The sequence below is a fragment of the Streptococcus oralis subsp. dentisani genome, from assembly GCF_007475365.1.
GTDB classification, from domain to species: Bacteria; Bacillota; Bacilli; order Lactobacillales; family Streptococcaceae; genus Streptococcus; species Streptococcus mitis_AX.
This window is the reverse complement of sequence record NZ_CP034442.1, coordinates 803731-1265103: the sequence shown is the minus strand read 5'-3', so window position 1 is coordinate 1265103 and position 461373 is coordinate 803731. Positions and strand designations below refer to the sequence as shown.

Sequence of the window (461373 nt, the reverse complement as noted above, 5' to 3'; positions counted from 1 at the left end):
AAATGAATTCGCAGCTCTTTCAGCTCGTAACCTTCCAAATGTGAAAGTTGCAACTGCTACAACTGCAAGTGTTCTTGACATCGCAAATAGCGACAAACTTCTTGTCACACAAGCAGCTATCTCTAAAATCGAGGAGGTTCTTGCATAATGAATTTGTATGATGTTATCAAAAAACCTGTCATCACTGAAAGCTCAATGGCTCAACTTGAAGCAGGAAAATATGTATTTGAAGTTGACACTCGTGCACACAAACTTTTGATCAAGCAAGCTGTTGAAGCTGCTTTCGAAGGTGTTAAAGTTGCCAACGTTAACACAATCAACGTAAAACCAAAAGCAAAACGTGTTGGACGTTACACTGGTTTTACTAACAAAACTAAAAAAGCTATCATCACACTTACAGCTGATTCAAAAGCAATCGAGTTGTTCGCTGCTGAAGCTGAATAATCTAAGGAGGAAATATCGTGGGAATTCGTGTTTATAAACCAACAACAAACGGTCGCCGTAATATGACTTCTTTGGATTTCGCTGAAATCACAACAAGCACTCCTGAAAAATCATTGCTTGTTGCTTTGAAGAACAAGGCTGGTCGTAACAACAACGGTCGTATCACTGTTCGTCACCAAGGTGGTGGACACAAACGTTTCTACCGTTTGGTTGACTTCAAACGTAACAAAGACAACGTTGAAGCAGTTGTTAAAACAATCGAGTACGATCCAAACCGTTCTGCAAACATCGCTCTTGTACACTACACTGACGGTGTGAAAGCATACATCATCGCTCCAAAAGGTCTTGAAGTTGGTCAACGTATCGTTTCAGGTCCTGAAGCAGATATCAAAGTCGGAAACGCTCTTCCACTTGCAAACATCCCAGTTGGTACTTTGATCCACAACATCGAGTTGAAACCAGGTCGTGGTGGAGAATTGGTCCGTGCAGCTGGAGCTTCTGCTCAAGTATTAGGTCAAGAAGGTAAATACGTTCTTGTTCGTCTTCAATCTGGCGAAGTTCGTATGATTCTTGGAACTTGTCGTGCTACAGTTGGTGTTGTCGGAAACGAACAACATGGACTTGTGAACCTTGGTAAAGCAGGACGTAGCCGTTGGAAAGGTATCCGCCCAACAGTTCGTGGTTCTGTAATGAACCCTAACGATCACCCACACGGTGGTGGTGAAGGTAAAGCACCAGTTGGTCGTAAAGCACCATCTACTCCATGGGGCAAACCTGCTCTTGGTCTTAAAACTCGTAACAAGAAAGCGAAATCTGACAAACTTATCGTTCGTCGTCGCAACGAGAAATAATAGTAAACTAGTCGCTTAAGCATCTAGTAAATCCGCCAGCTCGGTAGCGCTCCATGTGAGCGCAAGCCGCTGTGGTACAACATTTAAAGGAGAAAATATAAAAATGGGACGCAGTCTTAAAAAAGGACCTTTCGTCGATGAGCATTTGATGAAAAAAGTTGAAGCTCAAGCTAACGACGAAAAGAAAAAAGTTATCAAAACTTGGTCACGTCGTTCAACGATCTTCCCAAGTTTCATTGGTTACACTATTGCAGTTTATGACGGACGTAAACACGTACCTGTTTACATCCAAGAAGACATGGTAGGTCACAAACTTGGTGAATTTGCACCAACTCGTACTTACAAAGGTCACGCTGCAGACGACAAGAAAACACGTAGAAAATAAGGAGAACATAAATGGCAGAAATTACTTCAGCTAAAGCAATGGCTCGTACAGTACGTGTTTCACCTCGTAAATCACGTCTTGTTCTTGACAACATCCGTGGTAAAAGCGTAGCCGATGCTATTGCAATCTTGACATTCACACCAAACAAAGCTGCTGAAATCATCTTGAAAGTTTTGAATTCAGCTGTAGCTAACGCTGAAAACAACTTTGGTTTGGACAAAGCTAACTTGGTAGTATCTGAAGCATTCGCAAACGAAGGACCAACTATGAAACGTTTCCGTCCACGTGCGAAAGGTTCAGCTTCACCAATCAACAAACGTACAGCTCACATCACTGTAGCTGTTGCAGAAAAATAAGGAGGTAAAATCGTGGGTCAAAAAGTACATCCAATTGGTATGCGTGTCGGCATCATCCGTGATTGGGATGCCAAATGGTATGCTGAAAAAGAATACGCGGATTACCTTCATGAAGATCTTGCAATCCGTAAATTCGTTCAAAAAGAACTTGCTGACGCAGCAGTTTCAACTATCGAAATCGAACGCGCAGTAAACAAAGTTAACGTTTCACTTCACACTGCTAAACCAGGTATGGTTATCGGTAAAGGTGGTGCTAACGTTGATGCACTCCGTGCAAAACTTAACAAATTGACTGGAAAACAAGTACACATCAACATCATCGAAATCAAACAACCTGATTTAGATGCTCATCTTGTAGGTGAAGGAATTGCTCGTCAATTGGAGCAACGTGTTGCTTTCCGTCGTGCACAAAAACAAGCAATCCAACGTGCAATGCGTGCTGGAGCTAAAGGAATCAAAACTCAAGTATCAGGTCGTTTGAACGGTGCAGATATCGCCCGTGCTGAAGGATACTCTGAAGGGACTGTTCCGCTTCACACACTTCGTGCAGATATCGATTACGCTTGGGAAGAAGCAGATACTACATACGGTAAACTTGGTGTTAAAGTATGGATCTACCGTGGTGAAGTTCTTCCAGCTCGTAAAAACACTAAAGGAGGTAAATAACCAATGTTAGTACCTAAACGTGTTAAACACCGTCGTGAATTCCGTGGAAAAATGCGCGGTGAAGCAAAAGGTGGAAAAGAAGTAGCATTCGGTGAATACGGTCTTCAAGCTACAACTAGCCACTGGATCACTAACCGCCAAATCGAAGCTGCTCGTATCGCCATGACTCGTTACATGAAACGTGGTGGTAAAGTTTGGATTAAAATCTTCCCACACAAATCATACACTGCTAAAGCTATCGGTGTGCGTATGGGATCTGGTAAAGGGGCACCTGAAGGTTGGGTAGCACCAGTTAAACGTGGTAAAGTGATGTTTGAAGTTGCTGGTGTATCTGAAGAGATCGCTCGCGAAGCGCTTCGTCTTGCTAGCCACAAATTGCCAGTTAAATGTAAATTCGTAAAACGTGAAGCAGAATAAGGAGAAGGCATGAAACTTAATGAAGTAAAAGAATTTGTTAAAGAACTTCGTGGTCTTTCTCAAGAAGAACTCGCGAAGCGCGAAAACGAATTGAAAAAAGAATTGTTTGAACTTCGTTTCCAAGCTGCTACTGGTCAATTGGAACAAACAGCTCGCTTGAAAGAAGTTAAAAAACAAATCGCTCGTATCAAAACAGTTCAATCTGAAGCGAAATAATAGACTAGGGAAGGAGAAATTTCAATGGAACGCAATAATCGTAAAGTTCTTGTTGGACGTGTTGTATCTGACAAAATGGACAAGACAATCACAGTTGTAGTTGAAACAAAACGTAACCACCCAGTCTATGGTAAACGTATTAACTACTCTAAAAAATACAAAGCACATGATGAAAACAATGTTGCCAAAGAAGGTGATATCGTACGTATCATGGAAACTCGTCCGCTTTCAGCTACAAAACGTTTCCGTCTTGTAGAAGTTGTTGAAGAAGCGGTCATCATCTAATCAAACCTGAAAGGAGAAAACTGAAATGATTCAAACAGAAACTCGTTTGAAAGTCGCAGACAACAGCGGTGCACGCGAAATCTTGACTATCAAAGTTCTTGGTGGTTCTAAACGTAAATTTGCGAACATCGGTGATGTCATTGTGGCATCTGTAAAACAAGCTACTCCTGGTGGTGCGGTTAAAAAAGGTGACGTTGTAAAAGCTGTTATCGTTCGTACTAAATCAGGTGCTCGTCGTGCTGATGGTTCATACATCAAATTTGACGAAAACGCAGCAGTTATCATCCGTGAAGACAAAACTCCTCGCGGAACACGTATCTTTGGCCCAGTTGCACGTGAATTGCGTGAAGGTGGCTTCATGAAGATCGTGTCACTTGCTCCAGAAGTACTTTAATTGGTTGCTCAATGAAAATTAAAACAAGTCTAGGAAGTGAAACGAAAGCTTAACTTGAGTTAGGTGAGTTGAAACTGACAAAGAATTGCTTTGATTTTCGCAGAGCAAAAACAAACAAACTAGTCCCCTAGCTTTAAGCTAGGGTGCCCTTATGGGCGTAAGAAAAATCAAGGAGAAACCTAATGTTTGTAAAAAAAGGCGACAAAGTTCGCGTAATCGCTGGTAAAGATAAGGGAACAGAAGCTGTTGTCCTTACTGCCCTTCCAAAAGTAAACAAAGTTATCGTTGAAGGTGTGAACATCGTTAAGAAACACCAACGTCCAACTAACGAACTTCCTCAAGGTGGTATCATCGAGAAAGAAGCAGCTATCCACGTATCAAACGTTCAAGTATTGGACAAAAACGGTGTAGCTGGTCGTGTTGGTTACAAATTTGTAGACGGTAAAAAAGTTCGCTACAACAAAAAATCAGGCGAAGTGCTTGATTGATCACGAAGGAAAGGAGAAGTATAATGGCAAATCGTTTAAAAGAAAAATATCTTAATGAAGTAGTTCCTGCTTTGACAGAACAATTCAACTACTCATCAGTGATGGCTGTACCTAAAGTAGATAAGATCGTTTTGAACATGGGTGTTGGTGAAGCTGTATCAAACGCTAAAAGCCTTGAAAAAGCTGCTGAAGAATTGGCACTTATCTCAGGTCAAAAACCACTTATCACTAAAGCTAAAAAATCAATCGCCGGCTTCCGTCTTCGTGAAGGTGTAGCGATCGGTGCAAAAGTTACCCTTCGTGGTGAACGTATGTACGAATTCTTGGACAAATTGGTTTCAGTTTCACTTCCACGTGTACGTGACTTCCACGGTGTTCCAACAAAATCATTTGATGGACGCGGAAACTACACACTTGGTGTGAAAGAACAATTGATCTTCCCAGAAATCAACTTTGATGACGTTGACAAAACTCGTGGTCTTGACATCGTTATCGTAACAACTGCTAACACTGACGAAGAGTCACGTGCATTGCTTACAGGCCTTGGAATGCCTTTTGCAAAATAATATAGGAGGTAAATCTAATGGCTAAAAAATCAATGATTGCTAAGAACAAACGTCCAGCGAAGTTCTCTACTCAAGCTTATACTCGTTGTGAAAAATGTGGTCGTCCACATTCAGTTTACCGCAAATTTAAACTTTGCCGTGTTTGCTTCCGTGAATTAGCTTACAAAGGACAAATTCCTGGTGTAACAAAAGCATCTTGGTAATTTAAGATATCAAGGGCGTCAAAACTCCAAGTGAAAATAGGAAACTTGACGAAGAAACTGAAGTTTCTAGGAAAGGTTATCTTTTTCACATAGAGTTTAGCCCGGGTTCAGTTGGGTTTGCCAATTTGAACACGAGCTACAGCTTTGGCAAAAAAGACCAATTTGCTTTGGAGCATCGCTCCTGTATCAAATTGCCTATTTTTGCTCTTGCTGTTACGCTCTTTGTATCATGTATTAACTAGCAAGTGCGACTTGCAAACTACTAGTAAGAGGAGAATAAAAAATGGTTATGACTGACCCAATCGCAGACTTCCTAACTCGTATTCGTAACGCTAACCAAGCAAAACACGAAGTACTTGAAGTACCTGCATCAAACATCAAAAAAGGGATTGCTGAAATCCTTAAACGCGAAGGTTTTGTTAAGAACGTAGAAATCATCGAAGATGACAAACAAGGCATCATCCGTGTATTCCTTAAATACGGACCAAACGGTGAAAAAGTTATCACTAACTTGAAACGTGTTTCTAAACCAGGACTTCGTGTCTACAAAAAACGTGAAGATCTTCCAAAAGTTCTTAACGGACTTGGAATTGCTATCCTTTCAACTTCTGAAGGTTTGCTTACTGATAAAGAAGCACGCCAAAAGAATGTTGGTGGGGAAGTTATCGCTTACGTTTGGTAATATTTAGCTCCCAATTTCTTTGCGACTCTTCGTTATCGTCTCTTGTCTAACCCAAAGTTATGCCTGCGAGACGATGCCTAGATTCACTTTGAAATTGAAACCTAAATATTCCTTTAATCGAGAAATCGATTTAACCCCGTGAAAACTGGCCATCATGGTCTGACAATTTAACAGGAGAATAAAAACATGTCACGTATTGGTAATAAAGTTATCGTGTTGCCTGCTGGTGTTGAACTCACTAACAATGACAACGTAGTAACTGTAAAAGGACCTAAAGGAGAACTTACTCGTGAGTTCTCAAAAGATATTGAAATCCGTGTGGAAGGTGCTGAAGTAACTCTTCACCGTCCAAACGATTCAAAAGAAATGAAAACAATCCACGGAACTACTCGTGCCCTTTTGAACAACATGGTTGTTGGTGTATCAGAAGGATTCAAGAAAGAACTTGAAATGCGTGGGGTTGGTTACCGTGCACAACTTCAAGGAAAAAAACTTGTCTTGGCTGTTGGTAAATCTCATCCAGATGAAGTTGAAGCTCCAGAAGGAATTACTTTTGAACTTCCAAACCCAACGACAATCGTTATCAGCGGAATTTCAAAAGAAGTAGTTGGTCAAACAGCTGCTTACGTACGTAGCCTTCGCTCACCAGAACCATATAAAGGTAAAGGTATCCGTTACGTTGGCGAATACGTTCGTCTTAAAGAAGGTAAAACAGGTAAATAATGTTGAGTGGTTGATCTTCAACCACCAACCTATTTTCCAACTTTGTGCATAGCACACGATTTAAAACTAAAGAGGTGAAAACTGTGATTTCTAAACCAGATAAAAACAAACTCCGCCAAAAACGCCATCGTCGCGTTCGCGGAAAACTCTCTGGAACTGCTGATCGCCCACGTTTGAACGTATTCCGTTCTAATACAGGCATCTACGCTCAAGTGATTGATGACGTAGCGGGTGTAACGCTCGCAAGTGCTTCAACTCTTGACAAAGAAGTTTCAAAAGGAACTAAAACTGAACAAGCCGTTGCTGTCGGTAAACTCGTTGCAGAACGTGCAAACGCTAAAGGTATTTCAGAAGTGGTGTTCGACCGCGGTGGATATCTATATCACGGACGTGTGAAAGCTTTGGCTGATGCAGCTCGTGAAAACGGATTGAAATTCTAATAGGAGGACACTAGAAAATGGCATTTAAAGACAATGCAGTTGAATTAGAAGAACGCGTAGTTGCTGTCAACCGTGTTACAAAAGTTGTTAAAGGTGGACGTCGTCTTCGTTTCGCAGCTCTTGTTGTTGTTGGTGACCACAATGGTCGCGTAGGATTTGGTACTGGTAAAGCTCAAGAAGTTCCAGAAGCAATCCGTAAAGCAGTAGAAGATGCTAAGAAAAACTTGATTGAAGTTCCTATGGTTGGAACAACAATCCCACACGAAGTTCTTTCAGAATTTGGTGGAGCTAAAGTATTGTTGAAACCTGCTGTAGAAGGTTCTGGAGTTGCCGCTGGTGGTGCAGTTCGTGCCGTTGTGGAATTGGCAGGTGTGGCAGATATTACATCTAAATCACTTGGTTCTAACACTCCAATCAACATTGTTCGTGCAACTGTTGAAGGTTTGAAACAATTGAAACGCGCTGAAGAAGTTGCTGCCCTTCGTGGTATTTCAGTTTCTGATTTGGCATAAGAAAGGGGATAAAATGGCTCAAATTAAAATTACTTTGACTAAGTCTCCAATCGGACGCATTCCATCACAACGTAAAACTGTTGTAGCACTTGGACTTGGCAAATTGAACAGCTCTGTTATCAAAGAAGACAACGCTGCTATCCGTGGTATGATCACTGCAGTATCTCACTTGGTAACAGTTGAAGAAGTAAACTAATGAATTTTTAGGGGATGTGACAATACTCATCCCCTAAAACTAGGTATAGTCATCTAAGATGACGATGTATAGGCGAGTTGATAAGGGAGACAACCTTTTCTCTCTTATCGGCGCTAGCATTTTACAAAAGAGGAGAAAATAATAATGAAACTTCATGAATTGAAACCTGCAGAAGGTTCTCGTAAAGTACGTAACCGTGTTGGTCGTGGTACTTCATCAGGTAACGGTAAAACATCTGGTCGCGGTCAAAAAGGTCAAAAAGCTCGTAGCGGTGGCGGAGTTCGCCTTGGTTTTGAAGGTGGACAAACTCCATTGTTCCGTCGTCTTCCAAAACGTGGATTCACTAACATCAACGCTAAAGAATACGCAATTGTAAATCTTGATCAATTGAACGTTTTTGAAGATGGTACTGAAGTTACTCCAGTTGTTCTTATCGAAGCAGGAATTGTAAAGGCTGAAAAATCAGGTGTTAAAATTCTTGGTAACGGTGAGTTGACTAAGAAGTTGACTGTGAAAGCAGCTAAATTCTCAAAAACAGCTGAAGAAGCTATCACTGCTAAAGGTGGTTCAGTAGAAGTCATCTAGAGAGGTGACCTATGTTTTTTAAATTATTAAAAGAGGCCCTCAAGGTTAAGAAAGTACGATCAAAAATTCTCTTTACGATTTTTATCATACTTGTCTTCCGTATCGGGACTAGTATTACTGTACCAGGTGTGAATGCAAAAAGTCTGGAAGCTTTGAGTGGATTATCCTTCTTGAACATGCTTAGTTTAGTTTCAGGGAATGCCATGAAGAACTTTTCGGTTTTTGCACTCGGTGTGAGTCCGTATATCACAGCTTCCATCGTTGTTCAATTGCTACAAATGGATATTGTTCCAAAGTTTGTAGAGTGGGGCAAGCAGGGGGAAGTAGGACGGAGAAAGATAAACCAAGCGACTCGTTATATTGCGCTTGTACTTGCGTTTGTGCAATCAATCGGAATCACTGCTGGTTTTAACACTCTATCTGGTGCAAAATTATTAACGACAGATCTAACCCCTCAAGTCTTTGTTACGATTGGCATTATCCTGACTGCAGGTACTATGATTGTTACTTGGCTCGGGGAGCAAATCACTGATAAGGGATATGGTAACGGGGTGTCTATGATTATCTTTGCTGGGATTGTGGCTTCAATTCCAGAGATGATTCATGGCATCTACGTGGACTATTTTGTCAATATTCCAAGTGATCGGTTGACGTCATCTATTATATTTGTCGTTATTCTCATTATCGCTGTTTTGTTGATTGTTTACTTTACAACATATGTACAACAGGCAGAATATAAAATTCCGATCCAATATACAAAAGTTGCTCAAGGTGCTCCATCCAGTTCTTACCTTCCTTTGAAGGTTAATCCTGCTGGTGTTATCCCAGTTATCTTTGCAAGTTCGATTACGGCAGCTCCTGCGGCTATTCTTCAGTTTGTCAGCGCTATGGGGCTTGATTGGACTTGGGTACGTACAGCACAAGAAATGCTTGCGACAACATCTCCAACAGGTGTTGCCATGTATGCGCTGCTGATTATTCTCTTTACATTCTTCTATACATTTGTACAGATCAATCCAGAGAAAGCAGCAGAAAACTTGCAAAAGAGCGGAGCCTATATCCACGGTGTCCGTCCTGGTAAGGGAACAGAAGAGTTCATGTCGAAACTTCTTCGTCGCCTTGCAACCGTCGGTTCCCTTTTCCTTGGTGTGATTTCAATCTTGCCGATTGTAGCAAAAGATGTCTTTGGGCTCTCAGAAGCGGTTGCTTTTGGGGGAACTAGTCTTTTGATCATTATTTCGACAGGTATTGAAGGAATCAAACAGCTAGAAGGTTACCTATTGAAACGTAAGTATGTTGGTTTCATGGACAAAACAGAATAAAAGCAAGACTACTTTTGCTTAGAGAGTGGAGTATGAAAGTCTATCTATAAGGGAGACTTTCGTCTCCCCTCTTCTATTTTGTTTTTAAATAGGAGTTAGAACAGTTTTCTGCTTCTATTTAAATACAAAATAAGGAGATCAGATCATGAATCTTTTGATTATGGGCTTACCTGGAGCAGGTAAGGGAACGCAAGCAGCTAAAATTGTGGAACAATTCCACGTGGCACACATTTCAACTGGGGATATGTTCCGTGCTGCTATGGCAAATCAAACTGAAATGGGTGTGCTTGCAAAGTCATACATCGACAAAGGTGAGTTGGTTCCAGATGAAGTTACAAATGGAATTGTTAAAGAACGCCTTTCACAGGATGATATCAAAGAAACAGGTTTCTTGTTAGATGGTTACCCACGTACGATTGAACAAGCTCATGCCTTGGATAAAACATTGGCTGAACTTGGTATTGAATTGGAAGGTGTGATCAACATCGAAGTGAATCCAGACTGTCTCTTGGAACGTTTAAGTGGCCGTATCATCCACCGCGAAACAGGTGAAACCTTCCACAAAGTTTTCAACCCACCAGTTGACTACAAAGAAAAAGATTACTACCAACGTGAAGATGACAAACCTGAGACAGTGAAACGTCGCTTGGATGTGAATATCGCCCAAGGTGAACCAATCATTGCTCACTACCGTGCACAAGGTTTAGTTCACGATATCGAAGGAAATCAAGATATCAATGATGTGTTCAAAGATATCGAAAAAGTATTGACAAATTTGAAATAAAGCGTTTTTCACACTTGCAAAAAATCGTTACAAATGTTATACTGAGATAGTCTGACTTATAATTGTTGTCTCTGTGTCTAGAGGCATCAAATCGAAATTTATGGAGGTGCTTTTGCGTGGCAAAAGACGATGTGATTGAAGTTGAAGGCAAAGTAGTTGATACAATGCCTAACGCAATGTTTACGGTTGAACTTGAAAATGGACATCAGATTTTAGCAACAGTTTCTGGTAAAATTCGTAAAAACTATATTCGTATTTTAGCGGGAGATCGTGTTACTGTCGAGATGAGTCCATATGACTTGACACGTGGACGTATCACTTACCGCTTTAAATAATCGAAAAACTTGGAGGGATAAGAAATGAAAGTAAGACCATCGGTCAAACCAATTTGCGAATACTGTAAAGTAATTCGTCGTAATGGTCGTGTTATGGTAATTTGCCCAGCAAATCCAAAACACAAACAACGTCAAGGATAAAATAGAAAGGAGAAAACATGGCTCGTATTGCTGGAGTTGACATTCCAAATGACAAACGCGTAGTAATCTCATTGACTTACGTTTATGGTATCGGACTTGCAACATCTAAGAAAATTTTGGCTGCTGCTGGAATCTCAGAAGATGTTCGTGTACGTGACCTTACATCAGATCAAGAAGATGCTATCCGTCGTGAAGTGGATGCAATCAAAGTTGAAGGTGACCTTCGTCGTGAAGTAAACTTGAACATCAAACGTTTGATGGAAATCGGTTCTTACCGTGGTATTCGTCACCGTCGTGGACTTCCTGTCCGTGGACAAAACACTAAAAACAACGCTCGCACTCGTAAAGGTAAAGCTGTTGCGATTGCTGGTAAGAAAAAATAATATAGGAGGTAAAAGTCTTGGCTAAACCAACACGTAAACGTCGTGTGAAAAAGAATATCGAATCTGGTATTGCTCATATTCACGCTACATTTAATAACACTATTGTTATGATTACTGATGTGCATGGTAATGCAATTGCTTGGTCATCAGCTGGTGCTCTTGGTTTCAAAGGTTCTCGTAAATCTACACCATTCGCTGCCCAAATGGCTTCTGAAGCTGCTGCTAAATCTGCACAAGAACACGGTCTTAAATCAGTTGAAGTTACTGTAAAAGGTCCAGGTTCTGGTCGTGAGTCAGCTATTCGTGCGCTTGCTGCCGCTGGTCTTGAAGTAACAGCAATTCGTGATGTGACTCCAGTGCCACACAATGGTGCTCGTCCTCCAAAACGTCGCCGTGTATAATCATTGCATTACACTGCTTTTCGTTTAAGAGGGAGTAACTAAATGATCGAGTTTGAAAAACCAAATATAACAAAAATTGATGAAAATAAAGATTATGGCAAGTTTGTAATCGAACCGCTTGAACGTGGCTACGGTACAACTCTTGGTAACTCTCTTCGTCGTGTACTACTAGCTTCTCTACCAGGAGCAGCAGTGACATCTATCAACATTGAAGGTGTCTTGCATGAGTTCGACACAGTTCCAGGTGTTCGTGAAGACGTGATGCAAATCATTCTGAACATTAAAGGGATTGCAGTGAAATCATACGTTGAAGACGAAAAAATTATTGAGCTTGACGTTGAAGGCCCTGCTGAAATTACAGCTGGAGACATTTTGACTGACAGTGATATTGAGATTGTAAATCCAGATCATTATCTCTTTACAATCGGTGAAGGTTCTTCCCTAAAAGCGACAATGACTGTTAACAGTGGTCGTGGATATGTACCTGCTGATGAAAACAAAAAAGATAATGCACCAGTTGGAACACTTGCTGTAGATTCTATTTATACACCAGTTACAAAAGTCAACTATCAAGTTGAACCTGCTCGTGTAGGTAGCAACGATGGTTTTGACAAATTAACCCTTGAAATCTTGACTAATGGAACAATTATTCCAGAAGATGCTTTAGGGCTTTCAGCACGAATCTTGACAGAACATCTTGATTTGTTTACAAATCTTACTGAGATTGCTAAGTCAACTGAAGTGATGAAAGAAGCTGATACTGAATCTGACGATCGTATTTTGGATCGTACGATTGAGGAACTGGACTTGTCTGTGCGTTCATACAACTGTTTGAAACGTGCCGGTATCAACACTGTGCATGATTTGACAGAAAAATCTGAAGCAGAGATGATGAAAGTACGAAATCTTGGACGCAAGAGTTTGGAAGAAGTGAAACTCAAACTCATTGACTTGGGTCTTGGATTAAAAGATAAATAAAGGAGGAATACATGGCTTACCGTAAACTAGGACGCACTAGCTCACAACGTAAAGCAATGCTTCGCGATTTGACAACTGACCTTTTGATCAACGAATCAATCGTGACAACTGAAGCTCGTGCTAAAGAAATCCGTAAAACTGTTGAAAAAATGATTACTCTAGGTAAACGTGGTGATTTGCACGCACGTCGTCAAGCAGCTGCTTTCGTACGTAATGAAATCGCATCTGAAAACTATGATGAAGCAACTGATAAGTACACTTCTACTACAGCACTTCAAAAATTGTTCTCAGAAATCGCACCTCGTTATGCTGAACGTAACGGTGGATACACTCGTATCCTTAAAACTGAACCACGTCGTGGTGATGCTGCGCCAATGGCGATCATCGAATTAGTATAAAATCATCAATTTTGTTGAGTGTTATGATGATGGAGTCTTGTGCTCTTAGTCTAGCTCTGGTCTACCGCTGGGACTTCGGTCCTAGCGGGAACACTCATCATCATTTGATAGGGTAGACGCTTGTTTACGAAATTGTTTTTTGTTTAAGAACAACTTCGTAAGCAGGCGTTTTTTAGTATTTTTGACGGAAATATGCTATACTAGGAAAAAAGAAAATCAAAAACGTTCAGGTTTTCTAAAAATCGTAGAAATGGGGTATAAGAATGAAGGCTATTATTACAGTGGTTGGTAAGGACAAGGCTGGGATCGTTGCAGGCGTGTCTACTAAGATTGCAGAGTTGGGTTTGAATATTGACGATATCTCTCAGACGGTGTTGGATGAATACTTTACTATGATGGCGGTCGTTTCTAGTGACGAAAAACAGGATTTCACTTATCTGCGAAATGAGTTTGAAACTTTCGGTCAGACCTTGAATGTCAAAATCAATATTCAAAGTGCGGCGATTTTTGACGCTATGTATAATATCTAGGAGGTCATCATGGATATTAGACAAGTTACAGAAACCATTGCCATGATTGAGGAGCAGAACTTCGATATCAGAACCATCACCATGGGGATTTCCCTTTTGGACTGTATTGATCCAGATATTGAACGTGCTGCTGAAAAGATTTACCAAAAAATCACCACTAAAGCTGCAAATCTAGTGGCTGTGGGAGATGAAATTGCTGCAGAACTTGGGATTCCTATTGTTAATAAACGGGTATCGGTGACTCCGATTTCATTGATTGGTGCAGCGACTGATGCGACAGACTATGTTGTTTTGGCAAAGGCACTTGACAAGGCTGCCAAGGAGATTGGTGTTGACTTTATCGGTGGATTCTCAGCTTTGGTACAAAAAGGCTACCAAAAAGGAGATGAAATCCTCATCAATTCTATCCCGCGAGCTCTAGCTGAGACAGACAAGGTTTGTTCGTCTGTCAATATCGGCTCAACCAAGTCAGGCATCAACATGACTGCGGTCGCAGATATGGGACGTATTATCAAGGAAACAGCGAGCTTATCGGATATGGGAGCTGCCAAGTTGGTCGTATTTGCTAACGCCGTTGAGGATAATCCTTTTATGGCGGGAGCCTTCCACGGTGTCGGTGAAGCAGATGTTATCATCAATGTCGGGGTTTCTGGTCCGGGAGTTGTCAAGCGTGCCTTAGAAAAAGTTCGTGGACAGAGCTTTGATGTAGTAGCGGAAACAGTCAAGAAAACGGCATTCAAGATAACTCGTATCGGTCAATTGGTTGGGCAAATGGCGAGTGAACGCCTTGGTGTTGACTTTGGAATTGTCGACCTAAGTTTGGCACCTACTCCTGCGGTTGGTGATTCTGTGGCACGTGTCCTTGAGGAAATGGGCCTAGAAACAGTTGGCACGCATGGGACGACGGCTGCCCTCGCTCTTTTGAATGACCAAGTTAAAAAGGGCGGAGTGATGGCTTGTAACCAAGTCGGTGGCTTGTCAGGTGCTTTTATCCCCGTTTCTGAAGATGAGGGGATGATTGCTGCAGTGCAAAATGGCTCTCTGAATTTAGAAAAACTAGAAGCCATGACGGCTATCTGTTCTGTTGGGTTGGATATGATTGCCATTCCAGAAGATACGCCTGCTGAAACCATTGCAGCTATGATTGCGGATGAGGCGGCAATTGGTGTCATTAACATGAAGACAACGGCCGTCCGTATCATTCCAAAGGGCAAAGAAGGCGATATGATTGAGTTTGGTGGCTTGCTAGGAACAGCTCCAGTTATGAAAGTCAACGGGACTTCGTCTGTTGATTTCATCTCTCGCGGTGGTCAAATTCCTGCGCCAATCCATAGTTTTAAAAATTAATAAAAAAGGGAGAGAATTTAAGTTGAGTTTAAGGATGACTGTGTATACTATAATCATTAAATAAAGATCTCCTAACTTTATTTAATTAGAATCCTAAACTTTTTCATAATAATCTCCTAGGAAAGCTACCGTTAGGGTAGCTTTTCTTGTGGGAAAATTACGAGAGCGGGCTTTACTGTTGAAAGCCGAATATTTCTTTGATCCATGATATAATAGAAGAAAATGGAGGATAGAAAATGTCTAAAGTAAGATTGTACTTGGTCCGTCATGGAAAAACGATGTTTAACACGATTGGACGTGCGCAAGGATGGAGTGATACACCTCTAACAGCAGAAGGTGAGTTGGGAATTCATGAGTTAGGAATTGGCTTGAGAGAGTCTGGTTTGCAGTTTGACCGAGCTTATTCTAGCGATTCAGGGCGCACTATTCAAACCATGGGAATTATCCTGGAAGAACTCGGCTTGCAGGGGAAAATTCCTTATCGAATGGATAAGCGAATCCGTGAGTGGTGTTTTGGTAGTTTTGATGGAGCCTATGATGGGGACCTCTTTATGGGGTTGATTCCGAGAATTTTCAATGTAGACCATGTTCATCAGTTGTCCTATGCGGAACTAGCAGAAGGTTTGGTAGAGGTTGATACAGCTGGCTGGGCAGAAGGTTGGGAAAAACTCAGTAGTCGAATCAAGGAAGGCTTTGAAGCGATTGCCAAAGAAATGGAAGAACAAGGTGGGGGAAATGCCCTCGTTGTCAGCCATGGAATGACGATTGGAACCATTGTTTATCTGATCAATGGTATGCATCCGCATGGTCTAGATAATGGTAGCGTGACGATTCTTGAATATGAGAACGGTCAGTTTACGGTCCAAGTCGTTGGCGACCGCAGCTATCGGGAACTGGGACGTGAGAAGATGGAAGAAAATAAGCATTGATAGAAGATAGCTCCTCAGAGGAGCTAATTTTTTTATTCAGCTAAGCAAGAGTGCTTTTAGAGCCAATCTTTCTTGATAAGGGAGGGGAAAAGATTCTTTCTCGTCTTTCAAATTCCCCCAAAAATGGTATAATAGTAACATCATAAAATTGGAGAAATAGCATGAGTTTTTACAATCATAAAGAAATTGAGCCTAAGTGGCAGGGCTACTGGGCTCAACATCATACATTTAAGACAGGAACAGATGCCTCAAAACCGAAGTTTTATGCTCTCGACATGTTCCCATATCCTTCAGGAGCGGGTCTGCACGTAGGACATCCAGAAGGCTATACAGCAACGGATATTCTCAGCCGTTACAAACGTGCGCAAGGCTACAATGTCCTTCACCCAATGGGTTGGGATGCCTTTGGTTTGCCTGCAGAGCAATACGCTATGGATACGGGGAATGACCCAGCAGAATTTACAGCGGAAAACATTGCCAACTTCAAACGTCAAATCAATGCGCTTGGATTCTCTTACGACTGGGATCGTGAAGTCAACACAACAGATCCAAACTATTACAAGTGGACTCAGTGGATCTTCACCAAGCTCTACGAAAAAGGCTTGGCCTATGAAGCCGAAGTGCCAGTAAACTGGGTTGAGGAACTAGGAACAGCCATTGCTAACGAAGAAGTCCTTCCTGATGGAACTTCTGAGCGTGGTGGCTATCCCGTTGTCCGCAAACCAATGCGCCAATGGATGCTCAAAATTACGGCCTATGCAGAGCGCTTGCTTAACGACTTGGATGAACTGGATTGGCCAGAATCTATCAAGGATATGCAACGTAACTGGATTGGGAAATCAACTGGTGCCAATGTAACTTTCAAAGTGAAAGGGACTGACAAGGAATTTACCGTCTTTACCACTCGTCCTGATACTCTTTTCGGTGCGACATTCACAGTCTTGGCTCCTGAGCATGACTTGGTTGACGCCATCACAAGCCCAGAGCAAGCTGATGCAGTTGCAGACTACAAACACCAAGCTAGTCTCAAGTCTGACTTGGCTCGTACCGACCTTGCTAAAGAAAAAACTGGTGTTTGGACAGGTGCCTATGCCATCAACCCTGTCAATGGTAAAGAAATTCCAATCTGGATTGCGGACTATGTTCTTGCTAGCTATGGTACAGGTGCGGTTATGGCTGTTCCTGCCCATGACCAACGTGACTGGGAATTTGCTAAACAATTTGACCTTCCAATCGTAGAAGTACTTGAAGGTGGAAACGTTGAAGAGGTTGCTTACACAGAAGATGGACTTCATGTCAATTCAGACTTCCTAGATGGCTTGAATAAAGAAGACGCAATTGCTAAGATTGTGGCTTGGTTGGAAGAAAAAGGTTGTGGGCAAGAGAAGGTGACCTACCGTCTCCGCGACTGGCTCTTCAGTCGTCAACGTTACTGGGGTGAGCCAATTCCAATCATTCATTGGGAAGATGGGACTTCAACAGCTGTTCCTGAAAGTGAATTGCCACTTGTCTTGCCAGTCACCAAGGATATCCGTCCTTCAGGTACAGGGGAAAGCCCATTGGCTAACTTGACAGACTGGCTTGAAGTGACTCGTGAAGATGGTGTCAAAGGTCGTCGTGAAACAAACACTATGCCACAATGGGCAGGTTCAAGCTGGTACTATCTTCGCTATATCGATCCGCACAACACAGAGAAATTGGCTGATGAGGACCTTCTCAAACAATGGTTACCAGTAGATATCTACGTGGGTGGAGCAGAGCATGCTGTACTTCACTTGCTTTACGCTCGTTTCTGGCACAAATTTCTCTATGACCTCGGCGTTGTTCCAACTAAGGAACCATTCCAAAAACTCTTTAACCAAGGAATGATTTTGGGAACAAGCTACCGTGACCATCGTGGTGCTCTTGTGGCAACTGACAAGGTTGAAAAACGTGATGGTTCCTTCTTCCATGTGGAAACAGGGGAAGAATTGGAGCAAGCACCAGCCAAGATGTCTAAATCCCTCAAGAACGTTGTTAACCCAGACGATGTGGTGGAACAATATGGTGCCGATACCCTTCGTGTCTATGAAATGTTCATGGGACCACTTGATGCTTCGATCGCTTGGTCTGAAGAAGGTCTGGAAGGAAGCCGTAAGTTCCTTGACCGTGTTTACCGTTTGATTACAAGTAAAGAAATTGTTGCGGAAAATAATGGCGCTCTTGACAAGGTCTACAATGAAACAGTTAAATCTGTCACTGAACAAATCGAATCCATGAAATTCAACACAGCCATTGCCCAACTTATGGTCTTTGTCAACGCTGCTAATAAGGAAGACAAACTCTATGTGGACTATGCCAAAGGCTTTATCCAATTGATTGCCCCATTTGCACCTCACTTGGCAGAAGAACTCTGGCAAATTGTTGCAGCAATAGGTGAATCCATCTCTTACGTGGCTTGGCCAACATGGGACGAAAGCAAATTGGTTGAAGACGAAATCGAAATCGTCGTCCAAATCAAAGGAAAAGTTCGTGCCAAATTGATGGTTGCTAAAGACCTATCACGCGAAGAATTGCAAGAAATTGCTCTGGCTGACGAAAAAGTCAAAGCGGAGATTGACGGCAAGGAAATCGTGAAGGTGATTAGTGTACCAAATAAATTGGTTAATATCGTTGTGAAATAACCAATTTATTTGCTGATTTCCAACCTCAAACAGTTCCCCAAACTGTTTGAGCCAACTAAACTCGTTAATATCGTTGTGAAATAAGATAGGAATCCTTCAGAGATAGAATCTGGAGGATTTTTTGAATTTTTTCATGAAAGTATGATATACTATGTGCAATTATAAAGTTTGAAAAGCAAAACAAGGAGAAAACAATGCCAGTAAATGAATATGGTCAGATAATTGGTGAGTCAATGGAAGGTTATACTCCAGGAGAATTGCCTTCCATTGATTTCTTAGAAGGGCGCTACGCTCAGATAGAGGCTCTTTCAGTGGAAAAGCATGCGGAGGATTTATTAGCTGTTTATGGACCTGATACGCCTCGGGAGATGTGGACCTACCTTTTTCAGGAACCAGTGGCAGATATGGAGGAACTGGTTACTGTCTTAAATCAGATGTTGGCTCGTAAGGACCGTTTTTACTATGCGATTATAGATAAGGCAACTGGTAAGGCCTTGGGGACTTTTTCTCTCATGCGCATTGACCAGAATAACCGAGTAATAGAAGTGGGAGCTGTCACTTTTTCTCCAGAACTCAGGGGAACACGTATAGGGACAGAGGCTCAATATCTACTGGCACGGTATGTTTTTGAGGAGATTAACTATCGTCGCTATGAGTGGAAATGCGATGCTCTAAATCTGCCATCAAAACGAGCTGCGGAACGTTTGGGCTTTGTCTATGAAGGGACCTTCCGCCAGGCAGTCGTATATAAGGAGCGTACGAGGGATACGGATTGGCTCTCTATGATTGATAAGGACTGGTCTCAAGTCAAAGCTCGTTTGGAAGCATGGCTGGCTCCTGAAAATTTTGATAAAAATGGACGGCAGTACAAGAGCTTGAGAGAATTCTAAGAGGTGTTGGGATGATAACTATTAGAAGGCAAGAAATTGTCAAGCTAGAGGATGTTCTGCATCTCTATCAGGCAGTCAGTTGGACAAATTATACCCATCAACCTCAGATGTTGGAGAAGGCCTTATCTAACTCATTAGCAATTTATCTGGCACTTGATGGTGATGCCGTGGTGGGCTTGGTCCGTTTAGTCGGAGATGGTTTTTCATCGATTTTTGTCCAGGATTTGCTCGTTTTGCCTACTTATCAGCGCCAAGGGATTGGCAGTGCCTTAATGAAGAAGGCTTTAGGGAATTTCAAAGATGCCTATCAAGTCCAACTAGTGACCGAACAGACAGAAAAAACCTTGGGATTCTATCGTTCTCTGGGATTTAAAACCTTATCTACTTATGATTGTACAGGAATGATTTGGGTGGATCGAAAAAAATAAAAAATTTTGTTTTTTCTTAAGCAAAGTTTAAGTCTCCTCGTGTATTATATAGTTATTAAATAAAGACCTCCTAATACTCTTCGAAAATCTCATCAACCTTCGTTAGAGTCGACTTAGCTAACTATAGTTATGCTTGCGTCTATCTGCCTAGTCTGATTTCGATTTTCATTGAGTACCCTTTATTTAATGAAATCCTAAACTTTTCTTTTTCATCATAATCTCCTAAAGAAGTCACCCAATCAGGTGGCTTTTTTGTGACTTGAGAAAGGAAATTTCATTTGGAAAAAATTTTTCTAAAAAAATGATAAATCAGAAAAAGGTTAAGGTAATTTTAAGTCTCCTCGTGTATCATATAGTCATTAGATAAAGACCTCCTAACTTTATTTAATGAAATCCTAATCCTTTCTTTTTCATCATAATCTCCCTAAAGAGGCCACCCAATCAGGTGGCTTTTTTGTTTGAAAAAACTCCTTAGAAAAGACTAAGGAGAAAGAATCATGTTTTCTTTTTAAGTTGTTGATTTCGATACTGTCTAGGTGTTAAGTGATAGTGCTGCTTAAATTGACGGTTGAAGTTTGAAAGGTTGGTGAAACCGACTTGGCTTGCAATTTCTTGAATACTGAAGTTGGTTTGGACGAGTTTCTCACAGGATTTTTCAAGACGTAACTGGAGCAGGTAGTCCATACAACTGGCTCCAGTATGTTGCTTGAAAATACTCATAAAGTGATTTTTACTATATCCAAATGTTGCAGCCAGTTGCTCAATATGAATGGGTTCTGAGTAGTGCTGTTCAAGGTAGCAAATCACTTCTTTTAGTTTTTGGTATTTTTGGTAGGTATCATCTGTATAGTGTCGATTGACATATCGATACTTAAAGAGAAGATGAAGCAATTCGTATAGTTTAGATTTTATGAGTAGATCGTAGTATATGCTTTTTTCTTCAAGGATAGAAAAGAGGGAAAGAAGGCAGGATTGAATTTGATCATAGGCCTTATCGCCTGGTGATATTTGAGGAGTAAGGCAAAAGTGACCAGAGTGGAGGTGTTGGATATAGCGTTGGCTAAAACTGTCAATTTGACTTCTACCTAGGAAATCTAAATGGATACGAAAAACTGTTGAAATTTGTTCTTGATTTTCAATAGGGTAGATAGCGTGAGGAGACGTTGGCTGAATTAGGAAAATATCACCTTCATGACTTTCAAAGCGCTCAGAGTTGATATAGAAGGTAGCAGTTCCTTTTTTGACATAGATTATCTCGAATTCAGGATGCCAATGATAAATTGTATTAGAAGATTGCTTGGATAGGATTTGTTTTTCAAAATCATATGGGAAGTCAGATGGGTTATCTCGTAAGAAACGTGAACGGTCTGCCATGGTAAATCCTCCCAATATACTATTACTACGTTTATTATACCAAAAAAACTTCCTTATCTAGGAAGTTTTCGGGCTTTAAGCTTTCTTTTTCATATAAAAAATAGTAAGCATAAGTCCAATGAAGGCCAAAGCAATAGCAACATAAAAAGCTACACTATAATTTCCATTATTAGCCATTGCTATTTGAACAGCGACTTTGGGAGCGAAAAATGCTGCTAAAGAATATCCAGTGAAGACTATACCGTAGTTGACCCCTTGATTTGCAGGACCGTAATTTTCCATGACGATAGATGGGAAGACCCCCATAACACCACCAAAGCAGATACCAAGTCCTATAATTCCTAAGGTAAACCCGAATTGACCAGGGACGATAGTTAGGGAAAATAAAGCTAGGACAATGACAGAGTAGATAATTAATAAGGTCTTTGAACGGCCAATTTTATCAGAAAGTGATCCCCAGATAAAACGACCACTAGAGTTTGCGATTGAATAAAGAGAGACATAGAGAGCTGCAGTGCCTGCAGAGAGTCCAAACATTGATTGACCGATTGGTGATGCTTGAGAGGCAATCATCAAACCAGAAAAGGCGCCGACAAAGAACATGCTAATGATAATGTAAAACAGAGGACTTCGTAGCATTTGTTTCCAGTTTTTATTAGTAGCTCCTTGCTTGGTTGGGATAGGAGCTTTCCAGCCTACTGGTTGGTAGCCGCTTGGAGCTGCATTGATAAAGAAAACTGCACAGATGATAACAGCAATATAGACTAGCCCAATGGTACGAAAAGCAAGAAGGCATCTTGTTGTTGAATGAGATTGCTCGCGACTGGAGAAGCGATGACTGCAGCAAATCCCATACCACCTGTCAGAATTCCAGAGGCTAAGCCACGTTTATCAGGGAAGAGGCGAAGTGAATTGGAGAGGGCACCCGAATAGGCAAAACCTTGACCAAGTCCAGCCATTAATCCATGGGTCAAATAAAGCATGGCTGGTGAATTGGCATAGCCGGTTAAGTAAAATCCACTAGCAAATAGGAGAGCGCCGAGGGCGATGGTCCATTTTACATAACCTTTGTCAACTAAATAACCTCCTAGAATCATGGGGATAGGGCCGATTGCAGAGTTGATAGCAAATGCTAACATAATATCAGACATGGACCAGCCTGTTGAACTGCTAAGTGGTCCGGCAAAAACAGAAAAGGAATAGACGGCACCTGTGCAAAGAAGAATGGCTGTAGACGCGACTAAAATCCGCCAACGATTGAATGTCTCTTTCATAAAAACATCCTCCTTAAATGTATATTTTTTCACCAAGACTATATCATAGTTAAGGAAGCCGGTCAATAGTTTATGAAGATGTCTTGTTAATTTTTTCACGAACTTGTACTAAAGTACGATAATCTGATAGAATAACACGGTCTTTATTATCAAGGATTTACAAGATTTTCTAAAGTAGTATAATGAAAGTAGATTAAATAAATGAAAGGGGTACCAAGATGAAACTAGTTGCTATCGTTGGAACCAATTCGGATCGCTCAACCAATCGGAAACTCTTGAAATTTATGCAAAAGCACTTTTCGGATAAAGCCGACATTGAGGTATTGGAAATCAAACAATTGCCAGCATTTAACGAACCTGAGGACAAGCAAGCGCCAGCTGAAGTTCAAGCTTTTTCAGAAAAAATTCTTGCCGCAGATGGTGTGATTATTTCAACACCTGAGTACGACCACACGATACCAGCATCTTTGGCCTCTGCTTTGGAGTGGATTGCTTATACCAGTCGTGCCTTAATCAATAAACCAACTATGATTGTAGGTGCTTCTCTCGGTTTGCTAGGAACATCTAGAGCGCAGGCACATTTACGTCAGATTTTAGATGCGCCGGAGCTTAAAGCGAGAGTTATGCCTGGTACGGAGTTCTTTCTAGGTCATTCTGAGCAAGTCCTAGATGATGAGTGTCATTTGAACAATCCTGAAAAGGTTGCAGAACTAGAAGAACATTTTTCAGAGTTTCAAAATTTTGTTGAACTAACAAAGGCTTTGGTCAAACCAGAAGATACAAATCGTAAGAAATCTTTCATTTGGGAAGAATGGTTGAAAGCATAAGTATTTCAAGAAAGGAGAACAATCCATGAAATTAGTAGCTATTGTTGGGACTAATGCAAAAAAATCCTATAATCGCAACCTCTTGCAATTTATGAAAAGACATTTTGCTTCAAAAGCGGATATTGAGATTTTAGAAATAACAGATGTACCAATGTTCAATGAAACAGATGATCAAACAGATACACCTATTATTCAGAAGTTTAATCAAGCTATTTCAGAAGCTGATGGTGTCATTATCTCGACACCCGAGCACAATCATACGATTCCATCAAGTTTGAATAGCTTGCTCGAGTGGTTGTCTTTTAACATTCATCCACTAGACGGAAAGCCGACAATGATTGTCGGAGCTTCCTACGATATTCAAGGTTCTTCACGTGCCCAACTTCATCTTCGTCAGATTCTGGATGCTCCTGGGGTAAATGCAACAGTTATGCCAGGTAGTGAGTTTTTACTTGGTCGAGCGCATCGAGCGTTTGATGACAATGGAGATTTGATTGATGAGCGAACCGTTGATTTCCTAGATAGTTGTTTTTATCGCTTCCTTCGCTTTGTATCTATTGCAAACCAACTAAACCTTCCTGAAGAAGTTCGCTTTGAACCAGGGACTTACCATGTTACAACTGAAGGCCATAATGGTAAATTACCGATGGATGTAACGGTTTCTGAGGACCGTATTGAAAAAATTGAAATCGATTCTTCTGGAGAATCTTCAGGAATCGCAGATGTCGTCTTTACCCGTATTCCAGCAGAAATCATTGAGGGGCAAACATTAAATGTTGATGCGGTGTCAGGAGCTTCTGTGACTTCAAATGGTGTCTTGGACGGAGTTGCTCGCGCAGTCAAACAAGCTGGTGCAAATCCAGATGTTTTACGCAAGCGTTCAAAAGCGCCATCTGCCTTAGATAAAGAAGATAAGACCTATCAGGCAGACGTTGTCATCGTCGGAGGTGGAGGAGCTGGTTTAGCTGCGGCTGCTGCAGTCTTACAAGCGGGTAAGAAGCCGATTATTGTTGAGAAATTCCCAGCAATTGGAGGAAATACTGTTCGTGCAGGTGGTCCAATGAATGCACCAGATCCAGCATGGCAAGGAACTTTCGCAGCTCATCCAGGTGAGGCACATACGCTTCAAGAATTGATTGCGACAGATGAATCAACGATTGACCCAGAATATCTAGAGGACTTTAGATCCTTGAAAGTTGAGGTTGAGCAGTATTTGCAGGACCCGAGCTATTTGTTTGACTCTACCCTACTTTACCGTATCCAAACCTATATCGGTGGGAAACGAAAAGATTTACAAGGAAATGAAATTCATGGCCAGTATGATTTAGTATCTGTTTTAACCGAACGAGCCCTAGAGTCTGTTCGCTGGTTGGAAGACATCGGCGTTGAATTTGTTCGTAGCGAAGTGACAATGCCAGTTGGAGCCCTTTGGCGTCGTGGCCATAAGCCGGTTCAACCAATGGGGTATGCCTTTATATCCGTCCTACAAAAATATGTTCTAGAAAATGGGGGCACGATTTTGACAGATTCTCCAGTTAAAGAATTGCTTGTAAAAGACGGGGCTGTCAAGGGTGTCAGAGCAGAAGGTCGAAACGGTCAAACTATCATTGTCAATGCAGATGCTGTTGTTCTAGCTTCTGGAGGATTTGGTGCCAATACAAAGATGCTACAAAAATACAATACCTACTGGACTGAAATTGCAGATGATATTGCTACATCTAATACACCAGCTGTAACAGGAGATGGTATTCTTTTAGGGCAAAGTGTAGGTGCAGATTTGGTGGGTATGGGCTTTAGTCAAATGATGCCAGTATCCGATCCAGTAACAGGTGCCCTCTTCTCAGGACTTCAAGTTCCTCCAGCAAACTTCATCATGGTAAATACTCAAGGGAAGCGCTTTGTAGATGAGTACGGTAGCCGAGACAAGCTATCTCAAGCGGCGATTGATAATGGAGGCTTGTTCTATCTAATCGCAGATGAACGTATCAAGGAAACTGCCTACAACACTAGCCAAGAAAAAATCGATGCCCAAGTCAAAGCAGGCACTCTCTACCGTGCAGATACGATAGAAGAGTTGGCTGTTCAGATTGGTATGGATCCACAGGTGTTAGCAGATACAATCAAGAAGTACAATTCTTATGTTGATGCAGGATTTGACCCTGAATTTAATAAAGGTAGTTTTGATCTCAAGTGTGAGGTTGCGCCATTTTACGCAACACCGAGAAAACCAGCCGTTCACCATACAATGGGTGGACTCAAGATTGATACTTCAACACACGTTTTGAATGAAAACGGTCAGATTATCCCTGGTTTGTATGCTGCCGGAGAAGTCGCAGGTGGACTCCATGCAGGTAACCGTCTAGGAGGAAATTCGCTTACGGATATCTTTACTTTTGGACGTATTGCAGGTCAAACAGCTGTTAAAGAAAATTGTTAATGATCGATTTGAAAATTAAGGGAATTTTAAGTCTCCTTGTGTATTATATAGTTATTAAATAAGGACCTCCTAACTTTATTTAATGAAATCCTAATCCTTTCTTTTTCATAATAATCTCCCTAAAGAGGCCACCCAATCAGGTGGCTTTTTTGTTTGTAGCTTGGATTTTTGATATAATGGAAACATGAATAGAATTTTAGATAATGAGATAATGGGGGATGAGGAGTTAGTAGAACGTACCCTCCGTCCTCAGTATTTACGTGAATATATCGGTCAGGATAAGGTCAAGGATCAGCTGCAAATCTTTATCGAAGCTGCTAAAATGCGGGATGAAGCGCTGGACCATGTGCTCTTATTTGGGCCTCCAGGTTTGGGGAAAACGACCATGGCCTTTGTCATTGCTAATGAACTAGGAGTCAATCTCAAGCAAACGTCTGGCCCTGTCATTGAAAAAGCGGGTGATCTGGTAGCGATTTTGAATGATTTGGAACCTGGAGACGTCCTTTTTATTGACGAGATTCATCGCCTGCCTATGTCGGTGGAAGAGGTGCTTTATAGTGCTATGGAGGATTTTTACATTGACATCATGATTGGGGCTGGTGAGGGCAGTCGCAGTGTCCATTTGGACTTGCCACCTTTTACCTTGATTGGTGCAACGACAAGGGCGGGGATGCTTTCAAATCCTCTACGGGCACGTTTTGGGATTACAGGTCATATGGAATACTATGCCCATGCTGACTTGACAGAAATTGTCGAGCGAACGGCAGATATTTTTGAGATGGAAATCACCCATGAGGCAGCCGCTGAGCTGGCCTTACGCAGTCGAGGAACTCCTCGTATCGCCAATCGTCTCCTTAAGCGCGTGCGCGACTTTGCACAGATTATGGGTGATGGCTTGATTGATGATGTGATTACGGATAAGGCCTTGACCATGCTAGATGTTGACCATGAAGGTTTGGACTATGTGGACCAAAAAATCCTTCGTACCATGATTGAGATGTACGGTGGTGGTCCTGTCGGTCTAGGAACCCTCTCTGTTAATATTGCCGAGGAGCGTGAGACGGTCGAAGACATGTACGAACCCTACCTGATCCAAAAAGGATTTATCATGCGGACACGGTCTGGACGGGTTGCAACAGCTAAAGCATATGAGCATTTAGGTTATGAATACAGTGAAAAATGAGCACGAAATTCTAGAGGCTTTCAGAGAAAATCCAGATTTGATGAAAATCTTAACCATCATCCGTAACCTTGGCTTGAAAGACTCGTGGTTAGCAGCAGGTTCTGTCAGGAATTTTATTTGGAATCTCTTGTCAGACAAATCCCCTTTTGACCGTGAAACGGATGTGGATGTGATTTTCTTTGATCCAGATGTTTCTTATGAGGAAACAGTATCCCTAGAGAACAAGCTGAGAGAAGATTTCCCCCAGTATCAGTGGGAGTTGAAAAATCAGGTCTATATGCATCTGCACAGTCCCCACACGGCGCCCTATATCAGCTCCTGTGATGCGATGGTTAAGTATCCCGAGCGCTGTACGGCGGTAGGACTTCGCTTGCATGCTGATGCAACTTTAGAGCTCTTCGTGCCCTATGGACTCGAGGATATTTTAAAGTTTCAAGTTCACCCGACTCCTCACTTCTTAGATAATGAAGACCGAATGAAGCTCTATCAAGAACGCTTATCCAAGAAAAATTGGCAAGAAAAATGGAAAAATCTCACTTTCTCGAATCTCTGAAAAGAAGTTGGTGACTTGATCGCATAAGAATTCTATATGTGAGTTTGTAATCATCACAAGATGAGCAGAGAAATCTAAAGATGCAAAAAATTATATACTCAACAGGAACAACTCATTCAATCTATCATAGCTAACAAAGATACCGAATTTGTGAGATTGAGTGAGAAAAACGTCTATTAAGGCTATCCTTATTGTTCTTGGAAGATAAGACTCCTGGAAAATTATCCCAAGTAACTAACTTGAGCTTGAAAATTGGCATGTAAACGCTTTTGAAAAGTCGTAAATTATGATACAATGTTTAGAGAAATTACTGAGACGAGGATTTAGAAAACAATGAAAGTACATTTCACAAATTTATTTGGGCAAGCATCAACGAGTGTTGCCTTGATGGCGCAGAACAATGTCATGAAAATTGTTCGAGACTTTGGAGTTAACGAACTGGGGATATATTTTTATGATGCAAGCCATGAACCGTGGGAAGAACTGAACTCGCGGATGGATGGAATTGTCGCGGGGGTATCTTATGGAGATGTCGTTTTTTTCCAATCTCCTTCATGGAATAGTGTTGAATGGGACAATCACTTGGTAGAAAAGTTAAAGCTTTCTCATGTAAAAATGGTGATGTTTATCCATGATGTTCAGCCACTAATGTTTGAGAGCAATTATTATCTTATGAAGGCCCACATTGACATGTACAACAAGTGTGATGTGGTGGTAGTACCATCCGAACAAATGTACCAGAAACTCGTTTCAGAAGGATTAACCGTCAAGAACTACGTTGTTCAAACACTCTGGGATCTTCCCCATGGTTTGGAACTCTATACTCCAAAATTTGAGAAAAAATTAATCTTCTCAGGAGACCCATCTCGTTTTCCACATATTGTTGACTGGAAACACAGTACCCCTCTTCATGTTTATGCTACGAGAGCAGAGGGAGTAGATTATTCCAAAGTCCATCTTGAGGGGTGGCGAACTCAGCAGGAATTATTGTTGGAGTTGTCTAAAGGAGGAGGCTTTGGCCTAGTATGGGGAAATTCTGAAAATCCTGCGGAAGAGCGTGACTACTACAAAGAAAATGTTTCTTATAAGTTGACAACTTATCTGGCCGCAGGTATTCCTGTGGTTGTGCCAGACTATCTTTCTAATGTGGACTATATCCGTGAGAAAGGTTTGGGCTTTGTCGTATCTAGTTTGGAAGAAGCTAGCCGCGTGGTTCAGGAATGTACGGAAGAAGAGTATGATCAAATGGTCACAAGAGCAAAATATACAGCTTACTTAATTAAAAATGGTTATTTCACAAAGAAATTGTTTATTGATTCCATGATGCTCTTAGATTAGTCAAAAGTCGGTCATCAGTTTACCACATTCAGATTTGGAAAGGCAAAATTTCAAGTCGAAGTTAGCTGCCTGAGATAATTAGTTTTTTGTCAACTGTGTAGTGAGGTGATGAAAAACCACATCTTGGAGGGAACCAATTTGGTTCTCTCCTTTTTGCTAGACGCTTGAAGCTGATTCCCTCTACCTATAAATTTAGACGTAAGAAAATACCCCCAAAACTATCTAGCTTTTTTGGGGAGGTCATATATGGAGGGGGAGATGATTACAAAATCATCACCAGGGTCCCAATCGTAATCAGTATACAACCAATGATTGTTTTAAACGTCAGGACATCTTGTAGAAAGAAAAAGGCTAAAACGAGTGTAATGACGAGACTAAACTTATCGACAGCAGATACCTCAGTCGCATTGCCCATCTGCAAGGCCTTGTAGTAGCAGAGCCAGGAGGCGCCTGTTGCCAAACCAGACAGGATGAGAAAGAGCCAACTTTTTCTACTGATGTTGACAAGCTCAGTCTGACTATTGGTCAAGAAAACCATAGCCCAAGCCATAAGGATGACGACGACCGTACGAATGGCTGTTGCTAGATTGGACGGAACTCCCTCAATCCCAATCTTGGCTAAAATAGAAGTTAAGGCTGCAAAAACAGCAGATAAAAGTGCGAAGAAAAACCACATGGTAACTACCTCCTCTCTCTATTATAAGTAATCGAATCCTACTTGTCAGTTCTCAAGTGAGATCTTGCTCTGATGGCATTTTAAAAAACTATACCAATTTTTATACTTGACAAGCGAGAAAAACAAGTATATACTGTCTTTGCTGGTTCTGTAAAAGGAAAATCAGACTATACCAATTTAAGGGGAAAGCACAGCTGGTCTGTGTCGTATATACTATGTGTGGAATTGTCGGTGTTGTTGGAAACACAAATGCAACTGATATTTTGATTCAAGGACTTGAAAAGCTTGAATACCGTGGCTATGATTCTGCGGGGATTTTTGTTCTAGGTGGTGCTGAAAATCATCTAGTCAAAGCTGTCGGTCGTATCGCTGAATTGTCTGCTAAGACAGCTGGTGTTGAGGGAACGACTGGTATCGGACATACGCGTTGGGCGACTCACGGGAAACCAACTGAGGACAATGCTCACCCACATCGCTCTGAGACAGGACGTTTTGTCTTGGTACACAATGGGGTGATTGAAAACTACCTTGAGATCAAGGAAGAATACCTTGCAGGTCACCACTTCAAGGGGCAAACAGATACGGAAATCGCCGTTCACTTGATTGGTAAATTTGTTGAAGAAGATGGTTTCTCAGTTCTTGAAGCCTTCAAAAAAGCCCTTCACATCATTCGTGGTTCTTATGCCTTTGCCTTGATTGACTCTGAAAATCCAGATGTTATCTATGTGGCGAAAAATAAATCACCACTTTTGATTGGTCTTGGGGAAGGCTATAACATGGTCTGCTCAGATGCTATGGCTATGATTCGTGAAACCAACCAATACATGGAAATCCATGACCAAGAGTTGGTAATCGTCAAGGCTGATAGCGTCGAAGTTCAAGACTATGATGGCAATCGCCGTGAGCGTGCTAGCTATACTGCCGAGCTAGACTTGTCAGATATCGGTAAGGGAACTTATCCTTACTACATGCTCAAGGAAATTGACGAGCAACCAACAGTTATGCGTAAACTCATCCAAGCCTACACAGATGAGGCGGGTCAAGTAGTGGTTGATCCAGCTATCATCAAGGCTGTTCAAGACGCTGACCGCATCTACATCCTTGCGGCTGGAACTTCTTACCATGCAGGATTTGCTTCTAAGAAGATGTTGGAAGAATTGACGGATACGCCAGTGGAACTTGGAATCTCATCTGAGTGGGGCTATGGTATGCCACTTCTCAGCCAAAAACCACTCTTTATCTTTATCAGCCAGTCTGGTGAAACAGCTGACAGCCGTCAAGTTTTGGTCAAGGCCAATGAGTTAGGCATCCCAAGCTTGACAGTGACAAACGTGCCAGGTTCAACCCTTTCACGCGAAGCCAACCATACCATGCTCCTTCACGCGGGTCCTGAAATTGCTGTGGCATCAACCAAGGCTTATACAGCGCAAATTGCAGCTCTTGCCTTCCTTGCAAAAGCAGTCGGTGAAGCAAATGGCAATGCTAAAGCACAAGCCTTTGATCTGATTCGTGAGTTGTCTATCGTGGCTCAGTCTATCGAATCAACTCTTTCTGAGAAAGAAACCATTGATGCCAAGGTTCGTGAGCTTCTTGAAACAACTCGCAACGCCTTTTATATCGGACGTGGTCAAGACTACTACGTAGCTATGGAAGCGAGTCTTAAGCTTAAAGAGATTTCTTACATCCAGTGTGAAGGCTTTGCGGCAGGAGAACTCAAGCATGGAACGATTGCCTTGATTGAAGAAGGAACGCCTGTCTTGGCCCTCTTGTCAGATCCAGTCCTTGCTAACCACACTCGTGGAAATATCCAAGAGGTCGCAGCCCGTGGTGCCAAGGTTCTTACTATCGCAGAAGAAAATGTTGCTAAAGAGACAGACGATATCGTTCTGACGACCGTCCATCCTTACCTTTCACCAATCTCAATGGTCGTGCCAACGCAATTAGTCGCTTACTTTGCAACACTCCACCGTGGCCTTGATGTGGACAAACCACGTAACCTTGCCAAGTCAGTAACTGTGGAATAAGACTGAGTATAAATAATTCTTATCAAGCTTATAAAAATTTCATATCGTAGAGAACATCATTTGAAAACAATGAGTATAAACACCTTAGAAAACCTGATTTAAAGGGATTTCTAAGGTGTTTTTCTTTATAGATATAAAAATTCCCAATCAAGTCAATAGTCAATATATATTGGGAAAAGGGGAAAAGGAGTGGTAAGATGGTTTCAATCCAAATGGAAGGAGAAAGGTATGGCAAGCAAAAGAGATTTAGTCTTTAGAGCGATTCGAGGCGATGAAGTGGAAAGAGTTCCTGTGGGATTTTGGTTTCATTTTGTAACACTCGAAGAAAAGGGGCAGGGATTAAATAATCCACGTATCTTTCAAAAAAGTGTTGATGGGCATCGCAACTATGTGGAAAGGATTCGTCCTGATTTTGTCAAAATTATGAGCGACGGTTTTTTCCTTTATCCAAGTAATGTCTATAGTCCTAAGATTGCAAGCATTCAGGAGTTGACTTCTATTGAGTCGATTGGTGAGGAACACCCATGGATTCAGCAACAGGTGGAAGTGGTACAAGCGATTCGAGAGACCTTTACCGAAGAGATTGCTTCTTTCTACAATATCTTTTCACCGATCTCCTACCTCAAGCGCTGGTTCCGTACAGAAACTTCACGGGGAGATAAGGAAGTAGCCGACCTATTGCTTGAAAATCCTGAGCAATTCAGAGCGATTCTAGATGTTATTGCAAGAGATATTGCTATCCTAACTCAGAAAATCATCCAGCAAGGCGGTGTCGATGGGATTTACCTCAGCACCCAGGAAATTCAAGATGAGCGCATCACACCAGCACTCTACCAAACCTATATCGAACCGAGCAATATAGCAGTTTTAAAGGCGGCTAATCAGGTTGGTGGGACCAATATCCTCCATATCTGTGGTTTTGAAGGTGCGAGTAATGATGTGACGATATTTAAGGATTATCCAGCTCAAGTGGTCAACTGGGCGACCCACCATGAGTATGTTAGTTTGACACAGGGTCAGGAGTTGTTCCCAGGCAAGGCCGTTTTAGGTGGATTTGAAAATGGCAAGAAAAGCTTGCTTTATCAAGGTTCCAAGGCGGAATTGCAAAATGAAACAAGGCGGTTGCTGGCTGAAGCTGGTAGTAAAGGCGTTCTTCTGGGAGCTGACTGTACTGTTCCAGATGACTTTGACTTAGAGAGGTTGGACTGGATTCGGCAGGCAGCTGTTCTCTAAAAGGAGGAGCTATGAAAAGTAAAAGATGGGGCATCTTCATTGCAGTTGTCGGTTTGCTGGCCTTGGTTGCCATAAGCGTCGTAAAAAATGGGTACTGCAAAAATGGAGAGAGATGTCGTGGAGTTCAGGATTTTTCCAAGTCCAGTCTCCCCTTTCTACGCTCGAATGATATCGCAAGCAGTTTATTAGTTGAAAAAGTAAGAAATGGAGAATAAGAATGTCAGAAAAAAAAGAATGGGTTTTAAAAGCATTTAGAGGTGAAAAGGTTGAACGTGTGCCAGTTGGCTTTTGGCACCATTTCACATCCGAAGACGAATGGCTACACGGTTTCTCAAATCCAGTCATTATCGAGAAGAATATCGAGGGCCATAAGCGCTTTATCCGAGAAGTTCAGCCGGACTTTATCAAACTCATGAGCGATGGCTACTTTGCTTATCCAAATCCAGCGATTGCCAAAGGAAAATCACTTCAAGAATTGGCGACCATTCAACCACTCGGACCAGAGCACGCTTGGATAAAAGAGCAGGTGGACTTGGTTAAGAAAATTAAGCAAGAGTTTACAGAAGATATCGTTGCGATTTACAATATTTTTGCTCCTGTGACCTATCTCAAGTGGCTGCTTGGGGAAGTGTCTGGCGGGGATGACCTTATTGCAGACTTTCTGGTGGAAGATCCTGAAGCCCTTAAAAAGGTGTTGGATGTGATTGCAGAGGATATTGCGAGTCTCAGTCGATCTGTCATCGAAGAGGCTGGTGCTGATGGAATCTACCTCAGCGTGCAGAGTATCCAAGATCAACGAGTGTCGGCAACAGATTATCAAGCCGTCATTGCACCTAGCGAGATAACTATTCTAGAAGCGGCTAGTGCTGTTGGTGGTGTCACAGTTCTTCATATCTGTGGCTACGAGGGAGCGCGAAATGATATTCACCTTTTTGCAGACTATCCTGCCCAAGTCTTTAATTGGGCTGTAGGACCAGAGGGAATCGCTCTCAAGGAAGGTCGTGAGATTTTCAAGGGACGTACGGTTCTTGGAGGATTCGAAAATGGCAAGACGGGCTTACTGTATACTGGCAGCAAGGATGCCGTTCAGGCTGAGGCAAAGAAACTAGTTGCAGAAACTGGGAAACAGTGCTTGGTACTTGGGGCAGATTGTACCATTCCAAGTGATATCGCAGTTGAACGTATCCAGTGGGTCAGAGAAGCGCTTGAAAACTGAAGGAGAAAAAGATGAGTAAAAAAGCATGGATTATCGGTGGTGTAGCAGTTGTTGCAGTAATTGGGGCAACGATTATCGGGAGAAGTTTAGCTGGCGCTCCAGCCAAGGAGGGGGAAACAGCCTCATCTGGTGAGGTCATAACCTTGAAGGTTGCCCATACACAAAACTACGTACCTTATGACTTTGTCAATGAAAAAGGGGAGTCAGATGGTTATGAAGTAGCTGTTTTGAAGGCTGTTGATGAGAAGTTGGCAAACTATCAATTTGAATATACGGGTACCAGTGATGATGACCTCTTGATCGGTCTGGAATCAGGCAAGTATGACATCGGAACCAAGGGAGCTTGGTACACAGATGAACGAGCTAAAAAGTTTGTCATTCCATCTGAACCAGTCGGAGCAAGTATTATCGGATTTACTGTCAGAAAAGAAGACGAACAGAAATACAAAACCATTGATGACTTTGCCAAGAATAAAGGGAAATTGGTTCCTATCTCTCCACAGAATGCTCAATGGAATGTTATCACCAGCTACAATGAAAAACATCAGGACGCACCGATTGAGCTAACAGCAGCGGAATCTTTTAAGGTGGCAGATGCCTATGCCTGGGTCTTAGAAGGACGTTATGATGCCTTCTTTGATATCAAACTGTCCTTTGAAAAAGCAGTTACCGCAGAAGATGGCCCTTACCACCAATATGCGGACAAACTCAGCTGGTTCCCATACAAGGGCATTCCAACTTATCCCTTGATTCACCGTGATGAAAAGGGTGAGAAATTTGCTAAAGAATATGAAAAAGCAATCAAAGAGTTGAAAGAAGATGGCACGCTTGCTAAGCTATCTCAGCAATATTTCAAAGAAGATGTCTTTAGTTACGTAGACAAAGACTAGACCAGAAATTCCAAGACTAGAAAGGGTTTTGCATGGTTTCTTATGATTTTTCCAAGGTCTTTCAGTTTTTGCCGACCTTATTGCAGGCACTTCCTATGACCTTGTCCATTCTCTTTTTTACCACTCTTCTTGGTTCCCTTTTTGGAGGACTCTTGGCCTGGGCGCAAGTAGGAGAAGACAAGAGTTTTGCAGCAATTTCCAAAGGTTATATCTTTACCCTTCGTTGTACACCGCCGATTGTCTTGCTTTTTCTAGTCTTTTATGGCTTGCCAGAATTTCTGAAATGGTGGCTGGGTTTGGATATCAACAACTGGTCTAAAACTATTTTTGTTCTCTTGACGATGATTCTCTTGTTTGCGGCTATCGTTGCTGAGGTTTTCAAGGCGGCCTATCAAGCTATTCCAAAGGGGCAGACAGAGGCCGGGCTTAGTATTGGTTTGACTCCAAGTCAGACCTTTTGGAGAATCATTTTTCCCCAAGCTTTTCAAGTTGCTCTTCCCAATATAACAACCGCTATTCTCAATCTGATGCGGGATGCTGCCTTGGCTTATACGATTGGTTTCGTTGATGTTATGGGGGCAGGCAATCTCTTGATTAGTCGCAATTTAGGGAACTACTCTCTGGAAACCTATACGGCAGTTGCGCTTCTTTATTGGGGGATTGCCTTAGTTATTTCTAGCTTGAGTCGTTTGCTTGAGAAGTCTTTGGAAACAAAAGGGAGGTAAGAAATGGACATAGACTATATTGTAAAGACCTTTCTGGAGACCTTAAAAGGTGTGCCAATCACCTTGGCCATTATGATTGTGGCTATGGTCTTAAGCTTTTTACCTGCTCTATTTTTAGCCTTGGGGCAGATTTACAAGGTTCGAGGGGTTAGAAGTTTTTCTCTAGTCTATCTGGCTTTTATCCGAGCGACTCCTCCGATTTTATTGATTCTCTTCTTTTATAGTTTGTTTCCAAGTCTGCTGAATCAATTTTTCAAAAGTATAGGAAGTGACTTTGATATTTTCAAGCTTGATCCTCTCTACTATGCCTTTATCATTTATAGTCTGATGACGGTTGGGAGTTTGTCGGAGATTTTGCGTTCAGCTATCTTGACGGTGGACAAGGGACAATTAGAGGCGGCGCATGCGATTGGGCTGACTACGACCCAGGCCTATCTAAGGATCGTTTTTCCTCAAGCCCTGCGCTCAGCCTTGCCTAACTTGGCCAATCTGGTAATCAATATCGTCAAAGGGACTTCCCTAGTCTTTGTTATGACTATCAAGGATATCACCGCTATTGCCCGTGTGGAAGCGTCCTACGGTTACCAGTATTTTGAGTCTTATTTTGTGATCTTTTTGCAGTATATTTTGATCTGTGGTTTGATTCAGTGGGGCTTCTCCCTACTGGAGAAAGGCTATGTGAAAAAAGAAAAGAGAGCAAAAGCATCTAGCGCGCGTTTTGTATAGGAGGACAGGATGTTACAAGTAGAACATATCGCAAAAACATTTGGTGAGAGGCAGGTACTAGAGGATGTCAATCTCCAGGTCAACCAAGGGGATGTCGTCGTTATTTTAGGACCATCAGGTTCAGGGAAAACGACCTTTCTCCGTTGTCTCAACCACTTAGAAAAAGCGGACAGTGGCCGTTTGACCTTGGCAGGAAAGACCTATGACTTAGCCAAATTAAGCAAGAAAGATATTCTAGAAATTCGCCAAAAAACAGCCTTTGTTTTCCAACACTACAATCTCTTTGCAAATAAAACTGCTCTGGAAAATATTCTAGAAGGTCTAGTCGTCGCTCGTAAAGTTCCCAAGGAAGAAGCGCTCAAACGTGCAGAATCTGCCTTGGAAAAAGTTGGTTTACTGGCCTACAAAGACTACTACCCTTCACAACTATCTGGAGGACAACAACAACGAATAGGAATTGCGCGTGCTATTGCTGTCAAGCCCGAGGTCATTTTGCTAGATGAACCAACATCAGCACTAGACCCTGAGTTGGTTGGAGATGTTTTGGATGTTCTGAAACAGTTGGCGGGAGAAGGTGTGACCATGGTGGTCGTCACACATGAGATGGGATTTGCTAGAGATGTCGCTAACCACGTTATTTTCATGGATGGAGGCCGTATCGTAGAGGAGAATAATCCCCACGATTTCTTTAGTCGTCCTCAGGAAGAACGAACCAAGCAGTTCTTGGCTCGTATCTTATCAGATGCTAGCTATAGTGTAGAATATATGATTTGATAGATGAGTGCATTATGAAAGTAACTTATGAGGCAAAGTTTCAATCTATAAACTATGGAAAAAGGTGTCAGCTTGAAATGACTTTCAGAAAAAGCTAGGTTTTAGACTTAGATTGGCTATTTGAGATGATTTGAGGTACTTTTCGTACACTCAAGTGGGCAATCTTATTTTAGATTCTTCATTTCTCAAAAAACTTAAGAAAAATTTAAGCTAGGAGGTGTATACTAAGTTCATAAGTTAAGAGAAACTTAACTTAAACTCCTAAAACTTTTTCATAATAATCTCCCTATAAAATAAAGTCGCCCAATCAGGCGGCTTATTTTTGTCTATCTGTAAGCAGGGGCAGTAACTTAGCAATAGAAGAATAGAGGGAAATATGGTATAATGAAACGATAGATTTTTGAATAGGAATAAGATCATGTTTGGATTTTTTAAGAAAGATAAAGCTGTAGAAGTTGAGGTTCCAACACAGGTTCCTGCTCACATTGGCATCATCATGGATGGAAATGGTCGCTGGGCTAAAAAACGGATGCAACCACGGGTTTTTGGTCATAAGGCAGGGATGGAAGCCCTCCAAAAGGTGACCAAGGCAGCTAATAAGATGGGAGTTAAGGTCATCACAGTCTATGCCTTTTCAACGGAAAATTGGACACGCCCAGATCAAGAAGTCAAGTTTATCATGAACTTGCCAGTCGAGTTTTATGATAACTACGTCCCTGAATTACATGCAAATAATGTTAAGATTCAGATGATTGGGGAGACAGACCGCCTGCCTAAGCCGACTTTTGAATCTTTGAAAAAAGCAGAGGGATTGACCAAGAACAATACAGGCTTGATTCTCAATTTTGCGCTTAACTATGGTGGTCGTGCTGAAATTACGCAGGCTTTTAAGAGCTTGGCTCAGGAAGTTCTAGATGCCAAAATCAATCCTGGTGATATTACAGAAGATATGATAGGGGATTATCTTTTCACACAACGCCTGCCAAAGGATTTGCGAGATCCTGATTTGATTATCCGTACGAGTGGTGAGTTACGTTTGAGTAATTTCTTGCCATGGCAAGCAGCCTATAGCGAGCTTTACTTTACGGATACCTTGTGGCCCGATTTTGATGAAGCCTCTTTGAAGGAGGCCATTACAGCCTATAATCGTCGGAATCGCCGATTTGGAGGAGTTTAGGAGAAGATATGACCAAGGATTTACAAAAGAGAACATTGTTTGCGGTATTGGCCCTGGCTATTTTCCTTCCAGTCTTATTTGTGGGGGGACTCTTGTTGCAGATAGGGATTGGTTTGTTAGCGATGCTGGCTGTCCATGAACTCTTGCAGATGAAGGGGCTAAAGACCATGACCATCGAGGGCGCCTTGACCCTCTTTGCGACCTTTGCCCTCACAATCCCCTTAGAAAATTATCTAACTTTTTTGCCTGTTGATGGGAATGTGGTTGCCTATAGTGTTCTGATTACAATAATGCTAGGGACGACCGTTTTCAGTAAAAGCTATACGATTGAAGATGCAGTTTTCCCGATTGCGATGAGCTTTTATGTTGGTTTTGGCTTTAACGCCTTACTAGATGCTCGGGTGGCAGGTTTTGACAAGGTACTTCTGGCTCTCTTTATCGTCTGGGCGACTGATAGCGCAGCTTACCTAATAGGGATGAATTTTGGCAAGCATAAGTTAGCGCCAAGAGTTTCTCCCAATAAGAGCATTGAGGGCTTTATCGGCGGTATTCTAGGTGCGGTACTGGTAACAGCAATCTTCATGCTTGTAGACAGCACAGTTGCTCTCCCTTATGGGATTTATAGAATGGGCCTCTTTGCCGTCTTCTTCAGTGTGGCAGGTCAGTTTGGTGACTTGATTGAGAGTGCTATGAAACGCCATTTCGGTGTCAAGGATTCTGGGAAATTTATCCCTGGACATGGCGGTGTGTTGGATCGTTTTGACAGTATGCTAGTTGTCTTTCCTATCATGCACTTGTTTGGCCTCTTCTAAAGAAAGGAATATTGAATGATTGGATTGCTAACCTTTATCCTAGTTTTTGGGATTATCGTGGTGGTGCATGAGTTTGGACATTTTTATTTTGCCAAGAAATCAGGCATTTTAGTTCGTGAATTTGCTATTGGTATGGGCCCCAAGATTTTTGCCCATATCGGTAAGGATGGCACTGCTTATACCATTCGGATCCTTCCTTTAGGAGGGTATGTTCGTATGGCTGGTTGGAGTGATGATGCGACGGAGATCAAGACAGGAACCCCGGTCAGTTTAACACTTGCCGAGGATGGTAAGGTCAAACGGATCAATCTATCTGGGAAGAAACTGGATCAAACAGCTCTCCCTATGCAGGTAACCCAGTTTGACTTTGAAGACAAGCTCTTCATTAAAGGCTTGGTCTTGGAAGAAGAAAAGACCTTTGCAGTGGATCACGATGCAACAGTTGTTGAGGCAGATGGAACCGAAGTACGCATCGCTCCTCTGGATGTACAGTATCAAAATGCTTCTATCTGGGGCAAGCTCATCACCAACTTTGCAGGTCCTATGAATAACTTTATCTTAGGAGTCGTTGTTTTTTGGATCCTGATCTTTTTGCAGGGTGGTGTTAGAGACACTCAGACTAATCTCTTTCATGTCATGCCAGAGGGAGCTTTGGCTAAGGTGGGCATAGCTGAGACAGCTCAAATCACCAAGGTCGGCTCGCATGAAGTTAAGAATTGGCAAGACTTGATTCAGGCTGTGGAAACTGATACCAAGGATAAGACAGCCCCGACCTTGGATGTGACCATTTCTGAAAATGGTAGCGAAAAACAAGTCACGGTGACTCCAGAAGAGAATCAAGGACGTTATATTCTTGGGGTTCAACCGGGAGTCAAGTCAGACTTTCTATCCATGTTTGTTGGTGGATTTACAACTGCTGCTGACTCAGGGCTCCGTATCCTTTCGGCTCTGAAAAACTTGATTTTCCATCCTGACTTGAACAAACTCGGTGGCCCCGTTGCCATCTTTAAGGCAAGTAGCGATGCTGCCAAAAATGGAATTGAGAATGTCCTCTATTTCCTAGCTATGATTTCCATCAATATCGGGATTTTTAACTTGATTCCGATCCCGGCTTTGGATGGTGGAAAGATTGTGCTCAATATCCTAGAGGCTATCCGCCGTAAACCCCTTAAACAAGAAATTGAAACCTATGTCACCATGGCTGGTGTAGTTATCATGGTTGTCTTGATGCTAGCTGTGACCTGGAATGACATTATGCGACTCTTCTTTTAGATAATCGAGGAATATTATGAAACAAAGTAAAATGCTAATCCCTACGCTTCGCGAAATGCCAAGTGATGCTCAAGTTATCAGCCACGCCCTTATGTTGCGTGCTGGTTATGTTCGTCAAGTTTCTGCCGGTGTTTATTCTTACCTGCCACTTGCTAACCGTGTGATTGAAAAGGCTAAGAACATCATGCGCCAAGAATTTGATAAGATTGGTGCGGTGGAAATGCTAGCTCCGGCCCTTCTTAGTGCCGATCTTTGGCGTGAATCAGGTCGTTATGAAACCTATGGTGAAGACCTTTATAAACTGAAAAATCGTGAAAAGTCGGACTTTATCCTAGGTCCGACACACGAAGAAACTTTTACAGCTATTGTTCGTGACTCTGTGAAATCTTACAAGCAGTTGCCACTCAACCTTTACCAAATCCAACCTAAGTACCGTGATGAAAAACGCCCACGTAACGGTCTTCTCCGTACGCGTGAATTCATCATGAAAGACGGATATAGTTTCCATGCTAATTACGATAGTTTGGATGTGACCTATGATGAATACAAGGCAGCCTATGAACGCATCTTCACTCGCAGTGGCTTGGACTTCAAGGCCATCATCGGTGACGGTGGAGCTATGGGTGGTAAGGACAGCCAAGAATTTATGGCCATTACACCAGCCCGTACAGACCTCGACCGCTGGGTTGTTTTGGACAAGTCAGTTGCCTCATTTGATGAAATTCCTGCAGCAGTACAAGAAGAAATCAAGGCAGAATTGCTTAAATGGATGGTTTCTGGTGAAGACACTATTGCCTACTCAAGTGAGTCTAGCTATGCAGCTAACTTAGAAATGGCAACAAACGAGTATAAACTAAGCAACCGTGTCGTTGCGGAAGAAGAAGTGACTCGAGTGGAAACTCCAGGTGTTAAATCCATCGATGAAGTCGCAGCCTTCCTTAACGTGCCAGAAGAACAAACGATCAAAACCCTCTTCTACATGGCAGATGGTGAGCTTGTTGCAGCCCTTCTAGTTGGAAATGACCAACTCAACGAAGTCAAGTTGAAGAACCATTTGGGAGCAGATTTCTTTGATGTGGCTAGCGAGGAAGAAGTCGCAAGTGCCGTCCCAGCAGGCTTTGGTTCGCTTGGTCCAGTTGCTTTGCCAGAAAATGTCAAAATCATTGCAGACCGTAAGGTGCAAGATGTTCGCAATGCTGTTGCTGGTGCCAACCAAGATGGCTACCACTTGACGGGTGTGAACCCAGGGCGCGATTTCACTGCTGAGTATGTGGATATCCGCGAAGTGCGTGAGGGTGAAATCTCTCCAGACGGACAAGGTGTCCTTAACTTTGCCCGTGGTATCGAGATTGGTCACATCTTCAAACTCGGCACTCGCTACTCAGCAAGTATGGGTGCGGATGTCTTGGACGAAAATGGTCGTGCGATCCCAATCATCATGGGTTGCTACGGTATCGGTGTTAGTCGTCTCCTCTCAGCAGTTATGGAGCAACACGCTCGCCTCTTTGTCAATAAAACACCAAAAGGTGAATACCGTTACGCTTGGGGAGTTAACTTCCCTAAAGAATTGGCGCCATTTGATGTGCATTTGATTACTGTCAATGTTAAAGATGAAGAAGCGCAAGCCTTGACAGAAAAATTGGAAGTCAACTTGATGGACGCTGGTTACGAAGTCTTGACAGATGACCGTAACGAACGTGTCGGGGTTAAATTCAGCGATAGCGACTTGATTGGTCTTCCAATCCGTATCACTGTAGGAAAGAAAGCAGCTGATGGTATCGTAGAAGTTAAGATCAAGGCGACTGGTGACACAATCGAAGTTCACGCAGACAACTTGCTTGAAACGCTTGAAATCCTCAGCAAGAAATAAAAACTATAATCAGAAGAAAAACAAGGCAAAAATGTAACTAGTTTTTACCTTGTTTTTTCTATATAATGGGGAAAATGAGTAAACGAAGAGGTATAAGTATGCTAAAATTTCCAAAGGATTTTGTTTGGGGTTCCTCCACTTCTGGACCACAGACAGAAGGACGAGTGCCAGGTGATGGCAAGGGAGATAATCTCTGGGATTATTGGTATCAGGTGGAACCCAATCGCTACTACAATGGGATTGGACCTGATAAAACATCGACCTTCTATGAGAACTGGGAAAAGGATATTGAGCTTTTGGTAGAGACTGGGCATACAGCCTTCCGAACTTCTATCCAGTGGTCTCGTATTTTCCCACAGGGCCGTGGAGAGGTCAATCCGCAAGGGGTGACTTTCTACCGTCAGGTTTTTGAGGCTATTAAGGCCAAGGGTATTCGTCTCTTAGTCAATCTCTATCACTTTGACCTTCCTTTTGCCCTTCAAGAAGCTGGGGATGGTTGGGAAAATAAGGCAACCACCAAGGCTTATGAAGACTATGCTCGTTTTTGTTTTGAGACTTACGGTGATTTGGTAGACCAATGGATTACCTTTAATGAGCCCATCGTTCCTGTAGAGTTTGGCTATTTCTATGATGCCCATTATCCTCATAAGGTAGATGCCAAAGCAGCGGTTCAGGTAGCCTATCATACGCAACTGGCTAGTAGTCTTGCGGTGAAGGCTTGTCACGAGATTTTGCCTGATTCTAAGATTGGGATTGTCCTCAACCTGACGCCAGCTTATCCACGTAGCCAGCATCCAGCGGATGTCAAGGCTGCTCGTATTGCGGATCTCTTTCAAGCGCAGTCTTTCCTAGATCCATCTGTCTTGGGGACTTATCCAGAGGAATTGGTGGAAATTTTGTCTGAGCATGATTTGCTGCCAGAGTATACAGCTGAGGAGTTGGAGCTTATTCGTCAACATACTGTGGACTTTCTTGGAGTCAACTATTACCAGCCTTTGCGTGTCATGGCCCCACGTTTTGCTAAGCATCCTGACAGCCCGCTTCTGCCTGAACATTTCTATGAGCCTTACGTCATGCCAGGTCGTAAGATCAATCCCCACCGTGGTTGGGAAATCTACGAGCAAGGGATTTATGATATTGCCCAAAATATCAAAGAAAATTATGACAATATCGAATGGATGCTGACAGAGAATGGCATGGGTGTTGAAGGTGAAGATAAATTCCGTGAGAATGGCATGATTCAAGACGACTATCGTATTGACTTTGTCAAAGGTCATCTGCGTGAACTCCATCGTGCCATCGAAGATGGTGCTAACTGTAAAGGTTACTTAATCTGGACCTTTATTGACTGCTGGTCATGGCTCAACAGCTATAAAAACCGCTATGGTCTGGTTGAGCTTGACTTGGAAACACAGGAACGCCGCTTGAAAAAATCAGGCCACTGGTTCAAGGAACTCAGCGACCATAATGGATTTTAAGAATAAAAAGAGTGAGATGCCAAGTGAGATGTCATCTCACTTTTTAATATGTGACTACGGATCAGTATAGTTTTATCTACTACAAGTATGATAAAACCTTTCCATCTAAATCGCAAGGAAAATGGTACTGGCTATATATTTTCTTTAATTATGGTAAAATAGTAAGAGAATAATGTGAGGAAAATGAATGTCAAGTAAGTTTGAAATTTTAATGAATCAACTAGGAATCTCTGATCAGCTAAGACAGGATCCTGCTCTCGTTGATGCAAGCATTGAGCGTGTCGTGGTTCATAAAATTAGTAAGGTATGGGAATTTCATTTTGTATTTTCTAAAATTTTACCTATCGAAATTTTTCTAGAGTTAAAGAAGGGGTTGAGTGAGGAATTTTCTAAGACAGGCAATCAAGCTGTTTTTGAAATCAAGGCTCTTTCTCAAGAATTTTCTAATGAACTCTTGCAGGCCTACTATAAGGAGGCTTTTTCTGAAGGTCCGTGTGCTAGCCAAGGGTTCAAATCTCTTTATCAGAATCTGCAAGTTCGTGCGGAGGGTAATCAACTCTTTATTGAAGGTTCAGAGGCGATTGATAAGGAACACTTTAAGAAGAATCATCTTCCTAACTTAGCAAAGCAACTTGAGAAATTTGGTTTCCCTGTTTTTGTTTGCCAGATAGAAAAGAATGATGCCCTTACACAAGAGCAGGAGGAAGCTTTCCATACGGAGAATGAGCAGATCGTTCAAGCTGCCAACGAAGAAGCTTTGCGGGCTATGGAACAACTAGAACAAATGGCCCCTCCTCCAGTAGAAGAGAAAACAGCTTTTGATTTTCAAGCGAAAAAGGCTGCAGCTAAGCCAAAATTAGATAAGGCTGAAGTTACCCAGATGATCGATGTGACAACTGAGGAAAATCGTTTGGTCTTTGAAGGGGTAGTCTTTGATGTCGAGCATAAAGTGACCAGAACAGGTCGTGTCTTGATTAACTTTAAGATGACGGACTATAGTTCAAGTTTCTCTATGCAAAAATGGGTTAAGAATGAAGAAGAAGCTCAGAAGTTTGACATCATTAAGAAAAATTCTTGGCTCCGTGTTCGTGGAAATGTGGAGATGAATAACTTTACACGCGATTTGACCATGAACGTGCAGGATGTGCAGGAAGTTGTTCACTATGAGCGGAAGGATTTAATGCCAGAAGGTGAGCGTCGGGTTGAGTTTCATGCTCATACTAATATGTCGACTATGGATGCTCTGCCAGAGGTAGAGGAGATCGTTGCGACAGCTGCTAAGTGGGGACACAAGGCGGTTGCCATCACCGACCATGGAAATGTCCAGTCCTTCCCACATGGCTATAAGGCAGCCAAGAAAGCGGGAATCCAGCTGATTTATGGAATGGAAGCTAATATTGTTGAAGATCGAGTTCCTATCGTTTACAACGAAGTGGAGATGGACTTGTCAGAAGCGACCTATGTAGTTTTTGACGTGGAAACGACAGGACTTTCAGCTATCTATAATGACCTGATTCAGGTTGCGGCTTCTAAGATGTACAAGGGGAATGTTATTGCCGAATTTGATGAATTTATCAATCCTGGGCATCCCTTGTCAGCTTTTACTACTGAGTTGACTGGAATTACAGATGATCATGTCAAAAATGCTAAACCACTGGAACAAGTTTTGCAAGAATTCCAAGAATTCTGCAAGGATACGGTCCTAGTCGCCCACAATGCGACCTTTGACGTTGGCTTTATGAATGCCAATTATGAGCGTCATGGTTTGCCTAAGATTAGCCAGCCAGTCATTGATACGCTAGAGTTTGCCAGAAACCTCTATCCTGAGTATAAACGTCATGGTTTGGGCCCTTTGACCAAGCGCTTTGGAGTGGCTCTGGAGCACCACCACATGGCCAACTACGATGCGGAAGCTACTGGTCGTTTGCTCTTTATCTTTATCAAGGATGTAGCAGACAAACATGGTGTGAAGGATTTGGCTAGGTTAAATATTGATCTAATCAGTCCAGACTCTTATAAAAAAGCTCGGATCAAGCATGCGACGATTTATGTCAAGAATCAGGTAGGTCTAAAAAATATCTTTAAACTGGTTTCTTTGTCCAATACTAAGTACTTTGAAGGAGTGCCACGGATTCCTAGAACGGTTCTAGATGCCCATCGGGAAGGTTTGATTTTAGGCTCAGCTTGCTCGGAGGGTGAAGTTTTTGACGCGGTTGTTTCCCAAGGTGTGGATGCGGCGATTGAGGTGGCCAAGTATTATGACTTTATCGAGGTCATGCCACCTGCCATCTATGCGCCATTAATTGCTAAGGAGCAGGTCAAGGATATGGAGGAACTCCAGACCATTATCAAGAGTTTGATAGAGGTTGGAGACCGTCTTGGCAAGCCTGTTCTGGCTACGGGAAATGTTCACTATATCGAACCGGAAGAAGAGATTTACCGTGAAATTATCGTCCGTAGTTTGGGCCAGGGGGCTATGATTAACCGAACCATCGGTCATGGTGAACATGCCCAACCAGCTCCTCTTCCGAAAGCTCATTTTCGAACAACCAATGAGATGTTGGATGAATTTGCCTTTTTGGGCGAGGAACTGGCTCGTAAACTGGTTATTGAAAACACCAATGCCTTGGCAGAAATTTTTGAGCCTGTTGAGGTTGTTAAGGGTGACTTGTACACGCCTTTCATCGACAAGGCGGAAGAAACGGTCGCTGAGCTAACCTATAAGAAAGCTTTTGAAATTTATGGAAATCCGCTGCCAGATATTGTTGATTTGCGGATTGAAAAAGAATTGACTTCTATTCTGGGGAATGGATTTGCCGTGATTTATCTGGCATCGCAGATGCTGGTGCAACGTTCCAATGAACGGGGCTACTTGGTTGGTTCTCGTGGGTCTGTTGGGTCCAGTTTTGTTGCGACTATGATCGGAATTACGGAGGTTAATCCTCTCTCTCCTCACTATGTCTGTGGTCAGTGTCAGTACAGTGAGTTTATCACCGATGGTTCTTATGGTTCAGGTTTTGATATGCCCAACAAGGACTGTCCAAAGTGTGGTCATAAACTTAGCAAAAATGGACAGGATATTCCTTTCGAGACCTTCCTTGGTTTTGATGGGGACAAGGTTCCCGATATTGACTTGAACTTCTCGGGAGAAGACCAGCCTAGTGCCCACTTGGATGTACGTGATATCTTTGGTGAGGAATATGCCTTCCGTGCAGGAACGGTTGGTACGGTGGCTGCTAAGACTGCCTATGGATTTGTCAAGGGCTATGAGCGGGACTATGGGAAGTTTTATCGTGATGCAGAGGTGGAACGCCTCGCTCAGGGTGCGGCTGGTGTCAAGCGGACAACAGGACAACACCCGGGAGGAATCGTTGTTATTCCGAACTACATGGATGTCTACGACTTTACGCCTGTCCAGTATCCAGCAGATGACGTGACGGCTGAATGGCAGACGACTCACTTTAACTTCCACGATATCGATGAGAACGTCCTCAAGCTTGATGTGCTGGGGCATGATGATCCGACCATGATTCGGAAACTTCAGGACTTGTCTGGTATTGACCCCAATGAAATTCCTATGGATGACGAAGGTGTGATGGCACTCTTTTCTGGAACGGAAGTTTTAGGTGTGACACCTGAGCAAATCGGTACTCCGACAGGCATGCTGGGAATACCAGAGTTTGGAACCAATTTCGTACGTGGGATGGTCGATGAAACCCATCCGACAACCTTTGCGGAATTGCTTCAGCTATCTGGTCTGTCCCACGGTACCGATGTCTGGTTGGGAAATGCTCAGGATTTGATTAAGCAAGGGATTGCTGACCTATCAACCGTTATCGGTTGTCGGGACGACATCATGGTTTACCTTATGCACGCAGGTCTAGATCCAAAGATGGCCTTTACTATCATGGAACGGGTACGTAAGGGATTGTGGTTGAAGATTTCTGAAGAGGAACGAAATGGCTACATCGAAGCCATGAAGGCCAATAAGGTGCCTGAATGGTATATCGAGTCCTGTGGAAAAATCAAGTACATGTTCCCCAAAGCCCACGCGGCAGCCTACGTTATGATGGCCCTTCGCGTAGCCTACTTCAAGGTTCACCATCCCATTTATTATTACTGCGCTTACTTCTCTATCCGCGCCAAGGCCTTTGATATCAAGACCATGGGTGCGGGCTTGGATGCTATCAAGCGCAGAATGGCAGAAATCGCTGAAAAACGGAAGAACAATGAAGCCTCTAATGTAGAAATTGACCTTTACACAACACTTGAAATCGTCAATGAAATGTGGGAACGTGGTTTCAAATTTGGCAAGCTCGATCTATACCGTAGTGATGCGACCGAATTCCTCATCGATGGCGACACCCTCATTCCGCCATTTGTAGCAATGGATGGTCTTGGAGAGAACGTTGCCAAGCAACTGGTACGTGCGCGCCAAGAGGGCGAATTCCTCTCTAAAACGGAACTCCGCAAACGTGGTGGACTTTCCTCAACCTTGGTTGAAAAGATGGATGAAATGGGTATTCTTGGCAATATGCCAGAGGATAATCAGCTGAGTTTGTTTGATGAGTTGTTTTAAGGACTAGAACGGAGAACATCTTTATGAAACTTAGAATCTTTGCGGAAGATAAACCTGCTGAAAAGGTTTTTGACTATCAGCTAGAGCTTGCAGATGAAACAATTATTCTATCGACAGCACTCTTGTCTGGTGCCATTGCTTTAGCAGGATTGTTTACTGCTTTGAAAGAAGAATAGAAAAGGAAGAATAAAATGGTTTTACCAAATTTTAAAGAAAATCTAGAAAAATATGCGAAATTATTGGTTGCGAATGGAATCAACGTGCAACCTGGTCACACCTTGGCTCTTTCTATCGATGTGGAGCAACGTGAGTTGGCGCATTTGATCGTGAAAGAAGCCTATGCCTTGGGTGCGCATGAGGTCATCGTTCAGTGGACAGATGATGTGATCAACCGTGAGAAATTCCTCCACGCGCCGATGGAGCGTTTGGACAATGTGCCAGAATACAAGATTGCTGAGATGAACTATCTCTTGGAAAACAAGGCTAGCCGTCTCGGTGTCCGTTCATCTGATCCAGGTGCCTTGAACGGAGTGGATGCGGACAAGCTTTCAGCTTCTGCAAAAGCGATGGGACTCGCTATGAAGCCGATGCGCATCGCAACTCAATCCAACAAGGTTAGCTGGACTGTAGCAGCTGCAGCAGGGCTTGAGTGGGCTAAGAAGGTCTTTCCAAATGCTGCGAGCGATGAAGAAGCAGTCGATCTCCTTTGGGACCAAATCTTCAAAACTTGTCGTGTCTATGAAGAAGATCCAGTTAAGGCTTGGGAAGAGCATGCAGCTATCCTTAAGAGCAAGGCAGATATGCTTAATAAGGAGCAATTCTCAGCCCTTCACTACACAGCGCCAGGGACAGATTTGACACTTGGTTTGCCAAAGAACCACGTTTGGGAATCAGCTGGTGCTATCAATGCGCAAGGAGAAGGATTCTTGCCAAATATGCCGACAGAAGAAGTCTTTACGGCCCCTGACTTCCGTCGTGCAGATGGTTATGTAACTTCTACAAAACCACTTAGCTATAACGGCAATATCATCGAAGGGATTAAAGTAACCTTCAAGGATGGTCAAATCGTTGACATTACTGCTAAAAAGGGTGATCAGGTCATGAAAGACCTTGTCTTTGAAAATGTGGGCGCGCGTGCCTTGGGTGAGTGTGCCTTGGTACCAGATCCAAGTCCAATTTCACAGTCAGGCATTACCTTCTTTAACACGCTTTTCGATGAGAATGCTTCAAACCACTTGGCTATAGGTGCAGCCTATGCGACCAGCGTTGTTGGTGGGGCAGAGATGAGCGAAGAAGAGCTTGAAGCTGCAGGACTGAACCGTTCAGATGTTCACGTGGACTTTATGATTGGGTCGAATCAAATGGATATTGATGGTATTCGTGAGGATGGAACACGTGTACCGCTCTTCCGCAATGGAAACTGGGCTGTTTAAGGAGTTACAATGCTTGGAAGTATGTTTGTTGGTCTCCTAGTGGGGCTCTTAGCAGGTGCTTTGACCAATCGCGGAGAGAGCATGGGATGCTTTGGAAAAATGTTTCTCGGCTGGATTGGTGCCTTTCTGGGGCATCTGCTCTTTGGAACTTGGGGACCAATTTTAGCGGGAACAGCTGTTATTCCTGCCGTTTTGGGAGCCATGCTTGTCTTAGCTATCTTCTGGAGACGAGGAAGTTAGTTCCTTAAATCTGAAATGAAAAGGAGGTTGGTCATTGAGCCAGCCTCCTTTTGAGTATGATATAATAGTTCTATGAGATTAGATAAATTTTTAGTTGCCTGCGCTGTAGGGAGTCGAACTGAGGTCAAAAACTTGCTCAAGGCTGGGCGCGTGACAGTAAATGGTAAAAAAGAAAAGTTAGCAAAACTGCAGATTGATGAAGAAAGAGATGAGATTCGCTTTGATGGCCAAGTGCTGGAGTATGAAGAGTTTGTCTACTACATGATGAACAAGCCCCAAGGCGTTATTTCAGCGACTGAGGATTCCAAGCACAGAACAGTTTTAGACTGGTTAGATGACTATGCTCGCGCCAAGGAAGTTTTTCCAGTGGGTCGCTTGGATATCGATACGCATGGTCTCCTACTTTTGACTAATAATGGCCAGCTGGCCCATGCGCTGCTTTCGCCTAAACGTCATGTGGATAAGACCTATCTGGCGCAAGTCGAGGGCATCATGACCCAAGAAGATGTGGAGACATTTGCCAAGGGCATTCCGCTTAAGGACTTTACCTGCCAGCCAGCTAAGCTGGAGATTGTTTCTATCGATACAGAAAAGAATCAAAGTTTGGTTCGTGTAACCATTGCTGAAGGGAAGTTCCATCAGGTCAAGCGTATGGTATCCTACTGTGGCAAGGAAGTGGTGGACCTACAACGTTTGACTATGGGAACTCTGGTCTTGGATGAGAACTTGCAACGAGGAGAATGGCGTCGTCTGACCAAGGAGGAGTTAGAGGAGCTTCTTGCTAGTATTGCTTAGTTTGGATTATGTTAGAAAAGGTGAGGGAGAATATCCCTGCCTTTTTCGTTTTTCAGTTGCTTCCTTTGTGAAAAGAGTTATAATAGACAGTAGAATAAAAGGAGGAATCTATGAACGCGATTCAAGAATCATTTACAGATAAACTATTTGCCAACTATGAAGCAAATGTCAAATACCAAGCGATCGAAAATGCTGCCAGCCACAATGGAATTTTTGCAGCCCTAGAGCGTCGCCAAAGCCATGTAGACAATACACCTGTTTTCTCATTGGATTTGACCAAGGACAAGGTAACCAATCAGAAAGCCTCTGGTCGTTGCTGGATGTTTGCAGCTCTCAACACCTTCCGCCACAAACTCATCTCTCAATACAAGCTTGAAAACTTTGAATTGTCACAAGCTCACACATTCTTCTGGGACAAGTACGAGAAATCCAACTGGTTCTTGGAGCAAGTCATTGCGACTGCAGACCAAGAATTGACGAGTCGCAAGGTTAGCTTCCTACTCCAAACTCCTCAACAAGATGGTGGTCAATGGGATATGGTCGTTTCCCTCTTTGAGAAATACGGTGTCGTTCCTAAGTCTGTTTATCCTGAGTCTGTTTCATCTAGCAGCAGCCGTGAGCTCAATGCCATCCTTAATAAATTGCTTCGTCAAGATGCTCAAATCTTGCGTGACTTGCTCGCTTCTGGTGCAGACCAAGCGACTGTTCAAACAAAGAAAGAAGACCTCTTGCAAGAAATCTTTAACTTCCTTGGAATGTCTTTAGGACTTCCACCACGTAAATTTGACTTTGCTTATCGTGATAAGGATGATAATTACCAAAGTGAAAAGGGTATCACACCACAAGAATTTTACAAGAAATATGTTAATCTTCCTCTAGAAGACTACGTTTCTGTTATCAATGCTCCAACTGCTGACAAGCCTTACGGCAAATCTTATACAGTTGAGATGTTGGGAAATGTCGTCGGTAGCCGTGCAGTTCGCTACATCAACGTTCCAATGGAACGCTTGAAAGAATTGGCGATTGCCCAAATGCAAACAGGAGAAACTGTTTGGTTTGGTTCAGATGTCGGCCAGCTCAGCAACCGCAAAGCTGGAATCCTTGCGACAGATGTTTATGACTTTGAATCAAGCATGGATATTCAACTCACTCAAGACAAGGCTGGACGTTTGGACTACAGCGAAAGTTTGATGACCCACGCCATGGTCTTGACAGGTGTGGATTTGGATGAAAATGGCAAGTCAACCAAGTGGAAGGTTGAAAACTCATGGGGAGACAAGGTCGGTACAGATGGTTACTTCGTTGCCTCAGATGCTTGGATGGATGAATACACTTACCAAATCGTTGTCCGTAAGGAATTGCTGACAGCAGAAGAACGGGCTGCTTATGAAGCAGAACCAATCGTACTTGCACCATGGGATCCAATGGGTGCCTTGGCAGAATAAAGCATAAAGAAAAGAGGTTAGGGGAATCCTAGCCTCTTTTTTAAATCCTTTTGAAAGTGGCGATAGATGCTGCTTGCTAAGTGAGTTCTCCTTATTTTGAGTCTTTAAGTGACAGAGAAAAAGATATGTGTTACTATAGTAGTACAAAAGGATATCGGAGTAGAAATGAAGTATTTAAGTAGCCAAGACATCAAGGATCGTCAACGAAACATCAGCGACATTAAACCCTATAAAACAACCAAGGAAATCGTCGTTTCAAATATCTTTACCTTCTTTAATGCCATGAACTTGGCTCTGGCAGTTCTGGTAGCCACAACCTTGCGATTTGAGAATATGCTCTTTTTAGGCGTGATTGCTATCAATACAGCCATCGGGATTTTCCAAGAAGTGCGTTCAAAAAATGCTTTGGAAAAGCTAAGTTTGCTTGGTAAAAGTAAGTACAAGGTCAATCGAGATGGTCAAACGATTGAGATTGATCCAGAAGACATCGTACTGGGGGAATATCTGCATCTCAATCTGGGAGATCAGGTACCTGTCGATGCAGAAGTGCTTGAAGGGAATATTGAAGTGGATGAGTCCTTGCTGACTGGTGAGAGTGATTCGGTCTTTAAAACAGTTGGTGACAAGCTGATGAGCGGAAGCAATGTCGTCAGCGGTACTTGTCTGGTTATGGCAACGGCTGTGGGTCCAGATAGCTATATTAACAAACTTGCAAAATCCAGCAAGGAATTCAAAAAATACCCTTCTCAACTGCGCGATTATATGGATAAGATTTTAAAAATCGTCTCCATCTTGCTGGTGCCAGTTGCCATTCTGCTTTATGTCAGAGGTTTTAGTCTAGGACGGACTTATGTTGAGATTGTTTTGGGAAGTTCAGGCGCCTTGGTCGGCATGATTCCAGAGGGCTTGATTCTCCTGGTTAGCGTTTCCCTAGCAGTAGCGACTATGAAGCTGGCTAAAAAGAAGGTTCTGGTGCAGGAACTATACTGTGTAGAGACCTTGGCGCGAGTAGATGTTCTTTGTTTTGATAAGACAGGAACTATCACGACGGGGAATATGAAAGTCCAAGAAATGGATGAGAAGCTAGCAGAGAAACTGTCTTCTTATCTGGCTTATTTCGAGGATGAAAATGCGACTTCGCGAGCTCTGAAGACTTACTTAACCTGTGAGAAAAAGTGGAAAGTTCAAGAAGTCGGTGCCTTTTCAAGCAAAAACAAGTATTCCTTTGTCCAAGTAAAAGAGGGTGGGACCTATTTCTTTGGAGCCTATGAATTTCTAGGTTTTACCCAGCCGATGGATGCCTACTATGAAGATCTAAAACAGCAAGGTTTTCGAATCTTAACACTCGCTTATAGCAAGGACCAGATTACGAGTCCAGCCAATATGGAACTACTAGGCCATGTCGTTTTGTCAGATGAGATCAAGGACAATACCAAGGAAACCTTTGACTATTTCGAGTCACAAGGTGTTGAAGTGAAGATTATCAGTGGTGATAATCATGTGGCTGTATATGGGGTGGCTCGTAAAGCAGGTTTTAAGGAGGAAGCGCGGACGATTGATATGACCAAGGTGAGCGATGATGACTTTGAAAGAGTGGTCTTGGAACATGATATCTTTGGACGCGTTACACCTGAGCAGAAAGAAAAGATGGTGACCGTTTTGCAAAATGCTGGTAAAACAGTTGCCATGAGTGGTGACGGGGTCAATGATGTTCTGGCTCTCAAGAAAGCAGATATCAGTTTTGCTATGAATGGTGCTACTAGCGCAGCCAAAAGTGTATCCAATATTGTTTTTTTGACCGATGATTTTGCGGTATTTTATGATATCTTGATGGAAGGTCGCCGGGTCATCAATAACATCCAAAAGGTAGCCTCTCTCTTTCTAACAAAGACCTTCTTCTCCATCGTTTTTGCCATTTTGAGTGTGGTATTTGGTTTGGAATTTGCCTTTATCCCCATTCAGTTTACAATCATTTCAGCCATTACGATTGGGATTCCATCCTTCTTCCTAACTTTTGAGTCCAATAAAGAAAAGGTCAGCACACATTTTATGCGAGATATTTTGACCAATGCTGCGATTGGCGGTGGCATTCTAGTCGCTAGTGTTCTCTTGACGAACTTCTTTATCACTGTCCCAGGTCAGGTCAAATTTATTTGCTTCCTCCTTGCTCTGATCAATGGTCTATGCCTGGTTGCTAAGGTCAGCCTTCCCTTTAATCGATACAAGCTAGTCTTGCTCACGTTTTTGAGCCTTGGAGCTCTTGTTGGCGTACTTGCCAATACTTTTATCCTGCAAGGAGCTTTTGTGCCTTTAGAAGCCACTCAAATGCTCTATGTTGCCATTCTAGCAGTTGTAATTGGAAGCTTTCATTATCTTACTAGGAGAAAAAGTTGATACACAAAAAGAATCAGGGTTTAATCCTGATTCTTTTTATCTATATTCTCGATGGCTTGGATTACATGATACCGAAGAAACGAGCTGCGATACCTACTGCAAAGAGGGCAAGGATGATTGTGATAGGTGATACTTTTTTCTTAAGCAACCACATGCAAAGGAAAGTAAGGAGAAGTCCCATCAATCCTGGAATCAATGAGTTCAACTGACCTTGAAGGGTTTGTGGTTGAATCTTATCTAGGCTCAATCCACCAAGTGCTTGACCAAGAATACCTTTCAATTCAGCACCTGATACAGGTCCTTCTGGGAAGTTGATGTAAGCACCTTCTGCCAATTGTTTACCTGGAAGATTAACAGTAAAGTTGATAGATACCCAACGTTGTACAAGAACGGCAAGGATGAACATACCAAGGATAGAAGCTCCTTTAGTGATGTCTTTCAAGATACCACCAGACATGTCTTTAGTGATTTCAGATCCAGCTTTGTAACCGAACTCTTGTGTATACCATAGGAAGGCCATACGGATAGCATTCCATCCAAAGAAGAAGAGAAGAGGACCAACAATGTTACCAGATGCAGCAAGTGATGCACCAAGGGCTCCAAGGATAGGACGAACTGTAAACCAGAATACTGGGTCACCGATACCAGCAAGAGGTCCCATCATACCGATTTTAACCCCTTGGATAGCCGCGTCGTCGATTTCAACACCGTTAGCGCGCTCTTCTTCAAGTGCAAGAGTAACCCCCATGATTGGAGCAGCTACGTATGGGTGAGTGTTGAAGAACTCAAGGTGACGCTCAAGAGCAGCCGCTTGGTCTTCTTTTTTAGTGTACAATTTTTTGATAGCTGGGATCAATGAGTAAGCCCAACCCAAGTTTTGCATACGTTCGTAGTTCCAAGAACCTTGAAGGAATTGTGAACGCCACCAAACTTTTTGACGATCTGATTTTGATAATTGAATTTTTTCAGCCATGATTGTTCCCCTTTCTAGTAGTCTTCTAGGATATCACCGATTGGGTCGTTAGAAGTTGCAGCTCCGCCGCCACCGTTTCCACCTTGTTTTGAAAGGTTAAGGTAGATGAAGGCAAGGGCAACGCCGATGACACCAAGGGCAATCAAAGTCAATTGAGAAATCGCTGCAAGAGCGAAACCGATAGCGAAGAATGGCCATACTTCACGAGTTGCCATCATGTTGATAACCATAGCGTAACCAACGGCAACGACCATAGCACCACCGACAGCCATACCACCATTCAACCATTCTGGCATTAGACCAAGAGCGTCTTTAACAGCAGAAGCTGGGATAGCGATAAGGAAGGCTGCAGGGATCGCGATACGAAGACCCTGAAGAATAAGAGCAAAGTAGTGAGCGCGTTCAACAGCCGCAATGTTTCCATCTTTAGCAGCAGCGTCAGCAGAGTGAACCAAGGCAACTGAGATTGTACGAACAATCATTGTCAAGAATAGTCCAGCTACGGCAAGAGGGATAGCTGTTGCAGTTGCAACGGCAATACCTTCAGTAGTAAAGTTACCACCTTTAATCAAGATGATCGCTGCGGCAACAGATGCAAGAGCAGCGTCAGGAGCTACGGCAGCTCCGATGTTTGCCCAACCAAGGGCAATCATTTGAAGAGATCCACCAAGCATAACACCTGCTTCGAGGTTACCAGTTGCAAGTCCGATAAGGGTACATGCGACGATTGGTTGATGGAATTGGAATTGGTCGAGGATACCTTCAAGACCTGCAAGGAAGGCAACAACTACAACCAAGATAGCAGAAATGATTGAAATATCTGACATGGTTTTATTCCTTTTCTATTTAGTTTTAATAAAGTATTTAATCCTGTTTTCAAAAATGATAAAACAGATTAAAATTATTGAACGTTTGCTTTCTTAATCAAGTCAAACAAATCTTTTTTCGTGTCGTTTGGTACTTTACGTACATCAAATTCAACACCGAGGTCACGCATTTTTTCAAAGGTTGCAACATCGTCTTTGTCCATAGACAAAACGTTGTTAATCATTGTTTTACCTGTTGAGTGAGCCATAGAACCAACGTTAAGGGTCTTGATTGGCACGCCACCTTCGATAGCACGAAGTGCATCTTGTGGAGTTTCAAACAAGATAAGAGCATGTGTGTTACCAAAACGAGGATCTTTTGCAACTTCAATCAATTTTTTGATTGGTACAACGTTCGCTTTTACTCCGTTAGGAGCAGCTTGCTTGATCAATTCTTTACGCAACTCGTCGTTTGCAACGTTATCTGAAGCAACGATGATACGGTCTGCTTTTGAATCTGGTGTCCAAGCAGTTGCGACTTGTCCGTGAAGAAGACGTGTGTCAAGACGGGCAAGATTGATTTTCAATTTACCGTCTCCGATAACAGTTCCTTCTGGAATAGCAGCTTGGGCAGCAGGAGCAGCTGCAGCACTTGCAACTTCCTCAACTGGGTTAAGCTCTTCTGGAAGAGCCTTGATGCCATCTTTGGCTTCTTTAATGATGTTCGCAGCGACTTTTTCCACACCTGCAGTAGCGTCCATAAGGCGCTCTGTGTAGGCTTGGATCAACATCGGCAAGTTAAGTCCTGTGATGATGGCAAATTTACGTTCTGGATTTTCTCCCATCACGCGGCTAGCTTGGTTGAATGGAGATCCACTCCAAAGGTCAGCCAATACTAGAACCTCATCTTCTGCGTCAAATGCAGCAACAGCGTTATTGATCTTAGCGTATAGATCATCTGGACCTTCGTTTGGCATAAAGGTTACAACTTGAACCTTCTCTTGTTCACCAAAGATCATAGATCCGGACTGATGAATACCCGCAGCAAATTCGCCGTGGCTCGCAATAATGATTCCGATACTCATTATTGTCATTCCTCCTTTAAAATGTTTGACTGTGTGTTTAAGAAAACTTTAAGCCTAACTTTAAGTATAAACCGTTTTCAAACAAAAAGCAACCATTTCTTATAAATATGTGTTAATTTTCAATGAAAACTCGTTTACAAAATGTTAATATATAAACATTTTTTGAAAAGATAAGGGAGTAATTTAATATAAAAAAATGAAAACAGGCCGATTAATTGAAAAATTGTGAAAATCAAAAAGCTAGCATAAGCTAACTTTTTGAGTGTCATAGGAACAAATCTTGTAGGGTATGGGCAACACCATCTTCATCGTTTGTCAGAGAGAGTTGTTCATCTGCATATGGTAGTAAATCGGGATTGGCATTTTTCATGGCATATCCCTTGCCTGCAAATGCCAACATTTCGGTGTCATTGTGTTCATCTCCAAAGGCAATCAAATCTTGTCTGTCACGGTTCATAACATTGAGCAAGTATTCTAAGGCAAAAGCTTTGTTGACCCCTTTTGGTGTACATTCGAGAATGTTGAGAGGGCCTCCCCAGGTATTGATTGCTAGTTGGTGTTGGTAAAAACGATTCATCTCATCTGCTAGCGCGTATTTATCATCGACTCTTGTTTGCAAGAGGATACAGTTAGGGTCCTTGGTCACCAATTCAGATTTGAATTGATTTTCTGGTTGGAAATTTTCTACACCAAATAGTTTGGGATTGGCAATTTCTTCATTAGGAGCCGTGATATAAAATTTCTTGCGGTATTCTCCTGCAATAAAGTCGGCTTGGATATCCTCTTTGCGTTTGACCATGTCTAAGAGGTATTTTTTGTCCAAGGTCAAGCACTTTTCGTGTTCCCAAGTCTGTCCTGGTAGATGGGTAAGAGAACCGTTGAAGTTGATCATAGGTGTGTGCAACTCTAGTTCCTGATAAAATTCTTTTGCCATACGGTAAGGGCGCCCAGTAGTGATGATGACATGGTGGCCTTTTTCAGCAATTCGTTTAATTGTGTTTCGAGTAAAATCTGAAATCTTACTCTCTGAGTTGAGCAGGGTTCCGTCCAAATCGACTGCGATAATTTTTTTAGTCATATAAACCTTCCTAGTACATTCCAGATAAGATGTCTACTATTATATCAAAAAGAAAGAAGAAAAACAGACTCAAAACAAAAATAGAAATTTCATTTTGTTAAATAAATCAAACAAACATATTGAAAAGGTGAATGATAAATGATATAATACTCTCATTGTTCGTAAAAAACAAAAGGAGATTAAACATGGACAAACTATTTAAACTAAAAGAGCACGGGACAGATGTCCGTACAGAGGTGCTTGCTGGTTTAACAACATTCTTTGCAATGAGTTACATTCTCTTTGTAAACCCTCAAATGCTTTCACAAACAGGGATGCCTGTTCAAGGTGTGTTCTTGGCAACAATTATCGGTTCTGTAGTTGGTACTTTGATGATGGCTTTCTATGCTAATTTGCCATACGCACAAGCACCAGGTATGGGATTGAATGCCTTCTTCACATTTACAGTTGTGTTTGGGATGGGCTATACTTGGAAAGAAGCTCTTGGTATGGTCTTCATTTGTGGAATTATTTCACTGATTATTACCTTGACAAATGTTCGTAAAATGATCATCGAATCAATTCCTACAACACTTCGTTCAGCTATTTCGGCTGGTATTGGTGTTTTTCTTGCCTATGTTGGGATTAAGAATGCTGGTCTTTTGAAATTCTCGATTGATCCAGGTACTTATACTGTAGCAGGTGAAGGAGCAGACAAGGCTCAAGCTGCTCTTACTGCAAACTCAGCAGCTGTTCCAGGTTTGGTAGACTTCAATACTCCAGCAGTATTGGTGGCTCTTGCTGGTTTGGCTATTACCATCTTCTTTGTTGTTAAAGGCATCAAAGGTGGAATTATTCTTTCTATTTTAACAACGACTGTCCTTGCCATTGCTGTTAATGTTGTGAATTTATCAGGGATTGACTTCGCTAGCAACAATCTTTCATCAGCAGTTAATGACCTTGGTACTTTGTTTGGTGCCGCTCTGGGCTCAGAAGGTTTAGGATCTTTGATTTCAAACACTTCACGTTTACCAGAAACCTTGATGGCTATTCTTGCCTTCTCACTAACGGATATTTTTGACACAATTGGTACTCTTATCGGTACTGGTGAAAAAGTTGGTATCGTTGCGACAAGTGGGGAAAACCATGAGTCTGCTAAATTGGACAAGGCTCTTTACTCTGACTTGGTGGCGACTTCAGTAGGTGCCATTGCAGGTACTTCAAACGTTACGACTTATGTTGAGTCTGCGGCGGGTATCGGTGCTGGTGGACGTACTGGTTTGACAGCCCTAGTTGTTGCAATCTGTTTTGCTCTCTCTAGCTTCTTTAGCCCACTTCTAGCGATTGTTCCGACAGCTGCAACAGCGCCAATTTTAATCATCGTCGGAATCATGATGCTTTCTAACTTGAAAAACATTCCTTGGGATGATATGGCTGAAGCGGTTCCTGCCTTCTTCACATCTATCTTTATGGGATTCAGCTACTCTATCACACAAGGGATTGCTGTTGGTTTCTTGACTTATACCTTGACAAAAGTTGTCAAAGGTCAAGCCAAGGATGTGCACGTGATGATTTGGATTTTGGATGCCTTGTTCATCCTGAACTATATTAGCATGGCGCTATAAGCTATAAATGGTATAATAGAAAAAGGGGAGTCTCCCCTTTTTATTATAAGGAGGTACATCATGAAGAAAAAAGGTATCTGGCAAGAAATTCTGGATAGAGGAATATGGGTGTTGATTTTTTTAATAGGATTGGTGTTATCCCAACTACCTTTAATTTTATCTGCCCTTTTATCTGCTAGACAATTCCCACTCCTCCAGTCAGGACTCTTAGTGGCTTTGCTGTCGGTTGCTATTCTAACTGTTTTTATCTTTAGTGCGCGAAAAACAGAGATTGCGACCTTCAATCTTTCTTTTTTCAAGGCAAAAGATCTAGCCCGCTTGGTTTTGAGTTATTTGGTTATTTTCACAAGTAACTTATTCGGCTCTGCCTTGCTTCGTCTGATGAATGAATCTACGACCAGCAATCAATCAACTATTAATAATCTGGTTCAGAATAGCTCGCTGATTTCCAGTTTTTTCTTACTGGTTCTGATTGCTCCCATTTGTGAGGAAATATTGTGTCGTGGAATTATTCCTAAAAAGATCTTCCGCGGGAAGGAGAAGTTGGGTTATCTTGTAGGTGCAGTCGTCTTTGCCTTGCTCCACACACCGACCAATCTGCCTTCTCTCCTTATCTATGGAGGAATGTCGACAGTTTTAACTTGGACAGCCTACAGAACAGAACGTTTAGAGATGTCAATCTTGCTTCATATGATTGTCAATGGTATCGCCTTTTGTTTACTGGCTTTACTGGTTTTGATTAGTCGAAATATAGGCTTGCCTTTCTAAACCATTTCCTTACTTGGAAAAGATAAATGCTAGCGTATCCATCTTTTTCTTTTTATGGTAAAATAGAGAAATAATGTGGTGAAAAACCTTGAGGAGTGACCGTATGTCCAATAAAGCTAGTCAGGCAAAAACAGCCATTTGCGGAATTATCAATGTAACCCCAGATTCCTTTTCGGATGGTGGGCAGTTTTTTGCTGTTGACCAGGCTCTTCCGCAAGCCCGTAAATTGATAGCTGAAGGAGCTAGCATGCTAGATATCGGTGGAGAATCGACTCGTCCTGGAAGTAGCTATGTTGAGATAGAAGAGGAAATCCAGCGTGTTGTTCCAGTCATCGAAGCTATCCGTAAGGAAAGTGATGTCCTCATCTCCATCGATACTTGGAAGAGTCAGGTGGCAGAAGCTGCTTTGGCTGCTGGTGCCAATCTGGTCAATGATATCACTGGTCTCATGGGAGATGAGAAAATGGCGGATGTGGTTGCTAAGGCTGGTGCGCAAGTAGTCATCATGTTTAATCCAGTCATGACTCGACCTCAGCACCCTAGTTCGCTCATATTTCCTCGTTTTGGATTTGGGGATCCTTTTACAAATGAAGACTTGGCGTACTTTGAACAACTACCAGTAGAAGATTTGATGACCGCGTTCTTTGACCGCGCTCTAGCAAGAGCAGAAGAAGCTGGGATAGCAAAAGAAAATATCCTGCTAGATCCAGGGATTGGCTTTGGTCTGACCAAAAAAGAAAATCTGCTCCTTTTACGTGATTTGGATAAACTACACCAGCAAGGCTATCCAATCTTTCTCGGAGTTTCGCGTAAGCGATTTGTCATCAATATCCTAGAAGAAAATGGTTTTGAAGTCAATCCTGAGGCCGAACTTGGTTTCCGCAATCGGGATACAGCTTCGGCTCATGTAACCAGTATCGCTGCGAGACAGGGTGTGGAAGTGGTGCGCGTGCACGATGTAGCCAGTCACAAGATGGCGGTTGAAATTGCATCAGCTATCCGTCTGGCAGACGATGCGGAAAATCTAGATTTAAAACAATATAAGTAAGATGAACGAAATTCAAAACAATCAGTGGATTGCCCACTACCGGACGGACCAACCGCATTTTGGCTTGGAGCGAATGGTAGAACTCCTAGCCCTGCGAGGTAATCCCCATCTCAAACTCAAGGTTATCCATATCGGAGGGACCAATGGCAAGGGATCTACCATTGCTTTTTTGAAAAAGATGCTGGAAAAGCTAGGTCTGAGAGTTGGTGTTTTCAGCTCGCCCTATCTCATTCATTATACAGACCAGATTAGCATCAATGGGGAATCCATCCCAGAAGCGAGGCTAGAAGCCCTCATGGCAGTTTATCGCTCTTTGCTTGAGGGGGAGAGGAGCGCTGCTTTACAAGAAACGACTGAGTTTGAGATTATCACAGCCCTGGCTTATGATTACTTTGCCTCAGAACAAGTAGATGTAGCCATCATGGAAGTCGGTATGGGTGGACTCTTGGATAGTACCAATGTTTGCCAGTCAATTTTAACAGGAATTACGACCATTGGATTGGACCATGTAGCCCTACTTGGTGACACCTTGGAAGCCATAGCAGAGCAGAAGGCTGGTATTATCAAACAAGGCATTCCCTTGGTGACAGGTCATATTACTCCAGAAGCTTTGGCTGTGATCAATCCTATTGCAGAAGCTAAAAATGCGCCGAGACTTGCCTATGGGAAAGATTACCAGGTTCGTCATCAAGAAAGCGTGGTGACGGGTGAAAGCTTTGATTATACAAGTTCTGTCAGACAAGGTCGTTTTCAAACAGGTCTGCTGGGTTTGCATCAGATAGAGAATGCAGGGATGGCGCTTGCTCTCCTAGACACTTATTGCCAGGAGACTGGGCGAGAATTAGCTAGCAATGACTTGGTTGCTCAAGCCATGGAGGAAACCAGATGGCCAGGGCGTTTGGAGGTCCTGTCTAGTGAACCACTGATGATTTTAGATGGGGCTCACAATCCGCATGCTATCAAGGCTTTGTTGAATACTTTGCAAGAACGCTTTGCTGACTATCATAAAGAAATTCTCTTTACTTGTATCAAAACCAAGGCCTTGGAGGATATGCTGGATTTGCTAGAAACGGTGCCAAATAGTCAATTGACTGTAACCCATTTTGACGATAGTCGAGCGACGGATGAAAGAGTATTGAAAGAGGCAGCTGAGTCTAGAAATCTCAACTATCAAAGTTGGCAGGATTTTCTAGAGCAGAAATTGACAGATAGAAAAGAAGAGAAAAAAACAGTTAGGATTGTCACGGGTTCCTTGTATTTCTTGAACCAAGTGAGAGCCTACCTGATGGAGAGGAATAACTAGAGAATGGATACACAAAAGATTGAAGCGGCTGTAAAAATGATTATCGAGGCCGTCGGTGAGGATGCTAAACGCGAGGGATTACAGGAAACACCTGCTCGTGTAGCCCGTATGTACCAAGAGATTTTTTCAGGTCTTGGTCAGACTGCGGAGGAACATTTGTCAAAATCCTTTGAAATTATTGATGACAATATGGTGGTGGAAAAGGATATCTTCTTCCACACCATGTGTGAACACCACTTCTTGCCCTTTTATGGGAGAGCGCACATTGCCTACATTCCAGATGGCCGTGTGGCAGGCTTGTCCAAGTTAGCCCGTACGGTTGAAGTCTATGCTAAAAAACCACAGATTCAAGAACGATTGAATATCGAAGTGGCCGATGCCTTGATGGAGTATCTGGGGGCTAAGGGAGCCTTTGTTGTCATTGAGGCAGAGCATATGTGTATGAGCATGCGTGGTGTTCGAAAACCAGGCACTGCAACATTGACGACAGTAGCTCGAGGTCTATTTGAGACCGATAAGGATCTACGAGATCAGGCTTATCGTCTAATGGGACTATAAAAAGAATCCGCTTCATGCGAATTTTTCTAGAAAGGACTAGTTATGGATCAACTGCAGATTAAAGATTTGGAAATTTTTGCTTATCATGGTCTTTTTCCAAGTGAGAAAGAATTGGGGCAGAAGTTTGTTATTTCCGCAAGCTTATCCTATGATATGACCAAGGTAGCGACAGACTTGGATTTGGAAGCTTCTATCCATTACGGCGAACTTTGTCAGCAGTGGACAGCTTGGTTTCAGGAAACCACTGAGGACTTGATTGAGACGGTAGCCTACAAACTAGTAGAGCGTACCTTTGAGACCTATCCTCTCGTTCAGGAGATTGAGCTGGAACTGAAAAAACCTTGGGCGCCAGTTCATTTGCCACTAGATACCTGCTCGGTGACCATTCACCGTCGTAAGCAACGAGCTTTTATCGCCCTAGGAAGCAATATGGGGGATAAGCAAGCAAACTTGGAACAAGCTATTGACAAACTGCGAGCTCGTGGTATCCATATTTTAAAAGAGTCCAGTGTCTCGATGACGGAGCCTTGGGGCGGTGTGGAACAGGATAGCTTTGCCAATCAGGTAATTGAAGTAGAAACCTGGCTGCCAGCACCAGTCTTGTTAGAAACATTATTAGCCATTGAGTCAGAAATGGGACGGGTTCGAGAGGTGCATTGGGGACCGCGTTTGATTGATTTGGATTTGCTTTTTGTGGAGGACCAGGTCATTTATACAGACAACCTCATCTTGCCTCATCCTTATATAGCAGAACGCCTCTTTGTTCTTGAGCCCTTACAGGAAATAGCTCCCCATTTTATCCATCCGATCCTAAAACAACCAATTCGTTACTTGTATCAAGAATTGAACAAATAGAAAAAACTCTAGTTCCTCAGCAGTTTGCGCCGAGAAGCTAGAGTTTTTAAAATAGGTCATTTTCTTCAGGAAGGAGGATGGTTTCTTTCCCGTCCATGTCTAAAACAAGAACCCGAGGAGGGTAAAGAGGGTCAAAGGGGTGATTAAAATCAAAGTCGATACTAGTCGGCAGGTGCTGACTAGAGAAATGGAAGGTGATGGTTCCCTCGTTATTTAGCAGTTGAAATTCAAGTTCCTCTTCTAATTCAAAGACATTTTTCAAAAAATGATCGATAATAAACCATAAAGAGTCGATAACATCGTCAGGCAAGCTGGTCACAACGCCAAAACTGGCAGAACGTCTCTGAGTATTTGTAAAAGCCATAAACATTCCCTCCCCCATTTTATTTTTCCTTATCATACAGCAAAACATCCCAAAAATCAAGAAATCGTACTCACTTTTTCAAAATGGGAATAGGTTGTGAAATTTTTTCAAAGTTTCTCTAAAAAATACTTGAAAGTGTTTACAATAAGTGATAAAATGGAGTAAGCAGATGTATGAAAGCGAAATTTTCAATATAGAAAGGAAACAGAATGAACACAGATGATACAGTAACGATTTATGATGTTGCCCGTGAAGCTGGGGTTTCAATGGCAACTGTTAGCCGTGTAGTGAATGGCAATAAGAACGTCAAAGAGAATACTCGTAAAAAAGTTCTAGAGGTGATCGATCGTCTTGACTACCGTCCAAATGCGGTAGCGCGTGGCTTGGCCAGCAAGAAAACCACGACAGTTGGTGTTGTGATTCCAAATATCACCAATGGCTATTTTTCAACCCTAGCCAAAGGAATTGATGATATTGCAGAGATGTATAAGTACAATATCGTCCTAGCCAACAGTGATGAAGACGATGAAAAAGAAGTTTCAGTAGTTAATACTCTCTTTTCAAAACAGGTTGACGGGATCATTTTTATGGGTTATCACTTGACTGAAAAGATTCGTTCAGAATTTTCTCGTTCTCGGACACCAGTTGTCCTTGCAGGAACGGTGGATATCGAACACCAGTTGCCAAGTGTTAATATTGACTACAAACAAGCAACGATTGATGCAGTAACTCATTTGCTTCAGGAAAATGAAAAGATTGCCTTTATCAGTGGACCACTTGTTGATGATATCAATGGTAAAATTCGATTGATTGGTTACAAGGAAGCTTTGAAAAAGGCAGGAATTCCTTATAGCGAGGGCTTGGTATTTGAGTCTAAATACAGCTATAATGATGGCTATGCCTTGGCAGAGCGCTTGGTTTCTTCACAGGCTACAGCCGCGGTTGTGACAGGTGATGAATTGGCTGCGGGTGTGTTAAATGGCTTGGCAGATCACGGTATTTCTGTACCAGAAGAGTTTGAAATCATCACGACAGATGATTCTCAAATTGCACGATTCACTCGTCCAAACTTAACGACTATTGCTCAACCTCTATACGACCTTGGTGCTATCAGTATGCGTATGTTGACCAAGATTATGCATAAAGAAGAGTTGGAAGAACGTGAAGTTCTCCTGCCTCACGGTTTGACAGAACGTCGTTCGACACGAAAACGTAAATAGAAAAAATCAGGGAATCGAGAAGATTTCCTGATTTTGTGTTCTAGAGAAGAGGATTAGCCTTCCATATAGTCTTTTAAGGCCTGCCCTTTTAGTCCCGCGTTGATAGCAATCAATAACTTGAGGCGAGCTTTTTGAGCATTGAGTTCTTTGACAAAGAAAACGCCAGACTCTTGTAATTGAACTCCTCCGCCCGGATAGGCGTAAACGGGCTCTGCAATTCCGTTAAAGCATCGTGAGACCAAGGCGACTGGAATGTCTTTTTGGAGGAGACTTTCTAATTTTTGAGCTGTTTCTTTGGGTACATTACCTGCTCCAAAAGCTTGAACGACTAATCCATCTAGGTGATCTAGGTCAAGCATGTCAATCAGCTCATCGGTCATTCCTGCATAAGCGGAGATGATGGGAACCAGACCTTGAATATGTTCGAGATCAAAACGGACACGAGGCTCAGCTGTTTTGAAGTAGAGGATTTCTTGCTTCATGATGAGACCGAGAGGCCCGTGAGTAGGAGTTTGAAAGGTACCGACGTTGGTCGTATGGGTTTTGGTAACATACTTTGCTGCGTGAATCTCATCATTCATGACGACCAGCACACCCTTGTCGGCTGCTTTGTCATCGCTGGCGACTCGTAAAGCACTCAGATAATTATAAACTCCATCACTACCGAGTTCGTTTGAACTACGCATAGCTCCTGTTAGAACAATGGGCATGTGTGGGATTTCCATGGTATCAAGAAAGTAAGCTGTTTCTTCTAAGGTATCTGTACCATGTGTGATGACAACTCCATCGTAGTTATTAGCTTCCTCTTTGATTTTATGATAGAGTGCAAGCATATGTTTAGGTTTGATATGGGGACTCGGTAGGTTAAAAAAGTCTAGGGCATGAACCTCAATCCCTTCAAGTGGATTGGATACATGGTTCATGGGATTGTCCTGACTGGTTACAACTGCACCAGTGGCGTCGGCTTGCATGGAAATAGTCCCACCTGTATGTAAAACAAGGATTTTCTTAGGCATGATTTACTCACTCTCTCTGAAATGTGGTATAATCATTGTAACACAAAAGGGGAGAATGGGATAGGATGGAAGTCAAAGCTGTTTTTTTTGATATCGATGGAACGCTAGTCAACGATCGTAAGAGTGTTTTGAAATCCACTAAGGACGCGATTAGGATCGTGAAGGAACAAGGGGTGCTTGTTGGAGTGGCGACAGGACGGGGGCCTTTCTTTGTCAAGGAATTGATGGAAGACTTGGACTTGGATTTTGCAATAACTTATAACGGACAATATATCTTTAATAAAGAAAAAGTCTTATTTGCTAGCCCGATTGCTAAGTCAAGCCTGCGTCAATTGATTGCCTATGCTAAAAAGGAGCGAAAAGAAATCGCTCTTGGAACCGAGCATGCTGTTGTTGGTTCGAAAATTATGTCATTTGGTCTTGGATCCTTTTCGCAGCTGGTTAGTCGTTTTATTCCGACTGTTCTGACAAGAACCGTGAGCCGTTCCTTTAATCGAATGGTTAGCAAGGCAGTCCCTCAAAAGGAAGATGACCTGCTTCGTTTGATAAATGAGCCAATCTATCAAGTGTTAATGCTGATGACTCCTGAAGAATCTGAGAAAGCTGCAAGTGATTTTGAAGACTTGAAATTGACTCGAAGCAATCCCTTCGCTGCGGATGTCATCAACCAAGGAAATTCCAAACTAGAAGGCATTCGTCGAGTCGGGAAAGAATATGGTTTTGATCTCAACCAAGTCATGGCCTTTGGTGATTCAGACAATGACCTAGAAATGTTGGCGGGTGTTGGTATGTCTGTAGCCATGGGAAATGGCAGTAGCAGCGTCAAAGAAGTTGCCAAGCACATTACAGCAAGTAACCAACAAGATGGCATCCATAAGGCGCTCGAGCACTTTGGTGTTTTGGCTTCAGAAAAAGTTTTTGTCAGTCGAGATTACCATTTTAATAAGGTCAAGACCTTCCATCACATGATGGATGAACGGACGCAGGAAGAGCCACAGGCATGGGATGTTGAAGGGGCAACCCACCGCGCAGACTTTAAAATTGAAGAATTAGTAGAGTTTGTTCGAGCGGCAAGTTCTTCGGAGGAAGAATTCCAGCAGGCACTTAACAGCATGCATGCGGCACTTGATAAGGCGGCCGAAAAGGTGAGGCAAAAAACGCCTGCCCAAAAAGATCTAATCGGGCAGGTTGATGCCCTAATCGATACACTGTATTTTACTTACGGTAGTTTTGCCTTGATGGGAGTGGATCCAGAACGCATCTTTGATATTGTGCATGAGGCAAACATGGGGAAGGTTTTTCCTGATGGAAAAGCCCATTTTGATCCAGTTACACATAAAATCTTAAAACCGGATGACTGGGACGAAAAATATGCTCCAGAACCTGCTATCAGAAAGGAACTGCAGCGTCAGCTCAAGGCTTATGAGCGACATAAAGAGAGAAATAAGTAAGAAAAAAGGGAGCCTAGCAGGCTCCTTTTGTGTTCCTATAATGTTTTTTCTTGTTCTCTCACGACGAGCAAATCAACTTTTGCGTGGCGGAGGATGTATTCAGATGAAGAGCCAACCAAGAGGCGTTCAAAGGCATTAAGACCTGTTGCACCGACGAGAATCAAGTCAACATTTTCTGCGTCTGGAATAGTACGAGCAAGGAGAGTTTTTGGATTTCCCATTTCGATGACGGTATGAATATCAGTCACACCCGCATCTTTTGCACGTTTTGCGTACTCTTTCATCAGACTTTCAGCGTCGACTTGGAGTTCTTCGTAAACTTCAGCATCAAAGGTAGACACGCTTTGAAGAGCGCGTGTGTCAATAACATGGGCAATGGTGAGCTTGGAATCATTGCGTAGAGCAGTGTAAACACCTTTAACAAAAGCCAAGTCTGCCTCTTTAGAACCATCAATTGCAACCATAACATTTTGGTAACGTTGTGCCATAATGAAACCTCCTGAAATTTTCTTACTTTTATTGTAATCCTTTTCACTAAAGAAGTAAAGTAAAAATCATATTTAAATAAATATTATCGGAGATTCGATTTGGTGGAGATATGTTAAAATAAAAGAAAACGGGATAGTAGGAGACACAGCGAGGGGATGAGAAAGTATGAAAGAGTCTGTTCAAGCTTCTAAAAAAATAAGTCTTCTTTATCATGGAATTATCTTTGCATCGCTTGTAGGAGAAGTAGTGATGGTTTGGCAGCTGGAAAGAGTCGTGCCCGTTCTCTATCCAGGATTTGTTGGCTTTCTTCTCTTTCACTTAGTCTACCACATCATTTTATTTGCGATTGCAAAGAGAAGTGGTCGTTTGGACTATTTGGTCACGTGGGGGCTCTTTCTCATGTTTAATCTTTTGTATGATTCCTTTTTGGCATTGATCTTCCTAGGTTTGTCTTTTGGTATGTGAGAAAATACTTCTGTATTCTAGTTATTTAGACGGTGAGAACCTAGTCGTTGTGAGTTTTTTTCTTTGCTTGCTCATTTCAGGAAACTTGTCGCAATCCCTTTCTAGTGGTATAATGTTACTATCTCGATGAATTGAGGAAACAAGATGAAAGAATATAACAAGTCTAGTAAGCTAGAGCATGTTGCTTATGATATCCGTGGTCCTGTTTTAGAAGAAGCCATGCGGATGCGAGCAAACGGAGAAAAGATTTTACGTCTGAATACAGGAAATCCCGCAGAATTTGGCTTTACAGCGCCAGATGAAGTCATTCATGACTTGATTATGAATGCGCGTGATAGTGAGGGATATTCTGACTCTAAAGGGATTTTCTCAGCCCGTAAGGCCATCATGCAGTATTGTCAACTGAAGAACTTCCCCAATGTGGACATTGATGATATCTACCTTGGAAATGGTGTCAGTGAGCTGATTGTTATGTCCATGCAGGGGCTTTTAGACAATGGAGATGAGGTCTTGGTTCCTATGCCAGATTATCCTCTCTGGACAGCTGCGGTCAGCCTAGCTGGGGGAAATGCCGTTCACTATATCTGTGATGAAGCTGCAGAGTGGTACCCAGATATTGACGATATTAAATCAAAAATCACTTCGAACACCAAGGCTATCGTCCTTATCAATCCAAATAACCCAACTGGAGCCCTTTATCCTAAGGAACTCTTGCTGGAGATTATTGAGATTGCTCGTCAAAACGATTTGATTATCTTTGCGGATGAGATTTATGACCGCATGGTAATGGATGGGCATGTACACACGCCTGTGGCAAGCTTGGCACCTGATGTTTTCTGTGTCAGCATGAATGGTCTGTCAAAATCCCACCGTATCGCTGGTTTCCGTGTAGGTTGGATGGTCTTGTCTGGGCCTAAAACCCATGTTAAAGGCTATATCGAAGGTCTCAATATGCTGTCCAATATGCGCCTTTGCTCTAACGTTTTGGCCCAGCAAGTCGTACAAACCTCGCTAGGTGGGCACCAGTCAGTGGATGAATTACTCCTTCCTGGTGGTCGCATCTATGAGCAAAGAAACTTTATCTATAATGCCATTCAAGATATTCCAGGTTTGTCTGCAGTCAAACCTAAGGCGGGTCTTTATATCTTCCCTAAAATTGACCGAAATATGTACCGCATTGATGATGATGAACAGTTCGTTCTTGATTTCTTGAAGCAGGAGAAGGTTCTCTTGGTTCATGGTCGCGGCTTTAATTGGCAAGAACCAGATCATTTCCGTATCGTTTACCTCCCTCGTGTGGACGAATTAGCACAAATCCAAGAAAAGATGACTCGTTTCTTGAAACAGTATCGTAGATAAGGGCTTTCATAGGAAAAGCTAGAAAACATTTGCTTGGAGCTATTGACAAAAGTGGCAGAATCAGATAGAATAGTAAAGTATGTTTAGTAACTGATCACTTTATAGCCGGCTAAACGAATACAAAATCTATGAGGAGGTATTCATCGTGAAACGTACTTATCAACCAAGTAAACTTCGTCGTGCGCGCAAACACGGATTCCGTAACCGTATGTCAACTAAAAACGGTCGTCGCGTATTGGCAGCTCGTCGTCGTAAAGGACGCAAAGTTTTGGCTGCATAATCCAAACGAATTCAACAAAGAAGTCAGTAGGAACTCGAGTCTACTGGCTTTTCTTTTTTCCTATAATATCAGTCTGTAAATGCTTTATATTTTTTCTGAAATAATGTATAATGTTTCATATACTATAAAAATGGAGAACAGTTATGAAGAAATCAAAAGCCCTCCTACTAGGGGCTGGAATTTTGAGCGCAAGCTTCTTGATGGTGGCTTGTAGTTCGGCACAATCAAATACAGATAAAACCTACTCGTATGTATTTGCTAGCAATCCAGATACATTAGACTATATCACTTCGACACGTGGTTCAACCTCTAGCATTACGACAAACTTGATTGATGGTTTGTTGGAAAATGATAAGTACGGCAACCTCGTTCCTTCTATGGCGCAGTCATGGACAGTATCAAAAGACGGTTTAACCTATACCTATAAAATCCGCCAAGGGGCTAAGTGGTATACCTCTGAAGGAGAAGAGTACGCTGAAGTGACAGCCCATGACTTTGTGACAGGTCTTAAGTATGCAGCGGATAAAAAGGCTGAGAACTTGTACTTGGTACGGGATTCAATCAAAGGTTTGGCAGATTATGTCGAAGGGAAAACATCTGATTTTGAGACGGTTGGAGTCAAGGCAGTGGACGACTATACTCTCCAATACACCTTGAACAAGCCAGAGTCTTATTGGAATTCAAAGACAACAGGGGGAATTTTGAGTCCTGTCAATGAAGTCTTTTTGAAATCTAAGGGAGATGACTTTGGAAGTGTTACCCCATCTAGTATCCTGTCAAATGGGCCATACTTGTTCAAGTCTTTCACATCAAAATCTTTAATTGAGTTTGAAAAGAACCCTAATTACTGGGATAAGGACAATGTGAAGATTGAGAAAGTAAAACTTTCCTTCTATGATGGTTCAGACCAAGATAGTTTAGCTCGAGGATTCTTAGAAGGCAACTACACAGACGGACGTATTTTCCCGACAAGCTCTGTGTTTGACCAGTTGAAAAAAGGGAATGAGGATAAAATTACTTATACCCCTCAAAATGCTGTGACTTTCTACTATCTCTTCAATGTCAACCGTCAAAGTTACAATCAAACCATGAAACAGACGGATAAAGAAAAGGCAGATTCTCGTGCAGCTATGCAAAATAAGGACTTCCGTCAGGCAATTAACTTTGCCTTTGACCGTCATGCCTATGCCGCACAGACAAATGGAGAAGATGGAGCTGATCGTATCCTTCGAAACACAGTCACACCAAGCAATTTTGTTCAGATCGGTGGGAAAAACTTTGGAGATGCTGTCAATGAAAAGATAGTCAACTATGGTTCAGAGTGGGCTAATGTCAATCTAAACGACGCTCAGCCTGCCTTCTTGAATGCTGACAAAGCCAAGGCAGAATTTGCCAAAGCCAAAGAAAGTTTGCAAGCAGAAGGTGTGACTTTCCCAATCCATCTAGACATGCCAGTGGACCAGACTGCTAAGTTGGACGTACAACAAGCCAGTTCTTTCAAGCAGACGGTTGAGGAGACACTTGGATCAGATAATATTGTTATCGATGTGATTCAACTTTCTCCAGACGAGAAAGACAATGCAACCTTCTTTGCTGACACAGCTGAACAAAAGGACTATGACATTGACATCTCAGGCTGGAGCGGAGATTACTCTGATCCCAAGACCTATCTTGACCTCTTGGATCCAGACTCTGGTTCTCAGCTAAAAAATCTTGGCTTGACTCCAGGAAAAGACAATGATGTTAAGGAAAAAATCGGTCTCTCTACTTACAAGAAGTTGTTGGATAAGGCAGATAAAGAAGTTGAAAACACTCAGGTTCGCTATGAGAAATTTGCCGAAGTTCAAGCTTGGCTAACAGATAGTGCTCTCTTTCTGCCAGTTCAAAGCGGAGGAGCTAATCCAATCTTCCGTAAGACTGTACCGTTCACAGGAGCCTTCTCATTTGTCGGACACAAAGGGGATGCGGACAACTACAAATACCTTGAGTTGCAAAAAGATCCCGTGACTGCGAAACAGTACCAAGAGCTTTATGAAAAATGGCAAAAAGAAAAAGTTGAGTCCAACAAAAAAGCTCAGGAAGATTTAGCTAACCACATTCAATAATATTCCTAGTCATGTTTTTTAGTTAAGCATAGTGGCTGGATTCAGAAAAAGGCCCCACCAGACGCTTTTTGGTTCTGGTAGGGCCTTTTCTTTATTCTTTTAAGTGATAAGAGTAGCTGGCGACAACGACGTCTTCATGCCATCTGAGAGCGTATTTTAGTTTGAGGCTCATCTGATTGTGCAGGATATTTTGCCAAGGCTTGTTAGGGATAAACTGTGGGATAAGGACTGTAACGGTGTAGTTTTTTTGCTTAGCTTCTTGGGCGATTCGTTTGACATACTTAACACTAGGGGTGATGATGTCGCGGTAACTGGTATTGATATTCTTCAGAGTGATATTTGGGAAGTAGTCGGCAAATTCCTGAAGAATTTCTTGGTCTTTTTCTGCCGTTTCTTTAGTAGAAATGTGCATGGCTAACACTTCATCACCGATACTTTGAGCGTAGTTAATGGCTCCGATACTTACTCGAGTAACATTCCCTACTAGAACAAGGACAAGGTTGCCGTCATAAGTGCGCTTTTCAATTCCTTCGTAGAGTCGTAGCTGTTTTGCCACTTTTTGGTAATGGCTGTGAATGGACAAAAAGAGGAAAGTAAGAACTAGGATAATTGGGAAGAATGGCCAGATATCACCCAGTCTGAAGAGGAGTAAAATGAGGACAATAGCATAACAAATGATGGCCCCAAGGATATTAGCAAAGGCAGGTTTTAAAAAGTTTGCTCCTTTTTCCTTTTTCCAATGGCGAATCATCCCAGTCTGAGAAAGGGCAAAGGGAACGAAGACCCCGATAGTATAAAGAGGAATCAAGCGTTCAGTATTCCCGTTAAAAATGAGAAGAAGGATCATAGCTCCAAAAGCCAGAGTTAAGATACCGTTGGAGTAGCCAAGACGATCCCCTTTTTCCATAAAGAGATGGGGCATGTACTTGTTTTTAGCCATATTGTAGGCCAACATAGGGAAGGCTGAAAAGCCAGTATTTGCAGCTACAGCTAGAATCAAGGCTGTTGAGAACTGGAAGAGATAGTAGCTAGCATGACCAAAGAATGAATCACCAAGAATGCCCTTGGCCATTTGCGAGAGGATGGTTTCTCCATTTTGAGGAGTGATGCCCATCCAGTAGTTTAGGAAGGTAATGCCTGCAAAAAGAAATCCTAAAATCAGCGACATGATGGTCAAGGTCTGAGCAGCATTCTTTTCTTTCGGAGTTTTGAAAAATGGTACCGCATTTGAAATAGCCTCAACCCCTGTCAGAGAGGCAGAGCCACTGGTAAAGGCTCTCAATAGGAGAACGATGGAAAGGCTTGGAACGGTTTGCCCAATGGTTGAAGTTGCCTGGTAGTTTAGGGACCCTGTAAATAGTTGAAAGAACCCATAAAGCAAGAGAAAGACGGTACTGAAGATAAAGAGGTAGACGGGAATCATCAGAGAGCTGGCAGATTCTTTCAATCCTCTTAAATTCAAGAGCATGAGCAAGCAAACTAGAAAAATGGAGATGTGGAGGTTGTAAGGGTGGAGGGCAGGGAGGGCTGCTGTTATAGCGTCAGCTCCAGATGATACCGATACCGCCACAGTCAGCATGTAGTCAACCAGCAGACTACCTCCAGCAATCAAGCCTAGCTCGGGAGATAGATTTTCTCGAGTAACCATATAAGCTCCTCCACCTTGAGGATAGGCATGAATGATTTGACGATAGGAAATGGTCAAACTAGCGAGCAGTAAGAGGACAAAAATACCGATAGGGAGGCTCCACCAGATAGCGAGAGGAGAGAGACTGACTAAAACGAGAATGACTTGTTCAGGTCCATAGGCAATAGAAGACAGGGCATCACTAGATAACATTGCAAGTGCCTGCATTTTTCCAAGTAATCCCCCTTCACCATCTGTGAGAGACTTGAGTGGTCGACCGATAAAGGTATATTTTAATTTTCTAAACATTTTCTTTTCCTTTGCTGAAAATTTCAATAAGTGTTATTATACTGCTTTGAAAAAAGGCAGTCAAGGGAGAATGATTGGTATTAGAATATTTTTACAAGCCGAGGGATGCTATTTTTGGTATAATAGATGGAAGAAAATGAGGTTAGAAGAGATGATTTTTGATACGCACACACATTTAAATGTAGAAGAATTTGCAGGACGTGAGGCAGAAGAAATCGCCTTGGCTGCTGAGATGGGTGTGACTCGGATGAATATTGTTGGTTTTGATAAGCCGACCATTGAACGAGCCCTAGAGTTGGCAAATGAGTATGAGCAGCTCTACGCAACTATTGGCTGGCATCCGACGGAAGCAGGGACTTACACAGACGAGGTCGAAGCTTACTTGCTTGAAAAACTAAAACATCCTAAGATTGTTGCCTTGGGTGAGATTGGCCTGGACTACCATTGGATGACAGCACCTAAGGAAGTGCAGGAACAGGTTTTTCGTCGTCAGATTCAGCTGTCTAAGGACTTGAATTTGCCCTTTGTGGTCCACACTCGTGATGCGCTAGAAGATACTTATGAGATTATCAAGAGCGAGGGCGTTGGTCCACGAGGTGGGATTATGCACTCATTCTCAGGTTCTTTGGAGTGGGCTGAGAAGTTTGTCGAGCTTGGCATGACCATTTCTTTCTCGGGAGTGGTGACCTTTAAGAAAGCGACGGATATCCAAGAAGCTGCTAAAGAGCTACCTTTGGATAAAATTTTGGTAGAGACGGATGCCCCCTACCTGGCTCCTGTTCCTAAACGTGGCCGTGAAAACAAAACAGCCTACACACGCTATGTGGTGGACTTTATCGCGGATTTGCGTGGGATGACGACTGAGGAGTTAGCCGCAGTAACAACTGCAAATGCGGAGCGTATCTTTGGATTGGACAGCAAGTGATGAAAGAAAAAATTTCCCAAGTCATTGTGGTCGAAGGTCGCGATGATACGGCCAATCTCAAACGTTACTTTGATGTAGAGACCTATGAAACACGAGGTTCCGCAATAAATGACCAGGATATAGAGCGGATTCGTCGCCTGCATGAACTGCATGGAGTCATTGTCTTTACAGATCCAGATTTTAATGGGGAACGCATTCGTCGCATGATTATGACGGCCATTCCAACAGTGCAGCATGCCTTCCTCAAGCGAGATGAGGCTGTTCCCAAATCCAAGTCCAAGGGGCGCTCTCTGGGAATCGAACACGCCAGCTATGAAGATCTAAAAGCAGCGCTGGCTCAAGTGACAGAGCAATTTGAAAACGAGAACGAGTTTGATATCAGTCGTGGTGACTTGATTCGCCTAGGTTTCTTGGCGGGAGCGGACAGTCGTAGGCGTAGAGAGTATCTAGGAGAGGCTCTACGAATTGGCTATTCCAACGGCAAACAACTCCTCAAGCGCTTAGAGTTATTTGGGGTAACCTTGGCAGAAGTGGAAGAGACTATGGAAAGTTATGATAATAGCTAGATAGCTCAAAAATACAAAGGGAATGTGTTACAATAGAGGTACTTAGATTTATTTTGATAGCGTTCAAATAGAAACTTATAAGGACAGATTGAAATGAAAATACAAGTTGACAGAGAGTCTGTGTGTATGGGGGATGATGTACTGCCCCATGAGATAGAATTTGAGATTCCTGAAGATATGACGGTGAAAGAATTTTTTGACTTTCTAGAAAGGGAACGTTATTTGCCGTCTGTTCAAGGAAACAATGTCGCTTGGGAACTCCGTAATCGAAATGGGGAACAAGGTGTTTATTTCACCAAAACACGAGAGATTATCCATCCAGATGCGGTCTTAAAAGAGATGCTGGAAGGAATTACTGAGATTCCCTTATTTGTTTTGCTCTATCATTATACCCCGGAAGCATACTATATTAGAAAAGAGAATAAATGAGAATTGCAGATGATGTCCTGACCGAGGTTGAACTGGTCATGTATTGTTATCGTCCCTTGGTGCTTTTATGAAACATCTTTTTAAATGAAGTCTAGGTTTTCGATTGGGCATGAAAAATTGGAAACTTTATAGTTTTATCTACATCCTACTTGAACCACTAACCTTTTTCAAAGATTGTGAAAGGAAATGATATGGCAAATAGAAGTTATATTTACTTAAAAAACGGAGATGAAGCCCGTATTCTAACAGCGGGAATTTACACAATACCCTATTTTTGGCAATTGTTTTGGGATGAAGAAGATTTAAAAGCTCCGATTGCTCTCTGGAAAACAGCAGAAAAACTGGAAGAAGATGAAGAGCAAGCAGAAAGATTTTACCAAGAGCAGAATGTAGATATCTTGCTTTCTATTGAAAAATTCCAGCAGAATGCCCTCAAAAACCGCTCTTTTTTAGAAGAGAATGCCCCGCAATCCGTGCAGCTATATGATGACTTTGTCCGTTATATTCTTGCAAATGTCAAAGACGGTGATGTGCTCGGATTTGATCTTTTAGATGTTGTTTTTATGGACCAAGTGTCTGTTGTTTCTGATAAACTGTTAAAAAATACACGAGCTATTCGGGAAAATCAACCCAAAGATTTAGATTTTTCTGTGACAGAAAAGAACTTAATTGGTCTTGCTATGGGCTTTCCTGATTATTATGCTTCAGAATTATTGCCAGAAGACAATATTGTAGATTCGGTTGCCTATCAGGATGAACTGAAGAAAATGAACCCCCAAGAAGATAAGAAAGTGCTAGGTACGACTGGAGCTGATTCAAAAGGGAACAAGTCTCGTGTTCTTTTAGTGTTTTGGATTTTGTTGGCACTAGTAATTATGTGGGTTTTATATATTATTTTTAGCTAATAAATAGAAAAGAGAATAAATGAGAATTGCAGATTATAGCGTGACCAAGGCAGTGCTGGAGCGTCACGGTTTTACCTTTAAAAAGTCCTTTGGACAAAATTTCCTGACGGATACCAATATCCTTCAAAAAATCGTGGATACGGCTGAAATTGATGACCAGGTTAATGTTATCGAAATTGGGCCAGGAATTGGTGCCTTGACGGAGTTTTTGGCTGAGCGTGCAGCAGAAGTCATGGCCTTTGAGATCGACCACCGTTTGGTGCCAATCCTAGCTGATACCTTGCGTGATTTTGATAATGTGACCGTAGTCAACAAGGATATTCTCAAAGTTGACTTGGCGCAACATATCCAGAATTTCAAAAATCCTGATCTGCCAATCAAGGTAGTAGCCAATTTGCCCTACTATATCACAACGCCTATTCTCATGCACTTGATCGAGAGTGGTATTCCTTTTAGTGAGTTTGTCGTCATGATGCAAAAAGAAGTGGCGGATCGTATCTCTGCTCAACCAAATACTAAAGCTTACGGTAGCTTGTCGATTGCTGTGCAGTATTATATGACAGCCAAGGTTGCCTTTATCGTCCCTCGTACGGTCTTTGTACCAGCACCAAATGTGGACTCAGCCATCTTGAAAATGGTGCGCCGTCCAAATCCAGCTGTAGCAGTGAAAGATGAGAACTTCTTCTTTAAGGTTTCCAAGGCTAGTTTCACTCATCGTCGCAAGACCTTGTGGAATAACCTGACAGGCTACTTTGGCAAGACTGATGAAGTCAAGGATAAGCTGACCAAGGCTTTGGATCAGGCAGGTTTGTCACCATCTGTGCGTGGTGAAGCTCTCAGCTTAGAAGAATTTGCCAGTCTAGCAGACGCGCTTAAAGGACAAGGACTCTAAGATGCAGGGACAAATTATTAAAGCCTTGGCAGGATTCTACTATGTGGAGAGTGATGGTCAAGTTTACCAGACGCGTGCGCGTGGGAATTTCCGCAAAAAAGGTCATACGCCCTATGTTGGGGATTGGGTAGATTTTTCTGCGGAGGAAAATTCAGAAGGCTACATTCTCAAGATTCACGAACGGAAAAACAGTCTCGTCCGTCCACCTATTGTCAATATTGACCAAGCTGTGGTGATCATGTCCGTCAAGGAACCGGACTTCAACAGCAACTTGTTGGATCGTTTCTTGGTTCTTTTGGAACACAAGGGCATTCATCCCATCGTCTATATTTCCAAAATGGATTTGCTGGAAGATAGGGAAGAATTAAGTTTTTACCAACAAACCTATCGTTCCATTGGCTATGACTTTGTGACCAGTAAGGAGGAACTCCTGCCTTTGTTGACAGGGAAAGTTACGGTTTTTATGGGACAGACAGGTGTTGGGAAATCAACACTCCTCAATAAAATCGCACCGGACCTCAATCTTGAAACAGGAGAGATCTCAGACAGTCTAGGTCGCGGTCGTCATACCACTCGAGCTGTCAGTTTTTACAATCTCAATGGGGGTAAAATCGCAGACACACCAGGCTTTTCATCACTGGATTATGAAGTGTCAACGGCTGAAGACCTCAATCAGGCCTTTCCAGAGATTGCCAGTGTCAGTCGAGACTGTAAATTCCGTACTTGTACCCATACCCATGAACCGTCCTGTGCGGTTAAGCCGGCTGTCGAAGAAGGAATCATTGCAACCTTCCGTTTTGACAACTACCTCCAATTCCTCAGTGAGATTGAAAATCGCAGAGAAACCTATAAAAAAGTCAGCAAAAAAATTCCAAAATAAGGAGAAACCTATGTCTCAATACAAGATTGCTCCGTCAATTCTGGCAGCAGATTATGCCAACTTTGAACGTGAAATCAAACGCCTAGAAGCAACTGGGGCAGAATATGCTCATATCGATATCATGGATGGGCATTTTGTACCACAAATCAGTTTTGGTGCAGGTGTGGTCGAAGCTCTTCGTCCACATAGTAAGATGGTCTTTGACTGCCACTTGATGGTGGCGAATCCAGAGCATCATCTAGAAGATTTTGCGCGTGCAGGGGCGGATATCATCAGTATCCATGTGGAAGCAACGCCTCATATCCATGGCGCCCTCCAAAAAATTCGCTCTCTCGGTGTTAAACCTTCAGTTGTTATCAATCCTGGTACGCCTGTTGAGGCAATCAAGCACGTGCTTCACCTAGTTGACCAAGTCTTAGTTATGACAGTTAACCCTGGCTTCGGTGGTCAAGCCTTTCTGCCTGAAACCATGGACAAGGTTCGAGAGTTAGTTGCCCTTCGTGAGGAAAAAGGTTTGAGCTTTGAAGTTGAAGTCGATGGTGGGATTGATGACCAGACCATTGCTCAAGCCAAAGAAGCTGGAGCGACCGTTTTTGTAGCAGGATCCTATGTCTTTAAGGGAGATGTCGATGAACGAGTGCAAACTCTCAGAAAACAACTGGACTAGGGTTGCCGTTTTTGCAGGTGGAGATCGCGGTCATTATCGGACGGATTTTGATAGCTTTGTCGGTGTGGATCGAGGATCGCTCTGGGTACTGGAAGAAAACCTTCCTCTCGCTCTAGCGGTTGGGGATTTTGATTCGGTGACCGCGGAAGAGCGACAGGTGATTCAAAAACGTGCCCAACATTTTGTTCAAGCCCGACCAGAAAAAGATGATACTGATCTGGAATTGGCTCTCTTAACCATCTTTAAGCAAAATCCTCAGGCTCAGGTCACTATTTTCGGTGCTTTGGGTGGTCGTATTGACCATATGCTGGCCAATGTCTTTCTGCCTAGCAATCCCAAGTTGGCCCCCTTTATGCGCCAGATAGCAATTGAGGATGGGCAAAATGTGATTGCCTATTGTCCGGAAGGGACCAGTCAACTAGAACCCCGTTCAGACTACGATTACCTAGCCTTTATGCCAGTTCGAGATAGTCAGCTGACCATTATCGGAGCTAAGTACGAATTGACAGAGGAAAATTTTTTCTTTAAAAAAGTGTACGCTTCTAACGAATATGTAGATAGGGAAGTTTCAGTGACTTGCCCAGATGGCTATGTGGTCATACTCCATAGCAAGGACAGGAGGTAGGATGGAGACTGTATTATTACTATTATTAATTGCCAACCTAGCTGGACTCTTTCTGATTTGGCAAAGGCAAGATAAGCAAGACAAGTACCTAGCCAAGAGCTTGGAGGATCAAGCAGACAATCTTTCAGATCAACTGGATTACCGCTTTGAACAAGCCAGACAAGTCAGCCAGCTGGATCAAAAAGACTTGGAAGTGGCTGTCAGCGATCGTTTGCAGGAAGTGCGAATGGAGTTGCATCAAGGTCTGACACAAGTCCGTCAAGAAATGACAGATAATCTCTTGCAAACCAGAGACAAGACCGACCAACGTCTCCAAGCCTTGCAAGAATCAAATGAGCAACGTCTAGAACAAATGCGCCAAACAGTCGAGGAAAAACTAGAAAAGACCTTGCAGACGCGCTTGCAGGCTTCCTTTGAGACAGTTTCCAAACAACTGGAGTCTGTCAATCGTGGCCTTGGAGAGATGCAGACAGTTGCCCGTGATGTCGGAGCCCTCAACAAGGTTCTCTCAGGAACTAAGACGCGAGGCATTCTGGGTGAATTACAACTGGGCCAAATCATCGAGGACATCATGACGCCTGCTCAGTACGAACGAGAATACGCAACGGTTGAAAACTCCAGTGAACGAGTGGAGTATGCCATCAAGTTACCTGGACAAGGCGACCAGGAAACCGTCTACCTTCCGATTGACTCCAAGTTTCCACTGGCAGATTATTATCGCTTAGAAGAAGCCTATGAAGCAGGTGACAAGGAGGAGATTGAACGCTGTCGCAAGTCACTCTTAGCAAGCGTTAAGCGTTTCGCCAAGGATATCAAGAGCAAGTATCTGGCGCCACCTCGGACGACCAATTTTGGAGTCTTATTTGTTCCGACAGAGGGACTCTACTCGGAAATCGTCCGCAATCCTGTCTTCTTTGATGATTTGAGACGGGAGGAGCAGATTATTGTCGCAGGGCCAAGTACCCTGTCAGCCCTCCTCAATTCCCTATCAGTTGGCTTCAAAACTCTCAATATCCAAAAGAGTGCTGACCATATCAGCAAGACTCTTGCCAGCGTTAAGACTGAGTTTGGTAAGTTCGGTGGCATTCTGGTCAAGGCACAAAAGCATCTCCAACATGCCTCTGGCAATATTGATGAATTATTAAACCGTCGTACTACAGCTATCGAGCGGACGCTCCGTCACATTGAGTTATCAGAAGGTGAGCCTGCGCTTGATCTACTCCATTTCCAAGAAGATGAGGAAGAATATGAAGATTAGTCACATGAAAAAAGATGAGCTGTTTGAAGGTTTTTACCTGATCAAGTCAGCTGACCTGAGACAGACACGTGCTGGGAAAAACTACCTAGCCTTTACCTTCCAAGACGATAGTGGCGAGATTGAAGGGAAACTCTGGGATGCCCAACCTCATAACGTTGAGGCCTTTACCGCTGGGAAAGTGGTCCACATGCAGGGACGTCGAGAAGTTTACAATAACACTCCTCAAGTCAATCAAATCACGCTTCGTTTACCTCAGCCTGGGGAACCCAATGATCCAGCTGACTTCAAGGTCAAGTCACCAGTCGATGTCAAGGAAATTCGTGACTACATGTCGCAAATGATTTTCAAGATTGAAAATCCTGTCTGGCAGCGTATCGTTCGCAGTCTCTACACCAAGTATGATAAGGAATTCTACTCCTATCCAGCTGCCAAGACCAACCACCACGCCTTTGAAACAGGTTTAGCCTATCATACGGCGACCATGGTGCGCTTGGCAGATGCCATTAGCGAGATCTATCCTCAGCTCAATAAGAGCCTGCTCTATGCTGGGATTATGTTGCATGACTTGGCCAAGGTTTTAGAGCTCAGCGGTCCCAATCAGACGGAGTACACAGTGCGAGGCAATCTCATCGGCCATATCGCCCTCATCGATAGCGAAATTACCAAGACAGTCATGGAACTCGGCATCGATGATACTAGAGAAGAAGTGGTGCTACTGCGCCATGTCATCCTCAGTCATCATGGCTTGCTGGAGTATGGAAGTCCAGTCCGTCCACGCATTATGGAGGCAGAGATTATTCATATGATTGACAATCTAGATGCCAGCATGATGATGATGTCAACAGCTCTAGCTTTGGTGGACAAAGGAGAGATGACCAATAAAATCTTCGCTATGGACAATCGTTCCTTCTATAAACCAGATTTAGATTAATAATTTAAGAAAAACGAGCATTTTTTACGCAATAATGTTCGTTTTTTTATGTGAATATGGTATAATGGATAAAATATCAAAATTAAATGGAATGGTAAATAAAAATGAAATTAAGAAGAAGTGATCGGATGGTTGTCATTTCCAACTATTTGATTAATAATCCATACAAACTAACCAGTCTCAACACCTTTGCAGAAAAGTACGAATCTGCTAAATCATCGATTTCAGAGGACATTGTGATTATCAAGCGTGCCTTTGAGGAAATCGAAATCGGCCATATTCAGACTGTGACTGGAGCAGGTGGTGGCGTTATCTTTACACCATCAATCTCTAGTCATGAAGCCAAAGAAATGATCGCAGACTTGCGTGACAAACTTTCAGAAAGTGACCGTATCTTGCCGGGCGGCTATATCTACCTGTCTGATCTACTTAGTACGCCTGCTATTTTGAAAAATATTGGGCGCATCATTGCCAAGAGCTTTATGGACCAAAAAATCGATGCCGTTATGACAGTGGCAACAAAAGGTGTGCCACTCGCAAATGCAGTTGCCAACGTCCTCAATGTTCCATTTGTTATCGTGCGTCGTGATTTGAAAATCACTGAAGGTTCAACTGTCAGCGTCAACTACGTATCAGGTTCAAGTGGAGACCGCATTGAGAAAATGTTCCTTTCAAAACGCAGTCTCAAGGCAGGCAGTCGTGTCTTGATTGTGGATGACTTCTTGAAAGGTGGCGGAACGGTCAACGGGATGATTAGTCTCTTGCGTGAGTTCGACTCTGAATTGGCTGGTGTCGCAGTCTTTGCAGACAATGCCCAAGAAGAACGTGAAAAGCAGTTCGATTACAAGTCACTCTTGAAGGTAACCAATATTGATGTTAAGAACCAATCCATCGATGTTGAGATTGGCAATATCTTTGACGAAGACAAATAAGAGATAGAACTAAAGGTTGGAACGATTGTCCCAGCCTTTCTTTGCAAACAGAATAGAAGGATGCTTATGAAAACACCATTTATCAGCCGAGAAGATTTAGAAAAAATTGTTGCAGAGTTCCCGACTCCCTTTCACTTGTATGATGAGAAGGGGATTCGTGAAAAAACAAGAGCCGTCAACCAGGCCTTTTCTTGGAATAAGGGATTCAAAGAATATTTCGCAGTCAAGGCTACTCCAACTCCAGCCATCTTGAAAATCCTCAAAGAGGAAGGTTGTGGTGTGGACTGTTCCAGTTATGTGGAGCTCCTGATGAGCCATAAACTTGGGTTTGCAGGTTCTGAGATGATGTTCTCATCAAACAACACACCAGACCAAGAGTATGCTTATGCGCGTGAATTGGGTGCGACCATTAACTTGGATGCCTTTGAAGATATTGAACATCTGGAGCGAGCGGCAGGCATTCCAGAAATCATCTCTTGTCGTTACAATCCTGGAGGCGTTTTTGAACTAGGAACAGATATCATGGACAATCCTGGGGAGGCTAAGTTTGGCATGACCAAGGATCAACTCTTTGAAGCCTTTGCTGTTTTGAAGGAAAAAGGAGCCAAGACTTTTGGGATTCATTCCTTCCTAGCATCCAATACCGTCACCCATCTCTACTATCCAGAGTTGGCTCGTCAGCTTTTTGAATTGGCCGTTGAAATCAAGGAGAAATTAGGTATTTCACTGGACTTTATCAATCTTTCTGGCGGAATCGGAGTCAACTACCGCCCAGATCAGGAGCCAAATGATATTGCTATGATTGGTGAGGGCGTGCGAAAGGTTTATGAGGAAGTTCTTACACCTGCAGGACTTGGTCAGGTCAAGATTTTTACTGAATTAGGTCGCTTTATGTTAGCCCCTCACGGAGCTCTCGTCACAAAAGTCACCCATAAGAAGAAAACCTATCGTACCTATCTAGGTGTGGATGCCTCAGCAGTCAACCTCATGCGTCCTGCCATGTATGGAGCCTACCACCATATCACCAATCTGACCCATCCAGACGGACCAGTGGAGGTCGTAGATGTGGTTGGATCGCTTTGTGAAAACAATGATAAATTTGCAGTTAATCGCGAACTACCTCATACAGAAATCGGTGATTTACTGGTGATTCATGATACAGGTGCACATGGATTCTCCATGGGTTACCAGTACAATGCCAAACTACGCTCGGCAGAAATCCTCTATACCGAAGAAGGCAAAGCCCGCCAAATCCGCCGTGCAGAGCGCCCTGAGGACTATTTTGCAACCTTGTATGGTTTTGATTTTGAACCCGATCATTAAAAAAATGAAAATGAAAGTGAAAAACAGATTGCTTTCTAAAAAATAGACAAAAATCTTGTTTTTCCCTCAAGTCGTGATATAATAAAACTATAAAACGGTTTCAAGGAAGGTGACGATATGTCTGAAGAAACAATTGACTATGGACAAGTGACAGGAATGGTGCATTCGACAGAGAGTTTTGGGGCGGTAGATGGCCCTGGGATTCGTTTTATTGTCTTTTTGCAGGGCTGTCACATGCGTTGCCAGTACTGTCATAACCCTGATACATGGGCTATGGAGACCAATAAATCACGTGAACGGACAGTAGACGATGTCTTGACAGAAGCCCTTCGCTATCGTGGTTTCTGGGGAGACAAGGGAGGAATCACTGTTAGTGGTGGAGAAGCCCTCCTGCAGATTGATTTCTTGATTGCCTTTTTTACCAAGGCTAAGGAAAAAGGGATTCACTGTACATTGGACACCTGTGCCCTTCCTTTCCGTAACACACCACGTTATCTCGAAAAGTTTAATAAACTCATGGCGGTGACAGACTTGGTTCTCCTGGATATCAAGGAAATCAACGAAGAACAGCACAAGATTGTAACTAGCCAAACCAATAAAAACATCTTGGCCTGTGCCCAGTACCTATCAGATATCGGGAAGCCTGTTTGGATTCGCCACGTATTGGTTCCAGGGTTGACAGATAGAGATGACGACTTGATCGAACTCGGTAAATTCGTCAAAACCCTTAAAAACGTTGACAAGTTTGAAATCCTACCTTATCATACGATGGGAGAATTCAAGTGGCGTGAACTTGGGATTCCATATTCGCTTGAGGGGGTAAAGCCACCAACAGCAGATCGTGTCAAGAATGCCAAGGAGCTTATGGATACAGAAAGTTATCAAGACTATATGAAACGTGTTCATGGATAAAAAAGAAGCCTGATGGAGACATCGGGCTTTTGTGATGCAAAAAGACTTAGCCTTTCAGCTAAGCCTTTTGAGTCTTATCTAGATCGTTGTTTACCAGAGTTGCGGTTTTTCTTTTTCTTATTGGTCGTGATCGCTTGAGCCTGCTTAGGAGTCACGTCTTTTCTTGCACCTGCAGAAGGGCTGACTTTCGGAGGGTTCTTTTCGTATTCTTCACGTACTTTTTGACGAAGTTTTGGACGAACGACATAGTTGACGATAAACTGTTGGAGAATCATCATGAAACCACCGACAACCCAGTAAAGTGTTACACTGGCTGGTGAGAAGAGGGAGAAGATAACAATCATGAGTGGGCTCATGTAGATCATTTTCTTAAGTTGTTCTCTTTGCATCTCATCTTCTACTCCATGAAGCGAGAGGAGAGATTGGATGTAGTAAAGAATACCTGCAAAGGCTACGAGGAGCATGCTTGGTGAGCCTAGTTCGATACCGAGAAAGCTAGATCCTGCGACCCCTTCAGTATGTTGGGCTGCAAAGTAGATAGCAGAGAAGAAAGGCATTTGGAGCAAGATAGGGAAACATCCGACGCCTCCTAGCATGCTGATACCATGTTCTTTTTGGGCGGCAAAGAGAGCTTGTTGAGCCTCAAGTTTTTCTTCTTGAGTTGTTGCTTCTTTTAGACGTGTTTGATGTGGTTCAAGCACGTGTTTGAGGGCGTTCATCTTTTCAGAGTGAAGCGTCGCCTTCCACGATTGGTAGATACCGAGCGGCAAGATAATTAAACGCACGATAATGGTGACGATGATAATCCCCATCCCAAAACCAAGTCCCATATCATTAGCAAAGTATTTGATGGCCTCTGCCATAGGCGCTCCGATGGTGTTCCAGATAAATCCAGTCGGTTCTCCAGTCGTTTTATCAACAGAAACGCAACCTGTCAAGACGAGTAGCATAGCCACTCCCATAGCAGAGAGGGCAAAACGTTTAATAGATTTCAATGTTTTCATTCCTTCTTTAAAAATTATACCTTTCTATTCTACTGTTTTTTTGTAAAATATACAATAGTTCTGGAGACCTAATTTGCGACTTTGAAGTCCGAATAGGATGAAAAGTTGCTCATTTGCACATCTAGATAGGTAACTTTTGAAAAAGGCGTTGGACCTTTACGGATTTCTTGGATAAATTTTGCCATAGTGGCAGAGGAGTCTGCCTGAGCAAGAATTTCCACTGTGCCATCGTCATTATTCCAGACACGACCAGTGATGCCACCGATTTCAAGCGCTAGAGTATAAACGCCCCAGCGAAAACCAACACCCTGCACCCTACCTTGGGCAATCATTCTAACCTTTTGCATACCAAACCCCTTTGATTGTGTTATAATATTTCTATGACTATTATAACCTCAAAAGCCAATTCTGTGGTAAAAAATGCCAAGAAATTGCATCAAAAAAAATATCGAAAGTCTGCTTATTTGATTGAGGGTTGGCACTTATTCGAAGAAGCTGTTCAAGCTGGAGTGACGATTGAGAAGATTTTTGCCCTAGAAAGTTACCGAGATCAGCTAGCGGCTTTTCCTCAAACTGTCTGGGTTTCAGAGGAGATTTTGCGGGATTTGGCAGATTCTCAAACACCACAGGGAATCGTAGCAATCGTCCAAAAAGAAGAAGTAGGACTGCCTGATCTTCGTCAGGGTAAGTTTCTATTTTTAGAAGATGTTCAAGATCCTGGTAATGTTGGCACCATGATTCGGACTGCGGATGCGGCAGGTTTTACAGGGGTCATTGTTTCAGACAAGTCAGCAGATATATACAGCCTCAAGACCCTGCGTTCCATGCAAGGAAGTCATTTTCATTTGCCCATCTATCGTATGCCTGTTGCCACCTTTGTAGAAGGGGCTAAAAAGAGTGACTTGCCCATTCTGGCAACGACCTTATCGAGAGAGTCAAAGGATTATCGTGAGCTTTCTCCCCTAGAAGACTTTGTTTTAGTCATGGGAAATGAAGGACAGGGGATTAGTTCTGTCATGGCTGAGAGTGCTGATCAGCTGGTTCATATAAGCATGAAAGGTCGAGCAGAAAGTCTCAACGTGGCAGTTGCAGCAGGCATTTTGATGTTTTATTTCAGCTAATTTATAAAATCTTTGTTATAATCAAGACATATTTATAGAAAAAGGAGAATCAGAATGAATCAAACAATTATTCAAGAACGTTCAGGTCTCAATCAATTTTACGCTAAGGTTTATGCCTTTGTGGGACTTGGGATTGGTCTGTCAGCTCTCGTGTCAGCTTTGATGTTGACGGTCTTTCAGACTCAATTGGTCTACTTTTTAATGCATGGTCGTCTCTGGTTGATGATTGCAACTTTTGCAGAACTTGGTCTGGTCTTTGTTGCGAGTAGCATGGCTGCTAAAAACAGTCCAGCAGCTCTCCCAGTATTTTTAATTTATTCTGTTTTAAATGGCTTCACACTTAGCTTTGTCGTAGCCTTCTATACACCTGGGACCGTCTTATCAGCCTTTGTATCCAGCGCCCTTCTCTTCTTTGTCATGGCAGCAATCGGAATTTTCACTAAGAAAGATTTGAGTGGAATGGGACGTGCTCTGATGGCTGCGCTTGTTGGCCTCATCATTGCCATGATTGTGAATATTTTCTTAGCTAGTGGTTTCTTTGACTACATGATTAGTATTGCCATGGTCTTGGTCTTCTCAGGTTTGATTGCTTGGGACAACCAAAAGATTCGCTATGTTTATGAGCAGTCACGAGGGCAAGTAGCGACAGGTTGGGTCATTTCAATGGCGCTCAGCATCTACCTAGACTTTATCAACCTCTTCCTTAGCATCTTACGAATCTTTGGTCGAAACGATTAATGAATGACAGAGTCAGTGTTCTAAAGAGCGCTGACTTTTTCTTATTTACTCTTTCCTTTTCTTGAAAATAGGTGTATAATGCTTTTAATTAATTTTTTAGGAGTAGTTATGAAGAAAAGCTTTATTCATCAGCAAGAAGAAATTTCTTTTGTTAAAAACACCTTTACCCAGTATTTGAAAGATAAACTAGAAGTCGTGGAAGTTCAGGGACCTATCTTGAGCAAGGTCGGCGATGGTATGCAGGACAACCTGTCCGGTGTCGAACATCCAGTATCTGTCAAGGTTTTGCAGATTCCAGATGAAACCTATGAAGTCGTTCACTCACTTGCCAAATGGAAACGCCACACCTTGGCTCGTTTTGGTTTCGGTGAAGGTGAGGGTCTGTTTGTTCACATGAAGGCTCTTCGTCCAGACGAAGATTCGCTGGATGCAACCCACTCTGTTTATGTAGACCAGTGGGACTGGGAAAAAGTGATTCCAAATGGACAACGTAATATCGCCTATCTCAAAGAAACCGTTGAAAAGATTTATAAGGCTATTCGTCTGACAGAGCTGGCAGTAGAAGCACGCTATGATATTGAATCTATCTTGCCAAAACAGATTACCTTTATCCATACGGAAGAGTTGGTGGAACGCTATCCAGATCTAACACCGAAAGAGCGTGAAAACGCAATCTGTAAAGAGTTTGGTGCAGTCTTCTTGATTGGTATTGGTGGCGAGTTGCCTGACGGGAAACCTCATGACGGCCGCGCACCTGACTACGATGACTGGACAACAGAGTCTGAGAATGGCTACAAGGGACTGAATGGGGATATTCTGGTTTGGAATGAATCTCTTGGATGTGCCTTTGAACTTTCCTCAATGGGGATTCGGGTAGATGAAGACACGCTTCGTCGCCAAGTTGCCCTTACAGGAGACGAAGATCGTCTTGAGTTGGAATGGCATAAGGCTCTGCTTAACGGCCTTTTCCCATTGACAATCGGTGGGGGTATCGGACAGTCTCGGATGGCCATGTTCCTTCTTCGTAAGAAACACATCGGAGAGGTTCAGACCAGTGTCTGGCCTCAAGAAGTCCGCGACACTTATGAAAATATCTTGTAGGGAATCGAACCGTAAGGTTCGGTTTTCTTTCTCTTTTTGCCTATAATTTGGTATAATAAACGGTATGAAAATCGTATCAGGAATCTACGGAGGGCGTCCCCTCAAGACGCTAGAAGGCAAGACGACGAGGCCGACATCAGATAAGGTGCGTGGAGCTATCTTTAACATGATAGGCCCCTATTTTGAGGGTGGTCGTGTCTTGGATCTTTATGCTGGCAGTGGCGGTCTGTCTATTGAAGCTGTGTCAAGAGGGATGTCCCATGCTGTCTTAGTGGAACGGGATCGAAAGGCACAAGCTATCATCGCTGAAAATATCCAAATGACCAAAGAAGTTTCTAAATTTCAGCTCTTAAAGATGGAAGCTGAGCGTGCTTTGGAGCAAGTTACAGGTCCCTTTGACCTGGTCTTTTTAGATCCTCCCTATGCCAAGGAACAAATCGTTGCAGATATCGAAAAAATGGCGGAAAGAAATCTCTTCTCTGAAGAAGTCATGGTCGTCTGCGAAACCGATAAGTCTGTAGAACTTCCAGAAGAAATCGCCTGCTTAGGCATCTGGAAGGAAAAAATATATGGGATTAGTAAGGTGACAGTCTATGTCAGATAAAATTGGATTATTTACAGGATCATTTGATCCGATGACAAATGGACATCTGGATATCATTGAACGCGCCAGCAAACTCTTTGATAAGCTCTATGTCGGGGTGTTCTACAATCCCCACAAACAAGGTTTTCTCCCTGTTGAAAATCGCAAACGGGCAGTCGAAAAAGCTGTGGCGCATTTAGATAATGTAGAGGTAATAGCTTCTCACGACCAATTAGTTGTTGATGTTGCAAGAAGATTGGGAGCTAAAACTCTTGTCCGTGGTTTGCGGAATGCTACAGACTTGCAATATGAGGCTAGTTTTGACTACTACAATTATCAACTGGCTCCAGAAATCGGGACTGTCTACCTACATAGTCGCCCAGAGCATCTCTATATTAGCTCGTCAGCCGTGAGAGAGCTCCTGAAGTTTTGTCAGGAGATTCAGCAATATGTCCCAAACAGTGTTGTGGAGGAATTAGAACATGAAGAAAAAAACTAGATGGCCCTTATATGTCATCCTAGCACTAGTATTGACTTTTTTAGCCTTTGTAGTACCTTTACCTTATTACATAGAAGTTCCAGGTGGAGCGGAAGATATTCGTCAAGTTTTGAAAGTCAATGAAACAGAAGATACAGAAGCAGGAGCTTACCAGTTTGTGACAGTCGGTATTCGACATGCAACCCTGTCTCATCTGGTCTATGCTTGGCTGACTCCATTTACGGATATTAGAAGCGCTCAGGAGACAACGGGTGGCTCTACAGATGCAGAGTTTATGCGGATCAATCAGTTCTACATGCAAACATCCCAAAATATGGCCAAGTATCAAGGCTTGAAGACGGCAGGCAAGGATATCGAACTCAAGTACTTGGGAGTTTATGTCTTGACCGTGACGGACAATTCAACCTTTAAAGGCATTCTGAACATTGCGGATACCGTCACGGCTGTTAATGACAAAACATTTGACAGTTCCAAAGACTTGATTGATTATGTCAACTCTCAAAAACTAGGAGATCCAGTCAAGGTAACCTACGAAGAAGACGGAAGAGTCAAGACTGCTGAAGGTAAAATTATCACTCTCGAAAACGGGAAAAATGGGATTGGGATTGGCTTGATTGACCGTACGGAAGTGACCAGTGATGTTCCCATTCGCTTTTCAACAGCTGGTATCGGTGGCCCCAGTGCAGGTCTTATGTTTAGTCTCGCTATTTACACCCAGATAGCAGATCCAGGACTTCGTAATGGTCGCATCGTTGCGGGAACGGGAACCATTGATCGCGATGGAAATGTTGGCGACATCGGTGGAATTGACAAAAAAGTGGTTGCAGCCTCTCGTCAGGGAGCCAATGTCTTTTTTGCTCCTGACAATCCAGTCACCGAGGAAGCAAAAAAAGCAGATCCCAATGCGAAAAGCAACTATGAAACAGCCCTAGAAGCTGCTAAAACAATCAAGACAGAGATGAAAATTGTTCCCGTAAAAACCTTGCAGGATGCGATTGATTACCTCAAAAACAATCCCTAATTTGTAGAAAAATTGAAAACTAGCGCGCAAGCGGATAAGATGGTATAATAGTCAAATGGTTCAATTATTATTCACTCTAAGTAGTCATATACTCTTTATTTATTTGAGTTTTTACCTTTTGAAAGATCTTGTGAGATGGGAAAAGGTTTTAAAAGTGACCGCTACTAACACAAAAAAGGTTCGTTTGTTGGTAGGCTTCTTTAGTATTGTAATGGGCTACATCTTGAGTTCATTTTTTATCAGTTTGTACCAACTGTGGCAAGAAGCGCTTATAGGACTGTTATAAAATCAAAAGTAAAGGAAAAACTATGGAAAAAATTGTGGTTCAAGGCGGAGATAATCGTCTGGTCGGGAGTGTGGCCATCGAGGGAGCAAAGAATGCCGTCTTACCCTTGTTGGCAGCGACTATTCTAGCAAGCAAGGGTAAGACAGTCTTGCAGAACGTCCCTATCTTGTCAGATGTTTTCACCATGAATCAAGTGGTTCGTGGTCTGAACGCCAAGGTTGATTTTGATGAGGAAGCTCATGTTGTCGAAGTCGATGCGACGGGTGACATCACGGAGGAAGCTCCGTATAAGTATGTTAGCAAGATGCGTGCATCCATCGTGGTCTTGGGACCAATCCTTGCTCGTGTAGGCCATGCCAAGGTATCCATGCCAGGTGGTTGTACCATTGGGAGTCGTCCAATCGACCTCCACCTCAAGGGTTTGGAAGCTATGGGGGCCAAGATCAGCCAGACAGCTGGTTACATTGAAGCCAAGGCGGAACGCCTGCACGGCGCTCATATCTACATGGACTTTCCTAGTGTCGGCGCAACACAAAATCTGATGATGGCAGCAACTCTAGCTGATGGTGTGACAGTGATTGAAAATGCTGCGCGTGAGCCAGAAATTGTTGATCTCGCTATCTTCCTTAATGAAATGGGAGCCAAGGTCAAGGGAGCTGGTACCGAAACAATCACAGTGACTGGTGTCGAGGACCTCCATGGTACGACTCATACTGTAGTACAGGACCGTATTGAAGCTGGAACCTTTATGGTGGCAGCAGCTATGACTGGTGGAGATGTCCTCGTTCGTGATGCAGTCTGGGAACACAATCGTCCCTTGATTTCAAAACTACTTGAGATGGGTGTTGAAGTGACAGAGGAGTCAGAAGGTATCCGTGTTCGTTCTCAACTTGAAAATCTCAAGGCTGTTCATGTAAAAACCTTACCACACCCAGGATTTCCAACAGATATGCAGGCACAATTTACAGCTTTGATGACAGTCGCAAAAGGGGAATCCACCATGGTGGAAACGGTGTTTGAAAATCGCTTCCAACACTTGGAGGAAATGCGCCGTATGGGCTTGCATTCAGAGATTATCCGTGACACAGCTCGTATTGTTGGGGGACAGGCTTTGCAAGGGGCAGAAGTTCTATCAACGGACCTTCGCGCTAGTGCGGCTTTAATTTTGACAGGTTTGGTGGCGCAAGGAGAGACAGTTGTCGGTAAATTAGTCCACCTTGATAGAGGTTACTACCGCTTCCATGAGAAGTTAGCTCAGCTAGGAGCAAAGATTCAGCGGATTGAGGTTAAGGATGAAGAATAAAAACATACGTTATGTACTCCGTCGCTTACTGTTGATTTTTATCGTACTCTTGCTGGGATTCCTCGCTTTAGGAATCGGCTTGATGATCGGCTACGGGATTCTAGGAAAGGGACAGGATCCATGGGCGATTTTGTCTCCAGCGAAATGGCAAGAATTGATTAGTAAATTTACAGGAAATTAGACTGGGAAACCAGTCTTTTTCTAAATAAGGAGAAAAATGAACAAAAAAACGAGACAGACACTAGTAGGGTTACTTATATTCTTACTCTTGGCTGCTGGAAGCTATTATATCAAGCAGATGCAGTCGACATCAAACACGCCTAAAACCAAAGTTAGTCAGAAAAAACAAGCTTCAGAAGCTCCCAGTCAGGAGTTGGCAGAAAGTGTCTTAACCGAGTCAATCAAGAACCAAATAAAAGGTGGTTTAGAATGGAATGGGGCAGGTGCCTTTGTCGTCAATGGTAATAAAACCAATCTAGATGCTAAGGTTTCTAGCAAACCCTATGCGGATAATAAAATAAAACCAGTCGGGAAAGAGACCGTCCCAACTGTTGCCAATGCCCTCTTATCCAAAGCGACTCGGCAATATAAGAATCGTGAAGAGACTGGCAATGGATCCACCTCTTGGACTCCACCAGGGTGGCATCAGGTCAAGAATCTAAAGGGAATCTATACACATGCAGTTGATAGAGGACACCTGCTGGGCTATGCCTTGATAGGTGGTTTGGATGGTTTTGATGCCTCTACCAGCAATCCCAAGAACATTGCAGTCCAGACAGCTTGGGCGAATCAAGCGCAGGCTGAAGATTCGACTGGTCAGAACTATTATGAGAGTTTGGTTAGGAAAGCCTTGGATCAGAATAAGAGAGTCCGTTACCGCGTGACACTCCACTATGCGACAAATGAGGATTTGGTTCCATCTGCTTCACAAATCGAAGCCAAGTCTTCGGATGGAGAATTGGAATTCAACGTCCTGATCCCAAATGTTCAAAAGGGCATCCAGCTTGATTACCGAACAGGTCAAGTCACGGTGATAAACTAGAAACAATCTATAAAAGAACAAAAATCGCTCCCTTGTCCGTCATTGATAAGGGAGCGATTGTATAAATTAGAAAATAATGTGATTCCTACGTTAATTTGTGATATAATGGAACATAAGATACTATTTTAGGAGAAAGACCATGGAAGACCCGAGCAGTCAGAATTTGTTGCTACAGTTTGTATTATTATTTATCTTGACCTTGTTAAATGCTTTTTTCTCAGCCACTGAAATGGCGATGGTGTCACTAAACCGTGCCCGAGTAGAGCAAAAAGCAGAAGAAGGCGATAAACGCTACATCCGTTTGCTAAAAGTACTTGAAAATCCTAATCACTTTTTATCAACGATTCAAGTCGGTATCACCTTGATTACGATCTTGTCAGGGGCCAAATTGGCGGATACCCTTGGACAAGTGATCGCATCTTGGATGGGAAGCGGAGAGACGGCTTACGCCATTGCAAGTTTCCTCTCTTTGGCATTCTTGACCTATATCTCCATTGTTTTTGGTGAGCTCTATCCTAAGCGGATTGCCCTCAATCTGAAAGATGCTTTGGCGATTCGAACAGCACCAATTATTATTGGTCTTGGAAAGATTGTAAGTCCCTTTGTCTGGCTACTATCTGCTTCAACTAATTTGTTGAGTCGTGTGACCCCAATGACCTTTGATGATGCTGATGAAAAGATGACACGTGATGAAATAGAGTACATGCTCACCAATAGTGAAGAAACACTGGATGCAGATGAGATTGAAATGCTACAGGGGATCTTTTCTCTAGATGAACTAATGGCTCGTGAGCTAATGGTGCCTCGTACAGACGCCTTTATGGTAGATATTCAGGATGACAGTAAGGCGATTATCGAAAGTATTTTGAAGCAAAATTTCTCACGTATTCCTGTTTATGATGGGGATAAGGACAATGTTATCGGTTTGATTCATACCAAGCGCTTGCTAAACGCTGCCTATGCGGATGGTTTTGAAAATATTATCTGGAAACGAATCCTCCAAACGCCACTATTTGTGCCTGAAACTATCTTTGTGGATGATCTCCTTAAAGAGCTTCGAAATACCCAAAATCAAATGGCTATCTTACTAGACGAATACGGTGGTATGGCTGGTTTGGTAACTCTGGAGGATCTCCTAGAAGAGATTGTCGGCGAAATTGATGATGAAACGGACAGGGCAGAAATCGAAGTCCATCAAATCGGTGAGGATACCTATATTGCACAAGGAACTATGAATCTTAACGACTTCAACGACTACTTTGGCGTTGAACTAGAAAGCGATGATGTGGATACCATTGCCGGTTATTATTTGACAGGTGTCGGCACGATTCCAACAACTGAAAAAATCAGTTATGAACTGGTCAGCCAAAACAAACAAATCGTCTTGACTAATGATAAGGTGAAAAATGGGCGCGTTACTAAGGTAAAAGTTCAAATCACAGAACTAGAACCCGAAGAAGAAACCGAGTAAAACAGTGATTTTTGTCACTGTTTTTTTATTCGCCCCAAATTCGCCCCAAAAGATTTTCAAAGTTATCCTTATTTTTATCCGAAGAAAAAAACAAAAAAGCCCGATTTACGGGCTTTTCATTCGGTTAATTCCTGTTATTTCAGGTACTGAAAGGCGGTAGACGGATTTGAACCGACGATCAAGCTTTTGCAGAGCCGTGCCTTACCACTTGGCTATACCGCCTCAACGTTTATTATTATACCTTGAAAATGATTCTACGTCAATAGTTTCTTAATCGAAAATCCAATTTAGAAGCTTGCCATTTCTGACTGGATAGAAAAATGGGGAGAGAAAACCTGAAAATCAGGCTTTATGGACATTAGGTTTGCCTTATGACTTGATAGATAGCAAACAAAGAATAGAAAAATTTGATAAATGAAAGTTTTTTATGGTTACAAGCCTAAATATTCTGAAAATTCGTTTACTTTTTGAGAAATCTATGGTATAATTGACAATAAGCCTAAAATTTTTAAGAGGAGTTACATACATGAAAAAAAATAGGGTATTGGTTGCGGCAGGAGTTGCCCTATTAGCGGCTAGCACACTAGCTGCTTGCGGTTCTTCGAAATCGTCTGGTTCAACAGCGCCAAAAACTTATGGCTATGTTTATTCATCAGATCCTGAAACATTGGATTACCTTACTTCGGGGAAACAAAGTACTAAATTAGCCACTTCAAATGGTATTGATGGTCTCTTTACAAATGACAAATATGGGAACTTGACTCCTGCAGTTGCAGAAGACTGGTCAGTTTCAAAAGATGGTTTGACCTATACCTACAAAATCCGTAAAGGTGTCAAATGGTTTACCTCTGAGGGGGAAGAATATGCTGAAGTGACAGCTAAAGACTTTGTAAATGGTTTAAAACACGCAGCAGATAAAAAGTCAGAAGCACTTTATCTAGCAGAGAATTCTGTTAAAGGGTTGTCTGACTATTTGGCAGGAAATTCAAAAGACTTTTCTACAGTAGGTGTTAAGGCAGTTGATGATTATACTCTTGAGTATACATTGAACCAACCAGAACCATACTGGAACTCTAAAATGGCTTACTCAATCTTCTGGCCATTAAACGAAGAATTTGAAAAATCAAAAGGGGATGATTTTGCCAAACCAACGGATCCTACATCGTTACTTTACAATGGCCCGTTCTTGCTGAAAGGTTTGACTGCCAAGTCTTCTATCGAGTTTGCGAAGAATGAACAATATTGGGATAAGGAAAATGTTCATCTTGATAAAGTTACCCTCGCTTTCTATGACGGATCAGATCAAGAGTCTCTTGAACGGAACTTTACAAGTGGAGCCTATAGCTATGCTCGTCTCTTCCCGACAAGTTCAAACTACTCTAAAGTAGCGGAGACCTACAAAGACAATATCTACTACACACCAGCTGGACCAGGAATCACTGGTTTGGGTGTAAATATTGACCGTCAAAGTTACAAATACACCGCTAAAACAACTGACGAAGAAAAAACGTCAACTAAAAAAGCCCTTCTTAACAAAGACTTCCGTCAGGCCTTGAACTTTGCCGTTGACCGTACAGCTTATTCAGCGCAAATCAATGGTAAAGAAGGTGCTCCTCTTGCAGTTCGTAACCTCTTTGTAAAACCAGATTTTGTCGCTGCGGGTGACAAGACCTTCGGTGACTTGGTAACTGAGAAGATGGCAGCTTATGGTGATGAGTGGAAGAACGTAAACTTTGCGGATGGTCAAGATGGACTCTTCAACGCAGATAAGGCCAAAGCAGAACTTGCAAAAGCTAAAACTGCATTAGAAGCTGAAGGGGTGAAATTCCCAATCCATTTGGATATCCCAGTAGATCAAACAAACAAAGGGTATATTGCTCGTATCCAATCCTTCAAACAGACAGTTGAAAAAGTGCTTGGTGAAGAAAATGTAGTCATTGACATTCATCAAATTTCTAAAGATGAGGCATTAAATATCACTTACCATGCACCAAACGCAGCAGCAGAAGATTGGGATCTATCAGGTGCAGTTGGATGGAACCCAGACTATGAAGATCCATCAACTTACCTTGATATCCTCAAATCAACAAACAAGTCGCAAACCAAGACATACATGGGATTTGACGATCCAGCGAACCCAGCAGTTAGTCAAGTTGGTTTGAAAGAATACGATAAGTTAGTTGATGAAGCCGCTAAAGAAACCAGTGATTTGAATGTTCGTTATGAGAAATACGCTGCAGCTCAGGCTTGGTTGACAGATAGCTCTCTCTTCATCCCTGCTATGTCTGGTAGCGGTGCAGCACCATTCATTTCTCGTGTAGTACCATTCACAGCTTCTTATAGCCAATCTGGAGACAAGAGTTCAGATCTTTACTTCAAGTACATTCAGCTACAGGATAAGGTTGTAACGAAAGCTGAGTACGAACAAGCTCGTGAGAAATGGCTCAAAGAGAAAAAAGAATCAAACGAAAAAATTCAAAAAGAATTGACAAATCACGTTAAATAAATAACTCTCAAGAGAACTTTCTCTCCATGAGGAGAAGGTTCTTTTGGGATTTTAAAAGGAAACGATATGAAGAAATATATTTTTATGCGTGTATTGCGTTCATTGGTGTCTATCTTCTTGGTGACAACCTTGACCTACACGATTATCTATACGATGGTTCCTCGAAAACTGATTTTCAAGCAGGATACCAACTATAACAAAATTGCAACGACGCCAGATAAACGGGACAATTATGAAAACACCGTTTATGAGCGGATGGGCTATATCGAGTACTACGATACCAAGGAGTTGCAAGAAAAAGCGAGCACAATGGACTCATCTGTAACCGTTGATGCCAATGAAACTAATAAGGCAATCTACGAAAAATACATCAACCAACTAGGGAATGGTTGGACACTCGGTGTATTCTCAGAAAGTGGTCAATTCTATGCTACGCGTGAAATTCCAATTTTTGAACGTGTTTTCAAATTCTACTCGAACTTGCTCGACATTGATCATACAAACAAGATTCAAGACCCTGAAAATCCAAACTTGGAACGTTATCTTCGTTTTGAAAATGACCCTGCTATTGGTTGGTCATTGGTTGGTTCGGGTACAAAGCATAAATATCTTTTGTATTTCAATAGTCAATTTCCATTTGTACACCAAAACTTTGTGAACATTAACTTGGGAGACTCTTACCCAACTTATGCAAACACACCAGTGCTTCAAGTTATCACACAGGGTCAGGGACAAATCAAGACATCAGAAGTTCAATTCCCTACGGGTAAAAAGACTTCATCTGTAGATATTTACTCTCGTACCTACAAATCTCCAAGTCAAGCAGATGCGCGTGAAGTAGCCAACTATGGTAAAGATGATCCATATACAGCTACAGAAAGTAATTATCAATATCCATCAATGATTGCAAGCTCGGCTGTTGCTGGTTTGATTGGTTTGATTATTTCTTATGCTATCGCAATTCCTCTTGGATCTGCTATGGCTCGCCACAAGAATACTTGGATTGATAGCTTCTCGACAGGTGCTCTAACCTTCTTGCTTGCCCTTCCAACGATTGCCTTGGTTTACATCGTGCGCTTGATTGGATCATCTATTGGTCTGCCAGACTCATTCCCTATCTTGGGGGCTGGGGATTGGCGTTCCTATGTCTTGCCGGCAGTCATTCTAGGTTTGTTGGGAGCGCCAAGTACAGCTATCTGGATCCGTCGTTACATGATCGACTTGCAATCTCAGGACTTTGTACGTTTTGCTCGTGCAAAAGGACTGTCTGAAAAAGAAATTTCAAATAAACACATCTTTAAAAATGCCATGGTTCCTTTGGTTTCAGGTATTCCTGGTGCCGTAATCGGAGTTATTGGTGGTGCAACATTGACAGAAACGGTCTTCGCCTTCCCAGGTATGGGTAAAATGTTGATTGACTCTGTTAAGGCATCAAACAACTCAATGGTAGTTGGTCTCGTCTTCATCTTCACATGTATTTCTATCTTCTCACTCTTTGTAGGAGATATCTGGATGACCATGCTTGACCCACGTATTAAATTGACAGAGAAAGGAGGCAAATAATGTCAACAATCGATAAAGAAAAATTTCAGTTCGTAAAACGTGACGATTTTGCCTCTGAAACAATTGATGCTCCTGCCTATTCATACTGGGGTTCTGTATTTAGACAATTTCTAAAGAAAAAATCAACAGTCGTTATGTTGGGGATTTTGGTAGCCATTATCCTGATGAGCTTTATTTACCCAATGTTCTCGAAGTTTGACTTTAACGATGTAAGCAAGGTCAATGACTTTTCTGCTCGTTTTATCAAACCAAACGCTGAACATTGGTTTGGTACAGACAGCAATGGTAAATCCTTGTTTGACGGGGTTTGGTTTGGTGCGCGTAATTCAATTCTTATCTCTGTCATTGCCACTTTTATCAACCTTGTGATCGGGGTTATTGTTGGTGGGATTTGGGGGATTTCAAAATCCGTTGACCGCGTCATGATGGAAGTTTATAACATTATTTCAAACATTCCATCTCTCTTGATTGTCATTGTCTTGACTTACTCAATTGGTGCTGGTTTCTGGAATTTGATTTTTGCCATGAGTGTGACAACTTGGATTGGGATTGCTTATATGATTCGTATCCAAATCATGCGTTACCGTGACTTGGAATACAACCTCGCTTCACAAACACTTGGAACACCAACCTTTAAAATCATCGTTAAAAATATCATGCCACAATTGGTATCTGTTATTGTTTCTACAATGACCTTGATGTTGCCAAGCTTCATCTCTTATGAAGCCTTCCTTTCCTTCTTTGGATTGGGATTACCTGTAACAGTGCCAAGTTTGGGACGTTTGATCTCAGATTACTCACAAAACGTTACGACCAACGCTTACTTGTTCTGGATTCCGTTGACAACCTTGATCTTGGTATCCCTATCTCTTTTCGTTGTTGGTCAAAACCTAGCGGACGCTAGTGATCCACGTACACATAGATAGGAGTAGACATGACAAAAGAAAATAATGTAATTTTGACTGCTCGTGATATTGTCGTGGAATTTGACGTTCGTGACAAAGTTCTGACGGCTATCCGAGGAGTTTCTCTGGACCTGATTGAAGGAGAAGTTCTTGCCTTGGTAGGTGAGTCTGGTTCTGGTAAATCTGTTTTAACAAAAACCTTTACAGGGATGTTAGAAGACAATGGACGTATTGCCCAAGGAAGCATCGACTATCGTGGACAAGACTTGACCGCCTTGAATTCTAACAAGGAATGGGAGAAGATTCGTGGTGCTAAAATTGCGACCATCTTCCAAGATCCAATGACGAGCTTGGACCCAATCAATACAATCGGTAGCCAAATCACAGAAGTTATCGTTAAACATCAAGGGAAAACAGCTAAGGAAGCCAAAGAGATGGCAATCGACTATATGAACAAGGTCGGAATTCCAGACGCTGAAAAACGTTTTGACGAGTATCCTTTCCAATATTCTGGAGGGATGCGCCAACGTATCGTTATTGCGATTGCCCTTGCCTGTCGTCCAGATATCTTGATCTGTGACGAGCCGACTACGGCCCTTGATGTAACCATTCAAGCGCAAATCATTGATTTGCTTAAAACCTTGCAAAATGAGTACCACTTTACCATTATCTTCATCACCCATGACCTTGGTGTGGTAGCAAGTATTGCCGATAAGGTAGCGGTTATGTATGCTGGGGAAATTGTAGAGTACGGTACTGTTGAGGAAGTCTTCTACGATCCACGTCATCCATATACTTGGAGTCTCTTGTCTAGCTTGCCTCAGCTCGCTGATGACAAAGGGGAATTGTACTCTATCCCAGGAACACCACCGTCTCTTTATACTGAGTTGAAAGGTGATGCTTTTGCCCTTCGTTCAGATTATGCGATGCAAATTGATTTTGAAGAGAAGGCACCTAAGTTTTCAGTCACTGATACCCACTGGGCTAAGACTTGGTTGCTTCATGAGAATGCTCCTAAAGTTGAAAAACCTGGAGTCATTGCAGATTTGCATGACAAGATTCGTGATAAAATGGGCTTTGCTCATCTAGAAGACTAGGAGGAAGGAAATGTCTGAAAAATTAGTAGAAATTAAAGATTTAGAAATTTCCTTCGGTGAAGGAAGTAAGAAGTTTGTGGCGGTTAAAAACGCCAACTTCTTTATCAATAAGGGAGAAACTTTCTCTCTTGTAGGTGAGTCTGGTAGTGGGAAAACAACGATTGGTCGTGCCATTATTGGTTTAAATAATACCAGTAAAGGAGAGATTATCTTTGATGGCCAGAAAATCAATGGAAAAAAATCTCACAAGGAATCCTCAGACTTGATTCGTCGTATCCAAATGATTTTCCAGGACCCTGCAGCCAGCTTGAATGAGCGTGCAACAGTTGACTATATCATCTCTGAAGGTCTTTACAACTACCATTTGTTCAAAGACGAAGAAGATCGAAAAGAAAAAGTTCAAAAGATGATCCATGAAGTTGGACTTTTGAAAGAACACTTGACCCGCTATCCACACGAGTTTTCTGGTGGTCAACGTCAGCGTATCGGGATTGCCCGTGCCCTTGTAATGGAACCTGATTTTGTTATTGCAGATGAGCCAATTTCAGCCTTGGACGTATCAGTGCGTGCGCAAGTCTTGAACTTGCTCAAGAAGTTCCAAAAAGAGTTGGGCTTGACCTATCTCTTTATCGCGCATGACTTGTCAGTTGTTCGCTTTATCTCAGACCGTATCGCAGTTATTTATAAGGGAGTTATCGTTGAAGTGGCGGAGACAGAGGAGTTGTTTAACAATCCTGTCCACCCATACACTCAGGCGCTTCTATCTGCTGTACCGATTCCAGATCCAATCTTGGAACGCAAGAAGGTCTTGAAAGTTTACGATCCTGACCAACATGACTATGAGACAGACAAGCCATCTATGGTAGAAATTCGTCCAGGTCACTATGTTTGGGCTAACCAAGCGGAAGTTGCTCGTTATAAAGAAGCTCTTAAAAAATAAACAGACTAGGAGAGGACCGAAAGGTCTTCTCATTTTTAATAGAAAAATTCCCCTTTTACGAGTTTGTAAAAGGGGATTGTATTGTAATTAACGTTTAGACCAGGTGCGTTTCATAAAGAGGAGCAAAATGGGGTATATCTCTAAGCGGCCTGCAATCATTGCAAAGGAGAGCAGGATTTTAGAGATGGGACTAAAGATGGCAAAACTAGAGGTTGTACCTAGAATAGGTCCGATATTGTTAAAACAGCTGAAGACAGCACTGGTCACGACTAGAAAATCATTGCTATCAAGACTGACGATAAAGATGAGAGAGAGTATAATCATCACGTAGATGGCAAAATATTTAAGAATCTTGTGCTGGGTATCCTTGTCAATCACAGTTTTGTTGACATGTAGAGTCAAGACACGGTGAGGGGATAAGATGGACAAAATCTGATTTTTAGCAATTTTTGAGAGGATGAGTCCTCTGATCACTTTGAGACCACCTGCGGTTGAGCCAGCTGATCCACCGATTCCCATGAGGAAGAGGAGGATAAATTGGGAGAAGAGGGGCCAGTTGGTAATATCTCCGTAACCAAATCCAGTTGTCGTGATGATATTAGACACTTGGAAGAGAGCCATCTCAAAACTCTTAGACACACCTTGGTAGAGGTGGAGGGTGTTGAGGGTAATCAAGCCTGTAGACACTAGGACAATAATCACATAAGCCCGCAGTTCTTCATCTCCAAAGAAGGCCTTGACCCGACGGAGCATGAGGTAGTAGTAGAGATTAAAGTTAACCCCAAAAACCAGAACACCGATACTAACTAGATAGGTGATGAGTGAGCTACCGTAGTGGGCAATTCCGTCGTTATAGACGGTAAAGCCCCCAGTTCCTGCTGTTCCCATAGCGATGACAAAACTATCATAGAGAGGCATACCTGCTAGGTAGTAGATAACCACAAAAAGGGAGAAGAGAGCCAGATAAAGCAGATAGAGGATCTGGGCAGTATTTCTCAGTTTGGATACAACCTTACCAAAGACAGGACCAGGGACCTCTGCCTTCATCACCTCTAAGTGACTATTCTTAGCATTGTCCATAATAGCAAGTGCGAAAACAAGCACCCCCATCCCTCCGATCAAGTGGGTAAAACTTCGCCAGAAGAGGAGGGAACGACTGAGAACGGAAACATCGTTCAGAATAGTTGCTCCTGTAGTTGTAAAACCAGAGCTGATTTCAAAGAAGGCATCGATGACGCTTGGGATTTGTCCTGAAAAGACAAAGGGGAGGCCACCAAAGAAAGACCAGAGAATCCAACAGAGGGCAACGATTAAGACCCCTTCCTTGGCGTAAATCCGTTGATTTTTCGGTTTTCGTAAAACGCCTAGACCACCGAGAAGGACTAAAATTCCAATCGTAGAAAAGAGAGCGATAAATACTTGACTGGATTCTTGGTAATAGGTTGCTACACCAACAGGTACTAGAAGGAGAACAGCCTCAATCAAGAGAAGTTTTGAGAGGAGGTAACGAATCATACTTTTATTCATTTTTTACCTCTCAATCAAATCATAAATCTTGGTGATGTTTGGCAATAAGGTCGTCACGAGTAACTTGTCTCCGACCTCCAGCGTGTCCTCTCCAGTTGGGAAGATTGTTTTTCCTTTGCGAATGATGGCTGCGATGAGAATACCTTTCCTCAATTTCAGATGAGAAAGGGGCTTGGCAGTCATTTTATTAGCTTCCTTGATATGGAATTGTAGGGTTTCAATCTGGCCGTTTGCAAGATGGTGCATGGCTTGAAGGTCTGAGTATTGGGCATTAACCCGACCTCGGATAAAGTGCATAATAGTATCCACTGCGATGATTTTTGGGGTGATAATACTTGAAAAATCAGGTGCATGGATAATTTCTAGGAGGCTGGTCCGGTTGACTTTGGTGATGTTTTTCTGGACGCCAACACGGTCAAGGAACATGGAGGTGATGATGTTTTCCTCGTCCACTCCAGTTAAGGTTGCGACAGCATCGTAGTGAGGAGCACTTTCTTCTAGTAAGATATCTTTTGCAGTCCCATCTCCCTGGACAATATAGAGATTTGGGAACTTTTCACTAAAGAAACGGGCTCTTTCAGGATTGATTTCGATAACCTTGGTATCGATACGACTGTCTTTCAAGATGCCGACGAGATAGTAGGCGATTTTTCCTGCTCCAACGATAAGCAAACTTTTTACTGCACGCGATTTGAAATAGTTGTGGAAAAGCATCATATCCACACGATTTCCCGTAACAAAAATCCGATCCTTGTCCTGGATAGTAACATCACCGCTTGGAATCATGAGTTGATGGTCTCTTTCCATAGCGCAGACAATGATGTTGCCAAATTTTTTACGGAAGTCTGAGATTGGCATTTGACAAAGACCGCTAGAATCCTTGATAACAAACTCCATCAGGCTGACCCGACCTCCAGCAAAACGCTCAACTGAGAGGGCATTAGGGAAATCGATGATATTTGAGATGGCACGGGCTGCTAAGAGTTCTGGATTAACGATAAGTGAAAATCCAAGAATATTTTTCTCTTTAAAATAGGCATTAGAGTATTCAGGATTTCGCACTCGAACGATGGTTTCTTTAGCGCCCATTTTTTTAGCAAGTACCGCTGAAATCATATTCACTTCATCGTATTCAGTTAGAGCGATAAAGATATCACACTCTTGGACGCCGGCTTGCTCCAAGATGGCAAAGTCAGCACCATTTCCAAGGAGGCCCATGATATCAAAGCGACTGACAATATGGTTCAGTACAGCTTCATTTTGCTCGATGAGGACAACGTCATGGTTTTCCGCTACTAGTGAACGACAGAGGGCGAAACCGACTTTCCCTCCACCAACAAGGACAATTTTCATATAAAAAACCTACTTTTTCATGATGTAACTATCATACCCTTTTTTAGCAAAAAATGCACTTGCTAAGGCGATTTTTAGGGGAAGAAAGGCTTTTTTCAAGTCTTGAAGATACATTTGCTTAACTTCTATAACGATGTCTCTGATTTGAAGTGATTTTACTCTCTTGCTAAGGCTATTTTGAAAGTGAATGTCTCGGTATGAAAATATAATAAAAAAAGTAAAAAAATCAAGTCGTTTCTATTGACAATGATTCTGAAAATGTTATACTAAGAAAGTAGTTTCGCTGATTTACTTCAAACCTGTTGTGAGGTAAGTTAACGATGCCTTAACCACGCTGTTTGCTGAGCTTGACTCCGGGCAGTGTGGCTATTTTTTTGCAATGATAAAAGGAAGCCAGTCATGACAAATCACATTGTATTATTTGAACCTCAGATCCCACAAAATACAGGTAATATCGCACGTACTTGCGCTGCCACCAATTCCCCTCTCCACATCATCAAACCGATGGGCTTTCCCATTGATGATCGCAAAATGAAGCGAGCTGGTTTGGATTATTGGGACAAGTTAGAGATTCATTTTTATGATAACTTGGCAGACTGTATGTCTCAGATGAAAGGGCAACTTTACTTGATTTCCAAATTTGCGGAAAAGGTCTATTCTGAAGCAGATTTATCGACGGACGAAGACCATTATTTTCTCTTCGGACGTGAAGACAAGGGCTTGCCTGAGGACTTTATGCGAAACCATCCTGAGAAAGCTCTCCGTATTCCTATGAATGATGAGCATGTTCGCAGTCTCAATGTTTCGAATACCGTCTGCATGATTGTCTATGAAGCGCTTCGTCAGCAAAATTTCGCAGGTTTGGAACTCGTTCACACCTATGAAGTGGATAAATTGAAATAAACAAAATGCTTGCACTTGCAAGCGTTTTTTGTTATGATTAAAGGGTCTTCAGGGCAGGGTGAGATTCCCGACCGGCGGTAATTTTGACTAGCTATTTTAGCTTTCTCGTCGTTGTCTTGTCTCGATATACTTTAAGTATGATCTTCGACTACGACGCCTAGATAAATCTAAGATATCTTAGCCAAATAAGTCCGCGAGCGCAAGCTGATGTGGTGCGATTCCACAACCGACAGTATAGTCTGGATGGGAGAAGACGAAAGAATAGCTTTGTCTGTTCTGATGAGTTTATAGATAAATTGCAACCGCTTGCTCAAAAGAGTGAGGGGGAACTTTTGGGATATAAAAAGTGAGAATAGATAGAGGGATCCTTTCCAACTTCTTCTGATTTTATAGAAAATTGGAGGAACCTGTTATGACAAACACACGTCGACTTTCGACCATTGCGATTTTATCAGCCATTTCATTTGTACTGATGTACTTTGACTTTCCGCTCTTGCCAGCGGCGACCTTCCTCAAGATCGAGTTTAGTATCTTGCCAGTCCTTGTGGGCTTGGTGGTGATGGATTTGCCTGCTGCTCTCGGGATTCTCTTGCTGCGATCACTCTTGAAGTTGCTTCTCAATAGCCAGGGAGTGAATACTTACATTGGGTTGCCAATGAATATCGTAGCCTTGGGAGTTTTTGTTATCGCTTTTGGTTTGATTTGGAAAAAGGACCGCAGCACTCTTCGTTTTCTACTAGCATCTCTAGCGGGGACTGTCGGCTTGACTGCGGCTATGTTGGTTCTCAACTATGTCTATGCTGTTCCTTTGTACGCGAAGTTTGCCAACTTTGATATTGGAAAAATTATGGGACTTTCCAACTACCTCATGACTATGGTATTACCTTTCAACTTGATTGAGGGGGTAATCTTTGCCGTTTCATTCTGGTTGTTATACGTCCTCTTGAAACCAACCTTAAAACATTATGAGAGATAAACAAACATTTTTAATGAAGGGCAGTTTTGCCCTTTTACTTTTCGTCCTTCTTGGATATATGGTCAAGTTTTACCCCGAAACGCTGGTCGGTTTTGACCTACCGATTCAGACAGCTATTCGTGGGGATTTGCCAGATTATTTGACAGTTCTGTTCCGTGCCCTTACACGCCTGATCGATATCCCAGTGATTATCACCTGGGTTGCCATTACAACCTTTATCTTTTATCGTAAGCAGTGGAAGATAGAAAGCTACTTCATGGCGGGTAATCTAGCAATAGCTGCTCTTTTAATCGTGACTTTTAAAAATGTCTACCAGCGACCACGACCAGCTATCTTACACCTAGTCGAGGAGAAGGGATTTTCCTTCCCAAGTGGCCATTCTCTGGCTGTAACCTTGATGGTCGGCACTTTGATTGTCATTCTCAGTCAACGAATTAAAGATCTAGTCTGGCGAAAAATCGTACAAATCGTGCTAGGTCTCTACCTAGTTAGTGTCCTAGTGTCAAGAGTCTATCTGGGAGTTCACTATCCATCTGATGTCCTTGCCAGTCTCTGTGTAGGCTTGGGAGTCCTGTTTATCGAATTTCCCTTCTATGACAAACTTCGCTTCCAATGGCGATTTAAAGGCAAGCAGAAGTGAGATAGGTCTTGCAAGAATGGTAAAAATCTGATAAACTATGTAGTAATTGAATAGAAATCTGCAAGACTAGTAGCCCAAGGGAAGTATATCAGGGAGGAGAGCCGTGACTGCAAGCTCTCTATATGAAAGCTGGGTGAATTCACTTGCGCATGGATTTAGAAATGAAGGTCTGACTTGTCAGATGAAAACGGATGGTACCGCGTGTCAACGCTCCGAGTGGAGTTTTTGGCATGTGGTTTTCTTTTTATCTGATAAGCGACTGATGGAGGAATTATGTCAACTATTGAAGAACAATTAAAAGCGCTTCGCGAAGAAACGCTGGCTAGCTTGAAGCAGATTTCTGCTGAAAATGAAAAAGAGATGCAAGATTTGCGTGTCTCTGTTCTTGGTAAAAAAGGCTCCCTAACTGAAATTCTTAAAGGGATGAAAGATGTTTCAGCAGAAATGCGCCCTGTGATCGGAAAACACGTCAATGAAGCTCGTGATGTCTTGACAGCAGCTTTTGAAGAAACAGCTAAACTCTTGGAAGAAAAGAAAGTCGCTGCACAATTAGCTAGCGAGAGTATCGATGTGACGCTTCCAGGTCGTCCAGTTGCGACTGGTCACCGTCACGTCCTCACACAAACCAGTGAAGAAATCGAAGACATTTTTATCGGTATGGGGTACCAAGTTGTGGATGGTTTTGAAGTTGAGCAAGACTACTATAACTTTGAACGTATGAACCTTCCAAAAGACCACCCAGCCCGTGATATGCAGGACACTTTCTATATCACAGAAGAAATCTTGCTTCGTACTCACACGTCTCCAGTTCAGGCGCGTGCTATGGATGCCCATGATTTTTCTAAAGGTCCTTTGAAGATGATCTCACCAGGGCGTGTCTTCCGTCGTGATACAGACGATGCGACCCATAGTCACCAGTTCCACCAAATCGAAGGATTGGTAGTTGGGAAAAATATCTCTATGGCTGACCTTCAAGGAACGCTTCAATTGATTGTGCAGAAAATGTTTGGTGAAGAGCGCCAGATCCGTCTGCGTCCATCTTATTTCCCATTCACAGAGCCATCTGTTGAGGTGGATGTTTCCTGCTTCAAGTGTGGTGGAGATGGCTGTAACGTATGTAAGAAAACTGGTTGGATTGAGATTATGGGTGCCGGTATGGTTCACCCACGTGTCCTTGAGATGAGTGGTATCGATGCGACAGTATACTCTGGTTTTGCCTTTGGTCTTGGACAAGAGCGTGTAGCTATGCTTCGTTACGGAATCAACGATATTCGTGGCTTCTACCAAGGGGATGTCCGCTTCTCAGAACAGTTTAAATAAGATTGAAACCTGAAACATAGTCCTATACAGTCGCTCACATTTCATATAGTTAAAAAAGAAACGACTGACTCGAAGAAAAAGAAAGGAATTGAAAAGGTCTCACTTGGTGGGATCTTAGAATCAGAATTATGTTAGTATCTTATAAATGGTTAAAAGAATTGGTGGACATTGATGTGCCATCACAAGAGTTGGCTGAAAAAATGTCAACCACAGGAATAGAGGTCGAAGGTGTCGAATCACCAGCTGCTGGTCTCTCAAAAATTGTCGTCGGTGAGGTCTTGTCCTGCGAAGATGTGCCAGAAACTCACTTGCATGTCTGTCAGGTTAACGTTGGCGAAGAAGAAGCCCGTCAAATCGTCTGTGGTGCCCCAAATGTGCGTGCTGGTATCAAGGTCATGGTGGCACTTCCGGGAGCTCGTATCGCTGACAATTACAAGATCAAAAAAGGGAAAATTCGTGGCTTGGAGTCTCTAGGAATGATCTGCTCACTTGGTGAATTAGGTATTTCTGACTCAGTTGTACCAAAGGAATTCGCAGATGGTATCCAAATCTTGCCAGAAGATGCTGTTCCTGGGGATGAAGTCTTTTCTTACCTAGACTTGGATGATGAAATCATCGAACTTTCTATCACTCCAAACCGTGCAGACGCTCTTTCTATGCGTGGAGTAGCGCACGAAGTGGCAGCTATCTATGACAAGGCAGTCAACTTTAAAAAATTCAGTTTAACAGAAACAGACCAAGCTGCAGCAGATGCTCTTTCTGTCAGCATTGACACAGACAAGGCGCCATACTATGCAGCCCGTATCTTGGACAATGTGACCATCGCACCAAGTCCACAATGGTTGCAAAACCTCCTTATGAACGAAGGCATCCGTCCGATTAACAATGTCGTAGACGTAACCAACTACATCCTGCTCTACTTTGGTCAACCAATGCATGCCTTTGACTTGGATACCTTTGAAGGGACTGACATCCGTGTGCGTGAAGCGCGTGCTGGTGAAAAATTGGTGACCTTGGACGGTGAAGAACGTGACTTGGAAACAAATGACATAGTCATCACTGTCGCAGACAAGCCAGTAGCTCTTGCAGGTGTCATGGGCGGGCAGGCTACAGAAATCTCTGAAAAATCTAGTCGTGTTGTCCTTGAAGCGGCTGTTTTCAATGGCAAATCGATTCGCAAGACTAGCGGTCGCCTCAACCTTCGTTCTGAGTCATCTTCTCGTTTTGAAAAAGGGATTAATGTAGCAACAGTCAATGAAGCCTTGGATGCTGCAGCTAGCATGATTGCTGATCTTGCAGGTGCGACGGTGCGTAAGGGTATCGTTTCAGCAGGTGAGCTTGATACTTCTGATGTAGAAGTTTCTTCAACCCTTGCAGACGTCAACCGTGTCCTTGGAACTGATCTTACTTATGCCGATGTCGAGGATGTCTTCCGCCGTCTTGGATTTGGTCTTTCTGGAAATGCTGAAGCCTTTACAGTCAGCGTCCCACGTCGTCGTTGGGATATCACCATCGAAGCTGACCTCTTTGAAGAAATCGCTCGTATCTATGGTTACGATCGTTTGCCAACTAGTCTTCCAAAAGATGACGGTACAGCTGGTGAATTGACTGCGACACAAAAACTTCGCCGTCAAGTTCGTACCATCGCCGAAGGAGCAGGATTGACAGAAATCATCACCTACGCTCTAACAACGCCTGAAAAAGCGGTTGAGTTCACAGCTAAACCAAGCAAGCTAACAGAACTCATGTGGCCAATGACAGTGGACCGTTCCGTTCTCCGTCAAAATATGGTCTCAGGTATCCTTGATACGATGGCCTACAACGTGGCTCGTAAGAACAAAAACTTGGCTCTTTATGAGATTGGAAAAGTCTTTGAACAAACAGGTAATCCAAAAGAAGAACTTCCAAATGAAATCAACAGCTTTGCCTTTGCCTTGACAGGCTTGGTTGCTGAAAAAGATTTCCAAACAGCAGCAGTTCCAGTTGATTTCTTCTATGCTAAGGGAATCTTAGAAGCGCTCTTTACTCGCTTGGGACTCCAAGTAACTTATACAGCAACAGCTGAGATTGCTAGCCTTCACCCAGGCCGTACAGCCGTGATTTCAATCGGTGACCAAGTTCTTGGTTTCCTTGGCCAAGTGTATCCGGTCACTGCCAAGGCTTACGATATCCCAGAAACTTATGTAGCGGAGCTGAACCTTTCAGCCATCGAAGCTGCGCTTCAACCTGCTGCTCCATTTGTGGAAATCACCAAATTCCCAGCAGTCAGCCGTGACGTGGCCCTACTCCTTAAGGCAGAAGTCACTCATCAAGAAGTTGTAGATGCTATCCAAGCTGCGGGCGTGAAACGTTTGACAGATATCAAACTATTTGACGTCTTCTCAGGTGAAAAACTAGGACTTGGCATGAAGTCAATGGCCTATAGCTTGACCTTCCAAAATCCAGAAGACAGCTTGACAGATGAAGAAGTCGCACGCTATATGGAAAAAATCCAAGCATCACTCGAAGAAAAAGTGAATGCAGAAGTGCGTTAACTCATCAATCCATCCTTCGGGGTGGATTTTTGCTTTTCAAAATGACAATTCAGGATCAAAAATGGACAATTGAGGAGTAAAAGCTCTTGTATACACTTTAATGGGCTATAATTGTTCTATCACTTGGGTACTCAAAATCCTTAGAGAGTTTAGTTTTTAATGAAGGATGAACAAGATAAAAATGTACATAAATCCTTGTAAAGGCTATCAAAAAGGAGTATAATAAGTGCAACATATTTCGGAGGTGGAAAATGCTAGAAGTAAGAAATCTAGAGAAAAGTTTCGGTTCCAAGCAAGTCTTGTTTGGTGTCGATTTTCAGGCAAGTCCAGGACGGATTTTGGGACTGGTCGGGAAAAATGGTGCTGGGAAAACAACGATTTTCCACAGTATGTTGAAATTTTTGGACTATCAAGGAGAAATCAGTCTGGATGGGCAGGAGATTCGTCAGGAAACCTACGCTCGGATTGGCTATCTGCCTGAGGAACGCAGTCTTATGCCCAAGCTGACAGTCCTTGAGCAAGTTCGCTACTTGGCGACTCTAAAGGGCATGGATGCTAAGGAGGTCAAGGAAAAACTCCCTCAATGGATGGAGAAACTGGAAGTGAAAGGAAAGCTGACTGATAAAATCAAGAGCCTCTCCAAAGGGAATCAGCAGAAAATTCAGCTCATTATCACTCTGATCCATGAGCCAGACTTGATTATCTTGGATGAACCTTTTAGTGGTTTGGATCCAGTCAATACTGAGTTGCTCAAACAGGTCATCTTGAAAGAGAAAGAGCGCGGTGCAATCATTATCTTTTCTGACCATGTTATGACTAATGTCGAGGAGCTTTGCGATGATATCCTGATGATTCGAGATGGGCGTGTAGTCTTGCATGGACCGGTCCAAGAAGTTCGCAATCAATACGGGAAAACGCGTCTCTTTGTTTCAAGTGAACGAAGTAAGGAAGAATTGGAAAATCTTCCTCATGTCAAACAGGTGAGCTTGACCAAGCAAGGTAGTTGGAAATTGATCCTCGATGACGAGAGCGCTGGAAGGGAACTCTTCCCAATCCTGACTCAAGGTCAATATATCGCGACCTTTGACCAACAAGCTCCAACAATCGATGAAATCTTTAAACTAGAATCAGGGGTGGAAGTATGAGAAATATGTGGGTTGTAATGAAGGAAACCTATCTTCGACATGTCAAGTCGTGGAGTTTCTTCTTTATGGTGATTTCGCCGTTCCTCTTTTTAGCCTTATCTGTAGGAATCGGTTATCTCCAAGGGTCTTCTATGGCCAAGAATAGCAAGATAGCAGTAGTGACAACGGTGCCATCTGTGGAAGAAGGGCTCAAGGGTACCAATGGTATCAACTTTGATTACAAGGATGAAACCAGTGCCCAGGCTGCTATCAAGGATGAGAAAATCAAGGGTTATCTAACCATTGACCAAGAGGACAGTGTCCTCAAGGCCGTCTATCATGGTGAAACCTCTCTTGAAAGTGGCATCAAACTAGCAGTAACCAATAAGTTAAATGAACTGCAATACCAACTCAATCGCTCAGCAGCCAATTTGTCTCAGGAACAGGAAAAACGCCTGAGTCAAACCGTTGATTTTACTGAGAAGATTGATGAATCCAAGGAAAACAAAAAAATTGTTCAAACCATTGCGGCCGCAGGGCTTGGTTTCTTCCTTTATATGATTTTGATTACCTATGCTAGCGTCACTGCTCAAGAAGTGGCTAGCGAGAAAGGAACCAAAATCATGGAGGTGGTCTTCTCTAGTATCCGAGCTAGTCATTATTTCTACGCTCGCATGTTGGCTCTGCTTCTTGTGATTTTGACTCATATTGGCATTTACGTCGTGGGTGGACTTGCTGCCATTCTGCTCTTTAAAGACATCCCTATCTTGGCACAATCTGGGATTTTAAATCATCTAGGAGAGGCCTTCTCGCTCAATACCTTATTGTTTGTCTTGGTTAGTCTCTTTATGTACGTTGTTTTAGCAGCCTTCCTAGGATCTATGGTTTCTCGCCCTGAGGATTCAGGAAAGGCCTTGTCGCCATTGATGATCTTGATTATAGCAGGATTTGTCGGTGTGACTTCTCTAGGTGCTGCCGGGGACAATTTAGTTCTGAAAATTGGTTCCTACATTCCTTTCATTTCGACCTTCTTTATGCCGTTTAGAGCTATAAATGGTTATGCAAGTGGTCTGGAAGCTTGGATTTCTCTTGCCATAACGGTTGCTTTTGCAGTCACTGCGACAGTCTTTATCGGACGTATGTATGCCAGCCTAGTCCTTCAAACAGATGATTTGGGAATCTGGAAAACCTTTAAACGTGCCTTAGCTTACAAATAGGAGAGCCTCGCGAAAGCGAGGTTTTTCTAGATGTTAAACAGCGAAATCGGTAAAAATATTTTACATATCTATTGACTTTTAGTAGTAAAATTTGGTATGATAGTAGACGGTATTGTTTACCCCATTTGTAAGGCCCCGGAACCTTTCAAATACCCCGCGGACCGGAACATCCGCCCTGTAAACAAAAACGATATTCATATAGGAGAAATCATGAACAAAACTACATTCATGGCTAAACCAGGCCAAGTAGAACGCAAATGGTACGTTGTTGACGCAACTGATGTACCTCTTGGACGCCTTTCAGCAGTTGTTGCTAGCGTACTTCGCGGAAAAAACAAACCAACATTCACACCACACGCTGATACAGGTGACTTCGTAATCGTTATCAATGCTGAAAAAGTTAAATTGACTGGTAAAAAAGCAACTGATAAGATCTACTACACTCACTCAAACCACCCAGGTGGATTGAAACAAATCTCTGCTGGTGAACTTCGTTCTAAAAATGCAGTACGTTTGATCGAAAAATCAGTTAAAGGTATGCTCCCACACAATACTCTTGGCCGTGCTCAAGGTATGAAATTGAAAGTATTCGTTGGAGCTGAGCACACTCACGCTGCACAACAACCAGAAGTTCTTGATATTTCAGGACTTATCTAAGGAAAGGAACAATAAAGTATGTCACAAGCACAATATGCAGGTACTGGACGTCGTAAAAACGCTGTTGCACGCGTTCGCCTTGTTCCAGGAACTGGTAAAATCACTGTTAACAAAAAAGATGTTGAAGAGTACATCCCACACGCTGACCTTCGTCTTGTTATCAACCAACCATTCGCAGTTACTTCAACTGTAGGTTCATACGACGTTTTCGTTAACGTTGTAGGTGGTGGATACGCTGGTCAATCAGGAGCTATCCGTCACGGTATCGCTCGTGCCCTTCTTCAAGTAGACCCAGACTTCCGCGATTCATTGAAACGCGCAGGACTTCTTACACGTGACTCACGTAAAGTTGAACGTAAGAAGCCAGGTCTTAAGAAAGCTCGTAAAGCATCACAATTTAGTAAACGTTAATTCGAAAGAATTACTATACTTACAAAGAGCACCTTTTGGGGTGTTCTTTTTTATATTTTCATACTAAATTGGTGCAATTGACACAGTTGTTGCGACTTTAGTCGCTTACAAATGTGGCTGCAACCTGACAAAGTCAGTTGCCTCTAAACGTTAAGAACCAGCTACGATACAACATTTACAACACTTCATGGTTCACACCATGGGGTGTTTTTTTGATGATTTTTAGCAAAATTCACACCACTTTTCACACCAAATTCACACTATTATTTTTTAAGATTACGAAAGGCAATTTCTCCAACAGCCATTGGAATTACATTTGAAGTGTTGACATAAGTCTTAGTTGTAATTGTATCACTGTGAGTGAGTGCTTCAGAAATATCTTCCATAGGGGTTCCTGCCTGTTTAGCGAGTGTGGCTCCTGTATGTCGTAATTTATGAGGGGTTGCATGTGCAAGATCTGGATGACGACGCTTAACAGATTTCATCTTGTTGTTAAGGTAATCAGCATGGAGACAACTGTTTACATTTCCCTTTGTATCAATGTACGTAAACACATACTGTTCTGGAGTCTGCATGATGTTAAATGAAGCCAGTTCAGATTTTTGTTGCTTCTTCCAAGAATTTAACAAGTCGGTAAGTTCTTGTGGAATCGAAAAAATCGTCTTTTTATTCCCTTTAGTTGACTTTCGATTTTTATATCGATCTAAGGCTTGAACCAATTGAATTTGTTGATTTTTGAAATCAATATGTTTCCATTGCAAAGCGTAGCTCTCTGACTTTCTATCTCCTAAAAAGAAGGTAGTATAGAACAAAACATAGTCTTTGAATAGAATTTTTTCAGTCTCTAAATCCTTTTCAAAAGCTGTAAACCATGCTTGAAGTTCTTCTTGAGATAGATATAAATCTTCATCTTTTTTAGATTCCTGTAGCTTGATTTTCTTAGTTGCTTTGATACGGCTAATGGTTTTAGAGAGACGATTAGTTTCGATATACTCTAATTCTTCTGCCCAGTCAAAGATAGAGTTAACGTAGCTCCTGATAACTTTGAAATTTGCATATTCTTCAGCCTTTTGAGTCAATAGATTTAGCACAACTTGCTTATTTTGATTAAGAAAGTCTATTGAATAATTCCCAAGTAAGGGTAAGATGTGTTTTCTAAAAGCAATTTCTGTTCCAACTATAGTTGCTTGAGATGGTGGTTTGGCAGCAGAAGTAGTTTGACCTGCTTTGTAAGATTGCCACCAAACGTTTTGATAGAAATCCGAAAAGAGAATAGAACCGCTATTCTCTAATGAAGCAGATCCGCCACTAAGAATTTTATCAATCTTATTTTTAAGTTCTAGTTCATATTTTTTTGCTTCAATCCTTGTTTTGAATCGTTTTTCAATCACTTTCTTATCAACACCTAGTGAAGACTTCACTTCCTCAGGAATATAGACACGTAAGCGATAGGTTCCGTTTTTAGTTTCTGTAATAGACATAGTATTCTCCTTTTGAATTGAGCTAGAAAATACCATGGTTACATTATAACAAATGACCATAGAATTTCTACTGCTTTTGTAACCAGCGATTGATTTCTGTTTTGCTAAAGCGAACAGTTTTTCCAACCTTAATGCAAGGTAAGCCTTGCTTAATCCAGTTGTCTAAAGTATTGTTGGATATATTCAAATATTCACAAGTCTGCTTTTTATTTAAAAATTGGTTGGTATTTTCATTAATATCCAAAAATTTATCCAGTTCTTTCTTAACAGTATCTGATATTAGTAATTTAAATTGCCGAATTACTTCGTCTGGAATAAATAAATTCATAAATAGTACCGTTTCTTTCTTTTAGATTTAAATTTTATTAGTTTGGATTTTGTTTTTTAAGTCTTCAAGGGTTGAAGACTTAAAAAACAGGAAAACGTTGCTGTATTAATTCTTTTTCAATTTTTTAATCAGAATTTATATTAAAATGGTATAAATATTTTTCCAATTTCTATTAAAAAAAGAATCCAGGAATGAACCTATGTCTTTATCCTTGCTTTGAATAATTTCATTAAAAAATGAATCTTTTTCTTCATTTGTAAAACTAGGGATTTTAAAAGAAAGGAGTTCATTATTTTGATTATCCTTGTAGCAACCAAAATCAAGGAAAGGAACAAGATATAGAGTATTTAGCATTAAGCAAAAGAGATATAGTACTTGCCATGTAATCATAATAGAAAGAAAATAACTCTCTTTCTTTAAATCATTCTTTCTACTTCTTTTAACCAGATTTCTTTTAGTTCTTGCACAGTTTTTTGGCTTTATAAATTTAGATACATCAATAAATAAGAAAATAGATTCATCAAATGTTATTGGATATAAATAATTCATAGCATGATTTAATTGAGTGTCAAAAAAAGTTTTTATATATTCATCTTTACCTTTTTCTTCATACAATTCTTTTAACTTATTTTGGGTATCTCTAACTGAAGTTTGAACAAATATCTTAAAGTTGGACAATCCTTTCTCAATTACACTATATACAAATGAATAGAGCTGATCATTGTGTAGTTTATCTAAGTCAGTAGTCTGGAATTCACTTTTAATTTTTTTTTCATTCAGTGTCATTTCGTATCTATAGACGCGATATTTACGAGATACGTTTAATTCAATCTGTTTATTATGTTCTGCTTTTGCTGTTTTATCGTAAAGAACATGCGACAAGTTTTCATTTTTTTTACTTGAAAGAATATGGTGATCATCAGGAGTTGAACATTTTGTATAAACTATTTTATTTACTTGAGATGTATTAGATAAGCTCCTCAATAATAAATTCCTTGTTTGAAAATGAATAATCGCATCAGTAGCAAATGTAAATGCGATTTCCATTTCATGAACCCTAATAATTGTTGGGATAATCCAAATACCAGTTTGCTGTTTGATTCCTGTTATAACGTTTATTAGTTTCTTTCGTATTGCTGAAATAGAGAGAGTTTCAAAATTTAGACCTCCATGATTCAGCTGGAGTAAGCAATAATTAACAGTATCTCCGCTTTCTTTTTTATAAATTTTTCCAATTTCAAGTCTTCCGAATTCCCTTGATTGGATAATTAAATCTTCTATCTGATTTGAATTGTGAGTAAATTTTTTAACTTCATGAGGATTCTTTTTTTTGAATTCTATCAGTTTTTCAATGTCAACAATTAGTTTTTCACCTAAGTTAAAAACCATGCGATCAAACCCCCAGAAGGAATTCATAAAACTAAAACAAGATTGAATTTCTTTCTCATTTAAATGCATCTGTTTATTTTGACTTTTCATGATTTAAGGTTTCCTTTCTACTATTATTTTTGATTGAAATTATGCTAGGAAGTATTAGAGATTGAAAAAAGCAGTTAAATTATTTTAACCGCATTTGTAATTCAATTTATCCCTTTTTTTTTCATATATAATTAGTATGCCAGGAACTTCACTAAAAACTGTGTTTTTTTTATTTTTTAGTGAAAAAAATTTTTTAAAACAAAAAAACACTCAATTTTGAGTGCTTTAAAAACGCGTCGTAACAAGGTTTTGAAGAAAAAAAGTAGGTTTTTACCTACTTTAATTTTTTTAGTTTAGAACAAGAATGTTAAGAAAGAAATCAATACTTTCAGTACGATTTTTATTTAGTTGAATTTTTTAATTTTAATGAGAGATATATCATAATGTTTGGAAAAAGTTACTTAGTTTGCTTGTGAGATTAACTTATAGGCGTAGGATTTTTGAAATTCTTCTGGTCGATTGTGTCCGAGAGCACGTGATACAATTAAACAAGCCTTTCGATCAAGGGCAACACCTTTTAATTCGCCTCGTAGATAAATTTTTTCTTTTTTATCTTTGATATCTTTGGGATCTCGCGCGACAAGAAGATAAAGACGTTTTGCGTATTCAGCACGATATTTATGAGGTTTTAAAGCAGTTGGAACTTGAAACACACGTTTTTTACCAGCTAGTTTAAATTCTTCAACAAGCCTTTCTAATTCTTCTTTGTCTCGCGTAATAATCGGAACCCAACGATCTCGTGCTCCTTTTGATTTATGTTTTTTACCAATAATTTTAAGATAATATTGGCCATCCTCACGTTGGTAGAGGGAGTCTCCAGTAATAGCTTTTAATTCATTTTTTCGTAGTCCAGTGGCAGATACGATTGAGAACCAGCGATTATTTGTTTCTTCAGACATCCTGTCGTCATTAGACTTCAAACGATTATTCTTTTTGTCGGCTCGATATCGAATATCCGTTGCAATAAAAGCGGTAGAAGGTACTCCTAAAACTTTGGCTAATGCTGCTTTATAGGTTGACTGGGTTGGAGCAGAAAGTCCTAATTTCTTACAATGTTTTAAGTATTGATTTACTAAGTCAATCCATCCCTCAATATTGTTAGATTTTTCAAGAGCTTCTAAATCTTCGGCAGTAGTTATTGAGGCAACAAAGGAAGCAAATCTGCTCCAGGACCCAGCGTAGTTATGAAGAGTTCGGTCGGTATGGATTAAATGAATGTCCTCTCCCGTTTTTTTGGATTCATTTCGCTTGATACCCTTTCCTTTTTTAAAGCGCGTGACTAGATTAGTTAGTCCTTTAGATTGGACGAATTGTTTACGGCCTTCGAAAGTAGTTAGAGAATCCATCTGTTGTTTCTTAGCTTTCTCTTTAGCTTTTCGTCGATCAGCACGACTACGTCTCTTCTTTGCCATAGTTCTTTCCTTTCTATAGTAGATAATGTGCTTTTAAAGAAGATCTTAAGAAAAATCTTAAGGTCTTTTTTATTCAAGTTGAAGTAGTGCAGTGACTTAAGCTTATATTCACTGATGTAGTATCTTCCCTTTGCTTAGGGCGCTTCTTAATTGATGGCTAAGAAGATAACCAAGTCATTTTACAACATGACAAGTTGACTCAATTCAAATAAAATGTAGAGTTCCATCTTGCAGATAAAAATCTGTTGTTTTTTCTTGTTAGTCTTTTTCAGGTTTAATTGCTCTGAATTTAGCGACTGAGCTAAGCTAGTTTTTGTATTTGATTTTTAGACTTTTGTTATTTACTTTAGTTTTTATACTTTGATTTTTTACTTTGTTATGATCAAAAAATTTTTTTAAACTGCTGTTGACATTACTTTTATTATCTATACATTTATTTTTTATTGGTAAATGTAATACAAAAATTGGTTCCTGTTATTTACTTTCGTTTTTTACTTTTATTCTTTACTTTGTTACGATCAAAAAATTTTTTTAAACTGCTATTGACATCTTTTTTATTATCTATACATTTATTTTTTTTTAGTTAATGAAATACAAAACTGGTTCTTTCCTAACCCAGCTTAAACCTACTGTTTCCACGATAGCTACCTCCTTTCAAACATAAAAAACGTAGCTATATTAGTTACGTCTCTACTCAATCAATTATCTTGATATTATTAGTATGCCATAAATTTTAAAATAAAAAAATCAGGATAAGTTTTTTTACGTTATTCACTTTTACCTAGTACTGTGTGTTTAGCGTGACTTACACATACGTTCCTGTCAACGCTAAACACACAGAAAAAATCAGAATCGCAAAAAAAAAGAAAGATGAGAGAAAGAGGAAAAACTACAAAAAAATTGAGAAGAAAATAATACCTTTATCAGTTTTTTTAATTTTTTATTTTTATAATTTGAAAAAAAAGGCATACTATAATTATAAAAACAATTACGGAGGGAACAACTATGTTTCTAAAATATTATTCACTCATTAACTATATTCTCTATAAAAATCGCAGAGAATTCGAAAACTCATTTGATTGCTATCCGAAAAAGACAGTGTATGAGTTTTATATTAGGGAGTCTACAGGAGGAATGAAAATTAGGCAAAAAGAACATAATGCAATTCATGTTAGCCTATTTTCTAATAGTGGAAGTTATATTACACTTTACTTAAGGAATTTTACGTCAGAGGATTTGGTGGCTGTGATGAATTCATTAATCAAGCAGAAGAAAGAACTTGGATATGAGCGGTTGATTTGCTTGTTATCAGAGCTCAAAAATGATGAACGCTTAAGTTTATTGATGAAGTTATCCAAAATGAAATAAACATACTGGGACGAGTATCTCAGTGTGTTTTTGTGGTAAATTTATCTTTAAAATAGATAAGATAGATTATTTGATAAAGCCATTGTATTAGATGATTGGTTTGCCAACAATGTAACAGATGAATTATTCATTCAGCTAGAGCTGGATAAAAACGCACCAAAATTGGTGCGTTTTTATTTTTTGTGCTATAATAGAAATAAATAAAAGGAGGAGTTACATGATTGGAGAAAATATAAAAACGTTACGTAAAACACATAAATTAACGCAGCCTGAGTTTGCAAAGATTGTTGGTATCTCTAGAAATAGTCTGAGTCGTTATGAAAATGGGACAAGTCGAGTTTCGACAGAATTAATAGATCGTATCTGCAAGAAATTTAATGTTTCGTATATCGATATCGTAGGGGAGGAAAAAATGCTCACACCAGTAGAAGATTATCAATTAACTCTGAAAATTGAAGTGATTAAAGAACGAGGGGCGAATATCTTAGCGCAACTTTATCGTTTTCAAGATGAACAAGGAATTGCATTTGATGATACTTTAAATCCTTGGGTTCTAATGAGCGATGATTTGTCTGATTTGATTAATACGAGGATTTATCTTGTTTCAACTTTTGAGGATATAGAGCGATTTAATGGCTATTTGGATGGTATTGAACGTATGCTAGAACAAGCTACTCATCTGGTGGTGGCTTAATGAAACTAGAAGAATTTAGTCAAGATAATTTTGAACAAGCCTCCAAACGGCTTATCCGTTCTTTAACTCGTGGAAAAACAACCTCATCTCATCCTAAGGCTATTTTGCTCGGTGGACAGAGTGGTGCTGGGAAAACAACGATTCATCGTATTAAACAAAGGGAATTTCAAGGTAATATCATTATCATTGATGGGGATAGTTATCGCTCTTTTCATCCGAACTACCTTGGCCTACAGGAAAAGTATGGCAAAGATAGTGTGGATTATACAAAAGTATTCGCGGGACAAATGGTTGAATATCTTGTAGATGAGTTGAGTAAAAAAGGTTATCATTTATTAATCGAGGGTACCTTGAGAACAACAGAAGTTCCCCGAAAAACGGCCCAATTATTGGCAACTAGAGGATATCAAGTCTCACTTGCACTGATTGCGACCAAGCCAGAATTGTCTTATCTCAGTACCTTGATACGTTATGAGGAGCTCCATGCTATAGACCCTAGTCAAGCAAGAGCGACTCCCAAAGAGCACCATGACGGAATTGTAGAACATTTAGTTGATAACTTACGAGAGTTGGAAACGGCTAAACTTTTTAGACAAATTCAAATTTATCAAAGAGATCAATCGTGTGTTTATAATTCGGAAGTAGATCAAATCTCAGCAGCAGAAGTTCTACACGAATGCCTATTTGGAAAATGGAACAAGGTGGAAAAAGAGATGTTGAAGATAGAGCAGGAACGGTTGAGAGAGTTGGGGGAAATTGATAAGTGACGAAGGGATAATTTATGAGTACATTTAAAAAAGTAATTTATTTTTGTACCAGATTTAACTACTCATAATCTATGGGAATTGGTTGAACAGTATAAAACAGGGAATTTAAGAGATTATGAATAGGGGCATTTTAAGTAATGTAAAGAAAAGCAAAGAATATGCAAAGTGTTTGTTTTAAGGCAATTATCACAAGTTAATTTTTAAAAATAATTTAGTATTTTTTGTTTTTTTGACCAAATCATGACCAAATCATGACCAAATCATGACCAAAATTAAATTTTTAGAAATTAATATAAAGTAAAGTAGATCAAGAAATTGGTCTATTTTTTGTGAAACAGTATTCAGAGTTATTAAAAAATATTCTATCATTTTCACTATGAAATTGTTCTGTCCATTTAAAAATGTTGGAAGAGATTTAATAGTATTTTTGGTTTATAGAACAGATATAAAGTTTTAAATATGATTACGCTTTAAAAAATGTTGTATTTTATTGTGTTATCCCTTGACAATTTTATTTAGAAAATATATGATAAGGATAATGACAGCGGTGTCATTTTGTCTGATATAAAAAAATTTAGTGATAGATAGTAAAAAAACAATAAAAAATTTGGAGGTGTTTTATGAAGCATTTTGTTCACAATGAGGTTTTTAGTATTCGGAAACTTAAGGTTGGATTGTGCCCTGTTTTGGTAGCGGTTTCATTCCTGGGGGTACAAAGTGTTTTTGCTGATGAAGTAGTTACAAGTGCTCCTCAAATATCTATGAATGAGCTTTATACTTCGACCACCAATAGTATAGAAGGTTCTTCAACTAGTAATCATGACAATCCTACTGGGATTGACTCTTCTACCTCACAATTAACCGATAGTAAAGTTGATTCTCCTTTGATATCTAATAAGGAATATAAAGAAGATGGGGTAAATACTGGATCTTTTGAAGATGAAATGAAAGATTCTCCGCTAGTTTCTAATAGTGCCCTTTCTAATTCAACTATCAAAAGTTTAGAAGGTTCCTTAACTAGTAATCATGACAGTTTGACTGATTTTATTACTACTTATTCAAAGTCAGTTAGTTCTGAGAACGAAGTTGCAGATACTTCTAATAGGAATGAAGTGGGAGATAGTAACACTGCTTTAGAAAAAGGGACTGAAATTTCGGCTTTAAGTGTAAAAGATTATGGTGCAGTAGGCGATGGGGTTAATGATGACCGACAAGCAATTCAGGATACAATAGATGCAGCTGCTAAAGGATTAGGTGGAGGGAAAGTATATTTTCCTGAGGGGACTTATTTAGTTAAAGAGATTGTCTTTTTGAGAAGTCATACACACCTAGAAGTACATGAAAAAGCTACCATATTAAATGGTATCAATATCAAAAATCATCCTTCTATTGTATTCATGACAGGTTTATTTACGGATGATGGTGCGCAAGTAGAATGGGCCCCAACAGAAGATATTAGTTATTCTGGTGGTACTATTGATATGAACGGTGCTTTGAATGAAGAAGGAACTAAAGCAAAAAATCTACCACTTATAAATTCTTCAGGTGCATTTGCTATTGGGAATTCAAATAACGTAACTATAAAAAATGTAACATTCAAGGATAGTTATCAAGGGCATGCTATTCAAATTGCAGGTTCGAAAAATGTATTAGTCGATAATTCTCGTTTTCTTGGTCAAGCTTTACCTAAAACTATGAAAGATGGGCAAATTATAAGTAAGGAGAGTATTCAGATTGAACCATTAACTAGAAAAGGTTTTCCTTATGCTTTGAATGATGATGGGAAAAAATCTGAAAATGTTACTATTCAAAATTCATATTTTGGTAAAAGTGAAAAATCAGGTGAATTAGTAACTGCAATTGGGACACATTATCAAACTGCAACAACTGAAAATCCTTCAAATATTAAAATTCTAAATAATCATTTTGATAATATGATGTATGCGGGCGTTCGCTTTACAGGATTTACTGATATTTTAATAAAAGGAAATAGGTTTGATAAGAAAACTAAAGAGGAAAGTGAACACTATCGTGAAAATGGTGCTGCTTTAGTTAATGCTTATAGTTATAAAAATGTTAAAGACGTATTAGATCTGAATAAACATGTGACTATTACTGAAAATGTATTTAATATTGCTGATGCTAAAACAAAAGCAATACGTGTTGCAAAAGATAGTGCAGATTATCTTGGAAAAGTAACTGATATTACTGTAACAAAGAATATCATTCATAATAATTCGCAAAATACTGAACAGCCAAATATTGAATTATTAAGAGTCAGCAACAATTTGGTAGTATCTGATAATATCATCTCGGGAGGTAAAGACGGAATCGTAATTGAAGAATCCGCTGGAACTATCACTGTCCTAAATAATCAACTTTCCAATTTAACAGGAAATCATGTTTCTTTACTTAAAACTGATTTTAATGGGACCAGCTCAGACACAAATAATAGTGTCGGTGATTTTAATATTATAACTGAGAATGAAAGTTATAAAATCTTTTCGCAAAATTCAGGTAATCACTCAGACAACCACTCAGATAAGCATGTAGAGGAAATAAAACCTGTAGCTGAAAACAAAAATAATTTAGCTAATAATTACTCAGTAAATAGTGTAGATGATAAAATTGAAAAATCAAATCATGATTCAGGTAATGTAGTAACAGGAGAAATTTCACAAAAACAATATGACGTAACTAATGTTAGTGAAGTAGTTAAGACAAAAAATAATCAACATGCATTACCAAAAACTGGATTAAATAAAATGGTTGAGTTGCTTTTAACTATTATTGGAATTTGCCTTCTATTTGGACAATGGAGTTTAAAACGTCGTTATGAAGATAGATAGAATTTGCTCAATACAAGGTAGTGCTAAAGAGAACGAAGATAGCGTAGATTACAAAAATCAATATTTCTGGATTATAGATGGAGCAACAGATTTATTTAATTCAAAAGATTCTATAGGTTATTCAGTTTCGGAAGTATCTCATCTTATTTCTGAGTGTCTCAAGCAGTATTGTAACGATTCTTTATCATTGAAGAAAATTTTCGAGCTTGCTTTAGATGACGTTAGAAAAATAATAGAGATAGATAAGTGTGAGTTTGATGATTATTACCAGTTACCAACTTTTGCCTTTATTTTTGCGAAATTATCTGGTTTAAAATTAGAATACATAATGATTGGCGATTGTGTTATGATAGTCAACAATCAAGTGATTACAGATCATAGAGTAGATTGTCTTTTTGAGCAAGGAAAATTTACAATCAAATCTAATGATGAAGCTGATAAAAAGACTATATTACAAAATATTAGGAAGCTAGCTAATAAACCAGATGGATATTGGATAGGTTCACTAGACAAAAGTAGTATAAATCATGTTATCAATGGTAGTTTGGAAGTAACTAGTAATCATATTGTTTTAATGACTGATGGTTTTTACGATTTTTATACTCAAAATTCAGGCTACAATTTTGGAGAGTTAATTGAAATGAGAAAAGAATCTACAAATATTGATCCTATTTATGGTAAAAAAGATGATGCAAGTATTTTGATAATTGATGTTTAAAATAATTTCATCATATGATGAACTATAAAGACAGTTATCTATACGAGTTCTTTATAGTGCAATTGATTATTGAGGTTAGATAATGTTGAGAAAGCATTTTGACAATGAAATTATTGAGTTGTCTAATAATCTAGAAGATATATGGATTTCTATAATAAAAAAATATGAAATGATATTTGATGACTTAACCGAAGTTCAAAAACAAAGTATTATAGATAATGATTTAGTTATTAATGAAGCAGTTGTTACAATAGATATGAAAGGTATTGAACTCATCTGTTTACAACATCCTGTTTCTGTTGATTTGAGAAGAATTATAACTATAGTAAAATTATCCACAGATATTGAACGTATTGGTGATCGAATCATTGAAATAGTTAAGAATTTAAAAAATATTCATACAATGCATGAATGGGGACCATTATTTTATGAAATGCTAAAAATACATTTTATTATAGGGGATCACTTAAAGAAAACTCTAACATGGTATAAGAATAGAAACTATGAACCTGACGTATATGACTATAATAAAAAATGTAAGTTGATATCTGGTCTATGTCAAAAACTAGGAGACAAAGTAGTAGAGAACTTTCTTATTGAATTCTCAAATGTTGATGAAGCTATTGTATTTTTAGAAGTTATTAATATTCTTGATAAGATATCCCATACAACACAATCTATTTATAAATGGTTAGATTATCAGGAAATTGGAGTATTATAGTTAAAGAGGAGTATATATGCAGACAATAGTAGATAATTTTGCTAATAAAATTATTGAATATGGAATTTATAAATCGATGGACCAAATATATATAAAAAATAGAATATTGGCTTTAATCGGTGAAGAAGGAACTGATAAGATTTCAAATGAGAGTGATCTTAAAAAATTAAAAGACAATTTAGTAGAAATAGCTTTAAAGAATGGTAAAATTGCTGATTTAGCTGAGGCAAAGGAATGTTTAGGTGCAGAGCTGATGAATTTTATCGTTCCATTACCAAGTCGCCTTAATGATATTTTTTGGAGTTCATATGATGTTTCGCCACAGGATGCAGTTGAAGAGTTCTATCAGTTAAGTAAAGATAGCGACTATATTAAATTGTCAGCTATCGCTAAAAATATAGCTTTTCATACTGAAACTAATTATGGTTCACTTGAAATTACAATCAATTTATCAAAACCGGAAAAAGATCCGAAAACAATCGCGGCAGAGAAATTGGTAAAGTCATCTAATTATCCAAAATGTTTACTTTGTATGGAAAATGAAGGTTATCAGGGGAGAATAAATTATCCAGCACGTGCAAATCATAGAATTATTCGGTTGGAACTGGGAGACGAAGTATGGGGTTTCCAGTATTCCCCATACTCATATTTTAATGAGCATGCGATATTCTTGAATAGTCAACATGTACCAATGGCTATTACGTCCAAAACATTTGAACAATTATTGGAGATTGTTGATATTTTACCAGGGTATTTTGCTGGTTCAAATTCTGATCTTCCTATCTCAGGAGGTTCTATTCTTAGTCATAATCACTACCAGGGAGGAAAACATATTTTCCCAATGGAAAAAGCAAAATTTGAGAGAGAATTTCTTTTTAAAGACTTTGAGGATGTTAAAGCAGGTATTGTAAAATGGCCGATGTCAGTGATTAGGCTACAAGGTGAAAATAAAAATCGTTTGGTAGAATTAGCTACTAAAATCCTAAATATCTGGAGAGAATATTCAGATTTAGAAGTAGACATCATTGCTAAGACTGAAGATATTCCACACCATACGGTGACTCCTATTGCTCGTAAAGTGGATGGAAGATATGAATTGGATATTGTTCTGAGAGATAACCATACTACTAAACAATACCCAGATGGTGTTTACCACCCTCATCAAGATGTACAACATATTAAAAAGGAAAATATTGGGTTAATCGAAGTGATGGGACTTGCGATTTTACCACCTCGTTTGAAAACAGAGTTAGAAGAAGTTGAGAAATATCTTTTAGGAAAAGATAACGCAATTGCTGATTATCATTTAGAATGGGCCGTTCAATTGAAAGAAAAATATCCTGGACTTAAAGAGGAGGAGGTTCATAGCGTAGTTCAACATGAAGTAGGGCAAGTATTTGCGAGAGTTCTCGAAGATGCAGGTGTTTATAAGAATACTCAAACCGGACATGAAGCATTTATGAGATTTGTTAAATCGGTTGGAATTAATTAGGAGGAAGTAAAAATGGCAATATTGGTAACAGGCGGAGCTGGTTATATTGGTAGCCATACCGTAGTAGAATTACTAAATTTAGGTAAGGAAGTCGTTATTGTCGACAACCTTTCAAACTCAAGCATTTTAGTATTAGATCGTATTGAAGCAATTACAGGGCAACGTCCTGCGTTTTACGAATTAGATGTTTGTGATAAACAAGGATTGAGAAAAGTTTTTGAACAAGAATCTATTGAGGCTGCAATTCATTTTGCAGGATACAAAGCTGTCGGCGAATCCGTGCAAAAGCCTGTAATGTACTACGAAAATAATATTATGAGCACATTAGCTCTTGTTGAAGTGATGTCAGAGTTTAATGTTAAAAAGATTGTGTTTTCATCGAGTGCGACTGTATACGGCGTTCACAATCAGTCTCCCCTTATTGAGACGATGCCGACAAGTGCAACGAATCCGTATGGGTACACAAAAGTGATGCTTGAACAAATTTTAAAAGATGTTCATGTAGCAGATTCAGAGTGGAGTATTGCGTTGCTTCGTTATTTCAATCCGATTGGTGCTCATGAGTCGGGGTTGATTGGAGAAGATCCATCAGGAATTCCTAACAACTTAATGCCTTTTATTGCACAAGTAGCGGTAGGTAAGCGACCAGAGCTAAGTGTTTTTGGAGATGATTATGATACGGTAGATGGTACTGGTGTTCGCGATTATATCCATGTAGTGGATTTAGCGATAGGGCATATAAAAGCTTTAGAGAAAGTATCTGAAAAAACAGATGTTTATATTTATAACCTTGGTTCAGGAGAAGGCACAAGTGTATTACAACTTGTAAATACATTTGAAAGTGTCAATAAGGTTCCAATTCCTTATAAAATTGTTCCAAGACGATCAGGAGACGTTGCGACTTGTTATGCAAATGCGGATAAGGCGTATAAGGAATTAAATTGGAAGACTACAAAAAATGTCGAAGACATGTGTAGAGATACATGGAATTGGCAATCAAAAAATCCTAATGGATACAATAAATAAAAAAGTTCGAGTAGTCTTGTAATATGTATATATTAAAAAAATTAAAAAAAAAAACAATGAAAGCGCTTGACAAAGTAAACGATTACATTGTATAATATAAACATGAATGACACCGATGTCAAAAAATAAAAAAGAAGGTCTTTTTATGAAAAACTTAACAAAAATTAAGTTCAAAGAGAACGGGGAATTTAATCATTTCCCGGGGAATACAGTTGTAGCAAATCTTTATACTAATTCAGATTTGATGGAAGTTGTTGATATCATTCAATCACGCTATAGAGAGTTACCATTTATAGATAAATTCACATTAACTCCAAGAGATTCTATTCATATGACTGTAATTGAATTGCTTTGCCATGAAAATCGTGAGCCAGAATTTTGGAGTAGCCATCTACCATTGGATACGCCATTACAAGAAATTCATGATTACTTTGCAAAACAACTAGAAATTTTCCCATTGCTAAACGAAGATATTCATATGCGTGTGACTGAAATGGGAAATCAAAACATTTTAGTAGAACCAGCCGATGAGAAATCAGCTAAACGATTAGAAGAAATTAGAACATATGTTTCTGAAAAAGCAGGTGTTCGATTCCCTAATCATGATCGCTATCAATTCCATATCTCAATTGGATATCTTCGAGTTCCATTAACTGAAGAAGAAAATGAAGAGTTTACTAAAGTGAAAAAGGAATTAACGGAAGTTCTGCTTGAAAAGATTCCTGTCATTACAGTAAATCGTATCGATTACACAGTATTTGAAGATATGAGACGTTTTGTTCCATATTGTGAAAAATTTTAAAATAAAATTATAATTAAAAATAAAAAGGAGATTTCATATGAAAAAATCTAAATTATTATCGTTTTTAGCTGCAGGGGTTGCGGTTACAACATTGGCAGCATGTTCAGGTGGTTCAACTAATTCATCAAATTCTTCGAGCGATACACCTCAATCAGAAGAAAAAGCTGACAAGAGCCAAGAATTAGTAATTTATTCTAACTCTGTTTCAAACGGACGTGGGGATTGGTTAACTGCTAAGGCTAAAGAAGCTGGTTTCAATATTAAAATGGTTGACATTCCAGGTGCTCAGTTGGCCGATCGTGTTATTGCTGAAAAAAATAATGCAGTAGCTGATATGGTATTTGGTATTGGAGCTGTTGATTCAAATAAAATTAGAGATCAAAAATTATTGGTACAGTACAAACCTAAATGGTTAGATAAAATTGACCAATCTCTATCAGATAAAGATAACTACTACAATCCTGTAATTGTTCAGCCATTGGTCTTGATTGGTGCTCCTGATGTTACTGAAATGCCTAAAGATTGGACTGAGTTAGGCAGCAAATATAAAGGTAAATATTCAATTTCTGGACTTTCAGGGGGAACAGGGCGTGCGATCTTGGCAAGTATCCTTGTTCGCTATCTCGATGATAAAGGAGAATTAGGCGTTTCTGAAAAAGGTTGGCAAGCAGCTAAAGAATATTTGGAAAATGCGTACACTCTTCAAAAGGGTGAAAGTTCAATTGTTAAAATGTTAGATAAGGACGACCCAATCCAGTACGGTATGATGTGGGGTTCTGGTGCATTAGTTGGACAAAAAGAACAAAATGTTGTATTTAAAGTAATGTCTCCTGAAATTGGTGTTCCGTTTGTAACTGAACAAACAATGATTTTGAATACTAGTAAGAAACAAGCTTTAGCTAAAGAATTTATTGATTGGTTTGGTCAAACAGAAATTCAAGTAGAGTACAGCAAAAACTTTGGTTCTATTCCTGCAAATACTGAGGCAGTGAAAGAGTTACCAGAAGCTACTAAGAAATTTGTTGATCAAGTGAAACCGCAAAGTATTGATTGGGAAGCTGTTGGAAAACATTTGGATGAATGGGTTGAAAAAGCTGAACTAGAATATGTAAAATAGGGCATAAGTGTAATTTTTAAAATTCCAGGTCTCTCTAAAGTTTCTAAACCTACATGAGAAATTAAGAGAGACTTTTCATTTATAAGTAAAGGAAGTTAGTAATATGATTAAATTTGATAACATTCAAATTAAATACGGTGATTTTATCGCGATTGATAATCTAAATTTAGATATTAAGGAAGGAGAATTCTTTACCTTCCTTGGACCATCTGGATGCGGTAAATCAACAACTTTGAGAGCTTTGGTAGGTTTTTTAGACCCTTCATCTGGAAGCATTGAGGTTAATGGGAAAGATGTTACTCATATGGAGCCAGAAAAACGTGGAATCGGGATCGTATTCCAATCTTACGCACTATTTCCAACAATGACAGTTTTTGATAATATTGCATTCGGTCTAAAGGTTAAAAAAGTTGCTCCAGATGTTATTAAAGCCAAGGTTTCTGCAGTGGCTGCTAAAATTAAGATTTCAGATCAACAATTGCAACGTAACGTTTCAGAATTATCTGGAGGACAACAGCAGCGTGTAGCTTTAGCTCGTGCTCTTGTTCTGGAACCTAAAATCCTATGTTTGGATGAACCCTTGTCAAACCTAGATGCAAAATTACGTGTGGATTTGAGAAAAGAGTTGAAACGTCTTCAAAAAGAATTGGGAATTACGACTCTATATGTTACACATGACCAAGAGGAAGCGTTAACGCTATCTGATAGGATTGCTGTTTTTAATAATGGTTTTATTGAACAAGTGGGAACACCAGTAGAAATTTATCATAATTCTCAAACAGAATTTGTATGTGATTTCATTGGAGACATTAACGTACTTACAGATGAAACTGTTCACGGAATTCTTCTAAATAATGCTCATGTTCTTTTGGAAGATAAAAAAGGTTACATTCGTTTAGAAAAAGTTCGCTTCAAACGTGAAACGGATCAGGATTTTGTCTTAAAAGGTTCAATTATTGATGTGGAATTTTCAGGAGTTACAATTCACTATACTGTTCAGGTATCTGAAAATCAAATTCTTAATGTAACAAGTATCGATAGTCAGTCAGCTATTAGATCTGTCGGAGAAAGTGTGGAATTATTTATCACACCATCAGACGTTCTGCAATTTTAAGGAGGTGCAGTATGCGTCATAAATTAAATTGGAAAGATTGGCTCATTCGTTTAGGCTTAATCTGGTTCTTGGTAACTTTCATCATTTATCCAAACTTTGATTTAGTAGTTAATGTATTTGTGAAAGGTGGGGAGTTTTCACTTGATGTCGTACAACGAGCTTTTAAATCTCAACGTGCGATTCAGAGTATTTTTAACAGTTTCAAGTTAGCATTCTCACTAATTATAACTGTTAATGTTGTTGGTGTACTTTGTGTATTGTTTACAGAATATTTTGATATTAAAGGAGCTAAAATATTAAAACTAGGATACATGACGTCACTAATCTACGGTGGAGTAGTTTTGGCTACTGGTTATAAATTCGTTTATGGACCATATGGCATGATTACCAAATTTTTACAAAGTATTATTCCATCTTTAGATCCTAACTGGTTTATTGGTTATGGTGCAGTTCTATTTATTATGACATTTTCTGGTACTGCTAATCACACCTTATTCCTAACTAATACAATTCGAAGTGTAGACTATCATACTATTGAAGCTGCACGTAATATGGGTGCAAAACCATTTACAGTGTTTAGAAAAGTAGTATTGCCAACTCTAATTCCTACTTTATTCGCTCTGACAATTATGGTTTTTCTAAGTGGGTTATCAGCAGTAGCAGCACCTATGATTGTTGGTGGGAAAGAATTCCAAACTATTAACCCAATGATCATAACATTTGCTGGAATGGGAAATTCTCGTGACTTAGCCGCCTTTCTAGCAATTATTTTGGGTATTGCCACTACGATTTTGCTTACTATTATGAACAAGATCGAAAAAGGCGGAAATTATATTTCTATTTCTAAAACGAAAGCACCTTTGAAAAAACAAAAAATCACATCTAAACCATGGAATATCATTGCTCATATTGTTGCTTATGCTTTGTTCACTGTTTTCATGTTACCATTGATTTTCATTGTATTGTATTCATTTACTGACCCAGTTGCAATACAGTCAGGAAACTTATCATTATCAAACTTTACTCTTGATAATTACAGATTGTTCTTTAGTAATAGTGTTGCGTTTTCTCCATTCCTAGTCAGCTTTATATATTCTATCATTGCAGCAACTACTGCAACAGTTCTTGCTGTTGTGTTTGCGCGAGTAGTTCGTAAACATAAAGCTCGATTTGATTTCTTGTTCGAATACGGAGCTCTTCTTCCTTGGCTATTACCAAGTACACTTCTAGCAGTTAGTTTATTGTTCACTTTCAACCAACCTCAACTTTTAGTCTTTAACCAGATTCTAGTTGGTAGTTTAGTAATTTTGCTAATCGCTTATATTGTTGTAAAAATACCATTCTCTTATAGAATGGTACGTGCAATCTTATTTAGTGTTGATGATGAGATGGAGGATGCTGCTAGAAGTATGGGGGCTTCACCATTTTACACAATGATGAAGGTTATTATTCCTTTCATCTTGCCGGTAGTTCTTTCTGTTATCGCACTCAACTTTAACTCTTTATTGACCGATTTCGATTTATCTGTATTCCTTTATCATCCATTGGCTCAACCATTAGGTATTACGATTCGTTCTGCAGGTGATGAAACAGCAACATCTAATGCACAAGCTCTTGTATTTGTTTATACAATTGTTCTAATGATTATTTCAGGGACTGTATTGTACTTCACACAGAGACCGCGTGGTAAGAAAAGGAAATAGTAATGCAATCATCCAGCATGGGACTATCATACATTGAAATTATTATTAGAGTCGTGTTGTCTTTGGTCATTGGAAGTATTATTGGCTTAGAAAGAGGAAGTAAATCTCAACCAGCAGGTATTCGTACACATAGTATCGTTTGTATGGCTGCTTGTTTGATTATGATGACTAATGAATTTGTATCTTATAAGTTTGGAACAGGAGATCCGACACGTTTAGGTGCTCAAGTTATTTCTGGTGTTGGTTTTCTTGGAGCTGGAACAATTCTTATCACAGATAAAAAGAAGGTTACGGGTCTGACAACTGCAGCAGGAATTTGGGCTTCTGCAGGAATAGGTTTAGCTATTGGAGTAGGTTTTTATGAAGGTGCTCTGTTAGTAGCTATTTCTGTGTGGAGTGTGATTTCTATGTTTCAGCCTTTAAAAAAATATCTTCAAAGTCGTTCAAAAGTTATTGAATTATATATTGTAGTTAAATCTACTGAGGCATATAATCGAGTATTAGTTTATTGTGCAGAAAATGGAATTCGATTGAATGATTCAAGAACTGCTTTTGGAGATGTTAATTCTGAAAGAATTGAATATTTTGATGTTCCAGACAAAAGAATAGCATCATTTATGACTCTAGAACTTTCAGGTAAGTTTGAACATCTTAAACTAATGGAAGAAATAGCAAATATTGTTGGTGTTATTTATGTGGAAGAAGTTAGTTGATATAGAATAAACAAAGGGGCAGTTATTCTTGTCCCTTTGTTTTTTAGGTGATAATTGACTCGAAATTATTTGCAAAGTATAAGGATAAACATAAATGAAGGTATATAATATTAATTTTGACTGTGGAAGAATAACGTATTTTGAATATAATTCTTTAGTGCAAGTATATAGATTTCATTCTTTTTATGATATTTGTGAAATTGTATTTTCGTCTTCTTTACCAGCTGATGATATATTAGCAAAAGTTATTGTTAAGGAAAAGATTATTCCGATCTTAGACTGCTATGTCCAAATGTTATTAGATACTTTTATAGTTTCAATGGATTTTACCGAAAATGATTTTTTATATTTTCGTGGTAAGTTATTTTCATACAAGTTTATCAGTTGTGAAGTAGAAAAAATTGTAAAGAATAAAAATTTTAATTGTCAATGTTATTTTTTTGAATCGGAAGAATAGAGTATAAAATAGAAAATTTTGAAATTAAAGTTTTGTTAAGATACATTAAAATATTTTACTAAATTCTCTTGTTAAAAAAAGTAAATATTGTATAATAAAATTAGATAAATCATAAATGGAGGACTAAAGTGAAAAATTTAAACGATAAAAAGGTAACTATTTATGATATTGCGCATTTATCAGGTTTTTCTCCAAAAACTGTTTCACGTGTTATTAACGGTGGTGAAAAGGTAAAAGAAGAAACTTATCGAGCTATTCAAAAAGTCATTGATGAGTTGTCGTATGTTCCAAATGCATATGCAAAAAATTTGACTAAGAAAGAAACTACAAACATTTTGATTTCCGTTAAAAAGATTGATTCTTTTCCCTTGATTTGGTTTCAAACTTTACTAGATAGAGTTCTACAAACTTGTAAAGAGTTTGGTGTAAACGCTATTGTTGAATACTTTGGTGAAGAAGATACGATTAGGAATTCAATAATTTCAAGTACAGGAAGCTTAATAGATGGAGTAATAGTATTTTATGAAAGTAAAGACGATATTCGGATTAATTATTTACAGAAAAATAATATGCCTTTTATAGTTTTTGGAGAATCTCGAACACCTGATGTTGTTTATGTATCTAATAACAATTTTCAAGCCACTTATGATATGATGGAATTAGTAACAAAAGAGAATATTAAAAGTATGTTGTTACTTATGGGAGGGGAATCTCTTGTTAATAAGGATCGTGAAAAAGGTATTCGTACTTTTTTGACTGATAAAAATTATTTAATGGATTTGCAAGTTATTTATGGTTTAACTACAATTGATTCAGTTTATTCATATGCTATAAATAATTTATCTAATCAAAATCATCCGGATATGATATTTGTTTCTGGGGATGAGAAGGTTCAAGGGCTGATTCGTGCGTGCTATGAGAAGGGGATTACCATTCCTGATGATATTTCAATAATTGGATTCGATAATATTCCTATTTCGCAATATTATACTCCAGCTCTGTCTACTATTTCTCCTAATTATGCTATGTTAGCCCAAAAAATGATAGAAGGTGTTTTAGCAATCATTAACGGTGAAAATATAGAATCCGTTGAAATATCTTCAAAAATTATTAGAAGACAAAGCTTTTAATCGGTAAAAAATACCGATTTTTTATTTGATAAAATATTAAAATAGTAGGTAGATGTATTTCTATGAATCAATTTTTTGCAGAAATTGGACTATCTATCTGATGCATAACTGGTTAAGCTGTAGCAGTATAGAACCTTGTATCTTCATAGAGTATATTGAAAGATATTTGCGATAATTTATATTGTATTCCGTATATCAAATGTACAAAACAATAATAATTCAAATGGTGTGAACTTTTTGGTAAAATCTAGCTCAATTTGTGTATTTTTAGGGTAAAATTCACACCATTTAATTGAAACTTATTCAAATTAGATGAAATTAGTTTTCTAAAAAAAGCGGAGAAACGCTGATTTAAAGGGGATTTTGAAACTTATTCAAATATAAATGTATCCAACCAGGTCTTAAGAAAGCTCGTAAAGCATCACAATTCTCAAAACGTTAATCAATACGATTATATCAACGTTTACAGACATTCAAGAATTATCTCTTGGATGTCTTTTTTTGTTTAAAAATCAAGAATTTCCCTGATTACTTTTCAATCTTTAAAATTAATTTAAAGTTTAAATTTCTTCTTATTAGTAGTATAATATATTTAAAGGTTGTTAAAAATTTAAGTACTTATTCTAATTTATAAAATACTAAGATAAGTAATAGATTTTATGGAGGTTTTCATTTTTTATGGTGAAGTATAAGAGAAAAAAGAATGAACTGAAAGAATATTGGGATGATCAAATTAATTTTTTGATTAGAGAGGTTAATGAATTTGATAATGGTAGTGAAAATGAAGCAAGACGAATCGCTTCTTGTTTAAGAATATTACTGCATGAAACTAAGTATTCTAAGTCCTTGGTAAGACAAATAGGTATTAATTTAATATATTTTTCGTCTAGCAGTTTTTATAATCCTGCTAATTTATTGACATCATGGACATTATTAACACTACAGCTTTGTCCTGATGGTATCCAGTATTTACCAAATATTATTTATGATAAGGATAATCGTTATTTTTGTTATACATTTGATGACTGGTGGAATGAAGTGATATTTGACGATAAGAGTAATGTTTTTACTAGAAAGGATATTATTCTTTTTGTAGCAAATAATGATGGTGGTGCACATGTTGACCCTGAACTAAAGGAATCTTTTTTCTTGTTATCAAAACAAAATTCTCTTGGTATTATGGATAATTTCGATCAGACTCCAGAAAATAATCCTATTTATCAGGCTGTCAGATCAATAGCAGAGGAATTTTTGATAAGTTTGAAAATAAGTGAGATAGGTCTTAAAACTCGAAAGCAATGTAAGGATAAGACTTTTGAAATGAGATTTTTTGATGATAGTAGAAGATATAAATGGTCGAGTACGGAGACTAATGCTTCAGAAGAAATAAAGGAAATTGTAAATCAACACAGAGTAGAAGATAGAAAGCTCTATCTGCAAGAATTAGGGAATGGTATGAAAGTAGAATTTGTTGGGAAATAAATTATTTTTGCAATCAGATGATTTAAACGAAAAATAATTAGTGGTAGGAAAAATGTAAATAATTTATTGATTTATTTTATTATTTTTTAAGATTTCTAAAAGTAATCTCACCAACTGTCTTATTAACTATATCAGTTGTATTTATATATGTTTTTGTAATTTGTTTATTAATTTTCTCGGCGTTTTCGCGAGGGTTGTCATCTTGATTGTTATCATTTGTAAACTAGGACTTTTCCCGAGCAATTTCCTCTATAAAACTTATTTCAAGCTGGGATGGTATAAACTCAAAATAGATCTTGTTAGTATGAGCCTCTTGATAAGGTTTGAAAGTGCTCTCTAAAAATATATAATACAGGTCCTTTCTTAAAGGTAAAAAATCTTTTTTCCAGTTTCTTTGTTCTTCCATAATATTCTCACTTTCTGCAAACATCTATATATTACAGTAAGTATTTATAAAGTAAGTGAGTATTTGTTAAAATTTTTAGTTAGCACTTATTGATTTTTCATATTATTCAATTGAATCAGCATTTAAGAGTTGAAATGAGAGACTGATTATAATAAACTAATATTAAGTATTTAAGTTTATACAAGAGCAATGAAATTATGGATTTATTTGCCGATTTAATATTAATAACAGAAGAAAACATACATGAATTTAATGTACCTGGGGTATGGGCTTTATTTGGAATGAGAAAAGATTCAAACAACGAAACTTATTACTGTCTACAGGTTGGACAAAAGATGTATAGTATTAAAGATGATGTTGAGGCTGCTCAAAAATTCTTAACGGAAGGGATTAAAGATGAACTGAATGAACGTATGTATGTAAATTATTTTAAAGAAGAGTTGTTTTCATATAGGGTAATTACATCATATAGAGAGTTCTTATATGGAGAGGAGATTAAAAGAAAGTTCAAAAATTTTAAATTTATTTTTATTTCAGGGGAGACAAAAGATAAAGAGAGAAAAGCTATAGAGAAAGCATTTGCAGTTGAAACAAAAGCAATATACTTTCGAAATGGACGTCCTTTTGAAAAAGGTAATTCGTTTAATTTTGATAATAGAAGTAAAATCAATACTAAGAAACAAGAAAATGTCAAATTTTCTGAAGAAATTAAGAATTTTATAAATAAGTACAAAGAACAGTTTAAAAGAGTAGAGAGTTTTTAAAATTAAAACCTGCTTTATAATTTTTATAATGGAATAAAATTTTAGGAGGATGTTTGTAGTGTGTAATGTGCAAATGAAATATCTATTTATTGTCGATTCGGAACTAGAAAGTACAATGAAACTGAGTAATTTATTACAATCGCGATCAAGTATTAAAATAGATCTGAACAAAAAGATTCTCAAATTTAATGAATTTGAAGCTGCATGTAAGATAAAAACAATAAATAATGGGATGTCTAGTGCTAATTCTTATTTTACAATGGAAATTAAGTGTAAGGAATTACTGACTGCTGAAAAAATTAACAGTGAGATAAATCGTATTTTTTATAAGTTTAGAAATGATAGGGTTGTACTTTTAGATGATGGTGTTTCAAGAGTATATAGTTCAAAAGCATATTCTATATTACATGAGGTAGAGACTGCTTTACGAGCTTTTATAACTGAATTGATGACATTTAGCAACCCTAACTGGCTCGATGAAGTTAGAGAAATATTGAATATTTCAAGTGATAAAGATAAATCAGATAACAAAGTTCTCTACAGTAGAAATTTTGATCAACTTCGTGAGTTTTTATTTACAGACTACAGTGACACTAGTTATGCTGATATTATTGATGAAATTTTAAATGAGAATGATGAAGAAAAAAAAATAAGCTTAGTAAGCGAGATACCAAACAAAATTCCGAAAACTAATTGGGACCGATTTATTAAAAATAATGCTACAAATATTTCTATTGATGATGCAAAATTCCAAAAATTATTAAAACAAATTTATACACAACGAAATAAGATAGCGCATTGTAATGAATTTAGAAAAGAAGATTATGAGATGTTTGCTAAAAATTGCAACACTATTTTGGAATATCTTAATAAGCTTACAGAAGTTATAATTGGATGTATGAGTAAAGATTCAGATTTGAAGAATGAAGTTTCGGCTATTTTTACACCTGAGGAACTTTATAAATCTCAAGATACTATTATTGTACCAGCTAATGAAGAAGGCTTTAAAGAAGTGTTTTTAGGTGAAAATCGATGGTATGACGTAGCAATCTGGGAAGGTCGGAAAGAATACATTAAGTACATTGCAGCATACGTTACATATCCAAAAATGAAAATAACCCACTATGCGGTTGTTGATAATGTAGATACATCGCCCTATAATTCAAAAAAGAAAATTATTTACTTTGATGGAGAAGCAAAACAACTTAGTAGACCAATAGATCTTGGAAAAGATAAGACTGCATTTCAAAGAAGTAGATATACAACTTTTTCAAAATTGCAAGAAGCTAAGACTGCAGATGATTTGTTCTAGATAATTTTGAATATTTGAGATTTTATTTTAATTGAAGTTGAATTACTCACATTATTTTAATTCCAATATATCTCAAATAAGTATTCTTAGATTTTTAGTTAATATTTTAGCATTTTGTTAAAATATATCCACCCTATCCAAGTTTGGGTAGGGTTTTTCATCATTGAAAATTCGAATTAAAATTTCAATACTTGCTTTTAAATGGAATAGTTCAGCTGTTATATCGCTGTTAGAGTGGTTGTTTTCTATTTGTTAACAATGGCGTTTGATATGCCATAATGCTTTTTGGATGTTATTTTCTTTTATATTTTTCATGGTTATATCATATCAAAAGAAATTATATGATTACTCTAATAATTCTCAAATGATTAAAAATAACTCTGAACGGTATATACAGATTATAAACAAGTATTTTAAAATATTTTACGGATACAAAAAAGAACACTCGAATGTAGTGTTCTTATGAATTAAGCATGGCTTTCTCTAATTTTCGAGTATATTATTGATAGCCATACTTTTTTAAAGCTTCTTGATAGACCTTGCTATCTTTTTTATAGTAGTCGTGTTTCATACCTGAGATATCTACAGTAAATACATCATCTTTAAAAGTATAACTTTTTGTAAGTTTAATGATATTTTCTCCCAATAATTGAATGGTTGATTTTTCTTTATCTATAGTAAATCCTTCAGCCTCTCCATGTTTAATGATTCCCGTATCCCCAGATATAACAAAAGCTACTTCATTTCTATTTTCATTTATCCAGTAATATTCTCCATCTAAGGAGTTATCTGATTGCTTAGAGCAGGCCATTAGCAAAAATGTAGACATAGATACCAATATTAATACGAATAATTTTTTCATCTCACTTCCTCCTTTCAACATTATACCAAATAAATATCACAAGTATAATATAGATGCTGTCAGTCACTATTAAATATCTTTCGAGAAAATACTTATTTTTCGGAGATTTAGTTAAAAGTATTTATCAAAAATAAGAAGCGTAAATTTTAATTGATTTGCGTATTTTTTGTTATATTTTTCTTGAATTGGAACTTAAATTACCGTTTACGTAAAATTAATGGAAATAGCTAAAAAATGATGATATGATTTTGATGTCATTATTTTATGAGTCAGTGTAAAATAAGTTGTGTAAACACCAAAAGGAATAAATCCGTTATAGTAGAATTGTAAAATGTTATTAAGTTTTCTACTCGCTGATAGGTTTATATTAGAATATATTTTGATATAATATAAGAGGGTGTTTTTAAATACTAATCTTTATGAGTTTATTTTGAGCGATTATTATTGATATGTTTCTAATATCCTAATTCATATTTTTGGAAATTAAAAGTAAGTAGCAATCTCCTTCAATACTGATAAGAAGCTATTGTGAATTATATGAAAATAATATTTATCAATTGCTTGTTTACAATTTGAAATTAACAACAAGAAACAATTTGATTATTATTTTAATAGAATCTAAAGTTAAATAGAATGATAATTTCTATGTTTTGTTGAAGGTATGAATGTATTTAAAAAAACTATATGGAGGTAAGTTGGATGGAGAATAAAAAAAAATCATCCTTAATAGATTTTTTGGATAAAATTTCTATTGAGGATGCTGGTTGGTTTGATTATGGAAATAATTGTATGTTGTATCTTAACTATCGTGACCAGAATCTTGAGTATCGTTTCCCAATAAAATATATTGATATTTATGGAAATAATATTAGGTTGTTAAAAAAAAATCAGATGCTATTTAATGAATCTATAAAATTAATAGAATTTTCTGTAGGGAATAAAGAGTATTATGAATTTTTAACAAATGAATTAACGTACGAAGTAAAATGTGAATGGTTAAAGTTAGTAAATGATTTAGCCTTTAGTCCTAAGTTATTTCATAGGATGGAAAAAACAATACCTAGGAATCTAGTTAAGTCTTTTATGCGAGGTATTAATAGAAATGAGATTGATACTATCTTAAATGACTTAGCTCGGCAATCAGATTATGGAGATATAAATAGACATATATCAATGGAAATAAGGCACTTTAAAGAATATGTTTCATCATTTATATTGACTTCAGAAAAATTTCAACATTTACCAAGTAATACATACGCTATTATAGGGAAAAATGGTTGCGGTAAGACTAGATTCTTAGATAATTTAGTTGCTAATTTCTTAACTGGTCCAAAAGAAAATTATTATTTTTCAACAGCTGTTAATCACTTGCTGTATGTTTCGTTTAGTCCTTTCGACTTTCGAAGCAACAGTATATACGAAACAAAAGAAAAATTAGAATTTTTAGGTATTCCGGAAATAACATTAAAAACAGCTAGTATAATGATTGATTCATTATTACCTAAGATGTACTGTGAAAAAAAATATATAATTAAAGAACTCTATACTGAGGAAATTAGAGCTACATATTCTAAAAATAAAAAAGAAGAAATACTTGATTTAAAAAAGGATATAGAAAAAAAGAATGAATTAATGAACTATTACTATGGATTAAAACCAGATGAAACAGTGAATTTTCGTTCAATTAATAATGACAATATTCTATTATTAGAATTACAAAATACTATTTTTGAATTTTTTAATCCAATTAAAACTGAAGAAAGAAAATTACTATTCACAATACTTTCAGGTTTATTTCCTAATGATAATTTTGCTGATGTAATAACTGCAATTATTAAAAAAGGAGAAATTACTAGAGATGATCTATATTGTATAAAGAATTTTAGTTCAGGACAAAAAATATTATCAATCTCTTTGCTTGGGTTGATCATGTTTTCTATAGAGAAATCTGTTATTTTAATAGATGAACCAGAAACATTTTTGCATCCTCCAATGATAAAGCAATATATTCAGTCAATTAATAGAATTGCTAAAGAAAAAAACAGTATATGTGTGCTTACAACGCATTCACCTATTGTAATTCAAGAGTTACCAAATGAATGTGTATTTAATTTAAAAGATGGTAAGTTAAGTATTTTTCCAGATAAAACTTTTGGGGAAGATTTGCTTACACTGTATAATAAAGTTTATGGGCTAGAGGAATCTAGAAATGGATATTCAATTATCTCATCTTACAATACTTTGACTGATAATGAAATTGAACAATTAGGTAATAATGCATATATAGATTGGTTATATAGAAATGAAGAAGGTTAATGGATTTGTATACTTTGGTAAAATGATGCACGTTATTAATAGGATATCTTCAAAGGATCCGACTAATGTATCAAATAAATTTATAACAGATGGCAGATATAAATTGTATATGAAATATCGGCAAAAAAAATATTTGAGTCTAGCTAAAAAAAGAAAACTGTATCTGCTTGGTAAAAGTGAGAACTTTTTGGAATTATCTAAAGAAGAATTAAAAGCATTTCACACGAAATTTTCATCTGATTTTAAAGAATTTTTACCTACCTGTTTGACTAAAATGACTGATACTGAAGCGATTTGTCCTTTTTGTGAAAGGCAATTTCCTAGCTTTATCACGACAGAACATATACTTCCACAAAGTGAGGCTGCAGAATTTATAATTTTACCAGCAAATATGATATTGGCATGCCGTGACTGTAATACGTGGCTACATTCAAGAATGGGAATGAACAATACCGATACTGAAATCAACTTGTATTTTGAATCTTATGATATTACTAGAAATATAGAAATTAATTTTGTTACTGATCGAAATGCTAATCAAGAATTATTAATCTATAGACCTGAAGTAAAATTCGCTAGTAATCGCTATAGTGATTCTGTTCTTCAAAATAGATTATATAGGTTTTGGAAAAATTATCAATTGGGAAATACCTATTCTAAAGAAGCTCATAAAACATTTTTAAATATCTCAATTAGGTTGGTGGTGAAGTTGACAAATAATGGAGCTCAGGCAGTAGATAGACGGAAGTTAACTGCTTATTTAGAAGAAATAAAGAAGGAAGCTAAAGAGTGTAATAGAGTTGCGGAGCGTATTGCTAACTTTTACTGGGAATTTAGAATTTCTGATTTTTTCTTAAAAAATGCAGTAGAATTTGACAATTTATGTGTATTTTTGGATGGTAAGCTAAATGAGCTAGTTACTTAATATTTAAAGAAAATAATTATAGTTAGTTTACATGAGGCTTATTACTAATAAAATCAACTATGTACAGCTTCTTTATCAGGATCAAAATATTCCTTCAATAATATTGTGTGGGAACTTAAGCAAAGTTTCAGGATGTCAATTGAATTAGTCTTTTAATTTAGTGCAAATTGTAGGAGAATTTTTATAAACTTGTTAACTTTGATTAAAGTTATGAATTTTAGACTTGATTATCAACTGATGTTTTTATGATTCTTCCTTGAATATAAAGGATTATGCAATTATAAAAGCAGTATCTGCACCTAAAATAATTAATTTAAATCAGATTGACAATATGATTTGAATAGATAATGCTGACCTCTTAGATTTTTACAAGAAAAACAAATTTATGCCACCGTTATAAATTACTTAGTGAGAAACTCTATTCGGGAGTAGTAATAGCTAAGTTTTTTTCCTTGATATTTCCCTCATTCAATAAAAACTTATACAAATTTTTTGAAATTAAAAAGATAGTCGCAACTATAAGATATTGATAAAAAGCTATTTTAGAATTTGTTGAAACAAAACTATGTCAAACCAGGTCTTAAGAAAGCTCGTAAAGCATCACAATTTAGTAAACGTTAATTCGAGAGAATTACTATACTTACAAAGAGCACCTTTCGGGGTGTTCTTTTTTATCGACATTTTGTAGATTTATAATTGGGAATCTCGTTGAATGGTATCAGGTAAATGAAAAATTCGGCGATCATATCCTATTTCTTCGTACTTTAGTCTAATACCTATAATGTAAAAAACTCTAGCTATCAGGTAGTTGATAGTTAGAGTTTTTTCTATTCATATGATTTAATGAGATTAAATAAGTCCTCTACTTCTGATGACGGTGTAGCTGATTTGAGATAAGCGTAATAAACTGTAAATGTTATCTGGTCCTCCGGTATTAGAGGGATTTTTATTAAATCATCATCTTCATCAGAAAGTGCGATATCAGCCAGTAAACTAACGCCAATCCCTTTCTTTAAAAGTTCTTTAAGAATGACAATGTCATCAGTCTTAAAGAATATTTCTGCCTTGTTTTGATGCTTTTGATTAAGTAGTTCAAAAGCTTTTAGATGAACAAAGTGTTCGTCTAAGAGGATAAAGGATTGATCTACTAATTCTTCAAAAGTGAGGGAAGGAGCAGTAGCAAGAGGATGGTTCTTAGATAAAACGACATACAGTTCTTTATGAAAGAGTTCATGTGTCTCTATTGAAGGATGATTGAGTGGTTCAATCAATCCGAGTAAGCTCGCATCTAGTTCTCCCTTAAGGAGAAGATTTAATAATTCTACGGATCCACCACGAATAGGACGTACCTTTTTTAAAAAGTCGAATTTATCTTTTCCGTTTAAGGCAGCAAAGAGATACTGAATGATAATAGGAGGGAATCCTACAGTAGAGTATTGTGCCAAGGAACGATTGATTTCTTTGCGAGTAGAAATGATCTCAGGTAAGATCTTTTCTGTATGCTTCAGAAGGATTTGTCCTTGAGTAGTTAATTTGAAGGATCGATGTGAGGGATCATGGTGAATCAATTTGCAATTAAAAGATTCCTCTAAGCGCTTGATGGCATAAGAAATAGATGGTTGGCTGACTTTATGTTGTTTTGCTACTTCCGTATAGGATTGAAGTTGGCAGAGGTCATAAAAATATTGTAGATCTTTTAAATTCATATAGGCTCACTTTCATTAGCTGGAGAAGGAAAATAAGTGGAAATCATCAGATAAATACTTTTTATCCGTATCCTACAATTTGACTATACGAGTATTCACCGGTTAAAATGTAAGTGAGTCAGGGATATCAAAGGTTATCTAAGATACTTTCAAAAATGACCAACATCTTTTCTCGTTTATCAATAGGGAGCTGTTTAATCTTCATGTTGATTCTTTTGAGTGAAAGATTGTCGGTCTTATCAGAGGTTGATTCAAGGCTATCAAAATTGAAAAATTCCTCTGGGGTCATCTCTAGGGCGACAATCACTTTTTCAAGACTGTGAATGGTCAGATTCACATTTTGGTTTTCAAGTTGATTGATATACTTAAGCCCAAGTCCTGCTTGTTCCGAAAGTTCTTCCTGGCTCATTTTTTTCTGTGTTCGAAAATATTTCACTTTTTGGGAAATATATTGTTGTAAATAGTTTTTATTCGTCATATAAATAGAATACAAGTTTTGTATGACAAAAAAACATCTTAAAAAATACAAAGTATTGTATAACAAACTTATATGATATTTATTTTAATTCGGATTGCCAATTTGTAAGATTAGTTTCTTTTACTCGAAGCTTTTAGTAAAGAGTGATCATTGAGAGTTTTATAAGTTCAGAACTTTATAAAATATAACAACTTAAAGTGTCATTAATAATGGTATTTTAAGTATAAAAGAGCTTATTAGAAATCGTTCTCGTAGACTCATTATAACATATGCGTACACAATTGTATTTTTCAAACAACAAAGTTTTCCAAACAATTCGTTTTAAGTGGTATAATAGAAGTAAAAAGGAGGTTGCACTATGATTGCACATGATATTTTAAACAATCCTTTCCTAAATAAAGGGACTGCCTTTACATTAGAGGAGCGGAAGGAACTAGGCCTTATTGGTTTACTGCCACCGTATGTTCAAACGATTGAAGAACAAGCGGCGCAAACTTATGCACAAATGCAAACAAAAGCCAATGATTTGGAAAAGCGTCTTTTCCTAATGGAAATTTTTAATACCAACCGGACTCTTTTCTATTACCTCTTTTCTCAACATTTGGAGGAATTCAATCCAATTGTATACGATCCAACTATTGCAGATACCATTGAAGGCTATAGTGATCTCTTTGTAGATCCACAATATGCGGGATATCTTGATATCAATCATCCTGAAAATATTGAAGCCACTTTGAAAAATGCTGCTGGGAATCGCGAGATTCGTCTCATTGTTGTAACAGATGCAGAAGGAATCCTTGGAATCGGTGACTGGGGAACAAATGGTGTCGATATTTCTGTTGGGAAATTGATGGTCTACACGGGTGCTGCTGGAATCGATCCTTCTATGGTCCTTCCTTTAGTAATTGATGCAGGGACTAATCGTGAAGAACTTCGTAACAATCCTAATTACTTAGGGAATCGTCACGAACGGGTTCGCGGAGATCGTTACTACGACTTCATTGACCAATTTGTTCAAACAGCAGAACGTCTCTTTCCTAAACTCTACCTTCACTGGGAAGACTTCGGTCGCTTGAATGCTGCCAATATTCTTGAAAAATACCGGAAACAAATTCCGACCTTTAATGATGATATTCAAGGTACAGGAATCGTTACCTTGGGTGGTATCTTTGGTTCACTGGATATTAGTGGTGAAAAATTAACAGATCAAGTTTATCTCTGCTATGGTGGTGGTACTGCGGGTGCAGGAATTGCCTCTCGTGTTCTTCGTGAAATGGTGAGTGAAGGTCTTTCTGAAGAAGAAGCCTATAAACGTTTCTTTATGGTTGATAAACAAGGTCTTCTCTTTGATGACATGGATGACCTAACTCCTGAACAAAAACCGTTTGCTAAGAAACGTGCTGACTTTAGTAACGCAGACAAGTTGACTGACCTGCTTGAAGTAGTGAAGACTGTGAAGCCAACCATTCTTGTAGGAACTTCGACTCAACCTAATACCTTCACTAAAGAAATAGTAGAGGCTATGTGTGAAAATACAGAGCGTCCGATGATCTTCCCTTTGTCAAATCCAACCAAACTAGCTGAAGCTAGTGCCAAAGATTTGATTGAATGGTCAGATGGCAAAGCTTTTGTCGCAACAGGAATTCCTGCTGATACGGTTTCTTATAAAGGTGTCGACTATGTGATTGGTCAAGCCAATAATGCCTTGATTTACCCAGGTCTTGGTCTAGGTATGCTGGCTTCTGAAGCAAGTCTTTTAACTGATGAAATGATTGGAGCAGCAGCTCATTCATTGAGTGGTATTGTCAATCCAGGCCAACCAGGAGCTCCTGTTTTGCCACCGTTCAAATATGTAGCAGATGTTTCTATTAGAGTAGCAGAAGCAGTCGCTAAAAAAGCGCAAGAGCAAGGTCTTGCACGCGCTAAGGAAACAGATATGGCCAAAGCAGTTCGTGATTTGAAGTGGTATCCAGAGTATAAATAATTCATTTCTGCAGCTATCCTTCTATACCGACAGATTTATATAGGCTGTGGACTTAAGTAATTTAGAAAGGATACCTATGTCGCTCTTTTTAACCTCGATTACGAGTATCATTCCGATTATCGCTATTATTGTTTTGGGGTACATTCTTCAGGTGAGGGGATGGTTTGGAGATAACTTTGGACCTAACCTGTCTCGTTTAATCATGAATGTAGCCTTGCCAGCATCAATCTTTGTGTCGGTGATGAAATACCTAACGCTAGATAAGCTAATCAGTCTTTCTGGAGGCCTCCTTTATACTTTTGTAGCATTTAAATTGGGATATATCGTAGCTTATATTGCGGTTAGGCTTTTCAAGGTCTGTCCAGGACGGCGAGGGACCATGATTAATACCTTTGTGAATGCCAATACTATTTTTATTGGTTTACCATTAAACGTTGCTCTTTTTGGGGATCAGGCTCTTCCTTATTTCTTAATTTACTATATCACCAATACGATTTCCACCTGGACATTGGGCGTGTATTTGATGACGAGCGATAGTAAATCGGGTCAAAGTAAGGAGACAAGTAAATTTGACTGGAAGAAATTGCTACCAGCTCCGCTTGTAGGTTTTCTTGTGGCTCTACTATTTTTGATTCTTCGAATCTCTATTCCAGATTTCGCAACGAATACCTTAACCTATGTTGGAAATATCGTCACTCCCCTATCTCTGATTTATATTGGTATTGTTCTTGCTAAGGCAGGCTTGAATACCATTGCTCTTGATAAAGATACAATTGTCACTTTGGTTGGACGCTTTATCCTAGCTCCTCTAATCATGCTTCTTGTATTGAAGTTCTTTGCACCAAATATGGCGACAGTAGAATTTAAGACCTTTATGATTCAGTCTGCTACACCAGCTTTAGCTGTTCTTCCGATCCTTGCGAATCAGGGAAAAGGAGATGTGGAATTCTCTACGAATGTGGTGACTCTAAGTACGGTTCTATTTATCGTTGTTATTCCGATATTACAAACTTTATTAGGATAAGAAGGAAGAGGATAGGATTGAAAGTTTTGCGTTAAGAAATTTCACTATTTTAGATACATCTATTCTTATTTCTTGAAATCAAAATCGGAAGAAACTCCTCTAAAGGTTGCTATTAAGCGATTTTGAGATGTCCTAAAACCAAGACTGTTCAAACCAGGCTTGAAAAAGGCTCGTAAAGCTAGCCAGAGTTCTCTAAACGTTAAGAACCATCTACAATACAGCATTTACAACACTTCATGCTTCACACCATGGGGTGTTTTTGGCTTTTCTCATCTTTTCACGGTATCGCTCATGTGATATAATGGGACAAGAGTTGCTCCTCATTTCAGACGAGTTTATGGAATTCAGGATAAGTTATCAGGTGAGATGAGTATTTCTGTCAGTCTCCTATACATCCGTTAGCAGCTATCTAAAATAAAAGGAGATTGTAGATTGGTTTTATTAGTATTAGGGATTTTGGTTTTGCTCATTCTAATCTTAAAACAGAAACAGAAAACTGCTAAAAAATCTGAGGGAAACGCCAAGAAAAGAAATTGGCTATTAATAGGTTGCTTATCCATAGTGATCCCAATCGTAATCTTCACAGTGTTCAGTCCAATTTTTGCTCTAATTGATATGTGGGGGCTATTTGCCCATGCAAGTCGAACTGAACTTGAGCAAGCTGTGCATCGTTCTTATCAAAATTATGGTCTTACAGGACAGTTTGAGTTAGAGGAATACGAGAAAAACTATACAAGTGTAGGAGGATTTATAATCCATGGTACCTATAGTGAAAATATAGCCGGAAAAACCTATGAGGTTAAAACTCGATTTAAATACTATACTCGTTTTTCGGAAATTAAAACATATAGAAAGACAGATGCAGAGGTTAATTACAAAAATTATAAAAAAATTTATGATGTTTTCCCAGAATTAGCCTATTTAGGGATTGAGGTTAGTCCAGGCACCAGCGAATTTTTAAAAACACTGGACAGTTCAATCAAAGATCCTAAACTGCCTTATTTGAAGTATCAAGGTATTGGTTTTGAATTCAATAGTCAATCTGATAATATCTATCTTTATAATGAAATATTAGAGGAAAATCAAAGTAAGGGCCAAGCTCTGCAAGGAATGTATCCAATGGATGCTCAATATCTTTTCCAAAAAGAGATTTTTATACCGACATTTGAATTTCAGTATTTCGTTCCAAAAGAAAAAAGAGATCTCTTGTATGATGACTATCTTAAAGAGCTTGAAGCACTCATGAAGGAATTTTTTGCCAACCAACCCTTACCAAGAGGTCTTTATGCTGTAAAAATTGCTAAGTATAAAGAGGATAAACTTGTCAATGATAGTGGTGTATACTATGTGAGGATTGAAAATCGTCAAGTTGTAAAGCTGTTGCAAAAATTAGAGTAGGAGTTGCTAGGGATAGGTCAGTCTAACGATATTTTTACTAAGAAGAGAAGGGGAGATTTGTCAGTTTATCGAAGATTTTAGCTGGAGTCAACATACAAAAATTTGAGTGTGGATAATGATGGAAGAGGATTTGTAATGATCAGTTTAGAGTTGCTGTCTGAAGAAAATAGTCTAGATGTATATGCTTTTGAAAAAGAAAATCGGGAGTATTTTGAGCGAAATTTACCTCCTAGACCAGCTAACTATTTTGATTTAGAAGGTTTTAAAGAAATTACAAGGGAATTGTTAACGGAACAAACGAATCGTGATGTCTATATGCATCTTATTAGAGATTCGCAAGGCGTTATGGTCGGGAGAATCAATTTAAGTGTCTTAGAGGGTGATCGGAAAACAGCAGAGCTTGGGTATAGGATTGGGGAAAATGTTAGTAACTTAGGTTATGCTAGCGAAGCAGTTAAGCTCGTTTTAGACAAGGCCTTTACGACTTATGGTTTCAATAGAATCATTGCAGGAACGGCAACGGGTAATCTAGCCTCTCAGAGGGTGCTTTTAAAAAATGGCTTCACCTTTAGTAGAATGATAGAAAATGACTTACAAATTCATAATGAGTGGGTTCATACAGCAGTATTTGAGATAAGGAGACCATAATATCATCAATTCCAGTCTACTGACAACTAAACCACCCGCTATTGTACCGCACCCCAAAAGTTAGACAAATAATTTAAGTAAAGGATTTAGTTCTGTATTGCACAAGACTAAGTCCTTTTAGTTTGACTTTAATTCGTTTGTTGTTGTAGTAATTGATGTAATTGACAATCGCCTTTTCAAAATCATAAAACATCTCGGATTCTAAAATGCTAAAGAAAGACTCCATTATGCCATTGTCTGGATTGTTGCCCTTGCGTAATATTGATGATTGAATTCCCTTCTTATCTAAGTAATGTCTTAATAGGGAAACTCCTTATGAAGTATTTTGTGGTAAATGGTGTACTTAATTTGATCATTCAAACCTATAAAACGAAAAATTAGCGAATCTTGGTCTATTTTTTAACGCGTTCCGATAAAAAGGCATAGGTCATGGTTCCAAAGATGGCACCAATACCCAATCCCAACACTAGTAAAGGGAGCATTTTATCGAAATGGAAGAGGTCATCCCCAAAGGTATCTAAGGGAAGATGCTGAACAAAGAGTTTGTAAAAGGCTGATAAGACAAACAAGCCAATTGGAATACTGATGAATACACCCCAACTACGAACTTTGATCTGGCTTTTGCTGTAGCTTTTGTGATGGATTTCGGACGGGTCATCCTTGTCTAAACGTAAGTCGCGAACTGCTAGTCTTGCCCTAGATGAGAGGACGAAGATAAGTCCAAAATAGAGGTAGGGCATGGCATCTCGAACCAACTCTATGAAGCGTCCAAATAGGAGATAGAACAAGAAGAGTAGGAGGGAGGAGTAAACGATTTGGATTAAGGCACGGGAACAAGCCCTGTAGATCATCTCTTGGCGGCATTCATCAAAGGGACCTTGTATGTGAAAGAATAGTTTGAGTAAGCGAGTGGTGAAATCTTCTTTTTTCATGGGAGTAACCTCCTAAATGAGCGATTTTTGATTGACTTCTTTAAAGAGTTGATAGAGAGTATAGAAGTAAACCAAACTAAAAATGATACAGATTATTAGAAATACCAGGTATCTCCAATCCATAGGATTTGTTAAAAGTTGTGGAAAGGATACGAGGATAAAACAGAGAGATGCGTTTAGAAGACGTATTTTTTTTGATTGGATTTTCTGGAATCTCTGTCCCTTGTTCAATACAGGAAGGAATAAAAGAAAGATAATCAAGAAAGGATGCTCAATATATTCAGAAAGTAGGAAAAAGGTAATAAAGATACTGATAAAAACATGACTGATCAGTAGTCTAGCTAGTGATTTCATAAGGCACCTCCTAGTCGTCTTCCTGATCTTTCTTGGATTTTGCAATGCGACGGGAGATGAGGAACTGTATGCTCACTCCGAAGAAAACAGAACCGAGAATACTCGTTAAAGCATTTCTTATAGTAAGAAGAGAATGAAAATAGTCCTGCCCTTCACCTATAAGTATATGGAGAAGAGGGGTTATAAAAAACATCCATAGGCCAAAGAACACACCCGCTTTAAGACCTGGGTAGTGTAGTTGCTTACTTTCTTTCTCACTCAGCATATCTGGTTCAATAGTTGTAATCCCTGTTTTTTGCATTTGGTAGGTGACATAGCCAGCAGTGATGAGGGCAATCACTAAAATCAGAGGAGGATAGACTAGAGCCACTAGTTGAGGATATTTATAGGCCAGAACGAGCGGAATAAGATTGCCGAAAATCATCAGATAAAATAGGAAGATAAAGACTTGGTTACCGATACGATCAGCTTCGCGTCGTTTGTATTCGTCAAGTGGATCAGAAATGCCGTATGTGCGTTTGATGAGTCTTTCAGTGAGAGTTTCTTTTTTCATTTGTTTGCTCCTTTTTTAAAAATCGTCTTCCCAAAAGAGGCTATTGAGGTCAGTTTGGAGGCTGCGGGCGAGGTTGAGACAGAGTTCCAGGGTTGGATTGTACTTGTCATTTTCAATCATGTTGATAGTCTGTCTCGAGACACCGATATCTTTGGCGAGCTCGAGCTGGGAAATGCCCAGTTCCTTGCGGAATTCTTTCACACGATTCATAGGGTCTCCTTTCTGATATGTCGCATATATTTGACTATATTATATTCTTTCGGGGAAGAGATGTCAAGTATACACGACATTTTTTTGAGAATTTTTTTCGAAGAAACTTAGCCTTGTCTGACAAGTGCAAGCTGGTCAGATTTGTGGTAAAATAGATAAGATATGACAAAAGAATTTCATCATGTAACGGTCTTGCTTCATGAAACGATTGATATGCTTAACGTAAAACCTGACGGTATCTACGTTGATGCGACTTTGGGCGGAGCAGGCCATAGCGAATATTTATTAAGTAAATTGAGCGAAAAAGGGCATCTCTATGCCTTTGACCAGGACCAGAATGCTATTGACAATGCGCAAAAACGTTTGGCACCCTATATCGAAAAAGGGATGGTGACTTTTATCAAGGATAACTTCCGTCATTTGCAGGCACGTTTGCAGGAGGCTGATGTCCAGGAAATTGATGGAATTTGTTATGACTTGGGAGTGTCCAGTCCTCAGCTGGATCAGCGTGAGCGTGGCTTTTCTTATAAAAAGGATGCGCCACTGGATATGCGGATGAATCAGGAAGCTAGTCTGACGGCCTATGAGGTGGTCAATCATTATGACTATCATGACTTGGTTCGGATCTTTTTCAAGTATGGTGAGGATAAGTTTTCTAAACAGATTGCCCGTAAGATTGAGCAAGCGCGTGAGGTGAAACCAATTGAGACAACGACGGAGTTGGCAGAGATTATCAAGTCAGCCAAGCCAGCCAAGGAGCTCAAGAAAAAGGGGCATCCTGCCAAGCAGATTTTCCAGGCTATCCGAATAGAAGTCAATGATGAGCTGGGCGCAGCAGATGAATCCATCCAGCAGGCCATGGACATGCTGGCTCTGGATGGTAGAATCTCGGTCATTACCTTCCATTCGCTGGAAGACCGCTTGACTAAGCAACTATTTAAAGAAGCTTCAACAGTGGAAGTTCCCAAAGGCTTGCCATTCATTCCAGATGACCTTAAGCCTAAGATGGAATTGGTATCCCGTAAGCCAATTTTGCCAAGTGCTGAAGAGCTAGCAGCCAACAATCGTTCGCATTCAGCCAAGTTGCGCGTGGCTAGAAAAATTCACAAGTAAGAGGAAAAACATGGCAGAAAGAATCGAAAAAACAAGCCAGTTATTGCAAACGAAGTTTAAAGGTTTTTCACGCGTGGAAAAGGCCTTCTATGTTTCGATTGCTGCAACAATGATTATCCTGGCAATTAGTGTTGTGTTTATGCAGACCAAGCTATTACAAGTTCAGAATGAATTGACCAAGGTCAATGCTCAAATCGAAGAAAAGAAAACCGAGCTAGACGATGCCAAGCAAGAGGTCAATGAATTGATTCGTTCAGAACGTTTGAAAGAGATTGCAAACTCCAAGGATTTGCAGCTGAATAACGAAAATATCCGAGCAGCGGAGTAAGAAATGAAAAAGTGGAAAGAAAAAATCATCCGTTATGCCGTTCGTAACCGTAAATCTCCAGAAGAAAACCGCCGAAGAGTAGGGAAAAGCCTGAGTTTATTGGCTGTCATACTCTTCGCTGTCTTTTTGGTCAACTTTGCGGTCATTATCGGAACGGGTAAAAAATTTGGGAAGGACTTGGTGCAAGAAGCTAAAAAGGTTCACCAAACAACCAAGACGATTCCTGCAAAACGAGGGACTATATACGATCGAAATGGGACACCTATTGCAGAGGATGCGACTTCGTATAATATCTATGCCGTTATTGACAAGACCTACAAGTCAGCAACAGGCAAAATTCTCTATGTAGAGGATTCTCAATTTAATAAGGTAGCTGAAATTTTCCATAAGTATCTGGATATGGAGGAGTCTTATGTCAAAGAACAGCTTTCTCAGCCAGATTTAAAACAGGTATCTTTTGGTACCAAGGGAAATGGGATTACCTATGCCAATATGATGGCTATTAAAAATGACCTAAAAACTGCTGGCGTTGAGGGAGTGGACTTTACAACTAGCCCTAACCGTAGTTATCCCAATGGACAGTTTGCTTCTTCCTTTATCGGTTTAGCGCAACTCCATGAAAATGAGGATGGCACCAAACGTTTGATTGGGACATCTGGATTGGAGAGTTCCCTAAATAGCATTCTGGCGGGTACAGATGGGATCATCACCTATGAGAAGGATCGTTTGGGAAATATTGTTCCAGGTACAGATCAAGCTTCCCAACAAACAGTAGATGGAAAAGATGTGTACACAACCCTTTCTAGTCCCTTGCAATCCTTTATGGAAACACAGATGGATGCCTTTCAGGAAAAGGTAAAAGGCAAGTATATGACAGCTACCTTGGTTAGCGCTAAGACAGGGGAAATCCTGGCTACAACTCAACGGCCGACCTTCAATGCCGATACCAAGGATGGCATCACAAAAGACTTTGTCTGGCGTGATATCCTCTATCAAAGTAACTATGAACCAGGATCGACCATGAAGGTGATGATGTTGGCCTCAGCCATTGATAACAATACCTTCCCTGGTGGGGAATACTTTAACAGTAGTGAATTGAAAATAGCAGATGCGACTATTCGAGACTGGGACGTCAATGAAGGATTGACCAGTGGTGGTACCATGACCTTCTCTCAAGGTTTTGCCCACTCAAGTAATATCGGGATGACCTTGCTTGAGCAAAAGATGGGAGATGCAACCTGGCTGGACTATCTTAACCGCTTTAAGTTTGGGGTGCCGACCCGTTTTGGTCTGGCAGATGAGTACACAGGTCAATTGCCTGCGGATAACATTGTCAATATCGCCATGAGCTCATTTGGACAAGGGATCTCTGTCACCCAGACCCAGATGCTTCGTGCCTTTACAGCCATTGCCAACGATGGGGTTATGTTGGAGCCGAAATTTATCAGTGCCCTATATGATCCAAATGACCAGTCTGTTCGTAAGTCTCAAAAGGAAATTGTCGGAAATCCTGTGTCAAAAGCGGCTGCATCCTCTACTCGAGACCACATGGTCATGGTCGGAACAGATCCTGTCTATGGTACCATGTACAACCATAGCACAGGAAAAGCAACTGTCAATGTTCCAGGTCAGAATGTCGCCCTGAAATCAGGGACTGCTCAGATTGCCGATGAGAAAAATGGAGGTTACCTGACAGGTGAAACCAACTATATCTTCTCTGTTGTGTCGATGCATCCTGCAGAAAATCCTGACTTTATCCTCTATGTGACGGTGCAACAGCCAGAGCATTATTCAGGTATTCAGCTTGGGGAGTTTGCCAATCCAATCCTTGAGCGAGCTTCTGCTATGAAAGAATCCCTCAATCTTCAGTCAACTGCCAAGAACTTGGATCAGGTCAGCAAGACGACAAGCTATTCTATGCCATCTACCAAGGACTTTACTCCGGGTGACCTAGCAGAGGAATTACGTCGTAACCTTGTCCAACCAATCGTTATCGGAACAGGAACTAAAATCAAGGAACTCTCGGTTTCTGAAGGAGATAATTTGGAAGCCAATCAGCAGATCTTGATCCTGTCAGATAAGGTCGAAGAAATGCCTGATATGTACGGCTGGACAGATGAAAATGTGCAAACATTTGCCAAATGGCTGAATATAGAAATCGAGTGGGAAGATAGTGGTAAAACGGTCAAGAAACAAAGTGTCCGTGCCAATACTGCCCTCAAAGATATCAAAAAATTGAAAGTAACTTTAGGAGATTAAGATGATTAGTTCCATTAGTGCTGGAATTCTTGCCTTTCTATTGACCCTGATCGGCATTCCAGCCTTTATCCGATTTTATCGAAAAGCACAGATTACAGGTCAGCAGATGCACGAGGATGTCAAGCAACACCAAGCTAAAGCTGGGACTCCAACTATGGGAGGTCTTGTCTTCCTGATCGTTGCAGTAGTTGTGAGTTTCCTTGTCGCTCTCTTTACCCAACAATTGACCAACAATGTTAGCATGATTTTGTTTATCTTGGTTTTGTATGGTTTGGTAGGTTTTTTGGATGATTTCCTCAAGGTCTTTCGCAAGATCAACGAGGGCTTGAATCCCAAGCAAAAACTTGCTCTCCAGCTGCTTGGAGGAGTGATTTTCTACCTCTTTTATGAGCGTGGTGGTGACATGCTTTCAGTCTTTGGCTATCCTCTTCATCTGGGTATTTTCTATATCTTCTTTGCCCTTTTCTGGCTGGTAGGTTTTTCTAATGCGGTGAATCTGACTGACGGGATTGACGGCTTAGCGAGTATTTCCGTGGTGATTAGCTTGTCAGCCTACGGTGTGATTGCTTATATGCAAAATCAACTCGATATCCTACTTGTGATTCTTTCCATGATTGGTGGTTTGTTAGGCTTCTTCGTCTTTAATCACAAGCCTGCCAAGGTCTTCATGGGTGATGTGGGAAGTTTGGCTTTAGGTGGGATGCTGGCAGCAATCTCTATGGCCCTCCACCAAGAATGGACTCTTTTACTGATTGGGATTATCTATGTCTTTGAGACAAGCTCTGTTATGATGCAAGTTACCTACTTCAAACTTAGTGGCGGGAAGCGTATTTTCCGTATGACACCTGTGCATCATCATTTTGAGCTTGGAGGATTCTCAGGCAAGGGCAATCCTTGGAGCGAGTGGAAAGTTGACTTCTTCTTTTGGGGAGTTGGGCTTCTAGCAAGTCTCTTGACCCTAGCCTTTTTATACCTACTGTAAAAATAATTTCTGATTACAAAATAAAACAGGATGAAGGTGATCTTCATCCTGTTTTTGCGTGCTTAAAGGTCAGTTAGAGTCATCCTTTCTCCCTTTTAACATAAAAGTGGCTGTGAGGGCTAGGCTGAGGCCTGCTAAGAAGAGGAGTGGGTTGGACGCTTCTCCTGTTGCTGGAAGTTCTTCTTTAGGAGAATGATTTCCAGTTTTAGCAAGGTTAGAACTAGCTGAAAGTTGTTTAGTCTCGTGTGCCAAGGTTTCTGTATCTGAAGTACTTGGTTTTTCCTCTGTGTTAGAGGTTGTTCCAGTAGCTTGATAGACGACAGCATAGGTACTGAAATGATTAGTGATGAATTCTACCTTTCCGTCTCGAACGGTGAAATCAAGGGCTTGCAACTCCTTGGTCGGAGTGATGTAGTAGATATTTTCTACTCTAGCTGAAATAGGCAAGCGAACCAGAACAGAGCCTTTTGGCTGCAAGCTATGATCGGTTGGATTTTTAAGCTGTAGGTCGTAAGCATCATAGGTCTTGCCAAAGAGTTCTTGAGCTAGGACACGTCGGCTAGAAACGTGAGAAATTCCTTCTAAGTCGGCAACTCCACCGATAATTTCGACACCCGTCTTTTTATCTTTCAAGGTGCGTAACTGATACTCAGGTCGGATGAGGGTTGGAGCGGCCTGAACTCCACTAGTTCCGATAGGGTCAGTGTACTCAGGTTTTTCTACTATTGGAGCTTCCTCTTGACCTGCGGTTCCGATAGGTTCGGTGTATTCAGGAATTGTCACTGTAGGCGGTTCCTCTTGACCTGCGGTTCCGATAGGTTCGGTGTATTCAGACTTTTCAATAGTAGGAGCTTCCTCTTGCCCAGCAGTTCCGATAGGGTCGGTATACTCCGGAATTTCTACTGTAGGTGGCTCTTCTTGACCTGCGGTTCCGATAGGTTCGGTATATTCAGGTTTTTCAACAGTAGGAGCTGGTTCGTTCCCCTTGCTTGTAGTTGGCTGACTCTCGTCAACTTTCTTCTCATCATTTTTAGTAAAGACGGCTACGACAGGACTGCTTGTGGTATTTCCTTGAATGGTATAAGCTTCAATCGCTTTTCCAGTTTGTCGATCAGTAGCCTCAGGGATTGGGATTTGAACTTGATTGTCTTTGATAGCCAATAGGGTTTGCTCTCCACTTGTAACCAGATGTGTTTCATCTTCCTTGCGCAAAACCAGAGGATCTTTGACCCCAGGGAAGGTCACAGCGATGGCTTCCCAATCTCCAGCTGGTAGGCTTAAGGAAATGGTTTTGTCATTTTCCTTAAGAGGCGCGATGCCAGGGCTATCTAAACCAACAGCTGGAGCTTTGATGATATCAAAGGAGTCTAGAGAAATTTTCTTGCGACCTTCTGGCGAATCTGTGTCAACTTGTAATGTCAGTGTGTGCGGACCGTCAGTAAGATTTGTAAATTCGCCAATAAAGGCCCTCTTTTCAGTTGCACCTGAAGTGTAGAAGTCTAGACTTGGCATTTCTTTGCCATCTAGTGTCACACGCGCTCGTCCAAGCGCAAGGCTCTTCAAACCATAGATACGAATGCCCGTTCCTGTAAAGGAAATGGTTGCTTGAGCTTCTGAAGCTGTACCAGAGTCGCTGTTGTTGATGTCAGCGTATTTTTCGGTACCTCCGTAGAGTTCAGGGTCAGACCAGTCTTTAAACTGGGAACCATACTGGATACGAGGGTCGCGATCATCCATTTTTTCAATTGAATTACCTGTTCCTGCTAGGATCTTGAAGTAATCTAATGAAATTTTCGAGCGTTCACTTCCACGTCCTTTGTGCTCACGTTTAACACTAAGAGTCAATGTATGAGGTCCGTCAGACAATCCTGTAAAGCGACCGATGAGACTACCTTTTTCAGTTGCCCCAGCAGTATGGAAGTCAAGCTCGTCGACCTCTTTACCATCAATTTTAGCAGTGGCAAGACCTAGTTCGGACGATTTCAGTCCATAGATTTCAATACCAACGCCAGTGAAAGGAATGGTTGCAGTGATGTCTTGGTCTGTGTAGTCCCCTTTTGAAAGGTCAGCAAATTTCTCTGTTCCTCCAAATAATTCTGAGTCTGCCCAGTTTCCAAATGCAGCTCCGTACTGGATGCGGCTATCTCGGTCATCCATCAACTCGCTGTAGGTTTCGACATTAGCCTTTTCGGATACCTGTGTAGAAACTTCGCCCAGCATCGCCTTGACAGTATAGGTATAGGCGAGTTGAGGATCCAGCGATCGGTCAATAAAGTGGGTTTGATTGGTTACAAATTCTCTGCTTGCAGAGGTTTGGCCAGACGCGTCTTTCATGTGTCTTTGGATGACATAGTGGGTAGCGCCTTCTACTTGGTTGAAGGTGAGTTCGGCAGTGACTCCATTTTGTCGAACTGCTGTCAGACTGGTTACACGACCAGGGAAATGTTCAAAGGTAATGACATCACCTTTTTGTGTTGCCAGTTGGATGCGGCCATCTTTGAGGATAGTTGCCTTGACTGGTTTGCCATTGATCTTAACCTGACTGGCTTCGATATTTGGATAGTCTACAACTAGATCTCCACCGACATTTGAAAGGAAGGACAAGCTTTGAAGGTTTTTATCTTTCCACTTCATGCTGACTTCAAAGTTACCACGGGCAATCAAGCCAGAAACCTGACCGTCTTTCCAAGCATCTGGAAGGGCTGGCAATGGTGCAATATAGCCAGTATGAGATTGCAGGAGCATTTCTGCCATCCCACTGGTTGCTCCAAAGTTTCCATCGATTTGGAATGGTGCGTGGGTATCCCAAAGGTTTTCTAGGGTTGAATACTTGAGCTGTTCGGCGAGTAAACGATGGGCGCGGTTACCGTCTAAGAGACGAGCCCAGAGGTTGATTTTATTAGCCTTAGACCAACCAGTACCCCCATCTCCACGGTGGTTGAGGGTAGCACGCGCAGCCTCTAGGTATTCAGCTTGATCTTTGCTAAAGAGTGTACCTGGGAAGAGCCCAACTAGATGGGAAACGTGGCGGTGGTTGTTTTCAATGCCTTCGTTGGTGAATTGTGGGCTGTCTTCTTCGTACCATTCCTTGATGCGTCCTTCTTTATTGATGTGAAGTGGTTTTAGTTTGTCAAATTTAGCCTTGACCTCTGTGACTAAGTCTTGGTCGACATTCAGATGGTTGGCGACTTCCATGTAGTCGTGGAATAATTGCCAGACTAGCGACTGGTCAAAGGTGTTTCCGATGGTGATGGTACCGTGTTCTGGTGAGTAGGATGGAGAAGACACCCAACGGTCACTGGCCTGGTCATAGTGTAAGAAGGAGTTCCAGAACTTAGTGGTCTCCTTGAGCATTGGGTAAATCTTTTCTTTGAGATAGGTCTCATCCTTGGTGAACTTATAATAGTCATAGACATTCTGCATCATCCAAGCGTTAGCAGCTGGCGACCAACCCCAATAGTAATTCCAACCAGGAGTAGTCCAGCCAAATGGAGTTGCTTGAGTGTGGACCAGCCAACCATTTTCTTGTCCGTCTTTGGATTCGATGCCAGCGTATTCTTTGGCAGCGATACGACCATAATAGCGCATGTCGTCAATGTAATTGATCATTGGCTTGGCTGTTTCAGCAAGGTTGCTCATGTAGGCTGGCCAATAGTTCATTTGCAAGTTGACATTGAGGTGGTAGTCAGCGTTCCAAGGTGGATTGTCTACGGCATTCCAGACTCCTTGTAGGTTGGCAGGAAGGGCATCTGTCCGATCACGAGACGAACTGATGAGTAAATAACGTCCGTATTGGAAGAAGAGTTCTTCCAATTTTTGCCCTTTTTCTGGGTTATAGCCTTGAAGGGCCTCTTTTGTCGTTTGAGCAGTCTTGTTTCCGCCTAGATTTAGTTTAACGCGGTTAAAGAGACTTTGATAATCCTTGATATGGTCCTTTTTAAGTGTTTCGTAGTCTTTGGCCTTAGCTGCTTCTACAATACCCTTAACCGTTTTTTCGAGGTCAATGTCTTTTCGATAGTTGGTTTTTGGATTCTGAGCAAAGTTAGTCTTGGCACTGAGATAGAGGGTTGCATAGCTTGCGCCTGTAACGGTCAGAGTCTCATCCTGAACAGTCACTTTTCCGTCCGTTTTAATTCCTAGATAGGATGCAAATTTTAGGCCGTTATCTTTGACAGTTCCCTTTAGAAGGATTCCGTTTGCATCTGTAGTGACATGACCATTCTTATAGTTGGAATATTCCCAAGAGTAGTTGCCATTAGCAAGCAAGTCTTCTGTCAGGCTATTCCAAAGGGTAAAGTCAAGTGTCTTGTTTCCTTTTTTGGTCAAGTGGGTCACAGTGACATCATCAGGATAACTGGAGAAAGTTTCGCGTTTGAAGGTCGTCCCATCTTGGGTGTAAGAAGTTGTCGTAGTGGCTTCAGTGATATCCAAACCACGATGATAATCTGTTACAGTATCTAGTCCTTTTTTCTGGTTATTAAAGACCATAAAGATATCTCCAAAGGCTAGGTAACGTCCATACTGGGCGTTGTTTGGTCCAACTAGATTTTGTTCAGCTAGTTGTTTTGCTTTTTGGCGGTCACCAGCTTCGAGGGCTTTACGAATCTCAGCCAAGACCTTGTAGCGCTCCTTGTAGTTTCCTCCGTTATAGTCGGTGCTATCGGGTTGTGGTCCTCCTGACCAGAGGGTCTTTTCGTTGTACTGGATTCTCTCTTCCCCAATGAGTCCGAAAACCTTGGCTCCCATTTCTCCGTTTCCGACAGGAAGGGCTTGTTTTTCCCATCCATCATAGGAGGGAGCTGTTGGTTGATCGTAGTTGAGTTGATAGTTTTCTTGCTTTGTCACCGGCTGATCTGCTTTTTCAGGTTCCTTATTTTCTTTAGCTTCTACAATGGCTTCTTCACTAGCTTGACTATTTGTCGTCTGAGTCTCGTTAGCTGGCTTGCTTTCGGGAACTACGGGATTCTCGGCTAGAGACGGATTTGTAGTTTCAGTAGCTTCATCTGCTTTGGGTTCACTATCAGGCTTAGTGATAGTTTCGACAGAGCTTGGTTCAGTTTGCTTGACCTCAAACACTGTCTGCAGCTACAGTGTGGTTGATTAGAAAAATAGCTCCCAGTAAAACAGAAGCAGTCCCAACCGTCAGCTTGCGGATGCTATAGCGACAGGATTTCTCCCAAAAGTGTTTTTTCATAAAACCCTCCTTTGTTTATCTGAAATCGCTTACATTACATGAAGCAGTTTCGTTTATTTTGTTTCTATTTATCTCCTCACCTCCCATTCTAATGGTCGTTTAGCATTTGTCAAGAGCTTTTTAATAAGATACATATTTGCTGTTGTTTTTTCTTAAAATAGTAGAATAAGTAGCAAGCAGTCTCTCTTTTCCAACTATCAACTCCTTTATTTACTACTAAAAAACAGTTGAGAGTATCCCCAACTGTAAGTGTTTATTTCGGATTTCTTTTGGCGAAGTCAACAAAGTGAAATTTTTCTAATTTATGGCGACTTTTGGTGAACTGAAATTGGCGACCGTCTTGGAGATAGACTTTTGACTTGATTGAAACGACATAAGGGTCTTTGCCAATATCCATGAGAATCTTGTCTCGGTCACTGGTGTGGTCAATGGTAATTTCCTTCTGAGCATAATCAATAAGGAGTTTGAGATCGTCTTCTATATAAGAATAGATAGACTGCTCAGCAATTTGGCGAGTGAGATTTGGGATCAGTTCCATATCCAGATAGTCCGTATCTAGAACGGATACTAGGTCATCCACCACACGCTGGCGGACCACCTTCCAAACCATACGAAACTCAGGAAAACCAGTTATCAGTGAGGATTTTTTATCGATAATGATCTTGTCCAGACTGACGACATTGGTTTTCGAGCGAAGTCCAAGTTCCTGGACCAGTTCTTGGTAGCTGGTTAGGTTAGAGACAGGGAAATTGACCGTTTCTTCTTTGACGACTTGAGAACCTTGTCCCCTTATCTTTTTGATTAATCCTTTCTCTTGGAGTAGGGACAGAGCTTTTCGGACGGTGTCACGGCTCACATGATACTGCTTCATGAGTTCGTGCTCGCTAGGAAGAAAATCTCCGATAGCGTAAGTCTCGTTTTGAATGGTTTCTTGGATTTGCTTAAATAGTTGTTGGTATTTCTTCATTTTACTTCCTTAAATGGGTTTTTAGTCTAGTTTGACGGACAGCTGTATCTATTTTACCATACAAGTGCCAAAAAAATTACAAAAAGATCCTCTTTTTTCAACAAACAAGTTGCCTACAAGTTTGGTATCGTTTACAATAGAGCTATCAAGTCAAACTTGCTTTGACAAGTATAAGGAGAATCAAATGGGAAAATTTGAACAAGAAGCCAAGGATCTGCTTCAGGCGATCGGAGGTAAGGAGAATGTCACTGCCGTAACTCACTGTGCGACACGGATGCGCTTTGTTCTCGGAGACGAAAAGAAGGCCAATGTCAAGGTCATCGAGTCGATTCCAGCCGTCAAAGGGACCTTTACAAATGCGGGTCAATTTCAGGTAATCATTGGAAATGACGTGCCGATTTTTTATAATGATTTTACAGTTGTTTCAGGCATTGAGGGTGTTTCCAAAGAAGCAGCCAAGTCGGCAGCCAAGAGCAATCAAAACCTGGTCCAACGTGTCATGACCACTCTGGCGGAGATTTTTACACCGATTATTCCAGCCTTGATTGTCGGAGGATTGATCCTCGGTTTCCGTAATGTCTTGGAAGGTGTTCATTGGTCGATGTTGGATGGCAAGACCATCACAGAATCCTCTCAGTTTTGGTCAGGTGTCAATCACTTCCTCTGGTTGCCTGGTGAAGCTATCTTCCAGTTCTTACCAGTAGGGATTACCTGGTCTGTTTCTCGTAAGATGGGAACCAGTCAAATTTTGGGAATTGTTCTCGGGATCTGTTTGGTTTCACCTCAGTTGCTCAATGCCTATGCAGTTGCCTCAACACCTGCATCAGATATTGCTACAAACTGGGTTTGGAATTTTGGCTACTTTACTGTTAATCGTATCGGTTACCAGGCTCAAGTTATCCCAGCCTTGCTTGCAGGCTTGAGTCTGTCTTATCTTGAAATTTTCTGGCACAAGCATATCCCAGAAGTCATTTCGATGATTTTTGTACCTTTCTTGTCATTGATTCCAGCTTTGATTTTGGCTCATACTGTCTTGGGACCAATCGGTTGGACAATTGGGCAAGGCCTCTCCGCAGTTGTCTTGGCAGGTTTGACTGGTCCAGTTAAATGGCTCTTCGGTGCGATTTTTGGTGCCCTCTATGCTCCATTTGTCATCACAGGTCTGCACCACATGACCAATGCCATCGATACACAATTGATTGCGGATGCTGGTGGAACTGCCCTCTGGCCAATGATTGCTCTTTCAAACATTGCCCAAGGTTCAGCCGTATTTGCCTATTATTTCATGCATCGTCATGATGAGCGTGAGGCTCAAATTTCACTTCCTGCAACCATTTCAGCCTATCTCGGTGTTACAGAACCAGCCCTCTTTGGGGTCAATGTCAAATACATCTATCCATTTGTAGCTGGGATGATCGGTTCAGCCCTTGCGGGCATGTTGTCCGTTACTTTCAATGTAACGGCGGCTTCTATCGGTATCGGTGGTTTGCCGGGTATCCTCTCTATTCAACCTCAATACATGCTGCCGTTTGCAGGAACTATGTTAGTTGCTATTGTTGTTCCAATGCTCTTGACTTTCTTCTTCCGTAAGGCAGGCTTCTTTACAAAAACAGAAGATGATACAGCCTTGCAAGCAGAATTCGTTGCCCAAGAAGAAGCGGAATTTGTGACTCATGAACCAGTAACCCTTGCTCCAGTAGAGATTGTCAGCCCACTTGCTGGTCAAGTGAAAGAATTGAGTCAAGCGACGGATCCTGTTTTTGCATCAGGTGTCATGGGACAAGGTCTAGTCATTGAACCAAGCCAAGGCGAGTTGACTTCTCCAGTCAATGGGACAGTGACGGTTCTTTTCCCTACTAAGCATGCCATCGGTATTGTCTCTGATGAGGGGGTAGAATTGCTCATCCACATCGGTATGGATACAGTAGGTCTTGATGGCAAAGGTTTTGAAAGTCTTGTAGCCCAAGGAGACCACGTCACAGTTGGTCAGAAACTGATTCATTTTGATATGGATGTCATTAAGGCTGCAGGTTTCGTGACAGAAACTCCTGTTATCATCACCAATCAAGATGCTTATACAGCGACCATCACTGGAACTTATCCAACAACTATCCAAGCTGGGGAAGCTCTCATGGTCGCTACACGAATCTAATTAAAATAACACAAACAGGGAAGGAACATAAGTTCCTCCCTTTTATCAGAAAAGGAGAAACAGATGGCACTTGATAAAGGAAAAGTAGTCTATCAAATCTATCCAAAATCATACAAAGACACCACTGGAAATGGTATTGGGGATTTCCGTGGGATTATCGAAAAAATTCCCTATCTAGCCAAACTGGGCGTTGATATGGTCTGGCTCAATCCGTTCTATCCAAGCCCCCAACGGGATAATGGCTACGATATTTCAGATTATATGGCAGTAGATCCTCTTTTTGGTGATATGGCTGATTTTGAGGAGATGGTGCGTGTCGGTAAAGAACACAAGATTGACTTTATGCTGGATATGGTGCTCAATCATTGTTCGACAGAACACGAATGGTTTCAGAAAGCCCTAGCTGGCGACCAGTACTACCAAGACTTTTTCTTCATCCAAGACCAACCGACAGACTGGCAGTCTAAGTTTGGCGGCTCTGCCTGGGCACCTTTCGGGGATACAGGGAAATATTACCTCCATCTCTTTGATGAGACCCAGGCTGACCTTAATTGGCGCAATCCCAATGTCCGCAAGGAGCTTTTCAAGGTTGTTAATTTCTGGCGAGACAAGGGGGTCAAAGGTTTCCGATTTGATGTGATTAACTTAATCGGCAAGGATGAGGTTTTAGTGGATTGTCCTGAAAATGAAGGAAAGCCAGCTTACACAGACAAGCCCATTGTTCATGACTATTTGCGCATGATGAATCAAGCCACTTTTGGATCAGACGATAGCTTTATGACAGTTGGGGAAATGTCCTCGACAACCATGGAAAACTGTGTCCTCTATTCGTCACCTGAACGTCAGGAATTATCCATGACCTTTAATTTCCATCATCTCAAGGTGGACTACAAGGATGGGCAGAAGTGGACTTTAGCTCCCTTTGATTTCGAAGAGTTGAAAGGTCTTTACCATAGCTGGGGCAAGGAAATGAGTGACAAAAACGGCTGGAGCGCCCTCTTTTGGAACAATCACGACCAACCACGTGCCTTGAACCGTTTTATTGATATTCAAAACTTCCGTAATGAAGGGGCGACCATGCTGGCTGCCAGCATTCACCTGTCACGTGGGACACCTTATATCTACATGGGCGAGGAAATCGGGATGGTTGACCCTGATTATGATTCGATGGATGATTATGTGGATGTAGAGTCGCTTAATGCTTACCAGATGCTCTTAAAAGAAGGGAAAAGTCAGGAAGAAGCCTTCCAGATTATTCAGGCTAAGTCTCGTGATAACTCACGAACTCCTATGCAGTGGGATGCTTCGGAAAATGCAGGTTTTACAAAAGGAACTCCTTGGCTGAAGGCAGGAAAATCCTACCCTCACATCAACGTAGAAAATGAAATCCAAGGCCCAATTTTCGCCTTCTACCAAAACTTGATTCGACTTCGTAAGGAAATGCCGATTATCTCAGAAGGAAGCTACAAACCAGCTTTTGAAGACAGTAAGCAAGTCTATGCCTTTGAACGTCAGTATGAGGATGAAAAATTACTGGTCCTCAATAACTTTTATGCCACAGAAGTGGAAATCGACTTGCCAGTGGTCTACCAAAATGGACAAATTTTGCTTTCTAACTATGAAGATGTAGAAGTATCAGAAACAATTCTTCTAAAACCTTATCAAACACTGGCTATTTATGTAAATTAAACGCAGCAAGGAGCTCTCTTTCATCGAAATGAGGAGCTCCTTTTTTGTCGCCTATTGCCCTTCTTGAAAGCGTAAAACAAACTAGTCAGGAAAGTCACTTTATGGTATAATATAGAAGACTCAAAAAGAAACAGGAGAAAAAGAATGGATTTACTTTTAGCAATTGTCTTGATTGTGCTAGCTTTTCTAGGAGGAGCTCTTGGAGGGATGTACTTGGTTCGTAAGCAAATCGAAAAAGAATTTGCGGACAACCCACGTTTGAACGCTGAGGCAGTTCGTGCTCTCTTGAGTGCAAATGGTCAAAAACCAAGCGAAGCCAAGGTACAACAAGTTTACCACCAAATTATCCGCCAACAAAAAGCAGCCCTTGCTAACAATAAAAAGAAATAAATAGGAAAAGTCTGGGATGAAAGTTCCAGACTTCTCACTATGTTCAATAGTTCTCAAGGATAAGACTTTTTCCTTGCATTCTATTGATATTTGATTATGATTAAAAGAGAGGCAGTTGACATTTTATCAAGCTGTCTATCCGTTCATTTAGGACGAGTAATCATGATGAACTATCAATCAGAAAAAAGACTAGAAAGAAGACTGTATGGATAATCGACCAATTGGTTTTTTGGATTCGGGTGTTGGTGGCTTAACCGTTGTTCGTGAGCTCATGCGCCAGCTTCCCCATGAAGAAATCGTCTATATTGGAGATTCGGCACGGGCGCCCTATGGTCCCCGTCCTGCTGAGCAAATCCGTGAATATACTTGGCAGTTGGTCAACTTTCTCTTGACCAAGGATGTCAAGATGATTGTCATTGCTTGCAACACTGCGACTGCGGTCGTCTGGGAAGAAATCAAGGCCCAACTAGATATTCCTGTCTTAGGCGTGATTTTGCCAGGAGCTTCGGCAGCTATCAAGTCCAGTCAAGGTGGGAAAATCGGGGTCATTGGAACACCCATGACGGTCCAATCAGACATCTATCGTCAAAAAATCCATGATCTGGATCCGGACTTACAGGTGGAGAGTTTGGCCTGTCCCAAGTTTGCTCCCTTGGTGGAGTCTGGTGCCCTGTCAACCAGTGTAACCAAGAAAGTGGTTTATGAAACCCTGCGTCCCTTGGTCGGCAAGGTGGATAGCTTGATTCTGGGTTGTACCCATTATCCGCTCCTTCGCCCTATTATCCAGAATGTCATGGGACCAAAGGTTCAGCTGATCGATAGTGGTGCAGAGTGTGTACGAGATATCTCGGTTTTGCTTAACTATTTTGAAATCAATCGTAGCCGAGATGCGGGACCTCTTCAACATCGTTTTTACACAACAGCCAATAGCCAAAGTTTTGCCCAAATTGGAGCAGAATGGCTGGAAAAAGAGATTCATGTGGAGCATGTAACTTTATGACAAACAAAATTTACGAATACAAGGATGACCAGGACTGGTATGTCGGTGTCTGGGATGTCTACGGAGGCATCTATAGCCTTATCAAAGATCCTCTTGAGCTTGATTTTATAGATTTAGCGCGGATTTTTCGTGACGAGGAAAATGGCTTTCCGATTACGATAACAGTGATGCGCTGGTCTTCTAACTTTCGTCTGCTCTCCTTTATCGTTGAGATTTTAAATGCCGAAGCAGGCCACAATCTAGAAGTCATCCAACGTCAGGGAGCTCTGCTCTTGGTTGAAAATGGAAAGCTTTTGCATGTTGAATTGCCTAAAGAAGGAGTCGATGTAGAAGCCTTCTTTGAAACTAGCAAGGTTAGAGAAACTCTGCTCATTGCGACTCGTAACGAAGGCAAGACCAAGGAATTCCGAGCTATCTTTGACAAGTTAGGCTACGACGTGGAAAATCTCAATGACTATCCAGATCTGCCTGAAGTAGCCGAAACTGGTATGACCTTTGAAGAAAATGCTCGACTTAAAGCAGAAACTATTTCCCAATTAACAGGCAAGATGGTTTTGGCAGATGATTCTGGTCTCAAAGTAGATGTCCTCGGTGGCTTGCCAGGTGTCTGGTCAGCCCGTTTTGCTGGTGTGGGAGCAACTGACCGTGAAAACAATGCCAAACTCTTGCACGAATTGGCCATGGTCTTTGACCTCAAGGACCGTTCGGCTCAATTCCACACAACCCTAGTCGTAGCTAGTCCAAACAAGGAAAGCTTGGTGGTTGAAGCTGACTGGCCAGGTTATATTAACTTTGAACCCAAGGGGGAGAATGGTTTTGGTTATGATCCGCTCTTCCTTGTGGGAGAGACAGGTAAGTCAGCAGCTGAATTAACCCTTGAAGAAAAAAATAGCCAATCTCACCGCGCCTTAGCCGTTAAGAAACTTTTGGAGGTATTTCCATCATGGCAAAGCAAACCATCATTGTAATGAGTGATTCCCATGGCGATAGCTTGATTGTGGAAGAAATTCGTGATCGCTATCTGGGGAAAGTCGATGCCATTTTTCACGATGGTGACTCTGAACTCCGTCCAGACTCTCCGCTCTGGGAAGGCATCCATGTCGTCAAAGGCAACATGGACTTTTATGCTGGTTATCCAGAACGTTTGGTGACTCGACTTGGTCCGACCAAAATCATCCAGACCCATGGACACTTGTTTGATATCAATTTCAACTTTCAAAAGTTGGACTACTGGGCTCAGGAAGAAGATGCCGATATCTGTCTCTACGGTCACTTGCATGTACCAAATGCTTGGATGGAAGGCAAAACGCTCTTTCTCAATCCAGGCTCCATCAGCCAACCACGAGGAACCATCAGAGAATGTCTCTATGCCCGTGTGGAGATTGATGACAGCTATTTTAAAGTAGACTTTTTGACACGTGATCATGAGGTTTATCCAGGCTTGTCCAAGGAGTTTGCTCGATGATTGCCAAGGAATTTGAAGCATTTTTACTGGAGCAGGAAGAGACTTTTCTTACCCCCGCTGAGAATCTAGCAGCCTTGATTGATACCCATAATGCTGATCATGCGATTTTAGTGTTGAGCCAAATCACCTATACCCGTATCCCTGTTGTGACCTTTGACAAACGCTTTGTTGGAACCATTGGGCTGAGAGACATTTTGGCTTATCAGATGGAGCAAGGTTTGACGGATGAGCAGATGGCAACGACAGACATCGTCAATATGACCAAGACAGATGTGGCAGTCGTCGCTCCAGACTATAACATCACTGAAGTCCTCCATAAACTGGTGGATGAACCCTTCTTGCCAGTGGTAGATGATGAAGGAATTTTCCAAGGAATCATCACGCGCAAGTCCATCCTCAAGGCCGTTAATGCTCTCTTACATGACTTTAGTAAGGAATATGAGATTCGATGCAAATGAGAGATAGGATTTCAGCCTTTTTAGAGAAAAAGCAGGGCTTGTCTACCAATTCAAAGCAGTCTTACAGGTATGATCTGGAGCAATTTTTAGATATGGTAGGGGAGCGGATCTCTGAGACCAGTCTCAAGATTTACCAAGCCCAGCTAGCCAATCTAAAAATCAGCGCCCAGAAGCGAAAACTTTCGGCCTGTAATCAATTTCTCTACTTTCTCTATCAAAAAGGAGAAGTGGACAGCTTTTACCGTCTGGAATTAGCCAAACAAGCTGAAAAGCAGACTGAAAAGCCAGAACTGTTAGACCTAGAGTCTTTTTGGCAGGAAAGTAATTATCCAGAGGGACGCTTGCTGGCGCTTCTTATCTTGGAAATAGGACTCTTGCCAAGCGAGATTTTAGCTCTTAAAGTTGCAGATATCAATCTGGATTTTCAGGTGTTGCGAATTAACAAGGCTTCCCAACAGAGGATTGTCACCATACCCACGACCTTGATTCCAGAGCTAGAACCCTTGATGGGGCAGACCTATCTCTTTGAAAGGGGAGGGAAAGCCTATTCTCGTCAGTGGGCCTTTCGTCAGCTGGAGTCCTTTGTCAAGGAGAAAGGTTTTCCAGCCTTATCCGCTCAAGCCTTGCGGGAACAGTTCATTCTAAGACAAATAGAAAACAAGGTCGATTTGTACGAAATTGCAAAAAAACTAGGATTAAAAACAGTCCTGACCTTAGAAAAATATAGATAATGGATATTAAATTAAAAGATTTTGAAGGGCCCCTGGACCTGCTCTTGCACCTGGTTTCTAAGTACCAGATGGATATCTACGATGTGCCCATTACGGAAGTTATCGAACAGTATCTAGCCTATGTCTCAACCTTGCAGGTCATGCGTCTGGAAGTGACGGGCGAGTATATGGTCATGGCTAGTCAGCTGATGCTGATCAAGAGTCGCAAGCTTCTTCCAAAGGTAGCAGAAGTGACAGATTTGGAGGATGATCTGGAGCAGGACCTTCTCTCCCAAATCGAAGAATACCGCAAGTTCAAGCTCTTGGGTGAGCACTTGGAGGCTAAGCACCGAGATCGGGCCCAGTACTATTCCAAAGCGCCGACAGAGTTGATTTACGAGGATGCGGAGCTTGTGCATGACAAGACGACCATTGACCTCTTTTTGGCTTTTTCAAATATTCTAGCCAAGAAAAAAGAGGAATTCGCTCAGAATCACACGACCATCTTGCGGGATGAGTATAAGATTGAGGATATGATGGTCATCGTAAAAGAGTCCTTGACTGGACGAGAACAGTTGCGCTTGCAAGATTTGTTCAAGGAAGCCCAGAATGTCCAAGAGGTCATTACCCTCTTTTTGGCGACCTTAGAGTTAATCAAAACCCAGGAACTGATCCTCGTTCAAGAGGAGAGTTTCGGAGATATCTATCTCATGGAAAAGAAGGAAGAAAGTCAAGAGGCACAAAGCTAGACTTGATAGAGAGGAAAGATGAGTACTTTAGCAGAAATAGAAGCGCTCTTGTTTGTAGCAGGTGAAGATGGGATTCGAGTCCGTCAGTTGGCTGAACTCCTATCGCTTCCCCCGACAGGTATCCAACAGAGTTTAGAAAAATTAGCCCAAAAGTATGAAAAAGACCAAGAGTCGAGTTTGTCCCTGATTGAGACAGGGGGAGCTTACAGATTGGTGACCAAGCCTCAATTTGCAGCGATTTTAAAGGAATACTCCAAGGCGCCCATTAACCAGAGTTTATCTCGGGCGGCCCTTGAGACCTTGTCTATCATTGCCTACAAGCAACCCATCACGCGGATAGAAATCGATGCTATCCGTGGAGTCAACTCGAGTGGGGCCTTGGCAAAGTTGCAGGCTTTTGACCTAATCAAGGAAGACGGAAAAAAAGAAGTGTTGGGCCGCCCCAACCTCTATGTGACTACGGATTATTTCCTAGATTACATGGGAATTAACCATTTGGAAGAATTACCAGTGATTGATGAGCTTGAGATTCAAGCCCAAGAAAGACAATTATTTGGTGAAAGGATAGAAGAAGATGAGAATCAATAAATATATTGCCCACGCAGGTGTGGCCAGTAGGAGAAAAGCAGAAGAGCTGATCAAGCAAGGCTTGGTGACGGTTAACGGTCAAGTGGTACATGAACTAGCGACGACTATCAAGGCAGGTGACAAGGTCGAAGTAGAAGGCCAACCTATCTACAACGAAGAAAAGGTCTACTATCTGCTTAACAAACCACGTGGAGTGATTTCCAGTGTGACAGATGACAAGGGCCGCAAGACTGTTGTGGATCTCTTGCCAAATGTAAAAGAACGCATTTACCCAGTTGGACGTTTGGACTGGGATACATCAGGTGTCTTGATTTTAACCAATGATGGGGACTTTACAGACGAGATGATTCACCCCCGTAATGAGATTGACAAGGTCTATGTCGCGCGTGTTAAAGGTGTGGCTAATAAGGACAATCTCCGCCCCTTGACCCGTGGCCTTGAGATTGATGGCAAGAAAACCAAGCCTGCTGTCTATGAGATTCTCAAAGTGGATCCAGTAAAAAATCGCTCAGTAGTGCAGTTGACTATCCATGAAGGACGCAACCATCAGGTTAAAAAGATGTTTGAAGCCGTCGGTCTTCAAGTGGATAAGTTGTCTCGGACACGTTTTGGACACTTAGACTTGACAGGTCTTCGTCCAGGAGAATCCCGTCGCCTTAATAAAAAAGAAATCAGCCAACTACACACTATGGCTGTAACCAAGAAATAATGAAACGAATCTTAATAGCGCCAATACGCTTTTACCAACGTTTTATCTCACCAGCCTTTCCACCCTCTTGTCGCTTTGAGCCGACTTGTTCCAACTACATGATCCAAGCCATTGAAAAGCATGGTTTCAAGGGTGTTCTGATGGGCTTGGCTCGAATTTTCCGATGCCATCCTTGGTCGAAAATAGGCAAGGATCCTGTGCCAGATCACTTTTCACTCAAACGAAATCAAGAAAAAAAATAACCCAACATCACCTGATGTTGGGTTTTCTTGCTTATTTCAAAGCTTTTTGAGCGTCTTCAATCATGAGTTTAGTTGATTCAAGACCGCCACCGCTTAGATACCAGAGGTCTGGTGTTAGTTGGATAATTTTACCATTTTTAGCAGCAGGAGTTTCAGCGATGAGGGCATTTTCTAGGACGCCATCGTTGCTAGAGTTGTCCCCACCAATGGCAAGGGTACGGTTGATGACAAAGAGGATGTCAGGATTGATTTCTTTCACACTTTCAAAGCTGACTTCCTGACCATGGCGTGAGTCTTCAAATTTGGTGTCAGTTGGCTTGAATTTTAAGGTTTGGTACAAGAAAGAGAAACGAGATTGGGCACCAAAGGCAGCCATTTTTCCTTCGTTAAGGAGGATAGCAAGGGCTTTTTTGTCAGAACTTTCGTTTTTAGTAGCGACTTCTTGGATGCTCTTGTCTAGGTTAGCTGATTCTTCCTTGGCTTTCTGTGTACCAGTTTCGCCAAAGGCAGCAGCTAATGATTGGATGTTGGTTTTAGTTGAAGTCCAGTAGTCTTCTTTTCCTGTTTCAAAGAGGACGGTTGGAGCGATTTCTTTGAATTTGTCTACGAATTTTTGGGTACGTGGTGAAGCGATAATTAGGTCTGGTTCAAGAGCAGCAATGGCTTCTAGGTCTGGCTCAACCATGGAACCCACATTGTTGACATTTCCCGCAAGATCTTTTAGGTAAGTCGGAACAGTTTTTGTAGGCATTCCGACGATATTCTTTTCAAAACCTAAAGCGCGAATAGTATCCGCAGCACCGAGGTCAAAGGTCACAATCTTTTCAGGAACCTTTGAAAGTTTGACCTCATCTAGTGAACTTTTAATGGTTACCTCTGTTGGAGCAGAGCTACTTGTCTCTGTCTGGCTAGTGCTTGAGTTTGCATTTGTACTACATGCACCAAGTAAGAGCAAGAAGCTAGCCACTAGGGCAGTAAGATAAAGTTTAAGGGATGTTTTCATGATTTCTCCTTTTTAAAATGTGATAACGATCTAGGGAGTCTCTTAGATAGGCTTGTTAGCTAAGAGACAGTGGGTTCTCTAACATGAGTTCAGAATAGCTAGCTATAGATACAGATCTTTTTGCCATTGATATCAGCCAGCGTGATGGGAATCTCATAAAGTTGACTGAGCAGGTCAGCCTGCATGATTTGAGCAGTCGTTCCCTTGCAAAAGACTTGGCCGTCTTTAAAGGCAACAATTTCATCCGCATACTGGCTGGCCATGTTGATATCGTGGAGGACGATGATAATGGTCTTACCGAGTTCTTCCACCAGTCGTCGAAGAATCTGCATCATGCTGACACTTTGCTTGATATCGAGATTGTTGAGCGGTTCGTCTAGCAAGATAAAGTCTGTATCCTGAGCTAGTACCATAGCGATAAAGACACGTTGCAACTGTCCACCAGACAGGCTATCGATATAGCGGTCTTTTAAGTTGGTCAGTTCCAGATAGTCCAGAGTTTCTCGGATTTTTTCCCAGTCTTCTGCCTTCAGTCGACCATGGCTGTAGGGAAAACGTCCAAAGCTGACCAGTTCTTCAACGGTCAATTTGGCTTGGTAATTGATCTTCTGCTTTAGGATAGTCAGTTCTTTAGCTAGTTCTTGCGAATTCCAACTCTCGATTTCACGGCCTTTGATACTGAGAATTCCCTGATCCTTCTTGGTCAGTCTGCTCATAATGGAGAGGAGAGTTGATTTTCCGGCACCATTTGGCCCAATGAAAGCTGTCAGTTTCTGAGGACTGACTTCAAGGGAAATGTCTTGCAAAATATCCTGTTTTTGAATGGATTTGTCAATGTTTTCCAGTTTCACCGACGCGCCCTCCTGTAAAGTAAGATAAAGAATAAGAAGCCACCCACACTCTCGATGATCATACTGATGCGAATTTCTAGTGCAAAGACTCGTTCGATGAGGGCTTGCCCTAAGGTCAAACTAATAAATCCAATCAGAATGGCTACGATAAAGAGCAACTTGTGCCGATAATCTTTGACGATTAGGTAGGTGAGGTTGGCCAGCATAAAGCCGAAGAATGCCATAGGCCCTACCAAGGCAGTGGCTGTTGAGGTCAAAAGCACGATACCCCAGAGGAGTTCTCTCTGTTCTTTTTCAATATCGAGTCCCAATATCTGAGCTGTTTCTCTTTGCAGGTGCAAGACATCCAGAATGACTACTTTTCGGAAGAAAAAGATTGTCAAGGCGAGGATGATCAAAGAACCGACGGCTAGGATGGAAGTGTTGAGATGCTGAAAGGAAGCAAAGAGACTGTTTTGTAGTTTATCGTATTCATTTGGATCCATCAGGACCTGAAGGAAGGTACTGATATTTCGAAAGAGACTTCCGAGGGCTAGGCAGATTAGCAAGATGAAGACCAGATCTTGCTTCATCAGCGTCTTCAAGTAGCCTTGTAAGGCGAGAAAGAAGAGAGATTGAAGCAGAAGCAAGACTAGAAAATCTAAGACAGGCGACTTCCCAAGCTGTAGAAATTTGCTTTCAAATATCAGTAGCAGGGTTTGTAGCAAGACATAGAAGGATTCGATTCCCAAAATACTTGGCGTCAGGAAGCGATTTTCCATCAGGGTTTGAAAACTAATGGTCGAAATCCCTGTCGCGATGGCTACCAAGAGATAAACGATGATTTTTTGGGAACGCAGCTTCCAGGCAAAGGCAGACAGCTGGGTGATGGGCCAAAAGTAGAGGAGACAAGCTCCGATGGCCAGAATAATGAGAAGGCAAAAGAGCTTGGTATGTTTGCTTTTAAACTGCATCTTTTTGTCCCCCTCTCCATAGAAGTAGGATAAAGACGAGGCTACCGATGATTCCTAGCAAGAGACTGACAGACAGCTCATAGGGCCGAATCAAGACACGAGAGAGGATGTCGCAGGCTAGGACCAGATTGGCACCGACCAGTGCGACGACGAGTTTGGTTTGACTCAGATTATCTCCATAGCGCTTGCGGACAAGATTGGGAACGATGACCCCGAGAAATGGCAAGGCACCCACGGTAATCATGGTGACACTTGTCGTTAGCGCCACTAGAAAGAGGGCCAGCTTTTCAAGTAGGGAGTAAGAAATGCCCAAACTCTCACTGGCTTCCTTGCCTAGATTCATGATGGTGAAGGTTTGGGATGATTTCCAAACGGCTATCAGGATGATGAGGCCTAAGAAAAGCCACTCATACTGATGGGTCTGAATCATGGAGAAGGAGCCCTGGGTCCAGGCCGTCATACTCTGAACCAGATTGAAACGATAGGCGATAACTTCTGTGATAGACCCAATAATCCCACTATAGATGATCCCGATCAGAGGCAACATCCACCTTTCCTTTATAGAAAAAATAGTCATAAAGGCCAGGAAGAAGAGGGTAAATAAAATGGATGATCCAAAAGCAAAGAGCATCTTTTGGGTCAGACTCGCAGACGGAAAGACAAAGAGGCTTAACACCATTCCCAGTTTAGCGGCTTCGGTTGTTCCGACTGTACTCGGAGCAGCAAACTGATTTTGGGTGATGGTCTGCATGAGTAGTCCCGCCATACTCATACTAGACGCTGCAAGGAGAATACTGATGGTTCTTGGAAGACGCGACTCTTGAAAGAGAAGCCAAGTCTGTTGGTCAAAAGCAAAGAATTTTTCCCAAGAAAAATCACTGGTTCCAATGGTAATGGAGAGAAAGACTAGGAGTAGAAGTAAGCCTGTTAAAATATGAGAGAGTTTCATGCCCCGTCCTTTCCTGTAGATTTGGTATAAAAATACCCTTGGAGATAATGTAGCATGATTTCTTTAATCTGTCAATAAATATTCTGACAATTTAATGTAAAAATAAGGAAAACTTCCTGAAATAAGTGCTAGTTCCCTCTTTTATAGGGTAAACTTGTAAAACCCAATCCACCTTCCCACTATCCTTCTCCTATAAAAAGTGGTAAAATGGAGGACAGAAAGAAGGAACTGATATGACAACATTATTTTCAAAAATCAAAGAAGTAACAGAACTTGCTGCGATCTCAGGTCATGAAGCACCTGTCCGTGTCTATCTTCGTGATAAGTTGACACCGCACGTGGATGAAGTGGTGACAGATGGCTTGGGTGGTATTTTCGGTATCAAGCATTCAGAAGCTGCCGATGCGCCGCGTGTTTTGGTCGCTTCTCACATGGATGAAGTTGGTTTTATGGTCAGCGAGATTAAGCCAGATGGTACTTTCCGTGTGGTTGAAATCGGTGGCTGGAACCCTATGGTGGTCAGCAGCCAACGCTTTAAACTCTTTACTCGTGACGGTCGTGAAATTCCTGTGATCTCAGGTTCTGTCCCTCCACATTTGACACGTGGAACAGGTGGACCAACCATGCCAGCTATCTCTGATATCATTTTTGATGGTGGGTTTGCGGACAAGGCTGAAGCAGAAAGTTTTGGCATCCGTCCGGGTGACACGATTGTCCCTGATAGTACAGCTATCTTGACAGCCAATGAAAAAAATATCATCTCTAAAGCTTGGGACAACCGCTACGGTGTTCTTATGGTTAGCGAACTAGCTAAAGCCTTGTCAGGTCAAAAACTGGGAAATGAGCTCTATCTTGGTTCTAACGTCCAAGAAGAGGTCGGTCTTCGTGGTGCTCATACTTCTACAACTAAGTTTGACCCAGAAGTCTTTCTCGCAGTTGACTGCTCACCTGCTGGTGATGTTTACGGTGGCCAAGGTAAGATTGGGGATGGAACCTTGATTCGTTTCTATGATCCAGGTCACTTGCTTCTCCCAGGGATGAAGGATTTCCTTTTGACAACGGCTGAAGAAGCGGGCATCAAGTACCAATACTACTGTGGTAAAGGCGGAACAGACGCTGGAGCAGCTCATCTGAAAAATGGTGGTGTCCCATCTACAACCATCGGTGTCTGCGCTCGTTATATCCATTCTCACCAAACTCTCTACGCGATGGATGACTTCCTAGAAGCTCAAGCCTTCTTGCAAGCCTTGGTGAAAAAATTGGATCGTTCAACGGTTGATTTGATTAAAAATTATTAAGCATAAGGGAAGGTGGTCGGGATGGCAGAACCAAACCTAGAAAGCCTTATAAAAGATCTCTATAACCATGCTCGTCAGGGCTTGAGTGAAGATTTAGTTGCTGCTCTCCTAGAGACTGCTAAAAAACTACCTACTACAAATGAGCAATTACTAGCAGTCCGACTCTCAGGACTTGTCAATCGTGAATTGCTCACTAATCCCAAACACCCAGCACCTGAATTGATCAACTTGGCGCGCTTTATCAAAAGAGAAGAGGCCAAGTACAGGGGCACTGCAGTCTCTGCTATCATGTTTGGTGAACTCTTTAAAATGCTTTGATTCCATTGTGGATCAAAGCATTTTTCTATATGGTTGAAAAGACATGCTTGATTAGGAGACGAAAAAAGCCATCCCATTCAGGATAGCTTTTTGGTCATTAGATTTGTTCAGCGATGACCTTTTCAGCCAAGTTCATAGCGTGGTCAGATACACGAGTGTAGTGGGAAATGATGTCGATAAAGTTGACCCCAGCTTGTGTTGAACACTCACCCTTGTTAAGGCGTTTGATGTGGGTCTTTCTGAGAACACGTTCCATATTGTTGATTTCTTTATGGCGTTCAATCAGACTTTGAGCTTTTTCAATATCGTTATTTTCCACACTATCAAGGGCATCTTTGATAAATGCAGTAGTTTTTTGATAGATATCAGCTAATTCCTCTAGAGCAGCTTCAGAAAAATGAACATCTTTGCGTTGGAGGTAGTCTGTTAGGTTGAGCAAGCCTTCTGCGTGGTCCCCAATCCGTTCCAAATCACGAGATGAATCCAGAATGTTAGTCAACACTTCGCTTTCCTTTTGGCTCAAGGATTCGCTTGAGAGTCTGATGAGGTAACGAGTGAGTTTTTCATCGATGGTGTTGATGGCTTCCTCTGTCTTGTGCCCTTTTTCAGCTACCTTTTCATCCAAACCGATGATATAGGTATAAGAGAGGTCGAAAGCTTTGGCTGCATAGTTCCCCAAGTGCAAGAGTTCTTTTTTAGCATTTCCGAGAGCGATAGAAGGAGATTGCTGGATAAGTTGTTCGTCGAGATAAAGGGGCTCGTACTTGACAACCTCGTCTTCACCAGGGATGAGCTTGGTTACAAAGTAGGCCAAGGCTCCGATGAACGGAAATTGTACAATGGTGTTACTTACGTTAAAGGCACCATGAGAGAAGGCAATCGTCATCTCAGGTGAGAGGTGAAGGAGTGCCTGGAAGTACTCGATCATAGCAGTAAAGGGGCCTAATAAGATTAAGCAAAGAATAGTTCCTAAAACGTTAAAGGTAACGTGGGTTGCTGCAACGCGTTTCGCAGAGACATTGGCTCCAGCTGCTGCAATGATAACGGTTAGGGTTGTCCCAATATTATCCCCGAAGAGAACTGGTAGTGAACCTTTAAGGTCAAGGAAATTACCTGCATAGAGACCTTGCAAAATCCCAATTGTAGCCGAGGAAGCCTGGATGAGGACGGTAATCACTGCACCAGCTACCACTCCTAAAATAGGATTTTGCCCCAAGGTTACCATATATTCCTTGAATTGTGGTAAATCTTTAAGTGGGCTCATACCGGCACTGATGAGGTTGAGGGCGTAGAAGATTCCCCCGACACCAAACAGGATGCGCCCGATATTGTTTGCTGTTCTGTTTTTTGTAAAGAAGAGGAACATGGTTCCAAGGAAAATCAAGGGCAAAGCATACTCACCCAATTTGAAACCGATGATAAAGGAAGTAACAGTGGTTCCAATATTGGCTCCCATGATAATTCCGATAGCTTGTCTAAGAGTTAGAAGACTAGCGCTGACCAGCCCAACAGTGATAACTGTAACCCCTGTGCTTGACTGAATGAGAGCAGTTACGACAATCCCGACTAGAACACCTAAAAAGGGATTGCTGGTGTACTTGTCAATGTAAAAACGAAGGCGATCTCCAGCAGCTTGTTGCAAACCATCTCCCATGGTCTTAATGCTGTATAAAAACAGTCCTAGACCTCCTAAAAAGTGAAATAAAATTTCCTGCCAATTAATGGACATTTCTTTTTCCTCCGAAAAATAATCGCGGAATTTCTCCTATTCTATTTTAAAGGATAATAGGAAATCCCACAAGTGTTTTCTTGATATTTTAGTAAGAAATCGCTAACTTTTTTAAATTTCTTCCTTAAATAGAGTTCTTACCTCAAGTATAAATGTCTGCAAGGATTATATCCAAATTAAACTGTTTCTTATCCTAGTTATAGTTTTTTTATCAAACGGATTGACAACGCTTTCATATTGGATAGAATGAAGATAATCCTGTTCTGATGTTTGATTGTGGGAACAGTTACTTTTTTTGTTCTATTAGGAGGATAAGATGAAAGATCTATTTTTTGAAAAACGTTGCCGTTACAGTATTCGCAAGCTATCAATCGGGGCTTGTTCCTTAATGATTGGATCAGCTCTATTCGCAAGCCCAGCTCTTGCCGAACAGGTCGCTGTCCCTGAAACAGCTAAACCAGACACCGCAGCTATCGAAAAACAATTATCGGAAACAGAGAATAAAGTAGCTGAGCAACCAATTTTAGAAAACACTCCAGCAATAACGGGTCTGGTTAATGAAAAAGAAGAAGCAAAGCCAACTCCGACAGATAAAACTGAAAAACCTGCTCAACCAACTGAAAAAGAAGAAGTCAAACCAGAGGAAGCTCCTCAAGTGGCTGAGAAGAAAGCCGACAAACCGACTCTAGCAGACATTCCTAAAAATGAAGAAAAGAGTCTCCGACCAAAGGAAATCAAATTTGATACTTGGGAGGATTTGTTGAAATGGGAACCGGGTGCGCGTGAGGATGATCCCATCAACCGTTCCTCAGTTGAACTTGCCAAGCGCCATAGAGGTCAGTTGGTTAACGAAAAAGCAAGCAGAAGAGCTAAAGTTCAAGCGCTAGCAAATACCAACTCAAAGGCCAAAGACCACGCTTCTGTCGGTGGAGAAGAATTCAAGGCCTACGCTTTTGATTACTGGCAATACTTGGATTCAATGGTCTTCTGGGAAGGCCTAGTTCCAACTCCAGATGTCATTGATGCTGGTCACCGCAACGGAGTTCCCGTTTATGGAACACTCTTTTTCAACTGGTCAAACAGCATTGCTGACCAAGAGAAATTTGCCGCTGCCTTGAAACAAGATGCAGATGGTACCTTCCCTATCGCACGAAAACTTGTCGATCTTGCTAAGTATTACGGATTTGATGGCTATTTCATCAACCAGGAAACAACGGGCGATTTGGTAGAACCTCTTGGTGAAAAAATGCGCCAATTCATGCTCTATACAAAAGAATACGCAGCTAAAGTCAATCACCCAATCAAGTATGCTTGGTACGATGCCATGACCTACAAATACGGTCGTTACCACGAAGATGGTCTAGGTGATTACAACTACCAGTTCATGCAAAAAGAAGGTGACAAGGTCCCTGCGGATCAATTCTTTGCCAACTTCAACTGGAACAAGGAAAAGAATGACCACTCTGTGGAGATGGCAAAATGGCTAGAGCGTAGTCAATATGATGTTTTTGCAGGCTTGGAATTGCAACAGGGTGGTTCTTATAAGACCAAAGTCAAATGGGATGCCCTCTTAGATGAAAAAGGTAAGTTGCGTTTGTCGTTAGGACTTTTTGCACCAGATACGATTACCAGTCTAGGGAAAACAGGAGAAGATTACCACAAGAACGAAGACATCTTCTTCACAGGTTACCAAGGAGATCCAACGGCTCAAAAACCAGCGGACAAAGAGTGGTATGGGATTGCTAATTTAGTTGCGGACCGGACACCAGCAGTAGGACGCACCTTCACTACCTCTTTTAATACAGGCCACGGTAGAAAGTGGTTTGTAGACGGTAAAGTTTCTAAGGATTCTGAGTGGAACTACCGTTCGGTTTCAGGTGTCTTGCCAACATGGCGCTGGTGGCAGACTTCGACAGGGGAAAAACTTCGTGCAGAATATGATTTTACAGATGCCTACAATGGCGGTAATTCTCTTAAATTCTCAGGTCATGTAGCTGGCAAGACGGACCAGGATGTGAATTTGTATTCTACTAAACTAGAAGTAACTGAGAAAACCAAACTTCGTGTTGCTCACAAGGGAGGAAAAGGCTCGAAAGTTTATATGGCCTTCTCTACGACTCCAGACTACAAATTTGAGGATGCAGCCGCATGGAAAGAACTGACTCTTTCTGATAACTGGACAAATGAAGAATTTGACCTCAGCTCACTAGCTGGGAAAACCATCTATGCAGTCAAACTCTTCTTCGAACATGAAGGAGCTGTAAAAGATTATCAGTTCAACTTAGGTCAATTAACAATTTCAGACAATCACCAATCACCACAAGCGCCGACGGGACTTTCTGTGGTGAAACAATCTCTCAAGAATGCCCAAGAAGCTGAAGCGGTGGTTCAATTTTCGGGTAACCAAGATGCAGATTTCTATGAAGTCTACGAAAAAGACGGGGACAACTGGCGTTTGTTGACAGGTTCATCTGCTTCAACCATCTACTTACCAAAAGTTAGCCGCTCTGCTAATGCGACTGGTAGGACTCAGGAATTGAAAGTTGTTGCAGTTGGTAAAAATGGACTCCGTTCTGAGGCTGCAACTGCGTCATTCAACTGGGGCATGACTGTTCAGGATACAACTCTCCCAAGACCTTTGGCTGAAAATATTGTTCCAGGGGCAACGGTAATTGGTAGCACTTTCCCAAACACTGAAGGTGGAGAAGGCATTGAAGGTATGTTGAACGGTACCATTACTAGCTTGTCAGATAAGTGGTCTTCAGCTCAGTTGAGCGGTAGTGTGGATATTCGCTTGACCAAGCCACGTCGTGTTGTTAGATGGGTCATGGATCATGCGGGAGCTGGTGGAGAATCCGTAAACGACGGTTTGATGAACACCAAAGACTTTGACCTTTATTATAAAGATGCGGATGGTGAATGGAAGTTAGCTAAGGAAGTCCGTGGCAATAAAGCGCACGTGACAGATATCACTCTTGACAAACCAATTACTGCTCAAGACTGGCGTCTAAAAGTTATCACATCTGATAACGGAACACCTTGGAAGGCCATTCGTATCTATAACTGGAAGATGTACGAAACCTTGGACACAGAAAGTCAAAATATTCCAATGGCTAAGGTAGCTGCTCGTTCACTTGGAAACCACCAAGTTCAACTAGGCTTCTCTGATGTTCCGGCAGGCGCAACCATCACCGTTTACGAAAAGGCTGATTCACAAACACCAATTGCAACTTTGAAATCTGAAAATGGTGGCGACTTGGCAACAGCGCCATTGGGCTTTGACAAGCAACCAACTCTCCTCTACTATCGTACCCAACTACCTGGCAAAGAAATCAGTAACACCTTGGCAGTAGCGATTCCGCAGGATGAGAGAAAAATTGCTGCGGTTAGCCTTGAAAAAGGGCCGAAGAAGACAGTTTACAAAGAGGGAGAAAAACTTGACCTTAGAGGCGGCACTCTCCGTGTTCAATACGAAGGGGGACAAGACGATGAACTGATCAACCTTACTCACTCAGGTGTGACTGTATCTGGATACGACGCTCATCAAAAAGGGGAACAAAAGCTCACAGTCAACTACCTTGGACTTCCAGTTACTGGTGACTTAAAGGTACAAGTGACAGGTCAAGATGAAGGAAAACCAAAAGAAGTAGCAGGTTTGTACATTACTCAGAAACCGAAAACGGATTATCTAGTAGGAGAGCAACTGGATCTTGCAGAAGGTCGCTTTGGAGTTCTCTATGATGATGAGACGGAAGAGACGCATACGTTCACAGATCAAGGTGTTGAAATTACGGGCTACGATGCTCAAAAGACTGGTCGTCAAACCTTGACCTTGCATTATAAAGGACACACTGTTGAGTTTGATGTCTTGGTTTCTCCAAAAGCAGCTGTCAACGATGAGTACCTCAAACAAGAAATCACTGCTGCCCAAGGCCGTCAGTCAACCCTTGCCTACACCTTCTCAAGTGAGGACAAACAAGCAACACTAGTAGAGAAGCTCACTGCAGCGAAAGCAGTAGCAGAAAGCCACAATGCTAGCCAAGAAGAAGTCAACCAGGCTTTGAATGAGTTGAAACAAGCAGGGACAGACTTGGATGGAAATCAACGTTATCAGACTGCTAGAGAGGAATTGGAAGGATTGCTCGAATCTGTCCGTGAAAAAGATCCTAAAGCTGAGTTGATTGAACAAGCAGAAACTTTGTTAGCTTCAGAGATGCCAACTCCACAAGCTTTTGCGGAAATGAAAGAAAAGCTGAATAAGAAACTAGCTCCTGCAGAAGAAAGCCATCATGTTGGTAGCATGGATCCAAATGAAGTAGCTCCAACGGTTGAGGCCCTCCCTGAACTAGTTATTGAAACTGAAACAACAGCCTTTGAACGTCAGGAGCGACCAAACGCCGAGCTTCTCAAAGGCCAACGCCGTGTTGTGCAAGCAGGAGTTGAAGGTCAAGTTCGCCACTTTGTAGAAGTAGATACCCAAGGCAAACGCACTCTTCGTTCGACTGAGGTAGTCAAGGAATCAATCCCAGAAATCACCGAAGTTGGTACAAAAGTTCTATCGAGCAACCAACCAGCTGAAGGTGTGAAAGATCTAGTTTTAGAAATTCCGAAACTAGAAATTGAAGAGGGGACAGTTTCCTTCGAACATCAGGAGCGACCAAACGCCGAGCTTCTCAAAGGCCAACGCCAGCTAGTTCAAGCAGGAGTTGAAGGTCAAGTTCGTCACTTTGTAGAAGTAGATACCCAAGGCAAACGCACTCTTCGTTCGACTGAGATAGTCAAGGAAGCAATCCCAGAAATCACCGAAGTTGGAACAAAAGTTCTATCAAGCAACCAACCAGCTGAAGGTGTGAAAGATTTAGTTCTAGAAACTCCGAAACTGGAAATTGAAGAGGGGACAGTTTCCTTCGAACGTCAGGAACGACCAAATGCAGCCCTTCTCAAAGGACAACGCCAGCTAGTTCAAGCAGGAGTTGAAGGCCAAGTTCGTCGCTTTGTAGAAGTTGATGCTCAGGGCAAACGCACCCTTCATTCTACTGAGGATCTCAAGGAAGCTCTTCCAGAAATTGTTGAAGTAGGAACGAAAGAGGATCAAGTCTCACAAACAAGGGATCAAGCTCTTTCAGCAACACCAGCAAAAGTTGAAGAAGTAAGTAAAGAGCTGCCAAATACGGGAGCGACAAGAGATGCTAGTCTAGTAGCGCTGGGACTCCTCGGAGTAATGAGTGGCTACGGCTTGCTTGCTAGAAAGAGGAGAGAAGACTAATCGGATTTACGAATCTTGAATTTTCTCATAAAAACTAAAAAACAAGGTTTGACTGAAGATTAGTCAGACCTTGTTTTAACTAGTTTTTCTTGCATTAATTAGTTATTTGGCAAGTTTTTTCTAGTTTTAATTTTAAAAAAAGTAGTTTCAGTTGCAAGAATGAACTAGAAAAGTTTAGGGTTTTGCTATCTCTTTTGTTGATTTTGTGATATAATTAACACGTATAAAAAAAGAAGGAGTCATATCTAATGGCAAAATTGACTGTTAAAGACGTTGACTTGAAAGGGAAAAAAGTTCTCGTTCGTGTTGACTTCAACGTACCTGTTAAAGATGGCGTGATTACCAATGACAACCGTATCACTGCAGCTCTTCCAACTATCAAGTACATCCTTGAACAAGGTGGACGTGCAATCCTCTTCTCTCACCTTGGCCGTGTAAAAGAAGAAGCAGATAAAGAAGGTAAATCACTTGCTCCTGTAGCTGCTGACTTGGCTACTAAATTGGGACAAGAAGTTAAATTTATCCCAGGTGTTACACGTGGTGCTGAATTGGAAGCCGCTGTTAACGCTCTTGAAGATGGACAAGTTCTCTTGGTTGAAAACACTCGTTTCGAAGATGTTGACGGCAAGAAAGAATCTAAAAATGATCCTGAACTTGGTAAATACTGGGCATCACTTGGAGATGATATCTTCGTAAACGATGCATTCGGTACAGCTCACCGTGCACACGCATCAAACGTTGGTATCTCAGCAAACGTTGAAAAAGCAGTTGCTGGATTCCTTCTTGAAAACGAAATTGCCTACATCCAAGAAGCTGTTGAATCCCCAGAACGTCCATTCGTGGCTATCCTTGGTGGTTCAAAAGTATCTGACAAGATCGGTGTTATCGAAAACTTGCTTGAAAAAGCTGATAAAGTTCTTATCGGTGGTGGGATGACTTACACATTCTACAAAGCTCAAGGGATCGAAATCGGTAACTCACTTGTAGAAGAAGACAAATTGGATGTCGCTAAAGCTCTTCTTGAAAAAGCAAACGGCAAATTGATCTTGCCAGTTGACTCAAAAGAAGCAAACGCATTTGCTGACTACACTGAAGTACGTGATACTGAAGGTGAAGCAGTAGACCCAGGCTTCCTTGGTTTGGATATCGGTCCAAAATCTATCGCTAAATTTGACGAAGCCTTGACTGGTGCCAAAACAGTTGTATGGAACGGACCTATGGGTGTATTTGAAAACCCTGACTTCCAAGCTGGTACAATCGGTGTGATGGACGCTATCGTGAAACAACCAGGCGTGAAATCAATCATCGGTGGTGGTGACTCAGCTGCTGCAGCTATCAACCTTGGTCGCGCAGACAAGTTCTCATGGATCTCTACTGGTGGTGGAGCATCAATGGAACTCCTTGAAGGTAAAGTATTGCCAGGATTGGCTGCACTTACAGAAAAATAAGCTTTCTTAAATGAAACGATGAAAAGAGGAACTTTGTTTCCTCTTTTTCTTGTAGCTTGAATTAAAAACGTTTCCGATTGATTTTGGCTCATAAAATCAACTAAATTATGATAAAATGGAAATAGAAAGTTGAGATTATGGGATATTTTAAAAAATATAAATTTGATAAGTCACAGTTTAAGCTTGGTCTACGAACCTTTAAAACCGGAATTGCTGTTTTTTTAGTTCTCTTGATTTTTGGATTTTTTGGTTGGAAGGGGCTTCAAATTGGGGCTTTGACAGCAGTTTTCAGTTTGCGAGAAAGCTTTGATAAGAGTGTTCATTTTGGAACATCACGCATTCTAGGAAACAGTATCGGTGGTTTCTACGCCCTTGTCTTTTTCCTCTTAAATAGCTTATTTCAAGAAGCCTTTTGGGTGACCTTGCTGATTGTGCCAATTTGCACTATGTTAACCATTATGACAAATGTCGCCATGAACAATAAGGCGGGAGTTATTGGTGGTGTAGCAGCTATGTTGATCATTACCCTATCAATACCGAGCGGGGAGACAATATTGTACGTGTTTGCTCGTGTATTTGAAACTTTTATGGGTGTTTTTGTGGCAATACTCGTAAATTATGATATTGATCGTTTCAGAAATCTTTTTGAGAAAAAAAGAAAATAATGTTATATTTTGTGACATTATCAATTGACGTATGTATTTTTTTAGACTATAATAGACAGAAAGAAGGAAATTGTGAATGAAGGAAAGAGAATTTCGCCGAAATATGGCTGTTTTTCCTATCGGCAGTGTGATGAAGTTGACCGATCTATCGGCGCGTCAGATTCGTTATTATGAAGATCAAGAGTTGATAAAGCCTGATCGAAACGAAGGGAACCGTCGCATGTATTCTTTGAATGACATGGATCGTTTGCTTGAAATCAAAGATTATATTTCTGAAGGTTTCAATATCGCTGCCATTAAGAAGAAATATGCTGAACGTGAGGCGAAATCCAAGAAAGCAGTGAGCCCAACGGAAGTGCGTCGTGCGCTTCATAATGAGCTCCTCCAACAGGGACGCTTTGCTTCAGCACAGTCGCCTTTTGGTCGCGGTTAGGCAACCGCAAGTAGTCAGATATTAAGGAGAAAAACCATGCCAATCACAGCTGCAGATATTCGTCGTGAAGTCAAGGAAAAAAATGTTACCTTTATTCGTCTCATGTTTTCAGATATCTTGGGGACGATGAAAAACGTCGAAATTCCTGCTACAGATGAACAGTTAGATAAAGTCTTGTCAAACAAGGCTATGTTTGATGGATCTTCTATTGAAGGTTTTGTACGTATCAATGAGTCAGATATGTACTTGTACCCAGACTTGGATACATGGACAGTCTTCCCTTGGGGAGATGAGAACGGAAGTGTTGCAGGTTTGATCTGTGATGTCTATACAACAGAAGGAGAACCATTTGCAGGTGACCCTCGTGGGAATCTGAAGCGTGCACTTCGTCATATGGAAGAAGTAGGATTCAAATCCTTCAACCTTGGTCCAGAACCAGAATTCTTCCTATTTAAGTTGGATGAAAATGGTGACCCGACACTTGAGGTAAATGACAAGGGTGGCTACTTTGACTTGGCCCCTACTGACCTTGCAGACAATACGCGTCGTGAAATCGTTAATGTCTTGACCAAAATGGGATTTGAAGTAGAAGCAAGTCACCACGAGGTTGCGGTTGGACAACATGAAATTGACTTCAAGTATGATGAAGTTCTCCGCGCTTGTGATAAGATTCAAATCTTTAAGCTTGTTGTAAAAACCATTGCTCGTAAACACGGTCTTTACGCAACCTTTATGGCAAAACCAAAATTTGGTATAGCTGGGTCAGGTATGCACTGTAATATGTCCTTGTTTGATGAGAATGGAAATAACGCCTTCTTTGATCCAAATGATTCAAAAGGTATGCAGTTGTCGGAAACGGCCTATCATTTCCTTGGTGGTTTGATCAAGCATGCCTACAACTATACTGCCATCATGAACCCAACAGTTAACTCATACAAACGTTTGGTTCCAGGATACGAAGCGCCTGTTTACATTGCTTGGGCTGGTCGCAACCGTTCGCCACTTGTGCGCGTACCAGCTTCACGTGGTATGGGAACTCGTCTTGAGTTGCGTTCGGTGGATCCAATGGCAAACCCATACATCGCTATGGCGGTTCTTTTGGAAGTTGGTTTGCATGGTATTGAAAACAAAATCGAAGCACCAGCTCCTATCGAAGAAAATATCTATATCATGACAGCTGAAGAGCGTAAGGAAGCTGGAATTACCGACCTTCCATCAACTCTTCACAACGCTTTGAAGGCTTTGACTGAAGACGAAGTGGTTAAGGCTGCCCTAGGTGACCACATCTACACTAGCTTCCTTGAAGCCAAACGTATCGAGTGGGCTAGCTATGCGACCTTCGTTTCACAATGGGAAGTCGATAATTATTTAGATCTTTACTAATATAGGAGAAAGATTGCCTGAGGGTGATCTTTTTTTCTTGCTTTTTATATCGAGGTGTGATATAGTTTATATAACGAGATGCGGTATATCGAACTGAATAGAAGGTGTGGTTAAATGGAATTAACAGATAAGATCAGGCGTGTTTACCTTCCCATGACTGAAACTGGTTTTTATATCTTGTTTTGTCTACAGAAGGAGAACCATGGATATGGTATTACACAAAAGGTCAAGGAGATGACAGATTCGCAAGTTTCGATTAGTCCAGGGACCATGTATGGGACCTTGTCAAAGATGGAAAAGGATGGCTTGATTTCCTTCGTCCGAGAAGAGGAGAAACGGAAAATCTATCAGATTACAGACTTGGGACGAAAAGTTTTGGAGATTGAACTGAAACGTATTGAACGGCTCTACAGAAACAGTCAAGAGGAATTATGATAGAAAAGAAAAATGTTTATCGAATTGTTACAATAGCGGATTATGAGAGGGAGGCAGTTTTTCTAGGGGAAATGCATGCTAAGGGCTGGAAGCTTAGGAAAGTAAGCTATTCTATCTTATTGGTTGCAGTTAAGTATACCTTTGAAAAGTGCCAACCGGAGCAGGTGGTTTATCAGTTGGACTTTTATCCTATGAAAGAGTCAGAGAGAGCCTCTTATTTGCAACTATTTAAAGATTGTGGCTGGGAGCATATTGCAGATTATAATGGTTTTTCCTACTTTAGAAAACTTTATTCTGGAGTTGAGTCGGATGCCGAGTTTGAAATTTATAATGACGCGGCTGGGAAGTTAGCCATGGTAAAGCGTATTTTAAGACTGCGGATGCTTCCTATTTTGCTTCTCTTTTCAGCTCTACTACCGGTTTTTTCAAAGTTTGTCAGTGAAGGTAGTTCTTTCAGTTGGGAAGTATTTTTGATTTTCATAATAGATTGGGTTTTATTGATAGTTTTTGCGATTCAGATTTCTTATATTTTTTGGAGATTGTTCCAAAAATGGCATGAATTGTCTGATAAATGAAATAATACGTGTGTTCTAGTTTGGAGGTAAGATAATGAATAGTGAAGTACAATTTCGGATTTTTACAATAGTTGATTTGGACAAGGAAGAAGAATATTTGCATGAGATGCACTTGAAAGGTTGGAGATATAGAACTAACCGTTTTGGTTTTTTCTATTTTGAACAATGTCAACCAGCTGATGTCATCTATCATATCTATGATTCTAGATTTCTTAAAAAGTATAAGCATGAACTGCAAGTTTTTAGGAATAGAGATTGGGAATTGATAGAAAGTGGTTCTTGTTTGATTCTTCGTAAATCATCTTCAGATATACTTCCAGAGGATCAAGTCTATATGAGTAAGGACCTCAAGTGGGAAGTGATGCGGTCTAGACTTCGTTCCTGTACAGCTGCTTTCTCGGGCGGTCTTGTTGTTTGCATGAGTTTGTATCGAGAAAACTTGTCTCAGTCTTTCTTTATTATTTTCGTTTTATACGCTTGCTTGATTTCTTATCTAATCTATGGTTTTTTTAGACTTAAAAGGAAATACCAAGTAGATGAGAAGTAAGATTCTAGGTCTGTAGACTGATTTTTAGCACTCTTGGCAAAAGAGTGCTAATTTTTTGAGTTTTTGTCTTGACATTCTCTCTCAAGGGTGTATAATAGAATCATGAGTTAGCACTTGGGTACATAGAGTGCTAATCGATTGGACAGAGAGGAGTGATGAGATGGTTACAGAGCGTCAGCAGGATATTTTAAATCTGATTATTGACATCTTTACCAAAACGCACGAACCTGTCGGATCCAAGGCGCTACAAGAGTCTATCAATTCTAGTAGTGCTACCATTCGTAATGATATGGCGGCTCTAGAAAAGCAAGGTTTGCTTGAGAAGGCTCATACTTCCAGCGGTCGGATGCCAAGTGTTGCTGGTTTTCAGTACTATGTGAAACACTCACTGGATTTTGACCGACTGGCTGAAAATGAGGTCTATGAGATTGTCAAAGCCTTTGATCAGGAGTTCTTCAAACTGGAGGATATTCTGCAAGAAGCTGCTAATCTTCTGACAGACCTGAGTGACTGTACGGTAGTAGCACTGGATGTTGAGCCCAGTAGGCAACGTTTGACAGCCTTTGATATCGTTGTTTTGGGGCAACATACAGCCTTGGCAGTATTTACCCTAGACGAGTCGCGAACGGTTACCAGTCAGTTTCTGATTCCAAGGAACTTCTTGCAGGAGGATTTGCTGAAGCTTAAGGCAATCATTCAGGAACGTTTCCTAGGTCACACCGTTCTAGATATTCACTACAAGATTCGGACGGAGATTCCGCAGATTATCCAGCGTTACTTTACAACAACGGACAATGTTATGGATCTTTTTGAACACATTTTTAAAGAAATGTTCAACGAAAACATTGTAGTGTCGGGCAAGGTCAATCTTTTGAATTTTGCCAATCTGGCAGCTTATCAGTTTTTTGACCAACCACAGAAAGTGGCTCTGGAAATTCGTGAGGGTCTGCATGAAGATCAAATGCAAAATGTCCGTGTTGCGGACAGTCAAGAGTCTTGTCTAGCAGATCTAGCAGTGATTAGCAGTAAATTCCTCATTCCTTATCGAGGTTTTGGAATTCTTGCCATTATCGGTCCGGTTAATCTGGATTACCAGCAATTGGTTAATCAACTCAATGTTGTCAATCGAGTACTAACTATGAAACTCACAGATTTCTATCGCTATTTGAGTAGTAATCATTATGAGGTGAGTTGAACATGAAATTACATAAATTCCTAAAAAGGAGGCGAAAAATGTCTGAGGAAATAAAAAACGAAGAAGTAAAAGAAGAGGAAGTTGTTGAAACAACTGAAGAAACAACTCCTGAAAAGTCGGAATTAGACTTGGCAAATGAACGTGCGGACGAGTTTGAAAATAAATATCTTCGTGCTCATGCAGAAATGCAAAATATCCAGCGCCGAGCTAATGAAGAACGCCAACTCTTGCAACGCTATCGTAGTCAAGATTTGGCAAAAGCAATCTTACCATCGCTCGACAACCTAGAACGTGCACTTGCAGTTGAAGGATTGACAGACGATGTCAAAAAAGGATTGGAGATGGTGCAAGAGAGCTTGATTCACGCTTTGAAAGAAGAAGGAATCGAAGAAATCGCAGCTGATGGTGAATTTGACCATAACTATCACATGGCCATCCAAACTCTCCCAGCAGACGATGAACACCCAGCAGACACCATCGCTCAAGTCTTCCAAAAAGGCTACAAACTCCACGACCGCATCCTACGCCCAGCAATGGTGGTAGTCTATAACTAGGCAATTCTGACGGTTGCTGAAGCAACTCGTCAGAAAACGGCAATCGCTATGGCGTTTGCCTAGCCTCCTTACTACCTCGTCGTCGAAATAAAATCGATTTCGACTTCTCGTGTCGCAACATAAATACATTGAAATCTTGTCCGAAACGACAATAAACTATGAAGAAAGATAAGAAAGTAGTTCAGCTTTGCAATAGTGAGCGAAGCGAACAAAAGACGATACTCTTCGCCGTGGCGCTATTTGCGCAAACTTTGAGACCTTAGGCTTAAAGTTTAGTCAAAGAGATTGACGAACTCAAGCTCTGACGGCGCCGGCACCTAAGAAGAGTATCAAAAAGAAAAACAGAATATAAAATTTAAGGAGAAAAACACATGTCTAAAATTATCGGTATTGACTTAGGTACAACAAACTCAGCAGTTGCAGTTCTTGAAGGAACTGAAAGCAAGATCATCGCAAACCCAGAAGGTAACCGTACAACTCCATCTGTAGTATCATTCAAAAACGGTGAAATCATCGTTGGTGACGCTGCGAAACGTCAAGCAGTTACAAACCCAGATACAGTTATCTCTATCAAGTCTAAGATGGGAACTTCTGAAAAAGTTTCTGCTAACGGAAAAGAATACACTCCACAAGAAATCTCAGCTATGATTCTTCAATACTTGAAAGGTTACGCTGAAGATTACCTTGGTGAAAAAGTAACTAAAGCAGTTATCACAGTTCCAGCTTACTTTAACGATGCTCAACGTCAAGCAACAAAAGACGCTGGTAAAATCGCTGGTCTTGAAGTAGAACGTATCGTCAACGAACCAACTGCTGCAGCACTTGCTTACGGTTTGGACAAGACTGACAAAGAAGAAAAAATCTTGGTATTCGACCTTGGTGGTGGTACATTCGACGTATCTATCCTTGAATTGGGTGACGGTGTCTTTGATGTATTGTCAACTGCAGGGGACAACAAACTTGGTGGTGATGACTTTGACCAAAAAATCATCGACCACTTGGTAGCAGAATTTAAGAAAGAAAACGGTATTGACTTGTCTAATGACAAAATGGCAATGCAACGTTTGAAAGATGCAGCTGAAAAAGCGAAGAAAGATCTTTCTGGTGTAACTTCAACTCAAATCAGCTTGCCATTTATCACTGCGGGTGAAGCTGGACCTCTTCACTTGGAAATGACTTTGACTCGTGCGAAATTTGACGATTTGACTCGTGACCTTGTTGAACGTACAAAAGTTCCAGTTCGTCAAGCTCTTTCAGATGCAGGTTTGAGCTTGTCAGAAATCGACGAAGTCATCCTTGTTGGTGGTTCAACTCGTATCCCTGCTGTTGTAGAAGCTGTTAAGGCTGAAACTGGTAAAGAACCAAACAAATCAGTGAACCCTGACGAAGTGGTTGCTATGGGTGCTGCTATCCAAGGTGGTGTCATCACTGGTGACGTTAAGGACGTTGTCCTTCTTGACGTAACACCATTGTCACTTGGTATTGAAACAATGGGTGGAGTATTTACAAAACTCATCGACCGTAACACAACTATTCCAACATCTAAATCACAAGTCTTCTCAACAGCAGCAGACAACCAACCAGCCGTTGATATTCATGTTCTTCAAGGTGAACGCCCAATGGCAGCAGACAACAAGACTCTTGGACGTTTCCAATTGACTGACATTCCAGCTGCACCTCGTGGAATTCCTCAAATCGAAGTAACATTTGACATTGACAAGAACGGTATCGTGTCTGTTAAGGCAAAAGACCTTGGAACTCAAAAAGAACAAACGATTGTCATCCAATCTAACTCAGGTTTGACTGATGAAGAAATCGACCGCATGATGAAAGATGCCGAAGCAAACGCTGAAGCAGATAAGAAACGTAAAGAAGAAGTTGACCTTCGTAACGAAGTAGACCAAGCTATCTTTGCGACTGAAAAGACAATCAAAGAAACTGAAGGCAAAGGCTTCGATGCAGAACGTGATGCTGCACAAGCTGCCCTTGATGAGCTTAAGAAAGCCCAAGAAGACAACAACTTGGACGAAATGAAAGCAAAACTTGAAGCATTGAACGAAAAAGCTCAAGGACTTGCTGTTAAACTCTACGAACAAGCCGCAGCAGCTCAACAAGCTCAAGCAGGAGCAGAAGGGGCGCAAGCAACAGGAAACGCAGGCGATGACGTCGTAGACGGAGAGTTTACGGAAAAATAAGATGCAAAGCCCGTTAAAACCTTACAGTGAAAATAGGAAATCTGACGCAGAAACTTTAGTTTCTAGAAAGATTTGCACCTAAAGGTAGCCATATCTGTAATTCGCTAAAGCGAAAACAGCTACGTCTCTTTTTCACCAAGAGGTTAGGGCGTGCTCAATTCAGCATTACTAGTTTGATTTTTAAAACTTGAACGTCGTAATGATAAGAAGAAATCCAGAGGTTGCAACCCAGCCTCTGTTTTTCGGTAAAATAGAGGGTGTTGCTTATGAAAAAAGTACTTTGTATCCTTTATCCCAATTTTTCTCTTTATGAGATAGCCTCTTTAACAAGTACTTTAGCTCTGTCTTTTGACATCACGATTGATTATGTAGCTTCAGATCATTCGATGGTGGTCTCTGAAGATGGCTTGCCTTGTTTACCTACAAAAACATTGGATCAAGTACGTATAGAAGAGTATTCTTGTGTGATTTTGCCAGGAATGGTAAATATAGGGCCTGCTCTACAGGATGAAAAATTAGCCTCATTTTTGAGAGAACTCGGTGAGCAGGATATCTTAATTACAGCAATTTCTTCTGCGCCCATTTTGTTAGCGAAAGCTGGCTTGTTGAATGACACGAAATTTACTGGTGGGATTTGGCAAAACTTCTTTGATTATTTTGAATTTCTTCCTCGGGAGAATTTCAAAGCAAAAGCTGTCCTGCAAGATAAAAATATCATTACTGCTATTGGCTTTGCACATCAAGAGTTTGCAAGAAAAGTGATTCTTGGTCTAGGTTTGGCAGAAAATACTGACAACTATTTTAAAGAACAGAACGAATATTCAGAAGAGGACTTGATTTTTACTCTATCGGACAAAGAGTTTGATGAAGTGAAGCAGAGTATAGAAAATACCCTCTAATGATTTACTTATAAATTATAGAAAGGAATAAGGGTGTTCGTAATTGAACTCGAGCGGAAAGCTTGGAAATTAGATAAACCTCCTAAGAAATCAGGATTTCTTGTCGGTTTCCTAAATTTCAGTCGCTTTCTGTTCGCTCTTAGTATCTTGTATGAACAATACTGAATTTTATGATCGTCTGGGGGTGTCAAAAAACGCTTCGGCAGACGAGATCAAAAAGGCTTATCGTAAGCTTTCCAAAAAATATCACCCAGATATCAACAAGGAGCCTGGTGCTGAGGAAAAATACAAGGAAGTTCAAGAAGCCTATGAGACTTTGAGTGACGACCAAAAACGTGCAGCCTACGACCAATATGGTGCTGCAGGTGCCAACAGTGGCTTTGGTGGTGCTGGCGGTTTTGGTGGCTTTGACGGAGCAAGTGGCTTCGGTGGTTTTGAAGATATCTTCTCAAGTTTCTTTGGCGGAGGCGGAGCTTCGCGCAATCCAAACGCTCCTCGTCAAGGAGACGACCTCCAGTATCGTGTGAATTTGACTTTTGAAGAAGCTATCTTTGGAACGGAAAAAGAAGTTAAATACAATCGTGAAGCCAGCTGTCGTACATGTAATGGTTCTGGTGCTAAGCCAGGGACAAGTCCAGTCACTTGTGGACGCTGTCATGGCGCTGGTGTCATTAACGTTGATACGCAGACTCCGCTTGGTATGATGCGCCGCCAAGTAACCTGTGATGTCTGTCATGGTCGCGGAAAAGAAATCAAAGATCCATGTACAACTTGTCACGGGACAGGTCATGAAAAACAAGCTCATAGCGTACATGTGAAGATTCCTGCTGGTGTGGAAACAGGCCAACAAATCCGCCTCGCTGGTCAAGGTGAAGCAGGCTTTAACGGTGGACCTTACGGAGACTTGTATGTAGTGGTTTCAGTAGAAGCCAGCGATAAGTTTGAACGTGAAGGAACAACTATTTTCTACAAGTTGAATCTCAATATTGTCCAAGCAGCTCTTGGGGATACTGTGGAAATTCCAACTGTACATGGTGATGTTGAATTGGTCATCCCAGAAGGAACTCAGACTGGCAAGAAATTCCGTCTACGTGGCAAGGGAGCGCCAAGCCTTCGTGGTGGTGCCGTTGGTGACCAATATGTAACTGTCAATGTCGTGACTCCGACAGGTTTGAACGATCGTCAGAAAGCAGCGCTTAAAGAGTTCGCAGCTGCAGGTGACTTGAAAGTCAATCCAAAGAAAAAAGGCTTCTTTGACCATATAAAAGATGCCTTTGAAGGAGAATAAAGTAAAAAGAGCCGATGGGCTCTTTTTGTGTAATCTTTGGAAATTTAACATCAGAGAAAATCATTCTCCAGCTGGTTTACTATTTATACTTTTGAGTGAGCAAGCCAGCCGCATCCATCTCCTGAATGAGTTGCTTGATTTCCGCTTCTTTGCCAGGCTTAACTGTGATAGTATCAATGTGTTTGATTGCCGAATTATCCTGAATCTCCACCAAAGTCAAAGCTTTTTCATAGAATGAAATTCCCTTTTTAAAACTTTCCTGATCATCCCAAAAGAGAAGTGAGTAATTAGGGTTAAATGTCTTTCCTTTTTCTTGGAAATACTTTTCACTTTCCTTCTCTAAAAATTGGAATAAGCCATGGTTGAACAAGTTATCCCCTACTTTATAGTAGGAAATCTCTCCTGCCTGTAGGACATAGACTTCGAGTCGGTTTTTGGTGAGTTTTGGACTTTCTTTTAGGACGGGGTGGCTATTGATGACCTCATCTGAGAAAGTAACATAAAAATGTAAGCCTCCACCCTCGAATTGATACCTTCCATTTGATTCTACTTTCTCAGGAGGCATGTCAAGAGAGATAAAGATTTGTTTTAAGTCGTCATTCCCTTTTTGGATGTCACTCGGTGAGGCCTTGAAAAGATTCATCAGTAGTAGAAATGCCAAGACTGCAAGCAGGCAGAGGCAACCACAAGGGATCGCGACGACCTTCGCTAGAACTTTTAAAAACTGTTTCACTTTCATTCCCTCACTTTTCTGTTCAAACCTAGTATCCAAAAAAGAGTTTAAGGAAAGTTGGAGACTCTCTTATCCTTGTTTTTCTTCTTGGAGGACTGCCATTCTGGTTTGGAAATCCTTTTCCAAGACTTTGAACTTGTAGGTCAAGTCTTTTTGGTATTCCTTGATAAGGGCTTTTTGTTGGTCGATGATTTGCAGGCTGTTTTGAATGATATCCAAATCCTCCTTCATAGCCTCGACACGGTCGCTAGTGTCTATAAACTCCTCCGTGATGGCTTGGCGATTTTTTACGACAAAATAACTTCCAGCTGCAGCTCCTACGAATAGCAGTAGATTTGATAGTTTCATGGCAACTCCTTAGGCATTTCTAATAGTTTCAGCGACTTGGGCAAGTTTGTCAAAGTCAGGTTCGTGGGCGATAAAGTCAATCTTGAGGTCATCTTCTGCACCGTAGCGAGGAACAAGGTGCACATGGGTATGAAAGACCGTTTGACCAGCGACTTCCTCGCAGTTGGCAATGATATTCATGCCAGCAGCCTTGGTAGCCTTCATGACTTTTTGAGCCACTGTTGGCACTTGGGCAAAGAGTTGGCTGGCGCTCGCAGCATCCATCTCCAAAAGATTGCGATAGTGCTCTTTGGGTACGACCAAGGTGTGTCCAGGTGTTACTTGAGAGATATCAAGGAAGGCAAGAACCTGCTCATCCTCGTATACTTTTGAAGCAGGAATCTCGCCTGCGATGATCTTACAAAAAATGCAATTTGACATAAAATCCACCTCTACTGTATTGAATTTTGATATAATATAGCTACATTATACCAGATTCGGAGAAAATATGTTAGAAATTAAAAACCTGACAGGAGGTTATGTTCACGTCCCTGTCTTGAAAGATGTGTCCTTTACAGTTGAAAGTGGGCAGTTGGTCGGTTTGATTGGTCTCAATGGTGCTGGGAAATCAACGACAATCAATGAGATTATCGGTCTGTTGACACCTTACAGTGGAGAAATTAAGATTAACGGTCTCAACCTGCGAGAAGATGCGACCAACTACCGCAAGCAGATTGGTTATATCCCAGAAACGCCTAGTCTGTATGAGGAATTGACCCTCAGAGAGCATATCGAGACGGTTGCCATGGCCTATGGTATTGAGCAAAAAGTGGCTTTTGATCGTGTGGGACCTTTGTTAAAAATGTTTCGTTTGGATCAAAAATTAGACTGGTTCCCAGTGCGTTTTTCCAAAGGGATGAAGCAGAAGGTCATGATTATCTGTGCCTTTGTCGTAGATCCGAGTCTTTTCATTGTTGATGAGCCTTTTCTTGGGCTCGATCCGCTGGCTATTTCTGACTTGATTCAACTTTTGGAAGCAGAAAAACAAAAAGGCAAGTCCATTCTCATGAGTACCCACGTGCTGGATTCGGCGGAGAAGATGTGTGACGCCTTTGTTATTCTCCACAAGGGGGAGGTGCGGGCTCAGGGGAATCTGGAGCAACTCCGCGAAGCCTTTGACATGCCTGAAGCGAGTTTGAATGATATTTACTTGGCTCTGACCAAAGAGGAGGGGCTATGAAAGACTTGTTTTTAAAGCGAAAGCAGGCTTTTCGTAAGGAGTGTGTCGGTTATCTGCGCTATGTTCTCAATGACCACTTTGTCTTGTTCCTGCTGGTTCTCATCGGTTTTCTAGCCTACCAGTATAGTCAACTTTTGCAAAATTTTCCTGAAAATCACTGGCCTATTCTTTTGTTTTTGGGGATTGTCTCTGCTTTGCTTTTAGCTTGGGGAGGAATCGCAACCTACATGGAAGTACCTGACAAACTCTTTCTCTTAGTCAGTGAAGAGGAGGTTACGTCCCACCTCAAAGGGCAGACAGTGCGCTCAGTAGTCTTTTGGCTCTTTGTCCAGACCCTTTTCTTACTTTTATTTGCGCCCTTATTTTTAGCCATGGGCTATGGCTTGCCAGTCTTTCTCATCTATGTGCTTTTATTGGGAGCAGCGAAGTACCTAGTATTTCGCCAAAAATCCAGTAAATTTTTTACAGAGAATAGGCTTGACTGGGACTATGTGATCTCCCAAGAAAGCAAGCGCAAGCAAGTTTTGCTTCGTTTCTTTGCTCTCTTTACTCAGGTCAAGGGCGTTTCAAATAGTGTCAAACGTCGCTCTTATCTGGATTTTATCCTAAAAGCAGTTCAGAAAGTGCCGAGCAAGATTTGGCAAAACCTCTATCTTCGTTCTTACCTGCGAAATGGAGACCTCTTTGCCCTTAGTCTACGTCTGCTCTTGCTTTCTTTGTTAGCGCAGGTCTTTATCGAGCAAGCTTGGATTGCGACGGCAGTAGTGGTTCTATTTAACTACCTCTTGCTCTTTCAGTTACTGGCCCTCTATCATGCCTTTGACTACCAGTACTTGACCCAGCTCTTTCCACTAGAAAAAGGGGAGAAAGAGAAGGGATTGAAACAGATTGTAGTCGGTGCGGGAAGTGCAGTTCTTTTGTTAGAATTGCTGGTCGGAGCAGTGGTTTTTCAAGAAAAAATAGCCTTGTTGGCTCTTGTAGGGGCTAGTCTCTTCCTACAATTGTTTTATTTACCTTACCAACTGAAAAGATTGGTTGACGAATAGACCAAAAACTAGTAGAATAGTAAGGAAACTTTATACGGAGGAAAGAAATGGACTTGGGTGATAATGAGCTAACGCTGACCCCTATACCTGGGAAGAGTGGCAAGGCTTATATGGGAAGCTACCCTGATGGGAAGCGCGTCTTTATAAAAATGAACACCTCTCCAATCCTACCTGGCCTAGCCAGAGAACAAATCGCTCCTCAATTACTATGGACTCGTCGTTTGCCAGATGGTCGTGATATGTGTGCCCAAGAATGGTTGACGGGCAAAATCTTGACACCGCACGATATGAACCGCAAGCAGATTATCAATATCTTGACACGTCTTCACCGCTCACGTCCCTTGATGAAGCAGTTGAGCCGTTTGGGATATACCATGGAGACGCCAGTAGACTTGTTGCAGTCTTGGAGGCAGGAAGCACCCGAAGTCTTGAAACGACATCAGTACTTAAACTCGGTGATTGATGATCTGCGCAGAACGGTTCCAGGTTTTAGGGAAGACCATGCTACGATTGTGCACGGTGATCTTCGCCATAGTAATTGGATTGAGACAGAGAGTGGACTCGTTTATCTAGTGGATTGGGATTCGGTTCGTCTGACGGATCGTATGTTTGATGTGGCGCATATGTTGTGTCATTATATTCCAGAGCAACATTGGCATGATTGGCTGACTTATTACGGTTATAAGTACAATCAGACAGTTTTAGATAAATTGTATTGGTATGGTCAGTATTCTTACTTGAGCCAGATTGCCAAATACTTTGTAAATCAAGATTTAGATAATGTAAACCGGGAGATTTATGCCTTGCGTGTCTTCCGTGACAAGTATGGAAAGAAGAGATGAGAGTTAGAAATCGTAAAGGGGCGACAGAGTTACTAGAGGCTAATCCCCAGTATGTTGTCCTCAATCCCTTGGAAGCTAAAGGGAAATGGCGAGACTTGTTTGGAAATGATCATCCTATTCATGTTGAAGTTGGAAGTGGGAAAGGGGCCTTCGTATCTGGAATGGCCAAGCAAAACCCTAACATCAACTACATCGGGATTGACATCCAAAAGTCGGTCTTGAGTTATGCCTTGGACAAGGTGCTTGAAGTTGGAGTGCCCAACATCAAGTTGCTGTGGGTAGATGGTTCGGATTTGACCGACTACTTTGAAGACGGTGAAATTGATCGTCTCTACCTAAACTTTTCAGATCCCTGGCCTAAAAAACGCCATGAAAAACGTCGTTTGACTTACAAGAGTTTCTTGGATACCTTTAAGCGCATCTTGCCTGAGAATGGGGAAATCCATTTCAAGACAGATAACCGTGGCTTATTTGAGTATAGTCTAGTGAGCTTTTCTCAGTATGGGATGAAACTCAATGGTGTTTGGCTAGACTTGCATGCCAGTGATTTTGAAGGCAATGTCATGACAGAATATGAGCAAAAATTCTCCAGCAAAGGTCAAGTGATTTACCGAGTTGAAGCAGAATTTTAAGATTAAGCTTGAAAACAAGCCCTTTGAATGCTTTTGCTTTACAAAAAGAATCAAGAGTGTTATACTAATAGCAAGAATATGAGAAAGTGAGGCGGGGAAATATCTTCGCCTCTTGCTTATGAGGAGGTGGACACAATCGCAACAATCGTAGAATTAGTCAGAGAAGTTGTAGAACCTGTCATCCAAGCGCCTTTCGAGCTCGTGGATATCGAGTATGGAAAGATTGGCAGTGACATGATTCTCAGTATTTTTTTAGATAAACCTGAAGGAATCACCTTGAACGACACGGCAGACTTGACAGAAATTATCAGTCCTGTCTTAGACACCATCAAGCCAGATCCCTTCCCAGAACAATATTTCCTAGAAATCACCAGTCCAGGCTTGGAACGTCCTTTGAAAACCAAGGATGCTGTCGCTGGAGCTGTTGGGAAATACATCCATGTCGGGCTCTACCAAGCTATCGATAAGCAAAAAGTCTTTGAAGGAACCTTGGTATCCTTTGAAGGGGATGAGTTGACTATGGAATATATGGACAAGACACGTAAGAAAACAGTCCAAATTCCATACAGTTTAGTATCAAAAGCACGTTTAGCAGTTAAACTATAGAAAAGAAAGGATAGCTTTTGAGGATTCAAAAGTAAAAAGAACATGAGTAAAGAAATGCTAGAGGCCTTCCGCATTTTGGAAGAAGACAAGGGAATCAAAAAAGAAGACATCATCGACGCAGTAGTAGAGTCGCTTCGTTCCGCTTATCGCAGACGCTATGGTCAATCTGATAGCGTAGCCATTGACTTCAATGAAAAGACAGGTGACTTTACCGTCTATACTGTTCGTGAAGTTGTTGATGAAGTATTTGATAGCCGTTTGGAAATTAGCTTGAAAGATGCCCTTGCCATTAATTCAGCCTATGAGCTTGGTGACAAAATCAAGTTTGAAGAAGCACCAGCTGAGTTTGGTCGTGTAGCAGCCCAATCTGCTAAACAAACCATCATGGAAAAAATGCGCAAGCAAACACGTGCCATCACTTACAATACTTACAAAGAACATGAGCAAGAAATCATGTCTGGTACAGTAGAACGATTTGACAACCGCTTTATTTACGTCAACCTTGGCAGCATCGAAGCCCAATTGTCAAAACAGGACCAAATCCCTGGAGAAGTCTTTGCTTCCCACGATCGTATCGAAGTTTATGTCTACAAGGTTGAAGACAACCCTCGTGGTGTCAACGTCTTTGTTAGTCGTAGCCATCCAGAAATGATCAAACGCTTGATGGAGCAAGAAATTCCAGAAGTTTACGATGGAACTGTCGAAATCATGAGCGTAGCCCGCGAAGCTGGTGACCGTACTAAGGTTGCTGTTCGTAGCCACAATCCAAACGTGGACGCTATCGGGACAATCGTTGGACGTGGTGGTGCTAATATCAAGAAAATCACTAGCAAGTTCCATCCAGCTCGCTACGATGCTAAGAGCGACCGCATGATTCCTGTTGAAGAAAACATCGACGTTATCGAGTGGGTAGCAGATCCAGCTGAATTTATCTACAATGCTATCGCACCTGCAGAGGTTGACCAAGTTATCTTTGATGAAAACGACAGCAAACGTGCCTTGGTCGTTGTGCCTGATAACAAGCTTTCTCTTGCCATTGGTCGTCGTGGACAAAACGTTCGCTTGGCAGCTCACTTGACGGGTTACCGTATCGATATCAAGTCTGCAAGTGAATTTGAAGCTATGGAAGAAGCAGGTCAAGTGGATTACGCTGACACAGACGAATCAACTGAAGAATAAAAGCTGCTAGAGGAGGGAAAGATGAAAACAAGAAAAATCCCTTTGCGCAAGTCTGTTGTATCCAACGAAGTGATTGATAAGCGTGATTTGCTCCGCATTGTCAAGAACAAAGAAGGGCAAGTCTTTATCGATCCGACAGGCAAGGCCAATGGCCGAGGCGCTTATATCAAGCTAGACAATGCAGAGGCCCTAGAGGCCAAAAAGAAGAAAGTCTTTAACCGCAGCTTTAACATGGAAGTGGAAGAAAGCTTTTATGACGAGTTGATCGCTTATGTTGATCACAAAGTGAAAAGAAGAGAGTTAGGACTTGAATAAGCAAAAGATAAGCAATCTCTTGGGACTTGCTCAACGAGCAGGCCGGATCATATCGGGTGAGGAATTGGTGGTCAAGGCTATCCAAGACCAGAAAGCCAAGCTAGTCTTTCTAGCCCATGATGCTGGTCCCAATCTGACCAAGAAGATTCAAGATAAAAGTGACTATTATCAAATAGAAGTTATAACCGTGTTTTCAACACTGGAATTAAGCATAGCAGTCGGAAAATCGAGAAAGGTTTTGGCTGTGACAGATGCTGGATTTACAAAGAAAATGAGGTCTCTTATGGAATAGAAGAGGAGGACATGATTTGTCTAAGAAAAGATTGTACGAAATCGCAAAAGAACTTGGAAAAGAAAGTAAAGAAGTTGTAGCGCGTGCAAAAGAGTTGGGCTTGGATGTGAAAAGCCACTCATCGAGCGTGGAAGCTGCTGCTGCTGAACAAATCGCAGCTAGCTTTAAGCCTGCACCTGCTCCTAAGGCAGAAGCAAAACCTGTAGCAGCAAAAGCAAGTGTAGAAAAGAAAGCAGAAAAGCCTGCGTCAGCTAAACCAGCTGCCGCAAAGGAAGAAAGCAAACCAGCTGCACCTGCAGCTCCTAAGGAAGAAAAAGTAGTGGCTGCAAGACCACAGAGTCGAAACTTCAAGGCGGAGCGTGAGGCACGTGCCAAAGAGCAGGCAGAGCGACGCAAACAAAACAAGGGCAACAACCGTGACCAACAACAAAACGGCAACCGTCAGAAAAATGACGGTCGTAATGGTGTCAAACCTGGTCAAGGGAACCGCGACAATCGCCGATTTAACGACCAAGGGAAAAAACCACAAGGTCAAGGGAATCGTGGCAATGATCGCCGTCAGCAACAAGACTTCCAGCCCAAGCAAGCTGGACCACGTGTTGACTTTAAAGCCCGTGCAGCAGCCCTAAAAGCAGAGCAAAATGCAGAGTACGCACGCTCAAGCGAGGAGCGCTTCAAACAATCGCAAGCTGCCAAAGAAGCCTTGGCTCAAGCTAATAAACGCAAGGAACCTGAGGAAATCTTTGAAGAAGCTGCTAAGCTAGCTGAACAAACGCAGCCAGCGGTAACAGTAGCTCCTGTAGCGAAAGAAGCGCCAGTGGATACACGTCGTAAAAAACAAGCTCGACCAGACAAAGAACGTGACGATTATGATCACGAAGAAGATGGTCCTAGAAAACAACAAAAGAATCGAAGTAGTCAGAATCAAGTGAGAAATCAAAGAAATAGTAACTGGAATAACAATAAGAAAAATAAAAAAGGCAACAAGCAAAACAACCGTAACCAGACTCCAAAACCTGTTACAGAGCGTAAGTTCCACGAATTGCCAACAGAATTTGAATATACAGATGGTATGACTGTTGCGGAAATCGCAAAACGTATCAAACGTGAACCAGCAGAAATCGTTAAGAAACTCTTTATGATGGGTGTGATGGCCACACAAAACCAATCCTTGGATGGAGAAACCATCGAACTCCTCATGGTGGATTACGGTATCGAAGCCAAACAAAAGGTTGAAGTGGATAATGCCGACATCGAACGTTTCTTTGTCGAAGATGGTTATCTTAATGAAGATGAATTGGTTGAGCGTCCACCAGTTGTAACCATCATGGGACACGTTGACCATGGTAAAACAACCCTCTTGGATACCCTTCGTAACTCTCGTGTTGCGACAGGTGAAGCAGGTGGTATCACTCAGCATATCGGTGCCTACCAAATCGTGGAAAATGGCAAGAAGATTACCTTCCTTGATACACCAGGACACGCGGCCTTTACATCTATGCGTGCGCGTGGTGCATCTGTTACCGATATTACTATCTTGGTTGTAGCGGCCGACGACGGGGTTATGCCTCAGACTATCGAAGCCATCAACCACTCAAAAGCGGCCAACGTTCCAATTATCGTAGCTATCAACAAGATTGATAAACCAGGTGCCAACCCAGAACGTGTTATCGGTGAATTGGCAGAGCATGGGGTTATGTCAACAGCTTGGGGTGGAGATTCTGAATTTGTTGAAATCTCAGCTAAATTCAACCAAAATATCGATGAACTCTTGGAAACAGTCCTTCTTGTGGCTGAAATCCAAGAACTCAAGGCAGACCCAACAGTTCGTGCTATCGGTACGGTTATCGAAGCTCGCTTGGATAAAGGGAAAGGTGCGGTCGCAACTCTTCTTGTGCAACAAGGTACTCTGAATGTGCAAGACCCTATCGTTGTCGGAAATACCTTCGGTCGTGTCCGTGCCATGACCAATGACCTTGGTCGTCGTGTCAAGGTCGCAGGCCCATCAACGCCGGTTTCTATCACAGGATTGAACGAAGCACCGATGGCGGGTGACCACTTTGCCGTTTACGAAGATGAAAAATCTGCGCGTGCAGCAGGTGAAGAGCGTGCCAAACGTGCCCTTATGAAACAACGTCAAGCTACCCAACGTGTTAGCCTTGAAAACCTCTTTGATACACTTAAAGCTGGTGAGCTCAAGTCAGTCAACGTTATCATCAAGGCCGACGTACAAGGTTCGGTTGAAGCCCTTTCTGCCTCACTTCAAAAGATCGATGTAGAAGGAGTAAAAGTTACTATCGTTCACTCAGCGGTCGGTGCCATCAATGAATCTGACGTGACTCTTGCGGAAGCTTCAAATGCCTTTATCGTTGGTTTCAACGTACGTCCTACACCACAAGCTCGTCAGCAAGCAGAAGCTGACGATGTAGAAATCCGTCTCCACAGCATTATTTACAAGGTTATCGAAGAGATGGAAGAAGCCATGAAAGGGATGCTCGATCCTGAATTTGAAGAAAAAATCATCGGTGAAGCAATCATCCGTGAAACCTTCAAGGTGTCTAAAGTGGGAACTATCGGTGGATTCATGGTTACGAGTGGTAAAGTTACCCGTGACTCTAAAGTCCGTGTCATCCGTGACGGTGTTGTTATCTATGACGGTGAACTCGCAAGCTTGAAACACTATAAAGACGACGTTAAAGAAGTTACGAACGGTCGTGAAGGTGGATTGATGATTGAGGGCTACAATGATATCAAGATGGATGATGTGATTGAGGCTTATGTCATGGAAGAAATCAAACGATAATAGAGAAACGATAGCCAATTTGACTCGTCGTCAACAGCGCCTTGATGAACCCTTAGTTCTATCTAAGGCTTGTTTTCTAGATTCAAATGGCTCTAGTTCCTCTATCTAACAGAAATAGCTAGGTCTGCTGGCCTAGCTTTTGGTTCAAAGTAGAGAAAGGAATATCATGGCAAATCATTTTCGTACGGATCGTGTGGGCATGGAAATCAAGCGTGAAGTCAATGAGATTTTGCAAAAGAAAGTCCGTGATCCGCGTGTCCAAGGTGTGACCATTACAGATGTTCAGATGCTAGGTGACTTGTCTGTTGCCAAGGTTTACTACACCATTTTGAGTAACCTTGCTTCGGATAACCAAAAAGCTCAAATCGGGCTTGAAAAAGCAACTGGTACCATCAAACGTGAACTTGGTCGCAATTTGAAATTGTACAAAATCCCAGATTTGACCTTCGTCAAAGACGAATCCATCGAATATGGAAACAAGATTGACGAGATGCTACGCAATCTGGATAAAAACTAAGAAAGAGGGGGCAACCCTCTTTTTTTGTGTATGCTAATCGTCCTTATGGTATAATATAAGCAGTAAAATCATTTTAGAACATACATGGAGGTCGTCATGGACAATATCATCGATGTATCAATTCCCGTTGCAGAAGTGGTGGACAAGCATCCAGAAGTCTTGGAAATCCTAGTGGAGCTGGGTTTTAAACCACTTGCTAATCCCTTGATGCGCAATACAGTCGGTCGCAAAGTATCGCTCAAACAGGGTTCTAAGCTCGAAGGAACTCCTATGGACAAGATTGTCCGCACGCTAGAAGCGAACGGCTATGAAGTGATTGGATTAGACTAATGGCAGATGAACGGATTCATATCCTACGGGATATTTTGTTAGAATTGCATAATGGTGCCTCTCCTGAGTCGGTTCAGGAGCGTTTTGATGCGACCTTTACGGGTGTTTCAGCCATTGAGATTTCCCTCATGGAGCACGAGCTGATGAACTCAGACTCAGGAGTCACTTTTGAAGATGTCATGGAACTCTGTGATGTCCATGCCAATCTTTTTAAAAACGCTGTTAAGGGCGTCGAAGTGGAGGATACCGAACACCCTGGCCACCCAGTTCGCGTCTTCAAGGATGAAAATTTGGCTCTCCGTGCAGCCTTGATTCGCATTCGGAGGTTGTTAGATACCTATGAGTCTATGGAAGACGAGGAAATGCTGGCAGAGATGCGCAAGGGTTTGGTTCGTCAAATGGGACTTTTGGGACAATTTGATGTCCACTACCAGCGCAAGGAAGAGCTCTTTTTCCCCATCATGGAGCGTTATGGTCACGATTCACCTCCTAAAGTCATGTGGGGAGTGGATGATCAGATCAGGGAACTCTTTCAGACAGCTCTAGCGACAGCCAAGTCACTACCAGAAGTGTCGATTAACAGTGTAAAGGAAACTTTCGAAGCTTTTGCGACAGAGTTTGAAAGTATGATTTTCAAGGAAGAGTCCATCCTCCTCATGATTCTCCTTGAGTCTTTCACCCAGGATGACTGGATTCAGATTGCGGAGGAGAGCGATGCCTATGGCTATGCCATCATTCGTCCGTCCGAGAAATGGGTGCCAGAACGTCAGAGTTTCGTTGAGGAAAAGAGTGCAGAAGAGCCCGTGCAACTAGACACAGCAGAAGGTCATGTTCAGCAAGTTATCGATACACCCGAAGGTCAGTTTACTATTACCTTTACCCCTAAGGAAAAGGAAGCAGTGCTGGACCGCCATAGTCAACAGGTATTTGGCAATGGCTATCTCTCCGTCGAGCAGGCCAACCTCATCCTCAATCACCTCCCCATGGAGATTACCTTTGTCAATAAAGACGATATTTTCCAGTATTACAATGACAATGCGCCAGCTGATGAGATGATTTTCAAACGGACGCCGTCCCAAGTTGGGCGCAATGTTGAACTCTGTCATCCGCCTAAGTATCTAGACAAGGTGAAGGCTGTTATGAAAGGTCTTCGTGAAGGGGTCAAGGACAAGTATGAAATGTGGTTCAAGTCAGAGTCACGAGGCAAGTTTGTCCACATCACCTATGCTGCGGTACACGATGAAAACGGGGAATTCCAAGGCGTGCTAGAGTATGTTCAGGATATCCAGCCCTACCGTGAGATTGATACGGATTATTTCCGTGGATTAGAATAAGGAGAACCAATGAGTTACGAACAGGAATTTATGAAGGAATTTGAAGCCTGGGTCAATACCCAGATCATGATCAACGACATGGCGCACAAGGAAAGTCAAAAAGTCTACGAAGAAGACCAAGACGAGCGTGCCAAAGATGCCATGATTCGCTACGAAAGCCGCTTGGATGCCTACCAGTTCTTGCTTGGTAAGTTTGAAAACTTCAAGGCAGGCAAGGGATTCCATGATTTGCCAGAAGGCTTGTTTGGCGAGCGAAATTATTAAAATAGTGATACTTTCTTGATTTTTTCCCAAAATCTTGATAGAATATCTTTATTAAATCCTTGTCAGAGCAGGGATTTTTTATTGAAAGGATTTTATCATGTCAAAGAAACTCCAACGTAAAAAACAATTGCGAAATAGTCTTCGTCGCTCAGGTGCCTTTTCAAATACTGTGACTAAGGTTGTTGAAGAGACCAAGAAAGTCGTGAAACATGCAGAAAAATCTGCCAGCGAAGCAGGAAAAGTTGTCTCTAAAAAAGTGGAACAAGCAGTAGAAGCAACCAAGGAACAAGCTCAAAAAGTAGCCAATTCTGTAGAAGATTTCGCAGCGACTTTGGGTGGCCTCTCAGTAGATCGTGCTAAGACTTTCTATGATGAAGGGATCAAGTCGGCTGCTGACTTTAAAAACTGGACGGAGAAAGAACTCCTTGCTTTGAAAGGAATTGGCCCTGCTACTATCAAGAAATTAAAAGAACACGGAATCAGCTTCAAGTAATCTTTCTTGAGCCTTGCATTTCCGAGAAAAACTTGCTACAATAGAGCCATTAGAGGTGTTTTGAATCCCACATTTTACAGAAAGTGGCGGCGCTGAGAAGTCCACAAATGTGTCAAAACTAGTTGCTGATGGATGAAAAATTGAAATAAAAAGTCTTTTTGTTTTAAAGACAAGAGTTGCGGGCAACTGCCCGAAGTTGGGTGGTACCGCGGATAAGCACATTCGTCCCTGTCAGGTTGATGGCAGGGGCGATTTTTTGTAGAAAGCGAGGGAGAAGGATGACAAGAGCAACATTACCTGAAAGAATCGAAACAGAACGTCTTCTTTTACGAGTCCGAACAGTGGCTGATGCCGAGGATATCCATGCCTACGCTAGATTGCCAGAGGTCGCTTATCCAGCAGCATTTCACCCCGTCAAGACCTTGGAAGATGAGATTTATTATCTAGAGCATATCCTTCCTGAGCGCAATGAAAAGGAAAATCTCCCAGCGGGATACGGTATTGTCGTTAAAGGAACCGATAAGGTCATTGGTTCTGTTGATTTCAACCATCGCCACGAAGACGATGTCTTAGAAATTGGCTATACCTTACATCCAGACTATTGGGGTCTAGGTTATGTTCCAGAAGCTGCGAGTACCTTGATTGATTTAGCTTTTAAAGAACTTGGTCTTCACAAGATTGAGCTGACTTGTTTTGGCTACAATGTCCAAAGTCAACGAGTCGCAGAGAAACTTGGCTTTACCTTAGAAGCTCGCATAAGAGACCGCAAAGATGCCCAAGGGAATCGCTGTGACAGTTTGATATATGGCTTGCTGAAGAGTGAGTGGGAGGTGAAGAAATGAAATGAAAAAAATACTTTCATATTTCATAGCTTTAGTTCCAATCTTATTATTAATTTCTTTATTGCTTTTAGTACCTATTGTTTTTTTTATATCTTTAGTTCCAGATAATTATTTACCTGTATCTCCGATTTGGATAATAGAAGGCTTGATAGGGATCCTAATATTAGGGTATGGCATTAGGTTAAATAAATTGCCAATTAATTTGAAACCTAAAATAATTTATTGGGCTGTGTTCATATTATTAATCATTATAGCTACTATATTAGCCATATATTTCAAAAATTTACTAATTGTTTCTATTTTTGGCCAGTTATTCTTGCTTATAACCTATGTTTTAATATTTGAACAAAGATTTACAGGCTTTAAAACTTATCTTCAAAGAAGTAGGAGTGCACTTGTAGTCTTCAATCTATTTGATACTTTTTTTCTTCTTCTATGTTATTTTTTGAAATATATTATACGAGATAATAAGAATACGATTGATAATTTTTTAAATGAGTTACCAATAACCTATGTTACCATAGAATGGATTTTTATTATTTTATCTATGTCTGTATTATTCATATTGTTGCCTGCCTTTCGAGGATATTTATCAGTTTGGTTTTATAAAAAACAAAATGGAATTCACAAACAATCAGGAAGAGTATTTTGGAATTCGAATGTTAAAGCATATGGTGTATCAATTATGTCGATATGCTTATACATATCTATGTTTTTTCGAATCAGCTCTCTTAATGATAGTAGAGCCTTGGTTTACTTAATGCTTATGTCTTTTACTGTTTATTTTTGGACAATTGTTTGCGAAGGGATTGATAGAGGCGGAGAAGATAAAGAAAAAGTCTTATCGAATTGGGCTTTGATTGGTTTGTTGTCGATTTTTTTGATTCTTTTAGATCAGATTGAAAGTGATTTAATTGGCATCTTAACATGGTTTTTACCCATGCTTTTGCCAACTTTTATAGGAGAAGTGAATAGTATAATACCAAAAGGTTATTCAAAATCTCCTACCCCTTTTATGAAGAAACATCTTTACTGGCTGCAAATGATGAGTTTTAATACATTGTTTATATTTAACATAATATCCTCTATATCAACGAAACAATTAATAAAAAATGAAAAAATAGAACAAATAAATGAATTGAAAATTTTTCTTATCTCTTTATTTGATAGCCAATCGTCTTCAAATTTTGCATCAGGAGTTTTGGTTTCATCTGCTATGTTGCTGATTTCTATAGCTGTTGCTTATGGGCTAAGTAAATTAATTGTATATTTAATACGGAGATATTATATAGAGGCTTCAAATAGATATTTTAATTAGATTATATTTATAGAAAGGACACACACATGTCTAAAGAACTTTCACCTAAATACAATCCAGCCGAGGTTGAGGCTGGTCGTTACCAAAAATGGCTTGATGCCGATGTTTTCAAGCCTTCGGGCGATCAAAAGGCTAAGCCATATTCTATCGTTATTCCACCACCAAACGTAACTGGGAAACTCCACCTTGGTCACGCTTGGGACACAACCTTGCAGGATATTATCATCCGTCAAAAACGGATGCAAGGCTTTGATACGCTTTGGCTGCCAGGGATGGACCACGCGGGGATTGCGACTCAGGCTAAGGTTGAGGAGCGCTTGCGCGGTGAGGGTATTAGCCGTTACGACCTGGGTCGTGAAAAATTCCTAGAGAAAGTCTGGGAATGGAAAGACGAATATGCCACTACTATCAAGGAACAATGGGGCAAGATGGGACTCTCTGTAGACTACTCTCGTGAGCGTTTCACTCTTGATGAAGGTTTGTCAAAAGCCGTTCGCAAGGTCTTTGTGGACCTCTACAAGAAAGGCTGGATCTACCGTGGTGAGTTTATCATCAACTGGGACCCAGCAGCTCGCACAGCACTGTCTGATATCGAGGTGATCCATAAGGATGTCGAAGGTGCTTTCTACCACATGAACTACATGCTGGAAGATGGCTCACGCGCCCTTGAAGTTGCGACAACTCGTCCTGAGACCATGTTTGGGGACGTTGCTGTTGCGGTCAATCCAGAAGACCCACGCTACAAGGACTTGATTGGTAAAAATGTTATCCTTCCAATTGCTAATAAATTAATCCCAATCGTTGCTGACGAACACGCAGATCCTGAGTTTGGTACTGGTGTCGTGAAAATCACACCTGCCCACGATCCAAACGACTTCTTGGTTGGTCAACGTCACAACTTGCCACAAGTCAACGTCATGAACGACGACGGAACTATGAACGATCTAACCTTCGAATTTGCAGGCATGGACCGCTTTGAAGCTCGTAAGGCAGTCGTTGCTAAGTTGGAAGAAATTGGTGCCCTCGTTAAAATCGAAAAACGTGTCCATAGCGTTGGTCACTCAGAGCGTACAGGCGTTGTGGTTGAGCCACGCTTGTCTACGCAATGGTTCGTGAAGATGGACCAATTGGCGAAAAATGCCATTGCCAACCAAGACACAGAGGACAAGGTAGAATTCTACCCACCTCGTTTCAACGATACCTTCCTCCAATGGATGGAAAATGTCCACGACTGGGTTATCTCTCGTCAGCTCTGGTGGGGCCACCAAATCCCTGCTTGGTACAATGCCGAGGGTGAAATGTACGTCGGTGAAGAAGCTCCAGAAGGTGAGGGATGGACTCAGGACGAAGACGTTTTGGATACTTGGTTTAGCTCTGCCCTTTGGCCATTCTCAACAATGGGCTGGCCTGATGTCGACTCAGCAGACTTCAAACGCTACTTCCCAACTTCAACCTTGGTAACAGGTTACGACATCATCTTCTTCTGGGTGTCTCGTATGATCTTCCAATCCTTGGAATTCACTGGCCGTCAGCCATTCCAAAACGTCCTTATCCACGGTCTCATTCGTGATGAGCAAGGACGTAAGATGTCTAAATCTCTCGGTAACGGGATTGACCCAATGGATGTTATCGAGAAATACGGTGCCGATGCCCTTCGTTGGTTCCTTTCAAACGGTTCTGCACCAGGCCAAGACGTGCGCTTCTCTTACGAGAAAATGGATGCTTCATGGAACTTCATTAACAAAATCTGGAACATCTCTCGCTACATCCTCATGAACAATGAAGGCTTGACCCTTGAGCAAGCAACTGCCAATGTGGAAAAAGTTGCCAACGAGGAAGCTGGAAATGTCACAGACCGCTGGATTCTTCACAATCTCAATGAAACGATCGGCAAAGTTACTGAAAACTTTGACAAGTTTGAGTTTGGTGTGGCTGGACACATCCTCTACAACTTCATCTGGGATGAGTTTGCGGACTGGTACGTTGAGTTGACCAAGGAAGTCCTTTATAGCGATAACGAAGAAGAGAAAGTCATCACACGTTCTGTTCTCCTATACACTTTGGACAAGATCCTTCGTCTCCTCCACCCAATCATGCCATTCGTGACAGAAGAAATCTTTGGACAAATCTCAGAAGGCTCTATCGTGACAGCAGAATACCCAACTGTCAACCCAGCCTTTGAAGATCTTGCTGCTCACACTGGTGTGGAAAGTCTCAAAGACTTAATCCGTGCCGTTCGTAATGCGCGTGCTGAAGTAAACGTAGCACCAAGCAAGCCTATCACCATCCTTGTTAAGACTAGCGACAGCAACTTGGAAGCCTTCTTTAACAGCAATGTCAACTACATCAAACGCTTCACAAATCCAGAACACCTTGAAATCGCATCAAATATCCCTGCACCTGAACTCGCTATGTCAAGCGTCATCACTGGAGCAGAAATCTACTTGCCGCTGGCAGACCTCCTCAATGTCGAAGAAGAACTAGCTCGTCTCGACAAGGAACTGGCTAAATGGCAAAAAGAACTGGATATGGTCGGCAAGAAACTCTCTAACGAACGCTTCGTAGCCAATGCCAAACCAGAAGTCGTCCAAAAAGAACGCGACAAACAAGCCGACTACCAAGCGAAGTACGATGCGACTGTAGCGCGTATTGATGAGATGAAGAAGTTGGTGAAATAAACATAGAAACACGGTGATGAACCGTGTTTTTTTGGTATAATTTGAAGAGAGAAAACTTATCTCGGAGGGTATATGTTTATTTTAATCGGGATTTTCTTATTTCTATTCTCTATTAATTCGTTTATTAATGGGTGGAGAAAACTGGACATAGTGATAGTAATTGGTTATTTGTATTTGTTGTGTAAACAATCAAGTAATTTAAGTTTTACATCAATGCAAAATTTAGATATTGCTCTTATCATTATATTACTGTTTTATTCTATATCGGATATTTTGTGGGGATTAAGAATTGTTGGATTAACCATACCTCTAGTTCGAAATATTATATTGAGGTACATTAATTTTAAGGATTATCTCGAATATAAAATTAGAATTCATATTCGAGATATAAGTGAAGTTGTCTTGCTTTTATTGCTGATAACATTAGTCTATGTTCAAGAGTTTTTCAAAGTGCCCACAGTTTCGTTTCAAAATACCAATATCGTTGAGTTAATTAGTTTTGAAATTGGAGTATTTAGCCTGTATGGTATATACGTTGGTTTTCTTCAATTTTTAACGGAAAATGATAAGGCTTATTATCTAGGAGTAAGCAAGACTAAATTCATGCTAGATAAATCAATTTGGTCAAGATTCACTCGGGCAAAATTTTTCCATATCCTTTTATTCCTTACAGTTGCAATGCCTGTTTTAAGTAATTTTATTCATCAGACAAATTATCTTGAATATATTTGGCAAGCAAGTTCAGGAATAGTAGTCATTATTTATATCTATTTACTAAAACTGAATATAAGTGTTGCTTATAATGTTTTTAGGCTAAATGCTGAAGTGATTCATAAAAAAATTCAAAACCAAGATTCGTCATCGACTGAGATGATAAAGAAATTGAGGGAATTACGGAAAACAAGTGTTGATGAGGAAATCTCTATTTATCTTCAAAGAGAAATGAAGGAGTTATTTTGGAAAGTATATAAAAAACCAGATGAATATGTCGATAATTTTGTATCTGTCTTTCTAGAAAATCGGTTTTTATTAATTGATGTAGAGGAGCGTAATGATTTTGTATATTCTATCTTTCATGAAGAATACTGGGAAAACTATAACTTAGCTTACTCAATCGATGAATATTTATAAAAGCTTTCATCTAAGCAAATTTCTGATTTCTATAACTTCTATAAAAAGTATTGCAAATATAAATGGGAATTTTTGAAGAAATTTCAAGATAATATTTTTTCGAATACATGGAAAGAACTAATTGAGCAAGATCTTAGAGTTTTTCAAAGTCTAGAGAAAAAGGATGATACATTTGAAGTTTTACAAATTGAGAAACTTACGAGAGTATATTTGAGACAATCAAGTGATTATAAAATCAAAGAATATATATTTGAGACTCTTATTAACAATAAAACTATCAAACTAAATGTAATTGTTGATGAATTGAAGAACGAATTACACTCTATTAAGCATTCCAAAGATGAGAACGAATTACAAGTTCAAAATGAAGATTTTTTACGTTTTAAATTAAATCAGCTATTCAAGCTATACGAGAAAGGAGAGAGAGAGTTTTCTCTTCCTAAATTTAAAAAGTTGTCTTATGAGTTTGATGATAGTAAACGGAATGATTTCTATAACAGTATGTTTTATTCAGAAATTTGTTTTAATTACTTGGATAGGGAAAGAATTGAAACTTTCATCCAAAACAAAATTACAGAAGCTGAGAGTGAAGAAGAAATAAAACAAAAAAGAAGAGCTGAAAAACTTCAAAACTTAATATTAAGTATGAATGAAGAATATCGATTAGCTTTTATGTTATATCAATTGTTATATACAGATTATATAGAATGGGATGATAACATTGAATTTTATGATGCTGAGATTAAAAAATTAATGAGCTGCGGTGAAGAGCAACAAAATTACCTTTTCTATCAAGCTAAAGAAATAATCTTAAGAACAAATATTAGCCATCGTATTACAGATGAAATTTTAGATAAATTATGGACAAAACGAAATGAAAGAATAACAGGTTTTTATTGGTTTAATTAGTTTGGTAGAAGGCATCAAATGTCAGAACTTAAAATTGTATATGTTCAATGGTTATTGTCAGGTAAAAAATTTCCATTCTCAAGCAGATTTAACTTTATATATGATTCATTCAGCTTTGGTAAAGTGGTAACAAGAGCGCAGAACAGTGAAAAATGTATAAAAGTCTCTGTTAATAAATTACATTGGAAACGTGTTAGCAATAAAAAGAAAATGGATAACTTTTGTAGAGAATATTTGCTACTTACTGATAAATTAGATTCAATTTTCACAAATGATTTTTATTCGGACAAGCAAAATGATATACAATTATCAGTTGAATATCTTTTGAATACGAATAAAGTTGACCTATCAAATGTAATAGCAAACCTATCAGTATCAAGTTTATTACGCCTTGAGCAGATATTATTATTTAGGGTCCAATATAATAATGGATCTTTTAACTATACTAGTAGAACAATTTTTGATTCCATGACTTCTAACAGTCCTTTTTATTGGTCTGGTGGGAAAGGAGTATTAGAATTTTATATCCTCAAAACTATTGATAGTTTTTATCAAGATTTATATTTGGATACTCAATTTATAGAGGGGTTTAAATGGAAAATGATCTCTACTTTAAATTCTCAAAATATGATGATTGATGAGTATGTTGAAGTAATCTCACAAAAAGTTTCAATCGTAGACAGTGTTTCTAAGTTTCAAAAAGAAGAGATTATTCGTAAATTAAATGACTTGTTATACAATACTGAAACAAAGAGTAATCAGAGTAAGTTAGCTCATAAGAAAATATATAGATATAGGTAGCGATGCTAAATAGCTCTTTTTAATTTGTATAACAAACAGATAAATTTTCTTCTCTAGAAAAAGAAAGTATCAATCAGCTACATTTAGGTTAAAAAGTATAATATTTGATTATAGTTTACCTTTTTGAATGAAAATTTATAAGTAAATGATTTATTCATCTTATACTGGAAAAATCAATATTTTAGAAATCATCTTATCACATAAAAAAAAAACTCAGTCAATTCATGCCCGTACACCCCTACATCAACACCATCGGCTGGGTAGCAAAGAAATAAAAAGTCCTGTCACTTTCCCCCATTTAACCTTTGACTATTTCGCAAAATTATCGTACAATAAAGAGTACATGATAAAATGAGGTCAGAGTCTATCTGCTCTGGCGATAGTAGTAAAAATGAGGAGAAACGCTTTGGAATTAGAAGTATTTGCTGGGCAAGAAAAAAGTGAACTATCTATGATTGAGGTAGCGCGTGCTATCTTGGAACTTCGTGGTCGCGATCATGAGATGCATTTTAGCGATCTTGTAAACGAAATTCAAAACTACCTTGGAACATCAAACAGCGATATCCGCGAAGCCTTGCCTTTGTTCTACACAGAGTTGAACTTTGACGGTAGCTTCATCTCACTTGGGGACAACAAATGGGGTCTTCGTTCATGGTATGGTGTGGACGAAATCGACGAAGAAATCATCGCTCTTGAAGAAAGTGACGACGACGAAGTGGCACCAAAAGCTAAGAAAAAACGCGTCAATGCCTTCATGGATGGCGATTCAGATGCTATTGACTACAATGCAGATGATCCAGAAGACGAAGATGCATATGAAGCAGACCCAGCTCTTTCATACGATGATGAAAATCCAGATGATGAGAAGAATGAAGTGGAAGCTTACGATGCAGAAATCAACGAAATCGCCCCTGATGACTTAGGTGAAGACGTGGATCTCAACGAAGAAGACGACGAGTTTTCTGACGATGACGCTGAAACAAGCGACGAAGTATAAGAAGCCTCACAGAGGAGATCAGTTTGATCTTCTCTTTTTATTTGTCGGGAGAGAGTTGATGATTTCCTTGAAATCAGGGGCTAGAAGGTGTAAAATAAAGGTGGGATGGTGTACATTTTTCAAAGGAGGTGCCTGCCTATGGAGTTTTGTTTAGGTAAAAGTTTGTATGACTTGGGGATCAAGAATGTCGTGATTGGTATTGCTAAAAACGTCGATCCTCATGCTGATTTGCCTCTTGCTTTTCTGAAAAAGAAAGAGGAGAGGGAGAAATGGGCGCTAGAGTGTGATGTAAAAGAAGTTCAAGAGTCTCCTGTTGTCCAAGGTTATAGGCAGTTGCTCCAGCGAGTCGGGCGTAGCGTCAAGAAAAATCCACCGACAGTGGTCGCCCTCATTCGCAATATCCAGCATCGTGGCTCTCTCCCTCACATCAATAGTATCATCGATATCTACAATGTAGAGGCGCTTTCTTCTTTGCTGGCGATTGGTGGGCATGATTTGGATAAGATTGGAGGGCAGATAGAGTTTTCTGTTAGCCAAAGGGAGGACATTTTCCTACCTATCTTGTCAACGGAGAAGCACGTTGCGCAGACGGACTATGTCTATCGGGATGAAAATGGAGTTTTAGCTTGGCTGGATGTCCGCGATAGTGAACATTACAAATTTGATGAAGATACAAAAAATGCTATTTTCATCATTCAAGGAAATGAAAACACTTCTGTCGAGATGCGTTTAGAAGCGTTAGAAGAAATTGAAAAGGATTTGGCTGCTTGTATGCCTGATTTGCAGTTTGAAAAGAAAGTCATTTCTCTTGAAGAAAACCGCACGGTGGTTCAGGATATTTACTGAGTTTTATAGTACCCGCTTTATGGTATGTAAACAAAGGAGGAAAGTGCCATGAAGAACAAATTGAAACAATGGAACTTGTTAGGTTTAGCACTTGCAGGTCTAGCTCTACTAGCTCTCCCCCAAACTGGTCAAGCCTTTGAACTAAAAGAGCTCTGGCCGATTAAAGGTGGTATTGTCTATGAAAATGGCAAGGTGGCTCGCTTTAATAATGGGCATGAAGTAGATATTCAGGTTTTGGATTTGCCGAAAACTGAAAAAATCGAATGGACGGTCAGTCTAAACGGTCAGGATCAAACGATAAATTTCCTAGGGCAGGAAAAGGAAAAATCCATGATCGGTGAAGAGGGACGTTTCTTACATTTCTACGTGCCTTATGGCTACCGTGGAGATATCAAGGTGGAAGCCAAGAGTGGAGAGGAAGTCAAGACTTGGGCGACGAAAGTCATGGATGATATTTATCACGGTGGAAAGAGTAGTTATTACCGCCTTGAAGAAGGAAAAGACCAATATACTTATTTAGATACAAAATGGGATTATGAAACGAAGACTTATACAGCAACCTTGCCTGATACTTCTAAGGGTAAGAAGGTCGTAGCATGGAGAGGAAGTCAGTATGATAGTGTGGAGCTTGAGAAACCCGGAGAAATAACCCGACCATACAGCGGAACTAGTTTGCTTCGTTTTTATCCAATTTTTGAAACTGAGGGCTGGTTCAAATTAGACTCGATCTGGTATTATCAAAAACAAGGAGAACTAGTTAAAAATGACTGGTTAAAATACCAAGGAAATTGGTATTTCATGGATGGGGCTGGTGGCATGATTCATGGTGGTTGGATCTGTAGTGACGATATTTGGTATTATTTCAAGGAATCTGGAGTTATGGCTAGTAAAGAATGGATTTACGATCAAGGTAAGTGGTATTTTGTCAACTCTTCAGGTGCTATGTTAAGTCAAGAGTGGCTCCGTTACGGTGATACTTGGTATTACTTCAAAGGCTCAGGCGCTATGGCTAGCCAAGAATGGGTGTATGTCCAAGGTAAATGGTATTATTTGACAGAGTCAGGGAAGATGAAAAAGAGTACTTGGGTTTATGACAGGGATACTTGGTATTATCTAACCGAGTCAGGTGCACTGTTGAGAGATGACTGGTTCTACTATGATGATGCTTGGTACTATGTTAAAGGCTCAGGAGCTATGGTGAGTAACGAATGGATTCAAGTCCAAGGCAAGTGGTACTACTTAGACTCATCTGGTAAAATGCTTCGCAACACCTACACACCTGATGGTTATTATGTCGGCAACTCAGGCGCTTGGCAATAAGAATTAGATGTCCTCTTTCCTCATTGAGGGAAGGGGATTTTCCTTGCCTATATACTGCTTCCCTATTTGTCCTAAAGCCCTTTTTGTGTTACAATGAAAGGTATGAAAGCTAAGAAATTATGGATGACTGGCTTGACTGTGGCTGGTCTAAGTGCCCTCGCTTTGGGTGCCAAAAAAGCAGCAGATAATCACAAACTCATGAAGACGCAAGAGGAGTTAACCGCTATTGTGCGCGAACTTTTCTCAGATATGGGAGAGATCGCGACTCTCTATGTTCAAGTCTACGAAAGTAGTCTAGAGCGACTCGTCGGAGGAGTCATTTTTGAGGATGGTCGTCACTATACCTTTGTCTATGAAAATGAAGACCTAGTCTATGAGGAGGAAGTCTTATGATTACTCCCGCTAGTATAGAAGAACTCGCAGGTTTTGTCGAGCAAGATGGCAAGAAGGTCTTTCTTTTTGTGGCAGACTGGTGTGGAGATTGTCGTTATATCTATCCTGCCTTGCCAGAGATTGAGGAGACCAATCCAGAGTTCACCTTTATCCGAGTGGACCGAGACCAGTATCTGGATCTGGCCAAACTCTGGGATGTTTACGGGATTCCTAGCCTTGTTGTGCTAGAAAAGGACAAGGAAATTGGCCGATTTGTCAATCGCGACCGTAAAAGCAAGGAACAAATTAATGACTTTTTAGCAGGACTGAAATAGGAGAAAAAGAAAACAATGATTTTTACATATAACAAAGAGCATGTCGGTGATGTTCTTATGATCATCGTGAAAAATAGCGGCGATGCCAAGTTGGACGTGGAGCGCAAAGGCAATATTGCCCGTGTTTTCCTCAAAGAAAATGGAGAAACAGTAGCTTGGAATATTTTCGAAGTTTCAAGTTTGTTTGAAATTGCAGAGCGCGGCCAAGTCTTTTTATCAGATGAGCAAGTAGCACGTTTAAACCAAGAGTTGCAGGTGGAAGGCTTTACAGAAGAGATTGTCAACGACAAAGAACCTAAGTTTGTTGTTGGTGAAATTGTCGAAATGGTAGCTCACCCAGATAGTGACCACCTCAACATCTGCCAAGTGGCAGTCGCAAGTGACAAGACAGTGCAAATCGTTGCAGGGGCTCCTAATGCGCGTCTTGGCTTGAAAACCATTGTGGCTCTTCCTGGAGCAATGATGCCAAAAGGCAATCTCATTTTCCCAGGCGAGCTTCGTGGTGAAAAGAGTTTTGGCATGATGTGCAGTCCTCGCGAATTGCATTTGCCAAATGCTCCGCAAAAACGTGGTATTATTGAATTATCAGAAGACCAAGTTGTCGGAACTCCATTTGATCCAGTGATACACTGGACTGCCTAGGAAGTTATCAGTATCTGATAGACTAGATAGAGGGAAATAAGATGGCAAAAAATGTAGTGATTACAGGAGCGACATCAGGAATCGGTGAAGCGATTGCGCGAGCTTATCTGGAGCAGGGTGGGAATGTCGTTCTAACAGGGCGACGGACAGACAGACTAGAGGCCCTCAAGTCAGAGTTTGCAGAAACTTTTCCAAATCAAACAGTTTGGACTTTTCCACTGGATGTGACGAATATGACCATGGTAAAGACGGTCTGCTCCGATATTCTAGCAAAAGTCGGTCAGATTGATATTTTGGTCAATAATGCCGGACTGGCTCTTGGCTTGGCTCCCTATCAGGACTATGAAGAGCTAGATATGCTGACCATGTTGGATACCAATGTCAAGGGGTTAATGGCAGTTACTCGCTGTTTCTTGCCAGCAATGGTAAAAGCCAATCAGGGGCATATCATTAACATGGGGTCGACCGCAGGAATTTATGCCTATGCAGGTGCAGCTGTCTATTCAGCGACCAAGGCGGCAGTCAAGACTTTTTCAGATGGTCTGCGAATTGATACCATCGCAACGGATATCAAGGTGACCACCATTCAGCCTGGGATTGTCGAAACAGATTTCTCTACAGTTCGTTTTCACGGTGACAAAGAGCATGCTGCGTCCGTTTACCAAGGAATAGAGGCCTTGCAAGCACAAGACATCGCAGACACTGTGGTCTATGTGACCAGTCAGCCCCGTCGTGTGCAGATTACAGATATGACCATTATGGCCAATCAACAGGCGACAGGTTTTATGGTTCATAAAAAGTAAAAAATTTCCTCAAAAAGTTACAAATTTCTGTAACTTTTTTTGATTTCCTGCGAATAGATAAGTAGGAGGATGAAAAATGTATAATAAAGTTATCATGATTGGGCGTTTGACGTCTACACCAGAATTGCACAAAACCAACAATGACAAGTCAGTGGCTCGCGCAACGATTGCTGTGAACCGTCGTTACAAAGACCAAAATGGAGAACGCGAAGCCGACTTTATCAATCTCGTTCTTTGGGGAAAATTGGCTGAAACCTTGGCAAGTTATGCAACTAAAGGTAGCCTCATTTCTGTTGATGGGGAATTGCGTACCCGTCGCTTTGAGAAAAATGGGCAGATCAACTATGTGACCGAAGTTCTCGTGACAGGTTTCCAACTCTTGGAAAGCCGCGCCCAACGTGCCTTGCGTGAAAATAACGCAGGTCAAGACTTGGCAGATTTGGTTTTGGAAGAGGAGGAATTGCCATTTTAAGCATTGAAAAGTCTGAGTTGGTCTCAGGCTTTTTTATATTGAGAAAGTCAGACTTTTTTCTTGACTATTTCTGACCAAGTGATACAATAGAACTATGAATTAGCACTCAGATATAAAGAGTGCTAATAATATGTATTTCATCATGGAGGAAAACAGATGTTGAAACCATTAGGAGACCGTGTGGTCTTGAAAATCGAAGAAAAAGAACAAACTGTTGGAGGCTTTGTCCTTGCAGGCTCAGCCCAAGAAAAAACAAAAACAGCCCAAGTTGTAGCTACTGGACAAGGTGTTCGTACTTTGAACGGTGACTTGGTAGCTCCAAGCGTTAAGTCTGGAGACCGTGTCTTAGTTGAAGCCCACGCAGGTCTTGATGTCAAAGATGGCGATGAAAAGTACATCATCGTTGGCGAAGCTAACATCTTGGCTATCATTGAAGAATAGAAGGAGAATGTAAGTATGTCAAAAGAAATTAAATTTTCATCTGATGCTCGTTCAGCTATGGTTCGTGGTGTCGATATCCTTGCAGACACTGTTAAAGTAACCTTGGGACCAAAAGGTCGTAATGTCGTGTTGGAAAAATCATTCGGTTCACCACTCATCACCAATGACGGTGTAACCATTGCCAAAGAAATCGAGTTGGAAGACCATTTTGAAAATATGGGTGCCAAGTTGGTATCAGAAGTCGCTTCAAAAACCAATGATATCGCAGGTGATGGGACAACTACTGCAACAGTCTTGACCCAAGCTATCGTACGTGAAGGAATCAAGAACGTCACAGCAGGTGCCAATCCAATCGGTATCCGTCGGGGGATTGAAGCAGCGGTTGCCGCAGCTGTAGAAGCCTTGAAAAACAATGCCATCCCTGTTGCCAATAAAGAAGCCATCGCTCAGGTTGCCGCTGTATCTTCTCGTTCTGAGAAAGTCGGCGAATACATCTCTGAAGCCATGGAAAAAGTTGGCAAGGACGGTGTCATCACCATTGAAGAGTCACGTGGTATGGAAACAGAGCTCGAAGTCGTAGAAGGAATGCAGTTTGACCGCGGTTACCTTTCACAGTACATGGTGACAGATAGCGAAAAAATGGTGGCTGACCTTGAAAATCCATACATCTTGATTACAGATAAGAAGATTTCAAATATCCAAGAAATCTTACCACTTCTAGAAAGTATTCTTCAAAGCAACCGTCCGCTCTTGATTATTGCGGATGATGTAGATGGCGAAGCTCTTCCAACCCTTGTATTGAACAAGATTCGTGGTACTTTCAATGTAGTTGCTGTCAAAGCTCCTGGCTTTGGAGACCGTCGTAAAGCCATGCTTGAAGACATCGCTATTTTGACAGGTGGAACTGTCATCACAGAAGATCTTGGTCTTGAGTTGAAAGATGCGACGATTGAGGCGCTTGGTCAAGCTGCTAGAGTGACTGTGGACAAAGATAGCACTGTTATCGTAGAAGGTGCTGGAATTCCTGAAGCTATTTCTCACCGTGTTGCGGTTATCAAGTCTCAAATCGAAACCACAACCTCTGAATTTGACCGTGAAAAATTGCAAGAACGCTTGGCAAAATTGTCAGGTGGTGTCGCTGTTATCAAGGTCGGTGCTGCAACTGAAACTGAGTTGAAAGAAATGAAACTCCGCATTGAAGACGCCCTCAACGCTACTCGTGCAGCTGTTGAAGAAGGTATCGTTGCAGGTGGTGGAACTGCTCTTGCTAATGTTATCCCAGCCGTGGCTGATTTAGAATTGACAGGAGACGAAGCAACGGGCCGCAATATTGTTCTCCGCGCCTTAGAAGAACCTGTTCGTCAAATCGCCCACAATGCAGGATTTGAAGGATCTATCGTTATTGACCGTTTGAAGAATGCTGAAGTTGGTACAGGCTTCAACGCAGCAACAGGCGAGTGGGTTAATATGATTGAAGAAGGAATCATCGACCCAGTTAAAGTGAGTCGTTCAGCCCTTCAAAATGCAGCATCTGTAGCCAGCTTGATTTTGACTACAGAAGCAGTCGTAGCCAATAAACCAGAACCAGTATCCCCAGCTCCAGCCATGGATCCAAGCATGATGGGCGGGATGATGTAAAAACTATTAAAGGAGGGATGGGTATTCCCTCCTTTTATGGTTTTCTATTCTAAATAGATTTGAGCTCTCCTAACTTATATGATAAAATAAGACTAGAAGAAGGAGAAGAACATGATCGATGTAGAAGAAATTCTGAGTAAGATGAATCCTAATCAGAAGATTAATTATGACCGTGTTATGCAGAAGATGGTACAAGTATGGGAGAAAAATGAGCAGCGCCCAACCATTCTCATGCATGTTTGCTGTGCTCCTTGTAGTACCTACACCCTAGAGTATCTAACCAAGTATGCGGATGTGACTATCTATTTTGCCAATTCCAATATCCATCCCAAGGCAGAATACCACAAGCGGGCTTACGTCACCAAAAAATTTGTCAGTGATTTCAATGAGCGAACAGGAAATACAGTCCAGTATCTAGAAGCTCCCTACGAACCCAATGAATACCGGAAGTTAGTCAGAGGACTAGAAGAAGAACCCGAAGGTGGTGATCGTTGCAAGGTTTGTTTTGACTACCGTTTGGATAAAACGGCGCAAGTGGCTATGGATTTGGGATTTGACTACTTTGGTTCAGCTTTGACCATCAGTCCCCATAAGAATTCTCAAACCATCAATAGCATCGGGATAGATGTTCAAAAGATATACACGACCCACTATCTTCCAAGTGATTTCAAGAAAAATCAAGGCTACAAACGTTCGGTGGAGATGTGCGAGGAGTATGATATTTATCGTCAATGTTATTGTGGATGCGTCTATGCAGCTCAAGCCCAGAATATTGATCTTGTTCAGGTTAAGAAAGATGCTACAGCTTTCTTGCTGGATAAGGATGTTGAAAAAGACTATTCCCACATCAAATTTACTGTCACTAAATTAGATATATAGAAATCAACCCAGCTGAAAAGCTGGGTTTTTCAAATAAAAAAACCAGGGCTCTCACCCCGGTTTGACAACTTTACCGATTCTTTAGTTCTATGTAGCGTTTGTACCAAATGTTGACATAGGCCTCTGAGAAAGGACCGCGTCCATTGTTGATCCAATCAACAAGGATTTTAACATGCTCTTTCAAAATATAGTCTAAATCATCAGAATACTTCATTTTGCGTTTATGGCGCTCATACTCTTCAACGTCCAAGAGACGCTTTTCACCATCAGTGAAGACCTTAACATCCAAATCGTAATCAATGTATTTCAGGGCTTCCTCATCTAGATAGTAGGGGCTAGCCATATTGCAATAGTAGGAAATTCCATTATCGCGAATCATAGCAATGATATTAAACCAATATTTTTTGTGAAAGTAAACAATAGCCGGTTCTCGAGTCACCCAACGACGACCGTCACTTTCGGTAACAAGTGTGTGGTCGTTGACGCCGATAATAGCGTTCTCTGTTGTTTTTAGTACCATGGTGTCCCGCCAAGTACGGTGGAGACTCCCATCATGCTTATAACTTTGAATTGTAATAAAGTCGCCTTCTTTTGGAAGTTTCATAACTAACCAACTTTCTACAATTTATAAGTTTATCGTTTACTATTATATCATAAATCGGTCTAATTTTTTTGAATTTTACACGAAAATATTAAAGATATTCTCTAAGAGCGCTGGCTATATCCGAAAAATCGTAGCCTTTTCTAGCTAAAACTTGAGTTAAACGCTGTTTAAGTTCGTATCCTTCATACTTTCGAGCATATTTAGCATATTGTTTGTCTAGCTCTTTAAAAATGAGTTCTTGAGTCGTTTCTTGGTCAACTTGACTGTCCAAGTCATCAAAGGCACTTTTAGCATCAGCATAGGAGAAGCCCTTGTTAGTCAAGTTTTGGATAATCTTATCTTGCAAAGCGCGAGCAGGAAGCTTTCCCGTGTATTTTTTAAGTAGTTTCTCCGCCACACGATGAGCAACCTCTGAAAAATCAAAATCCTTTAAAACCTCTTCAATAGTTGATTTGGCAATCCCTTTTTGAGATAGTTTTTGAGCTAGCACATAAGGTCCCTTATCTCCAGAAAGTTGATTTGCATTGATGATAGAGTAGACATACTGACGATCATTAATCCAGTTGTCCTCTTTAAGATTAGCGATAACTTGACTAGTTATTTTTTCATCAATATCATACTTTTTCAGATACTCTCGCACTTCCTTTTCAGTACGAGCCTTGAAGGATAGATGGTAGAGAGCAAGATTTTTACCATAAGAAAACTGGGCAAAATCCTGAATCTCGGTCAGTTCCTCTTTGCTAATGACCTTATCTCGAGACAGCATAAAACGGACAATGGTATCTTCAGTGATATAAGAGGTTTGCTGTTCATCTAACTCCATCAGGTAGAGGCGTTTTTTCTTTTCAAGTTTTGTGATTTTCATAGTACTATTATACCTTAAAATGTGATAAGATAGGGGTATGAATCTGAAAGTCAAACAAAAAATACCTTTAAAAATCAAGCGGATGGGTATCAATGGTGAGGGAATCGGTTTCTACCAGAAAACCCTCGTTTTTGTGCCAGGTGCCCTCAAGGGAGAAGATATCTATTGTCAGATTACTTCTATTAAACGTAACTTTGTAGAAGCAAAATTACTAAAGGTTAATAAGAAGTCTAAATTTCGAGTCGTACCTGCATGTACGATTTATAATGAATGTGGTGGTTGCCAAATCATGCACCTTCACTATGATAAACAGTTAGAGTTTAAAACGGATTTGCTCCACCAAGCCTTGAAAAAATTTGCCCCTGCAGGATATGAAAACTATGAAATTCGTCCAACTATCGGTATGCAGGAACCAAAGTACTACCGTGCTAAGTTGCAATTTCAAACTCGGAAATTTAAAAATCAGGTCAAGGCAGGTTTGTATGCGCAAAACTCTCATTATCTTGTAGAATTGAAAGATTGCTTGGTACAAGATAAGGAGACTCAAGTGATTGCGAATCGCTTAGCTGAACTTCTTACTTACCACCAAATTCCAATTACAGATGAGAGAAAAACGCTCGGTATTCGCACTATCATGGTACGTCGAGCGAGAAAAACTGGACAAGTCCAGATTATCGTCGTAACTAACCGCCAGTTGAATTTGAATCACCTAGTCAAAGACCTAGTCAAGGATTTTCCAGAAGTCGTCACAGTTGCGGTTAACACAAATACAGCAAAAACAAGTGAAATCTATGGTGAGAAGACGGAAATTATCTGGGGCCAAGAGAGTATTCAAGAAGGAGTACTCGACTATGAGTTTTCTCTCTCCCCTCGAGCTTTTTATCAGCTTAATCCTGAGCAGACAGAGATTCTCTATAGTGAAGCAGTTAAGGCTCTGGATGTCAGCAAAGAAGATCATCTGATTGATGCCTATTGCGGTGTTGGGACGATTGGATTTGCCTTCGCAAATAAGATCAAGAGTCTCAGAGGGATGGATATTATTCCAGAAGCCATAGAAGATGCCAAGCGAAACGCTCAAAAAATGGGGTTTGACAATACCCATTACGAAGCGGGAACAGCTGAAGAGATTATTCCACGCTGGTATCAAGAAGGTTACCGAGCGGATGCCCTGATAGTCGATCCTCCTCGTACAGGCTTAGATGATAAGCTGTTGGATACCATTCTGACCTATGTTCCAGAAAAAATGGTCTATGTATCCTGCAATGTTTCGACCTTGGCACGAGATTTAGTTAAACTGGTCAAAGTCTATGATCTCCAGTATATCCAGTCAGTCGATATGTTTCCCCACACCGCACGGACAGAAGCAGTGGTTAAGTTAGTGAAGAAAAGAAAAAATCACATTCGCTGAAAAAAGATCTTGACAAAGAGGAAAAAGTAGGTATAATAGAAAGAGTTGAAAAGCTCAGGTCCGTTGGTCAAGGGGTTAAGACACCGCCTTTTCACGGCGGTAACACGGGTTCGAATCCCGTACGGACTATGTGTGTATCGCAGGGACGAAAAAAGTAAAAAAAGTTTCAAAAAACTGTTGACATAGGTCAACAGCTGTGATATACTAATATAGTTGTCGCTTGAGAGAGATTGAGTGACAAAGACCTTTGAAAACTGAACAAGACGAACCAATGTGCAGGGCACTATAACTAAGGTTATAGTACTGAACAATGAAAAAACAATAAATCTGTCAGTGACAGAAATGAGTGAGAACTCAAACTTTTAATGAGAGTTTGATCCTGGCTCAGGACGAACGCTGGCGGCGTGCCTAATACATGCAAGTAGAACGCTGAAGGAGGAGCTTGCTTCTCTGGATGAGTTGCGAACGGGTGAGTAACGCGTAGGTAACCTGCCTGGTAGCGGGGGATAACTATTGGAAACGATAGCTAATACCGCATAATAGCAGTTATTGCATGATAACTGTTTGAAAGGTGCAATTGCACCACTACCAGATGGACCTGCGTTGTATTAGCTAGTTGGTGGGGTAACGGCTCACCAAGGCGACGATACATAGCCGACCTGAGAGGGTGATCGGCCACACTGGGACTGAGACACGGCCCAGACTCCTACGGGAGGCAGCAGTAGGGAATCTTCGGCAATGGACGGAAGTCTGACCGAGCAACGCCGCGTGAGTGAAGAAGGTTTTCGGATCGTAAAGCTCTGTTGTAAGAGAAGAACGAGTGTGAGAGTGGAAAGTTCACACTGTGACGGTATCTTACCAGAAAGGGACGGCTAACTACGTGCCAGCAGCCGCGGTAATACGTAGGTCCCGAGCGTTGTCCGGATTTATTGGGCGTAAAGCGAGCGCAGGCGGTTAGATAAGTCTGAAGTTAAAGGCTGTGGCTTAACCATAGTACGCTTTGGAAACTGTTTAACTTGAGTGCAAGAGGGGAGAGTGGAATTCCATGTGTAGCGGTGAAATGCGTAGATATATGGAGGAACACCGGTGGCGAAAGCGGCTCTCTGGCTTGTAACTGACGCTGAGGCTCGAAAGCGTGGGGAGCAAACAGGATTAGATACCCTGGTAGTCCACGCCGTAAACGATGAGTGCTAGGTGTTAGACCCTTTCCGGGGTTTAGTGCCGCAGCTAACGCATTAAGCACTCCGCCTGGGGAGTACGACCGCAAGGTTGAAACTCAAAGGAATTGACGGGGGCCCGCACAAGCGGTGGAGCATGTGGTTTAATTCGAAGCAACGCGAAGAACCTTACCAGGTCTTGACATCCCTCTGACCGCTCTAGAGATAGAGCTTTCCTTCGGGACAGAGGTGACAGGTGGTGCATGGTTGTCGTCAGCTCGTGTCGTGAGATGTTGGGTTAAGTCCCGCAACGAGCGCAACCCCTATTGTTAGTTGCCATCATTCAGTTGGGCACTCTAGCGAGACTGCCGGTAATAAACCGGAGGAAGGTGGGGATGACGTCAAATCATCATGCCCCTTATGACCTGGGCTACACACGTGCTACAATGGCTGGTACAACGAGTCGCAAGCCGGTGACGGCAAGCTAATCTCTTAAAGCCAGTCTCAGTTCGGATTGTAGGCTGCAACTCGCCTACATGAAGTCGGAATCGCTAGTAATCGCGGATCAGCACGCCGCGGTGAATACGTTCCCGGGCCTTGTACACACCGCCCGTCACACCACGAGAGTTTGTAACACCCGAAGTCGGTGAGGTAACCTTTTAGGAGCCAGCCGCCTAAGGTGGGATAGATGATTGGGGTGAAGTCGTAACAAGGTAGCCGTATCGGAAGGTGCGGCTGGATCACCTCCTTTCTAAGGATAAGGAACTGCACATTGGTCTTGTTTAGTCTTGAGAGGTCTTGTGGGGCCTTAGCTCAGCTGGGAGAGCGCCTGCTTTGCACGCAGGAGGTCAGCGGTTCGATCCCGCTAGGCTCCATTGGTGAGAGATCACCAAGTAATGCACATTGAAAATTGAATATCTATATCAAATAGTAACAAGAAAATAAACCGAAACGCTGTAAGTATTTAATGAGTTTTCTAATTTTTGAAAAAATTAGGTTAATAAGGTTAAGTTAATAAGGGCGCACGGTGGATGCCTTGGCACTAGGAGCCGAAGAAGGACGTGACAAACGACGATATGCCTTGGGTAGCTGTAAGTAAGCGATGATCCAGGGATTTCCGAATGGGGGAACCCAACAGGTACTACCTGTTACCCACATCTGTTAAGGATGTGAGGAGGAAGACGCAGTGAACTGAAACATCTAAGTAGCTGCAGGAAGAGAAAGCAAAAGCGATTGCCTTAGTAGCGGCGAGCGAAACGGCAGGAGGGCAAACCGAAGAGTTTACTCTTCGGGGTTGTAGGACTGCAATGTGGACTCAAAGATTATAGAAGAATGATTTGGGAAGATCAGCCAAAGAGAGTAATAGCCTCGTATTTAAAATAGTCTTTGTACCTAGCAGTATCCTGAGTACGGCGGGACACGCGAAATCCCGTCGGAATCTGGGAGGACCATCTCCCAACCCTAAATACTCCCTAGTGACCGATAGTGAACCAGTACCGTGAGGGAAAGGTGAAAAGCACCCCGGGAGGGGAGTGAAATAGAACCTGAAACCGTGTGCCTACAACAAGTTCGAGCCCGTTAATGGGTGAGAGCGTGCCTTTTGTAGAATGAACCGGCGAGTTACGATATGATGCGAGGTTAAGTTGAAGAGACGGAGCCGCAGGGAAACCGAGTCTGAATAGGGCGCATTAGTATCATGTCGTAGACCCGAAACCATGTGACCTACCCATGAGCAGGTTGAAGGTGCGGTAAGACGCACTGGAGGACCGAACCAGGGCACGTTGAAAAGTGCTTGGATGACTTGTGGGTAGCGGAGAAATTCCAAACGAACTTGGAGATAGCTGGTTCTCTCCGAAATAGCTTTAGGGCTAGCGTCGACATTAGAGATTCTTGGAGGTAGAGCACTGTTTGGGTGAGGGGTCCATCCCGGATTACCAATCTCAGATAAACTCCGAATGCCAAAGAATTATGGTCGGCAGTCAGACTGCGAGTGCTAAGATCCGTAGTCGAAAGGGAAACAGCCCAGACCACCAGCTAAGGTCCCAAAATAATTGTTAAGTGGAAAAGGATGTGGGGTTGCACAGACAACTAGGATGTTAGCTTAGAAGCAGCTATTCATTCAAAGAGTGCGTAATAGCTCACTAGTCGAGTGACCCTGCGCCGAAAATGTACCGGGGCTAAAACAATTTACCGAAGCTGTGGATACCTTTATAGGTATGGTAGGAGAGCGTTCTATGTGTGATGAAGGTATACCGTGAGGAGTGCTGGAACGCATAGAAGTGAGAATGCCGGTATGAGTAGCGAAAGACAGGTGAGAATCCTGTCCACCGTAAGACTAAGGTTTCCAGGGGAAGGCTCGTCCGCCCTGGGTTAGTCGGGACCTAAGGAGAGACCGAAAGGTGTATCCGATGGACAACAGGTTGATATTCCTGTACTAGAGTATGTAGTGATGGAGGGACGCAGTAGGCTAACTAAAGCAGACGATTGGAAGTGTCTGTCTAAGCAGTGAGGTGTGATATGAGTCAAATGCTTATATCTATAACATTGAGCTGTGATGGGGAGCGAAGTTTAGTAGCGAAGTTAGTGACGTCACACTGCCAAGAAAAGCTTCTAGCGTTTAAACATACTCTACCCGTACCGCAAACCGACACAGGTAGTCGAGGCGAGTAGCCTCAGGTGAGCGAGAGAACTCTCGTTAAGGAACTCGGCAAAATGACCCCGTAACTTCGGGAGAAGGGGTGCTGATTTAGGTCAGCCGCAGTGAATAGGCCCAAGCAACTGTTTATCAAAAACACAGCTCTCTGCTAAATCGTAAGATGATGTATAGGGGGTGACGCCTGCCCGGTGCTGGAAGGTTAAGAGGAGTGCTTAGAGGTAACTCGAAGGTATGAATTGAAGCCCCAGTAAACGGCGGCCGTAACTATAACGGTCCTAAGGTAGCGAAATTCCTTGTCGGGTAAGTTCCGACCCGCACGAAAGGCGTAATGATTTGGGCACTGTCTCAACGAGAGACTCGGTGAAATTTTAGTACCTGTGAAGATGCAGGTTACCCGCGACAGGACGGAAAGACCCCATGGAGCTTTACTGCAGTTTGATATTGAGTGTCTGTACCACATGTACAGGATAGGTAGGAGTCTATGAGATCGGGACGCCAGTTTCGAAGGAGACGTTGTTGGGATACTACCCTTGTGTTATGGCCACTCTAACCCGGATAGGTTATCCCTATCGGAGACAGTGTCTGACGGGCAGTTTGACTGGGGCGGTCGCCTCCTAAAAGGTAACGGAGGCGCCCAAAGGTTCCCTCAGAATGGTTGGAAATCATTCGCAGAGTGTAAAGGTATAAGGGAGCTTGACTGCGAGAGCTACAACTCGAGCAGGGACGAAAGTCGGGCTTAGTGATCCGGTGGTTCCGCATGGAAGGGCCATCGCTCAACGGATAAAAGCTACCCTGGGGATAACAGGCTTATCTCCCCCAAGAGTTCACATCGACGGGGAGGTTTGGCACCTCGATGTCGGCTCGTCGCATCCTGGGGCTGTAGTCGGTCCCAAGGGTTGGGCTGTTCGCCCATTAAAGCGGCACGCGAGCTGGGTTCAGAACGTCGTGAGACAGTTCGGTCCCTATCCGTCGCGGGCGTAGGAAATTTGAGAGGATCTGCTCCTAGTACGAGAGGACCAGAGTGGACTTACCGCTGGTGTACCAGTTGTCTTGCCAAAGGCATCGCTGGGTAGCTATGTAGGGAAGGGATAAACGCTGAAAGCATCTAAGTGTGAAACCCACCTCAAGATGAGATTTCCCATGATTATATATCAGTAAGAGCCCTGAGAGATGATCAGGTAGATAGGTTAGAAGTGGAAGTGTGGTGACACATGTAGCGGACTAATACTAATAGCTCGAGGACTTATCCAAAGTAACTGAGGATACGAAGTGTAAGGTTTACTTGGTATTTGATAGATATTCAATTTTGAGTAGGTATTACTCAGAGTTAAGTGACGATAGCCTAGGAGATACACCTGTACCCATGCCGAACACAGTAGTTAAGCCCTAGAACGCCGGAAGTAGTTGGGGGTTGCCCCCTGTGAGATATGGAAGTCGCTTAGCTCTAGGGAGTTTAGCTCAGCTGGGAGAGCATCTGCCTTACAAGCAGAGGGTCAGCGGTTCGATCCCGTTAACTCCCATATAGGTCCCGTAGTGTAGCGGTTATCACGTCGCCCTGTCACGGCGAAGATCGCGGGTTCGATTCCCGTCGGGACCGTAAGATAACAGAAGTTATTTTAGACTCGTTAGCTCAGTTGGTAGAGCAATTGACTTTTAATCAATGGGTCACTGGTTCGAGCCCAGTACGGGTCATATTTGCGGGTTTGGCGGAATTGGCAGACGCACCAGATTTAGGATCTGGCGCTTAACGGCGTGGGGGTTCAAGTCCCTTAACCCGCATAGTAGAAATTAGCCGGCTTAGCTCAGTTGGTAGAGCATCTGATTTGTAATCAGAGGGTCGCGTGTTCAAGTCATGTAGCCGGCATTAAAACTAGAAGAGGTCGATGCGAACGTAGTTCAGTGGTAGAACACCACCTTGCCAAGGTGGGGGTCGCGGGTTCGAATCCCGTCGTTCGCTTAGAGAGGCCGGGGTGGCGGAACTGGCAGACGCACAGGACTTAAAATCCTGCGATTGGAAACGATCGTACCGGTTCGATCCCGGTCCTCGGCATATAATAATGAGCACCCTTAGCTCAACTGGATAGAGTACCTGACTACGAATCAGGCGGTTAGAGGTTCGAATCCTCTAGGGTGCATTTTTTCTATTTAACTCGGGAAGTAGCTCAGCTTGGTAGAGTACTTGGTTTGGGACCAAGGTGTCGCAGGTTCGAATCCTGTCTTCCCGATTGATGGCGGTGTAGCTCAGCTGGCTAGAGCGTCCGGTTCATACCCGGGAGGTCGGGGGTTCGATCCCCTTCGCCGCTATAAAGATCTTGTTGGACCTTTAGCTCAGCTGGTTAGAGCTCTCGGCTCATAACCGAGTGGTCGTAGGTTCAAGTCCTACAAGGTCCATTGTATATTTTGGAGGATTACCCAAGTCTGGCTGAAGGGAACGGTCTTGAAAACCGTCAGGCGTGTAAAAGCGTGCGTGGGTTCGAATCCCACATCCTCCTTTTTATTATTAACGCGGGATGGAGCAGCTCGGTAGCTCGTCGGGCTCATAACCCGAAGGTCGTAGGTTCAAATCCTGCTCCCGCAATTTGGCTCGGTAGCTCAGTTGGTAGAGCAATGGATTGAAGCTCCATGTGTCGGCGGTTCGATTCCGTCTCGCGCCATTTTATAATGGTTATGCGGGTGTAGTTTAGTGGTAAAACTACAGCCTTCCAAGCTGTTGTCGCGAGTTCGATTCTCGTCACCCGCTTTGAACTTTGTTCAAATTACCAAGTTTTTAACTTGGGCGCGTAGCTCAGGTGGTTAGAGCGCACGCCTGATAAGCGTGAGGTCGGTGGTTCGAGTCCACTCGTGCCCATTAATAGGAGAATTACTCAAGAGGCTGAAGAGGACGGTTTGCTAAATCGTTAGGTCGGGTAACTGGCGCGGGGGTTCGAATCCCCCATTCTCCGTATACAGAGAGCTATAAAGCGAGTGTAGGAGTTTAAATCAACTTATACCTATTAATTAAATATTTTGGAGAATTACTCAAGAGGCTGAAGAGGACGGTTTGCTAAATCGTTAGGTCGGGTAACTGGCGCGGGGGTTCGAATCCCCCATTCTCCGTGATACAATTTGAGAATCTTTATCAACTCTAGTGGGTTGAAGAAAAGCTAAGATCGAGAAAGGACGAATTTCGTCCTTTCTTTTTTGATGTTGAGAGCGATAAAAATTCTTTTATTGAAGTTTTCAAAGTTTCGAAAACCAAAGGCATTTCGTTTGATAAGTTTAATGAGATTATTAGTCGCTTCCAATTTTGCGTTGGAATAAGGTAACTGAAGGGCGTTGACAATCTTCTCTTTATCCTTGAGGAAGGTTTTAAAGACAGTCTGAAAAAGAGGATGAACCAGCTTGAGATTATTTTCAATGAGTTCGAAAAAATTCTCTGCCTCCTTGTTCTGAAAGTTAAAAAGCAAGAGCTGATAGAGATTGTAGTGTTTCTTCAGCTCTGTGGAGATAGTCAAGCTTTCAGCGATGGCTGTTATAGGGACTTTCTCGACTAATTTTTGAGCGATTTGGTGGTTTTTCTTGACTAAGGGAGTCTCTGCGACAGCCATTTTTCCACGGACTTTACAGCGAAAACACCGTTTTCTCAATCGAATCAGCCTTTTGTATCTCGCACCTTCTAGATAAGGGATTTTAGATTTTTTTGAAAATCATATTTCTTCAGTGATTTCCTGTTGGGGGATCCATATTGATAATATCTACACTCTTGATATTAGGGCCTTTAATATTGAGTAGTTTTGTGATAAAATGTACACTTAATTTGACAATTCAAGCCAACAAATAGGCTCCATAATCTCCATAGTGGTTTTACTCACTACAGAATTATAGAGCTTTATTATCTAATGCTGTTTCTGTAACTTTCATACTAGAAAAAATCATAAATAGACTAGATTTAGTGGTATACTAAGGTTCGAGACTTTAAGTGGCTGGGGATAATCGAGATGAAAAATGGAGTAAAATTTCATAGTATTTTTTATAGATTTATACTATTTATCTTTGTAGTATTTCTAACTGTGATTTCAATGATCTTAGATGCAAAAAAAGCGCAAATTCGCTTTTTTAACCTATCTTTGACTATCGGACAAGAGGAGTTGAAGGTTGTTACAGTTGTAGTTTTGCTCCTTACTTTTCTTCTATCTTTCTTGTTCAAATGGAAGTGTTTAATCCATAAAACTGGGATTTATCTAAGAAAAATTGATTTATTTGTAGATTGGAATGAGATTAGAGGTCTTAGCCATGTCTGGATAAATGAATGTCATCGTGGACCTCATGGTTTCCCGTTCTATAATCGTAAGACGCTGGTTATTTATAGAGAAAATTATCAACCGATTTGCCTTTATAATATTTCATTATTGGCCTTATATGTGGCTAAATGTTATCATCCAAAATTGAAAACCAATATAGTTTCAGCAACGTTGGCAAGTCTCTTCAATATGGCTTTAAATGCATGGTTCTTGTACGAGATGTTTAGTAAAAATTTGGTGAATATAAAAGCTGAAGTCTTTATGTTTTGGCTGCTTTTGTATGCTGTTAAAGTTTTTGCACTTCCATTGGTCATGCTTGGACACGAAAATCACTGCTATGGGATTTCTTTGGCACATAGCACGGCATATAAAAAGAATGCCTCAAAAGCTATCCACCTGTAAATTGTTGATAGGAAGCCAGCTATTTATATATCAGTTACTTTCTACATTCAAAAAGCACTATATGCTTGCTAGATGAAGTTCTAGACATCATATAGTGCTGTTATTAAGTCCAGCTAGTGAGTGAGATTTCACCACTATTGAGCCAGATTTCTGTCTGGTCATCAAGCTGGATAAGGAGTTGTCCTTTGTCGGAGATGTCCTTGGCGACTCCTTTTTTTTCAGTCCGATCTTGGATAAAACTGACCTCTCTTCCTAGGACGAGAGAGTGTTCTTTATAAAGATAGAGTAGTTCTTCGGGTGCTGTTTGGTAGAAACAACGCCAAATTTCTGAGATTAGTTCGTTTCGTGTGATAGGAGCTGGTGATGTAAAGAGACTTCCAGCTTTTTCTTTTATCTCTTTGGGAAAATCCCTGATGGCAAAGTTGATTCCAACGCCGATAATGACATCTGTTACTAGGCCTGTTTCCACGGACGTCATGGCTTCGGTGAGGATACCTGCTATTTTTTTATTTTTAAAGTAGATATCATTTACCCATTTGATACCTACGTCAATCAAGGTGAGGTTTTTAATAGCTTTGTAAATGGCACCTGCTGTAAGTAATGTGTAGGCAGGAAGCTGGTCATAGGCGAGATTTGGCTGAATATGTAATGACATATAAATACCTCCCTGAGCAGGAGAGTAGTAAGGGCGTTGAAAGCGACCACGACCTGCTGTTTGACATGTGGAAAGATAGAGACTATTTCCCTGACTTCCACCTTCAATACCTTCTTTTGCATCTGTTTGAGTAGATTTTGTTTCAGATTTGTAGAGAATGATTAAGTTGGTTTTCTCTTGAATCAAATCAGGTAGGATCAAATCGCCTTGAATAAGTTTGTAACCTTTATTTTTAATACTGTCAATCACGAGCCCTTCTTGTTGGAGACGTTGGATTGCTTTCCAGATGGATGTACGACTTAACGACAGTTCTTCTGCAATTTTTTCTCCGCTAACATAGTCGTTTTCTCTAGCTAATATTTGGTAGACTAGTTGGTGTGATTTCATTGATTTTCCTTTCTAGCTAAGAGGGAGTGAGAGAGTTCTTTTCGAGTTTGACTCGGTGATTTATGAAAAAACTGCTTGTAGGCTTTTGAGAAATGTAGTGGATCTGAAAAACCCACGGAGTATGCAATGACTTTAATAGATTCTTCAGTATGTTCCAGAAGTTGTTGCGCACGATTCATTCGAACGAAAAGCAAATATTCTTTTGGAGAGAGTTGGTGAAATTCTTTAAACACACTAGTTAAGTAACTTCTATGGACAGATAGCTCTTTAGCTAAATCTTGAATGGTGAGCGATTGTGGATAGTGACTATCTATCAATCGTTTGCAGTCAAGATAGAGTTGGTGGGTTGATGAAATATTCTTTTTTTTCTGATTGGGAGCAATAGTTCCTAAATGAAACATCAATTCATGAAGTTGCCCCATGATATGGAGTTGTGCTAGTTCGTTTGATTTTGTTATCTGAGCGAAACGGACAATACTATCGATGAGGTTTGCAGTTGTCTGTGTATGACAGTTTTTTGATTGGATGAGGTAGGATTGGTCAGAAATTTGAGAGAGAGCAAAATAGTCAGGTGCCCTCCCTCCAGTAATCCCCAACCAGTAGTAAGCCCAAGGATCCTGGCTATTTGCTTGATAGAAGGTTAATTCATCTGGTTTTAGTAAAAAGAAATCTCCTGCCTTTAAATCAACAATTTTACCCTTATAATGGAATTGACCTTTTCCTTTAGTAATGTAATGTAGTACATAGGTATCTCGAATAGCTGGGCCAAAAGAGTAGTTAGGAGTACATTCTTCATAACCGTAAAAGCTAAGAGAAAGATCAATTGTTCCAGTCTGGTATTCTGAAAAAACGAGCATGTGCCACCTCCTACCTAACATTTTACCATACTTTGTAGACATTTCTCTATTTTAGAAAGCGCTTTTATGTGATAAAATTTTATCAAGAAATCGAAGAGGTGATATATATGGGAGTTCGAATAGAGAATAATCTATTTTACGTTGAGAGTAACGGTCTAAGTTTGATTATTGAAAATAGGAATGAGTTCTTATTATTAAAACATTTAGGAAAGACTATTAAGAACTATAATGGTGCCAATAGTGTTTATGAACGCGATCATGCTTTTTCTGGTAATCCAACAGCTACTAATCGAGCCTTTAGTTTGGATACGCAACGTCAAATTTTTGGACAACATGGTTTGGGTGACTTTAGAAAACCAACCTTACAGGTTCAGCATGATGCAACTGAAGTAACAGACTTTCGATTTGTAGAAGCAAAGATTTTAAAAGGTCAGAATGGGCCAAAGGTTTTACCTTCTCCACATAGCATGGACGATACAGAGACTCTTGCCTTGATTTTAAAAGATTCTAAGGCTCAACTTAGTCTGACTTTGTATTATACTGCTTTTGATAATGATGCGACAATTGCTAGCTACAGTAAATTGGAAAATAATAGTAATCAGGAAGTTGTCATCCACAAGGACTTTTCTTTTATGGCTGATTTTCCCGCTGTGGCTTACGAAATTGTAACTCTGCAGGGTGCTTATGCTCGTGAAAAGACTGTCCGACGTCAACAGGTAGAACAAGGAATCTTTTCAATTAGTTCGAACCGTGGTGCTTCTGGTCATGCTCAAACACCAGCTCTTCTATTATGTGATCAAGGAGTCACAGAGGATGCTGGAAATGTGTTTGCCCTGCAACTACTGTATAGTGGAAACTTTGAAGCTTTTGTCCAAAAAAATCAACTGGATGAAGTTCGGGTGGCTATTGGCATTAACCCGGAAAACTTTTCTTGGAAGTTAAATCCTGAGGAAAATTTTGAAACACCGGTAGCTTTAGTGACCTTTTCAGATCAGGGATTAACTGGTATTAGCCATGAAAGTCAAAATTTTGTACTTAAGCACATTATGCCAAGTCAGTTTTCTAAAAAAGAACGTCCAATTCTAATCAATAACTGGGAAGCAACTTACTTTGACTTTCAGAGAGAAAAACTGTTAGAACTAGCTGATGAAGCTAAGAAAGTTGGAATAGAACTTTTTGTATTAGATGATGGGTGGTTTGGTAATCGCTTTGATGATAATCGTGCTTTAGGTGATTGGGTTGTGAATGAGAAAAAACTGGGCGGAAGTCTAGAAAGTCTGATTTCAGCGATCCATGAAAGAGGTTTGCAGTTTGGGCTTTGGTTAGAACCTGAGATGATTTCTGTTGATAGCGACTTGTATCGCAAACATCCTGACTGGGCTATTCAGGTTCCAGGATATGAGCATACCTATTCTAGAAATCAATTAGTACTTAATCTTGCCAATTCTCAGGTAGTAGAATACTTGAAAAATGTTTTAGATGAACTCCTCTCTCATCATAAAATTGACTACATCAAATGGGATATGAACCGCAATATCACTAACTTAGGGAATGGTTCAGCTTATCTGGAAACTCAGATGCAATCTCATCAGTATATGTTGGGGCTTTATGAACTCGTTTCTTATCTGACAGAGAAACACAGCCATATTCTCTTTGAGTCCTGTTCTGGTGGTGGTGGACGAAATGATCTTGGCATGATGCGCTATTTCCCACAAGTCTGGGCTAGTGATAATACTGATGCCATTGCACGTTTACCAATTCAATACGGCTCATCCTATCTCTATCCAACCATTTCCATGGGAGCTCATGTGTCAGCAGTACCGAATCATCAGATGGGACGAATGACACCATTGGAAACTCGTGGTCATGTGGCAATGATGGGAAATCTGGGTTATGAGCTTGATTTGACAAGTTTATCAGATGAAGAGAAGGCTGAGATTGCTAATCAGGTGAACTTGTATAAAGAATTGCGACCAGTAGTCCAGTTGGGAAACCAGTATAGGTTAATCAATCCAGATGCTGAATCCAATGAAGCAGCTGTACAATTTAACTATGGAAATCAAACGATTGTAACCTACGTTCGAGTCTTATCAGTTGTAGAGACCATGGAAACAACTTTAAAGTTAAAAGATTTGGATGAAGAGGGATGGTATGAATTACAGGAAAATGGTGTAGTTTACCCAGGTGCAGAACTCATGTATGCGGGTATTACTATGGAGCTTCCGCAGGGAGATTATCTCAGCAGGCAGTTACATTTCATTAGAAGATAAGGAGATAAAATCATGAGATGGTATAAAAAGATGAGCTTAATTGCTGCTACAGGACTCTGCCTTTTGGGACTGTCAGCTTGTAGTAGTCAAGAGGAGTCAACTGATGGCAAGGTAACGATTGAGTTTTTTAACCAGAAGACCGAGATGGCAGATACCTTGCAAAGGATAGTGGATGATTTTGAAAAGGATCATCCTACTATTGATGTAAAACTGACGACTGTTCCCGCAGCTGGAATTGTTCTGAAGACTCGGATTTTATCAGGAGATGTTCCAGATATTATTAATATCTATCCTCAAAATATGGATTTTCAGGAGTGGGCAAAAGCAGGTTATTTTGCAGATATGACAGGGAAATCTTATCTTGAGAACATCAAGAACGACTATGCCGAAAAGTATGCAATCAATAACAAGGTTTATAGTGTGCCTTTAACGGCTAACCTTTATGGAATCTATTACAATAAAACAAAGTTTAAAGAATTAGGACTTGAGGAACCGAAGACTTTTAAAGAGTTTCAAGAGATTGTTAAAAAGATAAAAGATAGTGGGAATTCTCCATTTGCAGTTGCAGGCAATGAAGGCTGGACATTAAATGGTTACCACCAACTTTCTCTCATTACTATTACAGGTAGTGGAGATGCGGCTAATAACTACCTTCGCTTTTCAAAACCAAACGCTATCTCTGCAGATGATGCTATTTTAAAAGCCGATGCAGAACGACTAGATTTATTGGCAGATAATGCTCAAGATGGTTGGCGTGGTGCTTCTTATAATGATGCGGTGGTAGCATTTTCGAGTGAAACAGCTTTGATGATGCCACAAGGATCATGGGCATTAGCGGCAATTAATCAACAGGATCCAAAATTTGAGGTGGGGATGTTTGCCTTCCCAGGAGAACAAGTAGGAAAAGAAGTCACTGTTGGTGCAGGGGACATGGCATTATCAACTTCGGCTACTACTAAACATCCTAAAGAAATCGAAGAATTTATCAGCTATATGACTAGTCCAAAAGCTATGCAGTCATATTATGATGTAGATGGATCACCAGTTGCTGTAAAAGGCATACAGGAAAAAGAAGACTCAGCGCTTACAGAGATTTCTAAACTGGCATTTACTGACAAACATTATGTTTGGTTGGGCCAACACTGGAATTCTGAAGAAGATTTTTTTAATTTAAGTGCGGGTTACTTGATGGATAAAAATCTGAAAAATATGGCAAACAATCTCAATGCTTTCTTTAATCCAATGAAGGCAGATTTGGACTAGAATAGGAGTTAAGATGATATGGCTATTCGAAAATTTTTAAATAAATACTGGGGTTGGACTTTTTTGCTCATCCCGCTTGCTTTACAAGCTGTCTTCTTTTACTTTCCGATGGTGCAAGGTGCTTTCTATAGTTTGACTAACTGGACTGGATTGACCTATAATTATAAATTTGTTGGTTTGAATAACTACAAATTGCTGATGATTGATGGGAAATTCTTCACAGCCATAGCCTTTACTTTGATTTTAACTCTGGCATTGATTGTTGGAGAGATTACAATTGGGATGGTTGTAGCACGAGCCTTAAATTCTAAGATGAAGGGTCAGACCTTCTTTAGAGCTTGGTTCTTTTTCCCGGCTGTTTTGTCTGGTTTGACAGTTTCCTTGATTTTTAAACAATTCTTCAACTATGGTCTTCCAACGATTGGAAAAATTTTAGGAATTAGCTTTTTACAAGAGAGTCTATTGGGGACACCTGTAGGAGCGGTAGTAGCAACTATTTTTGTTCTTCTATGGCAAGGAGTAGCAATGCCAATTATTCTCTTTCTTGCTGGTCTTCAGAGTATTCCAAATGATATTTTAGAGGCGGCATCAATTGATGGTGCAACAAGTAAACAAACTTTTTGGAAGATTGAATTGCCCTATTTGCTGCCGACGATTTCTATGGTTTTTATTCTGGCTCTTAAGTCCGGGTTGACAGCCTTTGACCAGATTTTTGCGTTGACGAGTGGTGGTCCAAATAATGCTACAACGTCTCTTGGACTTTTAGTCTACAACTATGCTTTCAAGAGTAATCAATATGGATATGCGAATGCAATTGCCTTGATTTTATTCTTAATTATTGGAATTGTTTCTCTTATCCAAATCAAGCTATCAAAGAAATTTGAAATCTAATAGAGGAGTCCTACACATGAAAAAAGAAGAAAAATTGAATCAGTTTTGGAAATATGTCCTCTTGATAGTCGGTGGTATTCTTATACTTGTTCCTTTGTTGGTAACGGTATTTAGTTCTTTCAAGACAACCAAGGATATCATGAATCATTTCTTTAGTTTGCCTAATCCTTTTACCTTAAGTAATTATGAACGCTTGATTTCGGATGGGATTGGAGGCTATTTCTGGAATTCAGCAGTTATTACGGTGTTATCATTGATTGTAGTAGCTTTCTTTATACCAGCTGCAGCTTATTCCATTGCTCGAAATATGTCCAAGAAAAAAGCCTTTGCAATTATGTATTCGCTCTTGATCTTAGGGATATTTGTTCCATTTCAGGTGATTATGATTCCCATCACAGTTATGATGAGTAAACTCGGTCTAGCAAATATGTGGGGGCTAGTAATACTCTACCTAACTTATGCTATTCCACAGACTCTCTTCTTGTATGTTGGTTATATAAAAATCAGTGTACCAGATAGTTTGGATGAAGCTGCGGAAATTGATGGGGCTGATCGTTTTACAATTTATCGTCGAATCATTTTTCCAATGTTGAAGCCCATGCATGCGACAACTTTGATTATCAATGCTCTCTGGTTCTGGAATGACTTTATGTTGCCACTCTTGATTCTGAACAAGGATTCTAAGATGTGGACTTTACCTCTCTTCCAATACAACTACCAAGGTCAGTACTTCAATGACTATGGTCCAAGTTTTGCATCTTATATTGTGGGAATTGTAACGATAACCATTGTCTACATCATCTTCCAAAAACATATCATTTCAGGAATGAGTAACGGGGCAGTGAAGTAACAAGATACAAAGCCCGTTAAAAGCTCACAGTGAAAATAGGGAATCTGAATAAGAAGCCTTGGCTTCTTGGAAGATTCATCTTTTTCACACAGAGCTTAGGGCGTGTTCAATTAAGATACAAAGGAACAGTTCAGCTTGTTGGCAATTCTATGTAGAAAAAAGAAAATAGTACTTAGTTGCTTGCAGTTTATATTAGTACGCGTTCGAAGTGAACAAAAATCTAAAAATATTTTTCATTTAAGAAGCCAGGTCATATAAGACTTGGCTTTCATCAGAAAAAGGAGAACATCTATGATCATTCAAAATAAAACTATGTTGATTACTTACTCAGATAGTCTTGGAAATAACCTTAAAGACTTATATGCGAATCTGGAAGAACATTTTGGAGATGCTATTGGGGGAGTTCACCTTCTACCATTTTTCCCATCAACAGGTGATCGTGGATTTGCACCAGTTGACTATGATGAAGTGGATCCAGCGTTTGGTGATTGGGAGGATGTTAAGCGTTTAGGTGAGAAATATTATCTTATGTTTGACTTTATGATTAACCATATTTCTCGTCAATCTAAGTATTATAAGGATTATCAAGAAAAACATGAAGCCAGTGAATTTAAAGATCTCTTTTTAAACTGGGACAAGTTTTGGCCAGAAAATCGTCCGACACAAACTGATGTAGATTTAATTTACAAGCGTAAGGATCGTGCACCAAAGCAAGAGATTGTTTTTGCAGACGGTTCAGTAGAACATTTGTGGAATACTTTTGGTGAGGAGCAGATTGATCTTGATGTGACCAAAGAAGTAACGATGGCATTTATCCGTAAGACGATTCAACATCTAGCAAGTAACGGGTGTGATTTGATTCGTCTAGATGCCTTTGCTTATGCAGTGAAGAAATTGGATACCAATGATTTCTTTGTGGAGCCAGATATTTGGGCTTTGTTGGATAAAGTCCGAGATATAGCAGCTGAGTACGGTGCAGAGCTCTTACCTGAGATTCATGAGCACTATTCGATTCAGTTTAAAATAGCGGATCATGATTACTATGTTTATGATTTTGCTCTTCCAATGGTGACCCTTTATACTCTTTACAGTTCTAGAACAGAGCGTTTGGCTAAGTGGTTAAAGATGAGCCCGATGAAGCAATTTACGACACTAGATACCCATGATGGGATTGGAGTGGTGGATGTCAAGGATATCCTGACCGATGAGGAAATTGACTATGCTTCAAATGAGCTCTATAAGGTTGGAGCGAATGTCAAACGTAAGTACTCTAGTGCAGAGTATAACAATCTAGATATCTACCAAATCAATTCAAACTATTATTCTGCTCTTGGAGATGATGATGTCAAGTACTTCCTCGCTCGTCTGATTCAAGCTTTTGCTCCAGGCATTCCTCAGGTTTACTATGTGGGTCTATTAGCAGGAAAAAATGACTTGAAATTATTAGAAGAAACCAAAGAAGGTCGAAATATTAATCGTCATTACTATAGCAATGAGGAAATAGCAGAAGAAGTTCAACGTCCTGTGGTGAAGTCTCTTCTCAATCTATTTTCTTTCCGTAATCGATCAGAGGCCTTTGACCTAGAAGGGACTATTGAGATAGAAACACCAACAGCTCATAGCATTGTAATCAAACGCCAAAATAAAGACAAGTCCGTAACAGCAGTAGCAGAAATTGATCTGCAAAGTCAGACCTATCAAGTAGTGGAAAACGGCAGAGAAATTCGGTTTTAGTACCATATCAATAACAGAGTTTTTTTGTGGCGAAAACGTGTTCATTGTTCCCAAATGACGGAAAAAATGGTAAAATTAAAAGATAGTTTAGCATTTATCTTCTGGAGAAATCCAGAACAGAAAGGATCCGTTTTGAAATCAATTGGATTACTGGATAAGATAAGAGGGCTTTCGAAAAAAGATTTCTTTTTGTATCTGATGATCATGAGTATCTTTTTACCTTTTTATTTGTTCTTAGCACTCTTTGCTTTATATTTGATAGGTTTACTTGTTACTGGGGAGATGAAGGGAATTATCAAAGGATTAGCAAAACATCCTGTACTTCTCTTTTTTATTGCCTACAGTAGTATCATCTCTATCGTCGCCAAGAACTGGCTTGGCTTGGTTGCATCTTTACTGATGTTTCTCTTCCTCATTTTCTTTAGTTTTTACCAGAAACGTCTGACACATGCTTTCTTTCGACTGATACTGCAGACAATCTTGTTTGGTAGTGTGCTCTCTGCTGTTTTTGCTACTTTGGAGCATTTCCAGATTGTAAAGAAATTTAACTATGCCTTTCTTTCGCCCAATATGCAAGTATGGCACCAGAACCGTGCAGAGGTAACTTTCTTTAATCCGAACTACTATGGAATTATCTGTTGCTTCTGTATCATGATAGCCTTTTACCTCTTTACAACGACGAAGTTAAGATGGTTAAAAATCTTTTGTGTGCTAGCAGGTTTTGTGAATCTATTTGGTTTGAATTTCACGCAGAATAGAACAGCCTTTCCTGCCATCATCGCGGGTGCAATCATTTATCTCTTTACAACTATTAAAAACTGGCGTGCCTTCTGGCTCAGTATTGGAGTTTTCGGGATTGGCCTTTGTTTCCTCTTCTCAAGCGATTTGGGTGTCCGTATGGGAACACTAGATTCTTCAATGGAGGAGCGTGTTTCAATCTGGAATGCGGGTATGACTTTGTTCAAGCAAAATCCGATCTGGGGTGAGGGTCCACTGACCTATATGAATTCCTATCCGAGAATCCATGCACCCTACCACGAACACGCGCATAGTCTTTACATCGATACTATTTTAAGTTATGGTTTGATTGGAACCATTCTCCTATCCATTTCTTCGGTTATCCCGGTTCACATGATGATGGATATGAGTCAGGAGTCTGGCAAACGACCAATTATCGGTCTTTATCTCTCCTTCCTTACAGTAGTCGCTGTACATGGAATTTTTGACTTGGCTCTCTTCTGGATACAGTCAGGATTCATCTTCTTGCTGGTTATGTGCAGTCTACCACTGGAACATCGAACGCTGGTGTCCGAAATGACAGATTAAGTTAATAAATAGTGAGGATCTTCTACTCTAGGTAGGAGGTCTTTTTTGTTGGTGAAAATTATTTCTAAGTCGAAATAGTTGACAGATGGAATGAGAGGTGTTACAATAAAAACAATTCGATATAGAAATAAAATGGAGAGATCATGAAAGATAGTCATTTAGTAGCCCATCATATTCGTTTGTTGAATGGGCGGATTTTTCAAAAGTTATTAAGTCAGGATTCTGAGGCCCTTTATCGGAGTGAACAGGGAAAGATTTTAGCGGTTTTATGGAATAGTGAGACAGGCTGCGCTACAGCAACAGATATTGCGCTAGCGACTGGTCTTGCTAACAATACGCTAACAACCATGATTAAGAAACTTGAGGAGCAAAACCTAGTTATCATTAGCCCATGTGGAATAGATAAGAGAAAGAAGTATGTCAAGTTGACAGAGCAGGGTTGGTTCCAGAAAGAAGTTGGTCATCGTGTTAGTCAAAAGTTGGATGCTATTTTTTATAAAGGTTTCTCAGAGGAAGAAATTCACCAGTTTGAAAGTTATCAGGAACGCATTTTAGACAATCTGAAAGAGAAAGCAAATGAGGAATAAAATATGTCAAAACAAGTTGAAAATGCGCAAAATTTATATATTCATGCCATTCAAGACGGGTGTGTTGCTGAGGCTCAAGCCCAGTCTGTAGGGGATACCTACATTCAACACTCGACAGGTGTACCAGATGGGAAAGAAGGGTTTGCGGCATTCTTTGCAAATTTCTTTGAGCGCCATCCCGAGCGTGAGATGAAAATTGTTCGCACTATTGAAGACGGAAATCTAGTCTTCGTCCATGTTCATCAATATCTCAATGGTGGGGAAGCTCAATGGGTGACGACAGATACTTTCCGTGCGGATGAGAATGGTCGTATCGTGGAGCATTGGGATGTTATTGACTACTATCGAACACCTGAAAACGACCAATTAGACCAGATTTTTGGAGATTTTAAGATCAAGGATTTGGATAAGACAGCAGAAAATAAAAAGTTGGTTCGCCGTTTCTTGACAGAAATTTTCCAAAATGGGGAACTGGAGCAGTGGAGTGACTTTGTGGCAGAAGATTTGATTCAGCATAATCATGAGATTGGACAAGGAAGTGATGCTTATAAAAACTATGTGGCTGAGCACGGGGTTACTTTCGACTTTGTTTTCCAGCTTTTGGGACAAGGAAATTATGTGGTCAGCTATGGACAGACTCAGATTGATGGAGTTGCCTATGCCCAGTATGACATCTTCCGTTTGGAGAATGGCTTGATTGTGGAGCATTGGGATAATAAGGAAGTTATGCCTAAGGTAGAAGATTTGACCAACCGAGGAAAATTTTAAATTGAGGACTAAGAATGATTGAATACAAAAATGTAGCGCTACGCTACACAGAAAAAGATGTTTTGAGAGATGTTAATTTACGAATCGAGAATGGAGAGTTTATGGTTTTAGTTGGGCCATCTGGATCTGGTAAGACAACCATGCTCAAGATGATCAATCGCCTCTTGGAACCTACGGATGGCGATATTTATATGGATGGCAAGCGCATCAAAGACTATGATGAGCGTGAGCTGCGCCTTTCCACAGGCTATGTTTTACAGGCCATTGCTCTGTTTCCCAATCTAACGGTTGCGGAAAATATTGCTCTCATTCCTGAGATGAAGGGCTGGACTAAGGAAGAAATTGCGAAGAAAACAGAAGAGCTTTTGGATAAGGTTGGTTTACCAGTAGCTGAGTATGGACATCGACTTCCAAGTGAATTATCTGGTGGGGAACAGCAACGGGTTGGTATTGTTCGTGCTATGATTGGTCAGCCTAAGATTCTCCTCATGGATGAGCCCTTTTCGGCCTTGGATGCTATTTCGAGAAAACAGCTACAGGTTCTGACGAAAGAATTGCATAAAGAGTTTGGGATGACAACGATTTTTGTGACCCATGATACGGATGAAGCTTTGAAATTGGCGGACCGTATTGCTGTTTTGCAGGATGGAGAGATTCGTCAGGTGGCGAATCCTGATACCATTTTAAAAGCTCCTGCAACAAACTTTGTAGCAGACTTGTTTGGAGGTAGTGTTCATGACTAATTTGATATCAACTTTTCAGGATCGTTTTGGTGACTGGGTAACAGCTCTATCTCAACATTTGCAGTTGTCACTGTTGACCTTGTTACTAGCTATTTTTATCGCTATTCCTTTGGCTGTTTATCTTCGCTATCATGAGAAGTTGGCGGACTGGGTCTTGCAGATTGCAGGGATTTTCCAGACCATTCCGTCTCTGGCCTTATTGGGACTTTTTATCCCCTTGATGGGAATTGGAACCTTGCCTGCTTTGACAGCACTAGTGATTTATGCGATTTTCCCAATTTTGCAAAATACCATCACTGGGCTAAAGGGAATTGATCCAAGTCTGCAAGAGGCTGGAATTGCCTTTGGGATGACTAGATGGGAGCGACTCAAGAAGTTTGAAATTCCACTTGCCATGCCTGTCATTATGTCTGGGATTCGGACGGCAGCGGTCTTGATCATCGGTACGGCGACCTTGGCTGCCTTGATTGGTGCAGGGGGACTGGGTTCCTTTATCCTTTTGGGAATTGACCGCAATAATACCAGTCTGATTTTGATTGGGGCACTTTCTTCTGCAGTGCTGGCCATTGCCTTTAACTTCCTACTAAAAGTGATGGAAAAAGCAAAATTGCGGACGATTTTCTCTGGTTTTGCCTTGGTGACCTTATTGCTGGGTCTGTCTTATAGTCCAGCCCTCTTAGCTCAAAAAGAGAAAGAAAACTTGGTGATTGCTGGAAAATTGGGACCAGAACCCGAAATTTTGGCCAATATGTATAAGTTACTGATTGAAGAAAATACCAGTATGACTGCGACTGTTAAACCGAATTTTGGGAAAACAAGCTTCCTCTATGAAGCTCTGAAAAAAGGGGATATTGATATCTATCCTGAATTTACCGGTACGGTGACTGAAAGTCTGCTTCAACCATCTCCTAAAGTAGGTCATGAGCCAGATCAGGTTTATCAAGTGGCGCGTGATGGCATTGCCAAACAAGATCATCTTGCCTATCTCAAGCCTATGTCTTATCAAAATACCTACGCTGTAGCTGTTCCGAAAAAGATTGCTCAAGAATATGGCTTGAAGACCATTTCGGACTTGAAAAAAGTGGAAGGGCAGCTGAAGGCCGGCTTTACTCTCGAGTTTAATGATCGTGAGGATGGAAATAAGGGCTTGCAATCAATGTATGGTCTTAACCTCAATGTAGCGACCATGGAGCCAGCCCTTCGCTATCAGGCAATTCAGTCAGGCGATATTCAAATCACGGATGCCTATTCAACTGATGCGGAATTGGCGCGTTATGATTTGCAGGTCTTGGAAGATGACAAGCAACTCTTCCCACCTTATCAAGGAGCGCCACTCATGAAAGAAGCTTTGCTTAAGAAGCATCCTGAGTTGGAGAAAGTTCTCAATAAATTGGCTGGTAAAATTACTGAAAGCCAGATGAGCCAGCTCAACTACCAAGTCGGTGTTGAAGGCAAGTCAGCAGAACAAGTAGCCAAGGAGTTTTTACAAGAACAAGGTTTGTTGAAGAAATAAATGGAGAGGAAAGTCAGGTGGCAGCCACTAGCAATTTTCTTCAGCAGACAAAATCCCATCTCGAATTATAGACGAGATGGGATTTTTAATGTTAGAGTAAGATAAACAAGAGAGCAATCAAAGCCGCTAGTGTGCCCCTTATAATGTGGTGCGGTATATGTTGGTTTTCTTGCTGTCGCCCATTCCAGTAAGCACCGTAGCAGATTATGCTAGAGCCCACTATCCATAAGATGATCGTTGCTGGTGGAACGAAGAAAAAGATAGCAAGAGCTAGTGAAGTGAGACAACTGCCGACCAAAATGCACTTATTTCCTAGACTGTAGTTCTTTTGTTTCATAGCTGAAAAAGCAGCAGCAAGGTGAAGCAGTGAGAAGGCGAGAGCTAGTACAATTGTTAGTATTCCTAGAATCATCGAAGTTAACATAGTTGGTTCCTTTCTGAGTTACAGGATTAGTTATCAAGTGGAGTTGTAGAGGTCATCTCTATTACATCAAGGTAAAATTTCACCACTTGGTTTTCGGTATAAGATTTTCCTTTTTTTAGCCACCAAGTTAGGGTCTCGATAAAGTTCGTTACAACAAAATGCTGGAGGTAGGAGGCTGGTATGTTCGGATAGGCCTCTTGCAAATCCTCCGCTACCATGGGGTAAACATGGTGTTCGAGTTCCTTGTGTAGTTGGCGGAGGAAGTAGTCGTTTTTGGAAAAAAGGAGACTGGTGACATGGTCCTGGTTTTTCTGAAAATGTAAAAAGATATGTGCGAGGTAGTCCTCGGTAGTAAAGTGTCCTTCTCTTTCAAAGAGATGATGAAAGAGGTAGCGACAGAGGTCATCTAAAAGGAGTTCCTTACTCTCGTAGTGACAGTAAAAAGTAGAACGTCCAACATCTGCTAGGTCAATGATATCCTGAACAGTAGTGGTATCATAGCCTTTGTCGTTCAAAAGTTGTAAAAAAGCTTGATAGATGGCTTTTTTAGTCTTACTAACCCGACGGTCTCTTTTTGGCATATAGACACTTGAGACAAACTGTTCAGAACTGAACATGGCTGACAGTTTGCTTCTATCCTTTCTTTGGATTTTATTAGATAATACAAATGAAAGAAGTATGTATATACCCATTATACCAAAGGAGGGAGAGAAATGAGTTCTAAAACATCTATCTGGTTATCTTTTTTCTTAAATTTAAGCTATGCGATTGTTGAGTTTATCGCAGGAGGAATCTTTGGTTCGAGTGCAGTTCTTGCTGATTCTGTTCATGACTTGGGAGATGCTATAGCCATTGGTATCTCTGCCCTTTTAGAAACGATTTCCAACCGTGAAGAAGATAGGCAGTACACCTTGGGTTACAAACGTTTTAGTCTTTTAGGGGCCATGCTAACGGCTGTGATTCTTATGATAGGGTCTGTCCTAGTGATCTTGGAAAATATCACAAAGATCGTTCATCCTCAACCTGTTAATGAAAATGGTATCCTCTGGCTGGGAATCATTGCAGTAGCTATCAATGTGCTAGCAAGTCTGGTAGTTCGTAAAGGAAAGACAAAGAACGAGTCAATTCTTAGCTTGCATTTTTTGGAAGACACTCTTGGTTGGTTGGCTGTCATTCTAATGGCGATTATCCTCCGATTTACAGATTGGTATATCCTCGATCCACTCTTATCGCTTGTTATTTCTATCTTTATTCTGTCGAAAGCCATTCCTCGCTTTTGGAGCGCACTGAAGATTTTCCTAGATGCTGTGCCAGAAGGGGTCGAGACAAGTGATTTGGAGAAGGATATAGAGGCTCTTCCCAATGTCAAAAGTGTCAATCAACTTAGCATTTGGTCCATGGACGGTCTAGAGAACAATGCTATTGTCCACATCTGTATCGAGGACTGGGAGCAGATGATGGAGACCAAAGAAGTGGTGCGTCAATGTTTAGAAGAAAGAGGCGTGCAGAATATCACTATTGAAGTGGATAGCAGTCAAAGCAATCATGCGCAACATAGGCGGAGGGTGAGAGAGTTGGAGCAGAAGCATGGGCATCATCATTAGAAAAACGATCTCGCTAGAGGTCGTTTTGTTATCCTATTCATTCCTCGTACTTTCTCTCAAAGTCAGTCTGGTTCCCAGCATGGTTAGGCTAGGTATTTTGCGACCGTGGAGGACTTCCTTGTTAAGAATATCCATCCCTGCTCGGCCCATTTCTTCGGTATAGACGGTAATGCTAGAAAGAGGAGGATAGACCTGCTTGGTCAGGCTAGTGTCGTTAAAAGAAATGAGGCTGACGCGGTCTGGTAGGCTAATTCCAGATTCTTGAAAGGCACGGAGGGCACCGATGGCTAAACTATCGCTGGCGGCGAAAAAGGCTGGTGGGAGTTGTTCTCCCAACTTGTGAATGGCCTCCTTCATCAAGTCATAGCCAGACTGGGCAGTAAAGCTCCCCTGAAAGACCAGTTCTTCATGGTAGATTCCATTTGCTTGGGTATAGTCTTTGAAATTTTCTAGCCGCTTATCCTGGATGATTTCTTCTTGGTCGGTTGTTTCCTCAAGACCTGTGAGAATTCCGATACGATTCAACCCTTGGCTAAGGAAATAATCGACAACCTGTTTCATGGCAGTGTAAAAGTCCGTGATAATGCAGGTATGTCCCAGCGAGAGGGTATCGCTGTCTATAAAGACTAAAGGTTTTTGGTATTCTTCAAAGGCAGAAATCTGAGCTCGGCTGAACTTTCCAATGCAGAGAATGCCAATCACTTCCTCGCTCAGTGTAAAAGGATGGTCGTTAAAATAGCGCAAGATATCATAGTCCAACTCTTGGGCTCTTTTTTCAATACCGAGACGAATCTGATAGTAGTAGAGGTCGTCCAACTCCCCTTGTTCGCTGACCCATTGGATAATAGCAATCTTCTGCTTGGGTTTGTGGGATTCGCCTGTCTTGAGGTGCTTGGTGTAGCCCAGCTCTTCAGCAAAGGTTAAAATGCGGTGTCGGGTTTCTTCTGTGACAGATAGACTCTGGTCGCGATTGAGGACACGAGATACGGTCGCGATAGAGACAGAGGCTAGCTGTGCAATGTCTTTTAAGGTAGCCATAAATCCTCCTTCTTTTAGGTTAGTATATCATATTTTTCTTCTTTTTACCGATTGTTTAGTAAAAGTTTAGTAAAAAGGATTGACCTTAGCAAAAGCCTTGGATACAATAGAAGAAAACGATTACACGTTAAGATGACTTAACGGACAGTCAAAGGAGAATTCATATGACACAACATCTTACTGCTGAAGCCCTTCGCAAAGACTTTCTTGCCGTTTTTGGTCAAGAAGCAGACCAAACTTTCTTTTCACCAGGACGCATCAATTTGATTGGTGAACACACGGACTACAATGGCGGTCACGTTTTTCCTGCTGCCATTTCCTTGGGAACATATGGAGCGGCTCGCAAGCGTGACGACCAAGTCTTGCGTTTCTACTCAGCCAACTTTAAGGACAAGGGTATCATCGAAGTGCCTCTTGCTGACCTCAAATTTGAAAAAGAGCACAGCTGGACCAACTATCCAAAAGGGGTTCTTCATTTCTTGCAAGAAGCTGGACATGTGATTGACAAAGGGTTTGATTTTTATGTTTATGGGAATATCCCAAATGGTGCTGGCTTGTCTTCATCAGCATCCTTGGAGCTTTTGACAGGTGTCGTAGCAGAATACCTCTTTGACCTAAAATTGGACCGTCTAGACTTAGTTAAAATCGGAAAACTAACAGAAAACAACTTTATCGGTGTTAACTCTGGGATTATGGACCAATTTGCCATCGGTATGGGTGCTGACCAACGTGCTATTTACCTAGATACTAATACTCTAGAATATGACTTGGTTCCTCTTGATTTGAAGGACAATGTTGTTGTTATCATGAATACCAACAAACGCCGTGAACTAGCAGATTCTAAATACAATGAACGCCGTGCTGAGTGTGAAAAAGCAGTAGAAGAACTTCAAGTTGCCTTGGATATCCAGACCCTGGGTGAATTGGATGAGTGGGCCTTTGACCAATACAGCTATCTGATTAAAGACGAAAATCGCTTAAAACGTGCTCGCCATGCTGTGCTTGAAAACCAACGTACTCTTAAAGCTCAAGCAGCCCTTCAGGCAGGTGATTTGGAAACATTTGGTCGCTTGATGAATGCTTCTCACGTTTCTCTAGAACATGACTATGAAGTAACTGGCTTGGAATTGGATACCCTCGTTCATACTGCTTGGGCTCAGGAAGGTGTTCTTGGTGCTCGTATGACAGGGGCAGGATTTGGTGGCTGTGCCATTGCCTTGGTGCAAAAAGATGCTGTTGAGGCCTTTAAGGAAGCTGTAGGCAAGCACTACGAGGAAGTCGTTGGATATGCTCCAAGCTTCTATATCGCTGAAGTTGCAGGTGGCACTCGCGTTTTAGACTAGGAGAGAAGTAAATGGACGCTGTAATATTTGATTTCGATGGCTTATTAGCTGATACTGAGATCATTTCTCTAAAAGTTTATCAAGAATTGCTTAAAGATTTTGGAATTCCTTTCACAGAAGAAACATATTCTAGAGAATACAGTGGACATAGGGAAGAGGAGAATGTTCAACGATTTTTAGATACCTATGATTTACCTTGGAACTTTGACTAAACCTTGGAAAAAGTTTATGAACTGGAAGCTCGAATATTGGTCAAAGGTGTAAATTTAAAAAAAGGTGCTAAAAATTTGCTTGCTTTTTTGCAAAGAGAAGGTATTCCAATCGCTCTAGCAACTTCAAGTGTTGAATCTAGAGCTAGAATGATTTTGGATAGTAATGGTATACGGTCCCTATTTGACCATCTAGTTTTTGCAAAAGATGTAAAGCGAAGCAAACCTTACCCTGATATATTTTTAAAAGCCTGTAGTGATTTGAATGTTTTACCAGAGAATTGCTTAGTATTAGAGGATAGTGAAGCAGGGATTGAAGCAGCGTATAGAGCTGGGATACCAGTTATTTGTATTCCAGACTTGAAAATGCCAGCACAGTCTTTCTTAAATAAAACAGAACAAGTTTTTCAGGATTTAGATGCTGTCAGAGACTATTTAGAAAGTAAGAGGGAGAATCAATGAGTCAGGGAGTTCTAGATGCATTTATCACGGAAGTCATTGCTGGAAGTTCATTTGAGGAGATTGATCGAATCTACCTAACCAATCGTGTCTTAGCACGAGTGGGAGAAGGTGTTTTGGAAGTTGAGACGAATCTGGAGGATTTGATTGACCTCAAGGACCAGCTGGTTGAGGAGGCGGTTCGATTAGAGATGATTGAGGACAGTCAGACTGCGCGTGAAATCCTCGGTGCTGAACTAATGGATTTGGTAACCCCTTGTCCAAGTCAGGTCAATCGTGACTTTTGGGGAACCTACGCCCAATCTCCCGAACAGGCAATTGCGGACTTCTACCAACTTAGTCAGAAAAACGACTACATCAAGCTCAAGGCTATTGCTAAAAATATTGCTTATCGTGTTCCATCAGATTACGGAGAACTTGAGATTACCATCAACCTCTCTAAGCCTGAAAAGGATCCAAAAGAGATTGCGGCGGCTAAGTTGGTGCAAGCTAGCAATTATCCCCAGTGTCAGCTTTGTATAGAGAACGAGGGCTACCATGGTCGGGTTAACCACCCAGCTCGTAGCAATCACCGCATTATCCGTTTTGAAATGGCTGGTCAGGAGTGGGGTTTCCAGTATTCGCCCTATGCTTATTTTAATGAGCACTGTATCTTCTTAGACGGTCAGCATCGTCCCATGGCTATTAGCTGTCAGAGCTTTGAGCGTCTGCTGGCTATCGTTGAGCAATTTCCGGGATATTTTGCGGGCTCAAATGCCGACTTGCCGATTGTGGGGGGGTCTATTCTAACTCATGACCACTATCAGGGAGGTCGTCACGTATTTCCTATGGAATTGGCTCCTCTGCAAAAGACTTTCTGTTTTGATGGATTTGAGCAGGTCAAGGCTGGGATTGTCAAGTGGCCTATGTCAGTGTTGCGTTTGACTTCGGATTCCAAAGAGGATTTGATCAACTTGGCTGATAAGATTTTGCATGAATGGCGCCAGTATTCAGACCCTGAAGTACAGATTTTGGCAGAGACAGATGGGACACCGCATCACACCATCACACCGATTGCTCGTAAACGCGATGGTCAGCTTGAGTTGGACTTGGTCTTGCGGGACAATCAGACATCGCCAGAGCATCCTGATGGCATCTATCATCCCCACAAGGATGTCCAACATATCAAGAAGGAAAATATCGGCTTGATTGAGGTCATGGGCTTGGCTATCCTGCCACCACGTCTGAAAGCGGAAGTGGAGCAAGTTGCCAGCTATCTTGTAGGAGATGATGAAGCAGTTGCCCCTTATCATCAGGAATGGGCAGACCAGCTTAAAGCCCAACATCCAGAGCTAACGGATAAAGAAAAAGCCCTTGAAATCGTCAAGGACTCTGTGGGTGCTATCTTTGCACGTGTTCTGGAAGACGCAGGGGTTTACAAGCAGACGGAACAAGGACAGACAGCCTTTATGCGCTTTGTAGAGCAGATTGGAATTTTGCCAGACTAGGAGCTTTCTCCTTGCACAGTCCTATAAAAAGTAGTATCATAGTGTCGTTTGAACTATCAGGAGGAAACGATGAAAGATTTTCATTTTGACGCTATATCTGCCTTTGAAAATTACGAAATAGAAAAAATGAGAGATGGTCATGTTGTGGTGACGACAAAAGTAGTGGACTCGTCGCTCAACTACTATGGCAATGCCCATGGTGGCTATCTCTTTACCCTTTGTGACCAGATTAGTGGTTTGGTGGTTATCTCGCTGGGGCTTGATGGAGTGACACTCCAATCCTCTATCAACTACCTCAAGGCAGGAAAACTTGACGATGTACTGACCATTAAAGGAGAATGTGTCCATCAAGGTCGCACAACTTGTGTCGTGGATGTCGATATCACCAATCAAGAAGGCAGAAATGTCTGCAAGGCAACCTTTACCATGTTTGTCACAGGCCAGCGGTCAGAGGAAAGACAGGTGAGGATATAAAGTACTGAGAGTTGACCTGCACTCTAAGGGTTAGATATTTTTTGTCGAACTTTTGGAGTGCAGGTTAGTTTTGATTCTCGCGGATGAAGCAACCGCTTCACTAGACCCTAAAAACTCTGAGGAGCTACTTTCTATCCTAGAATCTCTAAAAAATCCGAATCGGACCATTATTATTGCGACCCATAATCCTCTTATCTGGGAGCAAGTGGATCAAGTCATTCGAGTTACCGATTTATCTCATTGATGATAAGAGAACATTAAGTTAGAAGAAAGAGTCACAAACACACTTTGTGGCTTTTTTATTTCCATAAAAATGGTAAAATAGTAAGAGTAGAAATGGAGTTTGAGACATGAAAGTAATCGATCAATTTAAAAATAAGAAAGTCCTTGTTTTAGGTTTGGCTAAGTCTGGTGAGTCTGCGGCCCGTTTGTTGGACAAGCTGGGAGCCATTGTGACGGTAAATGACGGCAAGCCTTTTGAGGAAAATCCTGCTGCGCAAAGTTTGCTAGAAGAGGGAATCAAGGTTGTTACTGGTGGCCATCCTTTGGAGCTCTTGGATGAGGATTTCGCTCTGATGGTGAAAAATCCAGGGATTCCCTACAGTAATCCCATGATTGAGAAGGCATTGGAAAAAGGGATTCCAGTCTTGACTGAGGTGGAGTTGGCTTACTTGATTTCAGATGCGCCGATTATCGGTATCACGGGTTCAAATGGAAAAACGACCACAACAACTATGATTGGGGAGGTTTTGACTGCTGCAGGCCAACATGGGCTTTTATCAGGAAATATCGGCTATCCAGCTAGTCAAGTGGCTCAAACTGCGACAGACAAGGATACTCTTGTCATGGAGTTGTCTTCTTTCCAACTGATGGGTGTCCAAGAATTCCATCCTGAGATTGCAGTCATTACCAACCTCATGCCAACTCATATCGACTACCATGGTTCTTTTGAGGAGTATGTGGCAGCTAAGTGGAATATCCAGAACAAGATGACAGCAGCTGATTTCCTTGTATTGAACTTTAACCAAGATTTGGCAAAAGAATTGGCTACCAAAACACAAGCCACTGTTGTTCCATTTTCAACACTTGAAAAGGTTGACGGAGCTTATTTGGAAGATGGTCAACTCTACTTCCGTGGCGAAGTGGTCATGGCAGCTAGTGAAATTGGTGTTCCAGGTAGCCACAATATAGAAAATGCCCTTGCGACCATTGCAGTAGCTAAGCTTCGTGGTATCGACAACCAAACCATCAAAGAAGTCTTGTCAGCTTTTGGTGGTGTGAAACACCGTCTCCAATTTGTGGATGAGATTAAGGGTGTGAAATTTTATAACGACAGTAAATCAACCAATATCTTGGCTACTCAAAAGGCCTTGTCAGGGTTTGACAATAGTAAGGTCATTTTGATTGCAGGTGGTTTGGACCGCGGCAATGAATTTGATGAGCTGGTGCCAGATATCACTGGCCTCAAGAAAATGGTCATCCTCGGTCAGTCTGCAGAACGTGTCAAACGGGCAGCAGAGAAGGCTGGTGTGGCTTATGTGGATGCGACAGATATTGCTGATGCGACCCGCAAGGCCTATGAACTTGCGACAGAAGGAGACGTGGTTCTCCTCAGTCCTGCCAATGCTAGCTGGGATATGTATGCTAACTTTGAAGTACGTGGCGACCTCTTTATCGACACAGTAGCGGAGTTAAAGGAATAATATGAAAAAAATTGTCTTTACAGGTGGGGGGACGGTTGGACATGTTACCCTCAACCTTTTGTTAATGCCTAAGTTCATCGAAGACGGCTGGGAAGTTCACTACATTGGTGATAGACACGGAATCGAACACCAAGAAATCCTCAAGTCAGGCTTGAATGTGACCTTCCACTCCATTGCGACTGGGAAGTTGCGTCGCTATTTCTCTTGGCAAAATATGCTGGACGTGTTTAAAGTTGGTTGGGGAATTGTCCAATCTCTCTTTATCATGTTACGACTGCGTCCACAGGCTCTTTTTTCTAAGGGAGGATTTGTCTCTGTACCGCCAGTTATCGCAGCGCGTGTGTCAGGAGTGCCTGTCTTTATTCACGAATCGGATCTATCTATGGGCTTGGCAAATAAAATTGCCTATAAATTTGCGACCAAGATGTATTCAACCTTTGAGCAGGCTGCTGGTCTTTCTAAGGTCGAGCATGTGGGAGCTGTCACCAAGGTTTCGGACCAAAAAGGTTCAGAACCAGATGAATTGGTGGATATCCAAACCCACTTTAATCCTAAATTGCCAACGGTATTGTTTGTCGGTGGTTCTGCAGGAGCTCGTGTCTTTAATCAATTAGTGACAGATCATAAGCAAGAACTGACCGAGCGTTACAATATTATCAATCTCACTGGAGATTCTAGCCTCAATGAGTTGAGTCAAAATCTCTTTCGTGTTGATTATGTGACGGATCTCTATCAACCCTTGATGGAGATGGCAGATGTGGTGGTGACGCGTGGCGGTGCCAATACGATATTTGAGCTCTTGGCCATGGCGAAACTCCATCTCATCGTACCATTGGGTCGTGAAGCAAGTCGAGGAGATCAGATTGAAAATGCTGCCTACTTTGTTAAGAAAGGCTATGCAGAAGAACTTCAAGAAAGTGACTTGACCTTGGAAAGCTTGGAGGAGAAACTCAGTCACTTGCTTAGTCATAAGGACCAATACCAAGCTAGTATGAAAGCTTCGACTGAATTGAAATCTCTTGCAGAATTTTACGATCTATTAAGAAAAGACCTAGCATAAGGAATATCAATGTCAAAGGATAAGAAAAAAGAATCAAACCCCAAGAAAGAATTGTCTGAATGGCAGAAACGGAACCAAGAATATCTGAAAAAGAAGGCTGAGGAAGAAGCTGCCCTAGCTGAAGAGAAGGAAAAGGAAAAACAAGCTCGAAAGGAAGCTAGCTCGAAACTACTGGAGGAGTCCAAGAAATCATCGAGTGAATCAGACGAGGAATCCACAAGCCCAAGCAAGGAACCATCCGAAAAAGAAGAAAAATCACAAAAGGATGAGCCTAAAGTCAAAGAAGAAAAAGAGAAGAAGAAAAAAGAAAAACCAGAAAAACCTGCCAAACCGAAAATTGCGCCTGTTCATATTTGGCGAGCTGTGAGTATCTTGGTACCCAGTGTCCTAGTCCTCCTTTTTTCAGTCTATCTGTTGACTCCACTTTCGACCATCAAAAATATCGAGGTTAAGGGAAATAGTAACACGCAGGCGGATGACATCAAACAGGCTTCTGGAATTCAAGATAGTGACTATACTTTAGCTCTATTGTTGGATAAGGAAACATACGCTGAGCGAATCAAGTCCAACCATTGGATAGAATCAGCGAAGATTAACTATCAATTTCCGACTAACTTTACGATTGAGGTTAAGGAGTTTGATATTGTCGGTTATTATGTGTCTGGTGAAGAGTATTATCCAATTCTTTCTAGTGGTGCGGTTGAGTCAACTCCTGTAAATCGCTTAAACTTGCCTGAGACTTATCTGACAGTTACCTTTAATGATGAGCAGCAGGTGAAGGATTTGATGACGGGTCTTTCTAGCATCAGCGAGGATATAAAGAGTCAGATCCAAAAGATCGAACTAGCTCCAAGTAAAGCAACTGCCGATCTTCTAAAAATTACTATGCAGGATACAGATGAAATAGTAGTTCCCTTGTCAGAGTTGAGTAAGAAATTACCTTATTACAGCAAAATTAAGCCACAACTAGCAGAACCGAGCTTCATCGATATGGAGGCAGGAATCTATAGCACTAGCCTGACTGATAAACGTTTAGAAGAAGCTGAGGAAAAGGCTAAACAAGAAGCTAAAGAAGCGGAGAAGAAAAAACAGGAAGAAAAAAAAGCTGAAGAAAAGAAACAAGAATAAGAATCTTCAGTTTTTACTTGACAAGTGTCGTTATAAATAATAGAATAGTAGAAAACTTTTAAAGCAGTCCAGAGAGGCAGCTAAGGTTAGACAGTGAAAGGGTAGAGACTCTACCCGTTTTTCGTGGAACCTAGCTGCTAGCAGGTTCCTTTTTTTGAGCAATGGACTGTTAGCAAAGAATAGGAGAAAAGAATGCGTGAGAGTCGCCCAGTCATTGCTCTGGATTTTCCAAGTTTCGAGGAAGCCAAAGAATTTTTAGCCCTTTTTCCAGCAGAGGAAAAACTCTATGTCAAGGTAGGAATGGAAATCTACTATGCAGTAGGTCCCGAAGTTGTGCGTTATTTGAAATCATTAGGACATAGTGTTTTTTTGGATCTCAAGTTGCATGATATTCCAAATACAGTCAAGTCAACCATGAAAATCTTGTCAAGTCTGGGTGTCGATATGACCAATGTTCAGGCTGCAGGTGGGCTTGAAATGATGCAGGCTGCGCGTGAAGGCCTCGGTGATCAAGGGATTCTTATCGCGGTGACCCAACTGACCTCAACATCCGAGGAACAGATGCAAGACTGTCAAAATATCCAAACTAGTCTGCAAGAATCAGTGATTCACTATGCTAAGAAAACAGCTGAAGCTGGATTGGATGGAGTGGTTTGCTCAGCCCAAGAAGCCCAACTCATCAAGGAGGCGACAAACGAAGATTTTATCTGCTTGACACCAGGTATTCGACCAGCAGGTGCTGAAGCAGCGGATCAAAAACGCGTAGTGACCCCTGGTCAAGCCTATCAAATCGGTAGTGATTACATTGTAGTAGGCCGTCCTATCACACAGGCAGAAGATCCTGTAGCAGCCTACCATGCTATCAAGGAAGAATGGACACGCGATTGGGTCTAAAGCGTATTTGATTATAGATTTAAGGATAAGAAGGAGTATACCATGACACTTGCTAGAGACATTGCTAGCCATCTATTGAAAATTCAAGCGGTTTATCTCAAACCAGAAGAGCCTTTCACTTGGGCATCTGGTATCAAGTCACCTATCTATACGGATAATCGTGTGACCCTAGCTTACCCGGAAACTAGAACTTTGATTGAAAATGGTTTTGTGAATGCTATCAAAGTAGCCTTTCCAGAGGTTGAAGTGATTGCAGGAACTGCGACAGCAGGGATTCCACACGGAGCTATCATCGCGGACAAGATGAACCTACCATTTGCTTATATCCGTAGCAAACCAAAAGACCACGGAGCAGGCAACCAAATCGAAGGTCGTGTAGCCCAGGGGCAAAAAATGGTAATTGTAGAAGATCTGATCTCAACTGGTGGTTCAGTTCTCGAAGCGGTAGCAGCTGCCAAGCGTGAAGGAGCAGATGTTCTCGGTGTAGTAGCTATTTTTAGCTATCAACTAGCAAAAGCAGATAAGAACTTTGCAAACGCAGGCGTGAAACTGGTAACTCTCTCAAACTACAGCGAGCTCATCCACCTAGCCCAAGAAGAAGGATATATCACACCAGAAGGACTCGACCTTCTAAAACGCTTTAAAGAAGACCAAGAAAATTGGCACAAAGCCTAAGATATAAAAAATCAGGTAGTCGCTAGGATTACCTGATTTTGTTTTGTGATGTTATTGGATGTTAGTCAACTTTTCCGCCTTCAACAACTAGGTCATCTGCTTTAGCAGCGTCACCGTAGGTTGGGTGAAGTGTTTTTTCATAGGCCTTGTGGAAGAAGTTTTCCTTACCTGATTTTTCGATTTCTTGGTTGATGTAGTCAAGTAGTTCTTGGTTACCTTTTTGAACTGCTGGTGCGATGGTATCTGGATCACCAAGGGAGGTAATTCCTACTTCAAATCCCTTGTTTTCAAGAGCCCAAGCTAGGACTTCAGTATTGTCAGTAGAGAAGGCATCTCCACGTCCGTCAAGAAGGGCTTGGTAAGAGTCACTGTATTGGTCGTATTTTTGGAGTTTGATTTCTGGATGATTTTTTTCAAAATAAGTCTCAGCCGTCGTTCCTTTTGTGACAATCAAGGTCTTGCCTTCAAGCTGCTTAACATCTGTAATGAGACCAGTCTTAGGTGAGACAACACCGAGGGAAACTTTCATGTATGGAAGGGCAAAATCAACTTGTTTCTTACGTTCATCAGTCACTGTAAAGTTAGCAAGGGTAATATCCACCTTGTTTGAAATCAAGTATTCAGCACGGTTGGCAGCATCGACTGAAACGTATTTAACCTTGACACCAAGGTCTTGAGCCAGTTGGTTCCCAAGTTCGATATCGTAACCTTGGTAAGAACCATCATTGTCAACGTAACCAAACGGTTTCTTGTCTCCAAATACGGCGATTCGAAGTTCACCGCTTTTTTTGATTTCATCGATTGTGCGAGCCTTGGCAGTCGTTTTTCCAGATGAAGCACCAGAGCTTCCACCTGAGCTACAAGCTGTAACGAAGATAAGGGCAAAGGCAAGTGCCAAAACAGTTAAGAGTGGTTTGAATAGTTTCATAAGAATCTCCTTTATAGATATGAGCCAAATTGGCTAAAGTCAAAGACGTTTAAAAATTCCTGAGTTCGTTTTGTTTGTGGATTGGTAAAGAAGGCCTGAGCCGTTCCTTCTTCGGCGATTTTCCCTTGGTCGAGGAAGATAATCCGATCGGCAATTGCTTGGGCAAACTGCATTTCATGGGTTACTAAAATCATGGTGCGACCTTCTTGAGCCAAGTCATTGATGAGTTCTAGAACCTCACGCACCATTTCTGGATCCAGTGAAGCTGTCACTTCGTCAAAGAGGATAATCTCTGGATGCATGAGGAGGGCACGGACAATTGCAACCCTTTGCTTCTGTCCACCAGATAATTGACGCGCAAAGCTATGTTGTTTATCTAGCAAACCGACACGCTCCAGTAGTTGCAAAGCTTCTTCCGTTACTTCCTTCTTGTCTCTTCCCTGAGCCTTGATAGGACCTAGGATGAGGTTTTGTAGAACATCCAAATGGGGAAAGAGTTCATAACTTTGAAAGACCATGCCAATCTTTTGGCGAACTAGGTGAAAGTCTTTTTTATTTGCAACGATAGACTGACCGTCCAGCAGGATATCTCCACCTTGAATATTTTCTAAGCCATTGAGGCAACGAAGGAGGGTACTTTTCCCACAACCAGATGGCCCCAGAATAACCACAACTTCCCCTTTTTTGATATCTAGAGAAAGTCCTTGGAGGATGGGATTGTCTCCAAAGGATTTTTTGAGTTCCTTGATTTCTAAGATAGTTTCAGACATTTAGTTCCTCCAATGTTTTTCTAAGTGAGTGGATAGTTTGGAAATAGGGAAGCAGACTGCGAAATACAAGACTAGAATGGTTCCATAAATCCAAAAGGAAGCAGTTGGGATAGTCAAGCGATTGCTATCGATGATTTGTTGTCCAACCTTGGTCACTTCAACAACCCCAATCAAGACAACCAAGGAAGTGGTTTTGATCATTCGAGTGACAAGGTTGATGGCTTGTGGCAGTAATCTTCTCAAAACCTGTGGGATGATGATATGGTAGTAAAGTTGAACATTGGTCAAACCTAGCGCCTGTCCACTTTCAAACTGATGTTTAGGGAGGGAAGTGATAGCTCCACGTACCAAGTCCCCCATTTCAGCTGTTCCCCAGAGGGTAAAAACGATAATAGCAGAAGTCTCACCTGAGATATTGATATTAAAGTTGCGAGCCAAGCCGAAATAAACGATAAATAGTAACACCAGCTGGGGCATGATACGGATAAATTCCAGATACAATCGTGTCAACAAGCGTACGATTCTAGAATGGGAGGTCATGATGATTCCCATGACTGTTCCGAAAATCATGGATAAGAGGACAGACAGGATGGATATCCCAATCGTAACGCCCAATCCCTGTAAGATTCTCAGGAGATTATTTCCCTGAAAGAGTACTTGAATTCCCGAATCCTGCATGGCGGAGCCTCCTTTCTATCCAGCTAAAGACCAGTGAGATGGGGAGAAGCATCATCAGATAAGCAACCACCAACATGGCTAGCGCAATGTCTGTCTCATAGTAAAGCCCAATCAAGTCCTTGGCGACGTACATGAGGTCGGCCAAAGCCACTGCTGAGAAAACAGAGGTTTCCTTGATGAGGAAAATGACATTGGCACTAAAAGACGGTAGAGCAATCGCTGTTGCTTGTGGCAGAACCACATAGCGAAAGACCTGTAGAGGTGTCAGACCGATGGCAAATCCAATCTCCTGATGGGTTTGACTGACAGCTTCCAGCCCACTTCGGAAAGACTCTGCCATATAGGAGCCTCCTAAAAAGACCAGTCCTAAAGTGGCACAGACTTCTGAGGATAGGACAATTCCGATTCGGGGGAGACCGAAGTAGAGAAAGAAGAGTTGAATCAAAAGGGGCGTATTACGTGACAATTCAATGTAGGCTGTCGCTACTTGCGCCAAAACAGGAATTCGATAATGCCGGATGATACTAACGATTAAACCGAGCAGGAAGGATCCCAAAATTCCCCAAACTGCAATATGCAAGGTTAGAAGGAATGCCTTTTGATATAGTGGTAGATATTGTTCAACAATGGACCAATCCAAAAATAAAACCTCCCATCTAGAAATAATACAGTTATTGTAGCACTTAAAATCTCCTTTGGATAATATGTATTTTTTATTGCCGTTATAAGGATTTTTTATCATAGCCATAATCTTTCTGAAATTTCCAAACAAAATATTTGAAAAGTGTTGAAAAAAGCGTTAAGATATTTCTGTAATATACAAAGTAAACGCTTACTTATCAAGGAGGACATTTTATGTCATACAAAACAAGCAATGCAGAAGGACCTGTAGATTTCATAAATACCTATGATTTGGAGCCAATGGCGCAACAAGTTATTCCTAAAGCAGCATTTGGCTATATCGCCAGTGGGGCGGAAGATACTTTTACTTTACGTGAGAATATTCGCGCCTTTAACCACAAACTCATCGTTCCTCATACTCTTTGTGATGTTGAAAATCCAAGTACAGAGATTGAATTTGCTGGTGAAAAACTGTCTTCACCAATCATTATGGCGCCTGTTGCGGCTCATAAATTGGCAAATGAACAGGGTGAAGTGGCGACTGCGCGTGGTGTGCATGAGTTTGGTTCTCTTTATACAACCAGCTCTTACTCTACTGTAGACCTTCCAGAAATTACGGAAGCCCTTCAAGGGACGCCTCATTGGTTCCAATTTTACTTTAGTAAGGATGACGGGATCAACCGCCACATCATGGACCGTGTGAAGTCTGAAGGCTACAAAGCGATTGTCTTGACGGCAGATGCAACTGTAGGGGGCAATCGTGAGGTGGACAAGCGCAATGGATTCGTCTTCCCAGTTGGCATGCCGATTGTTGAAGAATACCTACCAGAAGGTGCTGGAAAATCAATGGACTTTGTTTACAAGTCAGCTAAACAACGCTTGTCTCCACGTGATGTTGAATTTATCGCTGCATACTCAGGATTACCTGTTTACGTTAAAGGACCACAATGCCGTGAGGACGTGGAACGTTCGCTTGCTGCAGGTGCTTCTGGCATTTGGGTGACCAACCACGGTGGCCGTCAAATCGACGGTGGACCAGCTGCCTTCGACTCGCTTCAAGAAGTAGCAGAAGCAGTTGATAAACGTGTGCCAATCGTCTTTGACTCTGGTGTTCGTCGCGGTCAGCACGTCTTTAAAGCCTTGGCATCAGGAGCAGACTTGGTAGCTATTGGCCGCCCTGTCATCTATGGTTTGGCTCTCGGTGGTAGTGTCGGTGTGCGTCAAGTTTTTGAACACTTGAATGCGGAATTGAAGACAGTCATGCAGTTATCTGGAACTCAGACTATTGAAGATGTTAAACATTTCAAGCTTCGTCACAACCCATACAACCCAACATTCCCAGTTGATCCACGTGACTTAAAATTGTATTGATAAAATAGCTTGCCTCCACTAAGTGTGGAGGTTTTTCTTCGTGTATAGAAAGATTAAATCGTTATTAGAAACTATATAAATATATTTTCCAGTCAAATATCTTGCTAGGGCTTTCAAATTCTGTTATACTGGTCCAGTAATAAAATAATAAAGACATTTGGGGTGCTTTAGGCTGAGATGATACCCATTGAACCTGATACAGTTAATACTGGCGAAGGGAAATGTGAAAAGGTTTTTTTCGTATGTCGAAAAGAACTGTCTAATCTTGTAAGGTAAACTCTAATTCTCGTTTGTAATTGGAGTTTTTTTGTTTATCAAAAGAGGATAGGCTTGACGGCAAGCCTTTTGGTAGCTCTCCTTGAATGCCCCACATTTCTTTAAAAAAGGAGTTTTTTATGTTGAAAAAATGGCAGTTAAAAGATGTTATCTTACTTGCTTTCTTGTCTATCTTTTTTGGTGGCGTTTTTGTGGGTTCAGGCTATCTGTTTGATATCCTCACCCTGATTTTAGCACCTCTTGGTTTACAGGCCTTTGCCAATGAAATTCTCTTTGGTCTCTGGTGTATGGCTGCCCCTATTGCTGCCATTTTTGTTCCAAGAGTCGGAAGTGCAACGATTGGAGAAGTGCTAGCTGCGCTTGCTGAAGTCCTTTATGGTAGCCAATTCGGTCTAGGTGCCCTTTTGTCTGGCTTGGTTCAAGGTTTGGGAAGTGAACTTGGTTTTATCGTAACCAAGAATCGCTATGAAAGTTGGCTCTCTCTAACTGCCAATAGTATTGGGATTACGCTTGTTAGCTTTGTCTATGAATACATTAAGTTAGGTTACTACGCCTTCTCCCTTCCTTTTGTGCTTTCCTTGCTTGTGGTGCGCTTTATTTCCGTCTTTTTCTTCTGTACCATCTTGGTTCGTGCCATTGTCAAACTCTATCATCAGTTTGCAGCTGGAGGAAAGGCATAGATGGGGCTGGAACTACGAGCGATTCAGTCCCCAATTTTTTCAGAACCGATTGATTTTACTTTCCATGGGCAAGCCTTTACCTTGTTAGTTGGGAGCAGTGGTTCAGGAAAATCGAGTCTCTTTCAAATGATTGCCCAAGTCAGTTCTCTTCCCTATAGCGGTCAAGTCCTAATAAACGGGAGCGAGGTCAGTCAGCTTTCTATCATCGAACGTATCCAGACGGTTGGTATTCTCTTTCAAAATCCCAATCATCAATTTACCATGGAGAACTTGTTTGAGGAGCTGGTTTTTACCCTAGAGAATATCGGCCATCCCGTTCAGGAAATTGATTCAAAAATAGCAGAGGTAGTCCAGCAATGTCGCTGCAAGGCGATTTTGCACCGTCCAATTCATCACTTATCAGGTGGGGAAAAGCAAAAGGCTGCCTTGGCTGTTCTCTTTGCTATGAATCCTAGGGTCTATCTCTTGGATGAACCTTTTGCTTCCATTGATCGCAAGAGTAGGATAGAGATCTTGGAGATTCTAAAAGAGTTGGCTTCTAATGGGAAGACAGTTATTTTGTGTGACCATGATTTAACGGACTATGAAGCCTATATTGACCATATGGTGGAGCTAAGAGATGGCCAACTAAGGGAAGTGTTTCAAATCCCTACCTCTGATATGACTCAGGTTGCTTCAAAGGAAGTTGCTTCTAGCCCAGAACTATTCCATATGGATAGAACGACTTGTGAGCTGGATAAGCGTCCCCTATTTTCGATTGTGAATTTTACATTTTACCAAGGAATTTCCTGTATCTTGGGTGATAATGGTGTCGGGAAATCAACCCTCTTTCGGTCTATTCTTCAATTTCAAAAGTATAAGGGGCGCATTACCTTGAAGGGGACAGTCCTGAAAAAGAAAAAGAGTTTGTATCGTGACCTGACGGGTGTTGTTCAGGAAGCTGAGAAGCAGTTTATCAGAGCCAGTCTGCGAGAAGAGCTTCAATTAGATGGACCTGATTCTGAAAGAAATCAGCGAATTTTCCAAACTTTACGATACTTTAATCTGGAGCAGGCGCTTGATAAGAGTCCCTATCAATTAAGTGGCGGCCAGCAAAAGATTCTTCAGCTCTTGACCATCTTGACTAGTAAGGCCTCTGTGATCTTGCTAGATGAACCTTTTGCAGGTTTGGATGATAGAGCCTGCCATTATTTTTGTAAGTGGATTCTGGAGGAGAGCAATCAAGGAAGAAGTTTTTTGATCATTAGTCATCGTTTAGATCCCTTGATCTCTGTGGTTGATTATTGGATCGAGATGACTAGTGAGGGTCTCCGTCATATTAAAGACGTGACAATCACTAACCCCCTCACATCTCGGAGTATCAATGCTCAAGGGGAGGTGAAGTAGTATGGTCAAAGTAGCAACTCAGACACCGATTATTAGTCTTTTCTTGCTGATTTTATCCTTGGAAACATCCTTCATTCCTTCGATTGCTCTTAATCTTTCGGTAGTTGCATTTTGCATTCTCTTCATGCTCTATTACCGTCGATTTAAGATGTTGGCTTGGATGCTATTGCTCGCGATTTTACCATCTTTGGCTAATTACTGGGCAGTTCAGTTACATGGGGATGCTTCGCAGGCAGTGATACTTGGAACGAGGGCTTTTGTGACAGTTTGTATCGGCCTTGTCTTTGTTTCCAGTATTTCCTTAAAAGAGCTTTTCTTGTACTTGGCTCAAAAGGGGTTATCACGGTCTTGGGCCTATGCCTTGATTGTGGTATTCAATGCCTTTCCCCTCATTCAGCAAGAAATCAAGTCCCTCAAGGAAGCTTGCCTATTGCGTGGTCAAAAACTGCATGTTTGGTCTCCCTTGATTTACAGCAAGGTTCTTATGACAGTTTTTAGATGGCGCCATCTTTACCTGAGAGCTCTATCTGCGCACGGATATGACGAACATGCACAGGTGGAGAATAGCTATCGGACTTTTTATATTTCTCAGAGGACAAAATTGATCTACCTACTTTTCTTTTTATTGCTTCAAACCAGTTTATTTCTATAAAGGAGTTATTATGGAATTTACAGATATTGCTATGGAATTATCCAAGGAAGCTTGGCAGGCTTCCTTTCATCACCCATTTGTATTACAGTTACAAGAAGGAACGTTAGAACCTTCTATTTTCCGCTATTACCTAATTCAGGATGCTTATTATCTGAAGTCTTTTTCAGAAGCCTATCACCTCTTGGCTGATAAGACTCCAAACGAAAAGATGAAAAGACTCTTGAAACAAAATGCCCAGAGTCTAGTGGATGGTGAGTTGTTTATCCGCCAACAATTTTTCAAGGAATTAGGAATCAGTGCCCAGGAAATGGATGAGCGACCGATTGCTCCAACCTGTTATCATTACATTTCTCATATTTATCGACAGTTTGCAGAACCAAACTTGGGCATTGCTTTTGCTAGTTTGCTTCCATGTCCTTGGTTATACCATGATTTGGGCAAGGAACTTAATCGCAAACCATCCCCGAATCCTCTTTATCAACAGTGGATTGAGACCTATATCACCGATGAGTTAGAACAGCAGATTAAAGAGGAAGAAGCGCTGGTCAATCAGCTCTATCAAGAAAGTGATGAGGCGGACAAACAAAAAATGCTAGAGGCCTTTTACATTAGTATTCATATGGAAGCCAAGTTTTGGGAGATGGCTTACCAACATCAAACATGGACGAGTGATTTGCAGTCCTTAGAAAAAGAGAAGAAATAGAAAATGAGAAACCACCAACTACAAGTTCACAAATTAACTATTTTATCCATGATGATTGCCCTTGACGTAGTTCTTACACCCATCTTTCGAATTGAAGGAATGGCACCGATGTCCAGTGTAGTCAACATTCTTGCAGGAATCTTGATGGGGCCTGTTTATGCCTTGGTCATGGCTACAGTCACAGCCTTTATCCGTATGTCTACTCAAGGCATTCCGCCCTTGGCCCTCACTGGAGCTACTTTTGGAGCCCTCCTCGCAGGTCTCTTTTATAAGTATGGTCGGAAATTTCACTATTCTGCTCTAGGAGAGATTTTGGGAACAGGTATTATCGGTTCCATTGTTTCCTATCCTGTTATGGTTCTCTTTACGGGATCTGCGGCGAAGCTCAGTTGGTTTATCTACACTCCTCGATTTTTCGGAGCAACCTTGATTGGTACAGCCATAGCTTTCCTCGCCTTTCGATTTTTAATCAAGCAGGAGTTCTTTAAAAAAGTGCAGGGATATTTCTTTGGTGAAAGGATAGACTGATGCAGAAATTGACAAATCCTTTCCCTCTAGCAACCAGTTCCTTGATTCACTGCATCACCAATGAGATTTCTTGTGAGATGCTGGCTAATGGCATTTTGGCTCTGGGATCTAAACCTGTCATGGCAGATGATCCCCGTGAGGTTCTTGATTTTACCAAACAAAGTCAGGCTCTCTTCATCAATTTGGGGCATTTGTCAGCCGAGAAGGAGAAAGCAATCCGTATGGCAGCTTCTTATGCAGACCAAGCTTGTCTCCCAATGGTAGTAGATGCTGTTGGCATAGCAACATCTCCCATTCGTAAGACCTTAGTCAGAGATCTTTTAGAATACAAGCCCACGGTCCTTAAAGGAAATATGTCGGAAATCCGAAGTCTTGTTGGCTTAAAACACCACGGAGTCGGAGTCGATGCGAGTGCTAAAGATCAAGAAACTGAAGATTTGCTTCAAGTCTTGAAAGACTGGTGTCAGCTTTATCCTGGTATGTCTTTCTTAGTCACTGGCCCCAAGGACCTCATCGTTTCGGCAAATCAGGTTGCTGTATTGGGAAATGGCTGTGACGAATTAGGCTGGATAACAGGGACAGGAGACCTGGTTGGAGCCTTGACAGCCGTTTTTCTCAGCCAAGGAAAGACCGCCTTTGAAGCTTCTTGTCTAGCGGTTTCTTATCTCAATATCTCTGCTGAGAGAATAGTTGTCCAAGGAATGGGATTGGAAGATTTCCGCTTTCAAACTCTCAATCAGCTCTCTCTCCTAAAAAGAGACGAAAACTGGCTAGATGCTATCAAAGGAGATATTTATGAATAGAGAAGCACTCAGACTATATCTGGTCACCAATCGCTACCAAGATTCCTTGAAAAGCTTTCTTGAAAAAGTTGAGACGACCTGCCATTCAGGTGTTACTATCATACAGCTACGAGAAAAAAATCTCACAACCAATCAATACTATCAACTGGCCAAACAAGTCAAAGAAATAACCGATGCCTATCAGGTCCCCTTGATTATCGATGATCGTTTGGATGTTTGTCTTGCGGTTGATGCTGCAGGTTTGCATATCGGAGACGATGAACTACCAGTTTCGGTTGCTCGCAAAGTTTTGGGTCCTGAAAAAATCCTCGGTGTCACTGCTAAAACAGTAAAAAGAGCCCTCGAAGCAGAAGAAGGAGGTGCGGATTACTTGGGAACAGGAGCCATTTTCCCGACTACGACCAAGGAGAATGCTCCCATCACCCTGATTTCAACCTTGAAAACCATTTGCCAAAAGGTTGCCATTCCAGTAGTTGCTATTGGAGGCTTGACGTCAGAGAATATTGACCAACTTGCTGCAACTGGTATAGCTGGGGTAGCTGTCGTCAGGGATCTGATGCAGGCAGAAGATATAGAAGCAAAAACCCAAGCCTTTTTAACAAAGTTGGATGACATTATTTCCTAATCAAAAACTCTCTAATTCCCTTAAAGTGGGAACTAGAGAGTTTTTTTAATCTTTAAAGCTTGTATGGTTGACTGGACCAGAACCATGACCGAGTTGAGGGGCGTCTTGGATGGCTTTTGTAATAAAGGCCTTGGCCTTATCGACTGCCTGATAAAGGGTCTTCCCCTTGGCTAGTTCAGCCGTGATCACTGCTGCAAAGGTACATCCAGTACCATGGGTATGACAGGTTTGAATTCGTGGACTTTCCCAGACAAATTGCTCATCCTTGGTAAAGAGGAAATCCTTGGCACCACCTTCCAGATGGCCACCTTTGATAACAACAGACTGAGGACCAAATTCTTTTATAATCAGGCGACCAGCACGCTGCATGTCTTCTGGGTCATGAATCGAAAAACCAACAATCTCTTCTGCTTCAGGAAGATTGGGCGTGATAATGGTTGCAAGGGGAAGCAGATTTGTTTTTAGGTAGTCTCTGGCACTGGAATCAATCAGGGTGTCTCCACTCGTAGCGACCATAACAGGGTCAAGGACGTATGGACAGTCCAGCTTTTTAAGATAGGGTTGGATGATCTCCATGATCTCAGTAGTTGCCAACATCCCAGTTTTTACAGCCTGAGGCTTGATATCTGAAAAGACACTCTCCAATTGTGCTTCCAGCATTTGGTTGGAGACGTGCTCTATTAGCTGAACGCCTCTGGTATTTTGAGCGACAAGACTTGTCACAACGGCCATTCCATAGACATCTCTAGCTTGGAATGACTTTAAATCAGCCATAATGCCAGCACCGCCACTAGGGTCAGTCCCTGCAATAGTTAGAGCAACGGGTAAATAAGTCATCTAAAACCTCCCAACCAATTGAAGTTTGTATTCTTAAGAACAAGCTAGTCTGTTTCAGGAAAGCAATAGAAGACAAGTAGTCCTCATTATCATTTCCACTTCCATCAGCTAGCATTACCTAGATTGAGTCAAAGGGATCTAACAGTCGTTAATCTCAGCTTTACGCACCCCTAGTGGTTGTTTTCTTTTTTACAGTATAGCATATTTTTATAGTTTATATAGTAAAATTTGACTGCAAATCTCCCATCAAATGATTAAAGTACTTTTTTAAGAAATATGTAATTTCATAATTGACAAATGTAAATCTTGAGAGTATACTATAAGTTATAATTGACAAATGTAGATTTTGGAGGTGTGCTGATGCAGATTTCAGATGCAGAATGGCAGGTCATGAAGATTATTTGGATGCAAGGAGAGCAGACCAGTAGGGATTTGATCAGAGTTTTGGCAGAGCGGTTTGACTGGTCCAAATCAACTATTCAAACTCTTTTGGCTCGCTTAGTAGAGAAAGAGTGTCTGACCAGGAAAAAAGAGGGCAAGTTCTTTGTCTATTCAGCCCTTTTAACTCTGGATCAAAGCCGAGACCTGCTTGTCCGAGATATCAAAGACAAGGTTTGCTCCCGTAGGATAAAGCAGTTGGTGGCTGATTTGATTATGGAATGTGATTTTACTCAAGCTGACTTGGAAGACTTGGAAGCTGTGATTTCTGAGAAGAAATCAAGCGTTGTAACAGAAGTAAAATGTAATTGTATGTAAAGGAGACGTCATGTTAAATAGTATTGTAACCATTGTTTGTATTGCCCTTATCGCGTTTATCTTGTTTTGGTTTTTCAAAAAGCCTGAAAAATCTGAACAAAAGGCCCAGCAAAAAAAGGGTTACCAAGAGATTCGAGTGGAAGTCAAAGGGGGCTATACGCCTGAGTTGATTATTCTTAAGAAATCAGTGCCAGCCCGTATCGTCTTTGACCGTAAGGACCCTTCACCCTGCCTAGATCAGATTGTTTTCCCAGATTTTGGAGTGCATGCGGACTTGCCTATGGGTGAAGAGTATGTAGTGGAAATCACACCTGAACAGGCTGGAGAGTATGGTTTCTCTTGTGGCATGAATATGATGCACGGCAAGATGATTGTAGAATAGGAGAATGATATGACTGAAATTGTAAAAGCAAGTCTTGAAAATGGTGTTCAAAAAATCCGTATCATGGCAGACAAAGGCTATCATCCAGCCCATATCCAGCTTCAAAAAGGGATTCCAGCTGAGATTACCTTTCATCGAGCAACTCCTTCAAACTGTTACAAGGAAATTCTGTTTGAAGAAGAAGGCATTTTGGAACCAATCGGCGTAGATGAGGAGAAAGTCATTCGTTTTACACCTCAAGAATTAGGTCAACATGAATTTTCTTGTGGTATGAAGATGCAAAAGGGGAGTTATACCGTAGTTGAGAAGACTCGAAAATCTCTATCACTTTTACAGCGTTTTTGGATTACTAGTATCTTTACTGTGCCTCTTGTGATTCTCATGATTGGTATGTCGACAGGAGGAATTAGTCACCAAGTCATGCGTTGGGGAACCTTTTTAGCCACAACACCGATTATGCTAGTAGCAGGTGGTCCTTATATCCAAAGTGCTTGGGCTAGTTTTAAAAAGCACAATGCCAACATGGATACCTTGGTTGCTCTGGGAACCCTAGTGGCCTATTTCTATAGCTTAGTTGCCCTCTTCGCTGGTCTCCCCGTTTACTTTGAAAGTGCTGCATTTATCTTCTTCTTCGTTCTTATGGGAGCCGTTTTTGAGGAGAAAATGCGGAAAAATACTTCCCAAGCTGTGGAGAAATTACTTGACTTGCAGGCTAAAACTGCAGAAGTCTTGCGTGAGGATAACTATGTTCAAGTCCCCTTGGAGCAAGTCAAGGTAGGTGACCTGATTCGAGTGCGTCCCGGTGAAAAGATTGCGGTTGATGGTATCGTAGTGGAAGGTGTCTCTAGTATTGATGAGTCTATGGTGACAGGTGAGAGTCTGCCTGTGGACAAGACAGTTGGAGATACCGTCATTGGTTCAACCATCAATAATAGTGGAACACTTGTTTTTAGAGCAGAAAAAGTTGGTTCAGAGACTGTTTTGGCTCAGATTGTGGATTTTGTGAAGAAAGCTCAGACAAGTCGTGCGCCGATTCAGGACTTGACGGATAAAATTTCAGGGATTTTTGTCCCAGCAGTTGTCATTTTAGGGATTGTGACCTTTTGGGTTTGGTTCGTCTTGCTCAGGGATAGTGTAGTTGTGCTTGGAGCGAGCTTTGTGTCTTCGCTTCTCTATGGAGTAGCAGTTCTGATTATTGCCTGCCCTTGTGCCTTGGGACTTGCAACACCGACAGCCCTTATGGTGGGGACAGGTCGCAGTGCCAAGATGGGAGTTCTCCTCAAAAATGGAACGGTTCTACAGGAAATCCAGAAAGTCCAAACTATTGTTTTTGATAAGACAGGAACTTTGACGGAAGGGAAACCTGTGGTCACAGATATCATCGGCGACGAAGTAGAAGTGCTTGGATTGGCAGCTTCCTTGGAAGAAGCTTCTCAACACCCACTGGCTGAGGCCATTGTCAAGCGAGCGACTGAAACTGGACTTGAGCTTCACACTGTGGAAAATTTCCAAGCCTTGCACGGAAAAGGTGTTTCAGGGCAAATCAATGGAAAACAAGTTTTGCTTGGAAATGCTAAAATGCTGGATGGCATGGATATTTCTAGCATTTATCAAGAAAAACTAGAAGAACTAGAAAAAGAAGCTAAGACAGTTGTGTTCTTGGCTGTTGACAATGAAATCAAAGGCTTGCTTGCTCTGCAAGATATTCCTAAGGAAAATGCTAAGCTTGCCATCAGTCAGTTGAAAAAACGAGGTCTTAAAACAGTCATGCTGACAGGGGATAATGCTGGCGTGGCGCGTGCTATTGCCGATCAGATTGGAATCGAAGAGGTCATTGCAGGTGTCTTGCCAGAAGAAAAAGCCCATGAAATCCATAAACTACAATCAGCTGGAAAAGTAGCCTTTGTTGGTGATGGTATCAATGACGCTCCTGCCCTCAGTGTAGCAGATGTGGGGATTGCTATGGGAGCTGGAACAGATATTGCCATCGAGTCAGCAGATTTGGTGTTGACAACTAATAACCTCCTAGGAGTGGTTCGTGCCTTTGACATGAGCAAGAAAACCTTCAATCGAATTCTGCTCAACCTCTTTTGGGCCTTTATCTACAATGTCGCCGGAATTCCGATTGCAGCTGGTGTCTTTTCAGGGATTGGTCTGGTGCTCAATCCAGAACTGGCAGGTCTTGCTATGGCCTTTAGTTCTGTATCTGTTTTGACCAGTTCACTCATGCTAAACTTTAGTAAGATAGACTAAAAGCGGTGTCCACCGCTTTTTTATTATAAAACAGTTCTGTGAAGCGTTTTCAATCTGTGCTGTAATAGAGAATGAGAACTTCTGAGCACATTCTTAGGATACTCAAAGTAAATGTGGTAAATTAGGATTGTAAATTTACTGAATCGCTTTCAAACAACATATAAAAGCGCTTTTTGTAAATGTATGAAATTATTTTGAAGGAGAGTTATCATTATGACTCAAGGGAAAATTACTGCATCGGCAGCAATGCTCAACGTATTGAAGACATGGGGCGTAGATACTATCTACGGTATCCCATCAGGAACACTCAGCTCATTGATGGACGCTTTGGCTGAAGACAAAGATATCCGCTTCTTGCAAGTTCGCCACGAAGAAACAGGTGCTCTTGCAGCGGTCATGCAAGCTAAATTCGGCGGCTCAATCGGGGTTGCAGTTGGTTCAGGTGGTCCAGGTGCGACTCACTTGATTAACGGTGTTTACGATGCAGCTATGGATAACACTCCATTCCTTGCTATCCTTGGATCACGTCCAGTTAACGAATTGAACATGGATGCCTTCCAAGAATTGAACCAAAACCCAATGTACAACGGTATCGCTGTTTACAACAAACGTGTCGCTTACGCTGAGCAATTGCCAAAAGTAATCGACGAAGCTTGCCGTGCTGCAGTTTCTAAAAAAGGTCCAGCTGTTGTTGAAATCCCAGTAAACTTCGGTTTCCAAGAAATTGACGAAAACTCATACTACGGTTCAGGTTCATACGAGCGTTCATTCATCGCTCCTGCCTTGAACGAAGTTGAAATCGACAAAGCGGTTGAAATCTTGAACAATGCTGAACGTCCAGTTATTTACGCTGGTTACGGTGGTGTTAAAGCTGGTGAAGTGATTACAGAATTGTCACGTAAAATCAAAGCACCAATCATCACAACTGGTAAAAACTTTGAAGCCTTTGAATGGAACTACGAAGGTTTGACAGGTTCTGCTTACCGTGTTGGTTGGAAACCAGCCAACGAAGTGGTCTTTGAAGCAGACACTGTTCTTTTCCTTGGATCAAACTTCCCATTTGCTGAAGTTTACGAAGCCTTCAAGAACACTGAAAAATTCATCCAAGTCGATATCGACCCATACAAACTTGGTAAACGCCATGCCCTTGACGCTTCTATCCTTGGTGATGCAGGTCAAGCAGCGAAAGCCATCCTTGACAAAGTAAACCCAGTAGAATCTACTCCATGGTGGCGTGCAAACGTTAAGAATAACCAAAACTGGCGTGATTACATGAACAAACTTGAAGGTAAAACTGAGGGTGAATTGCAATTGTACCAAGTTTACAATGCAATCAACAAACATGCTGATCAAGACGCTATCTACTCAATCGACGTAGGTGACACTACTCAAACATCTACTCGTCACCTTCACATGACACCTAAGAACATGTGGCGTACATCTCCACTCTTTGCGACAATGGGTATTGCCCTTCCTGGTGGTATCGCTGCTAAGAAAGACAATCCAGATCGCCAAGTATGGAACATCATGGGTGACGGTGCATTCAACATGTGCTACCCAGACGTTATCACAAACGTTCAATACGACCTTCCAGTTATCAACGTTGTCTTCTCAAATGGTAAATATGCCTTCATCAAGGACAAATACGAAGACACAAACAAACACTTGTTTGGTTGTGACTTCCCTAACGCGGACTACGCGAAAATCGCTGAAGCTCAAGGAGCTGTTGGATTTACAGTTGACCGTATCGAAGATATCGATGCAGTTGTTGCAGAAGCTGTTAAATTGAACAAAGAAGGTAAAACTGTTGTGATCGATGCTCGCATTACTCAACACCGTCCACTTCCAGTAGAAGTACTTGAGTTGGATCCAAAACAACACTCAGAAGAAGCAATCAAAGCCTTCAAGGAAAAATACGAAGCAGAAGAACTCGTACCATTCCGCCTCTTCTTGGAAGAAGAAGGATTGCAATCACGCGCAATCAAATAATTCCTCTCATCGAAAATCAAATGTAAACGTTGTAGATTTTATTCTTTGATTTTCTTAGAGTAGAACTTGAAAAGATCGGAGCAATCCGGTCTTTTTATGGAGGATAGTAAATGAATTTAAATCAATTAGATATCATCGTTTCAGATGTTCCCCAAGTCTGTGCTGACCTGGAGCGTATTTTGGATAAAACGTCCGATTATGTTGATGACGGTTTTGCTCAGTTCACGATTGGCAGTCACTGCCTCATGTTGTTACAAAGTCATTTGGTTCCTTTGGAAAACTTTCAGTCAGGAATCATTCTTCATATCGAGGTTGAGGATGTAGACCAGAACTATCGACGATTGAAAGAGCTTGGTGTCGAGATTTTACACGGTCCGGCTGTAACTGATTGGGGGACAGAATCCTTGCTTGTAAAAGGTCCAGCTAGTTTAGTGATTGATTTTTATCGTATGAAGTAGGGCGCGTTGTCATTTGGCGTTAACCTTAGCTATTTTTAAAACAGAAATTGAGAATGTGAATTATTAAAAGATCGGAGCAATCCGGTCTTTTTCTTATCACAAGATTGTGATAGTTTACATCTTCATAACAAAAGCTTCAAAGTCTTGATTGTTTTGAAAAAAGATTATAAAATATGATTCATAAAAATGAAAGAGGTTTTGGAAAATGTCTGAAAAACAAATGAAAATTTTGGGTTGGGTAGCGACCTTCATGTCCGTTATGATGTATGTGTCTTACTTCCCACAAATCATGAACAACCTGGCTGGTCAAAAAGGAAACTTCATCCAACCCTTGGTCGCAGCCATCAACTGTAGTTTATGGGTTTATTACGGTCTTTTCAAGAAAGAAAGAGATATTCCCCTTGCGGCTGCTAATGCGCCGGGTATCGTTTTTGGTCTAGTAACGGCTATCACAGCTTTGATTTAAAAAGAAGACTGGTTTCAGTCTTTTTTTGTACATAAAAATAGATTCTCAAGTAAAGGAAGTCTAATGAGAGTTGAGGAAAACAGTCGTTGATAGCGAGCTTTCTGAGTGCTGCTTTAGGGGTTCCTCCATCAAGTAAAAGATTATTTCGTTACTATTTTTATAAAATCTTCTCCCTACTTTATAATGTGTGAAAAAGAGTTCAATTAGATCAAGCTTTTTGCTATAATGAGGGGAGAAAAATCAGACAGGAGAATAAGATGTCAGAACCATTATTTTTACAATCAGTTATGCAAGAAAAAATCTGGGGTGGAACCAAGCTACGTGATGAGTTTGGCTATGACATTCCAAGTGAAAAAATCGGAGAATACTGGGCCATCTCAGCTCACCCAAATGGGGTTTCAAAGGTCGCTAATGGGCGCTTTGAGGGAACAGACCTAGCTACATTGTATGCGGAACACCGTGAATTGTTTGGTAACCGTCCAGAACCTGTGTTTCCACTCTTGACCAAAATTCTTGATGCCAACGACTGGCTCAGTGTCCAAGTTCACCCAGACGATGCCTATGGACTAGAACACGAAGGAGAGCTCGGAAAAACAGAGTGCTGGTACATCATCGCTGCGGATGAAGGATCAGAGATTATCTATGGTCACAATGCTAAGTCAAAAGAAGAACTCCGTCAGCAAATCGAAGATAAAAACTGGGATGTCTTGCTGACCAAAGTGCCAGTTAAAGCAGGAGATTTCTTCTATGTACCAAGTGGCACTATGCATGCCATTGGTGCGGGTATCTTGATTCTGGAAACCCAGCAGTCTAGTGACACCACCTACCGTGTCTATGACTTTGACCGTAAGGACGACAATGGCAACTTACGTGAACTTCACATTGAAAAATCTATCGATGTCTTGAATATTGGAGAGCCTGCAAATAGCCGTCCTGTAACTGTTAAAGCAGATAATTTGCGTTCCACTCTCCTTGTATCCAATGATTTCTTTGCAGTCTACAAGTGGGAAATTACTGGAAAAGTTGACTTTGAAAAGACAGCTGACTACAGCCTGTTCAGCGTCTTAGCTGGTCAAGGTCGACTGTCTGTTGATGGAACAAACTATCCAATCCAAAAAGGCAGCCACTTTATCCTACCAAGTGATGTTGAAGCTTGGACCTTGGAAGGGCAAGGCTTGGAATTGATTGTTAGCCATCCATAAAAAGAAAGGGCCTGAGTTCATTACTCAAGTCCTTTTTGATTACATAAATTGGGCGATAAAGACCACAATGATGATAATAGGAATGATAAAACGAAGAAGGAAGAGCCAGACTTGGAAAAGTCCTTGTTTCCATGGTGTTTCATCAAGATGAAGTTCCTCCATGGCTAAGGCCTTCTTGAAAATATATCCTGTAAAGAGGGATAAGCAGAGAGCTCCAAATGGCATGAGGAGATTGGAAACCAAGAAGTCCATAGCATCAAAGAAGGTTTTACCGAAGATGTGAACATCCGCCATGACACCGTAAGAAAGGGCTGAAGGAATTCCAAAGACAAAGGTCAAGATTCCTAAAATAGCACTCCATTTAGCACGCTTGCTGTTGTTCTGATTGGTGATATTGCCCACATTGATTTCCAGCATCACGACAGAAGAAGTGACTGTCGCAAAGAGGAAGAGTAAGAGGAAAAGGATGTAGAAAATGGTTCCAAAAGGCATCTTATCAAAGAGTTGAGGCAAGACGATAAAGAGCAGGCTTGGTCCCCCTTCAGACTGGATATTGAAGGCTGACATGGCTGGGAAAATGGCTAGACCTGCCATAATGGATACCGAGATATTCATGGCTACAATGGAAATCCCTGACTGGACCAGATTGGTTTTCTTGTCCAAGTAAGAAGCATAGGTCAACATTGCTGTAACCCCTAATGAGAGGGCAAAGAAAGATTGACCCAGGGCATAAAGGAGACCTGCGCTAGTTAGTTTTGAAAAGTCTGGTTTGAGGAAGTAGAGAACCCCTTCCATGGCGTTTGGCAAGCTGAGAGAGCGCCCAATGATTACGACAAAGATGATAAAGAGCAGGGGCATCATGACTTTCGAGGCTCTTTCAATCCCTTTTTGAACCCCACGTGATACAATAAAGATATTCAATAAGATAAAGGCTGCTTGAGCTCCTAGGGCAATGGCTGGATTTGAAATGATTGAAGTAAATAACTGAGCATAATCACCCGTTCCACCAAGTTGGAACAATTTCCCAAACTCAATACCTAGATAGACTAGAATCCATCCTCCGATAACACTGTAAAAGGAGAGAAGGATAAAGAGGGCAAAGGCACCAATCCAACCGATAAAGTTGTACTTGTTATTGTTGCCCAGTTTTCCAAAGGTTTTGATAGCGGAAACGCCAGCGCTACGGCCAAGGGCAAACTCAGCAAGGAGTAACGGGAAACCGATTAAAATGGTGGAGATGAGAAAGACCAGTAAAAAGCCTCCCCCGCCATTAGCAGCAGTCATGTAGGGGAACTTCCAAACGGCACCAAGCCCGATGGCTGAACCAGCAGATGCTAGAATAAAGCCTAGTTTCGAGCCCCATTGCGATTTTTCTGACATAGTTGAAACTCCAATCTCTTTTTTAAAATAAGAAAAGGCTACTTGAGTTGTCAAATAGCCTTCTCTCAATGGCTCTTTATGAGCCTTCTGTTTGATTGATAGACTTGACTATCCTATCATGTTTTCAAAGGTCTGTCAAGAAAACCATTTTCAAGTTTTCACACCTTTCTCAAAAAGTTAAAAATTTTTCGTAGAAATACTTGACTCTGACCTAAGGGGAGGGGATATACTATGATTGTAAGGAGGAAATCATGTACCATATAAAAGAAGCTGCGCAGCTTTCAGGTGTCTCTGTCAAGACACTGCACCACTATGATAAGATAGGACTCTTGGTTCCCTTAAAGTCGGAAAACGGCTATCGAACCTATAGTCAGGAGGATTTGGAACGCCTTCAGGTTATTCTGTATTATAAATATTTAGGTTTTTCTTTAGAAAAAATAGCAGAGCTGTTAAAGGCAGAAAGGACAGATTTATTGCCCCATTTGACTAGGCAGTTGGATTATCTAACTCGAGAAAGGCAACACCTGGATACCTTGATTTCCACCTTGCAAAAAACCATTCAAGAACAAAAAGGAGAAAGAAAAATGACGATTGAGGAAAAATTCACTGGATTTAGCTATCAAGACAATCAAAAATACCACCAAGAGGCGGTAGAGAAGTATGGACAAGAAGTCATGGGCCAAGCGCTTGAACGCCAAAAAGGTCGCGAAGAAGAGGCCACAGCCGCCTTCAACCGAGTTTTTCAAGCCTTGGCACAAAACCTTAAAAATGGACTAGCTGCAACAGCGGTCGAAAACCAAGAAGAAGCAGCCAAACTCTTGCAAGCTATTCGTACTTATGGATTTGACTGCTCTATTGAAGTATTCGGTCATATCGGTAAAGGCTACGTCTACAACCCAGAGTTTAAGCAAAACATTGACAAGTTTGGTTCTGGAACAGCCCAGTACACGTCAGATGTCATTGCCCACTATGTTCAAACTCAGATAAAATAAGCATCGCTAGAGATTTGTCCTGCTCCGCTAAAAAAGCTAAATCTTCTGTTTAACTTTTTTAGGGGACAGGTCATTTTAGTTGTTACTTTTTTGAAAAGCATCCTTGTCCCAGACTCTTTACTTTGTTACTAAAAGAAAATTCTTCTTTAAAGTTTTTGTAGTGACAACTCTGAGTGATTAGTTCGCCTTGATAAAATCAGTAAAAAAAGATATGATAGTAGGAGAAAAATGAGGTTAAGAGTGATGGATAAAAATAGAATTGGAACAGAGACACAGCAGGTGCTTGAGGATGTTTTGGATAAGGCTGGATTGCGTGAGGGGGCTCTCTTTGTCCTTGGACTCTCGTCTAGCGAAGTTTTAGGCGGCCATATAGGCAAGGAATCAAGCCAAGAAATTGGGGAAATCATTGTGAAGACCATCCTAGATATCCTAGAAGAAAAAGGAATTCACCTAGCTGTTCAAGGCTGTGAGCACGTCAATCGTGCCCTCGTTGTTGAACGCCAGGTGGCAGAGCAGTTTGGTCTGGAAATCGTCAGTGTCCTTCCAACTCTTCATGCAGGCGGTTCAGGTCAGCTAGCTGCCTTTAAGTTTATGAAAGCACCTGTTGAAGTGGAGTTCATCACGGCTTATGCGGGAATTGATATCGGAGATACCGCAATTGGCATGCATGTCAAGCATGTGCAGGTTCCGATTCGACCAGTTTTGCGTGAGATTGGTCATGCCCATGTAACAGCTCTAGCTAGTCGTCCAAAGCTAATCGGGGGTGCGCGTGCCCAGTATCCACAAGATTCTATTAGAAAGATATGAGAATGAAAAAAAGAAAAGAACAGTTTCAAAAAAACCTAAAGTATTCTATTCGTAAATTGACTGTTGGAGTTGGTCCTGTAGCAATCGGGGCCTTTCTTGTTGGTGCCGGTTTGTTATCAGCTGGTAAAGTCCAAGCAGATGAATTAGCTGAAGTGAATTCAGTCCATTATCGATATTTGACAGAGCAAGAATTAACCGAATCTGAAAAAGCCTTGATTCATCATGAAGTTCCTACAGAATTTCAAGATGAAGATATTATTTATGTAGTTTATCGCAAGAAGGCAACTACTAGTCAACAACTTCCTTACACAGGAAGTAAAAATTTAGCCTTGGTAGGTCTTGGTTTAGCAACGGCCTCACTAGCGGTTTTATTAGTTTCCAAGAAACACCGTAGTAAAGTACTTGGGGTTCTCTTAATCAGCTCTATTGGAGTTAGCAATTTTGTACCTTTTACTGCCTTTGCATTTGAAAATAAAGAGTTACTTTCTTATAACCAAACTGTTTCTGCATCTACACATGAAGGCTTGGCTAAAGGAGTTATTCATATTGAAGGATATGAGTATGTTGGTTACTTTAAAGACTCAAAATCTACTAGTAATTCTAATTCAAGCAGTAAAAAAGGCGAGTCTTTAGTTCAAGAGCCACAAGAAGCTTATACTGGAAAAATTGAGGCTAAAGGTACTCAGGAACCCGGTAAAGAGGGCGAGTCCTTAGTTCAAGAACCACAAGCAGAATTTACCGGCAAGGTTGAGGCCAAAGGCACACAGGAACTAGGTAAAGAAGGCGAATCCTTAGTCCAAGAACCGCAAGCAGCATATACTGGCAAGGTTGAGGCCAAAGGCACACAGGAACCAGGTAAAGAGGGCGAGTCCTTAGTTCAGGAATCACAATCAGAATTTACCGGCAAGGTTGAGGCCAAAGGCACACAGGAACCAGGCAAAGAGGGCGAGTCCCTTGTCCAAGATAGTTTGCCAGCGTATACTGAAAAGCTTGAAAGTAAAGGTAGCCAAGAACCCGGCAAGGAAGGCGAATCCCTCGTTCAAGATAGTTTGCCAGCGTATACTGAAAAACTTGAAAGTAAGGGCACCCAAGAGGTAGGCCAAGAAGGTCAATCCCTTGTCCAAGGTAGTTTGCCAGCCTATACTGGCAAGCTTGAAAGCAAAGGCACTCAAGAGTCTGGTAAAGAAGGCGAATCCCTCGTTCAAGACAATTCCCCAGCCTTTACTGGAAAACTTGAGAGCAAAGGTATACAAGAACCCGGCAAGGAAGGCGATTCCCTTGTTCAAGATAGTTTGCCAGCGTATACTGAAAAGCTTGAAAGTAAAGGTAGCCAAGAACCCGGCCAAGAAGGCGAATCCCTTGTCCAAGATAGTTTGCCAGCCTATACTGGAAAGCTTGAAAGCAAAGGGACTCAGGAGTCTGGTAAAGAAGGCGAGTCCCTTGTCCAAGATAGTTTGCCAGCCTACACTGAAAAGCTTGAAAGTAAGGGTACTCAGGAAACTGGTAAGGAAGGTGACTCCCTTGTTCAAGATAGTTTGCCAGCCTATACTGGAAAACTTGAAAGCAAAGGCACTCAAGAAGTAGGTAAAGAAGGCGAATCCCTCGTTCAAGACAATTCCCCAGCGTATACTGGCAAGCTTGAAAGCAAGGGCACTCAGGAACCCGGTAAAGAAGGTCAATCTCTAATTCAAGATAGTTTGCCAGCGTATACTGAGAAACTTGAGAGCAAAGGTACACAAGAACCCGGCAAGGAAGGCGAGTCCCTTGTCCAAGATAGTTTACCAGCGTATACTGAAAAGCTTGAAAGTAAAGGCACTCAGGAAACTGGTAAGGAAGGTCACTCCCTTGTTCAAGAGGACCTTCCAGAATATACAGTAACTGAAGGAACAATTACTAAAGACACAATCGCAGAGATTGACTACCAGACGGAAATCATTGATGATCCTACAAAGTACACTGATGAAGAAACAGTGGTTCAAAACGGTGAAAAAGGGATCCAAGTTACCAAAACGACTTATAAAACTGTCGAAGGTGTTGAGACTGACCAAGTTTTAAATACAACAACCACTGTCATCAAAAAACCAGTCACTAAAAAAACAAGTCGTGGTACGAAACCAATAGAAGGAACTCTTGTAGAAGAAAGTCTTGAAAAAACTCCGTTTAAGGAGATAGTCGAAGAAGACGCGCAACTGAAAAAGGGCGATAAAGTTACGGTCCAAGAAGGAAAAGACGGTCAGAAAAAGGTTATCAGAACCTACAAGACCATCAAAGGAATCAAGACGCAGGAAGCGCCTGAAATTCTTGAACAGGTCATCGAGTTAGCCCAAGACAGTATTGTTAAACTAGGTACCAAAAACTTCGAAAAGCCAGTGTTGACTTTTTCAAGGGTTGATATTCAGGATTTGAAACGCTCATCTCAGATTCACTATAATCTGGAAAATCCAAGTAAGGCAGCGATTAAATCGATCACTTTAACCCTGAAAAAAGGCGACGAAGTCGTCAAAACCATGATGGTTTCACCGGATAACTTGACTGCAACTCTAACAGATTTGCAGTATTACAAGGATTATAAACTCGAAACAAAAATGGTTTATGATCGTGGTGAAGGAAACGAGGAAGAAATTCTCAAAGAAGAACCACTGAGAATTGATTTAAAAAAGGTCGAAGTTAAAAATATAAAAGAAACAAGCCTCATAAGTGTTGACGACAATGGCGTGGAAACGGATAGTAGCTTCTTAACCTCTGTTCCAAGTGATGTAAGGCCTTACTATCTTAAAATTGCTACACGTGATAATAAGGTGACGCGTCTTGCGATTGACAAAATTGAAGAAGTGATAGTCGATGGAAAAACACTTTATAAGGTCACTGCCAAAGCGCCTGATCTCGTTCAGCATACAGATGGTAACCAGCTCAGTGAAGAAGAATACGTCCATTATTTTGCCAAACCAAAAACTCATGAAGAGAATGTCTACTACGATTTCAATGAACTTGTAAAAGCTATGCAGGCCAATCCGTCTGGTGAATTTAAAATTGGTGCGGACTTGAATGCGGTCAATGTTCCCGCAGCTGGTAAATCATATGTAACGACGAAGTTCCGAGGCAAGCTATCAAGTGTAGACGGTCAACGATACACGATTCATAACTTGGAACGTCCACTATTAGGTGATACCGAAGGCGCCCATATCCATGACCTTAACCTTGGTAAGGTAAACATTCATATGCCATGGGCAAATAGAGTTGCTCCCTTGGCTGCTGTTATAAAAAACACAACGATCAATAATGTGAAAGTAACGGGTACAGTTGTTGGAAATAATGACGTATCAGGTTTGATCAATAAAATTGATAATAACGGCAGATTAACAAATGTGGCATTCATTGGTAAGCTTCATGCTGGTGGGAATCAAGGCGCCTTTCTTGCTGGAATTGTTGGAGAAAACTGGAAAGGTTCTGTTGAGAAGGCCTATGTTGATGCACAGATAACAGGTAATAAAGCGAAAGTTGCAGGCATCGCCTATTGGTCACAAAATGGTGGGGACAACAATGCGGTTTATCGGGACGGAGCCATTAAAAAATCTGTAGCTAAAGGTACTATCGATGTCAGAGAACCGATTAGCGCGGGTGGTGTTGTAGGCAGTACAAATGCCTTGGGTTCCGTTGAAGACACTGTTTCAATGATGAAAGTTAAGAACGGTGAGATTTTCTATGGCTCATCTGATATTGATGATGATCCATATTGGACAGGTGACCGCTTAAACCGAAACTTTGTTGTTACTGGTGTGAGTGAAGGAAAATCTTCATATAGATATTCTAAACAACAGCATCGTATTAAGCCTATTTCGCAAGAAGAAGCAGACAAGAAAATTGCTGCTTTGGGAATCACAGCGCATGAGTATGAAATCAATGAGCCTATTGTAGATAAATTAAACCGTTTGACACAGCGTGAAGACGAGTACAAGGCCACTCAAGACTACAGAGCTGACCGCGAACTTGCCTATCGCAATATTGAAAAATTACAACCATTCTATAATAAGGAGTGGATTGTCAATCAAGCTAATAAACTAGATGCTAGCTCAAACTTGGTGATCAAAGAAGTCCTTTCTGTTACTGGTTTGAAGAATGGGCAGTTTGTAACAGACTTGTCAGCTATTGATCAGATCATGATTCACTATGCTGATGGTACCAAAGAAGAATTGGCCATCACTGCCAAAGCTGACTCTGATGTAAAACAAGTCAAAGAGTACGAAGTGACCAACCAGAATATCGTTTATACGCCAAATATGCTAGTGAAAGATCGTGCTGGTTTGATTGCAAAGGCAAAAGAAACATTATCCAGTGTAGAATTGATTTCTCCTGAAGTGCGCGCTCTTATGGATAAGCGGAACAAACCGCAAGAAAACACGGATGAACGAAAAAATGGCTACATTCGTGATTTATTCTTAGAAGAAAGTTTTGATGAAGTAAAACAAAATCTTGGAAACTTGGTGAAACAAATTGTTGAAAATGAAGATCATCAACTAAATGATGATGAAGCAGCTCAACGTGCTTTCATTAAGAAAGTTGAAGACAATAAGGCCAACATTATGATGGGGCTTGCTTATTTGAACCAATACTATGGCATTAAATATGATGGATTGTCGATCAAAGATATTATGATGTTTAAACCAGATTTTTATGGTAAGAACGTGAATGTCTTAGATCGCTTGATCACTATCGGCTCAAAAGAGAACAATCTTAAAGGCGACCAATCCCAAGATGCGTATAGTCGAGTGATTGCAGGTGCTACAGGTAAAGGAAGCCTTCATGAGTTTCTAACATATAACATGAAATTGTTTACAAATGAAACCGATATGAATGTTTGGTTTAAAAAGGCAATTGAAAAGAATGCTTATGTGGTAGAACAGCCATCATTGAACCCCGATTTTGCTCATAAGAAATATCGTCTGTATGAAGGGATTAATAATGGCGTGCATGGTCGGATGATTTTGCCACTATTAAACTTGAAGAACTCGCATCTCTTCATGATTTCGACCTATAATACCATTTCTTTTAGTGCTTTTGAAAAATATGGTAAAAATACTGAGGAGGATCGTGAAGCCTTCAAGAGTGAAATCAATAAGAGAGCAAAAGAGCAGGTAAACTACTTAGACTTTTGGTCAAAATTAGCTGCTGATAATGTACGCAATAAGCTCCTCAAGAGTGAAAATAGTGTTCCAACACCTGTTTGGGATAATCATGATGCGCCGGGTATCGGTTGGGCAAACCGATATGGCCACAAGGATGGGAAACCAGATTATGCTCCGATTAGAGAGTTCTTTGGACGGATTCATAAATATCATGGCTATCAGTATGGATATGGTGCTTACGCATATATCTTTGTAGCTCCAAATCAGCAAGATGCTGTCTACTTTGTTATGACAGAGTTGATAAGTGATTTTGGTACATCGGCCTTTACGCATGAAACGACTCATGTGAATGATCGTATGGCTTACTATGGCGGTTGGTATCATCGTGAAGGGACGGACTTAGAGTCCTTTGCGCAAGGTATGCTCCAGTCACCATCGTTGACAAATCCAAATGGTGAATACGGCGCCTTAGGTTTGAACATGGCTTATGAACGTCAGAATGATGGCAATCAAATCTACAATTATGATCCAAATAAGTTAAAGAACCGTGAAGAAATTGATCACTATATGAAGAACTATAACGAGGCTCTGATGATGCTGGACCATCTAGAAGCAGATGCAGTTATTGGAAAACACTTGGACGACAACAGTAAGTGGTTCAAGAAGATGGACCGAGAATGGCGTACGAATGCTGAGCGAAACAATCTAAAAGGCGAGCCACATCAATGGGATAAATTACGTGATTTAACGGATAATGAGAAGAAATTGACGATTACGAGCATTGATCAATTGGTTGATCATAACTTCGTTACAAAACATGGTATGCCAGGGAATGGACGTTATCGTTCGGAAGGTTTTGACAGTGCTTACCAAACCGTAAATATGATGTCGGGTATCTTTGGTGGTAATACTAGCAAGAGTACAGTTGGTTCGATTTCATTCAAACATAATGCTTTCCGTATGTGGGGATACTATGGTTATCTTAACGGATTTATTGGTTACGCTTCAAACAAATATAAGGCGGAAGCTAGCAAGGAAAACAAAGGGTTGTTGGGTGATGATTTCATTATCAAGAAAGTCTCTAATGGCCAATTTGATACTCTTGAAGCATGGAAGAAACATTGGTATAAAGAAGTCTATGACAAAACTCAAAATGGCTTCACTACAATCGAAATCAATGGCAGATCTATCTCTACTTATGCTGAGTTGAAGTCCTTATTTGATGAAGCTGTTCAAAAAGACCTAGATAGCATGGAAAATCCAAATATAAAGAATCATTATAAAAATACTGAAGATCTTAAATGGAAGGTTTACAAACAGCTCCTTCAAAAATCAGATGGATTCTCTGGAAATTTATTTGCCAAAGCATCGTTATAAAGTCGAAATGACTAAAAAGGTGGATCAGCTTAAGCTGCATCTGCCTTTTTGTGCTATACTAAAGGTATGCATAGAAAAACAGTGATTGATTTTAGGGCTTTGGGCGAGAGATACACCTTTACCCAGCCGATCAAAGAGTTAAAAACGAGAGATTTAGCAGAAGTGGTAGACTTGCTGGCACAAGTGGAAAGCTACCAAGAGCAAGGTTATTATGTCGTGGGCTATGTCAGCTATGAGGCTGCACCTGCTTTTGAGGAAAAACTAGCAGTTCACAAGTCTCCTCTACTGGGCGAGTACTTGCTTTACTTTACAGTTCATGATAGGGTAGAAATATCGCCTATTCCTCTGACTTATGAGGAAGTAGATTTGCCTTCAAATTGGCAGGAAGTAACGTCAGCAGAGGACTATGAAAAGGCTATTGCCCAGATTCACCATCATTTGCGTCAGGGGGACACCTATCAGGTCAATTACACTGTCCAACTCAAGCAAGATTTAAGTGCCAATCCTTTTTCTATCTACAATCGTATGGTGGTAGAGCAGGAGGCGGGCTACAATGCCTATGTTGAACACGATGAGATGGCAGTGATTTCCATGAGCCCAGAGCTCTTTTTTGAGCAAAATGACCGGGAATTAACGACTCGCCCGATGAAGGGAACAACCCAGCGGGGAGTGACTGACGATGAAGATTTGAAAGAGGCAGCTTGGTTGGAGCAAGATCCTAAAAATCGCTCTGAAAATATGATGATTGTGGATCTCTTGCGCAATGACATGAACCGTATTTCTGAAGTGGGCAGTGAACATGTAGAACGTCTCTGTCAAGTGGAGCAGTATTCGACGGTTTGGCAGATGACTTCAACCATCAAGAGTCAGTTACGAGAGGATGTGGACTTGGTTGTCATTTTTCGCTCTCTCTTTCCTTGTGGTTCCATAACAGGAGCGCCCAAAATTGCGACCATGGAAATCATCAAGGACTTGGAGCCACAACCCAGAGGAGTTTACTGCGGAACTATTGGTATCTTGCTTCCAAATGGGCGACGAATTTTCAATGTCGCTATTCGGACTATCCAACTGCATCAAGGGAAAGCCATCTATGGAGTTGGCGGAGGGATTACTTGGGATAGTACTTGGGAATCTGAATACCGAGAGGTTCATCAAAAGGCGGCTGTACTCTATCGTAAACAAGCTCGTTTCCAACTGATTTCAACTGGTAAAATCAGCCAAAAACAACTGCTGTTTGAAGATCAACATCTGGAAAGACTGACAAAGGCGAGTAGGTATTTTGCCTATCCTTTTGATCCGGAAGACCTGAGACAAAGGATAGAGGAAGAGTGCCAAGCTTGCGATTCCCACCAAGACTATCGTTTGCGAATTACTCTTAACAAGTCTGGAGAGCTGGAACTCAGTCGCCAAGTATTAACACCACTTAGTCCAGGTTTCTGTCAGGCTAAACTTTGTCTGCAAGAAACAGATTTGAATCAAGCGTTTACCTACTTTAAAACAACTTACAGACCACATTTGAGTATAGGGGAGCAAGAGAAGATTTACCACAATAAGTCAGAAGAACTGCTTGAGACCTCCATTGGAAATCTGGTTCTGAAAATTGCCGGAAAATTCTATACACCGCCTATCAGACTAGGAATTTTGCCAGGAATCTACCGCCAGCATTTGCTAGAAACAGGACAGGTAGAGGAAAAAGTCTTGACTTTGGCAGACTTGAACCAAGCGGAAACTATCTATGGCTGTAATGCAGTCAGAGGTTTGTATGAGTTGAAAGTGATATAACTATGGATTTTTCAATTAAGTTTTAGATTTATTTCTGAATATTTAATATTTGATTTGAAAGCAAAATAAAGTATATGGTATACTATAGGTATAAATCGTTAAAATAATGGAGATTTTTATGAAAAAATCAAAAAAAATTTTAGTAACCAGCTTAGCAACTGCAACACTGGGACTTATTTCATTTGCAGATACAACTGAAGCCTTTCCTTTTTCGGCTCAGCATGTTTCTGCTCAAGAAAAGGATGTATCTAAAAACGGTAAGATTGTAAAAGAGAATACAACTTCGGCGCCAAATCAAGCTGAGAAACCGAAAACACCAGCGCAAAATCCTGCTGAGAAATCGAAAACACCAGCGCAAAATCCTGCTGAGAAATCGAAAACACCAGCGCAAAATCCTGCTGAGAAACCGAAAACACCAGCACAAAATCCTGCTGAGAAAACAAAAACACCAGCACCAAAACTCGCGCCGAAGCCGGCACCAAAACCCGCGCCGAAGCCGGCACCAAAACCCGCGTCGAAGCCAGCACCAAAACCTGCGCCGAAGCCGGCACCAAAACCTACACCGAAACCCGCGCCGAAGCCGGCACCGAAACCCGCACCGAAGCCAGCACCAAAACCCGCGCCGAAGCCAGCACCAAAACCCGCGCCGAAGCCGGCACTAAAACCCGCGCCGAAGCCGGCACCAAAACCTGCGCCGAAGCCGGCACCAAAACCTGCGCCGAAGCCGGCACCAAAACCTGCGCCGAAGCCAGCACCAAAACCTACGCCGAAGCCAGCACCGAAACCCGCTCCAAAGCCAGCACCAAAACCCGCGCCGAAGCCGGCACCAAAACCGGCTGAAAAAGCTAAAGAAACAACTCCTAAACAGGATAAATCACAATCTAAAGTTCAGTCTGGCTGGGTAGGAAATTACTACCTCAAATCAGATGGAAAGAGAGCTAAAAATGAATGGGTAGATGGTGGTCGTTATTATGTTGATTCTGATGGAAAAAAGGTTAAAAGTGACTGGATTTATGATAAAAACCATGGTTCATATTATTATCTAACAGCAGAAGGAAGCTCTGCTCGCAATAAATGGGTAGGAAATTATTACCTCAAATCAGATGGAAAGATGGCCAAGAATGAATGGGTAGATGGTGGCCGTTATTATGTTGAATCAGATGGTAAAATGGCTAGGGATAAATGGGTAGATGGTGGCCGTCACTATGTAGACTACGATGGTGTGCGGCAACCAAAACTAGATGGGAAGCAGTACAATGCTGCTTTAAATAAAGCGAAAAGCTATAATTCGGTTTTACATATGTCAAAAAAAGATCTCTATAACCAATTAACGTGGAATGGTTTTTCAAGTTCAGTAGCGCAGTATGCCATCGATCACTTGAATGCAGATTACAAAGCAAATGCCTTAATTACAGCAAGAGAATACCGAAAGAATAACCATTTATCAAAGACAGAGATTTATGAGTGGCTAACTTCTTCTTATGTTGGAAAATTTACAAAAGAAGAAGCAAACTATGCAATTCAAAAACTTAATCTACCATCAGAAGGCAGCCAAGCTCGCAATAAATGGGTAGGAAATTATTATTTCAAATCAGATGGAAAGATGGCCAAGAATGAATGGGTAGATGGTGGCCGTTACTATGTTGATTCTGAAGGCAAAATGGTAAGGGGCAAATGGGTAGATGGTGGCCGTTATTATGTTGAATCAGATGGTAAAATGGCTAGGGATAAATGGGTAGATGGTGGCCGTCACTATGTAGGATACGATGGTGTGCGGCAACCAAAACTAGATGGGAAGCAGTACAATGCTGCTTTAAATAAAGCGAAAAGCTATAATTCGGTTTTACATATGTCAAAAAAAGATCTCTATAACCAATTAACGTGGAATGGTTTTTCAAGTTCAGCAGCGCAGTATGCCATCGATCACTTGAATGCAGATTACAAAGCAAATGCCTTAATTACAGCAAGAGAATACCGAAAGAATAACCATTTATCAAAGACAGAGATTTATGAGTGGCTAACTTCTTCTTATGTTGGAAAATTTACAAAAGAAGAAGCAAACTATGCAATTCAACATTTAGGTGACTAATTTTTACAAATAGTGAAGCAAATAAGATGTTTTAATTTTGGCTTGTAGCCTGCAAACCTTTGCACAAAAGAGACGTTTTTGTTATACTATATCTGTAAGCATTTTCAATTAAAAAGGAGAAGACGATGAGTCAAAAGATTATTGGGATTGACCTTGGTGGTACATCTATCAAGTTTGCAATTTTAACTCAAGAGGGAGAAATCCAAGAAAAATGGTCTATCAAGACTAATATTTTGGATGAAGGAAGCCATATTGTAGATGATATGATTGAGTCTATTCAACATCGTTTGGACTTGCTTGGATTGTCAGCTACGGATTTCCGAGGGATTGGGATGGGATCACCTGGTGTGGTTGACCGTGAAAAAGGAACTGTTATCGGTGCCTACAACCTAAACTGGAAAACCCTTCAACCAATTAAAGAAAAGATTGAAAAAGCCTTGGGTATTCCATTCTTCATTGATAATGATGCCAACGTAGCTGCTCTTGGTGAGCGCTGGATGGGTGCTGGTGACAACCAACCGGACGTTGTCTTTATGACACTTGGTACCGGTGTTGGTGGTGGTATCGTCGCTGAAGGAAAACTGCTCCACGGTGTTGCTGGTGCGGCAGGAGAGCTTGGTCACATCACTGTTGACTTTGACCAACCAATCGCATGTACCTGTGGTAAAAAAGGCTGTCTTGAGACAGTTGCTTCTGCAACAGGGATTGTCAACTTGACACGTCGTTATGCTGATGAATACGAAGGCGATGCAGCCTTGAAACGCTTGATTGACGATGGTGAAGAAGTAACAGCCAAAACTGTCTTTGACCTTGCAAAAGAAGGAGACGACCTTGCCTTGATCGTTTACCGTAACTTTTCACGTTACTTGGGTATTGCATGTGCTAACATCGGATCAATCCTCAACCCATCAACTATCGTTATCGGTGGTGGGGTGTCAGCAGCTGGAGAATTCCTTCTCCAAGGCGTGCAAAAAGTTTATGATGAAAATACCTTCCCTCAAGTACGCACATCCACTAAATTGGCTCTTGCAACTCTAGGAAATGACGCTGGAGTTATCGGAGCGGCATCACTTGTATTGCAATAAAATAAAATGATTATAGAGCTTGGTGTTTATCAAGCTCTTTTTTAAAAATCGAATAAAACGAAATAGGTTTAAATTTTGGGAAGGAGCCGCTAGATGAATACATCAAAACAACCCATGCTTGAACTAGCATTGTCTATCGCTACGGAAGCTCATAGGGGGCAATTTGATAAGGCAGGGATAGATTATATAGAACATCCAATCTATGTAGCAAGCCAAGTTGATACTGAAGAAGAAAAAGCAGTTGCTTTACTACATGATGTCATTGAGGACAGTCCTTTTACGGCTGAAGAACTATTACTAGCTGGTTTACTAGAAACAGTAGTTACTGCCGTTCAGATTTTGTCAAAGAAAAAGGGGCAAGACTATCAAACATATCTAGAAAATGTGAAATCTAATCCCCTAGCACGCATTGTCAAATTAGCAGATTTGAAGCATAATTCGGATTTATCGAGACTGAGTTCTGTCACTGACAAGGATTTGGAACGATTAGAAAAATATAAAAAGGCCATCGATTATCTGAGTATGTAGAAAAGATTTTTTATGCTATACTAGTTAGGACAATAAATGAGGTGAGAGTAAATGACAAAAGCAGATACGATTTTTAAAGAGAATATTGAACGAATCCTCAAAGACGGTGTCTTTTCCGAGCAGGCACGTCCCAAGTACAAGGATGGGACTGTTGCCAACTCCAAGTACGTAACGGGTGCCTTTGCCGAGTATGACTTGGCTATGGGGGAATTTCCCATCACAACCTTGCGTCCCATTGCAATCAAATCCGCCATCAAGGAAGTACTCTGGATCTACCAAGATCAGTCTAATAGCCTAGAAGTGCTAAATAGCAAGTACAATGTTCACTACTGGAATGACTGGGAAGTGGGAGATACGGGAACCATCGGTGAACGCTATGGGGCGGTCGTTAAGAAACACGATATCATTAATAAGATTCTCAAGCAGTTGGAAGCCAATCCCTGGAACCGTCGCAATATCATCTCACTCTGGGATTACCAAGCATTTGAGGAGACAGACGGCCTCCTTCCATGCGCCTTTCAGACCATGTTTGATGTCCGTCGGGTTGATGGGGAAATCTATCTGGATGCGACCTTGACCCAGCGCTCTAATGATATGCTGGTGGCCCACCATATCAATGCCATGCAGTATGTGGCTCTTCAAATGATGATTGCCAAGCATTTTGGCTGGAAGATTGGGAAGTTTTTCTATTTTATCAACAACCTCCATATCTATGATAATCAGTTTGAACAAGCTCAGGAATTGCTCCGTCGTGAGCCGTCAAACTGCCAACCTCGTTTGGTCTTGAATGTTCCTGATGGGACCAATTTCTTTGATATCAAAGCGGAGGACTTTGAGTTAGTTGACTATAATCCAGTCAAGCCACAACTGAAGTTTGATTTGGCTATTTAAGAAAATAAAAAGAAGTTGAGAAATCTCAACTTCTTTTGTTGCTTAATGTGATACGCGGCGGCGAGCTGCTTTTTTGCGGTTTTCTTCGATGAAAGCTGCTTTTTGCTCTTCTGGCTCAATCACTTTCTTTTTAATTGCGTATACTGCACCTGCAACGGCAGCGACAGTTCCTGCGACACCTGTTACAAGACCTTTAGCGAATCCTTTAGCCATGAGTCTTCCTCCTTTATCTTCCCGATCAGCCAGGCTCCTCAAGTGGTAGCATTTTTCTGACTGACCTTTTTATGATATAATAATAGTAACGAAAAAATGGGAATTTTTCAAGGAAAAAAGATGAAAACAAAAATAATTGTGATTGTTGGACCGACTGCTGTTGGGAAGACAGCTCTTGCTATTGAAGTAGCCAAGCGCTTTGGTGGAGAGGTGGTCAGCGGTGACAGTCAGCAAGTATACAGAGGGTTGGATATTGGAACAGCCAAGGCTAGCCCGGAGGAGCAAGCTGTTGTTCCTCATCATTTGATTGATGTCAGAGAGGTGACCGAGTCTTACTCGGCTTTTGATTTTGTTTCAGAAGCTAAGGCAGCCATAGAGGACATCCAAAGTCGTGGCAAGCTTGCTATTATCGCTGGAGGCACAGGGCTTTATATCCAGAGCTTGCTGGAAGGCTACCACCTAGGTGGAGAAACACCTCATGAGGAGATTTTAGCCTATCGGACTAGTTTGGAGCCTTATTCAGATGAGGAATTAGCCCATCTTGTGGAGCAAGCAGGTCTTGAAATTCCCCAGTTTAACCGTCGTCGTGCCATGCGCGCCTTGGAAATTGCCCATTTTGGTCAGGATTTGGAAAATCAGGAAAGTCCTTATGAACCACTGATTATCTGCTTGGATGATGAACGCAGTCAGCTTTATGAACGTATCAATCGCCGAGTAGATCTGATGTTTGAGGCTGGGCTTTTGGATGAGGCCAAGTGGCTCTTTGACCATTATCCAGATGTGCAGGCAGCTAAAGGCATTGGCTACAAGGAACTCTTTCCTTATTTCCGTGGGGAGCAAACTCTTGAGGAAGCCAGCGAGAGTCTCAAACAGGCGACTCGCCGTTTTGCTAAGCGTCAGCTGACCTGGTTCCGTAATCGCATGCAGGTGACCTTTTATCAGATAGGAGAGCCTGACGTGCAGGACCGCATTTTAAGCCAGATAGAGGAGTTTTTAGATGATTGAAACGGAGAAAAAAGAGGAGCGAGTCCTGCTCGTAGGTGTGGAATTGCAGGGCATGGACAATTTTGACCTCTCTATGGAAGAGTTGGCCAGTCTGGCTAAGACAGCTGGGGCAGTCGTTGTAGATAGCTACAGGCAAAAACGGGAAAAGTATGACTCCAAGACCTTCGTCGGCTCTGGTAAGTTGGAAGAGATTGCGCGGATGGTAGATGCAGAAGAAATTACTACTGTCATCGTCAATAATCGTTTGACTCCACGGCAAAATGTCAATCTAGAAGAAGTTCTGGGAGTTAAGGTTATTGACCGTATGCAGTTGATTCTGGATATCTTTGCCATGCGGGCTCGAAGCCATGAAGGGAAACTCCAAGTCCACCTAGCTCAACTCAAGTATCTCTTGCCTCGCTTGGTTGGTCAGGGGATTATGCTTAGCCGTCAGGCAGGTGGAATTGGTTCCCGTGGTCCAGGTGAAAGCCAGCTGGAACTGAACCGTCGTAGTGTTCGTAATCAAATCACAGATATCGAGCGCCAGCTCAAGGTGGTTGAGAAAAATCGGGCGACAGTCAGAGAAAAACGCTTGGAGTCAAGTACCTTTAAGATTGGTTTGATTGGTTACACCAATGCTGGGAAATCAACCATCATGAACACCTTGACCAGTAAGATCCAGTATGAAGCAGACGAGCTCTTTGCGACTCTGGATGCGACGACAAAGAGTATCCATTTGGGAGGTAATCTTCAGGTTACCTTAACTGATACGGTTGGCTTTATCCAAGATTTGCCAACAGAATTGGTGTCCAGTTTCAAGTCAACCTTGGAAGAAAGCAAGCATGTGGACCTTCTGGTTCATGTCATTGATGCCAGCAATCCTTATCACGAGGAGCATGAAAAAACGGTTCTGTCTATCATGAAAGACTTGGATATGGAGGATATTCCTCGCCTGACTCTTTATAATAAAGCAGATTTGGTGGAGGATTTCACGCCTACTCAAACGCCTTATGCCCTCATTTCTGCCAAGTCTGAGGATAGTCGTGAGAATTTGCAGGCTTTGTTTTTAGAGAAAATCAAGGAGATTTTTGAAGCATTTACTTTGCGCGTGCCTTTTTCAAAATCCTACAAGATTCATGATTTGGAAAGTGTGGCGATTCTTGAAGATCGTGACTATCAAGATGACGGTGAAGTGATTACAGGATTTATTTCCGAGAAAAATAAATGGAGGTTAGAGGAATTTTATGACTGATATTAAAACTTTGGCTCTAAAGTATGGAGGTTATACAAGTCTGGATAAGGTCTATCTGGATCAGCTTCTAGCTGGCAAAACAGAGCAAGAGCAGTTGGCTCTCATCACACCTCCTCCGAGTGTAGTCAATGCCTACTTTGCAGAACTTTATCAGAAAAAGAGCCCTCAGGCTGCGACGGATTATTTTGCAGAACTTAGTCAGGAACTGAACCTCTACAATGCTGAGCCAAGTTTCACCTTTGAAAATAAGCCCTTTATTCGTCTGAACCTATCTGGCAAATCCTTTGGCTTTTGCTATGAGAGGGAGGGACTTTGTCGCATTTTCTCAGAAGCTGAAGAAGCAATCACAGATAACTTGCTTTTTGAGATTGCGCAAATTTTCCCCCATCAACTCGTCTTTGAAGAGTCTGGAAAGATTTACATGAAAGCTGTCGGAGATGAGGAAGTTGTTAGTGTCAAAAATCTCACAGCCTTGACAGATTTGGAAAGTTTGGCTGATGGTCGCAAACGTCTCAAAGGCTACAGTCAAGAGGATTTACTGCAAGAAGCTGTTGCTTTCTCTGGCAGTCGCTATTTCCGATCGGAAAATCGCACAGCTATGTTATATATTGATTAATTAGAAAGTATCGAATGGATATTCAATTTTTAGGAACGGGGGCTGGTCAGCCCTCTAAAGCCCGCAACGTTTCAAGTCTCGCTCTGAAACTCTTGGATGAGATTAACGAAGTTTGGCTCTTTGACTGTGGAGAAGGAACGCAAAATCGCATTCTGGAAACCACGATTCGACCACGTAAGGTCAGCAAAATCTTTATCACTCACCTGCATGGAGATCATATCTTTGGCTTGCCAGGATTCCTTTCTAGCCGTGCCTTTCAGGCCAATGAAGAGCAGACAGATTTGGACATCTACGGACCTCAAGGGATCAAGTCCTTTGTCTTAACCAGTCTACGTGTGTCGGGTTCTCGTCTGCCTTACCGCATTCATTTTCATGAGTTTGACCAAGATTCTCTAGGGAAAATCCTTGAGACCGATAAATTCACGGTGTATGCAGAGGAGCTGGACCACACTATTTTCTGTGTTGGCTATCGTGTCATGCAAAAGGACCTAGAAGGTACCTTGGATGCTGAAAAACTCAAAGCTGCAGGTGTGCCATTTGGACCTCTCTTTGGAAAAATCAAAAATGGTCAGGATGTTGTCCTAGAAGACGGAACTGAAATCAAGGCGACAGACTATATCTCAGCTCCCCGTCCAGGTAAGATTATCACTATTCTTGGTGATACCCGAAAAACCAATGCCAGCGTGCGTCTAGGCATCAATGCTGATATCCTAGTCCATGAGTCAACTTATGGAAAGGGCGATGAGAAAATTGCCCGTAACCATGGTCACTCAACCAATATGCAGGCAGCGCAAGTAGCTGCAGAAGCAGGAGCCAAACGCCTTTTGCTCAATCATATCAGCGCCCGCTTCCTCTCAAAAGATATCAGCCAGCTCAAGAAAGATGCGGCTACTGTTTTTGAAAATGTCCATGTGGTCAAAGACTTGGAAGAAGTGGAAATTTAGAAGATTGAGAAAGGATAAGTATGCGTACTATTCTGATTACCGGAGCAAGCGGTGGACTGGCCCAAGAAATGGTCAAACTCTTGCCAGATGACCAACTCATCTTACTAGGTAGAAACAAGGAAAAACTAGCTCAACTATATGGAAATCATCCCCGTGTAGAATTGATTGAAATCGATATTACTGATGACTCGGTTCTAGAAGATCTGGTAGCTGACCTCTATCTCCGTTATGGTAAAATTGATGTTTTGATTAACAATGCTGGTTACGGGATTTTTGAGGAATTTGACCAGATTTCTGACAAAGACATTCACCAGATGTTTGAGGTCAATACCTTTGCTCTGATGAACTTGTCTCGTCGCATTGGGTTTCGAATGAAGAAAAGGCGAAAGGGGCATATTATCAATATCGTCAGTATGGCAGGTTTGATAGCTACTGGCAAATCCAGTCTCTACTCAGCGACAAAGTTTGCAGCGATTGGATTTTCAAACGCTTTGCGCCTCGAACTCATGCCCTATGGTGTCTATCTAACGACGGTCAATCCAGGACCAATCCGAACAAGATTTTTTGACCAGGCAGACCCAGATGGCAGCTACCTCAAGTCTGTTGACCGCTTTCTCTTAGAACCAGATGCGGTTGCTAAAAAAATCGTCAAGACTATAGGAAAAAATAAACGAGAACTCAATCTCCCAGTTTTGTTGAATTTAGCCCACAAATTTTATAGCCTCTTTCCTAAACTAGCTGATAAGTTGGCAGGGGGAATCTTTAATTATAAGTAAAAGGAGTTCCTTACAAAGGGAACTTTTTATCATGTTTTACTGAGTGTCAAAAATTGTTTATTTTTGTTCTAAATCTACATTCACATTTTCTAAATCTTCTACAAATTTTAGAAAAAACAATCAAAATTATGATTTTTTAGTTTGGAGGATTGAAGTTATCTATATCATTTTATAGAATGAGTATGAAGTCCATTGAAGCGTTATCTGTTATCAAAAATAGAAGCGGTTACTAAAGGAGGATTTTATGGAAAAAGGCCATTGGAATCGTAAAAGAGTCTACAGTATTCGTAAGTTTGCTGTAGGAGCTTGCTCTGTCATGATTGGAACCTGCGCTGTTCTATTTGGAGGAAGTGTCGTTGAAGCATCACCAGTTCTTGCGGATGAAACTCCTATTGCGCACACTGTAGAACAAGCAAAAGAGGAAAGTCCAGCAGTGGAGGAAAAACAGGATCAAGCAGTAGCAGAGAAGAACGTGGCTGCAAGTGTAGAACAAAGCCAAGCTGCTCCCATTGAAGCAAGTAAACCAGAGGTGAAAGAGGATGAAGCTATAACTCAGAAAGAGGAAAAAGCGTCTTCTAAACCTGAAGAAAATGATCCAAAGGTAGAATCACAAGCTTCAAGTCAAGAAAAGCCTGTTAAGGAAGATTTGAAAGCTGCGACAAATGAAGAAGTAAATCAAATGATTGAAGACAGAAAAGTGAATTTTAATCAAAATTGGCACTTCAAACTCAATGCGAACTCTAAAGAAGCTGTGAAACCAGATGCAGATGTATCAACATGGCAAAAATTGGATCTTCCACATGACTGGAGTATCTTCAACGATTTTGACCATCAATCACCTGCCCAAAACGAAGGTGGACAGCTCAATGGTGGTGAAGCTTGGTATCGTAAGACCTTTAAACTTGATGAAAAAGATCTCAAGAAGAATGTTCGCTTGACTTTTGATGGTGTCTACATGGATTCTCAAGTCTATGTCAATGGCCAGTTAGTGGGACATTATCCAAATGGTTATAACCAGTTCTCATATGATATCACCAAATACCTTCACAAAGATGGTCGTGAGAATGTGATTGCTGTCCATGCAGTCAACAAACAACCAAGTAGCCGTTGGTACTCAGGTAGCGGTATTTACCGTGATGTGACCTTGCAAGTGACAGATAAGGTTCATGTTGAGAAAAATGGTACAACCATCTTAACGCCAAAACTTGAACAACAGCAACACGGCAAGGTTGAAACGCATGTGACCAGCAAAATCGTCAATACAGATGATAAAGACCATGAGCTTGTGGCAGAGTATCAAATTGTAGAGCGTGGTGGTCAAGCAGTGACTGGTTTGGTTCGTACAGCAAGTCGCACCTTGAAAGCACATGAATCAACAAGTCTTGATGCTATTTTAGAAGTTGAAAAACCAAAACTCTGGACAGTTTTAAATGACAAACCTGCCTTGTACGAATTGATTACGCGTGTATACCGTGATGGTCAATTAGTGGATGCTAAGAAGGATTTGTTTGGTTACCGTTACTATCATTGGACGCCAAATGAAGGTTTCTCTTTGAATGGTGAACGCATTAAATTCCATGGTGTTTCCTTGCACCATGACCACGGAGCACTTGGAGCAGAAGAAAACTATAAGGCAGAATATCGCCGTCTCAAACAAATGAAGGAGATGGGGGTTAACTCTATTCGTACAACCCACAACCCTGCTAGTGAGCAAACCTTGCAAATCGCAGCAGAACTTGGTTTGCTGGTTCAGGAAGAGGCTTTTGATACATGGTACGGTGGAAAGAAACCTTATGACTATGGTCGTTTCTTTGAAAAAGATGCCACTCACCCAGAAGCTAGGAAAGGTGAAAAATGGTCTGACTATGATCTTCGTACCATGGTCGAAAGAGACAAAAATAACCCAGCTGTCTTCATGTGGTCTATCGGAAATGAAATCGGTGAAGCCAACGGTGATGCACACTCACTTGCAACGGTTAAACGCTTAGTAAAAGTGATTAAAGATGTTGATACTACACGTTACGTTACCATGGGAGCAGATAAGTTCCGCTTTGGAGATGGTAGTGGTGGCCATGAGAAGATTGCCGAAGAACTTGATGCGGTTGGTTTCAACTACTCAGAAGACAACTACAAGAAACTTCGTGCGAAACATCCAAAATGGTTGATTTACGGTTCAGAAACATCTTCAGCAACCCGTACACGTGGCAGCTACTATCGTCCTGAAAGTGAATTGAAACATAGCAACGGACCTGAACGTCATTACGAACAGTCTGACTATGGTAATGACCGAGTTGGCTGGGGTAAAACGGCAACAGATTCATGGACTTTTGACCGTGACAACGCTGGCTATGCTGGACAGTTTATCTGGACAGGTACGGACTATATAGGTGAGCCTACGCCATGGCACAATCAAAACCAAACTCCCGTTAAGAGTTCTTACTTTGGTATCGTAGATACAGCGGGTATTCCAAAACATGACTTCTATCTCTACCAAAGCCAATGGGTTTCTGCTAAGAAGAAACCAATGGTTCACCTCCTTCCTCACTGGAACTGGGAAAATAGAGAATTGGCATCGAAAGTCGAAGATGCAGACGGAAAAATCCCAGTTCGCGCCTATTCAAACGCTGCAAGCGTAGAATTGTTCTTGAACGGTCAATCTCTTGGAGTTAAGACCTTCAACAAGAAACAAACTAGTGATGGCCGTACCTACCAAGAAGGTGCGAATGCTAAGGAACTCTATCTTGAGTGGAAGGTTGCTTATCAACCAGGTACTTTGGAAGCTGTAGCTCGCGATGAAGCTGGAAAAGAAATTGCACGTGACAAGATTACCACTGCAGGTCAACCAGCAGGTGTTCGTCTTATTAAGGAAGAACACGCAATCGCTGCAGATGGAAAAGACTTGACCTACATCTACTACGAAATCGTTGACAGTCAAGGAAATGTAGTGCCAACTGCCAATAATTTGGTTCGTTTCCAATTGCATGGACAAGGTCAACTAGTCGGTGTTGATAATGGGGAACAAGCCAGCCGTGAACGCTATAAGGCGCAGCCAGATGGTTCTTGGATTCGCAGAGCCTTTAACGGTAAAGGGGTTGCCATTGTTAAATCAACTGAACAAGCAGGTAAATTCACACTAACAGCTCATTCAGATCTCTTGAAATCTGGTCAAGTAACAGTCTTTACTGGTAAGAAAGAAGGACAAGAAAAGACAGTTCTAGGAACAGAGGTACCAAAAGTACGTACTGTTATCGAGAAAGAACCAAAAATGCCGAAGACCGTCGCTTTTGTCTATAGTGATGGCAGTCGTGAAAAACGTCCAGTAACATGGTCTTCTGTTGATGTGAGCCGAGCTGGAGTTGTGACAGTTAAAGGCATGGCAGACGGACGTGAAGTAGAGGCTCGTGTTGAGGTTCTAGCAATTGCGAAAGAACTACCAACAGTTAAACGTGTTGCCCCAGGAACAGATTTGAATGCTGTTGATAAATACGTTTCTATCACTGTAACAGATGGAAGCGTTCAAGAATACGAAGTGGATAAGTGGGAGATTGCGGAAGCAGATAAAGCCAAACTTTCAGTTGCAGGATCACGTATTCAAATGACTGGCCAACTAGGAGGCGAAACCGTTCATGCTACCCTTGTGGTAGAAGAAGGCAATCCTGCAGCACCTGTAGTGCCAAATGTAAGTGTTGGTGGTGAAGCCGTTACAGGCCTCACTAGTCAACATCCAATGCAATACCGCACTCTTGCTTACGGTGCATCCTTGCCAGAAGTTGTAGCAAGTGCTGAAAATGCGGATGTTACTGTAGTCCAAGCAAGTGCAGCAAACGGTATGCGTGCAAGCATCTTTGTTCAACCCAAAGATGGTGGTCCGCTTCAAACCTATGCAATTCAATTCCTTGAAGAAGCACCGAAAATTGACCATTTGAGCTTACAAGTGGAGCAAGCTAACGGTCTTAAAGAAGACCAAACAGTGAAATTGTCTGTACTTGCTCACTATCAAGACGGAACACAAGCAGTTTTACCAGCTGATAAAGTGACCTTCTCTACAAGTGGTGAAGGGGAAGTCGCAGTTCGTAAAGGAATGCTTGAGTTACATAAGCCAGGAGCAGTCACTCTCAAAGCAGAATATGAGGGGGCTACAGGTCAAATCGATTTCACGATCCAAGCCAATACTGAGACGAAGGTTGCGCAATCCATTCGTCCAGTAAATGTAGTGACTGACTTGCATCAGGAACCAAGCTTTCCAGCAACAGTAACGGTTGAGTATGACAAAGGTTTCCCTAAAACTCACAAAGTCACATGGCAAGCTATTCCAAAAGAAAAACTAGACCGCTATCAAACCTTTGAAGTGCTAGGTAAAGTTGAAGGAATTGACCTTGAAGCGCGTGCCAAAGTATCTGTTGAAGGTATCGTTTCAGTTGAAGAAGTCAGTGTGACGACTCCAATCGCAGAAGCGCCGCAATTACCAGAAAGTGTTCGTACCTACGATTCAAATGGTCACGTTTCATCAGCTAAGGTTACTTGGGATGCGATTCAATCAGACCAATACGCTAAGGAAGGTGTCTTTACAGTCACTGGTCGCCTAGAAGGTACGCAATTAACTACCAAACTTCATGTTCGTGTGTCTGCTCAAACTGAGCAGGGGGCAAACATTTCTGACCAATGGACCGGCTCAGAATTGCCACTTGCCTTTGCTTCAGACTCAAATCCAAGCGATCCTGTTTCAAACGTCAACGATAAATTGATTTCCTTTAATGACCGACCAGCCAACCGCTGGACCAACTGGAATCGTAGTAATCCAGAAGCTTCAGTCGGTGTTCTATTTGGAGATTCAGGTATCTTAAGCAAACGTTCCGTTGATAATCTAAGTGTCGGATTCCACGAAGACCATGGAGTCGGTGCACCGAAGTCTTATGTGATTGAGTATTATGTCGGTAAGACCGTTCCGACAGCTCCTAAAAACCCTAGCTTTGTAGGCAATGAAGAACATGTCTTTAACGATCCAGCTAACTGGAAACCAGTTACCAATCTAAAAGCCCCAGCTCAACTCAAGGCTGGAGAAATGAATCACTTTAGCTTTGATAAAGTTGAGACTTATGCTGTGCGCATTCGCATGGTTAAAGCAGATAATAAGCGTGGAACTTCTATCACAGAAGTACAAATCTTTGCAAAACAAGTTGCGGCAGCCAAACAAGGACAAACAAGAATCCAAGTTGACGGCAAAGATTTAGCAAACTTCAACCCTGATTTGACAGACTACTACCTTGAGTCTGTAGATGGAAAAGTTCCTACAGTAACAGCAAGTGTTAGCAGCAATGGTCTTGCTACCGTTGTTCCAAGTGTTCGTGAAGGTGAGCCAGTTCGTGTCGTCGCGAAAGCTGAAAATGGTGACATCCTAGGAGAATACCGTCTACACTTTACAGGCAATAAAGACTTACTCTCTCGTAAACCAGTTGCTGCGGTCAAACAAGCTCGCTTATTGCAACTAGGTCAACCACTTGAATTGCCAACTAAGGTTCCTGTTTACTTCACAGGTAAAGACGGCTATGAGACAAAAGACTTGACAGTGGAATGGGAAAAAGTTCCAGCAGAAAATCTGACAAAAGCAGGTCAATTTACCGTTCGAGGCCATGTCCTTGGTAGTGACCTCGTTGCTGAGTTCACTGTACGAGTGACGGACAAACTTGGTGAGGCTCTCTCAAACAACACTAACTATGATGAAAACAGTAACCAAGCCTTTGCTTCTGCAACTAATGATATTGATCCAAGTTCACATGACCGTGTAGACTATATCAATGATGGAGACCACAATGAAAATCGCCGTTGGACAAACTGGTCTCCAACACCATCTTCTAATCCAGAAGTATCAACAGGTGTTATTTTCCGTGAAAATGGTAAGATTGTAGAACGGACTGTTGCGCAAGCCAAACTTCACTTCTTTGCAGATAGTGGAACGGATGCGCCATCTAAACTCGTTTTGGAACGCTATATTGGTCCAGACTTTGAAGTGCCTACCTACTATTCAAACTACCAAGCCTATGATGCAGCCCATCCATTCAACAATCCAGATAACTGGGAAGCTGTTCCTTATCGTGCGGATAAAGATATTGAAGCTGGTGATGAAATTAACGTAACATTTAAAGCTGTGAAAGCCAAAGCCATGAGATGGCGTATGGAGCGTAAAGCAGACAAGAGCGGTGTTGCGATGATTGAGATGACCTTCCTTGCGCCAAGCGAATTGCCTCAAGAAAGCACTGCATCGAAGATTCTTGTAGATGGAAAAGAACTTCCTGACTTCGCTGAAGATCGTCAAGACTACCAAATTACCTATAAAGGTCAACGTCCAAAAGTGACCGTTCAAGAACGCAATCAAGTAGCTTCAACAGTTGTAGATAGTGGCGATAATAGTCTTCCAGTACTTGTTCGTCTCGTTTCAGAAAGTGGAAAACAAGTCAAGGAATACCGTATCCAGTTAACCAAGGAAAAACCAGTTTCTGAGAAAACAGCCCCTGCTATTCAAGAAGAGAATCCAAGTCTTGAGGTTGTCGAAAAGGAACTTGCCTTCCAGACTGTTGAAAAAGAAGATCCAAGTCTATATGTAGGTGAAAGTCGTGTAGAACAAGAAGGACAAGTTGGTAAGGAACGCATTCTTACATCTGTTAGTCCAGACGGAACTCGTGAAGAGAAACTCCGTGAAGTGATCCAGGCTCCTGTTAACCGGGTTCTTCTCGTTGGAACTAAGCGAGGTACAGCCCAACCACTTGATGGAGCTGCAGGTTTGGTTCATGAAAAACCAGAGCTTCTGGTTGAAGAAGAGGCAATTGATTTCAAAGTTCAAGAACGTAAGACTGACAAACTTTATGTGGGTGAAAGTCGTGTTCTTCAAGAAGGTCAAAAAGGTGTTCGTGTTCACCTAGTAGAAGTCGAAAACGGTAAGCGTACATTGAAAGAAACTTTTGATAAGATAGTTGCGCAAGATCGTATCGTGGAAGTAGGAACTAAACGTGGTACGGCTCAACCGCTTGATGGTGTCAAAGATTTGATTCATCACAAGCCAGAGCTCCTAGTGGAAGAAGAGGAAGTTGATTTCCAAGTTCAAGAACGTAAGAACGATAAACTTCCAGTAGGGAAAACTCGTGTGATCCAAGAAGGTCAAAAAGGTGTTCGTGTCCACCTAGTAGAAGTCGAAAATGGTAAGCGTACATCGAAAGAAACCTTTGATAAGGTAGCATCGCAAGATCGCATTGTGGAAGTGGGAACTGCTGTAGCACAAGAAGAACTAAACCCACAAGTTCCTGTCAATCCAGATGCGCACCAACTGGCTCAAACAGGAGCACAATCTCAAGAAGAAAAAGTGACACAAACTGAAAAAGGTCACCTTCCAAATACAGGAAGTGAGTCTCAGGTGTCAGCTTTAGCAGCAGGATTGGCTATCTTGGGCTTAGGTGCAGGCCTTGCAGCTACTACTCGCAAAAAAGAAGATTAAGTTTAGTTACAAGCTAAACTGAACAGGAAAAGGCCAGAGTGACGCTCTGGTCTTTTTCGTCTGAGTTGTAATAGTAAATAAATGTTTAGAATAGTCAATCCTATTCCAAATGGATTTTGTTCAAAATTCATAAAGTGCTCTTCACACTTATAAAAAGAGAGGTCGTGTTTGAAAATAACTGATAAATATGCTACAATAGTAGGCACTGGTAATTTTTATAAATGATTTTTTAATGAGAAAAATCGGATAAAATCCATTCAACTTTCGAAGAATCATGATCAGATGAGAAAGCGTAAAATTCCTTACCTTTCAGAGATTTGGTATGGGAATGGTTTTTTTAGATGCTAATCATGGTGACAGAGTTGATATACTTATAAAAATTTTAAGGATTAAGTAGATCCGTTTATGCATTTGATAATGTTCAAATAGAAAAAATGGAAGAACAGGTGTTCTCACATGAAAATATTCAAGGATAGAAGAGAAGCTCCAAGTAGATTTACACTCATGAGGTGCTCCTGTATTTCATAGGTGAAATATCATGGTAAGCCAGTTAATCCTATCTTGATTATCAGTGGGATGAGCCTGTTTTCTTGGGTTGTCTTGCTGTTACGATGGTGCATGAACATTGCTAGAAAATGATCGCAAGACTTGCTAAATATAAAGAATAAAGGATGACAGATGAAACATTTCGGTCTTAAGAAACAGAAACGAACAAGTATTTTTTTCCGAAGAGCAATTTTTACAATTTTGATCATTGCGATCTATTTACTTGGTCGCCATATTTTACTTCCAGGATACAATGGCAATACAGGTTTTTCACAAATAACTGAGCAAAATCCCTTGGCCTATTTGTATTCCTTGGCAGGAGTAGATGTCTCTCAGATTTCCATGTTTTCTCTGGGATTAGGTCCATGGATTACGACGATGATTGTCTGGCAGGTCATCAACTTGAATAAAAGTTGGAATATCCAGTCCTGGTCATTGAAAAAAGCGGATTTTGTGCAAAAGATTCTCACTTTGATTTTTTCCGTGTTACAAGGGATAGCTGTTATGTACACGGCTCGTTCGGAAAATGGACGCTTTTTGCTTCTTGTAGATGATTGGATTTATAATATGGCTGTACTAGCAACTGTTGTAGCAGGAAGCTTTGTTATTATCTGGTTGGCTGGTTTGAATGTTAGCAAGGGAGTAGGCGGGCAGACAATTATTATTATTTCAGGAATTCTGCTACAATTTGCTAACCAATTAGTGGTATTGATAGGACAATCTGTTTTTTCTAAAGAAGGATTAGCCTTTCTAGTAGGTGCGGCAATTTCATTTTTGCTCTTGGGCTATATTGCCGTGGTCTGCGAGAGAGCTGAAATTCGTTTGCCTCTAAATCGAGTTATGTTAAGTAGTCGTTACTACGGCAAATCTTACCTCCCTATCAAATTTCTTCCCTCTGGGGGAATGCCTATTATGTATGCCTCGAGTGTTATTATGTTGCTTCAGTTGGTATTAGACTGGTTTGGACATGGTTTTACAAAAAATTTTGGTAGTTTATTTGACTTTACAAAACCCCTAAGTTTAGCCTTTTACCTGCTTGCTATCTATCTTCTTGCAATTTTATTTGCCTATATCAACTTAGAACCAGAAGAAACAGCGAAACGTTTACAACGTCAAGGAGAATACCTAGATTATATCCAGCCTGGGAAAGCAACTTTAAAAGTTTTGAAACATTACATTTCCTTACAATCTAACGTAGGAGCACTCTACCTGATCGTTTTTATTGGTTTACCCTATTTCATTAATTTCTTCCTACCTCTTCCAAATTTGCTTTTGACTATACCAAGTACATTGATCATTTTAGTCAGTATGCTCTTGCCTTTGCATGAAGAAATACGTATCTTGAGAATTGGGACTTACTACCACAAAGAATTAGAATTTAAAGGAGAATAGAGGGATATGTTTTACTTTGTACCATCTTGGTATAGACAAGATCGGAAATGGTATTCTACCACCCTGCCTTTCTATTACGTGTCTAAAAATATGATGTTTGATGATGCGGTGAATTTGCTGCGAATGTTTCAGCAATCAGGAGAGGAAAATACCACTCTGATTTTGAACTATTCACCACATATTCGAACCTTTCTTTATCAGCAAAGAATATTGCCAGAAACTGTATGGAATCTATTTGATACCATACAAGGTCTGACGGATGTATCTGTACGTAAAATTCGTCTGGAAGATATTAAATGGCCTCAAGGAGTAGAATTCTTCTATACTCCTTTTATGATTGAGGTATATTTAAATCAAGAACACTATGCTAAAATTAACTTTTCACAAACAGGTAATTTCTTTGATATTACTTATTTTGAGGGTGGGCAGACAAATCATCAGCTAATTTTTGATGATCGTGGATTTGTTTCAAGTATCATCTATTTTGAAAATGATCAACCTTACTACCAAGATTATTTAAATTTACAAGGCACATGGCAGTTTAGGGAATTTTTGGGTACAGAAAATCATCAAGTGCTTATCAACCCTGAGGCGCAGGCTACATTTGCAAAAGAAGTTTACCGAGATATCGAAGAATTGATCAATGAAAAACTAGATCAGTATCTAACTTCTGCGCTAACCAAGGATGATACGATTGTGATTTCGTCAGATGTGCAGCACAATCACTTTTTCCAAAAGATTAAGGAAAACCATCATGTTATCTTGTCTTTTTTTGGAGATCGCTATCCAATTACAAACCAGGAGCAGCTGCTAACGGATTTGACAGACACGCCGTTCTTCGTTGTTGATAGTTTAAATAAAATTGAAACGATAGCCGCTAATGTTGATCTAGAACAGTTGCCGGGATTTTATGAGATTCCGCCTTATGACACTCATCTAAACCTAGGGCATAGTCAAAGAAAAAAAGAGTTGATTGTTTACGTCAATTACGACAATCTACCAGCGGATCAAATTCAATATGTGTTTACGACTTTGTTTGAAATGATGTTGAAAAATGAATGGATTGACTTGCTGGTTGGAACACAAAGTCAGGATTTTGGTCGAGAGGCCTATATAAAACAGGTACTAGAAAGCTATCGATCTCTTAAGCCAGAATATGAACAAGAATTGATTTTTGTTGATAAAGAGAAGAGAGCGAGAGGTGAGAACCGAGTTCTTGATGATGAAGAGGAGATTGTTCGCGAACGGATTGATATTGAGACCATTCATAGCGATAGCGATTTGATTAAAGTTCTGAAGTACGTTCGTATTATACTAGATTTGGGAACTCCAGCTGATGTGTTGACTCAAATCGCTGGCATTAGTGGAGGGATCCCTCAGGTTAACTTGTATAGTTCTTCTTATGTGAAGCATGGAGAAAATGGTTGGATTCTAGATGATATTTCAGATTTTGAAGAGGCACTCTTATACTACCTCACAAACTTAGAACATTGGAATCAATCTCTAGTTCACTCAGTCAAGAAGATTGAACAGTATACAAGGGGTGAGATTGTCGATATGTGGAAAAATACCATAAAGGAATTAAAAGGAAATGAAAAAAATTAGTGTTTTGCAAATTGCTGATGAAAATTGGCAGGAGCAATATGAAATTCCTAGTAATATAAAATGGACATTTGTCAAACCAGAAGACATCGTCTCTTTATTGCCAGAAGATATCGGGATCTTAAATAGAGAAGTTGAGGCGGAAAACGGGAAAAAAAAGAAGAAAAAAGTAGACAGACCGTTTGATGTCGTGTTGGTAGATACTGCTGAATATTTAGAGTATGTCACTATCTTGGATCAGAAAATTCAGGTTTACCGTCTGTTCTATCATGAGCGTTGTCAAATCACTACAAAAACGCTGGAACGATTTCTTTTGCGTAAAAAAGCTGTGAAAACAAATTTTGAAAATCCAGAGCAGATGCTACATATATTTTCACGTGGTTTTTTCTCCAAGCAAAATGGAACGAAACTAAGTGTTAATCATCTAGTCGCTGCACCATCTTTTGAGGGGCAAGTCAGTTATGAAGGGACAAATTACCTTCGTTTGTGTGGCCGATACGGCGAGGATTATCAGACTATTGCGACCTATCAACATAATGTTTTTCTGAGTGGGGAAATGCCTTTAGATCTGTGGCCTGAGTTCAGGGTTTCAGAAGGTTGTTCAATCCGCTACGTTGTTAAAGGTTTTCCAGCTGGAAATTCTCCCATGCAAGAATGGATTTATGATGAAACGAGCTTTGACCGATCTCTGACGTTAGATGTAAATGATTCGTATTATTTGAGTATCAGCATTCAAGCAAAAGGACAAGGAATTGTAAAACTTGGTCCCTGCCACTATCGAGACTCCCATCTAGGCTATGGAGACTTGTTAGTCGGAGGAAAACGAATTAGCGATAAAAATAGAGAAGAACTGATTTATTTCTTCCATCCAGGAGATTTGAAACCACCGTTGAACATCTATTTTTCAGGGTACCGTCCCGCAGAGGGATTCGAGGGATACTGGATGATGAATAATTTGGAATCGCCATTCTTACTAGTAGGGGATCCGCGTTCAGAGGGGGGCGCTTTCTATCTTGGATCGGAGGAGCTGGAACAAAAACTTCTCCAAGTGGTTCATAACTGCTTAGATGAACTTGGTTTTACGAAGGAACAACTGACCTTGTCAGGTTTATCAATGGGGACTTTTGGCGCCCTTTACTATAGTTCTAAGTTGGAACCTCATGCCGTCATTGTCGGAAAACCTCTTGTCAACTTAGGAGATATGGCAGAAAATGAGTCAACTATTCGTCCGGGAGGATTTCCAACGTCACTGGATTTGGTGTACCGCACAATAGGAGAATTATCAAGTGAAGCTACAGCTCAGCTTAACGAACGTTTCTGGACGGCTTTTGAGTCAGCTGATTTCTCAAGAACAAAATTCATTATCTCCTTTATGTATCAAGATGACTATGATATGTCGGCCTATCCCGATATGCTGGATGAGTTAGGACAGCGAGATTACCGCGTCAGCGTTATCAGTAAGGGGTTGACTGGACGACACAACGATGATACACAAGGTATTGTTGAATGGTTCTTTAATCAATATAAAACGCTATTAATGAATAGTTTTGAAAGGGAGTTTAAATCGTGAGATACAAGGAAGAAGTCTATTTTGCTTATTGGGATATCCAAAGCGTATCTCAGTATCTATACGGTTCATCTGTCAGACTGTTAGACGGTGGTCATGTTTTGTATGAAAACCAGTTCATGCCTTCGGGGACAGTTATTCATGAATGGCACTCACGGGCAAACTATCAGGCTTTACGCAATACGAGTCAGCTTCCTGAATTGAAACGTGGGCAAAACTATATCTTTGGCAGTCATATAGAAACCATCCCAGAAAATTCAACATACTTAAAAGTTGAATTTATGGATGCTCGAGATGAAGAAATTTCGAATCAAATCATTAAACAGGGAGAGAGAGTGAGCATATGCGTTCCAGATAGTACACAATATTACAAGGTGCAGTTAGTCAGCTCGGGTTGTCATCGCTTCCTGTTTGAAGGGATTTATGTTGCTGAGGAGCAGTTAGCGGATTATACAGTGGATCGCTACTGGATATCTGATTTACTTCATCAGGATTCCGAGAAAGAAACGATGTATGTTTGCTTTACTGAACCCGAACTCAATCGAACAGGTTTTATCCCAGAACATGTTCGTGAACATTTCTCAAATGTATTGATTGTTAATTCGTCTTATAGGGAAGCACTCCTATACATGGAGGAACGTTTTTACGAAACCTTGCTTGAAACGATTGAAGAATTAGCGCAAGAGCATCTTTTTGAAAAAGTGGCTTTTGTTGGTTACGGAGCGATTTCTAATATTGCGGCCCTGCATTATTCCAAACAATTTGGAAATTCATACGCTCTTGTGACGGATGAGTTTTTAAGTGAACTAGATTATCAACGCTTGCTGGAACGTTATCGTAATCGAGTAAATCCGCCTATTTTTAAAGAATTATTGCTGCAGCAATTTAATCCGACAAAAGTTAAGGAATATGCGAACTTGAAGACTAGACCACGTGAACTAGCAAACATTGAAAATTTATTAGATAAGTCATTTTTACTTCAAGCGATTGACTTGGAGAAGATTGAAGAGTGGATGAGAAAAAATGAAAACTAAACGATTCAATTTGACCAACTCCTATAAACTAATGCGTTACAAAAAGATTTTGGAGAAGGTTAATAAACTATCTGATAGTTATGCAGCTATGTCAAATGAGAAACTGCAAGCTCAGACAAAATGGTTTAAAGAACGCCTTTCTGGAGGAGAAAGCTTGCAGTCCATTTTGCCAGAAGCGTATGCAACCATTCGTGAGGCGGCCAAGCGTGTATTAGGATTATATCCTTATGATGTTCAGGTTTTAGGAGCCTTGGTTATGCAAGACAATCAGATTGCAGAAATGAGAACAGGGGAAGGAAAAACCTTGACAGCTATCCTTCCTTTATACCTAAATGCCTTGACGGAAAAAAGTACGATCTTAGTCACGGCCAATGAATATTTGGCAGCGCGTGATGCTAAACAAATGGCACCCGTTTTTCGATTTTTAGGAATGACAGTTGGGGTTGGTGTCTCGGACGATCCGACAAAAAAACTTAAAATTCCTCAAAAACAACAAATCTATAAGAATGATATTGTCTACACAACACATAGTGCGTTAGGGTTTGATTACCTAGAAGAAAACTTGGCGACATCTCAATCAAAGAAGTTTTTGCCAAAATTTTATTTTTGTTTGGTCGATGAAGTAGATGCAGCCTTGCTAGATAGTGCGCAGATGCCTCTAATCATTTCAGGTTCTCCTCGGGTTCAATCCAACCTCTTTCTCTCGTGTGATGAGTTTGTAAAAACTCTAAAAGAAGGGGAAGATTTTAATTTAGACTCTACTCGGACGTCTGTATGGTTGACGAGAAAAGGAGTAAAGGAAGCAGAGGTTTATTTCCGCGTTCAGAATGCCTATGATCCAGATAATTACCAGCTCATTCGCCAAATTAACCTAGCTTTGAGAGCTAACCACTTATTTGAAAAAGATCGTCAGTACACAGTGGATAATGGCGAAGTTAAACTAATGGATGAGGCGACAGGACGTCTCTTGGAAGGAAATAAACTCCAATCAGGACTACACCAAGCACTAGAAGCCAGAGAACGTGTGAAAATCACATTGGAAACACGTTCGATGGCCTCTATTACCTATCAAAATTTATTTAGAATGTTTCCAAAATTAGCAGGAATGACGGGTACTGGTAAGGTTTGTGAGGATGAGTTCAGAGACGTTTACGACTTGGGAGTCGTAGTTGTTCCTACACGAAAACCCAATTTACGAATTGATTATCCAGATGAAATCTATCTCACGATTCCTCAAAAATTATATGCTTCATTGGAGTATATCAAAAAATTACATAAAAAAGGTCAGCCAGTTTTAATTGCGACAGGATCAGTTGGAATGTCTGAGATTTATTCTATGCTCTTACTCCAAGAGGGAATCGCCCATAATGTGTTGAACGCCCATAATGCAGCGAAAGAGGCTGAGATGATCGCCCTGGCTGGTAGACGTTCTGCAGTGACGGTAGCAACATCAATGGCAGGTCGTGGAACAGATATTATCTTGGAAGAAGGGGTTGCTGAGTTGGGTGGACTTGCTGTTGTTGGAACAGAGAGAATGTCCAGTGAGCGAGTGGATTTGCAGCTTCGCGGTCGTGCCGGACGACAAGGCGCTCCAGGGTTGAGCAAATTCTTTATTTCTCTTGAGGATGATCTTATTTCCAAGTCTGGTAGCAAATGGATTAGTGAGTACTATCACAAAGAAATTGCAAAACCAGAGGAAAAACAAAAGATTCATTTGACCTCTCGTCGTATTAGACATGCGGTTGAAGAGGCTCAGAAGAATAGTGATAACGCGTCAGCGGCTTCCAGACGTTCAACGGAACGATATGATGAAAGTATCCGTATTCAGCGACAGATTATCTACAATAAGCGTAATAAGCTCATCTCTCATCCAGACTTTGATTTGACTTATTTCTTGTCTATCCTATCGGATGCAGTGGATATTTATACAAGTAAAACACCGTTTAAAGAGCGGGCGGATTTATTTCGCTTTGTTTTGGATAACATTAGTTATTACTGCGAGGATATTCCAGATGATCTAGATGTCACGGATTTACGGCAAGTTAAAAAGTTTTTATCTGACCTCCTTGTTTCAGAATACCAGCAGAAAAAAGATAAAATCAAGGATTCAGAGTTGTTCAATCAATTTCAACGAACTGTCGTTTTGAGAGCGATAGATGACTGTTGGGTTGAGCAAGTTGACTATTTACAGCAATTTCAAGGTTTGGTGTCTAGTCAAGGGTATGCCCAAAAAAATCCTGTCTTTGAGTTTCATAAAGAAGCTTTTAAATCATACAAAAGAATGAATGCAGATATAAATCTAAACATTATAAAAAACATGGCATTGAGTTACATTAATATTAAGCCTTCTGGGAAGTTAGAAGTTTTCTTTGGCTAATACTTTGACAGATTCTGTTGTAGACTTTATAATGATGATATAACTGTATTTTTGGAGAAAATCATATTATGAGCAAAAATAATAACGAAGAGCTAAAGGGATTTAAACGTTTGATATCAAAGTTTAAGCAAAAGGGTAGGGAAGATAGTGATTACCGTAGCCTGGATGCAACTAAATCAAAGCCCGTCAGTCGAAAACTCAAAGAGCAAAAGGAAATTATTCTGAGTGCTAGTGAAGATCTTGAGTTACCAACAGAATCAGTTTCTGTCATGGAAGCCTTAGAAGACTTTCAGGAAAGGAACAGTTTGGGAGTGGCTGACTTGATAAGGAATGTTAGTCAGAGCTTGTCAACTAGCGCTTTAGCTTCCCTCAGCCTTTCTGTCGCAGATTCGTACAGTGAGTCGTTTAGCCAGAGTATATCAGCAAAAGGATTCTCGCTTCGAGAGTCCATGTCTGAGAACTACTCATTAGTGGTCTCTTCTTCAGAATCTGAATTTGAGTCCCTTTCCTTGGTTGATAGCCTCTCTGTTTCTGAGCATTTGACAGGGGAGTCCCTTTGTCAGGATACGGATGCATTCTCTTTGAGTGAAAGTATTGCATACTCCGAGTCCCTTTCTTATGATCAAAATCCTAGTGTCTCCGAGTCCCTTTCCTTGAGTGAATCGGAACAAGCGAGTCAGAGTGTCTCCGAGTCTGAGTTCTATAGCCTGAGTCAGAGTGAGTGGGAATCTATATCCGAATCCCAAAGTCACTCAGAATCAGAGTGGTCGAGTTCTTCCGAATCAGAACAAGCAAGTCAGAGTATTTCCGAGTCAGAGTTCTATAGCTTAAGTCAGAGTGAGTGGGAATCCATATCCGAATCCCAAAGTCACTCAGAATCAGAGTGGTCGAGTTCTTCCGAATCGGAACAAGCGAGTCAGAGTGTCTCCGAGTCTGAGTTCTATAGCCTGAGTCAGAGTGAGTGGGAATCGATTTCCGAATCCCAAAGCTCTTCAGAATCAGAGTGGTGGAGTTATTCCGAATCAGAACAAGCGAGTCAGAATGTCTCAGAGTCGGAGTTCTATAGCCTGAGCCAGAGTGAATGGGAATCCATATCTGAATCCCAAAGTCACTCAGAATCAGAGTGGTGGAGCTCTTCCGAATCAGAGCAAGCGAGCCAGAGTGTTTCCGAGTCCGAGTTCGATAGCCTAAGCCAGAGTGAGTGGGAATCGATTTCTGAATCTCAAAGCCACTCAGAATCAGAGTGGTGGAGTTCTTCCGAATCGGAACAAGCGAGTCAGAGTGTTTCCGAGTCTGAGTTCTATAGCCTAAGCCAGAGCGAGTGGGAATCCATATCCGAATCCCAAAGCCACTCAGAATCAGAGTGGTGGAGCTATTCCGAGTCCGAGTTCTATAGCCTGAGCCAGAGTGAGTGGGAATCCGTTTCGGAATCTCAAAGCCACTCAGAATCAGAGTGGTGGATCTATTCCGAATCAGAACAAGCAAGTCAGAGTGTCTCTGAGTCCGAGTTCTATAGCCTGAGTCAGAGTGAGTGGGAATCCATATCCGAATCCCAAAGCTCTTCAGAATCAGAGTGGTGGAGCTATTCCGAATCGGAACAAGCGAGTCAGAGTATCTCTGAGTCCGAGTTCTATAGCTTGAGTCAGAGTGAATGGGAATCCATATCCGAATCCCAAAGCTCTTCAGAATCAGAGTGGTGGAGTTTTTCCGAATCGGAGCAAGCAAGTCAGAGTGTCTCCGAGTCTGAGTTTTATAGCTTGAGTCAGAGTGAATGGGAATCGATTTCCGAATCTCAAAGTCACTCAGAATCAGAGTGGTGGAGCTATTCCGAATCAGAACAAGCAAGTCAGAGTGTTTCCGAGTCTGAGTTCTATAGCCTAAGCCAGAGCGAATGGGAATCGATTTCCGAATCTCATTCCTTGAGTGAGATGATTTCTCATCTACTTTCTGAGTCCGAGTCGTTAAGTTTGAGCGAAATCCTCTATCTCAGTGAGTCCGAATCCTTAAGTCAAAGTCAACAAATATCTGAATCTTTAAGTCAAAGTCAGAGTGTAGCTGATTCGGTGAGTTTCAGGAAAGCATCCCTATCTCAATCCTATAGTATGTTAGAATCAGAATTTGGTTCCTATAGACAGAGTGTGGCGGAGACAGAAGTATTCGCGCATGACTTGCATGTTTCGGAACGTCTGTATAAGAGCCTCTCTGAACTGGATATGAGCCCTCTAACTCACCAGCAAAAAGTGCAAGAAGTGATGACACCTGAAATTTCTGAAGAAGAATTGTCTCAAGCACATATTGCTGAGGAGCAACAGGAGCTTGAAAATAGAGAAGAATCAATAAAGAATGTAGATTTGCAAGACTCTCTGAAACACCTGTCTCACTATTCAGAATCAAATGGAACAAATTTAAGGATGACGGAACGCCAACTCTATCACCTACTCAGACCAGGTTCGCAGCCCCTAGCACGTGACTTAAGAAATGTTGCAAGTGAATTGTCTGGTTTGGCTGCTATTACTCAAAAAAGGGAAGATGAGAAATCCTTCTAAACAGAACTTGCAATCATTAAATAGAAATAATAAAAATCAAAAGGAGCCACTATGATTAGAAATATGATGTCAAATAGTAACAAAGGTTTGGGTACTACAGATGTATTACCAGTTGACCAGTCTCGGATAGAAGTTCTGAATGGAACAGTTGACTACAAAAATGTACCTTTAGGATCTTATGATATCCTAGGGAGATTTGCTTCAGTAGGTCAGAGAGATTATACGGAAGAGCTGAATTTAATTCAATCAATGGGTTTCAATGCCTATAGAATCTCGATCTCTTGGGCACGCATCTTTCCAAATGGTGAAGAGTTGCAGCCGAGTGAAGAGGGATTGAAATATTATGAAGCAATCATCGATGACGTATTAGAAAAAGATATCGAACCGATTGTGACCTTGAGTCACTTTGACCTTCCGCTGAATTTATACGAAAAATATGGAGCTTGGAAAAGCCGCAAGATGATCGAACTCTTTGAGCGTTACGCAGAAGCTGTCTTTCAGTACTTTAAGGACAAAGTGAAGTATTGGATTACCTTCAATGAGTTCAACGTTTTGCACCATTTGCCGTTTCTTGGTGGAGGATTGTCTTTTGGAGCAGATGACAATCAAGAACAGGTGATTTGGCAAGCAGCTCATTATCAATTAGTTGCTTCTGCACGTGCAATCAAGCTCGGAAAAACAATCAACCCAGAGTTTCAGTTTGGTGGGATGATGGTTGTTAGTAAAAACTACAGTCAGCAAACTGAAAATGCTATTGATGTAATGGAAGCAGAAGTCAAAGATAGGGAAAATTATTTGTTTACAGACGTGCAAGTGCGTGGATACTACCCAAATCACTTTTTGCGTCGTTTAGAACGTGATCAAATCGCCTTGGATATTGAAAACGACGACCTCTTTGTCCTAAGAGATGGGAAAATTGACTTTGTCAGCTTCAGTTATTATGCATCAAGCAATTCCCAAGAAGTTTTTATCAACAAATATGCAAGTAATGGCCAAAATCAAAATCGCATAGATTCTGTGGGACTTCGTCTCGTGATGAACAATCTTTACGATCGTTACCAAAAACCACTCTTCGTCGTGGAAGATGATGTGGTCTTGGATGATTCAAATAGCGTAGCAACTGAAGAATTGAAAACAAACATCCAAGAGATCGTGAAAACAGTTGAGTATGATGGTGTGGAATTGCTTGGCTATACACCGCTTACTTGGACGGAACTAAATTTTTAAAATAGGAAGTAATAACTGAATTTCTTCTACCCTAGAAGTAGTGTTCGTATTTTTACTTTTGAAAATGTCTGATCTATCAATCAGACATTTTTTTAGAAATAGATGGACTTTAAGCTAAGTTCGGGTTTTGCTTGATAGCAGCTTAGGATATTTTCCTTGTTTGGAGCTTAGAAAAGAATAGCAATTTGCGCTATTTTATGCTACAATGAGGAGTAGTGGTGTAAATCAGAATAAGTAAGGAATAGAGGGAGCAAAATGAGACTGAAGAAAACATTGTTCGGTAACTACCGTGCTAAGGAAGTCGAAGATTGTATCGAAGCATTAGAGGAAGGATTCGATCGTGAAATTCAAAAGAAGAATGAAAAAATCGAATCTCTACGTAAAAAAAATCGACTCTATGAAGAATCAAGAAAAAGAGATCGGTGAAGCAGTCATTTATGCCAAATCTCTTGTCATTGAAGCTCATGATAGGGCCGAAAAAGAAGCTAAAGAAGTTTTAGAAAAGGCACAAAAAGACTACTTGGATACGAGAGAATCTATTCTCGAAGAAATCGATACTCTGACCAAAAAACGGGCAGAGGCTGAGAGATTGTATAATTTACAAAAAGAAAAAATTAAAAATATTATTAGTCGAATTGATGATTTTCTAGAACTGGACGATATCGATGGCAAACCAAAAGATATCAAAAAAATTCAAGAATTGCGTAAAGAACTTGATAGACCAGAAGAAGTTGCTAAGGAGAAAGAAGAGGTGGTGCCTGAGAGAGAGAAAATCCATCTCGAACAACCCCTTGCAAAAACAGGAACAGATAGTACCATCTCTGTCAGCTACATCACTTCACGTCGCGCAAAACCTAAAAAGAAAGACGAAGATAAGTTAGATGATGATAAGGGCAAGAGAATCAAACGTCTTTCGAGAATTAAACGAGATAACTTTTTGTAAGAGGATAATCAAATATGACAATTTATAACATCAATTTGGGGATTGGCTGGGCGAGTAGCGGTGTAGAATATGCGCAGATCTACCGTGCAAAATTGCTTCGTAGTGTTGGCTTAGAAGCGAAGTTCATCTTTATGGATTTTATATCTGCTGATAACATTGAACATTTGACAAAGAATATCGGCTTTGAAGACTCTGAGGTTATCTGGCTTTATCAGCATTTTACAGATGTCAAAATTGCACCGACGACCTATACGTTAGCGCAGGTCTTAGCGAGTTTCGATAAAGAGCCTCTCGAAATTATCCGCGACACCGATATGAAGACGATTCGATTAGTATTTGGTGATGGTGATTTTGTAACTTGTTATGCCTGTGATATGGATAAAGAGTTGATTGAACGCGCCGAAATTGTTTCGCGTGGTTGCCTGATTCAAAAAGAGTACTACACTTATACGAAGAATTTTGTCGAGTATTTTAGTCCGATGAATGGTCATGCGCAATTATATCAACGTACCTGGCTCAATGAAGATGGTAGTGTGGCCTATGAAGAAATCATCAATGAAGTCGATGGTAGACAGGAAACGCAAGTCTATCGTTTCCCAAATCATGTTTTCTATTCTAAGCAAGAGTTTGTCGCGCATTTTATGAGAAGTCTGTCTCTGACGGACAAAGATTTGTTGATCTTGGATCGAGAGACAGATATTGGTCAAGCTATCTTTGCTAATAAGGGCGCTGCAAAGCTAGTCGTAATCGTTCATGCAGACCACTTTAGTGAAAATCCTGCTGAGAAAGACTATATTTTGTGGAATAACTATTATGAGTATCAGTTTGAACATGCTGACGAAGTGGACTATATCATCAACTCGACCGATGCGCAAACGAACCTACTCAAAGAACAATTCGCCCAATATACAACCATCAAACCAAAGGAAATCTTGACTATTCCGGTAGGAAGTTTGGATCAATTGCGTCATCCAGAAGGAGAGCGCAAGCCGTTTGGATTGATTACAGCTTCGCGCTTGGCCAGTGAAAAGCATATTGATTGGTTGATTCACTCTGTAGTGAAGGCACATGAGCAATTACCTGAAATTACTTTTGATATCTATGGTACGGGTGGCGAAAGAGCCATGTTGGAGCAGTTGATTCATGAGTTAAATGCAGAAGACTATATCCGTCTTATGGGGCATCACCACATGGCAGATGTGTATCGAAATTACTCTGCTTACCTCTCTGCCTCCACAAGTGAAGGATTTGGTTTGACCTTGTTAGAGGCAGTTGGCTCTGGTCTGCCAATTATTGGTTTTGATGTACGTTATGGAAATCCAACCTTTATCCGTGATGGAGAAAATGGCTACTTGATTCCTGAGGCGCGTCCAGATGATCTGGATGCAATGACAACGGAATACGCAGAAAAGATTGTCCAGCTATTTACTCAACATTCCCAAGAAGATCTATCCCGTGTATCCTACGAGGTGGCAGAACCATATCTTGATGAACATATTGCCCAGCGTTGGTATGATCTTGTTCAATCTGCACAGCATCAGTAGGGATTTGAAAAGAAAGGCATAAACACTATGATTTGTTTATTTGAACGCTATGATCAAGCGAGTTTTGATTTGTTACGTTCACTTAAGGCAGCTGGGCTAGACTACCCTGTTGTCGTGATCCGAGACGATGGCTACCTCGCACCTGATGTCGAGTCGCCTTACAGTTACTTTACTGGAGATGTGGCTTCAGAGGACGATCTACCTCTTTATTTTAACCTTGTTCCGAAACCTCATTTGTGGGAAATTCGCTCGAGTAATGTTAATGGTGAAATCTTGGATATGGGTAAGAAACGTGCCAATATCTTTTACCGTCAACCGACACACGAACGTCGCGTGCGTGCAGTTGAGTGGTTAGATGATCAAGGCCGTGTACGCGCTGCAGATATTTACAATCGCAAGGGACGTCTCTTTGCACAGATTACCTATGATGATGCCCAACGTCCAACTCATACACGCTACTTTAATCAGGATAACGTGACGGTGATTATGGAAAATCATCTAACAGAGGATATTATCTTAACTCTTGATGGAAAACGCCATATTTTTAATTCTAAGCAAGAGTTTGTAATCTTTTACTTGCGATATCGTGGATATGATACAGATCGCATTATCTACAATTCTCTAGCAACACCATTTTTAGTAGCTGTTGGTCTGACTCCGAAAGAAGGACGAGCAGAGGATATTCTCTTCTGGCAGGAGCCAATTGGAGAGGAGTTGCCGGGTAACATGAAAGCGGCGATGCAGTTGCCTCATCGTAACATCCGTATCGCAGTACAGGACAAGCAAGTTTATGATAAAATCCTCAAGCTTGCGACACCAAAAGAGAAGAGTTACTTCCGCAATGTTGGTTATCTCTATCAATACCATCGCCTCAATAATATGAATCCAGAAGCTTTGATTCTGACGAATAGTGACCAAATCGAGCAAATTGAGCCACTTTTGACTCAATTACCAAATGTTCATTTCCATATTGGAGCGATTACTGAGATGTCAAGTCGTTTAATGGAATTAAATCGCTATCCGAATATTTCCCTCTATCCTAATATTCGTCCAGCTAAGGTGAATGAGCTCTTTGCTCGCTGTGACTTGTATCTGGATATCAATATCAGTGATGAAATTCTCAATGGTAGTCGAACAGCTTTTGAGAATAATATGCTGATTCTCAGTTTTGAGACGACTTGTCACAATCATCGTTTCGTTGCAGAAAGTCATATTTATCCGGTGGAAAATGTATCAGCCATGGTAGGTAAGATTCAGGGAGTTCTCTCTCTTCCTTCTGAGATGGAGGCTGCCCTTGCTAAGCAAAAACAGGCAGCGAATCAGGCTGATCTGGAAGCCTACAAGGCAATTTTATAAGCTAATAAGACAAGGGCTTGCTTTCGATGAAAGCAAGTTCCTTTCTATCAACAGAAAAGGAGGAGCACATGTCTAACAAGGACAATAGCATTTTACAAGAACATATACGAGAACAGCTAGATAATCGAAAGAAACCCCTAAAAAGGGAGAAGCAAGATTTTAGCATGATTGCCGTGCTGGGCGGAGTTCTCTTTCTCGTAACTCTTTTGGTCACACTACTCATGCAGTTGGGACGCTTTTTTTAGGAACTTTTCTGGATGGAGATGGTCTCCAGAAAAGATGAACCTTGACGATTTGTTCGTCAAGGTTTTTTTGTTCCTGTCTAACTGAACTAGGGTGAAAGGGTGGGGAAAGTAGAGATGTCGAAAAATAATAAAACGCTTTCAATTATTTGAGCCTTAAAAGCGAATTTTAGGTAAAAATTAGGTGTTTTCATTTGTCATTTCGAGTATAATTGCTTGAAAAGGAGGAGCTGTTTTGATAAAATGGAAAATGGTATATACTAGTTAAAAGCAACTGGTATATCCCAGATGGAATCTGCTTTTTCTGAGTCAAAGGGATAAAAACTGAGACTGACTGCGGTTTTATTATCTCTGGTTTTGAGAGGGCAGCGTAACTACGCTTTGTTAATGATCATGAGGTTAACAAAGGGTCGCATTTTGATGAAAAGAAAGGAAACAAATGTTTCGAAGTAAAAAGTTTAACAAAGATTTCGAGATCGTAGATGAGAAAAAGCGTTATAAGCTTTACAAGTCGGGTAAAAACTGGGTAAAAGCCTCGAACTCTCAATTGGATCTCTTCCGTATTGGTGGGATGGGCGAAGTTGTCTCTAGTACCCTGTCAGACACTGAAGAACTTGATCACGCACACCTTAGTTTTAACACGCTAGCGGGCATAGGGGGAATCCTGGCCGCGGGAGCTGCAGGATTTGTGATGACTCAAGAGCAAACTGTTTATGCGGATGAAACATCTGACTATACAGAAAAGGATAAAACAGTCATCGCAGCTGAACCGAAAGCAGCTGAAACAACTGAAACAAGTACTAACTCAATCATCGCTCAAGCGCAAGCAGAAGTAAAGAAAGCTCAAGCAGAACAAACATCTGCAACAGCTTCTGTATCAGTCAGTCAATCTGTTGAGGCTCAAGCGAGTGCGAGTCAGTCAGCTTCAGTCAGTCAATCTGCCTCTGCAAGTCAGTCAGCTTCAGTCAGTCAGTCAGCATCTGCAAGTGCTTCAACATCAGCAAGTCAGTCAACTGCTCCAGCATCTGCCTCAGCGAGTCAATCAACATCAGCTCCTACCTCAGCGTCAGCGAGCGCTCAAGCTTCAACTTCACTAGTTGAGAGCACTAGTGCAACGAGTGGATCAGAAGTACAAGCATCTGTCTCAACTTCTACATCAGCATCACTCAATGCCGATACCAAACCTGCAGCTAGCTTAGCATCAAGCAAACTCGGTGATGCTTTGTCTAGTGCAACTCAACTTAGTAGCCAAGCAGCAACAACAAGCAACAACATCGCAGCTGGTGTTGTAGCAGATAAGAACCAAGCCCAAGGTAAGGATACAACCAAGCAAGCTGAGAAAAACCAAAAGGTTGACAATACTGTAGCGACTGCACCAAAGACAGGGTATTCTGGTTTTAGAGCAAATCCGATCGATACTGGATCAAAAGAACCTTTCTTTCTAAATACCGATCCATATAGCATCAACTCTCCAGAAACAAGTGGTCGTTTAAATAGACAACGGGTCTTTCTGGGACGAGCAGGTGTTCCTTTCTCGGTAACATATTATATGCATAAGTCTCAATTTGATGCGGACGAATATCCTTACGGTTCATATAAGGATAGTGAGTTTGCAGGACTTTCTCCAAGACAAACTCTAGAGACTCGAAACTGGCAAGAAGCACAAGAGAAATATAATATTACCTCGGAAACAGGTCGTGTGGAAGTGGCTCCTGGACGTTATATTCCATATGTAACTTTCAAGAGTGATAATCCAAAAGCATTTAGAAGTAGTATCAATCTGGATGTGACCTTTGATGGACGTAGCTTTCCTCAAACCAGCATATTCATGAACCTTACTACTACTCAGTTTAAGGGACCTGCTGTAACGTATGATGCCGAAGGGAAAAAAGAAGCACTGGCTCCTCTTGCAAAATATAAAGTAGGAGATACAGTCAATGAAACCTACTATTTCCATAATGATAAACAGTATAGATATGAGCAAGATGCTAGAAATGCTATTACTTTGTACACTGGTAATGGTGGTTGGACCAAACCGATGGGCTTGAGGTTTGTTCAAGGAGTGGAAAGACGTGCTGATTTTACCTATGTTCCTAAAGTCACTGTTACGGGGACTGTTAAAACTGAAAATCCTAATTATCTTGTCAGACATAATGATGGATTGGGAGGTAAGGATGCTGAATTCTTTACCTATCTAGGCCGTCCAGAAGAAGTTGTAACCGAGGCTGCGCAGGAGTCAATTATCAACAAGAGCAAAGACTCACTAATTCCTTCCCCTGAACCACTAGTTCCTGAGGTTGAAGTCGGTAAACGAGTTAATGAAACTTTATATGTTCATGATGGTAATAACAAAGGAGATAAGTCTGTTGGTTCTTGGCAAAGTCCTTACCTTGCAGATCAAGCGGTTGAACTGATTCATGGTAAGAAAGAACTAGAAGCTCTTGGATTAACAGTTACTACTAAAACCAATGAATTAGGGGCTGGTAAAACTGGTTATATTCCATCTATCCAAATTTCTGGAACGCCTACTAAAACAGGAACTGTAACACTTAAATATAAGATTACTGACGAAGCTGGACAGCTTAACTTTAAGGACATTCAAATAAATGTTAAAGAAAGCGGATCCCTTAGCCAATCAGCTTCAGCATCTGTATCTGCAAGCCAAAGCGCTTCAGCATCTATCTCAGCAAGCATCAGTGCTAGCCAATCAGCATCTATCTCAGCAAATGCTAGCCAAAGTGCATCAGCAAGTGCAAGCGTGAGCAGTAGCGTATCTGCTTCTGTATCAGGAAGCCAAAGTACGAGTGCATCACTCAGCGCAAGTCGCTCAGCTTCAGCTTCTGTAAGCTCAAGCCAATCAGCTAGCGCATCAGTATCTGCAAGTCGCTCAGCTTCAGCTTCTGTAAGTTCGAGCCGTTCGGCCAGTGCGTCAGCTAGCGCATCACTTAGCGCAAGTCGTTCAGCCTCAGCGAGCGTAAGCTCAAGCCGTTCAGCAAGTGCCTCAGCTTCAGCATCAGTAAGCTCAAGCCAATCAGCTTCAGCATCAGTATCAGCTAGCCAATCAGCAAGCGCATCAGTATCAGCAAGCCAAAGTGCTTCAGCATCAGTATCTGCAAGTCAATCAGCTTCAGCATCAGTATCAGCAAGTCGCTCAGCTTCAGCTTCTGTAAGTTCGAGCCGTTCGGCCAGTGCCTCAGCTAGTGCATCGCTCAGCGCGAGTCGTTCAGCAAGCACATCAGTAAGCTCAAGTCAATCCGCATCAGCATCAGTATCTGCAAGTCAATCCGCTTCAGCGTCTGTAAGTTCAAGCCAATCAGCTTCAGCGTCTGTAAGTGCAAGCCAAAGCGCATCAGCATCAGTATCAGCAAGCATCAGTGCTAGCCAATCAGCATCTGTATCAGCTAGTCAATCAGCTTCGGCTTCTGTAAGCTCAAGCCAATCAACTAGCGCATCAGTAAGCTCAAGCCAATCAGCTTCAGCTTCAGTATCTGCAAGTCGCTCAGCTTCAGCTTCTGTAAGTGCAAGCCAATCAGCATCTGTATCAGCTAGCCAATCAGCAAGCGCATCTGTAAGTGCAAGCCAATCAGCATCTGTATCAGCTAGCCAATCAGCAAGCGCATCTGTAAGTGCAAGTCAAAGTGCTTCAACATCAGTAAGTGTAAGCTCAAGCCGTTCGGCCAGTGCCTCAGCTAGTGCATCGCTCAGCGCGAGTCGTTCAGCAAGCACATCAGTAAGCTCAAGTCAATCGGCTTCAGCATCAGTATCTGCAAGTCAATCCGCTTCAGCGTCTGTAAGTTCAAGCCAATCAGCTTCAGCGTCTGTAAGTTCAAGCCAATCAGCTTCAGCGTCTGTAAGTGCAAGCCAATCAGCTAGCACATCAGTAAGCTCAAGTCAATCAGCTTCAGCGTCAATTAGTGCAAGCCAAAGCGCATCAGCATCAGTATCAGCAAGCATCAGTGCGAGCCAATCAGCATCTGTATCAGCTAGTCAATCAGCTTCAGCTTCTGTAAGTTCAAGCCAATCAGCATCTGTATCAGCTAGTCAATCAGCTTCAGCATCTGTAAGTGCAAGCGACTCAGCGTCTGTATCAGCTAGCCAATCAGCAAGCGCATCTGTAAGTGCAAGTCAAAGTGCTTCAACATCAGTAAGCGCCAGCCAAAGTGCCTCAGCTTCAGCATCTAACAACCAGAACTCAGCTTCTATCTCAGCAAGCGCGAGCCAGTCTGCGTCAATTAGTGCAAGCCAAAGCGCTTCAGCATCAGTAAGTGCAAGCATCAGTGCAAGCCAATCAGCATCTGTATCAGCTAGTCAATCAGCTTCAGCATCTGTAAGTGCAAGCGACTCAGCGTCTGTATCAGCTAGCCAATCAGCAAGCGCATCTGTAAGTGCAAGTCAAAGTGCTTCAACATCAGTAAGCGCCAGCCAAAGTGCCTCAGCTTCAGCATCTAACAACCAGAACTCAGCTTCTATCTCAGCAAGCGCGAGCCAGTCTGCGTCAATTAGTGCAAGCCAAAGCGCATCAGCATCAGTATCAGCAAGCATCAGTGCGAGCCAATCAGCATCTGTATCAGCTAGTCAATCAGCTTCAGCATCTGTAAGTGCAAGCGACTCAGCGTCTGTATCAGCTAGCCAATCAGCAAGCGCATCTGTAAGTGCAAGTCAAAGTGCTTCAACATCAGTAAGCGCCAGCCAAAGTGCCTCAGCTTCAGCATCTAACAACCAGAACTCAGCTTCTATCTCAGCAAGCGCGAGCCAGTCTGCGTCAATTAGTGCAAGCCAAAGCGCATCAGCATCAGTATCAGCAAGCATCAGTGCGAGCCAATCAGCATCTGTATCAGCTAGTCAATCAGCTTCAGCATCTGTAAGTGCAAGCGACTCAGCGTCTGTATCAGCTAGCCAATCAGCAAGCGCATCTGTAAGTGCAAGTCAAAGTGCTTCAACATCAGTAAGCGCCAGCCAAAGTGCCTCAGCTTCAGCATCTAACAACCAGAACTCAGCTTCTATCTCAGCAAGCGCGAGCCAGTCTGCGTCAATTAGTGCAAGCCAAAGCGCATCAGCATCAGTATCAGCAAGCATCAGTGCGAGCCAATCAGCATCTGTATCAGCTAGTCAATCAGCTTCAGCATCTGTAAGTGCAAGCGACTCAGCGTCTGTATCAGCTAGCCAATCAGCAAGCGCATCTGTAAGTGCAAGTCAAAGTGCTTCAACATCAGTAAGCGCCAGCCAAAGTGCCTCAGCTTCAGCATCTAACAACCAGAACTCAGCTTCTATCTCAGCAAGCGCGAGCCAGTCTGCGTCAATTAGTGCAAGCCAAAGCGCATCAGCATCAGTATCAGCAAGCATCAGTGCGAGCCAATCAGCATCTGTATCAGCTAGTCAATCAGCTTCAGCATCTGTAAGTGCAAGCGACTCAGCGTCTGTATCAGCTAGCCAATCAGCAAGCGCATCTGTAAGTGCAAGTCAAAGTGCTTCAACATCAGTAAGCGCCAGCCAAAGTGCCTCAGCTTCAGCATCTAACAACCAGAACTCAGCTTCTATCTCAGCAAGCGCGAGCCAGTCTGCGTCAATTAGTGCAAGCCAAAGCGCATCAGCATCAGTATCAGCAAGCATCAGTGCGAGCCAATCAGCATCTGTATCAGCTAGTCAATCAGCTTCAGCATCTGTAAGTGCAAGCGACTCAGCGTCTGTATCAGCTAGCCAATCAGCAAGCGCATCTGTAAGTGCAAGTCAAAGTGCTTCAACATCAGTAAGCGCCAGCCAAAGTGCCTCAGCTTCAGCATCTAACAACCAGAACTCAGCTTCTATCTCAGCAAGCGCGAGCCAGTCTGCGTCAATTAGTGCAAGCCAAAGCGCTTCAGCATCAGTAAGTGCAAGCATCAGTGCAAGCCAATCAGCATCTGTATCAGCTAGTCAATCAGCTTCAGCATCTGTAAGTGCAAGCGACTCAGCGTCTGTATCAGCTAGCCAATCAGCAAGCGCATCTGTAAGTGCAAGTCAAAGTGCTTCAACATCAGTAAGCGCCAGCCAAAGTGCCTCAGCTTCAGCATCTAACAACCAGAACTCAGCTTCTATCTCAGCAAGCGCGAGCCAGTCTGCGTCAATTAGTGCGAGCCAAAGCGCATCAGCATCTGTATCAGCAAGTATCAGTGCTAGCCAATCAGCATCAAGCTCAGCAAATGCTAGCCAAAGTGCTTCAGCAAGCGCAAGCCACTCAGCATCTGTAAGTGCAAGTCAATCAGCAAGCGCATCAGTATCAGCAAGTCAAAGTACTTCAGCATCTGTAAGTGCTAGCCAAAGTGCCTCAGCTTCAGCATCTAACAACCAGAACTCAGCTTCTATCTCAGCAAGCGCGAGCCAGTCTGCGTCAATTAGTGCGAGCCAAAGCGCATCAGCATCTGTATCAGCAAGCATCAGTGCAAGCCAATCAGCATCAAGCTCAGCAAATGCTAGTCAAAGTGCTTCAGCAAGTGCAAGCCACTCAGCATCTGTAAGTGCAAGTCAATCAGCAAGCGCATCAGTATCAGCAAGTCAAAGTACTTCAGCATCTGTAAGTGCTAGCCAAAGTGCCTCAGCTTCAGCATCTAACAACCAGAACTCAGCTTCTATCTCAGCAAGCGCGAGCCAGTCTGCGTCAATTAGTGCGAGCCAAAGCGCATCAGCATCTGTATCAGCAAGCATCAGTGCAAGCCAATCAGCATCAAGCTCAGCAAATGCTAGTCAAAGTGCTTCAGCAAGTGCAAGCCACTCAGCATCTGTAAGTGCAAGTCAATCAGCAAGCGCATCAGTATCAGCAAGTCAAAGTACTTCAGCATCTGTAAGTGCTAGCCAAAGTGCCTCAGCTTCAGCATCTAACAACCAGAACTCAGCTTCTATCTCAGCAAGCGCGAGCCAGTCTGCGTCAATTAGTGCGAGCCAAAGCGCATCAGCATCTGTATCAGCAAGCATCAGTGCAAGCCAATCAGCATCAAGCTCAGCAAATGCTAGTCAAAGTGCTTCAGCAAGTGCAAGCCACTCAGCATCTGTAAGTGCAAGTCAATCAGCAAGCGCATCAGTATCAGCAAGTCAAAGTACTTCAGCATCTGTAAGTGCTAGCCAAAGTGCCTCAGCTTCAGCATCTAACAACCAGAACTCAGCTTCTATCTCAGCAAGCGCGAGCCAGTCTGCGTCAATTAGTGCGAGCCAAAGCGCATCAGCATCTGTATCAGCAAGCATCAGTGCAAGCCAATCAGCATCAAGCTCAGCAAATGCTAGTCAAAGTGCTTCAGCAAGTGCAAGCCACTCAGCATCTGTAAGTGCAAGTCAATCAACTAGCGCATCAGTATCTGCAAGTCAATCAACTTCAGCATCTGTATCAGCTAGCCAAAGTGCTTCAGCGTCTGTATCTGCAAGCCAATCAGCTTCAGCATCAGTATCAGCTAGCCAAAGCGCTTCAGCTTCAGCATCAGTATCTGCAAGTCAATCAACTTCAGCGTCTGTAAGTGCAAGCCAATCAACTTCAGCATCAGTATCTGCAAGTCAATCAACTTCAGCGTCTGTAAGTGCAAGCCAATCAACTAGCGCATCAGTATCTGCAAGCCAATCAACTAGCGCATCAGTAAGCTCAAGTCAATCAACTTCAGCATCTGTATCAGCTAGCCAAAGTGCTTCAGCGTCTGTAAGCTCAAGTGAATCAACTTCAGCATCTGTATCAGCTAGCCAAAGCGCTTCAGCTTCAGCATCTGTATCAGCAAGTGAATCAACTAGCGCATCAGTAAGCTCAAGCCAATCAGCAAGCACATCAGTATCTGCAAGTGAATCAACTTCAGCATCTGTATCAGCTAGCCAATCAGCTTCAGCATCAGTAAGCTCAAGTGAATCAACTTCAGCATCAGTAAGCTCAAGCCAATCAGCTTCAGCATCAGTAAGCTCAAGCCAATCAGCTTCAGCGTCTGTATCAGCTAGCCAATCAGCTTCAGCATCAGTATCTGCAAGTCAATCAACTTCAGCGTCTGTAAGTGCAAGCCAATCAACTTCAGCATCAGTATCTGCAAGTCAATCAACTTCAGCATCTGTAAGCTCAAGTCAATCAACTAGCGCATCAGTATCTGCAAGTCAATCAACTAGCGCATCAGTATCTGCAAGCCAATCAGCTTCAGCATCAGTATCAGCTAGCCAAAGCGCTTCAGCTTCAGCATCTGTATCAGCAAGCGCATCAGTAAGCTCAAGTGAATCAACTTCAGCATCTGTATCAGCTAGCCAATCAGCAAGCGCATCAGTAAGCTCAAGTCAATCAACTTCAGCATCTGTATCAGCTAGCCAAAGTGCTTCAGCGTCTGTAAGCTCAAGTGAATCAACTTCAGCATCTGTATCAGCTAGCCAAAGCGCTTCAGCTTCAGCATCTGTATCAGCAAGTGAATCAACTAGCGCATCAGTAAGCTCAAGCCAATCAGCAAGCACATCAGTATCTGCAAGTGAATCAACTTCAGCATCTGTATCAGCTAGCCAATCAGCTTCAGCATCAGTAAGCTCAAGTGAATCAACTTCAGCATCAGTAAGCTCAAGCCAATCAGCTTCAGCATCAGTAAGCTCAAGCCAATCAGCTTCAGCGTCTGTATCAGCTAGCCAATCAGCTTCAGCATCAGTATCTGCAAGTCAATCAACTTCAGCGTCTGTAAGTGCAAGCCAATCAACTTCAGCATCTGTATCAGCAAGTGAATCAACTAGCGCATCAGTATCTGCAAGTCAATCAACTTCAGCATCTGTATCAGCTAGCCAAAGTGCTTCAGCGTCTGTATCTGCAAGCCAATCAGCTTCAGCGTCTGTATCAGCTAGCCAATCAGCTTCAGCATCAGTATCTGCAAGTCAATCAACTTCAGCGTCTGTAAGTGCAAGCCAATCAACTTCAGCATCAGTATCTGCAAGTCAATCAACTAGCGCATCAGTATCTGCAAGCCAATCAGCTTCAGCATCAGTATCAGCTAGCCAAAGCGCTTCAGCGTCTGTAAGTGCAAGCCAATCAGCAAGCGCATCAGTAAGCTCAAGTCAATCAACTTCAGCATCTGTATCAGCTAGCCAATCAGCTTCAGCATCTGTATCAGCTAGCCAAAGTGCTTCAGCGTCTGTATCTGCAAGCCAATCAGCTTCAGCATCAGTATCAGCTAGCCAAAGCGCTTCAGCTTCAGCATCTGTATCAGCAAGTGAATCAACTAGCGCATCAGTAAGCTCAAGCCAATCAGCAAGCACATCAGTATCTGCAAGTGAATCAACTTCAGCATCTGTAAGTGCAAGCCAATCAACTAGCGCATCTGTATCTGCAAGTCAATCAACTTCAGCATCTGTAAGCTCAAGTCAATCAACTAGCGCATCAGTATCTGCAAGTCAATCAACTAGCGCATCAGTATCTGCAAGCCAATCAGCTTCAGCATCAGTATCAGCTAGCCAAAGCGCTTCAGCGTCTGTAAGTGCAAGCCAATCAGCAAGCGCATCAGTAAGCTCAAGTGAATCAACTTCAGCATCTGTATCAGCTAGCCAATCAGCTTCAGCATCAGTAAGCTCAAGTCAATCAACTTCAGCATCAGTAAGCTCAAGCCAATCAGCTTCAGCATCAGTAAGCTCAAGCCAATCAGCTTCAGCGTCTGTATCAGCAAGTGAATCAACTAGCGCATCAGTAAGCTCAAGCCAATCAGCTTCAGCGTCTGTATCAGCTAGCCAATCAGCAAGCGCATCAGTAAGCTCAAGTCAATCAACTTCAGCATCTGTATCAGCTAGCCAATCAGCTTCAGCATCTGTATCAGCTAGCCAAAGTGCTTCAGCGTCTGTATCTGCAAGCCAATCAGCTTCAGCATCAGTATCAGCTAGCCAAAGCGCTTCAGCTTCAGCATCTGTATCAGCAAGTGAATCAACTAGCGCATCAGCAAGCACAAGCTTGAGCAACAGCGTATCTGCCTCAATCAGTGCATCTGAATCAGCAAGCACAAGCTTGAGCAACAGCGTATCTGCTTCAATTAGTGCATCTGAATCAGCAAGCACAAGCTTGAGCAACAGCGTATCTGCTTCAATTAGTGCTAGCCAATCAGCAAGCACATCAGTATCTGCAAGTGAATCAACTTCAGCATCTGTATCAGCTAGCCAATCAGCAAGCGCATCAGTAAGCTCAAGTCAATCAACTTCAGCATCTGTATCAGCTAGCCAATCAGCTTCAGCATCTGTATCAGCAAGTGAATCAACTAGCGCATCAGTATCTGCAAGTCAATCAACTTCAGCATCTGTATCAGCTAGCCAATCAGCAAGCGCATCAGTAAGCTCAAGTCAATCAACTTCAGCATCTGTATCAGCTAGCCAAAGTGCTTCAGCGTCTGTAAGTGCAAGCCAATCAGCAAGCGCATCAGTAAGCTCAAGTCAATCAACTTCAGCATCTGTATCAGCTAGCCAATCAGCTTCAGCATCTGTATCAGCTAGCCAAAGTGCTTCAGCGTCAGTATCTGCAAGCCAATCAGCTAGCGCATCAGTAAGCTCAAGTGAATCAACTTCAGCGTCAGTATCTGCAAGCCAATCAACTAGCGCATCAGTAAGCTCAAGTCAATCAGCTTCAGCATCAGTATCAGCTAGCCAAAGCGCTTCAGCTTCAGCATCTGTATCAGCTAGCCAAAGTGCTTCAGCGTCTGTATCTGCAAGCCAATCAGCTTCAGCATCAGTATCAGCTAGCCAAAGCGCTTCAGCTTCAGCATCTGTATCAGCAAGTGAATCAACTAGCGCATCAGCAAGCACAAGCTTGAGCAACAGCGTATCTGCCTCAATCAGTGCATCTGAATCAGCAAGCACAAGCTTGAGCAACAGCGTATCTGCTTCAATTAGTGCATCTGAATCAGCAAGCACAAGCTTGAGCAACAGCGTATCTGCTTCAATTAGTGCTAGCCAATCAGCAAGCACATCAGTATCTGCAAGTGAATCAACTTCAGCATCTGTATCAGCTAGCCAATCAGCAAGCGCATCAGTAAGCTCAAGTCAATCAACTTCAGCATCTGTATCAGCTAGCCAATCAGCTTCAGCATCTGTATCAGCAAGTGAATCAACTAGCGCATCAGTATCTGCAAGTCAATCAACTTCAGCATCTGTATCAGCTAGCCAAAGTGCTTCAGCGTCTGTATCTGCAAGCCAATCAGCTTCAGCGTCTGTATCAGCTAGCCAATCAGCTTCAGCATCAGTATCTGCAAGTCAATCAACTTCAGCGTCTGTAAGTGCAAGCCAATCAACTTCAGCATCAGTATCTGCAAGTCAATCAACTAGCGCATCAGTATCTGCAAGCCAATCAGCTTCAGCATCAGTATCAGCTAGCCAAAGCGCTTCAGCGTCTGTAAGTGCAAGCCAATCAGCAAGCGCATCAGTAAGCTCAAGTGAATCAACTTCAGCATCTGTATCAGCTAGCCAATCAGCAAGCGCATCAGTAAGCTCAAGTCAATCAACTTCAGCATCTGTATCAGCTAGCCAAAGTGCTTCAGCGTCTGTAAGTGCAAGCCAATCAGCAAGCGCATCAGTAAGCTCAAGTGAATCAACTTCAGCATCTGTATCAGCTAGCCAATCAGCAAGCGCATCAGTAAGCTCAAGTCAATCAACTTCAGCATCTGTATCAACTAGCGCATCAGTATCTGCAAGCCAATCAGCTTCAGCATCAGTATCAGCTAGCCAAAGCGCTTCAGCTTCAGCATCTGTATCAGCAAGTGAATCAACTAGCGCATCAGTAAGCTCAAGCCAATCAGCAAGCACATCAGTATCTGCAAGTGAATCAACTTCAGCATCTGTATCAACTAGCGCATCAGTATCTGCAAGCCAATCAGCTTCAGCATCAGTATCAGCTAGCCAAAGCGCTTCAGCTTCAGCATCTGTATCAGCAAGTGAATCAACTAGCGCATCAGTAAGCTCAAGCCAATCAGCTAGCGCATCAGTATCAGCTAGCCAATCAGCTTCAGCGTCTGTATCTGCAAGTCAATCAACTAGCGCATCAGTATCAGCTAGCCAATCAACTAGCGCATCAGCAAGCACAAGCTTGAGCAACAGCGTATCTGCCTCAATCAGTGCATCTGAATCAGCAAGCACAAGCTTGAGCAACAGCGTATCTGCTTCAATTAGTGCATCTGAATCAGCAAGCACAAGCTTGAGCAACAGCGTATCTGCTTCAATTAGTGCTAGCCAATCAGCAAGCACAAGCTTGAGCAACAGCGTATCTGCTTCAATCAGTGCATCTGAATCAGCAAGCACAAGCTTGAGCAACAGCGTGTCTGCTTCAATCAGTGCTAGCCAATCAGCAAGCACAAGCTTGAGCAACAGCGTATCTGCTTCAATCAGTGCATCTGAATCAGCAAGCACAAGCTTGAGCAACAGCGTATCTGCCTCAATCAGTGCATCTGAATCAGCAAGCACAAGCTTGAGCAACAGCGTATCTGCTTCAATTAGTGCATCTGAATCAGCAAGCACAAGCTTGAGCAACAGCGTATCTGCTTCAATTAGTGCTAGCCAATCAGCAAGCACAAGCATGAGCAACAGCGTATCTGCTTCAATCAGTGCATCTGAATCAGCAAGCACAAGCTTGAGCAACAGCGTGTCTGCTTCAATCAGTGCTAGCCAATCAGCAAGCACAAGCTTGAGCAACAGCGTATCTGCTTCAATCAGTGCTAGCCAATCAGCAAGCACAAGCTTGAGCAACAGTGTATCTGCTTCAATCAGTGCTTCAGTATCAGCAAGCACAAGCATGAGCAACAGCGTATCTGCTTCAATCAGTGCATCTGAATCAGCAAGCACAAGCTTGAGCAACAGCGTATCTGCTTCAATCAGTGCTAGCCAATCAGCAAGCACAAGCATGAGCAACAGCGTATCTGCTTCAATCAGTGCTAGCCAATCAGCAAGCACAAGCTTGAGCAACAGCGTATCTGCTTCAATCAGTGCTAGCCAATCAGCAAGCACAAGCTTGAGCAACAGCGTATCTGCCTCAATCAGTGCATCTGAATCAGCAAGCACAAGCATGAGCAACAGCGTGTCTGCTTCAATCAGTGCTAGCCAATCAGCAAGCACAAGCTTGAGCAACAGCGTATCTGCTTCAATCAGTGCTAGCCAATCAGCAAGCACAAGCTTGAGCAACAGCGTATCTGCCTCAATCAGTGCATCTGAATCAGCAAGCACAAGCATGAGCAACAGCGTGTCTGCTTCAATCAGTGCTAGCCAATCAGCAAGCACAAGCTTGAGCAACAGCGTATCTGCTTCAATCAGTGCTAGCCAATCAGCAAGCACAAGCTTGAGCAACAGCGTATCTGCCTCAATCAGTGCATCTGAATCAGCAAGCACAAGCTTGAGCAACAGTGTATCTGCTTCAATCAGTGCATCTGAATCAGCAAGCACAAGCTTGAGCAACAGCGTGTCTGCTTCAATCAGTGCATCTGAATCAGCAAGCAACAACTCAAGTAGTACTTCAGTTTCAACAAGTACTTCAGTAAGCTTGAGTAACAGCGTAAGCACATCTACATCACTTAGCAATAGCGTTTCAAGTAGTTTGAGTACAAGTGCGTCACAACAATCTAACTCATTCAGCTATAGTAAGGGTGATCCAACAAGCGAATCTAAGCCAGAGTTTAACCTTCCTAGCTACCTTGAATCTGTAAGTGCAAGTGAATCAGTTTCACTCAGCAAATCAGTAAGTGTGTCATTGAGCGATAGTACTTCAGCATCAATCAGCGCAAGTGAGTCAGTCTCAACAAGCACAAGCTTGAGTGACAGCATTTCTGCATCAATCAGTGCAAGCAACAACTCAGGTAGCGGTTCAGGTTCAACAAGCACAAGCAATGGCTCAGCTAGTCAATCAGCTAGCGCATCAGTATCTGCAAGTCAAAGCACTTCAGCGTCTGTATCAGCTAGCCAATCAGCTTCAGCTTCAATCAGTGCAAGCAACAACTCAGGTAGCGGTTCAGGTTCAACAAGCACAAGCAATGGCTCAGCTAGTCAATCAGCTAGCGCATCAGTATCTGCAAGTCAAAGCACTTCAGCATCTGTATCAGCAAGCCAATCAGCTTCTGCTTCAATCAGCGCAAGCAACAACTCAGGTAGTGGTTCAGGTTCAACAAGTACAAGCAATGGTTCAGGCAATGCCTCAACTTCAGCAAGCTTGAGCAACAGTGTATCTGCTTCAATCAGTGCATCTGAATCAGCAAGCACAAGCTTGAGCAACAGCGCAAGTACCTCAGCTAGCTTGTCTGACAGTGCTTCAATCTCAAGTGCATTGAACCACTCACAAGCTCCTGCACAACAACCTGCTGGACCAGGACGTTCAAACGGTAGAAAACTTCCAAATACAGGAACTGCAAGTAACCAATTTGCTGGTCTTGGATTAGGAGTAGCTGCCTTGGCAACTGCCTCTCTTCTTGGCAAGAAGAAATCAGCAGCTTCTGAAATGGATTTAGAAGACTAAGTCCCAAAAATCGACTAAAATGAAATTGTTGATATCATTTTAGCGATGAAAACAAGAACCCCAGATGGCCTAAGGCTATCTGGGGTTTTTGGATCTTTGTCAACTGTGGAGAGTGACATCTAACTAAGCATGAGAGAGAGTCAGATTGATTCTCTCTTTTCTAATATTCAAAGTAACGAGAATTATCACTCTAAATTTTTGAAAATCAAATACTAGATATCTTATATTCTTGCTGATTGCTTCCAACTTAGTATTGAAATGAAGGGATTCAAGGATATTATTGATATAGGATTTAGATTTAAGAAAAGTTTGAAATAGCGTCTGAAAAGGAGTGGATGCCCATCAATTTTATTTTTGATGGATTTCCATTTCTAAACCTTCCAAAGAACTTAATGATGTCTTACTGTTTATTAATCACCGTCAAAAAGAATATTCAAATTACAAGACAGCTTTTAAAGCACTTAGGAATAAGAGGTAAAAATATTACACTACGTATTGCATATACCTAACGAAATAGATAAAATTCTAAAATTTGTAGAGAAAATAATATAATTTCGACCTTTTGTGACAGGAATTACTTGACTAAATAAAACTAAAGCTGTATAATAAGGCAAATATCTAAAACAGGAGGTTCTGGAAATGAAAAAGTCTAAGGCCAAGTATCTGACACTGGCAAGTGTCGTGTTAAGCGCGGGTATCCTACTAAGCGCATGTGGGAACTCAGCAAGTTCATCTAAAACATACAATTATGTTTACTCTAGTGATCCATCTAGTTTGAACTATCTTGCAGAAAACCGTGCAACAACCAATGACATCGTGACCAATTTGGTGGATGGGTTGATGGAAAATGACCAATACGGTAACTATGTTCCATCGTTGGCAGAGGATTGGACTGTTTCTCAGGACGGTTTGACCTATACTTACAAATTGCGTAAGGATGCAAAATGGTATACTTATGAGGGTGAAGAATACGCCCCTGTAACGGCCCAAGACTTTGTGACAGGTTTGAAATATGCTGCTGATAAAAAATCCGAAGCCTTGTACCTGGTTCAAGACTCGGTAGCAGGTTTGGATGACTATATCAACGGGAAAACAACTGACTTTTCAACTGTCGGTGTTAAGGCGATTGACGACCAAACGGTTCAGTACACTTTGACACGTCCAGAATCTTATTGGAATTCTAAAACAACTTCAACCATTCTCTTCCCTGTCAATGCAGATTTCTTAAAATCAAAAGGGGATGACTTTGGTAAGGTAGACCCTTCTAGTATTTTGTACAATGGACCTTTCTTAATGAAATCTTTTGTTTCAAAATCTGTTATCGAATTCAAGAAAAATCCCAACTACTGGGATGAAAAAAATGTCTTTGTGGATGATGTGAAATTGGCCTATTATGATGGTAGTGATCAAGATGCACTAGCACGTAACTTTGTAGAAGGAGTATACAGCTACGCGCGTCTCTATCCAAATAGCTCAAGCTTTGAAGGCATTAAAGAGAAGAACAAGGATAATATCATCTATAGTATGCAAAACGCAACTTCTTATTACTTGAACTTCAACTTGGACAGAAAATCTTATAATTTCACGTCTAAAACATCAGATATCGAAAAGAAATCAACCCAAGAAGCAGTTCTGAATAAAAACTTCCGTCAAGCCTTCAACTATGCTTATAACCGTACAGCCTATGGAGCACAATCTCAAGGGGAGGACGGAGCAACGAAGATTATTCGTAACTTGGTTGTACCTCCAACATTTGTAAGTATCAACGGAAAAGACTTTGGCGATGTTGTTTCAGAAAAGATGGTCAACTATGGTCAAGAATGGCAAGGAATCAATTTTGCAGATGCGCAAGATCCATACTACAATCCTGACAAGGCTAAGGCTAAATTTGCAGAAGCTAAGAAAGAATTGGAAGCTAAGGGTGTGCAATTCCCAATCCACTTGGATGTATCTGTTGACCAATCAGCTAAAAAAGGTGTACTTGAAGCAAGTTCTTTGAAACAATCCATCGAATCTGTTCTAGGAGCTGAGAATGTGGTTATCGATATCCAACAGCTATCAACAGATGACTTTGACAACTCTAGCTACCTAGCTCAAACTGCAGCTCAAAAAGACTTTGATATCTATAATGGCGGTTGGAGTGCGGACTACTTGGATCCATCAAGTTATCTTGATATCTTAAATGTCAATAACGGTGGTATGTTGCAAAACATTGGTCTAGAACCAGGTGAGGTCAATGACAAGGCTAAGGCAGTTGGTCTGGATACTTACACTCAAATGCTAGAAGAAGCGAACAAGGAGCAAGAACCAGCAAAACGTTATGAAAAATATGCTGAAATTCAAGCTTGGCTCGTTGATAGCGCCCTTGCAATTCCAAACGTTTCTCAGGGTGGAACACCGACCTTAAGAAAGACAGTTCCATTCTCATCGCCATTCTCACAAGCTGGAAATAAGGGTGTCGAATCATACAAGTACCTCAAGTTACAAGATAAGACTGTAACGGCTGATGAGTATGAAAAAGCGAAAGAAAAATGGCTAAAAGAAAAAGAAGAATCAAATAAAAAAGCCCAAGAAGAACTGGCAAAACACGTTAAATAACCAGTCTATTCAACAGGATAAACGATAGTTTCTTAGGAAACTATCGTTTTTGTATAGTTTGAAACTATAACTAGCTCTTGAAAAGAAGAAAATGACTTGATGCAAATAAGTGGTACAATAGTTACTATAGATTTGGAGGTATTGTATGAGCAAAGAACGACACATTAACACAATTCTGGCCCAGGCGGGTATCAAGTCAGATGAAGCGACAGGTGCCTTGGTGACACCGCTTCATTTTTCAACCACTTATCAGCATCCAGAGTTCGGTCAATCTACGGGATTTGACTACACGCGTACTAAAAATCCAACTCGCAGTAAGGCGGAGGAGGTCTTGGCGGCTATTGAGTCAGCAGATTATGCCCTAGCGACAAGCTCAGGTATGGCTGCGATTGTACTGGCCTTTAGTGTCTTTCCAGTAGGGAGTAAAGTATTGGCTGTTCGTGACCTTTATGGGGGCTCTTTCCGTTGGTTCAACCAAGTGGAGCAAGAAGGCCGTTTCCATTTTACCTATGCCAATACGGAAGCAGAGTTGATTGCTGAGCTGGAAAATGATGTGGATGTTCTCTACATCGAAACGCCAACCAATCCTTTGATGTTGGAATTTGATATTGCAAAACTAGCCAAACTAGCTCATGACAAGGGTGCTAAAGTAGTCGTAGACAATACCTTCTACAGTCCGATTTACCAACGACCAATCGAAGATGGTGCGGATATTGTCCTTCATTCGGCAACCAAGTACCTTGCAGGGCACAATGATGTCTTAGCTGGGGTAGTTGTGACTAATAGTTTAGAACTATATGAACAACTATTCTACAATCTTAATACGACAGGGGCGGTCTTGTCACCGTTTGATAGTTATCAGTTGATTCGTGGTCTTAAGACCTTGTCTCTTCGTATGGAGCGTTCTACAGCCAATGCCCAAGAAGTGGTTGCCTTTTTGAAGGCTTCACCTGCTGTCAAGGAAGTGCTCTATACAGGACGTGGGGGTATGATTTCCTTTAAAGTAGTGGATGAGAAACGTATTCCTCACATATTGAACAGCCTCAAGGTCTTCTCTTTTGCAGAAAGTTTGGGTGGGGTAGAAAGTCTCATTACTTATCCAACGACGCAGACCCATGCGGATATTCCAGCAGAAGTGCGCCATTCTTATGGCTTAACAGATGACCTCCTGCGCTTGTCTATTGGGATTGAGGATGCTAGAGATTTGATTGCGGACTTGCGCCAAGCCTTGGAAGGATAAGACAGATATGGGAAAATATGATTTTACAAGCCTGCCCAATCGTTTTGGGCACCATACCTATAAATGGAAAGAAGCGGAAGCTGATCGAGAAATTTTACCAGCCTGGATAGCGGATATGGACTTTGTGGTTTTGCCTGAGGTTCGACAAGCTGTACAAGCCTACGCAGATCAGTTGGTCTATGGCTATACCTATGCTAGCGATGCTTTGATTGAATCGGTTCAGGAATGGGAAGCCAGTCAACACGAGTATCACTTTGACAAGGATGCCCTCGTATTTATCGAGGGAGTGGTACCAGCTATTTCAACAGCTATTCAAGCCTTTACAAAAGAAGGAGAGGCTGTTCTGATTAACACACCGGTCTATCCACCTTTTGCCCGCAGTGTCAAACTCAACAATCGCAGATTGATTACCAATTCTTTGGTGGAAAAGGACGGGATGTTTGAGATTGACTTTGACCAGTTGGAGAAGGAATTGGTGGAAGAGGATGTGAAGCTTTATATCCTTTGCAATCCCCACAATCCTGGTGGACGTGTTTGGGAAAAGGAAGTGTTAGAAAAGATTGGCCGTCTCTGCCAAAAACACGGTGTTTTGTTGGTTTCAGATGAGATTCACCAAGATTTGGCACTCTTTGGTCACAAACACCAGTCTTTTAATACCATTGATCCTGCTTTTAAAGACTTTGCCCTTATCTTGAGCAGTGCCACTAAGACCTTTAATATTGCTGGGACCAAGAATTCCTATGCAATTATTGAAAATTCCAAGCTTCGTGTTGCTTTCCAAAAACGCCAGTTGACCAATAACCAACATGAAATCTCAGGCTTGGGGTATTTGGCGACAGAAGCTGCCTACCGTTATGGTAAGGACTGGTTAGGAGAGCTAAAAGAAGTCATCGAGGACCACATTAACTATGTAGTGGATGTCTTGAGCAACGAAACTAAGATTAAGGTCATGAAACCGCAAGGTACCTACTTAATCTGGCTTGATTTTTCAGACTATGATCTAACGGATGACCGCTTGCAAGAGCTTTTGAAGAATGAAGCCAAGGTTATCTTGAACCGAGGTTTGGACTTTGGAGAGGAGGGAACTCTTCATGCCCGCCTCAATGTAGCTATGCCGAAGTCAGTACTGGAAGAGGTTTGCCAACGCATCGTGACCACTTTTGATACACTTTAAAATCGAGCCTTCTAGGAGAAAAGTCTTCCTAGAAGGCTATTTTCATAAGGGAAAATGTGGTATAATGAAGAGATAAGATAAAGGGGAAATTATGGCTAAATTGATTCCAGGAAAGTTGCGCATGGAGGGAATCACCCTCTATGAGACGGGCAAGATTGAGATCATCAAGGAAAAAGGGAACCGACTCTATACACGTGTGGCGGGAGAAGACTTGCGCTACAGTTTAGAGGATGATCTTGTTTTTTGTGCTTGTGATTTTTTCCAAAAAAGAGGTTACTGTGTTCACCTCGCAGCGCTCGAGCATTATCTGAAGAACGATGAAGAAGGCCAGGTGATTTTACAAGCCTTAGAAAAAGGATATGAAGAGCAAGAAGAAGTTGAAACCAAGGTTAGTTTTGGTGGAAGTTTTTTGGAGCGTATCCAACCTCAGAAGAGAGAGAAAATCTACACTTTGTCGGCTCAAGGCCAGGTGGAAGCTGGAACCAATCGCCTCCTTTGGACTCTCCGAATCGGTTTGCTTGAGAGTCAAAAATATTACGTCATCCGTGATATTCCACTCTTTTTGAAGGTCTTAGTCCACCGAAAGCCATATATGATTGGGAAACACTACGAGAATGACTTGTCTTGGAATGCTTTTGATACAGCTAGTCAAGATGTTCTTACTTTCTTATGTGGCTTGATTGAGGAGGGACTGAGTCAAGATCTCTTTTTCCCCAATCAAGGTCGTCACCTCTTTTTTCCTCTGACCTTTTTTGAGCAGGGAGTGGAGTTGCTGATGAACTTGGAAGATTTTCATTTTGAACACCAGATTATTAGTTATGAAAATCTTCTCTTTCATGATTTAGATCCAGAAGCAAACCTTTTCTCTTTTTCTGTGCAGGAGTATCCTGATTATTTTGAGATGGAGATTTCTGAAAGTGAGCGAGTCAACGTGTTTTATGGGGGAGCGGTTCTCTTTCGTAAAGGAAATGTTTATTTCTTGACCCCTAATCAGATAACTCTTTTGAAGGAACTCAAGGAGCTCCCTCGGGAGGAAAGAGGGAGAAAATGCCTCCAGTTTGACAACAGTGATCGTGACCGTTTGGCCGCCTGTCTGTCTTTGTTTGGGCAGCTGGGCACGGTTTCTGCTCCCGAGCGTTTGCAAATTAGACAGTTTTCACCAATCTTTTACTTTAATAAGGAGGAGGATGGTCGTATCCGCTTGGATATCGAGTTTGATTATGGAGATATTCAGGTGACTAGTCATCAACAGATGGAAGAATTACCTTTCGCTAGCGATGCTGCCGTAGAAAGCCAGATATTTCAAGTTAGTTTAGGGGCTGGTTTTGAGGCTGATTTTCAGTCTTGGAGACAGGCTTTGAAACCAGAATCGGTTTATGCTTTCTTTCAACATACGATTCCTGCTTTTGAGAAGTTGGGTCAGGTTTTCTTGTCTGATGAGATAAATCAGCTCTACAGTGTCCAAGCTCCTCAGGTTCAGATCGAGTCTAAGGGGGGACTGTTGGAAATCCAATTTGATTTCCAAGGGATTGCCCAAGAAGAGATTGATCAAGCTCTTAAAGCCCTGACCAGCAATCAGGATTTCTATATCAGTTCTTCTGACCAAGTGTACTTTTTTGATGAGGAAACCAAGCAGATTCGTCAAAATTTACAGGAACTGGGGGTTGAGCTAAAAGATGGTTCTTTTCAAGCTCGGAAATCTCTGGCTTATAGCCTTTCTCAGCTTTTTGAAGGTCGAGACAGGATCTCCTTCACAGAGGAATTTCAGCATTTAGCTCATGATTTGACTCATCCAGAGGACTTTCCTTTGGGAGATATACAGGTGCAGGCGAGTTTGAGAGACTATCAAGAAAAGGGAGTCCGTTGGCTTCAGATGCTTTACCGCTATGGCTTTGGTGGCATCCTAGCAGATGATATGGGACTGGGAAAAACACTGCAAACCATCGCTTTTTTGACTAGTCAGGTGACAGAAGATAGTCGGGTCTTGATTTTAGCGCCGTCAGGTTTAATCTACAACTGGGCAGATGAATTCAGGAAATTTGCCCCACAGTTGGATGTGGCTGTCGTTCATGGTTTGAAAGCGAATCGAGAAGCGATTCTTTCTGAAAATCACCAAATCTATGTGACTAGCTATGCCACCTTTCGTCAAGACAGCGAGCTTTATCAAGAGATGTCCTTTGATTTTCTCTTTTTAGATGAAGCCCAGGTCATGAAAAATGCTCAAACCAAGATTGCTCAGAGTTTGCGCCAGTTTGTGGTGCCAGCAGTCTTTGCATTGTCAGGTACGCCCATAGAAAACCATCTAGGAGAGTTGTGGTCTATCTTTCAAATTGTACTTCCAGGGCTCTTGCCGAACAAGAAAGAGTTTATGAAATTACCAGCTGAGCGAGTGGCGCAGTTTATTAAGCCCTTCGTCATGAGACGTAAGAAAGAAGAAGTTCTAACAGAACTGCCTGATTTGATTGAAGTCGTCTATAAAAACGAACTGGAAGACCAGCAGAAGGCCATTTATCTGGCCCAGTTGCAACAGATGCGAGACCGCCTAGCTCAAGTGACAGATAAAGAATTCCAGAGAAGTCGGGTAGAAATCTTATCTGGTCTCATGCGATTGCGCCAAATCTGCGATACTCCAGCACTCTTTATGGACGATTACCAAGGAGCTAGTGGTAAATTGGATAGTCTCCGAGATTTATTGCTACAAGTGGCTGCTGGTGGGCATCGAGTCTTGATTTTCTCCCAGTTCAAAGGGATGTTGGAAAAAATCGAGCAAGAACTCCCAGACTTGGGCTTGACTTCTTTTAAAATTACAGGCTCAACTCCTGCTCAAGACAGACAAGAGATGACCAAGGCCTTTAATCAAGGAGAAAGAGACACCTTTCTCATCTCTCTGAAGGCGGGTGGTGTTGGTCTCAATCTAACGGGAGCTGATACGGTTATTTTGGTTGACCTCTGGTGGAATCCCGCTGTCGAAGCACAGGCTATCGGACGAGCCCACCGCATGGGGCAGGAGCAGATGGTCGAGGTCTATCGTTTGATTACCAAGGGAACCATTGAAGAGAAAATCCAAGAACTTCAAGAACAAAAGAAACATTTGGTTTCCCAAGTTTTAGATGGTACGGAGTCGCGTGCGAGTCTTAATCTGGCAGAAATTCGTGAAATTTTGGGAATTTCTGAAGCCAGCACTTGAAAAATCAAGACAATACGCTATAATGAAGTGTTGAAAGGAAATACAAAATGAAACAAGATCGATTTCCATTGGTGTCAGATGATGAGATCATGCTGACCGAAATGCCAGTCATGGACTTGTATGATGAGTCTGACTTTATCAGCAATATCAAAGGCGATTACCGCGATAAAAACTATTTAGAATGGTCTCCTATTGTTGAGAAAGCTAGTGTAGTTGCTCCTGTGGTTAGCAAAAAGCCAGAACCAGCTCCAGAAGTAAAAAAAGTTGAAAAGACTTATGCTGAGATGGCTCGAGAAGAAGCGCGTGCGGATCTAAAAAAGAAACGTTCAGCCAAATACTTGACGCAAGACGTTAATCATACCAGACGTCATTCTTCTTCCACACATGCTCGTCATGGAAGCCAACCAACAGCACCATTTCAAAAGGAAAATCCAGGTGAGTTTGCCAAGTTTAGCAAAAACTTGATCCAGTCTCACTATATTCTAGCTGAAGAGGTTGGCCAAGTGGCGACTCCAACTCCGAAAACCCAAACGGGAAAAAATAAAAAGAACAACTATGATTTTCTAAAGAAGAGTCAAATCTATAATAAAAAGAATAAGCAAACAGAACAGGAACGTCAGGTTGCCCAAGAGTTGAATCTGACAAGAATCACTGAATAAGGGAGAAAAGCATGTCAAAAACATATCATTTTATTGGAATCAAGGGATCAGGGATGAGTGCCTTGGCCTTGATGTTGCACCAAATGGGGCATAAGGTTCAAGGGTCAGACGTTGAAAAGTACTACTTTACTCAACGTGGACTAGAGCAGGCAGGAATTGCGATTCTTCCTTTTGATGAAAAGAACCTACAAGGTGATGTGGAGATTATCGCTGGAAATGCCTTCCGTCCAGATAACAACGTTGAAATCGCCTATGCAGATCAAAATGGTATCAGCTACAAACGTTACCACGAATTCCTAGGTAGCTTTATGCGCGACTTTGTCAGCATGGGAGTGGCAGGAGCACATGGGAAAACTTCAACGACTGGTATGTTGTCACACGTCTTGTCTCACATCACAGACACCAGCTTTTTGATTGGTGATGGGACAGGTCGTGGTTCAGAAAATGCTAAATATTTTGTCTTCGAATCAGACGAATACGAGCGCCATTTCATGCCTTACCATCCAGAATACTCTATCATCACCAACATTGACTTTGATCATCCAGACTACTTTACAAGTCTAGAGGATGTTTTCAATGCCTTTAACGACTATGCCAAACAAATTACCAAAGGTTTGTTTGTATACGGTGAGGATGCTGAGTTGCGTAAGATCACAGCCAATGCGCCAATCTATTACTATGGGTTTGAAGCTGAGGGCAATGACTTTGTAGCTAGTGATCTCCTTCGTTCTACGACTGGATCAACCTTTACAGTTCACTTCCGTGGTCAAGAATTGGGACAATTCCACATTCCAACCTTTGGTCGTCACAATATCATGAATGCGACAGCTGTTATTGGTCTTCTTTACACAGCAGGATTTGATTTGAACTTGGTGCGTGAACACTTGAAAACCTTTGCGGGTGTCAAGCGTCGTTTCACTGAGAAAATTGTCAATGATACAGTGATCATTGATGACTTTGCCCACCATCCAACAGAAATCATCGCGACCTTGGATGCGGCTCGTCAGAAATACCCAAGCAAGGAAATCGTAGCAATCTTCCAACCGCATACCTTTACAAGAACCATCGCCTTGTTGGATGATTTTGCCCAAGCCTTGAATCAGGCAGATGCAGTCTACTTAGCGCAAATCTATGGATCAGCACGTGAGGTAGATCACGGAGATGTCAAGGTAGAAGATCTAGCAAGCAAGATCACTAAGAAAAACCAAGTCATCACCGTTGAAAATGTATCGCCACTCCTAGACCATGACAATGCTGTCTATGTCTTTATGGGTGCCGGAGACATCCAAACCTATGAGTACTCATTTGAAGGTCTTTTGTCTAACTTGACAAGCAATGTCCAATAAGGAAAACCAGATGGAAATTCCAATCACTATAAGGCAAGCCACCTTATCAGATTTAGACGAAATGTTGGCGATTGAAGAAGCCAATCCTTCATCAGAAGAGTCACTTAGCCTCCAATCCTTAGAAGAGAGTATCCGCAAGACTGCGGGTACCTTTCTTGTAGCTAGAGATGAAAACCAGCTTGTGGGCTATATTCTTGGGGCTGAATTGTCAGGAACTCACACTCAAACAAGCGCGAGCCTTGAAATCAAGCATCTAGCCATTCATCCAGACCGTCTTGGGCAAGGTTTGGGAACTCTTCTCCTTGCCAGCTTGAAACAAGTGACTGTCGAGCTAGATTACCAAGGTATTCTTTTGCAAAGTCCTGATGAGTTACTATCATATTTTGAAATGAATGGCTTTGTTGAGGAAGAAGTGACAGGGAGTCATTATGGCAGTGGTTCTGAATGGTATCTGACTTGGGCTAATCCTTTTTATCAGGAGGAAATATGAAAATCAGACAAGCAAGATTTTCGGATTTAGATCGTATTTTAGAGATAGAGCTGGAGAATTTCTCCCTTGAAGAAGCCATTCCTCGTTCGGTCTTTGAGGCCCATTTGCGGGAAATTCAGACCAGCTTTCTCGTCGCTGAAAAAGAGGGACGTATCCTTGGCTACATTGAAGGTCCGGTCGTCCCACATCGTCATCTACAAGATCAGTCCTTTACAGAAGAAATAAAAGACTATAGCCATAAACCTGGAGGTTATATTTCTGTGACCTGTCTCTCCATAGCTAAGGAAGCGCAAGCTTTGGGAGTGGGGAAAAAACTGTTAAGTGCTCTGAAGGAAGTCGCTTTAGAACATGAACGAGAAGGCATTAACCTGACCTGTCATGATTACCTTATCTCCTATTACGAAAAACATGGATTTGTTAATGAAGGAATATCCCAGTCCACCTATGCAGGTGAGACTTGGTATAACATGGTTTGGAAGCCTTGAAAACAAGAAATATAGTTGGAGAAAGGTATATTTTGTTGCTTTTCTGCGACTTTTAAGATATAATGTTATGGATTGCCAACAAGGAGGTAAAGCTTTTGAGCGAGAAATCAAGAGAAGAAGAAACATTAAGCTTTAAAGAACAGATTTTACGCGATTTAGAGAGAGTCAGAGAGAGAGAAAGAAGAGGAAAAGAGGATGAAAGTCCAACTACCCCACCAACTCCATCTTCTCAAGTAACTCCACCTGCCCCTTCTGAACAAGAATCAAATCTTGCCACAGAAGATTTAATGGTAGACTCTCTGTCAACTGTCGATGAAATCCTTAAAAATGCCCCAAGTGTGCCACCACGCCCAAGTTTTGAATCAAGCGAAGTGACAGCACCAGCACCAGAACCAGAAGAGTCAAAACTAGAAGAGCCTGCACCAGCCAAGATTGATGCTGTAGAGCCTAAAAAGGAAGAGAAAGAGTTTAATACTACTCCAACTAAAGTGGCTGTTTCCTATAAAATGGATGACAATAAAGAAGAATCAGTCCCTCCTGTTGTGGAGAATGTAGTCCCTGCTCCAGTTGAGAAAGTTGATAACCTAACAGATTCTCCAAGTCGTAGTCGCCGTGAAGGAGTAAAACCAGCTAAGAAAAAGAAGAAATCAAAAGCCAAAGGTTGCTTGCTAACTTTCCTAGTTCTCCTAGTGCTCGTAGGTATTGGTGGATTCTTTGGTTATGGATACGTTCAAGAATCCTTAAAACCAGTTGATGCGAGCTCTAAGGACTACGTAACGGTTCAAATCCCAGAAGGTTCAAATATTCAAGAAATTGGGAGCACTTTGGAAAAATCTGGTTTGGTAAAACATGGACTTATCTTTAGTTTGTATGCTAAATATAAGAGTGCAGACTTAAAATCAGGTTATTACAACTTGAAGAAGAGCATGAGTACAGATGAATTGATCCAAGAATTGCAAAAAGGTGGAACTCCTGAACCTCAAGAACCAGCTCTTGCAAGCCTGACAATTCCAGAAGGATATACATTAGAGCAAATCGCTCAAACAGTAGGGCAACTTCAAGGTGAATTTAAAGAGCCGCTTACTGCGGATGCTTTCTTGGCAAAAGCTCAAGATGAGACCTTTATCTCACAATTAGTAGCCAAGTATCCAAACTTGCTTGGAAGTCTACCAACAAAAGATAGCGGGGTTCGTTATCGCCTAGAAGGTTACCTTTTCCCAGCAACTTATACCATCAAAGAAAGCACTACAGTTGAAAGTTTGATTGATGAGATGTTAGCTGCTATGGATAAAGCCTTGTCACCATATTACGCTACGATCAAAGAAAAGAATCTGACTGTCAATGAATTGCTCAGTATCGCTTCTCTTGTTGAAAAAGAAGGTGCCAAGACGGAAGACCGCAAGAAAATTGCTGGTGTCTTCTATAATCGCCTAAATCTCGGTATGCCGCTTCAAAGTAATATCGCTATCCTGTATGCTCAAGGCAAGCTTGGTCAAAAGATTAGCCTAGCGGATGATGCTGGAATTGATACAACGATTGATTCACCTTACAATGTTTATACACACCTTGGCCTCATGCCTGGACCGGTAGACAGTCCAAGTCTGGATGCCATCGAAGCAAGTGTAAATCAGACAAAGAGTGACTACTTATACTTTGTAGCCAATGTCGAAGATGGTAAAGTGTACTTTGCAACGACCAAAGAAGAACATGATCAAAACGTTGCAGAACACATCAATAGCAAATTAACCCAATCAAGTAGTTCAAACTAAAATTATGTGGTTTTCCACATAATTTTGTTTTAAAAACAAATTAAGAAAAGAAAGTTGAGAAAAATGGCAGAAAAAACTTACCCAATGACCCTTGAAGAGAAGGAAAAACTAGAAAAAGAATTAGAGGAGTTGAAACTCGTTCGTCGTCCTGAAGTGGTAGAACGTATCAAAATTGCTCGTTCCTACGGAGACCTTTCAGAAAATAGTGAGTATGAAGCAGCTAAGGATGAGCAAGCTTTTGTTGAAGGACAAATTTCAAGTCTAGAAACAAAAATTCGCTATGCTGAAATCGTTAATAGCGATGCAGTTGCCCAAGATGAGGTAGCAATCGGTAAGACTGTAACGATCCAAGAAATCGGTGAAGATGACAAAGAAGTCTATATCATCGTCGGTTCCGCAGGTGCAGATGCTTTTGCTGGTAAGGTTTCAAATGAGAGCCCAATTGGACAAGCCTTGATCGGCAAGAAGACTGGTGATACAGCGACCATTGAAACACCAGTTGGTAGCTATGATGTCAAAATCTTAAAGGTTGAAAAAACAGCCTAAATAGAATGAAAAAGGAGTAGTAGAGGCTTTGCCTTGCTCAACTCCTTTTTGGTTTTTTGAATAAAATAGGAGACTATATGAGTGAAAATAAGAAAAAAAATAAGATGGATCGTGGATTAACCAATCGCCATGTTCAGGTGATGGCTATTGCGGGAACAATCGGAACAGGTCTTTTCCTAGGTGCCGGTCGCTCCATCAGCCTTACTGGACCTTCTATCATCCTGATTTACATGATTACAGGAGCCTTTATGTTTTTGATGATGAGGGCTGTTGGAGAGATGCTCTACCAGGATCCAGAACAACATACTTTTATCAACTTTATCACCCGTCATTTGGGGAAAGGCTGGGGTTATTTCTCGGTTTGGTCTTATTGGTTGTCTGTTGTCTTTATCGGTATGGCAGAAATCACTGCGATCTCGCATTATGTTCAGTTTTGGTTTCCTAGCTGGCCTAGTTGGCTGATCCAGATTGTCTTTTTAACGATTTTGGCCTTGGTCAATCTGATTGCAGTTAAGCTCTTTGGAGAAGTCGAGTTTTGGTTTGCTATGGTTAAAATTGTGGCTATTTTAGCTATGATTGCAACGGGAGCCTTTATGGTTTTGACAGGATTTGAGACACCGCATGGTGCTGCAAGTTTGGCAAATATCAGCAATCAGTTCTCTCTTTTCCCAAACGGTGTTATGAACTTTGTCATGGCTTTTCAAATGGTATTTTTTGCCTATCTGATGATTGAGTTTATCGGAGTGACAACTTCTGAAACCAAGAATCCTCGTCAGGTTTTGCCAAAAGCAGTTAAAGAAATTCCCCTCCGAATTGTCTTCTTCTATGGTGGAGCCCTATTAGCCATTATGTCTATCATTCCCTGGAGAGAACTTGCTTCTTCAGATTCACCATTTGTAACGGTTTTTGAGCTAGCAGGTATCAAGTGGGCGGCAGCTCTGATTAACTTCGTTGTTTTGACGTCGGCAGCATCTGCTCTTAATTCAACCCTCTATTCAACAGGGCGACACCTTTACCAGATTGCCCATGATTCACCCAATCGCTTCTTAAAAGCGATCAAGGCAGATAATCTTTCTCGTCACAATGTTCCGCAAAATGCCATTATTGCCTCAGCAATCTTGATTGCTCTAGCTGCCTTTATCAATGTTTTGCCAGGTGTTTCCGATGCCTTTGCTTTGATTACGGCGTCTTCATCAGGTGTTTACATCGCGATTTATATCTTGATCATGGTGGCTCATCTCAAATACCGCAAGTCACAAGACTTCATGGCGGATGGCTACCTCATGCCTCAGTATCGTTTCTTAAATCCTTTAACCATGCTCTTCTTTATTTTTGTCTTTGTAACCCTCTTTTTACAAGAGTCTACCTTCATGGGGGCAGTTGGTTCTGCTATCTGGATTATCGGTTTCGGAATTTATAGCCAGTGGAAATTTAGGAAATAAATCATGAACTCATCAACTTTGCTTGGTGAGTTCTTTTTAGTTTGACAGTCTATTGAAATAAGATTATAATCAAGCTGTAACAGTTCGAAGGAGGTTTGGATGCACTTTAGATTGGAAAATAAAGCGTCCCAGAAAGCGCAAGAAATAGGAAATCTGATTCGTGCTTATAATCGTTCCAAAAGAGAAGAGGCTGAAAGCGAGCCACTGAATCTTTATGTCGAAGATGAAAAGGGCAATCTCTTGGCGGGCTTGGTAGCAGAGACTTTCGGAAATTGGTTGGAAATCGAGTATTTGTTTGTGAAAGAGGAATCGCGAGGACAGGGAATCGGTTCAAAACTATTGCAGGAAGTTGAAAGTGAAGCTAAGAAACGAAACTGTCAGTTTGCTTTCGTGAATACTTACCAGTTTCAAGCGCCAGATTTTTATAAAAGGCATGGCTACAAGGAAGTCTTTACCTTGCAAGACTATCCCTACACAGGGCAAAGATATTATTACCAAAAGGATTTGTAAGGTAAACATGAAGGCATAAAGCAGAGAGGAAATCTTCACATCACTATGGAGGTGGGCTAATGGATATCATACTAGATATGGGCAACGTTTTATTAGAATGGAACAAGGATAAGATTTTACAAGGTGTTTCGGATACGAAGGAAGAATATTTGATTTTAGATAAGGCCATTTTTCAGTCGGGGCTTTGGGAAAGATTAGATCTTGGAACCATGACGAGAGAAGAGTTGGTGCTTAAAGTTGTGTCAATGATTGGCAGGACCTATCAAAAGAAGGTCGAAGAAGTTATCTGGAACTGGCCTAGCTACATTGACATTTATACGGAAGTCTTTCCTGTCTTGTCAGAACTAAAGAAAAAGGGGCATCGCATCTTTGTCTTGTCCAATACCTCAAAGGTATTTTATGACTTGCTGGAAGAGCAACTATCTCCCTTAAAAGAACTTTTAGATGGCTTTGTCTTATCCTATGATATAAAAGCTATAAAGCCTGATTTGGTAATGTTTAAGGAGATTCTCGATAAATACCAGCTAGATCCTACAAATTGTGTCTTTCTAGACGATATTGAGGACAATACAAACGCAGCTCAGAAATTGGGCATAAAGGCCCATCAGGTCAAGAAAAGAAGTGATGTCGTTGATATTTTGAAATCCTATATTTAAAGGCAATGCTCTCTATTTTTTGTAGTAGAGAGTTTTTTTTGTTAATAAAATCTTACAAAATGACATTTATATATTGCATTAAGTTAGATATATGGTATAATGTTTTTAAAAGAAGCGCAACTTTTTAAGAATGTGAAGGAGGACGCTAGTGGCTAAAAATTTAAAGTTAAAATTAGCTCGGGTGGAGCGTGATTTAACACAAGGGGATTTGGCCGAAGCTGTGGGCGTTACTAGGCAGACTATAGGCTTGATTGAAGCTGGGAAATACAATCCGAGTCTCTCCCTCTGCCAGTCCATTTGCAGATGCTTAGGAAAAACATTAGACCAACTATTTTGGGAGGAAGAAGATGAAAAATAGAAAAAAACTTGTTATCAAAGATGAACGTACGGAAAAATTGGATGGAAAGATTTCAGGAGAAATTCTTTTGGGAATGTGCCTATTTTTGGCACTGGAAATTTTTGCCAAAGTTTATATTTTTAATTTAACGCTTCTATCCTATTCACCAGAATTACTTTTATTGATTGGAGTAGGTTTGTATGCCATTATTCGCCGCATGTATGTGGGAATTGATATTCGAGATATTGTTGAGAATACTGGAAAAGAAAGAATTTTATCTGCTTTGGGATTTTCTATAGTGATTTTATTGATTGATATCGTAGGCAATCGCGAGGAACTGGTCAGTCTATTGACTTGGAAGTACTCTCTAAAAGTGGTTCTAGCAGTTATCATCTATCTCGTTGGGAGTTATTCTATGGATAGAGTTATCCTATACTTGAATCGCAGAAATCAGCAAGTTTGGGAGGAAGAAGATGAAAAATAGATTTTTTTATTATCAATTATTAGACGAAAGAGAAGAACAACTGATTAACAAAGCTGGGACAGAGTCTTTTCATGTGTTTATCGGGCTCATTCTTCTAAGTTATTTGGTGGCTGTATTAGCACCTGCTCTTTTTAATCCTGATATTCTTCTGGTTACCCTTCTTTTAGGAATTTTCTTCTTTTTCAATCGTGCACGACAACTTGGAGTGACCTACTATAGTCGTTTTCATTTTACGATTGTAGGGTGCTTGCTGGTGACTCTCGCTATTACGACTCTCTTGATGTTGCAGAATTATCAATTCAATATCGAAATTTATCAGCACAATCCTCTGAATTTTAAATACTTGTCTGCTTGGGTCATTACTTATCTGATTTACCTTCCTTGGGTTTTTATCGGCAATCTCGGCCTTAAAAGTTATGGCGAATGGGCTCAAAAAAAGTTTGAGCAAGATATAGATGAACTGGAGAATGGAGAATAGCTTGTTAGCTTTTTATCAATCTCGGTAAAATGTGTTATAATAGTACTGATTTATCGGATGGTGTGAAAGTGGTAGAATACGTTCATACCTTTATAAAGAAGGAAGAAGGAAAACAGATGTATCCAGATGATAGTTTGACATTGCACACGGACTTGTACCAGATTAATATGATGCAAGTTTACTTTGACCAAGGGATTCACAATAAGAAGGCGGTCTTTGAAGTTTACTTCCGCCAGCAACCATTTAACAACGGTTATGCGGTTTTTGCTGGTTTGGAAAGAATTGTACATTATCTTAAAGACTTACGCTTTTCAGATAGTGATATTGACTACTTGGAGTCGCTAGGCTATCATGGAGCATTCTTGGATTACCTTCGCAATTTCCAGTTGGAGTTGACCGTTCGTTCTGCCCAAGAAGGGGATTTGGTCTTTGCTAATGAACCGATTGTGCAGGTGGAAGGCCCTCTAGCCCAATGTCAGTTGGTCGAAACGGCTCTTTTGAATATCGTCAACTACCAGACCTTGGTGGCTACTAAGGCAGCTCGTATTCGTTCGGTTATTGAAGATGAACCTTTGATGGAGTTTGGGACACGTCGTGCGCAAGAAATGGATGCGGCTATCTGGGGAACACGCGCAGCCGTGATTGGTGGCGCCAATGGAACCAGCAACGTGCGTGCTGGTAAACTCTTTGATATTCCTGTCTTGGGGACTCATGCCCATGCCTTGGTACAAGTTTATGGAAACGACTATGAAGCCTTCAAGGCTTATGCGGCGACCCATCGTGACTGTGTCTTTCTAGTAGATACTTATGACACGTTGCGAATCGGTGTGCCAGCTGCCATTCAGGTGGCGCGTGAGCTGGGTGATCAGATTAACTTTATGGGTGTGCGGATCGACTCTGGGGACATTGCCTACATTTCCAAGAAAGTCCGTCAACAGTTAGATGAGGCTGGATATCCAGATGCCAAAATTTACGCTTCTAATGACCTCGATGAAAATACCATCCTTAACCTCAAAATGCAACACGCTAAGATTGACGTTTGGGGAGTAGGTACCAAGCTGATTACGGCCTATGATCAGCCTGCTCTTGGAGCGGTTTATAAGATTGTAGCTATCGAAGATGAAACTGGTAAGATGCGCAATACCATAAAGCTTTCAAGCAATGCTGAAAAAGTATCGACACCAGGTAAGAAGCAGGTATGGCGCATTACCAGTCGTGAAAAAGGCAAGTCAGAAGGTGACTACATCACCTATGACGGTGTGGATGTTGCCAGCATGACTGAAATCAAAATGTTCCATCCGACCTATACTTACATTAAGAAGACCGTTCGAAACTTTGATGCCGTTCCTCTCTTGGTGGATATCTTCAAAGCAGGGAAATTAGTTTATGACTTGCCTAGTTTGACTGACATTCAGGCCTATGCCCGTAAGGAATTTGACAAGCTTTGGGATGAGTATAAACGGGTACTCAATCCACAGCACTATCCAGTAGATTTGGCGCGTGATATTTGGCAAGATAAGATGGACTTGATTGACAAGATGCGCAAGGAAGCTCTTGGCGAAGGAGAAGAAGAATGAGTTTGCAAGAAACCATTATCCAGCAACTAGGGGTTAAACCAGTGATTGACGCCCAGGAGGAAATTCGTCGTTCGATTGATTTCTTAAAGAGATACTTGAAAAAACACCCCTTCCTCAAAACCTTTGTACTAGGGATTTCTGGAGGACAAGACTCAACCTTGGCAGGGCGCTTGGCGCAATTAGCGATGGAAGAAATGCGAGCTGAGACAGGAGATGACAGCTACCAATTTATCGCTGTCCGTCTACCATATGGCGTGCAAGCTGATGAAGCAGATGCTCAAAAAGCTCTTGCTTTCATCCAACCAGATGTCAGCTTGGTTGTGAATATCAAGGAATCAGCTGATGCCATGACAGCTGCAGTTGAAGCGGCAGGAAGTCCTGTTTCAGACTTTAACAAGGGCAATATTAAAGCTCGTAGTCGTATGATTGCCCAATATGCTCTTGCGGGTGCCCATAGCGGAGCGGTCATTGGAACAGACCATGCTGCGGAAAATATCACAGGCTTTTTTACCAAGTTTGGTGACGGTGGTGCAGACATTCTCCCTCTTTACCGCCTCAATAAACGCCAAGGAAAACAACTTTTGAAGGAACTTGGTGCAGACCCAGCACTTTATGAAAAAATCCCAACAGCAGATTTGGAAGAAGAAAAACCAGGTATTGCAGACGAAGTCGCACTTGGAGTCACTTACAATGAAATTGATGATTACCTAGAAGGCAAAACAATCAGCCCAGAAGCCCAAGCGACTATTGAAAACTGGTGGCACAAAGGCCAACATAAACGCCACCTACCCATCACCGTATTTGATGACTTTTGGGAGTGAAAACCTCCAGTGGAGGTTTTCAGCCCGAGTCTAGAAACGGGAAAACGAGGAACCTCCAGTGGAGGTTTTTACCCTGAGCCTAGAAATGAGAAAGCGAAGAAGGTCCGGGGGGCCTTTTTACCCCGAGTCTAGAAACAGGAAAACGAGGAGGCCCAGTGGATATTTTTAGCTTGAGCATTGAGATTCGAAAGCAAAAACAAGTTTCAATGGAGATTTGACAGAGAACCATATATCAGAAAGTGAGGCAGTGTCATGAAAGCAATCGGTACGCAAATATTACAGACAGAACGTTTGATTTTGAGAAGATTTGTGGAGAATGATGCGGAAGCCATGTTTCAAAATTGGGCTTCATCTGCTGAGAATCTGACCTATCTTACCTGGGATCCCCATCCTGATGTAGAGGTGACTCGGAATTCGATTCGAAATTGGGTTGCCTCCTATGCCAATCTCCACTATTTCAAATGGGCCATTTGTCTCAAAGAAGATCCTGAGCATGTGATAGGAGATATCAGTATCGTTGAAATAGATGAGAATGATTCTTATTGTGAAATTGGGTATGTTTTAGGAAAAAACTATTGGGGCCGAGGTATGATGACAGAGGCCTTGAAAGCTGTGTTAGACTTTTGTTTTACTCAAGCAGGTTTTCAAAAAGTCAGAGCACGATATGCCAGTCTCAACCCAGCTTCAGGCCGTGTGATGGAAAAAGCGGGAATGTCTTATCTAAAAACCATTACCAATGGTGTGGAGAGAAAAGACTACGTTGCGGACCTTATTTATTATCAGATTAAAAAGGACTAAGAAATGACCTGAGCTTCAAAATTTAACTTTTGAAGCTCAGGTCATTTTTTTCTGCTCTTTTATTTTAACTCATAAAGCCAGTCGTCACCGTCTTTGTAGTAAAAGAATTCACTGAGATCGTCTTCTAAAAAAACACGCAGCATGTCTGACATATCCTCAGTTGCAAGTTTCAGATGAGACAGATTTTCAAATTCTTCCCACCAAACAGTACCTTCATCTGAAGATTGGAGTTCACCAGTAAAGTGTTCTGTCTTGTAAAAAAGGACGACATACCGATAATCCCCGTCATCGTACCAGTCTTTGATACCACAAAGTTGAGGTTTGGATATGGTCAGTCCAGTTTCTTCTTTGACTTCTCTGATAACTGCCTCGGTAAAAGATTCCCCACGCTCTACATGACCACCGGGAAAGGTAATACCGGGCCAGTCGGGACTAACTCGATCTTGAACCAGAACCTTATCTCCGTTTTTAATCATGCACATGTTGACAAATTCGACTGTTTCGCGTCTGTTCATCTTGTTCTCCTATTTTGTTAGTAACTTTTCCACTACATTTAGCTTTCTCATGGTCAGATCCACGCCAAACAGTTTTTCAAGATAGTTGGTATTGAGCTTTTTTCGTTTTGCAGTTCTAGGGAGATAGAGGTAGAGACAGTGATCGCCTACACAAATTTCTTCCTCACCGTAGTCAGCTTTCAAATTTTCTAATGGCAGACTTTGGATAAATCCCTGATAAAGGATCACATGCACACGATCATGAAGATAGTCTTCTCTAAACGGATTCTCATGAACAATCTTTTCAAAATCATTCTTATTCTTGATAACCATTTTTAAGTCGGCCCCAATTTTTTCCTTTATCAGAGTATGAACACGTTCTCGTATTTCTTCTAAATCTAAGTCACTTTCAAGAATGATATTCCCACTTTGAATATAGGTTCGAACGTGCTGAAACCCAGCTTCTGTTAAAATATCTATCAAATAAGACATTTTCGGGATAGCATTTTTTCCATTAGGAGTAATGCCTCTCAGTAAAATAATATGTTCCAAAGAACTTCCTTTCTTACTTGGTATTTATTGGATTGGAGCCTGCCACCCAGCCGGTACAGAGGGCAGAAGTGATGTTAAAGCCACCCGTGTGGGCATTGATATCCAGTACCTCGCCTGCAAAGTGGAGGCCGGGAACGAGCTTACTTTCCAGAGTTTTGGGATTGATTTCCTTGAGACTGACACCACCTTTGGTGACAAAGGACTTGGCAAGAGACATTTTTCCAATCACAGGGATTTTGAGTGCTTTGATGGACTGGAGAAGTTGTTCCCGTTCTTTTTCAGTTAGCTGTTTGACTTTTTCAGGATAGCCTTGAACCAAAAATTCTGCCAAGCGTTCTGGAAGCAAGGTTTTTAAAGCATTTTTTAAAGATTTTTCCCGATGTTCTTCTAAAAAGTTTGCCAAATCCTGCTGACTCATTTGAGGCAAAACATCCAGTGAAATAACCTCCCCACCTTTGACAAAACTAGACATGCGCAGGGCAGCAGGGCCAGATAAACCAAAGTGGGTAAAGAGCAGATCATGAGTGATGACATGCTTGCCATAACTTAAGGCCACATCGTCCAGCGAAATCCCCTGAAGCGCTTTGTGAGGAAGATCTGTCAACAATGGACTTTCAGCGGCTTCAAGCTCGGTAATCGTATGTTTAAAATGACGGGCAATCTCATGACCAAAACCAGTCGAGCCTGTAGAAGGATAAGATTTACCACCAGTTGTGACAATCAGTTTATCACAAGTGAAGGTTTGGTCTGCGGACTTGAGGACAAACTGGTTATCCACCTTTTTAACCGAAACAATCTCTGTTTGGGTAGCGACTTGACCACTGAGTTCAGTGATTTTCTTCTCCAAAGCTTCGATAATGGTCTGAGACTTGTCGCTAGCAGGAAAGACGCGTCCGTGGTCCTCGACCTTAAGTTTGACTCCATTTTCCGTAAAAAAGTTGATGATATCATGGTTATTAAACTGAGAGAAGACACTATATAGAAAGCGCCCATTCCCAGGGATGCCAGCCAGTAGGTCGTCTAGAGTTCCATTGTTGGTTACATTACAACGACCACCACCAGTTCCAGCTAATTTTTTTCCCAGTTTCCGATTTTTTTCGATGAGAAGAGTTTTCTGACCATAAAAGCTACTAGAAATCGTAGCCATCATGCCAGCAGGTCCTCCACCGATAACAATAGTATCAAAATGTTTCATAGCTCTATTGTACCACAAAAAACAAGAGATGCTTGGCATCTCTTGTTGCTAATGATCTTAGTTGATTTCATACCCCATCAACAAACCGCCATCTTCTGCATAAAAACTACAGAGGCCAGATGTTGGAACGATTTTGATATTGGCTTGTGGGAATGTTTCCAGCAAGCGGTCTGATAATTGCTGACAGAATCTTTCATTGCTGCGATGAGCCATGACGATACGACCACCATCATAGCCAGCCTTGATGAGTTCTTCATAGGCTGCTTGAAGGGACTTTTTAGCACCACGAGCTTTTTGAAGAAGCTCTAGGGTTCCAGTTTCACTTGCTTCCCCAACCATACGGATGTTGAGAAGGCCAACGACCGTACCGATAAGCTTGCTCAAACGACCATTTTTTACCAAGTTATCTACCTTAGCAAGGACAAAAAGCAACTTCGTTTTTTCTTGGTAGGCTGTAATAGCTTCAACAACTTCCTCATGAGAAAGTCCTTGGTCAATCAAGTCGTTTAATTTTTCTACGAGCAAGTCAACTTCCCCACCTGCAGATAAACTATCAATCACATGAATCTGAGTGTCAGGGTGTTCTTCGAGGTAAATATTTTTAGCGAGCTGTGCACTATTATGGCTACCAGAAAGGGTACCAGTGATAGTAACGACAAAGATATGCTTAGCACCTTCAAATGCACGCAAGTAATCATCAGGGCTAGGACAAGCTGATTTTGAAGCCTCAGAAGTCGCATACATGGTTTCCATCATGTGGTCAATGTTAAGATTGGCATCATCGATAAAGACCTGATCAGCTACTTGAATGGTTAAAGGAACACTAACAAATTCAGTATCAATAGCGGGAGTTACCAATTGACGATAATCACAACCCGAGTCAGCCACAATCTTCCAAGTCATAGAAATTCTCCATCTTTGTCACTTATACATTGACAAAGGTTCTGTCTTTTTTTACAATTATATCATGAAAGCCCTTGAAACAAAAGTACCACCTCTCTGTTGTCACAAGTAGAAAGAAATTGTTATGTCTGAACGTAAAATATCTGAAAAATCTCTTGAAAATCTCAGAAAATCAAATCAAGAATCCAATTTTTTGACCAGAGAAGCGATCGAGACGGCGCTTTTGCAACTTCTAGAGAAAAAAGACTTGGCTAAGATTAGTATCTCAGAGTTGGTCAAGCGGGCGGGTGTCTCACGCGCTGCCTTTTATCGTAACTATGACTCCAAAGAAGAGATTTTGGAAAGCGTCTTTAAACGCAGTGTTCATAATATCATGGAACAGTTGAGCCACTACGATGTCAAAACAGACCTTTATCTGGTCTGGGTTCACCTTTTCCGCGCAGCAAAGAAAGAAGCCAAGGTTATTCAACTTGCTCTGGACTACCATTTGGAAAAGATTTTTGTCCAAGCCATGCAGGAATTTCTAGAAAAATACCACGGAAAGTCAAAAGGCGTTAGCAGCTACCTTCATTCGTTTTGGAGCTCTGCCATCGTATCGGTTCTGCTTAAATGGATCAAGGATGGCATGAAGGTTCCAGCTGAAAAGATTGCCGATTTACGCTTGCCATTTTTCAAAAAATAAAGGAAAAGGAGAAGAGTCATGACAGAAAAAAGACTGGCTTGGGATGAGTACTTTGCAGCCCAGGCTTTACTGATTGCCAATCGTTCAACCTGTAAACGTGCTAAAGTGGGAGCTGTCCTAGTTAAGGACAATAAGGTCATTTCAACAGGCTACAATGGTTCCGTATCAGGAACGGAGCACTGTATTGATCACGACTGTTTAGTCATTGAAGGTCATTGTGTCCGAACACTTCACGCCGAGGTCAATGCCATCTTGCAAGGAGCTGAACGAGGGGTTCCCAGAGGTTTTACAGCCTATGTGACCCATTTCCCTTGTCTGAACTGCACCAAACAACTGCTACAAGTTGGTTGCAAACGTGTAGTCTATATCAACCAGTACCGAATGGATGACTATGCTCAGTACCTTTATCAAGAAAAAGGCACTGAGTTGACCCATTTACCATTAGAGACTGTTCAGACAGCTCTCCAAGAGGCAGATTTGATTTAAAAATTAATAAAAATAAATGGTTTAGAAAGCTTTTTAAACCGTTTTTTGATATAATAAGAAGAATAAATTGAAAGAAGGAACTCAGAAAATGGGAAAAATTGAAGTCATTAATCATCCACTCATTCAACATAAATTGTCAATCTTGCGTCGTACAGATACTTCTACAAAAGCTTTTCGTGAACTAGTAGACGAGATTGCAATGTTGATGGGATATGAAGTACTTCGTGATCTTCCACTTGAAGACGTGGAAATCGAAACACCTATCACAAAGACCGTTCAAAAACAATTGGCTGGTAAAAAATTGGCGATTGTCCCAATCTTGCGTGCAGGTATCGGGATGGTAGATGGACTCTTGAGCTTGGTTCCAGCAGCAAAAGTTGGGCACATTGGTATGTACCGTGATGAAGAAACCCTTCAACCAGTTGAATACTTGGTGAAATTGCCTGAGGACATTGACCAACGTCAAATCTTTGTCGTTGATCCAATGTTGGCAACAGGTGGATCAGCTATCTTGGCTGTTGACTCGCTTAAAAAACGTGGCGCATCAAATATCAAGTTTGTCTGCCTAGTAGCTGCTCCAGAAGGAGTGAAAGCTCTTCAAGCAGCTCACCCAGATGTCGAAATCTTTACAGCAGCTCTGGACGAACACTTGAATGAACATGGCTATATTGTTCCAGGTCTCGGAGATGCTGGAGACCGCTTGTTCGGTACGAAATAAGACTCAGATAGAGTCTTAAAGATGAAATTGGAGGATGTTTCTAATTTCGCGAGGAGGTTGAATTTTTGATTCTGTCGATAGTATAGAGCAAAAATTTGACCTTTTTTGACCAAAAAGATATAATAGTTCTGTATTGAGTCGCATGACTAAGAAAATTCAACATTAAAAGGAGAAATGAATGATTCCTGTAGTTATTGAACAAACAAGCCGTGGAGAACGTTCCTATGACATTTACTCTCGTCTTCTGAAAGACCGCATCATCATGCTAACTGGGCCAGTCGAAGATAATATGGCCAACTCAGTTATTGCCCAATTACTCTTCTTGGATGCCCAAGACAGCACAAAAGATATTTACCTTTATGTCAACACACCTGGAGGTTCTGTTTCGGCTGGTTTGGCAATTGTTGATACCATGAACTTTATCAAGGCTGATGTCCAAACAATCGTTATGGGGATGGCTGCATCTATGGGGACTGTTATTGCATCAAGTGGTGCAAAAGGCAAACGCTTCATGCTTCCAAATGCAGAGTACATGATTCACCAACCAATGGGTGGTACAGGTGGTGGTACCCAACAGACAGATATGGCAATCGCTGCAGAGCACTTGCTTAAAACTCGTAAGACTTTGGAGCAAATCCTTGCAGATAACTCAGGTAAATCAGTTGAGCAAATTCACGCGGATGCTGAACGTGATTACTGGATGAGTGCCCAAGAAACGCTCGAATATGGCTTTATTGATGAAATCATGGCCAATAATTCTTTAAGCTAAGCAACCTAGAAAGCAAACTCGACGGAGTTTGCTTTTTTTGGTATAATAGGGGAAGATTTCTTAGAAAGAGGATCCCTCATGTTTGAAAAAACAAATCGATCAGGATTAATCATCTATCTTTACTATAATCGAGATGCAAAAAAACTTCAGGAATACGGTGACATCTGTTACCATTCTAAGAAGCATCGTTACTTGCAGCTCTATGTTCCAACTGAGGAGCTAGATGACTTAGTTGAGAGATTAGGTAAGGAAAGATTTATCAAAAAAATAAGACGTTGCCACATTCAAGAGTTAGAAACTCCCTTTGTTGGCAATCTCTATCGCACTGAGGAAAACGTTATCATTTAAAAAATGAGATAAATGTGTTGACAATTTTCTGATAATTCGGTATATTCTTAACATACTATTTTTGAAACAACTATAAGGAGATTAAAAATGAAGAAAAAATTTGCCCTATCTTTTGTGGCTCTTGCTAGCGTAGCTCTTCTCGCTGCCTGTGGAGAGGTCAAGTCAGGAGCGTCAAATACAACTGGTAACCCAGTAGACGAAAAGACTATCAAAATCGGTTTTAACTTTGAAGAAACAGGTGCTGTAGCTGCCTATGGTACTTCTGAACAAAAAGGTGCTCAACTTGCTGTTGATGAAATCAATGCTGCAGGTGGTATCGATGGAAAACAAATCGAAGTTGTGGATAAAGATAACAAATCTGAAACTGCTGAGGCTGCCTCTGTTACAACTAACCTAGTAACACAATCAAAAGTTGCAGCAATCGTAGGACCTGCGACATCTGGTGCAACTGCTGCGGCTGTAGCTAATGCTACTCAAGCAGGGGTTCCATTGATTTCACCAAGTGCGACTCAAGATGGTTTAACTAAAGGTCAAGAATACCTATTCATCGGAACATTCCAAGATAGCTTCCAAGGGAAGATCATTTCAAACTATGTGACAAACAAATTGAATGCTAAGAAGGTTGTTCTTTATACGGACAATGCTAGTGACTATGCTAAAGGTATTGCTAAATCTTTCCGCGAAGCCTACAAGGGTGAGATTGTAGCAGATGAAACTTTTGTAGCAGGTGATACAGACTTCCAAGCAGCCCTTACTAAAATGAAAGGGAAAGAGTTTGACGCTATCGTTGTTCCAGGTTACTACACAGAAGCAGGTAAAATCGTAAACCAAGCGCGTGGTATGGGAATCGATAAACCAATCGTTGGTGGTGATGGATTTAACGGTGAAGAATTTGTTCAACAAGCAACTGCTGAAAGAGCATCAAACATTTACTTTATCTCTGGATTCTCAACTACAGTTGATGTTTCTGCAAAAGCTAAATCTTTCCTTGAAGCATACCGTGCTAAATACAATGAAGAACCTTCAACATTCTCAGCTTTGGCCTATGACTCAGTTTATCTAGTAGCCAATGCTGCAAAAGGCGCTAAGAACTCAGGTGAAATCAAGGACAACCTTGCTAAAACCAAAGACTTTGATGGTGTGACTGGTCAAACGAGCTTTGATGCAGATCACAACACAGTGAAAACGGCTTACATGATGACCATGAACAATGGTAAAGTGGAAGCAGCAGAAGTTGTAAAACCATAACATTAGAATAGTAGTTGAAATAGGGAATGAGCCTTTGACTCACTCCCTGTTTCGGTGTTTATGAACTTGTGAAAATAATGAAATTTTTTAAAAAATAACGATAGAAAAGAGTGAATGCGATGCTCCAACAACTTGTGAATGGTCTAATTCTGGGTAGTGTTTATGCACTTTTGGCTCTGGGTTATACCATGGTTTATGGAATTATCAAACTCATCAACTTCGCCCACGGTGATATTTATATGATGGGAGCCTTTATTGGTTACTTTTTGATTAATTCTTTCCAAATGAATTTCTTTTTAGCTTTGATTATTTCAATGGTAGGAACCGCACTACTTGGTGTTGTGATTGAATTTCTTGCCTACCGTCCTTTGCGACACTCTACACGTATTGCTGTATTGATTACTGCCATCGGAGTTTCCTTCTTACTGGAATACGGGATGGTTTATCTAGTAGGCGCCAATACTCGTGCTTTCCCTCAAGCCATTCAAACAATCCGCTTTGATTTTGGGCCAATTAGTTTGACAAATGTTCAATTGATGATTTTAGCAGTTTCTGTACTGTTGATGGTTTTATTGCAATTGATCGTCCAAAAAACAAAAATGGGGAAAGCGATGCGTGCTGTATCAGTTGATAGTGACGCAGCTCAATTGATGGGAATCAACGTAAACCGTACTATCAGCTTTACCTTTGCCTTGGGTTCAGCCCTTGCTGGAGCAGCAGGTGTCCTCATTGCCCTTTATTACAACTCTCTTGAACCTTTGATGGGTGTGACTCCAGGTCTGAAATCTTTCGTTGCGGCCGTACTTGGTGGTATCGGGATTATTCCTGGTGCAGCCCTAGGTGGATTTGTGATTGGCTTGTTGGAAACTTTTGCAACTGCCTTTGGTATGTCTGATTTCCGTGATGCCATCGTATATGGAATCTTGCTTTTGATTCTGATTGTTCGTCCAGCAGGTATCCTTGGTAAGAATGTGAAAGAGAAGGTGTAAACAATGAAGACAAATCTTAAAGTAAATATTCTCTGGTTATTCCTTCTGTTAGCGGGTTATGGATTGATTAGTGTACTGGTTTCTGCCGGTGTTCTCAATCTATTCCATATCCAAATTTTAGAACAAATTGGGATTAATATCATCCTTGCAGTAGGTTTGAACCTAATCGTTGGTTTTTCAGGACAATTCTCACTCGGTCATGCAGGTTTTATGGCGATTGGGGCTTATGCAGCAGCGATTATTGGCTCAAAATCACCAACCTATGGTGCCTTCTTTGGAGCAATGGTCTTGGGTGCCTTGATTTCTGGTGCAGTCGCTTTGCTCGTTGGGATTCCAACACTCCGTTTGAAGGGTGACTACCTGGCTGTTGCGACACTAGGTGTTTCAGAAATCATCCGTATTTTTATCATCAATGGTGGAAGTTTGACCAACGGTGCTGCTGGTATCTTAGGTATTCCAAACTTTACCAACTGGCAAATGGTTTATCTATTTGTGGTGATCACAACTATTGCAACCCTCAACTTCTTACGTAGTCCAATTGGACGCTCTACTTTATCTGTTCGTGAGGATGAGATTGCTGCAGAGTCTGTTGGGGTAAATACTACAAAAATCAAGATTATCGCTTTTGTCTTTGGTGCCATTACAGCAAGTATTGCTGGTTCACTTCAGGCTGGTTTTATCGGATCTGTTGTGCCAAAAGATTACACCTTTATTAATTCCATCAATGTGTTGATTATCGTTGTCTTTGGTGGACTTGGTTCTATTACTGGTACTATTGTTTCAGCGATTGTTTTGGGAATTTTAAATATGCTCCTTCAAGATGTAGCTAGCGTACGTATGATCATCTACGCCTTGGCTCTTGTATTGGTTATGATTTTCAGACCAGGTGGACTTCTTGGAACATGGGAATTAAGTCTATCACGTTTCTTTAAAAAATCTAAGAAGGAGGGACAAAACTAATGGCATTGCTTGAAGTTAAACAGTTAACCAAACATTTTGGCGGTCTAACAGCTGTTGGAGATGTCACTCTTGAATTGAACGAGGGAGAATTGGTTGGTTTGATTGGACCAAACGGGGCTGGTAAAACAACTCTTTTCAATCTCTTGACGGGTGTTTATGAACCAAGTGAAGGTACGGTGACACTAGATGGTCACCTCCTAAATGGGAAAACTCCCTATAAGATTGCTTCACTTGGACTCAGTCGTACTTTCCAAAATATTCGTTTGTTCAAGGATCTGACAGTTTTAGACAATGTTCTCATCGCTTTTGGAAATCATCATAAACAACATGTCCTCGCTAGCTTTCTACGCCTGCCCGCTTTCTATAAGAATGAGGAAGAATTAAAAAGCAAAGCTTTGGACTTGCTTAAAATCTTTGATTTGGATGGCGATGCAGATACACTTGCTAAAAATCTGGCCTATGGTCAACAACGTCGATTGGAAATCGTTCGTGCTTTGGCAACAGAACCTAAGATCCTCTTTTTGGATGAGCCTGCGGCTGGGATGAATCCACAAGAAACAGCTGAATTGACAGAATTGATCCGCCGTATCAAAGACGAATTTAAAATTACCATCATGCTCATCGAACACGATATGAACTTGGTTATGGAAGTTACTGAGCGTATCTATGTTCTTGAATATGGTCGTTTGATTGCTCATGGGACTCCAGATGAAATCAAGAACAACAAACGTGTTATCGAAGCTTATCTAGGAGGTGAAGCCTAATGTCTATGTTAAAAGTTGAAAACCTCTCTGTGCATTACGGTATGATCCAAGCAGTTCGTGATGTAAGTTTCGAGGTTAATGAAGGTGAAGTTGTTTCCTTGATTGGTGCCAATGGTGCTGGTAAAACAACCATTCTTCGCACCCTTTCAGGTTTGGTTCGTCCAAGTACTGGTAAAATTCAGTTTTTAGAAAAAGAAATTCAAAAGATGCCAGCGCAAAAAATCGTGGCAGGTGGCCTTTCACAAGTTCCTGAGGGACGCCATGTTTTTCCAGGATTGACTGTTATGGAAAACTTAGAAATGGGAGCCTTTTTAAAGAAAAATCGTGAAGAAAATCAAGCCAACTTGAAAAAAGTCTTTTCACGTTTCCCTCGTCTGGAAGAACGTAAAAACCAAGATGCGGCGACCCTTTCAGGTGGTGAACAGCAGATGCTGGCTATGGGACGTGCTCTCATGTCCACGCCTAAGCTCCTTCTCTTGGACGAGCCATCAATGGGACTTGCTCCTATCTTTATCCAAGAAATTTTTGATATCATTCAAGATATTCAGAAGCAAGGAACAACGGTTCTCCTAATTGAACAGAACGCTAACAAGGCCCTTGCTATTTCTGACCGAGGTTATGTGCTTGAAACAGGTAAGATTGTCCTATCAGGAACAGGAAAAGAACTCGCAGCATCAGACGAAGTCAGAAAAGCATATCTAGGTGGCTAAAAAGGTCCGGGGGACCTTTTTAGTCGGCAGATAGAGATTGCGTAGCAATCATCAGATCCAGTGGATTGTTTTAGTCGGTGGATGAGAGTTGCGCAGCAATTCCCCTATAGTCCGAGGGACCTTTTTAGTCGGCAGATAAGGATTACGTAAGCAATCATCCAATCCAGTGGATTGTTTTAGTTGGCATATGAATTTGAAGAGCTCCAAATTTGGGGCTCTTTCTTCGTTTGGTCCCTATTTTGATGGCCCTGGTTTGAGCATCCGTTTTCTTAATATAGAATCTAACTTGACAAAAGTACGCGTTCATCATATAATTAAATAAATAAAAATATTGAACAAAAGAGGCTGAGGATATGCTATCAGAAAAACAATTTAAACTTTTACGTTTTTTGTTGACTCACAAAGACACAAACTTTACGCAGAGACAATTGGCTGAGCAGCTAGACATCTCTTTGGGGGCTGTGAATAACCTTCTCAAGGAATGTAAAGAAAAGAAGTGGATCGGTGAGGAAAATCACTTAACTGACCTAGGTGAGGAGGCTTTAACTCCGTATCAGGTGAAGAATGCCATTATCATGGCAGCAGGTATGAGTAGCCGCTTTGCACCTTTGTCTTATGAGCTACCAAAAGGATTGCTCCAAGTCAAAGGTGAGCGTTTGATTGAGAGAGAAATCAAGCAGTTGCAGGAAGCTGGGATAGAGGATATTACAGTTATTGTAGGCTATCTGCAAGAAAAAATGTTCTATCTGGCAGAAAAATTTGGCGTTAAAATCGTTGTAAATAATGATTACTACAAGTACAACAACTGTTCTTCTCTCATGCTAGTCAGAGATCAGCTTTCTAACACTTACATTTGCTCGTCGGATAATTATTTTGTGGAAAATCCGTTTGAACGATACATTTATAGAGGTTATTATTCGACTATATTTGCAGAAGGAGACACAGACGAATACTGCTCTAAGGAAGACTCCAATCACACAATCATCGATATTCAAATCGGTGGAACGAATACTTGGGCTATGGTGGGGCATGTTTATTTTGATCGTGCATTTAGTGAAAAATTCGTAGATATTTTAGAAACTGAATTTAAGCACGAACCATATCGCGAACAGCTCTGGGAAGATTACTATAGTCGTCACGTCAAGGAGCTTCCTTTGGAAGCTCGGCATTATTCAGCAGATATTGTTAAGGAGTTTGATTCACTAGATGAGTTGCGTCAGTTTGATGAACACTATTTGGTGAATACGAATTCGGAAATCATTGATAATATTTGTAAGACATTAGGATGTGTAGCTTCAGATATTGTCAATATCAAACCTCTAAAAGATGGTCTAACCAACACTTCGTTTTCATTTGACTGTCTAGGGAAGAAATATGTTTACCGTCATCCGGGTAGGGGGACTGAAAATTATATTGATCGTGCTAGTGAAGCCGCTTCCATGGAAATTGCTGCAAAATTGAAGATTGACCGTACCTTTGTTGCCATGAACAAGGATGAGGGCTGGAAAATTTCAGAATTTATCCCTAATGCCAAGCAACTGGATTATGACAATTGGGATGATGTAGCAAAAGCAATGGAGCTCTTGAGACGTTTGCACCAATCTGGAGAAAAAACAAATCATTTCTTTAACCAATTTGAGGGAATTGATGATTTTAGACAAAAATTAAAAGCTAGCAATCGTTTTGAATTTGATGGGCTTGAAGAGTTGGATAAGAATGTCTCAGTTCTCGAAAAGTTTCTACAAGAAGAGCAGACGAAAAAGGTTCTCTGCCACGGAGATTCTTATAGTCCAAATTTCTTGTTGAACGAAGCTGGCGAAATGAGCTTGATTGATTGGGAATATTCTGGTATGGGAGATCCAGCAGGAGATTTAGGAACCTTTATCGGGTGTTCAAATTATACAGTAGAAGAAGCTGAAAAGGTGCTTGAAATCTATTTACAAGAAGTTCCAGACAAGAAAACCAAACGCCACTATTTTGCCTATGTATCAGTGACTTCATATTATTGGTTTTTGTGGGCCTTGTTCCAAGAAAGCGTTGGAAAACCAGTAGGTGAATTTCTTTATATCTGGTATCGTTATACCAAGCAGTATGGAAAACTTGCATTAGATTTGTACTTAGAGGAGAATTGAGATGAAACCGACATCAGAAATTGAAGAATTAGTGGCAAATGAAACGAAAAGAAGGCTAGAAGAAATGGAATCACCAAACTATGTCTTTGCTCAGCCATTTTTAAAAAGTGATTTTATTATAGTCATCGCCCTAGTCATAGTCAATCTCATTTTGATTATACTAGCCATGACAGGAGGTATTCAATAAAATGTCTAAGATGAATGACTTTATTCAACAGGAGACGATAACGGGAATTGTTCCCATGACCAACAAGGATCGTCAGTATTCTTTCTGGGATCTCTTCCTGTCGACAAGTGGTTTTGCCATTGCAACTTGGTGTTATACCCAAGGAGCCTATGTGGCTCAATATTTGACCTTTAATCAAATGTTGATTAATATTTTTAGTTTTAACATCATCTGGGTTTTTATTGAATGTCTCCCAATTCTGTTTGCAGTTAAATATGGAATTGATTTGTGGATTTGGTTGAGGGCTGTCTTAGGAAAAAAAGGGGTAGCCTTGCTATCAACCATTATTAGCTTGGCTAACTTTGGCTGGTACGCCGTTGCGGCCAATCTTTTTGCCAATTCTATGATCCACTTGGGAAATAATTTTGGACTTGGTTTAGACAAGGGAGTATGGGCACCGATTTTAGGTACTCTCTGTGTTCTCCTTGGAACGCTGATTGCTCTTGGAGGTCCAGAAGTAATCAAATGGACCAATCGATTCTTGGTCATCGCCTTGTTGATTGTTGGTCTGATTATCGTGGGAATTTGCTTTGTGGCCGTGCCTATCACTGACATTATGAACATTCAACCAGCTACCCAAGGAGATTTAACTCCATTAGAACGTTTTATGCTCTCTGGGGAAGGAAATGTGGCCTTTGCCTTCTCTTGGTCTACACAGGCACTGGTTTTACCGCGTTTAGCAAAATCAGAACGTAGTGGTTATTGGGCTACAGCCTTATCATACGGAGTTGTTGCGCCCTTCTTCGTTGCGACAGGTGGAGTGATGGCTTTGGCCATGTTTGTTAAAACAGGTGTGTATGAAAGTGATCCAACAACCATGCTATCAACTCTAAGCACTCCAGCCTTTGCACTTTTAAGTCTACTATTAGTAGCCTTTGCCAATATTGGAACCCAAGGGACAGGATCGTACGTGAACTGTATGATTGTAAAAAGCGGGATGCCAAAAGTAAGCTATAAACTAATGGTTTGGATTGCCATGATTTATGTGAGCCTACTCACTATCTGGGGAGGGGTAGAAGAGTACTTCGGTTCCTTCATCTCTCTAGCCGCCTATATTCAGGGACCAATTATCGGAATGATCGTTGTTGACTACTTTATCTTAAGAAAACGGAAACTCGATTTGCGCTCAGCCTATTTTCTTGAAGGACATGACGCCTATGAGTTTACAAATGGTTTTAACTGGGTGGGATTATCTTGTGTAATCATTTCTTTATTAGTTGCGGTACTATTTGTTTACAACCCAGTAACTGCACAAATTCAAAGTTCAATCTTTTTAATCACAACTGGTAGTGGCTTTACTGCGATTTTTGGTGGTCTATTATACTGGCTAGCTAGCTTAACTCCGTTAAAACGCTATATGATTAAGGATAGAGATTCCGTTACGATTTAAGGATAGAGGATTGATTAGAAATACTCAAGTATGCCCCCTGCTGGAGGCTTTAGAAAATCTTTATTGATACGGTAGAATAGGCTGAACGGGTACTTGAAATCTCTTTAGAAGAAGTTCCAGATGTGAAAATGAAATACAGCTATCTAGATCAGGCGTTTGGGGCATCATACTATTACTCCTTTGTGAGGATTATTTCAGGAGAGTGCCTGTAAATCTATTAGGTGAGTTTTTCTATATTTGGTACCACTATAGTGGGCGGTATGGTCAACTAAGATTAATTTTTAGTCGGAGGACTGACAATATGAGAATTGGTATTGAACTTGAACAATTAGTTGTAGGTGAAACTAAAAAATGAAAGCCTTAATCTATATGTATTTATCTCCCCTTTCTTAAAAGTTTATTTTACATAAGTAATTGATATGATTCTAGTCAATCATATTCTGATTATCCTAGCCATGACAGGAGGTATTCAATAAAATGTCCAAAATGAATGACTTCATTCAACAGGAGACGATAACGGGAATCGTTCCCATGACCAACAAGGATCGTCAGTATTCTTTCTGGGATCTCTTCTTATCGACAAGTGGTTTTGCCATCGCAACTTGGTGTTATACCCAAGGAGCTTATGTAGCTCAATATTTGACCTTTAATCAAATGTTGATTAATATTTTTAGTTTCAACATTATCTGGGTCTTTATTGAATGTCTCCCAATTCTGTTTGCAGTTAAATATGGAATTGATTTGTGGATTTGGTTGAGAGCTGTTCTAGGTAGAAAAGGGGTAGCTGTTCTATCAACTGTGATTAGTCTGGCGAATTTTGGTTGGTACGCTGTTACCGCCAATCTTTTTGCTAGCTCCATGATTCATTTGGGAAATAATTTTGGACTTGGTTTAGATAAGGGAGTATGGGCACCGATTCTAGGCACTCTCTGTGTTCTTCTTGGAACGCTGATTGCTCTTGGCGGTCCAGAGGTGATTAAAGGCACTAATCGCTTTCTAGTGGTTGCCTTGTTATTTGTTGGGCTAATCATTGTTGGAATCTGTTTTGTTGCGGTTCCGATTAAGGATATTATGAATGTCCAACCTGCCATTCAAGAAAATTTGACACCGATTGAACGTTTTATGATGTCAGGGGAAGGAAATGTGGCTGTAGCCTTTTCTTGGTCTACACAAGCCTTTGTCTTGCCACGTTTGGCAAAATCAGAACGTAGTGGCTATTGGGCTACAGCCTTGTCATACGGGGTTGTTGCGCCATTCTTTGCAGCGACAGGTGGGGTGATGGCTTTGGCCATGTTTGTCAAAACAGGTGTTTATGAAAGTGATCCAACGACGATGCTTTCAACTCTAAGCACACCAGCCTTTGCGCTTTTAAGTTTACTACTGGTAGCTTTTGCTAATATTGGAACTCAGGGTACAGGATCGTACGTGAACTGTATGATTGTAAAAAGCGGGATGCCCAAAGTAAGTTATAAACTAATGGTTTGGATTGCCATGGTTTATGTGAGCCTACTTACGATTTGGGGAGGAGTGGATGAATACTTCGGTTCCTTCATCTCGCTGGCGGCCTATATCCAAGGCCCCATTATCGGAATGATTGTTGTTGACTACTTTATCTTAAGAAAACGAAAACTCGATTTGCGTTCAGCCTATTTCCTTGAAGGACATGACGCCTATGAGTTTACAAATGGTTTTAACTGGGTGGGATTATCTTGTGTAATCATTTCCTTATTAGTTACGGTATTATTTGTTTACAACCCGATAACAAAGCACATCCAGAGTCCTATGTTTTTGCTCACAACTGGTAGTGGCTTTACTGCGATCTTTGGTGGTCTATTGTACTGGCTAGCTAGCTTAACTCCTTTAAAACGCTATATAATCAAGGATCGAGATTCCGTTACAATTTAAGTTTAAGAGAGAAGGCTGTTTCTCTCTTTTTTGTGATTGAACGATATAAAATATTGAAAAAGAGATGAAAGCGTTTGATAGTTTTTGTAAGAAAGTGTATAATTATAGTAGCAATAAAGAAGGAGAAGTCTCATGGCAGTTAAAGATTTTATGACCCGCAAGGTAGTTTATATCAGTCCAGATACGACTGTAGCACATGCAGCAGATTTGATGCGCGAGCAAGGCTTGCACCGTTTACCTGTTATCGAAAATGACCAATTGGTTGGTCTTGTAACAGAAGGAACCATTGCGGAAGCCAGCCCATCTAAAGCAACCAGCCTCTCTATCTATGAGATGAATTATCTTCTCAATAAGACCAAAGTCAAAGACGTCATGATTCGGGATGTCATAACAGTCTCAGGTTATGCTAGTCTAGAAGATGCGACCTATCTCATGTTGAAGAATAAAATCGGTATTCTTCCAGTTGTGGACAACCAACAGGTTTACGGTGTGATTACAGATCGTGATGTTTTTCAAGCCTTTCTAGAAATTGCTGGCTACGGCGAGGAAGGTATTCGCGTTCGGTTTATTACGGAAAATGAAGTCGGGGTTTTGGGCAAGATTGTGACCTTGATTGTAGAAGAAAATCTGAATATTTCACACACAGTCAATATTCCGCGCAAGGATGGTAAGGTCGTGATTGAAGTTCAAATTGATGGGACGATTGATTTAACCTTCCTGAAGGAGAAATTTGAAGCGCAAGGTATCCAAGTAGAGGAGATTGCTCGAACCTCTGCTAAAAAGTTATAAAATGGAGGGTGAAAGCCCTCTTTTTTGCTTATAATTTGAAATAACAAGCAAAATATGGAAAGAAATGAGAGAATGTGGTATAATGAAACGATGTGAATAAAGGAGTATTTATGGACATTTCAGAAATTCGTCAAAAAATTGACGCAAATCGTGAAAAATTAGCTTCTTTCAGGGGGTCTCTTTGACCTCGAAGGACTAGAGGAAGAGATTGCCATCTTGGAAAACAAGATGACAGAACCTGATTTTTGGAACGATAATATCGCGGCCCAAAAAACGTCGCAAGAATTAAATGAATTAAAAAACACCTACAACACCTTCCGTAAAATGGAAGAGTTGCAGGATGAAGTTGAAATTTTATTGGACTTTTTAGCAGAAGACGAGTCAGTCCATGATGAACTGGTCGAACAGTTGACAGAACTGGATAAGATGATGACCAGCTACGAGATGACGCTTCTCTTGTCAGAACCTTATGACCACAATAATGCCATCTTGGAGATCCATCCAGGTTCTGGAGGTACTGAGGCTCAGGACTGGGGTGATATGTTGCTCCGTATGTACACTCGTTATGGAAATGCAAAAGGCTTTAAAGTTGAAGTCTTGGATTACCAAGCTGGTGATGAAGCGGGCATCAAGTCTGTGACCTTGTCTTTTGAAGGCCCAAATGCCTACGGCCTTCTCAAGTCAGAAATGGGTGTTCACCGTTTGGTACGTATTTCACCATTTGACTCTGCCAAACGCCGCCATACTTCATTTACATCCGTTGAGGTTATGCCTGAGTTGGATGATACCATCGAAGTGGAAATCCGTGAGGATGATATTAAAATGGATACCTTCCGTTCAGGTGGTGCTGGTGGACAAAACGTCAATAAAGTTTCAACAGGTGTGCGTTTGACACACATTCCTACGGGAACTGTCGTCCAATCAACGGTCGATCGTACCCAGTATGGAAATAGAGATCGTGCTATGAAGATGTTGCAAGCCAAGCTCTATCAAATGGAGCAAGAAAAGAAAGCTGCGGAAGTCGACTCCCTCAAAGGTGAGAAAAAGGAAATCACATGGGGAAGTCAGATTCGTTCTTATGTCTTCACACCTTATACCATGGTAAAAGATCACCGTACGAGCTTTGAAGTCGCTCAGGTAGATAAGGTCATGGATGGAGACCTTGATGGTTTCATCGACGCTTATCTCAAGTGGCGAATCAGCTAAGAATAGAAAGGAACTCACATGTCAATCATTGAAATGCGAGATGTTGTCAAAAAATACGATAACGGAACGACTGCCCTCCGTGGAGTCTCTCTTAGTATTGAACCAGGAGAATTTGCCTATATCGTTGGGCCTTCTGGAGCAGGGAAGTCAACCTTTATTCGAGCTTTATATCGAGAAGTAAAGATTGAAAAAGGGAGCCTAACAGTTGCAGGCTTTAATTTGGTTAAAATCAAGAAGAAAGATATCCCTCTACTCCGTCGCAGTGTTGGGGTAGTCTTTCAAGATTACAAACTCTTGCCCAAGAAAACCGTTTATGAAAATATTGCTTACGCAATGGAAGTTATCGGAGAGAACCGTCGCAACATCAAAAAACGTGTTATGGAAGTCTTGGACTTGGTCGGTTTGAAACACAAGGTTCGCTCTTTCCCTAACGAACTCTCAGGTGGAGAGCAGCAACGGATTGCGATTGCTCGTGCGATTGTGAACAATCCTAAGGTATTGATTGCCGATGAGCCGACAGGAAACTTGGACCCAGATAATTCATGGGAAATTATGAATCTGTTGGAACGCATCAATCTCCAAGGTACGACTGTCTTGATGGCGACTCACAATAGCCAGATTGTAAATACCTTGCGCCACCGTGTCATTGCCATTGAAAATGGCCGTGTCGTTCGTGACGAAGCAAAAGGAGAATATGGATACGATGATTAGTAGATTTTTTCGCCATTTATTTGAATCACTCAAAAGTTTAAAACGAAATGGCTGGATGACAGTAGCAGCAGTGAGTTCGGTTATGATTACTTTGACACTCGTTGCCCTGTTTGCATCTGTAATTTTTAATACAGCGAAACTGGCTACCGATATTGAAAACAACGTTCGTGTCATGGTTTACATTCGTAAGGATGTAGCAGATAATAGTGAAACGATTGAAAAAGAAGGTCAGACAGTTACCAATAATGACTACCACAAGGTTTATGATGCCTTAAAAGCTATGCAAGGTGTTAAAAATGTCACTTTTTCAAGCAAGGAAGAGCAGTATCAAAAATTGACTGAAACGATGGGGGATGACTGGAAGGTCTTTGAAGGGGATGCCAATCCTCTCTATGATGCCTATATCGTTGATACCAATACTCCGAGTGATGTTCCTAAAGTAGCAGAAGAGGCCAAGAAAATTGAAGGGGTATCTGAGGTTCAAGACGGTGGTGCCAACACTCAACGACTTTTCGAACTGGCTTCCTTTATCCGTGTTTGGGGATTGGTTATTGCAGGGCTCTTGATTTTTATCGCAGTCTTCCTCATTTCCAATACCATCCGTATTACCATTATTTCACGTAGTCGTGAGATTCAGATCATGCGTCTTGTTGGAGCGAGAAATGGTTATATCCGTGGCCCATTCTTGCTAGAAGGTGCTTTTATTGGCTTGCTTGGCGCAGCGATTCCCTCAGTTCTTGTATTCTTTGTTTACAATATCGTTTATCAATCGGTCAATAAATCCTTGGTAGGTCAAAACTTATCAATGATTACGCCAGATGTGTTTGTCCCTTTGATGACAGTTCTACTATTTGTAATCGGAATTTTCATTGGTTCAATTGGTTCAGGAATTTCGATGCGTCGATTCTTGAAAATCTAATTGGATATAAATGCAAATTGCAGAACAAATCAGAAAAATGATACATTTTTAAAAGAGAAGTTTTCGTAAACTTCTCTTTTTTCTTCTAAAAATTAAAAAAAGTAGACAATTTTTTTATAAAAGCCTTTACAAAAAAAAATAAAGTGGTATAATTGAATTATAAATAAGTGCAAACGTTTTCGTAAAACGTTTGCCTAAATAAAATAAAGGAGATTTGAATGATGAAAGCTACATTCAAAAATGTCTTGTCTTTCGAGTTTTGGCAGAAATTCGGTAAGGCTTTGATGGTGGTTATCGCTGTTATGCCAGCCGCTGGATTGATGATTTCAATCGGTAAATCACTCGTCATGATTAACCCTAACTTTGCTCCACTAGTGATTACAGGTGGAATCCTTGAGCAAATTGGTTGGGGGGTTATTGGTAACCTTCATATCTTGTTTGCCCTTGCTATCGGAGGCAGCTGGGCTAAAGAGCGTGCTGGCGGTGCTTTTGCTGCTGGTCTTGCCTTCATCTTGATTAACCGCATCACAGGTACTATCTTCGGTGTTACAGGTGATATGCTGAAAAACCCTGAGGCTATGGTCACTACTCTCTTTGGTGGCTCAATCAAGGTTGCTGACTACTTTATCAGCGTTCTTGAAGCACCAGCCCTTAACATGGGTGTCTTCGTAGGGATTATCTCAGGTTTTGTAGGGGCAACTGCCTATAACAAATACTACAACTACCGTAAACTTCCAGACGCACTTTCATTCTTTAATGGTAAACGTTTTGTACCATTTGTCGTTATTCTTCGTTCAACAATTGCAGCGATTGCACTTGCTGCTTTCTGGCCAGTAGTTCAAACAGGTATCAATAGCTTTGGTATTTGGATTGCCAACTCACAAGAAACTGCACCAATTCTCGCACCATTCTTGTATGGTACCTTGGAACGTTTGCTCTTGCCATTTGGTCTTCACCACATGCTCACTATCCCAATGAACTATACAGCTCTCGGTGGAACATACGAAATCCTTACTGGAGCAGCAAAAGGTACACAAGTATTTGGTCAAGACCCACTATGGCTTGCATGGGTAACAGACCTTGTTAACCTTAAAGGTACAGATGCAAGTCACTACCAACAATTGTTAGATACTGTTCACCCAGCTCGTTTCAAAGTTGGACAAATGATCGGTTCATTCGGTATCTTGATGGGTGTCATCGTTGCTATCTACCGCAATGTTGATGCTGACAAGAAACACCAATACAAGGGTATGATGATTGCGACAGCCCTTGCAACATTCTTGACAGGGGTTACTGAACCTATCGAGTATATGTTTATGTTTATCGCAACGCCTCTTTACCTAGTGTATGCTCTTGTTCAAGGTGCTGCCTTTGCTATGGCGGATATTGTTCACCTTCGTATGCACTCATTCGGTTCAATTGAATTCTTGACTCGTACTCCGCTAGCTATCAACGCTGGTCTTGGTATGGATATTATTAACTTTATCTGGGTAACTGTCCTCTTTGCAGTGATCATGTACTTCATCGCGAACTTCATGATTAAGAAATTCAACTACGCAACTCCAGGACGTAACGGAAACTATGAAACTGCTGAAGGAGCATCAGAAGATGCAGCTTCAGGTGAAACAAAAGTTGCCGCTGCTTCTCAAGCTGTAAATATCATTAACCTTCTTGGTGGTCGTGCAAACATCGTAGATGTAGATGCATGTATGACTCGTCTTCGTGTAACTGTTAAGGATGCAGATCGCGTTGGTACTGAGGAAGAATGGAAAGCAGAAGGAGCTATGGGACTTGTCATGAAAGGACAAGGTGTCCAAGCTATCTATGGACCAAAAGCTGACGTGTTGAAATCTGATATCCAAGATATCCTTGACTCAGGTGAAGTAATTCCTGAAACTCTTCCAAGTCAAATGACAGAAGCTCAACAAAATACTGTACATTTTAAAGGTGTAACTGAGGAAGTCTACTCAGTAGCTGACGGTCAAGTCATTGCCTTGGAACAAGTGAAAGACCCAGTTTTTGCTCAAAAAATGATGGGTGATGGTTTTGCAGTAGAACCAGCCAATGGAAATATCGTATCTCCAGTTTCTGGTACTGTATCAAGTATCTTCCCAACAAAACACGCTCTTGGTCTTGTGACTGAAGCAGGTCTTGAAGTACTTGTTCACATCGGTTTGGATACTGTAAGCCTTGAAGGTAAACCATTCACAGTTCACGTTTCTGAAGGACAAAAGGTTGCTGCTGGTGATCTTCTTGTTACAGCTGACTTGGATGCTATCCGTGCAGCAGGTCGTGAAACTTCAACAGTGGTTGTCTTCACAAATGGAGATGTTCTCAAATCTGTTAAATTAGAACAAACTGGTTCTCTTGCAGCTAAAACAGCAGTTGCTAAAGTAGAATTGTAATATACTTGAGGTTGGAAGCTGTTTTCCAACCTCTTGTTTTAGGAGAAAAGCATGAAATTTTTAACACTCAATACCCACAGTTGGATGGAGAAGGAAGCAGAGGAAAAATTCCAGCTCTTGCTCCAGGATATTCTTGAAAAAGACTATGATTTGATTTGTTTCCAAGAAATCAATCAAGAAATTACTTCTCCAGAAGTGGAGGTTGATCATCTTTATCAAGCTTTACCAGCGGCAGAACCCATTCATCAAGACCACTATGTGAGACTTTTAGTTGAAAAATTGTCTGAGAAAGGGAAGAATTACTACTGGACTTGGGCTTACAATCATATCGGCTATGACCGCTACCATGAAGGTGTGGCAATCTTATCTAAAACGCCTATTAAGGCGCGTGAAATTTTAGTGTCAGATGTAGATGATCCAACGGACTACCATACTCGCCGTGTCGCCTTGGCAGAGACAGTGGTTGAAGGCAAGGAGCTTGCTCTTGCAAGCGTCCATCTCTCTTGGTGGGATAAAGGTTTCCAGGAGGAATGGGCACGATTTGAGGCTGTGCTGAAAGGTTTGAACAAACCTCTGATTTTAGCAGGTGATTTTAATAATCCAGCTGGTCAGGAGGGCTATCAAGCGATTTTAGCTAGTCCACTGGATTTGCAAGATGCTTTTGAAGTTGCTAAGGAGAGAAGCGGTAGCTATACCGTTCCACCAGAAATTGATGGTTGGAAAGGAAATACCGAACCGCTTCGAATTGACTATGTCTTTACAACGAAAGAGTTAGAAGTAGAAAGCTTGCATGTAGTTTTTGATGGTCAGAATAGTCCACAAGTCAGCGATCATTATGGTTTGAACGCGGTATTAAATTGGAAATAAAAGTAAAAAATGAAAGGGAGTGATTCCTTTCATTTTTTTACAAAAATCCCTATAATTACTATTTTGGAGAAGGAGTTTTTTGTATATTTGTATATTATGAGGAAATATCCACAAATAAGTTTTTAAAAATTTACGGTCAAAAAAAAATCGCTAATATTAACTATTTATGATAGAATGAAATTATGAAATAAAAGGAGGACTGGAATGTTTTTTCAGGATAGAAAGATAAAATATTCAATCCGCAAATTATCAGTTGCTACTGTGTCACTTGCGATTGGATTTTTGTTTGCGCCTGCGGCGCTTGGAGCCGCTCAAGTAACTCAAGCTGATGAGCTTGCAACTACTGAACAAGTGGAGAATAAAGCAGAAAATCAGGTCTCGGTGGGCTCTTCTACAATAGAGCAAGCAGAGCCTCAGAAAGAAAGCCAAGTTGCTTTGAAGTCTGCTGCACCTGCTGCGACAGAGACAAGTCAAGCAACAGATTCGACTGCTTTTAAAAATGCTCAGCCAGCTACAGGCACAAGCCAGCCAGCTGCAATCACTGCTCAACCAGCGTCAGCAAATGCTAGTCTCAATAAGAGCGCTTTGGAAAACTACCTCAAAGAGTTGCGTAGCAAGGACTTTTCAAGTAAGACAGACGATAGTCTAGAAATCTTGAACGGCGTGATGGCAGCTGCTGATAGCGTGCTTCAAACTGCGACAAAGCAAGAAGAAATTGATAAAATTTATCGCAATCTCGTGAACTTTGTCAATTCTGGTCTTCGTGATAAAAATCCGAAGTTCATCCCAGACAAGGATAAAACTCCTCGCTCAGCACTTTATGAGTTTGAAAGTGCTACACCAGGAAAAACAACTCCGCTTACTCTGAACTACTTGAAGCCAGAAGACACAAAAATCTACAAAAAGGGCGATAAAGTAAAGGCCATCCAGCCAACTGAAACAACTTATGTAGAGAATGATGGAAGTGGTAGATGGACCTTTAAGGGCTATGACTATGATAGTCAGGTGATTGACAAAGATGATGTCTTCTTTACAGGTAAGTGGGAATTCACACCGACACCATACAAGGCTACCTATAGAGCGGTTAATGGTTCACCAGGAACAACTCCGCCATCTTATGTTGCAAATTGGAGTCCAGAAGATAAAAGAAGATTTGCTGAGGGTGAAGTAGTAAAAGCACAAGAATTTCACTATGTTTTTTATACTTCAGAAGAATATCCTAACCGAAAAGGCTATTGGGCTTTGACTGGCTTTGATGCTCCAAGTAAAGTGGCAAACAATGGCGATGTAGAGTTCGTAGGAACTTGGAAATACTTTGAGGATGTCACTGTATCCTACAAGCCTATGAACCAACACGATTTTGAGAATTTTTATCATTTACCAAGTAGTCCTAAGACCTCACGTGACGAATATAAATTACCTCTTCCTAAGGAGATAAAAGATCTAGAAAGTAAGCTATACGATTACAAGCTTTCTCTCAATCAGTTTGATAAACGTGATGAGCATTTACCTAAAGATATACGGGATACGGTAGCAGCCTTGCTTCGCTACGATGAAGTTCAAGGTGTCTACAAACCCTTTTATGATGCGGAAAATGAAGGAAATTGGACCTTTGAGGAAGATGTAGTAGATTTAACCTTCAGTCGTGAACTAGAGCGGGCGGCTACATATGGGGAAATACCAAAAGTTACAATACCATTGGAGTTTGTATTTAAAGGGGTTCCTCGGAAACCGACTTATGAGTTTCTCAGTGGAACGGCTGGCAAAGCACTACCTGCTGAGATCAATAATCTGAAGCCGGTAGATATGCCTGAATGGGAGTATGCAAAGAGAAAGCAATACCCGAAAGGTGAGATGGTTCAGTCTGTTAGACCGACTCAAGAGTCCTACTATGATGCAGTTAACAAGGGTACCTGGACCTTTACAGGCTACGATTTTACTGAAAAACCAGTAAGTGAGTGGGATCATAAAGGATGGAACCTTAAGTTTACAGGTACTTGGACTTTTGTAGCGGATAAGTACTCAGAAAACTATGAGTTTGTTAGCTCAGATCCTAGTCGATCTCTACCAGCTGCAGTTAAGGCCTTGACGCCAAGTAATACAAATACTTACGATAATGGCGATACTGTATATGTGGAATATCCACGTGAGACGACCTACATGGACTTTGATAACGAGGGTACTTGGAAATTTAATGGCTATGACGCTAATAGCAAGGTAGTTAATCAAGATAAAGTTCTCTTTACAGGTAAATGGTCCTTCACACCACACAGAGATAAGACTGTTTCCTTTGACTTTGTCAGTGATACCCCAGGGAAGGCTATTCCGAATGATCTGAAGGCGCAAATTCCAGCTTCTATCACGACATCTCCGAAAGATTATTCTGATAATGTTAGATATGTCATTGAAAGTTTCTATACATACACAGATGATGATAATGATGGTACATGGAAGTTTATTGCTCCTGAGAAGATAGAAAAACCATCTGATGATGAGGACTCTACTTACACACTCCACTGGGTCTTTGAACCGACCAAGCGTAGTGTTTATTATGACTTCTATACAGATTCAAAAGATGATTCTGGTCAAACGATCTATCCGCCATCAACTTTGTATAATTTAATCACTTACGAAAGAGAATTTGTCAAGGGTGAAAAAGCTCGCGTTAAAATGCCGTCTAAAACAAGATTTGAGGATCCTGATGGCCGAGGGACTTGGGTATTTGATGACTACTATGAAGATGATAATACGACTATTTCTCCACGTGTGAAAACAGTCGGGGCAGGAGACGTTATCTTTAGAGGGAAATGGATTTTGGTTCCTACCAATCAGTCTGATACGATCTATAGAGTGGAGTATAAATTTACTAACTCGACTCCTGCGTATCCTCTTCCAAATAAGATTCGCGACATGCTTCCAGCTGGCACTGATTTCGTTGCACGAGCTGATGATTACAAAGATGCAAGCAAACTTGACACCACCACAGTAACTGTTCCGACAGGTACATGGACCTTCCATGGTTTTGATGCGGATAAATACGGAAAAGCCATTGCAGGTACGAAAGTGAAGACCATCACAGGAGCTTGGAGCTTTACGCCAAATGGTATAGATTATCAGTTCCAATCAACTAATCCTGCTTTCGCACTACCAGATCATATCACCAAGTTGACTCCGAAAAATCCTTATGATTACAAGTTATATCCTAAGGAAATTCTGGCTGAACAACCAAGTGAAACGACTTATGTTGATACAGCGAATAAAGTGACTTGGACATTTGCAGGATACGATAAAGAAAAAATTGTTGTAGGAAAAGGCAGACAGACTTTCCTTGGAAGCTGGGTGCCTACTCCAAATCCAGAATATGTATTCAAATCATCTAAAGCAGGTGTTCCATTGCCACAAAGTATTTTGGGAATGCTTCCAAATGATGAGGCTTCTTATAAGGTTGGTGACATCATTATAGCCAAACAACCTGCTAAAGAATCAGTAGTCGACGAAGAAAAAGATTATGTCTGGACCTTCAAAGGTTATGATCAGAAGAATGCGACCTATAATGGCAAGCGCGTGACATTTACGGGTATCTGGGAAGTGACGCCTAGACCGCATCATGTAAGCTATACTTTTGTAAGTGTTACATCTGGTGTTGATTTGCCTGAATTTATCCAGAAGAAAGCACCAAAAGACAGCTCAAGCTATTACAACATGCAAAAAGTTGTACCAGAAGAGTTGACTAAAACGACTTACAAAGATGATATGAACGATGGTACCTGGACTTTCGTTGGTTACGATGCCAAAAGTAAGATTGTGAAAAAATCTGATTTGACTTTCACAGGTAAGTGGAAGTTTGAAGCTAACAAGTATCAAGCTACTTACCGCTTCGAGAGCGCAACATCAGGGAAATCTCTTCCAGCAGCCATCACAGCCTTGACTCCAAGTGACAGTGCAACTTATGTGAATGGTGCCTCTGTTTCCGCTCAACAACCATCTCAAACCACGTACACCGACGCAGTGAACGACGGCATCTGGACCTTCAAGGGTTACGACGCAGCTAGCGCTGTGGTCAACAAGGCAAATGTAGAGTTTGTAGGAAAATGGGCCTTTGAAGCTAACAAGTATCAAGCAAGTTACCGCTTCGAGAGTGAGACAGCAGGTCAAGCTCTTCCAGCAGCCATCGCAGCCTTGACTCCAAGTGACAGTGCAACTTATGTGAATGGTGCCTCTGTTTCCGCTCAGCAACCATCTCAAACCACTTACACCGACGCAGTGAACGACGGCACTTGGACCTTCAAGGGTTACGACGCAGCCAATGCAGTCGTGAACAAGGCAAATGTGGAGTTTGTAGGAAAATGGTCCTTTGAAGCTAACAAGTATCAAGCTACTTACCGCTTCGAGAGTGAGACAGCAGGAAAAGCACTTCCAGCAGCCATTGCAGCATTGGCTCCAAGTGACAGTGCAACTTATGTGAATGGTGCCTCTGTTTCCGCTCAGCAACCATCTCAAACCACTTACACCGACGCAGTGAACGACGGCATCTGGACCTTCAAGGGTTACGACGCAGCCAATGCAGTCGTGAACAAGGCAAATGTGGAGTTTGTAGGTACATGGGCCTTTGAAGCCAACAAGTACCAAGCAGCTTACCGCTTCGAGAGCGCAACAGCAGGTAAGACTCTTCCAGCAGCCATCGCAGCATTAACCCCAAGTGACAGTGCAAGATATGTGAATGGTGCCTCTGTTTCCGCTCAACAACCATCCCAAACCACTTACACAGATACTGTGAACGACGGCACATGGACCTTCAAGGGTTACGACGCAGCTAGCGCCGTTGTCAACAAGTCCGATGTAGAGTTTGTAGGAAAATGGTTCTTTGAAGCTAACAAGTACCAAGCTACTTACAGTTTCGCAAGTGCAACATCAGGTAAGCAACTTCCAGCAGGTATCGCAACGCTGCTTCCAAGCGACAGTGCAACTTATGTGAATGGTGCCTCTGTTTCAGCTCAACAACCATCTCAAACGACCTACACAGATAGTGTGAATGACGGCACATGGACCTTCAAGGGTTATGACGCAGCTAGCGCTGTTGTCAACAAGGCCAATGTATCCTTCGTCGGTAACTGGACCTTTGAAGCCAACAAGTACCAAGCTACTTACCGCTTCGAGAGTGAAACAGCAGGTAAGCAACTTCCAGCAGGTATCGCAACGCTGCTTCCAAGCGACAGTGCAACTTATGTGAATGGTGCCTCTGTTTCCGCTGAGCAACCAGCGCAAACCACTTACACAGATAGTGTGAACGACGGCACTTGGACCTTCAAGGGTTACGACGCAGACAATGCAGTCGTCAACAAGGCCAATGTATCCTTCGTCGGTAAATGGGAATTTGTAGCTAACAAGTACCAAACTACTTATCGCTTCGAGAGCGCAACGGCAGGTAAGCAACTTCCAGCAGGTATCGCAACGCTACTTCCAAGTGACGGTGCAACTTATGTGAATGGTGACTCTGTTTCAGCTCAGCAACCAGCGCAAACAACCTACACAGACACAGTGAACGATGGCACTTGGACCTTCAAGGGCTATGATGTGACTAGCGTAGTTGTTAATAAGGCCAATGTTGAGTTTGTCGGTAAATGGGAATTTGTAGCTAACAAGTATCAAGCTACTTACAGTTTCGCAAGTGCAACATCAGGTAAAGCTCTTCCAGCAGGCATCACCGCTTTGACTCCAAGTGACAGTGCAACTTATGTGAATGGTGACTCTGTTTCAGCTCAGCAACCAGCGCAAACGACCTATACAGATCCAGTGAACGACGGCACATGGACCTTCAAGGGCTATGATGCAGCTAACGCTGTTGTCAACAAGGCTGACATAGCCTTCCTAGGTAAGTGGGAATTCAAGGCGAATCCGACAAATGCTGAAACTTATACGCCTCAAGTAACGGAAGAAACTATCAAGGTTGGACAAACACCTGACTTGACCGATAATGTGACGAACTTGTCAAGCCTTCCATCTGGCACTAAGGTAGTTGATATCACACCTGCAGGTCAAATTGACACAACAAAACCAGGAACTTACACAGGTAAAGTACGAGTTGATTATCCAGATGGTTCTTCTACTGAAGTTCCTGTACCAGTTACTGTTTTGCCTGCACCGGTAACTGAAACCTATACGGTGACTTACCGCTTCGAGAGTGCTACAGCAGACAACAACTTGCCAGCAGAAGTATTGAGCTTACTTCCACAAAGTGGAACATATACCACAAGTTCTTCTGCAGCGATTGCTTTCGTTCCAGAAGCACCAATGCCTGTAGAAGTTGCTGTTGCAAATGGTACATGGATATTCCTAGGTTATCAAGAAGTGGAAGAGGGAGCAAATCTAACCTTCATCGGCAAATGGACCTTTGAAGCTAAGCAAGCTCCTAGTCCGCAACCGCAACCGCAGCCACAACCAGAACCAGCGCCACAGCCGGAACCAGCGCCACAGCCGCAGCCGCAACCAAATCCAGTTCCACCAGTGAACCCAGGGGGAGAGCAGGGAGCTGATAATAATCAGGCAAATAGACTTCAACCAAGAAAACCTGAAGAGAATCCACCAGCTCAAAGTCCGGCAGGAGAAAAAGCAAAACAAGCTACATTGCCAAATACAGGTAGCACTGCACCACTTTCACTCACTGGGTTAATGACTAGCTCTCTTCTTGCAGGTTTAGGAGCATTACTTCTTGGTCGCAAGCGGAAAGATGATTAAGTACTGATTTCATCTAGAGTATATCGACTTTTATAAGATTATTAAGCAGGTAGTTGACTGTTTGACAAATCTATCTGAGTCACAAGTTTTAAGGCTGAGAGAAGACCAATTTGGTCTTCTCTTTTTGTATTTTGGGTAGAAATCAAAATGTGTGATTTCAAGTCTAAGAGAGGTATTTGGAGAAATTGATAGCCTTGTGGTAGGCCAGATGAGTTGGACTACTGAAAATGTTCAAAATATGGTATAATGGTTAAATGAATAGAATTGAGGATAATATGTCATTTACGAAATTTCAGTTTAAAAACTATATAGAAAAGGCTTTGGAGGAGTTGAAGTTTACAACTCCGACAGAGGTACAGGATAAGTTAATTCCTATTGTCTTAGCAGGTCGAGACTTGGTCGGTGAGTCAAAAACAGGTTCAGGAAAGACTCATACTTTTTTGTTGCCCATTTTCCAGCAATTAGATGAAACTAGTGATAGTGTGCAAGCGGTCATTACGGCTCCAAGTCGTGAGTTAGCTACTCAGATTTACCAAGCAGCTCGTCAGATTGCGGCCCACTCAGATGTCGAAGTCCGTGTGGTTAACTATGTTGGCGGTACGGATAAGGCGCGTCAGATTGAAAAACTTGCCAGCAACCAACCACATATCGTTATCGGAACGCCAGGGCGTATCTATGACTTGGTCAAATCTGGTGATTTGGCTATTCACAAGGCTAAGACTTTTGTTGTCGATGAAGCCGATATGACCTTAGATATGGGATTCTTGGAGACAGTTGACAAGATTGCAGGAAGCCTTCCAAAAGACTTGCAATTCATGGTCTTTTCAGCAACTATTCCACAGAAGTTGCAGCCCTTCTTGAAAAAATATTTGTCAAATCCTGTCATGGAAAAAATCAAGACTAAGACAGTTATCTCAGATACGATCGATAATTGGTTGATTTCGACCAAGGGCCGCGACAAGAATGCTCAAATTTACGAGCTGACCCAGTTGATGCAGCCTTATTTAGCAATGATTTTTGTTAACACAAAAACGCGTGCAGATGAATTGCATTCTTATTTGACTGCTCAAGGATTGAAGGTGGCTAAGATTCATGGGGATATTGCTCCTCGTGAACGCAAGCGAATCATGAATCAGGTGAAAAATCTGGATTTTGAGTACATTGTCGCAACGGACTTGGCAGCGCGTGGAATTGATATTGAAGGTGTCAGTCATGTCATCAATGATGCCATTCCGCAAGACTTGTCCTTCTTTATCCACCGTGTGGGACGTACTGGACGTAATGGTTTACCTGGTACAGCTATCACCCTTTACCAGCCAAGTGATGACTCGGATATCCGTGAGTTGGAAAAATTAGGGATCAAGTTTACTCCGAAGATGGTCAAAGACGGAGAGTTTCAAGATACCTATGACCGTGACCGTCGTGCCAACCGTGAAAAGAAGCAGGATAAGCTTGATATTGAAATGATTGGCTTGGTTAAAAAGAAAAAGAAAAAAGTCAAACCAGGCTATAAGAAGAAGATTCAATGGGCGGTGGATGAAAAACGTCGCAAAACCAAGCGTGCTGAAAATCGCGCACGTGGCCGTGCTGAACGGAAAGCCAAACGCCAAACATTTTAAGGATAAAAAAGGAGCTACATAGCTCCTTTTTTTAACTTCGTTTTATGAATTTTCAAAAATACTGCAAAAAATAGTAAAAAGTGGTATAATGATAAGGTTATATAGTCCCGATAAGATGGTAGAAATTTCTATCAGTACTTTGTAACTCGCAAAGAATGACGGCTCCAAAGTCACTCGTCCTTCTACGGTTGCCGCTATAATGCGGTCACCCTATGCGCCTTACTAGCTTCAGAAATAAAAAAGTATCGTTTTATTTCTTTCGCTTCGTAACTCGCAGAGAATGACGGCTCCAAAGTCACTCGTCCTTCTACGGTTGCCGCTATAATGCGGTCACCCTATGCGCCTTACTAGCTTCAGAAATAAAAAAGTATCGTTTTATTTCTTTCGCTTCGTAACTCGCAGAGAATGACGGCTCCAAAGTCACTCGTCCTTCTACGGTTGCCGCTATAATGCGGTCACCCTATGCGCCTTACTAGCTTCAGAAATAAAAAAGTATCGTTTTTATTTCTTTCGCGTCGTAACTCTTAGACTATAGAAATATCTATCAGTACTTTGTAACTCTATAACAATATTTTTTAAGGGGGGACATTTTTATGTCAGAACGTAAATTATTCACGTCTGAATCTGTATCTGAGGGGCATCCGGATAAGATTGCAGACCAAATTTCAGATGCGATTTTGGATGCTATTTTAGCAGAGGATCCAGAAGCGCACGTTGCTGCTGAGACTGCTGTGTATACTGGTTCAGTCCACGTTTTTGGTGAAATTTCTACAAATGCCTATGTGGATATTAACCGTGTGGTTCGTGATACCATTGCAGAGATTGGTTACACCAATACAGAGTATGGTTTTTCTGCTGAGACGGTGGGAGTTCATCCGTCACTTGTTGAGCAGTCACCAGACATCGCCCAAGGAGTTAACGAAGCCTTGGAGGTTCGTGGGAATGCAGATCAAGATCCACTGGACTTGATTGGTGCTGGAGACCAAGGTCTTATGTTTGGATTTGCGGTGGATGAAACTGAAGAACTCATGCCTTTACCAATCTCACTTAGCCACAAGTTGGTTCGTCGTTTAGCAGAACTTCGTAAGTCTGGTGAAATCAGCTATCTTCGCCCAGATGCAAAATCACAAGTTACAGTTGAGTATGATGAAAATGACCGTCCGGTACGTGTGGACACAGTCGTTATTTCAACTCAGCACGATCCAGAAGTTAGCAATGAACAAATCCACGAGGACGTTATTAACAAGGTGATTAAGGAAGTGATTCCAGCCTCTTACTTGGATGAACAAACAAAATTCTTCATTAATCCGACTGGTCGTTTCGTAATCGGTGGACCTCAAGGAGACTCAGGTTTGACTGGTCGTAAAATTATCGTGGATACTTATGGTGGCTACTCTCGTCATGGTGGTGGTGCCTTCTCTGGTAAGGATGCGACTAAAGTGGACCGTTCAGCCTCTTATGCAGCTCGCTACATTGCTAAAAATATCGTTGCAGCAGGTCTTGCTAAGAAGGCAGAAGTGCAATTGGCCTACGCTATCGGTGTTGCCCAGCCTGTTTCTGTTCGTATCGATACTTTTGGTACAGGAACAGTAGCTGAAAGCAAGCTTGAAAAAGCAGCGCGTCAAATCTTTGACCTTCGCCCAGCAGGAATTATCCAAATGCTAGACCTCAAACGTCCAATTTACCGTCAAACAGCGGCTTATGGACACATGGGACGTACAGATATTGACCTTCCGTGGGAACGTTTGGACAAGGTAGATGCTTTGAAAGAAGCTGTGAAATAAAATGAAAAAGCTTGGTAATGTTACCAAGCTTTTTTGCAAAAGAAAACCAGCTTAGAGCTGGCTTTCTTATTTTGTAGGAATAGAAATTTCAATCAATTTATCTGAATAAAGCGTCTTGATATTGGCTTCATCGATCTTATCTTTATCAATTTTGCGCTTCATGAAGAAGTCTTGGATGGTTTCGATTTCTGGTTCACGAATAGCGCGGTGTTTGTTGGAAATGAGGATTTCATAGTGAAGCGGAGCTTGTGTGAAAATCACATCTGTGTTTCCTGCGGAATAGACCTCAACAAGGGTCGCGTCAGTACTTTCTAGCTGACTTTTAACAAGTTGCGAGTGTGAATTAGTCGTGTTGATAAGCTTCATAATAGTTCCTCCGATTTTCTAACTCTATTATAGCACTTTTTGGATGAAATCGTGTATTTTAGTCAATTCTATGCTGAATTTTCCAAGCTTCAATTCCCCATTTATGGCTACCACGTTTAAGTTTTTCTATTGCCTCGTCAATAGGAAACCAAGCAATATGATTAAAGTCTTCTAAAGGTTTTTGTACTTCCTCGAAAGAAATAGCTTCGTAGAGATAAGCTGGATTATAGTAGTAGGTGTCACGGTGGCGAGAGTAAAAATACTCATTAGCTTGTCCGAAATAGGTTCCGATTTCAGCTGTAAAGCCAAGTTCTTCGATTAGTTCTCTCTTCAGTGCTTCTTGATGGTCTTCGCCTGCTTCAATCTCTCCACCTGGCAAGAACCAAGCACCATTGGGAGCTTGAACTAAGACAATTTGTTTTTTTTCTGGATCAGGAATAACTGCGTAAACACCATAGCGGTGCTGGTAGGTCACATTCTCTTTCTTTTCACCAAAAGTTGGGTTTGCCATTGCATTTTCCTCATTCTCTAGTATCTTTATTATTATCATAATGGACGAGGGGCAAGCTGTCAAGAATTTACAGTTATTTTAGTAAAAAAGTGCAGAAAATGATAGACTTCCTGCACCTGTTATATAGTTTTATTCTTCTTTTTCAGAAGCAATCTCTTCTATTTTTTCAGTTTTTTTGGCAGATTTGATTTGAATCTTACCATTGCTTGTCATAACTGCCTTGAGGTCTTTTTCACTTGGATTTTCAAGGTAGTAGTCAGTGATGGCGTCCTCGATATGGTCTTGAATGGTACGACGGAGTGGCCGTGCCCCCATTTTTGGATCATATCCCAAGTCAACCAACTTTTCCTTGACCTTGTCTGTCACATCAAGGTGGATATTGTTGCTAGAGAGGCGTTTGTTGACATCTGCTAGCATGAGTTCGACGATTTGGAGGAGGTTGTCCTTGCTGAGAGCTTTGAATTCGATGATGCCGTCAAAACGGTTCATAAATTCTGGGCTAAAGAAATTACCGAGTTCACCGAGAACAGAGTTGGTTCGACCTTCACGAGCAGCTCCAAAACCAACGCTGGCTTCGGCCTTACCAGTTCCAGCATTTGAAGTCATGATGATGATGGCATCCTTGAAGCTAACTGTACGTCCTTGCCCATCTGTCAAACGACCATCGTCCAAGACTTGAAGGAACATGTGCATGACATCTGGGTGAGCTTTTTCAACTTCATCGAGAAGGATGAGAGAGTAAGGATTACGACGAACTTTTTCCGTTAACTGACCCGCTTCATCGTAGCCAACATAACCTGGAGGGGCTCCGACTAATTTAGCCACACTGTGTTTTTCCATGTATTCACTCATATCAAAGCGAATCATGCTGTCAGCAGAACCAAAGAGTTCAATGGCTAGTTGTTTGGAAAGTTCTGTCTTACCGACACCAGTTGGTCCGACAAAGAGGAAACTTCCGATTGGGCGGTTAGGAGTTCCAAGTCCAACACGATTACGGCGGATGGCTTTGGCAATCTTATCGACAGCCTCGTCTTGTCCGATAACATGGGCCTTGAGGTCTTCTGCTAGATGGATGAGTTGAGACTGTTCTTTTTCTTTCAGCTCCCCAACAGGGATATTGGTTTTCTGCTCAATGATATGTTCGATTGTTTTCTCGCTAATGATAGGAGTATCCTGATCGGTCACCTTGTTTTTCTGCATTTCCTTGTACTTGGCAATCTGATCTCGGAAGTAGGCAGCTTTTTCAAAGTCTTCCTCCCGTGTAGCTTGAGCCTTGAGATTCTCAGCTTCTATTAAACGCTGGTCAATCACTTTAGGATCGACAAAGTTCAGAGTCAGATTCATCTTAGAACCAGCTTCATCTAAAAGGTCAATAGCCTTGTCTGGCAAGAAGCGGTCTTGGATGTAGCGGTTGGAAAGATTTGCAGCGGCTTCGATAGCAGCATCAGTATACTTGACGTGATGGTAGTCTTCGTATTTCTTTTGAACCCCTTTGAGGATGATAATGGTTTCTTCGACAGTTGGTTCATCTACCTTGACAGGCTGCATCCGGCGCTCCAAAGCAGCATCTTTTTCAATGATGCGGTATTCATTAAGAGTAGTAGCGCCAACCAATTGCAACTCACCACGAGCAAGGGCAGGTTTGAGGATATTTCCTGCATCCATATTGCCATCGCCTGCTGACCCTGCACCAACAATTTCATGGATTTCGTCGATAAAGAGAATGATGTCCTCGCGTTTGCGAATTTCTTCCATGAGCTTTTGCATGCGTTCTTCAAATTGGCCTCGAATCCCTGTCCCTTGGACTAGACTGACCACATCCAGACGGATGACCTGCTTGCCTTGGAGTTTATGGGGAACATCACCATCGATAATTTTTTGAGCCAGACCTTCAACAACGGCTGTTTTACCAACACCTGGTTCTCCGATGAGGACAGGATTGTTTTTTGTTCGACGGTTGAGGATTTCGATAACACGGATAATCTCCTCATCTCGACCGATAACAGGGTCAATATCCCCACGACGGGCAATCTCAGTTACGTTGATACCATATTCCTCTAGGAGTCCTCTTTCTTGGCTAGGAGGTGTTTGAAGTGGACCACGGTTTTGAGGTCCATATCCCCCATCGCCCCCATATCCTCCACCTGATTGAGTTGGGGGAACGTTATTTGAAGAAGCCCTGAAATTATTCAAATCATTGAAAAAATCTCCAAAAGGATCAAAGTCTCGATTGCTTAGGTCAGTCATTCCTTTAAAGAGGGTATTGTTTGGATCCGTTTTGATAATTTTATAGCAATTTTGACAGAGATCAATTTGCTTTTGTTGTCCATTGATATTGGTATACAGATGAATTGTTGAGTCGTTTATTTTACAGTTTTGACAGAGCATACATCTACCTCATTTCATTCTTATTCTTGGCCTGACAAAAGGTCAAAAATAGTCAAAGTTTTATATTCTCATTATAGCATGATTAAGGTGTAAAGCAAGTAAAAAGATTGGGATAGGGAGATTTCGAGAGAAAGTTCTTTATGGCAATTTCTCCTGCTGATAATAAGAAAAAATCCTATTTGCAGGGACAAAAAGGATTCTCGTTCATCAGTCAGGTTTCCCTGCTGTTATTCTATTAGTAAAGGAGTTCGTAGATCTCCATTGCAATCAAGTCAATGCTATCAAAGGTATAGGTTTCACGTGCTTCAACATCGCGAAGGGTGAAGAGTGATCCATTTTCTTCGTCATAGCTGTAAGCAACTTCTGCAACAACAACTCCTTCACGTTCAAAATTACGTTTTAGATTTCCGCCATCTTTTGTCATAGCTTCTAGGCGGTTGATGATTCTAACCAAATGTGATTCCATTATGATTCTCCTCCATTTCTTATCGTTACTATTTTACCATAAACCACGGGGACTTGACTAGAAAAAACTAAGATTTCTCGCTATTTCTCTTTTGCATAAAATTATTGGTGAAAACCAGTGAAAAAATATTGAATTTTAATTCAAATCATGTTATAATCATACAATCTGATATTTAGAAAGCTGAGTTTATATGAATTTTTCCTTTTTACCAAAGTATTTACCTTATTTTAATTATGGTGCTCTTATCACGGTAGTGATTTCAATTCTGGTAGTCTTTTTCGGTACCATTCTAGGTGTCTTATTGGCCTTTGCTCAGCGATCACGCTTTAAACCGCTTGTTTGGTTTGCAAATGTCTATGTATGGATTTTCCGTGGAACTCCGATGATGGTTCAGATTATGATTGCCTTTGCCCTCATGCATATCAATGCGCCCACTATTCAAGTAGGGATTTTAGGTGTGGACCTTTCCCGCTTAATTCCAGGTATTCTGATTATCTCGATGAATAGTGGTGCCTATGTGTCTGAAACCGTTCGTGCAGGGATCAATGCAGTTCCTAAAGGACAATTGGAGGCGGCTTATTCCTTGGGTATTCGTCCCAAAAATGCTATGCGTTATGTCATTTTGCCACAAGCTATCAAAAATATTCTTCCAGCTCTTGGAAATGAATTTATCACCATTATCAAGGATAGTTCGCTTTTGTCAACAATCGGAGTCATGGAACTTTGGAATGGAGCTACAACGGTAGCAACGACGACCTATCTACCTTTAACGCCTCTCTTATTTGCAGCCTTTTATTACTTGATTATGACTTCTGTTTTGACAGTGGCTTTGAAGGTATTTGAAAATTACATTGGACAAGGAGACAAGAAATAATGACAGAAACCTTGATAAAAATAGAAGGCTTGCATAAGTCTTTTGGGAAGAATGAAGTCTTGAAAGGGATTGACCTTGAGATTAAACGAGGAGAAGTTGTGGTAATTATCGGTCCGTCAGGGAGCGGGAAATCAACCCTTCTTCGTTCGATGAATCTTCTCGAGGAAGCAAGTAAGGGAAAGGTTATCTTTGAAGGAGTTGATATCACTGATAAGAAAAATGACCTTTTTGCTATGCGTGAAAAGATGGGCATGGTATTCCAACAATTCAACCTCTTTCCCAATATGACAGTGATGGAAAATATCACTTTATCACCAATTAAAACCAAAGGTGAAAGCAAGGAAGTTGCGGAGAAGAGAGCACAGGAACTATTAGAAAAAGTTGGCTTGCCAGATAAGGCGACGGCCTATCCACAGAGTTTGTCAGGTGGTCAGCAACAACGGATTGCTATTGCACGTGGACTTGCTATGGAACCAGATGTTTTGCTTTTTGATGAGCCGACTTCAGCCCTAGACCCTGAGATGGTCGGAGAAGTTTTAGCTGTTATGCAAGACCTCGCCAAGTCGGGGATGACCATGGTGATTGTGACGCATGAAATGGGCTTTGCGCGTGAGGTGGCAGACCGTGTTATCTTTATGGCGGATGGGGTTGTTGTCGAAGATGGAAGGCCAGAGGAGATTTTCGATCAAACAAAAGAACAACGGACCAAGGAATTTTTGAGTAAGGTTTTGTAAGACCTCATTTTTAGAAGAAGTGGAGTAGAAATCATGGCTTCAAGTAAGGAATATTTAACCTTTATTCTCGATCAGCTATCGGAGTTAGAGGAGATGAGTTATCGTCCAATGATGGGAGAGTATATCCTTTATTATCGTGGGAAGATTATTGGGGGAATCTATGATAATCGTTTGTTATTGAAGCCTGTGAAGGTGGTCATGGATCAACTGGGACAGACTAGGCTTGAATGTCCTTATGAAGGAGCTAAGGAGATGATTTTGATAGAAGACATTGAAGATAAGTCATTTCTAATGAGACTAATCAAGGATATGTACGAAGTTTTGCCTGCTCCCAAGGTCAAAAAGAAAGCATGATAGACTTGCCTAAGATAAATAGGTACTAAAAGCTCGATAAGAGCTTTTTCTTATAGTTTCAAACTATAAGGTCTATTAGTCAAGAAGTGTTAGAATGCCAAGGTATTTTTTGATATAATAGAAGATATTTGATAGAAAAGAGAAGAAATATGGCACAGATTATTGATGGGAAGGCTCTTGCGGCTAAGTTACAAGGACAGTTGGCTGAAAAGACTGCCAAACTAAAAGAAGAAACAGGTCTAGTTCCAGGCTTGGTGGTGATTTTGGTGGGGGACAATCCTGCCAGCCAAGTCTACGTTCGCAACAAGGAACGGTCAGCTCTTGCTGCTGGCTTCCGTAGTGAAGTTGTGCGAGTTCCAGATACCATTACCCAAGCGGAATTGTTGGACTTGATTGCTAACTATAATCAAGATTCAGCATGGCATGGGATTTTGGTTCAGTTACCTTTACCCAAACATATCGATGAAGAGGCGGTTTTGTTAGCCATTGACCCAGAAAAGGATGTGGATGGTTTCCACCCGCTAAACATGGGTCGCCTATGGTCTGGTCATCCAGTTATGATTCCTTCGACACCTGCAGGAATTATGGAGATGTTTCATGAATATGGGATTGAGTTGGAAGGTAAAAATGCGGTTGTTATCGGTCGTTCCAATATCGTTGGGAAACCAATGGCTCAGCTTCTTTTGGCTAAAAATGCGACTGTGACTTTGACTCACTCACGCACCCATCACCTTGCCAAGGTGGCTGCTAAAGCAGATATTCTGGTGGTTGCTATCGGTCGTGCTAAGTTTGTGACTACTGACTTTGTCAAACCGGGAGCGGTTGTCATTGACGTTGGGATGAACCGAGATGAAAATGGCAAGCTTTGTGGAGATGTTGATTATGATGCGGTTGCACCACTTGCCAGTCACATCACACCTGTACCTGGTGGAGTTGGACCTATGACTATTACCATGCTAATGGAGCAAACCTATCAGGCAGCGCTTCGAACACTAAACAAGGACTAGGAAGATGAAATTCGTATTTGACCTGGATGGAACGCTATCTTTTGACTACATGACCATTGATGAGGAGATTAAGCAGGTTCTTTTAAAGGCTGAAGATTATGGGCATGAGCTTGTGTTTGCCTCAGCCCGCTCTTATCGGGATTGCTTGGGTTTATTAGGCCCTAAACTCAGTCAGCGCTTGGTCATAGGATTGAATGGTGGCGTAGCCTATCATCTGGGGCAGGCTATCTTTGAAAGGAATCTCGATGCTAGAGTTTATCATGCGCTAGTGGATTATTGCCAGACTTATAATCTCCCTTTCTTTGTAGATGATTGCTTTGACTATAGTGGTCAGATTGTGGAGAAGATTCCATTTATCTCCAGTGTAGATCCCCTAAAGGTAGCTCGTCATCAGAAACTTGAGGACTTGGGTACTCCGATTAAGGTAGTCGTTTATATGGGTGACCACGAGGAGTTGCTTGATGATCTGCTTGGTCAGTTAGAAAGACTGGGGCAGGCTCATCTCTCCTATCATGCGCATGAAAAGTGCCTTTATGTTAATCCCTTGGATACTCATAAGGCGACAACTGTTGAAAAGTTATGTGGAGAGAACTTCATCGCTTTTGGAAATGACCAAAACGATATTGAACTGTTTAAGACGTCTCTTTATTCAGTCCAGATAGGAGATTTTGCTGGCCTTACTTCATATGCGGATGAAACGTTTGAGCTAAAAGGAGAACCTTCTCCAGCAGTAGCAGCTAAAATCTTACAGACCTTTGCGGAATTTAAGGGAAAATAGTGTAGAAGGAGGTTCGAGCCTCCTTTTGTAGTATAATGAAGTGAGAGGAAAAAACGATGAAAGTGATTGATCAAGCTTTATTAGAAAAAGTCATTGTAGAACGGCCACGTCACAGTCATAAGGGGGATTACGGTCGCCTGCTCTTGCTGGGAGGAACCTATCCTTATGGGGGTGCTATCATCATGTCAGCCATTGCAGCTGTTAAGAGTGGGGCTGGTTTGGTGACTGTTGGCACGGATAAGGAGAATATCCCAGCTCTGCACAGCCATTTACCTGAAGCTATGGCATTTTCTATAAAGGATAAAGCATTACTAAAGGAACAGTTAGAGAAGGCAGAAGTTATCTTGCTAGGTCCGGGTTTGCGAGAGAATGTATTCGGAGAAGAACTTGTAAATCGAGTCTTTTACAGTCTCAGAGAAGAACAAATTTTGATTGTAGACGGTGGTGCTTTGGGCATCTTAGCAAAAGCTCATTTGCCATTCCCATCTAGTCAGCTCATCCTAACTCCCCACCAAAAGGAATGGGAAAGACTATCTGGCACAGCTCTTGAACATCAAAATACAGAGATGACTGCTAGAGCTCTTGCATCTTTTCCTCAAGGAACGATTCTTGTCGAGAAGGGTCCAGCGACTCGTATCTGGCAAGCTGGCAAACCTGAATACTATCAGTTACAGGCTGGAGGCCCCTATCAAGCAACTGGTGGGATGGGAGATACTTTGGCTGGGATGATTGCTGGTTTTGCAGGTCAGTTTCACCAAGTAAGCCTCTATGAGAGAGTGGTGGTAGCGACCTACCTTCATTCAGCTATCGCGCAAGAACTAGCTCAAGAACATTATGTGGTTTTACCAAGTCAGATTAGCTGTGAAATTCCGAAAACAATGAAAAAAATATCTCAAAAAGGCAGCTAATACCTTAGTTGTCTTTTTATGTCGATGTAGCTATGTTGATAAGTTTTTCAAATACCTCAGAACCAGCAATCAACTGCTGAACTTGCGTGAAATTCTCACTTTTAAGGTCTTGATTTTTACTCAAAATTACAAATAAAGCGAGATTGTTATCAAAGTTGAGGGGTGTCAAATCATGCTTTTTTTGATATAATTTTTAATGATGAATGCGAGAAATGATCGGTATGTGGTCGTTGATTTAGAGGCGACCAGCACCGGAAGCAAGGCAAAAATTATTCAAGTAGGTATTGTGGTGATTGAGGATGGTGACATTATCGATCAGTATGCGACCGATGTCAATCCCCACGAACCCTTGGATTCTCATATCAAAGAATTAACGGGTCTGACCGATCAGCGTTTGGCTGCGGCACCAGAATTTTCTCAGGTGGCCAGAAAAATTTTTGAATTGGTTAAGGACGGTATTTTTGTTGCGCACAATGTACAGTTTGATGCTAACCTTCTTGCAGAATTTCTCTTTTTTGAAGGATATGAATTGCGCACACCGCGAGTGGATACAGTTGAGCTTGCCCAAGTTCTGTATCCTCAGTTTGAAAAGTATAACTTAGGTATCCTTTGTCAAGAGTTGGGCATTGAACTAGAACAGGCCCACACTGCCCTGTCAGATGCTCAAGCAACAGCTGAACTCTTGCTTTACATGCGTCAAAAACTTTTTGAGCTACCTAAAGGGCTTTTAGAAAGCTTGTTAGACCTTGCAGACAACCTTCTCTATGAAAGTTATCTGGTGATTGAGGAGGTCTATCAGCAACAATCTCTCTTATCTTCACCAGACTTGATGGAGCTTCATGGGCTTTTCCTCAAAAAGGAAAGCAAAGGCTTAGTCCCACGAAAGTTATCCAAAGATTTTGCTAAAAATATTTCTTTATTGGGGCTGGAGGAGCGACCGCAACAGTTGGAATTTGCGGAGAAGATTGAGCAATTATTGGAAGAATACCAGACTTCCTTTATCCAAGCTCAAACGGGACTGGGCAAGACTTATGGTTATCTCCTCCCAGCTTTGAACTTGGAGAGTCAAGCAGGTATCCTAGTGAGTGTTCCAACCAAAATTCTTCAAAATCAAATCATGCAAGAAGAAGGTCAGCGTTTAAAAGAGGTCTTCCATCTGGAGATTCATAGTCTCAAGGGTCCTCAAAATTACTTGAAACTGGATGCCTTTCATCAAATTCTCTATCGATCTGAGTCCAATCGCCTCTTCACACGCTTTAAAATGCAACTGCTCATCTGGCTAACAGAGACAGAGACAGGTGACTTGGACGAAATCGGGCAGCTTTATCGCTACCAGCATTTTCTGCCAGAACTAGTCCACGATGGCAAACTTTCAAAGAAAAGTTTATTTGCTACAGAGGATTTTTGGAAACGAGGACAGGACAAGGCCAAGACCAGTCGTGTTCTTCTGACCAATCATGCCTATTTGGTCACTCGTTTGGAAGACAATCCAGAGTTTGTCGACAACCGTTTGGTGATTTTGGATGAAGCTCAAAAAATGCTGCTAGCTCTTGAAAATCTAGCCCAGCAGGCTTATCGCCTTGAGGATCTTGTAACCCAACTTGATAAGTCCTTGGAGACAGAGGAAGATTTGGTTCAGAAACGCTTGCTTGAGAGTATTAGCTTTGAATGTCGATACTTGATAGAGCACTGTCAGTCAGGCCTTAAGAATGGAAAGTGGTTGGATTCTCTTGAACAGTTGCGCCAGCATTTTTCGGAGCTAGCTCTCCCAGAGTATAGAGAGATTGCAAACTTTTTCGCCTCGGACCGTGAATTTTGGCTTGCTGCAACTGAGAAATCGAGCAAGGATGTCCTGATTTGTTCAAGCAAAAAAGGCCGCTTTATACTAGCAGACTTATTGCCAGAAGATTGTAGGCTTCTAGGAGTATCGGCCACTCTTGAAATCAGCAATCGGGTTTCCCTAGCAGATCTATTGGGATTTCCAGATGCTCCGCTTGTAATGCTTGATGTAACAAAACAGGAGCAACAAGAAGTCTTTCTAGTCGATGATTTTCCTCTTGTGACAGAAGTTTCGCCTGTTGACTATGCTAGTGAAGTGGCTTCTGTTATCCGAAGGTTACAGGCCTTTCAAGAACCCTTATTGGTTTTGTTTACCTCAAAAGAAATGTTGCTGGCAGTTTCAGACTTGCTAGACCAACCTCATCTGGCTCAGTATAAAAATGGGGAACCAAGTCAACTGAAAAAACGTTTTGAAAAAGGTGAACGCCAGATCTTGCTTGGAACAGGTAGTTTCTGGGAAGGGGTTGATTTTTCAACCCATCCTTGTGTGATTCAAGTGATTCCGAGATTGCCTTTCCAAAATCCCCAAGAACCTTTAACCAAAAAATTAAACCAAGAACTGCGTCAAGAAGGGAAAAATCCTTTCTATGATTATCAGTTGCCGATGGCAATCATTCGGCTAAAACAAGCCTTGGGCCGTACTGTCAGACGATCTGACCAAGGTTCGGTTGCTCTAATCTTAGACAGTCGTGTCGTCAGCAAGCGTTACGGCAAACAAATCGCCCAGGCCTTGTCAAAAGAAAGGGCTGTTCAGGTTCTTTCTAGAGGCCAGCTAGAGCCTGCTGTAGCTGATTTTCTCCAATCCCGTCGCAATAGAATGAAAGAAAAATCTAAGAAAGAGAAAAGGTAAAAAATATGAAACGTTCCTTCGACTCTCGAGTCGATTATAGCCTCCTCCTACCAGTGTTTTGTTTACTGGTGATTGGAGTAGTGGCCATTTATATAGCAGTTAGTCATGACTATCCAAATAATGTATTACCAATTCTAGGTCAGCAAATCGCTTGGATTTCCTTGGGGCTTGTCATTGGTTTTGTGGTCATGTTCTTTAATACCGAGTTTTTATGGAAGGTGACTCCTTATCTTTATGGCTTAGGGCTAGCTTTGATGGTCCTCCCACTTGTTTTCTACAATCCAAATCTTGTAGCGTCAACGGGTGCCAAGAACTGGGTATCAATTGGCGGAACGACACTTTTTCAGCCTTCGGAGTTCATGAAGATTTCCTATATCTTGATGTTGGCTCGAGTCATCGTACAATTCACTCAAAAACACAAGGAATGGCGACGGACTATTCCCTTGGATTTCCTATTGATTGGTTGGATGATTGCTTTTACCATCCCAGTCTTGATCCTCTTAGCCCTACAAAGTGACTTGGGGACTGCCTTGGTCTTTGTAGCTATTTTTTCCGGTATGGTTCTCCTTTCAGGTGTTTCGTGGAAGATTATCATTCCTGTTTTTGCGACAGGAGTGACTGCTGTTGCAGGCTTCATGGCCATCTTTATAAGCAAGGATGGACGTGCCTTCTTGCATCAGATTGGGATGCCAACTTACCAGATCAACCGCATTTTGGCTTGGCTCAATCCCTTTGACTTCGCGCAAACAACGACTTACCAACAGGCGCAGGGACAAATTGCGATTGGAAGTGGTGGCTTGTTTGGACAAGGTTTCAATGTGTCCAATCTCCTCATTCCAGTACGCGAGAGTGATATGATTTTTACGGTGATTGCTGAAGATTTTGGCTTTATTGGTTCAGTCTTTTTGGTTGCCCTGTACTTACTTCTTATCTATCGGATGTTGAAGATTACACTTAAGTCAAACAATCAGTTCTACACCTATATCTCGACTGGTTTTATCATGATGTTGCTCTTCCATATCTTTGAAAATATCGGTGCCGTGACAGGCTTACTTCCTTTGACAGGGATTCCTCTGCCTTTCATTTCTCAAGGGGGGTCCGCAATTATTAGTAACCTTATCGGAGTCGGTCTTCTCTTATCTATGAGTTATCAGACCAATCTAGCGGAGGAGAAAAGTGGAAAAGTTCCATTCAAACGAAAGAAAGTCGTCCTAAAACAAATCAAATAAGGAGGCCACTATGGCAACAGTAGCAGTTATCTTAGCCCAGGGTTTTGAAGAAATTGAAGCCTTGACAGTAGTTGATGTCTTGCGTCGAGCAAACATTTCATGTGATATGGTAGGATTTGAAGAGCACGTGACAGGATCACATGGCATTCAGGTAAAAGCCGACCGTATCTTTGATGGTGATTTGTCTGACTATGACTTGGTAGTTCTTCCAGGTGGCATGCCAGGATCAGCTCACCTACGGGATAATCCAGCCCTCATTTCTGAGATTAAAGCCTTTGACCAAGCTGGAAAGAAAATTGCAGCTATCTGTGCAGCCCCAATCGCCCTCCATCAAGCAGGTGTCCTGAAAGACAAGCACTTTACTTGTTATGACGGAGTTCAGGAGCAAATTACTGATGGAATTTATCAAAAGCAAACAGTGGTTGTAGATGGTAATCTAACAACTAGCCGAGGACCGTCAACCGCACTTGCCTTTGCCTATGAATTGGTAGAGCAATTGGGAGGAGATGCTGAAAGTTTACGAGACGGCATGCTCTATCGAGATGTCTTTGGAAATCAACAGTAAGACGAGAGTTCGGCTCTCGTTTTTTACTTGGAAAAATCTAGGAAATCATCGCTTTTTTCATAAAAAAATGGTATAATGAAGGGTATGAAATATCACGATTATATATGGGATTTAGGTGGTACCCTATTGGATAATTATGAGACTTCTACAGCAGCCTTTGTAGAAACCTTAGCCCAATATGGAATAGAGCAAGAACACGACCGTGTTTACGAAGCCTTGAAAGTTTCGACAGCTTTTGCCATCGAGAAGTTTGCACCAGATATCAAGGATTTTTTAGAGAACTATAAAGAAAATGAAGCGCGTGAGCTAGAACATCCAGTTTTGTTTGAGGGAGTTCCAGAATTACTCAAAGACATTTCGGACAAGGGTGGCCGCCATTTCTTGGTTTCTCATCGAAATGACCAAGTACTAGAACTTCTTGCTAAGACCCAGATAGCCAACTACTTCACCGAGGTGGTGACTGCCAGTTCTGGCTTTAAACGGAAACCAGATCCTGAGTCCATGATTTATTTACGTGATAAATATCATATTACATCTGGTTTGGTCATTGGTGACAGAAATATTGATGTAGAAGCAGGTAAAGCTGCTGGCTTAGATGCCTATCTTTTTAATAACGTTGCGACATTGAGACAAGCAATAGACATGTAAGAAAAGGGAAAAAATGACAGAAGAAATCAAAAATCAACAGGCACAAGATTATGATGCCAGTCAAATTCAAGTTTTGGAGGGACTTGAAGCTGTTCGTATGCGTCCAGGTATGTATATTGGATCGACTTCAAAAGAAGGTCTTCACCATCTAGTATGGGAAATCGTTGATAACTCAATTGACGAAGCCCTAGCTGGATTTGCCAGTCACATCCAAGTCTTTATAGAGCCAGATAACTCCATCACCGTAGTGGATGATGGGCGTGGAATTCCTGTTGATATTCAGGAAAAGACAGGACGTCCCGCTGTTGAGACCGTCTTTACAGTTCTTCACGCTGGAGGAAAATTCGGCGGTGGTGGATACAAGGTTTCAGGTGGTCTCCATGGAGTAGGTTCTTCCGTAGTAAATGCCCTCTCAACTCAACTAGATGTTCATGTCCATAAAAACGGTAAGATTCATTACCAAGAGTACCGTCGTGGTCATGTTGTTGCTGACCTTGAGATCGTTGGAGATACGGATAAAACTGGAACAACAGTTCACTTCACACCGGATCCAGAGATTTTTACAGAAACAACGACCTTTGATTTTGAAAAATTAAACAAACGTATTCAAGAACTAGCCTTTTTGAACCGAGGACTTCGAATCTCCATCACAGATAAGCGTGAAGGACTTGAACAGACCAAACATTATCACTATGAGGGTGGGATTGCTAGCTACGTTGAATATATCAACGAGAACAAGGATGTTATCTTTGATACACCAATCTACACAGACGGTGAGATGGATGATATCACAGTTGAAGTAGCCATGCAGTACACAACCGGTTACCACGAAAATGTCATGAGTTTCGCCAATAATATTCACACCCATGAAGGTGGAACGCATGAGCAAGGTTTCCGTACAGCACTGACGCGTGTTATCAATGATTATGCCCGCAAAAATAAGCTATTAAAAGACAATGAAGATAACCTAACAGGGGAAGATGTCCGTGAAGGTTTGACTGCAGTTATCTCGGTCAAACATCCAAATCCGCAGTTTGAAGGACAAACCAAGACCAAACTGGGAAATAGCGAAGTGGTTAAGATCACCAATCGCCTCTTCAGCGATGCCTTCTCTGATTTTCTCATGGAAAATCCACAGATTGCCAAGCGCATCGTGGAAAAAGGGATTTTGGCTGCCAAGGCTCGTGTGGCTGCCAAGCGTGCGCGCGAAGTCACGCGCAAGAAATCTGGCTTGGAAATTTCTAATCTCCCAGGAAAACTAGCGGATTGTTCTTCAAATAACCCTGCGGAAACAGAACTCTTTATCGTTGAGGGAGACTCAGCTGGTGGGTCAGCTAAATCTGGTCGTAACCGTGAATTCCAAGCTATCCTTCCAATTCGTGGTAAGATCTTGAACGTTGAAAAAGCTAGCATGGATAAAATCCTTGCTAACGAAGAAATTCGGAGTCTCTTCACAGCCATGGGGACAGGATTTGGTGCAGAATTTGATGTCACTAAGGCTCGTTACCAAAAACTCGTTTTGATGACTGATGCCGATGTCGATGGAGCCCACATTCGGACCCTCTTGCTAACCTTGATTTACCGCTACATGAAACCAATTCTAGAAGCTGGATATGTCTACATTGCTCAACCGCCAATCTACGGAGTAAAAGTTGGAAGTGAGATCAAAGAATACATTCAACCTGGTGCAGATCAAGAAATTAAACTCCAAGAAGCCTTAGCACGTCATAGTGAAGGGCGTTCAAAACCAACCATCCAACGTTATAAAGGTTTGGGAGAAATGGATGACCACCAATTGTGGGAAACAACCATGGATCCAGAACATCGCTTGATGGCGCGTGTTTCGGTAGATGATGCTGCCGAAGCAGATAAAATCTTTGATATGTTGATGGGGGACCGAGTTGAACCTCGCCGTGAATTTATCGAAGAAAATGCCGTTTACAGTACCCTTGACGTCTAAAAAATGTGGGAAATAGTTCCCATGACCTAAAAAATATGATATAATCAATACGATTGTTTCTAGTATAAAAGGAGTTTGATATGTCTAATGGACAACTAATTTATCTAATGGTTGCGATTGCAGTCATTTTGATTCTGGCTTATGTAGCGGCAATCTTCCTACGTAAGCGTAATGTAAGTAGATTGACGGCCCTCGAAGAAAGAAAAGAAGAACTCTACAACCTTCCTGTAAATGATGAGGTTGAAGCGGTTAAAAACATGCATTTGATTGGTCAAAGTCAGGTAACCTTCCGTGAATGGAATCAAAAATGGGTTGATTTATCCCTTAACTCATTTGCTGATATTGAAAATAACCTGTTTGAGGCTGAAGGCTACAACAATTCTTTTCGCTTTTTCAAAGCGACTCACCAAATCGATCAAATCGAAAGTCAAATTGATTTAATTGAAGAAGACATTGCTGCGATTCGCAATGCGCTTTCAGAGCTTGAAAAACAAGAGTCTAAGAATAGCGGACGTGTTCTGCATGCTTTGGACTTATTTGAAAATCTGCAACATACCGTAGCAGAAAATTCGGAACAGTATGGTAAAGCCCTTCCTGAAATTGAGAAACAATTGGAAAATATCCAGTCAGAGTTTTCTCAATTTGTAACCTTGAACTCTTCAGGTGACCCAGTTGAAGCAGCAGCAATTCTTGATTCAACTGAAAATCATATTCTCGCTTTGACACATATCGTTGATCGTGTTCCATCTCTCGTGAAGACTTTGTCAACAGAACTTCCAGAACAATTGGAAGATTTGGAGGAAGGCTACCGTAAACTCTTGGATGCTAATTATCACTTCACTGAAACGGACATCGAGTCACGCTTCCAACTTTTACATGAATCCTTGAAAAATAATCAAGAAAATATCCGTCAGTTGGAATTGGATAATGCAGAGTATGAAAATACACAAATCCAAGAAGAGATTAATGCGCTCTACGATATCTTCACGCGTGAAATAGCTGCCCAAAAGGTCGTTGAAAGTCTCCTTTCAACGCTTCCAACCTACCTCAATCACTTGAAAGAAAATAATCAGGTTTTGGTTCAAGACCTTGAACGCTTGAATAAAACTTATCTTCTCCCAGAAAGTGATGGGAACCATGTCCGCCGTCTTCAAGCTGAATTGTCAGGGCTTGATACAGCGATCACAGAGGCAACTGAAGATCAGACAGAACCTACTCAAGCCTACTCTGTTTTAGAGGAGCAGCTTAGTTCACTTCAAAGTAATCTAAAAGACATTGAAGACGAACAAGTTTCTGTTAGTGAACGCCTAGCTCAAATCGAAAAAGATGACATCAATGCTCGTCAAAAAGCAAATGTCTATGTGAATCGCTTGCATACTATCAAACGCTACATGGAAAAGAGAAACTTACCGGGTATTCCTCAAAGTTTCTTGAAACTTTTCTTTACTGCAAGCCATAACACAGAAGATCTGATGGCAGAGTTAGAACAAGCACAAGTTAATATTGAATCAGTTAAACGAATTCTTGAAATTGCGACCCATGACATGGAGGCTCTTGAAACAGAAACCTACAATATTGTTCAATATGCGACCTTGACAGAGCAACTCTTGCAGTATTCAAACCGTTACCGTTCATTTGATGAGCGTATCCAGCAAGCTTTCAATGAAGCACTTGAAATTTTTGAAAAAGAATTTGACTACAAGGCATCATTTGAGAAGATTTCTCAGGCCTTGGAAGTTGCAGAACCAGGAGTCACAAATCGCTTTGTTTCTTCTTATGAAAAAACACGTGAAGCGATTCGCTTCTAATACCTGAAAAGCTTAGATCATCTAGGCTTTTTATTATTTCTTTCAAAAATAGAAGAATATCGATTTATCATTGAAATTATAGTTCTGATTTGATATGATGGAGGTATGAAGAAAAATAGAGAGAAACGTGTTTCCCACGATAAAAAGAGAAGTAGATTGCTTTCCCTTGTTGGAATCTTAGGTCTTGCTATGATCTGCCTAGGTGGTGCCATTGGTTACAAGATTCTACAGAAGCAATCCTATGAACAAAAAATTGAAGCGCTAAAAAGTGAAAAAGATCAACAATTCAAAGCAGGCAGTCAGAAAGACCATTTCCGAAAAGATCAAGCTGAAGTGATTGCCTACTACCCTCTTCAAGGAGAGGAAGTCATTGCATCTGTTAGAGAAAAGATCAACCAGGATATCAAAGAAAAGCTAGAAGATAAAGAGGATTTGGTTTTTTATTATACGGAGCAGTTGGATCCCGTCCTAAAGGGAGTTGTGGCTCGTAATATTAGTAAGCAAGTTTACGATTTGTCTGCAGCAAAGGTTGAAGAAAAAGAAAAGACTTCTTTAGGAAAAATTTTCTTGACAGAAGACGGTAAAACTTTTACTCTTAGTCAACTTTTCAAAGATGCGACCAAGGCTAAGGAACTCTTGCTGAGTCAAATCAAAGCAACCCTAGAAGATAAGAAACTTGACCAGACAAAAATTGATCAGGTTCTAAAAAACTTCACAGACCAAGAATTGACGTCTTGGAGCTTTGATTATAAAGATAGTCAACTCATCCTTTATCCAGCGAACTCAGGGGAGACTCTGGAGGAAATTGCTTTACCAATATCCAGTTTCTTTGATGTATTGGAGTCCTCTTATCTATTAGAAAAGGATGCTGAGCTTTACCAGGTTTACTTTGCTCAGAAAAATAAAAAAGTTGTAGCCTTGACCTTTGACGATGGTCCAAATCCATCTACAACTACCCAGGCTTTGGATACCTTGGCTAAGTATGGTGTAAAGGCAACCTTTTTTGTACTTGGTAAAAATATCGCGGGTAATGAAGATCTTCTGAAACGAATGAAATCAGAAGGACATGTTGTGGGAAACCATAGCTGGGATCATCCCGTTCTTTCCAAATTGTCTCTTGAAGATGCTAAAAAACAAATCACGGATACGGAAGATGCCTTGACCAAGGTTTTAGGTTCGAGTTCTAAACTCATGCGTCCGCCTTATGGCGCTATTACCGATGATATCCGTAACAGTCTTGACTTGAGCTTTATCATGTGGAATGTAGATAGTTTGGACTGGAAGAGCAAGAATGAATCTGCTATTTTAACAGAGATTCAGCATCAAGTTCGTAATGGATCGATTGTTCTTATGCATGATATTCACGGCGCTACAGTTAATGCTCTTCCAAAGATTATAGAATATCTGAAAGAGCAAGGTTATACATTTGTGACTATTCCGGAATTGCTCAATTCACGTCTAAAAGCTCACGAAATGTATTATGACCGTGATCAATAATTGGTAAAATCTAAAGGAGCAAGTATTCTGATAATCAGGACTTTGTTTCTTTAGATTTTCTTCACATAGAAAGGAAAAAACGATGAAATCTTATACCCTTAATAATGGAGTTTCAATCCCAGTTTTAGGCTTTGGGACATGGAAAGCTGAAAATGGAGAGGTAGCCTACCAAGCCGTTTTAGAAGCTTTAAAGGCTGGATATCGTCATATCGATACTGCAGCTATCTATAAAAATGAGGAGAGCGTTGGCCGTGCTATTCGAGATAGCGGTATTCCACGACAAAAAATCTTTGTAACGACCAAACTTTGGAATACCAATCACAGCTCTGATGAAGCTCGCCAAGCTTTTGAGGAATCAATGGAAAAACTGGGATTGGATTATCTAGATTTGTACCTTATCCATTGGCCAAATCCAAAACCTTTAAGAGAAAATGACGAATGGAAAACTCGCAATGCTGAAGTCTGGAGAGCGATGGAGGATCTTTACCAAGAAGGCAAAATCCGTGCTATCGGCGTTAGTAATTTCCTTCCCCATCATTTGGACGCCTTGCTTGAGACAGCAAGAGTCATTCCAGCGGTTAATCAGGTGCGCTTAGCGCCAGGTGTTTATCAAGAGGAAGTAGTTGCATACTGTAAAGAGAAAGGAATTCTCCTAGAGGCTTGGGGACCTTTTGGGCAAGGAGAGTTGTTTGATAAGAAAGGAGTCCAAGAAATTGCTGCTAAGCACGGGAAATCGGTTGCCCAACTCGCCTTGGCTTGGAGTTTGGCAGAAGGCTTTTTACCTCTACCTAAGTCAGTGACGGCTTCTCGCATCCAGAGCAATCTTGACTGTTTTGGGATTGTACTCAGCAGAGAAGAGCGAGAGATCTTAAAGACGATTTCAGTGACTTCTGGTGCACCTCGTGTGGATGAGATGGATTTTTAGAAAGTAAGAAAAAGAATTGTAAATTTTCTACCTTTCTGATATAATATTCAACAGGAAAGAAAGTCTTATGGCGTTCTTCAAGCGAGCTTGGGGTAGTGGGAGCTAAGTAGAACAAGGTAAGAAACTGGCGCTTTCTGTCGTATTTTTAAAAACAATGAAGTAATAAATTAGGGTGGAACCGCGTTTCTGACGCCCCTAGGTTAAATCAACCTAGGATTGTCGGATGCGGTTCTTTTGTTTATTCAGTCTATGTGTGTGAAAGAAAGGAGAGCTGTGGATAACCTTTATCTTGTAAAAGATGATAGCCAACTAGTTGCATTTCGTGATTTTGTATTAAGAAATACTGAAAAGTTGGAGGCTTATCAATCTTTTTTAAAGAATGAACTTGCAGTCTATGATTTACCACAAGCCATCATTTGGTCAGGTTTTAATGCTGCTACTCAGATTATTAGGGAAATACCTGTTCCTGCCTATACAAATAATAGACGAATGGTTATGACGCCTGATTTAACTGTTTGGAAAGAGCTGTATTTGTATCAGTTGATGGACTACGAGCGTTCTCAGCAAACTCAAGCAATAGAAAGTCACTATCATTCTTTATCTGAAAATTTCCTCTTACAGATTGTAGGACATGAGTTAGCTCATTGGTCGGAGTATTTTTCAGATGATTTTGATGGTTACGACTCTTACATCTGGTTCGAAGAGGGGATGGTTGAATATATTAGTCGCAAGTATTTCTTGACAGAAAAGGAATTTCAAGCGGAAAAAATTTGTAATCAATCTCTCGTAGAACTTTATCAGAAGAAGTATGGTTGGCATTCATTGAATGATTTTGGTTCCTCAACTTATGATAAGAACTATGCAAGTATTTTTTACGAATACTGGCGTAGTTTTTTGACAGTAGATAAGTTGGTAGAAAATCTAGGTAGTGTACAAGCGGTCTTCGATTCTTATCATCTATGGGCAAATACAGATAAAACTCTTCCCTTGTTAAATTGGTTTGTTCAGCAGAAATTAATTGAAAAAGAAATATAAAAACTAAAGGAGTAAACAATGTCTAAGAAATTAACATTTCAAGAAATTATTTTGACTTTGCAACAATTTTGGAATGACCAAGGTTGTATGCTCATGCAGGCTTATGATAATGAAAAAGGTGCGGGGACAATGAGCCCTTACACTTTCCTTCGTGCTATCGGACCTGAGCCATGGAATGCGGCTTATGTAGAGCCATCACGTCGTCCTGCTGACGGTCGTTATGGGGAAAATCCTAACCGTCTCTACCAACACCACCAATTCCAAGTGGTCATGAAGCCTTCTCCATCAAATATCCAAGAACTTTACCTTGAGTCTTTAGAAAAATTGGGAATCAATCCTTTGGAGCACGATATTCGTTTCGTTGAGGATAACTGGGAAAATCCATCTACTGGTTCAGCTGGTCTTGGTTGGGAAGTTTGGCTTGATGGGATGGAAATCACTCAGTTCACTTACTTCCAACAAGTCGGTGGATTGGCAACTGGCCCTGTGACTGCGGAAGTTACTTATGGTTTGGAGCGTTTGGCTTCTTACATTCAAGAAGTGGACTCTGTCTATGATATTGAGTGGGCTGATGGTGTAAAATACGGAGAAATCTTTATACAACCTGAGTACGAGCATTCAAAATATTCATTTGAAATTTCGGACCAAGAAATGTTGCTTGAAAACTTTGATAAGTTTGAAAAAGAAGCTGGTCGTGCATTAAAAGAAGGCTTGGTTCACCCTGCCTATGACTATGTTCTCAAATGTTCACATACCTTTAATTTACTTGATGCGCGTGGTGCTGTTTCCGTAACGGAGCGAGCTGGCTATATCGCTCGTATCCGTAACTTGGCCCGTATCGTAGCCAAAACCTTTGTCGCAGAACGCAAACGCCTAGGCTACCCACTTTTGGATGAAGCAACACGAGCTAAACTCTTAGCAGAAGACGCAGAATAGTAAGTAATACTGTGATCTAAAATCGTTAAAGGCAAGTCGAAGACTTGCTAGAGGGATATACAACGCCGTACTGTTATGTGGGGATTTTTGAAACCTTGGGTTCAAAAATCAGTCAGCTAAATCCACTTTGATGAGACTGTTGGAAATCTTAGTTTATTTGGTATAAGATTTCCTTACAGACTCACAAAAGTTAGTTAGCGACGTCCCCAGTACCTAAGGTGCATATCAAAAAAGATTGAAGAAAATGTAAAGGAAAAAACATGACAAAAAACTTATTAGTAGAACTCGGTCTTGAAGAGTTACCAGCCTACGTAGTAACTCCAAGTGAAAAACAACTAGGCGAAAAAATGGCAGCATTTCTCAAAGAAAATCGCCTGTCTTTTGAAGCCATTCAAACCTTCTCAACACCACGTCGTTTGGCTGTTCGTGTGACTGGGCTTGCAGACAAGCAATCTGATTTGACAGAAGATTTCAAGGGGCCAGCAAAGAAGATTGCCTTGGATAGTGATGGAAACTTCACCAAAGCAGCTCAAGGATTTGTCCGTGGGAAAGGCTTGACAGTTGAAGATATTGAATTCCGTGAAATCAAGGGTGAAGAATATGTCTATGTTACCAAGGAAGAAGTGGGTCAAGCAGTTGAAACCATAGTTCCAGGTGTAGTAGACGTCTTGAAGTCACTAACTTTCCCTGTCAGCATGCACTGGGCTAACAACACCTTTGAATACATCCGCCCTGTTCACACTTTAACTGTTCTTTTAGATGAAGAAGAATTTGACTTGGATTTCCTTGATATCAAGGGAGGTCGTGTGAGCCGTGGTCATCGTTTCTTGGGACAAGAAACCAAGATTCAGTCAGCATTGAGCTACGAAGAAGATCTTCGTAAGCAGTTTGTAATCGCGGATCCTCGTGAACGTGAGCAAATGATTGTTGACCAAATCAAAGAAATCGAGGCAAAACATGGCGTACGTATCGAAATTGATGCGGAATTGCTTAATGAAGTCTTGAACTTGGTTGAATACCCAACTGCCTTTATGGGAAGTTTTGATGCTAAATACCTTGACGTTCCAGAAGAAGTTTTGGTAACTTCGATGAAAGAGCACCAGCGCTACTTCGTTGTCCGAGATCAAGATGGTAAGCTCTTGCCAAACTTCATTTCAGTCCGTAACGGAAACGCAGAGCATTTGGAAAATGTTATCAAGGGTAATGAAAAAGTCTTAGTTGCTCGTTTGGAAGACGGTGAATTCTTCTGGCGTGAAGACCAAAAATTGGTCATTTCAGATCTTGTTGAAAAATTAAACAACGTGACCTTCCACGAAAAGATTGGTTCCCTTCGTGAACACATGATTCGTACGGGGCAGATTGCCATTCTCTTGGCAGAAAAAGCTGGTTTGTCAGTGGATGAAACAGTTGACCTAGCGCGTGCAGCAGCTATTTACAAGTTTGACTTGTTGACAGGTATGGTTGGTGAGTTTGATGAACTCCAAGGAATTATGGGTGAGAAATATGCCCTTCTTGCTGGGGAAACTCCAGCAGTTGCGGCTGCCATTCGTGAACACTACATGCCTACATCAGCGGACGGAGCTCTCCCAGAGAGCAAGATTGGAGCCATTCTAGCCATTGCAGACAAATTGGATACGATTTTGAGTTTCTTCTCAGTAGGTTTGATTCCATCAGGTTCTAACGACCCTTATGCCCTTCGTCGTGCGACGCAAGGTGTGGTTCGTATCTTGGATGCTTTTGGTTGGCACATTGCTATGGATGAGCTGATCGATAGCCTTTATGCTTTGAAATTTGACAGCTTGACTTATGAAAATAAAGCGGAAGTCATGGACTTTATCAAGGCTCGTGTTGATAAGATGATGGGTTCTACTCCAAAAGATATCAAGGAAGCAGTTCTCGCAAGTTCAAACTTTGTTGTGGCGGATATGCTAGAAGCAGCAAGTGCTCTCGTAGAAGCAAGCAAGAAAGAAGATTTCAAATCGTCTGTCGAATCCCTCTCACGTGCTTTCAACTTGGCTGAAAAAGCCGGAGGAACTGATACTGTTGATCCTGCTCTCTTTGAGAATGAAGAAGAGAAAGCCTTGGCAGAAGCAGTAGAATCACTCGTTTTGTCAGGAACTGCAAGTCAGCAATTAGAACAACTCTTTGCGCTTAGCCCAGTTATTGATGCTTTCTTTGAGAATACTATGGTAATGACCGATGATCAAGATATTCGTCAAAATCGATTGGCCATCTTGTCGCAATTAACCAAGAAAGCAGCGAAACTTGCATGTTTCAACCAAATTAATACCAAGTAAAATCTGTTAAACGGATTAAATCTTATCATAAAGGAGAGAAACATGGATCCTAAAAAAATTGATCGTATCAACGAGCTTGCTAAAAAGAAAAAAACAGAAGGCTTAACTTCTGCTGAAAAAGTGGAACAAGCTAAACTTCGTGAGGAGTACATCGAAGGCTATCGTCGTTCTGTTCGTCACCACATTGAAGGAATTAAAATTGTGGACGAGGAAGGAAATGACGTCACACCAGAAAAACTACGTCAAGTACAACGTGAAAAAGGTTTACACGGCCGTAGTTTAGATGATCCTAACTCATAAAATGAAAGGGGGGTGTAGATGATTTACAAGCCCCTTTTCTGTTGTAATAAAAAAGGAGCCATTTGGCTCCTTTTTGGTTTCTTAGTTGCTTGCACCAGAAGTGGCGTCGGCGTCACCACCATGGCCTCCAGCGTCCCCTGAGTCAGAAGCGCCAGAAGTAGCATCTGCGTCTCCATGACCTCCGGCAGCAGGAGCAAATGGTCCGCTACCACCTACCAAACGTTGACCAGTCTCTTTTAGGTACCAGTCAAGCCATGGTTGGAAGTTAAAGACAATTTCATTGATTCCAGCGTATGATCCATCAGGATAGTACATGGCTTGGTAGTTATGAGTGTTGATGACACCAGCAGGAGAACCTGGAACGATCGTACGGACGTATTCTTGGTTTCCATTGCGAAGTGTTCCGATGACCCACTCTACATTCTTCATACGTGCTGGTGGAAGAGAATTGTGAACAGTAGACATACGGTTACCTGATTGAGGTGGTACACGTTTGGCAAACATGGTGTCTGGATCTTGGTGAGCGTTGTTGTAGTAGAGGAATTGGTTGTTATCGTCAGCGTATGTCAATTCAAATGGCATAGCTTTCAAGAACATATCGATTTGGTTAACTGTGAGGATACCGTGGTCCAATTTGACATAGGTATCACCAGCAACAGCGCCAGTGATTGCAGCAACTTTTTCTACCCATTCTGGATCGTCAGGATCAACTTCTGTAATGGTTGTAGCAATTGGTTTTCCGCAATCCAAGTCTTCTGGTTCGATTGGTTTTGGTTTTTTCAATTTCGAAACGACTCCTACGTATTTTACAAAGTTATCTAAGCAAGTTTCAAGGAATTTAACAGTCCCTTCGTTGGTGATGTTTCCATTGTTATCAAAAGCCTCTTTTGCTTTACCAAGAAGGAATTCGTTACCTGGAAGCGTGTAGGCATTGACACCTGGAGCGTCAAGGATCTTACGAAGGTGAACCTGGGCACGTGAAGTTCCTTGGTCATAGTATGATGCTCCCACAATCATGACAGGTTTGTTTTCAAATGGATGAACTTCGTATGAAAGCCATTCAAGTACAGATTTGAGTGAAGCTGAGATAGTGTGGTTGTGCTCAGGAGTGGCGATAATGACACCATCAGCACGTGTAATCTTGTTATACAAGAAACGCAATTGGAAACTTTCGTCCCATTTTTCGTCTTGGTTAAACATTGGAACTTCGTCGATTTCAAGAACTTCTAATTCAAATTTGAATTTAAAATTGCGACGGATAAATTCCAAGAGTTTGCGGTTATATGATTGATCGTAGTTTGATCCAACAAGTCCAACAAATTTCATTCTTTCGGTCTCCTATCTTACAAATTTTCCCAGTCAAATTCTTCAGCATCTTTGCGAAGCAATTCTTGTGCATTGCGCAATTTTTCAGTAATCTTCACGAAGATACGGAAGTCATCGAAGATGGCATCCAATTTCTTGATGACATCAAGGTCAACCAAGTCGCCACTTGGGTTAAATGCTTGAAGAGAGTGTGAGAGCAAGAATTCATCTGGTAGAACATTTGCCTTAATTTCAGGAGCATTCAAGATTTGACGAAGTTGCAATTGGGCACGAGATGAACCAAGTGTACCATAGGAAGCACCAGTGATCATGATTGGTTTGTTCAAAAGTGGGTAGATACCGTAAGATAGCCAAGCAAGAGCGCTCATCAAAACTGCAGGGATAGAGTGGTCGTACTCAGGAGTACCGATAATGACACCATCAGATGCTTCGATTTTGGCTGCAATTTCAAGAATTTCAGCAGGAAGAAGTTTATCTGCTGGTTTGTTGAAAACAGGGATGTCCTTGATTTCAACGAGTTCAATTTCAGCTTTATCCGCAAAGTGTTTTTGCATGTATTGGAGCAATTGGCGGTTTGTAGAACGTTTAGAGTTCGTTCCAACAATGGCAATAAGTTTTAGCATGAGATTTCCTTTCTCTTTTTACATAATACAATTTTGAAGGCCTGAAGAACAAGCAAGGCGTCCCTCTTTGTCGATGAGGATGGCTTCAATCCCATCTATACTTTCGACTTGCCAGAGGATAGAAGCGCTTCGTTCTCCGAAAAGGCGTGTTGTCCATATCTCACCATCAACGGATTTATCAGAGACAATCGTTAGGCTAGCAAGATCGGTTTCGACAGGAAAGCCTGTCTCACTATCAAAGATATGGTGATAGTCTTTTCCATCTACTGTCAGGTGGCGTTCATAGATACCTGAAGTGACAACGGATTTGTTAGAAGCAGGAATGGTTAGGAGATGATTGCCACGAGGATTTCGCGGATCTTGAATACCGATTTGCCAGTCTTTCCCTTCTTTTTCTTGATTGTTCCCGATGGTAAGGATATTTCCTCCGAGATTGATCAAAGCAGAGGTGACTCCGTGTACTTTTAAATACTGAGCAACCTTATCTGCACTATAGCCTTTAGCTAAGCAACCTAAATCAAGTTTCATTCCCTTTTTCTCTAAAAATACAGTAGAGCTAGTCGGATCTAACTTGATAAAATGCGGGTTAACTAGAGGCAAGACAGCTTCGATTTCGTCTAACTCTGGAAGCCGTGCATCTGCAAATCCGATTCGCCAGGTTTGAATCAAGGGACCGATACTGATATTGAGATGGCTAGAGGGAGCTAGGCTATGCTCAAGTCCAAGAGCAATCAGTTCAAATAGATCAGGATGGACCTTGACTGGAGCAATTCCAGCCTGGTAGTTGATTTCCATCAGTTCGGATTCTTGACTGTTGGCGTTGAAGCGGTATTCGAGCTCTTTGAGCAAGTTAAAAGCACCTTGAAGCAGGGTTTCTGCCTGCTCATCTACTAATGAAATCGTGATAGTTGTTCCCATCAGCCGTTCAGAACGAGAACGAAGAGGCAAGCTACCAACTCCTTTCTTCTTGTAGGAAATCATTCAAGATAAGTTAGATTAATAGAAAATTTAACCCCTTACATTTTCTTTCCATGTATCTAGCATACCATAAAGTCAGCGTTTTCACAAATAAATTTTAACAAAAGTCAAGAAATATGCTCAAAACTAATATGAAAGCGATAGAAAAATTGGATTTATCAATGTTAAGTGTATTTTTTTCTGAAAAAAAGAGAATTCTGAGCAAATGCCTTGTAAACGCTAACAGTAAATGGTATACTAGAAAGGTAAATCAAAAATTAAAGGTAGGAATTTTTCTATGAGTAAAATCGTTGTAGTTGGTGCTAACCACGCTGGTACAGCTTGTATTAATACGATGTTGGACAACTTTGGTCATGAAAATGAAATTGTGGTATTTGACCAAAACTCAAATATTTCATTCCTTGGTTGTGGAATGGCGCTTTGGATTGGGGAACAAATTGATGGCCCAGAAGGTCTCTTCTACTCTGATAAAGAAAAATTGGAAGCAAAAGGTGCTAAAGTGTACATGAACTCACCAGTACTTTCAATTGACTATGATAACAAGGTTGTTACAGCAGAAGTTGAAGGAAAAGAGCACAAAGAGTCTTATGATAAATTGATCTTTGCAACTGGTTCAACTCCAATCTTGCCTCCAATCGAAGGTGTTGAAATTGTTAAGGGCAACCGCGAATTCAAAGCAACTCTGGAAAATGTACAATTTGTTAAATTGTACCAAAACGCTGAGGAAGTTATTGAAAAACTTGAAGACAAGAGCAAACACCTTGAGCGCATTGCCGTTGTTGGTGGTGGTTACATTGGTGTAGAACTTGCCGAAGCCTTTGAGCGTCTTGGAAAAGAAGTGGTGCTTGTTGACATCGTAGACACTGTTTTGAACGGCTACTATGACAAAGACTTCACTCAAATGATGGCGAAGAACTTGGAAGACCACAACATCCGCTTAGCTCTTGGTCAAACAGTTAAAGCGATTCAAGGTGATGGTAAAGTGGAACGCTTGGTAACAGACAAAGAAACATTTGATGTGGATATGGTGGTTCTTGCAGTTGGTTTCCGTCCAAACACAGCTCTTGCTGACGGTAAGATTGAACTCTTCCGCAACGGTGCCTTCCTTGTAGACAAGAAACAAGAAACATCTATCCCAGGTGTCTACGCTGTTGGTGACTGTGCAACTGTTTATGACAATGCTCGTAAAGACACTAGCTACATCGCTCTTGCATCTAACGCTGTACGTACTGGTATTGTGGGTGCTTACAATGCTTGTGGTCATGAATTGGAAGGAATCGGAGTTCAAGGATCAAACGGTATCTCTATCTACGGTCTTCACATGGTTTCGACTGGTTTGACTCTTGAAAAAGCTAAAGCTGCTGGTTACAACGCAACTGAAACAGGCTTTAACGATCTTCAAAAACCAGAGTTTATCAAACATGACAACCACGAAGTTGCCATCAAGATTGTCTTTGACAAAGACAGCCGCGAAATCCTTGGTGCACAAATGGTTTCACATGATGCTGCTATCAGTATGGGAATCCACATGTTCTCACTTGCGATCCAAGAGCATGTGACGATTGATAAATTGGCATTGACGGACCTATTCTTCTTGCCACACTTTAACAAACCATACAACTACATCACAATGGCTGCACTTACAGCTGAAAAATAAAATTTGATGGACTATCTGGCCTTAAGTTAAGGTCAGATAGTTTTTTAGTTAATCTGTACCCAGACAATTGTAGTTTTTCTATCTTGTACTTCATTCTAATCTGACATAAAATAAAATGGTAGCTACCAATACAAATGATGAGGATTAAGAAATGACTGAAAATCGTTATGAACTAAATAAAAACTTGGCACAGATGCTCAAAGGTGGGGTTATCATGGACGTTCAGAACCCTGAACAGGCTCGTATCGCAGAGGCTGCTGGTGCGGCAGCTGTTATGGCCTTGGAACGGATTCCAGCTGATATTCGTGCAGCTGGTGGAGTTTCCCGTATGAGTGATCCAAAGATGATTAAGGAAATCCAAGAAGCGGTCAGTATTCCAGTGATGGCCAAGGTCAGAATCGGGCATTTTGTTGAAGCTCAGATTTTAGAGGCTATTGAGATTGACTATATCGATGAGAGTGAAGTGCTGTCTCCAGCTGATGACCGTTTTCATGTGGACAAGAAAGAATTCCAAGTTCCTTTTGTCTGTGGAGCTAAGGATTTGGGTGAAGCCTTGCGTCGTATCGCTGAAGGAGCTTCCATGATTCGGACAAAAGGAGAACCCGGTACAGGTGACATCGTTCAAGCCGTTCGTCATATGCGCATGATGAATCAGGAAATTCGCCGTATTCAAAATCTACGCGAAGATGAACTCTATGTCGCAGCAAAAGAACTCCAAGTCCCTGTTGAATTGATTCAGTATGTCCATGAATATGGAAAATTACCAGTTGTCAACTTTGCAGCCGGAGGTGTGGCAACACCTGCAGATGCTGCGCTGATGATGCAATTGGGGGCAGAGGGCGTCTTTGTCGGTTCAGGTATTTTCAAATCAGGAGACCCTGTTAAACGAGCAAGTGCCATTGTCAAAGCAGTAACCAATTACCGAAACCCACAAATCCTAGCACAAATTTCAGAAGATCTTGGGGAAGCCATGGTTGGTATCAATGAGAGTGAAATTCAAATTCTCATGGCAGAGCGAGGAAAATAGATGAAAATCGGAATATTAGCCTTGCAGGGTGCCTTTGCAGAACATGCAAAAGTGCTAGAAAAGTTAGGTGTTGTTAGTGTCGAAATCAGAAATTTAGATGATTTTCAACAACATCAGAGTGACTTGGTGGGTTTGATATTACCTGGAGGTGAGTCTACAACCATGGGCAAGCTCTTGCGTGACCAGAACATGCTGCTTCCCATCCGAGAAGCCATTCTATCTGGATTACCCGTTTTTGGGACCTGTGCGGGCTTGATTTTGCTGGCTAAGGAAATCACTTCTCAGGAAGAAAGTCATCTTGGAACCATGGATATAGTGGTTGAGCGCAATGCCTATGGGCGCCAACTAGGAAGTTTTTATGCAGAGGCAGAATGTAAGGGAGTCGGTCAGATTTCCATGACTTTTATCCGTGGACCGATTATCAGCAGTCTTGGAGAGGGTGTAGAAATTCTAGCAACAGTTGATGATCAAATCGTTGCTGCGCAAGAAGAGAATATGCTTGTAACTTCTTTTCATCCAGAATTGACAGATGATGCTCGCTTGCACCAGTACTTTATCAATATGTGTAAAGAAAAAAGTTGAGAAAAGATTCTCAACTTTTTTACATGTAATAAACAATCGCGATATATTGAAGTGCAGACGCAGCTAGTATAAAGAGATGCCAAATCATGTGGAAATAAGGTTTTTTCTTAGCGTAAAATCCAGCTCCAACTGTATAACAGAGTCCACCAGTTACCATGAGACTCCAGAAAATTGGTGTTGTTTGACTTATAATGGCAGGAATGATAGCCAGAACCAACCAGCCCATAATCAGGTAAAGGGCAAGGCTGAATTTCTCATTGACCTTTTTAGCAAAGATTTTATAGAGGATACCAAAGATGGTCGTTCCCCACTGAATGGCAATAATGAGATAGCCAAACCAGTTATTCATTAAGGTTAGAACGACTGGCGTATAAGAGCCTGCGATAGCCACATAAATCATAGAATGGTCGATGATTCGCAAGACGTATTTGTGGGTCGAACCATAGGCCATAGAGTGGTAAATGGTTGACGAGAGGAACATGAGAAAGAGACTGATAACAAAGATAGAAACACCAAAAGATGATAAAAATCCGTGTGCTTCATAACTATAGGTGGATGAAATAGGGAGTAGGATGAGCATGATAACGGCACCCACAGCATGGGTTACGCTATTAGCAATCTCCTCTCCAAAACTGAGTTTTTTACTGAGTTTTAGACTGGTATTCATTGGATTTCCTCCTCTTCTTTGATAAGGATTAAGTCTAGAGTTTGATGATAGAGTTTAACCGTTTGACAGCTGGTTTGGATAATAGGATTTTCTGGATCAATCCCATGGTTCATACAGTCCACAAAAGCATCGTAGAGCTGGTCTGAACTCGCTTGAGTTTGCAGAGTATTGAGGGTCTGAGCGATTTCTTGGATCGAAAAGACAGACTTGAGAGTGGTGATGGCAATTAAACGGGCAATTTGTTTGCGTTGGTATCTTTTCTTGTCTGGCTTTGTCAGGTAACCATGTTTGACATAATTATTGACCATGGATGCTGTTAGCCCCTTTTCTTTATCTGGAGAGACAGGGGCGCAGACTTGATTGACATAAAGCAAAACCTGATCCAGATAGAGGTCAATGTTTGGAATGTCTTCCCATTTTGGGTAGGAAAAGTTAGAATTCATTTCCAACTCCTTTTTATCTAGTTTTGATAACTAGATTATAAAATAATAGAAAACAAAAGTCAAGTTTCAACTGCTTGTAGAAAGCTTTAAATTATGCTATGATGAGAGAAAATAGTTAGAGATGAGGGGAAGAGATGGAGATTCGTTTAGCTTTTCCAAACGAAGTAGGTGCGATTATGCAGGTGATGGAGGATGCCAAAAAGTGTTTAGCCAAGTCTGGTAGTGGCCAGTGGCAAAATGGCTATCCAAATGCCGACATCATTATTGATGATATTATCTCAGGCCAAGCTTATGTGGCCTTGGAAGAGGGAGAACTGCTATCCTATGCTGCTGTGACCAAGAGCCCAGAGGAAGCCTATGAAGCGATTTATGAAGGAAGTTGGCATGGGGAAGAATCAGAATATCTGGTCTTTCACCGTATCGCTGTGGCAACAGATGTCCAAGGACAAGGAGTTGCTCAGACTTTCCTAGAAGGCTTGATTGAAGGTTTTGATTATCTAGATTTTCGTTCAGATACGCATGTACAAAACAAGGCCATGCAGCATATCTTTGAAAAGCTAGGTTTCCAACAGGTCGGTATGGTTCCAGTTGATGGGGAACGCTTGGCCTATCAGAAATTAAAAAAATGAAGCAGAAAAAGTACGAAAAAATGCTCTACCCGTCGCCAATTGGGACCTTATCCTTAGTTGCTGACGAGCAATATCTGTATGGCATTTGGGTACAGGACCAGAAGCATTTTGAGAGGGGATTAGGAGATAAAACAATAGAAGAAGTTGTTAATCATCCTGTATTAGAGCAAGTTATTTCCTATTTAGATACCTATTTCGAAGGCAGGGTTCAGGATCTATCAGACTTACCTTTGGCTCCTATTGGAACGGATTTTGAAAAGCGGGTCTGGACCTACTTGCAGAGCATTCCTTATGGTCAAACAGTGACTTACGGACAAATAGCGCAGGACCTGCAAGTAGCTTCTGCCCAAGCGATTGGCGGAGCAGTAGGGCGCAATCCTTGGTCCATCCTCGTACCCTGTCATCGTGTGCTGGGGTCAGGAAATCGCTTGACAGGCTATGCATCTGGAGTCGAAAAGAAAGCCTGGCTCTTGCAACATGAAGGTGCAGCATTTCAAGAAAATAAAGAATAGAAAGAAAAGAAGATGTTAGAATTTATCGAATACCCAAAATGTTCAACTTGTAAGAAAGCAAAAAATGAATTGGATAAACTTGGTGTGGACTACAAAGCTGTCCACATCGTAGAAGAAACCCCAAGTGAAGACGTGATTTTGAACTGGTTGGAAACTTCCGGTTTTGAAGTGAAACAATTTTTCAATACTAGCGGGATTAAATACCGCGAACTGGGCCTAAAAGATAAGGTGGGAAGTTTGTCAAAACAAGAAGCGGCCAAGCTTCTAGCCAGTGATGGCATGTTATTGAAACGTCCAATTCTGGTGGAAAATGGTGCTGTTAAACAAATCGGCTATAGAAAATCCTATGAGGACTTAGGTTTGAGATAGTTTTTATCTATCTCCTTGATAGGTAAAATATATAGCCTCCCTGTTTTAAAGTGTGATAAACTAGAAGATAGACAAAGTCTGATCAGCCCGTAGCAAATAATTTGCTTGCGAGCAGAAGTATGGTAGAATGAATCATTATCAGGAGAGGATGTTTTTATGACTGTTACAACATTTTTAGCATCAGATTGGTACCAAAGTTTGATGCAACTCATTCCGGATGGTAAGCTCTTTAGTTTGCGTTCGGTCTTTGATGGAATTCCAAGGATTGTCCAGCAACTGCCTACAACCTTGATGTTGACGCTTGGAGGTGCACTCTTTGGTCTGATACTTGCCTTGATTTTTGCCATTGTTAAGATCAATCGTGTTAAGATCTTATATCCCTTGCAGGCCTTTTTCGTCAGCTTCTTAAAAGGTACCCCAATCCTAGTTCAACTTATGTTGACCTACTACGGAATACCTCTGGCACTGAAAGCTATCAACCAGCAATGGGGCACTGGTTTCAATATCAATGCGATTCCAGCGGCACTTTTTGCGATTGTGGCCTTTGCTTTTAATGAGGCGGCTTATGCAAGTGAAACGATTCGTGCAGCCATCCTTTCTGTTAATCCAGGTGAAATTGAGGCGGCGCGTAGTTTGGGTATGACACGAGCGCAAGTTTATCGTCGTGTGATTATTCCTAATGCAGCGGTGGTAGCTACTCCAACCTTGATCAATTCCCTCATCGGTTTGACCAAGGGAACTTCTCTAGCCTTTAGTGCGGGTGTTGTCGAAGTTTTTGCTCAGGCTCAGATTTTGGGTGGAGCGGATTACCGCTATTTTGAACGCTTTATCTCCGTAGCCCTTGTTTATTGGGTAGTCAATATCGGAATTGAAAGCCTCGGTCGTTTCATCGAGAGAAAAATGGCTATTTCTGCACCCGATACAGTGCAAACAGATGTGAAAGGAGACCTTCGTTAATGATTAAGATTTCGAATTTAAGCAAATCCTTTTCAGGTCAGACTGTCTTGGATCATCTAGACTTGGATATCCAAAAGGGAGAAGTGGTTGCCTTGATTGGTTCATCTGGAGCTGGAAAATCAACTTTTCTTCGTAGTTTGAACTACCTTGAAACTCCAGATAGTGGAACGATTCAGATTGACAATTTCAAAGTTGATTTTTCTCAGATTAGCCAAGAAGAGATTTTGACCCTTCGTCGCAAGCTATCCATGGTTTTTCAACAGTTCAATTTGTTTGAACGGCGAACAGCCCTTGACAATGTCAAGGAAGGCTTGGTTGTTGTTAAGAAATTATCGGACGAGGAAGCAACAAAAATCGCCAAGGAAGAGTTGGCCAAGGTTGGTCTTTCTGACCGTGAGCAGCATTACCCTCGCCATTTATCAGGTGGACAAAAGCAACGGGTTGCCCTCGCGCGTGCGCTTGCTATGAAACCAGATGTCTTGCTCTTGGATGAACCAACGTCGGCACTGGACCCAGAATTGGTCGGAGAAGTAGAAAAGTCTATTGCAGATGCCGCTAAGTCTGGTCAGACCATGATCTTGGTTAGTCACGATATGTCTTTTGTAGCCCAAGTGGCAGATAAGATTTTGTTCCTAGATAAGGGGAAAATCATCGAGTCAGGTACACCGGATGAAATCATCAATCATCCGAAAGAAGAACGGACAAAAGAATTCTTCGCTAGTTACAAACGGACTTATATTTGATATAATAGAAAAAGGAAAACTCAGTTAGTTGGACTAGCTGAGTTTACTCTTTAAAAAAGATAGAAACGAGAGAGATCATGCTGCTGCAACTGTTTTCTTTATATTTCGAGAGTTTGATCTTAACGACCATCCTTGTCGTGATTTTTCTGGGGATTTGGATTGGATTGAGAGCCATGTCTGGCGTGGACAAGACAGCCAAGGCGCGACAAGCCCATCTCTATGATATGATCATGATTGGAGTTTTGGTCGTTCCGGTGTTATCCTTTGCCGTCATGAGTTTGCTCTTGGTTTTCAAGGCATAATTCTTGCGTGACTAGCAAGAATGAGTTAGAATAAAGATAGTTACAACAAGAAAGAAGGAATCGAAATGTACGATACGATTATTATTGGTGCTGGACCTGCGGGAATGACAGCTGCCTTATATGCCGCTCGCAGCAATCTGAAAGTGGCTTTGATTGAAGGTGGTCTGCCAGGCGGGCAAATGAATAACACGTCTGACATTGAAAACTATCCAGGTTATGCCAATATTAGTGGACCTGAATTGGCTGAAAGGATGTTTGAACCACTTGAAAACCTTGGAGTGGAGCATCTTTATGGCTATGTTGAAAATATTGAAGACCAGGGTGACTATAAGAAGGTCATCACTGATAATCAAGTTTACGAAACCCGTACAGTCATCGTGGCAACTGGCTCAAAACACCGTCTTTTAGGTGTTCCCGGAGAAGAAGAACTGAACAGTCGTGGTGTTTCTTACTGTGCAGTCTGTGATGGAGCTTTCTTCCGTGACCAAGACTTACTCGTAGTTGGTGGCGGAGATTCAGCGGTAGAAGAGGCTCTTTTCTTGACTCGCTTTGCCAAGACTGTTACTATTGTTCACCGTCGGGATGAACTTCGTGCCCAAAAGGTTTTGCAAGACCGTGCCTTTGCAAATGAGAAAGTCAACTTTATCTGGGATTCTGTAGTTAAGGAAATCAAAGGTGACAATCGAGTAGAATCTGTCGTATTTGAAAATGTAAAAACGGGTCAAGTGACAGAGCAAGCCTTCGGTGGTGTCTTTATTTATGTTGGTTTGGATCCTGTTAGTGATTTTGTTAAAGAATTGAATATCCAAGACCAGGCAGGCTGGATTGTGACAGACAACCACATGAAAACTGCCGTTGACGGTATCTTTGCGGTTGGGGATGTTCGCCAGAAAGACCTTCGCCAAGTGACAACAGCAGTTGGAGATGGGGCTATCGCTGGTCAAGAAGCCTATAAATTTATTACAGAACATAGTTAAGCAAAAAAGTTTCCAATCAAGTGATTGGAAACTTTTTTATAGTCGATTTCGGAAAACTTCGTACATGAGAATGGCTGCAGCAACACTGGCATTGAGGCTTTGAACATGCCCATTCATGGGAATGGTAATCATCTCATCAACCTGTTTTTTGATGTTACTAGAGATGCCTTTTCCTTCATTTCCGATGATGAGGGCGATTTTCCCTTTTGTATTCCACTTGTGGCAAGGGGTTCCATTCATATCTGTTCCAAAAGTCCAGAAACCTTCATCCTTGAGTTTGTCTAGAGTTTGACTCAGATTGGTCACTCGGGCAATCGGTACATGCTCAATAGCCCCAGTAGCCGTTTTGGCAACGACTGGAGTTACACCGACAGCACGGTGCTTAGGAATGATGACACCTGAAACATTGGTCGCGTCAGCAGTTCTCAAGATAGAACCAAGATTATGGGGGTCAGTTAATCCGTCCAGAATCAATAGCAAAGGATTTTCTTCTTGTCGTGTTTTTGCAAGGATGTGATCCAGCTCGCTATAGGCAAATTCAGAGACTCTTAGAACGAAACCTTGGTGGACAGCGCCTTCGGTCATTTCAGAGAGGGATTTTTTTGAAGTCCAAGAAACGGACACCTTCTTTTCTGTAGCTAGTTCCTTGACTTTCTCAACATTCTTGCCTCTGAGATCTTCTTGGAGGTAGAGTTTGTTTCCTGTATTTGCAAGGAGGGCTTCGGTAACGGCGTGGATGCCATAGACAATATCATTTGTTTTCATGCCTCTATTATAACACAAAACCCCGCTTGCAACGGGATTTTATTTATTCAAGAATCAGTAAACCATCTTTAACTGCAAATGGGTCTTTTTCATTGATACGATCGTAGAACATGATTCCGTTGATGTGGTCAATTTCATGTTGGACAACGATGGAGTTGTAACCTTTGAGCTTGACACGGTGTTTTTCTCCGTCCTTGTCAAAGTAATCAACAGTGACGCGGGCATGACGAACAACATAGCCTGGAACTACACGGTCGACAGATAGGCACCCTTCTCCTTCACCGAGGGCGGCGTCCTGAACAGAGTGAGAGACGATTTTTGGATTGTACATAACAGCTTGCAGGTCGTAGGCTCCCTGTGGAGTTTCACCTTCTTCCACAATATTTGGCACTAAAACAGCGATAATGCGTTTTGAGATATCTAACTGAGGAGCGGCCAATCCAACCCCACCTCGAAGCCCCATCTTTTCAGCCATAACAGGATCCTGAGAATTTTTGAGGAATTGCATCATCTTTTCTCCAAGGATGATTTCCTGGTCAGACAGTGGGAAAGTGACCTCCTCAGCAACTGCGCGAAGGGTTGGATTCCCCTCACGGATAATATCGTTCATATTAATTAAATGAGCAGCTTTTGTAATACGTTCTATAGCAGACATTTTCTCTCCTTTCATTACCTCTACATGATAACACAAAATAGATCAGAAAGAAAGTCACAGAAGTTCCTAAAAAATAATATAATAAACGATATTCCCCTTTTGTCTGTGGTATTCTGTGGTATAATAAAAGAAAAGGCTTGCAGTAAAAGCAAGGGGGGGATAAAGATGGAAAAGCGACAAGATAGACGGTCTCGTGGTTCTCTTTATGGATTGTTGAAGAGTAGTATTGCTTTCTTTAGGAATTATAAATCTTGGACCAATGCCCAGTTTATTACGGTATTGCTACTTGCAGTTGCCTTGTCCATGGGATTGAACTTGCTGGTTCGAGCAGTACAAGGTAGCAAGGGAACGAGTCCTAGTAGCCAAACTCTTGATTCTGCTCAGACGTCTGGTCAATCCAAGGAAAATCAGTCTGATGAAACGACAGCCCGTATCATGGCAAATGGTGACCTTCTCTACCATATTCCTATCTACCGAACAGCTCTGAAAGAAGACGGTAGCTACGATTTCCACGAAAATTTTGAATATGTAAAACCATGGCTCAAGCAAGCGGATTTAGTGCTTGGTGACTTTGAAGGAACGGTGAACAAGGATCACTATTTGGCAGGTTATCCTCTCTTTAATGCACCTGGAGAAGTCATGGATGCAATAAAAGATGCAGGCTATCAAGTTCTAGACTTGGCTCACAATCACATCTTGGATTCTCAGATAGAGGGAGTGGTTTCAACGGCTCAAGCTATTGAAAAGGCAGGAATGACACCCATAGGAGTCTACACACATGAATCCCGTGACCAAGCCCCTATAGTCATCAAGGAAGTCAATGGAATCAAGGTAGCTCTCCTGGCCTATTCCTACGGTTTTAATGGCATTGAGCAGTATATCTCTCAAGAGGACTATAATCGCTATCTTTCTGATTTGAATGAAGATAAGATGAAGGCAGAAATCGAGCGTGCTGAGAAGGAAGCGGATATTACTGTCATCATGCCTCAGATGGGAATTGAGTACCAGCTAGAACCGACGGAAGAACAGAAAACACTGTACCACAAGATGATTGACTGGGGAGCTGATATTATCTTTGGAGGCCATCCTCACGTCGTTGAACCTGCTGAGACGGTTGAAAAAGATGGTGACAAAAAACTGATCATCTACTCCATGGGAAATTTTCTCTCAAATCAGCGCATTGAAACCATGCAAGATGAGGAAAATGCCAAGTGGACGGAGCGCGGTGTTCTCATGGATGTGACCATTAAGAAAAAAGATGGCAAGACAAGGATTGAAACGGCTAAAGCGCATCCGACTTGGGTCAATCGGACGCCTAAAGGAACATACTCTCCAGAAGGTTATCCGCTCTTCCTCTATCAGACCTATATCCTAGAGGACTTCATTGAGGGGGGCAGCCACCGTGACAAGTTGGATGAGGCGACCAAGGAACGAATTGACACGGCCTATAAAGAAATGAATGAACATGTAGGGTTGAAGTGGTAGGTGCTCACCCTAAAGGAGATATGATGACGATTAAATTGATTGCAACAGAAATAGAGATTAAATGGATAATACAATACAATAGAAGCAAGAAATTCCTTGGAATAAAGAGAGTTAGAGTTAAGGTGAAATTTGGTGCGAATGAAATAATTTGATTCGCAGAAGATGAAATTTAAAACGTTAAAAGAATTGGTATAAGGCAGTTTATCTTCCACAGGAACAAGCTGCGAATACACCGTCACGTTAGGAGGTAGCTTATGATTGAAAAAACAGTAACAGTTAACGACAAAGAAGTGAAGTTCAAATCATCAGCTACCATTCCACGTTTGTATCGTATCAAGTTCAAGCGTGATATTTTTAAAGATTTAGCTAAACTAGAAAAATCATTTAAAGTCAACGAACAAAGTTTTGAGATTGAAGATTTAGAGATTTTTGAGAATGTGGCATATATTATGGCGTATCACGCAGATAAAACTATTCCTCCAACCATTGATGAATGGTTAGATGAGTTTGAGATGTTTTCAATTTATGAAATCTTACCAGAGATTTTAAAAATATGAGGTAATAATTTACAAACCGATATACAATCTAAAAAAACTTGAAAAAACAAGTCGTGAAATGACAACAGTTCTATTTTTACTCAGAAGTGTTGAAATAGGCATATCAGTAGGTGATTTAGATTTACTCACAATCGGCATGGTGCTAGATATGTGGACAGAAAAAGATAATGATGATGTGAAGTATCAACGTGTGGCTGGTCAGAGTGAGTTTGATAGGTTTTAGAAATAGGTATTTAGTAGTATAATAAGAGTTACAATACACATGGAGGTAGCTTATATATGAATGTAATATGTTCTGAATTATTTTGGACAGCATTATCTGCTGTAGGGACAATTGGAGCCGTTATTGTAGCTTTATGGCAAATATTAAGACCTAAATCAAGAAAATTATTAGTAAGTAGTACATTCTCTCAGTATCTGGATAAGAAGATGCTGGAGTTTGTAATTACATTGGAAAACATGGGTGATGTTCCCATGATTATAAAAGAATGTGGATTTGGAAAGTATACAACTAAGGAAGGGAATCAAAAGTTTCTTACAGGTAAAAATGTTAAATTTATAGATAAGAAATTAATAAATGTAATTGATACTTCTATGAATAATTATGTCAATGATGCTAAATTTCCTTTGTTAATAAAATCAGGAGAAGCTGTTTTAATTACTTATGAATATATAAGCGAAAAATCTTTTGAATTTGATGATGAATTTATCACTCAACAAACAGAATATAAGTATTTCACTAAAGGAATAGCAGTAGTGAGAGATTCGAGAAATAGGATTTATCTATAAAACAATACATGATCACGGCATTTAATGAAAAACTCTTCAACACATTAGTGGAAAAAATGGTCATACACACAAAAGATAAAGTAGAAGTCCACTTCAAAAACGGTCAGGTCATAGAAATATGATCTGACTGTTTTTATGAATGGAATGAGACATTCATTTTATGATATAATATAAAGGATTAACAGAGATGAGAAATGATGGGGGTTGCCTAAATCGTTAAAAGATGCACACCCTAAATGCCCTTTGCACACCCCTAATAATAAAATGGAGCTAATTGTATGATAAAACTCATTGCAACAGATATGGATGGGACTTTGCTGGATCCGAGAGGTCAGTTGGATCTGCCCCGCTTGGAAAAGATTTTAGATCAGCTGGATCAAAGGGATATTCGTTTTGTCATTGCGACGGGAAATGAAATCCATCGTATGAGAGAACTATTGGGACACTTGGCTGAACGAGTGGTCCTAGTAGTTGCCAATGGGGCGCGAATTTTTGAAAACAATAAACTGATTCAAGCTCAGACCTGGGATGATGCTATGGTTGATAAGGCCTTAGTTCATTTTAAGGGGAGAGAGTGCCGAGATCAGTTTGTCGTAACTGGTATGAATGGTGGTTTTGTCAAGAAAGGGACTGTTTTTACAGAACTTGATAAATTTATGACTCCAGAGATGATTGAAAGACTCTATCAGCGAATGAATTTTGTGCAAGATTTGCGAGCTGACCTCTTTGGTGGAGTGTTAAAGATGAGCATGGTTGTTGGTGAGGAACGCTCTAGTTCTGTTTTGCAGGAAATCAATGACCTCTTTAATGGTCATATAAGAGCTGTTTCTAGCGGTTATGGTTGTATCGATGTCCTACAGGCTGGTGTTCACAAGGCCTGGGGATTGGAAGAATTACTCAAGCGCTGGGATTTGCAATCGGAACAAATCATGGCTTTTGGTGATAGTGAAAACGATGTCGAAATGCTAGAACTGGCTGGAATTGCCTATGCTATGGAAAATGCAGATGATGAGGCTAAGGCAGTTGCGACTGATCTAGCTCCAGCTAACAGCCAGGGGGGTGTTTATCAGGTCCTAGAAAATTGGTTAGAGAAAGAGGGATAAGGTGGCAGTACAGTTATTAGAGAATTGGCTCTTAAAGGAGCAGGAAAAAATTCAAACCAAGTATCGCGAATTGAATCAAATTTCTGTCCTAGAGCCAGATGTAATTTTTATCGGCGATTCGATTGTAGAATACTACCCTTTGCAAGAGTTACTCGGGACTGCCAAGACGATTGTCAATCGTGGCATCCGAGGTTACCAGACTGGACTTTTACTAGAGAATCTTGATGCTCATCTGTATGGTGATACTGTCGATCAAATTGTTCTCTTAATTGGAACAAATGATATCGGAAAAGATGTTCCTATGAATGAAGCCTTGGATAATCTAGAGCGTGTGATACAATCAATTGCTCGAGAATATCCGCTGTCACAAATAAAGCTTGTTTCTATTCTGCCAGTCAATGAGGGAGAAGAATACAAGCAGACAGTTTATATCCGAACCAATGAAAAGATCAAGGAATGGAATCAAGCCTATGAGGCTCTAGCTTCTGCCTATATGCAGGTAGATTTTGTGCCTGTTTATGATAGTTTGACAGATTCAGAAGGACAGCTTCAATCAGCCTATACAACGGATGGGCTTCATCTAAGTGTGGCAGGCTATCAAGCCTTGTCAGACGCTTTGAAAACGTATCTTTTCTAAAGAATCGACTTGATTTTGCATTTTTTATGAAGATAGGTTATAATAGTTCTATAATCTTGGGGTCGTTACGGATTCGACAGGCATTATGAGGCATATTTTGCAACCCGTGTAGCGACGTAAACGCTCAGTTAAATATAACTGCAAAAAATAACACTTCTTACGCTCTAGCTGCCTAAAAACCAGCAGGCGTGACCCGATTTGGATTGCTCGTGTTCAATGACAGGTCTTATGATTAGCGAGATACGATCAAGCCTTGTCTAGTGGTTTGATAAGAGATTAATAGACTCGCAGTTCCTAGGCTTGAGTTATGTGTCGAGGGACTGTTAAAACAATACATAACCTATGGTTGTAGACAAATATGTTGGCAGGTGTTTGGACGTGGGTTCGACTCCCACCGGCTCCATTATTCCTTTGCATTCTTTCGCATTCCTTGGTAAAACGTTGTTAAATCAACGTTTTTTATTTTTGTCTTTGGTATTCCTTAGTATTCTTTTGCGAAAAAAGGATACAACAAAGGATACAACATTTTTGTCGTATCCCCAAAATAATTTTTCTTTTCTACGGAAGACATGGGATTCGAACCCACGCACGCTGTTACACGCCTACCGCGTTTCCAACACGGCCTCTTAAGCCTCTTGAGTAATCTTCCAATACTTACTCAAATAGTCTACCATAAAGGCTCTTATCTTGCAATAAAAATTTCGGAAATGAGAAAAATGATAGAATTTGAAAGAAAATGATAAAAAATGCTTGACTTTGGTAGAAAATGTGCTAGAATGAATAGTGTAAACGATAACAGGAGGTGATTTGGTGTTAAAAACTGAGCGGAAGCAACTGATTTTAGAGGAGTTGAATCAACATCATGTAGTTTCCCTGGAAAAATTGGTTAGTCTATTAGAAACATCAGAATCAACGGTACGAAGAGATTTGGATGAGTTGGAGGCGGAAAACAAGCTTCGCCGTGTGCATGGAGGAGCAGAGTTGCCACACTCCTTGCAGGAAGAAGAAACCATCCAAGAAAAATCTGTCAAAAACCTTCAAGAGAAGAAGCTACTGGCTCAGAAAGCAGCTTCTCTTATTAAGGAACAAGATGTTATCTTTATTGATGCTGGAACAACGACAGCTTTTCTGATCAAGGAATTGACCAATAAGAATATCACAGTTGTGACCAACTCCATTCATCATGCGGTTCAGTTGGTTGAAAAACAGATTCCAACTGTCATGGTTGGAGGAAGTGTCAAGATGGCAACAGATGCATGTATTGGTGGAGTTGCTCTTAACCAAATCAATCAATTGCACTTTGACCGTGCCTTTATCGGGATGAATGGTGTAGACGATGGTTATTATACGACTCCTGATATGGAGGAGGGAGCCGTTAAGCGTGCTATTTTAGAGAATGCCAAACAAACCTATGTCTTGGTCGATTCGTCAAAGATTGGTCAAACTTGCTTTGCCAAGGTAGCACCACTTAAACGCGCTATTGTCATCACAAGTCAAGGGCATGAGCTCTTGCAGGCCATTAAGAAGAAAACGGAGGTAATCGAAGTATGATTTATACAGTCACACTCAATCCATCCATTGACTATATCGTTCGCTTGGACCAAGTCCAAGTCGGTAGTGTCAATCGTATGGACAGTGATGATAAGTTTGCTGGTGGAAAAGGAATCAATGTCAGTCGTGTTTTGAAACGCTTGGGTATTCCAAATACAGCGACTGGATTTATCGGAGGCTTTACTGGTAAATTTATCACAGATACTTTGGCAGAAGAGGAAATCGAGACACGTTTTGTTCAAGTAGCAGAAGATACTCGCATCAATGTCAAGATTAAAGCAGACCAAGAAACAGAAATCAATGGAACGGGTCCAAATGTGGAACCAGCTCAGCTAGAAGAATTGAAAGCTATTTTGTCTAGTCTGACAGCAGATGATACGGTTGTGTTTGCAGGTTCGAGTGTTAAAAACCTAGGAAATGTCATCTACAAAGATTTGATTGCATTGACACGCCAGACTGGTGCGCAAGTCGTTTGTGACTTTGAAGGACAGACCTTGATTGATAGTTTAGACTACCAGCCACTATTGGTTAAACCAAACAATCACGAACTTGGAGCTATCTTTGGAGTGAAACTCGAAAGTTTAGATGAAATCGAGAACTATGCTCGAGAATTGTTGGCTAAAGGTGCTCAAAACGTTATCATCTCTATGGCTGGAGACGGTGCACTTCTTGTCACATCTGAGGGAGCTTACTTCGCTAAACCAATCAAGGGAACAGTGAAAAATTCAGTGGGAGCTGGTGACTCTATGGTTGCTGGATTTACAGGTGAATTTGTCAAATCCAAGGATGCGGTAGAAGCCTTCAAATGGGGAGTGGCTTGTGGAACAGCAACCACCTTCTCGGATGACTTGGCAACAGCAGAATTTATTAAAGAAACATATGAAAAAGTTGAGGTAGAAAAACGATGAAAATTCAAGACCTATTGAGAAAAGATGTCATGTTGCTAGATTTACAGGCGACTGAAAAAACAGCAGCTATCGAAGAGATGATTCATAGCTTAGTAGATCATGGTTATGTGACGGATTTTGAAACCTTTAAAGAAGGAATCTTAGCGCGTGAAGCTCTAACTTCCACTGGCTTGGGTGACGGAATTGCTATGCCTCACAGCAAAAACTCAGCTGTCAAAGAAGCAACGGTTCTCTTTGCAAAGTCAAACAAGGGTGTTGACTATGAAAGTTTGGATGGGCAACCAACAGACCTCTTCTTCATGATTGCAGCTCCAGAAGGTGCCAATGACACTCACTTGGCAGCCTTGGCAGAATTGTCTCAATACTTGATGAAAGACGGATTTGCTGACAAACTTCGTCAAGTAACATCTGCAGATCAAGTTATCGAACTTTTTGACCAAGCTTCAGAAAAAGCTGAGCAGCCTATTCAAGCACCTGCCAATGAATCTGGCGACTTTATCGTAGCTGTTACAGCTTGTACGACAGGCATTGCCCACACTTACATGGCCCAAGAAGCCCTTCAAAAAGTAGCCGCCGAAATGGGTGTTGGGATCAAGGTAGAAACCAACGGTGCCAGCGGTGTTGGGAACCAACTAACATCAGAGGACATCCGTAAGGCTAAAGCAGTTATCATCGCAGCAGACAAGGCTGTTGAGATGGATCGTTTCGACGGCAAACCATTGGTTAATCGTCCAGTTGCAGACGGTATCCGTAAGACAGAAGAATTGATCAACTTGGCTCTTTCAGGAGATGCTGAAGTTTACCATGCTGCTAATGGAGCAAAAACCGCAGCAACAAGTAACGAAAAACAAAGCCTTGGTGGTGCCTTCTACAAACACTTGATGAGTGGTGTATCTCAAATGTTGCCATTCGTTATCGGTGGTGGTATCATGATTGCCCTTGCTTTCTTGATCGACGGAGCTTTTGGTGTGCCACAAGATAGTCTTGGCAATCTTGGATCCTACCATGAGCTAGCTTCTATGTTCATGAAAATTGGTGGCGCGGCCTTTGGCTTGATGCTCCCAGTCTTTGCAGGATATGTTGCCTACTCTATCGCTGAAAAACCTGGTTTGGTAGCAGGTTTCGTGGCTGGTGCTATTGCCAAAGAAGGTTTTGCCTTTGGTAAAATCCCTTATGCTGCAGGCGGAGAAGCAACTTCAACTCTTGCAGGTGTCTCATCTGGTTTCCTAGGTGCCCTTGTTGGTGGATTTATCGCAGGAGCCTTGGTTCTTGCTATCAAGAAATACGTTAAAGTTCCTCGTTCACTTGAAGGTGCTAAATCAATCCTTCTCTTGCCACTTCTTGGAACAATCTTGACTGGATTTGTCATGCTAGCTGTTAACATCCCAATGGCAGCAATTAACACTGCTATGAATGACTTCCTTGGCGGTCTTGGAGGTGGTTCAGCTGTCCTTCTCGGTATCGTCCTTGGTGGAATGATGGCTGTTGATATGGGTGGTCCAGTTAATAAAGCAGCCTATGTCTTTGGTACAGGTACGCTTGCAGCGACTGTTTCTTCAGGTGGTTCTGTAGCTATGGCAGCAGTTATGGCTGGAGGAATGGTTCCACCACTTGCAATCTTTGTCGCAACTCTTCTTTTCAAAGATAAATTCACTAAGGAAGAGCGCAACTCTGGTTTGACAAACATCATCATGGGCTTGTCATTTATCACTGAGGGAGCGATTCCGTTTGGTGCAGCCGACCCAGCTCGTGCTATTCCAAGCTTCATCCTTGGTTCTGCGGTGGCAGGCGGACTCGTTGGTCTTGCTGGTATCAAACTCATGGCGCCACACGGAGGAATCTTCGTCATCGCCCTTACTTCAAATGCCCTTCTTTACCTAGTCTTTGTCTTGATTGGAGCAATCGTAAGTGGTGTGGTTTATGGTTACCTACGCAAACCACAAGCATAAACAGGATTAGAATAGAAAGATTGTTACCATTTGGTGCAATCTTTTTCTCTTTTCAAAATGGCTGTGAAACATGGTATAATAGAAGAATGGCAAACAAGAATACTACAAAAACAAGACGGAGACCGTCTAAAGCAGAACTCGAAAGAAAACAGGCTATTCAGAGGATGTTGATTTCCTTAGGGATTGCCTTATTGTTGATTATTGCAGCCCTCAAGCTCGGTGCGGCAGGTATCACCCTTTATAATCTCATTCGACTGGTGGTCGGAAGTTTGGCCTATGTGGCCATTGGTGCCCTTCTCATTTATCTTTTTCTTTTTAAATGGATACGCAAGCAAGAGGGGCTTCTGTCAGGATTTCTCTGTATCTTCGCTGGCTTACTCTTAATTTTTGAGGCTTATCTTGTCTGGAAGTTTGGCTTGGAGCAGTCAGTTCTAAAAGGGACCTTGGCTCAAGTTATGACGGACCTGACTGGTATCCGGGTGACTAGCTTTGCTGGTGGAGGCCTGCTAGGTGTCGGACTTTATATCCCCATTGCCTTTCTTTTCTCAAATATCGGCTCCTACTTTATTGGAGTTCTTTTGATTCTAGTTGGGGCTCTCTTGGTCAGTCCTTGGTCTATCTATGATGTTGCAGCCTTTATTGGAGCTCAGTTCAGATCCTTCATGGAAAAACAGGAACAGAGAAAACAGGAACGCTTTATCAAGAGGGAAGAAGAAAAGGCTCGTCAAGAAGCTGAAGAAGCTGCCAGAATTCAGAGAGAACAAGAAGAACAGGATGCACTATCGCTTCCTCCTGTAGATCCTGAAACTGGAGAAATCTTATCAGAAGTACCAGTCTATGATCTCCCCCCAATTCCTGAGGAAGAATGGATTGAACCGGAGATTATCCTTCCTCAAGCTGACTTTGAAGTTCCAGATGTGGAAGAAGACTTTGAGGATGAAGAGGTGCAGGTTGATTTTTCTGCCAAGGAAGCCCTCGAATACAAGCTACCAAGCTTGCAACTCTTTGCGCCAGATAAACCCAAAGATCAGTCCAAGGAAAAGAAGATTGTTCGAGAAAACATCAAAGTCCTAGAAGAAACCTTTGCTAGCTTCGGTATCAAGGTAACGGTTGAACGGGCTGAAATCGGCCCATCAGTAACCAAGTATGAAGTCAAGCCAGCCGTTGGTGTGCGGGTTAACCGCATTTCCAATCTGGCAGACGACTTAGCGCTAGCTCTGGCGGCCAAGGACGTCCGGATTGAGGCTCCAATACCTGGTAAATCCTTAGTCGGCATTGAGGTTCCTAACTCTGAAATTGCGACCGTTTCCTTCCGTGAGCTCTGGGAACAGTCACAGACTAAACCAGAAAATCTCCTCGAAATTCCTCTAGGTAAGGCTGTCAATGGTACTGCTCGCACCTTTGACCTTTCCAAGATGCCCCACCTTCTGGTTGCAGGTTCGACGGGATCAGGGAAGTCAGTCGCAGTTAACGGTATTATTGCCAGCATTCTCATGAAAGCAAGACCAGACCAGGTCAAGTTTATGATGGTGGATCCAAAGATGGTTGAGTTATCGGTTTACAATGACATTCCTCACCTCTTGATTCCGGTTGTGACTAATCCACGCAAGGCCAGCAAGGCTCTCCAAAAGGTCGTGGATGAGATGGAAAACCGTTATGAACTCTTCGCTAAGGTTGGTGTGCGAAATATCGCTGGTTATAATGCTAAGGTCGAGGAATTTAATAGCCAGTCTGAGTACAAACAAGTACCACTGCCTTTGATTGTTGTCATTGTGGACGAGTTGGCTGACCTTATGATGGTGGCCAGCAAGGAAGTGGAAGATGCTATCATCCGTCTCGGACAGAAGGCGCGTGCTGCAGGGATTCACATGATTCTCGCAACGCAACGTCCGTCGGTTGATGTCATCTCTGGTCTTATCAAGGCCAATGTCCCATCTCGAGTAGCATTTGCAGTCTCATCAGGTACAGATTCACGAACCATCTTGGATGAGAACGGAGCTGAAAAACTGCTTGGTCGAGGAGACATGCTCTTTAAACCAATCGATGAAAATCACCCAGTCCGTCTGCAAGGGTCCTTTATCTCGGATGATGATGTTGAACGTATCGTAAACTTCATCAAGGCTCAGGCTGATGCAGATTACGATGACAGCTTTGATCCAGGTGAAGTTTCTGAAAATGATGGTGATTTTGCGGATGGAGAAGCAGGAGGCGACCCACTCTTTGAAGAAGCCAAGGCTCTGGTTATCGAAACCCAGAAAGCCAGTGCATCCATGATTCAGCGTCGTTTGTCGGTTGGATTTAACCGTGCGACCCGCCTTATGGAAGAACTCGAACTGGCAGGTGTCATCGGCCCAGCTGAAGGAACCAAGCCACGAAAAGTATTGCAACAATAAAAAATAGCTTCTTTCCAAATATGGAAGGAAGCTTTTTTAGTAGTTATTGGTTATTTTTATTTTCGGTACTCGTCGTATTTGACTGTGTTCCGTTATCGCTTGTTTCTTTATTTGCAGCTGGGGTGGAAGAGTCCTGAGTTGTTGTTTTCTGCTCTTCTTTTTTCTCTTCCTTGACGCTAGATTTTGGCGTTTCTTCTTGCTGTGTTTTTTCTTGAGAAGTGTTATTTTCCTTATTAGGACTAGTGTTCTCCTGAGGGGATTCCTTTTGGATTTCTTTGACGACAGTTGTTTGGGTTGCCGTCGGTTCCTTTTTGTTGTTTTTATTATTATCCATGGCGTTCATGATAGTGATAGTAGCAGTGATCAGACCAAGGATACTACCAATGGTAGCAATCGTTTTTTGAAAGACAGTAAATCCTTTTTTAATGTGTTCTGTTTTTGGTTTTGAAGTTCTACGATAGTTAGACATGATACTCTCCTTTTATTATGATTTATTATACCTCATTTCTTTAAAAAAATCTTAAAAAAAGAGGAAATGCCCTTTCTTGTCGCAAGCTTCGTTTCATGATACAATAGAAGAAGTGATTTTAGAAAGCGTGAGAAAACATGATCTACTTTGATAATTCGGCGACAACTAAGCCTTATCCTGAAGCTCTAGAGACCTATATGCAGGTCGCTTCGAAAATTGTAGGAAATCCTTCTAGCCTCCATCGTTTGGGAGACCAGGCAACACGAATTTTAGATGCTTCCCGGCAGCAAATTGCAGATTTGATTGGCAAGAAAAGTGATGAAATCTTCTTTACCTCTGGTGGAACAGAAGGGGATAACTGGGTCATCAAGGGTGTGGCCTTTGAAAAAGCCCAGTTTGGTAAGCACATCATCGTATCAGCTATTGAGCATCCAGCAGTCAAGGAGTCAGCTCTCTGGCTGAAAAGTCAAGGTTTTGAGGTGGATATTGCCCCGGTTGATGAGAAAGGATTTGTGGATGTTGAGGCTCTAGCGAATTTGATACGACCTGATACGACGCTTGTTTCAGTCATGGCTGTGAACAATGAAATTGGGTCTATTCAACCTATTGAGGCCATCTCAGAACTCTTGGCAGACAAGCCAACTATTTCCTTCCACGTTGATGCAGTTCAGGCACTTGCTAAAATTCCGACTGAAAAATATCTGACAGAACGAGTGGATTTCGCAACCTTTTCGAGTCATAAGTTTCATGGTGTCAGAGGTGTTGGCTTTGTCTATATCAAGTCTGGTAAGAAAATTACGCCTCTGTTGACTGGTGGTGGTCAAGAGCACGATTATCGCTCGACAACTGAAAATGTGGCAGGGATTGCAGCGACAGCAAAGGCTCTCCGTTTGTCTATGGAAAAGTTAGCTATCTTTGCTAGTAAGACAGGACAGATGAGATCAGTCATTCGCCAAGCGCTTTTGGACTATCCAGATATTTTTATCTTTTCAGATGAGGAAGACTTCGCCCCTCATATCCTAACTTTTGGGATTAAGGGTGTTCGTGGTGAAGTCATTGTTCACGCATTTGAAGACTATGACATTTTCATTTCCACAACCTCTGCTTGTTCGTCCAAGGCAGGAAAACCTGCGGGGACCTTGATTGCCATGGGAGTGGACAAAGATAAGGCCCAGTCAGCTGTGCGTCTAAGCCTAGACCTGGAAAATGATATGAGTCAGGTTGAGCAGTTTTTGACCAAGCTAAAATTAATTTACAATCAAACTAGAAAAGTAAGATAGGAGCATTCATGCAGTATTCAGAAATTATGATTCGCTACGGAGAGTTGTCAACCAAGGGTAAAAACCGTATGCGGTTCATCAATAAACTTCGCAATAACATTTCAGATGTTTTGTCCATCTATCCCCAAGTTAAGGTAACCGCTGATCGCGACCGTGCCCACGTTTACCTCAATGGAGCTGACTACACAGCAGTAGCAGAATCTCTCAAACAAGTCTTCGGGATTCAAAACTTTTCTCCCGTTTATAAGGTTGAAAAATCTGTTGCGACGCTTAAGACTGCCGTCCAAGAGATTATGAAAGACATCTACAAGGAAGGCATGACCTTTAAAATCTCTAGTAGACGTAGCGACCATAGCTTTGAACTCGACAGTCGAGAACTTAACCAAACCCTCGGTGGGGCTGTTTTCGACGTAATTCCTACTATTCAAGCCCAAATGAAAAATCCTGATATCACTCTTCAAGTGGAGATTCGTGAGGAGGCGGCCTATCTTTCCTATGAGACCATTCGTGGAGCAGGTGGTTTGCCAGTGGGAACTTCTGGTAAGGGGATGCTTATGTTGTCAGGTGGCATTGACTCACCTGTAGCGGGTTATCTTGCCCTTAAACGTGGGGTAGATATCGAAGCCGTTCACTTTGCTAGTCCACCTTATACTAGTCCCGGTGCCCTCAAGAAAGCGCAGGACTTGACTCGTAAATTGACCAAGTTTGGTGGCAATATCCAATTTATCGAAGTGCCTTTCACTGAAATTCAAGAGGAAATCAAGGCCAAGGCGCCAGAAGCCTATCTCATGACCTTGACGCGTCGTTTTATGATGCGGATTACCGACCGTATCCGTGAAGTGAGAAAGTGTCTGGTCATTATCAATGGGGAAAGTCTTGGTCAGGTGGCAAGCCAGACTTTGGAAAGCATGCAGGCTATCAACGCTGTGACCAACACTCCTATTATTCGCCCTGTGGTTACTATGGACAAGTTGGAAATCATTGACATTGCTCAGGAAATTGATACCTTTGAAATTTCTATCCAGCCTTTTGAGGACTGCTGTACGATTTTTGCGCCTGACCGTCCTAAGACCAATCCTAAGATAGAAAATGCTGAGCAGTATGAAAAACGGATGGATGTTGAAGGTTTGGTTGAGCGGGCAGTGGCAGGGATTATGATTACTAAGATCACACCTCAAGCTGAAAAAGATGAAGTCGATAACTTGATTGACAACCTCCTCTAATCAGAAAAACCAGAAGAATTTAGAATATTAAATGAAAAAAGTTAGTTATTTATCCTTAAAATGGACAATTACTGACTTTTTTTCTATTTTTATGGTATAATGAGATAAAATTTTGAATATAGAGAGTTTTCTGACAATGAATCATTCCTACTTTTACTTAAAAATGAAAGAACACAAACTCAAGGTTCCTTATACAGGAAAAGAGCGTCGTGTGCGTGTGCTCCTGCCAAAGGACTACGAGAAAGACACAGACCGTTTTTACCCTGTTGTTTACTTTCATGATGGGCAAAATGTCTTTTACAGCAAGGAGTCCTATATCGGACACTCATGGAAGATTATTCCAGCCATTAAGCGAAATCCTGACATCAGTCGCATGATTGTTGTAGCCATCGACAATGATGGTTTGGGGCGGATGCATGAGTATGCGGCTTGGAAATTCCAAGAATCCCCTATTCCAGGCCAGCAGTTTGGCGGTAAGGGTGTGGAGTATGCCGAGTTTGTCATGGAGGTAGTCAAGCCTTTTATCGATGAAACCTATCGTACCAAAGCTGATCGCCAGCACACGGCTATGATTGGTTCGTCTCTAGGAGGCAATATTACCCAGTTTATCGGACTGGAATACCAAGACCGAATTGGTTGTCTGGGTGTCTTTTCATCTGCTAACTGGCTTCATCAAGAAGCCTTTAACCGCTACATCGAGCGTAAGAAACTGTCGCCTGAACAGCGCATTTTCATCTATGTAGGAACAGAAGAAGCAGACGATACGGACAAGACCCTGATGGCTGGCAATATCAAGCAAGCCTATATCGACTCGTCGCTTCGCTATTACCGTGATTTGATTGCAGGTGGAGTACACTTGGATAATCTTGTCTTAAAAGTTCAGTCTGGCGCCATCCATAGTGAGATTCCATGGTCGGAAAATTTACCAGACTGTCTCCGATTTTTTGCAGAGAAATGGTAAGTTAAGAAAGGAGAAAGCCAATGCATATTGAAAACCTCAACCACTGGAGTGGTCACCTCAACCGCGAAATGTATCTCAACCGTTATGGGCATGCTGGGATTCCAGTTGTTGTTTTTGCTTCATCTGGTGGCAGTCACAACGAATACTATGATTTTGGCATGATTGATGCCTGTGCTTCCTTTATCGAGGAAGGCCGTATCCAGTTCTTTACCCTCTCCAGTGTGGACAATGAGAGCTGGTTGGCCACTTGGAAAAATGGTCATGACCAGGCAGAGATGCATCGTGCCTACGAACGTTACGTGATTGAGGAGGCTATTCCTTTCATCAAGCACAAGACAGGTTGGTTTGACGGTATGATGACGACAGGTTGCTCAATGGGTGCCTACCATGCACTTAATTTCTTCCTCCAGCATCCAGATGTCTTTACCAAGGTGATTGCCCTCAGCGGTGTTTATGACGCACGTTTCTTTGTTGGCGATTACTACAATGATGATGCTATTTATCAAAATTCGCCAGTAGATTATATCTGGAATCAAAACGACGGCTGGTTTATCGATCGTTACCGTCAGGCGGAGATTGTCGTTTGTACGGGACTTGGTGCCTGGGAACAAGATGGCCTACCATCCTTCTACAAGCTTAAAGAAGCCTTTGACCAGAAACAAATTCCAGCCTGGTTTGCTGAATGGGGACACGATGTCGCCCACGACTGGGAATGGTGGCGTAAACAAATGCCCTATTTTCTTGGACACCTGTATCTATAAAAGGAGTTGCCTATGAATTACCTTGTTATTTCTCCCTACTATCCGCAAAACTTCCAACAGTTTACCATCGAGCTAGCCAATAAAGGCATCACAGTCTTTGGAATTGGTCAGGAACCTTACGAACAACTAGATGAACCTTTGCGTAATAGTCTGACCGAGTATTTCCGTGTGGACAATCTTGAGAACATAGACGAAGTCAAACGTGCAGTTGCCTTTCTTTTCTACAAGCATGGTCCAATCGACCGCATCGAGTCCCACAATGAATACTGGCTAGAACTGGACGCAGCACTTAGAGAACAATTCAATGTCCTTGGTGCCAAACCCGAAGATCTTAAAAAAACCAAGTTTAAGTCTGAGATGAAGAAACTCTTCCAGAAAGCAGGCGTACCTGTTGTGCCTGGCGCTGTTATCCAGACGGAAGCAGATGTGGATAAAGCAGTGAAAGAAATCGGTCTACCAATGATTGCCAAACCTGATAATGGAGTGGGAGCGGCAGCAACCTTTAAGCTCGAGACAGAAGACGATATCCATCACTTCAAGGAAGAATGGGATCATTCGACCGTTTATTTCTTTGAGAAATTTGTCACTTCTAGCGAAATCTGTACCTTTGACGGGCTTGTGGACAAGGATGGCAATATCGTCTTTTCAACAACCTTTGACTACGCCTATACACCACTTGATCTCATGATTTATAAGATGGACAATTCCTACTATGTTCTCAAGGATATGGATCCCAAACTACGCAAGTATGGTGAGGCTATAGTCAAGGAATTTGGAATGAGAGAACGCTTTTTCCATATCGAGTTTTTCCGTGACGGGGACGACTACATTGCCATTGAGTACAATAACCGTCCTGCAGGTGGCTTTACCATTGATGTTTATAACTTCGCTCACTCCTTGGATCTCTATCGTGGTTATGCAGCTATTGTCGCAGGAGAAGAGTTCCCAGTATCAGAGTTTGAACCTCAATACTGTTTAGCTACATCACGTCGTGCCAATGCCAACTATGTTTATTCAGAAGAGGACTTGCTTGCCAAATACAGCCAGCAATTTAAGGTCAAGAAAATCATGCCAGCAGCCTTCGCAGAGCTACAAGGAGACTACCTTTATATGCTGACCACTTCAAGTCGCCAAGAGATGGAGCAGATGATTGCAGACTTTGGTCAGCGTCAAGAGTAACAAAAAGGATGAAGGGAGTTAGACTTCTTTTGTCCTTTTCTTAAAGATAAGTTAAATAAAGCGTTTTCCAGAGATTCTTTTAGAAAATCGGTTGCGAAAAGGCCTAAAAATTGATAGAATAAGGATTGTCTAAAAAAAATTAAGGAGAATCTATCAAATGGATTTTACATGGGCTATTAAATATGCCACAGAATTCTTGGGAACTGCTATTTTGATCATTCTTGGTAATGGTGCAGTTGCTAACGTTGAACTTAAAGGTACGAAAGGTCACCAAAGTGGCTGGCTCGTTATCGCTGTTGGTTATGGTATGGGGGTTATGATCCCAGCCTTGATGTTCGGTAACGTTTCTGGTAACCACATCAACCCAGCTTTCACTCTTGGACTTGCTGTTAGCGGACTTTTCTCTTGGGATCAAGTACCATTTTACATTCTTGCGCAAGTTTTAGGAGCAATTTTTGGTCAAGCTTTGGTTGTAGCGACTCACCGTCCATACTACTTGAAAACAGAAAACCCTAACAATATCTTGGGTACCTTCTCAACGATTTCAAGCATCGACCACGGTACAAAAGAATCACGTTTCGCAGCTACTGTTAACGGCTTCCTCAATGAGTTTGTAGGTTCATTTGTTCTCTTCTTTGCAGCACTTGGTTTGACAAAATTGCATTTTGGAGCTGAACTAAAAGCTGTAGCAGAATCTACTGTTCAACAACAGGTGCAGCAAGCTACATTAGCAGGCCAACAAATTGCAGAATCAGATGTAAAAAATGCTGTCCACAATATTTTTGCACAAGCTACAAACGGTTCTTCTGCTGTAGCTCACTTGGCACTTGGATTCCTTGTTATGGCCTTGGTAACTTCACTTGGTGGACCTACTGGACCTGGTTTGAACCCGGCTCGTGACTTCGGACCACGTCTTCTTCACGAACTCCTTCCAAAATCAGTTCTTGGTCAACACAAGGGTGATTCAAAATGGTGGTATGCATGGGTTCCAGTTGTAGCACCAATCGCAGCTGGTATTGCAGCAGTAGCAGTCTTTAAACTACTTTACCTATAATAAAATGAAACTGGGAAATCCCAGTTTTTTTGTCGAAAATTTTTGTAAAAAATTCTAGAATTTAAGTGGAATAGCTTGTAAAAAATTCCAAAATCCTTTAAAATAAAAGAGTTGGAGGAAGCTATGAATGCAAATCAAATGATACAAATTATTCCGACTTTGAAGGTCAATAACCGAAAATTAAATGAAAAATTTTACATTGAAACTCTTGGGATGAAGCCCTTATTAGAAGAATCTGCTTTCCTTTCACTTGGTGATCAATCAGGTGTTGAGAAATTGATTCTCGAAGAGGCTCCCAGTATGCGAACTCGGAGAGTTGAAGGGCTTAAGAAACTAGCTAGACTCTTGATCAAAGTAGAAAATCCTTCAGAAATAGAGGCTCTTCTCTATCAGATGGAGTCTCTTCCTCGCCTACTTAAAGGAAGCCGTGGTTATGCTTTTGAGATTGTTTCTCCTGAACAGGATGTGATTCTTGTTCATGCGGAAAATGATATAAGAGATTTGGTTCCACTGGAAACTGTTCCTGAATTTTCTTCAAATACAGGTATAAAATACTTGAGTCAATTTGAAGTTTCCATCGAGGTCCGTCTGCCTGAGGGGACGGAGAGTTTACTTGATCCCGAAGTAGTAGCTAAGGCAATTAGTTTTATTAAAGGGCAAGGGCCAGATTTGGCTGTTGAAAACAACGTTACTTGGGACTTGTCTATGCTGAAATTTTTGGTAAAGGATCTAGATTTAACTAGTCTTCGTCAGAAATTTGAAGGCACAGACTATTTTATTCCAAAGTCTGAAAAATTCTTCCTTGGTAAAGATACCAATAACATCGAATTGTGGTTTGAAGAAGCATGAAGTGGACAAAAATTCTAAGAAAAATAGAAGAACAAATCGAGGCAGGGGTCTATCCCGGGGCCTCTTTTGCGTATTTTAAGGACGGAGAATGGAGAGAATCCTACCTAGGCTTGAGTGATCCTGAGAAAGGATTAAAAACAGAGTTAGGGTTGGTCTACGACCTGGCCAGTGTGAGTAAGGTTGTGGGAGTAGGGACAGTCTTTACCTTCTTGTGGCAGCAAGCCAAATTAGATATTGATCGACCAGTGACGGATTTTTTAGCTGAATGTGATTATCCAGATATCACTATTCGTCAACTCTTGACCCACGCAACAGACCTGGACCCCTTTATTCAAAATCGGGATCTCTTGACAGCCCCTGAATTAAAAGAAGCCATGTTTCATCTGAATAGACGTAGTCAGCCTACTTTTCTATATTCGGATGTTCACTTTTTACTCCTGGGCTTTCTTTTGGAAAAAATCTTTGACCAAGACTTGGATCAGATCATAGAAGAACAAGTTTTGGAACCATGGGGGATGAAGGAAACGATGTTTGGTCCCGTTGAGTTTGCTGTACCAACAGTCAGGGGAGTAGAGGCTGGAATCATTCACGATCCCAAAGCCCGTCTATTAGGGAAGCACGCTGGAAGTGCTGGTTTGTTTTCGACTGTTAAGGATTTACAGATCTTTCTGGAACATTACTTGAAAGATGAGTTTGCTGCAGATTTGAGCCGAAATTTTTCTCCTTTAGATGATAAGGAGCGTTCCCTAGCCTGGAATCTGGAGGGGGCCTGGCTCGACCATACGGGCTATACAGGTACCTTCATCATGTGGAATAGAGAGAAACAGGAAACCGCTATCTTTTTATCCAATCGAACGTATGAGAAGGATGAGCGAGCCCAGTGGATAATCGATCGAAACCAAGTCATGGATATGATTCGTAGGGAAGAGTAGGGAGAAAGCATGTCAAAAACCGTAAAAGGAACGCTATTCACAGTAGTTGCAGGCATTGCTTGGGGCTTGTCTGGAACCAGTGGCCAATACCTGATGTCACACGGAATTTCCGCTTTAGTCTTGACCAATATGCGGCTTATCATTGCAGGATTGGCACTGGTTTTTTTATCCTATGTAACTGCAAGGGATAAACTCCTAGCTTTTTTAAAAGACAGAAAAAGCTTACTCTCTCTACTGCTATTTGCCTTGTTTGGACTTTTCTTAAACCAGTTTGCCTATCTTTCTGCCATTCAGGAAACAAATGCTGGAACGGCTACGGTTCTCCAGTATGTATGTCCCGTTGGAATCTTGATTTATACTTGTATCAAGGACAAGGTGGCGCCTACTTTGGCTGAGATTATTTCAATTGGTTTAGCAATCGGAGGGACTTTTCTTATCGCGACTCATGGGGAACTTGACCAGTTGTCGGTCACACCTGCTGGTCTTTTCTGGGGACTCTTTTCTGCCTTGACCTACGCCCTCTATATTATCCTTCCTATCGCCTTGATTAAGAAGTGGGGAAGTATGTTGGTGATTGGTGTAGGCATGGTTATTTCTGGTGTTGGGGCTATTCCCTTCACAGGAGTTTTGCAGGGCAGTATACCGACCAGCTTGGATTTTCTTTTTGCATTTGCTGGCATTATCATCATTGGCACGGTCTTTGCCTATACAGCTTTCCTAAAAGGAGCTAGTATGATAGGCCCTGTTAAGTCCAGTTTATTGGCTTCCATAGAGCCCATCTCTGCTGTTTTCTTTGCCTTTCTGATTATGAAGGAGCAATTCTACGCGATTGACTTTGTCGGTATGGCTATGATTTTACTTGCGGTAGCCATCATTTCTTTGAAAGATTTGTTGATAGAAAACAAACGGAAGGTTGAATGAGAAACTAGTTACTCGTAAAAAGTGGTTGGTTTGAATATCCTATCGAAATATTGATTACGGCTAAGGAATGGGAGTGGAATTTTATAAAATTTTAAGTTTCTTTTCTTACAATAAACCAATCTTAAACTGCTAGAAGGAGGAGATATGAAAATTTTACAAAGCATTCACCCATCTAAGCCCCTGCGCTACTTGAGATGGTTTGACATTCTGATTATTACAGTTTTGATGTTTGGCCAGTTTATCATTCGGTCAACGGAGCTCTTTTTAGCAAGTATGTTTCCGACAGGTCTGTCAACTACAATGGATACGGTAAGTAATACTGTCGGCGAGGGAGTAGGCTATTTGAGCAACTTCACCCTGCAAGTGATACTTCTGACCTTGACCTTTCTTTACCTTTTGATTCGGAATTATGATTTCAAACAACTTCCCATTCGTTGGACCTGGTCCCTTCTCTTTTGGGTTCCTTTTATATTTGCCATTGTGGGTTTGTTTGGAGACTTGGTGACGACACTAACTGGTGAATACAATTACTTAAATCCAGCTCTTTTTGCCCACATAGATCCCATGGAAGTTATACGGAAATTCCTAGCGCTTAGTCCGATGGCAATTGCCTATGCCTTGTTAAATGGCTTCTATGAAGAGTTTTTCTTTCTAGGGTTGTTGACCTCAGTGAAAGAAAAGCACAAGTGGCGGGTTTTGTTTTATTCTACCCTCATTCGGATTTCTTTTCACACTTATCAAGGATTGGTGTGGGCACTGGTTATTGGTGTAGTTTATGGTTTATTCTATTATTTTCTATACAAGTATAAGGTTAAAAATCTTTTGCCATTTTTCCTTATGCATGCTCTGGTAGACATGTTTGGTTCTAGCCTCCTGTATCTCTTGATTGCGTGGGGAAGGTAAGAATCAGAAAAATCCACTCAACTGAGTGGATTTTGTCTATATAGATGACTAGTCTTTGTTTTCGTATGGTAAGATCAAGTTTAAGATGATACCTGTCATAGCTGATAGGGCAGTACCTGAAAGGGTAACTGGTCCTACTTTGAGGATGGCTCCACCAAGCCCAAGAACCAACATAGCACTAGCAATGATGAGGTTACGCATTTGACTGAAATCAACGCGCTCCTTGATCAAGACTTTCAAACCGTTGCTGGCGATAACTCCGTAGAGAAGGATAGACATCCCACCAAGTACAGCACTAGGGATTGTTGAGATCAAGGCAGTGAATTTACCAAGGAAACTAAGAGCGATGGCAATAAAGGCAGCGTTACGGATAACGGAGACAGAAGCGATACGAGTCATACCGATAACTCCTGTATTTTCGCCGTAAGTCGTATTGGCTGGTCCACCGAGGAAAGCAGATACAGATGTTGCAATACCGTCACCAAGAAGAGTACGGTGAAGTCCTGGTTCTTTCAGGAACTGACGTCCACAGATTTGGCTTAGGACGGTATGGTCACCGATGTGTTCTGAAATGGTTACGATAGCGATTGGCAAGATGGCGATTGTTTCAGGACCGAAGTAGAGGTTATACTCTTTGAAGGCTCCGCCTGTACTAAATGGTAAGTAGAAACCAGGGATTTCAAACCAGTTAGCTTCTAGGACTGGTGTAAAGTCAACCAAGCCAAGTGTTACTGCGAAGATGTAACCACCGATGATGGCAAAGAGGAAAGGAATGATACGAAGGAAACCTTTTCCTTTTGTATTGATAAAGGCAGCAATCAAGAACGTCACGACAGCTACAAGTGCATTTTTCCAATTTCCATCTGCTACAAGTCCAGCGTTCGTAACAGCTGAACCAGCAAGACCAAGACCAATAACAATAATCATGGGTCCGATAATGATTGGTGGTAAGAGTTTATCGATCCATTTTGTACCTGCAAAACGAACACTTGCAGCCACAAGGACGTAAACCAAACCAGTCAGGATAACCCCAGTTTGAGCGGCCGATACATCGCCACCCATCTCTTTCATAGCTAGAGACATGGCCGTGATAAAGGCGAAGGATGATCCGAGATAGACTGGAACTTTAAAACCAGTCGAAATCATGTAGATGAGTGTCCCAACGCCTGATGCAAAAAGGGCAACAGATACAGGCATTCCCAAAATTAAGGGAACGAGAATGGTTGCACCAAACATGGCAAAAACGTGCTGGAAGCTGAGGAGAATGCCTTTACCAGCTGAAGGACGTTGGTCAACGTCTAGTAACAAATCAATAGTTGATTCTTGTTTCATATAAACCTCACTTTTGGGCATCAAAAAAGAGCCCATTATTTTACAGCAACAGGCTCTCAGAGTAAGACTTCTTTAAAAAAGATTATTCCATTCTTAAAGAACTTCATATATTTCTGCGTCTTCGTCACCTCACGGGATGACATTAAAAACCTTTGCTTAGGATAGTATAGCAGAAAAAAATGATTTTGTAAATCATTTTTCTCCGAGCCTAAAAATGTAAGAGCGAGGTTGATTTTGTAAATTTTTTTACTAAAAAAATTAAAGCGGGCGTTTATTAGGCATGCCAGCCTTTCTTGGGTACTTGTTAGGCGTCTCCTTTTTCTTTTCGACGACTGTGATATAGCGTGGATCTCCATTTGGCAGGGCGTAGCTGAGATTGTCTTCGACCTTACTAAAAAGGAGGTTGAGGGCATTCTTGGCTTCTAGCAATTCCTCAGGAGCATTGCTGGCCTTGAGTGCCAATAGTTTTCCGCCAACTTTAAGGTAGGGAATGGTCAGTTCAGACAAGACCTGCATGCGGGCCACCGCGCGAGCCGTTACCATATCAAACTGGGCACGAAAGTTCTTGTCTTGGGCAAAGTCTTCTGCTCGTCCATGGTAGAAGTGAACACCATCCAAATCCAGTTCCTGAGCCAAAAGCTGAAGGAAGTTGATGCGTTTATTTAGCGAATCAATGATGGTCACATCTAACTGAGGATAGAGAATTTTCATCGGCAGACTTGGAAATCCTGCCCCCGCTCCGATATCAAGAAGTTTGATAGTTTCATTTGAAATCAAACCCTGCAGGATAGGTGCAATCGAATCATAAAAATGTTTGAGATAAACTTCTTCCTTGTCTGTAATAGCCGTCAAATTAATCTTTTCATTCCACTCGACCAAGAGTTCAAAATACCGTTCAAATTGGTTCTTTTGCTGGTCCGAAAGTGGAATATTTTGCTCAGCTAGTAGGCTGTAAAATGTTTCTGGTTTCATAGTTTTTTCCTTCTCTAGTATCATCTTATTTTACCATATTCATTAAAATTTTGATATACTGGTATTAATCTAAAAGCAGAAAGGAATAAGATTATGATTTGGATTATTCTTGGAGTTTTGGCTCTGATTGTTATTTTTGTGATTGTTAGCTATAACGGTTTGGTTAAAAATCGTATGCAGACCAAGGAGGCTTGGAGCCAGATCGATGTTCAGTTGAAGCGTCGTAATGATCTTCTCCCAAACTTGATTGAAACAGTCAAAGGCTATGCGAAATATGAAGGTTCTACCTTGGAAAAGGTGACAGAACTTCGTAGACAAGTAGCCGCAGCAACTTCACCAGCAGAAGCTATGAAGGCCAGTGATGCCCTTACTCGCCAGATTTCTGGTATCTTTGCAGTAGCAGAGAATTACCCAGACTTGAAAGCTAGTGCTAACTTTATCAAATTGCAAGAAGAGTTGACCAATACAGAAAATAAAATTTCTTACTCTCGCCAACTCTACAACAGTGTTGTCAGCAACTACAATGTAAAACTTGAAAGCTTCCCAAGTAATATTATCGCGGGACTATTTAGCTTTAAAGCTGCAGACTTCCTTCAAACACCAGACGAGGAAAAGGCAGTTCCTAAAGTTGACTTTAGCGGTTTAGGTGACTAAGATGTTGTTTGATCAAATTGCGAGCAATAAACGAAAAACCTGGATTTTGTTGCTGGTTTTCTTCCTACTCTTGGCCTTAGTTGGTTATGCGGTAGGC

Annotated in this window: 432 protein-coding genes, 22 tRNA genes, 3 rRNA genes, 1 other RNA gene, 8 pseudogenes and 3 riboswitches (2 of these 469 cut by a window edge); of the genes and pseudogenes, 384 read left to right on the top strand and 82 right to left on the bottom strand. The window is 41.4% G+C overall.

What is annotated here, in order from left to right:
* The 33 genes from rplD to EJF26_RS06225 form a co-directional block, all read left to right on the top strand.
* A protein-coding gene (rplD, locus tag EJF26_RS06385) for a 50S ribosomal protein L4 (protein WP_000024537.1) crosses the window boundary here: on the top strand, positions 1–148 show its end. Its footprint begins 476 nt before the window's first position; the window shows 148 of its 624 coding nt (coding positions 477–624); its start codon lies beyond the left edge, outside the window; it ends in the stop codon at positions 146–148.
* Entirely contained in the window at positions 148–444 is a 297-nt protein-coding gene (locus tag EJF26_RS06380; RefSeq protein ID WP_001055347.1) for a 50S ribosomal protein L23, read from the top strand. The genes rplD and EJF26_RS06380 overlap by 1 nt, the downstream gene beginning before the upstream one ends.
* 17 nt (positions 445–461) lie before the next feature.
* A complete protein-coding gene (gene rplB, locus EJF26_RS06375) occupies positions 462–1295 on the top strand; it encodes a 50S ribosomal protein L2 (protein ID WP_000512905.1) in 834 nt (277 codons plus the stop codon).
* Positions 1296–1398: 103 nt separating this feature from the next.
* Positions 1399–1680 (top strand): 30S ribosomal protein S19, encoded by a 282-nt coding sequence (gene rpsS / locus EJF26_RS06370; protein ID WP_000533766.1) that lies wholly within the window; start codon positions 1399–1401, stop codon positions 1678–1680.
* 11 nt (positions 1681–1691) lie between these two features.
* Positions 1692–2036: a 50S ribosomal protein L22 gene (gene rplV, locus EJF26_RS06365; protein WP_000818137.1), complete on the top strand. Its 345-nt coding sequence runs from the start codon at positions 1692–1694 to the stop codon at positions 2034–2036.
* Positions 2037–2048: 12 nt separating this feature from the next.
* Positions 2049–2702, top strand: a complete 654-nt coding sequence (gene rpsC / locus EJF26_RS06360) for a 30S ribosomal protein S3 (RefSeq protein WP_000529936.1) — start codon at positions 2049–2051, stop codon at positions 2700–2702.
* A 3-nt stretch (positions 2703–2705) separates the two neighbouring features.
* Positions 2706–3119, top strand: coding sequence for a 50S ribosomal protein L16 (gene rplP / locus EJF26_RS06355; RefSeq protein ID WP_000960948.1), 414 nt, complete (start codon positions 2706–2708; stop codon positions 3117–3119).
* Between the two features lie 9 nt (positions 3120–3128).
* The gene (rpmC, locus tag EJF26_RS06350; protein WP_000772918.1) at positions 3129–3335 is read left to right on the top strand and encodes a 50S ribosomal protein L29; all 207 of its coding nucleotides are present in this window, start codon (positions 3129–3131) and stop codon (positions 3333–3335) included.
* Between the two features lie 24 nt (positions 3336–3359).
* Positions 3360–3620: a 30S ribosomal protein S17 gene (gene rpsQ / locus EJF26_RS06345; RefSeq protein ID WP_000440801.1), complete on the top strand. Its 261-nt coding sequence runs from the start codon at positions 3360–3362 to the stop codon at positions 3618–3620.
* A 25-nt stretch (positions 3621–3645) separates the two neighbouring features.
* Positions 3646–4014, top strand: a complete 369-nt coding sequence (rplN, locus tag EJF26_RS06340) for a 50S ribosomal protein L14 (protein WP_000616548.1) — start codon at positions 3646–3648, stop codon at positions 4012–4014.
* 182 nt (positions 4015–4196) lie between these two features.
* Positions 4197–4502 carry a 50S ribosomal protein L24 gene (gene rplX, locus EJF26_RS06335; protein WP_000497691.1) on the top strand — a complete coding sequence of 102 codons (306 nt, stop codon included), beginning with the start codon at positions 4197–4199 and terminating at the stop codon, positions 4500–4502.
* A 23-nt stretch (positions 4503–4525) separates the two neighbouring features.
* Positions 4526–5068 (top strand): 50S ribosomal protein L5, encoded by a 543-nt coding sequence (gene rplE, locus EJF26_RS06330; RefSeq protein WP_000013542.1) that lies wholly within the window; start codon positions 4526–4528, stop codon positions 5066–5068.
* Positions 5069–5085: 17 nt separating this feature from the next.
* Positions 5086–5271, top strand: a complete 186-nt coding sequence (locus tag EJF26_RS06325) for a type Z 30S ribosomal protein S14 (protein WP_001085697.1) — start codon at positions 5086–5088, stop codon at positions 5269–5271.
* 283 nt (positions 5272–5554) lie between these two features.
* Entirely contained in the window at positions 5555–5953 is a 399-nt protein-coding gene (gene rpsH / locus EJF26_RS06320) for a 30S ribosomal protein S8 (RefSeq protein ID WP_000245504.1), read from the top strand.
* Between the two features lie 186 nt (positions 5954–6139).
* Positions 6140–6676, top strand: coding sequence for a 50S ribosomal protein L6 (gene rplF / locus EJF26_RS06315; protein ID WP_000086636.1), 537 nt, complete (start codon positions 6140–6142; stop codon positions 6674–6676).
* Positions 6677–6759: 83 nt separating this feature from the next.
* Positions 6760–7116 (top strand): 50S ribosomal protein L18, encoded by a 357-nt coding sequence (gene rplR, locus EJF26_RS06310; protein WP_000624044.1) that lies wholly within the window; start codon positions 6760–6762, stop codon positions 7114–7116.
* A gap of 17 nt (positions 7117–7133) precedes the next feature.
* Positions 7134–7628: a 30S ribosomal protein S5 gene (gene rpsE, locus EJF26_RS06305; protein WP_000874204.1), complete on the top strand. Its 495-nt coding sequence runs from the start codon at positions 7134–7136 to the stop codon at positions 7626–7628.
* Positions 7629–7641: 13 nt separating this feature from the next.
* Positions 7642–7824 (top strand): 50S ribosomal protein L30, encoded by a 183-nt coding sequence (gene rpmD, locus EJF26_RS06300; protein ID WP_000057241.1) that lies wholly within the window; start codon positions 7642–7644, stop codon positions 7822–7824.
* Positions 7825–7968: 144 nt separating this feature from the next.
* Positions 7969–8409: a 50S ribosomal protein L15 gene (rplO, locus tag EJF26_RS06295; RefSeq protein ID WP_000766092.1), complete on the top strand. Its 441-nt coding sequence runs from the start codon at positions 7969–7971 to the stop codon at positions 8407–8409.
* A gap of 11 nt (positions 8410–8420) precedes the next feature.
* The gene (secY, locus tag EJF26_RS06290) at positions 8421–9731 is read left to right on the top strand and encodes a preprotein translocase subunit SecY (protein WP_000465381.1); all 1311 of its coding nucleotides are present in this window, start codon (positions 8421–8423) and stop codon (positions 9729–9731) included.
* A gap of 145 nt (positions 9732–9876) precedes the next feature.
* Complete coding sequence (locus tag EJF26_RS06285; RefSeq protein WP_001050435.1) at positions 9877–10515, top strand: adenylate kinase; 639 nt, start codon at positions 9877–9879, stop codon at positions 10513–10515.
* 116 nt (positions 10516–10631) lie between these two features.
* Positions 10632–10850 (top strand): translation initiation factor IF-1, encoded by a 219-nt coding sequence (gene infA, locus EJF26_RS06280; RefSeq protein ID WP_001029883.1) that lies wholly within the window; start codon positions 10632–10634, stop codon positions 10848–10850.
* Between the two features lie 24 nt (positions 10851–10874).
* Positions 10875–10991, top strand: coding sequence for a 50S ribosomal protein L36 (gene rpmJ, locus EJF26_RS06275; protein WP_001808836.1), 117 nt, complete (start codon positions 10875–10877; stop codon positions 10989–10991).
* Positions 10992–11008: 17 nt separating this feature from the next.
* Positions 11009–11374, top strand: coding sequence for a 30S ribosomal protein S13 (gene rpsM, locus EJF26_RS06270; protein ID WP_000090781.1), 366 nt, complete (start codon positions 11009–11011; stop codon positions 11372–11374).
* 17 nt (positions 11375–11391) lie between these two features.
* Positions 11392–11775: a 30S ribosomal protein S11 gene (gene rpsK, locus EJF26_RS06265; RefSeq protein WP_001118385.1), complete on the top strand. Its 384-nt coding sequence runs from the start codon at positions 11392–11394 to the stop codon at positions 11773–11775.
* Between the two features lie 42 nt (positions 11776–11817).
* Positions 11818–12753, top strand: a complete 936-nt coding sequence (locus EJF26_RS06260; RefSeq protein ID WP_000568993.1) for a DNA-directed RNA polymerase subunit alpha — start codon at positions 11818–11820, stop codon at positions 12751–12753.
* A gap of 11 nt (positions 12754–12764) precedes the next feature.
* Complete coding sequence (gene rplQ, locus EJF26_RS06255) at positions 12765–13151, top strand: 50S ribosomal protein L17 (protein ID WP_000331493.1); 387 nt, start codon at positions 12765–12767, stop codon at positions 13149–13151.
* A gap of 263 nt (positions 13152–13414) precedes the next feature.
* Positions 13415–13681, top strand: a complete 267-nt coding sequence (locus EJF26_RS06250; protein ID WP_000644111.1) for an ACT domain-containing protein — start codon at positions 13415–13417, stop codon at positions 13679–13681.
* Between the two features lie 9 nt (positions 13682–13690).
* Positions 13691–15028 carry a PFL family protein gene (locus EJF26_RS06245; protein ID WP_000354879.1) on the top strand — a complete coding sequence of 446 codons (1338 nt, stop codon included), beginning with the start codon at positions 13691–13693 and terminating at the stop codon, positions 15026–15028.
* A 236-nt stretch (positions 15029–15264) separates the two neighbouring features.
* The gene (locus EJF26_RS06240; protein WP_000049287.1) at positions 15265–15957 is read left to right on the top strand and encodes a histidine phosphatase family protein; all 693 of its coding nucleotides are present in this window, start codon (positions 15265–15267) and stop codon (positions 15955–15957) included.
* 161 nt (positions 15958–16118) lie between these two features.
* Entirely contained in the window at positions 16119–18620 is a 2502-nt protein-coding gene (gene leuS, locus EJF26_RS06235) for a leucine--tRNA ligase (RefSeq protein ID WP_000011802.1), read from the top strand.
* A 194-nt stretch (positions 18621–18814) separates the two neighbouring features.
* Positions 18815–19510, top strand: coding sequence for a GNAT family N-acetyltransferase (locus EJF26_RS06230; RefSeq protein ID WP_001144887.1), 696 nt, complete (start codon positions 18815–18817; stop codon positions 19508–19510).
* An 11-nt stretch (positions 19511–19521) separates the two neighbouring features.
* Entirely contained in the window at positions 19522–19938 is a 417-nt protein-coding gene (locus tag EJF26_RS06225) for a GNAT family N-acetyltransferase (protein ID WP_000628703.1), read from the top strand.
* A 495-nt stretch (positions 19939–20433) separates the two neighbouring features.
* Here EJF26_RS06225 and EJF26_RS06220 read toward each other — a convergent pair whose 3' ends face one another.
* The gene (locus tag EJF26_RS06220) at positions 20434–21312 is read right to left on the bottom strand and encodes an AraC family transcriptional regulator (RefSeq protein WP_000785198.1); all 879 of its coding nucleotides are present in this window, start codon (positions 21310–21312) and stop codon (positions 20434–20436) included.
* A 75-nt stretch (positions 21313–21387) separates the two neighbouring features.
* Positions 21388–22586 (bottom strand): annotated as a pseudogene (locus EJF26_RS06215) (L-lactate MFS transporter).
* A gap of 218 nt (positions 22587–22804) precedes the next feature.
* On the opposite strand from EJF26_RS06215, the gene EJF26_RS06210 reads away from it, so the two are divergent.
* From EJF26_RS06210 to EJF26_RS06190, 5 genes are all read left to right on the top strand, one after another.
* Positions 22805–23413: an NADPH-dependent FMN reductase gene (locus EJF26_RS06210; protein WP_000779602.1), complete on the top strand. Its 609-nt coding sequence runs from the start codon at positions 22805–22807 to the stop codon at positions 23411–23413.
* A gap of 25 nt (positions 23414–23438) precedes the next feature.
* Positions 23439–25850: a flavocytochrome c gene (locus EJF26_RS06205; protein ID WP_000779594.1), complete on the top strand. Its 2412-nt coding sequence runs from the start codon at positions 23439–23441 to the stop codon at positions 25848–25850.
* Between the two features lie 184 nt (positions 25851–26034).
* Positions 26035–27033, top strand: a complete 999-nt coding sequence (gene ruvB, locus EJF26_RS06200) for a Holliday junction branch migration DNA helicase RuvB (RefSeq protein ID WP_004246634.1) — start codon at positions 26035–26037, stop codon at positions 27031–27033.
* On the top strand, positions 27014–27586 hold the full coding sequence (locus EJF26_RS06195) for a nucleotidyltransferase family protein (RefSeq protein ID WP_001098870.1): 573 nt from the start codon (positions 27014–27016) through the stop codon (positions 27584–27586). The genes ruvB and EJF26_RS06195 overlap by 20 nt, the downstream gene beginning before the upstream one ends.
* Positions 27587–27919: 333 nt before the next feature.
* Positions 27920–28924 carry a sugar transferase gene (locus EJF26_RS06190; protein WP_000862851.1) on the top strand — a complete coding sequence of 335 codons (1005 nt, stop codon included), beginning with the start codon at positions 27920–27922 and terminating at the stop codon, positions 28922–28924.
* 262 nt (positions 28925–29186) lie between these two features.
* Here EJF26_RS06190 and EJF26_RS06185 read toward each other — a convergent pair whose 3' ends face one another.
* Complete coding sequence (locus EJF26_RS06185) at positions 29187–29600, bottom strand: EamA family transporter (RefSeq protein WP_000264216.1); 414 nt, start codon at positions 29598–29600, stop codon at positions 29187–29189.
* 215 nt (positions 29601–29815) lie between these two features.
* Between EJF26_RS06185 and glmS the strand changes: the two genes are divergently transcribed.
* From glmS to EJF26_RS06085, 20 genes are all read left to right on the top strand, one after another.
* The gene (gene glmS / locus EJF26_RS06180; protein ID WP_000334301.1) at positions 29816–31624 is read left to right on the top strand and encodes a glutamine--fructose-6-phosphate transaminase (isomerizing); all 1809 of its coding nucleotides are present in this window, start codon (positions 29816–29818) and stop codon (positions 31622–31624) included.
* A gap of 228 nt (positions 31625–31852) precedes the next feature.
* Complete coding sequence (locus tag EJF26_RS06175; RefSeq protein ID WP_000157306.1) at positions 31853–32857, top strand: uroporphyrinogen decarboxylase family protein; 1005 nt, start codon at positions 31853–31855, stop codon at positions 32855–32857.
* An 11-nt stretch (positions 32858–32868) separates the two neighbouring features.
* The gene (locus EJF26_RS06170; protein WP_000837739.1) at positions 32869–33072 is read left to right on the top strand and encodes a hypothetical protein; all 204 of its coding nucleotides are present in this window, start codon (positions 32869–32871) and stop codon (positions 33070–33072) included.
* 2 nt (positions 33073–33074) lie between these two features.
* Positions 33075–34073 carry a uroporphyrinogen decarboxylase family protein gene (locus EJF26_RS06165; RefSeq protein WP_001290986.1) on the top strand — a complete coding sequence of 333 codons (999 nt, stop codon included), beginning with the start codon at positions 33075–33077 and terminating at the stop codon, positions 34071–34073.
* 11 nt (positions 34074–34084) lie between these two features.
* A complete protein-coding gene (locus EJF26_RS06160; RefSeq protein ID WP_000037007.1) occupies positions 34085–34963 on the top strand; it encodes a transporter substrate-binding domain-containing protein in 879 nt (292 codons plus the stop codon).
* Positions 34964–34995: 32 nt separating this feature from the next.
* The gene (locus tag EJF26_RS06155) at positions 34996–35688 is read left to right on the top strand and encodes an amino acid ABC transporter permease (protein WP_000255452.1); all 693 of its coding nucleotides are present in this window, start codon (positions 34996–34998) and stop codon (positions 35686–35688) included.
* A 3-nt stretch (positions 35689–35691) separates the two neighbouring features.
* Positions 35692–36414, top strand: coding sequence for an amino acid ABC transporter permease (locus EJF26_RS06150; RefSeq protein WP_000350559.1), 723 nt, complete (start codon positions 35692–35694; stop codon positions 36412–36414).
* A gap of 9 nt (positions 36415–36423) precedes the next feature.
* Entirely contained in the window at positions 36424–37188 is a 765-nt protein-coding gene (locus tag EJF26_RS06145) for an amino acid ABC transporter ATP-binding protein (RefSeq protein WP_000942254.1), read from the top strand.
* Between the two features lie 418 nt (positions 37189–37606).
* Positions 37607–38365 carry an undecaprenyl pyrophosphate synthase gene (locus tag EJF26_RS06140; protein ID WP_000466710.1) on the top strand — a complete coding sequence of 253 codons (759 nt, stop codon included), beginning with the start codon at positions 37607–37609 and terminating at the stop codon, positions 38363–38365.
* Between the two features lie 8 nt (positions 38366–38373).
* Positions 38374–39177 carry a phosphatidate cytidylyltransferase gene (locus tag EJF26_RS06135; protein ID WP_000159124.1) on the top strand — a complete coding sequence of 268 codons (804 nt, stop codon included), beginning with the start codon at positions 38374–38376 and terminating at the stop codon, positions 39175–39177.
* Positions 39178–39192: 15 nt separating this feature from the next.
* A complete protein-coding gene (gene rseP, locus EJF26_RS06130) occupies positions 39193–40449 on the top strand; it encodes an RIP metalloprotease RseP (RefSeq protein ID WP_000579735.1) in 1257 nt (418 codons plus the stop codon).
* A 16-nt stretch (positions 40450–40465) separates the two neighbouring features.
* On the top strand, positions 40466–42319 hold the full coding sequence (locus EJF26_RS06125) for a proline--tRNA ligase (RefSeq protein ID WP_000814017.1): 1854 nt from the start codon (positions 40466–40468) through the stop codon (positions 42317–42319).
* 98 nt (positions 42320–42417) lie between these two features.
* The gene (locus tag EJF26_RS06120) at positions 42418–43797 is read left to right on the top strand and encodes a glycoside hydrolase family 1 protein (protein ID WP_000911356.1); all 1380 of its coding nucleotides are present in this window, start codon (positions 42418–42420) and stop codon (positions 43795–43797) included.
* Positions 43798–43984: 187 nt separating this feature from the next.
* The gene (locus EJF26_RS06115; RefSeq protein WP_000095433.1) at positions 43985–48376 is read left to right on the top strand and encodes a PolC-type DNA polymerase III; all 4392 of its coding nucleotides are present in this window, start codon (positions 43985–43987) and stop codon (positions 48374–48376) included.
* A gap of 23 nt (positions 48377–48399) precedes the next feature.
* Positions 48400–48552: a hypothetical protein gene (locus tag EJF26_RS06110; RefSeq protein ID WP_000776618.1), complete on the top strand. Its 153-nt coding sequence runs from the start codon at positions 48400–48402 to the stop codon at positions 48550–48552.
* A gap of 15 nt (positions 48553–48567) precedes the next feature.
* Complete coding sequence (locus EJF26_RS06105) at positions 48568–49809, top strand: aminopeptidase (RefSeq protein WP_000243935.1); 1242 nt, start codon at positions 48568–48570, stop codon at positions 49807–49809.
* A gap of 9 nt (positions 49810–49818) precedes the next feature.
* On the top strand, positions 49819–50049 hold the full coding sequence (locus tag EJF26_RS06100; RefSeq protein WP_000901576.1) for a GlsB/YeaQ/YmgE family stress response membrane protein: 231 nt from the start codon (positions 49819–49821) through the stop codon (positions 50047–50049).
* 72 nt (positions 50050–50121) lie between these two features.
* Positions 50122–50844, top strand: a complete 723-nt coding sequence (locus EJF26_RS06095; RefSeq protein ID WP_001234882.1) for a pseudouridine synthase — start codon at positions 50122–50124, stop codon at positions 50842–50844.
* Positions 50845–50954: 110 nt separating this feature from the next.
* On the top strand, positions 50955–52289 hold the full coding sequence (gene pepC, locus EJF26_RS06090; RefSeq protein WP_000991669.1) for an aminopeptidase C: 1335 nt from the start codon (positions 50955–50957) through the stop codon (positions 52287–52289).
* Between the two features lie 165 nt (positions 52290–52454).
* A complete protein-coding gene (locus tag EJF26_RS06085) occupies positions 52455–54683 on the top strand; it encodes an HAD-IC family P-type ATPase (RefSeq protein WP_000876384.1) in 2229 nt (742 codons plus the stop codon).
* Between the two features lie 61 nt (positions 54684–54744).
* On the opposite strand, the gene EJF26_RS06080 is transcribed toward EJF26_RS06085, so the two are convergent.
* The 4 genes from EJF26_RS06080 to EJF26_RS06065 all read right to left on the bottom strand — a co-directional run bounded on the left by EJF26_RS06080 (position 54745) and on the right by EJF26_RS06065 (position 58625).
* On the bottom strand, positions 54745–55656 hold the full coding sequence (locus EJF26_RS06080; RefSeq protein WP_000818317.1) for a PTS system mannose/fructose/sorbose family transporter subunit IID: 912 nt from the start codon (positions 55654–55656) through the stop codon (positions 54745–54747).
* Positions 55657–55670: 14 nt separating this feature from the next.
* Positions 55671–56483 carry a PTS mannose/fructose/sorbose transporter subunit IIC gene (locus EJF26_RS06075; RefSeq protein ID WP_001280319.1) on the bottom strand — a complete coding sequence of 271 codons (813 nt, stop codon included), beginning with the start codon at positions 56481–56483 and terminating at the stop codon, positions 55671–55673.
* A 74-nt stretch (positions 56484–56557) separates the two neighbouring features.
* Positions 56558–57547: a PTS sugar transporter subunit IIB gene (locus EJF26_RS06070; protein WP_000021995.1), complete on the bottom strand. Its 990-nt coding sequence runs from the start codon at positions 57545–57547 to the stop codon at positions 56558–56560.
* A gap of 265 nt (positions 57548–57812) precedes the next feature.
* Positions 57813–58625 carry a Cof-type HAD-IIB family hydrolase gene (locus EJF26_RS06065; RefSeq protein ID WP_000162368.1) on the bottom strand — a complete coding sequence of 271 codons (813 nt, stop codon included), beginning with the start codon at positions 58623–58625 and terminating at the stop codon, positions 57813–57815.
* Positions 58626–58810: 185 nt separating this feature from the next.
* Between EJF26_RS06065 and EJF26_RS06060 the strand changes: the two genes are divergently transcribed.
* From EJF26_RS06060 to folK, 6 genes are all read left to right on the top strand, one after another.
* The gene (locus EJF26_RS06060; RefSeq protein ID WP_000359249.1) at positions 58811–60229 is read left to right on the top strand and encodes an NCS2 family permease; all 1419 of its coding nucleotides are present in this window, start codon (positions 58811–58813) and stop codon (positions 60227–60229) included.
* Between the two features lie 60 nt (positions 60230–60289).
* Positions 60290–60997, top strand: coding sequence for a CPBP family intramembrane glutamic endopeptidase (locus EJF26_RS06055; protein WP_000726541.1), 708 nt, complete (start codon positions 60290–60292; stop codon positions 60995–60997).
* Positions 60998–61100: 103 nt separating this feature from the next.
* The gene (gene folP / locus EJF26_RS06050; RefSeq protein WP_000066039.1) at positions 61101–62045 is read left to right on the top strand and encodes a dihydropteroate synthase; all 945 of its coding nucleotides are present in this window, start codon (positions 61101–61103) and stop codon (positions 62043–62045) included.
* 1 nt (position 62046) lies between these two features.
* A complete protein-coding gene (locus tag EJF26_RS06045) occupies positions 62047–63348 on the top strand; it encodes a bifunctional folylpolyglutamate synthase/dihydrofolate synthase (RefSeq protein WP_004246063.1) in 1302 nt (433 codons plus the stop codon).
* 3 nt (positions 63349–63351) lie between these two features.
* A complete protein-coding gene (gene folE / locus EJF26_RS06040) occupies positions 63352–63906 on the top strand; it encodes a GTP cyclohydrolase I FolE (protein ID WP_000380910.1) in 555 nt (184 codons plus the stop codon).
* A gap of 42 nt (positions 63907–63948) precedes the next feature.
* The gene (gene folK, locus EJF26_RS06035) at positions 63949–64761 is read left to right on the top strand and encodes a 2-amino-4-hydroxy-6-hydroxymethyldihydropteridine diphosphokinase (protein ID WP_000372505.1); all 813 of its coding nucleotides are present in this window, start codon (positions 63949–63951) and stop codon (positions 64759–64761) included.
* A gap of 46 nt (positions 64762–64807) precedes the next feature.
* Here the strand turns inward: folK and EJF26_RS06030 are convergent, their stop codons facing one another.
* Positions 64808–65125, bottom strand: coding sequence for a DUF960 domain-containing protein (locus tag EJF26_RS06030; RefSeq protein ID WP_000886039.1), 318 nt, complete (start codon positions 65123–65125; stop codon positions 64808–64810).
* A 209-nt stretch (positions 65126–65334) separates the two neighbouring features.
* Here EJF26_RS06030 and ccpA point away from each other — a divergent pair, with 209 nt between their 5' ends.
* The gene (gene ccpA, locus EJF26_RS06025) at positions 65335–66345 is read left to right on the top strand and encodes a catabolite control protein A (protein ID WP_001090631.1); all 1011 of its coding nucleotides are present in this window, start codon (positions 65335–65337) and stop codon (positions 66343–66345) included.
* 53 nt (positions 66346–66398) lie between these two features.
* Here the strand turns inward: ccpA and EJF26_RS06020 are convergent, their stop codons facing one another.
* The gene (locus tag EJF26_RS06020) at positions 66399–67361 is read right to left on the bottom strand and encodes an asparaginase (RefSeq protein ID WP_004245931.1); all 963 of its coding nucleotides are present in this window, start codon (positions 67359–67361) and stop codon (positions 66399–66401) included.
* A gap of 65 nt (positions 67362–67426) precedes the next feature.
* Between EJF26_RS06020 and EJF26_RS06015 the strand changes: the two genes are divergently transcribed.
* Positions 67427–68812: a Cof-type HAD-IIB family hydrolase gene (locus EJF26_RS06015; RefSeq protein ID WP_000453131.1), complete on the top strand. Its 1386-nt coding sequence runs from the start codon at positions 67427–67429 to the stop codon at positions 68810–68812.
* A 35-nt stretch (positions 68813–68847) separates the two neighbouring features.
* Here EJF26_RS06015 and EJF26_RS06010 read toward each other — a convergent pair whose 3' ends face one another.
* Positions 68848–69300, bottom strand: coding sequence for a universal stress protein (locus tag EJF26_RS06010; RefSeq protein WP_000079157.1), 453 nt, complete (start codon positions 69298–69300; stop codon positions 68848–68850).
* 166 nt (positions 69301–69466) lie between these two features.
* Here EJF26_RS06010 and EJF26_RS06005 point away from each other — a divergent pair, with 166 nt between their 5' ends.
* The 4 genes from EJF26_RS06005 (at position 69467) to EJF26_RS05990 (ending at position 73510) form a co-directional block, all read left to right on the top strand.
* Complete coding sequence (locus tag EJF26_RS06005; protein ID WP_000665208.1) at positions 69467–69766, top strand: hypothetical protein; 300 nt, start codon at positions 69467–69469, stop codon at positions 69764–69766.
* A gap of 144 nt (positions 69767–69910) precedes the next feature.
* On the top strand, positions 69911–71125 hold the full coding sequence (locus tag EJF26_RS06000) for a pyridoxal phosphate-dependent aminotransferase (RefSeq protein WP_000666480.1): 1215 nt from the start codon (positions 69911–69913) through the stop codon (positions 71123–71125).
* A gap of 145 nt (positions 71126–71270) precedes the next feature.
* Positions 71271–71405: a 50S ribosomal protein L34 gene (gene rpmH, locus EJF26_RS05995; RefSeq protein WP_000831905.1), complete on the top strand. Its 135-nt coding sequence runs from the start codon at positions 71271–71273 to the stop codon at positions 71403–71405.
* A 143-nt stretch (positions 71406–71548) separates the two neighbouring features.
* Positions 71549–73510 (top strand): peptide ABC transporter substrate-binding protein, encoded by a 1962-nt coding sequence (locus EJF26_RS05990; RefSeq protein WP_000748552.1) that lies wholly within the window; start codon positions 71549–71551, stop codon positions 73508–73510.
* 91 nt (positions 73511–73601) lie between these two features.
* On the opposite strand, the gene EJF26_RS05985 is transcribed toward EJF26_RS05990, so the two are convergent.
* Entirely contained in the window at positions 73602–75446 is a 1845-nt protein-coding gene (locus EJF26_RS05985; RefSeq protein WP_000488834.1) for an APC family permease, read from the bottom strand.
* Between the two features lie 151 nt (positions 75447–75597).
* On the opposite strand from EJF26_RS05985, the gene EJF26_RS05980 reads away from it, so the two are divergent.
* From EJF26_RS05980 to pflA, 13 genes are all read left to right on the top strand, one after another.
* Positions 75598–76371: a TatD family hydrolase gene (locus EJF26_RS05980; protein WP_000575631.1), complete on the top strand. Its 774-nt coding sequence runs from the start codon at positions 75598–75600 to the stop codon at positions 76369–76371.
* Positions 76371–76937, top strand: a complete 567-nt coding sequence (gene rnmV, locus EJF26_RS05975; RefSeq protein ID WP_000659986.1) for a ribonuclease M5 — start codon at positions 76371–76373, stop codon at positions 76935–76937. The genes EJF26_RS05980 and rnmV overlap by 1 nt, the downstream gene beginning before the upstream one ends.
* 93 nt (positions 76938–77030) lie before the next feature.
* A complete protein-coding gene (locus EJF26_RS05970; RefSeq protein WP_000701744.1) occupies positions 77031–77366 on the top strand; it encodes a hypothetical protein in 336 nt (111 codons plus the stop codon).
* A 191-nt stretch (positions 77367–77557) separates the two neighbouring features.
* On the top strand, positions 77558–78271 hold the full coding sequence (locus tag EJF26_RS05965) for a hypothetical protein (protein WP_000013636.1): 714 nt from the start codon (positions 77558–77560) through the stop codon (positions 78269–78271).
* Between the two features lie 19 nt (positions 78272–78290).
* Positions 78291–79163 carry a 16S rRNA (adenine(1518)-N(6)/adenine(1519)-N(6))-dimethyltransferase RsmA gene (gene rsmA / locus EJF26_RS05960; RefSeq protein ID WP_001216851.1) on the top strand — a complete coding sequence of 291 codons (873 nt, stop codon included), beginning with the start codon at positions 78291–78293 and terminating at the stop codon, positions 79161–79163.
* Between the two features lies 1 nt (position 79164).
* The gene (rsgA, locus tag EJF26_RS05955; RefSeq protein ID WP_001161971.1) at positions 79165–80043 is read left to right on the top strand and encodes a ribosome small subunit-dependent GTPase A; all 879 of its coding nucleotides are present in this window, start codon (positions 79165–79167) and stop codon (positions 80041–80043) included.
* Positions 80044–80053: 10 nt separating this feature from the next.
* A complete protein-coding gene (gene rpe, locus EJF26_RS05950; protein WP_000084992.1) occupies positions 80054–80710 on the top strand; it encodes a ribulose-phosphate 3-epimerase in 657 nt (218 codons plus the stop codon).
* Positions 80673–81335 (top strand): thiamine diphosphokinase, encoded by a 663-nt coding sequence (locus tag EJF26_RS05945; protein ID WP_001001249.1) that lies wholly within the window; start codon positions 80673–80675, stop codon positions 81333–81335. The genes rpe and EJF26_RS05945 overlap by 38 nt, the downstream gene beginning before the upstream one ends.
* Position 81336: 1 nt before the next feature.
* A complete protein-coding gene (locus EJF26_RS05940) occupies positions 81337–82593 on the top strand; it encodes a DNA recombination protein RmuC (protein WP_000450909.1) in 1257 nt (418 codons plus the stop codon).
* Positions 82583–83524: a 3'-5' exoribonuclease YhaM family protein gene (locus EJF26_RS05935; protein WP_000703212.1), complete on the top strand. Its 942-nt coding sequence runs from the start codon at positions 82583–82585 to the stop codon at positions 83522–83524. The genes EJF26_RS05940 and EJF26_RS05935 overlap by 11 nt, the downstream gene beginning before the upstream one ends.
* 104 nt (positions 83525–83628) lie before the next feature.
* Complete coding sequence (gene purR / locus EJF26_RS05930; RefSeq protein WP_002874197.1) at positions 83629–84456, top strand: pur operon repressor; 828 nt, start codon at positions 83629–83631, stop codon at positions 84454–84456.
* 66 nt (positions 84457–84522) lie between these two features.
* Positions 84523–85779 carry a diaminopimelate decarboxylase gene (locus tag EJF26_RS05925; protein WP_000856537.1) on the top strand — a complete coding sequence of 419 codons (1257 nt, stop codon included), beginning with the start codon at positions 84523–84525 and terminating at the stop codon, positions 85777–85779.
* A gap of 117 nt (positions 85780–85896) precedes the next feature.
* A complete protein-coding gene (pflA, locus tag EJF26_RS05920; RefSeq protein WP_001288276.1) occupies positions 85897–86691 on the top strand; it encodes a pyruvate formate-lyase-activating protein in 795 nt (264 codons plus the stop codon).
* Between the two features lie 74 nt (positions 86692–86765).
* Here the strand turns inward: pflA and yidC are convergent, their stop codons facing one another.
* Both yidC and EJF26_RS05910 read right to left on the bottom strand, forming a co-directional pair.
* Positions 86766–87686 carry a membrane protein insertase YidC gene (gene yidC, locus EJF26_RS05915; RefSeq protein WP_025168371.1) on the bottom strand — a complete coding sequence of 307 codons (921 nt, stop codon included), beginning with the start codon at positions 87684–87686 and terminating at the stop codon, positions 86766–86768.
* Positions 87687–87763: 77 nt separating this feature from the next.
* A complete protein-coding gene (locus EJF26_RS05910; protein WP_001174620.1) occupies positions 87764–88042 on the bottom strand; it encodes an acylphosphatase in 279 nt (92 codons plus the stop codon).
* A 33-nt stretch (positions 88043–88075) separates the two neighbouring features.
* Here EJF26_RS05910 and EJF26_RS05905 point away from each other — a divergent pair, with 33 nt between their 5' ends.
* The 11 genes from EJF26_RS05905 to EJF26_RS05855 all read left to right on the top strand — a co-directional run bounded on the left by EJF26_RS05905 (position 88076) and on the right by EJF26_RS05855 (position 96860).
* Positions 88076–88816 carry a TrmH family RNA methyltransferase gene (locus EJF26_RS05905; protein ID WP_004246533.1) on the top strand — a complete coding sequence of 247 codons (741 nt, stop codon included), beginning with the start codon at positions 88076–88078 and terminating at the stop codon, positions 88814–88816.
* 54 nt (positions 88817–88870) lie between these two features.
* The gene (locus tag EJF26_RS05900; RefSeq protein ID WP_001076875.1) at positions 88871–89554 is read left to right on the top strand and encodes a Bax inhibitor-1/YccA family protein; all 684 of its coding nucleotides are present in this window, start codon (positions 88871–88873) and stop codon (positions 89552–89554) included.
* 108 nt (positions 89555–89662) lie between these two features.
* Complete coding sequence (gene asnA, locus EJF26_RS05895; protein ID WP_000747987.1) at positions 89663–90655, top strand: aspartate--ammonia ligase; 993 nt, start codon at positions 89663–89665, stop codon at positions 90653–90655.
* 64 nt (positions 90656–90719) lie between these two features.
* Positions 90720–91259, top strand: a complete 540-nt coding sequence (gene rsmD, locus EJF26_RS05890; RefSeq protein ID WP_000706947.1) for a 16S rRNA (guanine(966)-N(2))-methyltransferase RsmD — start codon at positions 90720–90722, stop codon at positions 91257–91259.
* Positions 91249–91737, top strand: a complete 489-nt coding sequence (gene coaD, locus EJF26_RS05885) for a pantetheine-phosphate adenylyltransferase (RefSeq protein ID WP_001280709.1) — start codon at positions 91249–91251, stop codon at positions 91735–91737. The genes rsmD and coaD overlap by 11 nt, the downstream gene beginning before the upstream one ends.
* Entirely contained in the window at positions 91721–92758 is a 1038-nt protein-coding gene (locus EJF26_RS05880; RefSeq protein WP_000730768.1) for a SepM family pheromone-processing serine protease, read from the top strand. Before coaD ends, EJF26_RS05880 begins: the two co-directional genes overlap by 17 nt.
* Positions 92759–92813: 55 nt before the next feature.
* The gene (locus EJF26_RS05875; RefSeq protein WP_080563327.1) at positions 92814–93044 is read left to right on the top strand and encodes a DUF1146 family protein; all 231 of its coding nucleotides are present in this window, start codon (positions 92814–92816) and stop codon (positions 93042–93044) included.
* Positions 93045–93066: 22 nt separating this feature from the next.
* Complete coding sequence (gene murA / locus EJF26_RS05870) at positions 93067–94347, top strand: UDP-N-acetylglucosamine 1-carboxyvinyltransferase (protein WP_000411896.1); 1281 nt, start codon at positions 93067–93069, stop codon at positions 94345–94347.
* Positions 94337–94528 carry a DNA-directed RNA polymerase subunit beta gene (locus EJF26_RS05865; RefSeq protein WP_000791880.1) on the top strand — a complete coding sequence of 64 codons (192 nt, stop codon included), beginning with the start codon at positions 94337–94339 and terminating at the stop codon, positions 94526–94528. The genes murA and EJF26_RS05865 overlap by 11 nt, the downstream gene beginning before the upstream one ends.
* A 36-nt stretch (positions 94529–94564) precedes the next feature.
* A complete protein-coding gene (locus EJF26_RS05860) occupies positions 94565–95389 on the top strand; it encodes a DNA/RNA non-specific endonuclease (protein ID WP_001036792.1) in 825 nt (274 codons plus the stop codon).
* Positions 95390–95528: 139 nt separating this feature from the next.
* Positions 95529–96860 carry a hemolysin family protein gene (locus tag EJF26_RS05855; RefSeq protein WP_000390012.1) on the top strand — a complete coding sequence of 444 codons (1332 nt, stop codon included), beginning with the start codon at positions 95529–95531 and terminating at the stop codon, positions 96858–96860.
* Between the two features lie 151 nt (positions 96861–97011).
* On the opposite strand, the gene EJF26_RS05850 is transcribed toward EJF26_RS05855, so the two are convergent.
* Positions 97012–97082: transfer RNA gene (locus EJF26_RS05850), tRNA-Cys, on the bottom strand.
* Between the two features lie 304 nt (positions 97083–97386).
* On the opposite strand from EJF26_RS05850, the gene EJF26_RS05845 reads away from it, so the two are divergent.
* The 5 genes from EJF26_RS05845 to EJF26_RS05825 all read left to right on the top strand — a co-directional run bounded on the left by EJF26_RS05845 (position 97387) and on the right by EJF26_RS05825 (position 103871).
* A complete protein-coding gene (locus tag EJF26_RS05845) occupies positions 97387–99366 on the top strand; it encodes a peptide ABC transporter substrate-binding protein (protein WP_000742240.1) in 1980 nt (659 codons plus the stop codon).
* A 66-nt stretch (positions 99367–99432) separates the two neighbouring features.
* A complete protein-coding gene (locus tag EJF26_RS05840; RefSeq protein ID WP_000759922.1) occupies positions 99433–100929 on the top strand; it encodes an ABC transporter permease in 1497 nt (498 codons plus the stop codon).
* Positions 100929–101855 carry an oligopeptide ABC transporter permease OppC gene (gene oppC, locus EJF26_RS05835; RefSeq protein WP_000103696.1) on the top strand — a complete coding sequence of 309 codons (927 nt, stop codon included), beginning with the start codon at positions 100929–100931 and terminating at the stop codon, positions 101853–101855. Before EJF26_RS05840 ends, oppC begins: the two co-directional genes overlap by 1 nt.
* Positions 101856–101863: 8 nt before the next feature.
* The gene (locus tag EJF26_RS05830) at positions 101864–102931 is read left to right on the top strand and encodes an ABC transporter ATP-binding protein (RefSeq protein ID WP_000159696.1); all 1068 of its coding nucleotides are present in this window, start codon (positions 101864–101866) and stop codon (positions 102929–102931) included.
* Between the two features lie 10 nt (positions 102932–102941).
* Positions 102942–103871 carry an ATP-binding cassette domain-containing protein gene (locus tag EJF26_RS05825; protein ID WP_001291316.1) on the top strand — a complete coding sequence of 310 codons (930 nt, stop codon included), beginning with the start codon at positions 102942–102944 and terminating at the stop codon, positions 103869–103871.
* Positions 103872–103958: 87 nt separating this feature from the next.
* Here the strand turns inward: EJF26_RS05825 and EJF26_RS05820 are convergent, their stop codons facing one another.
* On the bottom strand, positions 103959–105398 hold the full coding sequence (locus EJF26_RS05820; protein ID WP_001043423.1) for a TrkH family potassium uptake protein: 1440 nt from the start codon (positions 105396–105398) through the stop codon (positions 103959–103961).
* 3 nt (positions 105399–105401) lie between these two features.
* A complete protein-coding gene (gene trkA / locus EJF26_RS05815) occupies positions 105402–106751 on the bottom strand; it encodes a Trk system potassium transporter TrkA (protein ID WP_000706818.1) in 1350 nt (449 codons plus the stop codon).
* A gap of 399 nt (positions 106752–107150) precedes the next feature.
* On the opposite strand from trkA, the gene EJF26_RS05805 reads away from it, so the two are divergent.
* From EJF26_RS05805 to rpsI, 9 genes are all read left to right on the top strand, one after another.
* Complete coding sequence (locus EJF26_RS05805) at positions 107151–107654, top strand: tRNA (cytidine(34)-2'-O)-methyltransferase (protein ID WP_000181356.1); 504 nt, start codon at positions 107151–107153, stop codon at positions 107652–107654.
* Positions 107655–107694: 40 nt separating this feature from the next.
* Positions 107695–107913: riboswitch (FMN riboswitch) on the top strand.
* Between the two features lie 153 nt (positions 107914–108066).
* Complete coding sequence (locus EJF26_RS05800; RefSeq protein WP_000185841.1) at positions 108067–108630, top strand: ECF transporter S component; 564 nt, start codon at positions 108067–108069, stop codon at positions 108628–108630.
* A complete protein-coding gene (locus tag EJF26_RS05795) occupies positions 108620–109270 on the top strand; it encodes a phosphatase PAP2 family protein (RefSeq protein ID WP_033628717.1) in 651 nt (216 codons plus the stop codon). The genes EJF26_RS05800 and EJF26_RS05795 overlap by 11 nt, the downstream gene beginning before the upstream one ends.
* Positions 109271–109543: 273 nt before the next feature.
* Positions 109544–110590 carry a phenylalanine--tRNA ligase subunit alpha gene (gene pheS / locus EJF26_RS05790; RefSeq protein WP_000103736.1) on the top strand — a complete coding sequence of 349 codons (1047 nt, stop codon included), beginning with the start codon at positions 109544–109546 and terminating at the stop codon, positions 110588–110590.
* A gap of 128 nt (positions 110591–110718) precedes the next feature.
* Positions 110719–113124, top strand: a complete 2406-nt coding sequence (pheT, locus tag EJF26_RS05785; protein ID WP_000961519.1) for a phenylalanine--tRNA ligase subunit beta — start codon at positions 110719–110721, stop codon at positions 113122–113124.
* 251 nt (positions 113125–113375) lie between these two features.
* Positions 113376–114269, top strand: coding sequence for an ABC transporter ATP-binding protein (locus tag EJF26_RS05780; protein ID WP_000895268.1), 894 nt, complete (start codon positions 113376–113378; stop codon positions 114267–114269).
* On the top strand, positions 114266–115465 hold the full coding sequence (locus EJF26_RS05775) for an ABC transporter permease (protein ID WP_001245396.1): 1200 nt from the start codon (positions 114266–114268) through the stop codon (positions 115463–115465). Before EJF26_RS05780 ends, EJF26_RS05775 begins: the two co-directional genes overlap by 4 nt.
* A 210-nt stretch (positions 115466–115675) precedes the next feature.
* Positions 115676–116122, top strand: a complete 447-nt coding sequence (rplM, locus tag EJF26_RS05770) for a 50S ribosomal protein L13 (RefSeq protein WP_004246482.1) — start codon at positions 115676–115678, stop codon at positions 116120–116122.
* 18 nt (positions 116123–116140) lie between these two features.
* A complete protein-coding gene (rpsI, locus tag EJF26_RS05765; protein ID WP_000075973.1) occupies positions 116141–116533 on the top strand; it encodes a 30S ribosomal protein S9 in 393 nt (130 codons plus the stop codon).
* A 263-nt stretch (positions 116534–116796) separates the two neighbouring features.
* Here rpsI and EJF26_RS09835 read toward each other — a convergent pair whose 3' ends face one another.
* From EJF26_RS09835 to EJF26_RS05745, 4 genes are all read right to left on the bottom strand, one after another.
* A complete protein-coding gene (locus EJF26_RS09835; protein WP_000028717.1) occupies positions 116797–118014 on the bottom strand; it encodes a tyrosine-type recombinase/integrase in 1218 nt (405 codons plus the stop codon).
* Positions 118015–118081: 67 nt separating this feature from the next.
* Positions 118082–118342, bottom strand: a complete 261-nt coding sequence (locus EJF26_RS05755; RefSeq protein ID WP_001048148.1) for a helix-turn-helix domain-containing protein — start codon at positions 118340–118342, stop codon at positions 118082–118084.
* A gap of 135 nt (positions 118343–118477) precedes the next feature.
* Positions 118478–119821: a hypothetical protein gene (locus EJF26_RS05750; protein ID WP_000842031.1), complete on the bottom strand. Its 1344-nt coding sequence runs from the start codon at positions 119819–119821 to the stop codon at positions 118478–118480.
* Between the two features lie 401 nt (positions 119822–120222).
* Complete coding sequence (locus EJF26_RS05745) at positions 120223–121233, bottom strand: site-specific integrase (protein ID WP_001085615.1); 1011 nt, start codon at positions 121231–121233, stop codon at positions 120223–120225.
* A gap of 1134 nt (positions 121234–122367) precedes the next feature.
* Here EJF26_RS05745 and EJF26_RS10115 point away from each other — a divergent pair.
* From EJF26_RS10115 to EJF26_RS05665, 16 genes are all read left to right on the top strand, one after another.
* Positions 122368–122601, top strand: coding sequence for a hypothetical protein (locus EJF26_RS10115; RefSeq protein WP_235097106.1), 234 nt, complete (start codon positions 122368–122370; stop codon positions 122599–122601).
* Positions 122602–122818: 217 nt separating this feature from the next.
* Positions 122819–123295: a type II toxin-antitoxin system antitoxin PezA gene (pezA, locus tag EJF26_RS05735; protein WP_000578854.1), complete on the top strand. Its 477-nt coding sequence runs from the start codon at positions 122819–122821 to the stop codon at positions 123293–123295.
* Complete coding sequence (gene pezT, locus EJF26_RS05730; protein WP_000762940.1) at positions 123295–124062, top strand: type II toxin-antitoxin system toxin PezT; 768 nt, start codon at positions 123295–123297, stop codon at positions 124060–124062. Before pezA ends, pezT begins: the two co-directional genes overlap by 1 nt.
* A 620-nt stretch (positions 124063–124682) precedes the next feature.
* Positions 124683–126911, top strand: a complete 2229-nt coding sequence (locus tag EJF26_RS05725; RefSeq protein ID WP_000680277.1) for a glycosyl hydrolase family 28-related protein — start codon at positions 124683–124685, stop codon at positions 126909–126911.
* On the top strand, positions 126898–127629 hold the full coding sequence (locus EJF26_RS05720; RefSeq protein ID WP_000687248.1) for a PP2C family serine/threonine-protein phosphatase: 732 nt from the start codon (positions 126898–126900) through the stop codon (positions 127627–127629). Before EJF26_RS05725 ends, EJF26_RS05720 begins: the two co-directional genes overlap by 14 nt.
* Positions 127630–127711: 82 nt before the next feature.
* Entirely contained in the window at positions 127712–128350 is a 639-nt protein-coding gene (locus EJF26_RS05715) for a phosphate signaling complex PhoU family protein (protein WP_000944642.1), read from the top strand.
* Between the two features lie 16 nt (positions 128351–128366).
* On the top strand, positions 128367–129842 hold the full coding sequence (gene galT / locus EJF26_RS05710) for a UDP-glucose--hexose-1-phosphate uridylyltransferase (RefSeq protein WP_001193545.1): 1476 nt from the start codon (positions 128367–128369) through the stop codon (positions 129840–129842).
* Between the two features lie 12 nt (positions 129843–129854).
* Entirely contained in the window at positions 129855–130868 is a 1014-nt protein-coding gene (gene galE, locus EJF26_RS05705) for a UDP-glucose 4-epimerase GalE (protein WP_000996574.1), read from the top strand.
* A 145-nt stretch (positions 130869–131013) separates the two neighbouring features.
* Positions 131014–131670, top strand: coding sequence for a DUF1868 domain-containing protein (locus EJF26_RS05700; RefSeq protein ID WP_000793817.1), 657 nt, complete (start codon positions 131014–131016; stop codon positions 131668–131670).
* A 37-nt stretch (positions 131671–131707) separates the two neighbouring features.
* On the top strand, positions 131708–132787 hold the full coding sequence (locus EJF26_RS05695) for an extracellular solute-binding protein (protein ID WP_000748691.1): 1080 nt from the start codon (positions 131708–131710) through the stop codon (positions 132785–132787).
* A gap of 103 nt (positions 132788–132890) precedes the next feature.
* Complete coding sequence (locus EJF26_RS05690) at positions 132891–133901, top strand: ABC transporter ATP-binding protein (protein ID WP_000589129.1); 1011 nt, start codon at positions 132891–132893, stop codon at positions 133899–133901.
* An 11-nt stretch (positions 133902–133912) separates the two neighbouring features.
* On the top strand, positions 133913–135604 hold the full coding sequence (locus EJF26_RS05685) for an ABC transporter permease (protein ID WP_001216192.1): 1692 nt from the start codon (positions 133913–133915) through the stop codon (positions 135602–135604).
* 2 nt (positions 135605–135606) lie between these two features.
* The gene (locus EJF26_RS05680) at positions 135607–136317 is read left to right on the top strand and encodes an MgtC/SapB family protein (protein WP_001191972.1); all 711 of its coding nucleotides are present in this window, start codon (positions 135607–135609) and stop codon (positions 136315–136317) included.
* Between the two features lie 94 nt (positions 136318–136411).
* The gene (locus tag EJF26_RS05675; RefSeq protein WP_000870371.1) at positions 136412–136774 is read left to right on the top strand and encodes a hypothetical protein; all 363 of its coding nucleotides are present in this window, start codon (positions 136412–136414) and stop codon (positions 136772–136774) included.
* Between the two features lie 128 nt (positions 136775–136902).
* The gene (locus EJF26_RS05670) at positions 136903–137904 is read left to right on the top strand and encodes a LacI family DNA-binding transcriptional regulator (RefSeq protein WP_000793419.1); all 1002 of its coding nucleotides are present in this window, start codon (positions 136903–136905) and stop codon (positions 137902–137904) included.
* Positions 137905–138582: 678 nt separating this feature from the next.
* Positions 138583–139386, top strand: coding sequence for a hypothetical protein (locus tag EJF26_RS05665; protein WP_000241823.1), 804 nt, complete (start codon positions 138583–138585; stop codon positions 139384–139386).
* A gap of 223 nt (positions 139387–139609) precedes the next feature.
* Here the strand turns inward: EJF26_RS05665 and EJF26_RS05660 are convergent, their stop codons facing one another.
* The gene (locus EJF26_RS05660) at positions 139610–139816 is read right to left on the bottom strand and encodes a hypothetical protein (protein ID WP_125844512.1); all 207 of its coding nucleotides are present in this window, start codon (positions 139814–139816) and stop codon (positions 139610–139612) included.
* Between the two features lie 173 nt (positions 139817–139989).
* Here EJF26_RS05660 and EJF26_RS05655 point away from each other — a divergent pair, with 173 nt between their 5' ends.
* Together EJF26_RS05655 and EJF26_RS05650 are read left to right on the top strand one after the other, a co-directional pair.
* Positions 139990–140556, top strand: a complete 567-nt coding sequence (locus tag EJF26_RS05655; protein WP_000362844.1) for a hypothetical protein — start codon at positions 139990–139992, stop codon at positions 140554–140556.
* Between the two features lie 115 nt (positions 140557–140671).
* Positions 140672–141868 (top strand): DUF8743 domain-containing protein, encoded by a 1197-nt coding sequence (locus EJF26_RS05650; protein WP_185962787.1) that lies wholly within the window; start codon positions 140672–140674, stop codon positions 141866–141868.
* A 499-nt stretch (positions 141869–142367) separates the two neighbouring features.
* Here EJF26_RS05650 and EJF26_RS05640 read toward each other — a convergent pair whose 3' ends face one another.
* Complete coding sequence (locus tag EJF26_RS05640) at positions 142368–142730, bottom strand: hypothetical protein (protein ID WP_000732925.1); 363 nt, start codon at positions 142728–142730, stop codon at positions 142368–142370.
* A 699-nt stretch (positions 142731–143429) separates the two neighbouring features.
* Between EJF26_RS05640 and EJF26_RS05635 the strand changes: the two genes are divergently transcribed.
* Positions 143430–145046: an AAA family ATPase gene (locus tag EJF26_RS05635; RefSeq protein WP_000428257.1), complete on the top strand. Its 1617-nt coding sequence runs from the start codon at positions 143430–143432 to the stop codon at positions 145044–145046.
* Positions 145033–145971, top strand: a complete 939-nt coding sequence (locus EJF26_RS05630; protein ID WP_000757489.1) for an HNH endonuclease — start codon at positions 145033–145035, stop codon at positions 145969–145971. The genes EJF26_RS05635 and EJF26_RS05630 overlap by 14 nt, the downstream gene beginning before the upstream one ends.
* Before the next feature lie 827 nt (positions 145972–146798).
* On the opposite strand, the gene EJF26_RS05625 is transcribed toward EJF26_RS05630, so the two are convergent.
* Both EJF26_RS05625 and EJF26_RS05620 read right to left on the bottom strand, forming a co-directional pair.
* Positions 146799–147677, bottom strand: coding sequence for a LysR family transcriptional regulator (locus EJF26_RS05625; protein ID WP_001049301.1), 879 nt, complete (start codon positions 147675–147677; stop codon positions 146799–146801).
* Between the two features lie 127 nt (positions 147678–147804).
* Positions 147805–148155, bottom strand: coding sequence for a helix-turn-helix domain-containing protein (locus EJF26_RS05620; RefSeq protein WP_025168989.1), 351 nt, complete (start codon positions 148153–148155; stop codon positions 147805–147807).
* 358 nt (positions 148156–148513) lie between these two features.
* Between EJF26_RS05620 and EJF26_RS05615 the strand changes: the two genes are divergently transcribed.
* The 4 genes from EJF26_RS05615 (at position 148514) to EJF26_RS05600 (ending at position 153209) form a co-directional block, all read left to right on the top strand.
* On the top strand, positions 148514–150139 hold the full coding sequence (locus tag EJF26_RS05615; protein WP_000560191.1) for a malolactic enzyme: 1626 nt from the start codon (positions 148514–148516) through the stop codon (positions 150137–150139).
* A 76-nt stretch (positions 150140–150215) separates the two neighbouring features.
* Positions 150216–151163: an AEC family transporter gene (locus EJF26_RS05610; protein WP_004246742.1), complete on the top strand. Its 948-nt coding sequence runs from the start codon at positions 150216–150218 to the stop codon at positions 151161–151163.
* A gap of 432 nt (positions 151164–151595) precedes the next feature.
* Positions 151596–152561: a hypothetical protein gene (locus EJF26_RS05605; RefSeq protein ID WP_000243686.1), complete on the top strand. Its 966-nt coding sequence runs from the start codon at positions 151596–151598 to the stop codon at positions 152559–152561.
* A gap of 135 nt (positions 152562–152696) precedes the next feature.
* Positions 152697–153209 carry a GNAT family N-acetyltransferase gene (locus EJF26_RS05600; RefSeq protein WP_000624241.1) on the top strand — a complete coding sequence of 171 codons (513 nt, stop codon included), beginning with the start codon at positions 152697–152699 and terminating at the stop codon, positions 153207–153209.
* A gap of 73 nt (positions 153210–153282) precedes the next feature.
* Here EJF26_RS05600 and EJF26_RS05595 read toward each other — a convergent pair.
* The 5 genes and pseudogenes from EJF26_RS05595 to EJF26_RS05575 all read right to left on the bottom strand — a co-directional run.
* Positions 153283–153501 (bottom strand): annotated as a pseudogene (locus tag EJF26_RS05595) (IS3 family transposase); the annotation flags it as partial.
* A 100-nt stretch (positions 153502–153601) separates the two neighbouring features.
* Complete coding sequence (locus EJF26_RS05590) at positions 153602–154141, bottom strand: DUF3278 domain-containing protein (RefSeq protein WP_000711219.1); 540 nt, start codon at positions 154139–154141, stop codon at positions 153602–153604.
* A gap of 12 nt (positions 154142–154153) precedes the next feature.
* Positions 154154–154495 (bottom strand): hypothetical protein, encoded by a 342-nt coding sequence (locus tag EJF26_RS10110; RefSeq protein WP_000838123.1) that lies wholly within the window; start codon positions 154493–154495, stop codon positions 154154–154156.
* A gap of 10 nt (positions 154496–154505) precedes the next feature.
* Entirely contained in the window at positions 154506–155048 is a 543-nt protein-coding gene (locus EJF26_RS05580; RefSeq protein ID WP_000712421.1) for a DUF3278 domain-containing protein, read from the bottom strand.
* Positions 155049–155063: 15 nt separating this feature from the next.
* Entirely contained in the window at positions 155064–155258 is a 195-nt protein-coding gene (locus EJF26_RS05575) for a helix-turn-helix transcriptional regulator (RefSeq protein ID WP_001082470.1), read from the bottom strand.
* A gap of 162 nt (positions 155259–155420) precedes the next feature.
* Between EJF26_RS05575 and rsmH the strand changes: the two genes are divergently transcribed.
* From rsmH to mraY, 4 genes are read left to right on the top strand one after another with little or no spacing between them, the layout of a single operon-like run.
* Complete coding sequence (rsmH, locus tag EJF26_RS05570; protein ID WP_000159435.1) at positions 155421–156371, top strand: 16S rRNA (cytosine(1402)-N(4))-methyltransferase RsmH; 951 nt, start codon at positions 155421–155423, stop codon at positions 156369–156371.
* A gap of 10 nt (positions 156372–156381) precedes the next feature.
* The gene (ftsL, locus tag EJF26_RS05565) at positions 156382–156699 is read left to right on the top strand and encodes a cell division protein FtsL (RefSeq protein ID WP_000840795.1); all 318 of its coding nucleotides are present in this window, start codon (positions 156382–156384) and stop codon (positions 156697–156699) included.
* A gap of 3 nt (positions 156700–156702) precedes the next feature.
* Positions 156703–158958: a penicillin-binding protein PBP2X gene (gene pbp2x, locus EJF26_RS05560; protein WP_000758880.1), complete on the top strand. Its 2256-nt coding sequence runs from the start codon at positions 156703–156705 to the stop codon at positions 158956–158958.
* Between the two features lies 1 nt (position 158959).
* Positions 158960–159940: a phospho-N-acetylmuramoyl-pentapeptide-transferase gene (gene mraY, locus EJF26_RS05555; RefSeq protein ID WP_000625789.1), complete on the top strand. Its 981-nt coding sequence runs from the start codon at positions 158960–158962 to the stop codon at positions 159938–159940.
* A 69-nt stretch (positions 159941–160009) separates the two neighbouring features.
* On the opposite strand, the pseudogene EJF26_RS05550 reads toward mraY, so the two are convergent.
* Positions 160010–165134 (bottom strand): annotated as a pseudogene (locus EJF26_RS05550) (SIALI-17 repeat-containing surface protein).
* Positions 165135–165387: 253 nt separating this feature from the next.
* Complete coding sequence (gene treR, locus EJF26_RS05545; RefSeq protein WP_000760669.1) at positions 165388–166101, bottom strand: trehalose operon repressor; 714 nt, start codon at positions 166099–166101, stop codon at positions 165388–165390.
* Positions 166102–166285: 184 nt separating this feature from the next.
* Between treR and treP the strand changes: the two genes are divergently transcribed.
* From treP to yidD, 12 genes are all read left to right on the top strand, one after another.
* Positions 166286–168253, top strand: a complete 1968-nt coding sequence (gene treP, locus EJF26_RS05540; RefSeq protein WP_000514347.1) for a PTS system trehalose-specific EIIBC component — start codon at positions 166286–166288, stop codon at positions 168251–168253.
* Between the two features lie 63 nt (positions 168254–168316).
* A complete protein-coding gene (gene treC, locus EJF26_RS05535; protein ID WP_001162366.1) occupies positions 168317–169942 on the top strand; it encodes an alpha,alpha-phosphotrehalase in 1626 nt (541 codons plus the stop codon).
* A gap of 144 nt (positions 169943–170086) precedes the next feature.
* Entirely contained in the window at positions 170087–170332 is a 246-nt protein-coding gene (locus EJF26_RS05530; RefSeq protein ID WP_000364986.1) for a YneF family protein, read from the top strand.
* A 205-nt stretch (positions 170333–170537) separates the two neighbouring features.
* Entirely contained in the window at positions 170538–171332 is a 795-nt protein-coding gene (gene racE, locus EJF26_RS05525) for a glutamate racemase (RefSeq protein WP_000370379.1), read from the top strand.
* Positions 171290–172300, top strand: coding sequence for a nucleoside-triphosphate diphosphatase (locus tag EJF26_RS05520; RefSeq protein WP_398575031.1), 1011 nt, complete (start codon positions 171290–171292; stop codon positions 172298–172300). The genes racE and EJF26_RS05520 overlap by 43 nt, the downstream gene beginning before the upstream one ends.
* Positions 172276–172797 (top strand): metallophosphoesterase, encoded by a 522-nt coding sequence (locus EJF26_RS05515; protein WP_001118945.1) that lies wholly within the window; start codon positions 172276–172278, stop codon positions 172795–172797. The genes EJF26_RS05520 and EJF26_RS05515 overlap by 25 nt, the downstream gene beginning before the upstream one ends.
* The gene (gene cbpB / locus EJF26_RS05510) at positions 172794–173255 is read left to right on the top strand and encodes a cyclic-di-AMP-binding protein CbpB (protein WP_000560696.1); all 462 of its coding nucleotides are present in this window, start codon (positions 172794–172796) and stop codon (positions 173253–173255) included. Before EJF26_RS05515 ends, cbpB begins: the two co-directional genes overlap by 4 nt.
* Positions 173252–173986: a site-specific tyrosine recombinase XerD gene (xerD, locus tag EJF26_RS05505; RefSeq protein ID WP_282185519.1), complete on the top strand. Its 735-nt coding sequence runs from the start codon at positions 173252–173254 to the stop codon at positions 173984–173986. Before cbpB ends, xerD begins: the two co-directional genes overlap by 4 nt.
* Entirely contained in the window at positions 173986–174714 is a 729-nt protein-coding gene (locus EJF26_RS05500) for a segregation/condensation protein A (protein WP_000351919.1), read from the top strand. Before xerD ends, EJF26_RS05500 begins: the two co-directional genes overlap by 1 nt.
* An 18-nt stretch (positions 174715–174732) precedes the next feature.
* The gene (scpB, locus tag EJF26_RS05495) at positions 174733–175302 is read left to right on the top strand and encodes an SMC-Scp complex subunit ScpB (protein ID WP_000105286.1); all 570 of its coding nucleotides are present in this window, start codon (positions 174733–174735) and stop codon (positions 175300–175302) included.
* Positions 175289–176011: a pseudouridine synthase gene (locus EJF26_RS05490; protein ID WP_001222209.1), complete on the top strand. Its 723-nt coding sequence runs from the start codon at positions 175289–175291 to the stop codon at positions 176009–176011. The genes scpB and EJF26_RS05490 overlap by 14 nt, the downstream gene beginning before the upstream one ends.
* Positions 176011–176253 (top strand): membrane protein insertion efficiency factor YidD, encoded by a 243-nt coding sequence (gene yidD, locus EJF26_RS05485; protein WP_000821617.1) that lies wholly within the window; start codon positions 176011–176013, stop codon positions 176251–176253. Before EJF26_RS05490 ends, yidD begins: the two co-directional genes overlap by 1 nt.
* 31 nt (positions 176254–176284) lie before the next feature.
* Here the strand turns inward: yidD and EJF26_RS05480 are convergent, their stop codons facing one another.
* From EJF26_RS05480 to EJF26_RS05465, 4 genes are all read right to left on the bottom strand, one after another.
* Positions 176285–177256 carry a siderophore ABC transporter substrate-binding protein gene (locus EJF26_RS05480; RefSeq protein WP_000858280.1) on the bottom strand — a complete coding sequence of 324 codons (972 nt, stop codon included), beginning with the start codon at positions 177254–177256 and terminating at the stop codon, positions 176285–176287.
* 98 nt (positions 177257–177354) lie between these two features.
* Positions 177355–178107 (bottom strand): iron ABC transporter ATP-binding protein, encoded by a 753-nt coding sequence (locus tag EJF26_RS05475; protein WP_000764281.1) that lies wholly within the window; start codon positions 178105–178107, stop codon positions 177355–177357.
* Positions 178104–179060, bottom strand: a complete 957-nt coding sequence (locus EJF26_RS05470) for an iron chelate uptake ABC transporter family permease subunit (RefSeq protein ID WP_001159843.1) — start codon at positions 179058–179060, stop codon at positions 178104–178106. The genes EJF26_RS05475 and EJF26_RS05470 overlap by 4 nt, the downstream gene beginning before the upstream one ends.
* Positions 179050–180009, bottom strand: a complete 960-nt coding sequence (locus EJF26_RS05465) for an ABC transporter permease (protein WP_000777216.1) — start codon at positions 180007–180009, stop codon at positions 179050–179052. Before EJF26_RS05465 ends, EJF26_RS05470 begins: the two co-directional genes overlap by 11 nt.
* A gap of 233 nt (positions 180010–180242) precedes the next feature.
* Between EJF26_RS05465 and pepA the strand changes: the two genes are divergently transcribed.
* Positions 180243–181307, top strand: a complete 1065-nt coding sequence (gene pepA, locus EJF26_RS05460; RefSeq protein WP_000209190.1) for a glutamyl aminopeptidase — start codon at positions 180243–180245, stop codon at positions 181305–181307.
* 21 nt (positions 181308–181328) lie between these two features.
* On the top strand, positions 181329–181625 hold the full coding sequence (locus tag EJF26_RS05455; protein ID WP_000840141.1) for a bacteriocin immunity protein: 297 nt from the start codon (positions 181329–181331) through the stop codon (positions 181623–181625).
* A gap of 97 nt (positions 181626–181722) precedes the next feature.
* Here the strand turns inward: EJF26_RS05455 and EJF26_RS05450 are convergent, their stop codons facing one another.
* Entirely contained in the window at positions 181723–183354 is a 1632-nt protein-coding gene (locus tag EJF26_RS05450) for a Na/Pi cotransporter family protein (protein WP_000026668.1), read from the bottom strand.
* 316 nt (positions 183355–183670) lie between these two features.
* Between EJF26_RS05450 and EJF26_RS05445 the strand changes: the two genes are divergently transcribed.
* The 13 genes from EJF26_RS05445 (at position 183671) to dnaJ (ending at position 200237) form a co-directional block, all read left to right on the top strand.
* Positions 183671–188620 (top strand): endo-beta-N-acetylglucosaminidase, encoded by a 4950-nt coding sequence (locus tag EJF26_RS05445; RefSeq protein WP_000653740.1) that lies wholly within the window; start codon positions 183671–183673, stop codon positions 188618–188620.
* Between the two features lie 248 nt (positions 188621–188868).
* Complete coding sequence (locus EJF26_RS05435) at positions 188869–190068, top strand: phosphoglycerate kinase (protein WP_001096774.1); 1200 nt, start codon at positions 188869–188871, stop codon at positions 190066–190068.
* A gap of 137 nt (positions 190069–190205) precedes the next feature.
* On the top strand, positions 190206–190733 hold the full coding sequence (locus EJF26_RS05430) for an FUSC family protein (RefSeq protein WP_000540310.1): 528 nt from the start codon (positions 190206–190208) through the stop codon (positions 190731–190733).
* A gap of 76 nt (positions 190734–190809) precedes the next feature.
* Positions 190810–191166, top strand: a complete 357-nt coding sequence (gene glnR, locus EJF26_RS05425; protein WP_000664331.1) for a transcriptional repressor GlnR — start codon at positions 190810–190812, stop codon at positions 191164–191166.
* Between the two features lie 36 nt (positions 191167–191202).
* Complete coding sequence (gene glnA / locus EJF26_RS05420; RefSeq protein ID WP_001122890.1) at positions 191203–192549, top strand: type I glutamate--ammonia ligase; 1347 nt, start codon at positions 191203–191205, stop codon at positions 192547–192549.
* Positions 192550–192663: 114 nt separating this feature from the next.
* Positions 192664–192984 (top strand): PadR family transcriptional regulator, encoded by a 321-nt coding sequence (locus tag EJF26_RS05415; RefSeq protein ID WP_000423980.1) that lies wholly within the window; start codon positions 192664–192666, stop codon positions 192982–192984.
* Entirely contained in the window at positions 192981–193559 is a 579-nt protein-coding gene (locus tag EJF26_RS10315; RefSeq protein ID WP_000570586.1) for a DUF2812 domain-containing protein, read from the top strand. Before EJF26_RS05415 ends, EJF26_RS10315 begins: the two co-directional genes overlap by 4 nt.
* Before the next feature lie 34 nt (positions 193560–193593).
* Entirely contained in the window at positions 193594–194106 is a 513-nt protein-coding gene (locus EJF26_RS05405) for a DUF2812 domain-containing protein (RefSeq protein WP_001083801.1), read from the top strand.
* Between the two features lie 160 nt (positions 194107–194266).
* Entirely contained in the window at positions 194267–195301 is a 1035-nt protein-coding gene (hrcA, locus tag EJF26_RS05400) for a heat-inducible transcriptional repressor HrcA (protein ID WP_000255750.1), read from the top strand.
* A gap of 38 nt (positions 195302–195339) precedes the next feature.
* The gene (gene grpE / locus EJF26_RS05395) at positions 195340–195855 is read left to right on the top strand and encodes a nucleotide exchange factor GrpE (RefSeq protein ID WP_001288015.1); all 516 of its coding nucleotides are present in this window, start codon (positions 195340–195342) and stop codon (positions 195853–195855) included.
* A 371-nt stretch (positions 195856–196226) separates the two neighbouring features.
* Positions 196227–198050: a molecular chaperone DnaK gene (gene dnaK, locus EJF26_RS05390; RefSeq protein ID WP_000034658.1), complete on the top strand. Its 1824-nt coding sequence runs from the start codon at positions 196227–196229 to the stop codon at positions 198048–198050.
* A gap of 266 nt (positions 198051–198316) precedes the next feature.
* Complete coding sequence (locus EJF26_RS05385) at positions 198317–198949, top strand: DJ-1/PfpI family protein (RefSeq protein ID WP_000756351.1); 633 nt, start codon at positions 198317–198319, stop codon at positions 198947–198949.
* 151 nt (positions 198950–199100) lie between these two features.
* Complete coding sequence (dnaJ, locus tag EJF26_RS05380; RefSeq protein WP_001066320.1) at positions 199101–200237, top strand: molecular chaperone DnaJ; 1137 nt, start codon at positions 199101–199103, stop codon at positions 200235–200237.
* A gap of 79 nt (positions 200238–200316) precedes the next feature.
* Here dnaJ and EJF26_RS05375 read toward each other — a convergent pair whose 3' ends face one another.
* The 3 genes from EJF26_RS05375 to EJF26_RS05365 form a co-directional block, all read right to left on the bottom strand.
* Positions 200317–200976 carry a hypothetical protein gene (locus EJF26_RS05375; RefSeq protein WP_000865429.1) on the bottom strand — a complete coding sequence of 220 codons (660 nt, stop codon included), beginning with the start codon at positions 200974–200976 and terminating at the stop codon, positions 200317–200319.
* 63 nt (positions 200977–201039) lie between these two features.
* The gene (locus EJF26_RS05370) at positions 201040–201318 is read right to left on the bottom strand and encodes a hypothetical protein (RefSeq protein ID WP_000777766.1); all 279 of its coding nucleotides are present in this window, start codon (positions 201316–201318) and stop codon (positions 201040–201042) included.
* 9 nt (positions 201319–201327) lie between these two features.
* A complete protein-coding gene (locus EJF26_RS05365) occupies positions 201328–201738 on the bottom strand; it encodes an HIT family protein (protein WP_000063760.1) in 411 nt (136 codons plus the stop codon).
* Between the two features lie 67 nt (positions 201739–201805).
* Between EJF26_RS05365 and EJF26_RS05360 the strand changes: the two genes are divergently transcribed.
* From EJF26_RS05360 to EJF26_RS05210, 31 genes are all read left to right on the top strand, one after another.
* Positions 201806–202537, top strand: coding sequence for an ABC transporter ATP-binding protein (locus tag EJF26_RS05360; RefSeq protein WP_000889931.1), 732 nt, complete (start codon positions 201806–201808; stop codon positions 202535–202537).
* Positions 202534–203583 (top strand): ABC transporter permease, encoded by a 1050-nt coding sequence (locus tag EJF26_RS05355; protein ID WP_000653792.1) that lies wholly within the window; start codon positions 202534–202536, stop codon positions 203581–203583. The genes EJF26_RS05360 and EJF26_RS05355 overlap by 4 nt, the downstream gene beginning before the upstream one ends.
* Positions 203584–203630: 47 nt before the next feature.
* A complete protein-coding gene (gene ccrZ / locus EJF26_RS05350) occupies positions 203631–204425 on the top strand; it encodes a cell cycle regulator CcrZ (protein WP_000363012.1) in 795 nt (264 codons plus the stop codon).
* Entirely contained in the window at positions 204422–205057 is a 636-nt protein-coding gene (trmB, locus tag EJF26_RS05345) for a tRNA (guanosine(46)-N7)-methyltransferase TrmB (RefSeq protein WP_001266091.1), read from the top strand. Before ccrZ ends, trmB begins: the two co-directional genes overlap by 4 nt.
* 126 nt (positions 205058–205183) lie before the next feature.
* Entirely contained in the window at positions 205184–205663 is a 480-nt protein-coding gene (gene rimP / locus EJF26_RS05340; RefSeq protein ID WP_000379537.1) for a ribosome maturation factor RimP, read from the top strand.
* Positions 205664–205705: 42 nt separating this feature from the next.
* Positions 205706–206842: a transcription termination factor NusA gene (gene nusA, locus EJF26_RS05335; RefSeq protein ID WP_000032279.1), complete on the top strand. Its 1137-nt coding sequence runs from the start codon at positions 205706–205708 to the stop codon at positions 206840–206842.
* A 21-nt stretch (positions 206843–206863) separates the two neighbouring features.
* The gene (gene rnpM, locus EJF26_RS05330; protein ID WP_000857560.1) at positions 206864–207157 is read left to right on the top strand and encodes an RNase P modulator RnpM; all 294 of its coding nucleotides are present in this window, start codon (positions 206864–206866) and stop codon (positions 207155–207157) included.
* Positions 207150–207449, top strand: coding sequence for a YlxQ-related RNA-binding protein (locus EJF26_RS05325; RefSeq protein ID WP_001041394.1), 300 nt, complete (start codon positions 207150–207152; stop codon positions 207447–207449). Before rnpM ends, EJF26_RS05325 begins: the two co-directional genes overlap by 8 nt.
* Positions 207450–207465: 16 nt before the next feature.
* Positions 207466–210252 carry a translation initiation factor IF-2 gene (infB, locus tag EJF26_RS05320; protein WP_000039174.1) on the top strand — a complete coding sequence of 929 codons (2787 nt, stop codon included), beginning with the start codon at positions 207466–207468 and terminating at the stop codon, positions 210250–210252.
* A 166-nt stretch (positions 210253–210418) separates the two neighbouring features.
* Positions 210419–210769 carry a 30S ribosome-binding factor RbfA gene (gene rbfA, locus EJF26_RS05315; RefSeq protein ID WP_001273601.1) on the top strand — a complete coding sequence of 117 codons (351 nt, stop codon included), beginning with the start codon at positions 210419–210421 and terminating at the stop codon, positions 210767–210769.
* A gap of 96 nt (positions 210770–210865) precedes the next feature.
* Entirely contained in the window at positions 210866–211099 is a 234-nt protein-coding gene (locus tag EJF26_RS05310) for a DUF1858 domain-containing protein (RefSeq protein WP_000368739.1), read from the top strand.
* On the top strand, positions 211099–212433 hold the full coding sequence (locus tag EJF26_RS05305; protein ID WP_000752869.1) for a DUF438 domain-containing protein: 1335 nt from the start codon (positions 211099–211101) through the stop codon (positions 212431–212433). Before EJF26_RS05310 ends, EJF26_RS05305 begins: the two co-directional genes overlap by 1 nt.
* 9 nt (positions 212434–212442) lie before the next feature.
* Positions 212443–212697, top strand: a complete 255-nt coding sequence (locus EJF26_RS05300; protein WP_000119707.1) for a DUF1912 family protein — start codon at positions 212443–212445, stop codon at positions 212695–212697.
* Positions 212698–212794: 97 nt separating this feature from the next.
* Entirely contained in the window at positions 212795–213190 is a 396-nt protein-coding gene (locus EJF26_RS05295) for a helix-hairpin-helix domain-containing protein (protein ID WP_000038697.1), read from the top strand.
* A gap of 278 nt (positions 213191–213468) precedes the next feature.
* Entirely contained in the window at positions 213469–214032 is a 564-nt protein-coding gene (locus EJF26_RS05290; RefSeq protein ID WP_000196236.1) for a GNAT family N-acetyltransferase, read from the top strand.
* Between the two features lies 1 nt (position 214033).
* Positions 214034–215350: a hypothetical protein gene (locus EJF26_RS05285; protein WP_000722921.1), complete on the top strand. Its 1317-nt coding sequence runs from the start codon at positions 214034–214036 to the stop codon at positions 215348–215350.
* A gap of 26 nt (positions 215351–215376) precedes the next feature.
* Complete coding sequence (locus tag EJF26_RS05280; RefSeq protein WP_000032152.1) at positions 215377–218028, top strand: valine--tRNA ligase; 2652 nt, start codon at positions 215377–215379, stop codon at positions 218026–218028.
* A 150-nt stretch (positions 218029–218178) separates the two neighbouring features.
* Positions 218179–219159: a hypothetical protein gene (locus EJF26_RS05275; protein ID WP_143888988.1), complete on the top strand. Its 981-nt coding sequence runs from the start codon at positions 218179–218181 to the stop codon at positions 219157–219159.
* 72 nt (positions 219160–219231) lie between these two features.
* Positions 219232–220068, top strand: a complete 837-nt coding sequence (locus EJF26_RS05270) for a hypothetical protein (protein ID WP_000714453.1) — start codon at positions 219232–219234, stop codon at positions 220066–220068.
* A gap of 18 nt (positions 220069–220086) precedes the next feature.
* A complete protein-coding gene (locus EJF26_RS10100; protein WP_001292489.1) occupies positions 220087–220869 on the top strand; it encodes a hypothetical protein in 783 nt (260 codons plus the stop codon).
* 406 nt (positions 220870–221275) lie between these two features.
* Positions 221276–221866 carry a DNA-directed RNA polymerase subunit delta gene (gene rpoE, locus EJF26_RS05260; RefSeq protein ID WP_000418414.1) on the top strand — a complete coding sequence of 197 codons (591 nt, stop codon included), beginning with the start codon at positions 221276–221278 and terminating at the stop codon, positions 221864–221866.
* A gap of 138 nt (positions 221867–222004) precedes the next feature.
* Positions 222005–222712 carry a B3/B4 domain-containing protein gene (locus EJF26_RS05255; protein ID WP_000393602.1) on the top strand — a complete coding sequence of 236 codons (708 nt, stop codon included), beginning with the start codon at positions 222005–222007 and terminating at the stop codon, positions 222710–222712.
* A 48-nt stretch (positions 222713–222760) separates the two neighbouring features.
* Entirely contained in the window at positions 222761–224032 is a 1272-nt protein-coding gene (locus EJF26_RS05250; protein WP_000791634.1) for a cell wall-binding repeat-containing protein, read from the top strand.
* 93 nt (positions 224033–224125) lie between these two features.
* Positions 224126–224425 carry a DUF4651 domain-containing protein gene (locus EJF26_RS05245; RefSeq protein ID WP_008277325.1) on the top strand — a complete coding sequence of 100 codons (300 nt, stop codon included), beginning with the start codon at positions 224126–224128 and terminating at the stop codon, positions 224423–224425.
* A complete protein-coding gene (locus EJF26_RS05240) occupies positions 224422–224739 on the top strand; it encodes a thioredoxin family protein (protein WP_000632375.1) in 318 nt (105 codons plus the stop codon). The genes EJF26_RS05245 and EJF26_RS05240 overlap by 4 nt, the downstream gene beginning before the upstream one ends.
* Before the next feature lie 15 nt (positions 224740–224754).
* The gene (ytpR, locus tag EJF26_RS05235; protein WP_000578277.1) at positions 224755–225381 is read left to right on the top strand and encodes a YtpR family tRNA-binding protein; all 627 of its coding nucleotides are present in this window, start codon (positions 224755–224757) and stop codon (positions 225379–225381) included.
* Between the two features lie 41 nt (positions 225382–225422).
* Entirely contained in the window at positions 225423–226184 is a 762-nt protein-coding gene (locus tag EJF26_RS05230; protein ID WP_001107797.1) for an SDR family NAD(P)-dependent oxidoreductase, read from the top strand.
* 76 nt (positions 226185–226260) lie between these two features.
* Positions 226261–226656 carry a single-stranded DNA-binding protein gene (locus EJF26_RS05225; RefSeq protein WP_000282455.1) on the top strand — a complete coding sequence of 132 codons (396 nt, stop codon included), beginning with the start codon at positions 226261–226263 and terminating at the stop codon, positions 226654–226656.
* Between the two features lie 156 nt (positions 226657–226812).
* Positions 226813–227097, top strand: a complete 285-nt coding sequence (gene groES / locus EJF26_RS05220; protein WP_000917329.1) for a co-chaperone GroES — start codon at positions 226813–226815, stop codon at positions 227095–227097.
* Between the two features lie 15 nt (positions 227098–227112).
* Positions 227113–228735, top strand: a complete 1623-nt coding sequence (gene groL / locus EJF26_RS05215; protein WP_000031549.1) for a chaperonin GroEL — start codon at positions 227113–227115, stop codon at positions 228733–228735.
* A gap of 111 nt (positions 228736–228846) precedes the next feature.
* Positions 228847–229614: an epoxyqueuosine reductase QueH gene (locus EJF26_RS05210; RefSeq protein ID WP_000567567.1), complete on the top strand. Its 768-nt coding sequence runs from the start codon at positions 228847–228849 to the stop codon at positions 229612–229614.
* 70 nt (positions 229615–229684) lie between these two features.
* Here EJF26_RS05210 and ntdP read toward each other — a convergent pair whose 3' ends face one another.
* The gene (gene ntdP, locus EJF26_RS05205) at positions 229685–230218 is read right to left on the bottom strand and encodes a nucleoside tri-diphosphate phosphatase (RefSeq protein ID WP_000775318.1); all 534 of its coding nucleotides are present in this window, start codon (positions 230216–230218) and stop codon (positions 229685–229687) included.
* An 88-nt stretch (positions 230219–230306) separates the two neighbouring features.
* Entirely contained in the window at positions 230307–231083 is a 777-nt protein-coding gene (gene recX / locus EJF26_RS05200) for a recombination regulator RecX (protein ID WP_000705059.1), read from the bottom strand.
* Between the two features lie 37 nt (positions 231084–231120).
* Between recX and rlmD the strand changes: the two genes are divergently transcribed.
* The 24 genes from rlmD (at position 231121) to EJF26_RS05080 (ending at position 239400) form a co-directional block, all read left to right on the top strand.
* On the top strand, positions 231121–232491 hold the full coding sequence (gene rlmD, locus EJF26_RS05195) for a 23S rRNA (uracil(1939)-C(5))-methyltransferase RlmD (protein ID WP_001050267.1): 1371 nt from the start codon (positions 231121–231123) through the stop codon (positions 232489–232491).
* Positions 232492–232548: 57 nt separating this feature from the next.
* A tRNA-Glu gene (locus EJF26_RS05190) sits at positions 232549–232620 on the top strand.
* 232 nt (positions 232621–232852) lie between these two features.
* A 16S ribosomal RNA gene (locus EJF26_RS05185) occupies positions 232853–234399 on the top strand.
* Positions 234400–234450: 51 nt separating this feature from the next.
* Positions 234451–234523, top strand: a tRNA-Ala gene (locus EJF26_RS05180).
* Positions 234524–234652: 129 nt separating this feature from the next.
* Positions 234653–237555: ribosomal RNA gene (locus EJF26_RS05175) — 23S ribosomal RNA — on the top strand.
* A 76-nt stretch (positions 237556–237631) separates the two neighbouring features.
* Positions 237632–237747: ribosomal RNA gene (gene rrf / locus EJF26_RS05170) — 5S ribosomal RNA — on the top strand.
* Together the 16S, 23S and 5S rRNA genes with 20 tRNA genes alongside form the textbook arrangement of a ribosomal RNA operon.
* A gap of 4 nt (positions 237748–237751) precedes the next feature.
* Positions 237752–237824 (top strand) — tRNA-Val (locus EJF26_RS05165).
* Positions 237825–237828: 4 nt separating this feature from the next.
* Positions 237829–237901, top strand: a tRNA-Asp gene (locus EJF26_RS05160).
* Positions 237902–237923: 22 nt separating this feature from the next.
* Positions 237924–237996, top strand: a tRNA-Lys gene (locus EJF26_RS05155).
* Between the two features lie 5 nt (positions 237997–238001).
* A tRNA-Leu gene (locus tag EJF26_RS05150) sits at positions 238002–238083 on the top strand.
* A gap of 12 nt (positions 238084–238095) precedes the next feature.
* Positions 238096–238168 (top strand) — tRNA-Thr (locus tag EJF26_RS05145).
* 21 nt (positions 238169–238189) lie between these two features.
* Positions 238190–238261 (top strand) — tRNA-Gly (locus EJF26_RS05140).
* A gap of 7 nt (positions 238262–238268) precedes the next feature.
* A tRNA-Leu gene (locus EJF26_RS05135) sits at positions 238269–238354 on the top strand.
* Positions 238355–238365: 11 nt separating this feature from the next.
* Positions 238366–238439, top strand: a tRNA-Arg gene (locus tag EJF26_RS05130).
* A gap of 16 nt (positions 238440–238455) precedes the next feature.
* Positions 238456–238529: transfer RNA gene (locus EJF26_RS05125), tRNA-Pro, on the top strand.
* 5 nt (positions 238530–238534) lie between these two features.
* Positions 238535–238608 (top strand) — tRNA-Met (locus EJF26_RS05120).
* 13 nt (positions 238609–238621) lie between these two features.
* Positions 238622–238695: transfer RNA gene (locus tag EJF26_RS05115), tRNA-Ile, on the top strand.
* Positions 238696–238706: 11 nt separating this feature from the next.
* Positions 238707–238796 (top strand) — tRNA-Ser (locus EJF26_RS05110).
* 12 nt (positions 238797–238808) lie between these two features.
* Positions 238809–238882: transfer RNA gene (locus EJF26_RS05105), tRNA-Met, on the top strand.
* Between the two features lie 3 nt (positions 238883–238885).
* Positions 238886–238958, top strand: a tRNA-Phe gene (locus EJF26_RS05100).
* A gap of 15 nt (positions 238959–238973) precedes the next feature.
* Positions 238974–239044 (top strand) — tRNA-Gly (locus EJF26_RS05095).
* A gap of 34 nt (positions 239045–239078) precedes the next feature.
* Positions 239079–239152, top strand: a tRNA-Ile gene (locus tag EJF26_RS05090).
* A gap of 6 nt (positions 239153–239158) precedes the next feature.
* Positions 239159–239246: transfer RNA gene (locus EJF26_RS05085), tRNA-Ser, on the top strand.
* A 66-nt stretch (positions 239247–239312) separates the two neighbouring features.
* Positions 239313–239400 (top strand) — tRNA-Ser (locus EJF26_RS05080).
* A 47-nt stretch (positions 239401–239447) separates the two neighbouring features.
* Here the strand turns inward: EJF26_RS05080 and EJF26_RS10535 are convergent.
* A pseudogene (locus tag EJF26_RS10535) lies at positions 239448–239861 on the bottom strand (transposase); the annotation flags it as partial.
* A gap of 420 nt (positions 239862–240281) precedes the next feature.
* Between EJF26_RS10535 and EJF26_RS05070 the strand changes: the two are divergent.
* Entirely contained in the window at positions 240282–240986 is a 705-nt protein-coding gene (locus EJF26_RS05070) for a hypothetical protein (protein ID WP_000788480.1), read from the top strand.
* Positions 240987–241089: 103 nt separating this feature from the next.
* On the opposite strand, the gene birA is transcribed toward EJF26_RS05070, so the two are convergent.
* Together birA and EJF26_RS05060 are read right to left on the bottom strand one after the other, a co-directional pair.
* On the bottom strand, positions 241090–242028 hold the full coding sequence (gene birA, locus EJF26_RS05065) for a bifunctional biotin--[acetyl-CoA-carboxylase] ligase/biotin operon repressor BirA (RefSeq protein ID WP_000835298.1): 939 nt from the start codon (positions 242026–242028) through the stop codon (positions 241090–241092).
* Positions 242025–242885, bottom strand: a complete 861-nt coding sequence (locus EJF26_RS05060; RefSeq protein ID WP_000959985.1) for an AraC family transcriptional regulator — start codon at positions 242883–242885, stop codon at positions 242025–242027. The genes birA and EJF26_RS05060 overlap by 4 nt, the downstream gene beginning before the upstream one ends.
* Positions 242886–242992: 107 nt before the next feature.
* On the opposite strand from EJF26_RS05060, the gene EJF26_RS05055 reads away from it, so the two are divergent.
* The 10 genes from EJF26_RS05055 (at position 242993) to EJF26_RS05010 (ending at position 254830) form a co-directional block, all read left to right on the top strand.
* Entirely contained in the window at positions 242993–245155 is a 2163-nt protein-coding gene (locus EJF26_RS05055) for an alpha-galactosidase (protein ID WP_000538960.1), read from the top strand.
* 12 nt (positions 245156–245167) lie between these two features.
* Positions 245168–246418 carry an extracellular solute-binding protein gene (locus tag EJF26_RS05050; RefSeq protein WP_001267886.1) on the top strand — a complete coding sequence of 417 codons (1251 nt, stop codon included), beginning with the start codon at positions 245168–245170 and terminating at the stop codon, positions 246416–246418.
* Positions 246419–246436: 18 nt separating this feature from the next.
* Positions 246437–247309, top strand: coding sequence for a carbohydrate ABC transporter permease (locus tag EJF26_RS05045; protein WP_001007696.1), 873 nt, complete (start codon positions 246437–246439; stop codon positions 247307–247309).
* 16 nt (positions 247310–247325) lie between these two features.
* The gene (locus EJF26_RS05040; RefSeq protein ID WP_000711269.1) at positions 247326–248159 is read left to right on the top strand and encodes a carbohydrate ABC transporter permease; all 834 of its coding nucleotides are present in this window, start codon (positions 247326–247328) and stop codon (positions 248157–248159) included.
* Positions 248160–248450: 291 nt separating this feature from the next.
* Positions 248451–249893 (top strand): sucrose phosphorylase, encoded by a 1443-nt coding sequence (gene gtfA, locus EJF26_RS05035; RefSeq protein ID WP_000586668.1) that lies wholly within the window; start codon positions 248451–248453, stop codon positions 249891–249893.
* Between the two features lie 132 nt (positions 249894–250025).
* Positions 250026–251219 carry an O-antigen ligase family protein gene (locus EJF26_RS05030; protein WP_025168996.1) on the top strand — a complete coding sequence of 398 codons (1194 nt, stop codon included), beginning with the start codon at positions 250026–250028 and terminating at the stop codon, positions 251217–251219.
* A 143-nt stretch (positions 251220–251362) separates the two neighbouring features.
* On the top strand, positions 251363–251806 hold the full coding sequence (locus tag EJF26_RS05025; RefSeq protein WP_000655226.1) for a MarR family winged helix-turn-helix transcriptional regulator: 444 nt from the start codon (positions 251363–251365) through the stop codon (positions 251804–251806).
* 3 nt (positions 251807–251809) lie between these two features.
* Positions 251810–252574 carry a nuclear transport factor 2 family protein gene (locus EJF26_RS05020; RefSeq protein ID WP_000043835.1) on the top strand — a complete coding sequence of 255 codons (765 nt, stop codon included), beginning with the start codon at positions 251810–251812 and terminating at the stop codon, positions 252572–252574.
* 14 nt (positions 252575–252588) lie between these two features.
* A complete protein-coding gene (locus tag EJF26_RS05015) occupies positions 252589–253317 on the top strand; it encodes an ATP-binding cassette domain-containing protein (protein ID WP_000575241.1) in 729 nt (242 codons plus the stop codon).
* On the top strand, positions 253310–254830 hold the full coding sequence (locus tag EJF26_RS05010) for an ABC transporter permease/substrate-binding protein (RefSeq protein WP_000183013.1): 1521 nt from the start codon (positions 253310–253312) through the stop codon (positions 254828–254830). Before EJF26_RS05015 ends, EJF26_RS05010 begins: the two co-directional genes overlap by 8 nt.
* A gap of 91 nt (positions 254831–254921) precedes the next feature.
* Here EJF26_RS05010 and EJF26_RS10095 read toward each other — a convergent pair whose 3' ends face one another.
* Together EJF26_RS10095 and EJF26_RS05000 are read right to left on the bottom strand one after the other, a co-directional pair.
* Positions 254922–255254, bottom strand: coding sequence for a hypothetical protein (locus EJF26_RS10095; RefSeq protein ID WP_000958140.1), 333 nt, complete (start codon positions 255252–255254; stop codon positions 254922–254924).
* 26 nt (positions 255255–255280) lie between these two features.
* Positions 255281–255835, bottom strand: a complete 555-nt coding sequence (locus EJF26_RS05000; RefSeq protein WP_004245812.1) for a TetR/AcrR family transcriptional regulator — start codon at positions 255833–255835, stop codon at positions 255281–255283.
* A 132-nt stretch (positions 255836–255967) separates the two neighbouring features.
* Here EJF26_RS05000 and EJF26_RS04995 point away from each other — a divergent pair, with 132 nt between their 5' ends.
* Complete coding sequence (locus EJF26_RS04995; protein ID WP_000095936.1) at positions 255968–256858, top strand: cation diffusion facilitator family transporter; 891 nt, start codon at positions 255968–255970, stop codon at positions 256856–256858.
* Between the two features lie 33 nt (positions 256859–256891).
* On the opposite strand, the gene galR is transcribed toward EJF26_RS04995, so the two are convergent.
* The gene (gene galR, locus EJF26_RS04990) at positions 256892–257896 is read right to left on the bottom strand and encodes a DNA-binding transcriptional regulator GalR (protein ID WP_000212483.1); all 1005 of its coding nucleotides are present in this window, start codon (positions 257894–257896) and stop codon (positions 256892–256894) included.
* A 164-nt stretch (positions 257897–258060) separates the two neighbouring features.
* Between galR and EJF26_RS04985 the strand changes: the two genes are divergently transcribed.
* The 10 genes and pseudogenes from EJF26_RS04985 to pyrE all read left to right on the top strand — a co-directional run bounded on the left by EJF26_RS04985 (position 258061) and on the right by pyrE (position 267328).
* On the top strand, positions 258061–259239 hold the full coding sequence (locus tag EJF26_RS04985; RefSeq protein ID WP_000191962.1) for a galactokinase: 1179 nt from the start codon (positions 258061–258063) through the stop codon (positions 259237–259239).
* 11 nt (positions 259240–259250) lie between these two features.
* Positions 259251–259910 (top strand): annotated as a pseudogene (locus EJF26_RS04980) (HAD family hydrolase).
* Positions 259907–261394, top strand: a complete 1488-nt coding sequence (locus EJF26_RS04975; RefSeq protein WP_000077635.1) for a UDP-glucose--hexose-1-phosphate uridylyltransferase — start codon at positions 259907–259909, stop codon at positions 261392–261394. Before EJF26_RS04980 ends, EJF26_RS04975 begins: the two are co-directional and overlap by 4 nt.
* Before the next feature lie 69 nt (positions 261395–261463).
* On the top strand, positions 261464–261868 hold the full coding sequence (locus EJF26_RS04970) for a PaaI family thioesterase (protein WP_000651199.1): 405 nt from the start codon (positions 261464–261466) through the stop codon (positions 261866–261868).
* 70 nt (positions 261869–261938) lie between these two features.
* A pseudogene (locus EJF26_RS04965) lies at positions 261939–262112 on the top strand (ABC transporter ATP-binding protein); the annotation flags it as partial.
* 106 nt (positions 262113–262218) lie between these two features.
* Complete coding sequence (gene murD, locus EJF26_RS04960) at positions 262219–263571, top strand: UDP-N-acetylmuramoyl-L-alanine--D-glutamate ligase (RefSeq protein ID WP_000863078.1); 1353 nt, start codon at positions 262219–262221, stop codon at positions 263569–263571.
* 1 nt (position 263572) lies between these two features.
* Positions 263573–264631, top strand: coding sequence for a UDP-N-acetylglucosamine--N-acetylmuramyl-(pentapeptide) pyrophosphoryl-undecaprenol N-acetylglucosamine transferase (locus tag EJF26_RS04955; RefSeq protein ID WP_000724846.1), 1059 nt, complete (start codon positions 263573–263575; stop codon positions 264629–264631).
* A 9-nt stretch (positions 264632–264640) separates the two neighbouring features.
* A complete protein-coding gene (locus EJF26_RS04950) occupies positions 264641–265759 on the top strand; it encodes a cell division protein FtsQ/DivIB (RefSeq protein WP_000031114.1) in 1119 nt (372 codons plus the stop codon).
* Between the two features lie 192 nt (positions 265760–265951).
* Positions 265952–266653 carry an orotidine-5'-phosphate decarboxylase gene (gene pyrF, locus EJF26_RS04945; protein WP_001209287.1) on the top strand — a complete coding sequence of 234 codons (702 nt, stop codon included), beginning with the start codon at positions 265952–265954 and terminating at the stop codon, positions 266651–266653.
* A gap of 42 nt (positions 266654–266695) precedes the next feature.
* Entirely contained in the window at positions 266696–267328 is a 633-nt protein-coding gene (gene pyrE / locus EJF26_RS04940; RefSeq protein ID WP_000170981.1) for an orotate phosphoribosyltransferase, read from the top strand.
* Positions 267329–267389: 61 nt separating this feature from the next.
* On the opposite strand, the gene EJF26_RS04935 is transcribed toward pyrE, so the two are convergent.
* From EJF26_RS04935 to EJF26_RS04920, 4 genes are read right to left on the bottom strand one after another with little or no spacing between them, the layout of a single operon-like run.
* Positions 267390–268256: a cysteine ABC transporter substrate-binding protein gene (locus tag EJF26_RS04935; RefSeq protein ID WP_000765265.1), complete on the bottom strand. Its 867-nt coding sequence runs from the start codon at positions 268254–268256 to the stop codon at positions 267390–267392.
* An 11-nt stretch (positions 268257–268267) separates the two neighbouring features.
* A complete protein-coding gene (locus EJF26_RS04930) occupies positions 268268–269026 on the bottom strand; it encodes an amino acid ABC transporter ATP-binding protein (RefSeq protein ID WP_000004997.1) in 759 nt (252 codons plus the stop codon).
* The gene (locus EJF26_RS04925; protein WP_001154136.1) at positions 269027–269704 is read right to left on the bottom strand and encodes an amino acid ABC transporter permease; all 678 of its coding nucleotides are present in this window, start codon (positions 269702–269704) and stop codon (positions 269027–269029) included.
* Complete coding sequence (locus tag EJF26_RS04920) at positions 269664–270344, bottom strand: amino acid ABC transporter permease (RefSeq protein ID WP_000384106.1); 681 nt, start codon at positions 270342–270344, stop codon at positions 269664–269666. The genes EJF26_RS04925 and EJF26_RS04920 overlap by 41 nt, the downstream gene beginning before the upstream one ends.
* Positions 270345–270559: 215 nt before the next feature.
* Between EJF26_RS04920 and lctO the strand changes: the two genes are divergently transcribed.
* From lctO to thiE, 8 genes are all read left to right on the top strand, one after another.
* A complete protein-coding gene (gene lctO / locus EJF26_RS04915; RefSeq protein ID WP_000120745.1) occupies positions 270560–271696 on the top strand; it encodes an L-lactate oxidase in 1137 nt (378 codons plus the stop codon).
* Between the two features lie 148 nt (positions 271697–271844).
* Positions 271845–271933: riboswitch (TPP riboswitch) on the top strand.
* Between the two features lie 158 nt (positions 271934–272091).
* The gene (locus EJF26_RS04910; RefSeq protein WP_000915275.1) at positions 272092–272652 is read left to right on the top strand and encodes an ECF transporter S component; all 561 of its coding nucleotides are present in this window, start codon (positions 272092–272094) and stop codon (positions 272650–272652) included.
* Entirely contained in the window at positions 272653–274038 is a 1386-nt protein-coding gene (locus tag EJF26_RS04905; protein ID WP_000522125.1) for an ATP-binding cassette domain-containing protein, read from the top strand.
* Between the two features lies 1 nt (position 274039).
* Complete coding sequence (locus EJF26_RS04900) at positions 274040–274690, top strand: energy-coupling factor transporter transmembrane component T (RefSeq protein WP_000241383.1); 651 nt, start codon at positions 274040–274042, stop codon at positions 274688–274690.
* Positions 274691–274700: 10 nt separating this feature from the next.
* Positions 274701–275393, top strand: coding sequence for a thiaminase II (gene tenA / locus EJF26_RS04895; RefSeq protein ID WP_000397197.1), 693 nt, complete (start codon positions 274701–274703; stop codon positions 275391–275393).
* Between the two features lie 3 nt (positions 275394–275396).
* Positions 275397–275921: an energy coupling factor transporter S component ThiW gene (gene thiW, locus EJF26_RS04890; protein ID WP_001244055.1), complete on the top strand. Its 525-nt coding sequence runs from the start codon at positions 275397–275399 to the stop codon at positions 275919–275921.
* Positions 275921–276724: a hydroxyethylthiazole kinase gene (thiM, locus tag EJF26_RS04885; RefSeq protein WP_001170981.1), complete on the top strand. Its 804-nt coding sequence runs from the start codon at positions 275921–275923 to the stop codon at positions 276722–276724. Before thiW ends, thiM begins: the two co-directional genes overlap by 1 nt.
* Positions 276717–277349 (top strand): thiamine phosphate synthase, encoded by a 633-nt coding sequence (gene thiE, locus EJF26_RS04880; protein ID WP_001078214.1) that lies wholly within the window; start codon positions 276717–276719, stop codon positions 277347–277349. The genes thiM and thiE overlap by 8 nt, the downstream gene beginning before the upstream one ends.
* Before the next feature lie 45 nt (positions 277350–277394).
* Here the strand turns inward: thiE and thiD are convergent, their stop codons facing one another.
* Entirely contained in the window at positions 277395–278186 is a 792-nt protein-coding gene (gene thiD, locus EJF26_RS04875) for a bifunctional hydroxymethylpyrimidine kinase/phosphomethylpyrimidine kinase (RefSeq protein ID WP_000221723.1), read from the bottom strand.
* A gap of 83 nt (positions 278187–278269) precedes the next feature.
* Positions 278270–278368, bottom strand: a riboswitch (TPP riboswitch).
* Between the two features lie 178 nt (positions 278369–278546).
* Here thiD and EJF26_RS04870 point away from each other — a divergent pair.
* The 7 genes from EJF26_RS04870 to manA all read left to right on the top strand — a co-directional run bounded on the left by EJF26_RS04870 (position 278547) and on the right by manA (position 285692).
* Complete coding sequence (locus EJF26_RS04870; RefSeq protein WP_001167183.1) at positions 278547–278942, top strand: CopY/TcrY family copper transport repressor; 396 nt, start codon at positions 278547–278549, stop codon at positions 278940–278942.
* 10 nt (positions 278943–278952) lie between these two features.
* Entirely contained in the window at positions 278953–279324 is a 372-nt protein-coding gene (locus EJF26_RS04865) for a cupredoxin domain-containing protein (RefSeq protein ID WP_000935073.1), read from the top strand.
* Positions 279325–279333: 9 nt separating this feature from the next.
* On the top strand, positions 279334–281577 hold the full coding sequence (locus EJF26_RS04860; RefSeq protein WP_000136328.1) for a heavy metal translocating P-type ATPase: 2244 nt from the start codon (positions 279334–279336) through the stop codon (positions 281575–281577).
* Positions 281578–281790: 213 nt separating this feature from the next.
* On the top strand, positions 281791–283566 hold the full coding sequence (spxB, locus tag EJF26_RS04855; RefSeq protein WP_000191810.1) for a pyruvate oxidase: 1776 nt from the start codon (positions 281791–281793) through the stop codon (positions 283564–283566).
* 110 nt (positions 283567–283676) lie between these two features.
* A complete protein-coding gene (locus tag EJF26_RS04850; protein ID WP_001052648.1) occupies positions 283677–284024 on the top strand; it encodes a VOC family protein in 348 nt (115 codons plus the stop codon).
* A gap of 205 nt (positions 284025–284229) precedes the next feature.
* Positions 284230–284490: a SemiSWEET family transporter gene (locus tag EJF26_RS04845; protein WP_001291473.1), complete on the top strand. Its 261-nt coding sequence runs from the start codon at positions 284230–284232 to the stop codon at positions 284488–284490.
* 257 nt (positions 284491–284747) lie between these two features.
* Positions 284748–285692, top strand: coding sequence for a mannose-6-phosphate isomerase, class I (gene manA, locus EJF26_RS04840; protein ID WP_001294298.1), 945 nt, complete (start codon positions 284748–284750; stop codon positions 285690–285692).
* 39 nt (positions 285693–285731) lie between these two features.
* On the opposite strand, the gene EJF26_RS04835 is transcribed toward manA, so the two are convergent.
* Positions 285732–287072, bottom strand: coding sequence for a sodium-dependent transporter (locus EJF26_RS04835; RefSeq protein WP_025168998.1), 1341 nt, complete (start codon positions 287070–287072; stop codon positions 285732–285734).
* A 251-nt stretch (positions 287073–287323) separates the two neighbouring features.
* On the opposite strand from EJF26_RS04835, the gene EJF26_RS04830 reads away from it, so the two are divergent.
* The 8 genes from EJF26_RS04830 to EJF26_RS04795 all read left to right on the top strand — a co-directional run bounded on the left by EJF26_RS04830 (position 287324) and on the right by EJF26_RS04795 (position 301746).
* Positions 287324–288064, top strand: coding sequence for a MerR family transcriptional regulator (locus EJF26_RS04830; RefSeq protein ID WP_000274767.1), 741 nt, complete (start codon positions 287324–287326; stop codon positions 288062–288064).
* Positions 288065–288307: 243 nt separating this feature from the next.
* On the top strand, positions 288308–288871 hold the full coding sequence (locus EJF26_RS04825; protein WP_000360266.1) for a TIGR01440 family protein: 564 nt from the start codon (positions 288308–288310) through the stop codon (positions 288869–288871).
* 2 nt (positions 288872–288873) lie between these two features.
* On the top strand, positions 288874–295371 hold the full coding sequence (locus tag EJF26_RS04820) for a ZmpA/ZmpB/ZmpC family metallo-endopeptidase (RefSeq protein WP_000746261.1): 6498 nt from the start codon (positions 288874–288876) through the stop codon (positions 295369–295371).
* Positions 295372–295437: 66 nt separating this feature from the next.
* On the top strand, positions 295438–297153 hold the full coding sequence (gene pabB / locus EJF26_RS04815) for an aminodeoxychorismate synthase component I (RefSeq protein ID WP_000554838.1): 1716 nt from the start codon (positions 295438–295440) through the stop codon (positions 297151–297153).
* A gap of 118 nt (positions 297154–297271) precedes the next feature.
* Positions 297272–299242 carry an Ltp family lipoprotein gene (locus EJF26_RS04810; RefSeq protein WP_260467740.1) on the top strand — a complete coding sequence of 657 codons (1971 nt, stop codon included), beginning with the start codon at positions 297272–297274 and terminating at the stop codon, positions 299240–299242.
* Positions 299243–299367: 125 nt separating this feature from the next.
* Complete coding sequence (locus EJF26_RS04805) at positions 299368–300327, top strand: ROK family glucokinase (RefSeq protein WP_000078548.1); 960 nt, start codon at positions 299368–299370, stop codon at positions 300325–300327.
* Between the two features lie 93 nt (positions 300328–300420).
* Positions 300421–300855 (top strand): hypothetical protein, encoded by a 435-nt coding sequence (locus EJF26_RS04800; RefSeq protein ID WP_001097949.1) that lies wholly within the window; start codon positions 300421–300423, stop codon positions 300853–300855.
* Between the two features lie 51 nt (positions 300856–300906).
* A complete protein-coding gene (locus EJF26_RS04795; protein ID WP_000158623.1) occupies positions 300907–301746 on the top strand; it encodes a thymidylate synthase in 840 nt (279 codons plus the stop codon).
* Positions 301747–301788: 42 nt separating this feature from the next.
* Here EJF26_RS04795 and EJF26_RS04790 read toward each other — a convergent pair whose 3' ends face one another.
* On the bottom strand, positions 301789–301959 hold the full coding sequence (locus tag EJF26_RS04790; protein ID WP_001051782.1) for a DUF3042 family protein: 171 nt from the start codon (positions 301957–301959) through the stop codon (positions 301789–301791).
* A 120-nt stretch (positions 301960–302079) separates the two neighbouring features.
* Here EJF26_RS04790 and miaA point away from each other — a divergent pair, with 120 nt between their 5' ends.
* The 20 genes and pseudogenes from miaA (at position 302080) to EJF26_RS10085 (ending at position 331490) form a co-directional block, all read left to right on the top strand.
* A complete protein-coding gene (miaA, locus tag EJF26_RS04785) occupies positions 302080–302964 on the top strand; it encodes a tRNA (adenosine(37)-N6)-dimethylallyltransferase MiaA (protein WP_000850171.1) in 885 nt (294 codons plus the stop codon).
* Positions 302957–304195 carry a GTPase HflX gene (hflX, locus tag EJF26_RS04780; protein ID WP_000573208.1) on the top strand — a complete coding sequence of 413 codons (1239 nt, stop codon included), beginning with the start codon at positions 302957–302959 and terminating at the stop codon, positions 304193–304195. Before miaA ends, hflX begins: the two co-directional genes overlap by 8 nt.
* On the top strand, positions 304188–304811 hold the full coding sequence (locus EJF26_RS04775; protein ID WP_000129707.1) for a hypothetical protein: 624 nt from the start codon (positions 304188–304190) through the stop codon (positions 304809–304811). The genes hflX and EJF26_RS04775 overlap by 8 nt, the downstream gene beginning before the upstream one ends.
* Before the next feature lie 14 nt (positions 304812–304825).
* The gene (rnz, locus tag EJF26_RS04770) at positions 304826–305755 is read left to right on the top strand and encodes a ribonuclease Z (RefSeq protein WP_000354320.1); all 930 of its coding nucleotides are present in this window, start codon (positions 304826–304828) and stop codon (positions 305753–305755) included.
* Between the two features lie 20 nt (positions 305756–305775).
* Positions 305776–306531 carry an SDR family NAD(P)-dependent oxidoreductase gene (locus EJF26_RS04765; RefSeq protein ID WP_001259182.1) on the top strand — a complete coding sequence of 252 codons (756 nt, stop codon included), beginning with the start codon at positions 305776–305778 and terminating at the stop codon, positions 306529–306531.
* A 244-nt stretch (positions 306532–306775) separates the two neighbouring features.
* Positions 306776–314017, top strand: a complete 7242-nt coding sequence (gene bgaA / locus EJF26_RS04760) for an LPXTG-anchored adhesin/beta-galactosidase BgaA (protein ID WP_000410710.1) — start codon at positions 306776–306778, stop codon at positions 314015–314017.
* Between the two features lie 678 nt (positions 314018–314695).
* Positions 314696–315955 (top strand): preprotein translocase subunit SecY, encoded by a 1260-nt coding sequence (locus EJF26_RS04755; RefSeq protein WP_000680146.1) that lies wholly within the window; start codon positions 314696–314698, stop codon positions 315953–315955.
* A 6-nt stretch (positions 315956–315961) separates the two neighbouring features.
* Entirely contained in the window at positions 315962–317560 is a 1599-nt protein-coding gene (gene asp1 / locus EJF26_RS04750; RefSeq protein WP_000499200.1) for an accessory Sec system protein Asp1, read from the top strand.
* Positions 317547–319127 (top strand): accessory Sec system protein Asp2, encoded by a 1581-nt coding sequence (gene asp2, locus EJF26_RS04745; protein ID WP_000724330.1) that lies wholly within the window; start codon positions 317547–317549, stop codon positions 319125–319127. Before asp1 ends, asp2 begins: the two co-directional genes overlap by 14 nt.
* Positions 319124–320158, top strand: coding sequence for an accessory Sec system protein Asp3 (gene asp3, locus EJF26_RS04740; RefSeq protein WP_001269549.1), 1035 nt, complete (start codon positions 319124–319126; stop codon positions 320156–320158). Before asp2 ends, asp3 begins: the two co-directional genes overlap by 4 nt.
* The gene (gene secA2 / locus EJF26_RS04735; RefSeq protein ID WP_000851050.1) at positions 320148–322535 is read left to right on the top strand and encodes an accessory Sec system translocase SecA2; all 2388 of its coding nucleotides are present in this window, start codon (positions 320148–320150) and stop codon (positions 322533–322535) included. The genes asp3 and secA2 overlap by 11 nt, the downstream gene beginning before the upstream one ends.
* Positions 322536–322603: 68 nt before the next feature.
* Positions 322604–325081: a hypothetical protein gene (locus tag EJF26_RS04730; protein ID WP_000042132.1), complete on the top strand. Its 2478-nt coding sequence runs from the start codon at positions 322604–322606 to the stop codon at positions 325079–325081.
* 51 nt (positions 325082–325132) lie between these two features.
* Positions 325133–326308, top strand: a complete 1176-nt coding sequence (locus EJF26_RS04725) for a family 1 glycosylhydrolase (RefSeq protein WP_000620805.1) — start codon at positions 325133–325135, stop codon at positions 326306–326308.
* Positions 326309–326563: 255 nt separating this feature from the next.
* Complete coding sequence (locus EJF26_RS10090) at positions 326564–326734, top strand: hypothetical protein (protein WP_260678642.1); 171 nt, start codon at positions 326564–326566, stop codon at positions 326732–326734.
* The gene (locus EJF26_RS04720) at positions 326706–327251 is read left to right on the top strand and encodes a hypothetical protein (RefSeq protein ID WP_260678641.1); all 546 of its coding nucleotides are present in this window, start codon (positions 326706–326708) and stop codon (positions 327249–327251) included. Before EJF26_RS10090 ends, EJF26_RS04720 begins: the two co-directional genes overlap by 29 nt.
* Positions 327252–327265: 14 nt before the next feature.
* A complete protein-coding gene (gene gtfA, locus EJF26_RS04715; RefSeq protein ID WP_000158471.1) occupies positions 327266–328795 on the top strand; it encodes an accessory Sec system glycosyltransferase GtfA in 1530 nt (509 codons plus the stop codon).
* Between the two features lie 27 nt (positions 328796–328822).
* Complete coding sequence (gtfB, locus tag EJF26_RS04710) at positions 328823–330151, top strand: accessory Sec system glycosylation chaperone GtfB (RefSeq protein ID WP_000562908.1); 1329 nt, start codon at positions 328823–328825, stop codon at positions 330149–330151.
* A 68-nt stretch (positions 330152–330219) separates the two neighbouring features.
* Complete coding sequence (locus tag EJF26_RS04705; RefSeq protein ID WP_000066117.1) at positions 330220–330396, top strand: hypothetical protein; 177 nt, start codon at positions 330220–330222, stop codon at positions 330394–330396.
* A 436-nt stretch (positions 330397–330832) separates the two neighbouring features.
* Positions 330833–330934, top strand: a pseudogene (locus EJF26_RS10345) (KxYKxGKxW signal peptide domain-containing protein); the annotation flags it as partial.
* A gap of 367 nt (positions 330935–331301) precedes the next feature.
* Positions 331302–331490, top strand: coding sequence for a hypothetical protein (locus EJF26_RS10085; protein WP_260678640.1), 189 nt, complete (start codon positions 331302–331304; stop codon positions 331488–331490).
* On the opposite strand, the gene EJF26_RS10080 is transcribed toward EJF26_RS10085, so the two are convergent.
* The gene (locus EJF26_RS10080; protein ID WP_009013904.1) at positions 331471–331602 is read right to left on the bottom strand and encodes a hypothetical protein; all 132 of its coding nucleotides are present in this window, start codon (positions 331600–331602) and stop codon (positions 331471–331473) included. The two genes, EJF26_RS10085 and EJF26_RS10080, sit on opposite strands and share 20 nt — an antisense overlap.
* Before the next feature lie 27 nt (positions 331603–331629).
* Positions 331630–331857: a hypothetical protein gene (locus EJF26_RS10075; RefSeq protein WP_260678639.1), complete on the bottom strand. Its 228-nt coding sequence runs from the start codon at positions 331855–331857 to the stop codon at positions 331630–331632.
* A gap of 1177 nt (positions 331858–333034) precedes the next feature.
* Here EJF26_RS10075 and EJF26_RS10530 point away from each other — a divergent pair.
* The 3 genes and pseudogenes from EJF26_RS10530 to EJF26_RS10310 all read left to right on the top strand — a co-directional run.
* A pseudogene (locus EJF26_RS10530) lies at positions 333035–337438 on the top strand (hypothetical protein); the annotation flags it as partial.
* Positions 337439–337478: 40 nt separating this feature from the next.
* Positions 337479–337685: a hypothetical protein gene (locus tag EJF26_RS10055; protein ID WP_185962791.1), complete on the top strand. Its 207-nt coding sequence runs from the start codon at positions 337479–337481 to the stop codon at positions 337683–337685.
* Positions 337686–337871 carry a hypothetical protein gene (locus EJF26_RS10310; protein ID WP_313904180.1) on the top strand — a complete coding sequence of 62 codons (186 nt, stop codon included), beginning with the start codon at positions 337686–337688 and terminating at the stop codon, positions 337869–337871.
* Between the two features lie 127 nt (positions 337872–337998).
* Here EJF26_RS10310 and EJF26_RS10305 read toward each other — a convergent pair whose 3' ends face one another.
* Together EJF26_RS10305 and EJF26_RS10300 are read right to left on the bottom strand one after the other, a co-directional pair.
* On the bottom strand, positions 337999–338169 hold the full coding sequence (locus EJF26_RS10305) for an aminotransferase class-IV (protein WP_313904179.1): 171 nt from the start codon (positions 338167–338169) through the stop codon (positions 337999–338001).
* A gap of 489 nt (positions 338170–338658) precedes the next feature.
* A complete protein-coding gene (locus EJF26_RS10300; RefSeq protein WP_313904179.1) occupies positions 338659–338829 on the bottom strand; it encodes an aminotransferase class-IV in 171 nt (56 codons plus the stop codon).
* A gap of 218 nt (positions 338830–339047) precedes the next feature.
* Between EJF26_RS10300 and EJF26_RS10295 the strand changes: the two genes are divergently transcribed.
* Positions 339048–339257: a hypothetical protein gene (locus EJF26_RS10295; protein ID WP_313904178.1), complete on the top strand. Its 210-nt coding sequence runs from the start codon at positions 339048–339050 to the stop codon at positions 339255–339257.
* 157 nt (positions 339258–339414) lie between these two features.
* Here EJF26_RS10295 and EJF26_RS10290 read toward each other — a convergent pair whose 3' ends face one another.
* From EJF26_RS10290 to EJF26_RS10280, 3 genes are all read right to left on the bottom strand, one after another.
* The gene (locus EJF26_RS10290) at positions 339415–339615 is read right to left on the bottom strand and encodes a hypothetical protein (RefSeq protein WP_313904177.1); all 201 of its coding nucleotides are present in this window, start codon (positions 339613–339615) and stop codon (positions 339415–339417) included.
* A 495-nt stretch (positions 339616–340110) separates the two neighbouring features.
* On the bottom strand, positions 340111–340455 hold the full coding sequence (locus tag EJF26_RS10285) for a hypothetical protein (RefSeq protein WP_313904176.1): 345 nt from the start codon (positions 340453–340455) through the stop codon (positions 340111–340113).
* 495 nt (positions 340456–340950) lie between these two features.
* Positions 340951–341301 carry a hypothetical protein gene (locus EJF26_RS10280; protein ID WP_269642810.1) on the bottom strand — a complete coding sequence of 117 codons (351 nt, stop codon included), beginning with the start codon at positions 341299–341301 and terminating at the stop codon, positions 340951–340953.
* 134 nt (positions 341302–341435) lie between these two features.
* Here EJF26_RS10280 and EJF26_RS10275 point away from each other — a divergent pair, with 134 nt between their 5' ends.
* Positions 341436–341609, top strand: a complete 174-nt coding sequence (locus tag EJF26_RS10275) for a hypothetical protein (RefSeq protein ID WP_313904175.1) — start codon at positions 341436–341438, stop codon at positions 341607–341609.
* Positions 341610–341976: 367 nt separating this feature from the next.
* On the opposite strand, the gene EJF26_RS10270 is transcribed toward EJF26_RS10275, so the two are convergent.
* Positions 341977–342135, bottom strand: a complete 159-nt coding sequence (locus EJF26_RS10270; RefSeq protein ID WP_313904174.1) for a hypothetical protein — start codon at positions 342133–342135, stop codon at positions 341977–341979.
* Between the two features lie 14 nt (positions 342136–342149).
* Here EJF26_RS10270 and EJF26_RS10265 point away from each other — a divergent pair, with 14 nt between their 5' ends.
* On the top strand, positions 342150–342287 hold the full coding sequence (locus EJF26_RS10265; protein ID WP_313904173.1) for a hypothetical protein: 138 nt from the start codon (positions 342150–342152) through the stop codon (positions 342285–342287).
* 67 nt (positions 342288–342354) lie between these two features.
* On the opposite strand, the gene EJF26_RS10260 is transcribed toward EJF26_RS10265, so the two are convergent.
* Entirely contained in the window at positions 342355–343896 is a 1542-nt protein-coding gene (locus EJF26_RS10260) for a hypothetical protein (RefSeq protein WP_313904172.1), read from the bottom strand.
* 257 nt (positions 343897–344153) lie between these two features.
* On the opposite strand from EJF26_RS10260, the gene EJF26_RS10255 reads away from it, so the two are divergent.
* From EJF26_RS10255 to EJF26_RS04600, 21 genes are all read left to right on the top strand, one after another.
* Positions 344154–344525, top strand: coding sequence for a hypothetical protein (locus tag EJF26_RS10255; RefSeq protein WP_185962790.1), 372 nt, complete (start codon positions 344154–344156; stop codon positions 344523–344525).
* Positions 344526–344575: 50 nt separating this feature from the next.
* Positions 344576–344824 carry an LPXTG cell wall anchor domain-containing protein gene (locus EJF26_RS10250; RefSeq protein WP_185962796.1) on the top strand — a complete coding sequence of 83 codons (249 nt, stop codon included), beginning with the start codon at positions 344576–344578 and terminating at the stop codon, positions 344822–344824.
* 639 nt (positions 344825–345463) lie between these two features.
* A complete protein-coding gene (locus EJF26_RS04690) occupies positions 345464–347422 on the top strand; it encodes a peptide ABC transporter substrate-binding protein (RefSeq protein ID WP_000748534.1) in 1959 nt (652 codons plus the stop codon).
* A gap of 145 nt (positions 347423–347567) precedes the next feature.
* Positions 347568–348662, top strand: coding sequence for a cystathionine gamma-synthase (locus tag EJF26_RS04685; RefSeq protein WP_000032484.1), 1095 nt, complete (start codon positions 347568–347570; stop codon positions 348660–348662).
* 7 nt (positions 348663–348669) lie between these two features.
* The gene (locus EJF26_RS04680) at positions 348670–349836 is read left to right on the top strand and encodes a MalY/PatB family protein (protein ID WP_000521330.1); all 1167 of its coding nucleotides are present in this window, start codon (positions 348670–348672) and stop codon (positions 349834–349836) included.
* A 91-nt stretch (positions 349837–349927) separates the two neighbouring features.
* Positions 349928–353023, top strand: coding sequence for a pilus expression-regulating Snf2 family helicase (locus EJF26_RS04675; RefSeq protein WP_001096251.1), 3096 nt, complete (start codon positions 349928–349930; stop codon positions 353021–353023).
* A gap of 47 nt (positions 353024–353070) precedes the next feature.
* Complete coding sequence (locus tag EJF26_RS04670; protein ID WP_000806741.1) at positions 353071–353682, top strand: divisome accessory protein ZapJ; 612 nt, start codon at positions 353071–353073, stop codon at positions 353680–353682.
* Positions 353683–353693: 11 nt separating this feature from the next.
* Positions 353694–355028 (top strand): UDP-N-acetylmuramate--L-alanine ligase, encoded by a 1335-nt coding sequence (gene murC / locus EJF26_RS04665; RefSeq protein ID WP_000048082.1) that lies wholly within the window; start codon positions 353694–353696, stop codon positions 355026–355028.
* 10 nt (positions 355029–355038) lie between these two features.
* Positions 355039–355518: a GNAT family N-acetyltransferase gene (locus tag EJF26_RS04660; RefSeq protein ID WP_000405308.1), complete on the top strand. Its 480-nt coding sequence runs from the start codon at positions 355039–355041 to the stop codon at positions 355516–355518.
* A complete protein-coding gene (locus EJF26_RS04655) occupies positions 355515–356003 on the top strand; it encodes a GNAT family N-acetyltransferase (RefSeq protein ID WP_000702427.1) in 489 nt (162 codons plus the stop codon). The genes EJF26_RS04660 and EJF26_RS04655 overlap by 4 nt, the downstream gene beginning before the upstream one ends.
* Before the next feature lie 62 nt (positions 356004–356065).
* Positions 356066–357772, top strand: a complete 1707-nt coding sequence (gene mltG / locus EJF26_RS04650; RefSeq protein WP_080563335.1) for an endolytic transglycosylase MltG — start codon at positions 356066–356068, stop codon at positions 357770–357772.
* 63 nt (positions 357773–357835) lie between these two features.
* Positions 357836–358318 (top strand): transcription elongation factor GreA, encoded by a 483-nt coding sequence (gene greA / locus EJF26_RS04645; RefSeq protein WP_000818757.1) that lies wholly within the window; start codon positions 357836–357838, stop codon positions 358316–358318.
* A 77-nt stretch (positions 358319–358395) separates the two neighbouring features.
* Positions 358396–359760 carry an amino acid permease gene (locus EJF26_RS04640; RefSeq protein ID WP_001293563.1) on the top strand — a complete coding sequence of 455 codons (1365 nt, stop codon included), beginning with the start codon at positions 358396–358398 and terminating at the stop codon, positions 359758–359760.
* A gap of 99 nt (positions 359761–359859) precedes the next feature.
* Entirely contained in the window at positions 359860–360270 is a 411-nt protein-coding gene (locus tag EJF26_RS04635) for a GNAT family N-acetyltransferase (RefSeq protein ID WP_000545708.1), read from the top strand.
* Positions 360271–360329: 59 nt separating this feature from the next.
* Positions 360330–360926, top strand: a complete 597-nt coding sequence (locus EJF26_RS04630) for an HAD family hydrolase (RefSeq protein WP_000351389.1) — start codon at positions 360330–360332, stop codon at positions 360924–360926.
* Positions 360927–361074: 148 nt separating this feature from the next.
* Positions 361075–361284, top strand: coding sequence for a helix-turn-helix transcriptional regulator (locus tag EJF26_RS04625; protein WP_001107502.1), 210 nt, complete (start codon positions 361075–361077; stop codon positions 361282–361284).
* The gene (locus tag EJF26_RS04620) at positions 361274–361747 is read left to right on the top strand and encodes a DUF6773 family protein (protein WP_000797305.1); all 474 of its coding nucleotides are present in this window, start codon (positions 361274–361276) and stop codon (positions 361745–361747) included. Before EJF26_RS04625 ends, EJF26_RS04620 begins: the two co-directional genes overlap by 11 nt.
* A complete protein-coding gene (locus tag EJF26_RS04615; RefSeq protein WP_000797148.1) occupies positions 361737–362225 on the top strand; it encodes a DUF6773 family protein in 489 nt (162 codons plus the stop codon). The genes EJF26_RS04620 and EJF26_RS04615 overlap by 11 nt, the downstream gene beginning before the upstream one ends.
* Before the next feature lie 116 nt (positions 362226–362341).
* Positions 362342–363802, top strand: a complete 1461-nt coding sequence (locus tag EJF26_RS04610; RefSeq protein ID WP_025169004.1) for a nicotinate phosphoribosyltransferase — start codon at positions 362342–362344, stop codon at positions 363800–363802.
* The gene (gene nadE / locus EJF26_RS04605) at positions 363799–364623 is read left to right on the top strand and encodes an NAD(+) synthase (protein WP_000058058.1); all 825 of its coding nucleotides are present in this window, start codon (positions 363799–363801) and stop codon (positions 364621–364623) included. The genes EJF26_RS04610 and nadE overlap by 4 nt, the downstream gene beginning before the upstream one ends.
* 252 nt (positions 364624–364875) lie before the next feature.
* Positions 364876–365421 (top strand): GNAT family N-acetyltransferase, encoded by a 546-nt coding sequence (locus tag EJF26_RS04600; protein WP_000643814.1) that lies wholly within the window; start codon positions 364876–364878, stop codon positions 365419–365421.
* A 59-nt stretch (positions 365422–365480) separates the two neighbouring features.
* On the opposite strand, the gene EJF26_RS04595 is transcribed toward EJF26_RS04600, so the two are convergent.
* Genes EJF26_RS04595 through EJF26_RS04580 form a run of 4 tightly spaced genes read right to left on the bottom strand, consistent with a single transcriptional unit; the run spans position 365481 to position 368565 of the window.
* Positions 365481–365936 (bottom strand): 8-oxo-dGTP diphosphatase, encoded by a 456-nt coding sequence (locus tag EJF26_RS04595; RefSeq protein WP_001081773.1) that lies wholly within the window; start codon positions 365934–365936, stop codon positions 365481–365483.
* Between the two features lie 9 nt (positions 365937–365945).
* Positions 365946–366467, bottom strand: a complete 522-nt coding sequence (locus EJF26_RS04590) for a DUF1697 domain-containing protein (protein ID WP_000400041.1) — start codon at positions 366465–366467, stop codon at positions 365946–365948.
* Between the two features lie 13 nt (positions 366468–366480).
* Positions 366481–367662 carry an aminoacetone oxidase gene (gene aao, locus EJF26_RS04585; protein WP_004246837.1) on the bottom strand — a complete coding sequence of 394 codons (1182 nt, stop codon included), beginning with the start codon at positions 367660–367662 and terminating at the stop codon, positions 366481–366483.
* 57 nt (positions 367663–367719) lie between these two features.
* The gene (locus EJF26_RS04580; RefSeq protein WP_000219960.1) at positions 367720–368565 is read right to left on the bottom strand and encodes a DegV family protein; all 846 of its coding nucleotides are present in this window, start codon (positions 368563–368565) and stop codon (positions 367720–367722) included.
* A 124-nt stretch (positions 368566–368689) separates the two neighbouring features.
* Here EJF26_RS04580 and EJF26_RS04575 point away from each other — a divergent pair, with 124 nt between their 5' ends.
* From EJF26_RS04575 to metK, 23 genes are all read left to right on the top strand, one after another.
* Positions 368690–369247, top strand: a complete 558-nt coding sequence (locus EJF26_RS04575; protein WP_000003897.1) for a TetR/AcrR family transcriptional regulator — start codon at positions 368690–368692, stop codon at positions 369245–369247.
* An 18-nt stretch (positions 369248–369265) separates the two neighbouring features.
* Positions 369266–369733, top strand: coding sequence for a deoxycytidylate deaminase (locus EJF26_RS04570; RefSeq protein ID WP_000136984.1), 468 nt, complete (start codon positions 369266–369268; stop codon positions 369731–369733).
* A gap of 88 nt (positions 369734–369821) precedes the next feature.
* Positions 369822–370451, top strand: a complete 630-nt coding sequence (gene upp, locus EJF26_RS04565; RefSeq protein ID WP_025169005.1) for a uracil phosphoribosyltransferase — start codon at positions 369822–369824, stop codon at positions 370449–370451.
* A gap of 178 nt (positions 370452–370629) precedes the next feature.
* Positions 370630–371220, top strand: coding sequence for an ATP-dependent Clp protease proteolytic subunit ClpP (gene clpP / locus EJF26_RS04560; protein WP_000613467.1), 591 nt, complete (start codon positions 370630–370632; stop codon positions 371218–371220).
* Between the two features lie 78 nt (positions 371221–371298).
* The gene (locus tag EJF26_RS04550; RefSeq protein ID WP_000462107.1) at positions 371299–371568 is read left to right on the top strand and encodes a YlbG family protein; all 270 of its coding nucleotides are present in this window, start codon (positions 371299–371301) and stop codon (positions 371566–371568) included.
* An 87-nt stretch (positions 371569–371655) separates the two neighbouring features.
* The gene (locus EJF26_RS04545; protein WP_000726136.1) at positions 371656–372816 is read left to right on the top strand and encodes an ABC transporter substrate-binding protein; all 1161 of its coding nucleotides are present in this window, start codon (positions 371656–371658) and stop codon (positions 372814–372816) included.
* Between the two features lie 119 nt (positions 372817–372935).
* A complete protein-coding gene (locus EJF26_RS04540) occupies positions 372936–373805 on the top strand; it encodes a branched-chain amino acid ABC transporter permease (protein ID WP_000941417.1) in 870 nt (289 codons plus the stop codon).
* Positions 373806–373808: 3 nt separating this feature from the next.
* The gene (locus tag EJF26_RS04535; protein ID WP_000856255.1) at positions 373809–374765 is read left to right on the top strand and encodes a branched-chain amino acid ABC transporter permease; all 957 of its coding nucleotides are present in this window, start codon (positions 373809–373811) and stop codon (positions 374763–374765) included.
* Positions 374765–375529: an ABC transporter ATP-binding protein gene (locus EJF26_RS04530; RefSeq protein ID WP_001186011.1), complete on the top strand. Its 765-nt coding sequence runs from the start codon at positions 374765–374767 to the stop codon at positions 375527–375529. The genes EJF26_RS04535 and EJF26_RS04530 overlap by 1 nt, the downstream gene beginning before the upstream one ends.
* Entirely contained in the window at positions 375529–376239 is a 711-nt protein-coding gene (locus EJF26_RS04525) for an ABC transporter ATP-binding protein (RefSeq protein WP_000062229.1), read from the top strand. Before EJF26_RS04530 ends, EJF26_RS04525 begins: the two co-directional genes overlap by 1 nt.
* A gap of 353 nt (positions 376240–376592) precedes the next feature.
* Positions 376593–378371: a phosphotransferase gene (locus EJF26_RS04520; RefSeq protein WP_000947700.1), complete on the top strand. Its 1779-nt coding sequence runs from the start codon at positions 376593–376595 to the stop codon at positions 378369–378371.
* Position 378372: 1 nt separating this feature from the next.
* Complete coding sequence (locus EJF26_RS04515; RefSeq protein WP_000805403.1) at positions 378373–378558, top strand: hypothetical protein; 186 nt, start codon at positions 378373–378375, stop codon at positions 378556–378558.
* A 1-nt stretch (position 378559) separates the two neighbouring features.
* Positions 378560–379987, top strand: coding sequence for a cytosine permease (locus tag EJF26_RS04510; protein WP_000041460.1), 1428 nt, complete (start codon positions 378560–378562; stop codon positions 379985–379987).
* Positions 379988–380464: 477 nt separating this feature from the next.
* A complete protein-coding gene (locus EJF26_RS04505; RefSeq protein ID WP_000041466.1) occupies positions 380465–381892 on the top strand; it encodes a cytosine permease in 1428 nt (475 codons plus the stop codon).
* 132 nt (positions 381893–382024) lie between these two features.
* A complete protein-coding gene (locus EJF26_RS04500; protein ID WP_000268641.1) occupies positions 382025–382681 on the top strand; it encodes a CBS domain-containing protein in 657 nt (218 codons plus the stop codon).
* 110 nt (positions 382682–382791) lie between these two features.
* Positions 382792–383887, top strand: a protein-coding gene (gene prfB / locus EJF26_RS04490) for a peptide chain release factor 2 (protein WP_096753628.1) whose coding sequence is annotated in 2 segments (ribosomal slippage) — positions 382792–382863 and positions 382865–383887 — 1095 coding nt in all. Because the reading frame shifts where the segments join, the coding sequence is not laid out codon by codon here.
* Positions 383888–383905: 18 nt separating this feature from the next.
* The gene (gene ftsE, locus EJF26_RS04485; RefSeq protein WP_000022257.1) at positions 383906–384598 is read left to right on the top strand and encodes a cell division ATP-binding protein FtsE; all 693 of its coding nucleotides are present in this window, start codon (positions 383906–383908) and stop codon (positions 384596–384598) included.
* The gene (gene ftsX, locus EJF26_RS04480; protein ID WP_000625562.1) at positions 384591–385517 is read left to right on the top strand and encodes a permease-like cell division protein FtsX; all 927 of its coding nucleotides are present in this window, start codon (positions 384591–384593) and stop codon (positions 385515–385517) included. Before ftsE ends, ftsX begins: the two co-directional genes overlap by 8 nt.
* A 218-nt stretch (positions 385518–385735) precedes the next feature.
* A complete protein-coding gene (locus tag EJF26_RS04475; RefSeq protein ID WP_000973839.1) occupies positions 385736–387922 on the top strand; it encodes a PTS transporter subunit IIBC in 2187 nt (728 codons plus the stop codon).
* A gap of 51 nt (positions 387923–387973) precedes the next feature.
* Positions 387974–388789: an endonuclease/exonuclease/phosphatase family protein gene (locus EJF26_RS04470; protein WP_000670870.1), complete on the top strand. Its 816-nt coding sequence runs from the start codon at positions 387974–387976 to the stop codon at positions 388787–388789.
* Positions 388790–388993: 204 nt separating this feature from the next.
* A complete protein-coding gene (locus EJF26_RS04465; protein ID WP_000465977.1) occupies positions 388994–395524 on the top strand; it encodes an SHIRT domain-containing protein in 6531 nt (2176 codons plus the stop codon).
* Positions 395525–395799: 275 nt separating this feature from the next.
* Positions 395800–397143 carry a DEAD/DEAH box helicase gene (locus tag EJF26_RS04460; RefSeq protein ID WP_004246805.1) on the top strand — a complete coding sequence of 448 codons (1344 nt, stop codon included), beginning with the start codon at positions 395800–395802 and terminating at the stop codon, positions 397141–397143.
* 593 nt (positions 397144–397736) lie between these two features.
* Entirely contained in the window at positions 397737–398927 is a 1191-nt protein-coding gene (metK, locus tag EJF26_RS04450; protein WP_000003910.1) for a methionine adenosyltransferase, read from the top strand.
* Positions 398928–398993: 66 nt separating this feature from the next.
* Here metK and EJF26_RS04445 read toward each other — a convergent pair whose 3' ends face one another.
* From EJF26_RS04445 to EJF26_RS04430, 4 genes are all read right to left on the bottom strand, one after another.
* On the bottom strand, positions 398994–399293 hold the full coding sequence (locus tag EJF26_RS04445) for a DUF1827 family protein (RefSeq protein WP_000767190.1): 300 nt from the start codon (positions 399291–399293) through the stop codon (positions 398994–398996).
* A gap of 58 nt (positions 399294–399351) precedes the next feature.
* Entirely contained in the window at positions 399352–399804 is a 453-nt protein-coding gene (locus tag EJF26_RS04440; protein WP_000013090.1) for an NUDIX hydrolase, read from the bottom strand.
* Positions 399805–399933: 129 nt separating this feature from the next.
* Positions 399934–402192 carry an ATP-dependent Clp protease ATP-binding subunit gene (locus EJF26_RS04435; protein WP_000882494.1) on the bottom strand — a complete coding sequence of 753 codons (2259 nt, stop codon included), beginning with the start codon at positions 402190–402192 and terminating at the stop codon, positions 399934–399936.
* Positions 402193–402427: 235 nt separating this feature from the next.
* On the bottom strand, positions 402428–402658 hold the full coding sequence (locus EJF26_RS04430; RefSeq protein WP_000443579.1) for a DUF1797 family protein: 231 nt from the start codon (positions 402656–402658) through the stop codon (positions 402428–402430).
* Between the two features lie 190 nt (positions 402659–402848).
* Between EJF26_RS04430 and EJF26_RS04425 the strand changes: the two genes are divergently transcribed.
* The 18 genes from EJF26_RS04425 to EJF26_RS04340 all read left to right on the top strand — a co-directional run bounded on the left by EJF26_RS04425 (position 402849) and on the right by EJF26_RS04340 (position 423202).
* On the top strand, positions 402849–403532 hold the full coding sequence (locus EJF26_RS04425) for an amino acid ABC transporter permease (RefSeq protein WP_001011627.1): 684 nt from the start codon (positions 402849–402851) through the stop codon (positions 403530–403532).
* Complete coding sequence (locus EJF26_RS04420) at positions 403532–404266, top strand: amino acid ABC transporter ATP-binding protein (protein WP_000140929.1); 735 nt, start codon at positions 403532–403534, stop codon at positions 404264–404266. Before EJF26_RS04425 ends, EJF26_RS04420 begins: the two co-directional genes overlap by 1 nt.
* 33 nt (positions 404267–404299) lie before the next feature.
* Positions 404300–404620, top strand: a complete 321-nt coding sequence (locus EJF26_RS04415) for a TfoX/Sxy family protein (RefSeq protein WP_000168540.1) — start codon at positions 404300–404302, stop codon at positions 404618–404620.
* A 149-nt stretch (positions 404621–404769) separates the two neighbouring features.
* Positions 404770–405627, top strand: coding sequence for a bifunctional methylenetetrahydrofolate dehydrogenase/methenyltetrahydrofolate cyclohydrolase (locus tag EJF26_RS04410; protein WP_000057222.1), 858 nt, complete (start codon positions 404770–404772; stop codon positions 405625–405627).
* Between the two features lie 4 nt (positions 405628–405631).
* Positions 405632–406405 carry an HAD hydrolase family protein gene (locus tag EJF26_RS04405; protein WP_000673615.1) on the top strand — a complete coding sequence of 258 codons (774 nt, stop codon included), beginning with the start codon at positions 405632–405634 and terminating at the stop codon, positions 406403–406405.
* A gap of 56 nt (positions 406406–406461) precedes the next feature.
* Positions 406462–407313: an NAD(P)H-hydrate dehydratase gene (locus EJF26_RS04400; protein WP_000863014.1), complete on the top strand. Its 852-nt coding sequence runs from the start codon at positions 406462–406464 to the stop codon at positions 407311–407313.
* A gap of 199 nt (positions 407314–407512) precedes the next feature.
* On the top strand, positions 407513–410002 hold the full coding sequence (locus EJF26_RS04395) for a bifunctional DnaQ family exonuclease/ATP-dependent helicase (protein WP_025169008.1): 2490 nt from the start codon (positions 407513–407515) through the stop codon (positions 410000–410002).
* Between the two features lie 5 nt (positions 410003–410007).
* Positions 410008–411231, top strand: coding sequence for an FtsW/RodA/SpoVE family cell cycle protein (locus EJF26_RS04390; protein WP_000830421.1), 1224 nt, complete (start codon positions 410008–410010; stop codon positions 411229–411231).
* A gap of 10 nt (positions 411232–411241) precedes the next feature.
* Positions 411242–411796 (top strand): DJ-1 family glyoxalase III, encoded by a 555-nt coding sequence (locus EJF26_RS04385; RefSeq protein ID WP_000246647.1) that lies wholly within the window; start codon positions 411242–411244, stop codon positions 411794–411796.
* 84 nt (positions 411797–411880) lie between these two features.
* Complete coding sequence (locus EJF26_RS04380) at positions 411881–412444, top strand: HAD-IA family hydrolase (RefSeq protein ID WP_025169009.1); 564 nt, start codon at positions 411881–411883, stop codon at positions 412442–412444.
* A 13-nt stretch (positions 412445–412457) separates the two neighbouring features.
* Positions 412458–414404, top strand: a complete 1947-nt coding sequence (gyrB, locus tag EJF26_RS04375; RefSeq protein ID WP_000134068.1) for a DNA topoisomerase (ATP-hydrolyzing) subunit B — start codon at positions 412458–412460, stop codon at positions 414402–414404.
* Positions 414405–414484: 80 nt separating this feature from the next.
* Positions 414485–416212, top strand: a complete 1728-nt coding sequence (ezrA, locus tag EJF26_RS04370) for a septation ring formation regulator EzrA (protein ID WP_000064795.1) — start codon at positions 414485–414487, stop codon at positions 416210–416212.
* A gap of 105 nt (positions 416213–416317) precedes the next feature.
* Positions 416318–417709: a peptidoglycan-N-acetylglucosamine deacetylase PgdA gene (gene pgdA, locus EJF26_RS04365; RefSeq protein ID WP_000742165.1), complete on the top strand. Its 1392-nt coding sequence runs from the start codon at positions 416318–416320 to the stop codon at positions 417707–417709.
* An 82-nt stretch (positions 417710–417791) separates the two neighbouring features.
* Positions 417792–418634 (top strand): aldo/keto reductase, encoded by an 843-nt coding sequence (locus EJF26_RS04360; protein ID WP_000844572.1) that lies wholly within the window; start codon positions 417792–417794, stop codon positions 418632–418634.
* 273 nt (positions 418635–418907) lie between these two features.
* Positions 418908–419669, top strand: a complete 762-nt coding sequence (locus tag EJF26_RS04355; protein ID WP_000369585.1) for a hypothetical protein — start codon at positions 418908–418910, stop codon at positions 419667–419669.
* Positions 419670–419687: 18 nt separating this feature from the next.
* Positions 419688–420605, top strand: a complete 918-nt coding sequence (gene glyQ, locus EJF26_RS04350) for a glycine--tRNA ligase subunit alpha (RefSeq protein WP_000038739.1) — start codon at positions 419688–419690, stop codon at positions 420603–420605.
* A 260-nt stretch (positions 420606–420865) separates the two neighbouring features.
* A complete protein-coding gene (gene glyS / locus EJF26_RS04345) occupies positions 420866–422902 on the top strand; it encodes a glycine--tRNA ligase subunit beta (RefSeq protein WP_000164747.1) in 2037 nt (678 codons plus the stop codon).
* A 42-nt stretch (positions 422903–422944) separates the two neighbouring features.
* Complete coding sequence (locus EJF26_RS04340) at positions 422945–423202, top strand: DUF896 family protein (RefSeq protein WP_000371301.1); 258 nt, start codon at positions 422945–422947, stop codon at positions 423200–423202.
* 81 nt (positions 423203–423283) lie between these two features.
* On the opposite strand, the gene EJF26_RS04335 is transcribed toward EJF26_RS04340, so the two are convergent.
* Genes EJF26_RS04335 through EJF26_RS04325 form a run of 3 tightly spaced genes read right to left on the bottom strand, consistent with a single transcriptional unit; the run spans position 423284 to position 426099 of the window.
* Complete coding sequence (locus tag EJF26_RS04335) at positions 423284–424528, bottom strand: NAD(P)H-dependent oxidoreductase (protein ID WP_000673671.1); 1245 nt, start codon at positions 424526–424528, stop codon at positions 423284–423286.
* 17 nt (positions 424529–424545) lie between these two features.
* The gene (locus tag EJF26_RS04330) at positions 424546–425151 is read right to left on the bottom strand and encodes an NADPH-dependent FMN reductase (RefSeq protein WP_000915929.1); all 606 of its coding nucleotides are present in this window, start codon (positions 425149–425151) and stop codon (positions 424546–424548) included.
* 18 nt (positions 425152–425169) lie between these two features.
* The gene (locus EJF26_RS04325; protein WP_025169010.1) at positions 425170–426099 is read right to left on the bottom strand and encodes an FAD:protein FMN transferase; all 930 of its coding nucleotides are present in this window, start codon (positions 426097–426099) and stop codon (positions 425170–425172) included.
* A gap of 307 nt (positions 426100–426406) precedes the next feature.
* Here EJF26_RS04325 and nox point away from each other — a divergent pair, with 307 nt between their 5' ends.
* From nox to pdxT, 3 genes are all read left to right on the top strand, one after another.
* Complete coding sequence (gene nox / locus EJF26_RS04320) at positions 426407–427786, top strand: H2O-forming NADH oxidase (protein WP_000036761.1); 1380 nt, start codon at positions 426407–426409, stop codon at positions 427784–427786.
* Positions 427787–427937: 151 nt separating this feature from the next.
* A complete protein-coding gene (pdxS, locus tag EJF26_RS04315; protein ID WP_000138525.1) occupies positions 427938–428813 on the top strand; it encodes a pyridoxal 5'-phosphate synthase lyase subunit PdxS in 876 nt (291 codons plus the stop codon).
* Positions 428814–429395, top strand: a complete 582-nt coding sequence (gene pdxT / locus EJF26_RS04310; protein ID WP_000689958.1) for a pyridoxal 5'-phosphate synthase glutaminase subunit PdxT — start codon at positions 428814–428816, stop codon at positions 429393–429395.
* A gap of 19 nt (positions 429396–429414) precedes the next feature.
* Here pdxT and trhA read toward each other — a convergent pair whose 3' ends face one another.
* Together trhA and EJF26_RS04300 are read right to left on the bottom strand one after the other, a co-directional pair.
* Entirely contained in the window at positions 429415–430062 is a 648-nt protein-coding gene (gene trhA / locus EJF26_RS04305; RefSeq protein ID WP_001097972.1) for a PAQR family membrane homeostasis protein TrhA, read from the bottom strand.
* Positions 430059–430505 carry a DUF1836 domain-containing protein gene (locus tag EJF26_RS04300; RefSeq protein WP_001087583.1) on the bottom strand — a complete coding sequence of 149 codons (447 nt, stop codon included), beginning with the start codon at positions 430503–430505 and terminating at the stop codon, positions 430059–430061. The genes trhA and EJF26_RS04300 overlap by 4 nt, the downstream gene beginning before the upstream one ends.
* 134 nt (positions 430506–430639) lie before the next feature.
* On the opposite strand from EJF26_RS04300, the gene EJF26_RS04295 reads away from it, so the two are divergent.
* The 7 genes from EJF26_RS04295 to trxB all read left to right on the top strand — a co-directional run bounded on the left by EJF26_RS04295 (position 430640) and on the right by trxB (position 434994).
* A complete protein-coding gene (locus tag EJF26_RS04295; RefSeq protein WP_000405860.1) occupies positions 430640–431134 on the top strand; it encodes a GNAT family N-acetyltransferase in 495 nt (164 codons plus the stop codon).
* Positions 431131–431646 (top strand): methylated-DNA--[protein]-cysteine S-methyltransferase, encoded by a 516-nt coding sequence (locus EJF26_RS04290; protein WP_000810632.1) that lies wholly within the window; start codon positions 431131–431133, stop codon positions 431644–431646. The genes EJF26_RS04295 and EJF26_RS04290 overlap by 4 nt, the downstream gene beginning before the upstream one ends.
* 12 nt (positions 431647–431658) lie before the next feature.
* On the top strand, positions 431659–432015 hold the full coding sequence (locus EJF26_RS04285) for an arsenate reductase family protein (protein WP_000889066.1): 357 nt from the start codon (positions 431659–431661) through the stop codon (positions 432013–432015).
* A gap of 156 nt (positions 432016–432171) precedes the next feature.
* Positions 432172–432972: an amino acid ABC transporter permease gene (locus EJF26_RS04280; RefSeq protein WP_000219158.1), complete on the top strand. Its 801-nt coding sequence runs from the start codon at positions 432172–432174 to the stop codon at positions 432970–432972.
* Entirely contained in the window at positions 432972–433715 is a 744-nt protein-coding gene (locus tag EJF26_RS04275) for an amino acid ABC transporter ATP-binding protein (protein WP_000590977.1), read from the top strand. The genes EJF26_RS04280 and EJF26_RS04275 overlap by 1 nt, the downstream gene beginning before the upstream one ends.
* Before the next feature lie 77 nt (positions 433716–433792).
* A complete protein-coding gene (locus EJF26_RS04270; RefSeq protein WP_000926603.1) occupies positions 433793–434017 on the top strand; it encodes a DUF4059 family protein in 225 nt (74 codons plus the stop codon).
* A gap of 65 nt (positions 434018–434082) precedes the next feature.
* Positions 434083–434994 (top strand): thioredoxin-disulfide reductase, encoded by a 912-nt coding sequence (gene trxB, locus EJF26_RS04265; protein ID WP_000272335.1) that lies wholly within the window; start codon positions 434083–434085, stop codon positions 434992–434994.
* A gap of 36 nt (positions 434995–435030) precedes the next feature.
* Here the strand turns inward: trxB and rlmB are convergent, their stop codons facing one another.
* Together rlmB and def are read right to left on the bottom strand one after the other, a co-directional pair.
* Positions 435031–435759 carry a 23S rRNA (guanosine(2251)-2'-O)-methyltransferase RlmB gene (gene rlmB, locus EJF26_RS04260; RefSeq protein ID WP_000855721.1) on the bottom strand — a complete coding sequence of 243 codons (729 nt, stop codon included), beginning with the start codon at positions 435757–435759 and terminating at the stop codon, positions 435031–435033.
* 43 nt (positions 435760–435802) lie between these two features.
* Entirely contained in the window at positions 435803–436414 is a 612-nt protein-coding gene (def, locus tag EJF26_RS04255; protein ID WP_001272965.1) for a peptide deformylase, read from the bottom strand.
* 165 nt (positions 436415–436579) lie between these two features.
* Here def and EJF26_RS04250 point away from each other — a divergent pair, with 165 nt between their 5' ends.
* The 7 genes from EJF26_RS04250 to ssrA all read left to right on the top strand — a co-directional run bounded on the left by EJF26_RS04250 (position 436580) and on the right by ssrA (position 441391).
* Positions 436580–437899: a CapA family protein gene (locus tag EJF26_RS04250; protein ID WP_000415550.1), complete on the top strand. Its 1320-nt coding sequence runs from the start codon at positions 436580–436582 to the stop codon at positions 437897–437899.
* A gap of 254 nt (positions 437900–438153) precedes the next feature.
* On the top strand, positions 438154–438456 hold the full coding sequence (locus EJF26_RS04245) for a hypothetical protein (protein ID WP_000570835.1): 303 nt from the start codon (positions 438154–438156) through the stop codon (positions 438454–438456).
* Positions 438457–438514: 58 nt separating this feature from the next.
* Entirely contained in the window at positions 438515–438679 is a 165-nt protein-coding gene (locus tag EJF26_RS09765; protein ID WP_000214261.1) for a hypothetical protein, read from the top strand.
* Positions 438680–438735: 56 nt separating this feature from the next.
* The gene (locus EJF26_RS04240) at positions 438736–439245 is read left to right on the top strand and encodes a hypothetical protein (protein ID WP_001100688.1); all 510 of its coding nucleotides are present in this window, start codon (positions 438736–438738) and stop codon (positions 439243–439245) included.
* 278 nt (positions 439246–439523) lie between these two features.
* On the top strand, positions 439524–440348 hold the full coding sequence (locus EJF26_RS04235) for a Cof-type HAD-IIB family hydrolase (RefSeq protein WP_000593353.1): 825 nt from the start codon (positions 439524–439526) through the stop codon (positions 440346–440348).
* Position 440349: 1 nt separating this feature from the next.
* On the top strand, positions 440350–440985 hold the full coding sequence (locus EJF26_RS04230) for an SGNH/GDSL hydrolase family protein (RefSeq protein ID WP_000290631.1): 636 nt from the start codon (positions 440350–440352) through the stop codon (positions 440983–440985).
* Between the two features lie 58 nt (positions 440986–441043).
* Positions 441044–441391: a transfer-messenger RNA gene (gene ssrA, locus EJF26_RS04225) on the top strand.
* Between the two features lie 155 nt (positions 441392–441546).
* Here ssrA and EJF26_RS04220 read toward each other — a convergent pair.
* Positions 441547–441634, bottom strand: a tRNA-Ser gene (locus EJF26_RS04220).
* 161 nt (positions 441635–441795) lie between these two features.
* On the opposite strand from EJF26_RS04220, the gene EJF26_RS04215 reads away from it, so the two are divergent.
* The 4 genes from EJF26_RS04215 (at position 441796) to EJF26_RS04200 (ending at position 447786) form a co-directional block, all read left to right on the top strand.
* Entirely contained in the window at positions 441796–442536 is a 741-nt protein-coding gene (locus EJF26_RS04215) for a DeoR/GlpR family DNA-binding transcription regulator (protein ID WP_000920658.1), read from the top strand.
* Positions 442533–443444, top strand: coding sequence for a 1-phosphofructokinase (pfkB, locus tag EJF26_RS04210; protein ID WP_000640815.1), 912 nt, complete (start codon positions 442533–442535; stop codon positions 443442–443444). Before EJF26_RS04215 ends, pfkB begins: the two co-directional genes overlap by 4 nt.
* The gene (locus tag EJF26_RS04205) at positions 443441–445393 is read left to right on the top strand and encodes a PTS fructose transporter subunit IIABC (protein WP_000701416.1); all 1953 of its coding nucleotides are present in this window, start codon (positions 443441–443443) and stop codon (positions 445391–445393) included. The genes pfkB and EJF26_RS04205 overlap by 4 nt, the downstream gene beginning before the upstream one ends.
* An 86-nt stretch (positions 445394–445479) precedes the next feature.
* Positions 445480–447786: a DNA translocase FtsK gene (locus EJF26_RS04200; protein WP_080563336.1), complete on the top strand. Its 2307-nt coding sequence runs from the start codon at positions 445480–445482 to the stop codon at positions 447784–447786.
* Between the two features lie 43 nt (positions 447787–447829).
* Here the strand turns inward: EJF26_RS04200 and EJF26_RS04195 are convergent, their stop codons facing one another.
* The gene (locus EJF26_RS04195; RefSeq protein ID WP_000073913.1) at positions 447830–448255 is read right to left on the bottom strand and encodes a DUF6556 family protein; all 426 of its coding nucleotides are present in this window, start codon (positions 448253–448255) and stop codon (positions 447830–447832) included.
* 137 nt (positions 448256–448392) lie between these two features.
* Between EJF26_RS04195 and EJF26_RS04190 the strand changes: the two genes are divergently transcribed.
* From EJF26_RS04190 to EJF26_RS04145, 10 genes are all read left to right on the top strand, one after another.
* A complete protein-coding gene (locus EJF26_RS04190; protein WP_000638934.1) occupies positions 448393–449535 on the top strand; it encodes a cysteine desulfurase family protein in 1143 nt (380 codons plus the stop codon).
* Positions 449536–449543: 8 nt separating this feature from the next.
* Positions 449544–450758 (top strand): tRNA uracil 4-sulfurtransferase ThiI, encoded by a 1215-nt coding sequence (gene thiI / locus EJF26_RS04185; RefSeq protein ID WP_001200073.1) that lies wholly within the window; start codon positions 449544–449546, stop codon positions 450756–450758.
* A 136-nt stretch (positions 450759–450894) separates the two neighbouring features.
* A complete protein-coding gene (locus EJF26_RS04180; protein ID WP_001016810.1) occupies positions 450895–451719 on the top strand; it encodes an alpha/beta hydrolase in 825 nt (274 codons plus the stop codon).
* Between the two features lie 20 nt (positions 451720–451739).
* Positions 451740–452480 (top strand): esterase family protein, encoded by a 741-nt coding sequence (locus EJF26_RS04175; RefSeq protein WP_000546798.1) that lies wholly within the window; start codon positions 451740–451742, stop codon positions 452478–452480.
* A gap of 12 nt (positions 452481–452492) precedes the next feature.
* Positions 452493–453659, top strand: coding sequence for an ATP-grasp domain-containing protein (locus tag EJF26_RS04170; protein WP_001108600.1), 1167 nt, complete (start codon positions 452493–452495; stop codon positions 453657–453659).
* 157 nt (positions 453660–453816) lie between these two features.
* Entirely contained in the window at positions 453817–454713 is an 897-nt protein-coding gene (gla, locus tag EJF26_RS04165) for an aquaglyceroporin Gla (RefSeq protein ID WP_000348108.1), read from the top strand.
* 123 nt (positions 454714–454836) lie between these two features.
* Complete coding sequence (locus tag EJF26_RS04160) at positions 454837–455562, top strand: CppA N-terminal domain-containing protein (protein WP_000993346.1); 726 nt, start codon at positions 454837–454839, stop codon at positions 455560–455562.
* Entirely contained in the window at positions 455559–456494 is a 936-nt protein-coding gene (locus EJF26_RS04155) for a serine hydrolase domain-containing protein (RefSeq protein WP_000872236.1), read from the top strand. Before EJF26_RS04160 ends, EJF26_RS04155 begins: the two co-directional genes overlap by 4 nt.
* 9 nt (positions 456495–456503) lie before the next feature.
* Entirely contained in the window at positions 456504–457415 is a 912-nt protein-coding gene (locus EJF26_RS04150; RefSeq protein WP_000047995.1) for a DMT family transporter, read from the top strand.
* A gap of 144 nt (positions 457416–457559) precedes the next feature.
* Positions 457560–458318 (top strand): CPBP family intramembrane glutamic endopeptidase, encoded by a 759-nt coding sequence (locus EJF26_RS04145; protein WP_000698659.1) that lies wholly within the window; start codon positions 457560–457562, stop codon positions 458316–458318.
* A 48-nt stretch (positions 458319–458366) separates the two neighbouring features.
* On the opposite strand, the gene EJF26_RS04140 is transcribed toward EJF26_RS04145, so the two are convergent.
* Positions 458367–459650: a uracil-xanthine permease family protein gene (locus EJF26_RS04140; protein WP_004246858.1), complete on the bottom strand. Its 1284-nt coding sequence runs from the start codon at positions 459648–459650 to the stop codon at positions 458367–458369.
* 258 nt (positions 459651–459908) lie between these two features.
* Positions 459909–460622 (bottom strand): 16S rRNA (guanine(527)-N(7))-methyltransferase RsmG, encoded by a 714-nt coding sequence (rsmG, locus tag EJF26_RS04135; protein ID WP_000801947.1) that lies wholly within the window; start codon positions 460620–460622, stop codon positions 459909–459911.
* A gap of 93 nt (positions 460623–460715) precedes the next feature.
* On the opposite strand from rsmG, the gene EJF26_RS04130 reads away from it, so the two are divergent.
* Both EJF26_RS04130 and htpX read left to right on the top strand, forming a co-directional pair.
* A complete protein-coding gene (locus tag EJF26_RS04130) occupies positions 460716–461276 on the top strand; it encodes a LemA family protein (protein ID WP_000637803.1) in 561 nt (186 codons plus the stop codon).
* Position 461277: 1 nt separating this feature from the next.
* Positions 461278–461373, top strand: partial view of a zinc metalloprotease HtpX gene (htpX, locus tag EJF26_RS04125; RefSeq protein WP_000895753.1) — the 5' portion only. 804 nt of this gene lie beyond the right edge of the window; 96 of the gene's 900 nt are visible here — the first part of the coding sequence; it begins with the start codon at positions 461278–461280; its stop codon lies beyond the right edge, outside the window.

Bases quoted from the DNA above. Each gene is read 5' to 3' on its own strand.
- EJF26_RS04410 (WP_000057222.1), top strand. From the start codon at position 404,770: ATGGCACAGATTATTGATGGGAAGGCTCTTGCGGCTAAGTTACAAGGA.
- EJF26_RS04425 (WP_001011627.1), top strand. From the start codon at position 402,849: ATGAATTTTTCCTTTTTACCAAAGTATTTACCTTATTTTAATTATGGT.
- rseP (WP_000579735.1), top strand. From the start codon at position 39,193: ATGATTGGATTGCTAACCTTTATCCTAGTTTTTGGGATTATCGTGGTG.
- EJF26_RS04725 (WP_000620805.1), top strand. From the start codon at position 325,133: ATGATTAGAAATATGATGTCAAATAGTAACAAAGGTTTGGGTACTACA.
- tenA (WP_000397197.1), top strand. From the start codon at position 274,701: ATGGAATTTACAGATATTGCTATGGAATTATCCAAGGAAGCTTGGCAG.
- rpe (WP_000084992.1), top strand. From the start codon at position 80,054: ATGTCTCAATACAAGATTGCTCCGTCAATTCTGGCAGCAGATTATGCC.
- cbpB (WP_000560696.1), top strand. From the start codon at position 172,794: ATGATTGCCAAGGAATTTGAAGCATTTTTACTGGAGCAGGAAGAGACT.
- glyQ (WP_000038739.1), top strand. From the start codon at position 419,688: ATGTCTAAGAAATTAACATTTCAAGAAATTATTTTGACTTTGCAACAA.
- EJF26_RS04800 (WP_001097949.1), top strand. From the start codon at position 300,421: ATGAATACATCAAAACAACCCATGCTTGAACTAGCATTGTCTATCGCT.
- EJF26_RS06015 (WP_000453131.1), top strand. From the start codon at position 67,427: ATGGAAGTCAAAGCTGTTTTTTTTGATATCGATGGAACGCTAGTCAAC.
- EJF26_RS04620 (WP_000797305.1), top strand. From the start codon at position 361,274: ATGAAAAATAGAAAAAAACTTGTTATCAAAGATGAACGTACGGAAAAA.
- EJF26_RS05945 (WP_001001249.1), top strand. From the start codon at position 80,673: ATGAACGAGTGCAAACTCTCAGAAAACAACTGGACTAGGGTTGCCGTT.
- EJF26_RS05360 (WP_000889931.1), top strand. From the start codon at position 201,806: ATGTTAGAAATTAAAAACCTGACAGGAGGTTATGTTCACGTCCCTGTC.
- glnA (WP_001122890.1), top strand. From the start codon at position 191,203: ATGCCAATCACAGCTGCAGATATTCGTCGTGAAGTCAAGGAAAAAAAT.
- EJF26_RS05490 (WP_001222209.1), top strand. From the start codon at position 175,289: ATGAGAATCAATAAATATATTGCCCACGCAGGTGTGGCCAGTAGGAGA.
- ruvB (WP_004246634.1), top strand. From the start codon at position 26,035: ATGAATAGAATTTTAGATAATGAGATAATGGGGGATGAGGAGTTAGTA.
- EJF26_RS04690 (WP_000748534.1), top strand. From the start codon at position 345,464: ATGAAAAAGTCTAAGGCCAAGTATCTGACACTGGCAAGTGTCGTGTTA.
- EJF26_RS05255 (WP_000393602.1), top strand. From the start codon at position 222,005: ATGGAGTTTTGTTTAGGTAAAAGTTTGTATGACTTGGGGATCAAGAAT.
- EJF26_RS04595 (WP_001081773.1), bottom strand. From the start codon at position 365,936: ATGAACAGACGCGAAACAGTCGAATTTGTCAACATGTGCATGATTAAA.
- rnz (WP_000354320.1), top strand. From the start codon at position 304,826: ATGGATATTCAATTTTTAGGAACGGGGGCTGGTCAGCCCTCTAAAGCC.
- EJF26_RS05615 (WP_000560191.1), top strand. From the start codon at position 148,514: ATGATTGCACATGATATTTTAAACAATCCTTTCCTAAATAAAGGGACT.
- EJF26_RS05695 (WP_000748691.1), top strand. From the start codon at position 131,708: ATGAAAAAATCTAAATTATTATCGTTTTTAGCTGCAGGGGTTGCGGTT.
- EJF26_RS05700 (WP_000793817.1), top strand. From the start codon at position 131,014: ATGAAAAACTTAACAAAAATTAAGTTCAAAGAGAACGGGGAATTTAAT.
- EJF26_RS04930 (WP_000004997.1), bottom strand. From the start codon at position 269,026: ATGTCTGAAACTATCTTAGAAATCAAGGAACTCAAAAAATCCTTTGGA.
- gtfA (WP_000158471.1), top strand. From the start codon at position 327,266: ATGACAATTTATAACATCAATTTGGGGATTGGCTGGGCGAGTAGCGGT.
- EJF26_RS05290 (WP_000196236.1), top strand. From the start codon at position 213,469: ATGACAAGAGCAACATTACCTGAAAGAATCGAAACAGAACGTCTTCTT.
- EJF26_RS04420 (WP_000140929.1), top strand. From the start codon at position 403,532: ATGACAGAAACCTTGATAAAAATAGAAGGCTTGCATAAGTCTTTTGGG.
- pepC (WP_000991669.1), top strand. From the start codon at position 50,955: ATGAACGCGATTCAAGAATCATTTACAGATAAACTATTTGCCAACTAT.
- EJF26_RS04150 (WP_000047995.1), top strand. From the start codon at position 456,504: ATGTCAAAAACCGTAAAAGGAACGCTATTCACAGTAGTTGCAGGCATT.
- EJF26_RS04635 (WP_000545708.1), top strand. From the start codon at position 359,860: ATGCACTTTAGATTGGAAAATAAAGCGTCCCAGAAAGCGCAAGAAATA.
- groES (WP_000917329.1), top strand. From the start codon at position 226,813: ATGTTGAAACCATTAGGAGACCGTGTGGTCTTGAAAATCGAAGAAAAA.
- glnR (WP_000664331.1), top strand. From the start codon at position 190,810: ATGAAGGAAAGAGAATTTCGCCGAAATATGGCTGTTTTTCCTATCGGC.
- ftsE (WP_000022257.1), top strand. From the start codon at position 383,906: ATGTCAATCATTGAAATGCGAGATGTTGTCAAAAAATACGATAACGGA.
- EJF26_RS06160 (WP_000037007.1), top strand. From the start codon at position 34,085: ATGAGTAAAAAAGCATGGATTATCGGTGGTGTAGCAGTTGTTGCAGTA.
- EJF26_RS05925 (WP_000856537.1), top strand. From the start codon at position 84,523: ATGAAAACACCATTTATCAGCCGAGAAGATTTAGAAAAAATTGTTGCA.
- rplV (WP_000818137.1), top strand. From the start codon at position 1,692: ATGGCAGAAATTACTTCAGCTAAAGCAATGGCTCGTACAGTACGTGTT.
- EJF26_RS05370 (WP_000777766.1), bottom strand. From the start codon at position 201,318: ATGAAACTATCAAATCTACTGCTATTCGTAGGAGCTGCAGCTGGAAGT.
- EJF26_RS05280 (WP_000032152.1), top strand. From the start codon at position 215,377: ATGTCTAAAGAACTTTCACCTAAATACAATCCAGCCGAGGTTGAGGCT.
- EJF26_RS06220 (WP_000785198.1), bottom strand. From the start codon at position 21,312: ATGGCAGACCGTTCACGTTTCTTACGAGATAACCCATCTGACTTCCCA.
- EJF26_RS05720 (WP_000687248.1), top strand. From the start codon at position 126,898: ATGAAGATAGATAGAATTTGCTCAATACAAGGTAGTGCTAAAGAGAAC.
- thiD (WP_000221723.1), bottom strand. From the start codon at position 278,186: ATGACTTATTTACCCGTTGCTCTAACTATTGCAGGGACTGACCCTAGT.
- birA (WP_000835298.1), bottom strand. From the start codon at position 242,028: ATGAAATCACACCAACTAGTCTACCAAATATTAGCTAGAGAAAACGAC.
- pepA (WP_000209190.1), top strand. From the start codon at position 180,243: ATGACAACATTATTTTCAAAAATCAAAGAAGTAACAGAACTTGCTGCG.
- EJF26_RS04300 (WP_001087583.1), bottom strand. From the start codon at position 430,505: ATGAATTCTAACTTTTCCTACCCAAAATGGGAAGACATTCCAAACATT.
- EJF26_RS04705 (WP_000066117.1), top strand. From the start codon at position 330,220: ATGTCTAACAAGGACAATAGCATTTTACAAGAACATATACGAGAACAG.
- EJF26_RS04140 (WP_004246858.1), bottom strand. From the start codon at position 459,650: ATGAAACAAGAATCAACTATTGATTTGTTACTAGACGTTGACCAACGT.
- EJF26_RS04755 (WP_000680146.1), top strand. From the start codon at position 314,696: ATGAAACATTTCGGTCTTAAGAAACAGAAACGAACAAGTATTTTTTTC.
- mraY (WP_000625789.1), top strand. From the start codon at position 158,960: ATGATTAGTTCCATTAGTGCTGGAATTCTTGCCTTTCTATTGACCCTG.
- EJF26_RS04415 (WP_000168540.1), top strand. From the start codon at position 404,300: ATGGCTTCAAGTAAGGAATATTTAACCTTTATTCTCGATCAGCTATCG.
- EJF26_RS05465 (WP_000777216.1), bottom strand. From the start codon at position 180,009: ATGAAACTCTCTCATATTTTAACAGGCTTACTTCTACTCCTAGTCTTT.
- EJF26_RS04935 (WP_000765265.1), bottom strand. From the start codon at position 268,256: ATGAAACTATTCAAACCACTCTTAACTGTTTTGGCACTTGCCTTTGCC.
- folP (WP_000066039.1), top strand. From the start codon at position 61,101: ATGTCCAATAAAGCTAGTCAGGCAAAAACAGCCATTTGCGGAATTATC.
- rplO (WP_000766092.1), top strand. From the start codon at position 7,969: ATGAAACTTCATGAATTGAAACCTGCAGAAGGTTCTCGTAAAGTACGT.
- EJF26_RS06115 (WP_000095433.1), top strand. From the start codon at position 43,985: ATGTCAAGTAAGTTTGAAATTTTAATGAATCAACTAGGAATCTCTGAT.
- EJF26_RS04680 (WP_000521330.1), top strand. From the start codon at position 348,670: ATGGGAAAATATGATTTTACAAGCCTGCCCAATCGTTTTGGGCACCAT.
- EJF26_RS05680 (WP_001191972.1), top strand. From the start codon at position 135,607: ATGCAATCATCCAGCATGGGACTATCATACATTGAAATTATTATTAGA.
- EJF26_RS06045 (WP_004246063.1), top strand. From the start codon at position 62,047: ATGAACGAAATTCAAAACAATCAGTGGATTGCCCACTACCGGACGGAC.
- ytpR (WP_000578277.1), top strand. From the start codon at position 224,755: ATGATTTTTACATATAACAAAGAGCATGTCGGTGATGTTCTTATGATC.
- rplF (WP_000086636.1), top strand. From the start codon at position 6,140: ATGTCACGTATTGGTAATAAAGTTATCGTGTTGCCTGCTGGTGTTGAA.
- EJF26_RS04435 (WP_000882494.1), bottom strand. From the start codon at position 402,192: ATGCTCTGTCAAAACTGTAAAATAAACGACTCAACAATTCATCTGTAT.
- EJF26_RS06230 (WP_001144887.1), top strand. From the start codon at position 18,815: ATGCCAGTAAATGAATATGGTCAGATAATTGGTGAGTCAATGGAAGGT.
- EJF26_RS04465 (WP_000465977.1), top strand. From the start codon at position 388,994: ATGTTTTTTCAGGATAGAAAGATAAAATATTCAATCCGCAAATTATCA.
- EJF26_RS04380 (WP_025169009.1), top strand. From the start codon at position 411,881: ATGAAATATCACGATTATATATGGGATTTAGGTGGTACCCTATTGGAT.
- EJF26_RS04835 (WP_025168998.1), bottom strand. From the start codon at position 287,072: ATGTCAGAAAAATCGCAATGGGGCTCGAAACTAGGCTTTATTCTAGCA.
- rpsI (WP_000075973.1), top strand. From the start codon at position 116,141: ATGTCACAAGCACAATATGCAGGTACTGGACGTCGTAAAAACGCTGTT.
- metK (WP_000003910.1), top strand. From the start codon at position 397,737: ATGTCAGAACGTAAATTATTCACGTCTGAATCTGTATCTGAGGGGCAT.
- EJF26_RS05225 (WP_000282455.1), top strand. From the start codon at position 226,261: ATGTATAATAAAGTTATCATGATTGGGCGTTTGACGTCTACACCAGAA.
- EJF26_RS06260 (WP_000568993.1), top strand. From the start codon at position 11,818: ATGATCGAGTTTGAAAAACCAAATATAACAAAAATTGATGAAAATAAA.
- EJF26_RS06210 (WP_000779602.1), top strand. From the start codon at position 22,805: ATGAAACTAGTTGCTATCGTTGGAACCAATTCGGATCGCTCAACCAAT.
- EJF26_RS05635 (WP_000428257.1), top strand. From the start codon at position 143,430: ATGGAGAATAAAAAAAAATCATCCTTAATAGATTTTTTGGATAAAATT.
- rsmD (WP_000706947.1), top strand. From the start codon at position 90,720: ATGAAAATCGTATCAGGAATCTACGGAGGGCGTCCCCTCAAGACGCTA.
- EJF26_RS06240 (WP_000049287.1), top strand. From the start codon at position 15,265: ATGTCTAAAGTAAGATTGTACTTGGTCCGTCATGGAAAAACGATGTTT.
- nadE (WP_000058058.1), top strand. From the start codon at position 363,799: ATGAGTTTGCAAGAAACCATTATCCAGCAACTAGGGGTTAAACCAGTG.
- ntdP (WP_000775318.1), bottom strand. From the start codon at position 230,218: ATGAAACTTCCAAAAGAAGGCGACTTTATTACAATTCAAAGTTATAAG.
- EJF26_RS04285 (WP_000889066.1), top strand. From the start codon at position 431,659: ATGTTAGAATTTATCGAATACCCAAAATGTTCAACTTGTAAGAAAGCA.
- treC (WP_001162366.1), top strand. From the start codon at position 168,317: ATGGCACTTGATAAAGGAAAAGTAGTCTATCAAATCTATCCAAAATCA.
- EJF26_RS04270 (WP_000926603.1), top strand. From the start codon at position 433,793: ATGCTGCTGCAACTGTTTTCTTTATATTTCGAGAGTTTGATCTTAACG.
- EJF26_RS06120 (WP_000911356.1), top strand. From the start codon at position 42,418: ATGCTAAAATTTCCAAAGGATTTTGTTTGGGGTTCCTCCACTTCTGGA.
- EJF26_RS05250 (WP_000791634.1), top strand. From the start codon at position 222,761: ATGAAGAACAAATTGAAACAATGGAACTTGTTAGGTTTAGCACTTGCA.
- EJF26_RS05980 (WP_000575631.1), top strand. From the start codon at position 75,598: ATGATTTTTGATACGCACACACATTTAAATGTAGAAGAATTTGCAGGA.
- dnaK (WP_000034658.1), top strand. From the start codon at position 196,227: ATGTCTAAAATTATCGGTATTGACTTAGGTACAACAAACTCAGCAGTT.
- EJF26_RS05855 (WP_000390012.1), top strand. From the start codon at position 95,529: ATGGAAGACCCGAGCAGTCAGAATTTGTTGCTACAGTTTGTATTATTA.
- EJF26_RS04280 (WP_000219158.1), top strand. From the start codon at position 432,172: ATGACTGTTACAACATTTTTAGCATCAGATTGGTACCAAAGTTTGATG.
- grpE (WP_001288015.1), top strand. From the start codon at position 195,340: ATGTCTGAGGAAATAAAAAACGAAGAAGTAAAAGAAGAGGAAGTTGTT.
- EJF26_RS05690 (WP_000589129.1), top strand. From the start codon at position 132,891: ATGATTAAATTTGATAACATTCAAATTAAATACGGTGATTTTATCGCG.
- EJF26_RS06185 (WP_000264216.1), bottom strand. From the start codon at position 29,600: ATGTGGTTTTTCTTCGCACTTTTATCTGCTGTTTTTGCAGCCTTAACT.
- ezrA (WP_000064795.1), top strand. From the start codon at position 414,485: ATGTCTAATGGACAACTAATTTATCTAATGGTTGCGATTGCAGTCATT.
- EJF26_RS06020 (WP_004245931.1), bottom strand. From the start codon at position 67,361: ATGCCTAAGAAAATCCTTGTTTTACATACAGGTGGGACTATTTCCATG.
- EJF26_RS05365 (WP_000063760.1), bottom strand. From the start codon at position 201,738: ATGTCAAATTGCATTTTTTGTAAGATCATCGCAGGCGAGATTCCTGCT.
- EJF26_RS04160 (WP_000993346.1), top strand. From the start codon at position 454,837: ATGAATGCAAATCAAATGATACAAATTATTCCGACTTTGAAGGTCAAT.
- EJF26_RS04670 (WP_000806741.1), top strand. From the start codon at position 353,071: ATGAAACAAGATCGATTTCCATTGGTGTCAGATGATGAGATCATGCTG.
- treR (WP_000760669.1), bottom strand. From the start codon at position 166,101: ATGAAGAAATACCAACAACTATTTAAGCAAATCCAAGAAACCATTCAA.
- EJF26_RS05675 (WP_000870371.1), top strand. From the start codon at position 136,412: ATGAAGGTATATAATATTAATTTTGACTGTGGAAGAATAACGTATTTT.
- EJF26_RS05450 (WP_000026668.1), bottom strand. From the start codon at position 183,354: ATGTCCATTAATTGGCAGGAAATTTTATTTCACTTTTTAGGAGGTCTA.
- EJF26_RS06125 (WP_000814017.1), top strand. From the start codon at position 40,466: ATGAAACAAAGTAAAATGCTAATCCCTACGCTTCGCGAAATGCCAAGT.
- yidD (WP_000821617.1), top strand. From the start codon at position 176,011: ATGAAACGAATCTTAATAGCGCCAATACGCTTTTACCAACGTTTTATC.
- EJF26_RS05520 (WP_398575031.1), top strand. From the start codon at position 171,290: ATGGCTGGAAAAAGAGATTCATGTGGAGCATGTAACTTTATGACAAAC.
- rplP (WP_000960948.1), top strand. From the start codon at position 2,706: ATGTTAGTACCTAAACGTGTTAAACACCGTCGTGAATTCCGTGGAAAA.
- EJF26_RS09765 (WP_000214261.1), top strand. From the start codon at position 438,515: ATGACAACAGTTCTATTTTTACTCAGAAGTGTTGAAATAGGCATATCA.
- EJF26_RS06085 (WP_000876384.1), top strand. From the start codon at position 52,455: ATGAAGTATTTAAGTAGCCAAGACATCAAGGATCGTCAACGAAACATC.
- EJF26_RS04200 (WP_080563336.1), top strand. From the start codon at position 445,480: ATGGCAAACAAGAATACTACAAAAACAAGACGGAGACCGTCTAAAGCA.
- EJF26_RS10115 (WP_235097106.1), top strand. From the start codon at position 122,368: ATGAAAATTAGGCAAAAAGAACATAATGCAATTCATGTTAGCCTATTT.
- EJF26_RS05405 (WP_001083801.1), top strand. From the start codon at position 193,594: ATGAATAGTGAAGTACAATTTCGGATTTTTACAATAGTTGATTTGGAC.
- rpsE (WP_000874204.1), top strand. From the start codon at position 7,134: ATGGCATTTAAAGACAATGCAGTTGAATTAGAAGAACGCGTAGTTGCT.
- EJF26_RS05650 (WP_185962787.1), top strand. From the start codon at position 140,672: ATGAAACTGAGTAATTTATTACAATCGCGATCAAGTATTAAAATAGAT.
- galE (WP_000996574.1), top strand. From the start codon at position 129,855: ATGGCAATATTGGTAACAGGCGGAGCTGGTTATATTGGTAGCCATACC.
- EJF26_RS04240 (WP_001100688.1), top strand. From the start codon at position 438,736: ATGAATGTAATATGTTCTGAATTATTTTGGACAGCATTATCTGCTGTA.
- EJF26_RS04985 (WP_000191962.1), top strand. From the start codon at position 258,061: ATGACACAACATCTTACTGCTGAAGCCCTTCGCAAAGACTTTCTTGCC.
- hflX (WP_000573208.1), top strand. From the start codon at position 302,957: ATGATTGAAACGGAGAAAAAAGAGGAGCGAGTCCTGCTCGTAGGTGTG.
- EJF26_RS05775 (WP_001245396.1), top strand. From the start codon at position 114,266: ATGAGAAATATGTGGGTTGTAATGAAGGAAACCTATCTTCGACATGTC.
- EJF26_RS05050 (WP_001267886.1), top strand. From the start codon at position 245,168: ATGAGATGGTATAAAAAGATGAGCTTAATTGCTGCTACAGGACTCTGC.
- EJF26_RS05355 (WP_000653792.1), top strand. From the start codon at position 202,534: ATGAAAGACTTGTTTTTAAAGCGAAAGCAGGCTTTTCGTAAGGAGTGT.
- EJF26_RS05055 (WP_000538960.1), top strand. From the start codon at position 242,993: ATGGGAGTTCGAATAGAGAATAATCTATTTTACGTTGAGAGTAACGGT.
- EJF26_RS05845 (WP_000742240.1), top strand. From the start codon at position 97,387: ATGAAAAAAAATAGGGTATTGGTTGCGGCAGGAGTTGCCCTATTAGCG.
- EJF26_RS05820 (WP_001043423.1), bottom strand. From the start codon at position 105,398: ATGAATAAAAGTATGATTCGTTACCTCCTCTCAAAACTTCTCTTGATT.
- EJF26_RS05040 (WP_000711269.1), top strand. From the start codon at position 247,326: ATGAAAAAAGAAGAAAAATTGAATCAGTTTTGGAAATATGTCCTCTTG.
- EJF26_RS05750 (WP_000842031.1), bottom strand. From the start codon at position 119,821: ATGAAAAGTCAAAATAAACAGATGCATTTAAATGAGAAAGAAATTCAA.
- EJF26_RS04910 (WP_000915275.1), top strand. From the start codon at position 272,092: ATGTTGAAAAAATGGCAGTTAAAAGATGTTATCTTACTTGCTTTCTTG.
- EJF26_RS09835 (WP_000028717.1), bottom strand. From the start codon at position 118,014: ATGTCTATTACAGAAACTAAAAACGGAACCTATCGCTTACGTGTCTAT.
- thiW (WP_001244055.1), top strand. From the start codon at position 275,397: ATGAGAAACCACCAACTACAAGTTCACAAATTAACTATTTTATCCATG.
- EJF26_RS04445 (WP_000767190.1), bottom strand. From the start codon at position 399,293: ATGAAGCTTATCAACACGACTAATTCACACTCGCAACTTGTTAAAAGT.
- rsmH (WP_000159435.1), top strand. From the start codon at position 155,421: ATGACAAAAGAATTTCATCATGTAACGGTCTTGCTTCATGAAACGATT.
- trkA (WP_000706818.1), bottom strand. From the start codon at position 106,751: ATGAAAATTGTCCTTGTTGGTGGAGGGAAAGTCGGTTTCGCCCTCTGT.
- EJF26_RS06000 (WP_000666480.1), top strand. From the start codon at position 69,911: ATGAAAGAATATAACAAGTCTAGTAAGCTAGAGCATGTTGCTTATGAT.
- rpsQ (WP_000440801.1), top strand. From the start codon at position 3,360: ATGGAACGCAATAATCGTAAAGTTCTTGTTGGACGTGTTGTATCTGAC.
- EJF26_RS05935 (WP_000703212.1), top strand. From the start codon at position 82,583: ATGAAGATTAGTCACATGAAAAAAGATGAGCTGTTTGAAGGTTTTTAC.
- ftsL (WP_000840795.1), top strand. From the start codon at position 156,382: ATGGCAGAAAGAATCGAAAAAACAAGCCAGTTATTGCAAACGAAGTTT.
- EJF26_RS04820 (WP_000746261.1), top strand. From the start codon at position 288,874: ATGAAAAAAAGAAAAGAACAGTTTCAAAAAAACCTAAAGTATTCTATT.
- upp (WP_025169005.1), top strand. From the start codon at position 369,822: ATGGGAAAAATTGAAGTCATTAATCATCCACTCATTCAACATAAATTG.
- EJF26_RS04950 (WP_000031114.1), top strand. From the start codon at position 264,641: ATGTCAAAGGATAAGAAAAAAGAATCAAACCCCAAGAAAGAATTGTCT.
- secA2 (WP_000851050.1), top strand. From the start codon at position 320,148: ATGAAAACTAAACGATTCAATTTGACCAACTCCTATAAACTAATGCGT.
- EJF26_RS05430 (WP_000540310.1), top strand. From the start codon at position 190,206: ATGGGATATTTTAAAAAATATAAATTTGATAAGTCACAGTTTAAGCTT.
- rlmD (WP_001050267.1), top strand. From the start codon at position 231,121: ATGAATCTGAAAGTCAAACAAAAAATACCTTTAAAAATCAAGCGGATG.
- EJF26_RS05970 (WP_000701744.1), top strand. From the start codon at position 77,031: ATGAAAATACAAGTTGACAGAGAGTCTGTGTGTATGGGGGATGATGTA.
- EJF26_RS04250 (WP_000415550.1), top strand. From the start codon at position 436,580: ATGGAAAAGCGACAAGATAGACGGTCTCGTGGTTCTCTTTATGGATTG.
- EJF26_RS06105 (WP_000243935.1), top strand. From the start codon at position 48,568: ATGGTTTTACCAAATTTTAAAGAAAATCTAGAAAAATATGCGAAATTA.
- mltG (WP_080563335.1), top strand. From the start codon at position 356,066: ATGTTATGGATTGCCAACAAGGAGGTAAAGCTTTTGAGCGAGAAATCA.
- EJF26_RS05630 (WP_000757489.1), top strand. From the start codon at position 145,033: ATGAAGAAGGTTAATGGATTTGTATACTTTGGTAAAATGATGCACGTT.
- EJF26_RS05625 (WP_001049301.1), bottom strand. From the start codon at position 147,677: ATGAATTTAAAAGATCTACAATATTTTTATGACCTCTGCCAACTTCAA.
- EJF26_RS05940 (WP_000450909.1), top strand. From the start codon at position 81,337: ATGGAGACTGTATTATTACTATTATTAATTGCCAACCTAGCTGGACTC.
- EJF26_RS04790 (WP_001051782.1), bottom strand. From the start codon at position 301,959: ATGGCTAAAGGATTCGCTAAAGGTCTTGTAACAGGTGTCGCAGGAACT.
- EJF26_RS04845 (WP_001291473.1), top strand. From the start codon at position 284,230: ATGTCTGAAAAACAAATGAAAATTTTGGGTTGGGTAGCGACCTTCATG.
- EJF26_RS04360 (WP_000844572.1), top strand. From the start codon at position 417,792: ATGAAATCTTATACCCTTAATAATGGAGTTTCAATCCCAGTTTTAGGC.
- dnaJ (WP_001066320.1), top strand. From the start codon at position 199,101: ATGAACAATACTGAATTTTATGATCGTCTGGGGGTGTCAAAAAACGCT.
- EJF26_RS04975 (WP_000077635.1), top strand. From the start codon at position 259,907: ATGAGTCAGGGAGTTCTAGATGCATTTATCACGGAAGTCATTGCTGGA.
- EJF26_RS05470 (WP_001159843.1), bottom strand. From the start codon at position 179,060: ATGCAGTTTAAAAGCAAACATACCAAGCTCTTTTGCCTTCTCATTATT.
- recX (WP_000705059.1), bottom strand. From the start codon at position 231,083: ATGAAAATCACAAAACTTGAAAAGAAAAAACGCCTCTACCTGATGGAG.
- coaD (WP_001280709.1), top strand. From the start codon at position 91,249: ATGTCAGATAAAATTGGATTATTTACAGGATCATTTGATCCGATGACA.
- pyrE (WP_000170981.1), top strand. From the start codon at position 266,696: ATGACACTTGCTAGAGACATTGCTAGCCATCTATTGAAAATTCAAGCG.
- pyrF (WP_001209287.1), top strand. From the start codon at position 265,952: ATGCGTGAGAGTCGCCCAGTCATTGCTCTGGATTTTCCAAGTTTCGAG.
- EJF26_RS05455 (WP_000840141.1), top strand. From the start codon at position 181,329: ATGGCAGAACCAAACCTAGAAAGCCTTATAAAAGATCTCTATAACCAT.
- EJF26_RS06060 (WP_000359249.1), top strand. From the start codon at position 58,811: ATGGACAAACTATTTAAACTAAAAGAGCACGGGACAGATGTCCGTACA.
- EJF26_RS06075 (WP_001280319.1), bottom strand. From the start codon at position 56,483: ATGTCAGATATTTCAATCATTTCTGCTATCTTGGTTGTAGTTGTTGCC.
- EJF26_RS05300 (WP_000119707.1), top strand. From the start codon at position 212,443: ATGAGTTACGAACAGGAATTTATGAAGGAATTTGAAGCCTGGGTCAAT.
- EJF26_RS05530 (WP_000364986.1), top strand. From the start codon at position 170,087: ATGGATTTACTTTTAGCAATTGTCTTGATTGTGCTAGCTTTTCTAGGA.
- rplM (WP_004246482.1), top strand. From the start codon at position 115,676: ATGAACAAAACTACATTCATGGCTAAACCAGGCCAAGTAGAACGCAAA.
- EJF26_RS05620 (WP_025168989.1), bottom strand. From the start codon at position 148,155: ATGACGAATAAAAACTATTTACAACAATATATTTCCCAAAAAGTGAAA.
- pdxT (WP_000689958.1), top strand. From the start codon at position 428,814: ATGAAAATCGGAATATTAGCCTTGCAGGGTGCCTTTGCAGAACATGCA.
- pbp2x (WP_000758880.1), top strand. From the start codon at position 156,703: ATGAAAAAGTGGAAAGAAAAAATCATCCGTTATGCCGTTCGTAACCGT.
- pfkB (WP_000640815.1), top strand. From the start codon at position 442,533: ATGATTTATACAGTCACACTCAATCCATCCATTGACTATATCGTTCGC.
- rnpM (WP_000857560.1), top strand. From the start codon at position 206,864: ATGAAAACAAGAAAAATCCCTTTGCGCAAGTCTGTTGTATCCAACGAA.
- EJF26_RS06010 (WP_000079157.1), bottom strand. From the start codon at position 69,300: ATGGCACAACGTTACCAAAATGTTATGGTTGCAATTGATGGTTCTAAA.
- EJF26_RS05865 (WP_000791880.1), top strand. From the start codon at position 94,337: ATGAAGAATAAAAACATACGTTATGTACTCCGTCGCTTACTGTTGATT.
- EJF26_RS05210 (WP_000567567.1), top strand. From the start codon at position 228,847: ATGATCGATGTAGAAGAAATTCTGAGTAAGATGAATCCTAATCAGAAG.
- EJF26_RS04775 (WP_000129707.1), top strand. From the start codon at position 304,188: ATGACTGATATTAAAACTTTGGCTCTAAAGTATGGAGGTTATACAAGT.
- EJF26_RS10095 (WP_000958140.1), bottom strand. From the start codon at position 255,254: ATGTTAACTTCGATGATTCTAGGAATACTAACAATTGTACTAGCTCTC.
- EJF26_RS06070 (WP_000021995.1), bottom strand. From the start codon at position 57,547: ATGAGTATCGGAATCATTATTGCGAGCCACGGCGAATTTGCTGCGGGT.
- rpsS (WP_000533766.1), top strand. From the start codon at position 1,399: ATGGGACGCAGTCTTAAAAAAGGACCTTTCGTCGATGAGCATTTGATG.
- thiE (WP_001078214.1), top strand. From the start codon at position 276,717: ATGAATAGAGAAGCACTCAGACTATATCTGGTCACCAATCGCTACCAA.
- trmB (WP_001266091.1), top strand. From the start codon at position 204,422: ATGAGAGTTAGAAATCGTAAAGGGGCGACAGAGTTACTAGAGGCTAAT.
- EJF26_RS05655 (WP_000362844.1), top strand. From the start codon at position 139,990: ATGGATTTATTTGCCGATTTAATATTAATAACAGAAGAAAACATACAT.
- EJF26_RS04275 (WP_000590977.1), top strand. From the start codon at position 432,972: ATGATTAAGATTTCGAATTTAAGCAAATCCTTTTCAGGTCAGACTGTC.
- EJF26_RS05880 (WP_000730768.1), top strand. From the start codon at position 91,721: ATGAAGAAAAAAACTAGATGGCCCTTATATGTCATCCTAGCACTAGTA.
- asp2 (WP_000724330.1), top strand. From the start codon at position 317,547: ATGAAAAAAATTAGTGTTTTGCAAATTGCTGATGAAAATTGGCAGGAG.
- EJF26_RS05900 (WP_001076875.1), top strand. From the start codon at position 88,871: ATGAATCAAACAATTATTCAAGAACGTTCAGGTCTCAATCAATTTTAC.
- EJF26_RS05640 (WP_000732925.1), bottom strand. From the start codon at position 142,730: ATGAAAAAATTATTCGTATTAATATTGGTATCTATGTCTACATTTTTG.
- rlmB (WP_000855721.1), bottom strand. From the start codon at position 435,759: ATGAAAACAAATGATATTGTCTATGGCATCCACGCCGTTACCGAAGCC.
- gtfB (WP_000562908.1), top strand. From the start codon at position 328,823: ATGATTTGTTTATTTGAACGCTATGATCAAGCGAGTTTTGATTTGTTA.
- EJF26_RS04630 (WP_000351389.1), top strand. From the start codon at position 360,330: ATGGATATCATACTAGATATGGGCAACGTTTTATTAGAATGGAACAAG.
- EJF26_RS05015 (WP_000575241.1), top strand. From the start codon at position 252,589: ATGATTGAATACAAAAATGTAGCGCTACGCTACACAGAAAAAGATGTT.
- rplX (WP_000497691.1), top strand. From the start codon at position 4,197: ATGTTTGTAAAAAAAGGCGACAAAGTTCGCGTAATCGCTGGTAAAGAT.
- murD (WP_000863078.1), top strand. From the start codon at position 262,219: ATGAAAGTAATCGATCAATTTAAAAATAAGAAAGTCCTTGTTTTAGGT.
- EJF26_RS05985 (WP_000488834.1), bottom strand. From the start codon at position 75,446: ATGTTTAGAAAATTAAAATATACCTTTATCGGTCGACCACTCAAGTCT.
- EJF26_RS06110 (WP_000776618.1), top strand. From the start codon at position 48,400: ATGAAACTTAGAATCTTTGCGGAAGATAAACCTGCTGAAAAGGTTTTT.
- rbfA (WP_001273601.1), top strand. From the start codon at position 210,419: ATGGCAAATCATTTTCGTACGGATCGTGTGGGCATGGAAATCAAGCGT.
- EJF26_RS04500 (WP_000268641.1), top strand. From the start codon at position 382,025: ATGGCAGTTAAAGATTTTATGACCCGCAAGGTAGTTTATATCAGTCCA.
- EJF26_RS10100 (WP_001292489.1), top strand. From the start codon at position 220,087: ATGTCAGAACTTAAAATTGTATATGTTCAATGGTTATTGTCAGGTAAA.
- EJF26_RS05685 (WP_001216192.1), top strand. From the start codon at position 133,913: ATGCGTCATAAATTAAATTGGAAAGATTGGCTCATTCGTTTAGGCTTA.
- EJF26_RS05295 (WP_000038697.1), top strand. From the start codon at position 212,795: ATGTCAAAGAAACTCCAACGTAAAAAACAATTGCGAAATAGTCTTCGT.
- rplQ (WP_000331493.1), top strand. From the start codon at position 12,765: ATGGCTTACCGTAAACTAGGACGCACTAGCTCACAACGTAAAGCAATG.
- EJF26_RS04640 (WP_001293563.1), top strand. From the start codon at position 358,396: ATGAGTGAAAATAAGAAAAAAAATAAGATGGATCGTGGATTAACCAAT.
- EJF26_RS04730 (WP_000042132.1), top strand. From the start codon at position 322,604: ATGAGCAAAAATAATAACGAAGAGCTAAAGGGATTTAAACGTTTGATA.
- pabB (WP_000554838.1), top strand. From the start codon at position 295,438: ATGCATAGAAAAACAGTGATTGATTTTAGGGCTTTGGGCGAGAGATAC.
- glyS (WP_000164747.1), top strand. From the start codon at position 420,866: ATGACAAAAAACTTATTAGTAGAACTCGGTCTTGAAGAGTTACCAGCC.
- EJF26_RS05905 (WP_004246533.1), top strand. From the start codon at position 88,076: ATGACTATTATAACCTCAAAAGCCAATTCTGTGGTAAAAAATGCCAAG.
- EJF26_RS06145 (WP_000942254.1), top strand. From the start codon at position 36,424: ATGTTACAAGTAGAACATATCGCAAAAACATTTGGTGAGAGGCAGGTA.
- EJF26_RS04765 (WP_001259182.1), top strand. From the start codon at position 305,776: ATGCGTACTATTCTGATTACCGGAGCAAGCGGTGGACTGGCCCAAGAA.
- EJF26_RS04155 (WP_000872236.1), top strand. From the start codon at position 455,559: ATGAAGTGGACAAAAATTCTAAGAAAAATAGAAGAACAAATCGAGGCA.
- xerD (WP_282185519.1), top strand. From the start codon at position 173,252: ATGAGAGATAGGATTTCAGCCTTTTTAGAGAAAAAGCAGGGCTTGTCT.
- greA (WP_000818757.1), top strand. From the start codon at position 357,836: ATGGCAGAAAAAACTTACCCAATGACCCTTGAAGAGAAGGAAAAACTA.
- EJF26_RS04400 (WP_000863014.1), top strand. From the start codon at position 406,462: ATGAAAGTGATTGATCAAGCTTTATTAGAAAAAGTCATTGTAGAACGG.
- EJF26_RS04575 (WP_000003897.1), top strand. From the start codon at position 368,690: ATGTCTGAACGTAAAATATCTGAAAAATCTCTTGAAAATCTCAGAAAA.
- EJF26_RS04615 (WP_000797148.1), top strand. From the start codon at position 361,737: ATGAAAAATAGATTTTTTTATTATCAATTATTAGACGAAAGAGAAGAA.
- pheT (WP_000961519.1), top strand. From the start codon at position 110,719: ATGTTAGTATCTTATAAATGGTTAAAAGAATTGGTGGACATTGATGTG.
- asp1 (WP_000499200.1), top strand. From the start codon at position 315,962: ATGTTTTACTTTGTACCATCTTGGTATAGACAAGATCGGAAATGGTAT.
- EJF26_RS04860 (WP_000136328.1), top strand. From the start codon at position 279,334: ATGACTGAAATTGTAAAAGCAAGTCTTGAAAATGGTGTTCAAAAAATC.
- EJF26_RS04505 (WP_000041466.1), top strand. From the start codon at position 380,465: ATGTCCAAAATGAATGACTTCATTCAACAGGAGACGATAACGGGAATC.
- EJF26_RS04460 (WP_004246805.1), top strand. From the start codon at position 395,800: ATGTCATTTACGAAATTTCAGTTTAAAAACTATATAGAAAAGGCTTTG.
- EJF26_RS05060 (WP_000959985.1), bottom strand. From the start codon at position 242,885: ATGCTCGTTTTTTCAGAATACCAGACTGGAACAATTGATCTTTCTCTT.
- EJF26_RS05610 (WP_004246742.1), top strand. From the start codon at position 150,216: ATGTCGCTCTTTTTAACCTCGATTACGAGTATCATTCCGATTATCGCT.
- EJF26_RS04395 (WP_025169008.1), top strand. From the start codon at position 407,513: ATGAATGCGAGAAATGATCGGTATGTGGTCGTTGATTTAGAGGCGACC.
- EJF26_RS05755 (WP_001048148.1), bottom strand. From the start codon at position 118,342: ATGAATTTATTTATTCCAGACGAAGTAATTCGGCAATTTAAATTACTA.
- EJF26_RS05725 (WP_000680277.1), top strand. From the start codon at position 124,683: ATGAAGCATTTTGTTCACAATGAGGTTTTTAGTATTCGGAAACTTAAG.
- gtfA (WP_000586668.1), top strand. From the start codon at position 248,451: ATGATCATTCAAAATAAAACTATGTTGATTACTTACTCAGATAGTCTT.
- EJF26_RS04540 (WP_000941417.1), top strand. From the start codon at position 372,936: ATGCTCCAACAACTTGTGAATGGTCTAATTCTGGGTAGTGTTTATGCA.
- EJF26_RS04535 (WP_000856255.1), top strand. From the start codon at position 373,809: ATGAAGACAAATCTTAAAGTAAATATTCTCTGGTTATTCCTTCTGTTA.
- clpP (WP_000613467.1), top strand. From the start codon at position 370,630: ATGATTCCTGTAGTTATTGAACAAACAAGCCGTGGAGAACGTTCCTAT.
- EJF26_RS06225 (WP_000628703.1), top strand. From the start codon at position 19,522: ATGATAACTATTAGAAGGCAAGAAATTGTCAAGCTAGAGGATGTTCTG.
- EJF26_RS05875 (WP_080563327.1), top strand. From the start codon at position 92,814: ATGGTTCAATTATTATTCACTCTAAGTAGTCATATACTCTTTATTTAT.
- EJF26_RS05575 (WP_001082470.1), bottom strand. From the start codon at position 155,258: ATGAATCGTGTGAAAGAATTCCGCAAGGAACTGGGCATTTCCCAGCTC.
- EJF26_RS05020 (WP_000043835.1), top strand. From the start codon at position 251,810: ATGTCAAAACAAGTTGAAAATGCGCAAAATTTATATATTCATGCCATT.
- EJF26_RS05010 (WP_000183013.1), top strand. From the start codon at position 253,310: ATGACTAATTTGATATCAACTTTTCAGGATCGTTTTGGTGACTGGGTA.
- EJF26_RS06170 (WP_000837739.1), top strand. From the start codon at position 32,869: ATGAAAAGTAAAAGATGGGGCATCTTCATTGCAGTTGTCGGTTTGCTG.
- EJF26_RS05515 (WP_001118945.1), top strand. From the start codon at position 172,276: ATGGCAAAGCAAACCATCATTGTAATGAGTGATTCCCATGGCGATAGC.
- EJF26_RS06205 (WP_000779594.1), top strand. From the start codon at position 23,439: ATGAAATTAGTAGCTATTGTTGGGACTAATGCAAAAAAATCCTATAAT.
- EJF26_RS04195 (WP_000073913.1), bottom strand. From the start codon at position 448,255: ATGTCTAACTATCGTAGAACTTCAAAACCAAAAACAGAACACATTAAA.
- EJF26_RS05435 (WP_001096774.1), top strand. From the start codon at position 188,869: ATGGCAAAATTGACTGTTAAAGACGTTGACTTGAAAGGGAAAAAAGTT.
- EJF26_RS04295 (WP_000405860.1), top strand. From the start codon at position 430,640: ATGGAGATTCGTTTAGCTTTTCCAAACGAAGTAGGTGCGATTATGCAG.
- EJF26_RS05745 (WP_001085615.1), bottom strand. From the start codon at position 121,233: ATGGCAAAGAAGAGACGTAGTCGTGCTGATCGACGAAAAGCTAAAGAG.
- rpmJ (WP_001808836.1), top strand. From the start codon at position 10,875: ATGAAAGTAAGACCATCGGTCAAACCAATTTGCGAATACTGTAAAGTA.
- EJF26_RS05715 (WP_000944642.1), top strand. From the start codon at position 127,712: ATGTTGAGAAAGCATTTTGACAATGAAATTATTGAGTTGTCTAATAAT.
- EJF26_RS05590 (WP_000711219.1), bottom strand. From the start codon at position 154,141: ATGAAAAAAGAAGATTTCACCACTCGCTTACTCAAACTATTCTTTCAC.
- EJF26_RS06325 (WP_001085697.1), top strand. From the start codon at position 5,086: ATGGCTAAAAAATCAATGATTGCTAAGAACAAACGTCCAGCGAAGTTC.
- EJF26_RS05445 (WP_000653740.1), top strand. From the start codon at position 183,671: ATGAAAGATCTATTTTTTGAAAAACGTTGCCGTTACAGTATTCGCAAG.
- pezT (WP_000762940.1), top strand. From the start codon at position 123,295: ATGAAACTAGAAGAATTTAGTCAAGATAATTTTGAACAAGCCTCCAAA.
- gla (WP_000348108.1), top strand. From the start codon at position 453,817: ATGGATTTTACATGGGCTATTAAATATGCCACAGAATTCTTGGGAACT.
- EJF26_RS10090 (WP_260678642.1), top strand. From the start codon at position 326,564: ATGAGACTGAAGAAAACATTGTTCGGTAACTACCGTGCTAAGGAAGTC.
- EJF26_RS04520 (WP_000947700.1), top strand. From the start codon at position 376,593: ATGCTATCAGAAAAACAATTTAAACTTTTACGTTTTTTGTTGACTCAC.
- EJF26_RS06100 (WP_000901576.1), top strand. From the start codon at position 49,819: ATGCTTGGAAGTATGTTTGTTGGTCTCCTAGTGGGGCTCTTAGCAGGT.
- galR (WP_000212483.1), bottom strand. From the start codon at position 257,896: ATGGCTACCTTAAAAGACATTGCACAGCTAGCCTCTGTCTCTATCGCG.
- def (WP_001272965.1), bottom strand. From the start codon at position 436,414: ATGTCTGCTATAGAACGTATTACAAAAGCTGCTCATTTAATTAATATG.
- EJF26_RS04870 (WP_001167183.1), top strand. From the start codon at position 278,547: ATGCAGATTTCAGATGCAGAATGGCAGGTCATGAAGATTATTTGGATG.
- EJF26_RS04510 (WP_000041460.1), top strand. From the start codon at position 378,560: ATGTCTAAGATGAATGACTTTATTCAACAGGAGACGATAACGGGAATT.
- EJF26_RS04720 (WP_260678641.1), top strand. From the start codon at position 326,706: ATGAAGAATCAAGAAAAAGAGATCGGTGAAGCAGTCATTTATGCCAAA.
- EJF26_RS05660 (WP_125844512.1), bottom strand. From the start codon at position 139,816: ATGTTTGCAGAAAGTGAGAATATTATGGAAGAACAAAGAAACTGGAAA.
- EJF26_RS05600 (WP_000624241.1), top strand. From the start codon at position 152,697: ATGATCAGTTTAGAGTTGCTGTCTGAAGAAAATAGTCTAGATGTATAT.
- trxB (WP_000272335.1), top strand. From the start codon at position 434,083: ATGTACGATACGATTATTATTGGTGCTGGACCTGCGGGAATGACAGCT.
- EJF26_RS05305 (WP_000752869.1), top strand. From the start codon at position 211,099: ATGGCAGATGAACGGATTCATATCCTACGGGATATTTTGTTAGAATTG.
- EJF26_RS04545 (WP_000726136.1), top strand. From the start codon at position 371,656: ATGAAGAAAAAATTTGCCCTATCTTTTGTGGCTCTTGCTAGCGTAGCT.
- treP (WP_000514347.1), top strand. From the start codon at position 166,286: ATGGGAAAATTTGAACAAGAAGCCAAGGATCTGCTTCAGGCGATCGGA.
- EJF26_RS04175 (WP_000546798.1), top strand. From the start codon at position 451,740: ATGCATATTGAAAACCTCAACCACTGGAGTGGTCACCTCAACCGCGAA.
- EJF26_RS05240 (WP_000632375.1), top strand. From the start codon at position 224,422: ATGATTACTCCCGCTAGTATAGAAGAACTCGCAGGTTTTGTCGAGCAA.
- hrcA (WP_000255750.1), top strand. From the start codon at position 194,267: ATGGTTACAGAGCGTCAGCAGGATATTTTAAATCTGATTATTGACATC.
- EJF26_RS05070 (WP_000788480.1), top strand. From the start codon at position 240,282: ATGAAAAATGGAGTAAAATTTCATAGTATTTTTTATAGATTTATACTA.
- rsmA (WP_001216851.1), top strand. From the start codon at position 78,291: ATGAGAATTGCAGATTATAGCGTGACCAAGGCAGTGCTGGAGCGTCAC.
- EJF26_RS04145 (WP_000698659.1), top strand. From the start codon at position 457,560: ATGAAAATTTTACAAAGCATTCACCCATCTAAGCCCCTGCGCTACTTG.
- EJF26_RS04610 (WP_025169004.1), top strand. From the start codon at position 362,342: ATGTATCCAGATGATAGTTTGACATTGCACACGGACTTGTACCAGATT.
- groL (WP_000031549.1), top strand. From the start codon at position 227,113: ATGTCAAAAGAAATTAAATTTTCATCTGATGCTCGTTCAGCTATGGTT.
- asnA (WP_000747987.1), top strand. From the start codon at position 89,663: ATGAAGAAAAGCTTTATTCATCAGCAAGAAGAAATTTCTTTTGTTAAA.
- nox (WP_000036761.1), top strand. From the start codon at position 426,407: ATGAGTAAAATCGTTGTAGTTGGTGCTAACCACGCTGGTACAGCTTGT.
- EJF26_RS05965 (WP_000013636.1), top strand. From the start codon at position 77,558: ATGGCAAATAGAAGTTATATTTACTTAAAAAACGGAGATGAAGCCCGT.
- murC (WP_000048082.1), top strand. From the start codon at position 353,694: ATGTCAAAAACATATCATTTTATTGGAATCAAGGGATCAGGGATGAGT.
- EJF26_RS05310 (WP_000368739.1), top strand. From the start codon at position 210,866: ATGGACAATATCATCGATGTATCAATTCCCGTTGCAGAAGTGGTGGAC.
- EJF26_RS04550 (WP_000462107.1), top strand. From the start codon at position 371,299: ATGTTTGAAAAAACAAATCGATCAGGATTAATCATCTATCTTTACTAT.
- EJF26_RS04570 (WP_000136984.1), top strand. From the start codon at position 369,266: ATGACAGAAAAAAGACTGGCTTGGGATGAGTACTTTGCAGCCCAGGCT.
- thiM (WP_001170981.1), top strand. From the start codon at position 275,921: ATGCAGAAATTGACAAATCCTTTCCCTCTAGCAACCAGTTCCTTGATT.
- EJF26_RS05500 (WP_000351919.1), top strand. From the start codon at position 173,986: ATGGATATTAAATTAAAAGATTTTGAAGGGCCCCTGGACCTGCTCTTG.
- scpB (WP_000105286.1), top strand. From the start codon at position 174,733: ATGAGTACTTTAGCAGAAATAGAAGCGCTCTTGTTTGTAGCAGGTGAA.
- EJF26_RS05805 (WP_000181356.1), top strand. From the start codon at position 107,151: ATGACAAATCACATTGTATTATTTGAACCTCAGATCCCACAAAATACA.
- EJF26_RS04405 (WP_000673615.1), top strand. From the start codon at position 405,632: ATGAAATTCGTATTTGACCTGGATGGAACGCTATCTTTTGACTACATG.
- aao (WP_004246837.1), bottom strand. From the start codon at position 367,662: ATGAAACATTTTGATACTATTGTTATCGGTGGAGGACCTGCTGGCATG.
- EJF26_RS05665 (WP_000241823.1), top strand. From the start codon at position 138,583: ATGGTGAAGTATAAGAGAAAAAAGAATGAACTGAAAGAATATTGGGAT.
- EJF26_RS05245 (WP_008277325.1), top strand. From the start codon at position 224,126: ATGAAAGGTATGAAAGCTAAGAAATTATGGATGACTGGCTTGACTGTG.
- EJF26_RS05580 (WP_000712421.1), bottom strand. From the start codon at position 155,048: ATGAAAAAAGAAACTCTCACTGAAAGACTCATCAAACGCACATACGGC.
- rpmC (WP_000772918.1), top strand. From the start codon at position 3,129: ATGAAACTTAATGAAGTAAAAGAATTTGTTAAAGAACTTCGTGGTCTT.
- EJF26_RS06140 (WP_000466710.1), top strand. From the start codon at position 37,607: ATGTTTGGATTTTTTAAGAAAGATAAAGCTGTAGAAGTTGAGGTTCCA.
- EJF26_RS06080 (WP_000818317.1), bottom strand. From the start codon at position 55,656: ATGGCTGAAAAAATTCAATTATCAAAATCAGATCGTCAAAAAGTTTGG.
- EJF26_RS04475 (WP_000973839.1), top strand. From the start codon at position 385,736: ATGATGAAAGCTACATTCAAAAATGTCTTGTCTTTCGAGTTTTGGCAG.
- EJF26_RS06190 (WP_000862851.1), top strand. From the start codon at position 27,920: ATGAAAGTACATTTCACAAATTTATTTGGGCAAGCATCAACGAGTGTT.
- EJF26_RS06055 (WP_000726541.1), top strand. From the start codon at position 60,290: ATGAAGAAAAAAGGTATCTGGCAAGAAATTCTGGATAGAGGAATATGG.
- EJF26_RS10315 (WP_000570586.1), top strand. From the start codon at position 192,981: ATGATAGAAAAGAAAAATGTTTATCGAATTGTTACAATAGCGGATTAT.
- rplE (WP_000013542.1), top strand. From the start codon at position 4,526: ATGGCAAATCGTTTAAAAGAAAAATATCTTAATGAAGTAGTTCCTGCT.
- EJF26_RS04795 (WP_000158623.1), top strand. From the start codon at position 300,907: ATGACAAAAGCAGATACGATTTTTAAAGAGAATATTGAACGAATCCTC.
- EJF26_RS04970 (WP_000651199.1), top strand. From the start codon at position 261,464: ATGAAAGATTTTCATTTTGACGCTATATCTGCCTTTGAAAATTACGAA.
- EJF26_RS05375 (WP_000865429.1), bottom strand. From the start codon at position 200,976: ATGAAAGTGAAACAGTTTTTAAAAGTTCTAGCGAAGGTCGTCGCGATC.
- murA (WP_000411896.1), top strand. From the start codon at position 93,067: ATGGAAAAAATTGTGGTTCAAGGCGGAGATAATCGTCTGGTCGGGAGT.
- EJF26_RS06030 (WP_000886039.1), bottom strand. From the start codon at position 65,125: ATGGCTTTTACAAATACTCAGAGACGTTCTGCCAGTTTTGGCGTTGTG.
- EJF26_RS04675 (WP_001096251.1), top strand. From the start codon at position 349,928: ATGGCTAAATTGATTCCAGGAAAGTTGCGCATGGAGGGAATCACCCTC.
- EJF26_RS06165 (WP_001290986.1), top strand. From the start codon at position 33,075: ATGTCAGAAAAAAAAGAATGGGTTTTAAAAGCATTTAGAGGTGAAAAG.
- EJF26_RS05800 (WP_000185841.1), top strand. From the start codon at position 108,067: ATGACAAACACACGTCGACTTTCGACCATTGCGATTTTATCAGCCATT.
- EJF26_RS10075 (WP_260678639.1), bottom strand. From the start codon at position 331,857: ATGCTATATGGATCGGTATTTAGAAAGAAAGGTTCTTTTGATCCAGTA.
- EJF26_RS06150 (WP_000350559.1), top strand. From the start codon at position 35,692: ATGGACATAGACTATATTGTAAAGACCTTTCTGGAGACCTTAAAAGGT.
- EJF26_RS04205 (WP_000701416.1), top strand. From the start codon at position 443,441: ATGAAAATTCAAGACCTATTGAGAAAAGATGTCATGTTGCTAGATTTA.
- manA (WP_001294298.1), top strand. From the start codon at position 284,748: ATGTCAGAACCATTATTTTTACAATCAGTTATGCAAGAAAAAATCTGG.
- EJF26_RS06155 (WP_000255452.1), top strand. From the start codon at position 34,996: ATGGTTTCTTATGATTTTTCCAAGGTCTTTCAGTTTTTGCCGACCTTA.
- EJF26_RS04830 (WP_000274767.1), top strand. From the start codon at position 287,324: ATGTACCATATAAAAGAAGCTGCGCAGCTTTCAGGTGTCTCTGTCAAG.
- EJF26_RS04190 (WP_000638934.1), top strand. From the start codon at position 448,393: ATGATCTACTTTGATAATTCGGCGACAACTAAGCCTTATCCTGAAGCT.
- pezA (WP_000578854.1), top strand. From the start codon at position 122,819: ATGATTGGAGAAAATATAAAAACGTTACGTAAAACACATAAATTAACG.
- EJF26_RS04390 (WP_000830421.1), top strand. From the start codon at position 410,008: ATGAAACGTTCCTTCGACTCTCGAGTCGATTATAGCCTCCTCCTACCA.
- EJF26_RS05840 (WP_000759922.1), top strand. From the start codon at position 99,433: ATGAAGAAATATATTTTTATGCGTGTATTGCGTTCATTGGTGTCTATC.
- pgdA (WP_000742165.1), top strand. From the start codon at position 416,318: ATGAAGAAAAATAGAGAGAAACGTGTTTCCCACGATAAAAAGAGAAGT.
- EJF26_RS04525 (WP_000062229.1), top strand. From the start codon at position 375,529: ATGTCTATGTTAAAAGTTGAAAACCTCTCTGTGCATTACGGTATGATC.
- EJF26_RS04955 (WP_000724846.1), top strand. From the start codon at position 263,573: ATGAAAAAAATTGTCTTTACAGGTGGGGGGACGGTTGGACATGTTACC.
- EJF26_RS05480 (WP_000858280.1), bottom strand. From the start codon at position 177,256: ATGAAAACATCCCTTAAACTTTATCTTACTGCCCTAGTGGCTAGCTTC.
- trhA (WP_001097972.1), bottom strand. From the start codon at position 430,062: ATGAATACCAGTCTAAAACTCAGTAAAAAACTCAGTTTTGGAGAGGAG.
- EJF26_RS04925 (WP_001154136.1), bottom strand. From the start codon at position 269,704: ATGCAGGATTCGGGAATTCAAGTACTCTTTCAGGGAAATAATCTCCTG.
- rpsH (WP_000245504.1), top strand. From the start codon at position 5,555: ATGGTTATGACTGACCCAATCGCAGACTTCCTAACTCGTATTCGTAAC.
- EJF26_RS04130 (WP_000637803.1), top strand. From the start codon at position 460,716: ATGATTTGGATTATTCTTGGAGTTTTGGCTCTGATTGTTATTTTTGTG.
- EJF26_RS06380 (WP_001055347.1), top strand. From the start codon at position 148: ATGAATTTGTATGATGTTATCAAAAAACCTGTCATCACTGAAAGCTCA.
- EJF26_RS05795 (WP_033628717.1), top strand. From the start codon at position 108,620: ATGAGAGATAAACAAACATTTTTAATGAAGGGCAGTTTTGCCCTTTTA.
- EJF26_RS10110 (WP_000838123.1), bottom strand. From the start codon at position 154,495: ATGAAATCACTAGCTAGACTACTGATCAGTCATGTTTTTATCAGTATC.
- rpsM (WP_000090781.1), top strand. From the start codon at position 11,009: ATGGCTCGTATTGCTGGAGTTGACATTCCAAATGACAAACGCGTAGTA.
- EJF26_RS04170 (WP_001108600.1), top strand. From the start codon at position 452,493: ATGAATTACCTTGTTATTTCTCCCTACTATCCGCAAAACTTCCAACAG.
- EJF26_RS04660 (WP_000405308.1), top strand. From the start codon at position 355,039: ATGGAAATTCCAATCACTATAAGGCAAGCCACCTTATCAGATTTAGAC.
- thiI (WP_001200073.1), top strand. From the start codon at position 449,544: ATGCAGTATTCAGAAATTATGATTCGCTACGGAGAGTTGTCAACCAAG.
- glmS (WP_000334301.1), top strand. From the start codon at position 29,816: ATGTGTGGAATTGTCGGTGTTGTTGGAAACACAAATGCAACTGATATT.
- EJF26_RS04470 (WP_000670870.1), top strand. From the start codon at position 387,974: ATGAAATTTTTAACACTCAATACCCACAGTTGGATGGAGAAGGAAGCA.
- EJF26_RS04385 (WP_000246647.1), top strand. From the start codon at position 411,242: ATGGCAACAGTAGCAGTTATCTTAGCCCAGGGTTTTGAAGAAATTGAA.
- spxB (WP_000191810.1), top strand. From the start codon at position 281,791: ATGACTCAAGGGAAAATTACTGCATCGGCAGCAATGCTCAACGTATTG.
- EJF26_RS06135 (WP_000159124.1), top strand. From the start codon at position 38,374: ATGACCAAGGATTTACAAAAGAGAACATTGTTTGCGGTATTGGCCCTG.
- EJF26_RS04850 (WP_001052648.1), top strand. From the start codon at position 283,677: ATGAATTTAAATCAATTAGATATCATCGTTTCAGATGTTCCCCAAGTC.
- EJF26_RS06005 (WP_000665208.1), top strand. From the start codon at position 69,467: ATGAAAGAGTCTGTTCAAGCTTCTAAAAAAATAAGTCTTCTTTATCAT.
- miaA (WP_000850171.1), top strand. From the start codon at position 302,080: ATGAAAACAAAAATAATTGTGATTGTTGGACCGACTGCTGTTGGGAAG.
- EJF26_RS05825 (WP_001291316.1), top strand. From the start codon at position 102,942: ATGTCTGAAAAATTAGTAGAAATTAAAGATTTAGAAATTTCCTTCGGT.
- EJF26_RS04335 (WP_000673671.1), bottom strand. From the start codon at position 424,528: ATGAAATTTGTTGGACTTGTTGGATCAAACTACGATCAATCATATAAC.
- leuS (WP_000011802.1), top strand. From the start codon at position 16,119: ATGAGTTTTTACAATCATAAAGAAATTGAGCCTAAGTGGCAGGGCTAC.
- pflA (WP_001288276.1), top strand. From the start codon at position 85,897: ATGTCTGAAGAAACAATTGACTATGGACAAGTGACAGGAATGGTGCAT.
- EJF26_RS04245 (WP_000570835.1), top strand. From the start codon at position 438,154: ATGATTGAAAAAACAGTAACAGTTAACGACAAAGAAGTGAAGTTCAAA.
- EJF26_RS04865 (WP_000935073.1), top strand. From the start codon at position 278,953: ATGTTAAATAGTATTGTAACCATTGTTTGTATTGCCCTTATCGCGTTT.
- ccrZ (WP_000363012.1), top strand. From the start codon at position 203,631: ATGGACTTGGGTGATAATGAGCTAACGCTGACCCCTATACCTGGGAAG.
- EJF26_RS04810 (WP_260467740.1), top strand. From the start codon at position 297,272: ATGAAAAAATCAAAAAAAATTTTAGTAACCAGCTTAGCAACTGCAACA.
- EJF26_RS06245 (WP_000354879.1), top strand. From the start codon at position 13,691: ATGGATATTAGACAAGTTACAGAAACCATTGCCATGATTGAGGAGCAG.
- EJF26_RS04530 (WP_001186011.1), top strand. From the start codon at position 374,765: ATGGCATTGCTTGAAGTTAAACAGTTAACCAAACATTTTGGCGGTCTA.
- rplN (WP_000616548.1), top strand. From the start codon at position 3,646: ATGATTCAAACAGAAACTCGTTTGAAAGTCGCAGACAACAGCGGTGCA.
- pdxS (WP_000138525.1), top strand. From the start codon at position 427,938: ATGACTGAAAATCGTTATGAACTAAATAAAAACTTGGCACAGATGCTC.
- EJF26_RS05025 (WP_000655226.1), top strand. From the start codon at position 251,363: ATGAAAGATAGTCATTTAGTAGCCCATCATATTCGTTTGTTGAATGGG.
- folE (WP_000380910.1), top strand. From the start codon at position 63,352: ATGGATACACAAAAGATTGAAGCGGCTGTAAAAATGATTATCGAGGCC.
- EJF26_RS04580 (WP_000219960.1), bottom strand. From the start codon at position 368,565: ATGACTTGGAAGATTGTGGCTGACTCGGGTTGTGATTATCGTCAATTG.
- rpmD (WP_000057241.1), top strand. From the start codon at position 7,642: ATGGCTCAAATTAAAATTACTTTGACTAAGTCTCCAATCGGACGCATT.
- EJF26_RS06095 (WP_001234882.1), top strand. From the start codon at position 50,122: ATGAGATTAGATAAATTTTTAGTTGCCTGCGCTGTAGGGAGTCGAACT.
- EJF26_RS05830 (WP_000159696.1), top strand. From the start codon at position 101,864: ATGACAAAAGAAAATAATGTAATTTTGACTGCTCGTGATATTGTCGTG.
- lctO (WP_000120745.1), top strand. From the start codon at position 270,560: ATGTCATACAAAACAAGCAATGCAGAAGGACCTGTAGATTTCATAAAT.
- EJF26_RS04825 (WP_000360266.1), top strand. From the start codon at position 288,308: ATGGATAAAAATAGAATTGGAACAGAGACACAGCAGGTGCTTGAGGAT.
- EJF26_RS06195 (WP_001098870.1), top strand. From the start codon at position 27,014: ATGAATACAGTGAAAAATGAGCACGAAATTCTAGAGGCTTTCAGAGAA.
- ftsX (WP_000625562.1), top strand. From the start codon at position 384,591: ATGATTAGTAGATTTTTTCGCCATTTATTTGAATCACTCAAAAGTTTA.
- EJF26_RS05230 (WP_001107797.1), top strand. From the start codon at position 225,423: ATGGCAAAAAATGTAGTGATTACAGGAGCGACATCAGGAATCGGTGAA.
- EJF26_RS04655 (WP_000702427.1), top strand. From the start codon at position 355,515: ATGAAAATCAGACAAGCAAGATTTTCGGATTTAGATCGTATTTTAGAG.
- EJF26_RS04180 (WP_001016810.1), top strand. From the start codon at position 450,895: ATGAATCATTCCTACTTTTACTTAAAAATGAAAGAACACAAACTCAAG.
- oppC (WP_000103696.1), top strand. From the start codon at position 100,929: ATGTCAACAATCGATAAAGAAAAATTTCAGTTCGTAAAACGTGACGAT.
- EJF26_RS06065 (WP_000162368.1), bottom strand. From the start codon at position 58,625: ATGACTAAAAAAATTATCGCAGTCGATTTGGACGGAACCCTGCTCAAC.
- bgaA (WP_000410710.1), top strand. From the start codon at position 306,776: ATGGAAAAAGGCCATTGGAATCGTAAAAGAGTCTACAGTATTCGTAAG.
- EJF26_RS04685 (WP_000032484.1), top strand. From the start codon at position 347,568: ATGAGCAAAGAACGACACATTAACACAATTCTGGCCCAGGCGGGTATC.
- racE (WP_000370379.1), top strand. From the start codon at position 170,538: ATGGATAATCGACCAATTGGTTTTTTGGATTCGGGTGTTGGTGGCTTA.
- nusA (WP_000032279.1), top strand. From the start codon at position 205,706: ATGAGTAAAGAAATGCTAGAGGCCTTCCGCATTTTGGAAGAAGACAAG.
- EJF26_RS06175 (WP_000157306.1), top strand. From the start codon at position 31,853: ATGGCAAGCAAAAGAGATTTAGTCTTTAGAGCGATTCGAGGCGATGAA.
- EJF26_RS04430 (WP_000443579.1), bottom strand. From the start codon at position 402,658: ATGGAATCACATTTGGTTAGAATCATCAACCGCCTAGAAGCTATGACA.
- rsmG (WP_000801947.1), bottom strand. From the start codon at position 460,622: ATGAAACCAGAAACATTTTACAGCCTACTAGCTGAGCAAAATATTCCA.
- EJF26_RS04995 (WP_000095936.1), top strand. From the start codon at position 255,968: ATGAGTTCTAAAACATCTATCTGGTTATCTTTTTTCTTAAATTTAAGC.
- EJF26_RS04235 (WP_000593353.1), top strand. From the start codon at position 439,524: ATGATAAAACTCATTGCAACAGATATGGATGGGACTTTGCTGGATCCG.
- EJF26_RS04515 (WP_000805403.1), top strand. From the start codon at position 378,373: ATGAAACCGACATCAGAAATTGAAGAATTAGTGGCAAATGAAACGAAA.
- EJF26_RS04805 (WP_000078548.1), top strand. From the start codon at position 299,368: ATGAGTCAAAAGATTATTGGGATTGACCTTGGTGGTACATCTATCAAG.
- EJF26_RS04290 (WP_000810632.1), top strand. From the start codon at position 431,131: ATGAAGCAGAAAAAGTACGAAAAAATGCTCTACCCGTCGCCAATTGGG.
- EJF26_RS06285 (WP_001050435.1), top strand. From the start codon at position 9,877: ATGAATCTTTTGATTATGGGCTTACCTGGAGCAGGTAAGGGAACGCAA.
- EJF26_RS05385 (WP_000756351.1), top strand. From the start codon at position 198,317: ATGAAAAAAGTACTTTGTATCCTTTATCCCAATTTTTCTCTTTATGAG.
- EJF26_RS04340 (WP_000371301.1), top strand. From the start codon at position 422,945: ATGGATCCTAAAAAAATTGATCGTATCAACGAGCTTGCTAAAAAGAAA.
- purR (WP_002874197.1), top strand. From the start codon at position 83,629: ATGAAATTAAGAAGAAGTGATCGGATGGTTGTCATTTCCAACTATTTG.
- EJF26_RS04900 (WP_000241383.1), top strand. From the start codon at position 274,040: ATGGTCAAAGTAGCAACTCAGACACCGATTATTAGTCTTTTCTTGCTG.
- pheS (WP_000103736.1), top strand. From the start codon at position 109,544: ATGTCAACTATTGAAGAACAATTAAAAGCGCTTCGCGAAGAAACGCTG.
- EJF26_RS05285 (WP_000722921.1), top strand. From the start codon at position 214,034: ATGAAAAAAATACTTTCATATTTCATAGCTTTAGTTCCAATCTTATTA.
- EJF26_RS04440 (WP_000013090.1), bottom strand. From the start codon at position 399,804: ATGGCAAACCCAACTTTTGGTGAAAAGAAAGAGAATGTGACCTACCAG.
- EJF26_RS04330 (WP_000915929.1), bottom strand. From the start codon at position 425,151: ATGCTAAAACTTATTGCCATTGTTGGAACGAACTCTAAACGTTCTACA.
- ccpA (WP_001090631.1), top strand. From the start codon at position 65,335: ATGAACACAGATGATACAGTAACGATTTATGATGTTGCCCGTGAAGCT.
- EJF26_RS06250 (WP_000644111.1), top strand. From the start codon at position 13,415: ATGAAGGCTATTATTACAGTGGTTGGTAAGGACAAGGCTGGGATCGTT.
- EJF26_RS04600 (WP_000643814.1), top strand. From the start codon at position 364,876: ATGAAAGCAATCGGTACGCAAATATTACAGACAGAACGTTTGATTTTG.
- EJF26_RS04905 (WP_000522125.1), top strand. From the start codon at position 272,653: ATGGGGCTGGAACTACGAGCGATTCAGTCCCCAATTTTTTCAGAACCG.
- rnmV (WP_000659986.1), top strand. From the start codon at position 76,371: ATGAAAGAAAAAATTTCCCAAGTCATTGTGGTCGAAGGTCGCGATGAT.
- secY (WP_000465381.1), top strand. From the start codon at position 8,421: ATGTTTTTTAAATTATTAAAAGAGGCCCTCAAGGTTAAGAAAGTACGA.
- gyrB (WP_000134068.1), top strand. From the start codon at position 412,458: ATGACAGAAGAAATCAAAAATCAACAGGCACAAGATTATGATGCCAGT.
- EJF26_RS05990 (WP_000748552.1), top strand. From the start codon at position 71,549: ATGAAGAAATCAAAAGCCCTCCTACTAGGGGCTGGAATTTTGAGCGCA.
- EJF26_RS05000 (WP_004245812.1), bottom strand. From the start codon at position 255,835: ATGCCAAAAAGAGACCGTCGGGTTAGTAAGACTAAAAAAGCCATCTAT.
- folK (WP_000372505.1), top strand. From the start codon at position 63,949: ATGGATCAACTGCAGATTAAAGATTTGGAAATTTTTGCTTATCATGGT.
- EJF26_RS05910 (WP_001174620.1), bottom strand. From the start codon at position 88,042: ATGCAAAAGGTTAGAATGATTGCCCAAGGTAGGGTGCAGGGTGTTGGT.
- EJF26_RS05780 (WP_000895268.1), top strand. From the start codon at position 113,376: ATGCTAGAAGTAAGAAATCTAGAGAAAAGTTTCGGTTCCAAGCAAGTC.
- EJF26_RS05045 (WP_001007696.1), top strand. From the start codon at position 246,437: ATGGCTATTCGAAAATTTTTAAATAAATACTGGGGTTGGACTTTTTTG.
- rsgA (WP_001161971.1), top strand. From the start codon at position 79,165: ATGCAGGGACAAATTATTAAAGCCTTGGCAGGATTCTACTATGTGGAG.
- EJF26_RS05415 (WP_000423980.1), top strand. From the start codon at position 192,664: ATGGAATTAACAGATAAGATCAGGCGTGTTTACCTTCCCATGACTGAA.
- galT (WP_001193545.1), top strand. From the start codon at position 128,367: ATGCAGACAATAGTAGATAATTTTGCTAATAAAATTATTGAATATGGA.
- EJF26_RS05860 (WP_001036792.1), top strand. From the start codon at position 94,565: ATGAACAAAAAAACGAGACAGACACTAGTAGGGTTACTTATATTCTTA.